The organism is Microbacterium sp. zg-B185, from assembly GCF_030246885.1.
GTDB lineage: Bacteria > Actinomycetota > Actinomycetes > Actinomycetales > Microbacteriaceae > Microbacterium.
In genome coordinates this window covers 3239476-3568984 of sequence record NZ_CP126739.1, presented here as the reverse complement: position 1 = coordinate 3568984, position 329509 = coordinate 3239476, and the positions used below count along the sequence as shown (strand labels likewise).

Annotated in this window: 310 protein-coding genes, 1 tRNA gene and 5 pseudogenes (1 of these 316 cut by a window edge); 209 read left to right on the top strand and 107 right to left on the bottom strand. The window is 69.5% G+C overall.

The annotated features are described in order from the left end of the window. Positions 1-226: 226 nt before the first annotated feature. From rpmH to QNO12_RS16940, 9 genes are all read left to right on the top strand, one after another. Positions 227-364 (top strand): 50S ribosomal protein L34, encoded by a 138-nt coding sequence (gene rpmH, locus QNO12_RS16980; RefSeq protein WP_257500964.1) that lies wholly within the window; start codon positions 227-229, stop codon positions 362-364. Positions 365-374: 10 nt separating this feature from the next. Beyond that, positions 375-710 carry a ribonuclease P protein component gene (rnpA, locus tag QNO12_RS16975; RefSeq protein WP_257500965.1) on the top strand — a complete coding sequence of 112 codons (336 nt, stop codon included), beginning with the start codon at positions 375-377 and terminating at the stop codon, positions 708-710. Then, the gene (gene yidD / locus QNO12_RS16970) at positions 707-1069 is read left to right on the top strand and encodes a membrane protein insertion efficiency factor YidD (RefSeq protein WP_257500966.1); all 363 of its coding nucleotides are present in this window, start codon (positions 707-709) and stop codon (positions 1067-1069) included. Before rnpA ends, yidD begins: the two co-directional genes overlap by 4 nt. Positions 1070-1072: 3 nt before the next feature. Continuing rightward, the gene (yidC, locus tag QNO12_RS16965) at positions 1073-2182 is read left to right on the top strand and encodes a membrane protein insertase YidC (RefSeq protein WP_257500967.1); all 1110 of its coding nucleotides are present in this window, start codon (positions 1073-1075) and stop codon (positions 2180-2182) included. A gap of 38 nt (positions 2183-2220) precedes the next feature. After that, positions 2221-2745: a Jag family protein gene (locus QNO12_RS16960; RefSeq protein ID WP_257500968.1), complete on the top strand. Its 525-nt coding sequence runs from the start codon at positions 2221-2223 to the stop codon at positions 2743-2745. A 19-nt stretch (positions 2746-2764) separates the two neighbouring features. Then, on the top strand, positions 2765-3391 hold the full coding sequence (rsmG, locus tag QNO12_RS16955) for a 16S rRNA (guanine(527)-N(7))-methyltransferase RsmG (RefSeq protein WP_257500969.1): 627 nt from the start codon (positions 2765-2767) through the stop codon (positions 3389-3391). Between the two features lie 365 nt (positions 3392-3756). Further along, positions 3757-4041 (top strand): GIY-YIG nuclease family protein, encoded by a 285-nt coding sequence (locus tag QNO12_RS16950; protein WP_257500970.1) that lies wholly within the window; start codon positions 3757-3759, stop codon positions 4039-4041. A gap of 610 nt (positions 4042-4651) precedes the next feature. Next, a complete protein-coding gene (locus QNO12_RS16945) occupies positions 4652-5620 on the top strand; it encodes a ParA family protein (RefSeq protein WP_285178380.1) in 969 nt (322 codons plus the stop codon). Further along, the gene (locus QNO12_RS16940) at positions 5620-6585 is read left to right on the top strand and encodes a ParB/RepB/Spo0J family partition protein (RefSeq protein ID WP_257500971.1); all 966 of its coding nucleotides are present in this window, start codon (positions 5620-5622) and stop codon (positions 6583-6585) included. Before QNO12_RS16945 ends, QNO12_RS16940 begins: the two co-directional genes overlap by 1 nt. Here the strand turns inward: QNO12_RS16940 and QNO12_RS16935 are convergent. Beyond that, positions 6570-7841, bottom strand: coding sequence for an RNA polymerase sigma factor (locus QNO12_RS16935; protein ID WP_257500972.1), 1272 nt, complete (start codon positions 7839-7841; stop codon positions 6570-6572). The two genes, QNO12_RS16940 and QNO12_RS16935, sit on opposite strands and share 16 nt — an antisense overlap. A gap of 58 nt (positions 7842-7899) precedes the next feature. On the opposite strand from QNO12_RS16935, the gene QNO12_RS16930 reads away from it, so the two are divergent. Further along, positions 7900-8247 carry a tryptophan synthase subunit alpha gene (locus QNO12_RS16930; RefSeq protein ID WP_257500973.1) on the top strand — a complete coding sequence of 116 codons (348 nt, stop codon included), beginning with the start codon at positions 7900-7902 and terminating at the stop codon, positions 8245-8247. Positions 8248-8249: 2 nt separating this feature from the next. On the opposite strand, the gene QNO12_RS16925 is transcribed toward QNO12_RS16930, so the two are convergent. From QNO12_RS16925 to QNO12_RS16905, 5 genes are all read right to left on the bottom strand, one after another. Next, on the bottom strand, positions 8250-8669 hold the full coding sequence (locus tag QNO12_RS16925) for a YciI family protein (RefSeq protein WP_257500974.1): 420 nt from the start codon (positions 8667-8669) through the stop codon (positions 8250-8252). Positions 8670-8904: 235 nt separating this feature from the next. Then, positions 8905-9228: a thioredoxin gene (trxA, locus tag QNO12_RS16920; RefSeq protein ID WP_257500975.1), complete on the bottom strand. Its 324-nt coding sequence runs from the start codon at positions 9226-9228 to the stop codon at positions 8905-8907. A 77-nt stretch (positions 9229-9305) separates the two neighbouring features. After that, complete coding sequence (gene trxB / locus QNO12_RS16915; RefSeq protein ID WP_257500976.1) at positions 9306-10325, bottom strand: thioredoxin-disulfide reductase; 1020 nt, start codon at positions 10323-10325, stop codon at positions 9306-9308. A gap of 109 nt (positions 10326-10434) precedes the next feature. Then, the gene (gene murJ, locus QNO12_RS16910) at positions 10435-12030 is read right to left on the bottom strand and encodes a murein biosynthesis integral membrane protein MurJ (RefSeq protein ID WP_257500977.1); all 1596 of its coding nucleotides are present in this window, start codon (positions 12028-12030) and stop codon (positions 10435-10437) included. Next, positions 12027-14216: a DUF6049 family protein gene (locus QNO12_RS16905; RefSeq protein WP_257500978.1), complete on the bottom strand. Its 2190-nt coding sequence runs from the start codon at positions 14214-14216 to the stop codon at positions 12027-12029. The genes murJ and QNO12_RS16905 overlap by 4 nt, the downstream gene beginning before the upstream one ends. 141 nt (positions 14217-14357) lie before the next feature. On the opposite strand from QNO12_RS16905, the gene QNO12_RS16900 reads away from it, so the two are divergent. From QNO12_RS16900 to QNO12_RS16890, 3 genes are all read left to right on the top strand, one after another. Then, the gene (locus QNO12_RS16900) at positions 14358-15884 is read left to right on the top strand and encodes a DUF7059 domain-containing protein (RefSeq protein ID WP_257500979.1); all 1527 of its coding nucleotides are present in this window, start codon (positions 14358-14360) and stop codon (positions 15882-15884) included. 115 nt (positions 15885-15999) lie between these two features. Next, positions 16000-17445 (top strand): CCA tRNA nucleotidyltransferase, encoded by a 1446-nt coding sequence (locus QNO12_RS16895; protein WP_257500980.1) that lies wholly within the window; start codon positions 16000-16002, stop codon positions 17443-17445. 113 nt (positions 17446-17558) lie between these two features. After that, the gene (locus QNO12_RS16890; RefSeq protein ID WP_257500981.1) at positions 17559-18188 is read left to right on the top strand and encodes a TMEM175 family protein; all 630 of its coding nucleotides are present in this window, start codon (positions 17559-17561) and stop codon (positions 18186-18188) included. Between the two features lie 25 nt (positions 18189-18213). Here QNO12_RS16890 and QNO12_RS16885 read toward each other — a convergent pair whose 3' ends face one another. After that, on the bottom strand, positions 18214-19428 hold the full coding sequence (locus tag QNO12_RS16885; protein ID WP_257500982.1) for a hypothetical protein: 1215 nt from the start codon (positions 19426-19428) through the stop codon (positions 18214-18216). A gap of 257 nt (positions 19429-19685) precedes the next feature. On the opposite strand from QNO12_RS16885, the gene rpsF reads away from it, so the two are divergent. From rpsF to QNO12_RS16850, 7 genes are all read left to right on the top strand, one after another. Then, positions 19686-20069: a 30S ribosomal protein S6 gene (gene rpsF / locus QNO12_RS16880; protein ID WP_257500983.1), complete on the top strand. Its 384-nt coding sequence runs from the start codon at positions 19686-19688 to the stop codon at positions 20067-20069. Positions 20070-20074: 5 nt separating this feature from the next. Then, entirely contained in the window at positions 20075-20590 is a 516-nt protein-coding gene (locus tag QNO12_RS16875) for a single-stranded DNA-binding protein (RefSeq protein WP_257500984.1), read from the top strand. 143 nt (positions 20591-20733) lie between these two features. Further along, positions 20734-20988, top strand: coding sequence for a 30S ribosomal protein S18 (gene rpsR, locus QNO12_RS16870; protein ID WP_257500985.1), 255 nt, complete (start codon positions 20734-20736; stop codon positions 20986-20988). A 12-nt stretch (positions 20989-21000) separates the two neighbouring features. Next, complete coding sequence (rplI, locus tag QNO12_RS16865; protein ID WP_257500986.1) at positions 21001-21453, top strand: 50S ribosomal protein L9; 453 nt, start codon at positions 21001-21003, stop codon at positions 21451-21453. Positions 21454-22111: 658 nt separating this feature from the next. Continuing rightward, positions 22112-23479: a replicative DNA helicase gene (dnaB, locus tag QNO12_RS16860; RefSeq protein ID WP_257500987.1), complete on the top strand. Its 1368-nt coding sequence runs from the start codon at positions 22112-22114 to the stop codon at positions 23477-23479. 116 nt (positions 23480-23595) lie between these two features. Then, a complete protein-coding gene (locus tag QNO12_RS16855; protein WP_257500988.1) occupies positions 23596-24132 on the top strand; it encodes a DUF1697 domain-containing protein in 537 nt (178 codons plus the stop codon). A gap of 241 nt (positions 24133-24373) precedes the next feature. Next, positions 24374-25738, top strand: a complete 1365-nt coding sequence (locus tag QNO12_RS16850) for an alpha/beta hydrolase family protein (protein ID WP_257500989.1) — start codon at positions 24374-24376, stop codon at positions 25736-25738. A 44-nt stretch (positions 25739-25782) separates the two neighbouring features. Here QNO12_RS16850 and QNO12_RS16845 read toward each other — a convergent pair whose 3' ends face one another. After that, on the bottom strand, positions 25783-26640 hold the full coding sequence (locus QNO12_RS16845) for an aldo/keto reductase (protein ID WP_257500990.1): 858 nt from the start codon (positions 26638-26640) through the stop codon (positions 25783-25785). Between the two features lie 219 nt (positions 26641-26859). Between QNO12_RS16845 and QNO12_RS16840 the strand changes: the two genes are divergently transcribed. From QNO12_RS16840 to QNO12_RS16830, 3 genes are all read left to right on the top strand, one after another. After that, positions 26860-28215 (top strand): hypothetical protein, encoded by a 1356-nt coding sequence (locus QNO12_RS16840; RefSeq protein ID WP_257500991.1) that lies wholly within the window; start codon positions 26860-26862, stop codon positions 28213-28215. Between the two features lie 144 nt (positions 28216-28359). Beyond that, complete coding sequence (locus QNO12_RS16835) at positions 28360-29076, top strand: acyl-CoA synthetase (RefSeq protein WP_257500992.1); 717 nt, start codon at positions 28360-28362, stop codon at positions 29074-29076. Further along, positions 29073-29435 (top strand): amino acid transporter, encoded by a 363-nt coding sequence (locus QNO12_RS16830; protein WP_257500993.1) that lies wholly within the window; start codon positions 29073-29075, stop codon positions 29433-29435. Before QNO12_RS16835 ends, QNO12_RS16830 begins: the two co-directional genes overlap by 4 nt. A 14-nt stretch (positions 29436-29449) precedes the next feature. Here the strand turns inward: QNO12_RS16830 and purB are convergent, their stop codons facing one another. Further along, the gene (purB, locus tag QNO12_RS16825; RefSeq protein ID WP_257500994.1) at positions 29450-30829 is read right to left on the bottom strand and encodes an adenylosuccinate lyase; all 1380 of its coding nucleotides are present in this window, start codon (positions 30827-30829) and stop codon (positions 29450-29452) included. Between the two features lie 276 nt (positions 30830-31105). Between purB and QNO12_RS16820 the strand changes: the two genes are divergently transcribed. Then, positions 31106-33886, top strand: a complete 2781-nt coding sequence (locus tag QNO12_RS16820) for an ExeM/NucH family extracellular endonuclease (RefSeq protein ID WP_257500995.1) — start codon at positions 31106-31108, stop codon at positions 33884-33886. On the opposite strand, the gene QNO12_RS16815 is transcribed toward QNO12_RS16820, so the two are convergent. After that, on the bottom strand, positions 33838-34353 hold the full coding sequence (locus QNO12_RS16815) for a low molecular weight protein-tyrosine-phosphatase (protein WP_257500996.1): 516 nt from the start codon (positions 34351-34353) through the stop codon (positions 33838-33840). The two genes, QNO12_RS16820 and QNO12_RS16815, sit on opposite strands and share 49 nt — an antisense overlap. A gap of 114 nt (positions 34354-34467) precedes the next feature. On the opposite strand from QNO12_RS16815, the gene QNO12_RS16810 reads away from it, so the two are divergent. Both QNO12_RS16810 and QNO12_RS16805 read left to right on the top strand, forming a co-directional pair. Further along, complete coding sequence (locus QNO12_RS16810) at positions 34468-34752, top strand: hypothetical protein (RefSeq protein ID WP_257500997.1); 285 nt, start codon at positions 34468-34470, stop codon at positions 34750-34752. Next, positions 34734-36122 carry an alpha/beta hydrolase family protein gene (locus QNO12_RS16805; RefSeq protein WP_257500998.1) on the top strand — a complete coding sequence of 463 codons (1389 nt, stop codon included), beginning with the start codon at positions 34734-34736 and terminating at the stop codon, positions 36120-36122. The genes QNO12_RS16810 and QNO12_RS16805 overlap by 19 nt, the downstream gene beginning before the upstream one ends. Here QNO12_RS16805 and QNO12_RS16800 read toward each other — a convergent pair. After that, the gene (locus tag QNO12_RS16800; protein ID WP_257500999.1) at positions 36094-36486 is read right to left on the bottom strand and encodes a phage holin family protein; all 393 of its coding nucleotides are present in this window, start codon (positions 36484-36486) and stop codon (positions 36094-36096) included. The genes QNO12_RS16805 and QNO12_RS16800 overlap by 29 nt on opposite strands. Before the next feature lie 136 nt (positions 36487-36622). Here QNO12_RS16800 and QNO12_RS16795 point away from each other — a divergent pair, with 136 nt between their 5' ends. The 17 genes from QNO12_RS16795 (at position 36623) to QNO12_RS16715 (ending at position 52357) form a co-directional block, all read left to right on the top strand. After that, positions 36623-37762, top strand: coding sequence for a histidinol-phosphate transaminase (locus QNO12_RS16795; RefSeq protein WP_257501000.1), 1140 nt, complete (start codon positions 36623-36625; stop codon positions 37760-37762). Between the two features lie 2 nt (positions 37763-37764). Then, the gene (locus tag QNO12_RS16790; RefSeq protein WP_257501137.1) at positions 37765-38907 is read left to right on the top strand and encodes a thiamine pyrophosphate-dependent dehydrogenase E1 component subunit alpha; all 1143 of its coding nucleotides are present in this window, start codon (positions 37765-37767) and stop codon (positions 38905-38907) included. A 50-nt stretch (positions 38908-38957) separates the two neighbouring features. Further along, positions 38958-39923 carry an alpha-ketoacid dehydrogenase subunit beta gene (locus QNO12_RS16785; protein ID WP_257501138.1) on the top strand — a complete coding sequence of 322 codons (966 nt, stop codon included), beginning with the start codon at positions 38958-38960 and terminating at the stop codon, positions 39921-39923. Between the two features lie 46 nt (positions 39924-39969). Next, entirely contained in the window at positions 39970-41325 is a 1356-nt protein-coding gene (locus QNO12_RS16780) for a dihydrolipoamide acetyltransferase family protein (RefSeq protein WP_257501001.1), read from the top strand. Positions 41326-41456: 131 nt separating this feature from the next. Continuing rightward, a complete protein-coding gene (locus tag QNO12_RS16775; RefSeq protein WP_257501002.1) occupies positions 41457-42452 on the top strand; it encodes a metal ABC transporter solute-binding protein, Zn/Mn family in 996 nt (331 codons plus the stop codon). Next, on the top strand, positions 42449-43258 hold the full coding sequence (locus tag QNO12_RS16770) for a metal ABC transporter ATP-binding protein (protein WP_257501003.1): 810 nt from the start codon (positions 42449-42451) through the stop codon (positions 43256-43258). Before QNO12_RS16775 ends, QNO12_RS16770 begins: the two co-directional genes overlap by 4 nt. Further along, positions 43255-44115 (top strand): metal ABC transporter permease, encoded by an 861-nt coding sequence (locus QNO12_RS16765; protein ID WP_257501004.1) that lies wholly within the window; start codon positions 43255-43257, stop codon positions 44113-44115. The genes QNO12_RS16770 and QNO12_RS16765 overlap by 4 nt, the downstream gene beginning before the upstream one ends. A gap of 147 nt (positions 44116-44262) precedes the next feature. Next, positions 44263-44676 carry a Fur family transcriptional regulator gene (locus tag QNO12_RS16760; protein WP_257501005.1) on the top strand — a complete coding sequence of 138 codons (414 nt, stop codon included), beginning with the start codon at positions 44263-44265 and terminating at the stop codon, positions 44674-44676. A gap of 76 nt (positions 44677-44752) precedes the next feature. After that, positions 44753-45748 carry a permease gene (locus QNO12_RS16755; protein WP_374761004.1) on the top strand — a complete coding sequence of 332 codons (996 nt, stop codon included), beginning with the start codon at positions 44753-44755 and terminating at the stop codon, positions 45746-45748. Continuing rightward, positions 45741-46607: a TIGR03943 family putative permease subunit gene (locus QNO12_RS16750; RefSeq protein ID WP_285178130.1), complete on the top strand. Its 867-nt coding sequence runs from the start codon at positions 45741-45743 to the stop codon at positions 46605-46607. The genes QNO12_RS16755 and QNO12_RS16750 overlap by 8 nt, the downstream gene beginning before the upstream one ends. Continuing rightward, positions 46597-48009, top strand: coding sequence for a hypothetical protein (locus tag QNO12_RS16745; protein ID WP_257501007.1), 1413 nt, complete (start codon positions 46597-46599; stop codon positions 48007-48009). Before QNO12_RS16750 ends, QNO12_RS16745 begins: the two co-directional genes overlap by 11 nt. Continuing rightward, positions 48006-48701: a DNA-3-methyladenine glycosylase gene (locus tag QNO12_RS16740; protein WP_257501008.1), complete on the top strand. Its 696-nt coding sequence runs from the start codon at positions 48006-48008 to the stop codon at positions 48699-48701. Before QNO12_RS16745 ends, QNO12_RS16740 begins: the two co-directional genes overlap by 4 nt. Before the next feature lie 175 nt (positions 48702-48876). Next, a complete protein-coding gene (gene rpmB / locus QNO12_RS16735) occupies positions 48877-49113 on the top strand; it encodes a 50S ribosomal protein L28 (protein ID WP_257501009.1) in 237 nt (78 codons plus the stop codon). Then, positions 49113-49283, top strand: a complete 171-nt coding sequence (rpmG, locus tag QNO12_RS16730) for a 50S ribosomal protein L33 (RefSeq protein ID WP_005051772.1) — start codon at positions 49113-49115, stop codon at positions 49281-49283. Before rpmB ends, rpmG begins: the two co-directional genes overlap by 1 nt. Before the next feature lie 3 nt (positions 49284-49286). Continuing rightward, a complete protein-coding gene (gene rpsN, locus QNO12_RS16725; protein ID WP_257501010.1) occupies positions 49287-49592 on the top strand; it encodes a 30S ribosomal protein S14 in 306 nt (101 codons plus the stop codon). Positions 49593-49930: 338 nt separating this feature from the next. Next, positions 49931-50218, top strand: a complete 288-nt coding sequence (locus QNO12_RS16720) for an HU family DNA-binding protein (RefSeq protein WP_257501011.1) — start codon at positions 49931-49933, stop codon at positions 50216-50218. Positions 50219-50449: 231 nt separating this feature from the next. After that, positions 50450-52357 carry a bifunctional copper resistance protein CopD/cytochrome c oxidase assembly protein gene (locus tag QNO12_RS16715; RefSeq protein WP_257501140.1) on the top strand — a complete coding sequence of 636 codons (1908 nt, stop codon included), beginning with the start codon at positions 50450-50452 and terminating at the stop codon, positions 52355-52357. A 25-nt stretch (positions 52358-52382) separates the two neighbouring features. On the opposite strand, the gene QNO12_RS16710 is transcribed toward QNO12_RS16715, so the two are convergent. Both QNO12_RS16710 and QNO12_RS16705 read right to left on the bottom strand, forming a co-directional pair. Continuing rightward, a complete protein-coding gene (locus tag QNO12_RS16710; protein WP_257501012.1) occupies positions 52383-53510 on the bottom strand; it encodes a hypothetical protein in 1128 nt (375 codons plus the stop codon). Between the two features lie 43 nt (positions 53511-53553). Then, positions 53554-54396 carry an NAD(P)/FAD-dependent oxidoreductase gene (locus QNO12_RS16705; RefSeq protein WP_285178128.1) on the bottom strand — a complete coding sequence of 281 codons (843 nt, stop codon included), beginning with the start codon at positions 54394-54396 and terminating at the stop codon, positions 53554-53556. Between the two features lie 51 nt (positions 54397-54447). Here QNO12_RS16705 and QNO12_RS16700 point away from each other — a divergent pair, with 51 nt between their 5' ends. Further along, positions 54448-54936, top strand: coding sequence for a helix-turn-helix domain-containing protein (locus tag QNO12_RS16700; protein WP_257501014.1), 489 nt, complete (start codon positions 54448-54450; stop codon positions 54934-54936). Positions 54937-54945: 9 nt separating this feature from the next. After that, positions 54946-56304 carry an ATP-dependent DNA helicase gene (locus QNO12_RS16695; RefSeq protein ID WP_257501015.1) on the top strand — a complete coding sequence of 453 codons (1359 nt, stop codon included), beginning with the start codon at positions 54946-54948 and terminating at the stop codon, positions 56302-56304. A 127-nt stretch (positions 56305-56431) separates the two neighbouring features. On the opposite strand, the gene QNO12_RS16690 is transcribed toward QNO12_RS16695, so the two are convergent. Further along, entirely contained in the window at positions 56432-57088 is a 657-nt protein-coding gene (locus QNO12_RS16690; protein WP_257501016.1) for a biliverdin-producing heme oxygenase, read from the bottom strand. A 68-nt stretch (positions 57089-57156) separates the two neighbouring features. Beyond that, positions 57157-57468, bottom strand: coding sequence for a DUF2470 domain-containing protein (locus QNO12_RS16685; protein ID WP_257501017.1), 312 nt, complete (start codon positions 57466-57468; stop codon positions 57157-57159). Positions 57469-57547: 79 nt separating this feature from the next. Between QNO12_RS16685 and QNO12_RS16680 the strand changes: the two genes are divergently transcribed. The 3 genes from QNO12_RS16680 to QNO12_RS16670 all read left to right on the top strand — a co-directional run bounded on the left by QNO12_RS16680 (position 57548) and on the right by QNO12_RS16670 (position 60787). Beyond that, on the top strand, positions 57548-58840 hold the full coding sequence (locus tag QNO12_RS16680; protein ID WP_257501018.1) for a serine hydrolase domain-containing protein: 1293 nt from the start codon (positions 57548-57550) through the stop codon (positions 58838-58840). Between the two features lie 10 nt (positions 58841-58850). Next, the gene (locus tag QNO12_RS16675; RefSeq protein ID WP_257501141.1) at positions 58851-59807 is read left to right on the top strand and encodes an EamA family transporter; all 957 of its coding nucleotides are present in this window, start codon (positions 58851-58853) and stop codon (positions 59805-59807) included. Positions 59808-59947: 140 nt separating this feature from the next. Continuing rightward, the gene (locus QNO12_RS16670; protein WP_257501019.1) at positions 59948-60787 is read left to right on the top strand and encodes a class II glutamine amidotransferase; all 840 of its coding nucleotides are present in this window, start codon (positions 59948-59950) and stop codon (positions 60785-60787) included. A 23-nt stretch (positions 60788-60810) separates the two neighbouring features. Here the strand turns inward: QNO12_RS16670 and QNO12_RS16665 are convergent, their stop codons facing one another. Beyond that, positions 60811-61752 carry a LysR family transcriptional regulator gene (locus QNO12_RS16665; RefSeq protein ID WP_257501020.1) on the bottom strand — a complete coding sequence of 314 codons (942 nt, stop codon included), beginning with the start codon at positions 61750-61752 and terminating at the stop codon, positions 60811-60813. A gap of 77 nt (positions 61753-61829) precedes the next feature. On the opposite strand from QNO12_RS16665, the gene QNO12_RS16660 reads away from it, so the two are divergent. The 5 genes from QNO12_RS16660 to QNO12_RS16640 are packed head-to-tail and all read left to right on the top strand — an operon-like array spanning position 61830 to position 66960. Further along, a complete protein-coding gene (locus tag QNO12_RS16660; protein ID WP_257501021.1) occupies positions 61830-63482 on the top strand; it encodes a thiamine pyrophosphate-binding protein in 1653 nt (550 codons plus the stop codon). A 31-nt stretch (positions 63483-63513) separates the two neighbouring features. Further along, a complete protein-coding gene (locus QNO12_RS16655) occupies positions 63514-64569 on the top strand; it encodes an ABC transporter substrate-binding protein (RefSeq protein WP_257501022.1) in 1056 nt (351 codons plus the stop codon). Between the two features lie 14 nt (positions 64570-64583). Then, positions 64584-65375, top strand: coding sequence for an ABC transporter ATP-binding protein (locus QNO12_RS16650; RefSeq protein WP_257501142.1), 792 nt, complete (start codon positions 64584-64586; stop codon positions 65373-65375). Further along, the gene (locus QNO12_RS16645) at positions 65372-66154 is read left to right on the top strand and encodes an ABC transporter permease (protein ID WP_257501023.1); all 783 of its coding nucleotides are present in this window, start codon (positions 65372-65374) and stop codon (positions 66152-66154) included. The genes QNO12_RS16650 and QNO12_RS16645 overlap by 4 nt, the downstream gene beginning before the upstream one ends. Further along, the gene (locus tag QNO12_RS16640; protein ID WP_257501024.1) at positions 66151-66960 is read left to right on the top strand and encodes an ABC transporter permease; all 810 of its coding nucleotides are present in this window, start codon (positions 66151-66153) and stop codon (positions 66958-66960) included. Before QNO12_RS16645 ends, QNO12_RS16640 begins: the two co-directional genes overlap by 4 nt. 87 nt (positions 66961-67047) lie before the next feature. On the opposite strand, the gene QNO12_RS16635 is transcribed toward QNO12_RS16640, so the two are convergent. Together QNO12_RS16635 and QNO12_RS16630 are read right to left on the bottom strand one after the other, a co-directional pair. Beyond that, positions 67048-67563, bottom strand: a complete 516-nt coding sequence (locus tag QNO12_RS16635; protein ID WP_257501025.1) for a VOC family protein — start codon at positions 67561-67563, stop codon at positions 67048-67050. A gap of 2 nt (positions 67564-67565) precedes the next feature. Then, positions 67566-68594, bottom strand: coding sequence for a zinc-dependent alcohol dehydrogenase family protein (locus tag QNO12_RS16630; protein ID WP_257501026.1), 1029 nt, complete (start codon positions 68592-68594; stop codon positions 67566-67568). 121 nt (positions 68595-68715) lie between these two features. On the opposite strand from QNO12_RS16630, the gene QNO12_RS16625 reads away from it, so the two are divergent. Together QNO12_RS16625 and QNO12_RS16620 are read left to right on the top strand one after the other, a co-directional pair. After that, entirely contained in the window at positions 68716-69354 is a 639-nt protein-coding gene (locus QNO12_RS16625) for a glucose-6-phosphate isomerase family protein (protein WP_257501027.1), read from the top strand. 58 nt (positions 69355-69412) lie between these two features. Continuing rightward, positions 69413-70327 carry a MurR/RpiR family transcriptional regulator gene (locus QNO12_RS16620; RefSeq protein WP_257501028.1) on the top strand — a complete coding sequence of 305 codons (915 nt, stop codon included), beginning with the start codon at positions 69413-69415 and terminating at the stop codon, positions 70325-70327. Between the two features lie 59 nt (positions 70328-70386). Here the strand turns inward: QNO12_RS16620 and QNO12_RS16615 are convergent, their stop codons facing one another. After that, positions 70387-71427 carry a zinc-dependent alcohol dehydrogenase gene (locus tag QNO12_RS16615; RefSeq protein WP_257501029.1) on the bottom strand — a complete coding sequence of 347 codons (1041 nt, stop codon included), beginning with the start codon at positions 71425-71427 and terminating at the stop codon, positions 70387-70389. Positions 71428-71650: 223 nt separating this feature from the next. Between QNO12_RS16615 and QNO12_RS16610 the strand changes: the two genes are divergently transcribed. The 11 genes and pseudogenes from QNO12_RS16610 (at position 71651) to QNO12_RS16560 (ending at position 82918) form a co-directional block, all read left to right on the top strand. Next, a complete protein-coding gene (locus tag QNO12_RS16610) occupies positions 71651-72742 on the top strand; it encodes a sugar ABC transporter substrate-binding protein (RefSeq protein WP_257501030.1) in 1092 nt (363 codons plus the stop codon). A gap of 73 nt (positions 72743-72815) precedes the next feature. Next, positions 72816-73817 carry an ABC transporter permease gene (locus tag QNO12_RS16605; protein WP_257501031.1) on the top strand — a complete coding sequence of 334 codons (1002 nt, stop codon included), beginning with the start codon at positions 72816-72818 and terminating at the stop codon, positions 73815-73817. After that, positions 73814-75331, top strand: a complete 1518-nt coding sequence (locus QNO12_RS16600) for a sugar ABC transporter ATP-binding protein (protein WP_257501032.1) — start codon at positions 73814-73816, stop codon at positions 75329-75331. Before QNO12_RS16605 ends, QNO12_RS16600 begins: the two co-directional genes overlap by 4 nt. A 5-nt stretch (positions 75332-75336) precedes the next feature. Next, complete coding sequence (locus QNO12_RS16595) at positions 75337-76353, top strand: ABC transporter permease (protein ID WP_257501033.1); 1017 nt, start codon at positions 75337-75339, stop codon at positions 76351-76353. Between the two features lie 8 nt (positions 76354-76361). Next, a complete protein-coding gene (gene xylB / locus QNO12_RS16590; RefSeq protein WP_257501034.1) occupies positions 76362-77861 on the top strand; it encodes a xylulokinase in 1500 nt (499 codons plus the stop codon). Beyond that, positions 77858-78808 carry an NAD(P)-dependent oxidoreductase gene (locus tag QNO12_RS16585; protein WP_257501035.1) on the top strand — a complete coding sequence of 317 codons (951 nt, stop codon included), beginning with the start codon at positions 77858-77860 and terminating at the stop codon, positions 78806-78808. The genes xylB and QNO12_RS16585 overlap by 4 nt, the downstream gene beginning before the upstream one ends. Before the next feature lie 17 nt (positions 78809-78825). Beyond that, complete coding sequence (locus QNO12_RS16580) at positions 78826-79476, top strand: bifunctional 4-hydroxy-2-oxoglutarate aldolase/2-dehydro-3-deoxy-phosphogluconate aldolase (RefSeq protein ID WP_257501036.1); 651 nt, start codon at positions 78826-78828, stop codon at positions 79474-79476. After that, the gene (locus tag QNO12_RS16575; protein WP_257501037.1) at positions 79473-80399 is read left to right on the top strand and encodes a shikimate dehydrogenase family protein; all 927 of its coding nucleotides are present in this window, start codon (positions 79473-79475) and stop codon (positions 80397-80399) included. Before QNO12_RS16580 ends, QNO12_RS16575 begins: the two co-directional genes overlap by 4 nt. Next, a complete protein-coding gene (locus QNO12_RS16570) occupies positions 80396-81370 on the top strand; it encodes a phosphotriesterase family protein (protein ID WP_257501038.1) in 975 nt (324 codons plus the stop codon). Before QNO12_RS16575 ends, QNO12_RS16570 begins: the two co-directional genes overlap by 4 nt. Positions 81371-81636: 266 nt before the next feature. Next, a pseudogene (locus QNO12_RS17085) lies at positions 81637-81813 on the top strand (IS256 family transposase); the annotation flags it as partial. Positions 81814-81926: 113 nt separating this feature from the next. Continuing rightward, positions 81927-82918 (top strand): annotated as a pseudogene (locus QNO12_RS16560) (IS256 family transposase). Here the strand turns inward: QNO12_RS16560 and QNO12_RS16555 are convergent. Together QNO12_RS16555 and QNO12_RS16550 are read right to left on the bottom strand one after the other, a co-directional pair. After that, positions 82844-83552 (bottom strand): annotated as a pseudogene (locus tag QNO12_RS16555) (integrase core domain-containing protein); the annotation flags it as partial. The pseudogenes QNO12_RS16560 and QNO12_RS16555 overlap by 75 nt on opposite strands. A gap of 287 nt (positions 83553-83839) precedes the next feature. Then, the gene (locus QNO12_RS16550) at positions 83840-84928 is read right to left on the bottom strand and encodes a zinc-dependent alcohol dehydrogenase (RefSeq protein WP_257501040.1); all 1089 of its coding nucleotides are present in this window, start codon (positions 84926-84928) and stop codon (positions 83840-83842) included. Positions 84929-85127: 199 nt separating this feature from the next. Here QNO12_RS16550 and QNO12_RS16545 point away from each other — a divergent pair, with 199 nt between their 5' ends. The 5 genes from QNO12_RS16545 (at position 85128) to QNO12_RS16525 (ending at position 90651) form a co-directional block, all read left to right on the top strand. Beyond that, positions 85128-86723 carry an ABC transporter substrate-binding protein gene (locus QNO12_RS16545; RefSeq protein WP_257501041.1) on the top strand — a complete coding sequence of 532 codons (1596 nt, stop codon included), beginning with the start codon at positions 85128-85130 and terminating at the stop codon, positions 86721-86723. A gap of 88 nt (positions 86724-86811) precedes the next feature. Further along, a complete protein-coding gene (locus QNO12_RS16540; RefSeq protein WP_257501042.1) occupies positions 86812-87834 on the top strand; it encodes an ABC transporter ATP-binding protein in 1023 nt (340 codons plus the stop codon). After that, positions 87831-88817 carry an ABC transporter ATP-binding protein gene (locus QNO12_RS16535; RefSeq protein WP_257501043.1) on the top strand — a complete coding sequence of 329 codons (987 nt, stop codon included), beginning with the start codon at positions 87831-87833 and terminating at the stop codon, positions 88815-88817. Before QNO12_RS16540 ends, QNO12_RS16535 begins: the two co-directional genes overlap by 4 nt. Further along, complete coding sequence (locus QNO12_RS16530; RefSeq protein WP_257501044.1) at positions 88817-89776, top strand: ABC transporter permease; 960 nt, start codon at positions 88817-88819, stop codon at positions 89774-89776. The genes QNO12_RS16535 and QNO12_RS16530 overlap by 1 nt, the downstream gene beginning before the upstream one ends. Further along, positions 89773-90651, top strand: a complete 879-nt coding sequence (locus QNO12_RS16525) for an ABC transporter permease (RefSeq protein WP_257501045.1) — start codon at positions 89773-89775, stop codon at positions 90649-90651. The genes QNO12_RS16530 and QNO12_RS16525 overlap by 4 nt, the downstream gene beginning before the upstream one ends. 387 nt (positions 90652-91038) lie before the next feature. Here QNO12_RS16525 and QNO12_RS16520 read toward each other — a convergent pair whose 3' ends face one another. Beyond that, a complete protein-coding gene (locus tag QNO12_RS16520) occupies positions 91039-92076 on the bottom strand; it encodes a hypothetical protein (protein ID WP_257501046.1) in 1038 nt (345 codons plus the stop codon). After that, positions 92073-92627: a UGSC family (seleno)protein gene (locus tag QNO12_RS16515; protein ID WP_257501047.1), complete on the bottom strand. Its 555-nt coding sequence runs from the start codon at positions 92625-92627 to the stop codon at positions 92073-92075. Before QNO12_RS16515 ends, QNO12_RS16520 begins: the two co-directional genes overlap by 4 nt. A gap of 272 nt (positions 92628-92899) precedes the next feature. Here QNO12_RS16515 and QNO12_RS16510 point away from each other — a divergent pair, with 272 nt between their 5' ends. Further along, on the top strand, positions 92900-93877 hold the full coding sequence (locus QNO12_RS16510) for an amidohydrolase family protein (protein ID WP_257501048.1): 978 nt from the start codon (positions 92900-92902) through the stop codon (positions 93875-93877). An 84-nt stretch (positions 93878-93961) separates the two neighbouring features. On the opposite strand, the gene QNO12_RS16505 is transcribed toward QNO12_RS16510, so the two are convergent. Then, positions 93962-94897: an NADP-dependent oxidoreductase gene (locus tag QNO12_RS16505; protein WP_257501049.1), complete on the bottom strand. Its 936-nt coding sequence runs from the start codon at positions 94895-94897 to the stop codon at positions 93962-93964. 143 nt (positions 94898-95040) lie between these two features. Here QNO12_RS16505 and QNO12_RS16500 point away from each other — a divergent pair, with 143 nt between their 5' ends. The 5 genes and pseudogenes from QNO12_RS16500 to QNO12_RS16480 form a co-directional block, all read left to right on the top strand. Next, positions 95041-95274 (top strand): hypothetical protein, encoded by a 234-nt coding sequence (locus tag QNO12_RS16500; RefSeq protein ID WP_257501050.1) that lies wholly within the window; start codon positions 95041-95043, stop codon positions 95272-95274. Next, a complete protein-coding gene (locus QNO12_RS16495; RefSeq protein ID WP_257501051.1) occupies positions 95271-97241 on the top strand; it encodes an acetoacetate--CoA ligase in 1971 nt (656 codons plus the stop codon). The genes QNO12_RS16500 and QNO12_RS16495 overlap by 4 nt, the downstream gene beginning before the upstream one ends. A gap of 1977 nt (positions 97242-99218) precedes the next feature. Continuing rightward, on the top strand, positions 99219-99743 hold the full coding sequence (locus QNO12_RS16490; protein WP_257501052.1) for an IS3 family transposase: 525 nt from the start codon (positions 99219-99221) through the stop codon (positions 99741-99743). Positions 99744-99849: 106 nt separating this feature from the next. Continuing rightward, positions 99850-100032 (top strand): annotated as a pseudogene (locus QNO12_RS16485) (IS30 family transposase); the annotation flags it as partial. Positions 100033-100042: 10 nt separating this feature from the next. Further along, a pseudogene (locus QNO12_RS16480) lies at positions 100043-100336 on the top strand (transposase); the annotation flags it as partial. Between the two features lie 138 nt (positions 100337-100474). Here the strand turns inward: QNO12_RS16480 and QNO12_RS16475 are convergent. Then, complete coding sequence (locus QNO12_RS16475; protein WP_257501053.1) at positions 100475-101362, bottom strand: SDR family NAD(P)-dependent oxidoreductase; 888 nt, start codon at positions 101360-101362, stop codon at positions 100475-100477. Between the two features lie 595 nt (positions 101363-101957). Beyond that, the gene (locus tag QNO12_RS16470; RefSeq protein WP_257501054.1) at positions 101958-103046 is read right to left on the bottom strand and encodes a zinc-dependent alcohol dehydrogenase; all 1089 of its coding nucleotides are present in this window, start codon (positions 103044-103046) and stop codon (positions 101958-101960) included. A 506-nt stretch (positions 103047-103552) separates the two neighbouring features. On the opposite strand from QNO12_RS16470, the gene QNO12_RS16465 reads away from it, so the two are divergent. The 3 genes from QNO12_RS16465 (at position 103553) to QNO12_RS16455 (ending at position 106646) form a co-directional block, all read left to right on the top strand. After that, positions 103553-104677 carry an amidohydrolase family protein gene (locus QNO12_RS16465; RefSeq protein WP_285178121.1) on the top strand — a complete coding sequence of 375 codons (1125 nt, stop codon included), beginning with the start codon at positions 103553-103555 and terminating at the stop codon, positions 104675-104677. A gap of 582 nt (positions 104678-105259) precedes the next feature. Next, the gene (locus QNO12_RS16460) at positions 105260-105778 is read left to right on the top strand and encodes a UGSC family (seleno)protein (protein WP_257501056.1); all 519 of its coding nucleotides are present in this window, start codon (positions 105260-105262) and stop codon (positions 105776-105778) included. Positions 105779-105866: 88 nt separating this feature from the next. Continuing rightward, entirely contained in the window at positions 105867-106646 is a 780-nt protein-coding gene (locus tag QNO12_RS16455) for an IclR family transcriptional regulator (RefSeq protein WP_257501057.1), read from the top strand. Positions 106647-106714: 68 nt separating this feature from the next. Here QNO12_RS16455 and QNO12_RS16450 read toward each other — a convergent pair whose 3' ends face one another. Continuing rightward, positions 106715-107557, bottom strand: coding sequence for an SDR family NAD(P)-dependent oxidoreductase (locus QNO12_RS16450; protein WP_257501058.1), 843 nt, complete (start codon positions 107555-107557; stop codon positions 106715-106717). A 403-nt stretch (positions 107558-107960) separates the two neighbouring features. Between QNO12_RS16450 and QNO12_RS16445 the strand changes: the two genes are divergently transcribed. From QNO12_RS16445 to QNO12_RS16430, 4 genes are read left to right on the top strand one after another with little or no spacing between them, the layout of a single operon-like run. Then, the gene (locus QNO12_RS16445; RefSeq protein WP_257501059.1) at positions 107961-109037 is read left to right on the top strand and encodes a hypothetical protein; all 1077 of its coding nucleotides are present in this window, start codon (positions 107961-107963) and stop codon (positions 109035-109037) included. Between the two features lie 32 nt (positions 109038-109069). Continuing rightward, positions 109070-109471, top strand: a complete 402-nt coding sequence (locus QNO12_RS16440; RefSeq protein WP_257501060.1) for an SDR family NAD(P)-dependent oxidoreductase — start codon at positions 109070-109072, stop codon at positions 109469-109471. 5 nt (positions 109472-109476) lie between these two features. Beyond that, positions 109477-109683, top strand: a complete 207-nt coding sequence (locus QNO12_RS16435) for an SDR family oxidoreductase (RefSeq protein WP_257501143.1) — start codon at positions 109477-109479, stop codon at positions 109681-109683. Then, positions 109680-109913: a hypothetical protein gene (locus tag QNO12_RS16430; RefSeq protein ID WP_257501061.1), complete on the top strand. Its 234-nt coding sequence runs from the start codon at positions 109680-109682 to the stop codon at positions 109911-109913. The genes QNO12_RS16435 and QNO12_RS16430 overlap by 4 nt, the downstream gene beginning before the upstream one ends. 19 nt (positions 109914-109932) lie before the next feature. Here the strand turns inward: QNO12_RS16430 and QNO12_RS16425 are convergent, their stop codons facing one another. After that, complete coding sequence (locus tag QNO12_RS16425) at positions 109933-110445, bottom strand: NADPH-dependent FMN reductase (protein WP_257501062.1); 513 nt, start codon at positions 110443-110445, stop codon at positions 109933-109935. Between the two features lie 276 nt (positions 110446-110721). Here QNO12_RS16425 and QNO12_RS16420 point away from each other — a divergent pair, with 276 nt between their 5' ends. After that, positions 110722-111909 carry a flavin reductase gene (locus QNO12_RS16420; protein ID WP_257501063.1) on the top strand — a complete coding sequence of 396 codons (1188 nt, stop codon included), beginning with the start codon at positions 110722-110724 and terminating at the stop codon, positions 111907-111909. A gap of 87 nt (positions 111910-111996) precedes the next feature. Here the strand turns inward: QNO12_RS16420 and QNO12_RS16415 are convergent, their stop codons facing one another. Beyond that, positions 111997-113316, bottom strand: a complete 1320-nt coding sequence (locus tag QNO12_RS16415; RefSeq protein WP_285178118.1) for an LLM class flavin-dependent oxidoreductase — start codon at positions 113314-113316, stop codon at positions 111997-111999. Between the two features lie 229 nt (positions 113317-113545). Here QNO12_RS16415 and QNO12_RS16410 point away from each other — a divergent pair, with 229 nt between their 5' ends. After that, positions 113546-113989 carry a MarR family winged helix-turn-helix transcriptional regulator gene (locus QNO12_RS16410; protein ID WP_257501065.1) on the top strand — a complete coding sequence of 148 codons (444 nt, stop codon included), beginning with the start codon at positions 113546-113548 and terminating at the stop codon, positions 113987-113989. A gap of 111 nt (positions 113990-114100) precedes the next feature. After that, positions 114101-115393 (top strand): NtaA/DmoA family FMN-dependent monooxygenase, encoded by a 1293-nt coding sequence (locus QNO12_RS16405; RefSeq protein ID WP_257501066.1) that lies wholly within the window; start codon positions 114101-114103, stop codon positions 115391-115393. A 48-nt stretch (positions 115394-115441) separates the two neighbouring features. On the opposite strand, the gene QNO12_RS16400 is transcribed toward QNO12_RS16405, so the two are convergent. Beyond that, positions 115442-115564, bottom strand: coding sequence for a hypothetical protein (locus QNO12_RS16400; protein ID WP_257501067.1), 123 nt, complete (start codon positions 115562-115564; stop codon positions 115442-115444). Positions 115565-116217: 653 nt separating this feature from the next. Here QNO12_RS16400 and QNO12_RS16395 point away from each other — a divergent pair. Next, positions 116218-116631 (top strand): hypothetical protein, encoded by a 414-nt coding sequence (locus tag QNO12_RS16395; protein WP_257501068.1) that lies wholly within the window; start codon positions 116218-116220, stop codon positions 116629-116631. Between the two features lie 626 nt (positions 116632-117257). Here the strand turns inward: QNO12_RS16395 and QNO12_RS16390 are convergent. Continuing rightward, positions 117258-117331, bottom strand: a tRNA-Gly gene (locus QNO12_RS16390). 179 nt (positions 117332-117510) lie between these two features. Here QNO12_RS16390 and dcd point away from each other — a divergent pair. Continuing rightward, positions 117511-118116 carry a dCTP deaminase gene (dcd, locus tag QNO12_RS16385; protein ID WP_257501069.1) on the top strand — a complete coding sequence of 202 codons (606 nt, stop codon included), beginning with the start codon at positions 117511-117513 and terminating at the stop codon, positions 118114-118116. Positions 118117-118192: 76 nt separating this feature from the next. Next, positions 118193-118957: a ZIP family metal transporter gene (locus QNO12_RS16380; RefSeq protein ID WP_257501070.1), complete on the top strand. Its 765-nt coding sequence runs from the start codon at positions 118193-118195 to the stop codon at positions 118955-118957. Between the two features lie 135 nt (positions 118958-119092). Here QNO12_RS16380 and QNO12_RS16375 read toward each other — a convergent pair whose 3' ends face one another. Further along, positions 119093-119947: a MarR family winged helix-turn-helix transcriptional regulator gene (locus QNO12_RS16375; protein WP_257501071.1), complete on the bottom strand. Its 855-nt coding sequence runs from the start codon at positions 119945-119947 to the stop codon at positions 119093-119095. Positions 119948-120065: 118 nt separating this feature from the next. Here QNO12_RS16375 and QNO12_RS16370 point away from each other — a divergent pair, with 118 nt between their 5' ends. Further along, a complete protein-coding gene (locus QNO12_RS16370; protein WP_257501072.1) occupies positions 120066-120635 on the top strand; it encodes a MarR family winged helix-turn-helix transcriptional regulator in 570 nt (189 codons plus the stop codon). A gap of 72 nt (positions 120636-120707) precedes the next feature. On the opposite strand, the gene QNO12_RS16365 is transcribed toward QNO12_RS16370, so the two are convergent. After that, positions 120708-122084 (bottom strand): MFS transporter, encoded by a 1377-nt coding sequence (locus tag QNO12_RS16365; RefSeq protein ID WP_374761005.1) that lies wholly within the window; start codon positions 122082-122084, stop codon positions 120708-120710. Positions 122085-122229: 145 nt separating this feature from the next. Here QNO12_RS16365 and QNO12_RS16360 point away from each other — a divergent pair, with 145 nt between their 5' ends. Both QNO12_RS16360 and QNO12_RS16355 read left to right on the top strand, forming a co-directional pair. Beyond that, on the top strand, positions 122230-122718 hold the full coding sequence (locus QNO12_RS16360) for a cation:proton antiporter regulatory subunit (RefSeq protein WP_257501073.1): 489 nt from the start codon (positions 122230-122232) through the stop codon (positions 122716-122718). A 9-nt stretch (positions 122719-122727) separates the two neighbouring features. Further along, the gene (locus tag QNO12_RS16355; RefSeq protein ID WP_257501074.1) at positions 122728-123927 is read left to right on the top strand and encodes a cation:proton antiporter; all 1200 of its coding nucleotides are present in this window, start codon (positions 122728-122730) and stop codon (positions 123925-123927) included. Positions 123928-123933: 6 nt separating this feature from the next. Here QNO12_RS16355 and QNO12_RS16350 read toward each other — a convergent pair whose 3' ends face one another. Further along, positions 123934-124503 carry a GNAT family N-acetyltransferase gene (locus tag QNO12_RS16350; RefSeq protein ID WP_257501075.1) on the bottom strand — a complete coding sequence of 190 codons (570 nt, stop codon included), beginning with the start codon at positions 124501-124503 and terminating at the stop codon, positions 123934-123936. A 240-nt stretch (positions 124504-124743) separates the two neighbouring features. On the opposite strand from QNO12_RS16350, the gene dnaK reads away from it, so the two are divergent. From dnaK to QNO12_RS16315, 7 genes are all read left to right on the top strand, one after another. Continuing rightward, entirely contained in the window at positions 124744-126624 is a 1881-nt protein-coding gene (dnaK, locus tag QNO12_RS16345) for a molecular chaperone DnaK (RefSeq protein ID WP_257501076.1), read from the top strand. A gap of 2 nt (positions 126625-126626) precedes the next feature. Beyond that, positions 126627-127244 (top strand): nucleotide exchange factor GrpE, encoded by a 618-nt coding sequence (locus QNO12_RS16340; protein WP_257501077.1) that lies wholly within the window; start codon positions 126627-126629, stop codon positions 127242-127244. A gap of 16 nt (positions 127245-127260) precedes the next feature. Then, positions 127261-128250, top strand: coding sequence for a DnaJ C-terminal domain-containing protein (locus tag QNO12_RS16335; RefSeq protein WP_257501078.1), 990 nt, complete (start codon positions 127261-127263; stop codon positions 128248-128250). Positions 128251-128304: 54 nt separating this feature from the next. After that, a complete protein-coding gene (locus QNO12_RS16330) occupies positions 128305-128820 on the top strand; it encodes a heat shock protein transcriptional repressor HspR (protein WP_257501079.1) in 516 nt (171 codons plus the stop codon). A 57-nt stretch (positions 128821-128877) separates the two neighbouring features. After that, positions 128878-129282 (top strand): MmcQ/YjbR family DNA-binding protein, encoded by a 405-nt coding sequence (locus tag QNO12_RS16325; protein ID WP_257501080.1) that lies wholly within the window; start codon positions 128878-128880, stop codon positions 129280-129282. A gap of 76 nt (positions 129283-129358) precedes the next feature. Continuing rightward, positions 129359-130087, top strand: a complete 729-nt coding sequence (locus QNO12_RS16320; protein ID WP_257501081.1) for a potassium channel family protein — start codon at positions 129359-129361, stop codon at positions 130085-130087. Next, positions 130084-131148: an AI-2E family transporter gene (locus tag QNO12_RS16315; RefSeq protein WP_257501082.1), complete on the top strand. Its 1065-nt coding sequence runs from the start codon at positions 130084-130086 to the stop codon at positions 131146-131148. The genes QNO12_RS16320 and QNO12_RS16315 overlap by 4 nt, the downstream gene beginning before the upstream one ends. A gap of 47 nt (positions 131149-131195) precedes the next feature. Here the strand turns inward: QNO12_RS16315 and QNO12_RS16310 are convergent, their stop codons facing one another. Further along, positions 131196-131810: a hypothetical protein gene (locus QNO12_RS16310; protein WP_257501083.1), complete on the bottom strand. Its 615-nt coding sequence runs from the start codon at positions 131808-131810 to the stop codon at positions 131196-131198. Between the two features lie 190 nt (positions 131811-132000). Here QNO12_RS16310 and QNO12_RS16305 point away from each other — a divergent pair, with 190 nt between their 5' ends. The 3 genes from QNO12_RS16305 (at position 132001) to QNO12_RS16295 (ending at position 135853) form a co-directional block, all read left to right on the top strand. Continuing rightward, positions 132001-133221 (top strand): glycosyltransferase, encoded by a 1221-nt coding sequence (locus QNO12_RS16305; RefSeq protein WP_257501084.1) that lies wholly within the window; start codon positions 132001-132003, stop codon positions 133219-133221. Positions 133222-133227: 6 nt separating this feature from the next. Next, on the top strand, positions 133228-134466 hold the full coding sequence (locus QNO12_RS16300) for a glycosyltransferase (protein ID WP_257501085.1): 1239 nt from the start codon (positions 133228-133230) through the stop codon (positions 134464-134466). A gap of 367 nt (positions 134467-134833) precedes the next feature. After that, positions 134834-135853, top strand: coding sequence for a GlxA family transcriptional regulator (locus QNO12_RS16295; protein ID WP_257501086.1), 1020 nt, complete (start codon positions 134834-134836; stop codon positions 135851-135853). Between the two features lie 87 nt (positions 135854-135940). Here QNO12_RS16295 and QNO12_RS16290 read toward each other — a convergent pair whose 3' ends face one another. Beyond that, positions 135941-137536 carry a M28 family peptidase gene (locus tag QNO12_RS16290; RefSeq protein WP_257501087.1) on the bottom strand — a complete coding sequence of 532 codons (1596 nt, stop codon included), beginning with the start codon at positions 137534-137536 and terminating at the stop codon, positions 135941-135943. 192 nt (positions 137537-137728) lie between these two features. Here QNO12_RS16290 and QNO12_RS16285 point away from each other — a divergent pair, with 192 nt between their 5' ends. Further along, the gene (locus tag QNO12_RS16285) at positions 137729-139936 is read left to right on the top strand and encodes an ATP-dependent Clp protease ATP-binding subunit (protein WP_257501088.1); all 2208 of its coding nucleotides are present in this window, start codon (positions 137729-137731) and stop codon (positions 139934-139936) included. Positions 139937-140121: 185 nt separating this feature from the next. Continuing rightward, complete coding sequence (locus QNO12_RS16280) at positions 140122-140982, top strand: UbiA family prenyltransferase (RefSeq protein ID WP_257501089.1); 861 nt, start codon at positions 140122-140124, stop codon at positions 140980-140982. A gap of 136 nt (positions 140983-141118) precedes the next feature. Here QNO12_RS16280 and QNO12_RS16275 read toward each other — a convergent pair whose 3' ends face one another. The 4 genes from QNO12_RS16275 to QNO12_RS16260 all read right to left on the bottom strand — a co-directional run bounded on the left by QNO12_RS16275 (position 141119) and on the right by QNO12_RS16260 (position 145726). Beyond that, positions 141119-142270: an FAD-dependent oxidoreductase gene (locus QNO12_RS16275; protein ID WP_257501090.1), complete on the bottom strand. Its 1152-nt coding sequence runs from the start codon at positions 142268-142270 to the stop codon at positions 141119-141121. After that, entirely contained in the window at positions 142263-142964 is a 702-nt protein-coding gene (locus QNO12_RS16270) for a methyltransferase domain-containing protein (protein WP_257501091.1), read from the bottom strand. Before QNO12_RS16270 ends, QNO12_RS16275 begins: the two co-directional genes overlap by 8 nt. Then, entirely contained in the window at positions 142961-144094 is a 1134-nt protein-coding gene (locus tag QNO12_RS16265) for a type III polyketide synthase (protein WP_257501092.1), read from the bottom strand. Before QNO12_RS16265 ends, QNO12_RS16270 begins: the two co-directional genes overlap by 4 nt. A gap of 225 nt (positions 144095-144319) precedes the next feature. After that, positions 144320-145726 (bottom strand): MFS transporter, encoded by a 1407-nt coding sequence (locus QNO12_RS16260; protein WP_257501093.1) that lies wholly within the window; start codon positions 145724-145726, stop codon positions 144320-144322. A gap of 57 nt (positions 145727-145783) precedes the next feature. Between QNO12_RS16260 and QNO12_RS16255 the strand changes: the two genes are divergently transcribed. Next, the gene (locus tag QNO12_RS16255) at positions 145784-146311 is read left to right on the top strand and encodes a helix-turn-helix domain-containing protein (protein ID WP_257501094.1); all 528 of its coding nucleotides are present in this window, start codon (positions 145784-145786) and stop codon (positions 146309-146311) included. Between the two features lie 25 nt (positions 146312-146336). Here the strand turns inward: QNO12_RS16255 and QNO12_RS16250 are convergent, their stop codons facing one another. Further along, entirely contained in the window at positions 146337-147500 is a 1164-nt protein-coding gene (locus tag QNO12_RS16250; RefSeq protein WP_257501095.1) for an acyl-CoA dehydrogenase family protein, read from the bottom strand. Between the two features lie 81 nt (positions 147501-147581). Between QNO12_RS16250 and rraA the strand changes: the two genes are divergently transcribed. Beyond that, positions 147582-148061, top strand: a complete 480-nt coding sequence (gene rraA / locus QNO12_RS16245) for a ribonuclease E activity regulator RraA (RefSeq protein WP_257501096.1) — start codon at positions 147582-147584, stop codon at positions 148059-148061. A gap of 48 nt (positions 148062-148109) precedes the next feature. Here the strand turns inward: rraA and QNO12_RS16240 are convergent, their stop codons facing one another. The 3 genes from QNO12_RS16240 to QNO12_RS16230 all read right to left on the bottom strand — a co-directional run bounded on the left by QNO12_RS16240 (position 148110) and on the right by QNO12_RS16230 (position 150850). Next, on the bottom strand, positions 148110-148694 hold the full coding sequence (locus tag QNO12_RS16240) for a nitroreductase family protein (RefSeq protein ID WP_257501097.1): 585 nt from the start codon (positions 148692-148694) through the stop codon (positions 148110-148112). 150 nt (positions 148695-148844) lie between these two features. After that, a complete protein-coding gene (locus QNO12_RS16235; RefSeq protein WP_257501145.1) occupies positions 148845-149963 on the bottom strand; it encodes an ABC transporter permease in 1119 nt (372 codons plus the stop codon). A gap of 2 nt (positions 149964-149965) precedes the next feature. Continuing rightward, positions 149966-150850, bottom strand: coding sequence for an ABC transporter ATP-binding protein (locus QNO12_RS16230; protein WP_257501098.1), 885 nt, complete (start codon positions 150848-150850; stop codon positions 149966-149968). A gap of 250 nt (positions 150851-151100) precedes the next feature. Here QNO12_RS16230 and QNO12_RS16225 point away from each other — a divergent pair, with 250 nt between their 5' ends. Further along, the gene (locus QNO12_RS16225) at positions 151101-151676 is read left to right on the top strand and encodes an NADPH-dependent FMN reductase (RefSeq protein WP_257501099.1); all 576 of its coding nucleotides are present in this window, start codon (positions 151101-151103) and stop codon (positions 151674-151676) included. A gap of 164 nt (positions 151677-151840) precedes the next feature. Here QNO12_RS16225 and QNO12_RS16220 read toward each other — a convergent pair whose 3' ends face one another. Together QNO12_RS16220 and QNO12_RS16215 are read right to left on the bottom strand one after the other, a co-directional pair. Next, positions 151841-152506: a response regulator gene (locus QNO12_RS16220; RefSeq protein WP_374761009.1), complete on the bottom strand. Its 666-nt coding sequence runs from the start codon at positions 152504-152506 to the stop codon at positions 151841-151843. Positions 152507-152583: 77 nt separating this feature from the next. Further along, positions 152584-153852 (bottom strand): sensor histidine kinase, encoded by a 1269-nt coding sequence (locus QNO12_RS16215; protein ID WP_257501101.1) that lies wholly within the window; start codon positions 153850-153852, stop codon positions 152584-152586. Between the two features lie 148 nt (positions 153853-154000). On the opposite strand from QNO12_RS16215, the gene QNO12_RS16210 reads away from it, so the two are divergent. From QNO12_RS16210 to QNO12_RS16200, 3 genes are read left to right on the top strand one after another with little or no spacing between them, the layout of a single operon-like run. After that, positions 154001-154438, top strand: coding sequence for a VOC family protein (locus tag QNO12_RS16210; RefSeq protein WP_257501102.1), 438 nt, complete (start codon positions 154001-154003; stop codon positions 154436-154438). Continuing rightward, positions 154439-155140: a winged helix-turn-helix transcriptional regulator gene (locus QNO12_RS16205; protein ID WP_257501103.1), complete on the top strand. Its 702-nt coding sequence runs from the start codon at positions 154439-154441 to the stop codon at positions 155138-155140. A gap of 33 nt (positions 155141-155173) precedes the next feature. Beyond that, positions 155174-155818 carry a dihydrofolate reductase family protein gene (locus QNO12_RS16200; protein WP_257501104.1) on the top strand — a complete coding sequence of 215 codons (645 nt, stop codon included), beginning with the start codon at positions 155174-155176 and terminating at the stop codon, positions 155816-155818. 36 nt (positions 155819-155854) lie between these two features. Here the strand turns inward: QNO12_RS16200 and QNO12_RS16195 are convergent, their stop codons facing one another. Together QNO12_RS16195 and QNO12_RS16190 are read right to left on the bottom strand one after the other, a co-directional pair. Next, positions 155855-156223, bottom strand: a complete 369-nt coding sequence (locus tag QNO12_RS16195) for a hypothetical protein (protein ID WP_257501105.1) — start codon at positions 156221-156223, stop codon at positions 155855-155857. 129 nt (positions 156224-156352) lie between these two features. Further along, complete coding sequence (locus QNO12_RS16190) at positions 156353-157198, bottom strand: exodeoxyribonuclease III (protein WP_257501106.1); 846 nt, start codon at positions 157196-157198, stop codon at positions 156353-156355. A 107-nt stretch (positions 157199-157305) separates the two neighbouring features. Here QNO12_RS16190 and pyrE point away from each other — a divergent pair, with 107 nt between their 5' ends. Then, complete coding sequence (gene pyrE / locus QNO12_RS16185) at positions 157306-157884, top strand: orotate phosphoribosyltransferase (protein WP_257501107.1); 579 nt, start codon at positions 157306-157308, stop codon at positions 157882-157884. A gap of 163 nt (positions 157885-158047) precedes the next feature. Here the strand turns inward: pyrE and QNO12_RS16180 are convergent, their stop codons facing one another. Together QNO12_RS16180 and QNO12_RS16175 are read right to left on the bottom strand one after the other, a co-directional pair. Further along, a complete protein-coding gene (locus tag QNO12_RS16180; RefSeq protein WP_257501108.1) occupies positions 158048-158620 on the bottom strand; it encodes a YdeI/OmpD-associated family protein in 573 nt (190 codons plus the stop codon). Between the two features lie 31 nt (positions 158621-158651). Next, complete coding sequence (locus tag QNO12_RS16175) at positions 158652-159467, bottom strand: HAD-IIA family hydrolase (RefSeq protein WP_257501109.1); 816 nt, start codon at positions 159465-159467, stop codon at positions 158652-158654. 95 nt (positions 159468-159562) lie between these two features. Here QNO12_RS16175 and QNO12_RS16170 point away from each other — a divergent pair, with 95 nt between their 5' ends. Next, on the top strand, positions 159563-160531 hold the full coding sequence (locus tag QNO12_RS16170) for an SDR family NAD(P)-dependent oxidoreductase (protein WP_257501110.1): 969 nt from the start codon (positions 159563-159565) through the stop codon (positions 160529-160531). Between the two features lie 12 nt (positions 160532-160543). On the opposite strand, the gene QNO12_RS16165 is transcribed toward QNO12_RS16170, so the two are convergent. Further along, positions 160544-161179 (bottom strand): metal-dependent transcriptional regulator, encoded by a 636-nt coding sequence (locus QNO12_RS16165; protein ID WP_257501111.1) that lies wholly within the window; start codon positions 161177-161179, stop codon positions 160544-160546. A gap of 68 nt (positions 161180-161247) precedes the next feature. Further along, on the bottom strand, positions 161248-162597 hold the full coding sequence (locus tag QNO12_RS16160; protein ID WP_374761006.1) for an Nramp family divalent metal transporter: 1350 nt from the start codon (positions 162595-162597) through the stop codon (positions 161248-161250). Positions 162598-162723: 126 nt separating this feature from the next. On the opposite strand from QNO12_RS16160, the gene QNO12_RS16155 reads away from it, so the two are divergent. Beyond that, positions 162724-163398, top strand: a complete 675-nt coding sequence (locus tag QNO12_RS16155) for a TrmH family RNA methyltransferase (RefSeq protein ID WP_374761007.1) — start codon at positions 162724-162726, stop codon at positions 163396-163398. A 424-nt stretch (positions 163399-163822) separates the two neighbouring features. On the opposite strand, the gene QNO12_RS16150 is transcribed toward QNO12_RS16155, so the two are convergent. Further along, positions 163823-165142 carry an MATE family efflux transporter gene (locus QNO12_RS16150; protein ID WP_257501112.1) on the bottom strand — a complete coding sequence of 440 codons (1320 nt, stop codon included), beginning with the start codon at positions 165140-165142 and terminating at the stop codon, positions 163823-163825. A 69-nt stretch (positions 165143-165211) separates the two neighbouring features. Here QNO12_RS16150 and QNO12_RS16145 point away from each other — a divergent pair, with 69 nt between their 5' ends. Together QNO12_RS16145 and QNO12_RS16140 are read left to right on the top strand one after the other, a co-directional pair. Then, a complete protein-coding gene (locus tag QNO12_RS16145) occupies positions 165212-167173 on the top strand; it encodes a M13 family metallopeptidase (RefSeq protein WP_257501113.1) in 1962 nt (653 codons plus the stop codon). Between the two features lie 126 nt (positions 167174-167299). Continuing rightward, positions 167300-168220 (top strand): serine hydrolase, encoded by a 921-nt coding sequence (locus tag QNO12_RS16140; protein ID WP_257501114.1) that lies wholly within the window; start codon positions 167300-167302, stop codon positions 168218-168220. A gap of 6 nt (positions 168221-168226) precedes the next feature. Here the strand turns inward: QNO12_RS16140 and QNO12_RS16135 are convergent, their stop codons facing one another. The 6 genes from QNO12_RS16135 to QNO12_RS16110 all read right to left on the bottom strand — a co-directional run bounded on the left by QNO12_RS16135 (position 168227) and on the right by QNO12_RS16110 (position 174467). Further along, a complete protein-coding gene (locus QNO12_RS16135) occupies positions 168227-168811 on the bottom strand; it encodes a PadR family transcriptional regulator (protein ID WP_257501115.1) in 585 nt (194 codons plus the stop codon). Between the two features lie 105 nt (positions 168812-168916). After that, entirely contained in the window at positions 168917-170335 is a 1419-nt protein-coding gene (gene ligM, locus QNO12_RS16130) for a vanillate/3-O-methylgallate O-demethylase (RefSeq protein WP_257501116.1), read from the bottom strand. A gap of 57 nt (positions 170336-170392) precedes the next feature. After that, positions 170393-171265: a formyltetrahydrofolate deformylase gene (purU, locus tag QNO12_RS16125; protein ID WP_257501117.1), complete on the bottom strand. Its 873-nt coding sequence runs from the start codon at positions 171263-171265 to the stop codon at positions 170393-170395. A 27-nt stretch (positions 171266-171292) separates the two neighbouring features. Further along, positions 171293-172099, bottom strand: coding sequence for a methylenetetrahydrofolate reductase (locus tag QNO12_RS16120; RefSeq protein WP_257501148.1), 807 nt, complete (start codon positions 172097-172099; stop codon positions 171293-171295). Between the two features lie 171 nt (positions 172100-172270). Beyond that, positions 172271-172813: a MarR family winged helix-turn-helix transcriptional regulator gene (locus QNO12_RS16115; protein WP_257501118.1), complete on the bottom strand. Its 543-nt coding sequence runs from the start codon at positions 172811-172813 to the stop codon at positions 172271-172273. A 166-nt stretch (positions 172814-172979) separates the two neighbouring features. Beyond that, a complete protein-coding gene (locus QNO12_RS16110; RefSeq protein ID WP_257501119.1) occupies positions 172980-174467 on the bottom strand; it encodes an aldehyde dehydrogenase family protein in 1488 nt (495 codons plus the stop codon). A gap of 217 nt (positions 174468-174684) precedes the next feature. Here QNO12_RS16110 and QNO12_RS16105 point away from each other — a divergent pair, with 217 nt between their 5' ends. From QNO12_RS16105 to QNO12_RS16035, 15 genes are all read left to right on the top strand, one after another. Then, complete coding sequence (locus QNO12_RS16105) at positions 174685-175563, top strand: transketolase (protein ID WP_257501120.1); 879 nt, start codon at positions 174685-174687, stop codon at positions 175561-175563. After that, positions 175563-176528 (top strand): transketolase family protein, encoded by a 966-nt coding sequence (locus QNO12_RS16100; protein ID WP_257501121.1) that lies wholly within the window; start codon positions 175563-175565, stop codon positions 176526-176528. Before QNO12_RS16105 ends, QNO12_RS16100 begins: the two co-directional genes overlap by 1 nt. Positions 176529-176565: 37 nt before the next feature. Continuing rightward, a complete protein-coding gene (locus tag QNO12_RS16095; RefSeq protein ID WP_257501122.1) occupies positions 176566-177636 on the top strand; it encodes a zinc-dependent alcohol dehydrogenase in 1071 nt (356 codons plus the stop codon). Then, a complete protein-coding gene (locus QNO12_RS16090; RefSeq protein ID WP_257501123.1) occupies positions 177633-179159 on the top strand; it encodes a sugar ABC transporter ATP-binding protein in 1527 nt (508 codons plus the stop codon). The genes QNO12_RS16095 and QNO12_RS16090 overlap by 4 nt, the downstream gene beginning before the upstream one ends. Next, on the top strand, positions 179156-180145 hold the full coding sequence (locus tag QNO12_RS16085; RefSeq protein WP_257501124.1) for an ABC transporter permease: 990 nt from the start codon (positions 179156-179158) through the stop codon (positions 180143-180145). Before QNO12_RS16090 ends, QNO12_RS16085 begins: the two co-directional genes overlap by 4 nt. A gap of 89 nt (positions 180146-180234) precedes the next feature. Next, the gene (locus tag QNO12_RS16080) at positions 180235-181236 is read left to right on the top strand and encodes a sugar ABC transporter substrate-binding protein (protein ID WP_257501125.1); all 1002 of its coding nucleotides are present in this window, start codon (positions 180235-180237) and stop codon (positions 181234-181236) included. Positions 181237-181307: 71 nt separating this feature from the next. After that, a complete protein-coding gene (locus QNO12_RS16075; protein WP_257501126.1) occupies positions 181308-182090 on the top strand; it encodes an SDR family NAD(P)-dependent oxidoreductase in 783 nt (260 codons plus the stop codon). 13 nt (positions 182091-182103) lie between these two features. Beyond that, positions 182104-183054: a sugar phosphate isomerase/epimerase family protein gene (locus QNO12_RS16070; RefSeq protein WP_257501127.1), complete on the top strand. Its 951-nt coding sequence runs from the start codon at positions 182104-182106 to the stop codon at positions 183052-183054. Further along, the gene (locus QNO12_RS16065; RefSeq protein ID WP_257501128.1) at positions 183051-184514 is read left to right on the top strand and encodes an aldehyde dehydrogenase; all 1464 of its coding nucleotides are present in this window, start codon (positions 183051-183053) and stop codon (positions 184512-184514) included. The genes QNO12_RS16070 and QNO12_RS16065 overlap by 4 nt, the downstream gene beginning before the upstream one ends. Continuing rightward, positions 184511-185599 carry a zinc-binding dehydrogenase gene (locus tag QNO12_RS16060; RefSeq protein ID WP_257501129.1) on the top strand — a complete coding sequence of 363 codons (1089 nt, stop codon included), beginning with the start codon at positions 184511-184513 and terminating at the stop codon, positions 185597-185599. Before QNO12_RS16065 ends, QNO12_RS16060 begins: the two co-directional genes overlap by 4 nt. A 219-nt stretch (positions 185600-185818) precedes the next feature. Then, positions 185819-186808, top strand: coding sequence for an ABC transporter substrate-binding protein (locus QNO12_RS16055; RefSeq protein ID WP_257501130.1), 990 nt, complete (start codon positions 185819-185821; stop codon positions 186806-186808). A 71-nt stretch (positions 186809-186879) separates the two neighbouring features. After that, positions 186880-187737, top strand: coding sequence for an ABC transporter permease (locus QNO12_RS16050; protein WP_257501149.1), 858 nt, complete (start codon positions 186880-186882; stop codon positions 187735-187737). After that, positions 187734-188558, top strand: a complete 825-nt coding sequence (locus tag QNO12_RS16045) for an ABC transporter permease (RefSeq protein WP_257501150.1) — start codon at positions 187734-187736, stop codon at positions 188556-188558. The genes QNO12_RS16050 and QNO12_RS16045 overlap by 4 nt, the downstream gene beginning before the upstream one ends. Further along, on the top strand, positions 188551-189351 hold the full coding sequence (locus QNO12_RS16040; RefSeq protein WP_257501151.1) for an ABC transporter ATP-binding protein: 801 nt from the start codon (positions 188551-188553) through the stop codon (positions 189349-189351). The genes QNO12_RS16045 and QNO12_RS16040 overlap by 8 nt, the downstream gene beginning before the upstream one ends. Continuing rightward, a complete protein-coding gene (locus tag QNO12_RS16035; RefSeq protein WP_257501152.1) occupies positions 189348-190280 on the top strand; it encodes a PaaX family transcriptional regulator in 933 nt (310 codons plus the stop codon). Before QNO12_RS16040 ends, QNO12_RS16035 begins: the two co-directional genes overlap by 4 nt. Here the strand turns inward: QNO12_RS16035 and QNO12_RS16030 are convergent. Genes QNO12_RS16030 through QNO12_RS16015 form a run of 4 tightly spaced genes read right to left on the bottom strand, consistent with a single transcriptional unit; the run spans position 190207 to position 194088 of the window. Beyond that, entirely contained in the window at positions 190207-191715 is a 1509-nt protein-coding gene (locus tag QNO12_RS16030; protein ID WP_257501153.1) for an acyl-CoA synthetase, read from the bottom strand. The genes QNO12_RS16035 and QNO12_RS16030 overlap by 74 nt on opposite strands. 55 nt (positions 191716-191770) lie before the next feature. Next, the gene (locus QNO12_RS16025) at positions 191771-192223 is read right to left on the bottom strand and encodes a MaoC family dehydratase (protein WP_257501154.1); all 453 of its coding nucleotides are present in this window, start codon (positions 192221-192223) and stop codon (positions 191771-191773) included. After that, the gene (locus QNO12_RS16020; protein ID WP_257501155.1) at positions 192220-193137 is read right to left on the bottom strand and encodes an amidohydrolase family protein; all 918 of its coding nucleotides are present in this window, start codon (positions 193135-193137) and stop codon (positions 192220-192222) included. The genes QNO12_RS16025 and QNO12_RS16020 overlap by 4 nt, the downstream gene beginning before the upstream one ends. Before the next feature lie 9 nt (positions 193138-193146). Next, positions 193147-194088, bottom strand: coding sequence for an SDR family NAD(P)-dependent oxidoreductase (locus QNO12_RS16015; protein ID WP_257501156.1), 942 nt, complete (start codon positions 194086-194088; stop codon positions 193147-193149). Positions 194089-194176: 88 nt separating this feature from the next. On the opposite strand from QNO12_RS16015, the gene QNO12_RS16010 reads away from it, so the two are divergent. Further along, positions 194177-194653 (top strand): MarR family winged helix-turn-helix transcriptional regulator, encoded by a 477-nt coding sequence (locus QNO12_RS16010; RefSeq protein ID WP_257501157.1) that lies wholly within the window; start codon positions 194177-194179, stop codon positions 194651-194653. A 248-nt stretch (positions 194654-194901) separates the two neighbouring features. Here QNO12_RS16010 and QNO12_RS16005 read toward each other — a convergent pair whose 3' ends face one another. From QNO12_RS16005 to QNO12_RS15980, 6 genes are all read right to left on the bottom strand, one after another. Then, entirely contained in the window at positions 194902-196104 is a 1203-nt protein-coding gene (locus QNO12_RS16005) for an MFS transporter (RefSeq protein ID WP_257501158.1), read from the bottom strand. A gap of 83 nt (positions 196105-196187) precedes the next feature. After that, on the bottom strand, positions 196188-197714 hold the full coding sequence (locus QNO12_RS16000; RefSeq protein ID WP_257501159.1) for an aldehyde dehydrogenase family protein: 1527 nt from the start codon (positions 197712-197714) through the stop codon (positions 196188-196190). A gap of 140 nt (positions 197715-197854) precedes the next feature. Next, positions 197855-198817, bottom strand: a complete 963-nt coding sequence (locus QNO12_RS15995; RefSeq protein ID WP_257501160.1) for a VOC family protein — start codon at positions 198815-198817, stop codon at positions 197855-197857. 23 nt (positions 198818-198840) lie between these two features. Continuing rightward, complete coding sequence (locus QNO12_RS15990; RefSeq protein ID WP_257501161.1) at positions 198841-199941, bottom strand: PrpF domain-containing protein; 1101 nt, start codon at positions 199939-199941, stop codon at positions 198841-198843. After that, the gene (locus QNO12_RS15985) at positions 199934-200638 is read right to left on the bottom strand and encodes a 4-carboxy-4-hydroxy-2-oxoadipate aldolase/oxaloacetate decarboxylase (protein WP_257501162.1); all 705 of its coding nucleotides are present in this window, start codon (positions 200636-200638) and stop codon (positions 199934-199936) included. The genes QNO12_RS15990 and QNO12_RS15985 overlap by 8 nt, the downstream gene beginning before the upstream one ends. After that, positions 200635-201390: a PIG-L deacetylase family protein gene (locus QNO12_RS15980; protein WP_257501163.1), complete on the bottom strand. Its 756-nt coding sequence runs from the start codon at positions 201388-201390 to the stop codon at positions 200635-200637. Before QNO12_RS15980 ends, QNO12_RS15985 begins: the two co-directional genes overlap by 4 nt. Positions 201391-201612: 222 nt before the next feature. Here QNO12_RS15980 and ligM (QNO12_RS15975) point away from each other — a divergent pair, with 222 nt between their 5' ends. After that, on the top strand, positions 201613-203019 hold the full coding sequence (ligM, locus tag QNO12_RS15975) for a vanillate/3-O-methylgallate O-demethylase (protein ID WP_257501164.1): 1407 nt from the start codon (positions 201613-201615) through the stop codon (positions 203017-203019). 65 nt (positions 203020-203084) lie between these two features. Here the strand turns inward: ligM (QNO12_RS15975) and QNO12_RS15970 are convergent, their stop codons facing one another. The 3 genes from QNO12_RS15970 to QNO12_RS15960 all read right to left on the bottom strand — a co-directional run bounded on the left by QNO12_RS15970 (position 203085) and on the right by QNO12_RS15960 (position 206351). After that, on the bottom strand, positions 203085-204293 hold the full coding sequence (locus QNO12_RS15970) for a cytochrome P450 (protein WP_257501165.1): 1209 nt from the start codon (positions 204291-204293) through the stop codon (positions 203085-203087). A 28-nt stretch (positions 204294-204321) separates the two neighbouring features. Continuing rightward, on the bottom strand, positions 204322-205302 hold the full coding sequence (locus QNO12_RS15965; RefSeq protein WP_257501166.1) for a PDR/VanB family oxidoreductase: 981 nt from the start codon (positions 205300-205302) through the stop codon (positions 204322-204324). A 101-nt stretch (positions 205303-205403) separates the two neighbouring features. Continuing rightward, positions 205404-206351 (bottom strand): LysR family transcriptional regulator, encoded by a 948-nt coding sequence (locus QNO12_RS15960; protein WP_257501167.1) that lies wholly within the window; start codon positions 206349-206351, stop codon positions 205404-205406. 112 nt (positions 206352-206463) lie between these two features. Between QNO12_RS15960 and QNO12_RS15955 the strand changes: the two genes are divergently transcribed. Next, positions 206464-207816, top strand: a complete 1353-nt coding sequence (locus QNO12_RS15955) for an aminomethyl transferase family protein (protein WP_257501168.1) — start codon at positions 206464-206466, stop codon at positions 207814-207816. A 152-nt stretch (positions 207817-207968) separates the two neighbouring features. Here the strand turns inward: QNO12_RS15955 and QNO12_RS15950 are convergent, their stop codons facing one another. Then, complete coding sequence (locus QNO12_RS15950; protein ID WP_257501169.1) at positions 207969-208631, bottom strand: GntR family transcriptional regulator; 663 nt, start codon at positions 208629-208631, stop codon at positions 207969-207971. Positions 208632-208724: 93 nt separating this feature from the next. Here QNO12_RS15950 and QNO12_RS15945 point away from each other — a divergent pair, with 93 nt between their 5' ends. Further along, positions 208725-209510: an NAD(P)-dependent oxidoreductase gene (locus QNO12_RS15945; protein ID WP_257501170.1), complete on the top strand. Its 786-nt coding sequence runs from the start codon at positions 208725-208727 to the stop codon at positions 209508-209510. Positions 209511-209618: 108 nt separating this feature from the next. Here the strand turns inward: QNO12_RS15945 and QNO12_RS15940 are convergent, their stop codons facing one another. Then, a complete protein-coding gene (locus QNO12_RS15940; protein WP_257501171.1) occupies positions 209619-210737 on the bottom strand; it encodes a 5-methyltetrahydropteroyltriglutamate--homocysteine S-methyltransferase in 1119 nt (372 codons plus the stop codon). 52 nt (positions 210738-210789) lie between these two features. Continuing rightward, entirely contained in the window at positions 210790-211656 is an 867-nt protein-coding gene (locus tag QNO12_RS15935) for an IclR family transcriptional regulator (protein WP_257501172.1), read from the bottom strand. Between the two features lie 245 nt (positions 211657-211901). Between QNO12_RS15935 and QNO12_RS15930 the strand changes: the two genes are divergently transcribed. From QNO12_RS15930 to pcaC, 11 genes are all read left to right on the top strand, one after another. Next, positions 211902-212684: an ABC transporter ATP-binding protein gene (locus tag QNO12_RS15930; protein ID WP_257501173.1), complete on the top strand. Its 783-nt coding sequence runs from the start codon at positions 211902-211904 to the stop codon at positions 212682-212684. Continuing rightward, a complete protein-coding gene (locus QNO12_RS15925) occupies positions 212671-213381 on the top strand; it encodes an ABC transporter ATP-binding protein (protein WP_257501174.1) in 711 nt (236 codons plus the stop codon). Before QNO12_RS15930 ends, QNO12_RS15925 begins: the two co-directional genes overlap by 14 nt. Before the next feature lie 3 nt (positions 213382-213384). After that, on the top strand, positions 213385-214266 hold the full coding sequence (locus QNO12_RS15920; protein WP_257501175.1) for a branched-chain amino acid ABC transporter permease: 882 nt from the start codon (positions 213385-213387) through the stop codon (positions 214264-214266). 20 nt (positions 214267-214286) lie between these two features. Continuing rightward, positions 214287-215363: a branched-chain amino acid ABC transporter permease gene (locus tag QNO12_RS15915; RefSeq protein ID WP_257501176.1), complete on the top strand. Its 1077-nt coding sequence runs from the start codon at positions 214287-214289 to the stop codon at positions 215361-215363. Next, complete coding sequence (locus tag QNO12_RS15910) at positions 215360-216637, top strand: ABC transporter substrate-binding protein (RefSeq protein WP_257501177.1); 1278 nt, start codon at positions 215360-215362, stop codon at positions 216635-216637. Before QNO12_RS15915 ends, QNO12_RS15910 begins: the two co-directional genes overlap by 4 nt. A gap of 158 nt (positions 216638-216795) precedes the next feature. After that, positions 216796-217560: an IclR family transcriptional regulator gene (locus tag QNO12_RS15905; RefSeq protein WP_257501178.1), complete on the top strand. Its 765-nt coding sequence runs from the start codon at positions 216796-216798 to the stop codon at positions 217558-217560. A gap of 85 nt (positions 217561-217645) precedes the next feature. Beyond that, positions 217646-218509, top strand: coding sequence for a protocatechuate 3,4-dioxygenase subunit beta (gene pcaH, locus QNO12_RS15900; RefSeq protein WP_257501179.1), 864 nt, complete (start codon positions 217646-217648; stop codon positions 218507-218509). Next, entirely contained in the window at positions 218509-219075 is a 567-nt protein-coding gene (gene pcaG, locus QNO12_RS15895; protein ID WP_257501180.1) for a protocatechuate 3,4-dioxygenase subunit alpha, read from the top strand. Before pcaH ends, pcaG begins: the two co-directional genes overlap by 1 nt. After that, positions 219065-220486 carry a lyase family protein gene (locus QNO12_RS15890; protein ID WP_257501181.1) on the top strand — a complete coding sequence of 474 codons (1422 nt, stop codon included), beginning with the start codon at positions 219065-219067 and terminating at the stop codon, positions 220484-220486. Before pcaG ends, QNO12_RS15890 begins: the two co-directional genes overlap by 11 nt. Continuing rightward, positions 220483-221247, top strand: a complete 765-nt coding sequence (locus QNO12_RS15885; RefSeq protein WP_257501182.1) for an alpha/beta fold hydrolase — start codon at positions 220483-220485, stop codon at positions 221245-221247. Before QNO12_RS15890 ends, QNO12_RS15885 begins: the two co-directional genes overlap by 4 nt. Further along, positions 221244-221642 (top strand): 4-carboxymuconolactone decarboxylase, encoded by a 399-nt coding sequence (gene pcaC / locus QNO12_RS15880; RefSeq protein ID WP_257501183.1) that lies wholly within the window; start codon positions 221244-221246, stop codon positions 221640-221642. The genes QNO12_RS15885 and pcaC overlap by 4 nt, the downstream gene beginning before the upstream one ends. A 307-nt stretch (positions 221643-221949) precedes the next feature. Here the strand turns inward: pcaC and QNO12_RS15875 are convergent, their stop codons facing one another. Together QNO12_RS15875 and QNO12_RS15870 are read right to left on the bottom strand one after the other, a co-directional pair. Beyond that, a complete protein-coding gene (locus QNO12_RS15875; protein WP_257501184.1) occupies positions 221950-223134 on the bottom strand; it encodes a 4-hydroxybenzoate 3-monooxygenase in 1185 nt (394 codons plus the stop codon). Between the two features lie 284 nt (positions 223135-223418). Next, on the bottom strand, positions 223419-224174 hold the full coding sequence (locus QNO12_RS15870; RefSeq protein ID WP_257501185.1) for an IclR family transcriptional regulator: 756 nt from the start codon (positions 224172-224174) through the stop codon (positions 223419-223421). 144 nt (positions 224175-224318) lie between these two features. On the opposite strand from QNO12_RS15870, the gene QNO12_RS15865 reads away from it, so the two are divergent. From QNO12_RS15865 to QNO12_RS15825, 9 genes are all read left to right on the top strand, one after another. Continuing rightward, on the top strand, positions 224319-225335 hold the full coding sequence (locus QNO12_RS15865) for an acyl-CoA thioesterase (RefSeq protein WP_257501186.1): 1017 nt from the start codon (positions 224319-224321) through the stop codon (positions 225333-225335). A gap of 182 nt (positions 225336-225517) precedes the next feature. Then, positions 225518-226282, top strand: a complete 765-nt coding sequence (locus QNO12_RS15860) for a 3-oxoacid CoA-transferase subunit A (RefSeq protein WP_257501187.1) — start codon at positions 225518-225520, stop codon at positions 226280-226282. Then, positions 226279-226947, top strand: a complete 669-nt coding sequence (locus QNO12_RS15855; RefSeq protein WP_257501188.1) for a 3-oxoacid CoA-transferase subunit B — start codon at positions 226279-226281, stop codon at positions 226945-226947. Before QNO12_RS15860 ends, QNO12_RS15855 begins: the two co-directional genes overlap by 4 nt. 1 nt (position 226948) lies before the next feature. Then, positions 226949-228124: a thiolase family protein gene (locus QNO12_RS15850; protein ID WP_257501189.1), complete on the top strand. Its 1176-nt coding sequence runs from the start codon at positions 226949-226951 to the stop codon at positions 228122-228124. Between the two features lie 91 nt (positions 228125-228215). Further along, positions 228216-229019 (top strand): IclR family transcriptional regulator domain-containing protein, encoded by an 804-nt coding sequence (locus QNO12_RS15845; RefSeq protein WP_257501190.1) that lies wholly within the window; start codon positions 228216-228218, stop codon positions 229017-229019. A gap of 152 nt (positions 229020-229171) precedes the next feature. Further along, positions 229172-230473, top strand: a complete 1302-nt coding sequence (locus QNO12_RS15840) for a C-glycoside deglycosidase beta subunit domain-containing protein (protein WP_257501191.1) — start codon at positions 229172-229174, stop codon at positions 230471-230473. Between the two features lie 37 nt (positions 230474-230510). Next, positions 230511-231986, top strand: a complete 1476-nt coding sequence (locus QNO12_RS15835) for a C-glycoside deglycosidase beta subunit domain-containing protein (RefSeq protein ID WP_257501192.1) — start codon at positions 230511-230513, stop codon at positions 231984-231986. Between the two features lie 32 nt (positions 231987-232018). After that, a complete protein-coding gene (locus QNO12_RS15830) occupies positions 232019-233572 on the top strand; it encodes a family 43 glycosylhydrolase (protein ID WP_257501193.1) in 1554 nt (517 codons plus the stop codon). Further along, a complete protein-coding gene (locus QNO12_RS15825) occupies positions 233572-235197 on the top strand; it encodes a DUF5597 domain-containing protein (protein ID WP_257501194.1) in 1626 nt (541 codons plus the stop codon). The genes QNO12_RS15830 and QNO12_RS15825 overlap by 1 nt, the downstream gene beginning before the upstream one ends. Positions 235198-235266: 69 nt before the next feature. Here QNO12_RS15825 and QNO12_RS15820 read toward each other — a convergent pair whose 3' ends face one another. The 3 genes from QNO12_RS15820 to QNO12_RS15810 all read right to left on the bottom strand — a co-directional run bounded on the left by QNO12_RS15820 (position 235267) and on the right by QNO12_RS15810 (position 239095). After that, positions 235267-237438, bottom strand: a complete 2172-nt coding sequence (locus QNO12_RS15820) for a glycoside hydrolase family 3 N-terminal domain-containing protein (RefSeq protein ID WP_257501195.1) — start codon at positions 237436-237438, stop codon at positions 235267-235269. 102 nt (positions 237439-237540) lie between these two features. After that, entirely contained in the window at positions 237541-238836 is a 1296-nt protein-coding gene (locus QNO12_RS15815) for an ABC transporter substrate-binding protein (protein WP_257501196.1), read from the bottom strand. A 130-nt stretch (positions 238837-238966) separates the two neighbouring features. After that, complete coding sequence (locus tag QNO12_RS15810) at positions 238967-239095, bottom strand: hypothetical protein (protein WP_257501197.1); 129 nt, start codon at positions 239093-239095, stop codon at positions 238967-238969. A gap of 169 nt (positions 239096-239264) precedes the next feature. On the opposite strand from QNO12_RS15810, the gene QNO12_RS15805 reads away from it, so the two are divergent. Together QNO12_RS15805 and QNO12_RS15800 are read left to right on the top strand one after the other, a co-directional pair. Beyond that, positions 239265-240224, top strand: a complete 960-nt coding sequence (locus QNO12_RS15805) for a carbohydrate ABC transporter permease (RefSeq protein WP_257501198.1) — start codon at positions 239265-239267, stop codon at positions 240222-240224. 3 nt (positions 240225-240227) lie between these two features. Further along, positions 240228-241064, top strand: a complete 837-nt coding sequence (locus QNO12_RS15800; RefSeq protein WP_257501199.1) for a carbohydrate ABC transporter permease — start codon at positions 240228-240230, stop codon at positions 241062-241064. Here QNO12_RS15800 and QNO12_RS15795 read toward each other — a convergent pair. Further along, positions 241054-242040, bottom strand: coding sequence for a LysR family transcriptional regulator (locus QNO12_RS15795; protein ID WP_257501200.1), 987 nt, complete (start codon positions 242038-242040; stop codon positions 241054-241056). The genes QNO12_RS15800 and QNO12_RS15795 overlap by 11 nt on opposite strands. A 139-nt stretch (positions 242041-242179) precedes the next feature. Between QNO12_RS15795 and QNO12_RS15790 the strand changes: the two genes are divergently transcribed. From QNO12_RS15790 to QNO12_RS15765, 6 genes are all read left to right on the top strand, one after another. Then, complete coding sequence (locus QNO12_RS15790; RefSeq protein ID WP_257501201.1) at positions 242180-242977, top strand: TIM barrel protein; 798 nt, start codon at positions 242180-242182, stop codon at positions 242975-242977. Continuing rightward, positions 242974-244509 carry a c-glycoside 3-oxidase CarA gene (gene carA, locus QNO12_RS15785; protein WP_257501202.1) on the top strand — a complete coding sequence of 512 codons (1536 nt, stop codon included), beginning with the start codon at positions 242974-242976 and terminating at the stop codon, positions 244507-244509. The genes QNO12_RS15790 and carA overlap by 4 nt, the downstream gene beginning before the upstream one ends. Positions 244510-244578: 69 nt before the next feature. Continuing rightward, positions 244579-245001 carry a C-glycoside deglycosidase beta subunit domain-containing protein gene (locus QNO12_RS15780; protein ID WP_308495352.1) on the top strand — a complete coding sequence of 141 codons (423 nt, stop codon included), beginning with the start codon at positions 244579-244581 and terminating at the stop codon, positions 244999-245001. Continuing rightward, positions 244998-246119 carry a sugar phosphate isomerase/epimerase family protein gene (locus tag QNO12_RS15775; protein WP_257501203.1) on the top strand — a complete coding sequence of 374 codons (1122 nt, stop codon included), beginning with the start codon at positions 244998-245000 and terminating at the stop codon, positions 246117-246119. Before QNO12_RS15780 ends, QNO12_RS15775 begins: the two co-directional genes overlap by 4 nt. A 51-nt stretch (positions 246120-246170) precedes the next feature. After that, positions 246171-247205 carry a sugar phosphate isomerase/epimerase family protein gene (locus QNO12_RS15770; protein ID WP_257501204.1) on the top strand — a complete coding sequence of 345 codons (1035 nt, stop codon included), beginning with the start codon at positions 246171-246173 and terminating at the stop codon, positions 247203-247205. A gap of 141 nt (positions 247206-247346) precedes the next feature. Then, complete coding sequence (locus tag QNO12_RS15765) at positions 247347-247694, top strand: C-glycoside deglycosidase beta subunit domain-containing protein (protein WP_374113566.1); 348 nt, start codon at positions 247347-247349, stop codon at positions 247692-247694. Between the two features lie 594 nt (positions 247695-248288). Here QNO12_RS15765 and QNO12_RS15760 read toward each other — a convergent pair. Together QNO12_RS15760 and QNO12_RS15755 are read right to left on the bottom strand one after the other, a co-directional pair. Then, positions 248289-249797, bottom strand: a complete 1509-nt coding sequence (locus QNO12_RS15760) for a hypothetical protein (protein ID WP_257501206.1) — start codon at positions 249795-249797, stop codon at positions 248289-248291. 80 nt (positions 249798-249877) lie between these two features. Continuing rightward, positions 249878-251143: an ROK family protein gene (locus QNO12_RS15755; RefSeq protein ID WP_257501207.1), complete on the bottom strand. Its 1266-nt coding sequence runs from the start codon at positions 251141-251143 to the stop codon at positions 249878-249880. A 137-nt stretch (positions 251144-251280) separates the two neighbouring features. Between QNO12_RS15755 and QNO12_RS15750 the strand changes: the two genes are divergently transcribed. From QNO12_RS15750 to QNO12_RS15705, 10 genes are all read left to right on the top strand, one after another. Then, positions 251281-252324: a Gfo/Idh/MocA family protein gene (locus QNO12_RS15750; RefSeq protein WP_257501208.1), complete on the top strand. Its 1044-nt coding sequence runs from the start codon at positions 251281-251283 to the stop codon at positions 252322-252324. Beyond that, positions 252321-253058 carry a hypothetical protein gene (locus QNO12_RS15745; RefSeq protein ID WP_257501209.1) on the top strand — a complete coding sequence of 246 codons (738 nt, stop codon included), beginning with the start codon at positions 252321-252323 and terminating at the stop codon, positions 253056-253058. Before QNO12_RS15750 ends, QNO12_RS15745 begins: the two co-directional genes overlap by 4 nt. Before the next feature lie 112 nt (positions 253059-253170). Then, complete coding sequence (locus QNO12_RS15740; RefSeq protein WP_257501210.1) at positions 253171-254190, top strand: VOC family protein; 1020 nt, start codon at positions 253171-253173, stop codon at positions 254188-254190. An 86-nt stretch (positions 254191-254276) separates the two neighbouring features. Continuing rightward, positions 254277-255272: a fumarylacetoacetate hydrolase family protein gene (locus tag QNO12_RS15735; RefSeq protein WP_257501211.1), complete on the top strand. Its 996-nt coding sequence runs from the start codon at positions 254277-254279 to the stop codon at positions 255270-255272. After that, on the top strand, positions 255272-256261 hold the full coding sequence (locus QNO12_RS15730) for a cyclase family protein (RefSeq protein ID WP_257501212.1): 990 nt from the start codon (positions 255272-255274) through the stop codon (positions 256259-256261). The genes QNO12_RS15735 and QNO12_RS15730 overlap by 1 nt, the downstream gene beginning before the upstream one ends. 53 nt (positions 256262-256314) lie before the next feature. Further along, a complete protein-coding gene (locus tag QNO12_RS15725; protein WP_257501213.1) occupies positions 256315-257451 on the top strand; it encodes an FAD-dependent monooxygenase in 1137 nt (378 codons plus the stop codon). Continuing rightward, positions 257448-257933: an amidohydrolase family protein gene (locus QNO12_RS15720; protein WP_257501214.1), complete on the top strand. Its 486-nt coding sequence runs from the start codon at positions 257448-257450 to the stop codon at positions 257931-257933. Before QNO12_RS15725 ends, QNO12_RS15720 begins: the two co-directional genes overlap by 4 nt. Next, positions 257930-258901, top strand: a complete 972-nt coding sequence (locus QNO12_RS15715; protein ID WP_257501215.1) for a fumarylacetoacetate hydrolase family protein — start codon at positions 257930-257932, stop codon at positions 258899-258901. The genes QNO12_RS15720 and QNO12_RS15715 overlap by 4 nt, the downstream gene beginning before the upstream one ends. A gap of 136 nt (positions 258902-259037) precedes the next feature. Then, the gene (locus QNO12_RS15710) at positions 259038-260534 is read left to right on the top strand and encodes an MFS transporter (RefSeq protein ID WP_257501216.1); all 1497 of its coding nucleotides are present in this window, start codon (positions 259038-259040) and stop codon (positions 260532-260534) included. A gap of 29 nt (positions 260535-260563) precedes the next feature. Continuing rightward, positions 260564-262159 (top strand): GMC oxidoreductase, encoded by a 1596-nt coding sequence (locus QNO12_RS15705; RefSeq protein ID WP_257501217.1) that lies wholly within the window; start codon positions 260564-260566, stop codon positions 262157-262159. Positions 262160-262239: 80 nt separating this feature from the next. Here QNO12_RS15705 and QNO12_RS15700 read toward each other — a convergent pair whose 3' ends face one another. Further along, positions 262240-263775, bottom strand: a complete 1536-nt coding sequence (locus QNO12_RS15700; RefSeq protein ID WP_257501218.1) for a peptide MFS transporter — start codon at positions 263773-263775, stop codon at positions 262240-262242. A 20-nt stretch (positions 263776-263795) separates the two neighbouring features. Continuing rightward, positions 263796-265199, bottom strand: a complete 1404-nt coding sequence (locus QNO12_RS15695; protein WP_257501278.1) for an MFS transporter — start codon at positions 265197-265199, stop codon at positions 263796-263798. A 118-nt stretch (positions 265200-265317) separates the two neighbouring features. Between QNO12_RS15695 and QNO12_RS15690 the strand changes: the two genes are divergently transcribed. The 7 genes from QNO12_RS15690 (at position 265318) to QNO12_RS15660 (ending at position 272418) form a co-directional block, all read left to right on the top strand. Further along, the gene (locus QNO12_RS15690) at positions 265318-266052 is read left to right on the top strand and encodes a GNAT family N-acetyltransferase (protein WP_257501219.1); all 735 of its coding nucleotides are present in this window, start codon (positions 265318-265320) and stop codon (positions 266050-266052) included. A gap of 93 nt (positions 266053-266145) precedes the next feature. Beyond that, positions 266146-266541 carry a hypothetical protein gene (locus QNO12_RS15685; protein ID WP_257501220.1) on the top strand — a complete coding sequence of 132 codons (396 nt, stop codon included), beginning with the start codon at positions 266146-266148 and terminating at the stop codon, positions 266539-266541. A 74-nt stretch (positions 266542-266615) separates the two neighbouring features. Further along, positions 266616-266756, top strand: a complete 141-nt coding sequence (locus QNO12_RS15680) for a hypothetical protein (protein ID WP_257501221.1) — start codon at positions 266616-266618, stop codon at positions 266754-266756. Positions 266757-266765: 9 nt separating this feature from the next. Continuing rightward, on the top strand, positions 266766-267899 hold the full coding sequence (gene menC / locus QNO12_RS15675) for an o-succinylbenzoate synthase (protein ID WP_257501222.1): 1134 nt from the start codon (positions 266766-266768) through the stop codon (positions 267897-267899). A 203-nt stretch (positions 267900-268102) separates the two neighbouring features. After that, positions 268103-269002, top strand: a complete 900-nt coding sequence (locus tag QNO12_RS15670; protein ID WP_257501223.1) for a hypothetical protein — start codon at positions 268103-268105, stop codon at positions 269000-269002. Positions 269003-269074: 72 nt separating this feature from the next. Beyond that, positions 269075-270907 carry a glycoside hydrolase family 15 protein gene (locus tag QNO12_RS15665; RefSeq protein ID WP_257501224.1) on the top strand — a complete coding sequence of 611 codons (1833 nt, stop codon included), beginning with the start codon at positions 269075-269077 and terminating at the stop codon, positions 270905-270907. 125 nt (positions 270908-271032) lie between these two features. After that, positions 271033-272418 (top strand): glycine--tRNA ligase, encoded by a 1386-nt coding sequence (locus tag QNO12_RS15660; protein ID WP_257501225.1) that lies wholly within the window; start codon positions 271033-271035, stop codon positions 272416-272418. A gap of 37 nt (positions 272419-272455) precedes the next feature. Here QNO12_RS15660 and QNO12_RS15655 read toward each other — a convergent pair whose 3' ends face one another. Further along, positions 272456-273043: an HhH-GPD-type base excision DNA repair protein gene (locus QNO12_RS15655; RefSeq protein ID WP_257501226.1), complete on the bottom strand. Its 588-nt coding sequence runs from the start codon at positions 273041-273043 to the stop codon at positions 272456-272458. 343 nt (positions 273044-273386) lie between these two features. On the opposite strand from QNO12_RS15655, the gene QNO12_RS15650 reads away from it, so the two are divergent. The 11 genes from QNO12_RS15650 to QNO12_RS15600 all read left to right on the top strand — a co-directional run bounded on the left by QNO12_RS15650 (position 273387) and on the right by QNO12_RS15600 (position 285863). Beyond that, on the top strand, positions 273387-275777 hold the full coding sequence (locus QNO12_RS15650) for an FtsX-like permease family protein (protein ID WP_257501227.1): 2391 nt from the start codon (positions 273387-273389) through the stop codon (positions 275775-275777). Further along, a complete protein-coding gene (locus tag QNO12_RS15645) occupies positions 275774-278476 on the top strand; it encodes an ABC transporter permease family protein (RefSeq protein ID WP_257501228.1) in 2703 nt (900 codons plus the stop codon). Before QNO12_RS15650 ends, QNO12_RS15645 begins: the two co-directional genes overlap by 4 nt. 4 nt (positions 278477-278480) lie before the next feature. Further along, the gene (locus QNO12_RS15640; protein WP_257501229.1) at positions 278481-279467 is read left to right on the top strand and encodes an ABC transporter ATP-binding protein; all 987 of its coding nucleotides are present in this window, start codon (positions 278481-278483) and stop codon (positions 279465-279467) included. Then, on the top strand, positions 279464-280264 hold the full coding sequence (locus QNO12_RS15635) for an ABC transporter ATP-binding protein (protein WP_257501230.1): 801 nt from the start codon (positions 279464-279466) through the stop codon (positions 280262-280264). The genes QNO12_RS15640 and QNO12_RS15635 overlap by 4 nt, the downstream gene beginning before the upstream one ends. Positions 280265-280380: 116 nt before the next feature. After that, entirely contained in the window at positions 280381-281901 is a 1521-nt protein-coding gene (locus QNO12_RS15630; RefSeq protein ID WP_257501231.1) for a protoporphyrinogen/coproporphyrinogen oxidase, read from the top strand. A gap of 129 nt (positions 281902-282030) precedes the next feature. Then, complete coding sequence (locus QNO12_RS15625; protein WP_257501232.1) at positions 282031-282429, top strand: YtxH domain-containing protein; 399 nt, start codon at positions 282031-282033, stop codon at positions 282427-282429. A gap of 1 nt (position 282430) precedes the next feature. Next, entirely contained in the window at positions 282431-282832 is a 402-nt protein-coding gene (locus QNO12_RS15620) for a phage holin family protein (RefSeq protein ID WP_257501233.1), read from the top strand. Continuing rightward, on the top strand, positions 282822-283121 hold the full coding sequence (locus QNO12_RS15615) for a hypothetical protein (protein ID WP_257501234.1): 300 nt from the start codon (positions 282822-282824) through the stop codon (positions 283119-283121). The genes QNO12_RS15620 and QNO12_RS15615 overlap by 11 nt, the downstream gene beginning before the upstream one ends. 192 nt (positions 283122-283313) lie before the next feature. After that, positions 283314-284108: a uroporphyrinogen-III synthase gene (locus QNO12_RS15610; protein WP_257501235.1), complete on the top strand. Its 795-nt coding sequence runs from the start codon at positions 283314-283316 to the stop codon at positions 284106-284108. Next, complete coding sequence (gene cofD, locus QNO12_RS15605) at positions 284105-285121, top strand: 2-phospho-L-lactate transferase (protein WP_257501236.1); 1017 nt, start codon at positions 284105-284107, stop codon at positions 285119-285121. Before QNO12_RS15610 ends, cofD begins: the two co-directional genes overlap by 4 nt. A 1-nt stretch (position 285122) precedes the next feature. After that, the gene (locus QNO12_RS15600; protein ID WP_257501237.1) at positions 285123-285863 is read left to right on the top strand and encodes a sulfite exporter TauE/SafE family protein; all 741 of its coding nucleotides are present in this window, start codon (positions 285123-285125) and stop codon (positions 285861-285863) included. Here QNO12_RS15600 and cofC read toward each other — a convergent pair. The 4 genes from cofC to cofG are packed head-to-tail and all read right to left on the bottom strand — an operon-like array spanning position 285848 to position 291415. After that, a complete protein-coding gene (gene cofC, locus QNO12_RS15595; RefSeq protein ID WP_257501238.1) occupies positions 285848-286501 on the bottom strand; it encodes a 2-phospho-L-lactate guanylyltransferase in 654 nt (217 codons plus the stop codon). The genes QNO12_RS15600 and cofC overlap by 16 nt on opposite strands. Beyond that, entirely contained in the window at positions 286498-287511 is a 1014-nt protein-coding gene (gene fgd / locus QNO12_RS15590; RefSeq protein ID WP_257501239.1) for a glucose-6-phosphate dehydrogenase (coenzyme-F420), read from the bottom strand. Before fgd ends, cofC begins: the two co-directional genes overlap by 4 nt. Continuing rightward, a complete protein-coding gene (locus QNO12_RS15585) occupies positions 287508-289034 on the bottom strand; it encodes a flavin-containing monooxygenase (RefSeq protein ID WP_257501240.1) in 1527 nt (508 codons plus the stop codon). Before QNO12_RS15585 ends, fgd begins: the two co-directional genes overlap by 4 nt. Continuing rightward, positions 289031-291415, bottom strand: coding sequence for a 7,8-didemethyl-8-hydroxy-5-deazariboflavin synthase CofG (gene cofG / locus QNO12_RS15580; RefSeq protein ID WP_306820529.1), 2385 nt, complete (start codon positions 291413-291415; stop codon positions 289031-289033). The genes QNO12_RS15585 and cofG overlap by 4 nt, the downstream gene beginning before the upstream one ends. A gap of 145 nt (positions 291416-291560) precedes the next feature. On the opposite strand from cofG, the gene QNO12_RS15575 reads away from it, so the two are divergent. Next, entirely contained in the window at positions 291561-292022 is a 462-nt protein-coding gene (locus QNO12_RS15575) for a hypothetical protein (protein WP_257501242.1), read from the top strand. A gap of 23 nt (positions 292023-292045) precedes the next feature. Here QNO12_RS15575 and QNO12_RS15570 read toward each other — a convergent pair whose 3' ends face one another. Together QNO12_RS15570 and QNO12_RS15565 are read right to left on the bottom strand one after the other, a co-directional pair. Further along, positions 292046-292870, bottom strand: coding sequence for an ABC transporter permease (locus tag QNO12_RS15570; protein ID WP_257501243.1), 825 nt, complete (start codon positions 292868-292870; stop codon positions 292046-292048). Then, positions 292867-294561 carry an ATP-binding cassette domain-containing protein gene (locus tag QNO12_RS15565; RefSeq protein WP_257501244.1) on the bottom strand — a complete coding sequence of 565 codons (1695 nt, stop codon included), beginning with the start codon at positions 294559-294561 and terminating at the stop codon, positions 292867-292869. The genes QNO12_RS15570 and QNO12_RS15565 overlap by 4 nt, the downstream gene beginning before the upstream one ends. A gap of 133 nt (positions 294562-294694) precedes the next feature. On the opposite strand from QNO12_RS15565, the gene QNO12_RS15560 reads away from it, so the two are divergent. From QNO12_RS15560 to QNO12_RS15535, 6 genes are all read left to right on the top strand, one after another. Next, positions 294695-295777, top strand: a complete 1083-nt coding sequence (locus QNO12_RS15560) for an enoyl-CoA hydratase/isomerase family protein (protein ID WP_257501245.1) — start codon at positions 294695-294697, stop codon at positions 295775-295777. Positions 295778-295786: 9 nt separating this feature from the next. Then, positions 295787-296617: an LssY C-terminal domain-containing protein gene (locus QNO12_RS15555; RefSeq protein ID WP_257501246.1), complete on the top strand. Its 831-nt coding sequence runs from the start codon at positions 295787-295789 to the stop codon at positions 296615-296617. Next, positions 296614-297204: a hypothetical protein gene (locus tag QNO12_RS15550; protein WP_257501247.1), complete on the top strand. Its 591-nt coding sequence runs from the start codon at positions 296614-296616 to the stop codon at positions 297202-297204. Before QNO12_RS15555 ends, QNO12_RS15550 begins: the two co-directional genes overlap by 4 nt. Positions 297205-297303: 99 nt before the next feature. Then, positions 297304-298230: a DnaJ domain-containing protein gene (locus QNO12_RS15545; RefSeq protein ID WP_257501248.1), complete on the top strand. Its 927-nt coding sequence runs from the start codon at positions 297304-297306 to the stop codon at positions 298228-298230. Between the two features lie 121 nt (positions 298231-298351). After that, positions 298352-300079 (top strand): ABC transporter ATP-binding protein, encoded by a 1728-nt coding sequence (locus tag QNO12_RS15540; RefSeq protein ID WP_257501279.1) that lies wholly within the window; start codon positions 298352-298354, stop codon positions 300077-300079. Continuing rightward, on the top strand, positions 300076-302178 hold the full coding sequence (locus QNO12_RS15535; protein WP_257501249.1) for an ABC transporter ATP-binding protein: 2103 nt from the start codon (positions 300076-300078) through the stop codon (positions 302176-302178). Before QNO12_RS15540 ends, QNO12_RS15535 begins: the two co-directional genes overlap by 4 nt. Before the next feature lie 17 nt (positions 302179-302195). Here the strand turns inward: QNO12_RS15535 and QNO12_RS15530 are convergent, their stop codons facing one another. From QNO12_RS15530 to QNO12_RS15520, 3 genes are all read right to left on the bottom strand, one after another. Continuing rightward, a complete protein-coding gene (locus tag QNO12_RS15530; RefSeq protein WP_257501250.1) occupies positions 302196-302534 on the bottom strand; it encodes an SHOCT domain-containing protein in 339 nt (112 codons plus the stop codon). A gap of 13 nt (positions 302535-302547) precedes the next feature. Then, entirely contained in the window at positions 302548-302976 is a 429-nt protein-coding gene (locus tag QNO12_RS15525) for a DUF6325 family protein (RefSeq protein ID WP_257501251.1), read from the bottom strand. Between the two features lie 181 nt (positions 302977-303157). After that, entirely contained in the window at positions 303158-303385 is a 228-nt protein-coding gene (locus QNO12_RS15520; protein ID WP_257501252.1) for a DUF2252 family protein, read from the bottom strand. On the opposite strand from QNO12_RS15520, the gene QNO12_RS15515 reads away from it, so the two are divergent. Next, entirely contained in the window at positions 303303-304340 is a 1038-nt protein-coding gene (locus QNO12_RS15515; RefSeq protein ID WP_350338527.1) for a carboxylesterase family protein, read from the top strand. The two genes, QNO12_RS15520 and QNO12_RS15515, sit on opposite strands and share 83 nt — an antisense overlap. A 93-nt stretch (positions 304341-304433) precedes the next feature. On the opposite strand, the gene QNO12_RS15510 is transcribed toward QNO12_RS15515, so the two are convergent. The 6 genes from QNO12_RS15510 to QNO12_RS15485 all read right to left on the bottom strand — a co-directional run bounded on the left by QNO12_RS15510 (position 304434) and on the right by QNO12_RS15485 (position 311451). After that, complete coding sequence (locus QNO12_RS15510; protein WP_257501253.1) at positions 304434-305321, bottom strand: endonuclease domain-containing protein; 888 nt, start codon at positions 305319-305321, stop codon at positions 304434-304436. A gap of 266 nt (positions 305322-305587) precedes the next feature. Beyond that, positions 305588-306526: a DNA-methyltransferase gene (locus QNO12_RS15505; protein WP_257501281.1), complete on the bottom strand. Its 939-nt coding sequence runs from the start codon at positions 306524-306526 to the stop codon at positions 305588-305590. Positions 306527-306537: 11 nt separating this feature from the next. Further along, entirely contained in the window at positions 306538-307587 is a 1050-nt protein-coding gene (gene lplAB, locus QNO12_RS15500) for a lipoate-protein ligase LplAB (RefSeq protein ID WP_257501254.1), read from the bottom strand. 38 nt (positions 307588-307625) lie between these two features. Next, on the bottom strand, positions 307626-308801 hold the full coding sequence (locus tag QNO12_RS15495; RefSeq protein WP_257501255.1) for an ROK family transcriptional regulator: 1176 nt from the start codon (positions 308799-308801) through the stop codon (positions 307626-307628). 104 nt (positions 308802-308905) lie between these two features. Further along, entirely contained in the window at positions 308906-309979 is a 1074-nt protein-coding gene (locus tag QNO12_RS15490) for an ABC transporter permease (RefSeq protein WP_257501256.1), read from the bottom strand. After that, a complete protein-coding gene (locus QNO12_RS15485) occupies positions 309976-311451 on the bottom strand; it encodes a sugar ABC transporter ATP-binding protein (protein WP_257501257.1) in 1476 nt (491 codons plus the stop codon). The genes QNO12_RS15490 and QNO12_RS15485 overlap by 4 nt, the downstream gene beginning before the upstream one ends. A gap of 304 nt (positions 311452-311755) precedes the next feature. Between QNO12_RS15485 and QNO12_RS15480 the strand changes: the two genes are divergently transcribed. The 3 genes from QNO12_RS15480 to QNO12_RS15470 all read left to right on the top strand — a co-directional run bounded on the left by QNO12_RS15480 (position 311756) and on the right by QNO12_RS15470 (position 315160). Then, a complete protein-coding gene (locus tag QNO12_RS15480; RefSeq protein WP_257501258.1) occupies positions 311756-312805 on the top strand; it encodes a substrate-binding domain-containing protein in 1050 nt (349 codons plus the stop codon). A 115-nt stretch (positions 312806-312920) separates the two neighbouring features. Continuing rightward, complete coding sequence (locus QNO12_RS15475; RefSeq protein ID WP_257501282.1) at positions 312921-314081, top strand: Gfo/Idh/MocA family protein; 1161 nt, start codon at positions 312921-312923, stop codon at positions 314079-314081. A gap of 77 nt (positions 314082-314158) precedes the next feature. Further along, positions 314159-315160 carry a sugar phosphate isomerase/epimerase family protein gene (locus tag QNO12_RS15470; RefSeq protein ID WP_257501259.1) on the top strand — a complete coding sequence of 334 codons (1002 nt, stop codon included), beginning with the start codon at positions 314159-314161 and terminating at the stop codon, positions 315158-315160. On the opposite strand, the gene QNO12_RS15465 is transcribed toward QNO12_RS15470, so the two are convergent. Beyond that, positions 315161-316012, bottom strand: coding sequence for an alpha/beta fold hydrolase (locus QNO12_RS15465; RefSeq protein ID WP_257501260.1), 852 nt, complete (start codon positions 316010-316012; stop codon positions 315161-315163). It abuts the gene before it with no gap. A gap of 82 nt (positions 316013-316094) precedes the next feature. Here QNO12_RS15465 and QNO12_RS15460 point away from each other — a divergent pair, with 82 nt between their 5' ends. Genes QNO12_RS15460 through QNO12_RS15450 form a run of 3 tightly spaced genes read left to right on the top strand, consistent with a single transcriptional unit; the run spans position 316095 to position 319558 of the window. Then, positions 316095-317714 (top strand): DHA2 family efflux MFS transporter permease subunit, encoded by a 1620-nt coding sequence (locus tag QNO12_RS15460; RefSeq protein ID WP_257501261.1) that lies wholly within the window; start codon positions 316095-316097, stop codon positions 317712-317714. A gap of 6 nt (positions 317715-317720) precedes the next feature. Continuing rightward, on the top strand, positions 317721-318167 hold the full coding sequence (locus QNO12_RS15455; protein WP_257501262.1) for a MarR family winged helix-turn-helix transcriptional regulator: 447 nt from the start codon (positions 317721-317723) through the stop codon (positions 318165-318167). Continuing rightward, a complete protein-coding gene (locus QNO12_RS15450; RefSeq protein ID WP_257501263.1) occupies positions 318164-319558 on the top strand; it encodes an MFS transporter in 1395 nt (464 codons plus the stop codon). The genes QNO12_RS15455 and QNO12_RS15450 overlap by 4 nt, the downstream gene beginning before the upstream one ends. Before the next feature lie 3 nt (positions 319559-319561). Here QNO12_RS15450 and QNO12_RS15445 read toward each other — a convergent pair whose 3' ends face one another. After that, positions 319562-320812: an FAD-binding protein gene (locus QNO12_RS15445; protein WP_257501264.1), complete on the bottom strand. Its 1251-nt coding sequence runs from the start codon at positions 320810-320812 to the stop codon at positions 319562-319564. A 34-nt stretch (positions 320813-320846) separates the two neighbouring features. Continuing rightward, positions 320847-321248: a glucose-6-phosphate dehydrogenase gene (locus tag QNO12_RS15440; RefSeq protein WP_257501265.1), complete on the bottom strand. Its 402-nt coding sequence runs from the start codon at positions 321246-321248 to the stop codon at positions 320847-320849. 237 nt (positions 321249-321485) lie between these two features. Here QNO12_RS15440 and QNO12_RS15435 point away from each other — a divergent pair, with 237 nt between their 5' ends. Continuing rightward, positions 321486-321878, top strand: coding sequence for a DUF5684 domain-containing protein (locus tag QNO12_RS15435; protein WP_257501266.1), 393 nt, complete (start codon positions 321486-321488; stop codon positions 321876-321878). A 114-nt stretch (positions 321879-321992) separates the two neighbouring features. Here the strand turns inward: QNO12_RS15435 and QNO12_RS15430 are convergent, their stop codons facing one another. Genes QNO12_RS15430 through QNO12_RS15420 form a run of 3 tightly spaced genes read right to left on the bottom strand, consistent with a single transcriptional unit; the run spans position 321993 to position 325577 of the window. Then, complete coding sequence (locus QNO12_RS15430) at positions 321993-322838, bottom strand: transglutaminase family protein (RefSeq protein WP_257501267.1); 846 nt, start codon at positions 322836-322838, stop codon at positions 321993-321995. A 37-nt stretch (positions 322839-322875) separates the two neighbouring features. Then, positions 322876-323808 carry an alpha-E domain-containing protein gene (locus tag QNO12_RS15425; RefSeq protein WP_257501268.1) on the bottom strand — a complete coding sequence of 311 codons (933 nt, stop codon included), beginning with the start codon at positions 323806-323808 and terminating at the stop codon, positions 322876-322878. Further along, positions 323802-325577 carry a circularly permuted type 2 ATP-grasp protein gene (locus tag QNO12_RS15420; RefSeq protein WP_257501269.1) on the bottom strand — a complete coding sequence of 592 codons (1776 nt, stop codon included), beginning with the start codon at positions 325575-325577 and terminating at the stop codon, positions 323802-323804. Before QNO12_RS15420 ends, QNO12_RS15425 begins: the two co-directional genes overlap by 7 nt. 102 nt (positions 325578-325679) lie before the next feature. On the opposite strand from QNO12_RS15420, the gene QNO12_RS15415 reads away from it, so the two are divergent. The 3 genes from QNO12_RS15415 to QNO12_RS15405 form a co-directional block, all read left to right on the top strand. Then, positions 325680-327266: a molybdopterin-dependent oxidoreductase gene (locus QNO12_RS15415; RefSeq protein ID WP_257501270.1), complete on the top strand. Its 1587-nt coding sequence runs from the start codon at positions 325680-325682 to the stop codon at positions 327264-327266. A 125-nt stretch (positions 327267-327391) separates the two neighbouring features. Then, positions 327392-329080 (top strand): thiamine pyrophosphate-binding protein, encoded by a 1689-nt coding sequence (locus tag QNO12_RS15410; RefSeq protein ID WP_257501271.1) that lies wholly within the window; start codon positions 327392-327394, stop codon positions 329078-329080. Between the two features lie 108 nt (positions 329081-329188). After that, a protein-coding gene (locus QNO12_RS15405; RefSeq protein ID WP_257501272.1) for a dihydroxy-acid dehydratase domain-containing protein crosses the window boundary here: on the top strand, positions 329189-329509 show its beginning. The gene runs 1446 nt beyond the window's last position; only the first 321 of its 1767 coding nucleotides appear in the window; it begins with the start codon at positions 329189-329191; the stop codon falls past the right edge of the window.

Genomic DNA, 329509 nt, shown 5'->3' with positions numbered 1-329509 from the left:
GGGAGCAAACTCCACTGTAGGTCCGCGCGGCGTGTCATTTCCAGGAGTATGGGAATCTGGTGGGGATAATGCCCCGCGATCCGGCTCAGTTTGAGTTCTGGGTCCGGGGAACGTAACCTGAATCGGTTGACTTCTGCCTAGATGGCAGTCCCGTAAGCCACGTCCCCGGTCTGAGCGTCAGTCGTTGTAGAAATGCCGGGACACCCTGATCCGGAAGTGACCTCCCATGACCAAGCGCACGTACCAGCCCAACACCCGCCGCCGCGCCAAGAAGCACGGCTTCCGTGCTCGCATGCGCACCCGCGCCGGCCGCGGCATTCTCTCCGCTCGCCGCGCCAAGGGGCGCACCGAGCTGTCTGCTTGACCCTTTAGAGGTGCTTGCAAGGCCGAACCGACTCACCCGCGGAGCGGATTACAAGGCCGTCGTCCGTCGGGGGGCTCGCTGTGCGAGCACGCACACGGTGACGTATGTGAATGCGTCCGGCGAGGATCGCGCAGCGCGGTTCGGTTTCATCGTCAGCAAACAGGTCGGCTCCGCCGTTGTCCGCAACACCGTTCGCCGGCGGTTGAAGGCGGTGTGCCGCGACGAGCTGCAGCGCGTCCGGCCCGGGGCAGACATCGTGATCCGGGCACTGCCCTCGGCGGCGACCGCGGACTTCGCCGCGCTTCGCGCCGAGGTCTCCCGGTGCATCGCGCGGAGGGCCGCATGAGTGCGACGACGCTGCCGGCCGCATCGACCGGTCACGGTCACTTCGAAGCCGGGACCGCGTTGCACGCGCTGCCGCTGCTCCCCCGGAACACCGTGTTGAGCTTGCTCCATGGTTACCGTGCCACGATCTCCCATGCCTACGGCGACGTCTGCAAGTACTACCCCTCGTGCTCGGCCTACGCGGTCGGCGCGGTTCAGCAGCACGGTGCTCTGAAAGGGTCCGTGATGGCGGCGGCTCGGATCGCACGCTGCCATCCGTGGGCCAAGGGGGGCGTCGATGACGTTCCTCTGCACAAGAACTTTCGGTACGAACTGACCCCGCGTGGGTTCGTCGTGCCGGTCCCCCTGAGAAAGGACTGATCCGTGCCGGATCTGATCGGAATCATCCTCTGGCCGCTCAAGTGGCTGGTGGAGCTCGTGCTTGTCGCGTGGCATTACCTGTTCACGCTGATGGGACTTCCGGCTGCGTCCGGCGTCACGTGGGTGCTCGCCATCGTGGGTCTCGTCCTGGTTGTCCGCTCGGCGCTGATCCCGCTCTTCGTCAAGCAGATCAAGAGCCAGCGGAAGATGATGGAAATTGCCCCTGAACTGCGGAAAGTTCAGGAAAAGTACAAGGGCAAGAAGGATCAGCTCTCCCGTGAGGCGATGAGCCGCGAGACCATGGGCCTGTACAAGAAGCACGGCACCAGCCCCGTCTCGGGCTGCCTCCCGCTGCTCGTGCAGATGCCCGTGTTCTTCGCGCTGTTCAGCGTGCTCAATGGTGTGCAGACCATCCGCACCGACGAGAACCACGCCGGCGTGGGCTTGCTGAACAACGAGCTCATGACCGAGTTCTACAACGCCAAGCTGTTCAACGTCGCGTCCCTGCACGACACCCTCGTGGGCGCGTGGGAAGCGCAGGAGACCGGCTGGCAGGTCACCGTCGGCATCCTGCTGGTGCTGGTCGTGCTGATGATCGTCTCGCAGTTCTTCACCCAGCTGCAGATCATCTCCAAGAACCTCTCGCCCGAGGCCAAGACCGGCCAGGCGTACCAGATGCAGAAGATCATGCTCTGGGTCCTGCCGTTCGCCTTCGTGTTCTCGGGTGTGTTCTTCCCGCTCGGTGTCGTCATCTACTGGTTCACGAGCAACGTGTGGACGATGGTCCAGCAGTTCGTCGTCATCCGCAACATGCCCACACCGGGTTCCGAGGCCGCCAAGCTGCGTGAAGAGAGGCTGGCCCGCAAGGGCAAGGCGCTCGATGCGCAGGGCAAGATCATCCCGCTCGAGCGGTACCAGGCCGAGCAGCAGCGTCTGTATGAAGAGGCGGAGCGCGCCAAGGCCGCAGCCCCGAAGCGCCAGCAGCCGGTCGGCAAGCAACGGGCCAAGAAGCAGGCCCAGAAGCAGCCTGGCGATGCGGGCACGAAGCCGGGAGAATCGCCACGCGGCGGCAAGGCCGACCCCGCAGCGGGCACGACCGGCGCGGCATCCTGATTTTCCTGCTCTTCCCCTTCTAATAGCGCGAGGACCCGATGACCAGCAACCCCGAAACCTCCCCCACCGAGGATGCGCCGCCCGTCGAGCGCACCGCGGCCACCGTCGAGCAGCTTGAGCAGGAGGGCGATGTCGCAGCGGACTTCCTTGAAGAGCTGATGGACATCGCCGACATCGACGGAGACCTCGCGCTGGATGTCCGCTCGGGGCGCGCATATGTCTCGCTCGAGTCGGACGAGCCCGGTTCACTGTCGCTCCTGGCCGCGCCGGACACGGTTCAGGCTCTGCAGGAGATCACACGCATCGCGGTGCAGAACCGTACCGGCCGGTTCTCGCGGCTCATCCTCGACATCGGCGGGTCTCGGGACACGCGCCAGCGTGAGCTGGAGACGCTGGTCGACCTGGCGATCGCCCGTCTGGACGAAGGCGCGACCCAGGCCTCCCTCCCCCCGATGTCCAGTTACGAGCGCAAGCTCGTGCACGACATCGTGTCCGACCGCGGACTGGTCTCGGAGTCGTACGGTGAGGGCGCCGACCGCCACACGGTGATCAGCCGCGGCTGATGTTCCACGTGAAACACTGATGAGCGACGTCGAGGCGGAACCACCGGTCGCGGCCGAGATCTTCGGCAACCGAATCGATCTGGCCCGGGAATTCACCCGGGCTCTGGCCGAGCACGGCGAGGAGCGCGGGCTGATCGGCCCGCTGGAGCCACCCCGGCTGTGGAGCAGGCACATCCTGAACAGCGCAGTGGCAGCACCTCTCTTCTCCGGGCGCGTAGGCGACGTCGGCTCGGGCGCGGGACTGCCGGGACTGGTGCTGGCCATCGCGCGACCGGACGTGGAGTGGATCCTCATCGAACCGATGGAGCGCCGCGTCACCTGGCTGAATGAGCAGGTCGCAGCCCTGCGGCTGGACAACGTCGAGGTCCTGCGCGCACGCGCCGAGGACTGGAGCCGGGGGCCGGTTCTGGATGCCGCGACGGCACGCGCCGTGAGTGCACTGCGCACTCTGGTGCCGCTGACCGCGCCGCTCGTCCGAGACGGCGGCGAGTTGATCCTGCTGAAAGGCGCCAACGCGTCGACCGAGATCGAGACCGCGGACAAGCAGCTGCGGAAGTATCGTGTGAACGATGTCCGGCTCGAGGTCCTCGGCCAGGGTCTGCTCGACGAGCCGACCCGAGTCGTTCGCGCCACCGTTCGCGGCTGACCCACGTTTCACGTGAAACATAGGCTCGGAGTTGTCGGGCAGCCGGCGGGACTTGCGTTCGCGGTGATCGAGTAACCGGCGCAGCGGGCGTATCGAGATCCCCCTGCTTTCGGCGGTGCTGTGGTCTCGATACGGCGGCGTTGCCGCCTACTCGACCGCCGGGTGCCACTCTGCGGTGATCCGTAGCCCTCAAAGGGGCGGTATTCGGTGCGCGGGGCCGCGTTTCCGGTGATCGGGTAGCCCGCGGAGCGGGCATATCGAGATCCCCCCTCCTCCACATGCGTCACGCTGCGCGATGTTGGCGTCGTACCTGCACCGTGTTCCATTCCTCGCACACGGCCAGGGCATCATCGATCATGCCCTTCATGTACATCCTCGAGTGCCGAGACCGTGCTCTCTACGTCGGCAGCACATGGGATCTTGATCGTCGTCTGGCTCAGCACCAGGGAGGAGAGGGAGCCGAGTACACCCGAACACGCCGACCGGTACGTCTGCTCTACTACGAACACTTCGACCGCATAGCGGATGCATTCCACCGCGAAAAGCAGGTACAAGGGTGGGGTAGGGCGAAACGACTGGCTCTCGTGAAAGGCGAGGTCGAGAAGCTGAACCGGCTGAGTCGAAAGCCGCCGCGTGAGCGCGGCGTGTAGCTGGCGGTCGGATGTTTCACGTGAAACGGATCCGTTGGGGCTTGGACCTTAAGAGGGGCATAGCTGCCTACTCGGCCGTCGGGGACCGGTGATCGAGTAGCGCGCGAATCCGCTGCATCACGATCTCACGGGGCCGTGCATTGCGTGGGGTCTCGGTACGGCGGCTTCCGCCGCCTACTCGACCACCGAAGTCCGCGTGTTTCACGTGAAACACGTGTGCCGTGTATTCCACCGGGGAACCGGCGATCGAGTAGCCCGCGAAGCGGGCGTATCGAGATCCTGCGGAGCGTACAACGCGCGTGGTCTCGATCCGGCGGGTGCGCCGCCTACTCGACGACCGAAGTCCGGATGTTTGACGTGAAACGGCCACCGGGGTGGCTGGTCTCGACACGGCGGCTGCGCCGCCTACTCGACCACCGGGAGTGGGATGTTTCACGTGAAACGGCCACCGGGGGCTGGCGGCTGGTCTCAATACGGTGCCCTCCGCCGCATACACGACGTCGAGGAGGGTCAAGGAGCGCTCGGACGGGCGCGGCGGCGAGTGGGGAGCCAGGCCGCGACTAGAGTAGAGATCGATGTCCGTCGGCGCGCCAAAGGGAGGGTGTTTCACGTGAAACAACCCGAGAACGCCGAATCTGCGGCGTCTTTCTCGCTCGACGACAGTCCCATCGCCCGTGAACTGGCCGACCTGACCGCCCGACGCCGCTCACTCGAAGCCGTCGACGTGAAGCTGAGTGGTCACACCCGTGTGATCACCGTCTCGAACCAGAAGGGCGGCGTCGGCAAGACGACGACGACCGTCAATATCGCGGCATCCCTGGCCTCGGTGGGTGCCAGAGTGCTCGTGATCGACCTGGACCCGCAGGGGAACGCCTCCACAGCCCTGGGAGTTCCGCACACCGCGGAGATCCCGAGCATCTACGACGTGCTGATCGATGACTTTCCGCTCGCCGACATCATCCAGACCAGCCCTGAGTCGCCGAATCTGCTGTGCGCTCCGAGCACGATCCACCTGGCCGGCGCTGAGATCGAGCTGGTCTCGCAGGTCGCCCGCGAGCACCGACTGCGCACCGCGCTCGACGAATATCTGGCGCACACGACTGACCGGCTCGACTTCGTGCTGATCGACTGCCCCCCGTCATTGGGTCTGCTCACGATCAACGCATTCGCCGCCGCTCACGAACTGCTGATCCCGATTCAGTGCGAGTATTACGCGCTCGAGGGCCTCAGTCAGCTTCTGGGGACGGTGAGGATGATCCAGAAGCACTTGAACCCCGGACTGCGCCTCTCCACGATCCTGCTCACGATGTACGACGGGCGAACGCGGCTCGCGCAGCAGGTCGCCGAGGAGGTCCGTCAGCACTTTCCCGATGAGGTGCTGGCAACCGTGATCCCGCGGTCGGTGCGCGTGTCCGAAGCGCCCAGTTTCGGGCAGACGGTCATCGCCTACGATGGGCATTCTGCCGGCGCCGTCGCGTACCGCGAGGCTGCCGTCGAGATCATCCGCCGCGACGGTCCGGATGCCACCGCGAAAGACCCCGGGAACGCCAGCGCGCCCGGAAATGAAGGGGACTCCTGATGGCGAAGAGAACCGGCTTGGGCAGGGGGATCGGCGCGCTGATCCCCACCAGTGAGGCCTCGTCGGAGGCGCGTCCCGTCGACGTGTTCTTCCCCGGCGCTCCGGTCGCGACCGCCGAGGCGCCCGAAGCCTCTGCCGACGAGGAGCTCCTGGAGGTCCCGGGCGCCCGGCTCGCCGAGATCGACCCGCACGCGATCGTCCCGAACCCGCGTCAGCCCCGGATCCACTTCGACGCGGACGATCTGGCGGAACTCGTGCACAGCGTCCGCGAGTTCGGTGTCCTGCAGCCGGTCGTGGTCCGCGACGTCGGCGACGGCACGTACGAGCTCATCATGGGGGAACGGCGCACCCGTGCTGCGCGCGAGGCCGGGCTCACCTCGATCCCCGCGGTCATCCGCGACACCGCCGACGAGCACCTGCTCCGTGACGCGCTGCTGGAGAACCTCCACCGCTCCGAGCTGAACCCGCTCGAGGAGGCATCTGCATACCAGCAGCTGCTGGCGGATTTCGGTATCACGCAGGAAGAGCTGGCAAGCCGCATCGGCCGGTCGCGCCCGCAGATCAGCAACACCATCCGGCTGCTGAAGCTGCCCGTGCCCGTCCAGCAGCGTGTCGCGGCCGGCGTGCTCACGGCCGGGCACGCCCGGGCGATCCTTTCGCTCGAGGATGCCGACACGATGCAGTGGCTGGCCGACAAGATCGTGAACGAGGACCTCTCGGTGCGGGCCGCCGAGGCCGCCTCGAAGGCACCGGATGCTGCCCGCCAGCGCCCCTCGAAACCTCAGCCGGGTGCGCGTCGCGCGCATCTCGACGAGCTCGCCGAGCGCCTCGGCGACCGACTGAACACACGTGTCAAGATCAATCTCGGCGCACGAAAAGGCCAGATCAGCATCGATTTCGCTAGCATTCAGGACCTGAACCGGATCCTCGAAGAGCTCGGCGAGACCGGCTACAGCTCGCGCTGAGCATCGTGTAGCAGGTCCCGCGCTCGGCGCCGTAGCACGGTCGCTTCGGCCTCGTTTCCGGGGAGCGCGGCAGCCACCGAGAAGGCCGCGGCCGCGGCCTCCGGTCGGCCCAGCTGCTCGAGCAGCTCGGCGCGCACCGCATGCAGGGGCCGGAACTCGCTCAGCTCCTCGGCGACCTCGGCGACCTCGGCCAGCGCTGCCTCGGGCCCATTGACCATCGAAACCGCGACCGCCCGGTTCAATTGCACGACCGGCGAGGCGGTCAGCGAGGCAAGGGCGTCGTACAGCGCCACGATGCGCGGCCAGTCGGTGTCGGCGGACGTGGGGGCGATGGCATAGCACTCCGCGACGGATGCCTGCAGGCCATAGTATCCGAGACCTCGAGCGTTCGCCTGGGCAATGGCCAGCGCGGCGCGGCCGCGTGCGATGGCGGAGCGATCCCAGCGCCGTCTGTCCTGGTCGGCCAGGGTGACCGGGAGCCCCGCGCCGTCCACGCGCGCCGCGAAACGGGAGGATTGGAACTCCATGAGGGCGATCAGCGCGAAGACCTCAGGTTCGGTCGGCACGAGAGCGGCCAGCTGACGGGCGAGACGGACCGCTTCCCGCGCGACGTCCGGGCGGATCGGGTGCGCGCCGGCGCCCGCGGAATACCCCTCGGTGAACAGCAGATAGATCACCTGCAGCACGCTGGCCAGCCGTGCCGGGCGCTCGGCTCGATCCGGCACCTCGAACGGGATCTCGGCCTCCCCGAGGGTGCGCTTGGCGCGCACGATCCGCTGCTGCACCGCCGGGACGGTCATCAGCAGCATCCGGGCGATCTGTTCGGTGGTCAGTCCGGCCACGGTGCGCAGCGTGAGTGCCAGGCGCGCTTGGGCCGGCAGCACGGGGTGGCAGGAGATGAAGATCAGGCGCAGTACGTCGTCGTCGATCCGGTCCGGATCGCCGAGCTCGGGTACTCCATCCCATGCCTCGAGCGCGCGCAGTTCGCCGGCCATCAGCTTCTCCCGCTCGGACAACCGCTCCCGGCGGCGCCAACCGTCGATCGCGCGGAGCTTGGCGACGGCCAGCAGCCACGCACCCGGATTGTCGGGGATGCCGGTCACCGGCCACTTGGCGAGGGCCTCCAGCAGAGAGTCCTGGGCCAGATCCTCCGCCCATTCGAAATCGCCGGTGTGACGCGTCAGCGCCCCGACGATCCGGGCGGATTCGCTGCGCCACACGGCCTCCGCCGCCCGGCGCGCTCCGCCCTCGCTCATCCCGTCAGCGTAGGCGTGCGAGCGCCGGTTCGGGGGATTCGCATCGTAGGCTGGATGGATGGCGACGCACGATGAGGGCCCGCGTCGGCGGGCAAGTCTCGAGCTTCTCCGGGCCGAGGCATCCGACGAACTCTCCGTCCTGGTGCACGAGCGCCTGCGCGCCGGCGAGGATCCGTGGGAGTTCATGGAGGATCTGCCGACCGTCGACGAGCTGGTCGTGCTCATCCTGCGCGCCGAGAACATCGCCGCGAACGGGGGTGCCCGCCCCAACGCCGCACGTCACTACCGTGTCCTGCGGCAGATCGCGTTGGATTATCCGCCACTGACCACGGCGGTGTGGCGGCTGATCGGCGACGGCGGCTCGCATCGCGTGTGGGATGCCGCAGTGCGAGCCGACGCGTCCTGAGTTCACGGCTGGGCCGCGCGCCACTCCTGCGCCTTCTGCAGCCACTCGTTGTCTTCGGGCAGATCGACGTCGGCGAACTCGTTCACCCGGCGCACCTCAAGGCTGACACCCGGTCCGAGCGGGCACTTCTTGGCCCAGTGCTCGGCCTCCTCCCGGCTGGCGACCTCGAGGATCCAGAATCCGGTGAAGACCTCCCGCGCCTCGGCGTAGGGGCCGTCGGTGACGACCGGCGGGGTCGTTGAGAAGTCGACGCGGAACCCATCCGCGGCGTCGCTGAGTCCTTCGGCGGTCAGGAACACCCCGGCCCTCTGGAGCTCTTCGTTGTAGGCGCCCATGACGGCGACCACCTGCTCCATGTCCAGGTCCTGGGCGGCGCGGGCGGCGGCGTCGGGCTGGACCTGCATGATCATCATGTATCGCATCGTCGTTCTCCTTCGGGATGTGCGAGCCGGAGCTCGGGACGGCGGGTTCGCCGACCTCATCCTGTGCGTCGAACGATTCCCGCCCAGATCGACAGATCGAGGAAAACCCACCGTGCACCCGATGGATGCCGATCGGAGCGTACATCGAGAAAGCCCCGGGGATCGAGGGATCGACGCATCCGAGTGGATGCCCCGAACCCCCCGCCTACCGGGGCTTTCTTCGAGGATTCAGTGATCAGGCGAGGTACGCCGCGAGGTCCTGCTCGATCGCGTACTTCGGCTTGGCACCGATGATGGTGGTCTCGACCTGACCGTTCTTGAAGAGCTTCATCGCCGGGATGGAGGTGATCTGGTACTTCAGGGCGAGGTCGGGGTTCTCGTCGACGTTCAGCTTCAGCACCGTGATCTTGTCAGGGTTGGCTGCCTGGATCTCGTCGAGCACGGGCGCGACCATGCGACACGGCCCGCACCACTCTGCCCAGAAGTCCACGAGCACGGGACCTTCGGCCTGCAGGACATCCTGCTCGAAGGTCGCGGATGTCGTCGCCTTGGCGGTCATATTCATTTCTCCTTTGTGGAAAGTCACTGCTAGTGCAAACGTCGCCGGGTCCCGGATTGTTCCGGAGGGGCCGGCCGTCAGGCTGCGGGGACGCCGGTCTCGGCTTCGTCGGTCGCGGGGTCGGGCGTCTCGGTGGCGACTTCCACGTCCTCTGCGATCTGCGGGTCGCCGGTCTGTTCGAGGGCCGCCAGGAAGTGCTCGGCATCCAGCGCCGCGACGGTGCCGCTGGATGCGGCGGTGACGGCCTGACGATACGTGGGGTCGATCACGTCGCCGGCCGCGAACACGCCGGGCTCCGACGTGCGGGACGAGCGGCCGTGCACCCAGATCGTGCCCTCGGGCGTGAGCTCCAGCTTGCCGTGCACGAGGTGCGTGCGCGGGTCGTTGCCGATGGCCACGAAGAGTCCGTCCAGCGGCAGCTCCCGCGTCGAGCCGTCCACCGTCGAGCGCAGCAGGACACCGTTGACGGCGTCCTCACCCAGGATGTCGGCCACCTCGGTGTTCCACACGAACTCGATCTTGTCGTTCGCGAAGGCGCGCTCCTGCATGATCTTCGAGGCCCGGAGCGAGTCCTTGCGGTGAATCACATACACCTTGCTCGCAAAGCGCGTCAGGAACGTGGCCTCCTCCATCGCGGAGTCACCGCCGCCGACCACGGCGATGGTGCGGTCGCGGAAGAAGAAACCGTCGCAGGTCGCGCACCACGACACTCCGCGTCCGGACAGACGCTCCTCACCCGGCAGGCCGAGCTTGCGGTACGCCGAGCCGGTCGCGAAGATCACCGAGGACGCCTGGTGGACGGCACCGCTGCCCAGCTTGACGGTCTTGACGGGACCGGCCAGATCCAGCTCGATGACATCGTCGTACAGGATCTCCGCGCCGAAGCGCTCGGCCTGGGCCTGCATCTTGGTCATAAGCTCCGGACCCTGAATGCCATCGGGGAAGCCGGGGAAGTTCTCCACGTCCGTGGTGTTCATGAGTTCGCCGCCGACCTCGACCGAGCTGGCCACGACGAGCGGCTCCAGGTTCGCACGCGCCGCATAGATCGCAGCCGTGAAGCCCGCCGGGCCTGACCCGATGATGATTACCTGACGCACGTGCGCCCCCTCTTTCGTAGCTCCGGATGCTTCAACACATGGTAACCGCGGCGCATTCCACGCCTGGGGCGGGTTTCCGCGCAGTGGAGGACTGCGTTGCGGTCGAGGCTCACCGGCCGCCGGGCAGCACTCGGCGAGCCAGCCGCATCGCGGGCCCTAATTCCGGTGCCCGCAGCAGTGCGAGGAAGCCGACGTAGACCACCAGCGACACGATGCCGATCACGGCGGCGCCGAGTGCACCGAGCAGCTTGTCGGAGACCGTCCAGCCACCGGTGCCCCCCAGGAGGAGGAACGTGAGCCACCCGGCGGCGGCGGCGGGGACGGCCGCGAGCGCGAACCTGCCCAGCGCCAGCATCCAGGACCCGACCCGCAGTCCGCCCAGGCGCCGCTGCAGCAGCCAGGTCGCCAGGATGACCTGCACGATGCTCGCGAAGGACTGGCCCAGGGCGATGCCGGCGGCGATGAACTCGACCGGCAGGGTCGAGGCGACCAGGGCCGTGACCACCACCAGCGCGCACTGCAGGAGCGTGAAGAAGAACGGGGTCCGGGTGTCGTTGTAGGCGTAGAAGGTCCGCTGTATGACGAACAGCACGGCCAGCGGGATCAGGCTGACCAGGAAGCACAGCAGCACCCCAGCCGCCGCGGCGGCTTCGTCGCGACTGTCGGTGAAGATGCGCGATGCCGGCACGGCCGCGGCCGCCAGCGCGGCCGTGGCGATCACGATGAACACCCCGAGGGTGCGGATGCTGCGGCCCACGTCGCCGCGGACGTCATCGTCGCGACCCGCGGCGGCGTGCTCGCTGAGCTGGGTGAAGTACGGGGTCCCGATCGAGAGCACGATGATCGAGTAGGGGAGCATGAACAGCAGCCACGCGTTCTGGGAGACCAGCACACCCGGGTAGTCCTGCGCGGCCTCCGACAGCACCCGGGACTGCACCAGGCCGGCCAGCTGGCCGGCGACGACCATCAGGAAGGTCCAGCCGGCGAGCCTGCCCAGCTGGTTCAGGCCGACGCCCCGCCAGCGGAAGTCGGGACGCACGTGCAGACCGGTGCGGCGCCAGAACATGAGCAGGATGACGGCCTGCACCACGATGGCGAGCGTCGCGGTGCCGGCCAGCAGGGCGATCATCGCAGGGGTCCATACCGCCACGGCGACATCGGAGCCGAACAGCAGGATGAACAGCAGGAACCCGGCGATCGAGACGATGTTGTTGACGATCGGCGCCCAGGTGAACGGACCGTAGACGCGGCGCGCGTTCAGGGCCTCGCCGACGAGCGCGTAGAGACCGTAGAACAGGATCTGCGGCAGGCACCAGTAGGCGAACGCGGTGGCCAGCGCCTGCTGGGCGGGCGGGAACCCGGGCGCATACAGCTGGACGAGCCAGGGCGCGCAGAGCGTGGCCAGCGCCGTGACCACCAGCAGCACCACCGTGCCCAGCGTGAACAGCTTGGAGACGAAGGCACGTCCGCCGTCCTCGTGGCTTGCGGCCTTGACGATCTGCGGCACGATCACGGCGGTGAGCAACCCGGTCGAGATGACCGCGTAGATGTTGTTCGGCAACTGGTTCGCGATCGCGAAGGCGTTTCCGGCGCCGGTGGTGGCACCGACCGCGGAGACGAGCACGACCGCCCGCAGGAACCCGGTCAGCCGGGACACGATGGTGCCGGCTCCGATGAGCAGGCTGGCCCGGCCGATGCCGCTCATGAGGTCTCCTCGTGCGCCTGCGCACGTCGCGTGCGACGCGAACGCAGCCGCAGCACGGTGCGCACGATGCCGAGCAGGATGAACCCGCCGACGAGCACCGACAGGATGACGATGCCCACGCCCTCCCAGTCGGCTCGGACGTTCACGTCCACCGCCTGTGGAGCGCCGATGGGCTCCAGGGTGCGGCTGCGCAGCTGCAGTTGGACCGTGACGTCGCCGTTGCCGACGCGAGCCTGTACGGGCACCTGCACGCGCGTGTTGCTCTGCGCTCCCGCCGTCGCCTCTGTGGCCGTGGCGACTTCGAGGCGAAGATCATCCGGGGTCGCGTAGAGCACCACCTCGACCGGGTACGGCAGGTCGTTGCGGACCCAGATCGGGATCGGCGCCCCCGCACTGAAGAGGTTGATCGGACTCGGCGGGAGGATGCCGACGCTGTCCAGGGTGGTCGCCGTCGCCGTGTACTGCGCCGCGACGGCCTCCTGCCACAGCGCGGTCTCGGGCAGCCACGCCAGGCCGAGAAGCTGCAGGATCTCGGCCCGCTCGGGTCCGGTGATCTGCGTCGGGTCCTCGAGGATCGTGGCGAAGCGGTTCAGCTGACTCTCGCCGGAGATCAGCGCGGATGCCGCGTCCACCCGCGCCTGATCAGCGGCCGCGGCCGCGACCTCCACCGCCGCGGGGAGTCTCGTGGCGACGCCGCCGAGAGTCATCGGGGTCACCCCGGGAGCCTGGGTGGCGGAGGTGATCGCGGTGCGCAGGCCGACGCGGGAGCGATCGAGGTCGCGGTCCACGGTCACGACGATCGGCTGCCCGTCAGCCTCCGCGGTCGCGAAGGAGAGGAACGCCGTCGCCGCGGTCAGCGGCGCGCCCCGCAGCGCGGTCTCTTCCAGCACGGACGCGTCGTGCAGTGCCCGGGACACATCGGCGTCGTAGACGAGCAGGTCGGCGTCGCCGGCGATGGCGCGACCCGGCACCGTCGCTCCCGTCGCGCCGGCCTGGGTGGAGGTGGAGGGCACCAGTGTGAGGGCGTCCCGGTCATCGACCACGAGCGACCCCAGAGTCGCCACGACCTCAGGCGTCGCGGTGCCGGTGGCCGGCCAGTAGACCCCGGGTCGTGCCCCGCCGATGCCCAGCAGCTCCGCGGTGTCCGGGTAGGCCGGCGCATCCGGATCGCCGGTCGGTGTCGGTGTCGGCGTCGGGGTCGGGGTCGGGGTGGGCGTTGCGTTGGCGACCGGGACGAAGTTCGCGGGGTCGATGTAGGCCTGCAGCGAGGCGGGTTGCAGCGGTCGCGCGAGACCGGTCTGCAGCTGGGCGGCGACGTCGGCGTCGCCGAACTGCAGTGCGAAGCGGGAGTTCGGCAGCGTTTCGAGCCGAGCCAGCCATGCGAGCGCGCTGGTCGGCGCGGCAGCGCCGAGGACGCGGATGGCGGCGGGAATCGCCGGGTCGACGGCGAGGATGGCGGTGGTGCCGTCGACGGCGTCCAGCTGACTGGTCAGCGAACCGGCGGCGGAGGTCAGCGCGGTCAGATCCTCCGCGGTCAGGATGCCTTCGGCGCTGGCGCCGGCTGTGATGGGCACGACGATGCCCAGGCCGACGGCTGCCGGGTTCTCCGCCGGTACGATCATGGCGCTCGTGGATTGCACGCGACCGGTGGGCGTCTCGTACGTCGCAGACAGCGGGTATACCCCCGGCGCGCGGGCGGTGAGCACCGGATCGCCCGGCGCGATGAGGATGCCGTTGATCAGCTCTGCACCCGGGAGCACGGCCTCCAGCGTCGTCGCGCCCACGGGGATCAGTTCCACGTCGGTGGTGCGGGCGTTCAGCCAGGTGCTCAGCGCCGCCCGATCCGGCAACGGCGTGGAGCCCAGCGACAGCGTGACGGCGGCCGCTTCGGTGGCGGCATCCGTCCCGTTCTGCACCGTGACCGACACCGCGAGTCCCTCGCCCGGCCGCACGATGCCGTTGGCGACGGGCGAGAGTGTGAACTCGACCACCCCGGTGGGCGGCTGGGGGGTCGGTGAGGGCGACGGCGAGGTCGATACCGGGCTCGGCGGGGCGGCGACCGCCGCCGCGGTGCCCAGCGGCAGACCGATCGCGGACAGCGCGGCGATGGCGATGGCGGCGCGGAGGCGTGCGCGGAACCCGCGTCGCAAGACGCTGAGTCCCGAGGGCGGGGAGGTGACGGTCATGTGGGATTTGTCTCCTGTGCGATTCATGACCGCACGATCAGGTGCGATTCTACGGTCCGAGCCGCCGAGGGCCCGGTACCGCGCCCGCGCGGCCGGGCGCCGGGGGCCGGCGGGTCCGCCGGCACGGGGTTGAATGGACCGGTGCTTGCCGAACCCGATCCGCTGTTGTGCCGCGCCCTGGCGTCCGATCTGAATGATGCCGGATTCACCTCCGACGCCCTGCGCGCGGCCTGGGGTGCGGTGGCGGACACCGCGATCGCCCGCGGCCTGCGCGGTCCGGCCGATCGGCAGCTCGGGGCGCGCGCCGATCCTCTCGCCGTCCTGGGCCGACTGCTCGTGCTCGGGATGCCGCAGCCGGCCGCGTCCGTGCGCCTGGCGCTGCCGCGCACCGGGCCGGACGGGCTGGCCCGGCTCGGACTGGTCCGGCGGGAGGGCGACGTGGTGCGGCCGCGCGCGATCATCCGACCGCAGGCCTACGCCGACGATCGCGGATCGGGGCAATGGTGGATCGCCAGCGACTTGGACGAGGCCGCGCTCGGCGGCCCGCTGCCGGAGGATCACGTGCTCGGCGTCGGCGGGGCATCCCTCTCCCTGGCCGGCCTTCAGCTGCCCACCCCGGTCGCCCGCGGCCTGGACGTCGGCACCGGATGCGGCATCCAGGCGCTGCGCGCCCGTCGCGACGTGGCCGAGGTCGTCGCGACCGACGTGTCCGAGGCCGCCCTGCGGTTCACCCGCCTGAACGCGCTGCTCAACGACGTCTCCGGCATCCGGACGCGCAGCGGTTCCCTCTTCGAACCGGTTGCGGGGGAACGCTTCGACCGGATCGTGTCGAATCCGCCGTTCGTGATCACCCCCCGTGTCGCCGGCGTTCCGGCGTACGAGTACCGCGACGGCGGAATGCAGGGCGATGACCTGGTGGCCGCAGTCGTCGGCGGCGTGGGCGCGCACCTGGAGCCGGGCGGTGTCGCTCAGCTGCTGGGCAATTGGGAGAGCCGGGACGGCGCGACCGGCCTGGATCGCGTCCGAGCCTGGGTGGAGGCTTCCGCTGTGCCGCTGGATGCCTGGATCGTGGAGCGCGAGGCGCTTGACCCGCTCTCGTACGCGGAGCTGTGGATCCGAGACGGAGGCACGGTGCCGGGCACGCCGGCGTTCGCGGCGCTCGTGGACGCCTGGCTGGACGACTTCGCCGCACGCGGGGTGACCGAGGTCGGCTTCGGGTACGTCCTGCTCCGGCGTCCGGTGGCGGGCGATCCGACGCTGGCCCGGTACGAGCGGATCCCGCAGGCGCTCGACCCGCGCACGGCGCTCGGCTCGCACTACGCCGACGCGCTGGCTGCCCATGACCGGCTGGTGCGCCTGGACGACGACGGGCTCGCCGCAGCGGTGCTGGTCGTCGCCTCGGATGTCACCGAAGCGCGCCATCACCTTCCCGGCGTCGAGTCGCCGAGCGTCCTGGAGCTGCGGCAGGGCGCCGGTTTCGCGCGGACCGTGCCGGTGGATCCCGGCCTGGCCGCCCTGGTCGGCGCCTCCGACGGCGACCTGCCCGTAGGCGTGCTGGTGGACGCGATCGCATCCTTGCTCGAGGTGGACGCGGACGAGCTGCGCAGCGAGCTGCTCCCCGCGGTGCGCGAGCTGCTGTTCACGGGGTTCCTGCGCTTCGGTGACTAGCGGCGCGCTCGCGCACGTCGAGTAGCGCGAGCGTATCGAGACTCGATCCAGAGCCGGAGGCGCATCAACGCGTGCTGGGGCACGCATTGATCCGCCTCGGCTCTAGGCTCGATACATGCTCAACATGGCCGATGGTGTGGCGCGCCTGGGTGCGCTCGCCGAGTCGCCGGTCGTCGCGGCGCTCGGAGCGGCGTTCGCGGACGCCGGTCATGAGCTTTCCATCGTGGGCGGGCCGGTCCGGGACGCCCTGCTGGGCCGCCGGACGCACGACCTCGACTTCACCACGGATGCGCGCGCCGACGAGATCCTCCGGATCATCAAGCCGATCAGCACCGCGCAGTGGGACGTCGGCCGCGAGTTCGGCACCATCGGTGCACGCGTCCGCGACCCGAGCAGGGGCGTCGTCGAGCAGGTGGAAGTCACCACTTACCGCGCGGACAGCTACGACGGGGTCACCCGCAAGCCCACCGTCGAGTTCGGCGACACGCTGGAGGGCGACCTCGCCCGCCGCGACTTCACCGTCAACGCGATGGCATTGCGCATCCCCGGGCGCACGCTCGTCGACCCGACCGGCGGTGTCGAGGATCTCCTGGCCCGCCGCCTGCGCACGCCCGCCGACCCGCAGGTCAGCTTCGGGGACGATCCGCTGCGCATGCTCCGCGCCGCGCGCTTCTCCGCGCAACTCGGATTCGACGTGGACCCGGCCACGGTCGAGGCGATGGCGCAGCTGCGCGAGACGCTGTCCATCGTCAGCCCGGAGCGCATCCAAGGCGAGTTGGTGCGGCTGCTGCAGACCGACGACCCGGTGCGCGGAATCCGCCTGCTGGTCGAGACCGGGCTGATGGACCAGTTCCTGCCCGAGGTGCCCGCGCTTCGCCTGGAGATCGACGAGCACCACCACCACAAGGACGTCTACGAGCACTCGCTGACGGTGCTGCGCCAGACGATCGACCTCGAGCGGGCGCGCACTCCGGATGCCGATCCCGATGTGCTGCTGCGGCTGGCGGCGCTGCTGCACGACATCGGCAAACCCGCGACCCGGCGCCTCGAGGCCGGGGGTGGCGTGACCTTCCACCACCACGATCTGAAGGGCGCGCGCCTGGCCCGCAAGCGCTTGCAGGCGCTGCGGTTCGACTCCGACACGATCGGCTCGGTCACCCAGCTGATCGAGCAGCACCTGCGCTTCTTCGGATACGCCGAAGGCGCCTGGACCGACTCCGCGGTGCGGCGGTACGTCCGCGATGCCGGGCCGGAACTCGAACGGCTGCACATCCTGACTCGCGCCGACGTGACCACGCGCAACAAGCGCAAGGCCGGGCGGCTGGCAGGAGCCTACGACGACATCGAGCGGCGCATCTCCGAGCTCGCCGAGCAGGAAGAGCTCAACGCGATGCGCCCGGCGCTGGACGGCAATCGCATCCAGGAGGTGCTCGGGATCCGTCCCGGACCCCAGGTGGGCATGGCGTACCGGTACCTGCTGGATCTACGGCTGGACGAAGGCGTCCTGGACGAGGGCGCAGCCGAACAGCGCTTGCGCGCGTGGTGGGCCGAGCAGGACTGATCGGTTCGCGAACGTCCCGTCGGGTCGGCGCGGTCCGCCGCCGGCGGCACACCCGCACGGTGTGGGAAACGGCGCGATTGGCGAAGCGGCCATCCTCCGGCCAGGATGGCCGAGTGAGCGCCGAGACCAGTCATGCCCCGCGTCAGCCGTTGACGGCCGAGCGGCTGAAGAGCTTCACCGACGCGGTCGTGGCGATCGCGATGACCCTGCTGATCCTCCCGCTGATGGAGAGCATCGGCGACGCGTCCGACGACGGCATGTCGGCCGGCACCTGGTTGGTCGGCGAATGGCCGCAGCTGTTCAGTTTCGTGCTCAGCTTCGTGCTGACCGCGATCTTCTGGATCATCCATCACCGCCTGTTCGACCGGGTTCAGCACGTCACGGTCCCGCTGCTGTGGCTGTCGCTGGCGTGGATGCTCACGATCGTCTGGCTGCCGGTGGCGACGGCGGTCGTCGGCCAGTTGGGGATCGACCCGGTTCAGAAGGTGCTGTACATCGGCACGCTGCTGGCGACGAGCCTCGTCCTGCTCGCCACGCGGATCTACATCCGTCGTCGGCCGGAACTGCACGCCATCGCGGAGGACCACCAGCGCGCCGGCATGATCGGGGCCGTGACGATGTCGACGCTGTTCGCCGCGGCGCTCGTGCTGGCGGTCACCGTTCCGGCGATCGGCTACTGGTCGCTGTTCCTGGTGCTGCTGACCAGCCCGGTCAGCGCATGGCTGGCGGGCACGCGCCGCTGAGCGGCTGCGATCGTGGTCTCACACCTCAGCGGAAGAACAAGAGTCTCAGCACTCCGGACTGGCTGAGCAACCAGAACAGCACCACACCGCCGACAGCGACGATCGAGACCCAGGAGACGCCGCGGGTCAGCCGTCGGCCGGGGGCGGCGACGCCCGGCGGCGGACGCAGCAGCCCGCCAGGCGGGGCGAACGGCAGCGCGCCAGGACCGGCGGATGCCGCGGTCGGACTCGACGATTCGGCGAAGCCACCGTCCGCGAGCGGGAACGCGCCCGGCGCCGAGCCCGCGGCATCCGCTCGCAGCCTTTCGTCGCGCCATCGCGCCCACTGCGCGAATTTGTCCAGCAGCGCCCCGACCACCGAGAACAGCCATGCCCATGTGGCCGGGTCCAGACCGGAGAACTCGCGCTTGCCGTACAGGAACAGCCAGTCATCGACGATCTCGACGTCCAGCGCGGCGGCGTTGTCGATGAACCGCGCCATGATGTCGGGCGTGAACAGGTACAGCGCGTCGCGTTCGTACCCCTCGGGGCAGTACAGCGAGAAGTGCCGGTCGAAGTCGCCTTCCAGGCTCAGCCGCTGGTCCTTGTCGAAGGTCGCCGGCAGGTTGGAGCCGAACAGCCCGTTGTTGCTCGTGGCATCCAGCACGATGTGCGGCAGGGGCACGTCGAGCTTGATCGCGACGTATCCCCATCGGTGGGTGGTGCGGTTCTTGCCCGACCCGGTCGTGTACTGGTAGTTCGCGAACTCGACGAACCGCGGCCTCTCGCCGCGCACCAGGTCGCTGGCCGATCGTGCTCTGCCGACCCCGAAGATCATGCCCGGCAGGGCGGGTGCGGCCAGCGTCGGCAGGTAGCTCATCCCGTTCGCGGTCGCGAAGCGGTCCAGGCGGTACCGGCGCTCCTTCCGTCGCCGACCACCGCGCACGAGCAGGACGATCACGACCGCCGCCGCGGCCAGCACGAGGATGGTCGGCAGCACGCCGACGAAAGCCGAGATCAGGAACGGGGCCTCGCTGCCGGTGGATCCGAGCGAGCCGACGATGGTTCCGATCACCGTCAGGAAGACGCTGCCGAAGATCAAGACGAAGGCGCCGCCGATCACGACCGGGATGAGCGCCCCGGAACCGCTCCCGCTGCCGCTGTGCGCCAGCCGCTGCGCGTGTTCGCGCACGGCGTTTCCGTCGACCGGCTCCACCAGGGGGCCTGGGTCGAAGGACAGCGATGCCCGCGGTGTGCTCATCGGTTCGATCCGGCGCAGGGCGTCGTGTCCATGGCGTTCACGCTACCGGGCGCGCTGCTGCCAGCCAGCCGAGGCGGCGCGACCACGGCGTCCGCGCGCATCGCCGCGGGTCCGGATTCAGGATCGGTCCGTCGATCCGCTACACTGTGAAGGTTGTCCGGCGGCGCCCCAGTGCGCGGAAGCCCGTGACACGTGCACACACCCTCCTGCTGTCGGGAAATGCCCGGCAGCCGTTCTAGTCCGAAGGAGGTGGGTCAGTGACGCACCAGTACGAACTCATGGTCATCTTCCAGCCCGAGATCGACGAGCGCATGGTCGCTCCGAGTCTCGACAAGTTCCTGAAGGTCATCACCGCAGACGGTGGCTCGATCGACAACGTCGACATTTGGGGTCGCCGTCGTCTCGCGTATGAGATCCAGAAGAAGACCGAAGGCGTCTACGCCGTCGTCAGCTTCACCGCGACGAGCGCAGCCACGCAGGAACTCGACCGTCAGCTGGGCCTGAGTGAGCAGATCATGCGCACCAAGGTCCTCCGCGCCGAGGAAGCGATCGCGATGATCGCCTCCGAGAAGCAGCGCGCCGACGAGAAGGCGGCCCGCAAGGCGGCGCGCCCGGCGAAGCCCGTCAAGCAGGACGCGTAGCGACGATGGCCGGCGAGACGATCATCACCGTCGTGGGAAACCTCACGGCCGATCCCGAGCTGCGCTACACGCAGGGCGGACTCCCCGTCGCGAACTTCACGATCGCGTCGACGCCGCGCAACTTCGACCGTCAGGCGAACGAGTGGAAGGACGGCGAAGCGCTGTTCCTCCGCGCGTCGGTCTGGCGCGAGTTCGCCGAGCACGTCGCAGGATCGCTCACGAAGGGTTCCCGTGTCATCGCGACCGGCCGCCTGAAGCAGCGTTCCTACGAGACGAAGGAAGGCGAGAAGCGCACTTCCATCGAGCTCGAGGTCGACGAGATCGGTCCTTCGCTGCGTTATGCGACCGCGCAGGTCACGCGCGCAGCCTCCACGGGCGGCGGACAGCAGTCCCGCGGCCAGGTCTCCAACGAGCCGTGGTCGACCCCTGGCACCCCGGCCGCTCCGGCCGCCGGTGCCGCAGCGGGCGGCGGCGACTCGTGGGCCGCTCCTGGCGCCTACGGCGACGACACCCCGTTTTGAGTCGAGGCGGATCAACGCCGCGAAGCGGCGTTGATGTGACTGCGACTCAAGGTCCAGTAGCCCGCGAAGCGGGCGTATCGAGACCTTCATTTCCCGGAAGCTTCTGACGAGGCATCCGAATCTCTGTCAAGTAAGGAAACAACATGGCTGGAAAGTCAAGCGGCGACCGCCGCAAGCCGCGGAAGGGCGCGAAGAACGCAGCCCCGGCGAAGCCGACCCGCGTTGGCCTCATCGACTACAAGGATGTCGCCACTCTTCGCAAGTTCATCTCGGAGCGTGGAAAAATCCGCGCCCGTCGCATCACCGGTGTCTCGGTGCAGGAGCAGCGTCTGATCGCCCGTGCGATCAAGAACGCGCGCGAAATGGCGCTCCTGCCTTACGCCGGCGCCGGCAGGTAGGGGAACCCGGATATGTCGAAGCTGATTCTCACGAACGAGGTCACCGGGCTCGGTAGCGCCGGCGACGTCGTCGAGGTCAAGAACGGGTACGCCCGCAACTACCTCATCCCCCAGGGCTTTGCCGTGGCCTGGACCCGCGGTGGCGAGAAGCAGGTCGCGTCCATTCGGGCCGGCCGCGAATCCCGCGCGATCCACGACCACGAAGAGGCCGTGGCCCTCAAGGACGCCCTCGAGTCCACCAAGGTCAAGCTGGCCGTGAAGGCCGGTGCCGAAGGACGTCTGTTCGGCTCGGTCAAGACCGGCGATGTCGCGGATGCCGTCAAGGCCTCGGGCCTGGGCGATCTGGACAAGCGCAAGATCCAGATCACCTCTCCGATCAAGTCGGTGGGCGAGCACGAGGCGACGATCCGCCTGCGTGATGACCTCACCGCCGTGATCACCCTCCTGGTGGTCGCCGCCAAGTAGTCACATCGGCGGTCGAGCCGGCCTCAGGGCCGACCCGCAATCCGAAGACGGCGGATGCCGCAGACTCCCTCTCGCGAGGGCTCGGTCTGCGGCATCCGCCTTTTTCGCGACCGCACGCACGCGCGGGAACCGCGGGACGAGGCTTGCTGCCCCGATGGCTCTGGCGCGGCCCAGGCCCCGCCCGACTGCGTCTCGGGCGGTGCGGTAACCCGGGGAGACAGTCCGGTTCGTGCATACGGCGTCGGAATTGTGCACAGGTCACCCATGCACATCTCAACCTTCAACTCGTACTTCAGGCACATCTGTTTCCACAGCAGTGTTCGGAGAAAAGCCCTGGCCAGCGGTGTAAAAGATTCTCGGAATCGGCTGAACGAGAAAGTTCTCCACAGGCGTTGTACACAGGCTGGGCGGCGTTTCGCGCAACCTCTCCACAGACTTATCCACAGGGCTTGTTGCATGCGGTCGGACCCCTGCCTAGCGTGGGGTGCGCCCAGGGGGATGACGAACCGCCGTCGGTGCAGACGGCTGTCAGGGGTTCGTGATCTGCTGAACCGATGCGGGATGCCGGTGGCATCCCATATCGTCCCGCTGACGTGCGTCGTGCCCGGCGCGGTTCGAGTCGGGTCCCGCATGGCCAGAAACGTGGAGGACAGTGCATATGTCGATTGCCGACATCTCGGAGGAACGCCTCGGTGGCCGCCGGGAGCACGAGCGCACCCCCCCGCACGACCTGCTCGCCGAACAGAGCGCCCTGGGCGGCATGCTGCTGTCCAAGGATGCCGTGGCCGACGTCATCGAGAGCCTGCGCGGTGTCGACTTCTACGTTCCCAAGCATGAGCTGATCTTCGAGGCGATCCTCACCCTCTACTCGCACGGCGAGCCCACCGACGTCGTCGCGGTCACCGACGAGCTGATCAAGACCGGCGAACTGCAGCGCGCCGGCGGTGCGGACTACCTGCACACCCTGACCTCGATCGTGCCGACCGCGGCCAACGCGGGCTACTACGCCTCGATCGTCGCGGAGCGCGCGCTGCTGCGCCGCCTCGTGGACGCCGGCACGCGCATCGTGCAGATGGGCTACTCCGGTCAGGGCGAAGCACTGGACCTGGTCAACAACGCGCAGGCCGAGATCTACGGCGTGACCGGGGCCGACACCGCCGAGGACTATGTGCCGCTCGAGGTCGCCGTCAGCGCGGCCGTCGATGAGATCGAGGCCGCGCGCGGCCGCGACGGTCAGATGACCGGCATCCCGACCGGCTTCTCCGGTCTGGACCAGCTCACCAACGGCCTGCACGCCGGCCAGATGATCATCATCGCCGCTCGTCCGGCGATGGGTAAGTCCACGCTGGCGCTGGACTTCGCCCGCTCCGCGGCGATCAAGCACGGGTTCCCGACGATCGTCTTCTCGCTCGAGATGGGCCGCAGCGAGATCGCGATGCGCCTGATGAGCGCCGAGGGCTCGGTGCCGCTGCAGAGCATGCGCAAGGGCACCCTGGACTCGCGCGACTGGACCACGATCGCCTCCACGCGCGGCCGCATCAACGACGCCCCGCTCTACATCGACGACAGCCCGAACATGACGCTGGTCGAGATCCGCGCGAAGTGCCGTCGACTCAAGCAGCGCCACGGCCTGAAGATGGTGATCATCGACTACCTGCAGCTGATGACCAGCGGCAAGCGGGTCGAGTCGCGTCAGCAGGAGGTCAGCGAGTTCTCGCGTGCGCTCAAGCTGCTCGCCAAGGAGCTGCAGGTTCCGGTGATCGCGCTCTCGCAGCTGAACCGTGGTCCCGAGCAGCGCGCCGACAAGAAGCCGGCCCTGTCGGACCTGCGTGAATCCGGCTCGATCGAGCAGGATGCCGACATGGTGGTGCTGCTGCACCGCGAGTCCGCTTACGAGAAGGACAGCCCGCGCGCCGGCGAGGCCGACCTGATCGTCGCCAAGCACCGTAACGGCCCGACCGACACCATCACCGTGGCCTTCCAGGGTCACTTCTCCCGCTTCACCGACATGGCCGTGGGGCTGTAGCGGCGACTGGTGGCGGCTCCGCTCGAGTCGTCGTGTCCGTAGCTGAACGTCTCGGTCGCCGATCGGCTCTGCCACACCACTGGAGAGGGACACCTGCCGGGTCGCAGACTGTGGGGATGCCGACCTACCTCGCGTTCCTTCGTGCCATCAACCTCGGCGCCACGCGCCAGTTCCCCAAGGACCGCATCCGCCGGGCCGTGGAGTCGATCGGATTCGATGACGTCGAAACCCACATCAACACCGGCAATGTCCGCTTCTCGTCACGGATGAGGTCGATTCCGCGGATCGAGACCGCGTTGGAAGCGGCGTTCCGCCGAGACCGGGGCTTCGAGGTGCCGACGATCGTCTTCGGCCTCGACGAGTTCCGCGCTGTCGCCGCGGATGCCCACAGCCTCCCCGTCGACCACGCCGGCGCCACCCGACACTACGTCGAGCTGCTGCGAACCGCACTGACGCCGGCGGTGGCCGCGCAGCTGGAGGCCGCGACGACACAGGACGTGCACGTCGTGGTGCGCGGGCGGGCGGTGCACACCTTCTTGTCCGCCACGGCGCCGCTGGGTGGAGCGGCCACCACGAAATTCGCCAAGCAGCTCGGGGTGTCCACGAACCGCAACGCGACCGTGATCCGCGCCATCGCGCAGCGGTGGTGCTGAGTGGGCGGAGGCTGGGCAGAACGGCACCGGGATGCTGGTCGCCCGGTGGATCGGGCCGCGGATGGGGCCCACACCCCCAGCGGGTGCACATCCGCGCACGAACCGGCGGCGGCAAGATGCGACGCACGCGCTCGAGGAGCCGGCGCACCCGTTGACTAACCATCAGGAGATTTGATAATTGGTCCTAGTGCTGCCCATGCGGCGCCATCTGTCGATGATGACAATGGAAGGACCCACCGCCATGTCTCCACGCGTTCGCGCTCGTTCGCTGGCGGTCGCCGCAGCCGCAGGCGCCGCCCTCTCGGTCGCCCTCGTGGCTCCGCCGGCGATGGCCGATGCCAGCGCCGACTACGCCGGCTCGCTATCCAACGGCACGACGTGGCTCGCGTCGGTGCCGTCGGACTGGAACGGCACCGTGCTGCTGTACAGCCACGGCTACCATCCGTCGTTCGTGCCCGGGAACCCGGCGTCGGTTGCTCCGGACGACGCCACGAAGGCGCTGCTGCTCGAACGTGGCTACGCCCTCGTAGGCTCGTCGTACGCCGCCAGCGGCTGGGCCGTTCCGACGGCCGTCGACGACCAGCTGCAGTCGCTCGACGCGATGCTCGATCAGACCGGGCTCGAGCCGGACCACATCATGGCCTACGGCACGTCGATGGGTGGTCTGGTCACCGGGCGCATCGCCGAGTCGGCGGGTGATGTCATCGACGGCGCCATGCCCACGTGCGGGCTGATGGAGGGTGCGGTCGACCTGAACAACTATCAGCTCGATGGATCCCACGCGATCGAGCAGCTCCTGGCCGGCCAGGAGCTGAAGATCGAGGGCTACGCCTCGCTGGACGAGGCGTTCGCGACGTCGGCTGCGCTGAGCGCAGCCGTGCAGGAAGGTCAGAAGAGGCCCGAAGGCCGCGCGCGCGTGGCGCTCGCCGCGGCGCTGTTCCACCTCTCCGACGGCGTTCCGGCTGCGGAGGCGACGAAAGACACCGCGGTGCAGCAGGAGTCGCTGTACACGCAGCTGCTCGGCACGATCGGCTTCGTCACGCCCGGTCGTTTCGACATCGAATCGACCGCCGGAGGCAACGCGACGTGGAACGTCGGGGTGGACTACGGCAAGCTGTTCGCGCAGTCAGAGGATCGCGCTCTGGTCGCCAAGCTGTACCGCGAGGCCGGGCTCGACCTCAAGGCTGATCTTGAGACGCTGACGCAGACCGCCGACATCGCGGCCGACCCGGGATCCGTCGAGACCCTCCGCGCGTCATCCACTCTCACCGGCGACCTGCAGATGCCCGTGGTCAGCATGCACACCCTCGACGATGTGCTGGCCCCGGTGCAGGTCGAGCAGGAGTATGCCGAGGACGTCCGCGGTGCGCACGACGCCAACCTGCTGCGCCAGTTCTTCGTCGATCACGTCGGACACTGCAACTTCACCCCGGCCGAGATCGCCGCAGGCATCGAGGTGCTCCAGCAGCGCGTGGAATCCGGGCACTGGTCGGGCAACTCGGCGACGGTGATGAACCGGCTCGCCGCGTCGCTCGACGACAGCGGCTCGGCATTCGTCGCGACCCAGCCCGGCGAGTTCCTGGGCGACCGCGAGGGGAGCCGCTGACGGCAGTCGATTCACCGAGGGCGGCATCCATTGAGTGCTCGCCCTCACCTTCCGCTGTAGACGGGGAATCTGCTGTCCTCGCCGTAGTCGCGGGCTTTCAGATTCCTCAACACGTCCATGTCCTCGTCCGAGATGGCGAAGTCGACCTCGGCGTTGGCACGCATGTGTTCCGGATTGGCGGTCTTCGGCAGCGATACGGTGTTCAGCTGCAGCGTGTAGCGGATGCACAGCTGCGGCACTGTGACGCCGTAGGTCTCGGCCATCCCGGCCACGAAATCGTTCTTGAGCATCTGCCCGTGCGCGATCGGCGAGTATGCCTGCACGAGGATGCTGCGGTCCGTGCAGAACGCGAGCAGATCGATGGGCGTGTTGCCGACGTGCACGAGGAGTTGGTTGACATGGGGTCGGATGGTGCCCCGGTCGATGATGTTCTCGAGGTCTGCTTCGAGGAAGTTCGAGACGCCGATGGCGCGGAGCCTCCCGTCGGTGTGCGCGTTCTCCAGAGCACGCCATGCCGCGAGATTCCCGTCGGCGTAGTCACCGCCGCGGAAGTCCGCCCACGGCTGCGGACTGTGGATCAGCATCAGATCGACGTACTCGAGTCCGAGACGCCCCAGCGAGGTGTCGATCGAGGCGAGCGCGGCGTCATAGTCCTTGAGCTCGGCCGCGACCTTCGTGGATACGAAGAGTTCCGAACGGGGAATGCCGGAGGTGCGGATGCCGTCGCCGACGCCCCGTTCATTGCCGTACGCCTGCGCGGTGTCGATGTTCCGGTAGCCGATCTCCACGGCATCCCGCACCGCCTGCCCGGCCCTGTCGTCGTCGATGAACCAGGTGCCCAGGCCCAGCTTCGGGATCTGGACCCCGTTTGACAGGGCGTATGTCTCGTTCAGGATGCTCATGCGTCGCTCCGCTTCTGCGTGATGGGGGGAGGACTTCGCGCCCCCCCACCTCGTCGAACACGCCGTCCACTCAACGCCGCCGTGGGGCGGCGCGCGAGGCCCTTGCGCGTCGAGTGAAAACAGGCATCCCCATGGGGTCCGCGAAATTGTGTTCCGTGAAGTCGCACCTTTAACGTGGGGAAGGTCGGCTCTCCCGGCACCGACCGGGAGGACATGACCGTGATCACGACGAGGAAGCGGCGGGCCGCGGCACTGCTCGGGATGCTGGCGATGGCGCTCGTGGGATGCAGCGCGCCAGGCGTCGGCCCGGCAGAGAGTGATGGCCCCACCGGTGATGACGTGGTGCCCGCGCTCGCATCCTTCGACCATGGTGTCGCGGCGCTCCCGAGCGCCGATGAGCTGCCTGCCGGTTTCGTGATGGAACGCCGCTGTCCCGGCGGGGAGTATTGCGGCCCGATATCCGACCACGACGAGGTCATGCTGCTCGCCTCGATGCCGGTCCCGCCCGAGGTGGTCGAGCCGGAAGGCTGGGGCGGAACCTACTTCACCTTCCGCGTCGCCGTGTACTCGGACGCCGAGGCGGCGCAGGAGGCGCTTGCGGGCGAGCGAGACCGGGCCGCCGAGAGGACTGGAGACTTCGACATCGCTCCCGGGACGCTCGAGGACGGCTTCACCGCCGGCGAGACAGGAACGGGCGAGTCCGGCGACATCGAGATCGCAGGCTGGGAGGGCGTGCAGGGTCTGTGGACGTCGGTGCTCACCGCGCCGGACGGCGACCCGAGCGCCGAGCGCCACTCGGCGCTCATCGCGATCGTCCACGACGCTGCGCTCATCGCCTGCAGCGCGCAGCGTTACGCCATCGACGCCGGGGCCGTCGCGGAAGCCGACTGCGCGGAGGCCGTCGCCGACTACCTCGAGCGCCTTGCCGCGATCGATCCCGCCGACGCACCCCGAGTCACCACCGTGAGTCGACTCGCCGCGGCCCTGCCGGCCGAGGGCGACCTTCCGGCGGGACACGAGGTGTCGGTTCGGTGCCCCGGAGACCCCGAGTGCGAGGATGAGCGCCAGGATCAGGACGCCTCGCTGAGCGTCGACCTCGCCCTGCCCGCGGGCGTCACCCCACAGGGTGACGGCCCCGATCGTTTCAGGGTCCAGGGCGGCGAGTGGAGCGAGAACTTCTGGCTGCGGGCGTACATCCAGTCCGACGAAGCGGCGGCGCAGGCAGCGGTCGCCGAGCGCACGGGTGCAGCCGATGCGCTGGTCGGGGAGCTTGACACCCCCGCGACGAAGACCGATTACGGCTACGACTACGGTGTGAAGGGCCGCGGCGAGATCATCGACATCGCGGGTGAGGGCTGGACGGGTCGGCTCACGCTGTTCGAGGCCCGATTCGTCCATCTCGACGGTCGCATCGGCGACCCGCGGTTCGATATCCGGGGGGCGGTCTCGGGCGGGGATGTGCTGCTGGTCATCGAGAGCTCGTTCACCGTCGAGGGGCGTGACCAAGCGGACGCCGTCGGCACCGTCGAGGCGCAGATCGCCGGATTCTTCGACCGGCTCGCCGCCGCCCCGTAGCGGCAGAGGGGCTCGTTGCACGTCCTCGCCGGGCGGCGAGCCGCTCCGAGGGTGCGTCACCCCCAGCGGGTCCACATCCGCGCACGAACTAGACTGGAGTGTCCGTCCTGTGAACGCAGGAACCGCTCCGCGCCAGGAATGCCCGTGACCACAACCTCCGCCGCCCGCACCTTCGATGCGCGGCACGTGCAGATCGCGAGAGCTGCCAGCGCGGCCATCGCCGCTCTGATGGTGACCTTCTCGCCGGATCATTCCGCGGCGGTCGGCCTGTCCATCTTCAGCGGCTTCGTGCTGGTGAACGCGCTGATCCTGCTGGTCTCGGCCTGGCTGGTCTATCCCGCGGGTCGGCGCTGGCCGGCGGTGCTTCTCGGGGTGCTCTCGGTGCTGACCGGAATGGCCGGCGGAGTCGTCCCGCTGCGCTCGGTGGCGACCTTCTTCGTGCTCGTGATCGTCTGGGCGCTGTCCACCGGTCTGGTCGAGACGATCGCCGGCGCGCGTGGTGTTCGCCATGCTCGTCGCCAGCAGTCGGGCGACGCAGACCGGACCGAGTCGCGCGATGCGCTGGTGATCGGCATCCTGACCCTCGTGCTGGGCCTGGCGCTGCTGCTGGTTCCGGCGCAGTACGCGCTGCAGTACCGGGTGGAGGAGGCGGACACGACCTTCACGCTCACCGGCATCATCCTCGCCGTCGGCATCTTCGGCGCCTACGCCGCGATCGTCGCGGTCTACCTCGGGATCGCCGGATTCTCACCGCGGAAACCGCAGCCGATCACCGCCCAGAATCCGGACGCGACCGCGCCCACGGCACTGCGGGTCGCCGATGCCTCGCCCACGACGAACGACGAAAGGGGCGTCTCATGAGCGACGACAAGCCCACCCGCCGAGACCTGATGAAGCCGCTGCAGCTGCTCGGCCTCGCCTTCGGCGCGGCCGTGTTCGCCGGCGTGGTCACCCTCGTCGCCATGGGGTTCTTCCAGCAGCGCAGCCCCGAGCAGGCCCCCGCCGCGCTGCAACTTGCGCTCATCTTCGCCGGCGTCACCTTCATCGTGGTCCTGCTGGTGGTCTCCCTGCTGCTGCTGGCGATCGACCCGGCTCAGGTGCACAAGACGATCGACGGCCCTGTCCTGCTTCCGCGCGACAAGCCGAACGGCTCGGCGGGCGGCACGAACGCGAACGGCACGGATCCGGATGCCGCGGCATCCGGCGGAACGCGCATCTGACGGATCGGGGTCGACTAGATCCGGTCGACCAGCTGCGACGCGAGCCCGACATACGTCGCGGGAGTCAGCGCGAGAAGCCGCTGCTTGGCGGCCGCGCCGATGTCCAGGCCCGCAACGAACTCGGCCAGCTGGGCGCCGCCCACGCGGCGGCCGCGGGTGAGGTCCTTCAGCAGCGCGTAGGGGTCGGTGATCTGGGAGCGTCCGGCGGCGATCTCCGCCCGCACCACCGTCTGGATCGCCTCGGCCAGGACCTCCCAGTTCGCGTCGAGGTCGGCATCCAGCACCGGCTGGGCCAGCGAGATCTCGCCGAGACCGCGCTGCAGGTTGTCCAGCGCGAGCAGCGAGTGCCCGAGCGCGACGCCGATGTTGCGCTGCGTGGTGGAGTCGGTCAGGTCGCGCTGCAGCCGCGATGTCACGAGTGTGGCGGCCAGAGTGGTGAGCAGTCCGCCGGCGATCTCGAGATTCGCCTCGGCGTTCTCGAAGCGGATCGGGTTGATCTTGTGCGGCATCGTCGATGACCCGGTGGCGCCCGCGACCGGGATCTGCGAGAAGTAGCCGAGCGAGATGTACGTCCATACGTCCGTTGCGAGGTTGTGCAGGATGCCGCCGGCATGCCGGACCCGGTCGTAGAGCTCCACCTGCCAGTCGTGCGACTCGATCTGGGTGGTCAGCGGGTTGAAGCCGATTCCCAGACCTTCGATGAAGGCGCGGGTCAGTGCCGGCCAGTCCACGTCGGGATCGGCGGCGAGGTGCGCGGACCAGGTGCCGGTCGCGCCGGAGAACTTGGCCAGATACTCGGATGCCGCCACCTGCGCCGCGACCCGCTCCAGGCGCCAGACGAAGACTGCGATCTCCTTGCCCATCGTGGTGGGCGTGGCGGGCTGACCGTGCGTGCGCGCGAGCATCGCGGCATCCCGATGCTGCTGAGCCAGCATGCGCAGCGCGTCGATCACCGCGCGCAGCTTGGGCAGCCACACCGTCGTGACGGCGCGCTGGACGGTCAGCGCGTAGGAGGCCGAGTTGATGTCCTCGCTCGTGCACGCGAAGTGGGTCAGCTCGGCGATCCCGTCCAGGCCGAGGCTGGCCAGGCGGTCCCGCACCAGGTACTCGACCGCCTTCACGTCGTGCCGGGTCACGGCCTCCTTCTCGGCGAGCCAGTCGATCTCGACCTGGCCGAAGTCGCGGTACAGGGCGCGCAGCTGCTGCTTGTCCGTCTCGGCGAGGGGCGTCGTGCCGAACAGCGACCGGTCGGTGAGGGTGAGCAGCCACTCGACCTCGACCTCGACGCGTGCACGATTCAGCCCGGCCTCGGAGAGGTAGTCGGCGAGGTCGCCGACCGCGGCGAAGTAGCGACCGTCGAGCGGGCTCAGCGGCTGGGGGGGAAGAGAAGACACGGGACTCCCGTCGGGACGCGTTCCGACCGCGGGCGACGGTCAATCGCGGGGCGGAGCACGGAGTGAGGACTGCCGGGCGGTGCACCCGGCGCGCAGTCCGATCATACCGAGGGGCTTCCGGTCGCTTCCCGGATCGGGTGGCCGACGGGTTGTCGGATCCGCCCCGGCGATGACGGCCAGGTGTGCCCGGCGGGCACCTGGCCGGGGGTGTTGCGTGTCGGGGGATTCGCATACCCTGGCGGCAACTTCCGACGACCCCCCGGATCGGAGTGCGCTGTGCGCCGTCCCGCTGTCCTCCCGGCATCCCTCCTCACCGCTGTGCTCATCGCCGGACTGTCGGGGGTGAGCTCCGCCGCAGGCGCCGCCGACGGCGGCCCCGTGATCAACGAGTTCTCGGCCAGCACCGCCGGCACCGACGTCGAGTACGTGGAACTGCTGGTCCCGGCCGACGCCGACTCCTCCGGCACCCGCGTGCTCGAGGTCGAGGGCGACGCCGGCGGCGCGATGCCCGCGCTCGGTGTCGTGGACGAGGTCATCGCCTTCCCGGCACCGGACGCGTCCGGCCGCTCGCTGGCGACCCTCCCGGCCAACGCGCTCGAGAACGGCACCGTCAGCCTGCTGCTGGTCACCGGCACGGTCCCCGCTGCCGGCTCGGACATCGACGCGGACGACGACGGCGTCATCGACGACGGTCTGGGGTTCGCGGTGCTCGACGCGGTCGCGGTCCACGACGGCGGTGCGGGCGACCAGGCCTACGGCGGAGTTGTCCTCGGCGTCTCCTATGACGGTCTGCCGTTCGCCCCCGGCGCCGCCTCCCGCATCCCGGACGGCGCCGACAGCGACGCGGTCGGCGACTGGGTGCGCAACGACTTCGACCTCGCCGGCACCCCCGGCATCCCCGGCACGCTGATCGACGGCGAGGCCGCCAACACCCCCGGCTCGGCCAACTCGCTGACGGCGCCGCCCGTCGGTCCTGCGCCCGGGGAGGCGGGGTGCGATCTCGAGGTCGCGTCGATCGGCTCGGTGCAGGGAACAGGGGCGCTCTCGCCGGCGGCCGGGACCGCAGTGCGCGTCGAGGGCACGGTCGTCGGCGACTTCCAGGAAGCCGGCGGCTTCGGCGGCTACTACGTGCAGGACGCCGGTGACGGTGACCCGGCATCCTCGGACGGCATCTTCGTCTCCGCGCCGACCGGGACGGATGTCGCGGTCGGCGACGTCGTGAACGTGACCGGCGTGGTGCGCGAATCCGGGACGGCCGGCGCTGCTCACCAGATGACCGGCATCGACGCTGCCGACGCCGAGATCTGCGCCGTGGGCGCGGTGCTGCCGGATGCCGTTCCGCTCACGTTGCCGGCCGCGGCCCAGCAGCGCGAAGCGGTGGAGGGCATGTACGTGACGCTCCCGCAGACGCTGACGATCCTCGAGTACTTCGAGTACGGCCGGTTCGGCAGGATCGACGTCGGCCTGGACCGCCAGATGACGCCGACGGCGGTGTACACGCCGGGATCGGCGGAGGCGGCCGCCCTCGCGCAGCAGAACCTCGCCGAGCGCATCACGATCGACGACGGCCGCGCGGTGCAGAACCCCGATCCTGCGATCCACCCCGACGGCGACGTGTTCACGCTGGTCAACACCTTCCGCGGCGGAGACCTCCTCACCGACGCGACCGGTGTCCTGGACTACCGTGACGACACGTGGGCGCTGCAGCCGACCCAAGGGGCCGACCACGCGGCGGCGAACCCACGCACCGCGCCGCCGGAGGTCGGCGGGCGCGTCACCGTGTCCAGCTTCAACGTGCTGAACTACTTCACCACCCTGACCGGGCCGGACGCGCGCGGCGCGAACGACCCGGTCGAGTTCGAGCGGCAGGAGGCCAAGATCGTCGCGGCGCTCGCGCAGATCGACGCGGACGTGTTCGGCTTGATCGAGATCGAGAACAACGGGACCGCACTGGCCACGCTGACCGCGGCGCTGAACGAGTACCTCGGGGCGGACGTCTACGACCTCATCGAGACCGGACCGATCGGCTCGGACGTGATCACCACCGCTCTGATCTACAAGCCGGCCGTGCTCACCCCCGTCGGGGACTTCGCGCTGATGGACGAGAGCAAGGACCCGCGCTGGTTGGACGAATACAACCGGCCGGGGCTGACCCAGACCTTCGCCGACGCGGAGGGCGGCACGATCACGGTCGTGGTGAACCACCTCAAATCCAAGGGGTCCGACTGCAACGCCGTCGGCGACCCAGATACCGGCGACGGCGCCGGAAACTGCAACATCACGCGGACGCAGGCCGCCGCCGCGCTCGGCGACTGGCTGGCCACCGATCCGACCGGACAGGGCGCCGGCCGCGAGCTGATCATCGGAGACCTCAACTCGTACGACAAGGAGGCGCCGATCGCCGCGCTGCTGACGAGCGGGTTCGCCGACCTGCTCGCCCGATACCAGGGCGAGGGCGCGTACTCCTACGTGTTCGACGGCCAGCTCGGCTACCTCGACTACGCGCTCGCCGGACCGGCTCTGGTCGCCGATGTGACCGGAGCGGCGGCGTGGCACATCAACGCGGACGAGCCGAGCCTCATCGACTACGACATGTCGTTCAAGGCGCCCGCGCAGGATGCCCTGTTCGCGCCGGACCCGTACCGCTCCAGCGACCACGACCCGGTGATCGTGGGCGTGGACCTGAGCCTGCCGGACACGGTGGCGCCGGCGCTGACCGTGACGGCAGATCCGGCTTTCCTCTTTCCGCCCAACGGCAAGACCCGCACGGTGACGGTGACGGCCGACGCGGCCGACGACAGCGGCGAGGTGACGGTCCGGCTCCTGTCCGCCACCGCGGAGGGCAGCAAGAAGGCGGTCGTGCGTCAGCTCTCCGACCGCAGCTTCGCCGTGAAAGCGGTCGTCGGCGCGACCTACTCCTTCACGTACGAGGCGAGGGACGCCGCAGGAAACACCACGACGGCCACTGACACGGTGTCGGTGGAGCCGACGCCGAGACGCCTGCTCGCCTACCTGTGTCGGATCGTTGACCGGATCGCAGGCTCGATCTGCCGGTAGAGCGCATGGCTCGCGCTCTCGATCATCAGCAGGACGTCATCGAACATGCCCGGCCCGGCGTAATACGGATCGGGAACGTCGAGCGTGCGAGCGGAGGAGTCGAAGGACATCAGCAGCGCGATCTTGTCCGAGTCCGCATCCGAACGCGCCCAGCCGTGCAGAATGCGCTCATGGCTGCGGTCCAGGGCCACGACGAGGTCGTTGCGCGCGAAGTCGGCGTGCGTGAACTGCCGCGCGCGGTGCCGGGTCCCGTCGTACCCGCGGCGATCCAGCGCCTCCAGGGTGCGTTGATCCGCGCGCTCGCCGACGTGCCAGTCGCCGGTTCCGGCGCTGGTCGAGCTGACCCGTTCACCCACGCTGCCGGCATCCGCGAACGCACGCAGCACCACGTCGGCCATGGGTGAGCGGCAGATGTTACCGGTGCACACGAAGACGACGCGGAACGGCTCCAGCGCGCTCGCAGTCATGGATACATTCTGCGACGACCGGACCACTCCTGCACAACGCGCCGCGGGCGCGGGTTGTCCCCCACCTCGGCGGCCCGCCGCTTCCCGGCCGCCGGTGCGCGCCAGAGTGGCGGGATGTCGACCCCATCCGGCCTGGCGGCGGAGGACCTGGATGTCCTGGACCTCGTCCGGCGTCAGCTCGGCGATGCGATCGATCGGCTGCGGCAGGTGTCCGCTCGATCCGCCGGACTGGCCGACCAGACCCGCTGGTGCACCGATGCCGCGACGGTGTTCCATTCGACCGCCGACTCGTGGCGGCGGGATGTGGCGGCCCTCGTCCCACTCGTCGAGGACGCGCGGGATGCTCTGGCTCTGGCTCGGGCACGGTCGGAAGCAGACGCGTGGCGGCACGGACTATGAGCGACGACCTGGACATCCGCGGCGGCGGGGCGGTCGCTGTGGACACCGTCACGCTGCGCACGGCCGCCGACGCCTTCCAGGTGGCGGCCGGGGAGCTCGAGGACATCGCCGCCAGGATCGGGTCGTCCTCGATGCACCTGGCCGGCACGACACGGGCGATGTGGGACGTCGCGTACACGATGTCCTGCGCAAGCCGGCGGATCCAAGAGGTGGTCGAGGCCGCGGGCGAGCTGAGTCGGGCGCTGCGCGCTGCCGCGGCCGTCTACGAGATCGTCGAGCTGCGCACCGAACGGGCGGCGGCGGATGCCGCGGGCGATGCCGGTGCGGTGCGGCGGATCGACTCCCGCCTGGCGGCGCTGGCCATCGAGCACCCGGACGCCGACGCGCAGGCAACCCTCGCCGCCCTCGGGCACTGGGTCAGCTGGCCCGGCGAACTGGCACGTCAGGCTCCCGGAGCGCTCTGGTGGCTGAGTCCGGGCTTCCACCTGCTCGCCGTGCCGACGGCGTGGGCGCTTCAGCGTGCCGTCGGCGCGCTGGGCTCCGGCACAGTGCCGGCCACCGCCCGGCTGCGCGGTCAGCCCGGCGACCTCGTCCTCTCGCCGGTCGCCCCGCCGGCACGGGCCACGGCTCCCACCTCACTGGCCGGCGCCGCAGAGCGCATACCGACCGGTGGCCAAGCCCGGGTCAGGGTGGAGCGGTACTCGATGCCCGACGGCTCCCGCCGGTTCGCCGTCTACGTGACCGGCACGCAGACGATCGCCCCCCGGACGACGGAACCGTTCGACATGGACGCCAACATCGAGCTGTACACGGGTGCACGCGCGGCCTCCTATGAGGCCACCGAGCTCGCGCTCCGCGAGTCCGGTGCGCGGCCAGGCGATATCGTGCACGCCTTCGGCCACTCGCAGGGCGCCATGGTCGCCGCGCACCTGGCGCTGGAGGGCGACTACGACACGCAGACGCTCGTCTCGTTCGGCTCGCCCGTGGAGGCCGATCTCGGCGAGGGCACGCTCAGCGTCTCGGTGCGCCACGCCGATGACCCGGTCGCCGCGCTGGCCGGCGGCGGTCATGCGGGGACTGTGGGTGCGCCCGGCAGCTTCGTCGCTGAACGCGCCGCCGACCCGCGTGCCGGCCTGCACGACTTCGGCCTGCCCGCGCATGCCCTGGACAGCTACACCGCGACCGCGCGGATGCTGGACACCTCCGCCGATCCGCGCATGGCGGCGGTGCGGCAGGTGTTCGCGGACCTCGCATCCGCGGCATCCGTGCAGGTCACCGAGTACGCCGCGGAACGGATCCTGCCGCTGCCGGATCCCAGTCCCGGACCTGTGCCCGGTGAGGTCAATCCGTCCTCTTCGGGCGCAGGATGATGCCGAAGATCCAGTTGATGAGCGAGATGACGATCGCCGCCAAGACGCCCCACCAGAAATCTTCGACGCGAAGACCCCAGCTCCAGAAGCCGGTGATCCATGCGGTCAGCCAGAGCAGGAACGCATTGATGATCAACCCGATCAGGCCCAGCGTCAGGATGTAGAGCGGGAACGCGAGGATCTTGATGACGGTGCCGATGATGGTGTTCACCAGCGCGAAGATGGCGGCCACGATCAGCAGCGTGAGCACGAATTGCAGCGTCTCCCCCGGTGGGAACGGGATGACCGAGACCATGAGCGCGGGGATCAGTGTGACGATCCAGATGGCGAACGCGTTGACGACGACACGGATGAGGAAGCCCATAGTTCGTCAGTCTGCCATGCGGGTACTTCCTGGCCCCGGATCCACGCGAAACCCGGGCGGGGCACGGGCGAACGGCCCGATCGCGACCGCGGCAGCGCACCCCGACGGCCGAGAGCGGACCCATAGACTCGGCAGGGTGACCGACGCTCCGATTCCTTTCGATGACGCGCAGATCCCGGTCCGGGTCCGGCCCGAGATCGCCGCGCTGCCGCCCTACCAGCAGGGCAAGCAGGCCGGTGCGGACGCGTTCAAGCTGTCCAGCAACGAGAACCCGTTCGACCCGCTTCCCGGGGTCCTCGAAGCGGTGCGTGCCGCGACGGAGCTGAACCGGTACCCGGACGCGACCGCCGGACGGTTGCGCGAGCGGCTGGCCGACCGGTTCGGCGTTTCGCCCTCGTCGGTGCATATCGGCGCGGGCAGTGTCTCGATCCTCACGCAGCTCGTGCTCGCCACGTCTGGTCCCGGCGACGAGGTGATCTTCGCGTGGCGCTCCTTCGAGGCTTATCCGTGGCTCGCGATCGTCGCCGGTGCCACCCCCGTGCAGGTGCCGCTGACCGACGATGCCCGCCACGACCTCCCGGCGATGGCCGCGGCGGTCACCCCGCGCACCAGGGCGATCATCGTCTGCAGCCCCAACAACCCCACCGGCCCGATCGTCACCCAGGCCGAGTTCGACGCGTTCCTGGCTCTGGTCCCCCGTGATGTCCTGGTCATTCTGGACGAGGCGTATGCCGAGTTCATCACCGACCCGGCGGCCGTGGACGGTCTGCGCGTGCTGGGCACGCAGGGACACCCGAACGTGGTCGCGCTGCGCACGTTCTCCAAGGCGTTCGGTCTGGCCGGGCTGCGCATCGGCTACGCCATCGGGCACCCGCGCATCCTGGATGCCGCCCGCAGCACCAGCATCCCGCTGTCCGTCACGGCGCACGCCGAGGTCGCCGCCCTGGCGAGCCTGGACGCGGAGGACGCGCTGCTGGAACGCGTGCGAACGATCGCCGCGCGGCGCGACCGGCTCGCCGCAGCCCTCCGCGATGCCGGGTGGCGCGTGCCCGAAGCGCAGGGCAACTTCCTCTGGCTGCCCGGCGGTGCCGAGACGATGCAGATCGCAAGCGCCTTCGATGCGGCCGGTCTGATCGTGCGTCCGTTCGCCGGCGACGGTCTGCGGGTCAGTGTCGGCGAGGAGGACTCTGTCGACAAGGTCCTATCGATCGCGGAATCCGTTGTGAAAGACCTCCCAGAGGACCATCCGGGGTCGCGGGCTAGCGTAGAACGGTGACTCTGCACCAGAACACCGGGCCGGACGACGCGCCGGAACTCGTCCGCGTGCTCGCGGCGGACGGGTCGGTCGCGCCGACTCCGGCAGCCGAACCGTACCTCGAACTCATCGATGCGCTCACGGACGCGGAGCTCGAAGGCTTCTACCGCGACATGTTCGTCGTGCGCGCCTTCGACCAGCAGGCCACGAACCTGCAGCGCCAGGGCCAGCTCGCGCTGTGGCCGCCGAGCTTCGGCCAGGAGGCGGCACAGGTCGGCTCGGCCCGCGCCGCGCGCCCCCAGGACCACCTCTTCCCGTCCTACCGCGAGCACGTCGTGTGCATGATCCGCGGCGTCGACCCGGTGGACATCATCCGCGTGATGCGCGGTCTCACGCACGGCGGCTGGAACCCGGCCGATCCGAAGAACGGGAACACGCACATCTACACGCTGGTCCTCGGGTCCCAGACGCTGCACGCGACCGGACTGGCCATGGGCCTCACGCTGGACGGCAAGTCCGGCTCCGGGGACCCTCAGACCGACGAGGCCGTCATCGTCTACTACGGAGACGGCGCATCCAGTCAGGGCGATGTGCACGAGGCGATGGTCTTCGCCGCCAGCTACCGCACCCCCGAGGTGTTCTTCCTGCAGAACAACCAGTGGGCCATCTCGGTCCCCGTCGCCACCCAGTCCCGGTCGCCGCTGTACCGCCGCGGCGCCGGATACGGCATCCCGAGCATCCCCATCGACGGCAACGACGTGCTGGCCAGCTACGCGGTCACCCGGGTCGCCCTCGACGAGGCGCGCGCCGGCGCGGGCCCGCGCGCCATCGAGGCCATGACGTATCGCATGGGAGCGCACACCACCAGTGACGACCCCACGAAGTACCGCACCGCCGACGAGGAAGAGTCGTGGGCGCGCCGGGACCCGATCGCGCGCATGCGCGCCTATCTGCGGGGGCGCGGAGCGTCGGACGCGTTCTTCGCCGAGGTCGAGGCCCAAGCCGCCGCGGTGGCCGAGGACGCCCGCGTCCGCACCGCCGCGCTCGGCGGCATCCCGACCGATCTCATGTTCGACCACGTCTACACCGAACCGCATCCTCTGATCGACGAGCAGCGCGCGTGGCTCGCCGGCTATGAGGCATCGTTCGAGGAGGAGCCGTCGTGACCGACCTCAAGGCCGCACCCGCCGACGCGCGGACGTCGTCGATCGAGACCATGCCGTTCAGCCGCGCGCTCAACGCCGGGCTGCGGCGGGCGATGACCGAGAACGACCGGGTGATCATGATGGGCGAGGACATCGGTCGGCTGGGCGGGGTCTTCCGTGTCACCGAGGGCCTGCAGGCAGAGTTCGGCGAGCAGCGGGTGCTGGACACCCCGCTGGCCGAATCGGGCATCGTCGGCACCGCGATCGGACTCGCGATGGCCGGATTCCGGCCCGTGTGCGAGATCCAGTTCGACGGGTTCGTGTTCCCGGCGTTCGACCAGATCACCTCGCAGCTGGCGAAGATCACGAATCGGCACGAGGGTGCGCTGAGCATGCCGGTGGTGATCCGCATCCCCTACGGCGGCCACATCGGCGCGGTGGAGCACCACCAGGAGAGCCCCGAGGTGTACTTCACCCACACGCCCGGTCTTCGCGTGGTGAGCCCATCCACCCCGAACGACGCGTACTGGATGATCCAGGACGCGATCACCTCGACCGATCCGGTGATCTTCCTCGAGCCGAAGAGCAGGTACTGGCAGAAGGGCGAGGTGGATGCCGCTGCCCGGGCTTTGCCGCTGCACGCCAGCCGCCTGGTCCGCCGCGGCACGGATGTCACGCTGGTCGGTCACGGCGCCATGGTCGCGACGCTGCTGCAGGCTGCTGCGCTCGCGGAGTCCGAGGGCACCAGCTGCGAGGTGATCGACCTGCGCTCCCTGTCCCCCGTCGACTACGGCCCGATCCTGGACTCGGTGCGCCGCACCGGACGCATGGTCTACGCGCAGGAGGCGCCGGGCTTCACCAGTCTCGGCAGCGAGGTGGCGGCGACGGTCATGGAGAAGGCGTTCTACGCGCTCGAGGCGCCGGTGCTGCGCGTCTCCGGCTTCGACGCTCCGTTCCCTCCGGCCAAGCTCGAAGGAACCTTCCTCCCGGACGCGGACCGCATCCTCGAGGCCGTCGACCGTACGCTGGCGTATTGATGACCCCCGACTCTCCCGGTCAGAGGGCGGCCGGAAAGGACAACGGATGAGCACACAGACCTTCCTCCTCCCCGACGTCGGCGAGGGCCTCACCGAGGCCGAGATCGTGTCCTGGCGGGTCTCCCCCGGCGACCGGGTCGAAGTCAATGACGTCCTCGTCGAAATCGAGACCGCGAAGTCGCTGGTCGAACTGCCCTCCCCGTTCGCCGGCGTCGTCGGCGACGTGCTCGTCGCCGAGGGCGACACGGTCGCGGTCGGGGCGGCGATCATCACGATCGCGAGCGCGGACGCGTCCGCACCGCCGGCCACGGCGGGTCAGAGCGAGCACGGCGAGGCGCACGAACCGGATGCCGGCGGTGCCGTCCTGGTCGGGTACGGCAGCGCGGGTCACGTCCAGTCGCGCCGCCGCAAGCCGGCCGGCCGCCCGGCAGCGGCATCCGTGGGGGTCATCGCCAAGCCGCCGATCCGCAAGCTGGCGCGGGACCTGAACGTCGACCTGACCGACATCGCACCCAGTGGCCCGGCGGGCGAGGTGACGCGTGACGATGTGATGAAGCAGGCGTCGCAGGCCAGCGTCTTCCGCAACATCCAGACCCCGGAATGGGGAGCGGTGCGCGAAGAGACGATCGCCGTCGGCACTCCCCCGGTCGCCGCGCAGGTGCCGGCCGTCCCGGCTCCTGCGCCGGATGCCGCCGGGCGCGAGGAGTCCATCCCGGTCCGGGGCGTGCGCAAGGCGGTGGCCAGCGGAATGGTCCGCAGCGCCTACACCGCGCCGCACGTGTCGGTCTGGACCGACGTCGATGCGAGCCGCACCATGGAGCTGGTCAAGCGGCTCAAGGCCTCGCCGGACTTCGCGGACGTCCGGGTCTCGCCGCTGCTGATCATGGCCCGCGCGGTGATCTGGGCCGTGCGGCGCACGCCGATGGTCAACGCGGCGTGGATCGACGACCCCGAGGGCGGTGGCGCCCAGATCCGGGTGCGTCACTACGTGAATCTCGGCATCGCCGCCGCCACCCCCCGCGGTCTGCTGGTGCCGAACATCAAGGACGCCCAGGAGCTGAACATGCGCGATCTGGCCCGCGCCCTGGAGAAGCTCACCGTGACGGCACGCGAGGGCAAATCGACCCCCGCGGACCAGACCGGCGGCACGATCACCATCACGAACATCGGCGTCTTCGGAATGGATGCCGGTACGCCGATCATCAATCCCGGCGAAGTCGGGATCGTCGCACTCGGCACCATCCGCCAGAAGCCTTGGGTCGTGGACGGAGAGGTCCGGCCCCGCTGGGTCACCACCGTCTCGGGCTCGTTCGACCACCGCGTCGTGGACGGCGACGGGGTGTCCCGGTTCATCGCCGACATCGCCTCCATCCTGGAGGAACCGGCCCTGCTGCTGGATTGAGCGGGCCGGGCGGGCTGCAGCGATCGCGCTCGTGCGGCCGCTCCCCTGGGGTTCGGCCCGCGACGGTCGTCCCGGAGATCGCGTCCGGAGTCGGGTTTGATAATGATTATCAATAGCCTTAGGGTGGGGGCATGCCCCGTAGCAGCCACGCCCTCGCCCTGCTTGCTCTGACCGTGACGGGTGCGCTCGCGCTCGCGGGATGCGCGTCGACCGGTTCCGCGGCAGAGGGGGAGGGGCGCCTGCGCGTCGTGGCCAGCACGAACGTCTACGCGCAGCTGGCCTCCGAGATCGGCGGCGACCTGGTGGATGCGACCGCGATCGTGTCCTCGACGGCGCAGGATCCGCACTCGTTCGAACCCAGCGCGCGTGACCAGCTCGCCGTTCAACGAGCCGATCTGATCATCGAGAACGGCGTCGGATACGACGCATTCGTGGACGCGCTCATCGACGCGAGCGGGTCGACGGCGCCGGTGATCACGGCCGCGGAGTTCTCCCACGACTGGCCGGACAACCCCGGCCACGACGAGGCCGCGAACACGGAGGCCGCGGACGAGCCCGGCGAACAGAACGTGCACGAGCACGGCGAACACGAGCACGTCGCGGGATTCAACGAACACGTCTGGTACGACCCGCACACCATCGAGCACGTGGCCGAGGCGATCGCCGACGAGCTGATCGCGCTCCTGCCGGCCCAGAGTGGGGCGATCGAGGAGCGCGCAGCCGCGTTCGCGGAGGGCATCGGCGACCTCGAGGTGTCGCTCACCGCGATCGGCACCGCCTCCGCGGGTGTCGACGTCTTCGTCACCGAGCCGGTCGCGTTGCCCCTCGTGCAGGCCGCGAGCCTGCACAACGTCAGCCCGGAGGCCTTCACCGAGGCCGTGGAGGAGGGACAGGACGTCGCACCCGCGACGCTCCTGGAGTCCCTCAAACTGCTGCGCTCCGGGGACGTGCGGGCCGTCATCGCCAACTCGCAGACAGGCGGGGCGGAGACGACCGAGGTGATCGCCGAGGCGGAATCACTGTCGATCCCCGTCATCGAGTTCTCCGAAACGCTCCCGGACGGCCAGACTTACCTCTCGTGGATGAAGGCGAACATCGAGGCGCTGGCGGGCGCCCTCCAACCGTGACCGCGCCGCTGCAGATCCGCGACGCCGCGCTGCGCCGCGGAAACCGAGAACTGTGGAGCGGGCTGGATCTGACCGTCGAGCCCGGCGAGCTGATCGCGGTGCTCGGTCCGAGCGGATCGGGCAAGACCACACTGCTGCGCGCGATCCTCGGACTGGACCGCCTCAGCTCGGGAAGCATCGAGGCGCTCGGCGCGCCGGTCCGCGCCCGCGGCAATCGCCGCATCGGCTACATCCCGCAGCAGCGCCCGCTGCCCCGCGACGCAGCGCTGCGCGGCCGCGACCTGGTCGGTCTGGGCGTGGACGGTCACCGCTTCGGCCTGCCGTTCCCGCGTCGCAGCGACCGGGCGCGCGTGGAGGCCCTGATCGACGCCGTGGGTGCGCGGGAGTTCGCCGACCGCCCCGTGGGGCTGCTGTCCGGTGGTGAACAGCAGCGGCTGCGGGTCGGTCAGGCGCTGGCGGACCGGCCGCGCCTGCTGCTGTGCGACGAGCCGCTCACCAGTCTGGACCTGGCCAATCAGCAAGCCGTCGTCGGTCTGATCGATCGACACCGCAAGCAGACCGGAGCGGCGGTGCTGCTGGTCACGCACGACATCAACCCCCTGCTGGGGAAGGTCGACCGCATCCTGTACATCGCCAACGGCCGGTTCACGCTCGGCTCGCCCGACGAGGTGCTGCGCTCCAGCGTGCTGACCGAGCTCTACGGCGCCGAGGTATATGTCCTCCGTGCCGGCGACCGGCTGGTCGTGGTGGGAGCCCCCGATGCCGAGGAGTCCCACCACCACCACCACGACGAGGTCCGCGAGTGAACTGGCCGGACATCGCCGACGCCATGTTCGGTGGCCTCGCCGACTACGGCGACATCCTCGCCCTTGTCTCCAACTCCGTCATCGCCGGGGCGGTGCTGGGCCTGGTCGGCGGTCTCGTCGGCGTCTTCGTGATGCAGCGCGACATGGCATTCGCCGTGCACGGCATCAGCGAGCTGTCCTTCGCCGGCGCGGCGTTCGCACTCCTGGTCGGCTTCGACGTGGTGACCGGATCCATCGTCGGCTCGCTCGTCGCGGCGGCCATCATCGGCGTCCTGGGCGCCCGCGCCCGCGACCGCAACTCGATCATCGGCGTGCTGATGCCGTTCGGCCTGGGCCTGGGCATCCTCTTCCTGTCCCTGTACGACGGTCGCAGCGCCAACCGGTTCAGCCTGCTCACCGGTCAGATCGTGTCGGTGCAGAGCGGACAGCTGAGCTGGCTGATCGCGATCAGCGCGGTCGTCCTCCTCGGCATCCTGCTCATCTGGCGCCCCCTCCGGTTCGATTCCCTCGACCCGCAGTCCGCGGCCGCGCGCGGGGTGCCGACCACCGCGGTCTCCCTGGCCTTCATGCTGCTGCTGGGCCTGATCGTCGCGGTCAGCGTGCACATCATCGGTGCGCTCCTGGTCATGGCGCTGCTGGTGACCCCGGCCGCGGCCGCCATGCGCGTCGCAACGGGACCGATCGCCGTTCCGGTGCTGGCGGCGGTGTTCGGATTCGTGTCGGCCGTCGGCGGCATCCTCCTGGCCATCGCGGGGACGCTGCCGGTCAGCCCCTACATCACGACGATCTCGTTCCTGATCTACCTCGTGTGCCGCGGCGTGGGGAGCAGGCGCGACCGTGTGACGAGGGCCGCGTGAGAAGCCGGGGAGAAACCGGCGCCGCGCGGGGGAACGATGTGCCCGCGGCGGCGAATCCACCCCGCGCTTGCACCGGGACCTCCGCAGAGGCCCGCAATCCGACCACACCCAGGCTCTCGCTCAGGGGCGATCGGTAGAATCCGGCACATGGCTCAGCGGAACACGTGGCAGCGCGATCGGGTGCGCGAGGCGCTCGGCGACGCCAGCGGATTCGTCAGCGCGCAGAGCCTGCACGCCACTCTGCGCGAGGAGAACACCGGGATCGGGCTGGCCACCGTCTACCGCGCCCTGGCAGGGCTTGCCGCGCAGGGGGAGGCGGACTCGCTGCAGAGCCCGGAAGGCGAGAGCCTCTACCGCGCGTGCACCTCGCCCGGCCACCACCATCACCTCATCTGCCGATCCTGCGGTCTGACGATCGAGATCGCGGCCACCGACGTCGAGCAGTGGGCGCGCCGCACCGCCGCGCTGCACGGGTTCAGTGAGGCCGAGCACGTCGTGGACATCTTCGGCCTGTGCACGCCGTGCGCGCAGGCCAGAGCGCCTGAACGTGCTGGGGACTGACCGGCCGCGCGCCAGCGAACCGGGGATCCGGGGCGGCAGAGCCCCGGCGGCGGCGCGGGCCGGAGAGCTGGGGGCAGTGCGCGGCGGACGTCCCGGCCGGCCGGTGGTGGCGGTCGCGGCCGGTGTTCTGGTGATCGCGGCGCTGTTCCTGATCGACGCCTCCGCGCCGGCCCTGTTCGCGGCACCTCTGCCCACCCGCGCGCAGGACGGGCTGACCCTCGCGATCAGCGTGCTCATCGAGTCGCTGCCGTTCGTCGCCCTCGGGGTCCTGCTTTCCATCGTCGTGCAGGTGTGGGTGCCGCCGGGAGTGATCGAGCGGTGGATGCCGCGCCGGGCCTGGGCGCGGCGCGCAGTGCTCTCATTGCTGGGCATGATCGTGCCGGTGTGCGAGTGCGGCAACGTGCCCTTCGCACGGGGACTGCTGATCCGCGGCTTCACGGTGCCCGAGACGCTGACCTTCCTGATCGCCGCGCCGATCGTCAACCCGATCGTGATCCTGACCACCCACCAGGCGTTCGGATCCAGTGACGGCATCCTGATCGCGCGCCTTCTCGGCGGCTACGCGATCGCGAACCTGATCGGCTGGCTGTACAGCCGGCACCCCAACCCGGACGCCCTGCTGACCGACCGCTTCCGCGAGACGTGCGAGCTGGTCGAGGGGGAGCGGGGCGGACGCGGGCGGCGCAGTCTGGCGCAGTTCGTCGTCGAGCTGCGCGCTGTCATGCCGGCGCTGATCATCGGCTCGGCGCTGGCCGGAGCGGTGCAGGTGCTCATCCCGCGCGATGCGCTGCTTGCCATCGGCTCGAACCCGGCGCTGTCGATCGTGGCGATGATGGCCCTGGCCATGGTGGTGGCCATCTGCTCGAACGTGGACTCGTTCTTCGCCCTGTCGTTCGCCTCGACCTTCACCCCGGGGTCGATCGTCGCGTTCCTCCTGGTCGGTCCGCTCGTGGATGTCAAGATGCTCGCGCTGATGCGCACGACCTTCACCACCCGCACCCTCGCGGGGCTGGTGGTCATCGTGGTGCTGTCGGCGTTCGCGATCGGGACGGTGGTGAACCTCGTTGCGTAGGCCGGGACTTCTGAGCACCCGCTGGCTGGGCGTAGGCCTGGCGTCGGTGCTCGCCGTGATCACGCTCGGGCTGGCGCTGACCGGACGCCTCGGGCTGTACATCAACCCGGAATCGGCGTGGTTCGCAGTGACGATGGCGGTGCTCACGCTGGCGGGCACCGCGCTGAGTTTCACGCTTCCGCTCGGCGCCGAGGCCGACCACGGACACGAGCATGGACACGAGCATGGACACGACCATCCGCACCCGCACGCGGACCAGGTACTCGTCTCCGCCGCCGCTCCGTCTCCCCCCGCTGCCGCGCGCGCCCTGCCGGAACGGCCCGCGAGGGACCGGGTGCGCGCAGCGCGGCCCGTACACCCGGCGGCGCTCGCGGCGAGCGCGGTCGGCGCAGTGACGGCATCCGGAGTCGTGCTCCTGGCCCTGGTCCTGCCGCCCGCCTCCCTGTCCGCAGAGCTTGCGATGGCCCGCGATGTCGGCGCGCCGCCGCTCTTCGCCGGTGCGGATGCCGTCACCCTCGCCGCGACCGGCGACACGTCCTCGTTCGGGATCGGCGAGTGGGCGACCGTCTTCGCGACCGCCACCGATCCGGATGCCTTCGCGGGGGACTCCGTCACCCTCACCGGCTTCGTCACGCCCGGCGACCATGGCGGCTTCGACCTCACGCGCCTGGTGATCACGCACTGCGTCATCGATGCACAGCCCGCCAGCGTGCACGTCGCCGGATCCGACCCGGCTCCCGACACCGGGCAGTGGGTGACGATCACCGGCACGATCGGCTCGACCACCGACGGGCGCCTCGAGATCGACGCGACGGCGATCGAGCCGATCACCGAGCCCGGGGACCCGTATGAATACTGAGGCCGGCACCCGCCGCGGCCGCACCCGCACCCGCCGCACTCGCGCGTTCGCCGTGTCGTTCGCGATCGTCGCCGCCGTTCTGGGGACGGTCGGGCTGGTCGGCGCGGCCGCCGGCGTCGCGCAGGGGCCGCGGGTGACCGAGGTGCACGTCGATCCCGCCACGGCGGCCGCGGCATCCGGGTCGCGGCTGATCGTGACCACCTCGCAGTCGTTGGAGCCGGTCCGGGCCGATCAGGTGACGGTCACGCCCGCGGTGCCCTTCTCGGTGGACACGTCCGGGCGGAGCGTGGGCGTGCGATTCGGCCTGCCGCTGCACGACGAGACGGAGTACCGCGTCCGCTTCGACGATGTGCGCGGGGTGGGCGGCGGCCCCGGCGTGACGCTCACGCACACGTTCCGCACGCCGCCGGCGGAGGTGTTCATCCTGCAGCGCACCGAGAGCGGCGACACCGTCTTCCGCACCGATCTGACCGGCGAAGAGGCGGTGCCCGTGTTCAGCCACGAGCACATCGAGGATTTCCGGGCGACCTCCAGCCATCTCGTGATGTCGGTGCGCGAGGGCGACCGGGCTCGCCTGGTGGTGACCGATCTGGAGGGCGGCGCGGAACGCGATCTCGCCCTCCCCGGCGACGGCTTCGTCACGAATCTGCAGAGCGCCGACCGCAGCGAACTGATCGGCTACACCTTCTCGGATGCCGATCTGGATGAGACCGGCGGCCTGGAAAGCGCGCTGTTCACGGTGTCCCTGAAGCAGAGCGCGGCACACGCCGAGCCCGCCCCCGTCGTGGTGACCGGCGCCGAGCCGCGGGTCGCGGAATGGCGCTTCGTCCCCGACACGGACAACATCCTCCTGCTGACCTTCGACGGCTCGCTTCTCGTGACCGACCCGAAGGGCGAGACGGCCACCGCCCTGGGCACCGCGCTGGCGATCGAGGGCATCGCCCGCGGATCGTCCCAGGCGGTCGTCCTGCGCGGCGGCGGCATGGTGACCATCGACCTCGCCGACGCGAGCGAGGCAGCGCTCGCCCCCGCCGACGTCGATCTGGGCCTGCTCGGCGCGGTCACGCCGGTGCCGGGCGGCGGCACGATCCGGCTGGGGGCGCCGACCGACGCCGCAGGCATCCCGATCGGCACCACCGTCGCGGCGGCGACGGACGACGGGAGCACCACCGTGCTCATGGAGCTGCCGTCGACGGACGTCGCGCTGCAGACCTGTGTCTCGCCGAGCGGCAGATACGCCGCGCTGGTGGTGGCACCGGATGCGGTGACCAATCGGTACGACCTTTACCGGCTTCCGATGCCCAAGAAGGTGCAGACGCGGATCGTCGAGATCGCCGGCGGCGAACAGGTCCTGGCCATCAACGGCTTCGACATCTCCTGGTGCCAGGTGCCGCCGCGATGACCGATCCGATCGGACCTGTCCTGCCGACCCTGCGGCCCGCGACGCGCCATGCCTTGGCGGGACTGCCCCTCGAGGTCGCACCGCGTCTGCTGGGCGGAGTGCTGACCACCGTCGTGGACGGGCAGACGGTGGCCGTCCGGCTGACCGAGGTGGAGGCATACCACGGTGCCGGCACCGGCGACATTCCCGACCCGGGGTCGCATGCGCGCATGGGCCGCACTGTCCGCAACGCCACCATGTGGGGCGAACCCGGGCACCTGTACGTGTACCTGAGCCACGGCATCCATTCGTGCGTGAACGTGGTGTGCGGCCCGGACGGTATCGCCGGGGGAGTGCTGCTGCGGGCCGGTGAGGTGCTGGAGGGGCGGGATGCCGCGACCCGGCGTCGCCTCGAACGCCGGGGCGTCGTGCGCTCGGACCGCGACCTGGCCAGCGGACCGGGACGGCTGGGGGACGCGGTCGGTCTGCGTCACCCGATGCACGACGGCATCGATGCGGTGACCGGTGTCGAACGTGCCGGCGCGGTGGCCCGACTGGAGCTGCGCACCGAACCCCTGGACGCGGTCGCGACCGGACCCCGCGTCGGGGTGGCCGGCGTTGCGGGGACGGACCTCTTCCCGTGGCGCTTCTGGATCGCCGGCGACCGCACCGTCTCCGCCTTTCGGTGGGGGCGCGGGGCAAGACCCTCCTGACCAGCGCAAGGAGGCGCGCCGGCACATGCTAAACTGACTCCTTGTCTGCGCGCACTCCAGCACGCAGTTCGTACCCTCCCCGTGATCCGGCCCGAAACGGCCGCTGTCCTGGCGGGTGCAGACAAGGGATCTTGGGTGGAGCCGTCCGGTTCCACGGTATTAAGGAGTTGAAACCATGGCAGCAGTGTGCCAGGTGACCGGAGCGGTTCCCGGCTTCGGTCACAGCATTTCGCACTCGCACCGCCGGACGAAGCGCCGCTTCGATCCGAACGTGCAGAAGAAGACTTATTTCGTTCCGTCGCTGGGTCGCAACATCAAGCTCAACGTGTCGGCGAAGGGCATCAAGGTCATCGACGCCCGCGGCATCGAGTCCGTCGTCCGTGACATGCAGGCGAGGGGTGTGAAGCTCTAATGGCCAAGAAGGCTCAGGACGTACGTCCGATCATCAAGCTGCGTTCGACCGCGGGCACGGGGTACACCTACGTGACACGCAAGAACCGCCGCAACAACCCCGACCGCATCGTGCTCAAGAAGTACGACCCGGTCATCCGCAAGCACGTCGAATTCCGAGAGGAGCGTTGATCAATGGCTAAGAAGAGCAAGATCGCGCGCAACGAGCAGCGCAAGGTCGTCGTCGAGCGCTACGCCGCCAAGCGCGCCGAACTGAAGAAGGCCCTGGTCGACCCGACCTCGACCGACGAGCAGCGCGAGGCCGCACGCGTGGGCCTGCAGAAGCTTCCCCGCAACGCCTCGCCGGTGCGCGTTCGCAGCCGCGACGTCATCGACGGACGCCCCCGCGGTGTCCTGACGAAGTTCGGCATCTCGCGTGTCCGCTTCCGCGACATGGCGCACCGTGGCGAGCTGCCCGGTGTGACCAAGTCGTCCTGGTAAGCAGCACCACCAGCACCTCAGAAGAGGCGGACCCGTCCGGGTCCGCCTCTTCTCGTTGCCCGGACTATGCCCGTACCCGGGCGGGACCACTCGCTGCGCGGTCGGAGGCGGGTGTGAGCGGCAACGCGAAGATCGACTGCTCGTCAGCCACAACTGCCCCATCAGTCACATCTGCACCACCAACACGCCGACGGATTACGTCAAGGAGCTCGCAGATCCGCGGAATTCCGCGGAAAGTAGGTATATTCGGGGGCGGTCGATCCGACCAGCCGGAGGGTTTCGCCCGTCCGGTCCGAGCAATGAAAGTCGGCGCATCCGCCGCCTTGGAGGACAACCACATGGCTGACAAGTCCATCACTAAGACCGAACTCGTTGCGAGCATCGCCAGCGCGACGGGGCAGAGCCAGTCCGCCGTGTCGGGCGTGCTCGACTCCCTCTTCTCCACCGTCTCGGAGGCGGTCGCCAAGGGCAGCAAGGTGTCGATTCCCGGCTGGCTCTCGTTCGAGCGGGTCGAGACGTCGGCACGCACGGGTCGCAACCCGCAGACCGGTGCCGAGATCAAGATCCCGGCCGGCCAGCGCGTCAAGGTCACCGCCGGCTCCAAGCTGAAGGCCGCCGTCAAGTAGAGCCTTCGGCTCGAGGGCGACCAGCCGCCGCAGGCGGCATGTCGCGACGTCCAGGCCGAGCACGAGAAGGGGGATGCCGCATCACGCGGCATCCCCCTTCTGCATGCCGCCTAGGCTTAACCCGTGACCTCCACCACCGCTCCCGTCCGCGGCACCGTGCCGCGCGGAGACGCGGCGCGTTTGCTGCGGGCCGCCGGACCCGTGATCCTGGTCGTGTCCGCCGTGACCGCGATGATCTGGGGTCTGATCGTCGGCGGCGGTGCCGCGCCCTTCGCGATCGGCGACCCGGGCCCACTGGTCAGATGGGGCCTGCCCGCCGCGACGCTGGTCGTCAACCTCTGCGCCGCCGGCATGGTCGGCGCGCTGGTGACGGCGCTGTTCGCGCTGAAGGCGGGTGAGCGGGAGTTCGATGCCGCGCTGGATCTGGCTTCGGTCTCGGCGGCGATCTTCACCGTGGCGGCGGCATCCACCGGGTTCCTGACGTTCGTGAACACCTTCAACCCGGCGTGGGGGCTGGGTCCTGAGTTCGGGGCACAGCTGGGTCGGTTCCTGATCGAGACCGAAGCCGGGCGCACCTGGCTGATCACCGCGATCGCCGGCGCTGCGATCACCGTGCTGACGTTCGCGGTGCGCTCATGGACCCCGACCCTCTTCGTGGCCATCCTGGCCATCGCCGCACTCGTCCCGATGGGCACGCAGGGCCACTCCGGCGAGGAGGCGAACCACAGCGCCGCCGTCATGGCGCTCGTGCTGCACATCATCGCCGCCGCGGTGTGGCTCGGCGGTCTGCTGCTGATGGTGGTGATCCGGCCGCTCACCGACCGGCAGACCCTCGCCGACGCCATGGCGCGCTACTCGACCTTCGCGCTGGCGGCGTTCGTGGTGGTCGCGATCTCGGGCACCGTACGGGCGGTGATCGGAGTCGGTGCGTGGCAGAATCTCGCTTCGCCGTACGGGGTCATCCTGCTGGCCAAGGTCGGCGCGCTGCTGGTTCTGGGCATCCTCGGCGCCTGGTACCGCAAGCGACTGATCGGCAGAATGCGGGAGGATCCCGCCTCGCGTCACTTCTGGGGGCTCATCGCCCTCGAGCTGGCCTTCATGGGGCTGGCCAGCGGCGCGGCGGTGGCCCTGGCCCGCACCGCACCCCCGACGACATCCAACCTGCCGGCCGTGCGCACACCCGCGGAGATCCTCGCCGGGTCGCCCCTGCCGCCGGAGCTGACGCTGGATCGCTGGTTGACTTCGTGGAACCTGGACCTGCTGTGGGCGTTCGCGGCCGGATTCGGCATCTTCCTCTACGTCGCCGGGGCGCTGCGCCTGCGCCGCCGCGGCGATGGCTGGCCGATCTACCGCACGGTGCTGTGGATCACCGGGCTCGTGCTGCTGTTCTGGGTCACCTGCGGGCCGATCAATGCCTACGGCGAGTATCTGTTCAGCGTGCACATGGTGGGGCACATGCTGCTGACCATGGCGATACCGGTCCTCCTGGTCGCGGGGGCACCGGTCACCCTCGCCGCGCGCGCCATCCGCAAGCGCGACGACGGCACCCGCGGCGGACGAGAGTGGATCCTGTGGGCCGTGCACACGCCGGTTGCGCGCGTGCTCACCCATCCCTTCGTCGCCGCCGGCCTGTTCGTCGGATCCCTCTGGGTGTTCTATTTCACCGACCTCTTCCGCTGGTCGCTGTACGACCACCTCGGGCACGAGTGGATGACGGCGCACTTCCTGATCACCGGGTACCTGTTCGTCCTCTCGCTGATCGGGATCGATCCCGTCGCCTACCGGCTGCCGTACGCGGGCCGGCTGGTGACACTGATCGCCGTGATGGCGATCCATGCGTTCTTCGGCATCGCGATCATGATGCAGTCGGGTCTGATGGTCGCGGAGTGGTTCGGTGCGATGGGCCGCACGTGGGGCGCGTCACCGCTGGAGGATCAGTACATCGGCGGCGGTGTTGCCTGGTCGATCGGCGAGCTGCCCACGCTGATCCTGGCGATCACGGTGGCCATCCAGTGGAGTCGCAGCGATGAGCGTGCGCAGCGCAGCGCGGACCGGCATGCCGACCGCTCGGGCGACGCCGAGCTCGAGGCCTACAACGCCCAGCTCGCCGCGCTCGCCGAGCGGGACGCACGCGGCTGAACCGGCCGCCGCGCCGCGGCATCCCTCACGGGGTGCCGGGGGCGGTCACCGTGATCGAGGCGGAACCGTCCGGCTGCACCGTGATGGTCCCCGTGACGACGAACGGGACGTCTTCGGCCACGTCGCGCACCGAGCCGTCGAACAGAGAGCGGATCTCGACCTCGATGTGAGCGACGGCGTCGGCGGCGGGTATAGCCCAGCCGGCGCCGTCGGGAACGACCGTGACGGTCGGTTGGGCGGCGATCGACCAGGTCGGGGGCGAGACGATGCGATCCTGCACGATGAAGCCGAACGGGCACCCGGTGGGCTGCAGCACGTCCTGCGTCGCGCACCCGGAGAGGAATTCCTCGACCTTCTCCTGGACGATCTGCACGAACTCCGGCGTCGCCTGGGCCTGGACATCCACCGGCACCCTCGCGAACGGGCTGTCGGAGAGGACGGCCACGCCCCGGGTCGCAGAGATCGCGGTGTCGACCGACACGGAGTAGATGCCCGGGGAGAAGACCAACAGCGACATCGGCGCCTGGGGGTCTGCCTCGACGCCGTCGGGTGAGATCTGGCGCTTGTCGATGGTGAACCCGTTCACGTCGAAGGTCATCGACCCCTGGACGGACAGGTCCATCAGCGCGAGCGGACTCGTCGCGAACCGCCAGGTCGGCAGGCCGAGGGCGTCGACGGGCTGCACTTCGAAGGTGGTGGTGCCCGGGTACGCGCCCGCGCGGTACTGCACGGTCACCAGGACCACGCCGTCCGCACGCGTCTCCTCCGACACGATCTCGATGTCCGTCAGCGTGGCCAGCGCGTTGCGGCGCAGCAGCGCGTCCGAGGCGGCGGCAGGCAGCCCCGCGGCTTCGAGCTGGGCCGAATCGACCGCGACCCCCGGCACGGCCAGGGCGTCCGCGGCGCTGCCGTCCGCAAGCATCCCCAGATAGCGCTCCACGAACGCCGTCGGACTGTAGAACTCGCGGTACAGCGATGCGGATGCCGCGATGACCGCCGTCACCAGCAGAACGCCGACCATCCCGAGCAGCAGGAGATCGGCCGCGAGGCGGGGACGCCTGCGCGGCGGCGCGGCACGGCCCGGCGCGCCGGCCGGCGCCGCTGGTGCCGCGGCACCGGGGTTGGTCGCCGTGCCGCCTGCGTCCGTGTCCACGCCCTCAGTCTAGGAAGCCGCGGCTGGGAGAAGCCGGATGCCGTCAACCCGGCTCCGCGGCGATCAGCATCCGGACGCATCCCACCGCCGCCAACTGCCCCGCGCTCGTGGCGGCCGCGAGCGAGGCCAGCGGACCCGGAGCGTCGGGGGAGTGCGCCATGTCGCCGGCCGCGAAGACCCCGGGCATGCTCGTGTGTCCCATCAGGTCGATCGCCACGCACCCCGACTCCAGCATCCGTACGCCCAGTTGCGCCGCGAACGGCGCGCGCTGTGTCGCCGTCGGGGCGAGGAAGACCCCGCCGACCTCGAGGAGCGAGCCGTCGCTGAGCCGCAGCGTGAGACCCGTTGCGGCCGGTTCTACGGCGGCGACCTCCGCCGGTTCGAGCACCACCAGTTCCGACGCGATGCGGCCGAGCATGGCCGACTGCATGTCAGCGTGGGCGCCGCCGCCCAGGATCGCGATGCGCTTTCCGCTCAGCTCGTGTCCGTGACAGAACGGACAGCTGGCGGCCCCGCGGCCCCAGACCGCGGCCAGTCCGGGGATGGCGGGCAGTTCGTCGCGCAGCCCCGTGGCCAGCAGAACGGTCCGCGTGCCCACCGCAGCGCCTTCGACGTCGACCACGAAACCCCCGGCGGCCGGCGCGACCGCCTGCGCCGCGGCATCCCGGATCTCGACCGTGTCGTACGCGGCGATGTCTGCGCGAGCCAGCGCGCGCAGCTGCGCCGGTGGCCGTCCGTCGTGCGTGATGAGGTTCTGCGCGTGCTCGACCATGCCGTTGCGGTACTCGCCCGAGTCCAGCAGCAGGACCTGCCGGTGCATCCTGCCCAGCGTCAGGGCGGCCTGCAGGCCGGCCGGGCCGCCCCCGATGACGATCGTGTCGTACATGATCTCTCCCCTCTGGTTGCGTCCACAGCGATTCTGTGACTTCATGTCAACATGAAGTCAAGTCCCATCCCGATCGGCGTGGCGGCGGCCCGCTTCGGCCTCGACACGCACGTCCTGCGGCACTGGGAGGACGTCGGACTGCTCCGACCCGACCGGGATGCCGCGGGACGCCGGCGCTACGGGGACAGGGACCTCGTCCGCATCGCGGTGATCCTGCGCAGCAAGGCCGCAGGCATGACGCTCGAGCAGATCGGGGTGCTGCTGGATGAGCAGGCGCCCTCGCGGCACAGGGTTCTCGAGCAGCACATCGAGGACCTGAGCCGGCGGATGGCGGAGATGGAGCGCTCCCGCGAAATGACCCTGCATGCGCTGAACTGCCGGTCCCACGACATCTCGACCTGCCCCCGGTTCCGCACGATCGTCGGGGGAGTGATCGAAGGGACCGCGTCGTGGTCGCTGGACCCGCATGACGCGGAGATCCCGCAGCCGCTGTCCACCGGGCATGCCCATGTGCGCCGGGTCACAGCATCCACTGGTTAGCATGAACCGGTGATCACACCTCCGCTCTCGCCCGAGCAGGAGGCGCTCTTCCGCCTGATCGAGGACACCCGAGAGCACGTCTTCGTGACCGGACGCGCCGGGACCGGCAAGTCGACCCTGCTGCAGCACCTCGCCTGGAACACCAGCAAGCAGATCGCCGTCTGCGCGCCCACCGGGGTGGCGGCGCTGAATGTCGAGGGCCAGACCATCCACTCGCTGTTCCGGCTGCCCATCGGCCTGATCGCGGGCAGCCAGATCGAGCAGACCGACGCGACCCGCAAGATCCTCAACGCGATCGACACGCTGGTCATCGACGAGATATCCATGGTCAACGCCGACCTGATGGATGCGATCGACCGGTCGCTGCGCCAGGCCCGCGGCCGGCGGGCCGAGCCGTTCGGCGGCGTGCAGATCGTCATGTTCGGCGACCCCTACCAGCTGGCCCCGGTGCCGCCGCGCGGGGACGAGGCGCATTACATCCGCGACCACTACCGATCGTTCTGGTTCTTCGACGCGAAGGTGTGGGTCGGCAGTGTCGGCGGCGACGGGATCATGGACATCGGCGCGTACGGCGCCGACCTGCACATCCGCGAGCTGATCGAGATCCACCGTCAAGCCGATCCGGCCTTCAAGGCCATGCTCAACGCGGTCCGCTACGGCCGCGTGACCGCCGACATCGCGCAGGTTCTCAACGACACCGGAGCCCGTACTCCGCCGAACCCCGCCGACGGTGAGCATCCCATCATCACGCTGGCCACCCGCAACGACATCGTGAACAACATCAACCGGCGGCACCTGTCCGAGCTGATCGGCCGCGAGCAGACGGCCAGCGCCGAGATCAGCGGGGACTTCGGGCGGGGGGATGCCTCGTACCCGGCCGACGTGGACCTGAAACTCAAGGTCGGCGCGCAGGTGATGTTCCTGCGCAACGACACCGGCTCGTACGGCGACCCACCGCGGTGGGTGAACGGGACGATCGGGACGGTCACGCGGATCGCCGGCGGCACCGTGCGGGTCGAGGTGGAAGGGAAGGAATTCGACGTCGAGCCCGCCGTGTGGGAGAGGTTCCGGTACGCCTACGATGCCGGCTCGAAGTCGCTCACCCGCGAGATCGTCGCGGAGTTCACGCAGTTCCCGCTGCGGCTGGCGTGGGCCGTCACAATCCACAAGTCGCAGGGCAAGACGTACGAGCGGGCGGTGGTGGATCTCGGCTCGGGTGCGTTCGCCCCGGGGCAGACGTACGTCGCCCTCAGCCGGCTGACCTCGCTCGAGGGGCTGTATCTGACCCGACCGCTGCGGCCGAGCGACATCCGGGTGGATCCGGATGTGCAGCGGTTCATGGCCGGGGTTCGCGCCGCGGCATCCTGAGCCGCCCTCTCCACCCGCGAGACTGCATAGGCGCCTCGAGACTGTGGGCGTTCGACCCTGTTTCGCGGCGCCTCTGCAGTCTCGCGGTGCGGTGGGGTGGGGTGGGGTGGGGGTGGGGGTGGTCGGGTCAGGCGACCTGAGACTGCGCCTTCGCGGCGGCGAGGTCCTCGAACACCTCGGTGTTCATCCGGTACGCGAGCAGCACTTCGTCGATGACGCGCGCCTGCTCCTCGGCATCCCACGGTGCGGCATCCAGCTGCCGACGGTAGACGTCCTTGAACGCACTGGGGTCGGCGATGTCGTCGAAGACGTAGAAGCCGATGCCGTTGGTCTCGAAGCCGAAGCGGCGGGCCATCAGCCGGCCGATGAACTGACCGCCGGACAGATCTCCCAGGTAGCGGGTGTAGTGGTGGGCGACGAACCCGCCCGCCCAGGTCCTGCCCACCAGCTCGATCCGATCGACATAGCGCCGGGTCGTGGGCAGCGGTGAGATCTCGTCCCGCCAGTCCCCGCCGAGCAGGAACTCCAGGTCCGCCTCGAGCGCGGGCAGCCGCGTCAGCCGGTCGCTGATGAACACGGATGCGATGGGGTCCCGGCGCATCCGCTCTGCGGCACGCTCCAGAGCGTCGTACATGAACCAGTGCTGAGCGACGAGCGCGATGTAGTCCGCGCGCGTCCCGTCGCCCTTCATGAGGTCGGACATGAAGCCCGCACCCTCACTGCTGGAATGCGCAGAACTGGAACGCTCGCGCAGCGCGGCGGAAAACGGGATCAGATCGCTCATGATCCACATTCTAGGGGCAAGTAAGGCTCGCCTAACTTCCGGTCCGCGTGGTGCGCTCGTGACCGGCCTCAGTCGTGGGCGCGAGGTGCGATCCCCAGCCTCCGGCACGATTCGTCATACAGGGCGACGATCTCGCGGCGCACCTCCCGCCGTTCCGTGATCGATCCGCCCGGCCACGGCACCCGCACGAACGTCTCTTCCCCGGTGGCCAGCGTGGCCCGCCATTCGCCGCCCGCTCCGTCGAAGCCGATCATCGTCGCGGCGACGATGTCGGCGTCCGGAGCGTAGGCCCGGGCAATGAGAAGATTGTCGTCGTCGTGATCGCCGTTCATATGGGCGAGGACGCCCGCGACCGCGGCGTCGTCGAATCCGTGCCTCATCCGCCCAGCCTACCGATGGCGTTGACGGCCACGCGGCCGCGGTGTGTTTGAATTCATTGCAGAGACCGGGGGGTGAAGAATGCGGGCTCGACCGACAAGACGACGACGTGCGACGTTCGCGTTCGCGTTCGCGTCCATCGTCGCGCTCTCACTGGTCGCGACGGCCTGCGCTCCCGATGCGCACGTCGAGATCGACGTGCCCCCTCAGACCGCCGCGGCGCTCCCGGACGAGACCGTACAGCAGCTGCAGGATGCCGTCACCCATGCCATGACCGCCGCCGGCGCATCCGGAGCGATCGTCGGAGTGTGGGCGCCGTGGAGCGGCGAATTCGTCACCGGACTGGGCGTGGAATCGCCCGGAGGCGATCAGCCGGTCAGCGCGGAAATGCAGTTCCGCGCGGCCCAGCTGACCCGTCCGATGATCTGCGATGTCCTCTACGCGGTCGCCGACGAGGGCACCGTCCGACTGGACGACGCCGTCGCCGAGTGGGTCTCCGGGTTCCCGGACCTCACCGATATCACGCTGGATCAGCTGTGCGACAGCACCTCCGGCATCGGCTCGTACAGCTCGCAGCTGGCCGGCATGTTCCTGTCCAACCCGGGCCGCGTGTGGAACCCGCGCGAGCTGGCCAGCTACGGCATCGGACAGCCCCGCGGGGGCGAGCCCGGTGCCGCATACCGCGACTCCGACGCCGGGTACGTGATCCTCGGCGTGGCTCTGGAACGCGCCACCGGGCGCAGCGCCGCGCAACTGCTCACCGAGTACGTGTTCGATCCGCTGGATCTGACCGAGACCCGCCTGCCCGGCGCGCTCGCCGCTCCGCCGTCGACCGGCCCGGTGCTGACCGGTCATCATTCCCTGCGCGATGGTGCCGGCACCATGAACTGCGCCGAGCCGCTCGAGATGACCTCGCTCTCGGCAAGCAGCGGCTTCACCGATTCGGGTGTGGTCACCGACATCGACGACATCGGCCGCTACGTGCAGGGCCTGGCCACCGGCGCGCTCCTGCCCGAGGGTGCGGACCGCTTCGAACAGCCCCTCGCCGTCTACGCCGACGCGCCCTCCTGGTACACGACCCGCGGTGGAGCGATCCAGGCCGGCTCCCTCGTCGGTCAGTCCGGCTCGGTCCCCGGATATGCCACGGCCGCCTTCTCAGACCCGAAATCAGGGCTGACGGTCGCCGTGGTGCTGAACAACTCGGCCGTCGGTGGCGGGTTCACCCAGTATCTGGCATGGGAGCTGGCAGCGATCGCCTCGAAGGCTCCGGCAGCGGCAGGGGCGACCGCCCCCGATGCCGGGCTGCCGTGGACTGCGCAGCAGTACCACGAACTGATCGCGGCCTCCGCGATCTGCTCCGCACCCGCTGGGTGAGCCCGGCGTGGTGACGTCCCGAGCGGGCACCACGCCCGCGGTCGTCCTGGTCCTGGTCGGCTTGGCCTGTCAGGAAGTGGGCGCATCCCTGGCGATGCTGCTGTTCCCGCAGGTGGGTCCGCTCGGCATGGTCATGCTCCGCCTGGTCTTCTCGGCCGCGCTGCTGCTGCTGATCGCCCGGCCGGGGCTCCGCGGTCATTCACGCGACGGCTGGCTCGCCGTCGTGGGCTTCGGCGTCGTGCTCGCCGTGATGAACGGACTGTTCTACCTCGCGCTCGAGCGCCTCCCCCTCGGCGTCACCGTGACGATCGAGGTGCTGGGTCCGCTGGTCCTGTCCATCGTCGCCAGCAGGCGGCTGTCGGCCTGGCTGTGGGCGCTGCTCGCACTGCTCGGTGTCGTCGCGCTCGGCGGCGGCGGATGGGAGCGGCTGGATCCGATCGGCGTCATTTTCGCCCTCGGTGCGGCAGCGAGCTGGGTGTTCTACATCCTGGGATCGGCACGGGTGGGGAGGGAGTTCCCGAAGCTGGACGGGCTTGCGCTTGCGATGACCGTCGGCGCACTCATCGCCCTTCCCTTCGGCATCGCCTCGGCAGGCACGGCGCTCCTGCGTCCGGATCTGCTCGCGCTCGGAGCCGCGGTCGCCATCCTCTCCTCCACCATTCCGTACGCCTTCGAGCTGATCGCCCTGCGGCGGCTCCCCGCCGCGGCGTTCGCGATCCTGATGTCGCTCGCGCCGGCCACCGCATCACTGGCCGGCTGGCTGCTGCTCGGGCAGGAGCTGGTCTGGCTGGAGATCCTCGGCATCGCCCTGGTCATCGCCGCCAGCATCGGGGCCGTGCGCTCCTCGAGCAGGGCGGGGCGCGCAGCCGCATCGGCACGGGATGCCGCAGCCGACCGATCCGACCGGCTGTCCGACCGGAACCCCGGCCGAGAGCCCGAGACGCCGTTCGCTGAGCCGCTGGCGTGACGATGCGGTGCCGCCGGAGGCACCCGGCGCAGCGGTGCCGAGGGGGGATGCCGGGGCGCGAGTCGCGCGCGTAGCCTGGTCGCGAGTGTCGCGAGGGCCTCCGCTCCCGGCCGCCCGGGCACTCGGAGAGGACGCACCGCATGTGTCGCTGGCTCGCGTATCGAGGGGCGCCCCTGCAGCCCTCCCTGCTCATCCTGGACGCGCAGCACTCGCTCGTCGCCCAGTCCTTGAACTCGCCGTTGGGGGCAGAGACCGTCAACGGCGACGGGTTCGGCCTCGGCTGGTATCCCGCCGAGGCAGAGGCCGGCGGCATCCCGGCCGTCTTCCGCAGCATCGAGCCGGCGTGGTACGACCAGAACCTGCGCGAGATCAGCCGGGCGGTGCGCAGCCCGCTGTTCTTCGGGCATGTCCGCGCGGCCGGCGGCCCGCCGATTCAGCAGACCAACTGCCACCCGTTCCGCTACGAGAACTGGCTGTTCATGCACAACGGATTCCTGTCGGAGTTCGGCCGGGTCAAACGCGATCTGACCTTCGCGATCGACCCCTCGCTGTACCCGCACGTCCGCGGGACGACCGACTCCGAGGTGCTGTTTCACCTCGCCCTGACCTATGGTCTGCAGCAGGACCCGGTGGCGGCGATGGAGCAGGCCATCCGACGCGTCGAGTCGGTCGGTCGAGAGCACGGCGTGGCGTATCCCATGCAGGGGACTCTGGCCGTCTCGGACGGGCAGACCCTCTGGGCGTTCCGGTACTCGTCGCAGGGGCGGTCGCGCTCGCTGTTCCACTCAGCGGACATCCCCACGCTGCGCGAGCTGTACCCGGACATCGAACGGTTCCGGATCTTCGACGACAACGCGCACGTCGTGGTCTCCGAGCCGCTGAACGATCTGCCCGGCTCGTTCGTGGAGGTGCCGGAGGCCACCGTGCACATCCTGGGTGCCGATGGTTACCACCACCGGCCGTTCCTGGCTGCTGCGTGAGCGCGCGGCCGGCCACGCGGTCCTCAACCGGCCAGTGCCGATCGCACCGTGTCGAGGAACCATGCGGTCGCGGATGTCCCGCCCGCGTCGTGGGGCGAGATGAGGTGCACGGCAGTCGTGGGCGTGGGCAGGGGCAGTTCCAGGAGTTTCGCGCCTGAGGGCAGGGCCAGCGCGGCGAAGGCGTCGATCGGCACGATGGCGACGAATCCGCAACGTGCGACGATCCACGGCAACGAAGTGAACCGGGGAACCTCGACGTGGGGAATGGGCGAGAGAACGCCGGCGCCCAGGCCGGTGACGGCCTCCATGATCGCACGGTGACCGGCCGAGGGCCCGACTCTGGCCTCGGGCAACCGTCTCAGATCTTCGACGCGGATCCGTCCGTTGTCGTCTTGCAGGTCGGAGGGCACCAGGCACGCGTAACGATCCTGAAAGAGGACCTCCTGGTTCACCGGGCCGACAACCGGCGAACTGGTGATCGCCGCATCGATCTCACCGGAAAGCACGTCCTGCGCCACACTGTCGATGTCCAGCGGGATGACTTCGATCGAGATGCCCGGGCCGGTGCGCCCCGTGGCCAACAGGATCCGCGGGAGAAGCCCCGCCTCGCCCAGATCGGTGAGCGCCATTCGAAACCGGCGTCGCGATGTGGACGGATCGAAGCGGGCGCCGTCTTCTGTGCTGGCCACGATGCGCGAGAGCGGCCCGCTGATTTCGGCGTACAGGTCGGTGGCCATCCGGGAGGGGCGGACCCCGGTCCCAGTCCGGAAGAACAGCGGATCGTCGAAGTGCAGCCGCAGGCGTCGGAGCGCGTGACTGACCGCCGGCTGCGACACGCGCAGCGTCCCCGCCGCGGTGCTCAGGTTCTGCGCCCGGTATATCGCGACGAAGGTGCGCAACAGGTTCAAATCGATACTGGCCAGCACCCCCTCATTATGCAACAGCGGAATATCGTGGATACTCATCATTCATTGGACGAAGATCTCGATCCTCCGTACGGTCTTGGTGAGGATGCCGACGACCTCAGAAACGGATCAATGCAATGTCGCAGACGATGAGGGTGGCCGATGCGCTCGGCCGCATGCTGGCCGAGCTGGGTGTATCGCAGGTGTTCGGAGTGGTGGGCAGCGGCAACTTCCGGCTGACCAATGCGCTGGTGGCGGCCGGAGCGAATTTCGTCGCGGCGCGCCATGAGGCGGGTGCGGCGTCCATGGCCGACGCGTTCTCGCGCATCACCGGGCAAGTCAGCGCGCTGAGCCTGCATCAGGGCTGCGGACTCACCAACGCGCTGACCGGGGTGACCGAAGCGGCCAAGTGCCACACGCCGCTGCTCGTCCTCGCCGCGGACACCGCGGTGGGTGATGTCACCTCGAACTTCCATATCGATCAGGATGCCGCGGTGATGGCCGTCGGTGCCACGCCGATGCGCATTCATTCGGCCGAAACTGCGCTGGCGGACGCGGCGCGGGCGTTTCGAGTCGCGCAGATCGAGCGGACCACGGTCGTCCTGTCATTGCCGATCGACATCCAGGACCGCACGATCTCGTATCCGGGAACGCGCCCCGCCTCGAACGTGCACGTGCCGACGCCGCTCGTCTCTGGCTCGGATGCCGCGGCCCTGGTGGAACTGCTCGCGCATGCGGATCGGCCGGTCATCATCGGCGGCCGAGGCGCGCGAGGCGCAAAGGGCGGTCTGCGGGAACTCGCCGCAGCTTCGGGTGCCCTCCTGATCGCCTCGGGAGGCGGCCGTGGGATCTTCGAGGGCGACGAATGGGCGCTCGATGTCGTCGGAGGATTCGCGACGGACAGCGCCGCAGAGCTCGTTCGCGACGCCGACCTCATCGTCGCATTCGGGGTCGCACTCAATGACTGGACGACGCGCGGAGGGACCCTCCTCGACAAGGCGACCCTGGTCCAGGTCGACGACCGCGTCGAGGCGATCGGCAAGCACCGTCTGGTGGATCTGGGCATCGTCGGCGACACCGCCGCTGTGGCACGGGCCGCGTGCGAGGCGCTCGAGGCCATGGGCCCGCCCCGCACGGGCTACCGCACACCCGAGGTGGCCGAGCGCGTCCGCGCCGCCCGATACTGGTCCGAGCAGTCGGTGGACGCGGTCGAAGAACCCGGCTTCGTCGACCCTGCCGCGCTGACGAACGCCCTCGACGCGATGCTGCCCGACGAACGCGTCGTGGTCGTCGACGGTGGCAACGTGAACGCGTATCCGGGGGCGCACCTGCGCGTGCCCGACGACGAGGGCTACGTGCTGCCGCTGTCGTTCCAGTCCATCGGCCTCGGGCTGGCCAGTGTGATCGGCGCTGCCGTCGCACGTCCGGATCGCCTCGCCGTGCTGGGCACCGGCGACGGGTCGCTGCTGATGGGGGCCGTGGAGCTGGAGACGGCGGTGCGCCTGCGCCTCAAGCTGCTGATCATCGCGTTCAATGACAGCGCCTATGGTGCCGAGATCCATCTCTTCCCGGACTCCACAGCCCAGGAGCAGGAGATCGTCCGATTTCCGGACACCGACATCGCGGCGATCGCCCGCGGCTACGGGTGCGAAGCGATCACCGTGCGGTCGCTCGAAGATCTCGGCGGCGTATCGGCCTGGCTCGAGTCCGATCAAGCGCGCCCTCTGGTGATCGACGCGAAGATCACTGGTCGTCCTTCCTGGCTCATGGCCAGGGAAGACGGCCACTAGAACCCGAATCACAGGAACAAGGGAGTTCATCATGACCCACGCCACAGCCATTCGTGCTCGCCGTCTGCTGGTCGCCGCCGGGGCCGCCGCCGTTCTCGTCCTCGCCGGCTGCGCCGGCGATCCCGAGGGTGCATCGCCGGGCGGCGAGGACAACACTGCGGAGGGCGGGACCATCCGGGTCGCGTATCTGGCCACCGGGTCGTCGCTGCCGCTGTTCGTCACTGCGGAGAAGTACGCCGAAGAGGTCGGGATCGACGTCGAACTCGTCGAGGTCGCGAGCGGCAACGAATCGATCACCGGCGTTGCGACCGCTCAGTACGATGCCGGGTTCGCCGGGATCGGTTCTGCCGCCTACAACGCTGTGGACGAAGGATTGCCGGTCCGGTACGTCGCACCGATGCACGCGGGCTACATCGAGGACTACTTCATCGTCTCGTCCCAGCTGGCAGGTTCCTCGGCCGAGGCGGCCACGCTTGCCGAGGACATGTCGCAACTGGCGGGCAAGACATTCGCCGCGAACGCGCCCGGAGTGGTGACCGAGGCGCTGCTGGGGTTCGCCCTCGAGCGCGGCGGCCTGTCGATGGACGAGATCGCGCTGGAATACATTCCGTTCCCCGATCAGGTGCCCGCACTCGCGAACGGCGGGATCGCGGCAGGCATCCTTTCCGAACCGTTCCCCACTCAGGCCGAGGAGAACGGATCCGGCTACCGTCCGTGGGCGACGCCGACAGACGAGGAACCGCTCCCGTTCACCGGCATCATCTACAACACCGACTGGGCGGATGCGAACCCGCAGGTGGCTGAGGACTTCATGCGCGCCTACACCATGGCCGCTGAGGACCTCGACGACAACGGCTGGGACACTCCCGAGATGCTCGCGCTCGTAGAGCAGTACACCGGCGCCGATCCCGCGATCGTGGCAGCGTCGCGACAGCACCACATCGCCGCGGACCTCAGTGTCGACTTCGACGTCCTGCTCCGATACCAGGAGTTCTTCATGGAGCGAGGATCGCTGAACTACGACGAGATCATCCCCGAAGAGGACATCTGGGACTTCACCTGGCGCGACGCCGCCCTCAAGAACTGACGACGGTGAGCCCGATGAATGCGCAGGCGCAGCCGAAAGTACGTCTCACCGACGTGAGCAAGCGGTTCCCGGGACGTGAGCAGGTCACCGCGCTTGCGGAGGTCTCGCTGGACATCGCCGAAGGCGAGTTCGTGTCGATCGTAGGACCTTCCGGTTGTGGCAAGTCCACGCTGCTGCGGCTGGTGGCGGGTCTGTACGAGCCCTCATCGGGCACCGTCGAAATCGGAAGTTCCAAACCGGATCGTCCGAAGACCGCGATGGTCTTTCAGGAGCACGCTCTGTTCCCCTGGATGTCGGTGCGCGAGAATGTCATGTTCGGCCCGCGCAACCGCAATGTGCCGAAGAAGGAGGCGGCGGAAATCGCCGACGAGCAGCTCGCGCGCCTGGGCCTGGCCCGTTTCGGCGACTTCTATCCGCATCAGTTGTCCGGCGGGATGAAACAGCGCGTCGGGATCGCCCGGGCGCTCGCGCAGGATGCGGAGGTGCTCCTCATGGACGAGCCTCTGGGCGCTCTGGACGCGCAGACGCGCACACTCCTGCAGGAGCAGATCCTCGAGCTGCGACAGCAGACGAACCCCACGGTCCTCTACATCACGCACGCCATCGATGAGGCTGTGTTCCTGTCCGACCGGGTCGTGCTGATGTCGGCTCGTCCGGGTCGGATCCGCGACATCGTCGAACTTGATTTCGGGCCCGACCGCACGCCCGAGCTGCGGGGCACACCGGAGTTCGCTGCGCTCTCTCAAGACATCTGGAACCACCTCCGCGTCGAGGTGCAGGCCGCGATGGCCGTGGACGACCGGTGATCCGGCGCGCCCTCCGCGAGAGGTGGGCCCTCTTCGTCGGGCCGATCGCGATCCTCCTGGGATGGGAGGTCCTCAGTCGAACGGGGATCATCCGGCCGACGTTCTTTCCGCCGCCGAGCCAGATCATCGCGCGAAGCGTCATCGTGTTCGAACCCGCGTCCGGGCTGGGTGGCGACATCATCGCCACCGTCGTCCGCGTTCTGGTGACGATCCTTCTCGCGGTCGTTCTCGGTGTCGCGGTGGGCATCGCGATCACCGCGTCGCAGTGGCTGGAGCGGGGCACCCACACGGTGCTGGCCTTCTTGTACCCGATCCCCGGCGTGCTGTTCTTCCCCTTCCTGACCTTCCTGTTGGGCCGCACCGAGATGGCGATCATCCTGACCGCTCTGGTGACGCCCTTGGTCGTGATGATCCTGTACACCGTCGCCGGGGTCCGCAGCATCGACCGGACGCTGCTGGAAGTGGCAGACAATTACGGCTCACGTGGCAGGCGTCGATTCCTCGGCATCCTCGTCCCCGGCGCACTTCCGTCGATCGTCACGGGGATCCGGGTCTCGCTGGGGTTCACGTTGATCGCCGTCATCGCCATCGAGATGGTCGGAGCTCCCAACGGACTGGGCCAGTTCCTCTGGTCGAATTGGCAGATCCTGCGCGTCACCGATATGTACGTCGCCTTGCTGATCATCGCGGTGATCGGCCTGATCAGCTCGGTCGGCTTCGACGCGGTCGCGGACCGAATCCTGCCCTGGCGACGCGATGTTCAGGGGGCACAGATATGAGTCCGACAGTACGGCGCTGGGCGCAATCCTGGGCAATTCCGGTCATCGTGCTCGTGTTGTGGGAGATCGTCACGCGGGCAGGTCTGCTCGACCCACGGTTCTTCCCTCCTCTCAGCGACATTCTCGCCACCACGGTCGACCAGCTGCTGTACGGGCGGCTGGGCCTCGACGTCGTGCTGACGGTGCAACGGCTCGTGATCGCATTCGCGTTCGCGGCGGTCTTCGGCGTCGCTATCGGTGTCGCGTCTGGCCGGTGGCGGACGGTGGAGATGCTCATCCGACCCATCACCGACACGCTGTACCCGCTGCCCAAGATCGCGCTGCTCCCGCTGTTCATCATCATCGTCGGGCGTGGGGAGGTCGCGTACATCATCACGGCGTTCGCAACGGCCTTCTTCCAGATCATCATCAGCACGCGGGGCACCGTGCGAGAGGTGCCGACCGACATGATCGAGGCCGGCCGCAATTTCGGCGCCACCGGCGTTCGATTCTTCACGCGGCTGTTGTTTCCCGCTATCGCGCCGGGGCTGATGAACGGCTTGCGCCTGGGCATGGCCACCTGCCTGATCACGCTGATCGCGGCCGAGTTCGTCGGCGCCGAATACGGTCTGGGCGCCATGATTCGCCGGGCAGGACAGCAGTTCGCCGTCGCGGAGGTCTACGCCGGAATCCTCATCGTCGGGCTGCTCGGCCTGCTGATCAATCTCGTGTTTCGGCTCGTCACCCCGCTCGTGGTTCCGGCGGAACGTCGGGGCCGTCGTCCCGCCGCGGCGCAGCGGGGACAGGGAGTGCCCGGAGGCGTCTGACCTGCCCGCACACACAGAACGCCCGGTATGCGAGCCGCGTGCTCGCAAACCGGGCGTTCTGCGGCGCCACGCAGGGCGCCGATCGATCTACCGTGCAGACCAGAGATCGGGCTTGCCGTCGGAATCGAGCTCGAGCAGCGCGCCCGAGTCGTCCACGATCGGCTGCGGGTCCGCGCTGACGTACTCCAAGCGCACGTTGCCCAGATCGGCCTTGTCGGTGAACCACAGCACGACGTGGCCGTTCTCGTCGATCGACTGTCCGTTCACGGTGAACCCCATGGCCTGCATCTGGGCCATCCTGGCCTCGATGTCGGGTGTGTTCATGAAGCCGAGGTGATGGAAGCCCTCGCCTTCCGTGACGGCGTGGGTGCCGGCGCCGTGGAACTCCATCAGCTCGATGTGCGGCGGCCCCTCGAGGCTGAACGAGATGCGCGCGTCGTGCCAGTGCGGCTCCGGGTTGCTGGCGTCCGCATACCGCTCGGTGCGATAGCGGGCGATGGGGCTGAAGGTGTACCCCGTGACCTTCGACCAGTGGGCGATGGCCGCTTCCAGGTCGGCGACCAGGAAGCCGATGTGGTGGATCAATGGTGCGTCAGCGGTCATGGTCACAGCCCCTTTCCGGGCTCGAATACGGTCTTGACCTGGGAGGAGTCGCCCAGGTTGGAGAGGGCGCGCGAGAAGTCGTCGAAGCCGACGACATCCGTCACGATGCCCTCGGTCTTGATCGCTCCCGATCGCAACGCGGTCATGGATCGCTGCATCGTGAACGCCTGCGCGAACGAGCCCTTGATCGTCAGCTCGCGGCTGAAGATCTCATACGGCCGGATACTCGCGGTCGCGTCCTCGCCGGCCAGACCGTAGACGAGCACGGTGCCTCCCGTCGCGGTCAGACGGATGCCGAGCTCGAGCACGGCGGTGGATCCGGTCGCCTCGACGACGGCGTCGAAGCCGTTTGGCGCAAGCGCACGCAGCGCAGCCTCTGCCGCGTCGGCGTTGCCGCGATCCATCTGGACGGTCTCGTCCGCACCGAACTCCTTGGCGAGGGCGAGTTTGCTGGCCGTCGGCGCAGCGACGACCACGCGCGCGGCGCCCGTCGTCTTGAGCAGCTGAGCAAGGATCAGGCCGGTCGGTCCCGCGCCGAAGATCAGGACCTCGGAGCCCGGCTTGAGGGCCAGCATGTCCGCGCCGTGCATGGCGCACGCCGTCGGTTCCGCCAGACCGGCGGTCGCCACATCGAGCCCGTCTGCGGAGAAGGTCTTCGCGGCGCGGACGGCGACGTACTCGGCGAAGCCGCCTGCCTCGTTGCAGCCCAGGGAGACGAAGTTCTCGCAGAACAGCGCCCTGCCGGTCAGGCAGGGTCCGCACTCGCCGCAGTGGATGGTGTTGTCGACCGTGACGACGGTGCCGACCGCCGGAGTGGTGACCCCCTCGCCGAGGGCGACGACCCGGCCCAGGATCTCGTGGCCGGGGATGAGCGGCAGCTTCGCGATGAACCCACCGTGAAGGAGGTGCTCGTCCGTGCCGCAGACGCCCGTCCTGATCACCTCGAGCAGCACCTCGCCGCGCGCCGGCTCCGGGGTCGGGACATCCTCGACACCCCAGTGCGATCCCTCACGGAAAACAATCGCCTTCATACTCACTACCTCCGTCGGTTGCCTCAATGCAACATCTGTCTGTGGTAGTAAGACTACTTGATCGGGCGGGTCGGACCATCTAGCTCCGGTCGTAGTTGCCAAATTTGAGTAGTATTACTACATGGATTCACTCAACGCCGAGCCCACGGCAGAACCTCACATCACTCCGGCGCTGCTCACCGTCATCGCCGACGGCGGCCTGGAGGGCACGCCCGACATCTACCGGGTGCCGCTCGGACGGCTCGACGGCGTGTACTCCGACTCCGCCGCCTACCGCGCCGAGACCGACCGGATGGGAGCCGACGCCGAGGTGTACTCGGTGCGCTCGCATTCCTATGCCGACGGTCCAGGCTCTCTGACGATCGGCACGAGCCGGCTCGAGCCGGGCAAGATCGGGCTCGAGTACGCACTCACGCGCGGCCACCTGCACCGGCGAGCGGACAGAGCGGAGCTGTACTACTGCCTCTCCGGACGCGGAGTGATGCTCATGGACACCGTCGACGGCCGGGCCAGCGCGATCGAGCTGACACCGGGCAAGGCCGTGCACGTGCCCGGGGGGTGGATTCACCGCAGTGTCAACGTCGGCGCCGAGCCCTTCGTGACGCTGTTCTGCTACAACTCCGACTCGGGCCAGGACTACGAGATCATCGCCGACGCCGGGGGCATGAGTCAGCTCGTCATCGACGATGGCCTCGGCGGGTGGGCGGCAGTCCCCAACCCCCAGCACACGGGTTACCGCGCTTCCACGGCCTCGGAGTGAAGCGGCGAAAGGCCCTAGTCTCGATGCGGGCAGTGTTGCACGAGACCGGAGCGGAACCATGGCGGCAGATAAAGGGCACGGGATAGTGTCACCGCACGACCGCGAGCACCACTCCGGCGACCCGCAGAATTCGCTGCTGGACCGCATCTCGCAGCACCTGGACGAGATCAGTCCCTCCGAGCGCAAGGTCGCCGATCTGATCCTGCTGGACCCGGTGGCGTTCACCACGATGACGATGGCTCGCGCAGCCGGAGCCGCCGGAGTGAGCGAGCCGACCGTCATGCGGCTGGCGCTCTCGCTCGGCTGCGACGGCTTCCAGTCGTTGAAGATGGCCCTCGCGCAGGCGGTGGCCCTGGGCATGCCGGTCACCTTCTCGGCGATCAACGACACCGACTCGGTCGCCGACATCGCCCGGAAGGTCTTCGATCACACCATCACGAGTCTCGACAAGGCTCGCCACGCTCTGGATGTCAGCGCGATCGAGCGCTCCGTCGAGTTGATCCTCGCCGCCCCGACCGTGGTGTTCGTCGGTTTCGGCGCCTCCAGCATCATCGCCCTGGATGCCGCGCAGAAGATCCCGGTGTTCGGCCGGCCCCTGCTCGCTCCGAGCGATCCGCATCAGGCGTTCATGGCCATCGCGACGGTCCCGCCGCCGTCGGTCGTCGTCGCGATCTCCAACTCCGGGCGCACCACCGACGCGATCCGGCTCGCCGAGGTGGCGAAGTCCCGATCGCTGCCGGTCATCGCCATCACCGGAAGCGACGACACACCCCTGTCCGCAGTGGCGGACGTGCCGATCGTCGTCCGCACGTTCGAGAACACCGACGTCTACACGCCGGCCGTGAGCAGGATCGCCGGTCTGGCGGTCGTCGACATCATCGCCGCCGCCCTCGCCATCCGCCGCGGGGACCAGCACCACGAAGGGTTCCGGGCGATGAAGGCGAGTCTGCTCGAGTTCCGAAGTCAGCCATAGCCGAGAGGCACGAAGGGCCCCCGGAAACCGATCCGGGGGCCCTTCGTACGTGTGCCGATTCAGTCGACGGTGATGACGACCTTGATCTCGGTGCCGGTGCTGGCCAGATCGAACGCGTCCGCCGCGCGTGCGTAGTCGAACCGGCTGGTGAGCATGACGGTGGGATCGACCGCACCGGAGCGGATGATCTCGATCGCGCGCTCGTAGTCGGCGGTCACATAGGTCGCCGCGCCCTGGATGCGGATCTGCCGGTCCTGCACTGTGGGCAGATCGACCGTCACCGGGCGCGAGGGTACTCCGACGATGACGACCGCGCCGCCCTGGGCGACCACGCGGACCGATACGTCCACCGTCGTCTGCACCGAGACGCAGTCGAAGACGACGTCGGCCGACTCGCCCAGCGCGGCGGTCACGGTGCCGACGAAGTCGTCGTCGGCGGCGTCGACCGCGGCATCCGCACCCAGCCGCAGCGCGATCTCGCGCTTGGAGCCGAGCAGATCGCTCACCACGATCCTGCGCGCACCGGCGGCACGGGCGGCCGCGAGCATGAGCAGGCCGATCGTTCCGCAGCCGTGGATGAGCACTGCCTTGCCCTGCAGGTCCCCGGCCAGACCCGCGGCGTGAACGGGCGTCGCCAAGGGCTCGATCAGGATCGCCTGGTCGTCGGAGAAGTCCTCCGGAACGACGCGAAGCCGGTCTGCGGGAATGCTGAAGGTCTGCGCCATGCCGCCCTCACGGTAACCGCATCCGAAGAATCCGAGGTTCTCGCACACGTTCACGTTGCCCGCCCGGCAGACCTTGCACTCCCCGCAGGGGAGGGTCGGCTCGGGCGTCACGCGCGTGCCGACGGCAAGGCCCGTCACGTCGGAGGCGACCGCTTCGACGACTCCGACGACCTCGTGGCCGGGGTAGTACGGGGGCTTCATCTGAGGGTGCTTGCCGTGGAGCGCGTGCGTGTCCGAACCGCAGACCCCGGCGATGCGCATCGAGACCAGCGCCTCACCTGCGCCGAGCTCGACGGCGGGTTCGGTGACGACATCGACGACGCCCGGCGCCGACACGAGGATCCGCCAGCGCTGATCCGAGGAAGTGGTGGTCATGATGGCCTGCTCCTTCGCGTTGCGGCAGGGGTCGCGAACGCAAACCCCGCTGGTTTGTCTTGATTATAGATGTAGTGCAACTACGAATTTAGCCATCAGGTCGGGAGCGACGGGGTCAAATTGGCCGACTTCCGGCCTGCATGTGTAGTATCGCTACGAAGCCGAGTGTCCCGTCGGCATCATCAGCAGCAGCAATGCACAACGGAGTGAGGAGATTTCAGGAATGATCCGGAAATCCAATCAACGCATCATCGGCGCGGGTATCGCGGCCCTCATGGCGGGAGCTGCCCTGACCGGCTGCTCCTCTGCCGCGGAGGACGCAGGAAACGCCGCCCCCGTCACATCGTCGGATGTCGAGCTTATCCAGGGGGTTCGCAGTCTCTCCAACGCGTACCACGCGAACTGGGTGGACGGCGGAGACCTCTTCGGTGAGTTCGCCGACCTCGAGGTCATCACGATCACCGACGAGTCCGACTCGCAGCGCCAGCTCTCGCAGGTGCGCGCCCTCGGCGCGTCCGGCAAGGTCTTCGCACTCAACGTCGACCCGAACACGTCCTCCGACACCGAGGCGATCGTCAACGCGGTCACGGATGCCGGCGGCTTCGTCGTCACGCAGTGGAACAAGCCGGACGACCTGTTCCCGTGGGACGTCAGCGACAACTGGGTCGCCCACATCAGCTTCGATGGCCGCACCAGCGGCCAGGAGGTCTCCGAGGCGCTGTTCGACGAGATCGGCGGCGAAGGCAACATCATCGCGCTGCAGGGAATCCTGGACAACGTGCCGGCCAAGCAGCGCTTCGAAGGCCTCCAGAACGCACTGGCGGACGCGCCGGGCATCACCCTCCTCGAGGACCAGACGGCCAACTACAGCCGTTCCGAGGCGCTGACCGTCACCCAGACACTGCTCGCCAAGCACGGCGGACAGATCGACGGCATCTGGGCGGCCAACGACGAGATGGCGCTCGGCGCGATCGAGGCACTGCGTGCCGCAGGCCTCGAAGGTCAGATCCCGGTGGTCGGCTTCGATGCCGTCCCCGAGGCGCTCGAGGCGATCGAAGACCCCGCGTCCGGCTACATCGCGACCGTCTCGACGGACCCGTGGTGGCAGGGCGGCGCCGGACTGGCGATCGCCTATCAGGCTGCGACGGGCGAGATCGACGTCGCCAAGCTCTCGCACGAGCAGCGTGCCTTCTACGGCAGCCAGACGGTCGTGACGGTCAAGAACGTCGCCGACTACCTGCAGGCGCCGCCGCTGGACAAGCTCGTTCCGGACTTCGAGAACCCCTGGCTGCGCAGCCAGGGCGCCATCAAGTAGAACCCCTCACCGTCGGCTGTCCGCGCATCGCGGGCAGCCGACGGTGGCTCCCACCCCCGCACCAGGAAGCCCCATGACTCACACCGCCGCACCGCCGACGGCGCCGCGCTTCGCGGCCGCCTGGAAGCGTCGACTGCTCGACGGCGGGCCGCTCGTCGCGCTCGTCGCCCTGATCCTCATCTTCGCCGTCGGGAATCCGGCGTTCCTGAGCCCCGGGAACATGGGCATCCTGCTCTCGCAGTTGGCCATCCCGCTCGTCATCGCGACCGGGCTGACCTTCGTGATCCTGCTCGGCGGAATCGACCTGTCGATCGAGGGAGTCATGGCGACCTCCTCCCTGGTCTTCGTCCTCACCGCGGCGAACGATCGCAACGACATCTCGCTCGGCGTCGGCGCCGTCGTCCTCGGCATCCTCGCCGGCACCGCCATGGGAACGGCCAACGGCGTGCTCAACGTGCGCTTCGGCATCCCCTCCTTCATGGTCACCCTCGGCATGGGCGCGATCGGCATCGGAATCGCCACCGTGCTGTTCGGCGGGCGCTCACCCCGGTTGCTCGATCCCGCGCTCAAGTCGATCGGCACCGGCAACACCTTCGGGATCGCGAACATCTTCCTGATCGCGGTCATCGTCCTGGCCATCGGCTACCTCATCCAGCGCTTCACCAAGATCGGCCGTTACGGCTACGTCATCGGCGGGGACGAGGGCATCGCCAAGCTCTCCGGCGTAAAGGTCTCGCGCTACAAGATCGCCGCGTTTGCGATCGGCGGGACGACCGCGGGCATCGCCGGCGTGCTCGTGGGAGCCCAGCTCGGTGTGGGCTCGCCGACGATCAGCCAGGGCTTCCTGTTCACCTCGATCACCGCCGTCGTGCTGGGCGGAACGCTGCTGACCGGCGGCCGAGGCGGCGTGATCCGCAGCCTGGTCGGCGTGGCCATCATCATCGTCCTCGGCAACGGCCTGATCCTCATGGGCGTCGACTCCTACGTCCAGATCGCCGTCCAGGGACTCGTCATCATCGCCGCCGTCATTGCGACCGGATGGCGCCTACGCACACGGGTGAGGGTCATCAAATGAGTGCCGCACTGGAAATCAGAAACGTCACCAAGCGCTTCCGCGGCGTGGTTGCGCTCGACAGCGTGAGCTTCGAAGTGCGGCGGCACGAAGTCGTCGGCCTCATCGGCGAGAACGGCGCAGGAAAGTCGACGCTGCTGAAGATCCTCGCCGGCGTGTACCAGCCGGACGAGGGAGAGATCCTGCGCTCGGGCAACGTCGTGACGTTCCGCACGCCCAGCCAGTCCGCAGCAGCGGGCATCGGGATGGTGCATCAGGAGCAGTCGCTGATCCCCACGGTGACCGTCGCCGAGAACATCCTGCTCGGCGCAGAGGGCGATGCCGTCCGCTTCGGCATCTACAACTGGCCGCGCCTGAACGCGATCGCGCAGCGCCAGCTCGACAAGATCTCTTCGCCGATCTCGCCCACCGCCATCGTCGAGACCCTGAGTTTCGCCGAGCGGCAGATGGTCGAGCTGGCCAAGGCGCTGTACGTCGAGGAGGTGGCGAGCATCGAGCCCGTCATCGTCCTGGACGAGCCCACCAGCGTGCTCGAGGGTGCCGAACTGGAGACGCTCTTCGAGGAGATCGAGCGGCTCCGCGCGTTCGCCTCGGTCGTGTTCGTCTCGCATCGGCTCGACGAGGTGCTGCGTGTCTCCGACCGCGTGTACGTCCTCAAAGACGGTCACTCCGTCGGCGAGATGGCCGCCGCCGACGCCGACGTTGACGCTCTGCACCACTTGATGGTCGGGCGGGCCAGCTCCGCGGAGTTCTATCACGAGGACGAGCAGCTCCCCGTCGCGGGCAACCCCGTCATCCTCTCCGTCGACGGCCTGGGCAAACGCGGCGCCTTCGAAGACGTGTCCTTCGAGGTCCGGGCGGGCGAGGTGCTCGGAATCGCCGGCGTTCTCGGCTCCGGCCGCGAAGAGCTCAGCCGGGTCCTCTTCGGCGCCGAGCCGTCCACCTCGGGCCGCATCGTCTACGACGGCAAGACCACTCGGTTCCGTTCGCCGGTGGATGCCGTCGCAGCAGGCATCGGCTACATCCCCGCCGAGCGCCGCATCGAGGGAATCGCCGACGGCATGAGCGTGGAGGAGAACATCTTCCTCGTGGACCCCGGTCCGGTCAGCTGGGGGCCGTTCCTCAAGCACCGCGCGGCAAGAAAGTCCGCGAAGGAGTGGATCGCGCGGCTGCGGGTGCGCACCCCCGATGGCCGGGCGAACATCGGCAACCTCAGCGGCGGCAACCAGCAGAAGGTGGTGCTGGCCAAATGGCTGAACTCGCCGAAACTCCGCCTGCTGATCCTGGATCACCCCACACGCGGACTTGACGTCGGCGCCAAGGAAGACGTCTACACGTTTGTGCGCGAACAGTGCGCGAAGGGCATGGCCGTCGTCCTGCTGGCCGATTCGCTGGAAGAGACGATCGCCCTGAGCCACTCGATCATCGTGATGCGCGACGGCCGCGTGGAACGGCGTTTCGACTCGCCGCCGGGCAGCAAGCCCACCCCCGTAGAGCTCGTCGAGAGGATGGTGTGACGGCCATGGCCAGCAGCACTACCGCGCCCGGTCCGGCCGGACCGGTCACCACGTCCACCGCACTGATCCGGAGGGTGACCGAGAAGAACCGTTCCCGCCTGGTCACCCTCGTTCCGCTGGTGGTCCTGGTCGGCCTGATCCTGGTGGTCGCTCTGCGGCAGCCGAACTTCCTGAACATCACCAGCGTCCGCGGGCTGCTCGAAAGCATGGCCCCGATCCTGCTGCTGGCGATCGGGCAGATGTTCGTCATCCTCACCGGCGGCATCGACCTGTCCTTCGCGGTGACCGCTTCGTTCGGCACCGTTCTGCTCGCGCTGTGGATCCCCATGATGGGTCCCGGGGGCGTCCTGTTGATGCTGGCCGCACTGGCCCTCATCGGATTCATCAACGGGTACGTCGTCGCGGTCGCTCAAGTGCCCTCCTTCATCGTCACCCTCGGATCCCTCGGCCTGTACACCGGGCTCGGGCTGTGGGTTTCGGGTGCGTCGACGATCCGCATCAGCGAAGGCTTCGAGGCGCTGTCCTGGCTTGCCGATGCGCGCGTCGCACAGCTGCCGCTCGTGGGCGTGCTCTCCATTGCTCTGGCGGTCATCGTGGCTGTGGCCATGTGGGCGCTGAACCGGGGACGCAGCCTGCACGCGATGGGCCTGGCAGAGCCGGCCGTGCTGATGTCCGGCGTCTCCACGCGCCGCCTGCGCGTCCTCGCCTTCACCCTGTGCAGCCTGTTCGCCGGGTTCGCCGCGATCGCTTTGGCCGCTGCGCAGCGATCCGGCGGCCCCACGCTCGCCGATACGCTGCAGCTGCCCGCCATCGCGGCCGTCGTCATCGGCGGCACCGCCATCACCGGCGGCGTCGGCGGCGCGATCAAGACACTGATCGGCGCCCTCATCATCGTCGTCCTGCGCGTCGGCCTCACCGCGATGGGTGTCGATCCCGCCTACGAGCAGATCGTCTACGGTGCGGTCATCATCCTGGCCGTCGCGCTGACGATCGATCGCTCGCGCCTCCGCAGCATCAAGTAGGCGTCGCCGTGATCATCGCGCACGATCTGGGCACGACCGCCGACAAAGCGTCGTTGCACACGGACGACGGAACCCTCGTCACCTCCGCCACGGCCGCGTATCCCACGCAGTACCTGCCCGGCGGGGCGGTCGAGCAGAATCCCCACGATTGGTGGGATGCCGTCGTGCGGTCCTCGCGGGAGCTGCTCGAGCGCACCGGAACGAGCGCGGGAGACATCTCCGCGATCTCGGTGTCCGGGCACATGATGGGCGGCGTCTTCCTCGACGGCGACCTGGAACCCGTGCGGCCGGCCATGATCTGGGCGGACACGCGCAGCGGAGCGGAGACGGATCGCCTGATCGCGCGTGTCGGGCAGGATGCGGCGTACCGGATAACCGGGCATCCCCTGAACCCGACCTACACGCTGCCCAAGGTGATGTGGGTGCAGGAGCGGGAACCGGACGCGTGGGGTCGGGTGCGGCACATCGCGTTCGCCAAGGACTACGTCAACGCGCGACTGACCGGGCGACTGGTCACCGACGCGTCGGACGCGTCGGGAGCCAGCGCCTACGATCAGGCGGCGCGCGACTGGTCGCAGGAGCTCCTCGATGCCGCCGGCGTCCAGAAGGCCCTGTTCCCGGAGATCGCCGCGTCCACGCAGATCCTGGGCGGCCTCCTGCCCGAGCCGGCCGCGCTTCTCGGTCTGCGGCCCGGCATCCCGGTCGTCGTGGGCGGCGGAGACGGCCCGATGGCGGCGCTGGGCGCGGGCATCGTCGCGCCCGAGGACGGCGCGTACGTGTCGCTCGGAACGAGTTCATGGATCTCTTTCGCCGCCGACGCGCCCCTGCACGACCCGCATCGGCGCACGATGTCCTTCAATCACGTGGTGCCGGGCCGGTTCGTCCCGACCGCCACGATGCAGACCGGCGCAGGCGCCCTCGACTGGATCGCCGGAGTGCTGGAACCCGGCGGCCGCAGCGACCGGTTCGCGCGCCTGGTCGGTGAGGCGGAGAACATCGACGCATCCGGCGAAGGGCTCTACTTCCTTCCGCACCTGCTCGGTGAGCGTTCGCCGCACTGGAACGCGACGGTGCGCGCATCCTTCGTGGGCCTCTCGCGCGCCCACGAACGCGCCCACATGACCCGCGCCGTCCTGGAGGGCGTGGCGTTCAACCTCGGCACCTGCCTGCGCGCCTTCCGCCAGTCCGGCGCCCGGATCGACCGGGTCGACGCCGTGGGCGGCGGCGCGAAATCCGACACCTGGCTGCAGATCCTCGCGGATGTCTGGGGAGTGCCGGTCCGGCGCCGCACGATCGTGGACGAGGCCAACAGCCTGGGCGCGGCGGTCCTGGGCGCCATCGGAATCGGCGCGGTCGCGTCGGCGGATGCCGCGCGTGCGCTCTCCGAGGTCACGGCCGTGTTCGAACCGGATGCCGCCCGTGCGGCCGCATACGCCAGCGGACAGGCGAGATTCGAGGACGCCTACCAGCGCCTCGAGGGATGGTACGACGGCGGAGGCTCAGCATGAGCGCGGTCGTCCTCGTCACCAGTCGCTCGTTCGGGTCCGGGACCTTCGACGGGCCGGGCGTGCTCAGCGCCGCCGGATACCGCGTCATCGTGAAACCTCCCACGCACGACCTCGCCGACCTCGCCGACACGCTTCCGGAGGCCGTCGCATGGATCGCCGGCACCGGGCCGATCGGGGCCGACCACTTCGCGACCGCGCCGGCCCTGCGAATCCTCGCCCGTTACGGTGTCGGCGTCGACGCGGTCGACCTCGCGGCGGCTGTCGAGCGCGGCATCCCGGTCACCAACACCCCCGGTGCCAATTCCGAATCGGTGGCCGACCTGGCGCTCACGTCGATCCTGGCCGGCCTGCGCGGGATCTCCGCCGGGGATGCCGCGGTTCGCCGCGGGGACTGGGGCGCCTCCCGCGGACGGGAGATCTCCGGGCAGCGCATCGGCATCGTCGGCTTCGGGCGGATCGGCCGGGCGCTGGCCACGCGTGTCATCGCGCTCGGCGCCGATGTGCTCGCCTTCGACCCGTACCTGCCCGCCGATGCCCCTCTGCCCGACCGGGTGACGCGCGCCCATGCTCTGAGCGACCTCGCCGCGTGCGCAGCAGTGTCTCTGCACTCACCCGGCGGAGAGCAGATCATCGGACCCGAGTGGCTCGCCCTGGCGCGCGAGTCGGTGCTGGTGAACACGGCCAGGGCGGATCTGGTCGATGAGGCCGAGGTCGCGGCCGCACTGCGCGCCGGCCGGCTGGCGGCCTACCACGCCGACACTCTGGGCTCGGAGTCGGCGGAGACCTCCAGCCCGCTGCTGAGCGAAGACCTCGTCGGCAGGGTCTGCATCACACCGCACTGGGGCGCCCAGACGATCCAGGCGATCGACCGGATGACGCAGATGAGCACCGAAGACGTCCTCGCCGTCCTCGCGGGCCGCGTGCCGACGTATCCCGTCACGTCATGAACGAAAGGCATCCAGCTGTGAAGATCCCCCTCGACGTCCTGCATTCCATCGGCGTCATCTCCGTCATCCGAGCCCCGTCCGCCGCGGCGGCCATCGGGGCCGCCGACGCACTGGTCGAAGGAGGAATCCGCGGCATCGAGATCACCTATTCGACGCCGGACGTGCCACGCGTGCTGGAAGCGCTGCGCGGCCGCTACGGGTCTGATGTCGCCGTCGGCGCAGGCACCGTCACGACAGCCGACCAGGCGCGACTGGCGGCCGACAGCGGCGCCGAGTTCCTGGTGGCGCCGGGGTACTCCGCGGCGGTGGCCGAGGCGATGATCGGGACCGGTCTGACCACGATGATCGGAGCACTCACCCCGACCGAGGTCATGCTCGCCGCCGAGAGCGGGGCGGATGTCGTCAAGATCTTCCCGGCCAGCCTGGGCGGACCGCGCTACCTCGGTGCCCTACGAGGGCCGTTCCCGGACGTGCCGCTGATGCCCACCGGCGGTGTCAGCGTCGCCAACCTGCATGACTGGTTCGCCGCAGGCGCCCTCGCCGTCGGAGTGGGCGGAGAGCTGGTCTCGAACGCGGACTTCGCAGCGGACTCGTTCGCCGGGGTCACCCGCCGCGCCGTCGAGTTCGCAGCCGCGCTGCGCGCATCCCGGGAGTCGGTGTCCGCATGATCGGCGGGCGCATGGGATTCGTCGGTGTGGACACCGCGCACTCGTCCATCAACCGGGTGTTCCCGCTCTGGGCCGAAGAGCTCGGTCTGGCCAGCGGCGATCTGCGTGGCTTCGACATCCCTCTGGGCGCGGCCGACTCGGATTACCGCGACGTCGTGGCGAGGATCCGAGACGACGCCGGCCAGGCCGGTGCGCTGGTGACCACCCACAAGTTCCGTATCTACGAGGCGGCGAGCGACATGTTCGACGCCATCGACCCGTTCGCTCTGGCCTGCGGCGAGATCTCCTCGATCTACAAACGCGAAGGGGTGCTCGGCGCCTCCGCGAAGGACCCCATCACCGCCGGCGCCGCCCTCGAGGCCTTCCTCCCGGACGATCACTTCGCGCGCACCGGCGCCGGTGTGGTCTGCCTGGGTGCGGGCGGATCCGGCACGGCGCTCTCGTGGTACCTCGCCCACCGTGAGGACCGGCCCGCGTCGGTCACGATCACCGCTCGTCGTCAGGCGGCCCTGGATCACCTCCGCGGAGTGCACGAGCGCGGCGGGCTGGACCAGAGTCTGTTCCGCTATGCCCTGCTGGACTCCGATGACGTCGTCGGCTCGGCCGATCGCATCGTCGAGGCCGCGGGCGAGGGCGTGGTGATCGCCAATGCCACCGGCATGGGCAAGGACCGCCCTGGATCCCCACTGGGTGACGACGTGCGATACCCCTCGGGGGCGTACGTCTGGGAGTTCAACTATCGAGGCTCACTGGAGTTCCTCCATCAGGCACGGCGACGGCAGCAGGAGCGCGCTCTCACCGTCGAGGACGGCTGGGTGTACTTCCTGCACGGCTGGACGCAGGTGATCGCGGAGGTCTTCGACGTCGAGATGACTCCGGAGCTGTTCCACCGACTCGCCCTCCGGGCGAATTCGGTGCGGTGAGCGACCCGTTCGTCCGCACGGTCCGCGGCGACGTCCGGCCCGACGCTCTGGGACCGGTGAACTACCACGAGCACTTCTTCCAGGTCAGTCCGCTGCTGCCGGGGGATGAGCTCTGCGACGAGGATGCCGGCATCCAGGAGGCCCGTCAGCTGGTCGCCTCCGGCTTCCCGGCCGTCGTGGACGCCACGCCCCTCGGGCTGGGGCGCAAGCCTCTCGGTCTGCGGCGCGTCTCGGCAGAAGCTGCCGTTTCCATCGTTGCGACGACCGGACGTCACCGAGACGCGCACTACTCCGATCAGGACTGGATCCTCGAACTGGGCGCCGAGCGGATGGGCGAGCTGTTCACGGCGGATCTGGTCGAAGGCATGCCGATCGATGACCGTGCGCTCGCTCCCGGCGCGGGGACGGTGGCGCGCAGCGATGTGCGGGCCGGCGTGCTGAAGGCGGGAATCGACTACTGGACGATCACCGCCGCGGAGCGCGAAGCCATCGCGGCCGTCGGGATCGCCCACCGCGCGACGGGTGCTCCGGTGATGGTGCACACCGAGTACTGCACCGCAGTCGATCTGGCGCTCGACCTGCTGGAGGCTGCCGGCGTGCCGGCGGAGCGGGTGGTGATCGCCCACGCGGACCGCACGCCCGACGCGGGGCTGCACAGCGCCATCGCGGCCCGGGGCGCGTACGTCGGCTACGACGGAGCCGGCCGGTACAAGGAATGGCCGGACTCGGTGCTGCTCGGCGCGCTCGAAGCGCTCGTGGCGGCCGGCGCAGGCGATCGGATCCTCCTGGGCGCCGATGTCGCGCGCTCCAGCCGCTACCGGGCCTACGGCGGTGTGCCCGGGCTCGAGTACCTCGGCCGGGCTTTCGTCCCTCGCCTCCGGGAGCGGGTCGGCACCCCCGCAGTGGAGACGATCACGACGGTGAACGCCGCGCGCTGGCTGACCTGGTCGCCCACGCGGGCGCGCAGCTAGCCCCGCAGGCCAGGCGGCTTTTCGCTTTGCGTGGCGCTGCCAAAGCGAAAACCCCCGGAAAACCGGGGGTCTCGTGGAGGGGATGACGGGAATCGAACCCGCGCTATCAGCTTGGGAAGCTGACCCCACCGGTCGATTCATGAGGCGACACCCTTGAAATCATTGGCATCGCGGTCCTACCCAAGCGCCAGGTGTGGGACTGTCAGAAAACGGGGGATTTGGGACTGGCCTGACCGAAAGGAAGGGCTGTGACCCAGACCATCGAGATGATCGATCCGGTGACGGGAGAGATCATCGATCAGCAACAGGTCGCCGAGCAGCTGCTCGCTCAGGCGAAGGAACAAGGCGTCAGCCTCGTCGGGCCGGGAGGGCTGCTCGGCGGGCTGACCAAGACCGTGCTGGAGAGCGCGCTCGAGGCTGAACTGACCGAGCGCCTCGGCTACGACAAGCACGCCGTCAGCGCGGGCGAGTACGCGCGGACGGGACGCGGTCAAGACGAGGTCGGCCCGGTGCAAATTGCGGTGCGAGGGATCGTGAGGGGTCGTTTCAGTCGAAGATCGTTCGCAAGCGACAACGTCCCCTGGACGGGATCGATGAGATCGTGTTGTCGCTGACCGCGCGCGGGCTGACCACCGGTGAGGTTGCCGCGCACTTCACCGAGGTCTACGGCGCCAGCGTCAGCAAGGACACGATCTCGAAGATCACCGACAAGGTCATCGACGAGCTCACGGAATGGGCCAACCGTCCGCTGGATCCCGTGTATCCGGTGATCTTCATCGACGCGATCGTCGCCAAGGTCCGTGACGGTCAGGTCCGCAACAAGCCGTTCTACGTCGCCGTCGGGGTCACCACGGCCGGAGAACGCGACATCCTCGGGATCTGGGCCGGCGACGACGGCGAGGGCGCGAAGTTCTGGCTCGGGGTGCTCACCGAGATCAAGAACCGCGGCGTCGAGGAGGTCTGCATCGTGGTCTGCGACGGCTGAAAGGGCTGCCGGAGTCGATCACCACGACCTGGGAGCATGCCGTCACTCAGACGTGCATCATCCACTTGATCCGCAACGTTCACGTACGCTTCCCGGAAGTACTGGGACCAGATGGCCCGCGACCTCCGACCGGTCTATACCGCGCCGACCGAGCCTGCCGCCCTGCGAGGTTCGAGGAGTTCGCGGAGAAGTGGTGCGCGATGTATCCGGCGATCCGCAAGCTGTGGGAGAACGCGTGGACGGAGTTCATCCCGTTCCTGGACTACGACGTCGAGATCCGCCGCATCATTCGCAGCACGAACGCGATCGAATCCCTCAACGACCGCTACCGCAGAGCGGTCCGGGCGCGCGGGCACTTCCCCAAACGACGCCGCCGCGCTGAACGCCTTCGCGATCACCTTCGAAGGCCGCATCAACTAACCATGCGCCAGCCCAGATCCACCGTTAACCTGACAGACCCCACTTCCCCGCGGCCCGGTCCACAGGCGCTAGGTGTATTGAGCTCGACCGTTGTTGATTCGATCGATGGGGATTCCGGCGATGCCGAGGTGGCGCCTGTCTAGGTTGTAGTGGTCGAGCCATGAGGGCAAGGCGGCTGCTCGTTCTGCGTTAGAGGTGAACGTGCGCGCGTACGCCCATTCGGTGGCGAGAGTGCGGTTCAGGCGCTCGATCTTCCCGTTTGTCCAGGGGCAGTGCGGGCGGATGCACTTCCTGGGTGATGCCGTGTGCGGCGAGGACGTCGTGGAACGCGCCGGAGTGTCGGTAGGCGAAGGCGTTGTCTGTGATGACCCGCTCGACTCTGACGCCGACTCGGGCGTAGAACGCAATCGCACGATCCAGGAAAGCGGCTGCGGTGGTGCCCTTCTCGTCGGTGTGGATCTCCGCGTGAACGAGCCGGGAGTGGTCATCGATCGCGGCGTGGAGGTAGTCGTAGCCGATGCCACGGCCACGGACCTTCACGCTGCGCCCGTGTGCTCGCCAGCTGCCGCCGTCCGGAATGCGGCCGAACTTCTTCACGTCAACATGGATCAGCGAGCCGGGATGGTCGTGTTCGTAGCGCACCGCCGAACGACGTGTTGCGCGGATCACTGTTCCGGTCACCGGGTCCATGTCGGCCGCGACGTGCGCGACCGCACGCCCCGACTGGATCCGCTGAACCATGATCAACCTGCCGACCGGCGTCAGCCGGGCATTACCGTGAGACACGAGAGACCTCCGTGCGATCGAGCTGAAGAAGTAGACAGCTCCAACCCGACCCCGGAGGTCTCTCCTACGTCAACAACGATCCCCGTCAGTACAGCTAGCCGTAGGTCCGCCCCAGTTTTTGCCCGACTCAGCCAGAACACACCCGAAGTCCGCGAAGCCAAGGCTTCGCGGACCGCGGTCGTGGCGCGCGATGATCGTTGGGTGGCAGGGCCGCATCCCTAGCGGCACGCGCTTCGGCAGCTGGTGGCGGGGCAGTTGACGATCACGCTGGCCCCCACTTACGGCAGAATCGCGACATGCACCGCGTCTTCGCCTTCGACCTCGCTTGCGAGGACAGCGAGCGCCTGGGCGACGTCGTCGAGTCCGAAGGTGTGCGTCTGCATGAGCTCGAAGGGATAGCGGCCGGACTCCAGAAGCGCGATGGCTGCCTTGATCGATCCGCCCTCGACACCTAGCGCGCCGACCACCGTCAGCGATTTCTTGACGATGAGGTCGGTGTTGACCGAGATCTCCTGACCGCTCTTGAGCCCGGCGAGAACCACTCGACCGCCGCGTCGAACCGCGGCAAGGGCGTCGCGAACAGGCTGGCCGGCCATGGGTGTAAGGTCGAGGATGACGTCCGCCAGCCGTCCTTCGGTGAGCTCGTGCACGCGCCCAGGCACGTCTTCTCGGTCGGCGAAGATTGTGACGTCGGCGCCGAACTTCTCGGCGATTCCGAGCTTGTGCGCGTCGCGCTCGAGGCCTGTCACGATCACCAGGTCCGCTCCGGCCTCCTTCGCGGCCATCGCTGCGGCGATCCCGCGCTGCCCGCATCCGAGTACCACGACGGTGTCGCCGCGACTGACCTGACCGACCTCCTGCACCCAGCGGATGCCCGCTGCCACCGAGTTGTACATCGCCGCGACCCGGGCGGGGAGCTCGTTCGAGATCCGGTGAAGGGTCGAGTTCGGGTGCACATACATGTATTCCGCGAAGCCCCCGCTTACGCGGTCGTCTCCCGGAATTGGGCGAAACCCGTAGGTGCCCAGCGGGCGCTCGCACCCGTTGCTGAGGCCGGTTTCGCAGCCGCGACAGTCGAGGCACGGCACGACGACCTCGACGCAGACGCGATCCCCGGCCCTGACACCCCAACGCTCGCTCGCGGTGGCGCCGATAGATTCGATCACACCCACCGGTTCGTGGCCTGGGACAACGGGAAAAACAGGATTCGGGACCGTGCCCCTGATCTGCTCGATGTCGCTGCCGCACAGCCCGCACGCTTCGATGCGTAGGACTGCATCGAGTTCACCTGAGACGGGACGTTCGAACTCCTGGACACTCAGGTCGTTCGGACCTGACAAGACGACTGCACGGGTGGCGGGGAGCATTGTTCATCCATTTCGTTAAGGTGCGGTTCGGGACCATCGACAGTGCCAAAGCTACGAGCGGCGCCGCGCACTCGTCCGGCAATTTCCGCGTGGAGGAACTCGGCTCGCTGTCCCCCTGAGACCCGTGCCTACACTCGACATCCCACGCACCCTCCCGGAGCCGACAGATAGCGGAGCCGACAGATAATGGAGTCTGACGATGAAAAGACACGCACTTGCCATAGCGATCGCCGCAATGGCTCTGGTGGTGGCCGGTTGCGCGCCCGCAACTAGTACGCCGAGCTCGACAAACGAGCCGACCGCCGCCGACCCGCAACAGGGCGGCGCCATCCTCACAACACAGCGATATGTACTGCCGGGCGGGCTCAACTTCCTGACGAGCAAGGATCAGGGCCTATCGGGTCAGATCACCCCCTCGTACAGCAAGCTTGTCAACTATGTGACCGGCCCGGACACCGTCGGAATCGAGATCGGCCCCGACCTCGCCGACTCATGGGACATCTCCGACGACGGTCTGGTCTACACGTTCCACCTCAATCCGAACGCGACGTTCCATGACGTCCCGCCCGTCAACGGCCGCAAGGTCAACGCCGAGGACGTCGTCGCGACGTTCAACGCCATCATCGAGTTCGGGTCGCCCACCGCGTACCAGTTCAGCAACGTCGCCTCGATTGAGGCCCTCGACGAGCACACCGTCGAGTTCACCCTCACGGAGCCCCTCTCGACCATGCTCGAGAACCTGGCGACGCCCGGGAACTTCATCGCACCGATCGAAGGGATCCGGGGGGAGTACGACATGGACAAGGTCCTCATCGGCTCCGGTCCATTCGTTCTCGTAGAGTACGACCCGGCCACGATTTGGGAGCGCAAGCGGCACCCCGGATACCACAAGGAGGGACGCCCCTACGCCGACGAGCTGAACACGCTGATCGTGTTGGACGCCGCGGCCCGGTTCACGGCGCTGCGCAGCGGACAGATCAACCACACGATCATCGCCCAGCAGGAGCAGGTCAAGTCCCTCGTGGACTCGGGTGACTTCATCGCCGTCTCGCAGCCGGCCGGCCCTGAGTACATCTACCTGAATCAGGAGTTCGAACCCTTCCGTCACCTCGAGGTCCGCCGGGCGATCGGCATGGCCATCGACTGGGACAGCATGGGCGAGAGCATCCGAGGGGTGTACGGGCTCTCGAGCGTCGTGCCGCCCATACTGGGTGGGCTCTCGGAAGACGAGTTGCGCGAGGTGCGCCCCTACGACCCGGATGCCGCGCAAGAACTCCTTGCGGAGGCGGGCTACCCGGACGGCTTCGAGGTCACTATGGTCGTCCAGCAGGTCGACGGCAATGATGTCAGTGAGGCGGAGTGGATCGTCGAGGACCTCAAGGCGATCGGGATCGATCTCACCCTCGAACTGGTGGACCCTGCGACCTACGGTGCGCGCCGCGGCGGCGGACAGTTCCAGATGGCCCGTGGACTCCGCACCCTTCTGAGCGCCGACCAGTTCATGGCCGAGCTGCAGTCGGAGAGCGGCACCAACTTCACGAAAGTGAACGACCCGGTCCTCGACGACCTCATCGCGCAGTACCGCGCCGAGCTCGACCCAGCGGCACGCGCCGAGATAGCGAAGGAGTTTACCCGGTACTTCGAGACCGAGGTCGCCACCGTCATCGGCGGTCCGATGACGTTCGACACCTGGGTCTGGCGCGCGGACATGAATGTTTCGTACACGAGCGAATCGGGGCTCAGCCCGAACGTGATCCGCTACGGCGGAATGCTCGAGGACATCTGGTTCGAGTGACGTGAGACGGCTGTCGTGGCGGGGAGCCCCACGGTACTCCGCCACGACAGCCCTTGAGAATTCGACAACCACGGCAGACGGAGTCCACATGGCTTTATCGATCCCCTCCGAGCAGGTGCGGGAAGGCCTTCGCGAGGCCGCTCCACCCCTTCTCGACATCGACGGGCTCAGGGTCTCCTTCACGAAGGAAGGGCGAAAGCTCCCCGTGCTCAACGGTGTGTCGTTCACCGCTCAGCCCGGCGAGACCGTGGCGGTCGTCGGCGAGTCCGGGAGCGGAAAGAGCGTGACCGCGCTCGCGATCATGGGGCTTCTCGGCGGAGGAAAGGTCGACGGCGGGGCGATCCGGTTCGGCGGCACCGATCTGCGTGAGCTGCGGCCGAAGCAGATGCGCGCGCTGCGCGGACGCGACATCGCCATGATCTTCCAGGATCCGCTTGCGGCCCTCGACCCGCTCTTCACGATCGGCTATCAGGTTCGCGAGGCTCTGCGCTTCGGTGGATACCCGAAGCAGAATATACGCGCGCGGGCCATCGAGCTTCTGGGTGCCGTCGGGATCCCCGACCCGGCTCAGCGCGAGTCGGCCTACCCTCACGAGCTCTCGGGCGGTCAGCGTCAGCGAGTCGTCATCGCCATCGCGATCGCGTGCGAGCCGAAGCTCATCATTGCGGACGAGCCGACGACCGCCCTTGACGCCACAATCGAGGGCCAGATCCTGGAACTCATCAAGACCGTGCAGCGGGAGGTGGGCTCCGCTCTCCTGCTGATCACCCACGACATGTCCGTCGTCGCTCGAATGGCCGATCGGGTGCTCGTCATGTACTCGGGCAAGATCGTGGAGGAGGGGCCGGTGCGTGAGGTGCTTCGTGAGCCGCGGCATCCGTACACCGCGGCTCTCCTGGCAGCTGTGCCGCGCGGGCTCGACCGTTCCCAGCCGGTGCCGACGATTCCTGGATCCATCCCGAGCCTTACCGAGACGACGGTCGGGTGCCGGTTCGCGCCGCGGTGTGCGCACGTCATGGAGCTGTGTCGGACGGAAGAACCGCCGTCCTTCCCCGCCGGCGAGGCTCGACTGAGCCGGTGCTGGCTCGAGGATGCAGGAGTTCAGCCGTGAGCATACCTCTGCTGTCCGTGCAGGACCTCGTCAAGAACTTCGCGCTTCCGCGGCGCTCCCTCATCGGGCCCCGAGGGGCGGTCCAGGCCGTCAGCGGCGTCTCGTTCGAGCTGGAGCGGGGCAAGACGCTCGGGCTGGTGGGGGAGTCGGGCTCGGGTAAGTCCACGACCGCGCGGCTTATCACCGGCCTCACTCGCCCCACGTCCGGACGAATCGAGTTCGACGGCGTCGACGTCGCCACGGCGAGTCGCCGCCAGCGGGGTGCCATGCGCCGCCGAATGCAGATGGTCTTCCAGGACCCACGAGGCTCGCTCGATCCGAGGATGCGCGTGCGCGATGTCATCGGCGAAGGACTCGTCGTCCACCGCATCGCCTCCGGGGCTGCGCTGCGTGCGCGCGTCGAAGAACTGCTTTCGATCGTGGGATTGCAGGCCAGCGACGCAGACAAGTACGCGCACGAGTTCTCGGGCGGTCAGGCTCAGCGAATCGCCATCGCCCGGGCGCTCGCCACCGACCCCGAACTCATCGTGTGCGACGAGGCGGTCTCCGCACTGGACGTCTCCGTCCAGGCCCAGATCCTCAACCTGCTGCGCCGGCTCCAGGACGAATTACAGCTCACCTACCTCTTCATCTCGCATGATCTAAACGTCGTGCGGTACATGTCCGACGAGGTGATCGTCATGTACTTGGGTCGTTCGGTCGAGCGGGGGCCGGCGGAGGCGGTGTTCGAGCGTCCCACGCATCCCTACACCCAGGCTCTGCTCGGCGCCGTGTCCCAAGGGGACTGGACGGAACCTGAACCCACCGGTCCGACGCTGCGCGGCGAGATTCCGAGCCCGGCGAACCCGCCGAGCGGTTGCAGGTTCCACACACGCTGCCCGCTGGCGTTCGATCGCTGTCGTGTCGACGTGCCGGACGAGACGCCCCTCGGTGGTGGCCACCTTGCCGCGTGCCACCTCGCGACGGAGGTGATGGCGCGGTGATGCTTTACCTACTCAAGCGCATCGGCGCGGGATTGCTGTGCCTCGCGCTCGTGACGCTGTTCGTCTTCACCGCGATGCGCCTCGTGCCCGGCGACGTCGTCTCCGTCCAGCTGCAGAACGCTGCGGGAGTGACCGAGTCGGAAGCGGAGGCCCTCCGCGAGAGCTTCGGGCTGAACGCGCCATTGCTTGAGCAGCTCCGTGCATGGCTTGCAGGGGTGGTGCAGGGGGACCTCGGCACCTCCTTCTGGGGTGATCGGCCCGTCGCCGACATTCTGTGGGAGCGGGTGCCGGTGACCCTCGAAATGGGTCTGATCGCCCTGCTGCTCGCGGTCGTCGGCGGCGTCAGTCTTGGCATTGCCGGCGCGAGTCGGCGTGGCTCGTGGCTCGACGGTGCCACAAGGATCGGTGCGGTCGTCGGTCTCTCCGTGCCCCACTACGTCTTCGCACTGATGGTGCTGGTGGCGCTGTCCCTGCTCTTCCACTGGTCCCCCCCGCTCGTCTTCACGCCACTCTCGGAGAACCCGGGGCTGTACTTCCAGCAGACCGGCATTCCCATCATCGCGATCGCCCTGATGATGACGGCGGCGGTCGCAAGAATGACGAGATCGGCGATGCTGGAGTCGCTCGGCTCCGAGTCGGTTCGCGCGGTGCGTGCGCGCGGGGGTTCGGAGATGCGCGTCGTCATGGTTCACGGACTGCGCAATGCCGGCATCCCGATCCTCACGCTCATTGGACTCGAGCTCGGCGCGGTGTTCGGAGGGACGGTCATCCTGGAGACCCTTTTCGGAATACCGGGAGTCGGCTCGCTCACCTACGACGCCGTCGCACAGCGCGATTACCCCCTCGTCGTGGCGTGCACGATCTTCTTCTGTGTGATGTACATAGTGGTCACCATCGCGATCGATCTCGCGTACACGATCATCGATCCCCGGATCCGGACGGCAGGAGTCGGCCAATGACCGCCACCCTTGTGACTGCGACACGCGTGAATCAGCGCGGCGGCGCATTGCGTCGATTCGTGCGCGCCGAGCCGATCGGGATTGCGAGCCTGGTGTTCATCGCGATCATCGTGATCGTCGCCGTGTTCGCGCAGTGGATCGCACCCTACTCATCGTTCGAGCAGCACCGCGAGGCGATCCTGGAGCCGCCGTCGGGGGAGTTCCTGCTGGGAACGGATTGGCTCGGCCGCGATCAGCTCAGCCGGATCATCTACGGCGGGCAGACCTCGCTCGTGATCGCGGTGAGCACGACGCTGATCGGCGGGCTGCTCGGTGTCCTGATCGGAATGGTCTCGGGCTACCTCGGGGGTGTGACCGACCTCACCGTCCAGCGCATCGCCGACGCGATCGAGTCGATCCCGCCGCTCGTGCTGCTGCTGCTCATCGCAGCGATCATGGGCCCGTCGATTCCGAACACCATCTTCGCTCTCATGGTGATGCTGCTGCCGGGCTTCAACCGGGTCGCGCGGGGCGAAGTCATCCGGCTCAAGCAGGAGCGCTACATCGAGGCCTCACGCTCCGTCGGCGCGAAAGCACCAAGGCTGGTGCTGCGCCATATCCTGCCGAACATGGCCGGGCCGCTCCTGACCGTTGCGACGCTCCGGTTCGCCGGCGTCATCGTCGCGGAGTCTGCTCTAAGCTTCCTCGGGCTCGGGCCCGCACCGCCCACACCCTCCTGGGGAGGCATGCTCTCCTCCGGGGTGCAGTACCTGAGCTACGCGCCATGGCTCATCGTCTACCCCGCATTCGCACTGGCGCTCGCGGTTCTCGCGTTCAACCTGTTCGGTGACTCGCTCCGGGACTACCTAGACCCTCGACTCACCCGACGCGGTTAGACCGGCACGACAGCTGCCCGGTGTCCCATCCGAAGCGACGGGCTACCGGGCAACTGCGTTTCCTGTGGCCGGCGGGTGCGGAGCGCCACGCGGACGTCGCCACGACGAGCAAAGGCCCGACCGTCATCGACGGTCGGGCCTTTGCTCGCCCTGGCGCTCGCGGTTCTCGCGTTCGACCTGTTAGGTGACTCGCTCCGGGACTACCTAGATCCTCGACTCACCCGACGCGGTTAGACCGGCACGACAGCTGCCCGGCGTCCCATCCGAAGCGACGGGCTACCGGGCAACTGCGTTTCCTGTGGCCGGCGGGTGCGGAGCGCCACGCGGACGTCGCCACGACGAGCAAAGGCCCGACCGTCATCGACGGTCGGGCCTTTGATGTGACGCTCAGCGCACGGGGAACGACTGACCAGACCACGTGGTGAACACTCGGAATACCATGGACATCGCAGCGTTGCGTGAGCCGGCCACGACGATGGGAATGCTCGCAGGCGTTGCATCGGCGAGGACGTGGTGGGCGTGGTCGGGTTCGAACGGACCTTCCGGCAGGTAGCTCAGTCCTTTACCGACCGCCTCCAGCTCCGCCTCGGTGCGGGTGCAGGCCGCGAAGAGCCAATCCCGGACGTCCTGCTTCGACATGCCGGCGGAGGCGAAGAGGTCGGCGTGCTCGGGGTTCATGATGATGCCGACCGCCGAGTGGCGGAATATCCAGGGCCCGGTGCGGCGAATCGTGTCGGCGAAGTCGCGAAGCACGTCCTCGGGGCCTTTGAAGCTCCGGTTGTCGACGAACTCCATGGTGCGAAGCAATGTCGCGCTCACGGCACTCTCGCCGGGCGCAAGTCCGCATTCGACGGAGAGGGGCGGCCACGGGCTCTCCTCCTCGTCCTCCGCGACGCACACCTGCCAGCGCCCCGGTACTCCCTGCGTCGACTGGTCGAGCTCCTGCGGACGGATGCCGAAAGTGTTGCGGACGGTGAGTCCGATGGCGCGCGGAATCGTCGCGTTCGGTCGGAACCCCGGTCCGAGCACGCCGCCCGCGTTGTTGATCCCGAGTTCGTGGCGAATCGGACCATTGACGACGATGAGCGGCGACGGGCCGCTGGTGCTCTGGAAACCGCCACCGCGAGCCGCGCGCTCCCCGGAGAGCGCGTCCCACGCGGCCAGGATCACCGGGAAATGCTCCGGTCGGCACCCCGCCATCACGGAGTGAATCGCGACATCACGGACAGTCGCCTCGCGGCCGAGTGGGACGCTCCGGGCAACGACCTCATCGGCCGCGCGGTCGGTGTGCCGCAGGAACTCCGCGACAACGGGCTCGGTGGCAGGGACAAGGGGAAGCCCGTCAGACCAACCCTGCTCGTAAAGGTGCTCGATGACTGCGGTCGCCGCGGCGGCGTCCAGCGTTGTCGTTGCTGCAGTGGTCATGCGGCGCTCTCCTCGCCGGCGAGGAGATGCGTGCGCACCGCTGCCGCCAGTTGCGCGCCACGCAGATCAACCTCGTCGCCCACGAGGTTGGCGATCGGGTGCGCCGTGCGCAGGTAGGGGAAATCCGGTCGCCCCTTCACGCTCGCCATAGCGGACGCGGGCACCGCGAAGGCGTCGGTGCAGATCACCGCGGTGGGGATGCCTCGACTCTCGAGCATGATGCCGTCGGCGACTGCCGACGCGCTGCATGAGCCGCAGTCTCCGACGCCGATGACGACGAGGTCGCATTCCGCTGACAGCCGATCGAGAAGGTCGTCGGGAAGCGGGAGGGAGAAATTCACTTTGGTGACGGGTACGAGGTCTCCCACACCGTCGGAACGCTGCAGGCTCGCGCCGATGACGCCGAGCAATGCGGCCGCGTTCCGCTTCGTGTTCTCGAGTAGGCCGACGCGCAGACCCTTCAAGCTCGTAAGGGCCGTCGCGGTGCGGTCCGAGTTCGAGGCCCCGGCCTTTCGAGCACTCGCGGTCGGGTCGATGATGGCATGAACCATGAGATGCTCCGTCCGATTGCTGATGACGCAGCCCATTCTGCCGCCGCGTGGAGCGAGCGCTGCGGGTCATTCCGGGGGGCGGAACAAGGGGTGTCGCGATGCATTCGGCGCGGGGTGCACGGAGTGACACGACGTCACGGGTTCGAACCCGTCGAGCCAGGTGCGGAGGCCGCGCCGCTTCCACCCGATGGAAGCGCGATCCGGGTGGGCCGGCGCGGCGTGATGGGCTGGCCGAGCCGCACACGGGCGGCAATTGTGCCTTAGGAGAATCAATGACGATCATCGATGTTCACGCTCACGTACTGCCAAAGGACTACCCCGTCGGGGAGGCGTTTCCGCGGACGGCGCCGATCGATGGCGACAGCGCACGCGAGGTGTTCTTCGGAGCGTTCCACTACCGCGCGGAGGATATCTGGTTCGACGTCGAGCGTCGTATCGAGGCGATGGATGGCCGCGGCGTGGACGAGGAGGTCATCTCACCGATGCCGCCGCTGTTGAACTATTCGCTCGACCTCGAGGCCGGGACAACGCTGTTCCGGCACATCAACGAGTCGATCGCGGGCTACGTGGCGGCCGGTGGTGGGCGTATCCACGGCCTCGGGACCGTTCCGCTTCAGGACCCCGACGCGGCCGCCGCTGAGCTGACGCACATCGCCGAGCTGGGCCTTCGAGGAGCCGAGATTCCGTCGCACGTCAACGGAAAGCCGATCGGCGAGCCCGAGTTCTACCCGGTGTTCGAGGAGGCTGAGCGGCTCGGTCTCGGTCTCTTCGTCCACACGCTGCCTCGGGCTGAGGAGCTGGGTATCCACCCGGACTACCGCGGCTCGCTGGGCGTGGGCATCGAAGCCACGCGGGGCGCCGCTTCGATCGCGTTCGGCGGCCTTGCGGATCGCTGCGCGCTGGACAACCTCCTGTTCAGCCACGCGGCCGGCGGCCTGCCTGCGTTCCTCCCGCGAGCCGACTTCTTCTGGAGCCAGGCCCCGGAGGACCAGCGCACCGCTGAGCCGCCGAGCGCGATCGCCCGGCGCTTCTCCTACGACTCGATGGTCTTCGACCCGGCGGGGATGCGGTTCATCATCGAGTATCTCGGTGCAGACCGGATCATGCTCGGCACGGACTTCCCCGCGATGCCGCGGCCGATGCCGATGGCATCGCTGCTCGATGGGCTCGGCTTGAACGATCACGACCGGGAGCTCATCTCGTCAGCGAACGCTCGCCGGTTCCTTTCGCAGAGTGCCGCTGCCGTCTGAGGCTCAGCCGACGAAACGCCCCCACGACGCTCGGTGCGTCGTGGGGGCGTTCTTCCTGGTCCCGGAGCTCCGTGGCCTGCGGCGTCAGGGGATGATGATGATCTTGCCGCGCACTCGGTTCGACTCGCTGGCACGGTGCGCGTCGACGATCTCGTCGAGGGGGATCACGAGGCCGATCTCGACCGAGAACTCACCGGCCGCGATCAGCGGCTGCACGACGGCGACCGCCTCGGCACGCTGTGCCCGCTGCTCCCCCGTGAGGGGAACAGCCGACCCACCGCCGTATGCCGTGATCCCGCGCGCGTCTGCCTTCAGCCCGGCGGCGGCCGATGCGAAGCGCGCGGGGTCGACGAGCGCGATCGAGTCGAGGGCTTCGTCTGTGCCGGCGAGGTCGAGAATGACGGTGAAGCCGGCCGACGCGGAGTCGCGAAGCCGCTCCAGGAGTCCGTCCCCGTATCCGACGGGGGTGGCGCCGAGCTCGCGGATGCGGTCGAAGCTCCGCGGCGAGCCGGTTGCTACGACCTCCGCGCCCCACAGGCGGGCGAACTGGATGGCGGCCTGGCCGACAGATCCGGAACCCGCGTGGATGAGGATGCGGTCCCCGTCGGTCACACCGAGGGACTTCAATGCCTGATACGCCGTCCCCACCGGGATCGGCAGTGCCGCGCCCGTCTCCCAGCTCACCTCAGGCAGCTTGCGGGTGAGGTGCATCGGTCTCACCAGGGCGTGCGTGGCGGCAGCTCCCTGTGTCCAGCCGAAGATGACCTCGTCCGCCACCGCCCAGTCGGTGACGCCATCCCCGATCGCCGTGATGACGCCGGCACCATCGTGTCCGACACCTCGCGGTGCCTCGGGCGCGGCGGCGCGTGCCCCGGAGCGGACCTTGGTGTCGAATGGGTTGACGCCGTGGGCGCGCACTTCGACGAGCACCCAACCCGGGTCTGGGACGGGGACCTCGCCCTCGGCGACGTGGATGACCTCAGGGCCGCCGAGTTCGGCGTACTGTGCAAATCGAGACATTTCGCCATTTAATCACGACGCCTTGGGCAGTCACGGCCGCTTCCGTGGTACGGAATGCTCAGACGCGCCGACACCTAGGCCCTGCGAGCATCGGACGAGCGAGGGTGGCCATCCGTGCCGCTCAGACCTTTGAGGAGGCCGGAATGCCCGACACCGCCGCGATCGGGGAGGCGTTCGCCGACCTGCGCGAGACGCTCGCATTGGACGGCTTCGCCCTGTCCTGGAAGCTCAGCGAGGAGACCCGTGCGAACGGCGAGATCGCCGCCGGCTCCGCCTCATGCGCCGATTGCCTCGTGCCGGCGCCGGTACTTGAGGCCATCCTGCGAACCCCGCTGTCCGCGACCCCGTTCGAACTCGCCGAGGTGCGTCTGCCATGACCGAGACCGCTCCCTCCCCGATTCTGTACGAGCTGCCCGAAGAGGTTCGGCAGACCACGGTGCTGCAGGAGTTCATCGACTGGGTGGCGGATCGCCGCGGCATCCGGTTGGACGGCTACGCCGACCTGTACAAGTGGTCGGTCACTGACCTCGACGGCTTCTGGGAGTCCGTCTGGCAGTACTACGACGTCCACTCCGTGACGCCGTACACCGCGGTGCTCGCCGAAGAACGGATGCCGGGAGCCGTGTGGTTCCCGGGGGCCCGTCTCAACTACGCCGAGCACGTGCTCCGCGGTGACGGCAGTCGGTGCGCGTTCGTCGCCTACTCACAGACGCGCGAGACGCAGGAGTGGACGGTCGACCGTCTGCGAGACGAGGTTGGCCGAATCCGTACGGGACTGATCGCCGCCGGCGTCGGCAAGGGCGACCGTGTAGCGGCGTACCTCCCTAACATCCCCGAAACGATCGCCGCCGAGCTGGCGACGGTGAGCCTCGGCGCAGTGTGGGCGACGTGCGCGCCAGAGTTCGGCACGTCGAGCGCGATCGACCGGCTCGGAATCATCGAGCCCACGGTGCTGTTCGCGGTCGCCGGCTATCGCTATGGCCGCAAGGACATCGACCGCACGGCCGAGGTATCCGAGATCAAGGCGGCGATCCCGAGCATCGAACACCTCGTCGAGGTCGCCTACCCGGAGCATCGACTTGAAGGAGCAGCGAAGTACGAAGACTTCGGCAGCGGATCGGCCGCCGACCTCGCCTACGAGTACGTGCCGTTCGACCACCCGCTCTTCGTCATCTTCACCTCGGGCACCACGGGGAGGCCGAAGGCCATCACGCACTCGCACGGCGGGGTCCTGCTCGAGCATCTGAAGAACCACGGCCTCAGCTGGGGTCTACGCGAGGGCGACCGGCTTTTCTGGTACTCGACGACCGCGTGGATGGTGTGGAACAGCCTCGCGTCCACCCTGGTCCTCGGCGCGTCGGTTGTGCTCATCGACGGCGATCCGACCTTCCCCGACTCGCGCGAATTGTGGCGCCTGGCCGAGGCGACCAACCCCGACGTCATCGGCATGAGTCCCGCCTATCTGCGTGGCAGCCGCGCCGAGGGCGTCGAACCGCGCAAGGAGTTCCACCTGCCGCGACTCAAGCAGTACTGTGCGGTCGGCAGTCCGTTCCCCCTCGACGGGTACCAGTGGGTCCTCGACCAGTTCGGCCCGACGGTACTCTTGAACGTCGGCAGCGGCGGTACGGACGTGTGCAGCGGCATCGTGCAGGGTGCGCCGCTCGTCCCCGTGTACGAGGGTGAGATCTCGTCCTCGGCCCTCGGCGTCGCCACCGCCGCATTCGATGAGCACGGGCAGCCGTTGCTCGACCGGCCGGGTGAGCTCGTCATCACGCGCCCCATGCCGTCTATGCCCGTCGGGTTCTGGGGCGACACCGACGGCTCGCTCATGCACGACGCCTACTTCGACACATACCCGGGCGTGTGGCGCCACGGCGACTGGGCGATCTTCCACGAGACCGGCGCATGCCACATCACCGGCCGTTCCGACGCTACCCTCAACCGGGGCGGCGTGCGGCTGGGAACGAGCGAGTTCTACCGGGTGATCGACGGGATCGAGAGGATCGTCGACTCGCTTATGGTGTTCATCGAAGGAACCGGGGACAAGACCGAGACCGGCGAGCTGCTGCTGTTTGTCACGCTCGCTGACGGTGTGACGCTGACCGAAGAGCTCAAGGCGACTATCGCGAGGACGCTGCGTGCCGAGCTCTCCCCTCGGCACGTCCCGGATGCGATCCACGCGGTGCCGATGATCCCGCTCAACCGCACCGGCAAGAAGCTCGAGATTCCCGTCAAACGCCTCCTGCAGGGGCGTGCGCTCGGCGACGTCGCCCAGGCGGGCGCGCTCGCAGAGCCGGCTTCCCTCGACTGGTTCGCGAAGTTCGCGGTCGGTCGCCGCGGGTAGCCGCTGCGGAGAGGAAGTCGAAGCCGTGCAGGAGGGCTCTCGGCTCGAAGCGTACCGTGAACGCGCGTCAAACGGACGCCGCCAGCGCTCGCGCCGCGCACCCGCCCGCGGGAGACTGTCCCGTGCGCCGACATGGGACTCGACACGTCGTTGAGCGCGAGCTTCCCGACCGGGCGGGGAGGACCTCCTAGCGTGCGGAGCGCATCGGCCTGGTTCGCGCCGTCGATCGGATCGATAACCCGGTGGAGCGCCGTCCGCGGCGGCGCGTTCCCGAAACTTCGCCCAGATCGCATTTAGCGAGGCGCTCACCGCGGTCGCTCATATCGGCGAAGAAGCGCGCGAGCGCCTCCGATATTCTGAAATCCGCACAAACCGCATCGACGCGCGGATCAGGCGCACGACGCGGACATGCACCATGAAGTCCGGCAAGGTCGCTTCGATCGCTCGGGCCCGGTCAGCCCGTCGCACCAGATGAGGAGCACGTCGCGCACGTCCCCGTTGGCGAGCTCCGCACCGCCGCCCAGAACTTCGGGCCCTTCGTGTGCTGCGACCATGGTGGCGCTCGCCGAATGCCCCGCTTCTGCTCGGCGGATTCCAGCAGTACTTGGACAAGCATTGGAGCCCGGAACAGGTCGCCCACGAACTCGCGGTAACGCACGGGCGGCCGATCGCGGTAGAGACCATCTATCAGGCCCCCTACGGCCCCAGGCGCGTGATCGCGCGGGACGCGAGCGCGGTGCTGCGCACCGGCCGGCCGCACCGGCGGCCACGTCGACGCGGCGACACCGTCGACCACGGTTTCTGGTGCCGATCACCCGATCGATCAGCGACCCGACGAGGGTCTCGAGCGCGCCGAGCCGGTCCACTGGGAAGGCGACTGCATCGTCGGTGCGTTCAACCTCTCGGCGATCGGTTCTTTGGTCGAACGCACCTTCCGATACACGATCCTGCTCCACCTCGATGGCGATTCGCGCGCCGGCGCCGTCCGCGATCAGCTCATCGCGACCTTCGGTGCCTGCCTCCGACTTTGCGGAAGTCGCTGACCTGGGATCAGGGCAGCGAGATGAGCCACCACCACACCGTTGCGGAGGCGGTCGGCATGCCGGTGTTCTTCTGCGACCCGGCAAGCCCGTGGCAGCGGCCGAGCAACGAGAACACGAACGGCCTGCTGGCGTGGTCCCCGAAAGTTGGACGCCGTAAGTAAGGGTCCAACTTTGGAGGGGGCAGCCTGATGTATTGGGGAAGCACGTTGAGTCACTCTGTCGCCGTGTCAGCTGCCGACTTGTTCGAGAAGGGGCTCACCGCGAAGTCCGTGGCCATCTCGCTCGGTCTTGCCCTCGCTCGGTCTTGCCGAAATCCGGTTCAGATGTTGTACCAGCGATGGCAACTACGCGGAGTCAGAGCGCTCGTGACCAGAGACCGCAAGCAGTATGACTTCGAGACCCAACTCGAGATCGTGCGACGTCACGTGAGGGGCGAGTCCGGGAGGGCCCTCGCCGAGGAGTTCGACCTTCCATCACACGGTGCGGTCGCCAACTGGGCGGGTAGCTATCGGCGCGAGGGCTAGGACGGGCTGCGCCCGAAGCGGCGTGGCCGGCCGCCGGCCGATCGCGAGAGTCCGCCTCCGCAGAGCGAGCTCGAGGCGCTCCGCACGGAGAACGAACGGCTACGCGCAGATGTCGCATACCTGGGAGAATTGAGGGGCTTGAGATCACAGGAACGACGCTGAAAGTTCAAGTCGTCGAGGATCTCAAGGCGCAGTTCCCCTTACCGATCCTGCTGCAGATCGCCCGCCTTCCCAGGTCGACGTTCTACGACCACAGGAACCGTCTCGGGCACCCAGACCGGCTCGCCGAGCTCAAAGACGCCGTCCGTCGGGCCTTTTGAGGAACCAAAGGGCGCGTACGGCCATCGGCGAGTCCGCGCCGTCCTGCTCCGACAGGGGCGGCGGGTGTCGAAGAAGACGGCGCTCAACTGATGCGAACACTCGGGCTGCAGAGTCCGGTCCGGCGTCGGCGGCGCTACAACACATTTCGCGGGGAGGTTGGACAAGCGGCCGAGAACGCGTTGAGCCGCCAGTTGGCGACAGCGGCCGAGCACACCAAGTGGGCCACGGACGTGACGGAGTTCACCATCGGCATCTCCAAGGTCTACGTCTCTCCGGTCCTTGATCTCTACAACAACGGGGTCATCTCAGTCAGGGCCGGACCTTCTCCGAGCGTGAAGATGGTCACCGATGGCCTTCGTACCGCGACCAAGAGTGTGAAGTCTGATGAGAAACCGCTGGTTCACTCCAATCAGGGATTTCAGTATCGTCACGCCCTCTGGCGAGACACGCTGCGAGACGCCGGGCTTACTCAGTCGATGTCCCGCAAGGGCACGTGTCTCGACAATGCCGTCATCGAGGGCTTCTTCAGCCACCTCAAGGCGGAATGGTTCCGCATCCGGCAGCCCGGAACCATCGACGAATTCCACGCGGGGCTGACCGAGTACATGAGCTAGTGGAACACCACCCGCATCCAGCAGCGGCTCGGCTACCTCAGCCCGGATGAATACCGCGCCCAAGCCGCGTTCGCGTAAGTTCAATTCCCAGGTCCAACTTTCGGGGACCAGTCCACTCCTGCGTCAGTACTTCCCGAAATCCACCAACCTGTCAATCCACAGCCCACGCGACCTCGCCGACGTCGAGAACGAACTCAACCGACGGCCGCGGATCGCTCTCGGCGATCGAGCCCCAGCGGAGCTCTTCGCGGCCCTGCTAGCCTCACAAAATCATCCCCTGTTGCGATGACTGCTGGAACACAATCCGCGATACTAAGCATCATCTGGCGTCCACGATCGGGACGGAGTTGAGCCGGGAGACGATCTCGAAGATCACCGACGAGGTCCTCGATGAGGTCCTCGCGTGGCAGCAGCGGCCGTTGGAATCGTTCTACCCGGTGATCTATCTGGACGCGCTGATCGTGAAGGTCCGTGACGGCGCGCACGTGCGCAACAAAGCCGCGCACATCGCGGTCGGTGTCGATATGGACGGCGTCAAACACGTGCCCGGGATCTGGGTGCAGGCCACCGAGGGAGCGAAGTTCTGGGCCGGGTCCGCGCGCAACTCGCGAACCGCGCCAACGGGGCTTCGCGTTCGAACTGGCGCTGAGCGCAGATGCCGTGCCTGAACTTCTCCAAGGCGTCGTTGCCGTTGCGCCGCCCGCCGCGAGGAGCGCTCCTCCGAGCAGACGTCAGTTGAACAATGGCACAACTGGGATGGGTTCGACCATATCCTCCGGTGCAACCGCGATATGCTGCGGGTTCTTCGCCCGCAGGCCGCCGTCGACGGTGAAGTCGCATCCGGTGATGAAGCGGGCGTAGTCCGAGCACATCCAGGCCACGGTGTGCCCGATGTCGGTCGGCGTCCCCGTGGAGCCCATCGGAGCCAGCGGCGGTGCCTCCCCACCCCAGCGCAGTGGACGACGCCAGGGCTCGGCTCCCGTGTCGGGCAGGCCAGATCCGCGGGGTCCCGGCTGCTTCGCATCGAGTTCGGGGTTGTCCGGTGTCGGGGCGGTTGGCGTGAACCCATTCACCCGAATACCATACGGCGCGAGCTCCATCGCGGCACCACGCACAAAGTTGTTGACCCCACCCTTTTGGAAGGAATAGGCGATGAAGCCCGCGTTGCCGAGCCAGCCGCTCGACGAGGAAATGCAGACGATAGATCCACGGATTCCGCGCTCGGCCATCGATCGCGCGGCGTACTTCGTATTGAGGAGGCACCCGAGTCCCGCCACACCGACTGCGGCCATGAAGTTGTCGGCGGTCTCGTCGAGCACACCCGCCCAGCCCCCCATCCTCGCCGCATTGTTCACGAGGATGTCGATCTGGCCCCACTCGGCAAGGATCCTATCGATGTACGCCTGGACCTGTGCTTCATCAGTGACGTCACCGCTGATCGCCATCGCCGTCCCGCCATGTGCCGTTATGCGCGCGGCTGTCGCCTCCGCGGCGGACGCCTGCAGATCGACGCACGCTACCTTGGCGCCGTAAGCCGCGAGTGCGGTTGCGATGCCACTGCCGATGTTCGGCCCGGCACCGGTAACGACCGCGACCTTGCCTTCGAGCGATATTTCCATTGCCTTCTCCTTTGATTCGAGGCAGTCGGTGCAGTCCGCAGGTCGAATGCGTTGCAACGCCGAATGCCAAAGCGGCCGGTGGTCTGCGAAGCCCAAGCACCGGCATCCGATACACGGGGGCCTTCCCGCCTCTACCGGCCTGATCTCCGCGGGGGTCGCTGAAGACGGGCACCGGGGACTCCCGGGGGTCGCCCGGGGAAAACGCGCGCGACCCGCTCGAGATGCCGCGGATTCTCAAACTTCCGCCAACACCGCTCGACGACGTCAGAGCGCGACCATCCATGCGTGCACATAGCGACCGCGTCGCCCGCAGATGTGGTCCCCGGCGAAATCACCGGCAGACCGGCCGCAGTGCCTTGCGAGTGCGGTTCGTGGATTCGATGGATCAGATCAGCCAGTTGCGCAACCACCTCGGCTCCTGGCGACTGCCGCACAGCAGGTCTGTTCAGATCTCTCGAACCGCCACCGGGTGGGTACCGCCTTGAGATCATCGAGCCGAGCCGGGGCGCGAATGGATGTCTGGTGTGAGAATGTGGAACGGAGGCAAGTGCGTGCGACGCTCGCTCCCTTCCTCGTAGCATTGAGTACTGCACGATCAGTTGGGCAGCAGTACGACGTTGATCGCCTGTTGGGTCGGTACCTCGCCACCAAGCACAGAGATTGCCAGTGCGACGTCATCAAGCGAGTAGCTGTGCGTTTGCAGAAGCTCAAGCGGGTACTTCCGGGACTCGATAAGCGCGATGGCTTCGTCGATCGACCGCGAGTCTACGCCGCGAGCCGCGAGGATCCGGAGCGACTTCGTGATGAGCTGGTCCGTGCTAATCGACGCGGGCCGTCCGTTCTTCAGCCCGGCGACGACGATCGTGCCGCCAATGCGCGCGACGTCGATCGCGTGCTGAATGGGCGCGAGAGCGATGGGCGTCACGTCGACAACGACATCGGCAAGGCGTCCACCAGTCAGTTCCAGCACCCGAGCCGGCACGTCCTCGATTTCGGCGTCGATCGTCGCGTCGGCGCCGAATCTCGTTGCGACCTTGAGCTTGTGCGCATCCCGCGTAAGCCCGGTGATGATGACTTGAGAAGCCCCGGCCGCCTTGGCGGCCATCGCCGACGCGATCCCACGCTGGCCCGCGCCGAAGATGACGACGACGTCGCCGGATCGGACTCCACCGAGATGCACGGCCCAGCGGATCCCTGCAGCGATCGAGTTGTACATCGCTGCGATTTCTGCGGGGATCGAGGCGTCAATACGGTGGACGATGGAGTTCGGGTGAACGTACATCACCTCGGCGAAGCCTCCAGTCAGCTCCGTGTGCGCCTTGAACGGTCGATAGCCGTAGCCGCCAAGCGGTGCTCGGCATTCTACGTACGTGCGTTCGAGGCACCCCGGGCAAGTCTGGCACGGCACGACGACCTCGACGCAGATCCGGTCGCCGACGTCCACGCCCCAGCGTTCGGCGGCGACTCGGCCAATCGACTCGACCACGCCGAGAGGCTCGTGACCCGGCACGATGCCCATCCATGCTCGCGGGTCCTCACCGCGGACCTGCTCCACGTCGCTACCGCAAAGCCCGGCTGCCTCGACGCGAATGATTGCGGCGTCCTCGCCATGGCTCGGATACGGGAACTCCGTGAGCTTGAGCTGGTTCGGAGCGATTAGAACAGCGGCACGGACGGACTGCACGGGGTGGCACCTCGGGTTTCGTCGTAGGGAGCTCAGGCCGCTCCGCGTTGGAGCTGGAGCCCTCATGACTTTAGGCGCCAGTGGGCAGTCCCATCCTGCCGATTCCGTGGTGCGGAACGGGGGCTTCGCGCTGCGCGATCGACACGTCAGATTCTCCAAGTCGATCTCGTCGCTCTTAACCAGGCCGCGACGTTGCCGTGACGGGCTCGGGACTCGACAACCCGGTAGCCGGCGCCCCGGAAAGCACGCGCGAGCCGGGCGCCATAGGACCCGACGCTTCGATGACGAGGAGCACGCCGCTAACCGCCAGCAAGCTTCTGCTCAAGCCATTGAAATCGGCAGGGTCGGCGCCCGCACCCACCACATCGGCCAGATCCCGGAATGGCGCACCGCCGAAAAGTGCGAGGGGCCAGCCGATTCAAGAGTGAGGACGAGGCGGAGCACAGCACCCAACCTGCAGCCGACCCCAGGCGAGCCATTCCGAGACTTAAAGCCGATTCAAGTTAATGCGGGACATCCAGACCAGGTCGAGCTTCCGTCCCGCGGAACAGCGCGGATCGGGGCGCGACCAGGTCCGAGAACCTGGTGACTGTAGGAGTGCGACGGCGCACGCACCGAGAAGAGGCCTAACCCAGATGATCATCGACTGCCACGCTCACGTGATCCCACACGACTTCCTCGAGGGCAGCCACCCCGCGCATCCTTGCATGGCGCCGGCCGGCGTCGACGGTTCGCGCACGCTGACCATCGGGGACGTCGAGTTCCTCGCATCCCCTGTGTGGTTCAATGCAGACGTCCGCCTCGAGGCGATGGACGCCGCCGGCGTCGACATGGAAGTTGTTTCGCCGATGCCGCCGATCCTGAACTACCGCCTGGACGACGGGGCTGCAGTCGCGATTGCACGGCACGTGAACGAGTCGATCGCGGGGCTGGTCGCCGCCGGCGAAGGCCGTATCCAGGGGCTGGGAACGGTGCCGCTGCAGTACCCCGATCTCGCCGCTGCCGAGCTCCTCGACGTCGTTGGTTACGGACTCCGCGGAGTCGAGGTCGCTTCCCACGTCAACGGAGTCAGCATCGGCGATCCGCGGTTCCTCGACTTCTTCCGCGAAGTCGAACGCCTCGGCCTATCTGTGTTCGTCCACGCGATCGGGTCGGATGTCTCGGACCGCCTTCCGAAACAGGCGAGGACGTCCTTCGGGTTCGCCATGGAAGCGTCGATCGCCACGGCGAGCCTGATCACCGGCGGCACCCTCGAGGCGTGTCCCCAGCTTCGGATCTCGATCAGCCACGGCGGCGGAGGGGCGCTCATGATGGCGGGGCGGGCGCAGTTTTTCGCGACCCGTGAATGGGCTCGCCACGACCCGGAGTCGCAACTCCCCAACGACTCCCCGCTCGGACTGGCACGCCGCCTCTACTACGACAGCCTCATGTTCGACACGAGGGCGATCGACTTCCTGGCGCATCGCGTGGGCATAGACCGGATCCTACTGGGCTCGGACTTTCCCGCCATTTCGCGCGCGAGCCCCGCCGTCGCGCCTCTGACCGACTTCTACGGCGGAGACGAGGGCGTCGCGATCATCGCGGGATCTAACGCGCTTAGCTTCCTGGCGATCGAAGAGTCGGGTCTCTGACTCTTTCTTCGTTCGGTCAGTGTTCGTGGCTGGGGGGCGCCGCCAGATCGAGGGCCCTCTCGAGCTTGCACGGGTTCGAGTCGACGGCGACGACGCGCTCTGCGCTGGCGTACGCCGCACCCTGAAACGCGTTGATCCCGACGCTCGCAGACGCGGATGACGGTCATCTCGCCGGTGCGCGCCCGGCGGCCAACACCGAGAAACCTAGCCCGTCGTAGCCCCACAACTCACGAACGCGACGATCTGGAAGGGTAAGTCGTCGCGAAATTCACGCGCGTCACATTCGGGCCGATCGCCTGCACGATTCCGGCGCCCTCTGGCCTCCGACCATCAGCAGGCGGAAGCGGGTGTCGACCACGCGCAGGGATCGGGCTCAAGCAGCCGGCGGCCGACGTCCCGGTCGGCAGCACGTGCTTCCTGGCGACACGCACCCATTCCGCTGTGCGGAATGGGCGCGTGGATGGGATAGACGCCTCGGTTAGCATTACGGTGCTGATTACTTCTACTGCGATGGGGCGGGAGGTTGCACATATGAGCACGCGAACACAGGGGTCGGTGATCGTGAGGCCTGCGGATCTTAGGGTGTCGTTCTACGAGCCGTGCGGATTCACCGAGAGCAAGGACTTCTCACCGGCGCCACGCGTCGGCAGACTCGTCGGCCTGTCCGTCGGATTGCTCAGCAACCGCAAGCGCAACGCGGATCGGCTGCTGGAGTTCGTCGCCGAGATTCTCGCCTCGCAGCACGGCATCGCCTCGTCGATCGTCGACGAGAAGGAGGCCATGTCGCTCCCCGCGCCGGAGGCGCAGCTGCGGAGCATGGCCGAGCGTGTCGAGGCTCTCGTGGTCGCCGTCGGTGACTGCGGCTCGTGTAGCGCGACGACCGTGATGGACGCGATCGCCGCCGAGCGGTTCGGACTCCCGGCCGTGCCGATCGTGACGGAGCAGTTCCGCTCCGGTGCCGAGATGGTCGCTTCGATCCAGGGCGCGGATGACTTCCCGATCGCTTACGTCGAGCACCCGATCGCCACCCTCGACGATGACGGCCTGCGGGAGCGGGCACAGCGCGCCGTCGACCAGGTGGTCGCGATTCTGACTGCGTGAACCGTTCGTGCCGTCAGGCGGTCCGTCCGACGACACGGGGTTGGACTCTACGGACGTGTACGAGTCGTTTGCCGGGGGAGGCAACGGTATGACGCTGGCTACAACGGATGAGAGCGTCCGGGAGTTGACAGCCGCGGGCCGTGTGCTCGCGGTTCTCGACGTGTTCCGGTCCTGCCCTGGGCCGCTCACACTGTCGGAGATCAGCCGCGAGGCGGGGCTGTCAATGACGACGACCCACCGGCTCGCGCACGAGCTTCTCGCCTGGCAGGCGCTCGAGCGCACCGCTGACGGGCGGTACCAGCTCGGAACCAAACTGCTCGAGATAGTGACGGCGTCGGGCTCCGGCATGCGGCTGCGCGAGCGGGCCCTGCCCTGGCTCGTGCGTCTTCACCAGATGCTGCGAGGACTCGTCGTCCACCTCGCCGTCCGCGACAGTACCGAGTCCGTCTACCTGGAGGCGCTGCGCAGCGGGTACAGCACGGTCGGCATGAACCGGCTGGGCGGGCGGATGCCGCTGCACGTCACCCCGACGGGGCTCGTGCTCCTCGCCTACGCCGACGAAGAGACGCAGCGGAAGGTGCTCGAGGGCCCGCTGCGCGCGTTCACCCCGATCACCGTCACCGACCCGGAGGTCCTTCGGGGCGAGCTGACGCGCATCCGCGAGTGTGGGACCGTGATCACGCAGTCGCAGGTGACGATCGGCACGGGTGGCGTCGCGGCACCCGTCTTCGACGGCGAAGGCCGGGTCATCGCCGCCGTGGGCATCGTCGTCTCGCTCAAGGATCATCGGCCCGAGGAGTACGTCTCACTAGTGAAGGCGACGGCGAACAAGATCTCGCAGGCGCTGGACGCGGCCCGTCGGGACTGACCACGATTCACCCGGAAGCGCTGCAGGCGAAAGAACGCCGGCGCAGCGCTTTCCGGGTGACGAGCCGCTTACTGCGGGAAGGTGAGCGGGAACGGCGACACCCCGCCGCCGTCCAGGGGGATGGCCTGTGCCGTGACGTAGCCGGCGCCCTCGGACGCGAGGAACGCGGTGAGCGCCCCGACGTCGGCTGGGGCGCCCGCTCGTCCGACGGCGATGCGTCCGGAAAGCCTCTCGAGGTTCGCCGCGCGCTCCTCCGCGGTCCGGGCGGTGAGGCCGGCGCGGCTGGTGTCGACGAGGCCCGGGCAGATCGCGTTGACGGTGATGCCCCAGGGGCCCACGTCCATGGCGAGTGACCGCGTGAGGCCGATGACCCCGGCCTTGGACGCCGAGTAGGCCACCGAGTGGGGCGACGCGTCGATGCCCGCCATGGATGAGATGTTGACGATCCGTCCGAAGCGCTGGCGGCGCATGGGGGAGACGGCGGCCTGGCACATCAGGAACGTGCCGGTGAGGTTCACCGAGATCTGCCGGTGCCAGTCATCGGCGGTGATCTGCTCTACGTCGACCCGGTCGGCCCCCTGCGGCGCCGCGGCGTTGTTCACGAGCACGTCCAAGCGTCCGAATTCCGACACGGCGCCGTCGACGAGAGCACGTGCCTCCTCGTGGTGGGAGATGTCTCCGAGCAGGCCCGTCGCCTCGGCACCGAGGGCACGCAACTCCTCGACGAGCGACTCGATTCCGCACCACCCGGAATGCGCGCGGGCGACGCCGCGCGTGTTCGGCACCCCGTCGGGCACGCGATCCGTGACGACGACCCGGTGCCCCGAGTTCGCGAGTGCCAGCGCGATCGCGCGCCCCATCCCGTCGTACTTGCCGCAGCCGGTGACGAGGGCGACGGGCGCTCCGGCCACGCTCAGCCTTCCTCGGGGTATTCGATCGTGATCGCCTCGGCGGGAAGGCTCATCGCTGCCGACAGCATCCCGACCATCACTGGCTTCGGCACCAGGCAGTCGTTGCAGATGCCTTCGCTGGTGGTGATGCGGGCGATGGCACACCGTCCTCGGTGCGGGTCACGGTCAGGCTGTAGCCGTCGAGCTCCAGCATCCGTTCCAGGTCCTCAAGGCTTCCAGGCATGAGCGTTCCTTCGCATTGTTCGTGGGGCGTGATGACCCCATTCCACGCGATCGCGTCGGGATGGGCCGTCGGGATTCCGTGGCGCGGAACAGCTCCCCGCCCCCTTGTCGCCCCCTCTTAGAGTTGCGGCGGCACCAGCCGTTGGTGCCAGGCGCGGCCGGCCGAAGCAAGGGATGACGGATGAAGCAGCAGGACCTCACCGACGTGCTCACGCTGATCGAGGGCTATCACGATCGCGGGCAGACGGACGGCCTGCCGATCGTCCCCCCGGAGCGGCACCTGGTCGACGTGATGGTCGCCTTCACGGGGAGGTCGCCCGACGAGGTCATCGGGGTCATGCCTCCGCGGTACACCGAGCTCACGGTCCGCGACGCGGCGACGAACGCCGTCATGGCCGGGTGTCTGCCCGAGCACCTGCCGGTGGTCCTCGCGGCGCTGGAGGTCATCCTCCAGCCCGACTTCAACCCGATGGGTGTCGCCACCTCGACCAAGGGAGTGGCGCCCCTCATCATCGTGAACGGTCCCATCCGCGGCCGGCTCGCACTCAACGCCCGCGGGAATCTCTTCGGGCCGGGCCCGCGCGCGAACGCCGCCATCGGCCGAGCCGTCCGCCTGGCGATGCTGAACGTCGGAGGCGCGAAGCCGCGCGTGCTGGACAAGACCACGATCGGTCACCCCGGCAAGTACTCGCAGGCGATCGCGGAGGACGAGGAAGGCAGCCACTGGGATCCGCTGCACGTGACCCGGGGGTACAAGGCCGAAGACGATGTCGTGACCGTGATCGCCGTCGAGGCTGCCGCGCAGATCCTCACGCAGTGGCCGACGCGCCCCGAGACCGTGCTCGACACGTTGATCGAGAGCCTCAACGTCGCTTCGCACTACACCTCAGGCGGCCCGACCGAGTGCCTCCTCATCTTCGCCCCCGAGCACCGCGCCATCTTCCAGAAGGCGGACTGGTCGCGCCAGCGCGTGGCCGAGTACATCCAGGAGAACTGCTGGCGCACCGCGGGTGACCTGTGGCAGCTCGAGCGCGACGCTCGCGGGTTCCGCCAGGGTGACCCCCTGGAGTCGAAGGTGTACCTCTTCGGTTCCCCCGACGACCTGACGATCGTGGCGGCCGGTGGTCCGGGCGTCACCAGCACGTTCTGCTGGGGTTTCGCGGACCACCGCCTGCTCGGACACTCGGGCCACCGCCTCATCCAGCCCCCAGCCCACGAATCCCGTGAGGGCTTCCTCGAATCCCTGGCAGGGATCTGACATCCGCCGGCGCGAGCCACGAGGGAGACCTGATGACCGACCCGACTTTCCGAGCCCCCGCTGACCGCCTGCGGTCGACGGACCCCCTGGCTCGACGGCGCGTGGCGCTCGTCGCCGGCGGCGGACTGAGCGGACCACTCGGCGGCATCGGCTTTGCCATCGCCTGGCTGGTCGTGCGGGAGGGGGCATCCGTTGCCGTACTCGACCGTGATCCGGATGCCGGCGCCCGCACGGTGCAGATGCTGCGCGACCTGGGCGCAGACGCGGAGTTTTTCGCAGTGAACATGACCGACGATGCGGACGCGGCCGCTGGGGTCGCCGCTGTCGTGGCGCGGCCGGCCGGATCGACGTCGTGGCCGACTCGATCGGCGGCATGGGGCTCGAGTAGACGCTCGAGGCGACGCCGGAGGAGTGGGGCCGCGCGTTCGATCTGAACGTGATGCACGTGTGGTACCTGCTGCGTCACGCCCACCACCACATTCCCCACGGCGCGGCGATCGTGACGATCTCGTCGGATGCCGCCAAGGCGGCGGGGCCATCCATGCCGTACAGCATCGCGAAGGGCGCGCTCGAGAAGATGACGACCGGTCTTGCGGAGACGCTCGCGCCCGCGGCATCCGGGCCAACGTCGTGCCGGTCGGCATGATCTGGGGCGCCTTCGCCGCGCACGGGATGACCGAGGAGCAGCGCATCAAGCGACGCGACGCCGTCGCACTCGGAACCGAGGGCAACGTGTGGGACATCGCTTCGGCCGCGATGTTGGTGCTCACGGACCGCGAGGTGGATCTCGCGCCAGATCCTCGGGTGGACGGCGGCGGGCTCAAGCCGCGCAACCACGGCCAGGCGGGCACCCAGGCCACCGGAAACGACGCCTGACCCGCGGCGACCGATCGGGTCAGGGCGCGAGTCGCGCCACGGCTGCGATATTGGTGCGGTAGGTGTTCGCCGCGTGCTCCGCCGCCCGCTGGAGGTCGTCCATGTCGCCCGTCACGAAATAGAACCCCTTGCCGGGGACGACCGCCCCGAGCTCGGCGAGAAGCGGCGCCAGGTTCACCGTCGGGCCCATCGAGTGCCCGAGGTCGGCGCCCGTGTGCACCGGGATCGCGACGACCCCGCTCAGCCCTTCGGACGGGTAGCGGTCGAGGAAGGCCTTGAGCACGCCCGTATAGGTCGCCTTGTACGTCGGCGACGCGAAGATCGCCAGGTCGCTCGCCGCGACCAAGTCGTTGAGCGCCGTAACGCGCACCGACTTCCAGTCGAAGATCTCGTCCACGTGGTCCGCGAGCTCGATCACCTCCAGGTCGTAGGGCTGCGAGGCCAGCAGGCTCTCGACGAGCGCCACACCCACGTCGCGCGTGCGCGACCCGGAACGGGGGTTTCCGACGACCACCGAGACCTTGAGTGCCAAGTCTTCTCCTCCGCTGTGATGGGTTGCTGTTGACGGTACCGAGCTGAACGACGCCCCGCCTCCGGTGATCCGCCTCACGGAACGTCGGGCCGCGACCCGGTGCCGCACGCGCTTCGACAGAGGTTCCGTGGCGCGGAAGGCGCTCGGACGGGTGCCGGGGCGCCCCCATACGCTGGCCCGGACACCCCGGACACCCCGGACACCCCGGACACCCCGGACACCCCGGACACCCCGGACACCCCGGACACCCCGGACAGCAGGAGGATGGAACGCCGAATGACCACCGTCACTGATCCGCAGCGACTTCGCGACGTACTGGGCAACTATCCGACGGGTGTCTCGGTGATTACCGGCCTCGCGCCGGACGGCCAGGCTCTCGCCATGGTGGTCGGCACTTTCACCTCGGTGTCGCTTGACCCGCCGCTGGTCGCGTTCCTTCCGATGAAGTCCTCGTCCACGTTCGCCGAGCTGCGCGACCAGGACAGCTTCGTCGTGAACATCGTCGCGCACGACCAGGAGGAGCTCGTTCGTCGGCTCGCGCGGTCGGATCGCACGAAGATGGATGCCGAGGCCTGGGACCGCACGGAGTGGGGCAACCCCGTCCTTCGCGACGTCGTCGCGACCGTCGAATGCGCACGCCACTCGATCCTGGAGGCCGGCGACCATTACATCGTCCTGGGTCTCGTCGAGAACCTGCGGACGCTGCGTCCGACGACGCCGCTCGTGTTCTTCCGTGGGGGCTACGGCGAGTTCGCCGCGAAGTCCTTCGTAGTGCCGGATGGTCGGGGCCTCGCGGGTGCGGTCTCGCACGCGCAGGCGCTGCGAGCCGACCTCGAGCGGGGCGCGTCTCAGTTCGGGGGTGAGATCACCGTCTTCGCGCGGATCTCCGGCGATTCCGTCGCGATCGCGACGGCGACGGAGGCCTCGGCCGCCCAGATCACTCCGCTCGGTACCCGCTACCCGATCGCGCCTCCGATCGGCGCTCAGTATGTCGCCTGGGCCGACGAGCAGGATCAGCAGGTCTGGATCGACAAGGCTGTCGGGGCGACCCCCGCTGAGCGCGAGGCATTGCGACGACGGCTCGAGGATGTCCGCACGCGGGGCTGGGGAGTGAACCTCATGCCCGACGCCGAGACGGACTCCTGGGAGACCGGGGATCAGGCGGATGACCCGAGTGCGATCCGGTCGCGGCACGCCGCGGTCACCCGTCACATGATCGACGCGCACCATGAGGGGATCGACGATCTCGTCGCGGGCGACCGCTATCACGTCATCGGCTTCACCGCGCCCCTCGTGACCTCGGAGCTTGCCCCGCCGGAGCTGTCGCTGCGGCTTCTCATCTATCCCACTCGCTCGATGACGGGAACCGAGATTCTCGCGTGCGGCTCGTCGTTCGTGGCGTTCGCCGACGAGGCGAGCGCGGTGCTGCGCGAGCGGTTCCTCACCCTCGCCGGCGCCTCGTAACAGGGGCTCGCGGCCGGAGAGCTGAGGCGCTCAGACACACGGAAGGCGATCTACGAGATTCGTAAATCGCCTTCCGTATAGAAGGGGTCAGCGGCGGTACGCGCGCGGGTTCACCTCGACGCCGAGCCGCTCGCGGAACGTGTCACCGCGGTAGTCGTGTTGGAAGTAGCCGCGCTCCTGCAGCAGGGGCACGAGTAGGTCGAACATGCGCCGCATGGCCACCGGGATGCTGGGCGGGTTGAGGTTGAAGCCGTCGCACGCCCGGCGGTCGAACCACTCGATGAGGCTGTCGGCGACCTCCTCCGGCGTCCCGACCATCCATCGGTGGCCCATCGACCGCGCGATGTGGACAGTGAGGTCGCCCAGGTTCTTCTCCAGCGCGAGGTCGCGGAACAGGCGCCAGCGCTCCATGCGCTCCGGGTTGTCGATCATCCGCTCGGGCGGGATGAAGTCGGTGAGTTCGAGGTCGCTCACGTCGACGTCGAGCACGCGCGAGACGGTGCGCCGTCCGGCATCCATACGAATGGCGTCGGCCAGCTCCTGACTGAGGGCCTCGGCATCCGCTCGAGTCTCCCCGAGGATCGGCATGATGCCCGGCAGGACCTTCACCTTCTCGGGGTCACGGCCGTTTGCCTGCACACGAGACTTGATGTCGGCGTAGAACTCGATCGACTTCTCGAGGTCGGGCTGAACGGTGTAGATCGCGTCCGCGATGGCCGCGCCGAACTCGATGCCGTGCGACGACTGTCCGGCCTGCACGATGACAGGGTGACCCTGAGGGGGCCGCGGCATGTTGAGGGGACCCTTGACGCTGAAGAACTCGCCGACGTGGTCGATCTCGTGGAGCCGCTCGGGATCGGCCCACAGCCCGCGTTCGCGGTCGTTGACCAGGGCGTCGTCGTCCCAGCTGTCCCACAGTTTCTTGACGACCTCGACGAACTCCGCGCCGCGCCGGTACCGATACTCGGGCGGGGGGAGCTTGTCCATGCTGAAGTTCGCCGCCGCGCCGAACGACGTGACGACGTTCCAGCCGACGCGTCCGTCGCTGAGCAGGTCTAGCCCCGCGAACTGCCGGGCGACCGAGTACGGCTGGGAGTACGTCGTCGACGCCGTGCCGATCATCCCGATCCGCGAGGTCACCGCCGACAGAGCCCCGATCGTCGAGACGGGCTCGTACACCGTTGCCGAGCGCGTGTCGCTGATCTGCAGCCCCTTGGGGTCGTTCGAGTCTGCGAAGAAAACGGCGTGGAGCTTCGCCTCCTCGGCCGCGAGCGCCATGTCGCGGATGAAGGAGAACCGCGCGACCTCATCGGATCGGCTGTGCGGCAGCCTCCACGCATCGTAGTGGTACCCGAAGGGCAGCATGAACATGGTCAGCGCCATCTGCCGTGGTTGATTCGTTGCCATTGAAGGGGAGCCCTTTCCCTGTGCGGACCTGGGTGCGCTCACGCGCGCCGGGCGGCACGATCTCGACGTGCCACTGTCGGCGTTTGTCGTTCTGTATCACGTTTGCGCGGAACCCCGCGATCGGTGGTGTTGTTTTCCGTCAAACGGAACTGCTGCCGTGTGCCCTGGGGACTCGCGGTCCGGTAGACAGTGTGTAGTGTCCGCGCACGTGCCGGGCCGGGGAGTGCGAATGATCAGCGAGTCCGAGGAGCGCGCGCTGCGGCTTGCGGCGCAGATTAACAGGCTTAGCCAGCTCCTGGGGAGGCCGTACGTGCGCGATCACGCCGCGCAGGTCGGACTGTCGCTGACCGAGTGGCGGGTCTTCGTCCGGATCGTGCAGGATCCGGGGACCACCGTGACGCGGGTGTCTGCGGCCACCGGGCTCATTGCGATGACCGTGAGCCGGTCCGTCGCGGCCCTCCGCGAGAAGGATCTCGTCACCGGAGCCCCGGACCCCGCCGACTCGCGACGGATGCTTCTTCGAGCGACGCCCTCGGGCCGGGCCTGCTTCGACCGGTTCGCGCCGTCCGCGGCCCAGTCGATCGGCGCGATCATGGGGGCGCTGAGTGACGATGAGGAGAGCCGTTTCGCAGAGATGCTGGAGCGTCTGATCGCCCTGGCGGATGAGTTGTAGAAGGCGCTGGTAGACAGACCGCGCGCAGATGCTAACATTCGTTACCAATATCGATGGGGCGATTGATCTGCGCGATCAGAAGGGTCTGCGATGGGGCGACGAAGCGATCAGATGATCTTGACGATGTTCATGCTCACGACCGGGTTTCAGATAGACAGCTGGCGCGCTCCGCGCAGCCGTTCCGACGAGCTCCCGGGGCTCGGCCTGATCACCGATATGGCGGCCGCCGCCGAAGCGGCGAAGATTCACGCCGTCTTCTTCGGCGACAGCGTCGATGTCGGCACGATCCGCGACAACAACATCCGCAACACCGGACTGTACGAGCCCATCAGCGCGATCGGAGCGCTCATCGGCGCGACATCGCGCATCGGTCTCGTCGGATCGCTCTCGACGACCTTCTTCGAGCCGTACAACGCCGCGCGCCAGTTCTCGGGGCTCGACCACCTGAGCGGCGGCCGGGTCGGCTGGAACGTCGTCACGTCGCTGTTCGGGGGTTACCAGAACTTCGGGATGGCCGAGATGCCGAAGCCCGAGGACCGCTATCGCCGTGCCACGGAGTTCGTCGACGTCGTCACGGCCCTCTGGGACAGCTGGGCCGACGACGCGGTGCTCAACGACAGGAAGAGCGGACAGTGGGCCGAGCTGTCCCGCATCCGCGACATCGACCACCACGGCGAGTTCTACGACGTCGCCGGCGCCCTCACCGCACCCCGCCCGCCGCAGGGGCACCCCGTGCTCTTCCAGGCTGGGCAGTCGCCGGCGGGCATGCGCCTCGGGGCGACGCGGGCCGACGTCATCTACACGGCGCAGTCCAACCCGGCCGCGGCGAAGGCGTTCTCCGAGCAGATGCGGACGATGGCGAAGGAGGCCGGCCGCGATCCGCAGCAGCTCAAGATCCTCCCGGGCGTTGTGCCGATCGTGGCGTCGACGGCGAAAGAGGCGGAGGAGCTCTCGCAGGAGCTCGCCAGCTGGATCGACATGGATGCCGGCCGGCGCCGGCTCTCTTCCGCCATGGGCGCCGACCTCGAGGGGCTCGACCCTCACGAGACCGTTCCTGAGGAGCGGTTCATCGCCGGGGGCGGCAACAGCTCGCGCGTCGACGTCCTCCGCGCTCAGGCCCGCGAAGGCAAGACGCTTCGCGAGCTCGTCATCGGCTTCGCCCGCGCGGGCGGCCACCGCATCCTCGTGGGATCGGTCGACGACGTCGCGCAGGCGATGATCGACTGGTTCGACTCCGGCTTCTGCGACGGGTTCAACCTCGACCCGCCCAGCGTGCCCGAGGGCATGGATCGGATGCTGACGCTCCTCGTCCCCGCGCTGCAGGAGCGCGGGTACTTCCACGAAGAGTACTCCGGCAGCACTCTCCGCGAAAGCCTCGCGCTCCCACGGCCCGTCTGGCAATGAGAACGGATGGAGCGGGCGCGGCGCGCCCGCTCCATCCCCCTTAAAGGGTCACGTGTACGGTGCGCGCAGCGCCTCGAGCTCTGCCTGCGTCAGCGCGAGCCCGGATCGCTCGCGGAACGTGTCGCCCGCGTAGTCGGTCTGGAAGTACCCCCGCTCCTGGAGTGCGGGCACGAGGAGCGCCTGCATTCGCCGCACGAGCAAGACGACGAGCGGTTAAACACTCACCGTTGACGGCGCGAGCGTCCACGTCGACGCCACGGCCGGGGCGGGCGTGTCCGCGCCGTGCACGACCTCGCCGTCCGGATCCGCGCCGGACGAGCCATCGCCGATCTCGAGGGCGCGCTGACGCCCGCGCTGGAGGACCACTTCACGAAGCGCTTCGGCTCGGCCGACACCCTGGGCATGCGCAACGCCGCGGGACCAGGCTCTCCCGCGGCGGGTACGTACGCGGCCGTAGAGCCTGGGCACGCCCGCGGTCCCAGTCTGGGGTACGGCCCTTCATCTCACGGTCGCTCGCAGTCGCCGACGCGCCCATAGGCTCGCCGACTCCGATCGCTATCCAAACTGTGGCCGCGGGTCAATACCGACGCCCTGATCGAGCACTTCTGCAGCCTGCGGAGGCAGCGCAAATACTGGTTTGACGGTGCTGGACACCCAATGCTCCCACTGTTGCTTCGTCCCGCCGCCGGAATTCACCCACTGTGGAGTGCCACCGGGTGGAATGAAATCCGCAGCGTGCGGATCGGACGAGTTTCGCTCCAGCCGAGACCGCCGCACGGATGTCTACGCCTACGCAGGCGACAGCACTCACGCCCACCTAGGAAGTGATCGAACGAATTCGTCGGACAGCTTGCCTGTCCCGCGGCAGCGTCGACATTGCGTCATGGTATCGATGCCTGCCGTACGAGTACCTGCGTACGACCGACAAGACGTGTGCCTGGCCGACCGGCATCGATCCGCTGGATTGGCGCGAGGTCCGCCGCAGTCAGCCCGGCGACGGGCGCAACCTCGACCACGTGCCGCTCGAGGAGATCGCCAACGCTATGGCTGTCGTCGCCGAGCTCGGGGGCGGAATGAGCGAGGACGAGCTCAAACGCCAGGCGCTGGCCCTGTTCGGTGGCAAGCGTCTCACCGTCGGTGTCTCGGCGCGGCTGGCCGATGGGCTGCAGCGGGGTCTTGACACCGGACGGCTCGAATGCGAAGAACGAGGATTGTTCCGGGCCGTCGAGCATCAGTAGGTCGTGGCGAGGGAAGGTGCCGGAAGACTCGTCGCTCGAGGATCGGTCGCTCTGTGAGGCAGCGCGTTGCGCGGCTGAGATTGTTCGGATGAAGCCGTGGCTGGCGATCAGCTGAATATCTCATCGTGACGGACGATGGGACCTGGTCGTCGCCCCGATGCCGAAGGGGCATCGCTCCATTTCGACGGCGAGCCCGGCCCGACCTTTGTCGCGCCGCCAGCGTTCTCGCGGTCGCCCGGGAGGGCTTCGACGGTGAGGGCCTCCATCTTGCGGGTCAACGCTGGCGGAAGAGTGAGGCGCGGCTGATCTCAACAAGGGCGCGATAGAGCGAACGCGTCCTCGGGTGCATCTCGACGTCGGCGTCGACGCGGAGCCAAGCGGATCTCGAGCGGATTCAAACTGCGCGAAGAAGTGGCACTGCGGGCTGCCGCAGAACCGATCGAGCGTCGCGCGCGGGCTCAGGGGATCTGAGCGTTCGGTTCTCAATTGCTGACCCGCTGTAGAGCGCATCGGCGCAGGGGGCAAAGGAGATCGAATCGACGGCTTCCGGCGCCTCGGAACTGCGGCGGGACGCAACCTGTCTCATGAACGGTGAGAAAGTCTCACCTGTCCTGAGAACTAACACGTGGAGGGGATGACGGGAATCGAACCCGCGCTATCAGCTTGGGAAGCTGAAGTTCTGCCATTGAACTACATCCCCGGACGACCTTTCGGCGCCTGGACAGGATAACAGAGACGCCCGCGAGGACCCACGCGGCGCATGATTCCTGCACTTCGGATAGGCACTGTCCGGGCTCGGCGTGACGGCTGGGCCTGCTGCGCGTTCCGCGTTCGGATGGCAGGAATTGTGGTCCACCATGGCGCCGCTAGGCTTGCGGCGTGCTGCTCTCAGACCGCGACATCCGCCTCGAAATCGACGCCGGCCGGATCGGGCTCGAGCCCTGGGAACCGGGGATGGTGCAGCCGTCGAGCGTGGACGTGCGGCTCGATCGCTACTTCCGGCTCTTCGACAACCACAAGTACCCGTTCATCGACCCGGCCGAGGATCAGCCCGAGCTGACGCACCTGATCGAGACCGCGCCGGAGGAGCCGTTCATCCTGCACCCGGGCGAGTTCGTCCTGGGCAGCACCTTCGAGCTGGTCGCGCTGCCCGACGACATCGCCGCGCGGTTGGAGGGGAAGTCCTCGCTCGGGCGGCTCGGGCTGCTCACCCACTCCACCGCGGGATTCATCGATCCCGGCTTCTCGGGCCACGTCACACTGGAACTCTCGAACGTCGCGACCCTGCCGATCAAGCTGTGGCCGGGGATGAAGATCGGGCAGCTGTGCTTCTTCCGGCTGTCCTCGCCCACCGAGAATCCGTACGGCTCCGGCCCCTACGGCAATCGGTATCAAGGACAGCGTGGGCCGACGGCATCCCGCTCGTTCCAGAACTTCCACCGCACCGACGTGGGATCGAGCGATGCGGGTTCGCGCGGCCACTGAGCCGATGCTCGCCGCGAGGACGACGCCGCACGGACGACCTGCTCGGGTCTCACGCCGCTGGGTTTAGGTTGAGGCCATGACCGGCGTCTGGTTGGCCGCGCTGAGCGGACTCATCGCAGCCGCCACACTCCTGCTGGGCGCAGCGATCGCGTGGTTCGTCGACATCCCGCAGCGGGTCGTGGCCGGCATCCTGGCGCTCGGCGCCGGCGTGCTCATCGCGACCGTGGCATTTGAACTCGTCGACCAAGCGGTGTCGGACGGCGGGGTCGGACCGACGGCGGGAGGGCTGCTGGTCGGGGCGCTCCTGTATATCGTGGCGGACTGGCTCGTGTCTCGGCCCTCTCAGCCTGCGACGGGTGCTCCGGCGAACATCGTGGACCGGCGCAGCACCGCGCGATTCGCGAGCGGGACGGGCGCGGCGATCGCGATCGGCGCCCTGATCGACGGCATCCCAGAATCGATCGTCATGGGACTGGCGGTGCTGCACGGCGGCGGCATCAGCATCCCGATCGTCGTCGCCGTCGCGATCAGCAATTTCCCGGAAGGGCTCGGGTCCACCGCCGCTCTCAAGAGGGGCGGCTCCAGCGCACGCAGAGTCGCGCTGCTGTGGGGTGGCATCGCGCTCATCACGGTCGTCGCGACGCTGCTGGGCTACCTCGCGTTCCAGCCCGCATCCGACGCGTTCATCGCATTCGTCATCGCGATCGCCGCGGGAGGGCTGCTTGCGATGATCTGCAACACCATGATTCCCGAGGCCTTCGAAAAGCAGCGGACGCTCACCGGTCTGTGGGCGACGCTCGGGTTCCTTGCCGCGTTCCTCCTGCACGAGGTTGCGGGCTGAACCCGTCGCCTCGTGCAGGAGGAACGCGGGGGCGGTCGCGCAGCCCAACGGGTTGAGAGTGGGGTCGCTGAGCGATAAGAGACGCCGATGGGGCGAGGCACCAGGGTGCCCCGCCCCATCAGCGAGGGCCGCGCGTCAGGCAGCGGCATTGCGCGATGCCGCGTACCCGGCGGCAAAGCCGCGCTCGAAGGCGTGTTCGCTCTCGTGGGGATGGCCGCCCCCGCACCGGTGCGCGTGGGCGTGGCCGTGGCCGTGCTCGTGCGCGGGGCCGCGGCCGTGCTCATCTGGACCGTAGCCGTAGCCGTAGCCGTAGCCGTGGTTGCCGCGGTGGTGGTGGCCGTGGTGATGACCGCGGCCGTGACCGCGGAACGCGAACCCAGGACCGAAACCGGGCCCAGGACCGAAACCGAACCCACGACCGGACCCAGGACCGAACCCAGGACCGAAGCCGCGGTCGGACGCGGTGTCGTGATCCGCCGCGAAGCCGGGTCCGAACCCACGGCCGGACCCCCGCCGCGGCGTCCGGGCGCCCTCATCCCATCCCAGCTCCCGGGCGATGGCCTCCAGCGAGGCCAGGGTGGTGGCGAAGTCCTCGGGCGAGACCGCGCCGGCCACGCGCGAGCGGACGCCCTCCACGATCTCGCCGAGGCGCTCGCGGGCCGCTTGCCCTTGGTCGGTGAGCACCCAGGTGCCGTCGCCGGTCTGTTCGATCCAGCCGCGATCCTCCAGCCCGCGCAGCCGCTTGCCCTTGCGGACGAAGCGGTCCGCGAACGCAGGCAGGTCGAGGTCGCCCGAGAGTGCGTTGAGCAGCATCCAGTCCCGGCGGGTGACGCCGGTCCCGTCGAAGGCCGCGGCGAACTCGCGGCTGAGCAGATAGTCGACCGTGCGCAACCAGTACCCGAGCGGACGGTCGGTGGGCACGCCTCCCGGCGTGCCGGCGGTTCCCTCATCGGAGGAGGGGTCGTTGACATTGGTGTCTTCGTCGTTCATCAGAAGTCCTTTTCCAGGGGGCGGCACGAGCGGCCACCGATGTTGCATGTAGAAGAACATGTACATGTAGGGTGACATGCAGTCGCGGAACATGTCAAGACACATGTAAATTCGAAGAATGACATCCGCACCCTCCGATCCCGCCGACGCGATCGCGTCAGCGCTCGCCCGCCTGCGCGGGCGGCGGATGCCGCGACCGCCGTGGGACGGGAGCCACGGCCCCGGCGCACATCACGGCGACCCCGGCGACCATCGCCGTGACGGGGGCTGGATGCGCGGCGGTCCGCACGCCATGCACGGCACGCACGGCGGCATGGGCGGTCCAGCGCCGTGGGGCGGCGGACCGCGGATCGGCGGACCCGCGCGACTGAGGCTGCTCGAGGCGCTGTCCGCGGCAGCCGGGCCGCTGTCGGTCAACGAGCTCGCCGATGCGGTGGGAGTCGATCAGCCCCGCGCCTCGCGCCTGGTGCAGCAGGCGGCGCAGATGGGGCTGGTGCGTCGGGAAGCAGACCCGGACGATGCTCGTCGCACGCGCGTGGCCCTGACCGATCAGGGGCTCGCGATCGTCCGGGGCTTCCGCGGCGAGCGTCGGAATGCCGTCGACTCGGCGCTCGCCTCGTTCAGCGAGCAGGAGCGTACCGAACTGGCCCGCCTGCTCACGAAGCTCGCGGACTCCTGGCCGAAGTGAGCGCGCCGACCGCGCAGCGACCCTCGCCGCCGGGGCGCGACGACCCGCGCCAGGCCTGAGCCTGCCGGGGCGTCAGTCCTTCAGCCGCTCCTGCACGGCCTTCACCGGGATCAGCAGCAGCAGCCCGACTGCCAGGACCAGCACGATGCCCAGGATGCCGAAGTACGCGGCGCCGAACACCGACACGAACACGGCGAACATGGTCGGCGCCAGGAATGAGACCGCGCGGCCGGTCGTCGCGTACAGGCCGAACACCTCGCCCTCACGACCCGGCGGGATGATCCGCGCCAGGAACGTCCGCGAGGCGGACTGAGCCGGACCGACGAACAGGCACAGGGCGAGCCCCGCCGTCCAGAACACGATCTGCCCGCCGTCGTGCAGGAAGAACACGAGCAGGCCGGAGATGATCAGGCCGACCAGGGCGGCGACGATCACCGGCTTGGCCCCGAGCCGGTCATCGAGGGCACCCACCAGGATGGTCGAGACGCCGGCGACGACGTTGGCCGCGATGGCGAAGATGATCACCTCTCCGGGGGAGAAGCCGAACACGGATGCCGCGAGCACGCCGCCGAACAGGAACACGCCCGCCAGGCCGTCGCGGAAGACGGCGCTGGCCAGCAGGAACCACACCGTGTGCCGCGACTCCCGCCACATCTTCGCGATGTCGTGTCCCAGGCGCACGTACGAGGCGAAGAACCCGACGCGCTGCCGCCGGACCCCTGCGCCGCGGTACTCGGGAACGGCGAACAGGACCGGCAGCGCGAACAGCCCGAACCAGGCCGCCGAGACCAGCACCGCGGCCCGGACCGGCAGCCCGTCGCCTTCGGGCACCCCGAACAGTCCCTCGATGAAGCCGAAGTAGACGATCAGCAGCAGGACGATCCCGCCGATGTAGCCCATTCCCCAGCCGAAGCCGCTGACCTTGCCGATCGAGCGCGGTGTGGACACCTGCGAGAGCATTGCGTTGTAGTTGACGCCGGCGAACTCGAAGAACACGTTGCCGCCGGCGACCAGCAGCAGTCCGAGCCAGAGGAAGGACGGGTCGGGCTCCACGAAGAACATCGCCGCCGTCGCGGCCACGACGATGTACGTGTTCACCGCCAGCCACAGCTTGCGGCGCCCCGAGGTGTCCGAGCGCTGCCCGGTCACCGGTGCGAGCACGGCGATCACCAGCCCGGCGCCGGCCAGCGCCCAGCCCAGCAGCGCCTCCACCGTGCCCGTCGGTCCGAAGGCCGAACTGGTGAGGTACACCGTGAAGACGAAGGTGGTCACGACCGCGTTGAACGCCGCCGAGCCCCAGTCCCACAGGCCCCAGGCCAGCACGATGCGCTTGCGGGTGCTGGATGGACGCTCCTCCGCGGCCATCGCCGTGGCCAGCGCATCGGTCGGGGTGACGCCGGAGAACTGCGGCCCCTCAGGCGTCGTCCCACGAAGATCAGGATCGCTCATGTCCGTCACGGTAGGGCCCTTCGGTGAACGGCGGGTGCGGCAGTGCACGCGGGCCGCGTCTCTGCGGCCTGCTCAGGCTACCCCGGCATGCACCGCCTGGCGGAAGCGACGACGCCGGTACCGCGGACGGTGCCATTATGTACGCATGCCTGCCCACGTCGAACGCGCCGAGCTGCCTGGAATCGGTGTCCGCCACGACATCGTGACCGAGGAGGGCCGCCGGCTCTCGGTACTGAACCTCCGCGACGGCGGCCGTCAGATCGCGCTGTCCGATGAGGACGATCCCGACCGTGCCGGCGAGACGATCACCCTCAGCGACGACGAGGCGATCGCCCTGTCCGAAGTGCTCGGCGCCTCCGTCCTGCTCACCGAACTGGCCGGTTTGCGCCATCAGGTCGAAGGCCTCGCCGTCGAGCAGATCCCGGTGCGCGCCGACTCTCCCTTCGTGGCTCGCCCGCTCGGGGACACCAGAGCCCGCACCCGCACCCGATGCTCGATCGTCGCGATCGTGCGGGCGACCGAGATCCTGCCCGCTCCGGGGCCGGACGACGTTCTGCGCAGCGGCGACTTGCTCGTCGTCGTCGGCACGCGTGATGGCCTCGACCACCTCGTCCGCATCGTCAGCGGCACCTGATCGCAGCGGATGGCCCACAGCGCGCTCGTCCTCGTCGAGATCGGCGCGCTCATCCTCGGGATCGGGCTGCTCAGCCGGCTGGCGTCTCGCCTGGAGATCTCACCGATCCCGCTGATCCTGCTGGGCGGTCTCGCATTCGGCGAGGGTGGATTCTTCCCCTTCACGCAGGGCGAGGAATTCATCGAGATCGGCGCCGAGATCGGCGTCATCCTCCTGCTGCTTATGCTGGGACTGGAATACACCGCACGCGAACTGGTCTCCAGCCTGAACGGATCGAAGGCCGCCGGCCTGATCGACATGGCGCTGAACGCGGTTCCCGGGGCCCTGCTGGCGCTGCTGCTCGGCTGGGGCCCGGTCGCCGCGGTCGCGATGGCGGGCATCACCTGGGTCTCCTCGTCCGGCGTCGTCGCCAAGGTCCTGCAGGACCTCGGCCGTCTCACCAACCGCGAGACGCCCGTCGTGCTGTCGATCCTGGTCATCGAGGATCTGGCCATGGCGTTCTACCTTCCGGTGCTGACCGCGCTCCTGGTCGGGACCGGCCTGCTGGCCGGCACCGTCTCGGTGGTGGTCGCCCTCGCCTCGGTCGCGCTGATCCTGTACGTCGCGCTGCGCCACAGCAGGATCGTGTCCCGCCTCGTCTGGTCCAAGGAGGCCGACGTCCTGCTGCTGTCGGTGTTCGGCCTGACGCTGCTGGTCGCGGGCCTCGCCGAGGGCGCCAACGTGTCGGCCGCCGTCGGAGCGTTCCTGGTCGGCATCGCGATCTCCGGGCCTGCCGCCAAGCACGCGCAGCGCGTGCTGACACCGCTGCGGGACCTCTTCGCGGCGGTGTTCTTCCTCTTCGTCGGCCTCTCCACCGATCCCGGCGAGCTGCTCTCGATGCTCGTGCCGGCGATCCTGCTCGCGATCGTGACGATGGGCACCAAACTCCTGACCGGCTACATCGCCGCGCGGCGCGCCGGCATCGGTGAGGCCGGACGCTGGCGCGCGGGCTTCGCGCTGATGCCGCGCGGCGAATTCTCCATCGTCATCGCGGCCCTGGCCGTCGCGGCCGGCGTGGACCGGTCCCTCGCCGCCCTCGCGACGGCCTATGTCCTGATCACGATGGTGGCCGGCCCGCTCCTTGCCCGCATCCCGGATTCCGGCCGGTTCATCCAGACCACCCGACGCATCGAGGCCAAGCGCCACGCGGGTTCCGCCACGGCCGGTTAGCGGCGCTCAGGCGCGCCGCGCGGACCACTCCTGCTCCAGCATCGCGTAGACGCCGGTGTCGGCCCACTCGCCCTTGAACCACATGTGCTCGCGGAAGTGCGCTTCACGGCGCATCCCGAGTCGTTCGCACAGCGCGACGGATGCCGCATTCCGAGGGTCCAGTTCGGCGAAGACCCGGTGCAGGCCGAGCTCGCCGAACGACAGGTCCAGGAGCAGTCCGGCGGCCTCTCGGGCGTAGCCGCGCCCCTGGAAACGAGGATCCAGGAGCCAGCCGAGCTCGCCGGCCTTATCCGGCACGCTGGCGAGCCTGAGATACATGGTCCCGATCAGCTGCCCTGCGCTGTTGCGGATCGCGGGCTGAAGGTAATCGTCCGGCGCGGCCAGGCGCGTGGCCGCGGCATCCCGGTCCAAGACGTCCCGCACGCGCTCCGGCGAGCGCGGCTCGTAGAGCAGGTAGCGGCAGACCTCGGGATCGGACTGGATGGGGTACAGCGCGTCGAAGTCGTGGGGGCGGAGCAGATCCAGGCTCACCCGGTCGCCCTGAATCGGCTCTCGGAACTCCCACGGCAGGGGCATGGGCCCATCCTGACAGCCGGAGCCGTACGCCGCAGCCTGCGTGCACCGGAGACCGCAAAGTTGAGCCATTCCTTATCAAGTTCATTTGACAGGCTCGAGCGACCTCCGGTAACCTTGAGTCATCGCGGCTCAACCCCTTCGAGGCCGAGGCTCACGTCTCCGGTTCGGGGTTGCCCGCCAACGACTTCACACCACCCGGGGTCCGGATTCGTCCGCCCCTGAACAAGGAGAGAGAAACACATGGCCCGTGCTGTTGGAATCGACCTGGGAACCACGAACTCTGTCGTGGCCGTCCTCGAGGGCGGCGAGCCGAAGGTCATCGCGAACGCCGAAGGCTTCCGTACCACCCCGTCCGTGACCGCGTTCACCAAGGACGGCGAGGTGCTGGTCGGCGAGACCGCCAAGCGCCAGGCCGTCACGAACGTCGAGCGGACCATCTCGTCGGTCAAGCGCCACATGGGCACCGACTGGAAGTTCGACGTCGACGGCAAGAAGTGGACCCCGCAGGAGATCTCTGCGCGCATTCTGGGCAAGCTCAAGCGCGACGCCGAGGAGTATCTCGGTGACACCGTGACGGATGCCGTCATCACCGTGCCCGCGTACTTCAACGACGCCGAGCGCCAGGCGACCAAGGAAGCCGGTGAGATCGCCGGCCTGAACGTGCTGCGCATCATCAACGAGCCGACTGCGGCCGCCCTCGCCTACGGTCTGGACAAGGGCAAGGAGGACGAGCTCATCCTCGTCTTCGACCTCGGTGGCGGAACGTTCGACGTGTCCCTGCTGGAAGTGGGCAAGGACGACGACTTCTCGACCATCCAGGTGCGCTCCACCGCCGGTGACAACCGCCTCGGCGGTGACGACTGGGACCAGCGTCTGGTGGACTACTTCATCAAGCAGTTCAAGGACACCACCGGTGTGGACGTCTCCCACGACAAGATCGCGCTGCAGCGTCTGAAGGAGGCCGCGGAGCAGGCCAAGAAGGAGCTCTCCAGCTCCATGTCCACCTCCGTGAACCTGCCCTACCTGTCGCTGACCGACAGCGGACCGGTCTCGCTGTCCGAGACGATCACGCGCGCGAAGTTCGAGGACCTCACCAAGGACCTGCTGGACCGCACGAAGAAGCCGTTCGAGGATGTCATCCGCGAGGCCGGCATCAAGGTCTCCGACATCGACCACGTCGTGCTCGTGGGTGGATCCACCCGCATGCCCGCCGTCGCCGAACTGGTCAAGCAGGAGGCCGGCAAGGAGCCCAACAAGGGCGTCAACCCGGACGAGGTCGTCGCCGTGGGCGCCGCACTGCAGGCCGGTGTCCTGCGCGGTGAGCGCAAGGACGTGCTGCTGATCGACGTCACCCCCCTGAGCCTCGGCATCGAGACCAAGGGTGGCATCATGACGAAGCTGATCGAGCGCAACACCGCGATTCCGACCAAGCGCAGCGAGACCTTCACCACGGCCGATGACAACCAGCCGTCGGTGGCGATCCAGGTGTTCCAGGGCGAGCGCGACTTCACCCGCGACAACAAGCCGCTGGGCACGTTCGAGCTCACCGGCATCGCCCCCGCGCCGCGCGGCATCCCGCAGGTCGAGGTCACGTTCGACATCGACGCGAACGGCATCGTGCACGTGTCCGCCAAGGACAAGGGCACCGGCAAGGAGCAGTCGATGACGATCACCGGCGGCTCGTCGCTGCCGAAGGAGGACATCGAGCGCATGGTGCGCGAGGCCGAGGAGCACGCGGCCGAGGACAAGAAGCGCCGTGAGTCGGCCGAGGTCCGCAACCAGGCCGAGACGCTGTCGTATTCGATCGACAAGCTGATCAAGGACAACGACGACAAGCTGCCCACCGACGTCAAGACCGAGGTGCAGGCCGACGTGGACGCGCTCAAGGCCGCGCTGGCCGGCGAGGACGACGACGCGGTCAAGACCGCGTTCGACAAGCTGAACCAGAGCCAGGGCAAGCTGGGCGAGGCCATCTACGCGTCCGGTCAGGCTTCGCAGTCCGCTCCGGATGCCGGGGCCGATGCTTCGGCCGGCGCCGGCGCCGCGGACGGGGCCGCCTCATCCGATGAGGATGTGATCGACGCCGAGGTCGTCGACGACGAGGACGAAGAGAAGAAGTAGCCATGACGGACAAGAACTTCGAAGAGCACAGCGCTGATCGCGAGCCTGCCGACGAGGTTCGACCGGACGAGGAGGGGTCGGAGGCGCAGGTCTCCGGCCCCGACTCGCAGCCGGGCGAATCCGACGAGGGCTGGACGGTCGAGGACATCCTGAACGCCGCGCAGACCGTCGATGCCGCGTCCGAGGACGCCGGTGCCGCCGACCCGGATGCGCCCCTGATGGTCGACCTCAAGCGGCTGCAGGCCGAGTACGCCAACTATCGACGGCGCACCGAGGACCAGCGCGAGCGCGAGATCGAACGAGCCAGGGGCGAGGCCGTGAAGGGTCTCCTGCCGGTGCTCGATGATTTCGACCGCGCCGACAAGCACGGCGATCTGGTCGAGGGCAGCCCCCTCGCGGCGATCGGCGACAAGGTGCGCGCGCTGGCCGAGAAGCTGGGTGCCGTCGCGTACGGCGTCGTCGGAGAACCCTTCGACCCGCAGCAGCACGAGGCGATCTTCCAGGCGCCGACACCGGGGACCACCGAGCCGACGATCCTCGAGGTCGTCGAAGTCGGCTACCGCCTGGGTTCGGTCGAACTGCGGCCCGCGAAGGTGGTCGTCGCGGTGCCGGCCGAGTAAGCAGGAGGATCACTGGATGGCCAGTCAAGACTGGTTCGACAAGGACTTCTACAAGGTCCTGGGTGTCGATAAGAGCGTCAGCGAGGCCGACCTGAAGAAGACCTACCGCAAGCTCGCGCGCACGTACCACCCCGACTCCAATCAGGGTGACGCGAAGGCGGAGGCCAAGTTCAAAGAGGTCAGCGAGGCGTACTCGGTGCTCTCCGACCCGGAACAGCGCAAGGAGTACGACCAGATCCGGGCGATGGGCTCGGGGGCTCGTTTCACGGCGGGCGATCAGCCCGGCGGGTTCGAGGACGTCTTCAGCATGTTCGGGCAGGGCCGTGGCGCCCGCCAGGCGGCGCCGGAGGACTTCGACGACATCTTCAGCATGTTCAACCAGCAGCAGGGCGGCGGTTTCGGCTCCGGTCGGTTCGGCCAGCCCTCGGGCGGATTCCGCGGGTACGGCGGCCCGCGCCGGGGCGCCGACGTGACCGCCCGCACGACGATCGATTTCATCACCGCGACCCGCGGCGAGACGATCACGCTGCAGGGCGAGGACGGCAAGCCGTTCAAGGTGAAGATCCCCGCCGGCGTCGCGGACGGCCAGAAGATCCGCCTGCGCGGGCGGGGGCGTCCGTCCCCGGATGGCGGCGAGTCCGGTGACATCGTCGTTCAGGTGGCGGTGCGACCGCACCCGGTGTTCACCCGGGAGGGGCTCAACCTCCGGGTCACCGTGCCGGTGACCTTCACCGAGGCTGCGCTCGGCGCGACGATCGAGGTGCCCACCCTCGGCGGCGATCCCGTGAAGCTGCGCGTTGCGCCCGGCACGCCATCGGGCCGGGTGCTGCGTGTGAAAGGCCGCGGCGTGCAGACCGGGAAAGGCACCGGAGACCTCCTGGCCGAGGTGCAGGTCGCGGTGCCGTCGCATCTGGACGAGGCGGCCCGCGAGGCGCTTCAGCGGTTCCACGATCTGGAGCCGAAAGAGAACCCTCGCGCGGACCTGATGTCGAAGGCGCGCGGATAGCCCGCAGCGGGCTGAGCAACGAGATCCAGTGAGAGAGGGGATGAGGTGAGAGGGATGGCTGACCGAGAGATCGACGAGGACGCCCCGATCTTCGCGATCGCCGTCGCCGCCGAACTCGCCGGCATGCACCCGCAGACTCTGCGGCAGTATGACCGGCTCGGCCTGGTGGTTCCGGCCCGCACGCGGGGCGGATCGCGCCGCTATTCCACGCGGCATGTGGAGCAGCTGCGCGAAGTCGCCCGTCTCTCCTCCGACGGCATGAGCCTGCCGGCGATCGCCCGCATCATCGAGCTCGAAGATCGCGTCCGCGAACTGCACCATCGGGTCAACGATCTCGAGGCCCGCATGCGCGCCGAACTGGAGAACCGCCCCGGTGCGCGCGTCTTCGCCGCCGGGGCCACAGGGTCGGTGATCACGCTGCGTCAGGGCCGACGGGTGCGGCGTGCGACCGACATCGTGGTCTGGCGACCGCGCCTGGCACTGGAGAACGTGCCGGACGCGCCGGACGGGACGCCGGAAGAGGCGGTGGGTTCGCGCGGCGGAGTCGGCGCAGCCGAGACCCAGGGCTGAGTCCGGCGCGCTCCGGAGAGGCTTGGCGGCGGAGGCGGGAGCGAGCACACTGTCGGTATGCCCACTCTGGCCGATGTGCGCACGATCGCGCTGGGCTTTCCGGAGACGTTCGAGAAGGTGGACGGCCATCGCGGCGGCGCGGGCTGGCGCACCGCGGACGGCCTGTTCGTCTGGGAACGCGGTCCCAGCAAAGCCGACCTCGCCGCGCTGGCGGAGCTGGGCAGGTCCTGGCCGGAGGGCGCCGTCGTGGGGGTGCGCACGGACGGGCTGGAGGGCAAGGAGGCGCTGCTCGGCGCGTACCCCGATGTCTTCTTCACCATCCCGCATTTCGACGGCTACCCGGCCGTCCTGGTCCGCCTGGACATCATCACGCGGGACTTCCTGCGCGAGGTGATCACCGACTCGTGGCTTCTGAAGGCGCCCAAGCGGCTGTCCCGGGGCTGGCTGGCAGAGCACGAGTGACGCGGGGGTGCGGTGCGGTCGCCGCCGCGCCGCGCGGGATCCGGCATCCCGCCGGTGCCGGTTCTAAAGTTCGGGCATGACCGAGGAGCGGTGGCGGCAGCTGACCTACTGGCCGCTTCTGGTCTCCTCGGTGATCTTCATCGTGGTGTACTCCTGGCAGGTGATCGCCGACCTTCAGGGCACCGCCTATCTGGTCGCACGCGTGTTCATCCTGCTGACGTGGGTGAGCTTCGCCGTCGACTACACCGTGCGGCTGGGGTTGGCTCACCCGCGCGGTCCGTGGTTCCGCAGGCACATCTTCGACCTTCTGGTCGTCGTCCTTCCGGTCCTCAAGCCGCTGCGCCTGCTCAAGGCGCTCACCCTCGTCCACATGCTGCAGCAGACCGCGGGCACCGCCCTGCGCAGTCGCATCGCGATCTACGGATCCGGTGCGGCTGCCGTGCTCATCTGGGTCGCGGCCCTGGCCGAGCTCGAAGCGGAGCGCGGAGCGGCCGGCGCCAACATCGAGACCTTCGGCGATGCGATCTGGTGGGCGTTCGTCACCGTCACGACCGTCGGCTACGGCGACTTCTATCCGGTCACCCCGTGGGGCCGCACGATCGCGGTGCTGCTGATGTGCGGAGGCGTCGCGCTGGTGGGTGTGGTGACGGCGACGCTGGCGTCCTGGGTGCTGGAGCGGGCGGCCATCGGCCGGGACGCCGACGAGCCGGCCACCCGTGGACAGCTGCGCGATGTGGCGCACAAGATCGACGACATCAGCGCTCGCCTGCCACGCCCGCCCGCCGAGAACGCGGACGCACGATGAGCGATTCCGGCCGGGTTCCCCCGCCCGCGATGGCGCCCTCCCTACGGCTTCTGCTCGGCTTGGCCGCAGCGGTGATCGCGCTCGCCGGCCTGTTCTTCGCCCGCGAGCTGGTCGGCCCGCTCGTGCTGGCCGGCGTCATCGTGATCATCTGCCACCCGGTCCGGCACGGGCTGGAGCGCCACCGCTGGCCGCGCTGGCTGGCCACGACCGCGGTGATCGGCCTGGCCTACCTGATCCTGGCCGTCCTCGGGGTGCTGCTGTTCTTCGCGGGCACGCAGTTCGTCCGACTCGTCGGCGACTACACCGACCAGCTGCGCGACGCGGCCGGCGGCTTCGTCGACTGGCTCGGAACGGTGGGCCTGAGCGATGAGGCCTCGGATGCCGCGGCATCCGTCTTCGAGCCGTCGAGCATCGTGTCGGCGGTGACATCCGTGGGCGGAACGGCGGTAGGGATCCTCACCGCGATGTTCTTCGTCCTGGCGTATGTGATCTTCATGGCCGTCGACGGGGCCCGCTACAGCCGAGCCGAGGCGGCCTTCGGCACCGCCGCGACCCCCGTGGTCCATCGCATCCGGCTCTTCAACTCCGGCGTACGCCGCTACTACGTCGTCAACGCCACCTTCGGGGCTCTGGTCGCGGTCCTCGACGGACTGGCGCTGTGGGCGATCGGGGTCCCGGCACCGGTGGTGTGGGCGATCCTCGCGTTCGTGACCAACTTCATCCCCAACATCGGCTTCGTCATCGGCCTGATCCCGCCCGCACTGCTTGCCCTGGTCGTCGGCGGCTGGCCGCTGATGCTCGTCGTGATCGCGATCTACAGCGTGGTCAACGTCGTGCTGCAGGTCCTGGTGCAGCCGAAGTTCGTCAGCGACGCGGTGGATCTCACCCTCACGCTGAGCTTCTTCTCGGTCATCTTCTGGACCTTCATCATCGGCCCGCTCGGCGCGATCCTGTCGATCCCGCTCACCCTGCTCGTGCGCGCGCTCGTGCTGGACGTCGACCCGGACGCGCGCTGGCTGCGCTGGCTCTCCGGGGACACCGCCGGCACGGCGCCGCGCTGAACCGCAGCGCCCTCCGCGGAGCGCGGCGTGCCGGCCGCGCGGATGGCTCAGGGCTCGATCCGCAGGACCTCCGGGGATTCGCCGACCGCCAGGTCATCCACGATCCGCAGGGTGCGCGCCAGATCGTCGACGGCGCCGATCACCGTGCCGAACCGCTCGCGGTCGCCGCACACCGCGGTGACGGTCACGAAGTGGGTGCCGGTATCCCATGTGTACGTCGCGAACGGCGGCGTGCGCTGATCCGGGGGCAGCGGGATCACCAGCTTCTCGCCCATGCCGAGGTACGTGCCGCGGAACGACTCGGTGTCGTCGTACTCCATCGGCAGCGAGGCGCGCGCGGCGCGCAGCTGTGCGGTGGCCTCCTGAACCTGAGCCATCACCACCAGCAGTTCCGGGTCCGCCTTCCACACCCACACCAGCACGCGGCCCGCCGCGCGGCGCATCAGGAACGGGGTGGCCTGGCTCATCGCCCACGCTGCGAAGCCACCGCGGCGGCGCGGACTGCCGCCGTCGGCCGGCGTCCCGGACGCGCCGAGCGCACGCGTGGCCTGATCGAGCAGCATGCCGATCGCGGCCTTGCGGTGCCGGCGACCGCCGAACATCAGGGAACCGGTCACGGCGACCCAGCGGTTCGGGTCGGCATCAGCCTGAAGTCGGGGCATGCCTCCAGGGTACGAGGTGGGAGCACCGCATCCGCCGCCGATCGCACCGCGCCGGCGGGGACCCCGGGCGGACATCGGACCCGGCCACGGTGCTTCCCGGCCTCCCACAGACCCCTCCGCTAGAGTTGAAGCGCGCACGCACCGACCTGTGCGACCCGCCCCCAGCGCAGAGATAGGCAACCAGCATCCCGTGACCCCGTCCGAGACGCCCGACGATCCCCGCGCCGACGGGCCGGACACCCGCCGACCCCTCGCGGTCCTGATCGGCGCCGACACGTTCGCTCCGCACGTCAACGGCGCAGCGCGGTTCGCCGAGCGCCTCGCCGCCGGCCTGGTCTCGCGCGGGCACGAGGTGCACGTCATGGCGCCCAGTGCCACGCACTGGACGCGCGGAACCTCGACCGAGATCATCGAGGGCGAGCCGATGACCGTGCACCGACTGCCGTCGTGGCGCTGGTATCCGCACGACTGGCTCACCTTCGTGCTGCCGTGGATGTCCAAGCACCACGCCCGACGCGTGCTGGACGAGGTCAAGCCCGACGTCGTGCACATCCAGTCGCACATCGTGATCGGCCGCGGGCTGTCCCGCGAGGCGCGCAAGCGCGGCATCCCCATCATCGCCACCAACCACGTGATGGCCGAGAACGTCCTGGATCACACCACCCTGCCGAAGGCCTTGAACGACGTGATGGTCAAACTCGCGTGGGCGGACGCGAAGCGCACCTTCGGCATGACCCGCGCGGTGACCACACCCACTCGCCGGGCGGCGGATTTCCTGGAGTCGACCATCGACATCCACGGGGTCATCCCGATCAGCTGCGGCATCGATCGCTCCAACTACGTCCCCGACCTGACCCCGCGCGACGCCAACCGCATCCTGTTCGTCGGCCGGCTCACCACCGAGAAGCACATCGACGTCCTGCTCAGGGCAGCGGCACAGCTGGATGCTGGGCTGGACGTGCACGTGGATCTGGTCGGAGAGGGGGATCAGCGCAAGAACCTCGAGCAGCTCGCGCATTCCCTCGGCCTGGACGCGCGCGTCCGCTTCCACGGACACGCCCCCGAGGAGGAGCTGCGTGCGCTGTACAGTCACGCCAGCGTCTTCGCGATCGCCTCGATCGCCGAACTGCAGTCGATCGCGACCATGGAGGCGATGGCCTCCGGTCTGCCGATCGTGGCCGCCAACGCCGTGGCGCTGCCGCACCTGGTGCACGACGGCGTGAACGGGTACCTGTTCGAGCCGGGCAACGTCCAGGAGATGTCCGCGCGGCTCGCGGACGTGCTCACCGCAGCTCCCGAGGAGCGCCTGCGCATGCAGCGGGCCTCGCTCGACGGCGTCGTGATCCACGACATCAACCGCACACTCGACACGTTCGAGGCGCTGTACCGCGGCGACCCGATTCCGGAATAGGTGCCGATGCACGTCGTGATGTTCGGCGATCAGCACGTCGAATCCCTCGGCGGGGCGCAGGTCTCGATGCGGTTGCAGCGGCGCTTCCTGGAGCGTGCCGGCCACACCGTGAGCATCGTGGCGCCGCGGATGCACGGCCCCCGCGCCGGCATCGCGGACGACGCCTACATCGATACACCCTCGATCCCGCTCACGGTCGATCGCGAATACTCGATGTCCTGGCCCGGGCGCCGCACGGACCGGTTCGTCGACGCCGCCCTGTCCGGTCGCCCGCCGGTGGACGTGGTGCACGTCCAGGGTGACTTCTGGGGCGCATTCATCGGCCACCGCTTCGCGGCGCGGCACGGACTGCCGGTGGTGCACACCATGCACAACCGCGTGGACGTCGGGATCGAGGCCACCGCGCCGTTCCCGGGTGTGGTGCTGCGGAGCCTGAACGCGTGGCAGCGGCGCGTACTCGCGCCGGTCGGGCGCGGCGCTGCGGCCGAGCGCGACCGGACCGCAGCGAGCACCGGGCTGGACGGCTGGGCGTACCTGCGCCGCTTCGCCGCGCGGTCGCAGGCGGTCACGGCGCCGTCATCGCATTTCGCGCGGCGGCTGGAGCAGCACGGCGTGACTCCCGGCCTCGGGGCCGTGCCCGGAGTCGATGTCGTGTGGAACGGGATCGACGACGACGTGCTGGATGCCGCGCTCGCCTCCGAACCGGCCCGGCGGGCCGCGGGGCGACCGCGCCTGGTCTGGCTCGGGCGGATGAGCCCCGAGAAGCGTCTGCTGCCGTTCCTGGAGGCCGTTGCCGAGGCCGGGATCGAGGCGGAGGTGGAGATCATCGGCGGCGGGGGGCAGGAGGGTGCGGCGCGCAGGCTGGTGCAGCGGCTCACGCCCACGGCATCCGTCGTGTTCGCCGGTCGGCTGCCGTACGTCCAGACCCTGCACCGCATCGCCGCGGCCGACGCGGTCGTGCAGACCTCGATCGGCTTCGAGACGCAGGGCATGACGGTGTTCGAGGCCGCAGCGCTGGGCACGCCCGCGGTGGTCAGCGACCCGGATATCGCCGCCGAGCTGGGATCGGGCCTCTGGGCGGTGCCGGATGCCTCATCCGCGGCGCTGGCGGCAACCCTGCGCACCGCGGTCACACAGATCGCGAGCGGGCACGGCCCGATTCCGGACGGCTCTGTGCGGGACAGATTCCGGCAGTCGTCGCGCACCGCGGCGATGGTCGAGGTCTACCGGCGCGCTCGGGCCTGACCGGGGCAGCGGTCGTCAGCGCGGACCTGCCCGTGTGCGGCGCATGACTCCTGCACTCTGCGAGCAGTGGTGCCGGGGCGAGCCGGTATCCGGCCTTCCGCGATCGCCGATGGTGGCGAAGTGCAGGAGTTATGGGCCTGTGGTGGACGGGGACCGCTCAAGGAAGGCGCGTGTAGTCGGTCGGCACCCGGTGGTAGCCGTCCTTGGTCAGGGCGAGGACCGAAGCACCGATCGCGTAGGCGGCAATGGCGGCAACTGCAATGATCATCAACATGGCAGGAACGCTACGCTTGACCGAATCCCGCCACGAGTGGCAGGATGGCCATGCAGCGCACGATTACTGCCACGACCCCATCGAGGAGCCGCCATGAAGACCGTTGCCGTCATCGTCCAAGACGGATTCGCGCCCTTTGAGTTCGGTGTCGCGTGCGAGGCGTTCGGTCTGGACCGCACCGACGACGGCATCCCGAACTTCGACTTCCGCATCGTGGCCCCCGCGCCCGGGATCGTGCAATCCAAGCTGGGTTTCTCGATCAATGTCGAGAACGACCTGTCCTTCGCGTACGAAGCCGACCTCGTGGTGGTCTCGCCCACGCCCAAGGAATGGTGGGGCCGGACGGATGCGCGCGTGCTCGAGGTGGTTCGGCACGCCGCCGGACGCGGAGCCTGGCTGCTCAGCGTCTGCAGCGGATCGTTCATCCTGGCCGAGGCCGGCGTTCTGGACGGACGGCGCGCGACGACGCACTGGATGTACGCCGACACCATGACCCGGATGTACCCGGCGATCGACGTGGATCCAGACGTGCTGTACGTGCAGGACGGCCGCATCATCACCAGCGCCGGCACCGCGGCGGGCCTGGATGCGTGCCTGCACCTGCTGCGTCAGGAGCTCGGCGCCGAGATGACCAACACGATCGCACGCCGCATGGTGGTGCCGCCGCAGCGGGATGGCGGGCAGGCGCAGTTCATCTCTCGGCCGCTGCCGCAGGTGGCCAGCCTCTCGCTGTCGCCGGTCACGGATTGGATGCTGGCGAACCTGCGAATGGAGCTGACCGTCGATCAGCTCGCCGCGAAGGCGCACATGTCGCCGCGGACGTTCGCGCGCAGGTTCAAGGCCGACTACGGCACGACGCCGGCGGCATGGCTCGGCCGGCAGCGGATCATCCACGCCCAGCGGCTGCTCGAGCAGACCGACCTGGGCCTGGACCGCATCGCCTACGAGTGCGGTTTCGGATCGGCATCCGTCCTGCGCCAGAACTTCTCGCGCGTGCTCGGCACCACCCCGACCGCGTACCGGGCGACGTTCTGCTGCGGGATCGGGACCAACGGCTCCGCGCTCGAGGCGCACGACACCGCGCGCGCGACGGCAGCGGTCCCGGCGGCATAGCCCGGGCGGATCGGGCGCGCTTCGCTGCCGCTCACACCGAAGCGGCGGGGACGCACCGCCCCCGCCGCTTCGGTCGCACCGTGCCCGTTACTGCGTGAAGCGGTCCCGGAGGGCGTTCAGGTCGAGGCCCGACCCCGCCGACTTCGCGCTGAAGGTGTCCACCGTCCCGGTCACGGTCGACGTGTCGAACGCGAACGTGATGATGGCCGCCGCCATCGCGTCGGAGTTGACGTCCAGGGCGATCCGGTTGACGTTGCCGGTGAGCCGCTGCTTGTACGACTTGTTCAGCGCCTTGTACAGCTCCTGGTCCGCGCCGTCCGCAGTCAGGCTGTCGCACTGCTGGTGGTAGCAGGGGTCGTACGCGACATCCGGGAGCCCGCCGTACAGCGCGGCCTCCTCGGCGGTCTTGATCTCCTCTGCACCGGTGAACAGTCCGCCGGCCGGGATGCCGGCGCTGATGAACGGGCCGTAGTCCGAACGTCCCGAGAAGTCGGTGTCCTGATACGGCAGTCCCTGCGACTGGTAGAACTGCTCGAACACGTCCTCGATCGCCGCGGAACCCTCGGGGATGAACCCCTCGGGCGCCGTTCCGCTCGAGTCGTCGCCGTCGTAGATCCCGTAGAAGAAGTTCGGCGAGCCGATCATGTCGAAGTTCAGGTACAGGGCGATCTCATCCTGCTGCTCGGGCGTGAGGTTGTTGACGTAGTACTCCGAGCCGAGCAGGCCCTCCTCCTCGGCTCCCCACCAGGCGAAGCGCACCGTGTTGGTCGGCTTGACGCGCTGCATCTGGATCGCCGTCTCCAGCAGCGCTGCACTGCCGGTGCCGTTGTCGTTGATGCCCGCGCCGTTCTGCACGCTGTCCAGGTGCGCGCCGGCCATGACCACGTTGCTGTCATCGCCGGTCTGCGTCTCGGCGATCACGTTGAACGCGGTCCGCTCCTCGGCGAAGTAGTCCACGGTCACCGTGACCTCCGCGCCCGGTGTCGAGGCGAGGTCCTGCCCCACGGATGACGCGACGAAGATCGCCGGGATCGTCAGGCCGGTGGCGTCTCCGATCATTCCCACGAGCCCCGGGCGGCCGTCGTTGGTGACGATCACCGCGACAGCGCCGGCAGCCTGGGCATTCAGCGCCTTCAGCGAGAAGTCGCAGGTGCCGCGCTGGACCAGCGCGACCGAACCGGCGTCGAAGTCGGCGAAGTCCTCCGCCTCGCACCCGCTGGTGCTGGTTCCGTCCGCGGGGAACGGCGGAACCAGATCGACCGGTTCGAGCGGACCGGTCCCGGTGCCCTCGGGGCTCCCGGAGTCGAAGTTGTTGCGCAGGAAGTCCTGGCCGTCCACCCACGTCGTCGGGGGGTCGACGCGCGAGAGCGCGGAGTTCTCCTCGGCGTAGGTGAACGGGAACTCCTGGACCTCCGGGGTGTAGCCGGCGCGTTCGAGCTCTCGCACCACGTAATCCACGGATGCCGCGTACCCTGGCCGTCCGGCGGCGCGGTCGCCGTTGTCATCGGCGATGCGCTGCAGTTCCTTCAGGTGGTTCATCACCTGGCTGATCTTCACCGCGCGGGTGATCTTGGTGACCGTATCGGCCTCGGGTACGGCGAATGCTGGTGATGCCAGACCCACCGTTGCCACCATGGCAGCGGCGGCGATCGCCGCAGCCATCTTGCGGGACGTGAAGGACATGGTTCTCCTCTCGGACCTTCGGCGACCTCGTTGACGCCGACGCTCCGACGTTAGTCAACGTCCCGCCGGTTGGGTAGGGCTGGTCACGACCGCGCTGCGGGCAGGGGCATTGCCGCCCATGCGCCCCTCTGGTAAACTTGAGTCAACGCGGCTCAAGTTTGAATGAGCCCCACCCCAGACCTCAGGAGATAGATGAACGCCACGCAGCAGCCCGGACAGGAGGAGCAGCAGAGCCCCTTGGAGCAGTTCGGGATCAACCTGACCGACCGCGCCCGTCAAGGCAAGCTCGACCCGGTCATCGGACGCGACAGCGAGATCCGGCGCGTCAGCCAAGTGCTCACCCGCCGCACCAAGAACAACCCGGTCCTGATCGGCGAGCCCGGCGTCGGCAAGACCGCCGTCGTCGAGGGCCTCGCTCAGCGGATCGTGGCCGGCGACGTCGCGGAGTCCCTCAAGGACAAAGAACTGGTCACTCTGGACATCTCGGCGCTGGTCGCCGGGGCGATGTACCGCGGTCAGTTCGAGGAGCGCCTGAAGAGCGTGCTGAAGGAGATCACCGAATCCGACGGCAAGGTCATCACCTTCATCGACGAGCTGCATGTGCTGATGGGCGCAGGCGGCGGCGAGGGCTCGGTCGCGGCATCCAACATGCTCAAGCCGATGCTCGCCCGCGGTGAGCTGCGGATGATCGGCGCCACCACGCTCAACGAGTACCGGGAGTTCATCGAGAAGGATGCCGCGCTGGAACGCCGCTTCCAGCAGGTGTATGTCGGCGAGCCCTCGGTCGAGGACACGGTGGCGATCCTGCGCGGGCTCAAAGAGCGCTACGAGGCCCACCACAAGGTGGCCATCGCCGACGCGGCGCTGGTGGCGGCGGCATCGCTGAGCAGCCGCTACATCCCGTCCCGTCAGCTGCCGGACAAGGCCATCGACCTGATCGACGAAGCCGCGTCACGCCTGCGTATGGAGATCGACTCCGCGCCGCTGGAGATCGATGAGCTGCGCCGTCACGTGGACCGGCTCAAGCTCGAAGAGCTCGCGTTGAAGAAGGAGAAGGACGCGGCATCCAAGGAGCGTCTGGCCAAGCTGCGGGAGGACCTCAAGAGCGAAGAGGAGCGCCTGCGCGAGCTGCAGTCCCGCTGGGAGCGCGAGCGTGCGTCGCTCAACCGCGTCGGCGACCTGAAGACCCGGCTGGATGCAGCCCGGATGGAGTCCGACCGCGCACAGCGCGAGGGCAACCTCGAGAAGGCGTCCCGGCTGCTGTATGCGGAGATCCCGGCGCTGGAGCGTCAGCTCCTGGAAGCCGAGCGCGAGGAGCCGGCCGGAGACCGCATGGTCAACGACCAGGTCACCGAAGAGGACATCGCCTCGGTGATCGCCGCCTGGACCGGCATCCCGGTCGGTCGGCTGCTGCAGGGCGAGACCGAGAAGCTGGTGCATCTGGAAGCCGAACTCGGCAAGCGGCTGATCGGTCAGAAGGAGGCCGTCAAGGCGGTCTCGGATGCCGTGCGGCGCTCTCGCGCCGGCATCAGCGACCCGGACCGGCCGACGGGCTCGTTCCTGTTCCTCGGACCGACCGGTGTCGGGAAGACCGAGCTGGCCAAGTCGCTGGCGGACTTCCTCTTCGACGACGAGCACGCCATGGTCCGCATCGACATGTCCGAGTACGGCGAGAAGCACTCCGTGTCGCGGCTGGTCGGTGCGCCCCCGGGATACATCGGCTATGAGCAGGGCGGACAGCTGACCGAGGCCGTGCGCCGCCGTCCCTACAGCGTCGTGCTGCTGGACGAGGTCGAGAAGGCGCACCCCGAGGTGTTCGACGTGCTGCTGCAGGTGATGGACGACGGCCGCCTGACCGACGGCCAGGGTCGCACCGTGGACTTCAAGAACGTCATCCTGGTGCTGACCTCGAACCTGGGTTCGCCGATCCTGATCGATCCGACGCTGTCGATCGAGCAGAAGCGCGAGGCCGTGCAGGGGCTGGTGCGCCAGGCGTTCAAGCCCGAGTTCATCAACCGCCTGGACGACATCGTGATCTTCCAGGCCCTGACCGAGGACGATCTCGCGCAGATCGTCGAGCTCACCGTGGACGCGCTGCAGCGTCGGCTGCACGAGCGGCGCCTGACCCTTGCGGTCACGCCGGACGCGCGAGCGTGGCTCGCCGAGCGCGGCTACGACCCGGTGTTCGGCGCTCGACCGCTGCGCCGGCTCATCCAGTCCGAGATCCAGGACCGCCTCGCGATGGCGATCCTCTCGGGCGGCGTACGCGACGGCGACGTCGTGCGCGTGGACGTCGCGGTCGACGGATCGACGCTGGTGCTCACCAGTGCCGGCCCGGCCGAGGGCACCGAGGCCACCGTGGATGACGACGAGGTCGTCGAAGCGATCCTCGAGGACTGAGCCGCGCTCCTGGTCCTCCGCTCCCCTGTCACGACACGCCGGCCCGGCGCGCAGTTCGTGACAGGGGAGCGGCGTGCCCGGCGATTCCCCTGTCACGACACGCCGGCCCGGCGCGCAGTTCGTGACAGGGGAGCGGCCTGCCCGGCCTGCGCGGGGATGCCCCGGACGGCGGTACGGTCGGGTGCATGCGAATCGCCGGTGATCCGAGACCGTCGGTGATCGCGGCACTCTGGCGCTCGACGCACCCGGGCCCCAGCCTCGTCGTGACCGCAGTGGCGCTCACCCTCGGAGTCGCCGCAGGCCTGGACCCCTGGCGGATCGCGGTGCTGACCGCGGCGATCCTGCTCGGGCAGCTCTCGGTCGGGCTCTCCAACGACGCCATCGACGCGCGTCGGGACCGTCTCATCGCGCGTACCGACAAGCCGCTCGCGAGCGGGGACGTGTCGCTGCGCGTCGCGTGGGCGGCGGTATCCGTCTGTGTGCTGCTGTCGCTGGGGCTGTCCGTCGCCCTGAGCTGGGCGATGGGGCTCGCGCACCTGGTGGCGCTGGCATCCGCGTGGTCCTACAACGCGGGGCTGAAGTCCACGCCGGTCTCGGTGCTGCCGTTCATGGTCAGCTTCGGGCTGCTGCCTTCGCTGGTCACGCTGTCCGCCGCGGAGCCGCGGCCCGCCGCCGGGTGGGCGTGGATCGCCGGCGCCGCTCTGGGCATCGCGATCCACCTGACCAACGTCCTGCCCGATCTGGATGACGACGCCCGCACCGGTGTTCGCGGCCTGCCGCATCGCCTCGGTCGTCGCCTCTCCGCGGTGATCGCGGCGCTCGCGCTGGTCGGGGGAGCGGTGGCGGTGCTGGTCGGACCCGCGTCTCCGGCGGGACCGGAGTGGCTGAGCATCGTCATCTTCGTCGGCGTGGTCGCCATCGCCGCGGCCGGTCTGGTGCTCGCGCTGGTGCGGCCCCCCGGGCGACGCGTGTTCCAGCTCGTCATGCTCGCGTCGCTGCTGCTGTGCGTCCTGCTCGCGGCGACGGGTCGGGCGCTCGCCGCCTGAGCCGCGCCGGCGGCCGCAGCCCCTCCAGCTCGCTGAGCCCCCGCTGAGCGCCTCGAGACCGCATAGGCGCCTCGAAACAGTGGTGGAATGCCTCAGTCTCGTGGCTCCTCTGCAGTCTCGCGGGCTCGCGGGCGGCTCAGGGGCCGGCGTCCAAGCCCATCGCGTAGGCCCACGCGAAGCCGCGCCCGAGCGGCGGAGCCAGCATGCCGCGCACGAACGTGCGACGCGCCAGGTCGGCGGCGGCGCCGCGCGGACGACCGAGCACCGTGTTGACGGCCGCCAGTCGTCCGGCCCGCACGGCCGAGCGGACGCGGCGGCGCTCCCATGCCGCCAGCCCCGCTTCGGGCGCCGCGCGCTCGTGCACCCACCGCGTCAGCAGCGGCGCCAGCCCGACCGCATCGAGCAGCCCAAGATTCATGCCCTGCCCGCCGATCGGACTGACCTCGTGCGCGGCGTCCCCGATCACCAGCAGCCGCCCGTGGCGCAGCCGCGGCGCGCACACCCGCCGCACCCCGAATGCGGTCGCGGTGACGACGGCATCGGCGACGGATGCTTCACCCCGGGCTCGCAGCGCCGCCTTCAGTCGCTGCACTCGAGCGGACGTGGAGTCGTCGGCTTGATCGGCCGCGGTATCCCACGCCACCATGCGACGCATCGACCCCGGCAGCGGGAAGGACTCCAGCACCCCGCTCGGTGCGAGATTCACGACGGCGATATCGGCATCCGCCCCGTCGCCGACGGGGATGTCGGACATCAGGTAACGGTCCCGGTACGTCGTGGTCGGAATCCGGTCGGCGCGAAACGCCAGGTGCCGGGCCGACCAGCCGCCGGCCAGCACGACCAGCGGTGCGAGCAGTTCTTCGTCCGCCCGGCCCGGTCGTGCGATGGTCACGTCCACGCCGGTCGGTCGCGGCCGGATCACTGTCACATCGGCACCGCGCTCCGGGGCGGGTGCGAGCCCGCCCAGCACCGCCTCGGTCTCGGCCTGCGGCAGGGTCGCGACGAACGGGAAGCGGGCCGACAGGTGGTCGAAGCGCACGATGCCGAGGATCCGAGACCCGGCGCGCGCCTCGCCGCGGGGCACCCGGCGGGCGGCGTCCAGCAGGCGCTCGGTGGCTCCGGACTCCTCGAGAGCGGCCAGGACCGGTGCGTGCACGCCGATCGCGCGCGTGCCTCCGCCCGGCCTCGACCGACGCTCCAGGAGGCGCACGTCGACGCCGCGGCGCACGAGCTCGGCTGCGAGAAGGGTGCCGACCGGTCCGGCGCCGACGACGAGGACCTCAACCACCGGCTGAGCCCGGTGCCACCGCCAGCAGGCGGAACCGGGCGGACTTCTCGACCTGCCACGGCGTTCCGAGGACATCGGCGAGCTCGTCCTGCAGGTAGCTGCGGCGGATGGAGCGCAGGCCGTCCGTGCGCAGGAAGGTCCCGGCGGCGAAGGGCGTGACCCCGATCGCATACAGCGCGTAAGCGAGTCGCCCGCGCTCGATGTCGCTGTGCAGCACGATGCCGCGGGACAAGTCGCGGGACTGCTCGACGAACTCGCCGAGCTCGGCGGGGGTGAGGTGGTGCACGACGTGATTGGACAGCACGAGGTCGAAGCGCTCGCCGGTGGCGAGCAGGTCGGCACCATCGGCGCACAGGAAGGTGGTCCGGGGCGGAGCGGGGCGGCTGAGCGCGACTTCGAGCGCGCGCGGGTCGGGGTCGACGCCGACCCACTCCACCTCGAATCCGTCGCTCTGCGCCCATCTCGACAGCTGGGCGATCACGTCCCCTCCGCCGCAGCCGAGGTCCAGGACGCGCACCGGCCCGTCGCGGGTCGCCAGGAAGGGGCGGATGCGTGATCGGTAGACCGGTCGCCACCGCGACACCAGCTGGTTGATCGTCTCGAAACGCCGCAGCGTGGCGCGCAGGCGGTCCGGGTCGCACGATGGATCGTCCATCAGCTCGCGCAGGGCGACGTCGCGCTCGGCCAGGCTCATCCCGCCGCTGCCAGGTGTCGTTCTGCGCCGGCAGTGGGCACGACCGCCGCGGTCCGCTTGGTGAAGAGCGCCGATTCCACGGTGAGGCCAGGTCCGAAGGCGAGGCCGGCGATCCGGGCGCCGTCTCCGACCGTGTCATCGTGCAGCAGTTCGCGCAGGATGAACATCACCGTGGCGCTGGACATGTTGCCGTAGTCCCGCAGCACGGCCCGCGATGCCTGCAGCGCTTCGGGGGCCAGTTCCAGCCCGGCCTGAACCCGATCCAGGATGCTGCGGCCACCGGGGTGGACCGCCCAGGAAGTGGGCACCTCGCCGTCCAGGAAGCCGTCCACCGCAGCCCGGATCTCCCGGCCGATGATCCGGGGGACTTCGCCGGTGAGGACCATCTCGAACCCGTCGTCGCCGATGGTCCAGGCCATGTCCTTCTCGCCCTCGCTGGTCAGGGTCGTGCCGAACCGCTCCAGGTCCAGGCCGGGACGCTCGGCCGCATCGGCCGTGATGACCGCCGCGGCCGATCCGTCGGCGAACACGGAGGACGAGACGATCTGATCCGGCGACGTGCTCGGCCGGATGTGCAGGCTGCACAGCTCCGTGCACACGACCAGCACCGCCGCATCCGGCTGCGCGGCGCAGAACCGCTCAGCGGCGCGCAACGCGGGGAATGCGGCCGCGCACCCGATGAACCCCAGGTGGTAGCGCTCCGTCGAGGATGCCAGTCCCAGATCGCGGACGATCCGGAAGTCGGGGCCGGGGGCGAAGCATCCGGTGCACGAGACGGTGACGACGTGCGTGATCCGGGATGCCGGCATCGCCGCCTCGTCCAGCGCGGACTGCGCCGCTCGGCGGGACAGCTCGGGTGCGAGCCGGATGTACTCCGCGTTGCGCAGCGCGGTGCCGGGGGAGCGCAGCGCGCCCGCGGCGTCGACGAAGATGCCGTCGCGACCGGGATCGCCCAGTTCGCGGAGGACCGTGTGCCGCCGCTCGATCTGGGCGGCGTCGAACGTGGCGCGGATGAGACGCTGCGTCAGCCGGTCGCAGTCGGGCTGCTGGGCGAAGAAGTCGCGGATGCGATCCTGTGTGATCGTCGTCGGTGGCGTCGCGGTTCCGATCGACAGGATGCGTGCGGTCATGCTTCACGATATGCCGGGAACATCGCTGACGCGAAGGGATTGCACGATCGCGATCCCTGTGCGCCAGCCTCGGTGCGCCCTGCTCTGTGCGCCGCCTCTGTGCGCCTTCGTCGCGTCCCGTGCCGCGGCCCCCCACCCATCCTGTTCACTTGCCCTGTATGGACGCCGACCGCCCCGGTTCGCGTACATACAGGGCAAGTGAACGGAGGAAGGGGCGCCGACCGCTCAGCGGGCCGCGGGTGCGTGGGCGTCGGGCAGGTCGCGGAGCGACCAGAACGGGCCGATCAGCACGAACAGCGCCGCGAAGAGCTGGCCGAGGGCGCCGATCCACATCGTCGCGACCACCCCGAGCCACGCGCCGAGGGCACCGGAGAGCAGCGCGGCCAGCGGCATCACACCCCACACGACGAAGCGGACCGAGGCGTTCATCCGCCCGAGCAGGCGCGGCGGGGTGATCCGCTGCCGGAAGGTCACCTGCGTGATGTTGTACCAGAGCACCGTGAAGCTGGCGACGAATCCCTGCGCGACCAGGAGGGGGAAGGCGACGGACGGCACCATCGCCGCGACCGGCAGGAAGACCGCGACGACGCTGAATCCGATCGCGCTGAGCGGAATCGACCGGGCCTCGCCGACCCACCGCACGATGTGCGGGGTGGCGATGGCGCCGGCCAGACCGCCGACGGCGCCCAGCGAGAAGATGACCCCCATCGAGATCGGGCTCAGCCCGAGTTCGCGCAGCAGGAAGATCGGCAGCATCGTCATCGAGATGGTGTTGAAGAAGTTCGAGGCGCCGGTCGTCCCGACAATTCGGCGGAGCAACTTCTCGGTGAAGACGAAGCGCAGCCCTTCCCAGATCTCGTGCAGGATCGGGGCACGGTCCTCGGGGGCGCGGTCCTGTTCGTCGTCTCGCGTGAGCAGGAGGGCGACGAACGAGATGACGTACGTGCCGACGGTGGCGAGGATGGCGAAGGGCGCGGTGAGGATGCCGATGAGCCAGCCGCCGATTCCCGGACCGGCGATGTTGGCCAGCTCGTACGTGGATTGCAGCTTGCCGTTGGCCTCGGCGATCTGGCTCGGGCGCACCAGCGAGGGGATGATGCTCTGGTAGGACACGTCGAAGAACACCGTCGCGATCCCCACGACCAGGGCGACGGCATACAGATGCCACATCTGCAGGGTGCCGAGCCACCACAGCAGCGGAATGAGCCCGAGCGCCAGCGCGCGGACCGCGTCCGCCCAGATCATGACGTGGCGCTTGCGCATCCGGTCGATCCACGCCCCCGCCGGGAGTCCGACGACCAGGAACGCGGCGACGCCCGCGGCGGTGAGCATGCCCACCTGCAGCTCAGTCGCGTTCAGGATCAGCACGGCCAGCACGGGGATCGCGAGCTCCTGGATCTGCGATCCGAACTGGCTGAACGCCTGTCCGCTCCACAGGGTGAGGAAGTTGCGGTCCCGCCACAGGCTCCGGGGAGCCCGGGGGCGCCCGGTGCGGACGGCGGATGCAGACCCGAGCCCGTCGCCGTCCGTCTCCGCGGTGACCGGGCCGGCGAACCCGCCCGGTCGCTCGGATTCGGCACGGGCCTCGGCGATCACGTCGCGGTCCGTGCCATCCGACTCGGATTGGGACATGCCAATCAGTGTCCGTCACTGATTGAGGAATGTCAATCGCCCGGCTAGGCTGGAGCCATGAGCCAGGAGCGGATCGTGCTGGACGAGGGCGACCCGGCCGCGCAGGCGCGCATCCGCGCCCTCGGCTCCGCGACGCGACTGCGGATCCTGCGGCTGTGCGCCTTCGAGTCGCGCACGAACAAGGAGCTCGCCGAGCTGCTCGGGGTCAACCCCGGGACGATGCTGCATCACGTGCGAACGCTCGTGCAGACCGGGTTCCTGGCAGCCGAACCCGACCGCGCCGGCACCCAGGGGGCGCGCGAGGTGCCGTACCGGGCGACCGGACTGTCGTGGCGGACCTCGATGCCGGGCGGGTCGCTTGTCATGGTCGAGACGTTCCTGCAGCAGATCGCGGGACTGCCGCCGGACGACGTGGACACGACGTGGCTCGGGCTGAAGATCAACGACGAGCACCGCGAGGAGCTGGCGCAGCGCCTGTACGAGGTGATCAACGAGTTCAAGGAGCGCGGTCCGGATCCCGACGGTCAGCCCTACTCCCTGTTCACCGCGCTGCATCCCGACCTCAACCCGCCGTCCGCGCGCTGAAGCCGGGACCGCGTCGGCGCGTCCGTCAGCGGGTCAGGCGGCGCCCGATGATCTCCTTCATGATCTCGGTCGTGCCGCCGAAGATCGTGGCGACGCGGGAATCCATGTAGTCCCGAGCGACGGCGTATTCCCGCATGAAGCCGTATCCGCCGTGCAGCTGCAGCGCCCGCTGGATCACGCGCTGGTGCAGCTCGGTCGTCCACCACTTGGCCATCGCGGCGGTGATCTCATCCAGCTCGTGCCCGGACGCATCGAGGATGCACCGATCGATGAAGGTCTGCGTCACCTCGATCTCGGTCGCCAGTTCGGCCAGGTAGAAGCGGTTGGCCTGGAAATCCGCGATGCGCTCGCCGAAGGCGCGGCGTTCGCCGGCGTAGGCGAGCGCTTGCTCGAAGGTCGCCCGCATCCGCGCCATCGACGTGATGGCGATGCTGAGACGCTCGATCGCGAGGTTGCGGCGCATGTTGGTGAAGCCCTCGCCCTCGCCGCCGAGCACGTTGGTCCGCGGAACGCGGACGTTCTGGAAGAACAGCTCAGCGGTGTCCTGCGCGGGCAGGCCGATCTTCTTCAACGGTCCGGAGCGGGTGAATCCCGCAGCATCCGCATCCACGATCAGCATGCTGATCCCCTTGCGGCCTGCGGCAGGATCGGTGCGGACGGCCACGATGAAGAAGTCCGCAAGCAGGCCGTTGGAGATGAAGGTCTTGGCGCCGTTGAGCACGAGCACGTCGCCCTCCGGGACGGCGGTGGTCGTGATGGCGGCCAGATCCGAGCCGGTGCCCGGCTCTGTCATGGCGATCGCGCCGACCTTCCGCCCGGCGAGCATCGGGGCGAGCCAGCGCTCGTTCTGATCCGCGGTGCCGAAGTTGGTGAAGTACGGCGCGACGAGGTCGTTCTCACCGCTGATCGACATCGACACGTCGCTCGCGCCGGCGCGAGCGAACTCCTCGATCACGATCGCATTGAACCGGAAATCGTCCATGCCGCCGCCGCCGTACTCCTCGGGCGCGGTGATCCCGAGCAGACCGGTCTCGGCTGCCTTGCGGAAGAGGTCGCGGTCGACGCGTCCGGCCTCGCCCCAGGCGGCGAGGTGCGGGGTGACCTCGCGCTCCACGAAGCGGCGTACCACGTCGCGGAACTCGTCGTGGTAATCGCCGAAGATCGTACGGGGAAGAGCGACACTGGTCATGAGAAGATTGTAGTGAAAATCAATGATTTATAACAACAACGATCTGAGCGCCGGCGAGCGCTGACTGGCTAGCGTGTCGTCATGACGATCGCGACTGCGGACCTGTACGACCAGCGCGGGGACGCGCTGAACTCGCTGGCACTCCAGCTGCACGACCTGGGCGGACGCACCGCATTCGACGGTCCGATCCGCACGGTGCGGTGCCATCGCGACAATGCGCTGGTCAAGGCGGTCCTGGCCGGACCGGGCAACGGCGCGGTGCTGGTGATCGACGGCGGCGGCTCGCTCGAGTCCGCCCTCGTCGGGGATGTGATCGCGGCATCCGCTGTCGATCAGGGCTGGGCCGGGATCATCGTCTTCGGGGCCGTTCGCGATCGTGCGGCGATCCGCACTCTGCCCATCGGCGTGAAGGCGCTCGGGAGCAATCCGCGTAAGAGCGCGAAGGACGGGACGGGCGAGGTGGATGTGCCGATCGTCATCGCCGGGGTGGCCTTCACGCCGGGCCGGCACGTATGGGCCGATGCGGACGGCGTGCTGGTGGAGCGGCCCGAGGAGAGCTGAGGCGCCGGCCCTCAGCCGGGCGCGGCCCTCAGGCCGCGGTGGCGGGCCTCAGGCGTCGAGGAGGATGCTGTCGGACAGCGCGCGACGCACACGGGGCGCCGACTCGCGTTCCTGAAGCGCCTCCGGCAGGTCGGCGGCGTCGCCGAGTACGCCGAGGGCGATGACGGTGACGGGGCGGAGGTTCTCGCCGAGGTCGAACCGCGCGCGCAGCGCGTCGACGTCGAAGCCGCCCATCTGGTGCACGTGGAGCCCGTCATGGTGGGCCTGCACGCTCAGGTGCGCGACAGCCTGCCCGAGATCGTACGCGGCGAAGGGCGTCGCCTTTCCGGAGGTGTCCGCGGTCTCCGCCACGGCGACGATGAGCACCGCGGCCTTGTCCGCCCATGCCTGATTGAAGCCGAGCAGACTGTCATGGATCGCGTCGTGGGCCGAGCTGCCGCGGCGGGCGACGATGAACCGCCAGGGCTGACTGTTGTTCGCCGACGGAGCCCACCGCGCCGCTTCGAGGGCGCTCGCGAGCTTGGACTCATCGATGGGAGCGTCCACCGCGAACGCGCGGGGGCTCCAACGCGCGCTGAGCACGTCGAGAACGGGAGCGTCGGTGTCGGCAGAGCGGGACAGGGTGGCAGTCATGGCGACCTCACATGTAGCGGTTCTTCGGGGGGCGGGTCGCCATTGGCCCTCAGAGTCAACCTTATTCGTCCGAATAAATTCCCGCCGCCGCGTGCGGGAACGACGGGATGCCCCGGCCGCTCCGGCCGAGGCATCCATCGTCGTCGTCGGTCAGCCGCGCAGTGCCTCCCGCAGCTTCACGCGCCCCCCCATCCGCAGCAGCGAGTTCTGGTAGATCCGCGCGCCGATCAGGATCGCGGCGATGCACGTCGCGATCAGGATGAGCAGCGACAGGATCGGTTCCCACCACTGCGCCTCGCCCAGGTATAGGCGCATCGGCATCCCGACCGGGGCGGAGAAAGGCACGTACGACATGACCGTCAGCACCAGCGGGTTGTCGTTGAAGAAGATGACCAGGAAGTACGGCGCCATGATCAGCATCGTCAGCGGCGTCGTGGTCGAGCCGATGTCCTCCTGTCGCGAGACCATCGCCGCCGCTGCGGCGAACAGCGCCGCCAGCAGGATGAAGCCGAAGAAGAAGAAGACCGCGAACCACGCGATCGGCGCGCCGAGGCCCTGCAGGATCTCACCCTGTCCGGTCACGGTCAGTCCGATCACGGCCACCGCGGCCAGCACCAGGATCTGGCCCATGGCCAGGATGGTGTTGCCCACGACCTTGCCGGCCAGCAGCGCCCGCGTCGGGATGGCCGAGATGAGCAACTCGACCACCCGCGTCTGCTTCTCCTCCACGACGCTCTGCGCGATCGTCCCGCCGAACAGCGACGCGGCCAAGAGGAAGACGATCCCGAAGCCGAGGGCGACGAGGTAGCGCAGCGCAGGGTTGGTGTCCGACGGGTTCAGCAGCTCGACCGGGGGCACCTGGGCCAGGCTCAGCAGCAGCTGGGTGGGCGCCGACGTCTCGGCGATGACCGCGACGCCGACGGGCGACGAGGGATCGCCGACGATGGCGGCGTCCACGTCTCCGCTCGTGACCAGCGCCTCGGCCTCGGCACGGTCCGCCGCATCGGTGACCTCGAGGCCGGGGACGTCCTGCACGTACGACGCGGCGTCGCTGGTGACGGCGACCGGAGTGCCGGACGAGGTGCCGGCGGAGAACCCGCCCCAGACCACCAGGGCAAGCGCCCCGAGGAACAGGATCACGGTCGAGATGACGAACGCCTTGCTGCGCAGCTTCGAGGCGATCTCACGCTCGGCGACCAGCGCGATGCTCTGCGCGGTGCTCGGCGGCCCCGGGGTGCCGACGGTGCGCGGCGACGGGTCGGTGTGCACGGTCACTGGATGACCTCCTTGAAGATCTGGGCGAGGGTCGGATGCTGTGGCGCGAAGCTCGCGACATCGCCCTGCGCGACGGCGCGGCGCAGCACGCGCTGGGTGGTCTGCTCGCTCTCGGTCTCGAACACGGCGTAGCCGCCGTCGAACTCGAGGACCTCCACGCCGGGCTCGTCGCGCAGCCAACCCGCGTCGCTGGCCGAGACCAGCTCGTACCGGCGTCGGGAGTGCTCGGCGCGCAGGGCGTCGCGGGTTCCGGCGGCGCGGATCCTGCCTCCGGCGATGATGACGAGCTCGTCGCAGAGCCGCTCGACGACATCCAGCTGGTGCGAGGAGAACAGGACGGCGGCGCCGCCTGCGGCGCGTTCCTGGAGGACGCCGGCCACGACATCCACCGCCAGGGGATCCAGACCCGAGAACGGTTCGTCCAGGATCAGCACCTGCGGTTCGTGCACGAGCGCGGCGGCGATCTGCGCACGCTGCTGGTTACCCAACGAGAGCGTCTCCACGTTGTCGCCCAGGCGCTCGCCGAGGCCGAGCTGTTCCAGGAGGACGCGCGCCCGCTCGGTGGCGTCCGCCTTCGAGTAGCCGTGCAGCCGCGCCAGGTAGACGATCTGCTCGAGCACCTTCATCTTGGGATACAGGCCGCGTTCCTCGGGCATGTACCCGAATCGACGCCGGGAGGCCGCAGTGACCTCGGTGCCATCGAGTGTGACCGTGCCGCCGTCGCCGGCGAGCACGCCCAGCACGATGCGCATCGTGGTGGTCTTGCCGGCGCCGTTGCCGCCGACGAACCCGGTGAGCCGGCCCGGTCGCACGTCGAACGACACGTCGTCCAGCACCCGCCTCCCGCCATAACTCTTCGTGATCCCTCTGAGCTCCAGCATCCTGTTCCCGTCTTTCCACTCGGCTGTCCATACGCAGCGCACGCGCATCGACAATCACGCTACGCAGACCGTCGCCGCGCGGCATCCCCCCGAGGGCGGGTTTCCGCACACGCCGGTCCACCGGCAGGGGGAGGCCTCCGCATCGGGTCAAAACGATGCAGGAATACATCTGCCCGCGCCTTCCTTGCACCGGAAGGAACGTCCACGGTGGCCCCCGCACCGGGGGTCGCCTTTGCCTGGAAGGAAACCCATGAGCGAGCGCACCATCGGCTACATCGTCGGAAGCATCTCGAGCACCTCGATCAACCGCCGCCTGGCGAAGTCCCTGGAGCGTCTCGCCCCCGAGGGCACCACCCTGGTCGAGATCCCCATCGCCGACCTTCCCTTCTACTCGCCCGACATGGACGCGGACTTTCCGCAGGTGGCGCTGGACTTCAAGCAGGCCATCGCCGACGTCGACGGCGTCATCATCGTGACCCCTGAGTACAGCCGCTCGATCCCCGGCGTGCTCAAGAACGCGCTGGACTGGTCGGTGCGCCCCTACGGGCAGGCCTCGTTCAACGGCAAGCCCACCGCGGTGATCGGCACCTCCGGCGGCGGCATTGCGACCGCTGCCGCTCAGCAGCACCTCAAGGCGATCCTCAGCCACATGAACGCCCCGACCCTGGGCCAGCCTGAGGGGTACGTGCAGACCACGCCCGGTCTGTTCTCCGAGACCGGCGAGGTCACCGATGACGCGACCGCGGCGTTCCTCGTGGCGTACCTCGACGCGTTCACCGCTCTCGTCGAGCGCTACACGAGCGAGCGCGTTCCGGCCGCCGCGTAGTCGGCGTCGTAGCGGACGGCGCATAACTCCTGCGCTCTGCGGGTCAGGTCGCACGGCGCCCTTGGCCACCCGCGGCCGAGCCCACCGGGCTCCGCGGGTCTGCCGGAGTTATGCGCCGCCCCGCCGCCCCCCGCTCAGTGAGCGCGGGCGAGGGGAGTCGCCCCCTAGGCCAAGCCGTGCCGGTGCGCGTAGACGACGGCCGCCACGCGGTCCCGCGCGCCGAGCTTCTGCAGCACGTTCGAGACGTGCGTCTTGACCGTCGCCTCCCCGATGAACAGGCGCCGGGCGATCTCGGCGTTGCTCAGCGCCTGGGCGAGCAGGTGCAGCACCTCCCGCTCCCGCTCGGTGAATGCGGGCGCGGCGGCGGTGACCGGAACACAACCGTCCGCCGGCGAACCGTCCGCCGGCACAGGGCCGGCCCGCCCGCTCGCGGGCGGATCCTCGAGCGTCGCGAAGCGCTCGATGACGCGTCTGGTCACCTCGGGGGCCAGCAGTGCGTCACCGGCGGCGGCCACCCGGACGGCGGAGACCAGTTCTTCCGGGCCGGCGTTCTTGAGCAGGAACCCGCTGGCTCCCGCCGCCAGCGCCTGGAACAGATACTCGTCCCGGTCGAACGTCGTCACGATCACGACGGCTGCCTCCAGGCCGGAGTCCCTCACGATGCGGCGCGTCGCCTCCAGCCCGTCCATGTCGGGCATCTGCACGTCCATGCAGATGACGTCGGGGCGCAGAACGGATGCCGCGGCGACCGCCTCCACGCCGGTGGATGCCTCGCCCGCCACGACGATGTCCTGTTCGGCCTCGAGGATCATGCGAAAGCCCAGCCGCATCACGGCGTGATCGTCGACGAGCAGCACCCGGATGGGCGCAGCCGCTGCGCCATCTGCGGCGTTCACCCGCTGCGCCCTCACGCGCGCACCCCGGCGGAGATCGGGATCCGCGCACGCACGAGGAAGCCCCCGCGCTCGCGCGGGCCGATCTCGATCCGTCCTCCGGAGGCCGCCGCCCGCTCGCGCATCCCGACGATGCCCAGGCCGGGCCGGGCGAACGATGAGCCGCGGCCGGAGTTGGCCACCTCCAGCTCGACGTCGGAGTCGTCGTAACGCAGCCGGACATCGGCCGCGGCACCGGGGCCGCCGTGCCGACGGGCGTTGGTCAAGGCCTCCTGCGCGATGCGGTACATGTTCACCTGCGCGAGCTCGGGAATCTCCACCGGGTCGCCGACGACGGTGAAGCTGGTGGGCAGGCCGTTCTCGCGGGCGTGGTCGATGAGGCGCGGAAGCGCTGCGAGGCTGACGGTGGACTCGGCCGGATCCGCGCCCGGCGACGTGCGCAGGGTCTCCAGCAGCTGGCGCAGCTCGGTCAGGGCCGACCGGGCCGAGGATTCGATACCCCGCAGCGCCCGGCGGGCGGCGTCGGGATCGCGTTCCAGCACCGCCCGCGCCGCACCGGCCTGCACCCCCATGGCCGAGACGTGGTGCGCGACGACGTCGTGCAGCTCGCGCGCGATCCGCACCCGATCCAGCGCCACCGCCTGGGCGGCGGTGCGCTCGCGCTCGTGTTCGAGTTCGGCGGTGCGCTGCTGCAGAACGGTGCGCTCGATCGCCGAGGCATATGCCCGATCGCCCATGTAGTAGGCGCCTCCGAAGAACGCGGCGTTCACCAGGAACTGGATGAGCATGAACGCCACGAACGGCGAGAACACCCCTACGCGCGAGAGGCCATCGTCGATCGGTGCCGTCGCCGACTGGAACGTGGTGACCAGAAGCCACCCGAACATGCCGACGATGATGAGGATGCGCACGAGGTTCGCGCGGCGGCGGTCGTCGACCCAGGCGCCGACGGTGTACACGGCGATGAACAGGGCGATGTTGCCGACGTACAGCTCGGGGACCTTCAGCGAGACGCCGACGAAGAACGCCACCGCGACGATGACCGCGGCGATCTCCGGAAACCGCCGGCGAACCGCGAGCGGACCGGTCAGCGCGACGGTGTACAGCAGTGCCCAGCTCAGGTGCGACGTGTCCTCTCCGTAGACTCCGGCCACCGACCCGAGGGCGGCGCTCAGGATCGCCCCCAGGAGCAGTCCGGCCGCGAGCCAGCCGTCGGCGCGGAGGTCCGCGGACGTCGGGCGGGGGCGGGTCGTCACCTCGGAGGGAACGGGGAGCGCGGGCATGCCATCCACGGTACGGGGGAGCCGCGGGACCGGCATCCCCCGCAGGGCGGACGACACGAACTTGCTATTGACAAGCACGCTTGCTTTTTGCAACCATGGCGTCATCAACGCGGCGGGAGCCGCAACCACCACCGGCAAGGAGAAAGCAATGACGCAGATCTTCGTCAACATCCCGACCTCCGATCTGGAGCGCGCGAAGGCGTTCTATACGGCATTGGGCGCGGACATCAATCCGCTCTTCACCGACGACAACGCCGCGTGCATCGTCTGGGACGAGAACGTCTTTTTCATGGTGCTCACGCGGGAGTACTTCGCCACCTTCACTGACAAGCAGGTGGTGGACCCGAGAACCCACGCGCAGACACTCATAGCCTTGAGCCGCGAGTCGCGCGAGGATGTCGACCGGATCCTCGAGGCGGGCCTGGCCGCCGGCGGCACCGAGCCGAACGAGGCCAAGGACTACGGATTCATGTACAGCCGGGACCTCGAGGACCCGGACGGCAACGGGGTCGAGTTCCTCTACATGGACCCGAAGGCCGCCGAGCAGGGCCCGGATGTCTACATGGCGGAGCAGGCGCAGGCGTAAGTGGGCTCGCGCAGCTACGGACAGTACTGCGGAGTCACGACGGCGATCGAGCTGGTCGGCGAGCGGTGGGCGATGCTCATCGTCCGCGACCTGCTCGTCGGCCCTCGCCGCTACACCGACCTGAAGCAGGGCCTGCCCCGGATCCCCACCAACATCCTCTCCACGCGGCTCAAGGAGTTGCAGGAGGGCGGGGTCGTGCGTCGCGTTCCGCTGATGAACTGCGGGCTCGTGTACGAGCTGACCGATTACGGGCGCCAGCTCGAGCCCATCGTGCTCGCGCTCGGCCGCTGGGGATTCCAGCAGATGGGGGAGCCGGAGCCCGGCGACGTGGTGACCGCGGATTCGCTCACCATGGCGCTGCGCACCGCCTTCCAGCCGGATGCCGCGGCCGCCATGCCGCCCGCGGACTACGAAGTCCACGTCGGCGACGTCGCGCTGCGCGTGCGGGTCGACGGCGAGCGGCTGCGGATCAGCCAGCTCGCTCCGCCGTCACCGCCCGTCGGCGGCCGCCTCCCCGAGGGCGAGCCGCAGCTCGTGTTCGCGGCGGGGCCGGGCATCCGCCGGGTCATCTCCGGCGAACTGACCCCCGCCGACGCCATCGACCAGGACCAGCTCGCCGTCATCTCCGGCGACGCGACGCTGCTGCCGCGCTTCGCGGCCACCTTCCACATCGACCCCGCCGGCAGTGCTGTCGCCGCATGAGCGCCGGCTCCGGCATCCACCCCAGGAGGGGAAATGACTGACGCAGACGGCCTCGGCCGCATCCACATCGACCTGTTCACCACGCTCGACGGAGTCGGGCAGGCACCGGGGGGACCCGACGAGGACCGCGACGGCGGGTTCCGCTTCGGCGGATGGCAGGCGCCGCTGTTCGACGAGCTGGTCGGCCGGCAGATCATGGAGGGGATGGCGGATCTGGACGCGCTGCTGCTCGGGCGGCGCACGTACGACATCTGGGCCGACTACTGGCCGTACCAGGACTCCGGGGCCGACGCGAGCATCGCGCGGCTGTTCAACTCGGTCCCCAAATACGTCGCCTCGCGCCACACGCCCGACCTGGGGTGGGCCGGATCCGCGCTGCTGCGCGGGGATCTGGCGACCGAGACGCGCGAGCTGCGCCGGCGTCACCGCCACATCCACGTGATCGGCAGCATCGATCTGGTCCAGACGCTGCTGGCCGAGCAGCTCTTCGACGAACTGAAGCTGTGGGTCTATCCGATCGTCCTCGGCCAGGGCAAGAAGGTGTTCCCCGACGGAGCCGCGCCGCATAACCTCCGACTGCTCGAGCCGGCGGTCACCTCCCCCACGGGGACGCTGCTGCTGCGGTACGGCCCGGCACCGGGAGAACCGGCCACGGGCGATATGGCCGGCGGCGCGTGATCGACGGCGCGAGCGAAGCGGCTCCTCGCCACTGGATCAGGGCTGGAAGAACTCGTTCGCCCGTCGCGTCCAGAGCAGGACCAGACCGATCAGCACCACGATGCCGGAGACGATCCCGGACCAGATCTGCGCCTGTTGCGAGAAGATCACGAACACCGCGGAGATCAGGTTCAGCACGAACACCACGGTGAGCACGATGCGCGCGCCGTTGGCTCCGCGCAGCAGCCCGATGCTCACCACGATCGTGACGATCCCCAGGACGAGCTGGACCAGGCCGAACCAGAGCGCCTGCGGAGCCATCAAGGCGGCGATCAGCAGCAGGATGCCGGCGATGATGTTCACGGCACCGGAGATCCAGGCCAGCACAGCGACGAGGGTGACCCCTCCTGGACGGGTTCCAGCCATGGCGGCGCCTTCCTGTCGAGCTTCGGGTCCTCGACGGGCGTCGGTTCGCGGTCGCTTCGGGTGTGCTTCGGGTTCGCCACACAGTAGCGGATACCGCGTGCTCGGGGATAGTGACAGGTGGGCTGATGCTCAGCCGAAGATCATCGGGCGGTCGTCATCGTCGTCCGGGGATGTCAGATCCAGGTCGACGACCACGGGTACGTGATCGCTGGGGGCCTTGCCCTTGCGCTCGTCGCGGTGGATCCTGGCGCCGGTCACGGCCCCGGCGAACGCATGCGAGCCGAGGATGAAGTCGATGCGCATGCCCTCGTTGCGGGGAAAGCGCAGCTGCTTGTAATCCCAGTAGGTGAATCCGGCCGGCACCAGCGGGCGGACCACGTCGGTCAGCCCGGCCGACTCGAGCGCGGCGAAGGCCTCGCGCTCCGGCGGGGACACGTGGGTCGAGAACCCCGGCACGACGGCCGGATCGCCGTTGTCGGCATCCGTGGGGGCGATGTTGAAATCGCCGACCAGGGCGAGCGCGAGGTCGGGCGTGGCCGACAGAGCGTCCGTCGCGTACTGCTGCAGCGCGCTGAGCCACTCCAGCTTGTAGAAGTAGTGCGGGTCGCCGAGCGACCGGCCGTTGGGCACGTAGAGGCTCCACACTCGGATGCCGCCGACCGTGGCCCCGATCGCCCGCGCCTCTTGCGGAGCGTCCGGGCCGATATGGTCCTTCTCAAAACCCGGCATGCCGGGAAAGGCATGCTCCACGTCGGTGAGCTGCTCGCGGCTGGCGATCGCGACGCCGTTCCACTGCGAGAACCCGTGCGCTTCGACGTGGTAGCCGGCGTCTTCGAACTGCTCGAACGGGAACTGCTCGGCCTTGCACTTGATCTCCTGCATCGCCAGGACATCGACCGATTCACGGACCGCGAAGTCGACGATCCGGTCCACCCGGGCACGGACGGAGTTGACGTTCCACGTGGCAAGCCGCATGCGGACAAGACTACGGCGACCCGCCGACGGCGGGGCATGCGGCCGAGCTCGCGACAGCGCGCCCGCCGCGGTGCGGGGCACCGCACCGCGTCCGTAAACTCGAGACCATGACCGCCGCCAGCACGCCCGAACTCGAAGCCGACCGTCAGGCGCTCATCGCGCTGATCAAGGACGAGGCCGTGTTCCACGGGGACTTCACGCTGTCCAGCGGCAAGAAGGCCACCTACTACGTCGACATGCGCAAGCTGACGCTCGATCACCGCGCCGCACCGGCGATCGGCCGGATCATGCTGGATCTGATCCGGGACATCGACGGCATCGTCGCCGTGGGCGGCCTGACCCTGGGCGCCGACCCGATCGCGAACGCGGTGATGCACGAGTCGGCGCACACCGACCGGCCGCTGGATGCGTTCGTCGTGCGCAAGGAGCCCAAGGACCACGGTCGCGGACGTCAGGTCGAGGGCGCGGACGTCGTCGGCAGGCGCGTCGTCGTGGTCGAGGACACCTCCACCACCGGCCAATCGGCGCTGAAAGCGGTCGAGGCGCTGCGTCGCGAGGGCGCGGAGCCCGTGGCGGTCGCCGTCATCGTCGACCGCAGGACCGGAGCACAGGCGGCCGTCGAAGCCGAGGGCCTGACCTGGCTCGCCGCCATCGACCTCGACGACCTGGGCCTGACCCCGCAGTAGGTGCGCTGTCGCGACGCCGCCCGCTCAGTCCTTGCGGTTGCCGCGGAAGTACTGCCACACGAAGGCGATCAGCGTTCCGACCAGGACGATCGCGGTCGCGGCGAACAGCAGCGTCTGCTCCAGCTCGTTCACGGTCGCCTGCCTGCGGCGGCGTCCAGCTCGTTCACGGTCGCCTGCCTGCGGCGGCGTCCGTGACGACTTTCGCGATCCGCGCCGCCCGCGTCTCCGGCCGGCGGGCGGAGTCCACAGCGGCGATACCGATCTTCCGTGCGGACGGCGGGAACGCGTCCCAGGCGGCGCGCGCCGCCGGAGCGGCGTCCAGCGCGGCAGCCAGGTCATCGGGCTCCCGCAGCGATTCGGCGTTGTCCAGTACGCTCCAGGCGCCGTTCTCCTTGGCGCGCTCGATCGCCCGTCGACCGGGGTCGGCCATCAGACCGCTTTCCTCGAGCAGGATCACGCGCGCCTTGTTTGTGGCCGCCCACCCGCTCGAGGGCCTTCTCGGGGCGAACCAGAGCCCGCCCGTGCGCTCGTCGAAGCTGCGCACCGGGCCGTCGATCCACCCGAAGCACAGCGCGTGCAGGATCGCGTCTTCGTAGGCGACGACCTCCACGTCCGAGCCGGGCCGAGCGCGCACCAGCCAGGCGCCCGTGGAGGTCGCGTGGTTCTGCTGGAGCCAGGCGCGCCAGGTCGCGGCATCCGGAGCGAAGACCCGCTCGCCGTCGTCGAGGGCGCCCATCAGCGCCCGCCCGTCCCCGACGCAGGCCGGCTCACAGCACGTCCGATTCGGGCAGGTCGGTCTCGATCGGCTCGGCCGACACGAGATCTGCGACGGAGTCCACCACCTCGTCCGGACGGAACGGGTACCGCTCGATCTCGGCCGCGTCGCTGATGCCGGTCAGCACCAGCACGGTGTGCAGGCCGGCCTCGATGCCCGCGACGATGTCGGTGTCCATCCGGTCGCCGATCATCCCGGTGTTCTCGGAGTGCGCGCCGATGCGGTTCAGCGCCGACCGGAACATCATGGGGTTGGGCTTGCCCACGACATACGGCTCCATGCCGGTGGCCTTGGTGATGAGGGCGCTGATCGCGCCGGTCGCCGGGACGATGCCGTTGACGGACGGACCGGTCGGGTCCGGGTTGGTGGCGATGAAACGCGCGCCGTCGGCGATGAAGCGGATCGCCTTGGTGATGGCCTCGAAGGAGTAGTTGCGCGTCTCGCCGACCACAACGTAGTCGGGGTAGGTCTCGGTGATGATGTAACCCGCCTCGTGCAGGGCAGTGGTCAGCCCCGCCTCGCCGATCACGAAGGCGCTGGCGCCGGGCGCCTGGCCCTTCAGGAAGTCGGCGGTCGCCAGCGCCGAGGTCCAGATCGAGTCTTCGGGCACCAGCAGGCCCGACGCGCGCAGTCGAGCGCTCAGATCCCGCGGCGTGAAGATCGAGTTGTTCGTCAGAACCAGGAAAGGCGTGCCCTGGTCGCGCCACTGCTGCAGCAGTTCGGAGGCGCCGGGGACGGGGGTGCTCTCGTGGACGAGAACGCCGTCCATGTCAGTCAGCCAGCATTCGATGTCGGCGCGGGTCCGCATGCGCACAGCCTATCCGTCGCGTGCGACGCGCCCGCCGCACGCCGCCCGGCCTCCGCGGGCGGCGTGCGGGCGGCAACAGTCGTAGGCTCATCCTCGTGGCGCGAGAACAGGCGTGGGACCCCGGACAGCTCCCCGACCTGACCGGTCGCACCTACCTCGTCACCGGATCCAACCGCGGGCTCGGCTATTTCGCGAGCGAGCAGCTCGCCCGTGCCGGGGCGGGCGTGCTGATGACCGGCCGGAGCCCCAATCGGCTGATGGCGGCACGCGCTGCGCTGCGGCGCAGGTTGCCCGACACGGCTGAGCGCGTGCAGACGCTGCTCCTGGACACCAGCAACCTGGGTTCGGTGCGCGCGGCCGCCGCGACCGTCGCCGCCCGCGGGCCGCTGGACGGACTCCTGCTCAACGCCGGAGTCGTGCATCCGCCGAAGACGCGCCAGACCACCGGAGACGGGCACGAGCTGGTGTTCGCGACCAACGTCCTGGGGCATTTCGCGCTCGCCGGCGAGCTGCTGACCTCGCTGGCCGCGGCATCCGGACGGATGGTGTGGCTCGGCAGCATGTCCACGTCGCTGTGGAGATACGACCCGGTCGACCCGCAGCTGATGGAGGATTACACCGGGTGGCGTGCCTACGTGCAGTCCAAGGTGACCACCGCGGCGCTCGGGCTGGAAGCCGACCGTCGACTGCGCGAGGCGGGGGTCCCCGTCACCAGCGTGGTCGCGCATCCCGGCTACTCCACCAGCGGCCGCACCCCCGGCATCCGTGGCGTGAACGAGCCCACGCGGCTCGGCCGTTTCGCGGACAACCTGCAGTTCGTCATCACGCAGTCCAAGGAGCGTGGGGCGTGGACGCTGGTGCGCGCGCTGGTCGATCCCGCCATCCAGGGCGGCGAGTTCTGGGGACCGCGCTTCGTGACGCGCGGTGAGCCGCACCGCGCCACCGCGTCCAAGATCACCCGCGACACGGCGATCGCCGGGCGCATGTGGACCTTCTGCGAGGAGGCGACGGCGGTGCGCTGGCCGTTCGCGAGGGCCGCGGCCGCGGGAGTCGCGCGCCGCTGACCCGACTGCCGGTCAGAGGCTGAGCCAGATCGCGCCGGCCGCCGCCTCGGGCAGCGCCACATCGGTGCCGTCGATTCGGAGGGTCGCGGTATCCCGCACCGTCACCTCTGCCCCGACGGCGACTCCGGCCGCCTCGACGGCTCGCAGCAGGTCGGGATCCCGGTCGCTGACCCGCAGCACCCGGCCGGAGTGTCCGGGCGCGGCGTCGGCGAGCAGGACGAACGGTTCGCGTCGCACGTGGCCGGCGGCATCCGGGATCGCGTCGCCGTGCGGGTCGAAGCGCGGGCGGCCGAGGCGTTCGTCGATGCCCTCGAGGAGCCGGTCGCTGAGCGCGTGCTCGAGCACCTCGGCCTCGTCATGGACCTCATCCCAGGTGTACCCGAACTCGCGCACGAGCCAGGTCTCCACGAGCCGGTGGCGGCGGATGGTCGCCGCCGCGCGGCGCATCCCCTCCGGACTCAGCGAGATCGGCCCGTACGGCCGGTGCGTCACCAGACCCTGCGCGGCGAGCTTCTGGACCATCTCCGTGACGCTGGAGGGGGCCAGTCCCAGCTCGGCGGCCAGTTGCGACGGCGTGATCCGATCGTCCTGCCACTCGGTGTGGTGGTAGATCGTCTTCAGATAGTCGTCGACGGCGGGGGAAGGCACGCGCCCAGGCTACTCGCCGGTGATCGCGGCGCCACGATCAGCGCTCGGATGCCGCAGCCGGCCGGCGCTCAGGCGCCCGAGAGCACCAGCCACAGCAGCAGCGCGTTCAGCCCGATCAGGAAGACGGATGCCGCAACCCCGGCCGCCGTGGTCAGCCCGCGGTTGCGGAACCGGCCAAGGGTGCGCCGCTGGGCGGTCAGGACGACGAGGGGGATCAGGGCGAACGGGATTCCGAAGGACAGCGCGACCTGGCTGAGCACCAGCGCGAGCGTGGGATCGATGCCCGCGGCCAGGATGGCGAGCGCGGGCAGCAGCGTGACCAGGCGACGTGCGATCAGCGGGATCCGCACACGGAGGAGTCCCTGCATGATCTCCGCGCCCGCGTACGCGCCGACGCTCGTAGAGGCCAGTCCGCTCGCCAGCAGTCCGACCGCGAACAGCGTCGCGACCAGGGGTCCGACTCCATCGCGCAGGGCGGCGTACGCCCCCTCGAGCGTGTCGGTGCCGTCTACGCCGGCGAGGTTCGCGGCGGCCAGCAGCAGGATGCAGAGGTTGACCGTCCCGGCGATGAGCATCGCGATGCTGACATCCCACCGCGTCGCCCGCAGAAGTCGCGCCGTCGAGATGCCGCGCTTCTGTTCGAGTTCGCCGTTCGCGCGCGCATTGCGGTCGGCGGCGGTCTCGGTGCCGGACGCGAACGCCTCGGCGCGTCCGGCACCGATCGGGGCGAACCGGTCCCGGGCCAGGGCGCTGTGGGCGTAGATGGCGTGCGGCATGATCGTGGCGCCCAGGATGGATGCCGCCAGCAGCACGGAGCCGGTGTCCTCGAAGCGGGGGACGAGCCCGCCGACGATCCCCGCCGCGTCCGGCGGAGCGATGAACACCCCGAAGGTGAAGCCGATGGCGATGATCGCGACCAGCCCGATGACCACGAACTCGAACGTGCGCGGCCCGCGCCGGGTCTGCAGCATGAGCAGGACGAGCGAGACCGTGCCGGTGATCACCCCGCCCCACAGCAGCGGGATGCCGAAGAGCAGGTTCAACGCGACCGCGCCGCCGATCACCTCAGCGATGTCGGTGGCCATCGCCACGAGCTCGGCCTGCAGCCAGTACGCGCGCCGTGCCCACGGGTTTCGGATCCGATCTCCGAGCGTCTCGGGCAGGCTCCGGCCCGTCACGATGCCGAGCTTCGCGGAGAGGTATTGGATGAGCCAGGCCATCACGTTGCCCAGCACCACCACCCACACCAGCAGGTAGCCGTAGCGGGCGCCGGCGGTCATGTTGCTCGCGACGTTGCCCGGGTCCAAGTACGCCACGCCCGCGACCAGCGCGGGACCGATCAGCCATGCGAGGCGGGCGGTGGAGCGGGGGGCACGTCCGGGCGGGCGGGCCAGGTCGAGGGCAGAAGCTTTCGGCACACCGAAACTGTAGCGGACATTTCGGGACGCCGAAATGCTCGCGCCGGCCGCCCGTCTCGGGAGTGCGAGCCCCGCACCGGGCGGCGACGCCTAACGATGCTCGGGCGCGCCCGGTAGCCTGGGCCGGTGACGGACCCGACCCTCCCCCAGACGCCTATCACCGCCCCGGGGCCGGTCGAGCCGGCGCTGCCGCACGGCGTGGGGCCCTGGCCGGGGGGACCGGATGCCTGGCCCGCCGATCCCCGCCTGGATCCTGAGCTGCTCGCACACGGCGACTCCCGCAACGTCGTCGACGAGTACCGCTATTGGCGCATGGACGCGATCGTGGCCGACCTGGACGGGCGACGGCATCCATTCCATGTCGCGATCGAGAACTGGCAGCACGACATGAACATCGGCTCGATCGTGCGCAGTGCCAACGCGTTCCTCGCCGCCGAGGTGCACATCGTCGGCAAGCGCCGGTGGAACCGCCGCGGTGCGATGGTCACCGACCGCTACCAGCACGTCCGCCACCACGAGGACGTCGCGGCGTTCGCCGCCTGGGCGGATGCCGCGTCCATTCCGGTCATCGCGGTCGACAACCTGCCGGGGGCGGTGCCGGTGGATCGCGCCGAGCTTCCGCAGCGATGCGTGCTCCTGTTCGGCCAGGAGGGGCCGGGCCTGTCTCCGGAGGCGCTGGCCGCGGCATCCGGAACCGTCGAGATCACGCAGTACGGCTCGACGCGTTCGATCAACGCCTCGGCTGCCGCCGCCGTCGTCATGTACGAGTGGTGCCGGCGCTGGGCCGTCCCCGGGAGCTGACCTTCCGCCGCGCGGCCGCCCCGCTGCTCGCCTGCGCCGCTGCTCGCCTGTGCCGGTGCTCGCCTGTCGCGTTCTGCCGCCCGCGTCGGCGTGTTGTGACAGGCGAGCGGAGCGCGGTGGGCGGGGCCGAGGGCGGTGGCCGAGCGGAGGGTGCCGGGACGGAGCCGACGGCGGCACCGCTGCGCGGAGGGCGATGAGCTGCTCGCCTGTCGCGTTCTGTCGCCGGCTTCGGCGTGTTGTGACAGGCGAGCAGAGCGCGGTCGGGCCGAGCGGAGGGTGCGGGGGCGAAGCTGAGGGCGATGAGCTGCTCGCCTGTCGCGTTCTGCGGCGCGCGTCGGCGTGTTGTGACAGGCGAGCGGAGGGGTGCGGGCAGGCGGGTGGCGGGTGCGGGCAGGCGGGCGGGGGGCGGAGGGGATGCCGCGGCTCAGGCGCGTGTGTTCATCCACGCCGCGCTGCGCACGCGCCAGCCCAGGGTGACCAGGCGGGCGAGCATGTAGACGCCGAAGAACGACACCGACAGCCACGCGAGACCGGCCGCATCGCCGGCGCCGAGGACGGCGATGACGACGAGCACCGGCACGAACGGGATGAGATTGAGCACCCCCACGATCGCGAGGTACTTCGCGTCGCCCGCCCCGATCAGCACACCGTCCAGCACGAACACCACGCCGCACACCGGCTGCGCGACAGCGAGCACGAGCAGCGCAGGCTGGATCAGCGCGGCAAGCGCGGGGTCGCCGGTGAAGAGCAGGCCGATGACACCCGACAGCGCCCCGATCACCGCACCCACCACCACCCCGAACCACGCGCCCCACGCCACGGTCCGGCCGAGCGTGCGCTGGACCTCGACGGTGTCGCCCGCGCCCAGGCCCTTGCCCACCAGCGCCTGGGCGGCGATCGCCAAAGCATCCAGGGCGAACGCGGCCGTCGAGAAGATGGTGAACGCGACCTGCCACCCGGCCAGCTCCTCGGTTCCGACGGAGGTGGCAACCGCCACCGTCGCCAGCAGCGCCAGGCGCAGCGACAGCGTGCGCAGGAACAGCCAACCGCCCGAGCGTGCCGAGCCGCGCACCCCCTCGCGGTGGGGTCGCAGCGATGCCTCATGGGTGCGGGCGAGCCGTCCGATCACGAACGCGTACGCCGCGACCATCCCCCACTGCGCCACGACGGTGCCGAACGCGGATCCTCCGATGCCCCAGCCGAAGCCGTAGATGAACAGCCAGTTCAGCAGCGCGTTGGCCGTGAAGCCGAGCCCGGCGATCCACAGCGGTGTCACGGTGTCCTGCATGCCGCGCAGCAGCCCGGTCGCCGCGAACACGATCAGCATCGCCGGCAGCCCCCACATCGAGATGCCGAGGTACGTCTCGGCGTCGCGGGCGACCTCGGGGCCGGCCGCGAACATGCCCACCAGCAGCGGCGTGGTGAGGTACCCGACCAGCGCGAGGACCGCGCCCAGGCCGAGCGCGAGCCACAGGCCGTCGATGCCGACGGACACCGCCCGTCGGGGATCGCCCGCGCCGAAGCGGCGGGCGACGGCGGGGGTGGTGGCGTACGCGAGGAACACCATCAGCCCCACGATCGTCTGCAGGACCGCCGAGGCGATGCCGAGGCCGGCGAGGGGGATGACGCCCAGGTGGCCGACCAGCGCGGAGTCCACGATCAGGAACAGCGGCTCGGCCACGAGCGATCCGAGCGCGGGGACGGCGAGCCGCAGGATGTCGCGGTTCAGCGTGTCGCGGGGCACCCCAGAAGCTTAGGCCGAGCCCGTCCCCGGCCGGTCCGTGCGCCCAGGATGGCCGCCTATCCTGTACGCATGACCGAATCCCGCTCCGGGCTCGCGCTCGACGAACTCAGTGCCGAGATCCGCCCCCAGGACGACCTGTACCGCCACGTGAACGGTGCCTGGCTGGCACGCACCGAGATCCCCGAGGACAAGGCCCGCTGGGGCTCTTTCCACCTGATCGCGGAACAGGCGGAGAAGGACGTCCACGCGATCGTCGAAGAGACGCGCGATGCCGAGCCGGGCACCGAGTCGCGCAAGATCGGCGACCTGTACACCAGCTTCATGGACACCGAGCGGATCGCCGAGCTGGGCGGCGCCCCGCTCCTGGACCAGCTCGCCCGCGCCGACGCCATCTCCTCGATTCCCGCCCTCCTGCGCACGCTGGGCGAGCTCGAGCGCGACGGCATCGGCGGGCTGATCGGCCTGTACGTCGAGCCGGATCCCGGGAACCCGCAGCGTTACGTGCCGTTCCTGACCCAGGGCGGCATCTCGCTGCCGGACGAGAGCTACTACCGACTGGACAACTTCGCCGAGCTGCGCACGGCCTATCGCGCGCACATCCAGCGGATGCTCGAGCTCGCCGGGGTGGCGGATGCCGCGGCATCCGCCGATCGCATCTCCGCGCTGGAGACCGAGATCGCCACGCACCACTGGGACAACGTGAAGAGCCGCGACGCCGTGGCCACCTACAACCTCCTGCCGTGGGCTGAGGTCCTCGAGCTGGCCGGTGTCGATCTTCGCCCGTGGCTGGAGGGGACCGCCCCGGGCCGCGAGGACGCGTTCGCGGAGGCGAACGTCTACCAGCCCAGCTTCTTCGAGGGGCTCGGGTTGTTGCTGAGCCAGGAGCGGCTCGAGGATTGGAAGGCGTGGGTGCGCTGGCGGATCGTGCACGGCGCGGCGGCCTTCCTGTCCGACCCGTTCGTCGACGAGAACTTCGCCTTCTACGGAACACAGCTGACCGGCGTGCCGGTCAACCGGGAGCGCTGGAAGCGCGGCGTCGGACTGTCCGAGGCAGCTATGGGCGAGGCGATCGGACGGGTCTACGTCGAGCGGCACTTCCCGCCGGCGGCCAAGGTCGCCATGGACGAGCTCGTCGCGAATCTGATCCGCGCCTACCGGCAGAGCATCTCGGAGCTGGAATGGATGAGCCCGGAGACCCGCGAGCGGGCGCTGGCCAAGCTCGACGCGTTCACCCCGAAGATCGGCTACCCGGTGAAATGGCGGGACTACTCGGGCCTGGAGGTGGACCCGCTCGACCTGATCGGCAACGTGCGTCGCGCGCACATCCACGAACACGACCGTCAGCTGGGCCGCATCGGGCAGCCGGTGGATCGCGATGAGTGGTACATGACGCCGCAGACGGTCAACGCGTACTACAACCCGCTGATGAACGAGATCGTCTTCCCTGCGGCGATCCTGCAGTACCCCTTCTTCGAGGCGGACCGCGATGCCGCCGCGAACTACGGCGGCATCGGCGCGGTCATCGGCCACGAGATCGGCCACGGTTTCGATGACCAGGGCAGTCGCTTCGACGGCGACGGTTCCCTGCGGGACTGGTGGACGGATGCCGACCGGGCAGCCTTCGAGGAGCGCACCAGCGTGCTGATCGAGCAGTTCAACGCGCTCGTGCCGCGCGGACTGGGCGAGGAGAACACGGTCAACGGGGCGCTGACCATCGGTGAGAACATCGGCGATCTGGGCGGCCTGGGTATCGCGATCAAGGCCTACGAGCTCTCGCTCGACGGTGCGGCTGCGCCGGAGATCGACGGCTTCAGCGGGGTGCAGCGCCTGCTGCTGTCGTGGGCGCAGATCTGGCAGCAGAAGGGCAGGGATGCCGAGACGATCCGGCTGCTGACCATCGACCCGCACTCGCCCAACGAATTCCGGTGCAACCAGATCGTCCGCAACATCGACGCGTTCTACGATGCGTTCGGGGTCACCGAGTCCGACGAGCTCTGGCTGGACGCCGACAAACGCGTCACCATCTGGTGATACGCTCCGCGCAGTCACCGACCGCACGCCGGACCGGCTGAACCTCTCCACAATCCAAAAAGCGCACCACCGGCTGATTCACCGCGCGCGCATCCCTCACTCGCACTGACACCGGAAGGAGCACGGGTGGGCATTGCCCCAGAGCCCAGGCGGGACGCCGAGTCGCTGCGGGGGTCGCGACGAAGCAGCAGACGACTGCCGCGACGGGCCGCGGCCGGTCGCAGGTCGTTCGTCTCGACGCTGAAGGCGCTCGATCAGCTCGCGACCTCCGGCGCACGCGTCGCCGTGCGCATCACTGATCTGGATCGCGGCAGTGCCGTGCTCGCCGGGGACGACCACGAGACGCTCCCGGTCGCGGGCCTGGGCATCGTGCCGCTGCTGATCGATGTCGCGGCCGGGTTCGAATCCGGCGCGCTCGATCCGCTGGAGATCATCGAACGCTCCTCACTGGACGAGGTCGGTGGCGCGGGGGTGTGGCAGCACCTGAAGGCACCCGCGCTGCCGCTGGCGGATCTCGCGGTCCTGGCGGCGGCGACCGGGGACGCCCTGGCTGCGAACGCCTTGATCGCGCGGGTCGGGCTTCCCGCGGTCCGGGCCCGGATCGAGCAGCTCGGACTCGCGCATTCGGCCCTGCTGGATGCGTTCCGCGACGCCCGCGGACCCGACGACGCGCCGCACGTCGCGCTGGGGTCGGCCCGGGAACTGTCCGCGCTGTTCGCCGGCCTGGTGAACTCGCAGATCGTCTCGGCGGGAGTCAGCGCACAGGTGTCCGAATGGCTGAGCCTGAACCACGATCTGTCGCTGGTCGCGGCGGCCACCGGCTTGGACCCGTTCTCCCACGAGAACGACGAGCACGGGCTGCTGTTCGTGAACAAGACAGGTCAGGATGCCGGCATCCGTGCGGAGGCGGGAGTCCTGGCCGGTCCCAGGGCGGGCGTCTCCTACGCGCTGATCGTCTGCTTCGACGACCTGTCGATCACGCACCGGCTCCGAGCGCACGACGCGTTCCGCACGCTGGGGGTCGACCTGATGGAGTACGTGTTCTGACCGCGCTCAGTCCGCGTTGAGCGAATCGACGAGGGCCAGACCACGGTTGGCCCACGCGATCTCGCCTCGGGCGCGGTCGACCAGGCCTTCATAGGCCAGTCGCTTGTACGCCAGGACCGCGGAATGCTCTTCGGGCGCGGTGGCCTGCAGCCGCCGCACCAGCATCGGGTTGTCGCGGTCGGCGATGTGGCGCAACTCGCCCTCCCACTGCTCCAGCTCGCCCTCCCACTGCGCGATGTGCGCGCGCAGGAACGCGCGGGCCGCCTCCGGCGGCGCGGACTCCAGATACGCGGCGCGCAGATGAGCGGGATCACGCACGCGGGAGTAGTCCAACGGCGTCTGCATCCACAGCAGGAACGCCCGATGTCCGGCGTCGGTGACGTGGTAGACGCGCCTGGTGCCGCGCTCGCCGCGCGTCTGCTCCTCGCCCTCGATGAGGCCTTCGGATTCCATCTTGCGCAGCTCGGGGTAGATCTGCGAGTCGGGAGCGTGCCAGACGTGCCCGACGGAGTGGGAGAACTGCTTCTGCAGGTCGTAGCCCGACAGCGGGCCCACGCGAAGGATGGCCAGGAGCGCGTATCGCAGGCTCATCTGCTCTCCTTTCGTGGGGTGACCTGAGGCTATCAATGGTGCGAGGGGGCCCACCCTCGGACAGGCTGACGAGCCTGCACGGGTGGACCCCCTCGAGTTTTTCGGCTACGCGGACGTGTTGTCGTAGCCCGTGCGCCAGCCGCCCTGGTAGGTCGCGCGGGCGACCGTCGAGTACGGGACGGGGCTGACCACGACGCGGACCTCGGTCTGCTCGTGCGGCTCGACGGAGGCCTTGCTGGTGCCGCCATCCGGCTCGCCCCAGACGACCTTGAGCTCGGTGCCCTCGGGCACGTCCGGGTTGACCAGGCCGAGCGACAGGCCGCGACGCTCGTTGGCCGAGTAGCCGGTGAACATCGACAGGCCGACGTTCGTGCCGTTCGCGTCCACGATCGAGTCGTAGTTCGCGGAGCCGTAGTTGGCCAGCGGCAGGTCGAAGAACTTGTAGCTGGGGCCATCGACGTTCAGCAGCGACGTCCAGACCTTGCCGAGGTCCTCGGCGTTCCAGGCGAGCGTGACCTTCTTGCGCTGCGATGCCGGGTCGATCTTCTCGAGTGCGTCACGGCCGATGAAGTCGTGGTCGAACTTCACGAACGAGCCGTAGCCGAGCTCCCACGGGGTGAGGTAGTAGTCCTCGATGTTGTCCGACACGAACGAGCCGGCCAGCGTGCCGGTCGCCTCGTAGCTGTCCACGCCGAGCCACTCGCGGTATGCGCGCTCTGCTTCGCCGGTGTAGATGGCCGGGAGCGGCGAGGGGATCCAGCCGGACTCCAGGGTGTTGGACGGGTAGGCGCGCGAACCGACCGGGACCAGACCGAACTCTGCGCCCGCCTCGACGATCGCGTCGCGGATGACGTCGTGATCGGCGTACGGGCCCCAGATCTCGAGTCCGGGTGCTCCGGCCATGCCGTGGCGCAGCGTACGGACGTCCTTGCCGGCGATCTTCATCGTCGACATGTTGAAGAAGCCGAGCTTCTCCAGTTCGCCGCCGTTGAGCTTCTCGATGACGGCCCACGCGTTGGGACCCTGGATCTGGAAGCGGTAGTACTGGCGCGAGACGGCGTGGCCGTACGGACGCGAGGGGGAACGGCGGTCGACGCTGATCTCGAGGTTCTGGTATCCGCCGGTCTCACCGTGGAAGAGCAGCCAGTTGGACGCAGGCGCGCGGCCCACGTACACGTACTCGTCGTCGGCCTCGCGGAACAGGATGCCGTCACCGATGACGTGGCCGGCGGCCGTGGTCGGAACGTACTGCTTCGCCTTGTTGACGGCGAAGTTCGCGACCGAGTTGATCGCGGTGTCCGAGATCAGCTTGATGGCGTCCGAGCCCTTGAGGAACACGTTGTCCATGTGGTGCGACTGGTCGTACAGGACCGCGGTGTTGCGCCAGGCGGTCTGCTCCTTGATCCAGTTCTGGAAGTCGGCCGGCACGACGGGGTAGATGTACGAGCCGATCTGGGAGTTGCGCAGAAGCTCGACGGGGCTCTTGGCCGCGTCCAGTACTTCCTGAAGATTCTTCGGTGCCATAGGAGGGAACCTCTCTGTTCGGTGGATGGATGCCCCGGGGTGAGGCATCGGTGGTCGTCAGAAGACGATGGTCTGGTTGCCGTGCCGGATGACGCGGTCTTGGGCGTGCCACTGCACGGCACGGGAGAGCACTGCGCGCTCGACGTAGGCGCCACGGGCCTGCAGGTCGGCGGCCGAGTGGGCGTGGTCGACGCGGGCGACGTCCTGCTCGATGATCGGCCCCTCGTCCAGGTCCTTCGTGACGTAGTGCGAGGTCGCGCCGATCAGCTTGACACCGCGCTCCTTCGCCTTCCGGTACGGCGCTGCGCCGATGAAGGCGGGCAGGAACGAGTGGTGGATGTTGATCACCGGAACCCCCACGGAGTCCAGGAAGTCCTCCGAGATGATCTGCATGTAGCGGGCCAGGACGATGAAATCGACGTTGCCCTTCAGCAGCTCCAGGATCTTCGCCTCGGCCTCGGACTTGTCCGGCCCCTGCGAGGGGACGTGGAAGAACGGGATGCCGAACGAGCGGACGTCCGCGGCGACGTTGGTGTGGTTGGAGATCACCATCGGGATGGTGACCGGCAGCTCGCCGCGGCGGTGCCGCCACAGCAGCTCGAGCAGGCAGTGATCCGACGTGGAGGCGAGGATCGCCATCCGCTTGGGCACGGATTGGTCCGTCAGGGTCCACTCCAGGCCCAGCGCGGTGACCGTCTCGTTCAGGTCCGCCTCGATGTCGGGCATCGCGGCGCTCAGATCGGGACGGTGGAACACGACGCGCTGGAAGAACGCACCACCGCTGATGTCCTCGGAGTACTGGTCGAGCGTGACGATGTTGCCCTTGTTGCGGGTGATCAGCGCCGTCACCGCCGCGACGATGCCCGGCTTGTCCGGGCCGTGCACGATCAGGCAGGCGTGGTCGCGCAGGGATTCATTTTGCAGAGTCATGGCTTCTCCTCAGGCCTCGGGCGGCCGTCAGGACTGTGCGGCGGCGTAGCCGCGCGCCCAGTCTGCGGTGGCCAGCAGGCCACCGAACGTGTAGAAGTGCAGCTTGACATCGCCCGAAGCCGGGTCCTGCGCCAGCAGCGCGGACAGGTCGGTGACGAACTTGTCGGGACCGGCGGTGCCCATCAGGTTGGTCAGCGAGAAGCCGTACTTCTTCACGATCATCGCGTTCGCGCCCACGCCGAAGCGGCGGGCGAACCCGATCAGGCGCTTGATGCCGGCCGGGCCGGGCGTGCCGATGCGGATGGTGCTCTCGATGCCACGGGCGCGGACGGCCTCCACCCAGGCGATCACCGGGTCGGTGTCGAAGGCGAACTGGGTGAGGATGGTGGCGTCCAGTCCCTGCTGCTTGAGGGAGAGGGACTTGTCCTCCAGCGCACGCCAGAGGACGTCCTCCTTGATGTCGGGGTGACCCTCCGGATAACCGGCGATCGAGACCTCCTTGACACCGTAGTCGCGCAGCAGGCCGGTGCGGATCACGTCGTAGGAGTCCTCGTACGGGCCCTCCGGGGTGGCCGGGTCGCCGCCGACGACGAAGACGTGCTCGGTCGCGCCGACATCCTGCAGGCGCTCCAGGAACTCCTCGAGCTGCGCGCGCGACGCGAGACGCCGCGCGGAGATGTGCGGGACGGGAATGAAGCCGAGTTCACGAACAGCCTTGGAGGCCGCGACGCGCATCTCCAGGTCCTCGTTGCCGAGGAAGGTGACATTGATCTTCGTGCCGGCGGGGATCGCGTCCTTCGCCTCGATGAGGCCGGGCACATCCTTGCCGGTCATCTCCAGGGAGTAGCCGTTCACCAGCTGAAGTGCTGCCTCACGGTTCGCGGTCACGTGCGTGGTCTTTGACACTGATCGAGGTCCTTTCCGCTTTCAGTCGGAAGTCGTCTGCGCCTTCCACCCCTCACAATACCTATGTGCATAGGGAATGTCTATAGGTAAATTGTGCGCTCAGTCCGCGCCGGCCGGGCCGGACGAGTCCGGGGAGCTCGACAGATCGGGCATCTTCAGAAGGAGCCTGCCCAGCAGGGCGTTGAGCTGTTCGACCTCGGCCGAGCTGAGGTCGCCGAGGATGATCTCCTGACCTTCGAGCGAGATCGGCATCATCCGATCGTGCATCTGCGCACCCGCGCGGGTCAGATACAGCGGGCGAGAGCCGCGCGCACCGTCGGCGGGAACGATCAGCCCGCGGCCGATGAGCGTGTTGACGCTCTTGGAGACCACGGCCTTGTTCATCGCCACGAATTCGGAGATGTCGCTGGAGGTCGCCCCGGGTCGGATCGCGAGTGCGGAGATCACCCGCCAGTCGTTGGTGCCGAGGTTGAACGCCTGTCGCAGCAGCCGGGACTCCCGCCACACGAGCGCGTTGGACAGCAGCGCGATCAGTCGGGGGGTGAAGCTCTCCGTGTCGATCACATCCGCCAGCGGCGCCGTGACGATCTCCGGGCTGCCCACGAAGAGGGCACCGGGGTCAGTGTCCAGGTCGCCAGTCAATCGGACTCCGTTCCAGCGACGGATCACGGCAGAATCCGTGAAGCGAGTGTATCGAGGAGACCACGCGGGGGTGCCGACACTGTCGTCGGCGTGCCGCGACAGACGCAGGACGCCGCGGCGGACATCCTCGGCCCGATGGATCGAGGATGTCGGCCGCGGCCGCTCATCAGTGCGCCTGCGCAGCGAGCGCGGCGGCGTCGATCGTGGCGATCGAGCGGGTGTCCTGGAAGGCGCGGATGCCCTCGATGCCCTGCTCGCGCCCGAACCCGGACTGCTTCATGCCGCCGAACGGCGCCCGCAGGTCCAAGCGCGTCGCGCCATGGTCGTTGACCCACACGTAGCCGCACGCCAGCTGTCCGCCGACGCGGTTGGCCGCGGCCGGATCCGCCGTCCACACCGAGCCGCACAGGCCGCCCCACGTGTCGTTGGCCAGCGCGACGGCCTCCGCCTCGGAGTCGAACCCGATCACCGGGATGACCGGACCGAACTGCTCCTGCGTCACCACCCGCAACGAGGAGTCCGGGTTGATCACGATCGCCGGGCGCAGGAAGTTGCCGCCGGCCAGATCGCCACCCGGAAGCTCGCCGAACTCGCGCACGTCGGCGCCGGCATCCTTCGCCTCCTGGATGATCTCCTCGACGAACGCCTTCTGGACGGGGGAGTGCAGCGGCCCCATCGTGGTGCCCTCGTCGAGGCCGTAGCCGATCACGGCCTTGCCGAGCCGTTCGCTGAGCCCGGCGACGACCTCGTCCAGCCGGGAGTTGTGCACGTACACGCGCTTGGCGTTCATGCAGATCTGCCCCGTGGTGTCGTAGATCGCAGCGTAGAGGCGGTCCAGGTGGATGTCGTCGATGATGGCGTCCTCGAGGAAGATCGCCGCGTCATTGCCGCCCAGTTCGAGGGTCACCCGGGTCAGCGTGGAGGAGGCGAGCTCCATCATCCGCTTGCCGCCGTTGACGCTGCCGGTGAAGCAGACCTTCGCGACATCGGTGTTCGAGATCAGGCCGGACATGTTCTCGTCCTTCCCGGTGACCACGTTCAGGACGCCGGGCGGCAGCTTCTCGGCAAGACGCTGGACGACGCGGGTCGTGGCCAGGGGCGCCGAGGGCGGCGGCTTGACGATGGCGGTGTTGCCGGCCAGCAGGGCGTGCGGCAGGGCAGCGCCGAGGATGGCGATGGGCCAGTTGAACGGCACGATGACGGTCACGACACCGAGCGACTGGTAGGACACCACTGTCTCGACCGGGATGCCGGGAACGACCGGAAGGGTCTTGCCGGTGTCCACCTCGTCGGCGAGCATCAGGGCGAGGTTCCACCGGATCTCGAAGACGAGGGCGTCGACCCAGGCCTCGAAGCGGACCTTGCCGTTCTCCTGCGAGAGCACCGCGGCGTCGGCGTCGCGTTCGTCGGCGATGCCGGCGATCGCCTCGGCCATCACCCGGGCGCGCTCGATCGCGCTCAGCGCGGACCATGCCGGATAGGCGGCCTTGGCGGCGGCAACCGCGTCGGCGACGTCCTCCTTCGTGGCGGATGCCGCGTGCCCGACGATCACTCCGGGCTTGGCGGGGTCCGCGATCGCGAGCGTGTCGGGGGTGGAGCGCTCGGCCCCTCCGATGTACAGACCGGTTCGAATGGTCTCCAGTGTTTCAGTCATGACGATCAAGCACCTCTCTGTGACTTGGGTGTGCTCCGCTGCTGCGGATAAGCACCGTAAACAAGTTTACGTGCATTCCTGTTTACTTGTAAATCACTTCGTGTTAGGGTCGCCCCGTCGAGGTCCGAACACCGGACCAGATCGCAAGCGAGAGTCGATGAGGACGCGCGCACAGCCCGCCTCAGAGACGTCCGTGTCATCGATGAGGAGGCATGTGATGGGTGAGACGACCCTTCCGGAGCGCGAGAATCCGCGCACCGTCGCAGAGCTGGAAGATCTCGCGTTCGAGCTGAGGTCCAAGCTGCTGCACCTGTGCGGAACCTACGAGGGTGCAGTCCACATCGGCGGCGACCTGTCCGCCGCGGACATCCTCACCGCGCTGTTCGAGTACGGCCTGCACGTGGACCCGACCGACCTGCGCAATCCCGAGCGCGACCGCTTCGTGCTGAGCAAGGGCCACGCGGCCGTCTGCATGTACATCGCGATGTCCATCCGCGGATTCTTCTCCTACGAGGGCATCGTCGACACCTACGGCCAGCTGGACAGCGCCTACGGGATGCACCCGTGCAAGGTGCAGCTGCCGGGTGTGGAGTGCTCCACCGGGTCGCTCGGGCACGGACTGCCGATCGCGGTCGGCATGGCGCTCAGCGCCCGCGGCCGCGGGGAGTCGCACCGCGTCGTGTGCCTGCTCGGCGACGGCGAGACCGGCGAAGGGTCGGTCTGGGAGGCGGCCATGGCGGCGCGCAGCAACGAGCTCGGCAACCTGGTCGCGTTCGTGGACCGAAACCGTCAGCTGATGACGAGCTTCGCCGAGGAACGGGTCGTCTTCGAGCCCTACCCGGACAAGTGGGCGGCGTTCGGCTGGAACGTCGTGCGCGTCGACGGCCATGACATGGGCCAGCTCGTCGAGGCGATCGACGCCCTTCCGGGCACGGACAGCGACCGCCCCACCGTGGTCATCTGCGAGACCGTCAAGGGCAAGGGCGTCGATTTCATGGAGCACAACCTCGCCTGGCACGCCGGCTCGCTCGGCGCCGCCGATCTGGAGCGTGCGATGGCCGCGCTCGAGGCATCCCGTCAGAAGGAGTCCGTCTGATGCCCGTCACCTTCACTTTCGGAGAGATGCTCTCCGCCCGCTCCGTGATCGGAACGACCCTCGCCGAACTCGGCGACGAGCACGAGAACCTGTGGGTGCTCACCCCCGACATCGGCGCGACCCTGGTGGAATTCCGCGACAAGTTCCCGGAGCGCTTCTTGGACGTCGGGCTGGCCGAGCAGGTGTGCGTCGGCATCGCCGCCGGACTGGCCTACGACGGGAACATCCCGGTCGTCTCCGGGATGCTGCCGTTCCTGAGCATGCGTGCGCTGGAGCAGGTGCGCTCCGACGTCTGCTATCCGAATCTTCCGGTGAAGATCATCGGCACGCACGGCGGCCTGGTCGGCAACGGCGGCTCCACCCATTACGCGGTCGAGGACCTGGCGCTGATGTGCGCGCTGACCAACATGACCGTCACCTCGGTGGGCGATCCGCTGATGGTGGGCGAGGTCATCCGCCAGTCGATGTCGATGGAGGGCCCGATCTACATCCGTCTGGCCGTCGGCAAGAAAGACAAGGTGCTCTACGAGCCCGGCCAGCATGAGGTCCGCATCGGCAAGGGCATCGTGGCGCGCGAAGGCACCGACGCCACGATCTTCACCCACGGCACGGTGGTCGCGCAGGCGCTGGATGCCGCGGACGAGCTCGCGAAGGACGGCCGCTCCGTCCGCGTGGTGGACATGTTCACGCTCAAGCCGATCGACGAGGAGCTGATCGCGCAGTGCGCGGCCGAGACCGGCGGCCGGTTCGTCGTCCTCGAGGACCACCTCGCCTACGGGGGCCTGGCTTCCCGCATCGCCGACGTGGTCGCCGACCGCGGCATCCATCTGTCCGCCTTCGAGCGGCTCGGCATCCCCCAGGTCTACGCCGGATTCGGCGAGGACGAGGAGCTGCGCGACAAGCACGGCTATGGCCTGGCCGCCACCGTCGCCGCCGCCCGCAGCGTCATCGCCGGCGGCCAGTGATGCCGATGGATCGTCCGCGCGTCCGAGGGAGAGACGAATGAGAACAGTCGCGGTCACCAAGATCGGCAGTCTGCGGGACCCTGATGAAGACGTCCGCGGCCGGATCGGGGTCGTCGATTTCCCGGAGCAGCCGCTGGGCGCGGAGGATGTCCGCATCCGGGTCGCGTACTCCGCGATCTGCGGATCCGATCCGCACCTGGCGGAGGGGTTCTTCGGCACCGACGTCCCGATCGGCCTGGGCCACGAGCTGTCCGGAGTGGTCGAGGCCCTCGGTGACCGTGCGCACCGCACCGGGCTGCAGGTCGGCGACCGCGTCGCCGGGAACTTCCTGCGCTTCTGCGGCACGTGCACGCCCTGCCGCGCGGGCACGCAGCAGTTCTGCGAGCACATCCAGGAGTACAACCGGCCCGGGATGGCCGAGACGGTGACCTGGCACGAGTCCCAGGTGTACAAGCTCCCGGACTCGGTCTCGCTCCTGCACGGCTGCCTGCTGGAGCCCATCTCGGTGGCGGTGCGCATCGCGGACAAGACGCACATCAAGGTCGGCGACCGCGTCGCGATCTGCGGTGGCGGCCCCATCGGCCAGCTCGCGCTGCAGGTCATGAAGCGCAACGGAGCGACCTCGCTCACCCTCATCGAGCCGATCGCCGAACGGCGCGAGATGGCACTGCGCCACGGCGCGGATGCCGTCATCGACCCGATCGCGGAGGACCAGTACCAGCGGTCCGAGGAGATCACGCGGGGCGCCGGCTTCGACGTCGTCATCGACGCCTCCGGGGCGGCTCGTGCGGTGCGCGGGCTTCTGGACATCGCTGCGAAGGGCGCCACGGTCATCTACGGCGCGATGTATCCGCATGACTTCGAGATGCCGTTGAACCTCTCCGACTACCTGTACCTGAAGGAGCTCACCCTCACCGGCGTGTTCGTCTCTCCCTACGCCTTCCCGCGTGCGCTGCAGATGCTGCCCTACCTGGAGCTGGACGATCTGACGCAGTCGGTCTTCGACCTCGAGGATGCGGCCGAGGCGTTCGCCACGCACATCAGCGGCGCGTACCCGAAGGTGCTGATCCGCTGCAACGACATCGATGACACCGGGAGGGCATCGTGACGCTCACCGGAGGCGAGTCGGTGCTGACCGCGACCCCCGCCCTGGAGGCGGTGGACATCGTGAAGAGCTTCGATGGCGTGCACGCCTTGAAGGGCGTGCGGTTGTCCGTGCGGCCTGGCGAGATCCACGCGCTGCTGGGCGAGAACGGCGCCGGAAAGTCCACGCTCATCAAGGTCGTCACGGGCCTGTACGCGCCGGACTCGGGACGGATCCGCCGCAACGGCGAGGACGTCGAGTTCGCCAACGTGCGGGCAGCTCACAAGGCCGGGATCGTGGCGCTCTACCAGGAGCTGTCGATCGTGCCGACGACCTCGGTCGCCGAGAACGTGCTGCTCGGCGAGCAGCTGCCCAGCCGGGCCGGCATCGTCAACGGCCGCGCCCTCCGTCGCCGGGCCCGGGAGCAGCTCGAGCGGCTGAACCAGAAGATCTCCATGCGCAAGCTGGCCGGCGACCTCTCGCCGGTGCAGCAGACGATGGTCGCCGTCGCGCGGGCCCTGGCCACCGACGCGCGGGTGCTCATCCTCGACGAGCCGACGGCATCCCTCACCGACACCGAGATCCGCGAGGTGTTCGCCGTCCTGCGCTCCCTCCGGGACGAGGGCGTCGCGGTCGTGTACGTCTCCCACCGGCTCGAGGAGGTCTTCGAACTGTGCGACCGCCTCACGATCATGCGCAACGGCGAGACGATCGTCACGGAGGACGTGGCCGACACGACGATCAACGAGGTCATCTCGACCATGGTCGGCCGCAACGCCGACTCGCTCTACCCCGAGCGGGGCACGACCTCGACGGAGGTGTCCCTGGTCGTGAAGGATCTGCAGGGGCGCCGTGTCACAGACGTGTCGTTCACGGCCCACGTGGGCGAGGTGGTCGGCATCGGCGGTCTCGCCGGGTCGGGTCGCAGTGAGCTGCTGCGGATCCTCGCCGGCGCGCAACGGTCCGCCTCCGGGACGATCACCGTGGCGGGCGCGGAAGTCCCGCGGCACTCCGGGGTCGGCAGGGTGCTGGCCGCCGGGATGGCGCTGGTGCCCGAGGAGCGCCGCAGCCAGGGCGTCCTGCTCGGCGCGTCCATCCAGGACAACATCGCGCTGGCCAACATCGGGGCGGTGAGCCGCGGCGGCATGGTCTCGCGCAAGCGCATCGCGGAGATCGCCGGCCGTGGCATGGCCGACCTGCAGATCAAGGCGCGCAGCCCCCGTCAGACGGTCGGCGAGCTGTCCGGCGGCAACCAGCAGAAGGTCGTCCTGGCCAAGATGCTCGCCCGCCGCCCCCGAGTCCTGCTGATGGACGAGCCCACGCGGGGCATCGACGTCGGCACGAAGGCGGAGATCTACCGCCTCATCCGCGAGCTCGCCGCGACCGGCACCACCGTCATCGCGGTCAGCTCCGAACTGCCCGAGCTGATCGGCATGTGCGATCGCATCCTGATCATGCACGAAGGCTCGATCTCCGGGGACGTGCCCGCAGAGGGCGCCGATGACGAGCTCCTCCTCTCCTACGCCTACGGAAGGTCCACCTCATGACGATTCAGAAGGAGCCGACCCGGACCGGGGCCATGATGGCCCAGCAGTCCCGGACCGCCGGCCGTGTGCTCGTGCAGAGCGGCACGATCGTGGCACTGATCCTGCTCATCCTCTTCTTCTTCGCGATGCGCCCGGACACCTTTTTGTCGTTCGTGAACATCCGCAACATCCTGTACCAGATCTCGATCCTCGCGATCATCGCGGGGGCGCAGACGATCGTCATGGTCGTCGGCGACTTCGATCTGTCCGTCGGTGCGACCTCCAGCCTCGCCGGTGCGGTCACGGCCGCGCTCCTGCTCGGGGAGAATCCCATGGGGGTCGCCATCCTGGCGGGCCTCGCGGTGGGGCTCTTGGTCGGGCTGGTCAACGGCGTGCTGATCGCCTATCTGCGCCTCTCGGCGTTCATCGCGACGCTCGCGACGATGACCTCCGTGATCGGCCTGGCATACATCGTCACCGGCGGCACGACGGTGTTCGGGCTCCCACCCGAGTTCAACGAGCTCGGCCAGGGGCGGTTCCTGAATGTGCCGCTGCCGGTGTACTTCGCGGTCGCGATCTCGGTGCTCATCTGGGCACTCCTGCGGTTCACCACGCTCGGACGACGCCTGCACGCGATCGGCGGCAACGAGGAGGTCGCGCGACTGTCCGGCGTGAACGTGCGCTGGGCGCGGATGCTCGCCTTCACCATGGCCGGCTTCATCTCCGCGATCGGCGGCATCCTGCTGACCGCGCGGCTCGGCAGTGCCGCGGCCGAGCAGGGCGGTGACAACACCCTGTTCTCGGTGGCGGCGGTCTTCCTCGGTATGACCGTCATCCGATCCGGTGCGGCCAACCTCGGCGGCACCATCGTCGGTGTCGCGATCATCGGCGTCATGAGCAACGGCTTGAACATCCTCGGCGTCAACGCCTACATCCAGCAGGTGGTGACCGGGCTCATCATCATCGCGGCGGTCGTCCTGTCCGGACTCAAGACGCGGGAGAGATAGCGCCACGATCCGGCTGAACGCCACGCGGACACCCGTTCCGCGTGGGCACCAAGAAGCACATCAGCGCAGTGACACGAAGGAGTAGCAACATGCGTACCAGATTCAAGATCGCCGCGGCGGTCGCCGTCGCGACCGCTCTCGCACTGACGGGATGTTCCAGTTCGGGTTCCGGCGGCGGCGACGGTGCCGGCGCGGGCGCCAGCGACGAGCCGTTCAAGGTCATCGCGTTCACCTCCGGCAACCAGACGCCGGTCGGTGCGTGGTGGGTCAAGGCCGTCACCGCGCAGGCCGAGGAGCTCGGCTGGGATCTCACGATGATCCAGGGCGACTTCGACTTCCAGAAGATGAACCCCGCGGTGGAGAGCGCGATCGGCCAGGGCGCCGACGTGATCCTCGACGGCTACACCGATGTCTCATCGATCGGCTCGATCGTCACGGCGGCGAAGGACGCGGAGATCCCGATCTTCTCGATGGACGCCGGGACGGAGGCGACCGATGCGTTCGCCACCAACATCACCACCAACCAGCAGCAGATCGTCGACAAGACGGTGGAGGCGATCGACGAGTCGATCGGCGGGCTGGAGGGAAAGACCGTCATGGTCATCGGGCACGACCCGCACGCCGGCATCCGGCTCCGCTCGGCGCTCGCCGTCGAGGCATTCGAAGACGCCGGCGCGACCGTCGTCAGCGGCGAGCCGCAGCAGGTGACCAACCCGGCGACGGGCCGTACCGAGGCGCTCAACTTCGTCTCGGACTACCTCTCCGCCAACCCCGACGGGCTGGATGCCGTGTGGGCAGGATGGGACGACGCGGCGCTGGGCGCAGCGCAGGCCCTCTCCGAAGCGGGATCGACCGCACCGGTCACCGGTGTGGACGCTCTGGCCGAGACTCTCGCGTCGATCGAGGCGGGCGGCAACATGCTCGCCACGATCGAGCAGCCCTGGCCGGCCGTGCTGGACATGCTCATCGAGGATGTCCAGGCCTACCAGGAGGACGGCGAGCTGCCGGCCGAGAACTTCGTTGCCGTCGATGTGACGCTCGTGACGAAGGAGAACGCCGCGGACACCACTCCGTCGGACCAGCTGGGCTGAACCACCTCGTGGGGGCCGGGCGACCGGCCCCCACGTTCCCCCCGTCATCTCGCACCACGAAAGAGAACCCCATGCGTTTGGAAGGCAAAGTAGCCGTCATCACCGGCGGTGCCAGCGGAATCGGTCAGGCCACCGTGCTGAAGTTCGTCCGGGAGGGCGCCAAGGTCGTGATCGCCGACATGAATCTCGCGCAGGCCGAAGAGGTCGTGGCGCAGGTGGACGCGCTGGGATTCGAGGGCTCCGCCACGGCCGTGCGGACCGACGTCTCGGTGTACGCGGATGTCGCCGCGGCGGTGGCGCGCGCCGTCGAGGTGTACGGCCGCCTCGATGTGATCTTCAACAACGCCGGCATCGCCGGCGGCAAGCCCCTCCTGGACCACGACCCGGAGGTTGACTACGCCCCCATGATCCGCGTGGATCAGGACGGCGTGTACTACGGCATCCTCGCCGCAGGCCGCCAGTTCCGCGACCAGGGCAGCGGCGGGGTGATCATCAGCACCTCGTCGATCTACGGCGAGCAGGCCGCGGAGCTGTCCTTCACGTACAGCGCCGCGAAGGCCGCGGTGATCTCCTTCACCCGTTCCGCCGCGTACGAGCTGGCCGAGTACGGCGTCCGCGCGCTGGCGATCACACCCGGGCGGGTGGGCACCCCCATCATCAACCAGTTCAGCGAGGAGCTGCGCAGCACCTTCGCCGCCGAGCAGCTGCGCAACAAGATGACCGAGCCGGATGAGATCGCCAACGTGGTCGCGTTCCTCGCCTCGGATGAGTCGAACGTGATCAACGGCACTGTGGTGCACGTCGACGACGGGTACTCCGTCTTCAAGCAGCGACTCGACCTGCCCACCTTCTAGGGACCGGAAAGCCGTGACCGGAGAATCCGTCTCGCGCACCGCGCTCGATGTCGCGTGCCACCTCAACGTCCTCGTCCCCGATGTCTCGGCAGGGACGCTGCCGGCCGCCCTGGATGCGATCGCGGCGGCAGGCTACGCGCGCGTCGTGCTGCCGCCGCTGGACGCGGCGGCGACCGACGCCGCCGCGCTGCGCGCCGCCTTCATCGACCACGGTCTGCGGCCGATCACCATCGCCGGGCAGGCGCCGGGTGCCGACGTGTCCTCCGCGGATGCGGACGAGCGTGCTGCCGGCGCCGCCGCCCTGCGCTCGAGCGTGGACCTCACGGTCGCGCTCGGCTCGGACCAGATGAACGGCGTCCCGTACGGTCTGTTCGGCCATCCCTCGGGCCCCACGTCCCGGGCGGCGTTCGAGCGAGCTGCGCACGAAGTCGGCACGGTCGCGGACTATGCGCACGAGCGCGGCGTCACGATGACCTTCGAAGTGCTCAACCGGTACGAGACCTCGGCGATCAACACCGCCGCTCAGGCGATGGCGTTCGTCGCGGCCAGCGGCTCGGCGCACCTGCGTATCCATCTGGACACCTTCCACATGGCCGTCGAAGAATCCGACATGGCCGCGGCCCTGCTGCAGGCCCTGCCCGCACTGTCGTACCTCGAGCTCGGACAGTCCGGTCGCGGCGCGCTCGGGGAGGGCTCGGTCGATGTGGAGAACGTCATCCGCACCGCCCTGGATGCCGGATACACCGGCCGCTGGGGGGTCGAGGCCTTCTCCCGCTCCGGGCTGTCGGAGGGAGCCGCCGACATGCTGGCGATCTGGCGCTCCCCGTTCGACCGGGGCGCCGAACTGGCGAGCGATGCGATGGCCCTGATCGAGCGGTCCGCGAGGCGACGCCCACCAGAGCCGGACCGCCGCGCGGCCGCCGCTCGAACCGAAGACGACCTGGCACTACGGAGGAACGAATGACGATCACGACCCAATCCGACAACCGGCTTTTCGTCGGCGGCGAATGGCGGCCGGCCCGCTCGACGGCGCGGATCGAGGTGGAGGACCCGTACGCGCGCACCACGGTGGGAGTCGCGGCGGACGGCAGCGTCGAGGACGTCGACGCCGCCGTGCGCGCCGCCCGCGCGGCATTCGACCACGGCCCCTGGCCGCGGATGTCCCCCGATGAACGCGCCACCTACCTGGAGCGTCTCGCCGACGAGCTGGAACGCCGTGGCGAGAGCACCGCGAGCCTGGTCACCGGCGAGATCGGGCAGCCGGTGGGCTTCTCCCGCGTCGTGAACATCGCCCTGCCCGCGCGGCATCTGCGGTACTTCGCCGACATGATCCGCGGCTTCGCGTTCGAGGAGCAGCGCGCCAACGCCGGCGGGCCGGGCACCTCGGTGGTCCGCTTGGAGCCGGTGGGGGTCGCGGGGCTGATCACCCCGTGGAACTACCCTCAGTCCATCCTCACCGCCAAGCTCGCCCCCGCGCTCGCCGTCGGCTGCACCGTGGTGATCAAGCCGGCGGCCGAGACGCCCTTGGACGCACTCGCCCTGGCCGCGGCGGTCGAGGCCGTCGGGTTCCCGCCCGGCGTGGTCAACGTCGTCACCGGCGGTCGCGAGACCGGCGACGCCCTGGTCAAGCATCCCGGGGTCGACAAGATCGCCTTCACCGGCTCCACCGCAGCCGGTCGCATCATCGCGCGCAACTGCGGCGAGCGTCTCATCCCGGTCACCCTGGAACTCGGCGGCAAGTCCGCCGCGATCATCGCCGAGGATGCCGATATCGACGTGGCACTGGCCGGCCTGCGCTCGGGCTCGTTCATGAACTCGGGTCAGACCTGCTTCCTCCTCTCGCGGGTGCTGGTCCCGCGCACCCGCACGGACGAGGTCGTGGAGGGCTTGGTCGAGCTGGCCCGCTCCTTCCGTCTCGGCGACCCCCGCGACCCGGCAACCGACATGGGCCCGCTCGTGTCCGAGCGGATCCGCGGGCGGGTGCGCACCATGGTGGAGGATGCCCGTGGCGAGGGTGCACAGATCCTCACCGGCGGGCGGGACCTGCCGGGTGAGGCCGGCTACTTCTACGAGCCCACGATCATCGCGGGGGCAGCCGCCGACTCCCAGATCGCCCGCGAGGAGATCTTCGGCCCCGTCGTGACGGTCTTCGAATACGACGGCATCGACGAGGCGATCGCACTTGCGAACGACTCGCGTTACGGGCTCGGCGGGGCGGTCTTCTCGGCCGACACGGCGGCCGCGCTGGAGATCGCGCGCGCCGTGCAGACCGGCACGATCGGCGTGAACGGATACGCACCGGATCTGGCGACGCCGTTCGGCGGATACAAGGAGTCCGGTCTCGGTCGCGAACAGGGCACCGAGGTTCTGTACAACTACCTGAACACCAAGGCCATCAACACGAGCATCGGACAGTCAGCATGAGAGCAGCAGTCGTCAATGCCTTCGGCGGTGGGTTCGACATCGAGGACATCGATATCGCCGAGTCCATCGGCCGCGAGGTTCTCGTGGACGTCAAGGCGTCGGGCCTGTGTCACTCGGATCTGCACTTCGCCGTGAACGACTTCGGGATGGCGCCCCCCATGGTGCTGGGCCACGAGGTCTCCGGGATCGTCGCGGCGGTCGGACCGGAGGTCACCGAGTTCACCGTCGGCGACCATGTGGTCGGCTCGCTCGTCCAGTTCTGCGGCGCGTGCCTGGAGTGCCTGAGCGGACGCACGGTCAGCTGCCTCCGCCCCGAGGCCACGCTGCGGGCCGACGGAGCAGCGCCGCGGCTGAGCCGCCGCGGCGAGCCGATCCTGGCGGCGATGGGCACGGCCGGCTTCGCCGAGCAGGCGCTGATCCACGAGAACCAGCTCGTGCGCATCGATCCGGCCGTCCCGTTCCCCGAGGCCTCCGTGCTCGGATGCGGCACGATCACCGGTGCCGGTGCCGTGCTGAACGCCGCGGGCGTGCGCGCGGGCGAGACCGTCGCGGTCATCGGCCTGGGCGGGGTGGGGCTGAACGTGGTCAGCGGGGCCCGCCTGGTGGGCGCGGCACGGATCATCGGCATCGACCTGAACGACGAGAAGCTCGAACTTGCGCGCGCCTTCGGCGCGACCGACGGGATCAACGCCGGCGAAGGCGACGTGGTCGCGCGCGTGCGCGAACTGACCGGGGGAGGTGTCGACCACGCGTTCGAGGTGATCGGCCGCAAGGAGACCGCCGAGCAGGCGATCGCCATGCTCCGCGTCGGCGGCACCGCGAGCCTGATCGGCATCCACGGAGCCGGGGGAAAGATCGAGTTCGACGCGAACGGGCTGCTGCGCGAGCAGAAGAAGGTGAACGGGGTCTACATGGGATCCTCGAACATCAAGCGCGACATCCCGTTCTACGCGTCGCTGTTCCTGCAGGGCAGGCTCAACCTGTCCGACCTCATCGCATCCGAGATCGCCATCGACGAGATCAACGAGGCGTATGACGCGCTCGGCTCCGGCAAGACCGCACGGACGGTGATCACCCGGTTCTGAGCCGCTTCCTCGCCCGCCGCCGCGCGCCCGCGTCGGTCTCGATATTCAATCGATTCTTGACGCCCGTCATGGATACCTTGACAGTGGGCGTCGGATGGCGCACGATGGCACGGTCAACACGATGCGGTGCGGACACGACTTCGCACCGGGGAACGCCTTCGTCACCCGTGTGCACCGCTTCCTTGACGCCCAGCCAGGTTTGAGAGAGAGGCCCCGTCAATGAAGAAGAGTCTTGCCACGCTCGGTGTGCTCGCCGTCGCAGCGCTCGCGCTGAGTGGCTGCACCGATTCCGGTGCCGCGCCCGCCGGCACACCCACGGGGGGCGCCGACGAGACGCCGGGCGAAACCCGCAGCGTCCGGGTCGCGGCGCTGCCCATCGCCGAGACCGGGGCGTTGTGGGCCGCGATCGACGAGGGCATCTTCGCGGAGCACGGCCTCGAGGTCGAGGTGGTCCCCGCACAGGGCGGGGCGAACGCCATCCCCGCTCTCCTGAGCGGCGACATCCAGTTCGCGATCGGCCAGCCCTTCGGTCCGATCCGGGCAGACCAGCAGGATCTCGGCGTCGTCATCGTCGGCAACTACGCCAACAGCAACGCAGAGGGTGACGACGTGAACGCGGTCGTCGCGCTCGGCGACTCCGGCATCACGAGGCCCGCTGACCTCGCAGGCAAGAAGGTCTCGGTCAACACGATCGGCGCCGCCGGAGACCTCACGATCCGCAAGGCCGTGCAGGACGACGGCGGCGACCCCTCGTCGATCGAGTTCGTCGAGGTCGTCTTCCCGGACGTGCCGGCTCAGCTCGAGGCGGGCACCATGGACGCCGCGTGGGCGCCCGACCCGTTCCGCGCCAGCGTGCTGGGCGCCGGCGGCGTGTCGGTCGTGCAGCCGTACCAGGCGACGATCCCGGGACTCACCGTGCTGACGAGCATCACTACGCAGGCGATCCTCGATGAAGACCCCGAGCTGGTCGCGGCGTACTCAGAGGCGATGGCAGAGGCGCTCGATTGGGCCTCGAGCAACGAAGAAGCCGTACGCGCGGCGATAGCGACGAACCTCGAGATCCCCGAGGAGGCGGCGGCCGGCATCACACTGCCGACCTTCACGTGGGACCTGTCGGATGCCGGCATCGAAGAACTGGGCGCTCTGGCCGTCGAGTTCGCCTACATCGAGGCCGAACCCGACTACGAATCGATGATCCAGCAGCAGTAACGCACAGCGAGGAGGGCCGGATGCCGCGACCGGCGGCATCCGGCCCTCTCCTCGCCCTCGGGAAGAGAGCCATGCACACCGACGGTACGACGGGGGCGCCCGTGCAGACGCAGACCGTTCAGGATGCGCGGCGGTTCCGCCGCGGCCGCCGCACCCGATCCGCGCGGAAGATCGCACTGGGCACCGCCGGCATCGTCGGGTTCCTCGTGACGTGGCAGCTGCTGCCCTCGCTGGGCATCGTCGACCCGCGCTACTTCCCGACCGCGACCGAGACGCTCGCGCAGCTCGGCCAGGACGTGCGCGATCTGGAGTTCTGGCGAAACGTCGGCCGCACGCTCACGAAGTGGGGCATCGGTCTGCTCATGGCCACGGTGCTCGCCGTGGTGCTCGGCACGATCATCGGGCTCGTGCCGTTCCTGCGCCGGGCGACCCACACGACTGTGGAATTCCTCCGGCCGATCCCGTCGGTGGCGCTCATCCCGCTCGCGGTGCTTCTGTTCGGCTACCAGATCCAGTCGGCGCTGCTGATCATCGTCTACGCGAGCTTCTGGCAGGTGTTCATCCAGGTGCTGTACGGCGTCGCGGACGTGGATGCCGTCGCGCGCGACACGGCCCGCAGCTTCGGGTTGTCGCGAGGGTCGCGGATCGTCAATCTCGTCTTCCCCACAGCGCTCCCGTATCTCATGACCGGCGTGCGACTGGCCGCTGCCGTGGCGCTGATCCTCGCGATCACGGCGGAGATGTTCATCGGAAACCCCGGGCTCGGGCGTGAGATCGTGTTCGCGCAGTCCGCGGGCAATTGGCCGGCGGTGTACGCACTGGTCATCGTCACCGGGCTGCTCGGCCTTCTCATCAACCTCGTCTTCCGCGCGATCGAGCGCAGGACGCTCTCATGGCATCAGTCGGTACGAGGGGAGGACGTGCTGTGACCCTCTACACGAGCACGGTCGTCACGCCCCGACGCCCCTCACGAGTGTGGGCGAAGATCGGCGAGAGCACCATCTATGCGATCGGCCTGCCCGTCGCCCTCGTGGTGATCTGGGGCATCTGGGCCACGATCGCCCCCGCGAAATTCTTCCCGTCTCCTGCCGAGCTCATCGCGGCGTTCGTCGACACCTGGATCGGCCCGGCGTTCGTCACCGACGTGCTGCCGAGCCTGGCGCGTCTGGGGATCGGCATCGTCTTGTCGATCGCGGTCGGCATCGCAGCCGGCACGCTGATCGGTCTGAACCGCTGGCTGCGCGACCTGCTCGAGCCGATGCTGGAGTTCTTCCGCGCGGTTCCGCCGCCGGTGCTGCTTCCGATCGCGGTCGTGCTGATGGGCCCGACCGATGCCATGAAAGTCGTGGTGATCGTCCTCGGGTCGGTGTGGCCGATCCTGCTGAACACGATCGAGGGCGTGCGCTCGACGGACTCGGTCATGACCGAGACGGCACGATCGTTCGCGGTGACTTCGTCCGAGCGCCTCCGCTATCTGGTACTTCCCGCGGCCAGCCCGCGGATCATGGCGGGGGTGCGGCAGTCGCTGTCGATCGCCCTCATCCTCATGGTCATCTCCGAGCTCGGCTACGCGTCGTCTGGTCTCGGATTCCAGATCGTCTACTTCCAGCGCAACTACCTCATCGCCGAGATGTGGAGCGGCATCCTGCTGCTCGGGCTCATCGGAGTGCTTCTCGCGACGATCTTCGGATTCGTCGAGCGCCGCGTGCTGCGCTGGTACCACGGAATCAAGGAGGTGGAGCGTGCCTGACACGCTGTTGAACGTCCAGAACCTGCGCAAGGTCTACGAGTCCTCGACGGGAAACGTCGAGGCGATCGGAGACATCAGCTTCCGCATGGCCGCCGGTGAGCTGGTGTGCATCGTCGGTCCGTCCGGGTGCGGCAAGACGACGCTTCTGAAGTGCATCGCCGGGCTGCTCAAGCCGACCTCGGGCATCGTCCAGCTCGACGGCAAGACGGTGACGACCCCGCCCGACAAGATGGCGCTTGTTTTCCAGGAGTACGGGCGCAGCCTGTATCCGTGGCTGACAGTGAGCGGCAACGTCGAGCTGCCGCTCAAGCACAAGAAACTCTCGCGTGCAGACCGGGATCGCCTCATCGACGACGCTCTCACCGCCGTCGGGCTCGACCACGCCGCCAAGAGCTACCCCTGGCAGCTGTCGGGCGGGATGCAGCAGCGCGTCGCCATCGCGCGCGCGGTGGCGTACCAGCCCGAGGTGCTGATCATGGACGAGCCGTTCGCTGCTGTGGACGCCCAGACGCGCGCAGATCTGGAGGACCTCGTGCGGACGCTTCACCGCGAGCGAGGGATGTCCATCCTGTTCGTCACGCATGACATCGACGAATCGGTGTACCTGGGGGAGCGGGTGGTGGTCCTGTCCAAATCGCCGACCTGGGTGCAGGAGGATCTCGCCATCGACCTGGCTGCGGAGCGGGATCAGATCACCACCCGCGCGCTGCCGCGGTTCACCGAGCTGCGCACCCACGTGTACGAGCAGATCCAGCGGGCGAAGCGCGGCGAGGCCGTGCGGCCGGCAGCGTGATCTTCGATCCGGATCCCGCCGAACGGGGACGCAGCCTGCGCAGCAGACAGCCCAAGCAACTGCTGCTGGCGTTCTTCGGCGAGTTCGTCGTCGACCAGGACGTTCCGCCGCTGCGCGCCAGCGCCCTGATCGACGTGCTGGAAGGCGCCGGGGTGGCGGCGCCGGCCACGCGGGCCACGCTCGATCGCATGGTTCGACGCGGGATGCTCGCCCGCGAGCGGCGCGGGCGGGAGATCGCGTTCTCCCTGACCGGAGACGGAAGCGCCGTGCTGCGCGAGGCGGTGCAGCGCGTGCGCGGACCGTCCCCCTTCGCCCCGCAGGGAGAGGGCTGGACGCTGGTCACCTTCAGCGTCCCGGAGAACCAGCGCACGCTCCGGCACCGGCTGCGCTCTGCACTGACCTGGGAGGGGTTCGCCCCCCTGCGGGACGGACTGTGGGTCGCCCCGGGGGAGGTCGATCTCGGGGCGGCGCTCGCGCCGCTGCGCGCGGACCTTCCGGGCGGCGCGGTGGCCGGGTTCCACGCACGCGAGCTCGAGGGATTCCCGATCGCCGACAGCGTGCGGGACGCCTGGGATCTGGACAGCATCAGCACCGCGCACACCGCGTTCATCGAGGCCTGGTCGGCGCCGTCCGCCGATGCCGATGCCGATGCCGATGCGGGTGGGGCACTGGCCGCGCGGACCATGCTGGTGGCCGATTGGCTGGCGCTGCTGCGCGCGGACCCTCGCCTTCCCCGCGACTTCCTCGGTCCGCAGTGGCCGTCAGACCGGTCCTACGAGGTCTTCTGGTCGTGGCGCGCACGACTGGACCCGGCATCCGACGCGCAATTCACCGCGATCGCCGCCACGTCCGAGATCAGCCCCCGAAGCGTGCCCGGAGATCGGCCTTCCGCACCTTCCCGGACGCGGTCCGCGGGAGCTCGTCCGTGACGATGACCCTCTTGGGGATCTTGTAGCGAGCGAGCTTTCCGTCCAGGTGAGCACGCACATCGTGCACCGAGACCGCCGCTCCGCCGCGCACCGTGAGGACAGCCAGCGGCACCTCGCCCCACGCGTCGTCGGACACGCCGATGACGGCGACCCCGGTGACTCCGTCGATGTCGTTGATCAGGTTCTCGATCTCGGCGGGGTAGATGTTCTCGCCGCCGGAGATGATCATGTCCTTCAGCCGGTCCGCGATGAACAGGTAGCCATCCGGGTCCAGATACCCCATGTCGCCGGAGCGGAACCACCCGTCCGGCGAGAACGCCGCGGCGGTCTCAGCGGGAAGGTTGAGGTAGCCGGCGAACACATTGGGGCCGGTCACCTCGATCTCGCCCACGGTGCCGCGCGGCACCATCGCTCCGTTGCCGTCGACGATCCGGACATCCGTGAAGAAATGCGGAAGACCGACGCTGCCCTGCTTGGACCTCGTCTTGTCCGGCGCCAGCGAGGTCGCGCCCGGGGATGTCTCGGTCATGCCGTAGCCCTGCGAGAACGACAGGCCGCGCTGTTCGTAGGCGTTCAGGATGCGCGTGGGCACGGCCGACCCCCCGCAGGTGAGCTTCTGCAGTGTGCTCAGATCCGTCTCCCCCCAGCGAGGATGATCGGCAAGCAGCTGGAAGGTCGTCGGCACGCCGCTCAGCATCGTCACCCCATGGTGCTCGATCAGCTCCAGCGCCCGGCCGGCCTCGAACCCCTTCTCCAGCACCATGGTGGCGCCCTTGAGGATCACCGGCAGCGCGCCCATCCCCAAGGATGCCGCGTGGAAGAGCGGCGAGATCATCAGTGCGACGTCGGTGGAGACGATGTCGTAGTCGACGAGACAGTTCAGCGCGACCGAGGTCAGGTTCTGGTGCGTCAGCACGGCGCCCTTCGCCTTGCCGGTCGTTCCCGAGGTGTACAGGATCGCAGCCGGGTCATCCAGCGCCACGTCGGCATCGACGTGGCCGCCCGGCGTAGCGGCCAGCAGGTCGTTCAGCCCGCCGTCGCCGGTCACGATGACGTGGGGGATCCCCGCCGTCGCGACGCCGTCGGCGACGCGGCCGGCGAACTCCGGACCGTGGATCAGTACACGTGCGCCGGAGTCGGTGAGCACATGGGCGATCTCGGGCGGCGCGAGCCTGGTGTTGACGGGGACGAACACGGCTCCGAGCTGAGCGGTCCCGAACAGCACCTGGACGAACTCCGGGCTGTTCTCGCCGATGAACGCGACCCGATCGCCCTTGCGCACCCCGCGGTGCCACAGCAGTGCCGAGACGCGGTCGGTGCCGTCGGCGAGCTGCCGGTAGCTGACCGACTCGCCCTCCCCGTGGATCAGCGCGGGTTTGTCGGGCGTCTTGAGGCGTCGCTTGGCCATCCAGGCGCCCAGTCCTTGATTGTGCATCGGGTGTCTCTTCGTCGAGTCGGAACGGTGGGCGTCGGCGCGATGCCGGGGCCGGCTACCCGTAGAAGCGGTAGAGGCCGCGGGCCACGACGGCCGGCTTGGCGGCGCCATCGATCTCGATGGTCTGATCGACGGTCAGCTGGTAGCCGCCGGCGATCTCGGTGACCTCGGCGATGACCGCGCCCATGCGCACGCGCGCACCCACCGGGACGGGAGAGACGAAGCGCACCTTGTCCAGTCCGTAGTTGACCTTCGTCGTCACGCCGTCCACATCCAGCAGCTCGGTCCAGAAGGTGACCGCGAGGGAGAGGGTCAGGAAGCCGTGCGCGATGGGCGCGCCGAACGGCCCGCTCTTCGCGCGTTCCGGGTCGACGTGGATCCACTGGTGGTCGCCGGTGGCATCGGCGAACGTGTTCACGCGCTCCTGGGTCATCTCCAGCCAGTCGGTGAAACCGAGATCGGTGCCGGCGAGGCCGGCGACATCGGCGTATGCGATGGAGGTGGTCATGGGTGCTCCTTGGTCGGGCGTTTCGTCTCGCTGTGCAGGCCCAGCAGTCGTGCGGCGTTGTCGCGCATGATCCCGGGCATCACTTCGGGCTTCAGTGCGGTCTTTCCGGCGTCGCCGATCCAGCGATCCGGAGTCAGCATAGGGAAGTCGGATCCGAACAGCACGCGGCTCTTGAGGAACGAGTTGGCGGCGCGCACCAGCGACTCCGGGAAGTACTTGGGGCTCCACCCGGACAGGTCGATCCACGTGTTGTGCTTGTGCGTTGCCACCGAGATGGCCTCGTCCTGCCACGGCACCGACGGATGGGCCATGATGATCTGCAGCTCGGGGAAATCCGCCGCGATCGGGTCCAGCAGGATGGGGTTGGACAGTCCCAGCTTCAACCCGTACCCGCCCGGCATGCCCGCGCCGATCCCGGTCTGGCCGGTGTGGAACAACGCCACCGCTCCGAGCTCCTGGATGGCCGCATACAGCGGGTAATGCTGCTCGTCGCTCGGGTCGAAGCCCTGCACGGTCGGGTGGAATTTGAAGCCCCGAACCCCGTTCTCCTCCACCAGGCGCCGTGCCGCGGCGACCGCGGCGGCTCCCTGGAGCGGATCGACGGAGCCGAACGGGATCAGCACGTCGTTGTTGCGCGCGGCCCCCTCCGCGATATCGGTGCTCGAGATCGGCGAGTGCCCGAGACGGGTCGTCGCATCGACGGTGAAGACGACCGCGGCCATCTTCCGGTCGCGGTAATACGCCGCGACGCTGTCCAGGTCCGGCCGGGGGCCGTCGGTGCTGAAGTACTTCGACGCGGCTTCCACCAGCGCAGGCGGCAGCGACGCGTGACCGTGCGCACCGATCTCGATGTGCACATGGACGTCGATCGCGGTCAGCGCGTCGACGTCGATCGCAGGCTCGTAGCGCGTCATGACGCCCCCCTACGCCGGGGGGCGCTGCAGGTCGGCGGGCAGCGGCGGGAACTGTTCGCCGACCGTTTCCAGTGCCCCGCCGAGTTCCCCGGCGAAGGACTCCTGGAGCGCGTCATAGGTCCAGCCGCCGTCCCGGTATGCCGTGACGACCGGCTCCGGGTGCGACCACAGCTGGAGCCGGTCGCCGCCGACGCCGATGGCCTGGCCGGTGACGTCGGCCGCGGCATCCGATGCGAGATAGGCGATGAGGCCTGCGACGTCGTCGGACGTTCCGAAGCCCAGGTCGTGACGGAAGAACGCGGGCATCGCCTCGCCCTTGGCGTCGGCTTCGACGGCCGCGGCGAAGTAGGGCACCGTGGCGGTCATCGCGGTGGCGGCTACCGGGATGACCGCGTTCGCGGTGATGCCGGCACGCTTGAGCTCGAGCGCCCAGGTGCGCACCATCCCGACGATGCCGGCCTTGGCGGCCGCGTAGTTGGTCTGGCCGAAGTTGCCGCGCTGGCCCGTAGGTGAGCCGATCGCGATGATGCGGCCGCGGATGCCGTTATCGCGCATGTACGTCACCGCTTCGCGCGTGCAGGTGAATGTGCCGCGGAGGTGCACGTTGATGACCGTGTCGAAGTCGTCGTCGCTCATCTTCCAGAGCACGGTATCGCGCAGCACGCCGGCGTTGGTGACGAGGATGTCGAGCCGACCGAAGCTCTCAACGGCGGCGGCCACCAGCTGCTGCGCGGTCTCGGTGGGTCCGACCGGGGCGATGACCGCGACGGCCTTGCCGCCGTCCGCGACGATGGCGGCGACAGCGGCATCGGCGGTGGCGGCATCCACATCGTTGATCACGACGGACGCGCCCTGCCGGGCGAGCTCCGCGGCGTAGGCGAAGCCGAGGCCCCGACCGGATCCGGTGACGATGGCGACCTTGCCCGCGAGGGGGGCGGCGTGCAGAGACATGCGAACTCCTTTGTGACTACGCCCATCCAATCGTCGATCATTGAGAATGTCAATGATTGACGATTGGCATCCTTGCTAGCATCGCCTCATGGACGGCGCCGGCGACAGCAGGGAGAGCGGCCTCGACTCTCCTTCCACAGCGAGCGAGTTGGTCGACGACGTGAGCTTCCTGCTCGCCCGTGCCAACGCGCTCTCGCTCGCGGCCGGCAATGCCGCGCTGTCGCGTCACGGACTGCGCGTGCGCTCGTATTCGGTGCTGGCCCTGGCGGCGAGCAGCGCTCGTCCGTCCCAGCGCGAACTGGCCGAGCTTCTGCGCCTGGATCCGAGTCAGGTCGTCGCGCTCGTGGACGAGCTGCAGACCCGTGGACTGGTCGTGCGCGAGCCCGACCCCACGGACCGGCGCGCGAACGTCGTCGTCGCCACCGACCGAGGCCGCGCCCTCCACGCGGAAGCGGAGGCATCCGCCCGCGGCGCGGAACAGCAGCTGCACGACGATCTGTCCGCGGCCGAGCGGCGCCTGCTGACCGATCTGCTGCGGCGCTTGGCCTTCCCCGCGCGTCGCTGAGCGGCCCTTCGCCCCGCGCGCCTGCGCCCGTCCGCCTCCGCCCGCCCCGCGCGCCCCCCGCAGCTCGCCCCCTCTCCTCCGTTCACTTGCCCTGAATGTACGCGGCGCCAGGCTTTCGGCGTACATCCAGGGCAAGTGAACAGGGGGGCCGGGGCGCGGGCGCCGGGCGGCGTGGGGGCGCGGCGGCCGGGTGGGGCCGGGGCGCGGGCGCCGGGCGGGGTGGGGGCGCGGCGAGGCGTCGGGCGGCGTCAGCGCTCCAGGACGTAGCGGTCGCGCCCGACGAGCATGCCGATCACCGACTGGCAGGCCAGCGCCAGCAGCAGGAGGCCGAGCGAGATCATCCAGTTGCCGGTCGTGGCGTGCGCCCAGCCGAACAGCACCGGTCCCAGCGCGGCGACGACGTAGCCGACGGACTGGGACATTCCCGACAGAGCGGCTGCGGTGTCGTGGTCGCGGGCGCGCTGCGCCATCAGGGTGAGCGACATGCTCAGCGACGCCCCCGAGGAGGAGCCGAGGCACGCGGCCCAGAACATGATCCCCTCGGGCGCCAGCATCAGTCCGATGACGCCGATCACCCCGACCGACGGGATGAGCGCGGGGATCACGCGGCGGGCGCGGCCGCGCAGCAGCAGCGGCAGGATCAGAGATCCGGCGATCGAGAACAGCTGGTAGAGCATGACGTCCAGGCCCGCGACCACGGGGGAGCGTCCGATCGAGGTGGAGATGCTCGCCAGCCAGGTGACCAGCATGTAGAAGATCGACGCCTGCGCGCCCATGTACCCGGCGACCAGCCACGCGGTCCGGTCCGTCCAGATGCCCGTGCGCCGGCGGCGGCCGGGCGCGCGGGCGGGCACAACGGTGGGCGAGCGCCGGGACGTCACGATCCAGGCGACGATGGCGAACGGCAGCAGGATGCCGCCGATCAGCAGCAGCGCGAAACGCCAGCCGGCGGGATCCTGCGGCCAGCTGAGGTGGGAGACCGGTACGGCGATGCCCGAGGCGATCGCCCCGAACCCGCCCAGGAGTGCCGAGTACAGGGCGGTCATCCCGGCCACGTGGCCGGAGAAGTCCCGCTTGACCACCGCGGGCATGAGCACGTTGACGATCGCCAGCGCGATCCCCAGCAGCGCGGTGCCGATCCACAGGCTCACGACCGGGCCGGGCAGCGAGCGGACCACGGTGCCCACCGTCAGCAGGAGCAGCGCCCACAGCATGACCCGCGACATCCCGAACCGGCGGGTCAGGTCGTGGGCGACGGGGGAGAAGATCGCCCAGGCGACCAGGGGCACCGAGGCGACCAGCCCGAGGGTGCTGGCGCCCATGCCGGTGTCCGCGCCGATCTGATCCAGCAGCGGACCGATCGAGGTGATGGTCGGGCGCATGTTCGCCGCGATCAGGCAGACGGCGATGAACAGGAACACGGCGGACGATCGGCGCTCGGCGGTGCTCACCGCCGTCAGCGTGTCCGTGTGCCCCGGGCGGGCAGACGGATCGGGTCGGGCGGAGTCGTTCCCGCCCGACCCGAGCCGCGACATCAGTGTGCTTGCGCGGCCAGGGCCGCGGCGTCGATGTGGGCGATGGAACGGGTGTCCTGGAAGGCGCGGATGCCCTCGATGCCCTGCTCGCGACCGAACCCGGACTGCTTCATGCCGCCGAACGGCGCCCGCAGGTCCAGGCGCGTCGCGCCGTGGTCGTTGACCCACACGTAGCCGCACGCCAGCTGTCCGCCGACGCGGTTGGCCGAGTCGACATCGGCCGTCCACACCGAGCCGCACAGCCCGGCCCACGTGTCGTTGGCCGCCGCGATCGCCTCGTCCTCGGTGTCGAACGGGAGGATCGGGATGACCGGGCCGAACTGCTCCTGCGTGACCACGCGCAGCGCGGGGTCGGGGTCCACGACGATGGCCGGGCGCAGGAAGTTGCCGCCGTCCAGATCCCCACCGGGGAGCTCGCCGAACTCGCGCACGTCGGCGCCGGCATCCTTGGCCTCCTGGATGATGTCCTCCACGAACGCCTTCTGGGCGCTCTGGTGCAGTGGACCCATTGTGGTGCCCTCGTCCAGTCCGTAGCCGATCACGGCCTTGTCCAGGCGCGCGGAGAGCCCTGCGACCAGCTCATCGAGCCGTGAGCGGTGCACGTACAGGCGCTTGGCGTTCATGCAGATCTGCCCGGTCGTGTCGAACACGGCGGCGTAGATGCGGTCCAGGTGGGCATCGTCGAGGATCGCGTCCTCGAGGAAGATCGCCGCGTCGTTCCCGCCGAGTTCGAGCGTCACCCGGGTGAGGGACTTGGATGCCATCTCCATGATGCGCTTGCCGCCGTTGACGCTGCCGGTGAAGCAGACCTTGGCGATGTCGGTGTTCGAGATCAGGCCGGACATGTTCTCGTCCTTGCCGGTGACGACGTTCAGCACGCCGGCGGGGAGCTTCTCGGCGATCCGCTGCACGACGCGGGTCAGCGCCAAGGGCGTGGAGGGCGGCGGCTTGACGATCGCGGTGTTGCCGGCCAGCAGCGCGTGCGGGAGAGCCGCACCCAGGATGGCGATCGGCCAGTTGAACGGCACGATCAGGGTGACCACACCGAGGGACTGGTACGAGACGGTGGTCTCCACCGGGATGCCGGGAACGACCGGGAGGACCTTGCCGGTGCCCACCTCGTCGGCGAGCATCAGGGCGAGGTTCCACCGGATCTCGAACACCAGGGAATCCACCCACGACTCGAACCGGATCTTTCCGTTCTCCTGCGAGAGGATCGCCGCATCCGCGTCACGTGCGTCGGCGATCCCTTCCAGGGCGGCGCGCATCTTCTCGGCCCGCTCCGGCGCGGAAAGCGCGGACCAGGCCGGGTAGGCGGCCTTGGCCGCGGCGACGGCGTCGTCGACGTCCTGTGGCGTGGCGGAGGCTGCGCGCCCCACGATCACGCCGGGCTTGCCCGGGTCGGCGACATCGAGCGTGGCGGCGGTGTGCCGCTCCTGTCCGCCGATGTACAGGCCCGTCTTGATTTGCGTGCCGGCCTCGCCGGCGACTGCGGTCGCGGAGTCCGCGCCGATGGTGTCCGTCATGTCACACCCCTCTGTGCGTTGTTGCTCGCATGATTGCCGTCGACGCTGCCCAGCGCAGCGCCCGGTCTCTCTTCATTCCACCACTGATTGACTCAGCTGGGGCGGGAATCCGATGAGCCGGGCGCCGGCGCGGGAGAAGGTCAGTCGGCGACGACGTCCACGACCGGGGTGCCGTGCGTGTGGAAGCTCTCGATCGTCTTCATGCCCCACGCCTGGCCCTTCTTGCGCTCTTCCTGGGTCCACTCCACGACGGGCTGGTCCGGGTCCAGCAGCAGGCGCGCGCCCGCGTTGGCGAATTCGATGCGGTTGCCGCCGGGCTCCCAGACGTACAGGAAGAACGTCTGGTTGATCGCGTGCTTGTGCGGACCCGACTCGATGTAGATGCCGTTCTCGAGGAAGATGTCGGCGGCCTTGAGGATGTCCTCGCGCGTGTCGGGTGCGAAGGCGATGTGGTGCAGGCGGTTGCCGTGACGGGTCCAGTCGTCGGAGTAGACGACGTCGTAGGACTTGTTGTTGAAGTGGAACCACCATGCCGCGTAGCCGCCGGCGTCCAGCTTGATGCGTTCGCTCTCGCGACCGCCGAGCGCTTTGGCGATGAACTCGCCGTTGGCGACGACGTCCTTGGCCAGGTAGTTGATGTGGTCCAGGCGGCGGGCGTTGACGCCGCGTCCCGGGAACCGCGATGCCTGGTTCTTCAGGGCCGGCTTGTCATCGGTGGCGACGTAGCGCTCGGTCTCGTAGTAGATCGCCATCGCGTGGCCGTCGGGGTCGGTGAACTCGAACGTGGGGCCGGTGCCGACCTCGCCGTCGACCCAGCTGCCGCCCAGGCCCGTCTCGGTGATCGCGGCGACGCGCCGCTGCAGCGCATCCTCGCTGGAGGCACGGAACGTCGTGCGTCCGACACCCGCGGCATCCGATGCCGTGAGCTTGATGGTGTACAGCTCGTATTCGTCCCAGGTGCGCAGGAAGACGGAGTCGCCCTCCTCGGCGACGACGCGCATCGCGAGCAGGTCGGTGAAGAACGCCTTGCTCTCCTCGAACTTGGGCGTGAGCAGCTCGACGCTGCCGATGTGGGCGACGTCGAACGCGGTGAAATCGGTCATCCTGCGGTCCTCTCTGGCGGGTGTTACAGGCGTGGTCGTGGATAGACCACGCCGTCGAAGATCTTGCGGGCCGTGCGGGTGGAGATCGATGTGGCGCGCCACTGGTCGTCATCGCCGAGCTGCACCTGCACGCGGGCGGGGAAGGTGCCGCCGGGGTGTTCGATGGCGTCCGGGCCGGAGTCGGTGAGCGCCGCGATGTCCGCGCCGACCGCGCCGGGGATGCGGATGCCGGCGGCGACGGAGGCGGCCATCAGCACACCGATCGAGGTGTGCACGCGCGCAGGGATGAACGCCCGGGTCGACACGGCACCGCCCTGCTGCGCGGGTGAGAGGAGGAACATCTTCGGCACCGTGGCGCCGGCGACATCGCCCAGCCCCATCGCCGGACCGGCCTGCAGGCGGATGCTCTCGAGCGCGTCCTTCAGATCGGCGCGCTCCTCCAGTTCCGCCGGGGTCTCGGTGCCGGCGACGCCGAACTCGTCGGCGCGCAGCAGCACGACCGGCATTCCGTTGTCGATGAGCGTGGCACGGTGACCGTCGAACACGTCGGTGACGTTGCCGGAGGGCAGCAGCCGCGCGTCGGGACCGGCGCTGAGCTGGATCTCGATACCGGCAGCGGTGCCCGGCACGCCGTCGATGGCCGTCTCGGTGCCCGAAGCGGCGCCGTCGTAATCGACGCGCCCACGCGGTGTCGGGAAGGTCTCGATGGCCAGGTCACCGGTGTTGACCAGCCGGATGCGCACCGTCGTGGTCTCCTCGCCGGGCGTGACGAGTCCGCGCTCCACGGCGAACGCACCGACGCCGGCCAGCAGGTTGCCGCACGTCTGCGCGTCACTCACGGTGGGCTGATCGACCCCGACCTGCAGGAAGAGGTAGTCCACGTCGACGTCGGACTCGGCGGAGGGTGACACGATGGCGACCTTGCTGGTCAGCGGATGCGCACCCCCGACACCGTCGATCTGGGTGGGGTCGGGGCTGCCCATCACGCGCAGCAGGATGCTGTCACGCTCCGCGGGCTGCACCGGCAGGTCCTCGGCGAGGAAGTACGCGCCCTTCGACGTGCCTCCGCGCATGAGCATGCACCGGATGCCGTCGCCGGAGGGGTCGCGCACGTCCTCAGTCACGGGTGAATTCCGCCTGACTGATGTACTGGACGCCCAGATCGGCCAGGATCGGACGCAGTGAGCTGACGTCGAGGGAGATCTCGCCGGCCTGATACCGAAGCCGGGTCGCCGCCTCTTTGGCGGCGCGCGCCTGCGCGGCCTCGAGGGTGTGTGCAGCCCGGGCGCGCGGCACGATCGTCACGCCGTCGTCGTCGGCGACCACGATGTCGCCCGGGTTGACCACGACTCCGCCGAGCACCACGGGGACATTGACCGAGCCGGCCGTGTCCTTGACTGTGCCCTCGGAGCTGATGTGCGCCGTCCACACCGGGAAGCCCATCGCGCGCAGTTCACCGGTGTCGCGGACGCCGCCGGAGGTGACGTAGGCGCGCACGCCGCGCTCCTGCATCTGCGTGGCCATCAGCTCGCCGATGAACCCATACGGGGAATCGGTCGTGGGCACGACCACGATGACGTCGCCGGCCCGTGCCTGCTCGATCGCGGCGTGCACCATGAGGTTGTCGCCGGGGGCGGTCAGGACGGTGATCGCGCTGCCGGAGATGGACATGTCCTGCTGGATGGGACGGATGCGCGGGCCGACGTAGCCGATGCGCCCCATCGCCTCGTGGACGGTCGCCGAACCCAGCGCCGCGAGCGCGTCGACGGTCGCGGCATCCGCCCGGGCGATGTCGGTGACGACGACGTGACCGGCGCTCATTCGAGGATGTCCGTGACCGCGGGGTAGTAGCGCACGTACGCCTCGCCCATCGTGTCCACCGGCAGCCCCAGGTTCGGGCCGGCGTTGCGCTTGACCTGCACGCCGCGGCGCACCGCGAGCGAGGTGTAGTACTCCCACATGTGCTTCTGGGCAGGCAGGCACTCCATCGCCTTCTGCTTCAGCGGGAACGCGGCCGTGATGTCCAGGAGCACGTTCGGCTTGAAATCGGACTGCTCGGGCTGGTGCGGTTCGAAGAAGAAGACCGGCGGAGCGCCGATGATCTCGTCCGTGGTCGGGAAGGTGCCATCGGAGTTGGCCACACCGATCGCCTGCGCCAGCACGCGGGCCTGCAGCGCCATGCGCGCTGCCGCGGGGTGGTCGCCGTTGTACGGATCGGCCAGCGGGTGCGTCAGCACCACGGTGGGCTGCACACGGCGGAAGACGTCCACGAGCTTCTCGACGGTCTCGGTCGATTCGAGCAGAGGGTAGTCGCCCGCGTCGAGGAACTCGATCTCGGCGCCCAGCGCGGCTGCCGCAGCGGTGGCCTCTTCCCGGCGGATGGCCTTGATCTCATCGAGCGACTTGCCCTGCAGCCACTGGCTGGCCGATTCGCCGCGCTCTCCATAGGACACGCAGACCACCACTGCTCGCTCGCCGCGCAGCGTGGCGGCGGCGATGGCGCCGCCCGCGCGCCAGACGAAATCGCCGGCGTGGGCGCTGACCACAAGAAGCGTGCGGGTTGTCTCAGCCAAAGGAACTCCTGACTCGATGGTCTCCGCACGAGGGCGGACGGCGGGCATGGAACTCCGCGGGCAGCGCGGCCCGGCCCGTGAACCCAGAGAACCACACCCCTAGCGCAATGGTCAAGATTCTGGTTACAATTTTGGTGACCCTGAAATCCCTCTGGACATAGGGAAATGTTCTCCGTATCATCGCGGCAGGACCACAAAGACGAAGATGTTGAAGGGAACGACATGGCCAGCAATCTGCAGGAAGTCCTCGACGAGGCGGGCAACACCGTCGAACACCTGCGAAATTCGCAGCTCGGGACGTACATCTACCCGGTCGTTCCGGCCGAGTTCACCAACTGGCGCCGCGAGCAGATCGCGTGGCGCGAGTCTGCGGTGCTCTTCGACCAGACGCACCACATGGTGAACTTCTTCATCTCCGGACCGGACGCGCTGAAGCTGCTGTCGGAAACCGGCATCAACAGCTTCGCGAACTTCCCGCTGAACACGGCGAAGCAGTTCGTGCCGACCGCCTCCAACGGCGGTGTCATCGGCGATGGCATCCTCTTCCGCGAGGGTGAGAACGACTACGTGTACGTCGGCCGCGCCCCGGGCGCCAACTGGCTGCAGTTCCACGCCGAGACCGGCGGCTACAACGTCGAGACGCGCTACGACGACCGTTCGCCGTCTCGCCCGTACGGCGCCGCCGTGCACCGCGAGTACTACCGCTTCCAGATCCAGGGCCCCAACGCCTGGCAGATCATCGAGAAGCTCAACGGCGGCGAGCTGGAGAAGGTCCGCTTCTTCCACATGGGCGAGCTGACCATCGCGGGCGAGAAGGTCCGCACCCTCCGCCACGGCATGGCCGGCGCCCCCGGGCTGGAGCTGTGGGGCCCGTACGAGCAGCACGGCAAGATCCGCGACGCGATCCTCGAGGCCGGTCGCGAGTTCGGCATCGAGCCGTGTGGCTCGCGCGCCTACTCGTCCAACACGCTCGAGTCCGGCTGGATCCCCTCGCCGCTGCCGGCGATCTACTCCAGCGAGACCGAGCGCGCATACCGCGAGTGGCTGCCGGCCAACAGCTACGAGGCGATCAACGCCCTCGCCGGCTCGTTCGTCTCGGACGACATCGAGGACTACTACCTCAACCCGTGGGAGCTGGGATACGGCTCGTTCGTGAAGTTCGACCACGACTTCATCGGCCGTGACGCGCTCGAGAAGATCGACCCGGCATCGCAGCGCAAGAAGGTCACGCTCGCCTGGAACGACGAGGACCTCGCGAAGCTGCTCACCACGCCGATCGACCGCGAGGGCGTCGGCTACCAGGTCTTCGACCTGCCCAACGCGAACTACGGATCGTCGAACTACGACGCCGTGATCGACGCGGACGGCGACACCGTCGGCCTGTCGCTGTTCACCGGTGTGACCGCCAACGAGAAGCGTGGACTGTCCCTTGCGACCGTCGACGTGGACGTCCCCCTCGGCGCCGAGGTGCGCGTGGTCTGGGGCGAGCCCAACGGCGGATCCAAGAAGACGACGGTGCAGCCGCACGATCAGCTCGCCGTCCGTGCGATCGTCAGCCCGGTGCCGTACGCGGTCACCGCACGCAACGAGTACCAGGGTGGGTGGCGCACCGCCAGCGTCGCAAACTGAGCACTGAGAAGGGGACGGATGCCGCGGCATCCGTCCCCTTCTGCATGCCCGCGGGCGGCTCGGTCTCAGCCGCGCCGCACGCGCACCGGCATGCTCTCCCAGCCGCGCAGCGTGTTGTTGAGGTGACGGCGCTCCGGGCCGGCCGGCTCGACCTCGACGATGCGGTCCAGCAGCGCGTCCAGGACGCAGATCGCCTCGAGGCGGGCGATGTGCTGGCCCACGCACTGGTGGATGCCCATGCCGAAGGCCACGTGTCCGGAGGGATCCCGGTCCAGGTCGAACGTGTCGGGATCCGCCCACCGCCGCGGGTCGCGGTTGGCCGCCCCGAGGAACATCAGGATCTTCTCGCCGTCGGCGATGTCGACGTCGCCGACGCGCAGATCGCGGGTCGCGGTGCGGAAGAACGTCTGCACCGGGGACTCCAGGCGCACCGCCTCCTCGAATGCCGTGCGCGTCAGCGAACGGTCCGCGCGCAGCCGCGCGACCGAGCCCGGGCTGTGCGCCAGGGCGTGCACGATGGCCGCGATGCCGGTCACGGTGGTGTCCACGCCGGCCGTCAGCAGCGAGCGGACGATCATCGGGGCGTGCTCGGGGGAGATCTCGCCGCGATCTGCGGCCGCCCAGATCTGCGCGCCGAACCCGTCGTCGGTGAGGTTCTCGCGCAGGCACTGCCGGCCGATCCACTCGGTGACCGGGGGCATATGCGGCGCGGCGCCGGTGACGAGCTCGTTCGGGGGGCCGAACGCGTTGAAGGCGAAGTCCCCGTAGGGCAGCAGGTTCTCGCGGCCCTCGGTGCCGATGCCGACCGCATCCGGGAAGACCCGCAGTGGGAACACCTCGGCCAGATCCGTCACCGCGTCGAACTCGTCGCCGCGATCGAGGACCGCCGCCACGACGGTCGCGGCATCCGCTCGCCAGCTCTGCTCCAGATCGCGCAGGCGCCGGGTGGTCAGCAGCGGCGCCACCACGGCGCGGGGCGCGTCATGGCGCGGCGGGTCGGCCTCCAGCAGCACGCTCGGCGGCCGCCACGGCTTCTCGTGACGGAAGTTGGACAGGCCGACACCGGCCGCCGACTGGAAGTTCTGCCAGTCCACGAGGGCGGCGTGCACCTCGTCGTACCGCGCCATCGCGTACACACCGTACTTCTCGAGCCGGACCACGGGTCCGGCGTCGCGCAGCACCGCGTGGTGCGGCAGCGGATCGCGCAGGAACTCCAGATCGAACGGATCGATGGATGCCGCATCCGGCGTGCTCGGGGACTCGACGATGCTCATGGGTTTCCTTCGTGATTCGGTCGGTCGTTCACAGGTCCAGCACCAGGCGGTCCGAGACCGCCCGGGAGATGCACGGGTACAGGCAGCGCGATTCCGCGCGCTCGGCCTCGTTCAGCAGCGAGTCGCGGTGGTCCGGGACGCCGGCCAGCACGCCGGTCTCGCACGTTCCGCAGACGCCCTGAGCGCAGGAGGTGATCACGTCCACGTCGATGCGGCGCAGCGCGTCGACGATCGACTCGTCTTTCTGCACCGTGACGACGGCGCCGCTGCTGGCCACCTCCACGTCGAAGGCCGTGGTGGGGCGGTCCACATCGCCGCGCGCGGTGAACCGTTCCAGGCGGACGCGGTGGCGGCCCAGCGGCGCCGCCCACCGGTCGACCGCGTCCAGAAGGCGCTCGGGTCCGCACGCGTAGACGAGGGGCGCGACGGCGGGATCCGGCATCCAGTCGTCGATCACCGCGCGGCCGCGCTCGTCCGCGGTGTGGACGGTCACCCGCTCGCCGTACCCCGCCAGTTCGTCGAGGTAGGCCAGCCGTGCGCGGGAGCGGCCCAGGTACAGCAGCCGCCACGGGTCGCCCAGCAGCTCGGCCTGGCGGATCATCGGCATCAGCGGAGTGATGCCGATCCCGCCGGCGATGAACAGGTAGCCGGGAGCGGGGGAGAGGCGGAAGTTGTTGCGCGGGCCGCCGAAGCCGACCGTGTCGCCGACGCTGAGCTGCGCGTGGATGTGCTCGGAGCCGCCGCGGCCGACGGGTTCGCGCAGCACCGCGATGGTGAAGCTGTGCGCATCCCAGCGGTCGCCGAGCAGGCTGTACTGGCGGGTGGTGCCGTCCGGGAGCACGATGTCGATGTGCGCGCCCGGCGCCCAGTCCGGCAGCCGCTCGCGGCCGGGGCGGGCCAGCGTGAGTTCGACGACATCCTGCGCCACGTCGCGTCTGCCGGTCACCACGAGCGTGCCGCCGTGGGCGGCGTTGCGGCGAGCGGATGCCGTGGCCAGCGTGTCGACCATCCGGAGCTCCTTGCCGGGCGGCATCGGCGCCGCCCCTCCCGGGACGCTACGCGCGCGCCGGAGCGGCCCGAAGCCACATTCCGTTGAACGGAATCCAGCGCTCAGGACGGACGGGCGGCGGCGCGAGCCGCACCGTGGATCGCGAAGAACTCGCCGTGGGTGCCGCGCACGGCCCGTTCGACGGTCTCGTAGAGCCAGTCCAGGGCGCCCAGCTGCTGGGTGGTCGTGCGACGGTAGAGGCACACCTCCACGGCCTGCATGTCCAGTGGCAGCGGCTGGACCACCAGCGGCCAGCTCTGCGCCCAGCCGGCGGCGATCGTGTCCGGCACGGTGGCCAGCAGGTCCGGGCTGGTCGCCAGCAGCGGCGGCAGCGAGGCGAAGTGGTTGAGCACGACGTCCGAGCGCAGCACGGCGCCCGCCCTGCGGAATGCGGACTCCAGCCGCGGCAGCCCGGAGTCGCCCGCGACGACCACCTGGTCGGCGGCGAGGTAGTCGGCCAGGGTGATGCCGTCCGTCGCGGCGGCCAGCGGATGATCGCGCGACATGAGCACGCCGTAGGCCTGGGATTTGAGCACAGCATGCTCGAAGCCGCCCGCCACCGGGGAGGACGTGACGGCCAGGTCGATCGTGCCCTGCGAGAGCCAGTCCGGCAGCGCCTGGACATCCAGCGGCACCGCCTCCACGCGCAGATGCGGCGCGGCGGAGCGGACGGCACGGAGGATGGAGGGGAAGTAGCCGATCTCGCCGAGCTCCGACAGGGCGATCCGCGACCGGCGGCGCGACCGGGCGGGGTCGAATCCGATGGCGCCGTCGACCGTGCGATCGATGCCGGCGATGCCGTCCCGGAATCCGGGGAACAGCCCGACCGCCATCGGCGTGGGTTCCATCGCGCGTCCCACCCGGCGGAAGAGGGGGTCGTTGAGGTCCCGTCGGAGCCGGCCCAGCGCCTGGCTCACCGCCGGCTGCGTCACATACAATCGCGCCGCAGCGGTGGTGAGGCTGCGCGTCTCGTACACCGCCACGAAGACTCGGATCAGGTTGAGGTCCACCGGGCGCCGGGTAAGGCATCCTTTCGCTTGCATAACCACTGCTTATGCAAGATCGTATGTCCGATATGCGCTGATGCATAGCATGGAAGCCTCAAGGAACGAAGGAGTCTCCATGCCCGAGTCACTCGCGCAAGCCATCACCCGCGCCGGCAGTGCCGTTGACCTGCTGCGCAATGCACAGGCGCGCCCCACCGTGTTCCCGGTGACACCCGAATTCAGCAACTGGCGCTCCGAGCAGCAGTCCTGGCGCACCTCGGTCGCGCTGCTGGATCAGTCCCATCACATGACGGACCTGTTCATCACCGGTCCGGACGCCCTCCGGCTCCTGTCGGATGTCGGGGTCAACAGCTTCGCGAAATTCCAGATCGACCAGGCCAAGCAGTTCATCGCGGTCAACCACGAGGGCTACCTGATCGGCGACGCCATCCTGTTCTACCTCGCCGAGCAGTCGTTCGACCTGGTCGGATGGCACATGGTGCTGGACTGGGTGCAGTACCACGGCGAGACCGGCGACTATGACGTGTCCTTCGAGCGCGACGCCAGCTCGATCGTCCGCGAGGGCGACCCGAAGCTGTACCGCTACGAGCTGCAGGGCCCGAACGCGCTCGCGCTGATGGAGAAGGTCACCGGCGCCGAGGTGCCCGCGACGAGGTTCTTCGGCATGACGACGTTCACGATCGACGGCGTCGAGGTGCGCTCGCTGCGCCACGGCATGGCGGGCCAGCCCGGCTTCGAGCTGTTCGGCCCGTGGGCCGACGGCGAACGGGTGCGCGCGGCTCTGATCGCGGCCGGCGCCGACCTGGACCTGGTCCTGGTCGGATCCAAGGCGTACTCCTCGGCGAACCTCGAGTCGGCGTGGGTGCCGTCGCCGCTTCCGGCGATCTTCAGCGGCGAGGGCACGCAGGCGTACCGCGAGTGGCTGCCGGTCACCCGCACCGGGTCGCTCGCCGGGAGCCTGAACTCCGAGGACATCGAGGACTACTACATCACGCCCTACGACATCGGCTACGGCCGCAGCGTCGCCTTCGACCACGACTTCATCGGCCGTGCGGCACTCGAGCGCCACGCCGCCGCGCAGACGCGCCAGAAGGTGACGCTGGTCTGGAACCCGGAGGACGTCGCATCGGCTGCGCAGTCGCTGCTGGAGCCGGGGCTGCCGGTCAAGTACATCGACTTCCCCAAGGCCCGGTACGGACAGCACCAGCTGGACCGGGTGCTCGTCGACGGCAGAGACGTGGGGATCTCGCACGACGTGGGCTACATCACGAACGAGCATGCCTTCGTCTCGCTTGCGAGCATCGACAACGAGTACGCGACTCCCGGCACCGAGGTCGAGGTGATCTGGGGCGAGGAGCCGAACTCGCACAAGCCCGCGGTCGAGAAGCACCGGCAGGTGTCGATGCGCGCGACCGTGCAGCCGGCGCCGTACTCCGCATTCGCCCGGGAGAACTACCGCAAGAGCTGACGCCCGCGCCCGCGCGCTGCTCGCCCGCGAGTCCGCCTTCCCGCGAGTCCGCCTTCCCGCGAGACTGCATGGGCACTACGAGACTGGGGGAGATCTCCTCAGTCTCGAGGCGCCTATGCAGTCTCGCGGTCGGGGAGCGGGGAGCGGGGAGCTCAGGCGATCTCGCGCAGGGCTCCGATGACGCTCAGCAGGTGCGCACGCACGGCCTGCTCCGCGGCTCCGGGGTCGCGGGCGACGATCGCATCGATGATCGCGGCGTGCTCGAGCACCGAGACCTTCGCGCGCTGCGGACGCGACGAGAGCTTGAACTGGTGACGCACGCTCTGCGCGTGCAGGCGGGCGAGCACCTCGGCGGCTGTCGCGTGTCTGCTCAGAACGCGGACGCGCTCGTCCAGCCGCTGGTTCAGCCGGGAGTACTCCACGAGGTCGCCGTCGGCGACCGCGGCGATCAGGTCCTCGCGGAGGCGCAGGAACTCCTGGATCTCGTCGTCGGTGACCGAGGCGGCGGTCTTGGCGGAGCACAGTCCCTCCACCCCGATGCGGACCTCGAGGATCTCGATCGCCTCGTCGACCGAGATCGCGCGGACCCGGGAACCCCGGTTGGGGAGCCGCTCGACCAGTCCTTCGTTGGCCAGCTCCAGCAGGGCCGTGCGCACCGTCGCGCGGCTGGCCCCGAAGGTATCGCTGAGATCGGCCTCGATCAGTCGCTGGTTGGGGGCGTACTCGCCCCGCACGATCGCGCCGCGGATGATGTCCGTCACCCGCTGTTCGGATGTATCGGGGGCGGAGCCCTCGTCCTCGGCGATCGTCGACATCGAGTCTCCTTCGGCTCAGCCGTGGCCACAGCGCGAGCTCCAACCACTATTGTCAACAATATAGAGGCGAATGCCCGCCAGCGGGAGGTCAGTATGCGCATCGCGGTTCTGGGACTGGGTGAAGCAGGGAGCATCTACGCCACCGACCTGCCCGCGCGCGGGGCGTCGGTGATCGGGATCGATGTGCGCGACTGGATCGCTCCGACCGACGTGCTCCGTGCGGCCGACATCCCCGGGGCGGTACGCGGAGCCGACATCGTGCTCAGCCTGGTCGGCGCGAGCTCCGCCGCATCCGCCCTCGAGGACGCGCTTCCGGCGATGGTTCCCACCGGCGTCTACGCCGACATGAACACCAGCGGCCCGGCCGACAAGCAGCGCCTGGCCGCCATGGCGGCCGAGCGGGGCATCCCCTTCGTGGACGTCGCGATCATGGCACCGGTGCCCCGGGCCCGCATCGACACTCCGCTGCTGCTCAGCGGCTCGGGCGTCGCACGGCTGCAGCCGGTGCTGCACGACCTGCGCATCCCGGCGACCGAGGTCGGCGCGGAACCCGGAGCGGCGGCGCGGCTCAAGCTGCTGCGGAGCGTGTTCATGAAGGGCCTGGCCGCGGTGGTCGTCGAGAGCGTCACCGCCGCCGAGCTCTTCGGTGCGCAGGAGTGGCTGATCGGTCAGATCGCGTCCGAACTCGGCGCACCGGACCGCGCCGCGGTGGATCACCTCATCGACGGGACGACCAAGCACGCCGTGCGCCGAGAGGCCGAGATGATCGAGGCGCGCGAGCTCCTGCGGTCGCTCGATGCGCCGCACCCGATGACCGACGGCACGATCGCGTGGCTGCACGCCATCGCTGCGGAGAACGCGCAGATCCCTCGCTCCTGAGACGCAGAGGCCGCCCGACGGCGGTGCGCTTCACCTGCGTGAGCGACTGACCGTATGACGAAGGGCCGGGGTCATCCCGGGCCCTCTGCCACGCTGCGCGGCGGTCGGCTACGCGTCAGGCCATACCTCGGCCGCCAGCGCGACGGTCTCCTCGATCTTGGCCCACTGCTCTGCCTCGGTCAGGACGTTGCCCTCCTCCGTGGAGGCGAAGCCGCACTGGGGGCTGAGTGCCAGCTGCTCCAGCGGCGCGATCTTCGCGGCCTCGTCGATGCGGCGCTTCAGCTCGTCGGGGTTCTCCAGCGCACCGGACTTCGTGGTGACCAGGCCCAGCTCGACGACCTTGTCGCCCTTGGGCAGGAACCGCAGCGGCTCGAATCCGCCGGCGCGCTCGCTGTCGTACTCCAGGAAGTAGCCGTCGTACGCCGTCTCGCCCAGCAGCTGCTCGGCGACCGGCTCGTAGCCACCCGACGAGATCCACGTCGAGCGGAAGTTCCCGCGGCACACGTGCGTGGTGATCACCATGTCGGCGGGCTTGTCGCGCAGCGAGGCGTTGATCAGCGAGGCATAGCGCTCGGCGAGATGATCTGTGCGGATGCCGCGTTCGGCGGCCTTGGCCAGCTCCACGTCCGAGCAGAGGTACGCCCACGCGGTGTCGTCGAACTGCAGGTAACGACAGCCGGCGTCGTAGAAGGCCTGTACGGCGCCGCGGTAGGTGGCAGCGAGGTCCTCGAGGATGTCGTCGTGTCCGGAGTACACCGAGCCCTGCAGCGCGTCGCGCTCGAGCCGGAAATCCAGCACGGTCGGAGCGGGAATGGTGAACTTCGCCACGACCCCGGCGGCGTCGGCGATCGGCTTGAGGGCCCGGAAGTGCTCGATCATGGGGTGGTCGGTGGGGAAGCCGACGGCGCCGTCGATGTGCAGCCCGAGCGGGCGGGTCTGGACCCCCTGGAACTGGATGCCGTGGTCGAGCTCGACCACGCTGACGCCCTCCAGCATCCCGAAGAAGTCGAAATGCCACCATGAGCGACGGAACTCACCATCGGTGGCGACCTTCAGGCCGGCGGCGGCCTCGCGAGCAACCAGCGCGCTGATCGCCTCGTCTTCGACGAGACGGAGGCCCGCGGCATCCAGTTCGCCGGCGGCATGGCGCGCGCGAGCGGCTTTGACGGCCTCGGGACGCAGGAAACTGCCGACGATATCGGCGCGGAACGGGGGGTTCACAGACATGCGGACAACCCTAGTTCCTGGGTGCGGACGGCCGCGCTGACGTGTCCCGGCGTTACGGAGCGACCCCCGCGGAGATCGATTCGAGGTACTCCATCGACCGCACCGAAGAGGTCACCAGCGGCCGGAAGCGGCCGCCGGGAGTCGCGGCGGGGTGTCCGGTCGGCAGGTACGCCGCCCGCATGGCGACGGTGATCTCGCGCGACGCCCGGGTCAGCAGTTCGATGTGCCCGAGTGGCGGAGTGCTGTCATTGGGCACCACCACGCCGATGGCCGCGATGACGTCCTCGTGCGCGCCGTACACGGGCACCGCGATGCCCCTCGATTCCGGATGGATGTGCCCGTCGCACACCGCCCACCCGTCCGCGCGCACCCGGCGCAGCTTCGCGTACAGCTCCGCGGCTGTCCGGATGGTGCGCGGGGTGTAGCGGCGCATCGGGGCGCCCAGGACGGCATCCACCACCGCCTGACCCGAATGCGCGAGCAGGACCAGACCGCTCGAGGAGGCGTGCAGCGGGATCCGCCCGCCGATGAGTGTCGCGTTGACCACGGCATCGCGCGCCGAGAGCCGATCCAGGAACAGCACCGCCGTGTCGCTGAGGACACCGAGTTGCGTGTGCTGGCGCACGCGCGCATGGACGGCCTGCAGATACGGGCGGGCGAGCTCCCTCAGGCCGAGCGCGCCGGGGGTGCGGCAGGCCAGTTCCCACAGCCGCACGCCCAGGCGGTAGGTGCGGTCGGGCAGCCGTTCCAGCAGTCCCTCGCGTTCGAGTTCGCCCACGATCCGGTGCGCCGTCGAGGGTGCCAGCCCGGCGCGCTCCCCGATCTCGGTCAGCGTCAGGAACGGGACGGCCGCCTCGAACGCGCCCAGCACGCGAAGGTGCTTGGACAGGACGGATTCGCCATCGGATGCCCGTGCCACTGTTACTCCTCATCGAGCGCGTCGCCGCACGATGCGGCCCGGCTGTCATCTTATTCTCGGTTCCATTGAACGGAACCGGTCCCGGCGTGTTTCCGCGGCCGGAATAGCCTTTAAGCGGCGGATTCATCACGATTTCGAAACTCGTTCCAAAATCGTTGACAATCTCGTCCGCGATCCATAACGTTCCATGTGGTGAAAGATCGCTTTACATCCCGAGCAATGGGGCGATCGGGGAGAGGTGGCGAATGGCCGCGCGATTGAAGCTGAAAGACGTTTCGCTGCGTTTCGGTGGTATCAAGGTGCTCGAAGAGGTGAGCTTCGACGTCGAACCCGGCGCGATCTTCGGCCTCGTCGGGCCGAACGGCGCGGGCAAGACGTCGCTGTTCAACTGCATCAGCGGGCACTACAAGCCCTCGTCGGGATCGATCATGATCGATGAGACCGACGTCGCCGGCGCGCAGCCGTCGGCGCTGGCCGGGCATGGCCTGGCGCGCACTTTCCAGCACCCCGCGCTGCAGCTGCACGCGACCGTGCTGGAGAACGTGCTGCTCGGCGCGCACACCCGGCTGCCGGGCGGACCCGTGGAGTGGTCGCTGCGACTGCCGCGCACCTCGCGGTCCGAGAAGAGCCTGCGCACCGAGGCGCGCGATCTGCTCGAGCGCAACGGCCTGGGCTGGGCGGCGAACCTGCACGCGGACGAGCTGTCGCACGGGCTGCACAAGGGCATCGAGCTGTGCCGCGCACTGCTGTCCAAGCCGAAGCTGCTGCTGCTGGACGAGCCCGCTGCCGGACTGCCGCACTCGGAGGTCGAGCAGTTCATCGCCTCCATCAAACGACTGCGCAACGAGGAGGACATCACGGTGGTCATCGTCGAACACCACATGGGTCTCATCGCCGCGCTGACCGACCGCGTGGTCGTCCTCGACCACGGTCGCAAGCTCATGGAAGGCACGGCGGCGGAAGCACAGTCCGACCCGCGTGTCATCGAGGCCTACATCGGCAAGGAGGCCGCGGATGACGCTGCTTGAGCTCACCGATGTGACCGCGTTCTACGGACCTGTCCAGGTCCTGGAAGGCGTATCGCTCTCCGTCCCCGACGAAGGTGCCGTGGGCATCCTCGGCGCCAACGGTGCCGGCAAGACGACCACGCTGCGCGCCATCAGCGGCACCGTGCGCGCCGGCGGGCAGATCATGTTCGACGGCAAGGACATCCGGGGAATGCGTCCGGACCGCGTCGCGGCTCTCGGGATCGCCCACGTGCCGGAGGGCCGCGGGACGCTGGCGGACCTCACCGTGCGTGAGAACCTGCGCGTCGGCGCCTACCTGCGCAAGGACCGCAAGGGCATCGAGGCGGACATCGAGTACTGCCTGGACCTGTTCCCCAATCTCAAGGAGCGGATCCGTTCGCACGGCTCCGCCCTCTCCGGAGGGGAGCAGCAGATGCTCGCGGTCGCCCGCGCAGTGATGGCCAAGCCGCGGCTGATGCTGCTGGACGAAGCATCGCTCGGGCTGGCTCCGAGCACCGCCAAGAACGTTTATCAGGCGATCGGCCGACTTCGCCGAGAGTCCGGGATCGCCATGCTCGTCGTCGAGCAGAACGCGAATCTCGCCTTCACCCTGGTCGACACTGCGACGGTCCTGGAGACCGGCCGCAGCGTTCTGACCGGCACCTCGACCGAGCTCAAGGGCATGGACGAGATCCGACGCGCCTATCTGGGAGGCTGACCGATGGGCACTTTCATTCAACTGGTCATCGACGGCCTGTCCGCCGGCTCGATCTACGCCGCCCTCGCGCTGGCGATCGTGCTGGTCAACCAGGCCACCGGACTGATCAACTTCGCGCAGGGGGCGATGGCGGTCCTGTCCGCCTACTTCGCCTACTCGTTCCTGCGGATCGGCGTGCCGCTGGTGATCGCGATCCTCCTCGCGGTGCTCGCCTCGTTCATCTTCGGAGCGCTGGTCGAGCGCTTCCTGATGCGGCGGTTCGAGCGCGGCGATCCGGATACCGCGGTCGTGGTCACGATCGGCCTGCTGACGCTGATCACCGGCATCGCCGGATGGATCTGGAGCTTCAACAACCTCCAGTTCCCTTCACTGTTCCCGCTGCAGAGCGTCAACATCCTCGGCGCCGTGGTCAGCATCCGTTCGATCGGTACGACCTTGGTGATCGTGGGGATCATGATCCTGCTGCAGCTGCTGTTCATCGGCACCAAGCTCGGCCTGGCCCTGCGCGCCGTGGCGGTCAACCCGCAGTCGGCGGCGTTCTCGGGTCTGCCGGTCGGGCGCCTGCTCATGGTCGGCTGGGGACTGGCGGCAGCGCTCGGCGCGATCGCCGGTGCGCTGATCGCCCCGTCGCTGACGCTCACACCCGGCATGATGGATTCCGCGCTGGTGTACGCGCTGGCCGCGGTCATCCTGGGCGGAATGTCCAGCCCGCTGGGTGTGGTGATCGCCGCCTGGTTGATCGGCGTCCTGGAGAACCTCGCCGCCGTGTACGTTCCTCTGATCGGTCATGATCTCAAGATCGCCGTGCCGTTCATCCTGATCTTCGTCGTACTCTTCGTGCGCCCCCAGGGCCTGTTCGGCCGGAAAGATGTGGTGCGAGTGTGATGGCCCAGGCAGCAGGATTCATGAGCAAGCCGTGGGTGCGGTGGGTCGGCGTACTGCTGATCGTGGTGATCCTCGTGATCGCGCCGCTGATCTTCCCGGTCTTCGTCAACCAGACGCTCGCGCGCATCGGCGTCTTCGCCGTGGCGGTGCTGGGGCTGAACGTGGTGATGGGGTACACCGGGCAGGTCTCGCTCGGCCAGATCTTCTTCGTCGGCGTGGGCGCGTATGTCACCGCCTACGGGGTGAACAACGACTGGAACATCGCACTCGTGTTCGTTCTGGCCGCGCTCATCCCGGGCATCTTCGGCCTGGTGATCGCTCTGGCCGCGGCCCGGCTGGGCGGCCTGGCGATCGCGATGGTCACCATCGCGCTGCCGATCGTCGGTGTTCCGCTCGCCAAGCGACTCTCCGAAGTCACCGGCGGGTCGCAGGGCACGTCCGCGCGGTTCTCCGGCGCGCCGGAGGGGACCGGTCTGGCGGACGACCAGTGGCAGCTGTACATCGTGATCGCAGTCGCGGCGGTCGTATTCCTGCTCACGCGCAACCTCGTACGCGGCAAGTACGGGCGTGCCTTCGCGATCGTCAAGGGCAATGAGGCGGTCGCCTCGTCGATGGGGATCTCGCCGTACCGCTACAAGGTGCTGGCGTTCACGATCGCATCGCTCATCGGCGGGGTCAGCGGCTTCCTCTACATGGTCGTGGTGCAGTACACCTCGCCCGAGACGATGAGCTTCGGCCACTCGATCACGCTGCTTGCGGCGATGGTCATCGGCGGCGCCGGCAGCATCGTCGGCTCGCTGCTGGGCGGGGCGTACTACGTCCTGGCCCCGCAGGTGACCAACGCCATCGACTCGAGCCTGACCGCCGTGCTGCAGGGTGTCATCCTGCTGGTGATCCTGTTCGTCCTGCCGCGTGGACTGGTGTCGCTGCCGCGACTGTGGCGTCGCAAGAAGAGCAACGGCCACAACGGCAACCCCGCCGGCGCAGCGCCGGAACAGCAGAACACCGCGGCGGCCACCGTGGCGCCCAGCGTGACGTCGGATCCATCCACTCCCCCCACACCCACACAGTCACAAGAAAAGAGGCAGGACACATGAGCACACTCCGGAAGAAGGTGCGGATCACCTCGGTCGTCGCCGGAATCGGCATCGTCGCCGTTCTGGCCGCAGGCTGCGCGCGCGGCGGCGCGAGCGACGGCGGAGACGCCAGCGAGGGACCCGCCGAGGCGAGCCCCGGCATCACCGACACGAGTCTGACGTTCGGCATCACCAGCCCGCTCACCGGCGGCACGGCCGGACCCGGCAACTGCACCGTCGACGGCGCCCTGGCGTACTTCGGCGTGAAGAACGACGAGGGCGGCATCGAATTCGGTGACGGGAAGACGCGCACCATCGAGATCAAGGCGTACGACGACGGGTACGACCCGCAGAAGGCGCTGACGAACTTCCAGCAGATGGTCTCGGACGGTGTGTTCGCCGCCGGCGTCGGGCTGGGCACGCCGACCAACCGCGCCTGGCGCGATGCGGCCATCGATGAGGGCGTGCCGCAGGTGCTCGTCATGGCAGGTGACCCGCTGTTCAGCGATCGCGAGGAGAGCCCCGAACAGATCGGCTTCGTCCCGATCTACCAGCAGGAGGGTGGCGCGTTCGGCGAACTGCTCGCCGAGTCCGGTGAAGACCACAAGGTCGCGATCCTCTCGCAGAACGACGACTACGGCGACGGCTACGTCGAGGGCTTCAAGGAGGCCATCGAGGGTGCGTCCAACATCGAGATCGTCGAGGAGCTCACCTACGAGGCCACGGACACCTCGGTGGACGCCCAGCTCACCGAGCTCGCTTCCAGCGGTGCGGACGTGTTCTTCAACGCGATGTCGATCACCCCGCTGGTCATCTCGGCGCTGAAGAAGACCGAGGAGCTCGGCTGGCTGCCCAGCTGGTTCCTGCCCTCGAACACCTCCAGCCCCGGTGGCATCCTCCAGCAGCCCGACGTCCACGCGGAGGCTTTCCCCGGCGTCTACACGGTGGCGTTCTCCGAGTCGGCGGCCAGCCCGGCCTTCCAGGAGAGCGAAGAGGGCAAGGCGTTCCTCGCGGCCATCGATGAGTACACGAACCAGGAGGGCGTGCCCGCCTTCCCGCACTGCGTGTGGAGCTGGATCGCCGGCGCGACGCTGGAGCAGGCGTTCATGAAGATGGAAGAGCCCACCCGCGAGTCCTTCATGGAAGCGCTGATGAGCATCCAGGACTTCTCCGCGCCGTTCATGCTCGAAGGATCGGTCATCGACACCACGGTCGACGGGAAGCCTGCCGTTTCGCAGGTGATCGTCCAGAAGTACAACGGCAAGGGCTACGCCAACGCCGACGTCTTCGGATGAGCAACGTCCGCTGAGCTGAATCGATGACGGGACCGGGGCGGTCCGCGGAAACGCGGATCGCCCCGGTCTTTTGCCGCTGCAGGGGATGGCACCCGGGCCGGCCGAGGCCGGTCCGCCGAATCGGAGCGCGTCGGTTAGCCTCGGCGAGGAGGCGTTTCATGAGCGACAGCGGCGAGGGCGTGCTGACCCGCGCGATGCGCGTGCTGCAGTGCTTCAGCGAAGCGGAACCGTCGCTGTCGGCCACCCAGCTCGCCGAGCGCACCGGCCTGGCGCCCTCCACCCTGCATCGCCTGATGGCGCAGCTGATCGAGTTCGGCCTGCTCGCCCGGGCACCGGGTCACCGGTACACCGTCGGCGCCCGGCTGTGGGAGCTCGGCGAGCTGTCTCCGCTCTCGCTCCGGCTGCGCGAGACCGCGCTGCCGCACATGCTGCGCCTCTACGAAGCCACCGGCGAGAACGTGCACCTGGCGGTCCTGGATGCCCCGACGCCGGAGTCGGCGACCGCGCTGTACGTGGGCCGAGTCACCGGCAAGGGGTCGATTCCGACGCTGAGTCGGATGGGCGGCCGGCATCCGCTGCACGCCACCGGCGTCGGCAAGGCTCTGCTGGCCACGCGTGACGAAGCATGGCTCGCGCGGTTCTTCTCCGTGCCGCTGCGGCGCGAAACGATGCTGTCGATCACCTCGGAGGAGGCGCTGCGGGCGGACCTGTCCCGGACCCGCACTCGGGGCTACGCGACGACCCGTGAGGAGATGACGCTGGGGAACGTATCGGTGGCCGCAGCGCTGCCCCCGACCGAGGCGCTGCCGCCCGCGGCGATCGGCATCGTGGTGCACCTGGAGAGCGCGGACGAGCGTCGCCTGGGCGGCCTGGTGGTGCAGGCGGCGAAGGATCTGAGCCGCGACCTGCGCGACTCCCACTGAGTGGGAGTCGGTGCGGTCGGCGGTCCGGCCGGATGGGACGCTTGATCTGCGTGCTCCGGAACGAGCGCGCGTCGAAGGAGACCCCATGACCATCACCCGTCCGGACCCGATTGGCGAGGCATTCTCGTCCTCGGTGATCATCGAACCGACCGCTGCGGCGCCCGAGTCGCTGCTCGCCTCGGCCGACATGCCCTCGCAGCGCCAGATCAACGAAGAGATCGCACAGCTGCACGCCGAGTACGCGCGCCGCGACGAGTCCGGCGAGGAGCTGCGGGCCACCCTGCACGACTTCCCGCCGTATCGCTCCAGCCTGCTGCGTCACCCCACCAAGGACCTCAAGCTCGTCGATCCCGAGACCATCGAGCTGTTCTCGCCGGCTTACGGGCAGCGCGACGTCGCGGCCATCGAGGCCGACCTGACGCTGCAGCACCGCGGCGAGCCGCAGGGCGAGCGCATCACCGTCGAAGGGCGCCTGCTGGACTCGTGGGGCCGACCGGTGCGCAACCAGCTCATCGAGATCTGGCAGGCCAACGCCGCGGGCCGCTACATCCACCAGCGCGACCAGCACCCCGCGCCGCTGGACCCGTACTTCACCGGCGCCGGACGCATCGTGACCAACGACAACGGCGAGTGGAAGTTCACCACCATCAAGCCGGGACCGTACCCGTGGAAGAACCACGTCAACGCGTGGCGCCCCGCCCACATCCACTTCTCGGTGTTCGGCAGCGCGTTCACGCAGCGGATCATCACGCAGATGTACTTCCCCGGCGACCCGCTGTTCGCCCTGGACCCGATCTACAACACCATCCCGCGCCAGGCCGACCGCGACCGCCTCATCGGCGCGTACGACCACGATCTCACCGTCCCGGAGTTCTCGATGGGCTACCGGTGGGACATCGTCGTCGACGGCCCGGACGCGACCTGGTTCGAACCCGAGGGAGAGCACTGATGCCCGCACCCACCCAGCCCAAGACGCATCAGGCCACCCCCGGTCAGACGATCGGGCCGTTCTTCGCGTTCGGCCTGGACTACGACAAGAAGCACGAGGTCGCCTTCCCGCACAGCGCCGGCGCGATCGTGCTGGGCGGCACGCTGTACGACGGGGACGGCGCGCCCATCCCCGACGCGATCGTGGAGATCTTCGGCGCCGACTCCGACGGCCGAGTGCCGCGCGGCCGTGGCTCGCGCCGTCGCGATGACCACACCTTCACCGGGTTCGGCCGCTCCGCGACCACGGACGAGGGCGGTTTCGAGTTCTGGACGCGCAACCCCGGCCCGATCGACGGCAAGGCGCCGTTCTTCGCGGTCGTCGTGTTCGCGCGGGGGATGCCGGACAAACTGCACACGCGCATCTACCTGCCCGAGAACCCCGAGCTGCTCGATGCCGACCCGCTGCTGTCCTCGCTCACGCCGGAGGAGCGCGCTACGCTCATCGCAACGCGCACCCCGGAGGGGTACCTGCGGCACGACATCCGGCTGCAGGGCGAGAAGGAGACCGTCTTCCTTGCCTTCTGACCCATCGTCCGCCGAGTCGCTCGCGGCGCCGCCCGCCGACGGCGCGACGACCTCGGCGGACGACGTCGGACTGCTCTCCCCGGTCTTGATCGGGGCGGGGGATGCGGCATCCGATCGTGTCGTGCTGGCACACCTCGTCGGCGCCGAACTCGCCCTCACGCGCGCGCTGGTCGCTGCGGGCCTCGCGCCGCAGGCCGCCGGCATCGCGGTGGACGGGGTGCGGCGGAACCCGCCGGCGATCGACCTCGGCCGGCTCGCCCGGGACTCGGTCGCCGGGGGCAACCCGGTCATTCCGCTGATTCCCCTGATCAAGGCGAGCGTGGCGCAGCAGGATCAGGATGCCGCGGCCTGGGTGCACGTCGGCGCGACGAGTCAGGACATCCTCGACTCCGCGCTGATGACCGTGGGACGCGACGTGGCAGTAGCCGTCGCGGAGAGCCTGTCGCAGACAGCCGACGCGCTGGCGAGGCTGGTCCGCGCCCACCGCGACGACCCCGCGGCCGCACGCACGCTCACCCAGCACGGCGTGCCCACGACCCTGGGGCTGAAGGCGGCCAACTGGCTGCGTGCGGTGGACCGCGCGCGCCACCGCCTGGACGAGGCCGCCTCCCGCCTCCCGGCTCAGCTGGGCGGTGCCGGTGGCACGCTCGCCGCCTTCGTCGAGCGCTTCGGCGCCGCCGCCGCAGCCGATCTGCCGGCACGGTACGCCCACGAGCTCGGACTCCAGGCGCCGGCGGCCCCCTGGCACACCGACCGCTGGCCGGTCACCGAGCTCGGCGATGCGCTGGCCGCCGTGGTCGCCGCGGTCGGGATGTTCGGCTCGGACATCGCGGGCATGGCCCGCACCGAGGTGGCCGAAGCGGCCGTTGCCGAAGGCGGCGGCTCGTCCGCGATGCCGCAGAAGCAGAACCCGGTGGATGCCGTCCTGCTCCGCTCCGCCGCCATGCGCGCCCCCGGGCTCGCCGCCCAGCTGCACCTGGCCGCCGGACTGGCCGTGGACGAACGTCCCGACGGCGCCTGGCACGCCGAGTGGCCCGCCCTGCAGGAGTTGCTGCGTCTGACGCTGGGCGCCTCCGCCCGCGCCGCGCACCTGGCCGCGGGTCTGTCCCTCGACGCCGGTCGCGCCCGCGAGAACCTGGACCTCACGAACGGGCTCATCGTCAGCGAGCGGCTCGGGATCGTCCTCGTGCCGCTGATCGGCAAGGCCAGATTCGACTCGCTCATCGTCGACGCCGCGGCCGGCGGTGACCTGGCGGGACTCCTGCGAGCCCTGCCCGAGGCATCCGCACTGGATGTCGGCGAGCTCGTCGACCCCGCACGCTATCTCGGCCTGGCGCCCGCACTCGCGGACGCCGCGCTGCGGCGCGCGCCCGACGCCACCGACGCTTTCGAGGAGGGCCCCCGCCCGTGACCGTTCCCACCGTCTCCTTCACCACGCCCGTGGGTCCGGCCGGTGCGCCCCTCGTGGTGCTCGGACCGTCGCTGGGCACGTCCACGATCCTCTGGGAGGACGTGCTCCCGCTGCTTGCGACGGACTACCGCGTCGCAGCCTGGGACCTGCCCGGTCACGGCGCCTCGCCCGCGGCATCCGAGCCGTTCACCGTCGAGGAGCTGGCCGATGCGGTCGCCGCCGGGACCGGCGAGCCGTTCGGCTACGCCGGCGTCTCGCTCGGCGGAGCGGTCGGCCTTGCCCTGGCGCTGCGGCATCCGTCGCTGGTGCGCCGTGCCGCGATCATCGCGTCCGGGGCTCAGCTCGGGGACGCGACGGGATGGCACGAGCGCGCTGCGCAGGTGCGCGCGCAGTCGACCTCGAGCGTGATCATGGGCTCGGCGCAGCGGTGGTTCGCGCCGGACTCGATCGCACGGCGGCCCGAGCTGTCCGGGCGGCTGCTGCACGCGCTGCAGGACGCCGACGACGAGAGCTACGCGCTGTGCTGCGAAGCCCTCGCGGCGTACGACGTGCGCGATCGGCTGAGCCGCATCGAGGTCCCGATTCTCGCGATGTGGGGTGAGTACGACGCCGTGGCGCCCGAGGCGAAGTCCACCGAGATCGCCGCGGGCGTTCGGCGCGGCACGGTCGTTTCCATCGCGGATGCCGCTCACCTGCCGCCCGCGGAACAGCCGGAGGCAGTCGCGGCCGCGCTGCTGGAGTTCGTCAGGAAGGCATCATGAGACCCGCAGGCGAAGGACTCTCCGACCAGGAGCGCTACGACCAGGGCATGGTGGTGCGCCGGGAGGTGCTCTCGGACGAGCACGTCGACCGCTCGACGGCCGGCGCGAATGCGCTGACCACGGAGTGGCAGGACTTCATCACCCGGGTCGCCTGGGGGGACGTGTGGTCCCGCCCCGGTCTGGACCGCCGGTCGCGGTCGATCGCGGTGCTGACCTCGCTGATCGCGCACGGGCATCACGAGGAGCTCGCGATGCACCTGCGTGCCGCCCGCCGCAACGGGCTGAGCCTCGACGAGATCAAGGAAGTGATCCTGCAGAGCGCGATCTACTCCGGCGTCCCCGCCGCCAACACGGCGTATCGCATCGCGAGCGAGGTCTTCGCCGACGAGCTGTAAGGCGCTCCGTGGCGCTCCGTGGTGCTCGGCTGCCGAGGGTGCGTGTTGCGGCTGCCGAGGGTGCGTGTTGCGGCTGCCGAGGGTGCACGTTGCCGCTGCCGAGGGTGCGTGTTGCCGCTGCCGAGGGTGCGCGTTGCGGCTGCCGAGGGTGCGTGCGCGCGCAGCAGGGCGCAACCTGGCGAGCGCGAAACGCACTCTCGCGGGCCGGGACGTGCACTCTCGCGGGCTGAGCGCGCACGCTCGCGAGCTGAACGTGCACTCTCGCGGGCCGGGACGTGCACTCTCGCGGGCCGGGAGGCGCCGCGGGTCAGCGGCCGGCGAGCGGCCAGCCGGTGTACGCCTCGGCGAGGTAGCGACGGCCCGACTCGGACTCCACGACGGTGCGCAGCTCGCCGAGCTGCCGGAGGCGGTCGAAGTCGGAGGCATCCGGCGCGACGTGCAGCATGCTCGTCATCCACCAGGAGAAGTGCTGGGCCTTCCAGATGCGATCCAGCGCCTTCTCCGGGAAGGCCTCCAGCAGTCGTGAGTCGTTCTCGAGCAGCAGCGCCCGCAGCGCCTTGTCCAGGAGGACGACGTCGGCCACCGCGAGGTTCATCCCCTTCGCGCCGGTCGGCGGAACCGTGTGCGCCGCATCCCCGATCAGGGCCACGCGCCCGCGCAGCAGCTGATGGGCGACGAAGCTGCGGAACCGCAGCACGTCGCGCTGAAAGATCGGACCCTCCACAAGATCGTGCCCGTCCACGCTGGCCTGCAGCGCGTCCCAGATCTGCCGCTCGCTCATCGAATTCGGATCCAGGTCCGGGTCGCACTGCAGGTACATCCGCTGCACCGTCGCGCTGCGCTGGCTGATGAGGGCGAAGCCGTGCGGCGAGTTGCTGTAGATGAGCTCCGGTGCGCTGGGCGGCGCTTCGGTGAGGATGCCGAACCACGCGAACGGATACTCGCGGAAGTACCCACCCGTAGAGGAGCCGGTCACTGCCGCGCGCGCGACGCTGCGCGATCCGTCGGCGCCCACCACGAACTCCGCCTCGATCTCGATCGCCCGGCCCGCGGCATCCCTCGCCATCACACGGGGACGGTCGCTCTCGGCGCCGTCGACCCGGTCGGCGGCGACCCCGAAGCGGATGTCCTGACCCGCCGCCAGGCGCACGGCGATCAGGTCTTTGAGCACCTCGTGCTGCGGATAGAGCCACACGCCGCGGCCGACCAGGTCGGCGAAGTCGATCCGGTGCCCCTCGCCGGCGAAGCGCAGCTCGATGCCGTCGTGGCGGTGCCCGACCGTGCGCACGCGATCCGAGGCACCCGACTCGTCGAGGATCTCGACGGTCCCCTGCTCGAGGATGCCGGCGCGGATGGTGGTCTCGATCTCTTCCCGCGATCGCGAGTCGAGCACGATCGAGTCGATGCCGGCGTCCGCGAGCAGGTGCGAGAGCAGCAGGCCGGCCGGGCCGGCACCGATGATGGCGACGCGGGTGCGGACGGGGTCGGTCATGTCGTCTCCTCTGACGGTGGATGGGATCGCATGGGATGCCTCGCCCCAGTGTGACCGGTCACCGCCTCCGAACGGCATGCATTCCCGTTGAACGGGATGCTGTGTCCTTCGCGCCCCGCCTCGATCACGACCCCGATTCGGTGGTCGTGGATGCACGGCGCGCGCGGCGTTTCGCGTACATCCAGGGCAAGTGAACAAGAGGGGGAGGGAACGAGAGAGGGAGGGAACAAGAGAGGGCGAGTGAACGGGAGAGCGGGCGAACGAGCGGGCGAGCCGGCCGCGGGTCAGCGCCGGTCGGCCGCGAGGGCGGAGCGGATGCCGGCCGCGGCGGCGCGGAGCTCTTCGAGTGCCGCGGCGGTGGGGGCATCGCGGGGGAGCACCACGGACAGTGCCGCCAGAACCGTTCCCGCGCCGTCGCGCACCGGGACGGCGACTCCGGTCGAGACAGCCTCGATCGAGCCGGGCGCGATCACGTACCCCTGTCGCCGCACATCGGCGAGCGTGCGGCGCAGGGCCGCGGCATCCGTGATCGTCTCGGCGGACACGCGCGACAGGGGAGCCGCGAGCACCCGCTCCTGAAGCTCGGTGGGGCCGAACGCGAGCAGCACGAGTCCGGACGAGGACGCGTGCAGCGGGAGGCGCCCGGCGATCCGCGTGATGTTGGCTCCGGAATCCGGAGACGAGAGCCGCTCGAGGAACAGCGCCTCGTCCTGCTCGAGCACGGCCAGCTGCGTGTGCTCGCGGATCGCCGCCTGCACGCGCTCCATGAAGGGCATCGCTGCCTGGCGCAGCCGCAGGGCCTCGGAGCCGCGAAGCGCCAGCTCCCACAGCCGCATGCCCAGACGTACGCGGGCATCGTCGTCGCGTTCCAGCAGGCCGGCCGCCACCAGCGCGTCCACCTGCCGATGCGCAGTGGATGACGGCAGTCCAGCACGGCGCCCGATCTCCGCGGCCGTCTGGACGGTGCGCTCCGCCGAGAACGTCTCGAGGATGCGGACGATGCGCTCGGTGAGCGAGTCACCCGACGGCGAGTTGGCCATGCGCCCAGCGTGCCATACCCACTCGGGCAGCCAGCCGCGTCACCCTGCCCGCCCGTAGCCGCACACCGCACTCACCCGGCCAGCCGCGTGCCCGCGCAGCCCGCAGCCGCACCCGCGGCGTTCCTCTCGGCCTATGCTGGCGCCGTGCCCCCCTCGGACTCCGCGCTCCCCGTCACCGCCGCTGCCGCACGGGATGACCGCGTCACGCTGCGGTTCATGAGCGAGCCCGGCGACACGGCGGCGGGCGGACGTTCGGTCGCCGCCGGCAGCGTCATGGAGTGGATCGACAAGGCCGGCTACGCCTGCGCGGTGGGCTGGGCGGGGACGTACTGCGTGACGGCCTACGTCGGCAACGTGCGTCATCAGCGGCCCATTCCGCCGGGAAGCATCATCGAGGTCGTGGCTCGCCTCGTGCACACCGGCCGAACGAGCATGCACGTCGTCGTGACCGTCTCCTCCAGCGACGTCAATGTCCACGCGTACACACCGGCGACCACGTGCATCCTGATCTTCGTCGCCAAGGGAGCCGACGGCACCGCGGCGACTGTGCCGGAGTGGGTCCCCACGTCGCCCTCCGATCGTCGGCTCGCCGCCGCCGCGCTCGAGCGGATGCCGGCCCGCGACCAGATCAAGCGCCTCATGCTCGACGAGGAATACACCGAGGCCGGTCGTGCTCCGCGCACGACGTTGCGGTTCCTCGTGCCCCCGGAGGCCGTGAACTGGGGCGGCAACGCACACGGCGGCACGGTCATGCGCTGGATCGACGAGGCCGCCTACGCGTGCGCCGCGGCGTGGGCGCAGGACGGTGACGGGGCCAGCGAAGCGATCGGGGTCTATTCCGGCGGCATCCATTTCTTCGCGCCCGTCCGCATCGGCGATCTCGTGGTCGTGGACGCCCGCCTCATGTACACCGGCGAGCACAGCATGCACATCAACGTGCGCGTCTCCAGCGCGGACCCCCGTCGGCCGGCCGAGCTGTCCCTGACCACCCAGTGCATGAGCGTGTTCGTCGTGCCCGGCCGCTCGGGACGAGCGCTGCCGGTGCGGCAGTGGACGCCCACGTCGGACGAGGACGTGCGCATCGCCCAGCACGCGAGGCAGATCATCCAGCTGCGGGAGGATATCGTCCCCATCCCGGCTGCACTCACCCTCGAGCCCTGACGCTCCCGCCCGTCGCCCGCCCGCCCCCGACGTCCCGGCACGCTGCCGATACCCGCACCGCCGGCACGCACACGCCCGCCCCGCCGTCGCCGCCGGCCCGGCACCCGTGACAGCGGAAGCCCGCCGCGCTATAATAGACGTAGAGCGCACACGCGTGCGCACAGCGAACACCAGGAGTTCATGTGATCGACAAAACGGTTCCGGATGCCGAGACCGCGGTCTCCGGCATCCCTGACGGAGCGACCATCATGATCGGCGGCTTCGGCCGGGCCGGCCAGCCGGTCGAGCTGATCGACGCGCTCATCGCCTCGGGCGCGGGGGACCTGACGATCGTGAACAACAACGCCGGCAACGGCGACACCGGTCTGGCGGCCCTGCTCGCGGCCAGGCGCGTCCGCAAGATCATCTGCTCCTTCCCGCGACAGCACGACTCGTGGGTCTTCGACGGGTTGTACCGCGCGGGCGAGATCGAACTCGAGATCGTCCCGCAAGGCAACCTCGCCGAGCGGATCCGCGCCGCCGGCGCCGGGATCGGCGGCTTCTTCTCGCCCACCGGCGTCGGCACCGAGCTGGCCGAGGGCAAGGAGGCGCGGACCATCGACGGACGCGCCTACGTCCTGGAGTACCCCATCCGCGCCGACTTCGCCCTGGTCAGTGCGCTGAAGGCCGATCGCTGGGGGAATCTGATCTACCGAAAGACGGCACGCAACTTCGGGCCGATCATGGCATCGGCCGCGACCACGACCATCGTTCAGGTCGATGAGGTCGTCTCCCTCGGATCCCTCGATCCCGAAGCGGTGGTCACCCCCGGCATCTACGTCGACCGCGTCGTGGCGGTGGGCGAGCGGCTCTGGCTCGACGACGGCGCCTTCGTCGGCGGCGTCGACCTGGAGGGCGAGCCGATCGCCGATGCGTCGGCCGACGCAGTGAACGGAGCAGAACGATGAGCACCCAGATCACCCGCAACGAGCTCGCGCAGCGCATCGCGGCCGACATCCACGAGGGCTCGTACGTGAACCTCGGCATCGGGGCGCCCACGCTCGTGGCCAATTTCCTGCCCGATGACCAGGAGATCATCCTGCACACCGAGAACGGGCTGCTCGGGATGGGCCCGGCACCGGACGCCGCGCACGTGGACCCGGACCTGATCAACGCCGGCAAGCAGGCTGTCACCGCGCTGCCCGGAGCCGCGTACTTCCACCACGCCGACTCGTTCGCGATGATGCGCGGCGGCCACTTGGACGTCTGCGTCCTGGGAGCGTTCCAGGTGAGCCAGACCGGCGACCTCGCGAACTGGTCCACCGGCGCACCCGGAGCCATCCCGGCCGTCGGCGGCGCCATGGACCTCGCGATCGGCGCGAAGGCCGTCTACGTGATGACCGACCTGCTGACCAAGACGGGCGAGTCCAAACTCGTCGCCGAGTGCACGTACCCGCTCACGGGGGTGGGGTGCGTGACCCGCGTCTACACCGACCACGCCATCTTCGACGTCACCGCCGACGGGTTCGCCGTGCGCGAGGCGTTCGGGGAGAACACCGTCGCCTCGCTCGCCGAGCTCACCGGCCTGACGCTGGCCGAGGCCTCGGCCGAGGCATCCCAGAAGGAGAACTGACATGACGAGCAGCTATGTGTACGACGCCGTCCGCACTCCGTTCGGGCGGGCCGGAGGCGCCCTCGCGGGTGTACGTCCGGACGACCTCGCCGCCGTGGTGATGCGCGCGATCGTCGAGCGTACCGGCATCGACCCGGCCCGGATCGAGGACGTCATCTTCGGCGATGCCAACCAGGCCGGCGAGGACAACCGCAACGTCGCTCGTTTCGGAGCGCTGCTCGCCGGGTTCCCCTCGAGCGTGACCGGTGTCACGGTCAACCGGCTGTGCGCATCTTCGGTCGAAGCGGTCATCCAGGGCTCGCGGGCGATCGAGTCCGGCGATGCGGACATCATCCTCGCCGGCGGCGTGGAGTCGATGAGCCGCGCCCCGTTCGTGGTGGAGAAATCGGCCAAGCCGTGGCCCGCGGTGGGCAACCCGACGATGTGGAACACCTCGATCGGGTGGCGGATGACCAACCCTGCGCTGCGCAAGGACTGGACGATCAGCAACGGCGAGTCCGCCGAGAAGGTCGCCCGCCAGGTCGGGCTGACCCGCGAGGCGCAGGACGAGTTCGCCGCGCGTTCGCACCGTCTCGCGGCCGCGGCGTGGGCCGCCGGCATCTACGACGGCGAGATCGTGCAGGTTCCCGGCGCCGAACTGGCCCGCGACGAGGGCATCCGTGACGACTCCAGCGTCGAGAAGCTCGCGGGCCTGAAGCCCCTATTCGCCCAGGATGGCAGCGGAACGGTGACCGCGGGCAACTCCTCGCCGATCAACGACGGCGCCTCCGCGGTGCTGCTCGCCGGCGACGGCGTGCTGCCGGGCGAGCCCCTGGCGCGCATCGCCGGGCGCGCCTCCCACGGCGTGGATCCCGACCAGTTCCCGCTCGCGCCGATCGAGGCCGCCAACAAGGCCCTCGCTCGGGCGGGCCGGACGTGGGCGGATGTCGACTTCGTCGAGCTGAACGAGGCGTTCGCGTCGCAGTCGCTCGCCGACATCCAGGGCTGGCCGGACCTCGACCCCGAGCGGGTCAACATCCACGGCGGCGCGCTGGCGATCGGCCACCCCCTGGGCGCCTCGGGCGGCCGGATCATCGGGCACGCCGCGCACGAGCTGGCCCGCCGCGGCGGTGGGGTCGCGGTCGCCGCGATCTGCATCGGCGTCGGTCAGGGACTCGCGGTCGTCCTGGAGCGGTGAACCGGCTGCGCGCGGCGGCACCGCGCGCAGCGGCCGACTCGAGCATGAGCAGCGGGCGGCACGATCGCCGGCGGAGGGACAGGGCGAGCGTATGAGCACTCCGGACTCCGGCGATTTCGTGCAGTCCCTGGCCCGCGGTCTGTCCGTGATCCGCGCGTTCGACGCCGATCACGCCGAGCTGACGCTCAGCGAGGTCGCGCGGCGCGCCGGGATCACCCGCGCCGCCGCGCGCCGGTTCCTGCTCACCCTCGAGACGCTCGGCTACGTCCGCGGGCTGCCCGGTGCGGGAAACGGCGGCATCACGGGCGGCAACCGGGCGTTCTCGCTCACGCCACGCGTGCTCGAGCTCGGATTCAGCTACCTCTCCTCGCTCTCGCTGCCGGAGATCGTGCAACCGCATCTGGAGGCGCTGTCCCGAGAGGTGGGTGAGAGCGTCTCGGCCGCGGTGCTGGACGGCGCCGACATCGTCTACATCGCGCGCGTGCCCACGCGGCGGATCATGAGCGTGCGGATCACGATCGGCACGCGCTTTCCGGCGTACGCGACCAGCATGGGCCGGGTTCTCCTGGCGGGACTGCCGGATGCCGCCGCCGCCGCTGCGGTCGCGGCATCCGATCTGGCCTCCCTCACCGACCGCACCATCACCGATCCGGGGGCGCTTCGTGGCGAGCTGGACCGTGTCCGGGCGCAGGGCTGGGCGGTGATCGACGGTGAGCTGGAGCCGGGCCTGCGGTCGATCGCGGCACCGCTGCACGGCCGGGACGGCAGCGTGATCGCGGCACTGAACGTCTCCACGAGCGCCACCCGAGACACGGTGGAAAGGCTCCTGGAGGCGTACCTTCCGCCGCTGCTGCGCACGGCGGGGGCGATCGACGCGGAGCTGCGGCTGATCTGACCGACCGCATCGGATCTTCTTACGTGAGCATCACGCACACTTATGCATGAAAGCGACAGTGTGGGGTAGCGTCGACAGTACGGCACGACGACGCGCCGTCCGTCCCTGCGATGCCCGCAGGTACCGTCTACCGGCAGAGAGTGCGGCCCTGCATGCTCCTCGAACGAGACCTGATCCAGTCCGTCGGCTTCCGCAACGTCCGTGCGGGAGGACGGGTCACCGGCTTCCAGTTCCGCGTCCGGATGCCCTCCTACCGAGGGATGGCGGCATCCCTGATCGACGGGATCGCGGTTCGCGTCGGCGACCTCGTCGATGTCGCGGCCGATGTCCCGCGTTGGAGCTTCGGTGGAACGACCTACAGCCTCGCCGAACTCTGGGACAGCGACGGCGTCCGATGGCAGCTGGAAGAGCCCGCCATCGTCACCGTGCCGTTCGAAGGCGGGCTCCCCGACGGCGTCCACGAGGTGTCGATCGAGCTGCGGCTGCGCATGTCCTACATCCCGGTCGAGCATCAGCCCTCCACCTACCGGGTCACCAAGCACGTCACCCTCTCGCCGGAGGCCGACGGAGCGCCGTTCAGGTACGGCGTCTCGCTCTACAGCTTCATGGGCGACTACGGCACCGTCCTGGACCTGGAGACCGCGCTCGCAGGCATCGCCGACATCGGCGCGACCGGGGTCGAAATCCTCGGCGAGGCGCACATCCCGAACTATCCCGAGCCCGCGCAGGAGTGGGTGGACGAGTGGTTCCGGCTGCTCGAGAGGTACGGCCTGGAACCGACCAACTACGGCTCCTGGATCGACACCCGTCTGCACTCGAGCGGCCCGCACGCGCACGAGATGTCCATCGACGAGGGCGCTGCCGCGCTGCAACGCGACCTGCGGCTGGCCCATCGGCTCGGCTTCCGCTTCGTCCGGCCGAAGATCGGCGTGGTCTCCAGCGACCTGGTTCCGCACCCCATCTGGTCCGAGGCGGTGGAACGCAGCCTGCCGCTCGCCGAGGAGCTCGATCTGATCATCTGCCCCGAGATCCACTCGCCGACGCCGATCAGGCACGAGGTCGTCGAGGACTACATCGCGCTGATCACCCGCACCGGCACCAAGCACTTCGGGCTGCTGATCGACACCGGCATCTTCCAGGATCGGCCGATCGCTCTGAAGCCGGGCGAGCTTCCCGGGCAGCGCCCGGCGTTCATGGACGGCATCGCGGTCGACCCCGGCGACTTCGCGAGCGTGGCCGAGCACGTCGTGTTCATCCAGGCCAAGTTCCACGACATCGACGACACGCTCGAGGATCAGCAGATCCCCTGGGAGCCGGTGCTGCGTGCGATCAAGGACGCCGGCTACACCGGCTACCTCTCTAGCGAGTACGAGGGCGAGCGCGAGCCGTGGCGCTCGATCGAGCAGGTCCGCCGCCATCATTCGCTGATGCGTCAGGTCGCCGACCGCCTCTGAGCCGCGGCATCCATTCCATCCCCAAGGAGATCACATCATGCCGAACGGACTGATCCAGGACGACAGCCTCCGCGTGCACCCCGACGGTTTCGCGCTCTCCCTCACCCTGCCGTGGTACCGCAGCCTGTGGCTGTCATCGGTCACGTCGCTGCAGCTCACCGTCGACGGTGAGCAGATCCCCGACGATGACCTGGCGTTCGAGCTGCAGGGGGTGCGGTACCCGCTGAACGACCTGCCCCAGCAGAGCGAGGTGCTCTGGTACCTGCAGGATCACCCGCTGCTGATCGCGGCGCGCGAGACGTCGAGCGAACCCGGTGAGACCCACGAGGTCCACCTGGTCGGTCAGCTGCGCCTGCCCTATATGCAGATCGCACCGGGCGAGGACGGTGGAGCGGGCATGTACGTCCCCAACGTCGTGGACCAGACGCTGACGCTGACGGTGACGGATCGGGATGCCGCGCGCCCGGCTCTCGTGTCGGGCGTGACGGCTCCACCGCCGGCGACGGACGCCGACCCCTTCACGCTCGGCCTGACGCTGTACTCGGCCAGCGCCGAGTTCCGTGCCGGCTGGTACGACGTGGACGGCCTGCTGGCGCGGGTGGCCGAGCTCGGCATCGGCCCCGGCATCGAGATCGTCGCCTCACAGGCGCTGCCGACCTACCCGCACGTGTCGGACGAGTTCGTCCGCAACTGGCGCGCCGCCTTCGACAAGTACGGCTTCGACGCGAGCTCGTTCGGCGCCAACCTGGACATGGGCCGGCGACGTGACCGCGACATGACCGATGATGAGGAGTTCGAGTTCAGCGAGATCCTGTTCCGCGATGCCGCGACCCTCGGCTTCCCGCTCGTGCGCATCCAGAGCGCGAAGCCGACGCTTCTGCGCCGGCTTCTTCCGATCGCGGAGGAGCTGAACCTCAAGCTCGCATACGAGATCCACGCGCCGATGGGCCCGAACGCTCCGGCGGTGATGAAGGTGCGCGAGGTCTACGACGAGCTGGACTCGCCGCTCCTCGGGTTCGTCGCCGACTTCTCCGCGACGATGCACAGCATGTCGCCGACGCTTCTCCGAGCGGTGCGGCGCGCCGGGCTCGACGAGGAGGCCGTCGCACGACTGCAGGCGATCTGGGCGACGGATGCCTCGATGCAGGAGCGCCAGCAGGAGTTCATCGGCTACCTCACCAGCCGCGACTTCGACCCTGGTCGGCTCGGCTCCTTCGCCCACCTCGCCTTCAACATGCACGGCCACGTCGCTCCGCAGGAGTGGGCCGAGATCATGCCGCAGATCCTGCACGTGCATGCGAAGTTCTACGACATCGATGAGAACGGTCAGGAGCCGGCGATCGACTATCCGGAACTGGTGCGCGTCTTCGTCGAGGGCGGCTATCGGGGCTACTGGTCGAGCGAATGGGAAGGCCACGCGTTCGCCGAGCTCGGCGAGGTCGACCCGCTGCTGCTGGTTCGGCGGCAGCACGACCTCATCCGCAGGTCGATGCGGGAACTGCAGCCGGCATGAGCGGCGCGCCGGACGATCGAAGCGATCGCCGCGTGGGTGTGGCGAGGGGCGACCGGATCGGCGACGCGGTGACCACCTACATCAACCCCGTCCTGGCCGGCGACCGGCCCGACCCCGCGGTGCTTCAGGTCGGCGACCAGTACTGGCTGACCTACTCGTCGTTCGAGGCGGCGCCCGGGCTGCCGCTGTACCGTTCGACGGATCTCGTGAACTGGACATACGAGACCTCCGCACTGCACAACCCGGTCGGCAACACGTTCGCCGTCGACCTGGCCGAGCACGATGGACGCTTCTTCATCTACATCCCGTTCATCCCGACGCCGTGGTCGACGCTGACGGACGCGGCGATCTTCGTGATCCACGCCGACGCGATGAGCGGTCCGTGGTCGGAGCCGATCGACCTCGGCATCCGCGGAGTGATCGACCCCGGCCACGTCGTCGGCGAGGACGGCAGACGATACCTGTTCACCAGCGGAGTGCGCCGCATCCGGCTGACGGATGACGGCCTGTCGACAGTGGGCGAGCTCGAGTACGTCTACGACGGCTGGCGCTACCCCGAGGACTGGGTCACCGAGGCCTATGCGCTCGAGGGGCCGAAGCTGTTCTGGCGCGCGTCAGCACGCCGGAGGTCGGGGGCGGAGACTCAGAACGGGACGGGCGGCTGGTTCTACCTCGTCAGCGCCGTCGGCGGCACGGCGGGACCGCCCACCGGGCACATGGTGATCGTCGCACGGTCCCGATCGGTGCACGGACCGTGGCAGAACCACCCCCGCAACCCGATCGCCCGCACCGAGGATGCGGCCGAGGCATGGTGGTCGCGCGGCCATGCGACGCTCGTTCCCGGTCCCGCGGGCACCGACGAAGACGACTGGTGGATGATCTCGCACGGCTACGAGAACGGCTATCGCACGCTCGGCCGGCAGATCCTGCTCGAGCCGATCCGCTGGGGTGAGGACGACTGGCCAGAGGCGGTCGTCCACGACCTCGGCGCACCGATCGACGCGCCCGTCGGCGCCGCGGAGCAATCGGCGGCTCCGGACCTCGCCGACGACTTCGCGCAGCCGGATCTGGGCAGGCGCTGGGCGTTCCACGCACCTGATCGCGGAGAAGCCGAGCGCGTGCGGGTCGACGACGGCCTCATTCTGCGGGCCAAGGGCTCCTCGCCCGCCGACACATCGCCGCTCGCGATGCTCACCGGCGACCACGCGTACGAGATCGAGGTCGAGGTCACCGTCCAGCCAGGTGTCGAGGCCGGGCTGCTGCTGTTCTTCAACGACCGGCTCTTCTGCGGCATGGGCGTGGACGGCGAACGGATGCAGAGCTATTCGGGCGGCATCCGCACGCACTGGCGCGAGCCGGCTCCGGCCACCGACCGCATGACGCTGCGCATCCGCAACGACGAGCACATCGTCACCGGCTGGTACCGCGTCCCCGGCGGAGCGTGGACGCGGCACGGCGTCCGCTACGAGACCTCCGGCTACCATGCCAACACCGTCGGCGATCTGCTCAGTCTGCGCCCGGCGCTGTTCGCGACAGGGACGGGCGAGGCGCGGTTCCGCGAGTTCGCGTATCGGTCGCTGAGATGATGGCCGCCGCGCGGCCGTGGGCCCTCTCGACAGAAGCACCGTTCGCGCTGCGCCGCGCCGGCGCCCCGGCGCTCCTGGTCGGGGGCCAGGTGTTCAATTCCGCCTCGTCATCGCCGAAGGCGATCGCCGATTCCTTCGCCCACGTCCGACGCGTCGGAAGCAACGTCGTCCTCGCGCCGGTGAGCTGGGCGCTGACCGAGCCGGTCGAGGGGACGTTCGACTTCTCGCTCGTCGACGTCATGCTCGCTGAGGCGCGCACATCCGAGCTTCGCCTGGTGCTCCTGTGGTTCGGCGCCTTCAAGAACGCGGCCTCGACGTACGCTCCCACGTGGGTGCGCGCCGACCCGGAACGGTTCCCGCGCGTCGTGGTCGAACCGAAGGGCATGCCGGCCTTCAGCTACGAGGGCGCGACCGCGAAGCCGGTTCTCTCGGTCTTCAGCCCCGAACTGCGCGAGGCCGATGCGAACGCCTTCGAAGCGCTCATCCGGCACCTCGGGGATGCCGATCCGGACGGCACGGTCGTCATGGTGCAGGTCGAGAACGAGTCGGGTCTGCTCTCGGACAGCCGCGACCGCAACCCGGCGGCGGAGGCGGCGTGGAACGCCCCCGTCCCATCCGCGCTCCTCGAACACGTGCGCGGGACGACCGCCGGCAGCACGTCCGCCCGACGGCTCTGGGAGTCGCACGGAGCAGTCGACGGCGGGTCCTGGCCAGAGGTCTTCGGGAACACCCCGGCGGTGGATGAGGTGTTCATGGCGTGGGCCATCGCGAGCTACGTCGAGCATGTCGCCGGCCGCGGCCGGGCGATCGCCGACATCCCGATGTACGCGAATGCGTGGCTCGGGCCGCAGCCCGGCCAGGACGCCCCCGGCCAGTATCCGAGCGGGGGTCCGACCTCCACCGTGCTCGACATCTGGCGCGCTGCCGCACCCTCGCTCGCGTTCCTGGGTCCCGACCTCTACGTGCGCGACGCCGACGCCGCCATGGCGCAGTATGCGACCGGCACCCAGCCGTTCTTCGTGCCGGAGTGCCGCCTCAGCCCGGCCGAGCTCGTCCGCGCGATCGGTGCGTACCGAGCCATCGGATGGTCGGGGTACGGGCTGGATCTGGCCGATCCCGACGCTCAGCTGGCGGCCACGATCTCGTTCGTCGCGGGTCTCGAGAGGGAGATCGCCGCCGCAGCGCTGCGCGGCGCTATCGCCGCCGTGGTCCTCGAACCCGACGTCGACGTGGAGAGCCGGCATATCGACGGCGTAGTCATCTCGGCGCGCGGCGCACGTGCGCTCTTCCGGCGGATGCTGCTCGACGCCGGGGTGAACATCCCCGACACCGCGCTGCGGGTGCCCGATGAGACCCTCCCGAACGCGCAGATCGCCACACCGGGCGAGACGCGGCCGTTCGCCCTGATCGCCGGAACGGGCGAGGACGGGTTTCTCGTGATCGGGCGCGAGGTGACGCTGGACTACGTCGCCGCCGATGCGCGGGTCGAGATCGACTCGGTCCAGGAGCTGCTCCTCGAGAACGGCCGGGTCGTCGAAGGCCGGGTGCTCAACGGCGACGAGCGGCTGATGATCCTGCCGAACGATCGCGTCGGCGCGGCCCGCATCCGGCTCGTGCGCCTCTGACAGGCCCGCTCCTGCACACCGCGGCGACCGCCGAGATCTCCTCGACGATCGACGAGATCCGGCGCCCGATCACGGCGTGACGTTCAGCGCCAATCGCTCGGCGTCCGTGCCGTCGGTGACAGTGAGAACGAGCTCGCCCGGTTCGAGCACGAAGCGATCCTCGTCGTCCCAGAAACCGAGATCGTCCACGCCGAGCTCGAACGACACCGCCCCCGCCTCGCCGGCCGCGACGGCCACCCGTCGGAACCCGCGCAGCCGTTGCACCGGCTGCGCGAGCGAGGCGACCGGATCAGACAGGTAGACGAGCACGACGTCGTCGCCGTCGCGCTCGCCGACGTTGCGCACCGAGGCCGATACGACCACCCGCGCGCCCGCGCGAAGCTCGGTACAGGGAATCTTCGAGGTCGACAGGGATGCCGCCTCCAGGCAGAACGTCGTAAAGCTGAGTCCGTGGCCGAAGGCGAACCGGGGCCCACGCTCCAGGTCGAGGAACTTGGACGTGTAGTAGTCGTCGAGGTTGTTCGGTCCCTGCAGACCGACATCCCAGCGGTGCACAGCCATCGACCCTCCCGTCCGTGCGGGTCGCCCGGTGTTCTCAGCGTCGTGGTGGATCGGTATCTGTCCGGCCGCGCGGGGGAAGGTCATCGGGACGCGGCCGCCGGGGTTCACGGCACCGGCCACGACCCGCGCGATCGCCTCGGGCCCCCGGGTGCCCAGGTGCCAGGCCAGCAGCGCAGCGGGGGCCCGGTCGATCCAGGCCTCGACGACCAGCGGGCGTCCGGTGATCAGGATCACGACGAACGGCACGCCGGTGTCCGCGATCGCCTGGATGAGATGCTCCTGATCGCCGGGCAGCCGGATATCCGCGCGGGAACCGGCCTCGCCGGAGATCGAGCTGGGTTCACCGACGGCGATGAGCACCAGGTCGCTCTGCGCCGCGAGCAGGACTGCTTCTCGGATGTCCGCGTCCGACGGCCCCAGGAACTCCGCGCCGGATGCCACCGTCCACGTCGCCTCGGGCAATTCGGCGCGCAGCGCGTCAGCGAGGGTGCCTGCCTGCGCGCCGAAGTGCTGCACCCAGGCGCCGAGATGATCGGTGCTCGTGGCGTACGGTCCGGTCAGCAGGATGCGCTGCGTGCCGGCCGGGAGCGGCAGCACCGCACCCTGGTTCTTCAGCAGCACGACGCAGCGCTCGGCCGCGTCCTGCGCCGTGCGCAGCGTCTGCGGAGTGGGCGCGGTGCGCTCCGCGGCGGCATCCGCGAACGGGTTCTGGAACAGACCCAGCGCCTTCTTCAGCCGCAGGACACGCAGCACCGCGTCGTCGATGCGAGCGGCATCCACCGCACCACGCTCGATCAGCGGCACGCCGTCGCCGGCCAGCTCTGGCCCGCCCATGACGATATCGAGCCCGGCCGCGAGGGACTGGTGCACCGCGTCGGCCTCGTCGCGCGCCACGCCGTGCCGGACGAGCTGGGCGACGCCATCGGCGTCACCGACGACGACGCCCTCGAACCCGTACTCGGCCTTCAGCACGTCGGTCAGCAGGCGCCGGTGCGCATGCATCGGCGTGCCGTTGAGCGAGTTGAAGGCCGCCATGACGGATGCCGCCCCCGCAGCGACGGCGCTACGGAAGGGTTCGAGATACGTCTCGCGCAGGCGGCGCCGCGAGACGTCGGTGGTGTTGTAGTCGCGGCCCGCTTCGGCAGCCCCGTAGGCGACGAAGTGCTTCACGCACGCAGCGAGGGCATCCGCTGCGGTGAGGTCGTCGCCCTGGTACGCCGCCACCTTGGCAGCGCCCAGAGCGGCGGCGAGGAACGAGTCCTCACCGAACCCCTCCACCACGCGGCCCCAGCGCGGGTCGCGGGTCACATCCAGCATCGGTGCGAACGTCCAGTTCACGCCGCCCGATCTGGCCTCGGCGGCCGAGATCCGAGCGTCCGCCGCGGGCACCGAGCGATCGAAGCTGGCCGCCTGCGCCAGTGGCGTCGGAAAGATCGTGAACTGGCCGTGGAGGACATCGAGCCCGATCAGCAACGGGATGCCGTGCGCGCTCTCTTCGATGGCTGCACGCTGCAGCGCGTTCGTCCGCTCGGCGCTCTGCGGCCAGAACAGTGCCCCGATGCCGCCGCGGGCCAGGGCCAGCGCGTCGTCCTGGTCGCGGCGCCAGAGGATCTGCAGCTGGGCGAGCTTCTGACTCCACGTCATGCCTGCGAGCAGTTCTTCGGGTGTGCGCGTGTCCACGGCCATCTCTCCTCACACTCCGCGATGCTGCAGCCGCGCGTCGCGGGCTGGGGAGGAACCCTCGGCCCGGACGCGCGGCTGCAGCCGCGGTTCAGCGGATTGCTACTGGTCCCAGGCCGCGTCCATCTCCTCCAGAATCTGGTCGACGGTGCTCTGACCCGTCAGCAGGCCCTGCACGCCGGCGCCGAGCGCATCGTAGACGGCCGGGTTCGGCCAGCTCGAGTTCGGGATGCTGGTGTACGAGCCGGAGGCGAGCAGTTCACCGATCGGTTCGTACGAGGGCAGCAGCGTCTCCGGATCGATCCCGGTGATCGGCACCGCTCCGGAGATCTCGGCGAAGTGCTGCGCGTTCTCGGGCTCCGCCGCCCAGTCGAGGAAAGCCTGCGCGGACTGCTTGACCGCGTCATCCGACGAGGCGTTGATCGCCCATGCGTAGTTCGCGCCGGTGAGCGTGAACGCGTCCTGGCCGTCGTCCGGCGGGAAGGCCTGCACGTTCAGGTCGGATCCGGTCGCGCTGCTGATCGAGGCGGCCGCGCTGCCCGGCACGGCCGCGGTGAGCGAGGTGCCGCCACCGAGTCCCGCGGTGATGTTGTCGAACGTGCCACCGGCGGCGCCGTCCTGGAAGCAGCCCGAGTCGTTCATCTCCACGACGTCATCGAGGACGTCACGCCATCCGCTGTCGGCGAAGGTCACATCGCCTGCCGCCCGCTGCTCGTTCCAGTCCGGGGTTTCGGCGTAGACACGGGTGGCCGAAATCAGCTGCGTGAACAAGCCCGTGTTGAACGGGATGCCGCCTGCCAGCACGGTGAAGGTCTTGCCCGCGTCGCGGGCGGCCGAGCAGGCCTCCAGGAGGTCCTCGTAGGTCTCGGGGTATTCGATCCCCGCCTCATCGCCGGCGGTGACGTTGAAGATCATGCCGACGGGGGTCAGCGACGTGGGCTGAGCATACGTCTCACCGTCGATCTGGAACTGCGACTCACTGCCGACCGGCAGGATCGAGGCGGAGGTGTCGTCGAGCGGCTCGAGGAATCCGGCCTCGGCGAGAGTGATGACCGAGATGGGCTGGCCGGTTCCGGGCGACAGGATCGCGACGTCCGCCGCGTTGCCCGCTTGGAACTGGGTGGTGACCTGCGTGTTGTAGGCGTCGGACGGATACGGGATCACCTCGATCTCGATGCCGGCCTCGTCGGCGTACTCGGCCGCGAGCTGCGCGTAGTAGTCATCCGCGTCGTTAGCCTCGGCGACCATGATCGAGAAGCCGGTGGCGGCCGGATCCTCGGTGCTGCTGCTGCCGCCGTTGTCAGCGGGGCCGGAGCAGCCGGCGAGAACCAGAACACCGGCGACGGGGAGCCCGAGCAGCGACCATCGGATGTGTCGGTTTGTGGAGAGCTGTGACATTTCGAACCTTTCGTGACGTCTTCGTCGCCAGCGGCACAGCTGGCTCGGCTTCAGGCCGCATCTTCACTGTGACATCATTTGCATCTTTCCGACATAACAGTTGCTTATATGCGGCAATACGACGAGTGATTCACTCGCCGGGATGGAATCCCACGCGCGGGTGGTCCACGAGCACGCGCACCGCTCCGCTCAGACCCGCAGGCCGGATGGCCGCCGTCGGTTCGAAGGCGGCGGCGCCGCGTCGAGCGCCTCCGTCCATGCCGGCGTCCCCGGCCGCACCCTCCAAAGCGCTCCGAGGTTGCGACCGCCGCTGGACTTATAGCAGATATCGCTACGACTAATGTGTGATTTCGACGCAAGAGTGTGATAGTGGATCGAGGCGCTCAGCGCCGACAGCCGGAGCGCATGACGACGAGGTCAGAGAGCAGATGACAGTGACGATCGACGAGAACAGCACTCGCACGCTCACCGTGCCGCCCCGAGCCCGGCGTACGCCCGCACCGCCGACCCGGCGCAAGCCGCTGATCAGCTACGGCCACTGGTGGTGGGCGCTGCCGGCGGTGGTGCTGGTGATCGGCGTGCATTACGTCGCCACACTCACCGGCGGATTCTTCGCGTTCACCGACTGGACGGGCCTGGGCGACTGGGAGTTCATCGGCATCGACAACTTCGTACGCATCTTCAACGATCCGCAACTGCTCGGGGCGGTGTGGAACACCCTCTTCCTCGCGGTCGGGTCGGTCCTCCTCACGAACGTCATCGGTCTGCTGTTCGCACTCGCCATCAACCGGATGCTCAAGACCCGGTACATCCTGCGGACGCTGCTGTTCATGCCCGTCGTGCTGAGCCCGCTGGCCGTCGCGTACGTGTGGAAGTTCATCTTCCAGTTCGACGGCCCCCTCAACGGCGTGCTCGGTGCCGTCGGCCTGGAAGAACTCCAGAAGGTGTGGCTCGCCGACCCGACATGGTCGATCTGGGCGATCCTGATCACGGTGGTCTGGCAGCAGACCGGCTTCACGATGGTGATCTATCTCGCAGGCCTGGCCAGCGTCCCGGTCGAGGTCGAGGAGGCCGCCGCGCTGGATGGCGCCGGAATCTGGGGCCGTTTCTGGAACGTCACCGTCCCCGCGATCCGTCCGTCGATCGCGATCGCGACCACGCTCGGCATCATCCAGGGCCTGCGCATCTTCGACCAGATCCTCGCCCTCACCGGCGGAGGACCTGCCGGGTCCACCGAGACCCTCGCCACGGAGGTCTACAAGCAGGCGTTCTCACTGGGACAGTTCGGGTTCGGCTCGGCCCTCGCGCTCGTGCTGACCATCGTCATCCTGGCGTTCGCCATCCTCCAGCAGTACGTCACCCGCGACCGCGACGCCGGAAGGGCCTGATTCATGTTCCGCTACACCAAAGCAACCGCGGTCCGCGAAGTGCTGGTCTGGATCGTCACGCTGCTCGGTCTTCTTCCCTTCTACATCCTCGTCGTCACATCGCTGAAGTCTGATCAGGAGACGCTCACCACGAGCGCCGTCGCACCGCCGAGCACGCTCGATGTCAGCGCGTTCGTCGAGGTGCTGACGACCACGGGACGCAACAGCATCCCGATGAGCATCCTCAACAGCGTGATCATCACGGCCGGCGCGATCTTCGGACTGGTCCTGCTGGGCTCCGTCGCCGCCTACGTGATCGCCCGCCGCACGCGACGGTGGACGAACATCACCTTCTACCTCGTGCTGATCGCGATCATCCTGCCCGCCCAGCTCGGAACCGTGCCCCTCTACATCGGAGCCCGCAGCGTCGGCCTGACCGGCAACGCGCTCGGCATGGTCCTGCTGTGGATCGGCATCCTGCTGCCGCTGGCGGTGTTCCTGTACGCGAGCTTCTTCCGGGGACTTTCGACCGAGTACGAAGAGGCCGCCGTCATCGACGGCGCCACCCCCACGCAGGCGTTCTTTCGAGTGGTGCTGCCGCTCATGGCCCCCGCGACGGGGACCGTGGCGATCCTGGCCGGGCTGATCGTCTGGAACGACTTCTTCAACTCGCTGATCTTCCTCGGCGGATCCACGACGCAGACGCTGCCGGTGGCGATGTACACCTACGTCGGAGGCCTCGTCTCGGCGTGGAACAAGATCTTCGCCGTCGTGATCATCTCGATGATCCCGATCCTGGCCTTCTACATGTTCGCGCAGAAGCGCTTCATCCAGGGCTTCGCCGGTGGCCTCAAAGGCTGATCGAGGCGTCCGCGGCGACGATGGGCTCGACGTAGCGGACGCCGGTGGCAACGGTCGCCTGCACCTCGCGGGCCGCGTCGAGGAACACCGAGCGCATCCAGGCGTGCTCGGGGTCGCGGTCATGGACGGGATGCCACCACAGCGCGTTCGTCGTCGGGGTCGCGTCGAAAGGCGGCTCCAGAATGCGGATGCCGCCCAGCCGGGCGATCTCGGGGGCCAGTGCGGCCTGCACCAGACCGAGCCGGTTGGTGCCGACCACGAAGTGCGTCAGCGCGAGGAAGCTCTCCACGACGACGTCGACCACCGGCTCCAGACCCAGCAGCTGAAGCTGGCGACCTGCCGAGGTGAAGGCCGACCGCGAGCGGTAGGTGAACACCCACGGGCACTGCGCGAGGATCTCCATGCTCAGCCCGTCCGCGACCAGCTCGTTGCCCTCGTCGGCCACGACCACCCAGCGGTCGCGCCAGAGATCCTCGTAGGGCAGGTCGGTGAGGTAGCCGTGCGGGATGACCATGGCATCGACGGAGCGCAGGCTGTTGGCCGCGTCATCGACGATGGGTGTGTTGTGCAGGACGAAGCGGAACCGCACGCCGGTCGCCGTGCGAGCGGCGACGCGGGAGACCGCCGCGCCGATCGTGGCGAAGCCGTAGTCCGAGCCGTAGATCGAGAACTCCCGCGACGACTCGTGCGGCGTCCACGTGGCCTGGCTTTCGAAGACGCGCCGGGCGGCATCCAATGCGATGGTCGTGTGCTCGGACAGCCGCAGCGCCAGCGGCGTGAGTTCATACGCGTTGCCGCGACGGGCCAGGATCGGGTCGTTGAAGTGATTGCGCAGTCGCGCCAGCGACGCGCTGAGCGCCGGCTGGCTCAGATGGAGACGTTCGGCGGCGCGGGTGACGCTGCGCTCGGTGAGCAGCGCGTCCAGAGCGACCAGCAGATTCAGGTCGAGACGGGACAGCAACGGGTGATCGGCCACGGCGGTGTGATCCTTCGTCGTACGTCGGGTACGCCGCCCATCCTATCGAGGCGATCTATTCCGGCGGCACCCATATTCGTCGAAGCGATGCCGCCCGATCCAGACGATCCACCTCACACCGATCCGGAAGGCCGCCATCATGACCTATCAGCTCGCACCCAACATCGAACTCCTGTTCACCGAGGCCGGCGACTACCACGACCGCGTCCGCGCGGCCGCAGCCGACGGGTTCACCGCCGTCGAGATGTGGGGGCCCACCGGGGTCGACGCCCCGGCGACCCCGAAAGACCTTCCCGCCGTGAAAGCCGCGCTTGAGGAGACCGGCACTCAGCTGACCGCGCAGCTGTCCGAGCCGCGCACGCAGTTCATGATCCCGCCCTGGGATCACTCCGAGTTCTACCGCAAGCTCGATGAGGGCGTCCAGATCGCACACTTCCTGGGAACTCCGCGGCTGGTGGTCGGGAGCGGAACCGGGTTCGGCGGCTGGAAGCGTCAGATTCAGCTCGACAAGCTGATCGAGATCTACCAGAAGGCCATCGCCCAGATCGATGGATCCGGCGTCACGCTGGTCCTCGAACCCGTCAACGTGCGCGTCGACCATCCGGGTTCGCTCCTGGACCGCACGGCAGAAGCGGTCTACGTGGCGCGCGGCGTGGACTCCCCGAACTTCGGGGTGCTCTATGACATCTACCACTCCGCCGTCGAAGGGGAGGACATCGAGACCGAGCTGACGAACGCGGGCTCGATCATCAAGTACGTCCAGCTGGCGGACGCGCCGGGCCGAGGCGAGCCCGGCACCGGCGACCTGGACTGGCCGACCACGCTGGCCGTGCTCCGTGGCTCGGGCTACGACGGCCCGATCGGACTGGAGTACTACCCGCAGTCCGCCTCCGCGGAGTCGGTCCGCTACATCCGCGACGTGGCGGCCGGCGCATGAGCGCACGCGACTATCCCGACGCCGTGGACGTCGCGATCGTCGGCAGCGGGCCCGCCGGGGCGACCTACGCCCGCATCCTCAGCGAGCGCGCGCCGCAGGCGAGGATCGCGCTGTTCGAGGTGGGCCCGACCGTCACCGACCCTCCGGGCGCGCACGTGAAGAACATCGCCGACCCCGTTGCGCGCGCCGCCGCGCAGACGCGATCGGAGGGTCCGCACGCACAGGAGAGCCCGGATCGCGCCGGCGGCATCGTCAAGACCACGCAGCGCCGCGCGCGTCCGGGCACATTCCTGCTGGAGAGCGGCTACCAGGTCGAGGGCGAGGACGGGCTCCCCGCCGCGGCGATGTCCAGCAATGTCGGTGGGATGGCTGCACACTGGACCGGCGCGTGCCCGCGACCCAATGACAGCGAGCGGATCGCGATCCTGGACGCCGACGGCGGCTTCGATGAGCTGCTCACCGAGGCGGAGCGGCTCCTGGGCGTGACGGCCGACGCGTTCGACAGCTCGCCGTACGCGCCGTTGGTGCGCGGCCGCCTCGCCGCGGCCGAGGATGCCGGCAGGATCGCGCGGACCCGCGTGCAGCGGATGCCGCTCGCGGTGCACCGCCGGGAGGACGGCAACCTCGTGTGGTCGGGCTCGGATGTCGTCTTCGGCGAGGTCACCCGCACCAACCCCCGCTTCACGCTCTTCGACGAGTCGCTCGTCACGCGGGTGCTGGTCGAGGACGGCCGCGCGGCGGGCATCGCCGTCACCGATCTGCGCACGGGCGAGAGCTGTGAAGTCCGCGCGGAATTCGTCGTGGTAGCGGCGGACGCGCTGCGCACGCCGCAGCTGCTGTGGGCATCCGGCGTCCGCCCCGATGCCCTCGGCCGCTACCTCAACGACCAGGTCCAGATCGTGTTCGCCGTGCGGATCCGCGACCTCGAGGCGACCGACGGCGGCGATGGCCCCGCCGCCACGGGGTTGAGCGAGTACAGCGGTGTGACGTGGGTGCCCTTCACCGACGAGATGCCCTTCCACGGGCAGGTGATGCAGCTGGATGCCTCGCCCGTGAAGCTCGCCGAGGACGACCCGGCCGCGCCCGGGTCCATTGTGGGGCTGGGCCTGTTCTGTGCCAAGGACCTGCAGGCGTCGGACCGCATCGAGTTCTCCGACCACGAGGTGGACGGATACGGGATGCCGGCGATGACCGTGCACTATCGCCTGACGCCCCGCGACCACGAGGTGATCGCGCGCGGCACGGCGGAGATCGTGCGCCTCGGCGCGGCCGTGGGCGAGCCCTTGGACGAGCGCCCCTTCGTGATGCCCCTCGGCGCCTCGCTGCACTACCAGGGCACCACCCGCCTGGGTGCCGCCGACGACGGTGCCAGCGTCTGCTCGCCCCGGGGTGAGGTGTGGGACGTGCCGGGTCTGTTCGTCGCCGGCAACGGCGTCATCCCCACCGCGACGGCGTGCAACCCGACGCTGACCGGAGTGGCCCTGGCCGTGCACGGTGCGCGTGCGATCGCCGAGGACCTGGCGAGCCGGTGAGACAGGTCTTGCTTATGTCGGAATCCGACAATAGACTGTGGAAACAATGACAAAGATGTCCGGCCGAACGTGTCGGCCAAGAGCCTGGAGGTTCTCGTGATCCCGGATCGCATCATCGAGCAGGGAACGCTCACGACCACGGGCAGGCGCACCGCGGTCGAGGTGCGCCTGCCCTGGTACCGCGCGCTGCCGGGATCCTGTATCGCCGGGGCGAAGCTGACCATCGACGGCGTGGAGGCTCCGGCAGAGTCGCTGCGCTGGAGGATGAACGGCCGCGAGTTCGACTTCTCCGAGCTCGCCGACGAGACGGGGGCGTGGTGGTTTCCCACGGACTCCGCCGTGCTCTCGGGGGAACTGCCGGTCTCGCCCGGGCGAGAGCACGAGGTGCGCGTGGATCTCACGCTCTTCATCCCGTACATCATCATCTCGGACACCGAGACGCTTCACATCGAAGAGCACGACATCAAGACCATGAAGGCGGTGGCGGCATGACCGCGGTGGACCGGTACGCCGGAGAACTCGGCACGCCCATCCAGGGCGTCACCCTGTACAGCTTCACGCGCGCCTTCCACGGCCGCGAGTACGACCTCGAAGGCCTCATCCGCAAGGTGGCGGCAGACGGGTACGGACCAGGACTGGAGGTCATCGGGTTCTCCAGTTTCCGCGGGTTCCCGGTGATCGAGGACTCGTTCGCGGGCTGGTTCCGCGACCTGGTCGAAGAGGTGGGGCTGGTGACGACGTCGCTCGCCGTGAACGCCGACATCGGCATCCACCGTGACCGACTGCTCACGCAGGACGAGCTGATCGACTACATGACGCTGCAGATCCAGGCGGCAGCGAAGCTCGGCTTCCCCATCGCGCGGGTGCAGATCTCGATCACCCCGGACTCGATGGAGGCCCTCGCGCCGATCGCCGAGCAGCACGGGGTCACTCTGGCGCTCGAGGTGCACGCCGACCAGTACGCGTCGCATCCGCGCATCCTGGCGCTGCGCGACCGGTTCGCGCAGGTCCGCTCGCCGTTCCTGGGGTTCACCATGGACTGGGGCGCCACCGTCAGCGGCTTCGCGCCCTCCCTGATCGAGGCGTACCGACGCCGCGGCGCTTCCGAAGAGCTGCTCGCGCAGGTCACCGGGCTGTGGGACGAGTTCTACCAGCAGGGGCCGCCGGTCGATCAGGCCGACCACGGTCAGCGGTTCGGCCGCTTCATCGCACTGGCCGCGCAGAATGGCCGCCCCGACCTCGGCATCGACTTCGGCATCAACGGCACCGGCCTGTTCGGCTCGGCCAGGGTGGCGGACTGGCTCGAGATCATGCCCTGGATCCGTCACGTTCACGGAAAGTTCTTCGGCATCGACGAGAACGGCGAAGAACCGTCGGTCCCGGTGCGCGACCTGATCCGGCTGCTCGTGGAGAACGGCTACTCGGGGGCGATCTCCAGCGAGTACGAGGGCTGGCACTGGAACCACTGGCAGAGCCCGTTCGAGATCATCGCCGGCGAGCAGGCCCTACAGCGCTCCGCCGCCGCCGACGCCGGCTCACGCATGATCACGGATGCCGGGGAAGCCCGGAGCCTGCTGCAGACCCACCTCGCCCAGCCGGTCCGCGGCTGACCCTCCCGCACCACCTCCGAACGCACATCGACACTCAGGCCAGGGACAACCATGACTGACGGCATCGCCGGCACCGGGATCAAGCTCGGGATCACCCTCTATTCGCTCACCTCCGAGTTCGCGGCAGGGCTGTACACGCCCGAGACGCTCATCAAGGCGGCCGCCGATCACGGGCTCGGTCCGGGCATCGAGTTCAACATCGCCCAGATGCTGCGCACCTATCCCAATGTGGACGAGGAGTTCGTCCGCATCTGGCGCGACAGCATGGACCGCTACGGACTCGAGCCGAGTGCGATCGGAACCAACCTCGACATGGGGCGCCGCAAGGACCGCGACATGACCCCCGACGAGGAGCACGATTTCCTCGCGCGACAGCTCGAGACCGCGCACACCCTCGGCTTCACGAAGGTCGTCATCCGCTCGCACGGCAAAGAGCTGCTGCGCGGGCTGCTGCCGCTCGCCGAGAAGTACGACCAGAAGCTCGGCTACGAGATCCACGCCCCATCGGGGCCGAACGACCCGCAGGTCCTGCAGATGCGGGAGATGTACGACGAGCTGCAGTCCGACCGCCTCGGCTTCACCGCCGACTTCTCCTCGACGATGCACAGCCTGTCCCCGACGCTGCTGCGGACGCTGCGCCAGATGGGCATGGACGAGAAGCATTTCCCCGTGATGGACGAGATCTGGCATGAGCCGACGCCCATGCACGTGCGCAACCAGAAGTTCGAGGACTACCTCACCGGCGAGGGCGTCGACCCCCTGCGGTTCGGCCCGTTCACCCGGCTGGCGTTCAACATGCACGGGCTGGTGCCGCCTGAGGAGTGGCTCGACATCATGCCGCAGATCTTCCACGTGCACGCCAAGTTCTACGACATCGACGACGACGGGAACGAACCGGCCATGGACATCCCCCGGATCGTCCGCCAGTTCGTCGAGGGCGGCTATCAGGGCTATCTGTCCAGCGAGTGGGAGGGTCATGCGTTCTCCGACCTCGGGGAGTCCGATCCGATCGATCTGGTCAAGAAGCAGCACGCGCTCATGCGGCGCGCGATCGAGGACACCGTCGCCGAGCGACTGCCGGCCTGAGGCCGCGCTCAGCTGCCCACGACACGTTTCACCGACATCCTTTACTGATCCAGCGCCGAACGAGGACACATCATGGCCACCCACAATTCCCTCTTCTCCGAGCAGGACGTCCATCGCCGCGACGACGGCATCGCCGTATCCGTGCAGCTGCCCTGGTACCGCAGCCTGTGGCTGTCGGCCGTCGACGACGTCGCGGCCTCGGTCAACGGGATCGCGGTGCCCAGGGACGACCTGCGTTTCGAACTGAACGGCAGGAGCTACCGCATCGACGAGCTGCCCGAGCAGTGGGACACGCTCTGGTTCGTCGCCGACAAGCCCGAGGTGGTCATTCCGCTCGATCATGCGCCCCAGGCGGGTGAGAAGCTGACCGTCGAGGTCGTGCTGACGATGCGGCTGCTGTACATGCAGATCATGCCCGGCGCGGACGGCGGCCCCGGCCGCTACGTCACCAACCGCGTCCCGGTGCAGCGCGAGGTCGTGCTGGCCTGAGCGGCCCCGCGCCGGCTGACGTGGGACGCACGTGCCCGAGCGCACGACCTGCCGCCGAGCGCACGGCATCCCCGCGCCACCAGGCCGTGCACTCGGCGCGAACCCGTGTGCTCGCGGCGCAGTGACCGACGCCGCTCAGCGCCCGCGGTTGTAGTACGGCCAGGGGAGCAACCGGCGCTCGCCGCTGCGGTCCGGACCCTCGAGCGCGACCTCGCCCGTGGCGGCCCACTCGACGCCGCGCGGGAACATGCGGATGAACTCGATGCGACGGAACGTGTCGATGTCGTGGCCGATCGTGATGGTGAACGACCGGCCGGCGCCGTACTCGTTGATCCAGGGCTTGCCGATGCCGGCGGTGATCGGGTGGCCGGTTCGGCGACCTTCAGCAGGGCCTCTCCCCAGGGGCGGGGACGGATGCCGGTCGGCACACTGAGCTTGGCTCCTCGCATGGTGTTGTACTCGTCCGGATAGCCCCAGTCATCCTCCTGGACGGGAAGCGACCGGTGTCCTCCAGCAGCGTGGTGATCCACTGGTTGTGGGCGCGGAAGCTGCGGTGCTCGTTGTCGTGCTCTCGGGTCATGTGACCCGAGAGGATCAGGACGTCGAGGACATCGTCCATGGCTGCTCCTGTTCTCGGGAAGATTCCTTCGTCCGCGCGTGCACCCCGGCGCCGGCGCGCAGAGCGCTCCGCGCGAGTCGGAGGTGCCGCCGCGTCATGTCTGCGGCATCGTCGTCGAGCCACTCGTGGCCGCCCCACTCGCTGCACAGTGTGCCCGCGAAGCCGGTGGCGGCCAGTTCGGTGGCAAGTTCGCTGATCGGCCGCGACACTCGGGCGTCGGCATCCTCCAGGTCCCAGAACTTCAGATGCACGGCGCCGACGAGCGGAAGGATGTCGCGCAGGTCGGCGGCATCCGACCTTCCGAATCGCACGAGCAGGTTCATGAACGCGGTGTGCACCCGTGCGGGCACGCCGCCAGAGCGGAGCACATCGATGACCGCACCGTTGGTCGCAGGGTCCCGCCAGTCGGTGGCGAGTCTCTGCAGCAGCGTCTCGGGCACGCCGCCTGCGCGCAGCAGCGCGAGGTAGCTCGGCGGCAGCGACGGCATCAGCATGCTGATGTCCAGCAGAAGCCGCAGGTGCGGGTCGTCGACGGCGGCGATCGCCTCGATCGCGTCCCGCGCCGCGGTCGAATCCGGTGTCTGCTGACCCTGGATCTCCTCGAACAGCACCAGGTCGAGGTCGTGCAGCAGCGGCAGCAGCCGGCGCAGCAGTGGTTCGCCGGCCTGCCCGATGGGCAGCCGCACGCCCACGGCGCCGACGCGCTGCGCGGCGCGCAGCTGCGGGAGGAGGAAGGCGAGGCGCTCGGCGTCGGTGCGCCGCTGCGTCGGGCTGAACCAGTCGTCCAGGCTCGCGCCGACGATGCTCACGCTTGCCCCGACCGCGTCGAGCCCGGCGCGCAGCGCGTCGGCGTCGGTATCCGAGGCCGTGGGGAACGATCGCCACAACTGGCCGGGCTCGAGCTCGATCACCGATGCCACGCCGTCCGCGACGATGCCCAGGGCGATGTCGTGCGCGGCTCGCTCAGCGCGGATCACCTCGGGCGTCCAGTTGAACGCGGATGCCGCGAGCGTCCAGTTCGCGGGCAGCGGGTCGTGGTCGTGTGCGGTCTCGGTTGCGACGCGCTCCTGGAGCGTCACTGCCGCGCGCACCGGTGTCGCGGCATCCAGGGTGAGAGAGCGTCCGATCTGGAACGGCAGCGTGAGCGGTCCGTCCGGTCTGGTCTGCAGATACGGGATGACCAGGCAGAAGGACACCTCGACCTCGTGCGCGCCGGGCGCGAGGTCCGCAGGCCCGCGCAGGGCGAGACGGTCCTGGAGGAACCACCACCCGGTCTGGTCGGGGAGTGCGGTGGGCGCGACGCGGCGCCCCCCGCACTCGACGAGCAGCGGCTGGACCTGGTGGCCGTCGATCGACAGGGCGAGGCCGGCGAGGGAGGCGATCGGGAGCGAGCGGATCCAGGGAAGGCCGAGGAGGAGGACGAAACCGTCGTCGGTCGATCGCAGGGCGTCATCGCGCAGGGCGGAGAGGGTCATCGCGGGCACGTCCTCGTGTCTCGTTCACCGGACCGACGACCGGCTTAGGACGACAACCTACCCCCTTTTGTCGGAAAAGAGAAGAAGTATCAGGCGCCCGCGCGGACCCCCGCGACCGTCGGGCGGCCATCGGCGAACCAGCGCGGGAAGGTGACATCGAACAGCTGCTCGCGCACCATCTCGGCGCCGCCGCGCAAGGGCTCACGCACGTCGTTCTGCGACTGCACGATGTTCAGGTCTCGGGTCGCGAGGGGAAGTGACAGCTCGTACACCCGCTGGCGCACCTCGGCGAGGAAGACCTCGCCGGCTCCCACGACCGCGCCGCCGATCACGATCGTCCCGGGGTTGAACATGTTCACCAGCGCCGCGATGGACTCGCCCACCACGCGCGCACAGCGCTGGATCAGCGAGATCGCGAGCGCGTCGCCGTCCTCGGCTGCACGCGCGATCGCCTCCGGGGTGAGCGGCTCGCCCTCCCGCGTGCGCTGCGCGAGCGCGCCGGTTGCGCCATCGGCGATCGCGACCTCCGCGTCGCGCACGAGCGCCCAGCCTCCGGCGACAGCCTCCAGGCAGCCGATCTTGCCGCACCGGCACAGCGCATCCGATCCGGCGACGCGGACGTGCCCGATGTCGCCGGCTGCCCCGTTGGCACCCCGGTGGATGCGGCCCTGCGAGAGCAGACCGGCGCCGATTCCGGAGCCGACCTTGCAGTAGATCAGGTTCACGTGCTCGTCGGGCCGCCGCGTCCGCTCGTTGAGCGCGAGCAGGTTCACGTCGTTGTCGACCCAGACCGGCGCGTCGTAGCGCTGCTCGAACCGGCGGCGGATGTCGAAGCCGTTCCAGCCCGGCATGATCGGCGGTGCGACGGGCCGCCCGGAGGCGAAGTCCACCGGACCGGGGATGCCGACCGAGATGCCCCAGATCGGAACATCGGGCGTGCGGGCGAGGACCTCGTCGATCATGGCCATCGCGGTGTCCAGCGTCTCGGCGGGTCCGCGCGAGATGTCCCACGCCCGGTGCGTCTCTTCGAGGATGTCGCCCTCGAGCATCGCGACGCCGACGTGGATGTGCAGCGCACCGAGCGCGCACACGATGATCCGGCCGCGACCGCTGCGGAACCGCAGCGTGCGCGGCGCCCGACCGCCCGAGGAGGGGCCGAACTCGCCGTCCTCGAGGTAGCCGATGCCGATCGCCTGCTCCACGCGCTGCGTCACGACGCCGCGACCGAGCCCGGTCACGCGTCCGATCTCGGGTCGGGTTGCCGCGTCGCCCGCGCGCACCATGTTGACGATGCGCAGCAGGCTCGTCACCTCGTCGGTCTGAGCGCCGAAACGCAGGGTGGACTCTGTCGCCATGGTGCGATTTTCGCACAACATCGTTGGTCTTCAGACCATATTGCAAGCCCTATAGTCAGGTTCCGAACGGCTTATGTACACTTCATGCAAAAGCGTGAGGGACCGCAGGGGGCTCGCGTTGTCACGAAGGGACCACCATGTCGCACGGTGTCGGGATCGTCGGAGCCGGCCCCGGCGCGGCCGCGCTGCACCTGCCCACGATCGCCCGCATGCCCGAGGACTTCTCCGTCGTGCACATCTCGGATGCCGGCAGCGGTCGCGCCGAGCAGCTCGCGTCTCCGATCGGCGCTCGCTGGTCTGCGGGGACCGCGGAGCTGCTGGCCGATCCCCGGGTGTCGGTCGTGGTGCTGTGCAGTCCGCCCGCCGAGCACGCGGTGCAGATCCTGGCGAGTGTGGCGGCCGGAAAGCCCGCCGTGCTGTGCGAGAAGCCCCTCGCGACGACCCCGGACGATGCCGCGACGGTGATCGCCGCGTGCCGCGAGGCGGGAACGGCTCTGCTGATCGGCACCAACCACCTGTACGACCCGGCGTGGGGCCGGGCGAAGCACCATCTCCTCGCCGGTGGTCGCCCGGTTCGAGCCGTCTCCGTGACCCTGGCGCTGCCGCCCAACGGCCGCTACCACGACGTGGTCACGAACGCCTCGGCGCCGGCCTCGGTCCCGGCCCGTGGCGCCCCCGACCTGTCTGAGGCCGGCGTCGCGGCATCCGTCGTGCGCGCGCTGATCACGGGCCTGGCGGTGCACGATCTACCGATACTGCGCGATCTCGCCCCCGTGTTCGAGAGGGTCGTCTTCGCGCGCGCGATCGCTCCGATCGGCTACGCCGTCGGCTACCGTGCGTCGGGCATCCCCGTGCGACTCACGACGGTCATGCTGCCGTCGGGCGCTGACGCGGTGTGGCGCCTGGACATCACCACCGATACCGACCTGGTGGAGGTGTCGTTCCCGCCCGCCTTCGTCCACGCCGGCAGCGCGACGGTGCGGGTGACGGCGCCGTCCGGCAGGGTGACGACCTATCCGCCCGCCGGCCCCGACGGGTACGTGGCCGAGTGGGGCGCGCTCGCCGACCTGCTGAACGGCACGAGCGTCGTCGAGTACGACGAGCTGCTCGATGACTCTCGCTATGCACTGACGCTGGCCGAGGCGGCGGCCGCGCGCATCCGCTCCGGAGGTGGACCATGATCGGCGTCCTCGCGCCCGCAGGGGCGTATCGGGTGGCGCTGGCCGAACTCCCACGGCGGACACGACTGGTCGACCGCGCGGACGGGGCGGTGGTGGTGCTGCCCGGGGACCCGGGGTGGGTCGAGGCCGGACTCGCGGCGACCGCTGCGGGGGCGCGCGCTCTGGTGGTCGCCGACCCCGCGTTCGCTCCGGCGGCGGACATCCATCTGCTCGTGAGCGCCGGCATCCCCGTGGTGGTCGAGCGCCCCCTGCTGCGGGCCGATGCAGCAGGCGACGCCCGAGATGCCGGATCCGACCCGCCCCGCACGGTCGTCGCCGACGGGGCCGCGCCGGCGGCGCAGCTGCGCTGCCTGCTGCGGGACGCGATGGGATGGCTGCGGGTGCTGAGCGGGGCGCCCCTCCGGCTCGCCGCGGCCGACGGCGCGTTGGCGCTGCTGGAGACCAGTGCCGGGATCACCGCATCGCTCACGGTTGTGGGCTCCGCCGGCGCGAGGAGGTGGATCCGCGCGCACGCCCTGGCGGAAGCGGCCACCGAGGTGCAGGTGGTGGACGGGCGGACAACGGTGGCCAGGATCACCGATGCGGGGCGGCTGATCGCCCCCGCGCGATTCGAATCGTCCGAGCGCCTCGCCGTGCGGCGCGCGCTGGACGCGCTGGATCACCACCGGCGGCCGGCCGACCTCGACGAACTCGTGGCGGACACCGCTCTGGCCGACCGGATCGCAGCGCGCTGACATAGATGTCGGTGATTCTGGTCATAGGCGATATGGGATTCCCTGATATGCCCGGCGGAGGCGAAAGTGGTTCCGGAACCACCCGCACGCGTTTACTCCGAAGGGATCGAAGATGATCAAGCTGCTCTCCCACCTCTCCTATGTCGAGATCACGGCGGCCGATGTCGAGGTCTCCGTCGACTTCTACGTCAACCAGGTCGGGCTCACCGAGGTCGACCGGATCGACGGCAAGGTGTATCTGCGCTGCTGGGGGGACTATTACAAGTACTCCGTCGTGGTCGCACCGGGCGACGGGCCGTCGCTGGTGACGGCGGCATGGCGCACGACCAGCCCCGAGGCGTTGGAGGAGGCGGCCAAGCGTGTTCAGGCGGCAGGCATCGAGGGCGAGTGGTTCGAGGGACCGGCAATCGGCCGCGCCTACCGCTTCACCGGCCCGTGGGGCCACACCCTCACGCTGCACTGGGACGTGGAGCGCGTCCACGTCACCGACGGGTCGAACGCCTCGATCTATCCCGACCGCCCCACCCGGCGCAGCAAGGTCGCAGGAGCCCCGCGCCAGCTGGACCACGTCACGATCGCGACCAGCGATGTCGACGCGTTCGCGGCCTGGTACAGCGAGGTGCTGGGCTTCCGCGTGATGGCCAGGACGGTCCTGGATGAGGCCCCCGTCTCGGTGTTCTCGGTGCTGACCACCAACGAGAAGTCCCACGACCTCGGTGTCGTGCGGGACGGATCGACCCGCGCCGGGCGCATCAACCACTACGCGTTCTGGGTCGACACCCGCGAAGAGCTTCTCATCGCCGCAGACGTCCTGATGGAGAACGGCTATCCCATCGAGTACGGCCCGTCCATCCACGGCATCGGCGAGCAGAACTTCCTCTACTACCGGGAACCCTCCGGCTTGCGCATCGAGCTGAACACCGGCGGCTACCGCAACTACGTGCCGGACTGGGAACCGAACACCTGGCGCCCGTCCCAGGGATCGAACAACTTCTACCGCAACGGGGCCATGCCGATGTCCATGACAGAGTCCTTCCCTGCCGCGGACGGCCCGAGTGCGACGGAGGAGGGGGTGCCGGACGAGATCAAGGCGGCGCTGTTCAACCCCTACGCCAAGCACGGTCAGGGCTGACAGACTTCGTGGGCGGCGCGCCGTGAATGCCGGGCCGCCCACGAGCCACCACTCGCACGACGATGAGCGATGAACGGAACCACACGATGACGACGACCGACCGACTCCACGCCCCGTTCGCGCTCGGCCGCTTCCGAGACGCCGACGGTGTCGCCCTCGGTCTGGTCGCCGGTGACCGCATCCGTCGCCTCACCGCCGTTGAGCTCGGCGCCGCCGACCTCAACGCGTTCCTCGCCGAGCCGGACTGGGACCGCCTGAGTGCGCTGGCATCATCGGACGGATCCTGGATGCCGGTGGCCGAGGTGGTCCTGACCGCTCCGGTCGAGCCGCGCCAGGTGCTCCAGGCGGGTGCGAACTACCGCCAGCACGTGATCGAACTGGTGGCCGCGGGCCTCACCCAGAACAGCGATCGTACGCCGGAGCAGGCGCGCGAGTTCGCCGCCACCATGATGGACGAGCGGGCCGCCGGGGGCGAGCCGTACTTCTTCATCGGCCTGCAGGCCTGCGTCGTCGGGGACGACGTGCCGCTGGTGCTTCCGGCGTACAGCGATCAGCACGATTGGGAGCTCGAGCTGGCAGTGGTGATCGGTCGCGAGGCGTTCCGGGTCTCGCGGGAGGAGGCGCTGGATCACGTCGCCGGCTACACGATCGTCAACGACATCACCACGCGCGACCTCGTCTTCCGCAAGGACATGAAGGAGATCGGCACGGACTGGTACCGGTCCAAGAACGCCCCGGGGTTCCTTCCGACCGGACCGTTCCTGGTGCCCGCGCCGTTCGTGCGCGCCGGCGAGGTGAACCTGCGCCTCGAGCTGAACGGGCAGGTCATGCAGGACGGCTCCACCAGCGACCTGCTCTTCGACATCCCCGCCCTCATCTCGGGAGCGTCGCAGACGATGCCGCTGCTGCCCGGCGACATCCTGCTGACCGGCAGTCCGGCCGGCAACGGTCAGCACTGGAGGCGGTTCCTGCGCGACGGCGACGTCATGACCGGCAGCATCGAGGGCCTCGGCACGCAGGCCGTGCGGTGCGTCGCCCCTCGATCGGGCGCCGGCGTGTCCACCCGGGAAACGAGCCTGTGATGACGCCGTCCGACGACCCTGCCGACCTCGACCGCACGAATCCCGAGGCCGAGATCGCCGCGCGCGCCGAGGCGTACCGCAACTGGGGGAGATGGGGACCAGACGACGTGCTCGGCACCCTCAATCTGATCGACTCCGCCAAGCGGATCGAGGCGGCCGCGCTCGTGCGTGAGGGTGCGGTCGTCTCGCTGTCGCAGTCCTTCGACACGAACGGGCCGCAGAAGGGGTGGCGCCGCCGGACCAATCCGGTGCACACGATGACCGACACCGGCGTCGACGCCGAACGCGGCAACCAGGGTTTCCCGCACGGCATCGGCGGAGCGGACGACGTCATCTCCATGCCCCTGCAGTGCTCCACGCAGTGGGACGGCCTCGGCCACATCTTCGATCACGGCATGGCCTGGAACGGTCGCCGGGCCGGCGACGTGGTCACCAGCGAGGGGGACCTCGTCACGGGCATCGAGCACGCGGCATCCGTCATCGTCTCGCGCGGAGTGCTGCTCGACGTCGGCCGCCACCTGCAGCCCGAGACCGGCGAACTGCCCGACGGCTACGCGATCACCACGGCGGACCTCGACGCGACCGCGCGGGCCGAGGGCGTGACGATCGGCCGCGGCGACATCGTCCTGGTCCGCACCGGTCAGCTCGCCCGCGCACGCCGCGACGGCTGGGGCGACTACGCCGGCGGGCCCGCGCCCGGGCTCTCGCTCACGACCGCCGGGTGGCTGCACCGCACCGAGATCGCGGCGATCGCCACCGACACATGGGGTTTCGAGGTGCGTCCCAACGAGTTCGACGTGCCCGCGTTCCAGCCCCTTCACCAGGTGGTGATCCCGAACATCGGCTTGACCATCGGCGAGATGTGGGACCTCGAGGCGCTCGCCGAGGCGTGTGCCGCCTCGGGGCGGTACGACTTCCTCCTCTCCGCGCCGCCCCTGCCGATCACCGGCGCGGTCGGATCACCCATCAACCCCGTCGCGATCCTGTAGGTCGCGACCTCACCCGAAGATCAGCACCGTACGAGAACAGAGAGGTTCCCGACATGACCGCAGTGAAGAAGGCCGCCATCGCCGGAGGCGGCGTCGCGGGGCTGGCCGCAGCCATCCAGCTCGCGAAGGCCGGCATCGCCGTCGACGTGTTCGAAGCCAAGCCCGAGCTGAGCGCGCTGGGGTCCGGCATCTCGCTGCAGGGCAACGCCCTGCGCGTATTCGACGCGATCGGCGTATGGGAGGACATCCGTGCGGCGGGCTACGCGTTCGAGGGTCTGAACCTGCGCGCCCCCGGCCCCGGAGCACCCATCGTTGCAGCCCTGCCCGACGTGAAGACGGGCGGGCCGGATTACCCGTCGGCGATGGGGATGCCGCGCGCCGACCTCGCTCGGATCCTGCTCGAGCACGCGCAGCGGGCCGGCGCGGGGGTGCACTTCGGCCGGAGGATCACCGGCGTCGACGATCGGGCGGACGGCGCGGTCGAGGTGTTCGTCGACGACGAGTCGGCGGGTCACTACGACCTGCTGATCGGCGCCGACGGCCTGCACTCCACCGTGCGGGACCTGATGGGCATCGACACGAAACCGCAGCCCACCGGCATGGGGATCTGGCGCACGTTCGTCTCCCGCCCGGCCGAGGTGGAGCGCAGCGAGCTGTACTACGGCGGTCCGGTCTACATCGCCGGGTACACGCCGACGGGTCAGGACAGCATGTATGCGTTCCTGGTGGAGAAGGCGCAGGACCGGTTCGGCACCTCCGACGAGGATGCCACCCGCATCATGCTCGAGGAATCCCGCGCCTATGACGGACCGTGGAACTCGATCCGCGCGGACCTCGCAGACGGCGCGCACGCGAACTACACCTGGTTCACGCAGCACATCCTGGACGCTTCGTGGAACCGTGGTCGCGTCGTGGTGATCGGGGATGCCGCGCACAGCTGCCCCCCGACCATCGCGCAGGGTGCCGCACAGGGGCTGGAGGATGCGTTCGTCCTGGCCGAGCTGCTCACCCAGCGGGATGCCGTCGACCAGGAGCTCTGGGACCAGTTCCATGCCCGACGCCTCCCGCGTGCGAAGGCGGTGGTGGAGGCATCCGTACAGCTCGGCCAGTGGCAGATCGACGGCAACCGGGACGCGGACGCCGGCGGACTGATCTTCGGGATCGCTCAGAAGATGGCGGAGCCGGTATGACGGAGGCGATCGACTCCGTCGCCGTCACCGATGTGCACGCTCACGTGCTGCTGCCCGCCCTCCACGAGGAGGTGCAGCGGCGCGCCGCCGACGGAGTGCGCGCGGCGGCGGAGCTGGAGCTGCTGCGCAACGGTGCCGAGAGCCTCGCCGTCTCCGGGCCGATGGTGGGCGCGCGGATCCCGAAGCTCACGGATGTGCGGGTGCGGCTGGCCGACATGGACGCGCAGGGTGTCCAGCGGCAGTGGGCCAGCTACCTGCGCAGGATCTGGTTCGACACCGTCGTGCACGACCCGCACGACCTGCGCACGCTGGTCGAGGTGGCCGGCGGATCCCAGGTCCTGCTCGGCAGCGACTACCCGTTCGATATGGGACTGGATGACCCGGTCACGTTCGTGCGGGGCGCCGGGCTGCCGGCAGAACTGGCCGCACGCATCCTGGGCGGCAACGCCCAGACGCTCCTGAAAGCGCTGGTGCACGCATGAGGGTCGCGCGCTGGGTCGCGGACGGTGCGATCGGCGAGGGATTCGTGATCGATGAGCGGGTGGTGCCGTTCCCGCACGGGCTGACCGTCGCCGACGTTCTGACTCGGGGAGTCCTCGCCGCGCAGGCGCTGGTCCTGCGCGCGGACCACTCGGCCGGTCAGCGCCTCGACGACGTCCGGCTGCTCGCGCCGCTGGTGCCGGCGGCCATCCGCGACTTCGTCGCGTTCGAGGAGCACGTCGAGGGGGTGAGCGCGGGAGTCGAGGGAACAAGCCACGTCGCCGAGGAATGGTACGACGCCCCCACGTTCTACTTCACGAATCCGCACACCGTCCTGGGGCCCGGCGAGGCGGTGCGCCCGCCGGTCACCGAGCGACTGGACTTCGAGCTGGAGCTCGCCGTCGTCGTCGGCGGCGTGCCCGGATCGGACGGGTCGAACCTGACACCGGATGCCGCGGCATCCCACATCTTCGGCTACACGATCATGAACGACTGGTCCGCGCGGGACCTGCAGGCCCGCGAGATGAAGGTGCGCCTCGGGCCCGCGAAAGGCAAGGACTTCGGCACCTCGCTCGGTCCATGGATCGTCAGCGCCGATGAGCTGGCCCCCTTCCTCGACGAGGACGGGTTCCTCGCGGTGCGCGCCGAGGTGTACGTGAACGACGCACTGATCGGCGCGGATCTGGTCTCGAACATGGGCTGGCCGTTCCCCGAACTGGTGGCCTATGCCGCGCGCAACTCGAAGGTCGTCGCGGGAGATGTGCTCGGGTCGGGGACCGTCGGCAACGGCGGGTGCCTCGGCGAGCTGTGGGGGCGTGCCGGCGCGCTGATCCCGCCGCCGCTGCGCGAAGGCGATGAGGTGCGCATGGTGGTCGAGGGGATCGGTGAGCTGATCGGGTCCGTAGGTTCGCCCGTCCGCGTTCCCGCGGTGTCGCCGGCCCGACCGCGGTCGCGGATGCGATCCCGCTGACTTATGTTGCTTTTGCGCTAAAGCGCGTTTAGGATTGACATGACGTCGGGATCCCCCGGATCCGTTCCCTCGCGTGACGTCGCGCGGGGGGCACACACCGTCGCGTCGACGGCCCGATCGTTCGGGTGAATCGCGTATGCCGCTTTCTCCCTGGAGGCTCCGCCTCCTCATCGTCGCACTGCTGACCGTGTCGTTCCTCGGCGCCCTCGACCACACCGTCGTCGCGACCTCGCTGGCGACGATCGCCGGCGAGCTGGGCGCCGTCGAGCACATGAGCTGGGTCATCGTCTCGTACACGCTGGCCAGCACGGTGCTTCTGCCGGTGCTCGGCAAGCTGGCCGACCTGGTCGGCGCACGCCTGGTCTTCCTGGCGAGCCTGGCGCTGTTCATCATCGCCTCGCTCTTCTGCGGCCTCGCTCAGGACATCACGCAGCTGGCCACCGCCCGCGTCGCGCAGGGCATCGGGTCCGCCGGACTCCACCTCATGCCGCAGACGATCGTGGGCGAGGTCACCACCCCGCGGGAACGTCCCCGCATCCTCTCCCTGATCGGGGCGGCCTTCCCCATCGCGATCCTGGTCGGACCGCTTGCCGGCGGTCTGATCACCGACGCGTGGGGCTGGCGCTGGATCTTCTGGATGAACATCCCGATCGGCATGCTGGCGCTGGCGCTCGCGGTCGTCGCGGTGCCGCACATCGCCGGGAGGTCCGCCCGGCGGTTCGACATCGCGGGAGCGGTGGTGCTCGGCATCACGGTCACCGCGTTCGTGCTCGGAGCCGGTTGGGCCAGCGCGGGCGGCGACAGCGGCGTCCCGGTGCTCGTGGCCGCGCTGGTGGCGATCGTCGGTCTTGCCGCCTTCATCGCGATCGAGCTGCGGGTGTCGGAGCCGGTGGTGCCGCTGCGGCACTTCGCCAATCGCACGATCCTGTTCTGCATCGTCCTGTCCACCGTGATCGGCGTCGGCCTCTTCTCCGTCGTCTCCTACGTGCCGACCTTCATTCAGATGGCGTACGGTACGTCGGCCACCGTGTCCGGGCTGGTGCCCATCGCGACCGTGTTCGGGATGCTGGTCAGCACGCTCGTCACCGGATCGCTCGCGAGCCGCACGGGCCGGTACCGGGCCTTCCCCATCTTCGGCACCTCCGCGGCCGCGATCGGCCTGCTCGTCATGGCATTCCTGCCGGCCGGGATGCCGCTGTGGGTGCCGATGCTGGCGATGGGGCTGGTCGGCATCGGCACGGGGTCGTTCATGAACATCATCGTGGCGGTGGCGCAGAGCGCCGCGTCGCGTTCGGACACGGGCAGTGTGACGGCCACCGTCAGCCTCGTCCGGCAGGTCGGCTCCACCACGGCCACCGCGATCGTCGGGGGCCTGATCGGGGTGGGGGTGACCGCGGGACTGCCGGCGTCGCTGGATGCCGCGACCCTCACTCCGCAGGCCGTGGCAGCCGCATCCCCGGCCGTTCAGACCCAGGTGGCCGAACTGTATTCCGGGGTGCTCGCGCCGATCTTCATCGGCCTCGCACTTGCCTACGTGGTCGGTATCGTCGCGTCCCTCCTGCTTCCGCCGGGGCGCCTGTCCGACGAGCGCGACGCGCCGTCGACGGCTGCGGCCGAGTCCGCGATCGCCTGAGCACCCGAACTCGTCCCGAAGGAGACACCATGTCGCACCACGCCACCATCGCCGTCGTCGGCAGCGGACCGATCGGCTCCGCGTACGCGCGGATGCTCCTGGAGCAGCTGCCGGACGCGCACGTGGTGATGTTCGAGGCGGGTCCGCAGCTGACCGCGATCCCGGGTGAGAGTGTGCGCAACATCGCCGACCCCGCCGAGAAGGAACGTGCGCGCGAGATGTCGCAGGGCCCACAGGCGGGGGAGCTGCGGGAGTCGCTGGGCATCCCGGCCGGTGCTGTGGTGGAGGGCATGTTCACGGCGCGACAGGGCACGCACCTCCTCGACTTCGGCGGGGACGGCTCCGCGCACGCGCCGACCTTTCCGGCCGTGGCGGCCGCGACCAACGTCGGCGGACAGGGGGCGCACTGGACCTGCGCGACACCGGCGCCCGCCTTCAGCGAGAAGATCCCGTTCATCGCCGATGACGAATGGCACGACCTGCTCGAGGTCGCCAAGGACCTGCTGCACGTCCAGAGCGCGGCGTTCGCGGACTCGGCGGTCGGTGAAGGCATCCGGTCGCTGCTCGAGGAGGAGTACGCCGGTGAACTGCCCGACGGCTACGGGCCGAGCACCCTGCCCGTCGCCGGCGACCCGCAGCCGGACGGCACCATGCGCTGGGCCGGGGCGGACATGGTGCTCGGGCCCCTCATCGACCCGGAGTCGCCGTTGAGCGCCCGGTTCGAGCTGCGCGATCTCACGCTGGTGCGCCGTGTCGAGGTGCAGGACGGTCGGGCGGTCGGCGTCACGGTCGAGGACCTCCGCACCCGCGAGACGCGTGTCGTGCCGGCGGATCTCGTCGTCGTCGCCGCCGACGCGTTCCGCTCACCGCAGCTGCTGTGGGCGTCCGGCATCAGGCCGCCGGCGCTCGGGCGCTATCTCACCGAGCACCCCGTCGTGATCTCCACCGTCGCTCTCGATCCGGACAAGATCGGACGGTTCGCGTCCGAGGCCGATGTGGACGCCGAGATCGCCCGACGCTCGGTGAACCCGGCCGACCCGGTCGCGGCGGTCAACCGCATCCCGTTCTCGGAGCCGAACCATCCCTTCTCGCTGCAGGTCATGTACGCCGAGAACCCGCCGTTCCCGCTCGACCCGTCGCACCCGGCCGCGGGCAACCGCTGGGGCTACGTGAATATGGGCTACGGCATGCGCAAACGCCCGCGGTTCCAGGACGGCGTGACGTTCTCGGACGAGGAGCTGGACTACCGCGGGTTTCCGAACATGACGATCGAGTACGAGCTGACGGATGCCGAGAACGCCGAGATCGCGGCGGCCACCGAGCGGCTGCGCCGCGCGGGCAACGCGCTGGGCACGTTCATCGCGGAGCCCCGGCTCCTGCCGAACGGGTCGAGCCTGCACTACATGGGCACCATGCGGATAGGGGAGGCCGACGACGGCACGTCGGTCGCGGACCCGTGGTCGCGGGTGTGGGGCGTCGACGGCCTGATCGTGGGGGGCAACGGCGTGATCCCGACCGCGAACGCGATGAACCCCACGCTGATGAGCGTCGCGGTCGCGGTGCGCGGCGCTCGCAAAGCCGCGGAACAGCTGGCCGCATCGGATCACACCCGCCAGACCGGATAGCCGCCACCAGCCCGGGACAGAACTCCGCTGTCTCGCGGTGCCCGTCCGCTCTCGCGGGACGGGGTCAGCGGGGACGCCGGTCAGCGGACGCCCTTCATCAGCGCCAGCACCGGCTTCACCGCGAACAGGAGCGCGGCGCCCAGCCCGATCGCCACGAAGCCGAGCGACGTGAAGTACGGCACCTCGTTCTCGGGATCGTAGAACTGCGCGAGCCACCCGGCCAGGGCCGTGCCGAGCGCGATGGACAGGAAGAACAGCGCGATCATCTGCGTGTGGAAGACCTTCGGGGCCAGCTTCGTGGTCACCGACAGCCCCACCGGTGAGATGAGCAGCTCGGCGATCGTGAAGACCAGCAGGATGCCGACGATCGCCAGCAGCGGCGTGCTGTTGGGCGCCCCGTTCGCCCACGGCAGGAACAGCAGGAACGCGGCGCCCATGATGATCGCGCCGAGGCCGAACTTGATCGGCGTCGAGGGCTGGCGGGTGCCGAGCTTGGTCCACACCGCGGCGAAGACGCCGGAAAGCACGATGATGAAGATCGGGTTGATCGACTGGACCCACGACACCGGCATCTCCCACCCGAAGATCGAGCGGTCGAGGCGCTTGTCCGAGTACACGGTCAGCACGGTGAACTGCTGCTGGTACAGCGACCAGAACCCGACGCTGACGATGAACAGCGGGATGAAACCGAACACGCGTGACCGCTCAATGGCGCTGATCCGGCGGCTGGAGAGGATCACCGCGAAGTAGGCGATGGTGGCGATGACCGTGGCGATGATCACCACCCCGGCGAGGTTGTCGGCGCGGATCACCCCCAGCAGCACCAGAGCGACCAGGACGACGGCCCCCGCGACGGCGATGCCGATCACCGCGCCGTAGCGTGCGCGCGGCAGCGGGTTGGGCACGGCGCGGGATGCCGCGGGCAGCTGCTTGCGGCCGAACGAATACTGCAGCAGCCCCAACGCCATGCCCGCCGCCGCCAGCCCGAAGCCCCAGTGGAAGCCCCAGGTGGTCTGCAGCAGACCGGTCAGCAGCGGACCGAAGAATGCGCCCAGGTTGATGCCGAGATAGAACAGGGAGAAGCCGGCATCCCGTCGCGGGTCATCCTCGGAGTAGAGGGTTCCGACCACCGAGGTCGCATTGGCCTTCAGGCCGCCCGAGCCGACCGCGACCAGCACCAGGCCGATGCCCAGACCCACGTATCCCGGCAGCAGTGCGAGCGCGATGTGCCCGCACATGATCACGATCGCGCTGACGAACAGCACGCGCTCCGACCCGAACAGGCGGTCGGCCAGCCATGCGCCCAGAATCGTGGAGAGGTACACCGCCCCGCCGTAGGCCCCGACGATGCCCGTGGCGATGACCTCCGGGACCCCCAGGCCGCCCTCGGCGACGGAGTAGTACATGTAGATGAGCAGGATGCCCTGCATGCCGTAGAAGCTGAACCGCTCCCACATCTCGACGCCGAACACGTGCGCCAGCGCCCACGGCTGCCCGAAGAACCGGCTGTCGTGGTCGGCGCCGTCCTCCACCGGCGTGCGCACTTCCGCCGCCGGGCGTGACCCGTCATCCGGGGGGACGGTGGGGCCCCGCTCGACGCCATCGTCAGTGCTCATGGCGCCAGGCTAATCCTCCGTCAGTCGCGAAGGGAGGGGTGCCGCTCCTGCGGTGCGCGCTTGGCGGGAATGAACAGCGCGACGACGAGCGCGATGACCGCGGCCGCACCGCCGAGGATGAACGACAGGGAGAAGGCCGTCGGCGTCGGCGTCGGCATCCCCTCGAACTCCACGGAGTAGCCGGCCAGCACCGCACCGACCACCGCGGCCGCGGAACTGGTTCCCAGCGACCGGAACAGCGCGTTCAGGCCATTGGAAGCGCCCGTCTCGCTCTGCGGGACCGACCGCATGATCAGCATCGGCATCGATGCGAAGCCGAAGCCGATGCCCACCCCGATCAGGAGGTTCGCGATGAGGATGTGCCACACCTCGGACGAGAACAGCAGGGTGAACCCGTACGCCACGACCAGTGCGATCGCGCCGATCACCAGCAGCAGCTTCGGCCCGGTGCGGCGCGCCAGGCGCCCTGCGACCGGGGAGAGCACCATCATCACGATCCCGGAGGGCATGATGATGAAGCTCGCGGCCAGAAGCGACAATCCGAAGCCCGCGCCGGTGGCCACCGGCAGCTCGAGGATCTGCGGGTAGATCACGTTGGAGGCGAACAGCGAGAATCCCATCGCCACCGAGGCGATGTTCGTCAGCAGCACTGCCGGTCGTGCCGCGACCCGCAGGTCCAGGAGCGGCTCCGGGATGCGCAGCTCGAACCATCCCCAGGCCAGCAGGACGACCAGGCCGCCCAGGCCGGTGGCGAGCACGGCGGGGGAGCCCCAGCCCCACTCGTTCCCGCGCGAAATGGCCAGCAGGATGCCGATGAGCCCGACGGCGAGCCCGGCGGCGCCGATGTAGTCGAAGCGGCCGGCGGTGCGCAGCACGCTCACCGGCACGATCCACAGGACCAGCACGAAGACGATGACGCCGAGACCGGCCGCGAACCAGAACAGCAGATGCCAGTCGCTGCGCTCCGTGATCAGCGCGCTGATCGGGAGCCCGAGCGCTCCGCCCACACCGAGGGTGGCGCTGATCAGCGCGATCGCGGAGTCGACGCGCTTCTCGTGGAGCACGTCGCGGAGGATCGCGATGCCCAGCGGGATGACGCCGGTCACGGCGCCCTGCAGCGCGCGACCGATGATGACGCCGACTATTCCCGTCGACAGGGCGGCGATGACCGAGCCCGTGATCATCACGGCCATCAGCACCAGAACGATCCGCCGCTTGCCGTACATGTCGCCGAGTCGCCCCGCGATCGGGGTGATCACGGCCGCGGCGAGCAGCGTCGAGGTGACCACCCACGCGGTGTCCTCGCGGCTCGCGTTCAGCAGCTCGGGCAGTCGCGCCTGGATCGGCACGACCAGCGTGAACATGAACGAGGAGCACAGACCGGCGACGGCGAGGACCGCGACGATCGCCCCCTGCCGGGGCATTCGGGTGAGGCGCCGGCGTTCGTCCTCATCCGATCTCATCGCTTCAGGCTATCGGCGCAAAGAGGGGTCCCGGACCGCCGGGCTGCTGCGGACGCATCGCGCGCGGCAGACTGAGCGCATGGCACACGACGATCGGGATGCGGCATCCGAGTCTTCTCAGGACGCAATCGGGATCCGTCCGCTGGAGACGATCGCGCAGATCCAGGAGGCCGCGGTGGTCCTCCGGCGGGTGTGGGCGGGGGAGCGCGACGCGATGCCGGGGAACCTGGTCCGCGCGCTGGAGCACTCCGGCAACTACGTCGTCGGCCTCTACGACGGCGAGCGGATGGTGGGGGCGTCGATCGCGTTCTTCGCGGCGCCGGCGGCGCGTTCGATGCACTCGCACATCACCGGGGTGCTGCCCGGGCTGCAGAGCCGCGGACTGGGGCGCGTGCTGAAGCAGCATCAGCGCCAGTGGGCGCTGGACCGCGGCGTCGGGCACATCACCTGGACATTCGATCCGCTCGTGGCGCGCAACGCGCACTTCAACCTGCGGGTCCTCGGCGCACGCGTGAGCGAGTATCTGGTCGATCACTACGGACCCATGGACGACGAAGTCAACCGGGGCGACGAGACCGACCGGCTCCTGGTGTCGTGGGCCCTCGCGGCCCCGCCGGTGCCGACCCCGCCCGACGAGCACGTCGTCGCAACGGTGGCGGTGCCGCGCGACATCGAGACCCTTCGACGCGAATCGGCGACGGATGCCGCGGCCTGGCGCGTCCGGGTGCGGGAAGGCTTCCTCAGCCGCCTCGCCGCGGGGTTGGTGGTCGGCGGCTTCGACGACGAGCGCGGGTACCTGTTCGTGCGTCCGTGAGCGTGCGGTGCCGCTCGGGCCGCGTGCGGTGCCGCTCGGCCGCGTGGCTGGTGCTCGGGCCGCGTGCCCACCTCGGTCGGTATCGTGAACGGCATGATCCCGCCCGACTGGACACCGCACCGCCGCGACGACGGCGAGCTGGTGGGCTGGATCCGCCCGGAGGGCGAGTACTGGGTCGCCGTCGATCTGCTCGGGCACGCGGCATCCGGCCCTGTGGACTGGCTCGAGGCGGAGGCGACGCTGGAAACCCGCGGGCTGTCGTGGCTCGCCGAGGTGTGGATGCTGGAGCGCGAAGCGGCCGGTCCGCTCCGGGTCAAGCTGGTCGAGGTCACCCCCGGCGCCGCGGGAGAGGCCGGCCGGGTGGTCGTGCAGACCGACGACTTCGGAGCGATCGACGTCCCGGTGGACCGGTATGCGCTGCCGTGGCCGTCGCCTGCGGCGCTTCGCCCGCGGCGCCCGGACGACGTGCAGGGTTCTCCGTTCGACTGAGGCCGCATGTATCTGGGCGCCCGGCCCGGACTCCTCGCTGCAGAGGTCGCGTTCGCGACGCAGAGGAGGCGGCTATGCGCACGCTCGTTCACACCATCGCGCGGGCGATCCAGGGCACCCGGGGGGATCGGGTGCGACGCGGAAAGCGTCCCCGCCGCGCGCGGTCCACGTTCGTGCCGGTCGACGGACGCCTCCGCGCGCTGACGGCGGACTAGCCTGGGCGCATGCCGCTCGCTCGACCCGCGCCGTCCGTCTGTCTCGAGGGCTTCGAACTGCGCGTCCTGCAGATCCCGCTCGTCTCCCCGTTCACGACGTCTTTCGGCACCGAGACCGTGCGCGAGGTCATCCTGGTGCGCGCGCTCACGGCAGACGGCGACGGGTGGGGCGAGATCGTCACCGGAGCCGCGCCGCTGTACTCCAGCGAGTACACGCAGGGTGCGTGGGATGCCTCGCTCCGCTGGTTGATCCCCGCGCTGCTGGACCGGCACACGCTCGCACCGGAGGAAGTCCCCGTCGTGCTGCGACCGTTCGTCGGTCACCGGATGGCCAAGGCCGGCATCGAGCTCGCTGTGCTCGACGCCGCGCTGCGCAGCGAGGGGCGGGCGTTCGGCGAATACCTCGGCGCCGTGCGGGACCGGGTTCCCTCCGGGGTGTCGGTGGGGATCCAGCGGGACCCCGCCGCCCTGGTGGAGGTCGTCCGCGGGTATCTGGACGAGGGCTACGTGCGCATCAAGATCAAGATCAAGCCGGGGCGCGATGTCGCCGAGACCGCAGCGGTGCGGGACGCGTTCGGCCCGATCCCGCTCCAGGTCGATGCGAACTCCGCCTACACGCTCGCCGACGTGGACACGCTGGCCGAACTGGACCGCTTCGACCTGCTGCTCATCGAGCAGCCGCTGCAGGAGGACGACCTCGTGGACCATGCCACGCTGTCCCGGCACCTGCGCACCCCGGTGTGCCTGGACGAGTCCATCGTGTCCGAGAAGGCCGCCGTCGACGCGATCGCCCTGGGCTCGGCATCCGTGATCAACATCAAGGCCGGCCGCGTGGGCGGGTATCTGGAGGCGCTTCGCATCCACGACCTGTGCGTGGATGCCGGGATCCCGGTGTGGTGCGGCGGCATGCTCGAGACCGGCATCGGGCGCGCCGCGAACGCGGCGCTCGCGGCGCTGCCGGGGTTCACTCTGCCCGGCGACGTGTCGGCCTCGAACCGCTTCTACGCCCGCGACATCGTGACCGAGCCCGCCGTGCTCGAGGACGGGCACGTCCGCGTGCCGACCGGCGCAGGTCTCGGCGTGGAGATCGACCCGGTCGCCCTGGAGGACTTCACCGTGCAGCGCGAGGTCATCCGCCGGTAGCCGCGCCCCGGCCCCCGCCCCGCGCCCTCTCCCCCCCCCGCGCCCCCTCTCCCGTCGCGCGCTCGCCCCCCCGCGCCCTCTCCCCTTTCTGTTCACTTGCCCTGGATGTACACCAGAAGCGCGATTCGGTGTACATCTAGGGCAAGTGAACACCGGGGGCGGCCGACGAGCGCGCCGTCCGCACGCGGGAGGGGGCGAGGAGGATGCGGGGACACCTTGCGCGCGGGGTCGGCGCACGGGCACGCGGCCTCGCCGCAGCATCCGCCGCGGCGCTCATCCTGCTCGCGGGCTGCTCCGCGACCGCGACGCCGGAGGCGTCCGCTCCCGCGGGTCTGCCCGCCGGAGTGACGGTCCAGCTCGTGCAGCTGCGCTCCGACGTGGCCGCGCGGCAGGCGCAGGTCGAGGTGCACAACGGCACTGACCACGACCTGACCATCGGAGCCGTCGCGGTGAGCGACCCGCGGTTCGCCACCCCGGCCGGGCGGGTGCTGGAGCGCGAGTCGCTCGTCCGCGCCGGCGGCACGGTCGACATCCGTGTGCAGCTGCCCGCGATGGACTGCGGCGTCTCCGACTCCGGGGCCGGTTCGGTGCGGGTGGACTACTCCGCCGGCGCCGGCGACGTGCGGGCCGAAGTGCCGATCGATGACCCGCTGGACTTCCTCGGACCGCTCCACGAGCGTGAGTGCCGGGCTGAGGCGGTGACGGATGCCGCGGCCCTGAGCCTCGCGTCGTTCACCCCGTCGCCCGCCGGCGAAGCCGCGGATCTCGTGCTCGAGGTGAAGCCCACGGGACGGGGCGCGGTGAGGATCGTCGGCATCCAGACGACGAACCTCCTCACGTTCGCCGCCGGACCGGGCAGCACGGCGGACACGTTCCCGCTCGGCGTCGCGGTTACCGCCACGGATGCCGCACCGCTCGAGGTGCACGTTCCGCTCCTCCCGCTGCGATGCGATCCGCACGCGGTGCAGGAGGACAAGCGAGGCACGATCTTCACGGTCGAAGTGGAGCTGGACGGCGCAGACGGACAGATCGAACTGGCCGCGTCGGAGGACATGCGCGGTGCCATCCTTACCTGGGTCGCCGACTGGTGCGGATTCGGCTGAGACCGCGCACACCGCGCGCGCACGTGCGGCGGCGCGGCCGGGATGCCACGATGAGCGGGGGAGAGGTGGCTCATGGCTGAGTATCCGAACATCGCGGACCACGGGCTGATCGGCGATCTGCAGACCGCAGCTCTGGTCGACACGCAGGGCACGATCGACTGGTTCTGCGCGCCGCGCTTCGACTCGCCGAGCATCTTCGGGTCGCTGCTGGACGCCGAGCGCGGCGGCTTCTGCCGCATCCGCCCGGCCGCCGACCATTACGTCACGCGCCAGCTGTACCTGCCGGACACGGCGATCCTCGTCACGCGGTTCCTCACCGAGGAGGGCGTCGGCGAGGTCATCGACTTCATGCCCATCGCAGGCGAGGAGGCCACCGACCGGCACCGCATCGCGCGGCTGATCAACGTCGTGCGCGGCACCATGTCGTTCGAGGGCGAGATCCAGCCCCGCTTCGACTACGGCCGGGCCGCGCACACCGTGGAGACCGCAGCCGAGAACGGCATCCGTTTCACCGGCGGCGGCCAGTCGCTGACCGTGCACCGCGTCGGCGACGTCGTCCGGCACGACGGAGAACGGGCCGGCCGGATCGAGCTGGCCGGCAACGGGCTGAAGATGTACGGCACCCTCTCGGCAGGGGACAGCACCGGCGTGATCCTGGAGACCGGCGGCGCCGAGCCGTCGCGGGTTCCCGTCGCCGAGCTGGAGGCCATGTACCTGGAGACCACCCGGTTCTGGCGCGACTGGAGCAATCGCTCCACGTATCGCGGGCGCTGGCGCGAGATGGTCAACCGGTCCGCGATCACGCTCAAGCTGCTCACCTATGCGCCCAGCGGCGCGCTCGTGGCCGCACCGACCGCGGGTCTGCCCGAGCAGATCGGCGGTGAGCGGAACTGGGACTACCGCTACACGTGGATCCGCGACGCCTCGTTCTCGGTCCACGCCCTCCTCGGTCTGGGGTACGACGAGGAGGCCGAGGCCTTCGTCTCGTGGCTGACCGATCGGGTGCAGGAGAGCGCCGGGGACGAGTCCGGGCCGCTGAAGATCATGTACCGCGTCGACGGCTCATCCGACCTGGTCGAAGAGCGACTGGACAGTCTGCGCGGCTACCGAGGCTCGGCCCCCGTCCGCATCGGCAACGGCGCGGCCGACCAGCTCCAGCTGGACATCTACGGCGAGGCGATGGACTCCATCCAGCTCGCAAGCGAGCACGGGCTTCAGCTGCCCCACGCCGGGTGGACCGAGGTCGGTCGCATGCTGGACTGGGTCTGCGACAACTGGGACCGTGCCGATGAGGGTGTCTGGGAGACCCGCGGCGGTGCCCAGAAGTTCACCTTCGGCCGCTTCATGTGCTGGGTGGCGCTGGACCGCGGCATCCGTCTGGCCGAAGTCGGCGGCCGACCCGCCGATATCCTCCGCTGGCGCAAGGAACGGGATGCGATCTACGCGCAGGTGATGACGAAGGCGTGGGATGCCGAGCGCGGCGCGTTCGTGCAGCACCAGGCCACCACGGTGCTGGATGCGTCGGTGCTGGTCATGCCGGTGATGGGCTTCATCTCGCCGCGCGACCCGATGTGGCTGTCCACCCTGCGCGCGATCGACGAGGAGCTCGTCTCGGACAGTCTGGTCTACCGGTACGACCCGGCCGCCTCCCCCGACGGCCTGCGCGGATCGGAGGGGACCTTCACGCTGTGCTCGTTCTGGTACGTCGACGCGCTGGCCCGTTCCGGGCGCCTCGAGGAGGCCCAGCTCACCTTCGAGAAGATGCTCACCTACGCCAACCACCTGGGCCTGTACGCCGAGGAGATCGGGCTGACCGGTGAGCAGCTGGGCAACTTCCCCCAGGCGTTCAGTCACCTCTCCCTGATCAACGCGGCCGTGAACCTCGATCGCCAGCTCGATCGGTAGGATTGGGGATGCCGCGCAGCACCTCCTGAGGCGCGGCTCCCGCCCTCGCGGTCCAGCGGCGCACGCCGCTTCGACGCATCGCGCTCTGGACGAACCTCACCCCACACCCGACCATTGGAGCCACCGTGGCCGAGCAGTCCCGCCTCGACAAGGTCATCGCCCTCGCACGTCACCGGGGGTTCGTCTTCCAGGCCGGCGAGATCTACGGCGGATCCCGCTCGGCATGGGATTACGGCCCACTCGGCACGGAGCTGAAGGAGAACATCCGCCGCCAGTGGTGGCAGACCTTCGTGCGCGGCCGCGGCGACATGGTGGGACTGGACTCGTCGGTGATCCTGCCCAAGCGCGTCTGGGAGGCCTCCGGCCATGTCGCCACCTTCACCGATCCCCTCGTGGAGTGCCTGAACTGCCACCGTCGCTTCCGCGCCGACAACCTCATCGAGGACTTCGAAGCGCGCAAGGGCCGCACGGCCGAGAACGGCCTGGCCGACATCCCCTGCCCGAACTGCGGCGTGAAGGGTCAGTACACCGAGCCGAAGGCCTTCTCGGGCCTGATGAAGACCTACCTCGGTGTCGTGGACGACGAGTCCGGCCTGAACTACCTGCGCCCCGAGACGGCGCAGGGCATCTTCGTGAACTTCTCCAACGTGGTCACCGCGGCCCGCAAGAAGCCCCCGTTCGGCGTCGGTCAGGTGGGCAAGGCGTTCCGCAACGAGATCACCCCGGGCAACTTCATCTTCCGCACCCGCGAGTTCGAGCAGATGGAGATCGAGTACTTCGTCCCGCCCGCCGAGGCGCAGGAATGGTTCGAGCACTGGGTGGAGGCGTGCTGGAACTGGTTCGTCGACCTGGGCATCGATCCCGCGCACATGCGCCGCTTCGACGTGCCGAAGGACGAGCGCGCGCACTACTCGGCCGGCACGATCGACGTCGAGTACGAGTTCGGATTCCCCGGCAAGCAGTGGGGCGAGCTCATGGGCGTCGCCAACCGCACCGACTACGACCTGAAGAGCCACTCCGAGGCGTCCGGTCAGAGCCTGTCGTACTTCGACCAGGCCAGCGGTGAGCGCTACACGCCGTACGTCATCGAGCCGTCCTTCGGCCTGACCCGGGCCATGATGGCGTTCCTCGTCGACGCGTACCGCGAAGAAGAGGTGCCCAACGCGAAGGGCGGCACCGACACCCGCACGGTGCTCAAGCTGGACCCGCGCCTGGCGCCGGTGAAGGTGGCGGTCCTGCCGCTGTCACGCAACGAGCAGCTCTCGCCCATCGCCCGCGAGGTGGCCGCCGACCTGCGCGGCGAATGGAACGTCGACTTCGACGACGCCGGTGCCATCGGCCGTCGCTACCGCCGCCAGGACGAGATCGGCACCCCGTTCTGCGTCACCATCGATTTCGACTCGCTCGAGGACCGCGCGGTCACCGTGCGCGATCGGGACACGATGGCGCAGGAGCGCGTACCCCTTGAGGGTCTGCACGCTTATCTGGCCGAGCGTCTGAACGGCGCGTAGTCTCTGCGCTCGGCGTTCGGGTCTGACGCGAACCGCCTCAACGCTCCTTCGGAGCATTGACCCGGCCCGCGTCAACCTTCATCGCGCGCTTGTGCTCGCGCACCTTGGTCAGCGACTCGGCGGAGGTGATGTCCGCCACGCTGCGGAACGATCCCTCCTCGCCGTACGCACCGGCCGCCTCACGCCAGCCGGCGCCGGTGTAGCCGTACTGCTTGCCCAGCAGCGCCAGGAAGATCTTTGCCTTCTGCTCCCCGAAACCCGGAAGCGCCTTCAGCCTGCGCAGCACCTCTCGGCCGTCCGGGTCGCCCCGGGTCCACAGCGCCGCGGCATCGCCGCCCCACTCCTGCTGGATCGCGGCACTCAGCGCCTGCACGCGAGCGGCCATCGAACCGGGGAACCGGTGCACCGCCGGGGTCTGCGAGAACACCGCGGCGAACGCCTCGGGGTCGTAGCCGGCCAGGGTCGCGGCATCCAGCGCTCCGACCCGCTGCTGGATCTTCAGCGGCCCCGCGAACGCGGTCTCCATCGGGACCTGCTGATCCAGCAGCATGCCGATGAGCAGTGCGAGGGGATCGTTCGTGAGCAGGCCGTCGGCGGCGGCGTCGCCGGTGATGTGGAGCGTCATGCCACCAGTCTCCCACTGCCTCTGCCAGCGGCAGCGGAAGGCCGCAGGTGGCGGCCGGCTGCTCGCCGGTGTCGCGCCGCCGGGGATCTGCGTGCCGGAGCCGGGCAGTCTGGAGCGTTCTGCGCGCCGCGTGTGCTCAGTCCCACGTGAGGGGCGAGACGAGCGGGTTCGCGGGACCGTCCTGGTGCGTTACCGTATTGCGTCGATTGTTGGACCCTCACCCGCCAGCGGAGGACCTCGCCATGCCCGATCGTTGCGCTGGTCGGTCCGTGCGATCCTGCATCCGACGATCCCGGTCCGGCGTCGCTGCCGCTGACCGCACCGCGCATTGCGAGCCTCCGGGGTGACGCGCGCGGAGATCGTCTTCCCGCCTCGTCCTCGGGCGCTCTCCACGGCGGGCCTGCTGCGCTCCCGGGCGGTCGCTCGAGGCGGACTGCTGGCCAGCGCAGTCGCCACCGTCACGGTCGCTGTGGCGACCGTGTGCACCCTGCTCGCGTGGTTGATCGTGGCGGTGGGCATGGCGGGGGATGCCGCGCCCCCGGGCGTTCCGGCCGATGAGGTCGCCGCGCAGGTGGATCGCGGTGTGCTGGCGCTGGTGTCGGCAGCGCCCGCCCCGGTCCTGCTCGTCGTGATCGTCGCCGGGACGGCGGCCGCCCAGCTCGCGCGGCTGCTCGCCGCGGCGCGCGGACGGGAGGCGGAGAACCTCCGTGCGCGCGGGCTCTCCCGCCGCCAGTCCGCGGGTGCCGCCGCGGTCGAGGCCGCCGCCGTCGCGGTCGCCGGCGCGGGCGCGGGGCTGGCGCTCGCCGTGCTCCTGCTCGCGCTGATCGAGCCCGGTGGGGTGCCCGCCGTGGTCTCGCTGTGGTGGGCAGCGGCCGCCACCGGCGCCCTGCTGGGGCTGGTTCTGACCGGTGCCGCGCGTCCCCGGCCGGACAGTCCCGTTCGAGGCGCGCGGGCGTCGAGCGCCGTGGCCGTGCTCCTGGTGCTGTCGGCCGCTGCCTTCGTGCTGTGGCAGCTGCCTCTGGCCCGCACCGCCGGCTTCGATCTCATCGTGGCGGTGGCGCCCACCGTCGTGCTGATGGCAGCCGCCCTTCTGGTCCTCGCCGTCTTCGGGGCGATCGCGGCGGCCTGCGCGGTTGCGACCGCCCGACGGCCCGGGTGGGCCCCGGCGTATGCGGCCCGCCAGATCGCGCGACGCCTCCCGATCTACGCCGTCGCCGTGCTCCTGGTCGGGCTCACCGTCGCACAAGCCGTGTTCGCCTCGGCATACGGCGCCACCTCGACGGCGATGGCCACCGACTCCGCTGCTCTGCGCACCGGCGCGGATCTGCGGATCGACCTCGCACCCGACACCGCCACTCCAGGACTCGTGGCCGCTGCGGCAGCCGTGCCCGGGGTGGATGCCGCAGCCGCGGCGCTGGTGGCGCAGATCGAGATCGGCAGCTCGCAGGCACAGCAGGTGGCCGTGCCGGAGACCGCGTTGCAGACCGTGGTTTCTGCGGCGGGCGGCGCCGTCGATCGTGCCGCTCTGGCGGCGTCGGTGGTGCCGTCGGACGGCACTCTCGCGGCCACGCCGCTCCCGCTCGGTGCGGCCGCGACCGGGGTGCGCGTGACCGTTTCGATCGAGACCTCGCGCCAGAGCGCGGCCGACACCGTCATGCTGCAGGCGCACGTCCTGGACGCGACCGGGGCACACGCGTCCCTGCGCCTCGCCGGACAGAGCACTCCCGGCCCGGACGGCGCGACCCTGACCGCCGGGGCGCCGCTTCCGGACGGCGCGGCACCGTGGTCGCTCCTCGCCGTCAATGCGGTCCAGCCCGCCACCCTCGTCCGCGCACCGGTGACGGTCCGGATCCTCCAGGCGCAGGCTATCGGCGCTGATGCGCTCCCCATCGACGGCGCCGCCGAGGTGAGTGCGGACGCCAGCGAGAAGGTGCTGTGGCTGGCCACCCCGGACGGTGCCGGTGCGGAACCGGGGGTCGTCCGCGCCGTGCTCACCTCCGCCCTGGCCGCCCGGATGGGCGTGCAGGTCGGTGACGAGTTCGAGTTCCGCTACGCCGGGGCCGGTCGCCGCGCAGAGTTCCGCGTAGCCGACATCGTCCCGGGCATCCCCGGTGCGGCCACGGAACTGGCCGTGTTGGCGCCGCTCGGCGTCCTGCAGGTCTCGATGCTCCAGAGGGGGACGACGCTGGTGCCCGCGTCCTCGATCTGGGCGGCCGGCGATCCGAGCGCGGACGTGGCGCTCAGCGCTGCGTTCGGGGACCGTGCCGTCGCGGCGTCCGCGCCGGGGGTCGCCGCGACGATCGTCGCAGCGCTGGTACCGGGATGGTGGGTCGCGCTGGCCGGATCCGCGGCGCTGGCACTGCTGGCCGCGTTCGCGATCGTGCAGACGCTGGCTCTCACCCGGCGTCGCGAACTCGGGGTGCTCCGGGCGCTGGGAGTGACCTCCGGCGCGCAGGGTCGGGAACGCGCCGCGGAACTGGCCTCGGTTCTCGGCGGAGCGGTCGGCCTCGGCGCCGCGGCCGGAGTCCTGGCAGCCTGGCTCATCGTTCCCGGGTTGGTGCGCGCGGTGACCCCGGGCATCCTGCCGCTCGGAACCCCCGTGGCGCTGGTGTGGACCGGACTGGTCATCGCCGTCGGGGGGCTCTCGCTCGGGCTGGCCGCCCTGGTGGCCGCCGCGGCCAGCGAGGTGCGCCGCGCGGCGCAGACCGCGACCGTCGGGGAGGACGGCCGATGAGCCTGCGCCTGGGGACACCCGCACTGGCCTGGCACCACCTGCGGTCCCGATGGGGCGGCGGGTCGACCGTGGCCGCGCTGGTGCTTGTGCTCTCGCTGCTGGCCACGGCCACGCCCCTCGGGCTCGGCATCCTCGCCGATGCGATGCTCCACGATCGGCTGGCTTCCCTCGGTGCCCTGGATCGGGATGTCGAGACCACCGCCGCCGGTTTCCCGCAGGTCGGCCCGGGTTCGGCCGACCTGCCTCCCGAGTCGCGCGACGTGTGGGGTCGCTTCGGTACGGCGGTCGAGACGGTGCGCGCCTCAGCGGATCCCGCGCTGACGGGGGTCCTCGGCCCGGCGCGCACCGTCGCCCTCGACTCCGACAACGCGGACCTCGCCGATCCCAGAACCCGCGCCCTCAGCCTGGCGTTCGACCCCCGCGCCGAGGAGCGCATCCGCATCGTCGAAGGACGGATGCCGGACGTCGCGTCGCGCCCGGACGCGTCGCAGGTCCGGATGGAGGTCGTGCTCTCGGTCGCCTCCGCCGGGCAGCTGGAGTGGCCGGTCGGTCAATCGCGCAGGATCGGCGATCCGGCCTCCTCGGTGGAGGTGGTGCTGGTCGGCACGTTCGAGGCCGCCGACCCCGATGAGGACTATTGGCAGCACGTGACCTCGGTGCTGGACCCCTCCATCTTCGACGACGGAAACCTGCCCCGCCGGGTGACCGGCACGGCCTTCGCGCACGCGGCGTCCCTGCCGTTCGCCGAGGCGCTCCCCGGCCGGGCCTCGACGCTGGTCTGGTATCCGCTGGATACCGCGGGCATCGACGCGGAAAGCGCCGCGGCGACCGCCGCGGCACTGCGCTCGTTCACGGCGGTGGCGCACCCGATCGGCACCACCGCCGACGGCATCGGCATCCTGAGCCTGCGCTTCACCGCGGACGTCACCCCCGAGATCGAGCTGGCGCTCGCTCAGCAGTCGGCCACGGTCGGTGTGATCGCAATGGTGATCGCCGGTCCCATCGGAGTCGCCGCCGCGGTCCTGATCCTGGGTTGCCGTCTCGTCCTGGAGAGCCGCCGCGCCGGCCTGCGGCTGCTGTCTGCACGCGGCGCCTCGTCGGGGCAGCTGCGCGGCGTGCTGGCGCTTGAAGGGTCCGTCATCGGCGTCGTCCCCGCGGCGCTGGGCGCCGGTCTGGCCATCGCCGTCGGTGTGCTGCTGTTCGCAGCGCCCGCCGACCAGGTGTCTTTCTTGCCTGCGCTGATCATCGGGTTCGCGCCGTTGGTCGTTCTCACCGCGCTCGCGGCGTCCGCCGCCGAACGGCGGACGCGCAGCGACCTGGGGCGGCGCGGAAGCCGGTGGCGCTCGATCGCCGAGGGTGCGGTCGTCATCCTGGCCGCGGTCGCCCTCGCGCTGCTGTTCCTGCGGGGCTACGGAGCCGGCGGTTTCGATCCCCTGCAGGCGGCAACTCCGCTCCTGCTGTCGTTGGTCGCGTGCCTGATCACGCTACGCGTCTACCCGGTGCCGCTGAACTGGATCTTCCGTCGAGCGCAGCGCTCCCGCGAGCTCTCCGGCTTCGTCGGTGCCGCCCGCGCGCTGCGGGAACCGTCGATCGGCCTCACCCCGGTGCTCGCCCTCGTCGTCGGAGTGTCCGTCGCCGTGTCGTCCGGGATCCTGCTCTCCGCGCTCCAGGCCGGGGTGGCGCAGGCCGCTCAGGCGCAGGTCGGCGCAGACATGCGGGTCGCGGGCGGGCCGTTCAGCCTGGACCAGCTCGACCAGGTGCGCGGGATCGAGGGTGTCTTCGCCGCGACGGGCATCTCCAGCTCCGAGAACGCCACGCTGGATGTCAGCGGCGTCAAGCGCGCCACCTCGACGTACGTGGTGGAGGCGGCGGAGCTGCGCAGGGTGCAGGGCGATGGACCGGGGCTGCTGCCCGCAGGCGTCTCGCTCCAGCCCGTGGATGGAAAGCTCCCCCTCGTGGCGGCCGCCGCCACCGCGCGGTTCATCGACGGCTCCGACGAAGTGCACGTGAACGGCATCCCAGCCGAGGTGGTGGGGATCGCCACCGGACCCACCCCGATCGGTGCGCGGGAGGACTGGGCGGTCATCGACGCGGCCTTCGCGCAGGACGTGCTGGGGCGCGACCCCTCGGACCGCATCCTGCTGCTTCGGCTGGACGACGGCGCATCCGCGACCGCGGTGACGGCGGCGCTGCAGGACGTGCTCGGCACCGGCATCCGGGTCGCCACCGCGCAGCTTATCCGGGCCGACATCGATGCCGGTCCCGCGGTCCAGGGCGTCCGGATCGCCGTGCTGGCGGCGACCGGTGTGGCGGCACTGCTGAGCGCGCTGGCGATCGTGATGACGCTCACCCTTGCGGCCGGCCCCCGCGTCCGTGTCCTCGCGCTGCTGCGCACGCTCGGTGCGCCGCCCCGCGTCGGCACCTCGCTGGCGATGTGGGAGATCGGACCACCCGCGATCGCCGCCGTGGTCGCGGGCACGGTCTTCGGCGCGCTGGTGCCGTTGGTCGTGCTCATCGGCGTAGACCTGCGCTCGTTCACCGGCTCGACGCTTCAGCCGGCCTATCAGGCGGATGCCGCAACCCTGGTGCTCACCCTCGGCGGGTTCGTGCTGCCGGCGGCCGTGCTGACCGCGGCGGCGCTGTTCGCGTCCCGCCGGGTCCGCGCGGCGAGGGCGCTGCGCACCGCAGAGGAAGGATAAGACCATGGCCGATGCCGTTTCCGTCGCCGCCGATCCGGGCGCCGACATCCTGTGTGCGGATCTGGTGCGGATCTTCAAGGTCGTGGCCGGTGACGGCCAGGGCGTGGAGGTCCAGGCGTTGCAGGGTCTGAATCTGCGGGTGGATCCGGGGGAGCTGGTGGCGGTGGTGGGCGCGTCGGGGTCGGGGAAGTCGACGCTGCTGTCGATCCTGTCCAGTCTCGATCGGCCGACGGCGGGGGTGGCGTGGGTGGCCGGGCATGACCTGCTGACGATGAAGGAGAAGGAGCGGGTGGCTTTTCGTCGTCGCAGCGTCGGGTTCATCTGGCAGCAGACCGCCAGGAATCTGCTGCCGTACCTGACCGGGGCCGAGAACGTGGCGGCGGCGCTGGCGGTCACCGGCCGGATGCGCGGCACCGCCCGCCGTGCGCGGGTGGCGGAGGTGCTGGATCTGCTGGAGGTGTCGCACTGTGCCGGGCGCCGGCCGGCGGAGATGTCCGGTGGCGAGCAGCAGCGGGTGGCGATCGCGGTCGGTGTCGCCAACAGTCCGCGGGTCCTGCTCGCTGACGAGCCGACCGGTGAGCTGGATGACTCCACGAGCGCGCACGTGCTGGAGGCGATGCGGTCGGTCAATCGTGAGCTCGGCGTCACGACGTTGATCGTCACCCACGATCCGAGTGTGTCCGAGCACGTCGCACGGACGGTGCAGATCCGTGACGGTCGCACCTCCACGGAGGTGCTGCGGTCGACTCGGGTGGATGAGCACGGTGCCGAGCAGCACGTCGCGGAGGAGTACGCGGTCGTGGACCGGGTGGGGCGCTTGCAGCTGCCGGACGAGTTCGTCACCGCGCTGGATCTGCGTGAGCGGGTTCGGCTGGCTCTCGAGCCGGACCACGTCGGGGTCTGGCCGGGAAGACGGGCAGAGGCCGTCCCTGACGGCGAGGAGAAGTCCCCGACGACGCGGGCGGCAGCCGAGCGCGAGGAGTCGGCATGAGCGCGGCACTGCGCGGCGAGGCGCTGAGCCGTACCTTCTCCTCCTCGGCCGGAGATGTGCACGCGTGCGTGGATGTCGACATCCAGGTCGACCCGGGCGAGCTGGTCGTCGTCCGCGGCGCCTCCGGGGCGGGCAAGACGACGCTGCTGAACCTGCTCGGCGGGCTGGATCGGCCCAGCGCGGGGCGGGTGTGGATCGGCGATGTGGACACGACCGTCCTGGATGAGGACGCGCTCGCGCGGCTGCGGCGGGAGCAGCTCGGATTCGTGTTCCAATCCTTCGGCCTGATCCCGGTGCTCTCGGCCGCGGAGAACGTGGAACTGCCGTTGCGGATCGCCCGCATCGCGCCGGCGGAACGCGACGAGCGGGTGGCCGAGGCGCTGCGGCTGGTTGGGTTGGGCGAGCACGCCGCGCAGCGCCCGGGGGAGCTGTCCGGCGGTCAGCAGCAGCGGGTGGGTATCGCCCGGGCGATCGTGGCGCGCCCGCACGTGCTGATCGCGGACGAGCCGACCGGGCAGCTGGACTCCCGGACCGCCGCGACGGTGATGGACCTGATCGGCGAACTGGTGCACACGCACGGCATCGCCGCGGTCGTCTCCACGCACGACCCCCTGCTGGTCCAGCGCGCGGACCGGGTGATCGAACTGCACGACGGACGCATCACCCCCTCGGGGCACGATTCCGCGCCCGCCCGCGACCCGGCACCCCGCGAGTCCGCCGCGTCCGGTGGCGCCCACGTCCTGCCGGACCGGCCGCGCACGCGCGCCGAGGCGCGCGCGCAGCGCACCGCGCCCTGACCTGCTCGCATCGGTCCACCCCGCCGCTGCCGCACGTCGCACCGGAACCCGCGGATCGCCGGGACGGTGCCGCACGCAGGCACAGCGGGCGAGCCGCGCGATGCGAGGATGGACGGGTGCAGAACGAGCCGGACGCCCCTGAGACGCTCGATGAGCTCGCCGCCCACGCCCAGCGCACGCACGTCGTGGTCGTCGGCGGCGGCATCGGCGGACTGGTCGCTGCGCTGACCTGCGCGAAGATCGGGATGCGCGTCACCCTGGTGGAGGCATCCGCCCGCCTCGGCGGTGCGCTGGAGACCACCGAGGTGGGCGGTGTGCCGGTCGACCTGGGCGCGGAGGGCTACGCCACGCGCGGCGGCGCGGTGCAGGCCCTCGTCCGCGAACTCGGACTCGCCGACGCGATCGTGCCGGCCGCAGCTCGGGCGGAATGGATCGCCGGAGTCGCCGGCGGCAGCGCGCCGCTGCCTGCCGAGACGCTCCTCGGCATCCCGGAGAACCCCTGGGACGAGCGGGTCCGGCGGATCATCGGATGGCGCGGCACCTGGCGTGCCTACCTGGACCGCCTCGCGCCGCCCCTGACCATCGGACAGGAGCGCAGCCTCGGCAGGCTGGTGCGCAGGCGGATGGGTGCCGCCGTGCTCGAGCAGCTGGTGGCCCCGCTCAGCCTGGGTGCATTCGCGATCCACCCGGACGACATCGACGTGCAGGTCGCCGCGCCCGGCCTGAACAGCGCCCTCACCCGCACCGGATCGCTGGCCGGCGCGGTGGCGCAGGTCCGCGCGGCCGCAGACCGCACGCCGGACCGGTACGAGGGCATCGACGGCGGGATGTCCCGCCTCGTGGATGCGCTGCACGCGCGGCTGGAGGAGCTGGGTGCGCGGGTCGTGCGGGAGGCGCCGGTGCGCGCACTGTCCGCCGCGGACGACGGACGATGGACCGTCGTTCTGGAGTCGGACGCTGAGGCAGCGGGACACGACGTCGGCGACGGGGTCGCCCTGGCCGGCGGGGTCCCGAGCGGCATCGATCCGGCCGAGGCGGTCATCGTCGCCGCCGGCGCGACCGAATCGCATCGGCTGCTGTCCCCCGTCGTGCCGTCGCTCTCACCGGTCCCCGGCACCGACCTCGAGGTCGTCACCCTGGTGCTGTCCGACGTCGCGGAGACCGCGGTGAAGACGGCAGTCTACCCCGCGCCCGGCTCGGCCCGCGCCGCCGCCGTGTCCGACTCCACGGCCCGGTGGGAATGGCTGCGTCGCGACGCGGATGTCGATGCGCGGGTCCTCAAGGTGACCTTCGGCGCCCCCGACGCGGCTCCCGCGACCGCCGGTCTCGGCGACGACGCGGCGGCCGCGCTGGCCCTGGCCGAGGCATCCGCTCTGCTGGAGGTGCCTCTGCACGCGGGACTGCTGCGCGGCTCGCATCGTGCCCGCTACACGCAGCCGCCCCCGGTCTCGGCGCTGGGCCACCGCGAAGCGGCGGACGCGGCGCGGGCTGCCATCCACGCCGTCCCCGGCCTGGCGATCGTGGGCGCCGTGATCGCCGGCACCGGTATCGCCCAGGTCGTGCCGGATGCGATCGCCGCGGCGGAGCGCGTGCGACGCGTGGCGCTGTGGGGCGGCGGCGGCGGCGAACCGGCGTAATCTGTCGGTCACCTGCCCGGCCCGCAGCACCTAGCACAGGGGCGACTGTCTGACCAGCGGATGCCGGGACTGGCATACGGCGTTACCCTGGGTGCAGACCCAATGGCCCATCGAGCGTGAGGAGACCCCATGAGGGGCAAAGTCGGACTCGTCATCGGACTCGCGGCGGGCTACGTGCTCGGCACCCGCGCCGGCCGCGAGCGTTACGAGCAGATCAAGACCCAGGTCGAGAAGGTCTGGAACCTGGACCCCGTCCAGGAGCAGGTCGGCAAGGTCAAGGATTTCGCCAAGTCGACGGCGATGGCTCTGCCCAGCACGCTGTGGGACACTGCGAAGAAGGTCACCAAAGCGGCGTCGTCCGAGGGGACCACTCCCGGGCAGCGGCTGGATGCCGCGCTGAAGACCAGCAAGGAGCAGGCCGACGATGTGCGCGCCGCTGCGGACACGTCGGCTCGCGCCGTGAAGGACGCTGCCGAGGAGACGTTCGAGGACATCTCGGAAGCCGTCGGCGAGCGCAACGGAGCCTGACGTGACCACTCCTCGCGGATTCCGCGACCGGTCCGAAGACAGCCTGTTCACGCTGGTCGGCGAGATCCCGGAACTCGTCCGCAACCTCGTCGTGGCGGAGGTCGACTCCGCCAAGGCCTGGGTGCGGCGCACCTCCAAGGACGCCGGCATCGGCGCCGGATGGATCGTCGCAGCGCTGTTCTTCCTGTTCTGGTCGATCGCCGCACTCGGCGCTTTCGTCATCATCGGGCTGTCCTCGTGGTGGCCGGCGTGGCTGTCCGCGCTGGTCGTGTTCGTGGCCATGGTCCTGGTGGCGGTGGTGCTCGCACTGCTCGGCATCCTCCGCTTCCGCCGGGTCGCCCGAGCCCAGAACCCCGTCCAGTCGGTCATTCATGACGTCAAGGAGGTGCGCGATGAGCTCTAGCTCACCCGTTCCCGTGGCCCGCACCCCCGTTCCGGTGCCGCGCACCGCCGTGGCACTGGGCATCGCAGACCCCGTCGAGCAGGCCCGAGCCGAGCTCAAGGCCGCCCTCGCCGCGATCGAGGAGAAGGCCAACGTGCCGCGTCGCGTCGCGGAGGTCACCGACCGTACGGTCGCGCAGGCCAGAGCGTTCACGCGGAGGAACCCCACCGGCGCCACCGCGGCCGTCGTGGCCGGTGCTGCGGTGGTCGGTCTGATCGTCTGGGCGGCGGTCCGCGCCTACACCCGCTGAGCGCAGCCCGGCGCCTCCCCTGCGTCCTCCGCGAACGCGCGAGTGCGCGACGCGGGGGGTATGCTCGATTGTCAGGCAGTGCGATGGCGCGAATGCTGCCGACGGCGCGAATCCGATGCGCACGGATTCGAAGTCGCTCGTCGGCTGCTCGAACGTTGGGGCGGCTGACCTAGTTCCACGAGAGTCCATCCCATGAACCACGCCTCCCAAATCCCGAAGCCCCTCGCGGGCTGGCGCGTGCTCGTGCCCCGCGGAGGTCCGTGGGGCGATGGTGTCGCCGCCAATCTGCGTCATCAGGGCGCCGTCCCGGTCGTCGCACCGCTCATCAACTTCGCACCCACCAACGATCAGGCCACCCTCGACCAGGCGCTCGCCGACCTTGCGGCGGGCGCGTTCGACTGGCTCACCGTGACCAGCGCCACCACCGTGGACGTCCTGTTCGCACACCGCGCCACGATTCCCGGATCGACCAAGGTCGCCGCGGTGGGCGAGACGACGGCGGCGGCGCTGCAGGCGGTCGGCTATCGGGTGGACCTGGTTCCCGAGCGCGACAACTCCGCCGCCGGAATGGCCGAGCAGATGATCGCGCTGGAGCCGGAGCCGCGCGACATCCTCACCCTGCGCAGCGAGATCGCCAAACCCGTGCTGACCCGTCTGCTCATCGAAGCCGGACACCGGGTGCGCAGCGTGGTCGCGTACCGCACCGTGGGGGTCCCGGTCACCGAGCGCATCGCCGAAGACGTCCGCAACGGCCGGATCAACGCGATCCTGGTCACCAGCGGTTCCGTGGCCGAGCAGGTGCATCTGCAGTTCCCGGAGATCCCCGAGTCGACCGTCATCGCCGCGATCGGCCCGCGCACCGCCAAGGACGCGCGCCGTGCGGGGCTCTCGGTGGACGTGGTCGCGGCGACGCAGACGGTGGACGCGCTCATCGAAGCGGTCTCGCGATTCACCCTCCCGCACGCCGCGGACGAATTCGCGCCTTGAGCCGGAGCGCCGCGGTGGGGGGTGCCGCGATTCCCCGCGTCGTCGTGCTGGCCGGGGGCGTCGGCGGTTCGCGTTTCGCGTTGGGCGTGCGAGAAGCACTCAGCCGCAGGGCGGGTGCTGCGGCGCCGGAATCGGCCGCATCATTCACCGTCGTGGTCAACACCGGAGACGACCTGTGGCTGTCCGGTGTCCGCCTCCAGCCCGACGTGGACTCCCTCCTGTACGCCCTGGCAGGCGTCAACGACACCGAGCGCGGATGGGGCAGAGCGGGCGACACCGAACGCGTCAACCGGGAACTGCAGGCGTGGGGGGCCGGCTGGCCGTGGTTCACCCTCGGCGATCTCGACCTGGGCACGCATCTCGCCCGGACCGGGTGGCTGCGCGAGGGCCTGACGCCGTCCCAGGTGCTGGAACGGATGTCACGGCGGTGGCCGCTCGGCGCCCGGCTGCTGCCGATGACCGACGCGGAGGTGGACACCCAGGTCGTGCTGGGCGACGGGACCTCGATGCATTTCCAGGAGTGGTGGACCAGGCATCGCGCGGCACTGACGCCGGTCCGGTTCGAGGCGCCCGGAATCGCCGCGGCGCGCCCGGCGCCGGGGGTGGTCGAGGCGATCGCCGCGGCCGATGTCGTCCTGATCGCCCCGTCGAACCCGGTGGTCTCGGTCGGCCCGATCCTGGCCGTTCCCGGCATCCGGGACGCTCTGCGGACCACCGGCGCCGCGGTCGTGGGGGTCTCGCCCGTCATCGGCGGCCGTGTCGTGCGCGGCATGGCAGACGTGTGCCTCACCGCGATCGGGGTCGAGACCTCCGCGACTGCGGTGGCCGCGCACTACGGTGCCCGGTCCGAGGCGGGTCTGCTGGACGCATGGCTGATCGCCGAGGAGGATGCCGAGTCCGCCGCCGACATCTCGCGGCTGGGCATCCGCACCGTCGTCGCGCCGCTGTGGATGCGCGACATTCCGAGCTCGGCCGCTCTGGCCGAGGCGGCGCTGGCCACGGCGCAGCTCTGACGTGGCGGACCTGACCTGGTTCGCGTGGGCGCTGCTGGGAGTCGCCGCGCTCATCGTGGGGCTGTCCAAGACCGCGCTGCCCGGCTCCAACACGATCGCCGTCGCGATCTTCGCCGCCATGCTGCCTGCCCGGGAGTCCACCGGCACCCTGCTGCTGCTGCTGATCGTGGCGGACATCTTCGCCGTCCTGACCTACCGCCGGCACACCAACTGGCGGGTGCTCCTGCGGCTTGCCCCGGCGGTGGTGGCCGGGATCCTGCTGGGCGTGCTCTTCCTCGCCGTCGCGAACGACGAGTGGGTGAAGCGCACGATCGGCGTGCTGCTGCTGGCCGTGATCGGGATCACGCTGCTGCGCAGGCGGATGCGCGCACCCGTCGGTGACGCCGGACCGCACCGTGTCGCGGCCGCCACCTACGGAACGCTGGGCGGGTTCACCACAATGGTCGCCAACGCGGCCGGCCCGGTGATGTCGATGTACTTCCTGGCCTCGAGGTTCCCGGTGAAGGAGTTCCTGGGCACCGCGGCGTGGTTCTTCGCCATCGTGAATCTCGCGAAGCTGCCGTTCTCGATCGGTCTCGGGTTGATCACGGTCCCGGGGCTGCTGATCGACCTCGTGCTGGTGCCGCTGGTCATGGTCGGGGCGCTGTTCGGCCGGCGCCTGGTCGGGCGGCTGAACCAGGTGCTGTTCGAGCGGCTGGTGATCGCCTTCACCATCGTCGGAGCGCTCTACCTGCTGGTCTGAGCGCGCAGCACCCGCGACGTGCGCGGCCCGACCCCGAGCGCCGCCGCCGCCTCCAACTGGTCGACGGTGTCCACGTCCCGGCGCAGAGTCGAACCCTCCGGGATCGTCAGCGGCACGCAGCCGAGTCCGATGTGACGCCCGAACGAGCCCGCACCGAACGCGGTCCGCAGCGGGGTGCCCGGCCGCGCGGTCACCAGCGTCGTCCCGGTCCCCTCCGCGTCGGCGACCACGGCCCGCTCGATCCCGGAGGCGGCGGTCAGGGCGAGTTCCAGATCCTCCGGCCGCAGCGCCGGCAGGTCTCCGAGCAGGGCCGCCCGCGGCATCCCGTCTCCGGCCGCCGCCGCACCGACGGCGATCGCGGCGTCGATGCCCCGCGCGGTGCTGGTGCCGTCGTCCTCGGACACGAAGCGCAGTCCCGCGATATCGAACGCCAGGGCGACCAGCGCGCCGTCGTCGGTCACCACGAAGACCTGCGCCACGGCCGGGCAGGCCGCAGTGGCGGCGATGGTGTCCAAGGCGATCGCGCGGGCCAGGGTCACCCGGTCGGCCCCGGGAAGGTCCAGCCGCGACTTGCCGATCGCGGTGGGCTTGACCGGGATCAGGACGGCCCAGCCACCGGAGGTCTCGGGCGCCGTCACCTCCCGAACCGGGTACGCAGCCGCGGCAGGATCTCCGCGCCGTAGGCCCGCAGGAACTCCTCCTGGTCGTTCCCGGGGTCGTGGAAGACGAGGTGGCGGAAGCCCAGGTCGACATAGCGGGCGATGCTCTCGACGTGCTCGTCGGGATCGCTGGAGACGATGAAACGCGATGCCGTCCGTTCGATGGGCAGCTGTTCGCCGAGGCGCTGCATCTCGAGCGGATCGTCCACGCCCATCTTCTCCTCCGGGCTCAGTGCGAGGGGCGCCCAGAAGCGCGTCTTCTCCAGAGCGACGGCCGGGTCGGGGTGGTAGGAGACCTTCACCTCCATGAGCGTGTCGATCTCGTCCGCGGTGCGTCCGGCCTTCTCCAGCCCGTCGTGCAGGGCGGGCAGCAGCGTGTCCGAATACAGGCTCGGTGACTTGCCGGAGGTCGTGATGAACCCGTCGGCGATCCTCCCGGCAAGACGCGTCGCCGCGGGTCCTGCCGCGCCGATGTAGATGGGCACGGGTTCGTCGGGGCGGTCGTAGATCGTGATGTTCCGGGTCGTGTAGAACGCGCCCTCGAAGGTGACGCGCTCCTCCGACCAGAGCCGGCGGATCAGGGTGATGGCCTCTTTGAGCCGCTGGAACCGCTCGGGCGGATCGGGCCAGGGCAGGCCGAGGGACGCCTCGTTCAGCGCCTCGCCGGTGCCCACGCCGAGGATCACCCGACCGGGGTACATCACGCCGAGCGTCGCGAAGTCCTGCGCGACGATGGTGGGGTTGTACCGGAAGGTCGGCGTCAGGACGGAGGTGCCGAACGCGATGCGCGAGGTGCGGGCGCCGAGCGCGCCCAGCCACGGGACGGACGCCGGTGCGTGGCCGCCCTCGTGCAGCCAGGGCTGCAGATGATCGGAGATGAACACCGAGTCGAAGCCCATCTCCTCCGCGAGCACCGCGAAATCGAGCAGCTCGTTCGGCCCGAACTGCTCGGCGGAGGCCTTGTAGCCGAAGCGCAGGGGAAAGGTCATGATGCTCCTCTCGGCACACCCTCCACGGGAGTGCCAGTCGTATCGGCGCGGGTGGGCTCCGCGGAGGTGAGGAACTCGGAGCCGTCGGCGCGGGCGAGCCGCCCGTGGAACGCGTCCACGGTGCCCGGCCACAGCAGCGTCAGCCGTCCGGAGCGCTCATCGACGTACCAGTTGCGGCACCCTCCCGAGATCCACGGGGTGGTGCGGGCGGCCGCGGCGATCTCGTCGGTGTACGCCTGCTCCGCGGCCGGTGCGACCCGGAGCACCCGATCGGCGATCGCCTCGCGGGCGGTCAGCGCACGCAGCGCATACGCGGCCTGCTCCTCGATCATCAGGACCGACGAGTTGTGGCCGAGCGATGCGTTGGGTCCGTTGAGGACGAACATGTTCGGGAAGCCGCTGACCACGGTCGAGCCGAACGAGCTCATCCCCGCCGACCAGTGCTCCGCGAGCGTGACGCCGTCCTGGCCGCGCACGAGGTCGGCGTACGGCTGCTGCGTGGAGGCGAAGCCGGTGGCCAGCACCAGCACATCGGCGTCGTGCACCGCGCCGCCAGAAGAGGTCAGCGCGCGCCCGCTCACCGACGCGAGAGCGGACGGATCGAGCGTCACGCGTTCGCTTGCCACCGCGGGATAGAAGTCGTCCGACAGCAGCACCCGCTTGCATCCGAACGCGTAATCGGGGGTGAGCGCTGCTCGCAGCGCAGGGTCGGCGACCTGACCGTGCAGGTGCTCCAGGGCGATGGCACGCGCGGCGGCGGATGCCGCGGCATCCCCCGACCGGGATGCGAACCGTGCCTCGCCCTCGCGGTACAGATCCGCCCGCAGGCGGGCGAGCGCGTCGGGATGCTCCGCGAAGCGGCGGCGCTCCTCGTCGCTGTAGGCCCCGCCGCCTCGGGGCACGATCCACGCCGGCGTGCGCTGGAACAGGGTGACGTGGGCGGCCATGCGCGCGAGTTCGGGCAGCACCTGCACTGCACTGGCGCCGGTGCCCACCAGCGCGACCCGTGCCCCGTCCAGCCCGGCAGTGTGATCCCAGCGCGAGGAGTGGAATAGGGGACCGGGGAAGCTCTCCAGCCCGGCGATGTCGGGGATGGACGGCTCGGTCAGGCGTCCGCAGGCCAGCACGAGCACCTCCGCCTCGAGCGCACCGGCCGAATCGCCGCCGGTCTGGATGCGCCAGACGGATGCCGCGGCATCCCAGTGCGCGGACAGCACCGGGGTGTGCAGGCGGAGCCGGTCGCCGAGGTTCTCGCGCTCGGCGACGGCCTGCAGATAGCCGCGGATCTCTTCGCCGCGCGCGAAGACACCGGACCAGTCCGGATTCGGGTGGTCCGCGAAGCCGTACAGGTGCGAGGGGACGTCGCAGGCGACGCCGGGGTAGGTGTTCTCCCGCCACGTGCCGCCGACCGCGCCGGCCCGTTCAAGGACCACGAAATCCGGCCGGCCGGCCCGCCGGAGCGCGATGGCCATCCCCAGGCCCGCGAAACCGGCCCCGACGATCGCCACCTCGACGCGCGTCATTTCGCGGCCCCGGTGTGCCGATCGGTCGGCTCGCGGTAGTCGGTCGTGCGTTCGCGGAAGGGACGGAACAGGCGCGCGGCGATGCGCGCCGCATCCACCGTCGGCAGCTCGAGTCCGTGCTCGACCCCCGCCTCGGGCAGGACGCGTCCGTCCAGCAGCGCCCCGCCGAGGTCGTCGCCGCCGGACTGCAGCAGCACCGCGGCGGCGTCGCGCCCGACCCGGGTCCAGGGGATCTGCACGTGCGGGATGCTGCCGCTCAGCAGCAGGCGCGAGACCGCGACCATCGCGCGGTGCTCGTCGAGCGGGGCGCGGCCCGCGACGAGCGGCACGCCACCGGCCGGACCGGGCAGGGGGATGGGCACGAACTCGGTGAAGCCGCCGGTGTGACCCTGGATCTCACGCAGCCGGCGGAGGTGCGCGACGCGCTCTGAGGCGGTCTCGACATGGCCGTAGAACAGCACCGAAGTGGAACGGAAGCCGGCGCGGTGGGCGGCGGTGATGCCCTCGACCCACCGGTCGATCTCCAGGTCGCCGGGCGCGACCAGGGCGCGCACCCGTTCGCTCAGCACCTTCACACCGGTGCCGGGAACGGTGTCGACGCCGGCGTCGCGGAGCGCGGCCAGCGCGCCCGCCAGCCCGAGCCCGCCGCGGTCGGCCAGATCCCGGACGTCCTGCGGGCGGTAGGCGTGCAGGTGCATCCCCGGCGTTGCGGCTTTGACGGCCCGCGCGATCTGCAGGTACGCGGTGGGCGGCTGCGTGGACTCGAGCCGGCCCTGCACGCACAGCTCGGTGGCGCCGAGATCCCAGGCGTCGGTCGCCACGGCGGCCACGTCGTCGAGGGTGAAGGTTCCCGGCTCGCCGGTCGCGGTGGAGCGGAAGCCGGTTGAGGTGAGGTTGCGGTTCACGACGAGGCTCACCGCCTCGCCGACGGTGTACCGGCGGACATCGTCCGCGGTGGTGGTGAGAGCGTCCAGGTCAGCACCGTCCGCATGCAGCAGGGCGGCCCACTCGCCGTCCTCGAGGCTGAGCGGGTCTGCTGCGGCGCGTTCGGCCAGGCCGCGGATGCCGGCGCGGGCGGACAAGCCGCGGCGCGGTGAAACCGCCGGGGCGAACGGGCCGTCCGAGTCCGCCGCGGCCTGTTGCCGGGCGGAATCTCCCCGGGCTTTGACCGGATCGGCCGCAGCCAGGCCGGAGCCGGAGTCCGCGAGGGCGGCCACGGCGGCGTGCAGACCGGGGTCGATCCAGGTTGCGGCGTCCCGGACGAACTCCGGCTGGGCGGTGAGGCGCTCGCGCAGCTCGAAGCCGAGGTCGGCCGTGCGCGCGGCGAGATCGGACAGGTGCGGCCACGGCCGCTCCGGGTTGACGTGGTCGGCGGTCAGCGGCGAGACGCCGCCCCAGTCGTCCGCGCCGGCTCGCAGCAGCAGCTCGAACTCGGCCGGATCGGACAGGTTCGGCGGGACCTGGACGCGCATGCGCGGGCCGAGCACGAGCCGCGTGACCGCGACCGCAGCGACGTACTCGAGGACCGACGCGTCCGGGGCGGCGTGCATCGCGGTGCGGGGCTTCGCGCGGAAGTTCTGCACGATCACCTCCTGCACGTGGCCCTGCCCGTCGAGCTGGTGCCGCTCATGCGCGTCGCGGATCGCGACGATCGACTCCGCGCGATCGCGCAGGGTCTCGCCGATGCCGATCAGCACGCCCGTCGTGAACGGGATCCGCGCCCGCCCGGCGTCCTCGATCACGGCCAGGCGCAGCGCGGGGTCCTTGTCGGGGGAGCCGTAGTGGACCTGCCCCGGCTGCTCGAACAGGGCGCGCGAGGTCGTCTCCAGCATCATCCCCATCGAGGGGGCGGTGGGCCGCAGCATCCGCAGCTCATCGGCCGACATCACCCCGGGATTCAGATGCGCCAGCAGCCCGGTCTCGGCAGTGATCAGCCGGGCCATCGCACCGACGTAGTCCAGCGTCGAGGCGAAGCCGTGCTCGTCCAGCCAGGCGCGCGCCTCCGGCCACCGGTCCTCGGGCCGGTCCCCGAGCGTGAGCAGCGCCTCTTTGCAGCCCAGGGCAGCGCCCTGACGTGCGACCGTGAGCACCTGCTCGGGCGACATGAACACCGGCTTGTGCAGCTTCAGCAGCTGAGCGGGGGTGTCCACGAAGACGCAGTAGTGGCAGCGGTCCCGGCACAGCGTGGTGAGCGGGATGAACACCTTGCGCGAGTAGGTGATCACGCCGGCACGACCGGATGCCGCAAGACCGGCATCCCGCACGGCCCCGGAGAGCCGCAGCATGTCGTCGAACTGCGCACCCTCGACGTGCAGCAGCGCCTCGGCCTCGGCCACGTCGAGGCGCTCGCCGGAGGCGGCGCGGCTCAGCGCATCGCGCATCGCCGATCCTTGGACGGCCCGAGCCGGTTCCAGCAGAGTCACCGTCCCAGTCTGGCACCGCCGGAGCGGGCGGGGCGGCGCGATCGTTGTCCGTCTGTAAGCAAAACGACTGACCGGCGTCGGGGAGCGCTGGCAGACTAGTGCCATGGTCACCCTCCTGCTCGACTCCACCCAGCTGGAGATCGTGCTGTCGGGCGTCGAGCGCGCGCTGGCATTCCATAAAGGGAATGTGGCGATCGAGCGGTCCACCATCGCCAAGGTCCAGCTGACCGACGATGCGTGGACGTGGCTTCGAGGTGTGCCCAGCCCGGGCACGCACGTTCGCGGCGTTCTCGCGATGGGCACCTGGAAGTCCGCCGGAGGAGAGGACTTCGCGATCATCCGGCGGCGGCGTCCGAGCGTCGTGATCGACCTGCACGAGCACCCCGACTACTCCCGCATCATCCTGACCACCCGGAACGGGCTGCAACTCGTCCAGGCGCTGCGTCTGGACGTGGACACCGAAGCGGTCGACGTCGTGGAGCTCGCCACCGGAGCCATCCCCGTCTTGCCGGCTCCCGCGAAGAAGCCGCGGTCGGTCAGGACCAGGCCCGCTCCCGCGGTCTGACCGACACCGCACCGGCTCTCGGGTCAGGTGACGTCGCGCCGCCAGCTGAGCAGGTGCCCGAGCAGGAGCAGGACCAGGGCGTAGCCGAGCAGGACCACGCCGCCGACCCACCACGCCAGCGACTCGTCGGTGGACATGCCCGGTGCTCCGGCTGTGGTGAACAGGCTCGCCCCGACCAGCGCGTCGCTCGCGGCGCCGGGCAGGAAGCGCGTCACGTCGCCCAGCCCTTCGACGAAGCCCGCGGCGGCTCGTCCCACTGGCTCCAGGAACTGGGTGAACACCAGCACCCCGACGATCGCGCCGACCTGATTGCGCACGAGCACACCCACGCCGATGCCGACGAGCACCCATAGGACGAACGCGAGGATCATGCGGCCGAACAGCGCCCAGGTCTCGCTCGAGGCGAAGTCGGTGTCCAGGCCGTAGCCGGCAAGGAACGCGGCGGACGGGATCACCGAGGACGCGACCCCGATCAGGCCCAGCACGACGCCCAGGGCGATGCCGACCACGATCTTCGCCGACAGCACCAGTCCGCGCTTGGGCGTGGCCAGGAACGTCGGAGTGAGCGTCTTGTGACGGAACTCGGTGGTGACCATCAGCGTTCCGATGAGAAGCGGGAAGACGTAGCCGACCGCGGTCGCCGCGCTGTAGAGCGTCGCCGACAGGCCGTCCGCGGGCAGGGAGGGTCCACCGTCGCCGAGCGCACCGGTCGCGGCCGCCGAGAACACGAAGCCCAGGACGGTGGCGGTGAAGCCGACGTAGGCGATCAGGACGATCGCCAGGATCCACCAGATCGACGTGGTGAACTGCTTGGTGGCCTCCGAGCGTGTCGCGTTCGCCAGGCTCATCGCGGCTCACCCCCCTCGTCGGTGCGGTCTTCCTCGGCGGTGCCCTCGTCGGGCATCGCCGGCTGGGATGCCGCGTCCCCCGTCTGCTCTTCGGCCATCGTGCCCGGTGCGCGGGAGGCGGCTCGTTCGGCCCTCTGCTCGGCGGCGAAGCTGGAGAAGAACGCGTCCGCCTCGACATCCGCCTCGGTCTTGACGTAGTTCTCCCACGGTCGCTCCACGTCACCGGATTCCTCGACGAGGTCCGCGTCGCCGAGCGGACGCTCGATGTCCGGCGCCTCGGAGCTGAACGCGCCGGAGGCGACGGCCGCGTCGGTGTCGAAGCCCACCACGCCGGTGGCGGGCGCGTTGGCGGGGCGGGACAGCTCCGCATCGATGGCGCCCAGCGCCTCGACATCGGGGTCGGCGTCCAGTGCGAGGCCGTCTCGGTAGGCGTCGGTGGCCGCGTCGCCCGCGTCGAACGGGACGATGTCGATGACGCCGGTGCTGGCGACGGCGTACGTCGCGGGCGGTGTGGCCCCGGCGGGCTGTGGGGCGTGCGGGGGCTGCCCGGTTGCGGGGGCTGAGATCTGCGGGGCGTCAGCGTCCTGTCCGGTCATGGCGTCGTCCGTGGCGTGCACGACCACGCCGGTCTCCGCAGCGTCGGTCTGCTCGCGGGGCTCCGGAGCCGATCCGGCCGTCGCCGTCTCCGCAGGGTCGACTCGCCTGGGGGAGAGCGCCGGTTCCGTCTCGGCATCCGCGTCCGCGATCGGCGTCAGCGCCGTGACCGCGCCGAGCGCCCCGGCTGCGGTCGGGTGCACGCGGGCTCCGCTGACCAGGTCGAGGAAGACCTCCTCGAGCGCAGGCCCGCGCCGCTGCAGAGAGGACAGCGCGACGCCGGCGGATGCCGCGATCTGCCCGACCGCGACCGGATCCAGTCCGCGCACCGTCAGACCGGAGCGGAGAAGCTCGAACGAGGCGCCCGCGGCCTCGAGCGCGGCGGCCAGCGCCGTGCGCTCGGGCGCGTCCACGACGGTGGCGAATTCGCTCGGGTCGGCGAGGTCCTCCAGCGCGCCCTGATAGACGAGGCGGCCCTGGGCGATGATCAGCACCGAATCGACGGTCTGCTGCACCTCTGCGAGCAGGTGCGAGGACACCAGGACGGTACGGCCCTCTTGAGCCAGGTTGCGCAGGAACCCGCGCATCCACTTGATGCCCTCGGGATCCAGGCCGTTGGAGGGCTCGTCCAGGACGAGCACGCCGGGATCGCCGAGCAGGGCATAGGCGAGTCCGAGGCGCTGCCTCATGCCGAGCGAGAATCCGCCCACCTTGCGGCCGCCCACGTCGGCGAGTCCGACCACGCCGAGCGCCTCATCCACCCGGACGGCGGGCAGCCCGGCCGCCTGCGCGTAGACCCGCAGGTGGTTCGCCGCGGTCCGGCCGGGGTGGAAGCTGGAGGCCTCCAGCACCGCCCCGACGCTCTGCAGCGGCTCGCGCAGCGACGAATACGGGGCGCCGCCGATCAGGGCCGTGCCGGCGGTGGGCCGGACCAGGCCGAGGAGGATCCGCAGCGTCGTGGTCTTGCCGGCGCCGTTGGGCCCCAGGAAGCCGGTGACCCGACCCGGCTCGACGCGGGCGGAGAAGTCGGAGACCGCGGTCACGGCACCGAAGCGCTTGGTGATCCCGGAGAACTCCAGCACCTGTCCCTCGGGCATGCGAACCTCTCGTCGTCGGTCAGTCGTCTCCTATCCTGGCGGAAACCGTTGCTCCGTGCACGGCACCACCTCCTCCGCGGCAGTCCGGCTGCCCGCGAACGAACCCACGCGCCTGCGCGGTAACGTTGCGATCGTGACCGACCCCGCCCTGCCGAGCGAGGCGCCCGTACTCGTGCGGTCATCGCACGGCCTCGGCCACCTCACCCTGAATCGTCCCCGCGCGCTGAACGCCCTGGACCTGCGGATGATCGGCGACCTGGCCGCCGCTCTGGACGCCTGGGAGCACGATCCGGGCGTCCAGATCGTGCTGCTCGACGGCGCCGGAGACCGAGGATTCTGCGCAGGCGGCGATGTCCGGGCGCTGTACGAGCAGATCCGCTCCGGCGATGCCGAGGCCGCCGGCGGCTTCTTCCGCGCGGAGTACGCGCTGAACGCACGGATCGCGGAGTACCCCAAGCCGATCGTCGTTCTGGCCGACGGCGTCACCATGGGCGGTGGCATCGGCCTGGCCGGCCACGCGGCGATCCGCATCGTGACCGAGCGCTCGCAGCTCGCGATGCCGGAGACCCGGATCGGCTTCACCCCGGACGTCGGCGGCAGCCGGCTGCTGGCGCATGCCCCCGGGAGACTCGGCGAGTACCTCGCACTGACGGGCAGGACGATGGATGCCGCGGACGCGATCGCCGTCGGCCTGGCCGACCACTTCGTGCCCTCCGCGGACCTCGACGGCCTGCGCGGTGCGCTCGCAACCGGCCCAGGAACGGCGGCGGAACGCGTCTCCCGATTCCTGAGCCGGTCGGCGGACGGTGGGCGACCACGCGAATCCGGCCTCGCGCGCAGCCGCGACTGGATCGATGACGCCTTCTCGGCAGGGACGGTCGCGGACATCGTCGACAGGTTGCGGGCCAGGCCGGAAGCGGCGGCATCCGACACTGCCGCGGTCCTGGGCGAACTGTCGCCCACCGGCCTGGCGGTCACCCTCGAGGCCGTCCGGCGCGCCCGCGACCTGCCCGACCTGCGTGCCGCCCTGGCCCAGGAGTACGGCCTGGTGTTGTGGTTCGTCACCTCGCAGCCGGATCTGATCGAGGGCATCCGCGCGCAGCTGGTGGACAAGGACCGTGCGCCGCGCTGGCAGCCGGCGACGATCGGCGAGCTGGCCGCGGATGCCGCGGCATCCGCTTTCGCCTACCGGCCGCGTATCGGGCTGTGGGGCTAGGAGACGATCGTGAAGGTGCAGAAGTCCCGGTCCCGCAGATACTCGCTGGGCATCGCCGTGGACTGGTTCTTCTTCGTCTTCGCCGGTGCCGCCGCGGTCTGGCTGGCGTTCCTGAGCTTCAACGAGTCCTTCCGGATCGGCTGGTGGGGGATCGTCCTCGTGATCGCATTCTGGGGGCTGCTGGCGTACCTGGTGCTGCCGCGACTGCATCGCATCCTGACCACGATCTACGTGCCGGACTACTTCATCGGACGGGCTCGCACCAGCGACGGCCTGCTGGGCGACCCGGTCAACCTGGCCTTGCTCGGTGAGCGGGATCAGATCGAGCGCGCGATGAGCGATGCCGCCTGGACCCGTGCCGACCCGGTCACGCTGCGCTCGTCCTGGCAGATCGTCACCTCGACCCTGTCGCGCCGCAGCTACCATCAGGCCCCGGTGAGCCCGCTGTTCCTGTTCGGGCGCCAGCAGGACTTCGCCTATCAGCAGGAAGTGGACGGCAATCCGGCGCAGCGTCATCACGTGCGGTTCTGGAAGTGCCCCGAAGGCTGGCTCCTGCCGGGCGGGCGCCGCGTCGACTGGGTCGCGGCGGGCACGTTCGACACCAGCGTGGGCCTGTCGCTGTTCACCCTCCAGATCACCCACCGCATCGACGCCGACACGGACGTCGAGCGCGACCACATCGTCGCCACGGTGACCGCGGCCGATCCCCGGGTGCGGGTGGATGTGATCAAGGACTTCTCGACGGGCTACCACGCGCGAAACGGCGGCGGCGATTCGATCCGCACCGACGGAGACCTCCCGATCATCGACGTGCGTGCCCTCGCGGAGGTGGCGAGGTGACCGCGCAGACCTCCGGCACGGGCCCGACGCCGCAGAACGTGCCGACGCCGGCCGCGGGCCCGTCGCCCGATGCCGCGGCGATGCCGGCCAAGCGGCCCGCGTTCGAACCGCCCGAGCAGCTGCTCAAGCCGACCGGGTACGACCCCGGCATGCGGCGGCCGACGACGACGATCGCAGGCGCCCTGCTGGTGCTGTTCCGGGTCATCACCGGCGTCCTGGTGCTCGTCGCCCTGGTCGCCGGATGGGACGAGGTCGCCGACCAGCTGGATATCTGGGACGGCGGCGGGGCGCTGACGCCGGAGATCAAGCAGCTCACGCTGTCGATCCTGGTCGCCTTGGGGGCGGTGGTGCTCGCGATCGACGCGCTGCTGGCGTACCTGATCTACCGCGGCCGGAACTGGCCGAGGGTCGTGGTGATGCTGATCTCGGCGCTGTCGATCTCGACCGCGTTCACCGCCTGGTGGGCGCAGGGACAGGAGATCACCATCGAGGGCACCTTCGTCTCGCTGAGCCTGGACATCCTGATCCTGCTCGCCCTGTCCAGCCGGAGCGCTTCGGCGTACGCGCGCCGCAACGAGCGCCGCTGAGGGTCGGGGCGAGGTCCCGATCGCGGCCGCGCGGACCGAGTGGTCCCGTGCAGCGATTAGCCTGTATCCGGCCGCGTGCGCGGCAGGGGAGGGGTCCGCGTGTTCGACAGCCCGCTGTCCGCGTCGGCCTACGACGTCCTCGGCGTCGAGCCCACGACCGACGAGGAGTCGCTGCGGCGTGCGTACCGGCTCCGGCTCCGCCAGACGCACCCGGACACCGGCGGGGATGCCGCCGTCTTCGTCCAGGTGCAGCGGGCGTGGGAGCTCGTCGGCACGTCCGCGGCGCGGGCGGCATACGACCGCGGGCACGGCTTCGCGGACGCCCCTGCCCCGGAGTGGGCCGGCTGGCGTGCTCCGGCGCGCCCCGCGGACACGCGGCCGAAGGCGCGATCCCACGGGCAGCCGGGTGGATGGCGGCGGGAGCGATACCTCACCCTGATCAGGGAGTGGGCCGGCCGAGGCGTGACGATCGACGATCCGTACGACCCGGCCCTGGTGCGGTCAGCGCCGCGCGAACTGCGTCGCATGCTCGCCGACGCGCTGGCGGAGGAGGCCACCGCGCGCGTCGTCTCCGAGCTGGGCATGGGGTACACGGTCTGGCACGACGTGGCCGCGCCGGTCCGCGGGGGCACCGGTGACGACAAGCTGGATCACATCGTGCTGAGCCCTTCCGGACTGTACGCGGTCCTCTCCGAAGACTTCGGCGGCCCGATCGGCATCCGACGGGGTGAGATCACGGGTGACGCGGTTCCGGGCACTCCGGTCGCCGACCTGCTCGCGCGGATGCGCGTTCTGGCGCGGGCGGCGGGCGTCCGGTTCGGCGGCGCCGTCATCGTCCTGCCCGACGACGACCTGGTCCAGGCGGTCACCGACCTCGGCCGGGTGCGCGGCACCCCCGTCGTGCTGGTCGCGCGCGGTGCGCTGTCGAACCTGCTGCGGCAGGGTGTGCCCGGTGCGCGTTCGATCGGCGGCAACGAGATCTTCGACATCCGCACGCGCCTGCAGCAGGCGGTCCGGTTCGTCTGAGCCCCGCCATTCCGCCCTCAGCGTACCGAGGGCCGCAGGGGATGAGCGTGTCGGAGGATCGTGGCAGGGTGGTTCGGTGGCGCCGCTCCGCCACTTTCTCTCGACCTTCTTCGGAGATCCCGTGCTCGGCAAACTCCTCTTCCGCTATCTGAAGCCGTATCGCTGGCTTCTGCTGGGCGTGCTGCTGTTCCAGTTCATCGCCGCGATGGCCTCGCTGTACCTGCCACGACTGAACGCCGACATCATCGACAACGGCGTCTCACGCGGCGACACCGCCTACATCTGGTCGACCGGCACGTTCATGCTGGCGATCTCGCTCGGACAGATCGTCGCCTCGGTGATCGCGACCTACTTCGCCGCCCGCGCGGCGATGGCCGCCGGGCGGGACATCCGCCTGGACGTGTACGAGAAGGTCAGCGGCTTCTCCGAGCGGGAGGTGTCCACCTTCGGCCCCGGATCGCTGATCACCCGCAACACCAACGACGTGCAGCAGGTGCAGATGCTGGCGATGATGGGCGCCACGATGCTGGTCACCGCGCCGCTCCTGGCGATCGGCGGGGTCATCATGGCACTGCAGCAGGACGTCGGTCTGAGCTGGCTGATCGGCGTGTCGGTGCCGCTCCTGCTGGTGTTCGTGGTCCTGATCATCAGCCGCATGGTGCCGCTGTTCCGCAGCTTCCAGAAGAAGCTCGATGCGGTGAACCGCGTCCTGCGCGAGCAGTTGACCGGGGTACGGGTGGTGCGCGCGTTCGTCCGGGAGGACATCGAAGAGGAGCGGTTCGCGGTCGCCAATACCGACATCATGGTGGTCGGCCGCAAGGTGGGATCCCTGTTCGTGCTGCTGTTCCCGGTGGCCATGCTGGTGCTGAACATCACACTCATCGGCGTGATCTGGTTCGGCGGAATCCAGGTGGACGCGGGCACCGTGGAGATCGGCACCCTGTTCGCGTTCATGCAGTACGTCGCGCAGATCCTGATGGGCGTGCTGATGGCCAGTTTCATGACGATCATGATCCCGAGGGCAGCCGTGTCCGCGGAGCGCATCGGCGAAGTCCTGGCCAGTCAGTCCACCCTCGCGCGCGCGGCCGATCCGGTCCGCGACTTCGCCGCACCCGGCACCGTCGCCTTCGAGCACGCGGAGTTCACCTACCCCGGGGCGGAGTCGCCGGTCCTGAGGGACATCACCTTCGCAGCCGCCCGGGGTGAGACCGTGGCGATCGTGGGCTCAACGGGGTCCGGCAAGACGACTCTCGTCTCGCTCATCCCGCGGCTGTTCGACGTGACCGCCGGCGCGGTGCTGGTCGGCGGGGTGGATGTCCGCGAGGCGGACCTGGACCATCTGTGGAAGGGCATCGGCCTGGTGCCGCAGCGTCCGTTCCTGTTCTCCGGCACGGTCGCCTCGAACCTCCGATTCGGACGCGAGGAGGCCACCGACGACGAGCTGTGGCACGCACTGGAGATCGCCCAGGGCAAGGACTTCGTGCAGGAGATGGAGGGACAGCTGAACGCGCGGATCGCGCAGGGCGGGACGAATGTGTCCGGCGGCCAGCGCCAGCGCCTCGCCATCGCCCGCGCCATCGTGCACCAGCCGGACATCCTCATCTTCGACGACTCGTTCTCCGCCCTGGACCTGGCCACCGACGCCCGGCTGCGGCAGGCGCTCTGGCGCGAGCTGCCTCAGGTGACCAAGGTCGTCGTCGCCCAGCGCGTATCCACCATCACCGCCGCGGATCGCATCGTGGTCCTCGAGGACGGTCGCATGGTGGGCTTGGGCACGCACGAGGAGCTGCTGAGGACGAGCGAGACGTATCGCGAGATCGTCGAATCGCAGCTGGGGGTGGAGGTATGAGCGCTCCGGACAACCTCGCCGAGGAGGAGCGCCTCGAACTGGAACTGGCCGAGCAGGCCCGGCTGAACTCCGGCGACTGGGACAGCGTCGCCCCCGGCAAGGCGTCGAACTTCGGCAAGAGCTTCGCGCGCCTGATCGGCCTGCTCCGGCCGCACGCGGTGGCCTTCGTCTTCGTCTCGATCCTGGGTGCCGCCGGAGTCTTCCTCGCCGTGATCGCACCGAAGATCCTCGGGCAGGCGACCAACCTCATCTTCGAAGGCGTCGCCTCCAACGCGCTCGCGGAGCAGTTCCCGGCGGGCACCTCGCAGGCAGTGGTGGTCGACGCGCTGCGCAGCGCGGGCCAGACCGACCTCGCGAACGTCATCGCGGCGATGGACAACTTCACCGTCGGCGCGGGCGTCGATTTCGATGCGCTGCGCACCGTGGTCGTGGCGGTCCTGGCGATCTACGTCGGCTCCTCGTTCCTGAGCTGGATCCAGGGTTACGTGATCAACATCATCATGGTGCGCACGATGTGGCGTCTGCGCGAGTCGGTCGAGACGAAGATCAACCGGCTGCCGTTGTCCTACTTCGACAAGGTGCAGCGCGGCGAGCTCATCTCGCGCGTCACCAACGACATCGACAACATCACCCAGACGATGCAGCAGTCCCTGTCCAGCGTGGTGACATCGGTGCTGACGGTCATCGGCGTGCTGATCATGATGTTCTCCATCTCGTGGCAGCTGGCGCTGGTCGCGCTGGTGTCGCTGCCGCTGATGGCGGTCATCTTCGGCGTCATCGGACCCCGCTCGCAGAAGGCGTTCGGAACCCAGTGGCGCAAGGTGGGGCGCCTGAACGCGCGCGTGGAGGAGTCCTTCTCGGGTCACGCGCTGGTGAAGGTGTTCGGCCGTGAGGTCGACTCGCGAGAGAAGTTCCAGGTCGAGAACGAGGAGCTGTACCAGGCCAGCTTCAAGGCGCAGTTCCTCTCCGGGATCATCATGCCGGGCATGATGTTCATCGGAAACCTCACCTATGTCGGCATCGCCGTACTGGGTGGCCTGATGGTGGCCAACGGCCAGCTGCGCCTCGGTGACGTCCAGGCGTTCATCCAGTACTCGCAGCAGTTCACCCAGCCGCTGTCCCAGCTGGGCGGCATGGCCGCCGTCATCCAGTCCGGTACCGCATCGGCCGAACGGGTGTTCAACCTGCTGGACGCGGACGAGCAGGAGCCCGACGCCCCGGATGCGCCCGAACCGGTGCACGGAGAGGGTGTCATCGAGTTCCAGAACGTGCGCTTCGCGTACAACCCGGAGCACCCGCTCATCACGGACCTGTCCTTCCGCGTCGAACCCGGCCAGACCGTGGCGATCGTCGGTCCGACCGGTGCCGGCAAGACGACCCTGGTCAACCTCATCATGCGGTTCTACGAGCTCGACGGCGGGCGCATCCTGCTGGACGGGCAGGACATCGCACAGCTCACCCGGGACGACGTGCGCTCTCGCACCGGCATGGTGCTGCAGGATCCCTGGCTGTTCGCCGGGACGATCCGCGAGAACATCCGCTACGGCCGTGAATCGGCGACCGACGAAGAGATCGTCCAGGCGGCGACGGCGACCCGCGTGGACCGCTTCGTGCATTCGCTCCCGGACGGGTATGACACCGTCCTGGATGAGGAGGCCTCGAATGTCTCCGCCGGCGAGAAGCAGCTGATCACCATCGCGCGGGCCTTCGTCGCCCAGCCGTCGGTGCTGATCCTGGACGAGGCAACCTCCTCGGTGGACACCCGGACGGAGCTGCTGCTGCAGCACGCGATGGCGGTGCTGCGCGAGGGGCGCACGTCGTTCGTGATCGCACACCGGCTCTCCACCATCCGCGACGCCGACCTGATCCTGGTGATGGAGCACGGCGACATCGTGGAGAAGGGCACGCACGAGGAGCTCATCGCCGCCCAGGGAGCGTACTGGCGGCTCTACCAGTCGCAGTTCCAGCAGGCGGCGACCGACCTGGACGCCCTGCCGGACCAGACCGGCGGCGTGCCGGTCACCGGCGACGCCATCCGTGCGCTGCCGGTGACGACGGATGCCGCGGAGGAGGCCGCCGCGGAGATCACGTCGCCGTAGCCGGGCATCCGGTCGGCTCAGCCGAGCAGTTTGGCCTTGGCGGTCGTGAATTCCTGGTCGGTCAGGATCCCGGCGTCTTTGAGTGCGGCGAGTTTCTGCAGCTCGCCGACCAGGTCGCCCCCTCCGCCTGCGGGCACGGGAGCCGACCGGGCCTGCTGCGCTGCGCGCCGCGCGGCTTCGTCCAGCTGCGCCTGCTGCGCGGCGGCCTGGGCATCTTGCTGATACTGCTCGTTCTGCGCCCTCTCCTGCTGATGACGCTGCACACTGCCGCTCACGGCTGTCGCCGTCCCGGCGACGACCGCCGTGCGGGCGGCCATGCCGAGCAGACCGGGCCGCCCCATTCTGCGAATAGGCATTTCTCTTCCTCTCTCAGTTCAGTTCGGCTGCTTCCAGTACCGCGTTAACGACCGGAGCGGGGATGCGCTCGGCGCGCAGGACCACGGCCCCCGACGAGGCGAGCCGTTCGGTGAGGGTCCGCGCGTAGACCAGCTCGAGGGCGACGAGCGCCGCCGACGCGCCCGGCAGGATGGATTCGGCGAGCTCGTGGATGTCTTCCTCCGCGGCGATCCCGGACGCGAGGAATTCGACCTCGGCCAGCCCGTAGGCATCCGAATCCTCCTCGATCTCGGTGACGGTGACCTCTCCCGTCGTCGATTTGGTGACCAGAACCAAGTCCAGCAGCCGCACCAGCCCGCTGTCGATGAGTTCCATGAGCGCGCTGAGCACGCCCGGCGATGGTCTCTCCCCGTCGAATCCGACCAGATACAGCTCGACCGGACCGAATGCGAAGTCGGCCATGGGCTTCCCTTCCCGCACGCGTGGACACGCCGGCCCGTTGTGGTGACAGGGCGTGGTCGTTCCGCGTGCGACTGCGTGGGCCGGCCATGCGCGCCCTCACAGCCGATGGTGACATCGCCGCACCTCCGCGGCAAGGGGGTGCGTGCCGTCGAGGGGCGAGGAGGCTCCCCGGATGCCGCGGCTACAGCCCCTGCACCGCGAGCAGGCGGCCGGACGCGATGGCGGAGGTGAACTCGGCGAAGTCGGCCTCGTTCTGATCGGCGTAGGCCTCGGCGAAATCGGCGATCGACTCGTCGAAGACATCGGATCGGCCGAGGTAGCCGGCGATCTCGACCCGGTCGCCGGACCGGCCCGGCAACCGGGGGGTCCGGGACTGGCTCGCCGCGCTGGCGTGGGTGCGCGAGAACATTTCCGCGTTCGGCGGCGATCCGGGCCGGGTGACCATCGCAGGGCAGTCCGCCGGTGGCGGCGCGGTCCTCACCCTGCTCGGCATGCCGGCCGCCCAGGGTCTGTTCTCGGCCGCCTGGGCGATGTCTCCTGCCCTGGCGGACGTGCCGCCGGAGCGCGCCCGGACGCTCTCGGCGAAGCTGGCGAACCTCGCGGGGGTGGCGCCCACGCGCGACGGGTTCGCCGACGTCCCGGAGGCGACGCTCGTGCGGTTGCAGGGGGCCGCGGCATCCACCGATTCGAAGGACCGGCTCGCCGGGGTCCGCGCCATCCTGTCCGAGGGCCTCCCGTGGGGTCCGATGGTCGACGGCGACCTGATCACGATGCCGACGGTCGATGCGCTTCGCGCGGGCGTCGGGTCCGGCATCCCCCTGGTCGTCGGTTCCACCGATGACGAGTTCACCATGCTGACCGACCGCCTCAAGAACAAGCTGCGGCTCGTACCCGCGGCGTTCGGACTCGGGCTGCTGGGCGTGGCTCCCCACGCGCGCGCGGAGTACCTGCGGGCCAACGCGGCCCAGCACCGCAAGGGGACGGCGGCCGTGCTGGGCCGCTACGCGACCGACGCCGTCTTCCGGGCCGGAGTGGTGCGCGTCGCGGAGGCACGCGCCGATGCGCCGACCTGGGTGTACCGGTTCGAATGGCCGTCACCGGTGATCGGGTGGGCCTGCCATTGCCTGGACGTGCCGTTCTGGTTCGACTGCCTGGATGCGGGCGTCGAAGCGCTGGCCGGGGACCGCCCGCCCCGCGCGCTCGCGGCCGCCGTGCACGGCTCTGCGGTGTCGTTCGTCCGCGACCACGATCCGGGGTGGCCGGCGTGGAGGGCGATGCCCGGCGCAACGCGGATCTTCGGCGGCGACCCCTCCCGCCCGGACGTCTCCGCCGACGGATATGCGAGCGTGCGCGCGCTGGTCTGAGCCGGCGGGACTTCCTGGTGCGTCAAAAAGCGGGGACATTCCGGCGGTGGCGCCCGCACGTGCTGCCGGCGGGCACGGTTCATCCCCGCGGATTCACCGGGCGCCTGCCGGGTGCCGGCCGCCGAGTGCCGGCCGCCGGGTGCCGCGACCGGCCAGCAGGCCGGCCAGAGCCGCTCGGACCCGGTCTGCGTGCCACATGATGTCCTCGGCGATGGGGCGGTAGGTCGCGAAGCCGAGCGCGGCGGCGGCCTGGTCCCGGCGACGGTCGGTGCGCTGGTCCGCCCAGCTGGAATGGAACTGCGCGCTGTCGCATTCGACGATCAGCCAGCCGGCGACGACGAAATCGACTCGACCGACGCCCGCGATGGACACCTGCACCTCGAAGCGCACACCGAGGGAACGCAGAATCAGCCGGAGCAGCGTCTCGGGACCGGACTCCGCGCGCGGGTCGATCAGCCGGCGCAGCACCCGGTGCCGCCGGGGAAGCGCACCGAAGAGCTCATCGAGATCGTCGAGCCGGACAACGCCCGCGTGCAGTGCCGAGTCGAGCGTCGCCAGCGCCGCTCGGGGAGGCTGGCACCGCACGGCGGAGACGACGGCGTCGAACAGCTCGACCGACGTCGAGCACGGGTGCGGTGTGCGATGCAGGCGGCCCCAGTGGCGCCGAACCGACCGTGTCGGCATGGGCGCATGGCTGCGGGCCGCGTGGAGGTGCACGTGCAGCGCGGACGGGTCGAGAACGAAGACGCCGTGGCGGAGCAGTTCCGAGACGCAGGTCAGGCGCCCTCCGAGCGCACAGGCGTCCACGAGATCGGCGGCGGTTCCCGCAGCGAGGTACGCGCCCGCGCGCGGGCGCACGACCCGCCCCTCGGCGACGGCCTCGCGCAGGTCACGATCGGTCCATCCTCGGGCCACGAGGTCGCGCCGTCGATGAAAGTGCGTGGCTCGCCCGCGCAGTTCGGCGTCGGTGTGCTGCAACATGCCGGTCAGCGTGGCGCGGAGGCGGGTGCTGCGGCGCCGCCGCCGCCGATTCTGCGGGCTATGCCCGCAGTGCGCGCCCTGGGGAGGAGGCGATTCGTCCACCGGCTCGACCCCGGGTCCGCAGCGTGGTCAAAACACCGGGCGATTCCGACCGCGGACCGTCATCACCGGGTGCCCGAGGCGATTTCTCCCGCGGCTTTGACGCCCGGCCGCGGGCGACGCACCGGGACCGGGTTATACCGACGCGCCGGCCGGCATGACCCCGGTCAGGCGATGACCTGTGCCCCGGGGATGCGCTTGAGCATGACCTCGACCGCCTCGAGGTTGGCATCCACCAGCACAGCGTCGCGCCCCAGCGCCGCGGCGACAGCCCCGGTCGTGCCGCTGCCGGCGAAGAAGTCCAGAACGCGGTCGCCGGGCCGGCTGGATGCCTGAACGATGCGTCGCAGGATCCCCTCCGGCTTCTGCGTCGGATAGCCGGTCTTCTCCCGGCCGGTGGTCGGCACGATCGTGTGCCACCAGACGTCGGTGGGCAGCTTGCCGCGGGCGGCCTTCTCGGCGGTGACCAGTCCGGGCGCCATGTACGGCTCGCGGTCCACGGCATCCGAGTTGAACCAGTACCGGTCGGGATCCTTGACGTACACCAGGATGGTGTCGTGCTTGGTCGGCCAGCGGCGCCGGGTCTTGGCCCCGTAGTCGTACGCCCAGATCAGCTCGTTCAGAAAGCGGTCGCGGCCGAAGAGGGCGTCCATGAGGACCTTGGCGTAATGCGCTTCGCGATAGTCCAGGTGCACGTAGAGCGTGCCGTCCGCGGCCAGCAGACGCCACGCCTCGGCCAGCCGCGGCTCGAGGAAACCCCAGTAATCGTCGAACCGGTCGTCGTACTCGCGCAGGTCGCCGCGCAGCCGCTCGTACTCCCGGCCGTGGAACCCGCGCCGCACGACGGCTCCGTCTGCCACCGGGACGCCGGTCGTTTCCGGCACCGTGCCGAGCGGCGTGGCGCCGGCCACCGGCTCGGGCGACCCGGGTCGGACCGAGCGCGCGGTCTCCAGCGCCCGGCCCTGCACGCGCCCGGTGTTGAACGGCGGATCCAGGTAGATCAGGGTGAAGGACTCGTCCGGATATGCCGCGACCACGGCGAGGTTGTCGCCGTGGTGGATCGTCACCGCACCCCGCGGCGGAGCGACGCCCGCCGTGTCGACGATCTCGGCGCCCGTCACGGCACCCGGTACAGCCACGGGTCCGTCGCGAACTTCGACTCGACCAGGGCTTCGGCCTCGGCGTACTCCTCGTCGCTGATGCGGCCGGGCACGGCCCCGTACAGTTTCGCGAACGTCTCGATGAAGCGCTCGATGATCGCTTCGCGTGGCAGTCCGGTCTGACGACGCAGCGGGTCGACCCGCTTGGCCGCCGAGGTGGTGCCCTTGTCGCTGAGCTTCTCGCGGCCGATGCGCAGCACCTCGGTCATCACCTGACCGTCCATGTCGTAGCTGAGCGTGGCGTGGTGCAGCACCCCGCCGTTCGCGAGGCGCTTCTGCGCCGCCCCGCCGATCTTCCCCTGCGGGCTCGCGATGTCGTTGAGCGGCTGGTAGGTGGCGTCGATGCCGAGGGAGCGCAGCGCCTGCAGCACCCAGTCGTCCAGGAAGGCATACGAATCGGCGAACGTCATGCCGGCGACCAGGGATGCCGGGACGTACAGCGAGTAGGTCACGATCGAGTTCGCGGCCATGAGCATCGCGCCGCCGCCGGAGATGCGCCGGACGACGTCGAACCCATGCCGGGCTGCACCCTCCGGATCGACCTCGTTGCGATACGACTGGAACGACCCGATCACGACCGCGGACTCGTCCCACTCCCACAGCCGGAGCGTGGGGCGACGCCGGCCGTCGCCGACCCTGGTGGTGAGCACCTCGTCCAGCGCGAGGTTCATCCGTGGCGAGACGGGCTTTTCGTGCACGATCTCCCAGTCGAAGTCGCGCCAGCCCGGCGGGGTCACCAGCGCGCGGCGGACGGCGGTGCCGACCGCCTCGGGCGTGAACCCCAGCAGCTGGGCGCCGTCGGGCAGTGCCTCGCGCACGGCCGCGGCGATGGCCGCGGCATCCGTCTCGATGGGGAGTCCGTTGACGGCGTCGTCGATGTCGTCCAGCGCACTGTCCGGCTCGAGGAAGAAGTCGCCGGCGAGGCGGAACCCGAAGATCCTGCCGTCGCGCTCTTCGAGGTCGACGACGACCAGCTTGCCTCCGGGCACCTTGTATTCGCCGTGCATGGACTCAGCTTAAGTGCCGCTCCGCGGCGAGAGCGCCCTCAGGCGCTGACGAGCATGTGCAGCGCCGCCGGCGAGAGCGCGTGCTCGATGGCGAGCATGGCCGCACCTCGGACACCGGCGTTCTCCGCGGCCGATGACTGCACGATCGCCAGATGCTCCGTCGCCAACGGCGTCGAGCGGGTGTAGACGACCTCGCGCACCCCGGCGATCAGGTGCTCGCCGACCCGGGCCATGGAGCCGCCGATCGCGATGATGGACGGGTTCATCAGGCTCACGCAGGCGGTGAGCACCTCGCCGATGTCGCGGCCGGCTTGCCGCACGGCCTGGATCGCGTCGACGTTGCCGTGCTTGACCAGTTCGACCACGTCATCGCCATTGGCGGCCGCGATGCCCTGCGCGCGCAGTTCGCGCGCAATCGCCGGTCCCGAGGCGAGCGCCTCCAGGCATCCGCGGTTCCCGCAGCTGCACGGCACGTCGGAGCCGCGTGCCACCCGCACATGACCGATATCGCCCGCCACGCCCTGCGCGCCGCGCAGCAGCTGCCCGCCCGAGATGACCCCCGCGCCGATGCCGGTGGCGATCTTCACGAACATCAGATGCTCGACCGACGGCCACGCGGTGGCCTGCTCGCCGAGCGCCATGATGTTGACGTCATTGTCGACGAGCACCGGCGCTTCGAGATGCTGACGCACCCACCCCGGGATGTCGAACCGGTCCCACCCGGGCATGATCGGTGGGTTGACCGGGCGCCCGGTGGAGAATTCCACCGGCCCCGGAACGCCGATGCCGATCGCCGCGATGTCGCCGACGCTCCGCCCCGTCTCAGCCAGCAGGGTCATCGCGGTCTCGAGGGTCCAGGTCAGCACCGGCACCGGGCCCAGCGTGATGTCCAGCGGTTCGATGCGCTCCGCGAGGATGGTCGCGCCCAGGTCGCTGATCGCGACGGTGGCGTGCGTCGCACCGATGTCCGCCGCCACGACCACACGGGCGCCCGGGTTGAGGGCGAACTGCGACGGAGGGCGGCCACCCGTGGAGGCTGCCTCGGCGACCGGTGTGACCAGGCCCATCCGCATCAGCTCGTCCACCCGCACCGCGATCGTGGAACGGGCCAGGCCGGTGGATTTCGCGAGCTGAGCACGCGTGCGCGGAACACCGTCGCGAAGGAGCTGGAACAGCTCCGTCACGCCCATTCCGGCGGAAGATTCGACACCCATTGCACGATCCACTCACTCATACGACCCGGTCGGCCGAAGTCCGGGAAGTTCTGCCGTTCCCGTCGCTGGCCACGCTACACAACGGCAGAAGGCGACCGTGTCCGTTACGATTGGCGGCCGCCGGGCTTGGCGAACCGCTGCTGCAGCAGCACCGCGATCACGATGATGATGCCCTTGGCGACCGCCTGCACCGATGATGTCAGGTTGTTCTGGACGAACACGTTCGTCAGGGTGGCGAAGATCAGCACGCCGAAGACGGTGCCGGTGATCGTCCCGCGTCCGCCGACCAGCAGCGTGCCGCCGACGACGACCGCCGCGATCACGTCCAGCTCCAGCAGCGTGCCATGCGTGGAGCTGCCGGCAGTCGTGCGCCCGAGGATCATGACGGCGCCGATCCCCGCGCACAGGCCGGCGATCGCGTACAGCCACATCGTGTGGCGCTTCACGTTGATGCCCGCGAGCCGCGCGGCCTCGCGGTTGCCGCCGATGGCGACGGTGCGGCGACCGAACGTCGTGCGGTTGAGGATCACCCAGCCCAGCGCGGCGACGATCGCGAAGATCCAGATCAGGACGTCCACGCCGATGAGGTCGGCGTTCATGAAGCTGATGAAGCCGCGATCCTCGACGATCAGCGTGCGGCGTTCGGCGAGGATCTCGGCGAGCCCGCGCGCGGCGACCAGCATCGCGAGGGTCGCCATGAAGGCGACGACGTTGCCGTACGCGATCACGACTCCGTTGATCAGGCCCGCACCGAGCCCGACCGCGAGGGCGATCAGGATCATCACGATCCAGTGGGTCTGATCGGCGAGGTCCTGGATCGCCGCGAGGGTCGCCACGATCGAGGCGAGGCCGAGCACCGAGCCGACGGACAGGTCGATACCGCCGGCGATGATGACCAGGGTCATGCCGATGCTGACGACGCCGATGATCGAGGCCTGACGGAGGATCACGAGAGCGTTGCTGAGCGTGGTGAAACTCTCCCCGGCGGTGACGGCGCCGACGACCACGAGCACCAGCAGGGCCAGGACGAGTCCGAGGTTGCGGCCGACGGATCCGGACATGATCTTCTGCAGACCGCTCTTCTCGCCGTCGCGGCCCGAGGGGGCCTCGAGCGGAGAGCGGGCGCCCGTGGAGGAAGGCGGACCGACCAGGTCCCCGGTGGTTACTGGCTCGCTCACGCGGCGGTTCCTTTCATGACGAGATCGAGCACACCGTGCTCGTCGATCTGGGCGGCGGGGAGGGTTTCCAGGACGCGACCGTCCGAGACGACGAGGACCTTGTCGGCCAGGCCGAGCACCTCTTCGATCTCGCTCGAGACGATGACCACCGCGTTCCCGGCCGCCGACAGCCGCCGGATCAGCGCGTAGATCTCGGCGCGCGCGCCGACATCCACGCCGCGGGTGGGCTCATCCAGCAGCAGCACGCGAGTGCCGTGGACCAGCCACCGCGCCAGCAGGATCTTCTGCTGGTTGCCTCCGGAGAGGGTTCTGGTCGCCCGGTCCGGGTTCGCCGGTCGCAGCTCGAGCGCATCGATCTGTTCGGCGGTCGCTTTGCGTTCGGCCCGCTCGTCCAGGAAGCCCCCTTTGGCGAACCGGGAGACGGAGGACAGGGTCACGTTGACGAAGATCGGCTCGTCCAGGACGAGTCCCTGGCTCTTGCGCTCCTCGGGCGACAGGCCGACGCCGGCCTCGACGGCGGCCACCACCGATCCTCGAGGCACGGTCTTTCCGGCGACCCGCACGGTGCCGGCCGTCGCCTTGCGCGCGCCGTAGACCGTCTCGATGATCTCTGATCTGCCGGAGCCGACCAGGCCGGCGAACCCCACGATCTCGCCGGCCCGGACGGTGAAGCTGACATCCGAGAAGACACCGGCCAGGCCCAGCCCCTCGACCTCCAGAACCAGCGGCGAATCCTCCGGTACCGGGACGCCCGGCGGGAAGACGTTCTCGACAGCCCGGCCGGTCATGAGCCGGATCAGCTCCTGAGTCGGCGTGTCGGCCGCCGGCAGGCCGGAGGCCATCGACGCGCCGTCCTTCAGGACGGTGATCCGGTCGCCGATCTGCCGGATCTCCTCCAGCCGGTGTGTGATGTACACCACGGCGATCCCTTCGGAGGTGAGCTCCCTGACCACGGAGAAGAGGTTCTTCACCTCCTCGGTGTCGAGCACCGCGGAGGGCTCGTCCATGATCATGAGCTTGATGTCGTGCGACAGTGCGCGCGCCATGCTCACGATCTGCTTGTTGGCGGCGCTGAGTCGACCGACCTCGGTGTGCGGCGACAGATTGGCGTGACCGAGACGGCGCAGCAGTTCCCTGGTCTGCCGCGCCGCCTCCGACCGCTTGGTGAACCCGCCCCTGGCCAGCTCGTGCCCGAGGAAGATGTTCTCCGCGATCGTCAGCCCGTCCACGACATCCAGTTCCTGGTACATCGTGGCGATGCCCAGTTCCAGAGCCGCTTCCGGCATTGCGATCTCGACCGGTTCGCCGAGCCACCCGATCGTCCCCTTGTCGGGGCGATGCACACCCGCGAGCGTCTTGATCAGCGTCGACTTGCCGGCGCCGTTCTGCCCGAGGACGCAGTGGACTTCGCCGGGGAGCACGTCCAGATCGACCCCGCGCAGGGCCCGCACTCCGGCAAAGCTCTTCGTCACACCGCGCACCTCGAGTAACGCCGAGCGTTGGTCATCTTTGATCACACGCCGACCATAACATGTCGACGTCTCCGCGTTCGAGAGCCATTCAACGCGATGCGATCCGGCGTCACGCGCGCGGATTTCGATCACCGATCCCGAAATTCCCACGGTCTACGGGCTTTTACCGGATCCCGGACGAAAGCTGTCGTGTCTACGACTCGTTCTGCTACCTTGAAGGCGGTCAGCCCCGTGGGCGGTCCTCGCGCGGAAGTGCGACGACGCCCTCGCCGCCCGACCTGCATTCACATTCAAGGAGGAATTCATGCGTTCAACCCGTTCCGTGCGCACGCGGGCGATCGGTGCCGGCGCCGCCGCGCTGACGGCCATCGCACTGCTGGCCGGCTGTACACCCGGCGCGCCCGAAGAAGAAGAGGGCGCCGACCAGGGCACCACCTCGGAGGAGAACCAGGCCACCGGCGACACGGTCGTCATCGGGTTCTCCGGACCGGCCGCCGACCACGGCTGGCTCGGCGCCATCAACTCCGGCGCGATCGCCGCGGCGGAGAGCTTCCCTGACGTCGAGCTGCAGCTGGCCGAGGGCACCAACGACGTCAACGCGCAGATCGCGGCCGTCGAGACCTTCATCAACGACGGGGTCGATGCGATCGTGCTGCTGCCCAGTGACGGCGCCGCTCTGACCGAGGTCGCCATCAAAGCCATGGAGGCCGGCATCCCGGTCATCAATGTCGACCGCGAGTTCTCCAGCCCGTTCGCTGCGCGGGCCACCGTGCTCGGCGACAACTACGGCATGGGCGTCAGCGCCGGCACGTACATCTGCGAGCAGGTCGGCGACAACCCCGACGCGATCGTCGCCGAGATCGCCGGCATCGACTCGCTCCCGCTGACGCAGGACCGCTCGGCCGGCTTCGCCGACGCGCTGGCGGACTGCGGACTGGAGGTCGGCCCTCGCGTGGCCGCCGACTTCACCGTCCAGGGCGGCGAGGCCGCGGCATCCCAGCTGCTGTCGGCCAACCCGCAGATCGATGCGCTGTGGAACCACGATGACGACCAGGGCATCGGCGTCCTCGCGGCGATCAACGCCGCGGGTCGCGACGAGTTCTTCATGGTCGGCGGCGCGGGTTCGCTGAACGCGATGGAGGCCATCGAGGCGGACGACACGGTGCTCAAGGCGACGATCATCTACCCGTCGACGCAGGCCGCCGACGGCATCGCCCTCGCCCGACTGATCGCACAGGGCAAGACGATGAGCGACCTGGTCACACCCGGTGTGGCCAACCGCATCGTGCTGGATGCCCCCGTCGTTACGAAGGAGAACGTCGACCAGTACATCGGTCTGGCGTTCGAGTCCTGATCCGCACCACCTCTCGCCGGAAGGGGGCGTCTGCCTTTCGCAGACGCCCCCTCGAGGCACTCCCCGCCTTCGACACCCCCACGGAGTACCTGTGACCGAAAACCTTCGCGTCGCCATGATCGGCTACGGCTTCATGGGCGCCGCGCACTCGCAAGGGTGGCGCGTCGCTCCGCGCTTCTTCGACCTCCCCGCGCAGCCCTCGATGAGCGTGATCGTGGGCCGGGACCCGGACGGGGTCACGGCGGCCGCGCAGAAGTGGGGATGGGAGGAGGCGGCGACCGACTGGCGCGAGGTGATCGCCCGTGACGACATCGACATCGTCGACATCGTCACGCCCGGGGACACGCACGCCGAGATCGCGATCGCGGCCCTGGATGCCGGCAAGCACGTCCTGTGCGAGAAGCCGCTGGCCAATTCCGTCGCCGAGGCGCAGGCCATGACCGATGCCGCCGACCGTGCGGCCGCGCGCGGAGTGCGGGCGATGGTGGGCTTCACCTATCGTCGTGTGCCGGCGGCGACGCTGGCCCGGGACCTGGTCGCGGCCGGACGCATCGGTCAGATCCGGCAGGTGCGCGCGTCCTACCGCCAGGACTGGCTGAGCGACGCCGAGGCCCCGCTGACGTGGCGCCTGCAGAAGGATCGCGCCGGTTCCGGTGCGCTGGGCGATATCGGCGCCCACGCCGTCGACCTGTCCGAGTTCATCACCGGGCTGCGGCTGCAGAGCGTGTCGGGGATTCTGGACACCATCGTCGCGGAGCGCCCGCTCCTGGGCGAAGGCATCGGCCTTTCCGGGACCGCTGCCGCCGATCGGGGCGAGGTCACCGTGGACGACGTGGCGGTCTTCTCCGGCCGCTACGGATCGGCGGACGGATCGTACGCGCCGCTCGGCACGTTCGAAGCGAGCCGCTTCGCCACCGGGCGCAAGAATGCGCTCAGCATCGAGGTCTCCGGCTCCCTCGGCGCCGTCGCGTTCGATCTCGAGCGGATGAATGAACTGGAGTTCTTCGACGCGACGCTGCCCGCGACCGAGCAGGGCTTCCGCACGATCATCGTCACCGAGCCGGACCATCCGTACATTCGCGCGTGGTGGCCGGCCGGCCACATGCTCGGCTACGAGCACGGCTTCTCGCACCAGGTGGTCGACTTCGTATCCGCCATCGCCGAGGGTACGCAGCCGCGGCCCTCCTTCGCCGACGGCCTCCATGTGCAGAGGGTTCTGGATGCCGTCGAGCGCAGCTCCGCGGCGGGCAGCAGCTGGATCCCGATCCCGAACTGATCGCGCCACCCACGCGGTCGGTGCATTCTGAGAGACACTGCCCCGCCGGGCGCGGGGCGCGAGGAAAGGAACACGCAATGACGCGACCGATCACCCTGTTCACCGGGCAGTGGGCCGACCTGCCGCTGGAGGAGGTGGCCCGGCTCGCCGCCGAATGGGGCTACGACGGACTCGAGATCGCCTGCTGGGGCGACCACCTGGACCCCTGGCGCTGGGACGACGAGGAGTACGTGCAGGGCCGGCTCGATCTGCTCGAGCGCCACGGGCTGAAGGTCTGGGCGATCTCGAACCACCTCAAGGGCCAGGCGGTCTGCGACGACCCGATCGACCAGCGGCACCGGGACATCCTCTCGGACCGGGTGTGGGGGGACGGCGATCCCGAGGGCGTTCGTCAGCGAGCCGCCGAGGAGATGAAGCACACCGCACGGCTGGCCGCGAAGCTCGGGGTCAAGACCGTGGTCGGCTTCACCGGTTCGAGCATCTGGAAGTACGTCGCGATGTTCCCGCCGGTGTCGCAGGCCGCGGTGGACGCGGGCTACCAGGACTTCGCCGACCGGTGGAACCCGATCCTGGATGTGTTCGACGAGGTCGGGGTCAGGTTCGCGCACGAAGTGCACCCCAGTGAGATCGCCTACGACTACTGGACGACGGTGCGCACGCTCGAGGCGATCGGCCACCGGCCCGCGTTCGGCCTGAACTGGGACCCCTCCCACTTCATGTGGCAGGAGCTCAATCCCGTCGACTTCATCCTGGAGTTCAAGGACCTGATCTACCACGTGGACTGCAAGGACGTGAAGCTCAATCTCGGCAACGGCCGCAACGGCCGACTGGGCTCTCACCTCGCGTGGGCTGATCTGCGCCGCGGATGGGATTTCGTCTCGACCGGCCGCGGTGACGTCCCGTGGGAGGCCTCCTTCCGTGCGCTGAACAGCATCGGCTACGACGGCCCCATCTCGGTCGAGTGGGAGGACGCCGGAATGGACCGGCTGCTGGGCGCCCCGGAGGCGCTCGCGTTCGTCAAGCGGAACGCGTTCGCCGCGCCGGAGGCGGCGTTCGACGCGGCCTTTAGCGCCCGCTGATCAGTCCCGGACCGGGAAGCGCGCGTCCAGCCAGGCGAGCAGGTCGGCGCGCACTTCGGCCTGTGCTGCCTCGTTGAAGATCTCATGGCGCGCGTTCGGGTAGACGAACGTCGTGACGTCGGTGAAACCCGAACGCGTGCGGTACGCATCAGCGAGTTTGTGCACGCTGCGCGGGCCGCCGACCGTGTCGTCGCGACCCACCATGAGCAGTGTCGGGATGTCGCGGCCGAGGTTCTTTTTCGGCTTGCCCATCATGCGCAGCTGGCCGTGCAGGCCGAAGAGCTGCCGCATCGGCGCAGCGGTGGTCAGCGGATCGGCGAGGAACGCTGCCGCGACCTCGGGATCACTGGCGAGCCATTCCATGCCTGTCGCATCCGGTCCGCTCCATCGCGCGTTCAGTTCGCCGAGGTTGCCCCAGCCGAGTTGGCGATAGACCGTACCGCTGAGCACGAGGGCGTCATAGGCCTCCGGTTCACGGTTCAGCAGCATCTGTGCCATGAACGAGCCCCACGAATGACCCAGGAGCACGAGGGGCAGACCCGGATTCTCCGACCGGATGAGTGCCGTCAGCTGCGACACCGCTCGAACGGCGCCCATGACGCCGCCCGGTCCCAGGCGGCCGAGCTTGGACACATCGTCGCCGTGCTGCTTCATCCCGGTGCGGCCGTGACCACGATGGTCGTCGGCGTACACGGTGTATCCGTCGGCGGCGAGTGCCTCGACCAGCGCACCATAGCGTCCGGCGTGCTCACCGACGCCGTGCGCGAGCTGCACGATCGCCTTCGGCGGAGTTCGAGCGGGGTGAACGTCGTAGACGATCGCGATGCCGTGCGCATCGATGAAGTCGGGCATGCGGCGAGTCTAGACAGCGCGGGAACGCGACATCCTTGCCGGCCACTGCCCACATCCGAATTTCGCTAGATAAGCTAGCGAAATGAACGGGACGCAGGCTTCCTCTCGACGCTGGTTCGGACTGGTCTTCATCAGCATCGCCGTCTCCCTGATCATCGTGGACTCAACCATCGTCAACGTGGCGATCCCGTCGATCGTCGATGAGCTGCAGATCTCCTCGACCCAGGTGCAATGGGTCCAGGAGGTGTACACCCTGGTCTTCGCCGCGCTCCTGCTCGTGTTCGGCAGTCTCGCCGATCGCTTCGGACGCCGACGGACCATGCTCATCGGCGTCGTGATCTTCGCCACGTCCTCGGTGGCGGCCGCCCTCGCCACCTCGGGCGAACTGCTGATCCTCGCGCGATTCGTCCAGGGCGTCGGCGGCGCGATGATCCTGCCCACGACCCTTTCGCTGATCAACGCCACGTTCCGCGGCCGCGAGCGCGGCATCGCGTTCGCCGTCTGGGGCTCCACCATCGGCGGCATGGCGGCGCTCGGCCCGCTGCTGGGCGGCTGGCTCACGACGGAGTTCTCGTGGCGATGGGCATTCGGCATCAACGTGCCGCTCGGCATCCTGATCATCGTCGGAGTGCTGCTCACGGTCGACGAGTCCAAGGAGGGCACGCGCCGGCGGGTGGATGCCGTGGGCGCGCTGCTGTCCGTCCTCACCAGCGCCGCTCTGGTCTTCGGTCTCATCGAGGGGCGGTCCCTGGGCTGGTGGACGACGAACGAACCCCTGACGATCGGGGCGTGGACGTGGCCGTGGGAGCTGTCCCCCGTTCCACTCGCCTTCGTCGTGTCCGCGGGCGGCCTGATCGCGTTCATCGCGTGGGGGCGGCATCGGATGCGCACGGGGCGGTCGACGCTGATCGCCTTCGGGCTGTTCCGCATCCCCTCCTTCCGCAACGGCAACATCGCGGCGCTGGTGGTCTCACTGGGCGAGTTCGGGATCATCCTGTCCCTGCCGCTGTGGCTGCAGTTCGTGATCGGCTTCGACGCCCTGCAGACCGGCCTGGTCCTGCTCGCCCTCGCCATCGGTTCGTTCGTCGCCAGCGGGTTCGCCGGCGCGTTCAGCAACCGCATCGCTCCGGTGACGATCGTCCGGCTGGGGCTGATCGCCGAGATCGTCGGGGTGGCCGGGCTTGCACTCGTGATCTCCCCGTCGACCCAGTGGGCGGCCCTGATCCCGTTCCTCTTCGTGTACGGCTTCGGCGTCGGCCTGGCAACCGCCCAGCTCACCGGCGTCGTGCTCGGCGATGTGCCCGTGGAGCAGAGCGGACAGGGCTCGGGAACACAGTCCACCGCTCGGCAGCTCGGCTCCGCGCTGGGCATCGCGGTGCTCGGCACCGTCCTGTTCACCAGTACGGCCCTGCTTCTGGGCGCTTCGCTGGACGCGCGCGGCGTGCCCGCGGACCAGCGCGACCAGGTTGTCTCCGCCGTCGTGGACACTGCGGGGGGCGCGATCGCGGGGCTGGAGGCGGATCCGTCCACCTCCGATCTGGCCGACGAGGCGAAGGCCGCCTTCTCCACCGGCACCCAGTACGCCGCGTTCGCGGCGGCCGGGTTCCTCGTGCTCGGCCTGGCCGCGACGTTTTCGCTCGGGCAGCGGCGCCGGGGCGACCGGCCGTCAGATATACTTAGCAAGGATAATGAACTAGGCTAAGGATCGATGACTGAGCACGCAGCACCACCCTCCCCGGACCTCGCCCGCGCCGCATCGGATCTGCGTATCGCAGTGTTCCGACTCGCTCGCCGCATGCGCACCGAACGCGCTGTCGACTCGATGAGCGACGGCCAGTTCGCGGTGCTGGCCGTCCTGTCCGTCCACGGCCCGCACACGCTGACCGAACTCGCCGACCGCGAGCGCGTCTCCGCACCGTCGATGAACCGCACCGTCAACTGCCTCCAGGAGGCCGGGTACATCACCCGCTCGGCCGACGAGAGCGATGGCCGCAAAGTCGTGATCGATCTGAGCGATGACGGCCGCACCGTGGTCGACGAGACCGCACGGCGACGCGATGCGTGGGTCGAGGAAGCCCTCGCCGAGATCAGCCCCGAAGAGCGCGCGATCGTCGCGAGCGCCGCCGCCATCATGCAGAGGATGGTCGCCCGATGAGCGCGATGTTCCGTTCGTTCTCGGTCTTCAACTACCGCGTCTGGTTCATCGGCGCACTCGTGTCGAACATCGGCGCCTGGATGCAGGCGACCGCGCAGAACTGGGTGGTCCTGACCGAGCTCACCGACAATGACGCCGCCGCGATGGGCATCACCATGGCCCTGCAGTTCGCACCGCCGCTGCTGCTGGTGAGCCTCACCGGCTACGTCGCCGACCGGTTCGATCGACGCAAGCTGCTGATGGTCACCCAGCTGCTGCTGTTCCTGCTCGCCATCGCGCTCGGCGTGATGATCCTCACCGGTCACATGACGCTGATGATCATGTACGGCTTCGCTCTGGCACTGGGCGTGGTCTCCGCGTTCGACAATCCGGCCAGGCAGGCGTTCGTCTCGGACGTGGTGACGCGGGAGAACGCGTCCAACGCGGTCGCCCTGAACGCGGCATCCTTCAACGGTGCCCGCATGATCGGACCTGCCGTTGCGGGCATCGTCATCGTCGCCGTGGGCACCGGCTGGGTGTTCCTGATCAACGCGGTCACATTCTTCGGCATGATCGTCGCCCTCCTGATGATCCGCTCGCACGAGCTGCTCCCGCGGGCGAACACCTCCGGGGCGTCCCGGCTGGCCGACGGCTTCCGCTACGTCGCACGGCGCCCCGACCTCGTCGTGACCTTCGCGATGGTCTTCCTGGTCGGCGCGTTCGGCATGAACTTCCCGATCTTCGCGTCGACGATGGCGCTCGAGTTCGATCAGGGAGCGGACGGATACGGGCTGCTCAGTTCGATCCTGGCGATCGGTTCGCTCGCCGGCGCCCTGCTGGCGGCCCGTCGGGACCGGGCACGCCTGCGGGTGGTCATCGGCGGCACTCTGCTGTTCGCGGTGGCCGCCGGAGTCTCGGCCTTCATGCCCTCGTACTGGGGATATGCCGCGACGCTCATGTTCACCGGCTTCGCGGTGGTCACGATGCTGACCACGGCGAACGGCTACGTGCAGACCACGACCGATCCCGCTCTGCGCGGACGCGTGCTGGCGCTGTACATGGCGATCCTCATGGGCGGAACCCCCGTCGGGGCGCCCATCGTCGGCTGGGTCGCCGCCGAATACGGCCCGCGCATGGCGATCCTCCTCGGCGCGGTGTCCGCAGTCGTGGCGTTCGCGATCGGGGGGACGTGGCTGCTCGCCACCGGCCGGTTGCATCGTTCCGAGTCCCGCCGGTTCGCGCTCACGATCGACGAGACCCTGCCGATCAGCGTCGTGCGGCCCGTCCCGGCCGAGTTCAGCGACGAGGTGGCCTCGACGACCCCGATCGGACTGCCGCGGGAGGCGCGGGAGCCTGCGCCGCGCTCGGCGTCCGTGCGAACAGACGCGGGCGAGCTGACGCGCCGGAGCTGACCCTCAGCGCCGGGGCTCGCGCAGCCCCACGCGCACCAGATGCGCGTTGACGAAACGCCCCTCCGGGTCGAGTCTTTCGAAGACGGCTCGCGCGTCGGCGGCACGGGGGTGCACCCGCGCGATGTCGTCGGCCTCGAACAGGTGCAGTTTGCCCCAGTGCGGACGTGCCCGGAACGGGGCGAGCGCGGCTTCGATGTGCGGCAGCGCCCCGCGCACCCCGGCGGGGTCGTTGCGCCAGGTGAAGTGGATCGCGACGAGATCACGCCGGTAGGCTCCGCTGAGCCAGAGATCATCGGATGCCGCGGTCCTCAGTTCGCTCACGAACAGGTGCGGCTGGATCACCGGCGCCAGCTCGCGCACCGCACGCAAAGCGGCCGGTGCGTCCGATCGCGCCACGAAGTACTCCGTCTGCAGCTCGTCTCCGAAGGACGGAGTGCCGTCGAGACGGAAATGCGGAAGCCGCAGCATCCACGGTCCCGGCACGCCGCCGAGCTCGGTCAGGTCGGCGAGCCCGTCGAGCGGGTTGGCCTCGGCCACCCGCGCGCCGTCCAGCAGCCCATCCGCGACCTCGTCATCGTCCGCGCCCATGCGGGTCTTCACCCATACGTCGCCGATCAGCTCCGGGTCCCAGCGCGTGAACACGGACACGCTGTAGCCGGCGCCGGTGACGGCGTCCAGACCGGCGAGGGCGGCATCCCAGGACACCCCGCGGTAGATGTCCTGCCGCACCCGGTAGGTCGGCTGCACGGCGAGGGTGACAGCCACGATCACACCGAAGGCGCCGAGCCCGACGGCGAGCGCGCTGAAGTCCGGCTCGCCCCGGAGGACCTCGCGTTCCTGCCCATCCGCGCCGATGTACCGGATGCCGCGGACCGCGCTGGTCAGCACGCCGTTGGCGTCGCCGGAACCGTGCGTCGCGGTCGCAATCGCCCCGGCGACGGAGATGTGCGGCAGCGACCCGAGGTTGTGCAGCGCACAGCCGCGCTGCTCGAGCCACAGCGCCAGTTCCCCATAACGGGTCCCTGCGGCCACGGTGACGCTCGCGGCATCCCGATCCAGTTCGTATCCCCCCGTCAACGGGGCGAGGTCGATCAGGGTCCCGGTGGTGTCGGGCAGATCGGTGAACGAGTGACGGGTCCCGAGTGCATGCACCCGCCCGCCGGTCGCGATCGCCCGCTGCACGTCCTGAACAGTGGCGGCGGCGACGATCCGGGGAGCCGCGTACTCGTGGCTTCCGGCCCAGTTGCGTGCCATGACCTCTCCTCCCGCCGCCGCGGCGCCGCGGCGATCAGGCGATCGTCTGTCCGCAGATCCCGCACAGCCCCAGCGCGGAGACCTCGACGTAGCATTCGGGGCACACTGCCCGCTGCTTCTCAGGCGCCGCGGGGGTACGCGTCGCCGCGGCGGCCCGCGGCGCCGCGGGGCGCCGCGCACGGACCGCCGGGCGCTCCAGGACCGGCTCGACCGGCGCGATCTCGGGCAGGTGCTCGGGACAGTAGAACCGGACGTAGCCGTCGTGGTGCTTGGGGTGACGGTGCTTGATCACCCACAGTTCGGTTCGGGAACGCAGCGCGGAGTCCCCTCCGCAGACGGAGCATCGGGTCTCCTCGCCGGGGAGGATCTCCGCGACGATCAGGGGCGTGTCGAACGGGATGCCATCTCGCCAGTCTGTTGATGCGGCGACCTTCATGGCTGTCCTCTCGTGCGAGCGTGGGAAGCCGACCATGACGCGCGGTCCGCGTGTCGCTCGGCTCGGTTGCGCTCCGCCGGTGGGCGTTGCGACTCTCGCGCTGTCTACGCTAGGCGACGACACCGCCACCGCGTAACCACCGGCTCATGTCGCTTCGGTGATGAATCCGAATCGCCCCGCGTGCCGCGCGGGTAATATGCCGCGGGACCGGGGTTTCCCACCCCTATGCTGAGCGACATGCATCCTCTCAGCTCGATCACGTCCCAGGCGGACGTCTCCTCGCTCTATACGACGTCGTCCCTGTTCGGTCTCGTCGTGTACATCATCACCGTCATCGCGCTGTGGAAGGTGTTCACCAAGGCCGGCTACGCAGGATGGCTCGCGATCATCCCCATCGTCAACGTCTTCGTACTCGTGAAGATCGCCGGCTTCTCGGCGTGGATGGGCCTGCTCTACATCATCCCGATCGTCAACATCGTCTTCGCCGTCATCGTCGCGCTGCGCGTGGGCAAGGGCTTCGGGCAGGGCGCGGTGTTCTCCGTGTTCCTGCTGTGGCTGATCCCGTTCGTCGGCTACCTGATCCTCGGCTTCGGCTCGGCTCAGTACCAGAGGGCGCGCGTCACCGCTTAGGCCGGAGCACACCGGCCCACTCCATCGGCGCATCCGCCGCGGCGCGAGTGGGCCGGCCCGTTTCCGAAGGCCCGCTCGGCGGGGACGCCCTGTCGGCGCCGAGTGGGCGGAGCCTCAGGCCTCGCGGGTGATCGTGACCTTCACGTGCAGCTGCGATTTGAACGGACCGGCGTACACGCCCCGCAGCGGCGGCACGTCGTTGTAGTCGCGGCCGCGTCCGACCAGGACATGACGATCGCCGATGTCGATGTTGTTGGTCGGATCGAAACCCTGCCATTCGCCGGCGAACCACTCGACCCACGCGTGGGACTCGCCGGTGACCGGGACCCCCACCTCCGCCTCCGGCCGCGGATGGAAGTACCCCGACACGTACCGTGCCGGGATGCCGACCTCGCGCAGCGCCCCCAGGGTGATGTGGGTGATGTCCTGGCAGACGCCTTTGCGCTCGGCCCACGCCTCCGCCGCCGTCGAATGCACGCCGGTGATGCCGTGCATGTACTCGACCGCGTTGCCGACCGCCATGGCGATCTCGTGCGCGGCGATGCCCGGCCGCTCGTGCTGGGCCGCGATGACGCGGGCGATCTCGGCGACCTCGGGGTGCGGTCGGGTGCGGCTTGTCTGGACGAGCTGCTCCACCGTCTCGATGGATCGCTGCACCTCGGTGCCCAGACGGGTCCAGCTGATGTCCGCGTGCTCCATCGGCCGCGGGCGCACCTCAACGAGTGAGCGCGCCGAGATGGTCAGCGACGCGTGCGGGGAGAGGACATCGAAAGCGGCGACGCGGGTGCCGAAGTAGTCGACATACTGGTTGACCGAGGTCGACGGCTCGATGTCCAGCGACGAGCTCAGCACGAACTGGCTGTCGGTCGAGCTGGGCAGCATCCGCGCCTCGTTGTAGGACGCGGAGACCTCGCCGGGGTAGGAGAACCCGGTCTGATGCTCGATGCGGAGTCGCTTCACGATTGCCGCCCCAGCGGTCGGCGGGCGTGTCGGGTCGTCATGAAACCTCTCCGATCCAGCTCGGCTCGGCCTGGGTCGGGAAGAAGCGCGCCTTGATGGCCTCCGACGCCTCCCGCGTGACCTTCTGGACGGCACGCATGTGCTGCGGCAGATGGTCGAGGATCTCGCTGATCGGCCGGTACTCCAGGTCGTTGCGGATCTGCCCGAGCGCCCGCAGCACGGTGTTGGAGTGACCCACGCGATCGGCGCGGGGATCGATCGCGCTCATGCACTCCTCCGCACGCTGGATCGAGTAGATGATCGACCGCGGAAACAGCCGGTCCAGCAGCAGGAACTCGGCCGCATTCCGGGCGCTCGGCATGCCTCGGTACGTCCGCAGATAGGCCTCGTACGCACCGCAGGAGCGCAGGATCGTCGTCCACGACGGTCCGGATGCCTCGGTCAGGGACCTGGTCGCGAGCAGGCGCGCGGTCATGTCGGCCCGTTCGATGCTCCGACCGAGCGTGAAGAACTGCCACGCCTCGTCCCGGCTGGTGGAGGAGTCGACGGTGCCGACCGCGAGCGCAGCCCGCTCGCGCACCCATTTGAAGAACTCATGGGCCTTGTCGGCCTGCAGCCGCCGCGGCATCCGTGAATTGGTGGTGTTGAGCGTCTCCCACAGTTCGGTCGAGACGATCTCACGCGCACGGCGGGCGTTCTCGCGGGACGCCTGCAGCGCGTAGGAGATGGATGCCGGATTCATCTGGTCGACCGCGAGCCTGGCCAGCACGTCCTGGCGGCGCACCACCTCGTCGGGTCCGGGCGGGAGGGCGCCCATCACCAGCAGAAGCGAGCGGCACGCGGTGTCCTCGTCGATCCACGGATCCTCGAGCAGGAGCTGCAGGTGCACGTCGAGGATGCGCGCGGTGCCGTCGCTGCGCTCGATGTACCGCCCGATCCAGAACAGGCTCTCGGCGATCCGGCTCAGCATGCGGCACCATCCTCTTCCCCGCGAGACTGCAACGGGGCATCCAGACAGTGCGGTTTACCCGCAGTCTCGAGGCGCGGATGCAGTCTCGCGGTCGACGGGATGGTGGCATCGCTAGCCTGCTGCTGCTGCTCCTGCTGCTCCACGCGCGTGCGCGGGCGATCCTGCGGAGAGTGGGTGGGGGGCGGCTGCCCGTCGTAGATGATCGGGATCGCTGCAGTGATCGTCGCGGCCTGATCGGCCACCAGGCCGGCCAGGCCGCTTCCCTGCCCATACTCGACGTGCGAGGGGGCGGAGCCGCCGACGATCCACGTGTCCTTCGAGCCGCCGCCCTGGCTGGAGTTGACCACGAGCTGCCCCTCCGGCAGTGCGACACGGGTCAGCCCGCCCGGAAGCACCCAGATGTCCTCCCCGTCGTTGACGGCGAACGGACGGAGATCGGCGTGCCGCGGGCGCATGCCGTCCTCCACGAGCGTCGGGATCGTCGAGAGCATGACCACCGGCTGGGCGATCCACCCGCGCGGGTCGGCGCGCAGCCGCTCGCGCAGAGTCTCCAGCTCGGCCGGTGACGCGTCCGGACCGACCACCAGCCCCTTTCCGCCGGAGCCGTCGACGGGCTTGATGACGAGCTCGTCGAGCCGGTCCAGCACCTCCTCCAGTGCGCCGGGATCCTCGAGCCGCCACGTGTCGACGTTCTTGAGGATCGGCTCCTCGGCGAGGTAGTACCGGATCAGCTCCGGGACATAGGTATAGAGCAGCTTGTCGTCGGCTACGCCGTTGCCCACCGCGTTGGCGATCGTCACGTTGCCCAGCCGCGCGGCGAGCATGAGTCCCGGTGCGCCGAGCATCGAGTCGGCGCGGAACTGCAGCGGGTCCAGGAATTCGTCGTCGACGCGACGGTAGATCACATCGACGCGCTGCGGTCCCCGGGTCGTGCGCATGAACACCTTGCCGCCGACGCAGAGCAGATCCCGCCCTTCGACGAGCTCGACACCCATCAGCCGCGCGAGCAGCGTGTGCTCGAAGTACGCGGAGTTGTAGACCCCCGGAGTGAGCACCACGACGTTGGGGTCCTCGATGCCGGCGGGCGCGGAGGCGCGCAGCGCGGCGAGGAGCTTGTTCGGGTAATCGCCGACCGGACGCACGCGCATCGACACGAACAGCTCGGGCAGCGTCTGGGCCATCACGCGGCGGTTGGAGATGACGTAGCTGACCCCGGACGGGACCCGCACGTTGTCCTCCAGCACGCGCATCTCTCCGTGCTCGTCACGGATCAGATCGATCCCCGAGACCTGGATGCGCACCCCGTTGGCCGAGCGGATGCCGGCAGCCTGACGGTAGAAATACTGGGACGAGGCGATCAGCCCGGCCGGCAGGACGCCGTCGCGCACGCAGTGCTGGCGGCCGTACGCATCGTCGAGGAAGGCCTCCAGTGCGCGCACGCGCTGCTTGACCCCCGCCTCGACCCGCGACCACTCGTCGAACGTGATGACCCGGGGAACGGCATCCAACGGGAATGGGCGTTCCTCGCCGGCGAAATCGAACGTCACACCCTGGGCGAGGTACGAACTGGCGAGCGATTCGGTCCGACCGCGCAGCTCCTCCTGAGTCATCTGGGCCAGTGCCTGGTAGAGCTCGCGATACGCCTCGCGGGACTGCGCTGCCTCGCCCGGATGCGAAGGGCTGCCGAACATCTCATCGAAGGCGGGGATGCCGGATGCGCTCTTTCGGGGTGCCAATGTGGACCCGTAGCCGTCGAAAAGATCACCCATTCCACGACTCTAGTCGGGGGTGTGTTGCCCGCATGTTTCGTGCGATCCCGGTGTGAAGCGCGCGCCGCCCCGCCCGGCGCGGCGCGAGCGTAGGCTTCAGCCGTGGGGAGCGGGACGAGGGGTCGACGGCTCGCGGCGGCGGGGGCCGGCGTTGCCGCAGCCGTGCTCGGCGGCGGTCTGGGAGAGCTGACGGCGACCCTGATGTGGCCCGATGCGAGCCCGATCGCGGTGATCGGCTCCGCCCTGATCGATCTCGCGCCGCCCTGGGCCAAGGATGCCGCGATCGCGCTGTTCGGGACCGACGACAAGCTCGCGCTGATCATCGGCATCGGCATCGTGCTGGTGGTGCTCGCGGCGATCACCGGGCTGGTGGAGCTGCGGTGGCCGCCGTTCGGCATCGCCGCGATGATCCTGTTCGGCGGAGTGGGCGCCGTCGCCGCCGTCACCCGGGCCGATCCCGCCCCGCTGGACTGGGTGCCCTCGGTGGTCGCCGGCGCCGCAGCGGCCCTGGCTCTGGCCCTGCTGATGGCCCGGGTACCCGGGCGTCTGAAGGTCGCACCGATCGCGGTGCCCGAGCGCGCGACGGAGCCCGAACCGGACCCGGCCGAGCAGTCCACACCACTCCAACGCCGCACCTTCCTGCTCTGGACGGTGGGCACCGTGGCGGTGGGCGTGCTGGCGGCGGTGGGTTCTTCGCTCGCCCGCGCCGGCGTCCACGCCGTGACCGCGGTCAGGGACGCACTGACGCTGCCGGCTCCGGCCGTCGCGGCGCCGCCGGTGCCGGCCACGGCCGAGCTCGACGTTCCCGGCCTGGCGCCGGTGGTCACCCCCAACGCGCAGTTCTACCGCATCGACACGGCGCTCCTGGTGCCCCAGGTGGACCCGGCGGACTGGACTCTGCGCATCCACGGACTGGTCGGCACCGAGGTCACCATCACGTGGGATGAGCTGCTGGCGCTGCCGCTGCAGGAGAGCTACACCACCCTCGCGTGCGTGTCGAACGAGGTCGGCGGCGATTTGATCGGCAACGCGCTGTGGCTCGGCTACCCGATCCGCGACCTCCTGGCGCGGGCCGCGCCGACCGCCGAGGCGGACATGGTGCTCTCGCACTCGATCGACGGATTCACCGCCAGCTCGCCGCTGGCGGCTCTGACCGACGCGCGCAATGCGATCCTGGCGATCGCGATGAACGGCGAGCCGCTGCCACCCGAACACGGCTTCCCGGTGCGAATGGTCGTGCCCGGCCTGTACGGCTACGTGTCGGCGACGAAGTGGGTCACCGAGCTGGAGGTCACGCGGTTCGACGCGGTCAGCGCGTACTGGACGACCCGCGGGTGGTCCGAGCGCGGGCCGATCAAGCTGCAGTCGAGGATCGACGTGCCCCGCAAAGCGCAGGGTCTGAAATCCGGGGAGACGGTCATCGCCGGAGTCGCCTGGCAGCCGACGGTGGGCATTGCGGCCGTCGAGGTGCAGGTCGACGAGGAACCCTGGCAGACGGCGACGCTGGCGACAGCCATCTCCGATGACACGTGGGTGCAGTGGATGCTGCCCTGGACGGCGACCACCGGCAACCACGTGGTCCGATGCCGGGCGACCAGCATGACAGGGGAGGTCCAGACCGAGACTCGCACCCGGACAGACCCCGATGGCGCCAGCGGGTGGCCGGAGCGATTCGTGGAGGTCTTCTGACGCCGACCCCTCGTACGCATCGCGGTCGCTGGTACGCATGGCGTTGACCTTCTGCGCTCGGCCCGCAATGCTGGAAAGGCGGACCCCCGGTCGCCGACCGGACGCGCAACGGCGACGGAGGCGGTATGACCGAGCGGATCACGGTGGCTGAGGCGATCGGCAGGACGATCGCCTCACGGGGCGGGGCGCACATCTTCGGTGTCGTCGGAAGCGGCAACTTCCATGTCACCAACGCGATGATCGACGCCGGGATGCCGTTCACCGCGACGCGGCACGAGATGGGTGCGGCCACGATGGCCGACGCGTTCAGCCGCACCACCCCCGGGCGCCTGGCCGTGCTGTCCGTGCACCAGGGCTGCGGGTTGACCAACGCCCTGACCGGCATCGCGGAGGCGGCCAAGTGCCACACGCCGCTGCTCGTCGTCACCGGTGACACCGCGGCGGGCGATGTCACCTCGAACTTCTACATCGACCAGGACGCCGCCGTCGCCTCCGTCGGCGCCACTCCTGCGCGGATCCGCACGGCGGCGTCGGCCGTGGGGGACACCGCCGCCGCGATCCGCACCGCCGTGGTGGGGCGCGAGACCGTCGTGCTCTCGCTGCCGGTCGATCTTCAGGAGGAGTACGTCGACTTCGACGAAGCCGCCATCCCCCTCTTTCCCGCGCCTGCGCCCTCCGGCCCCTCACCCGAGGAGCTCGCGCACCTGGTGGGACTGCTGACCGCGGCGGAGCGCCCGGTCATCGTGGGAGGACGTGGCGCGTGGAGTGCGAAGGACGAACTGCGACGGCTGGCCGCGGCATCCGGTGCCCTGCTGGTCACCTCCGCGGCCGGGCGCGGTCTGTTCGTCGAGGACGAATGGGCGCTGGACGTCATGGGCGGCTTCGCCACCGAGGGCGCGGCGGAGCTCATCTCCGGCGCCGATGTCCTGGTCGCCTTCGGCGCCGCGCTCAACACGTGGACCACCCGCAGCGGCGAGCTGCTGCAGACGGCCACGACCGTGCAGGTCGATGACCGCGCCGACGCGATCGGCCTGCATCGCACGGTCGACCTCGGCATCGTTGGGGATGCCGCATCCGTCGCCGCCGCAGTCGCGGATGCGGTCCAGAAGCGCGCACCGGGCAAGGCGGGCTATCGCACCCCCGACGTTGCGGAGCGGGTGCGCCGGTTCCGGTACTGGAAGGATCAGCCGTTCACACCGCGACCGACGGCGGACCGCGTCGATCCGCAGGAGCTGACGAACGCCCTGGATGCCATCCTCCCGATCGAGCGGGTCGTGGTGCCGGACGGCGGAAACGTCAACTGCTATCCGGGCGCGCACCTGCGAGTGCCGGACGAGCGGGGGTACTGCATCCCGCTGTCGTTCCAGGCGATCGGCATGGGGCTGGCCGCCGGAATCGGCGCCGGAGTCGCGCAGCCGGACAGACTCCCGGTCGTCGGCACGGGCGACGGGGCGTTCCTGATGTCGCTCGTCGAGCTCGACACGGCCGTGCGGCTCGGGCTGGGCATGGTTGTGATCGTCTACAACGACGACGCGTACGGGGCGGAAGTCAACCTCTTCGAGCCGTACACCGACAAGCTCGACCTGGTGCGCTTCCCCGAGACGGACATCGCCGCCATCGCCCGGGGATACGGCTGCGAGGGGATCACCGTCCGCAGCGTCGCCGACCTCGATGCGGTGCGGGACTGGGTCGACGGTCCCCGAGACCGCCCCCTCGTGATCGACGCCAAAATCGCCAAGTTCCCGTCCTGGCTGATGGCGCGCCGCCACCGCCGGTCCACCGCCCCGGGTGAGCCGGTGCGCATCTCCCATTGACCACCCAGGTCCGTACGCATTGCGACGTACGGACCGCATTGCGTACACTAGATCACGTCGGCCGCACGACCATTCCTTCCGCGCCGACCGCATGAGACGAGGACGACCATGCCAGATTCACCCAGCGACGCCGTCAGGCCCCTGCGCAGCAACCTCCCGCCCACATCCGCGCTGGGCATCGCGCGTCGGGCGCAGTGGCGCTCGCTCGGGATCCCGGCCGGCGACCTGCTCAAGCCCAAGGTCGCGATCGTCAACACGTCCTCCGAGCTGGCCGCCTGCTACGCCCACCTCGACGAGGTCGCCGACGCGCTCAAGACCGAGCTGCGCGCCCTGGGCGTGCTGCCCTTCGAGATCCGCACGGTCGCCCCGAGTGACTTCGTCACGAGCGCCGGCCGCGCCGGCCGGTACATCCTCCCCAGCCGCGATCTG

Bases quoted from the DNA above. Each gene is read 5' to 3' on its own strand.
- QNO12_RS16180 (WP_257501108.1), bottom strand. From the start codon at position 158,620: ATGGGCGCCCTCGACGACGGCGAGCGGGTCTTCGCTCCGGATGCCGCG.
- dnaB (WP_257500987.1), top strand. From the start codon at position 22,112: ATGTCGATTGCCGACATCTCGGAGGAACGCCTCGGTGGCCGCCGGGAG.
- rsmG (WP_257500969.1), top strand. From the start codon at position 2,765: ATGAGCGACGTCGAGGCGGAACCACCGGTCGCGGCCGAGATCTTCGGC.
- rpmH (WP_257500964.1), top strand. From the start codon at position 227: ATGACCAAGCGCACGTACCAGCCCAACACCCGCCGCCGCGCCAAGAAG.
- QNO12_RS15480 (WP_257501258.1), top strand. From the start codon at position 311,756: ATGCGTTCAACCCGTTCCGTGCGCACGCGGGCGATCGGTGCCGGCGCC.
- QNO12_RS15570 (WP_257501243.1), bottom strand. From the start codon at position 292,870: ATGAGCCTGGCGAACGCGACACGCTCGGAGGCCACCAAGCAGTTCACC.
- QNO12_RS15805 (WP_257501198.1), top strand. From the start codon at position 239,265: ATGACAGTGACGATCGACGAGAACAGCACTCGCACGCTCACCGTGCCG.
- QNO12_RS16430 (WP_257501061.1), top strand. From the start codon at position 109,680: ATGATCTGGGGCGCCTTCGCCGCGCACGGGATGACCGAGGAGCAGCGC.
- QNO12_RS16000 (WP_257501159.1), bottom strand. From the start codon at position 197,714: ATGACGGACACCATCGGCGCGGACTCCGCGACCGCAGTCGCCGGCGAG.
- QNO12_RS15510 (WP_257501253.1), bottom strand. From the start codon at position 305,321: ATGTTGCAGCACACCGACGCCGAACTGCGCGGGCGAGCCACGCACTTT.
- QNO12_RS16340 (WP_257501077.1), top strand. From the start codon at position 126,627: ATGACGGACAAGAACTTCGAAGAGCACAGCGCTGATCGCGAGCCTGCC.
- QNO12_RS16220 (WP_374761009.1), bottom strand. From the start codon at position 152,506: ATGCGGCTGGGCTTTCGCATGATCCTCGAGGCCGAACAGGACATCGTC.
- QNO12_RS16510 (WP_257501048.1), top strand. From the start codon at position 92,900: ATGACGATCATCGATGTTCACGCTCACGTACTGCCAAAGGACTACCCC.
- QNO12_RS16620 (WP_257501028.1), top strand. From the start codon at position 69,413: ATGGCGGCAGATAAAGGGCACGGGATAGTGTCACCGCACGACCGCGAG.
- QNO12_RS16625 (WP_257501027.1), top strand. From the start codon at position 68,716: ATGGATTCACTCAACGCCGAGCCCACGGCAGAACCTCACATCACTCCG.
- QNO12_RS16195 (WP_257501105.1), bottom strand. From the start codon at position 156,223: ATGGCTGGAACCCGTCCAGGAGGGGTCACCCTCGTCGCTGTGCTGGCC.
- QNO12_RS16280 (WP_257501089.1), top strand. From the start codon at position 140,122: ATGCGAATCGCCGGTGATCCGAGACCGTCGGTGATCGCGGCACTCTGG.
- murJ (WP_257500977.1), bottom strand. From the start codon at position 12,030: ATGAGCGGCATCGGCCGGGCCAGCCTGCTCATCGGAGCCGGCACCATC.
- QNO12_RS15645 (WP_257501228.1), top strand. From the start codon at position 275,774: ATGAGCCTGCGCCTGGGGACACCCGCACTGGCCTGGCACCACCTGCGG.
- QNO12_RS16775 (WP_257501002.1), top strand. From the start codon at position 41,457: ATGCCCCGTAGCAGCCACGCCCTCGCCCTGCTTGCTCTGACCGTGACG.
- ligM (WP_257501164.1), top strand. From the start codon at position 201,613: ATGGCCAGCAATCTGCAGGAAGTCCTCGACGAGGCGGGCAACACCGTC.
- QNO12_RS16080 (WP_257501125.1), top strand. From the start codon at position 180,235: ATGCGTACCAGATTCAAGATCGCCGCGGCGGTCGCCGTCGCGACCGCT.
- QNO12_RS16200 (WP_257501104.1), top strand. From the start codon at position 155,174: ATGACTGACGCAGACGGCCTCGGCCGCATCCACATCGACCTGTTCACC.
- QNO12_RS16700 (WP_257501014.1), top strand. From the start codon at position 54,448: ATGAAGTCAAGTCCCATCCCGATCGGCGTGGCGGCGGCCCGCTTCGGC.
- QNO12_RS16905 (WP_257500978.1), bottom strand. From the start codon at position 14,216: ATGACCGTCACCTCCCCGCCCTCGGGACTCAGCGTCTTGCGACGCGGG.
- menC (WP_257501222.1), top strand. From the start codon at position 266,766: ATGCCGCTCGCTCGACCCGCGCCGTCCGTCTGTCTCGAGGGCTTCGAA.
- QNO12_RS16600 (WP_257501032.1), top strand. From the start codon at position 73,814: ATGAGTGCCGCACTGGAAATCAGAAACGTCACCAAGCGCTTCCGCGGC.
- QNO12_RS16690 (WP_257501016.1), bottom strand. From the start codon at position 57,088: ATGAGCGATCTGATCCCGTTTTCCGCCGCGCTGCGCGAGCGTTCCAGT.
- QNO12_RS16650 (WP_257501142.1), top strand. From the start codon at position 64,584: ATGAATGCGCAGGCGCAGCCGAAAGTACGTCTCACCGACGTGAGCAAG.
- QNO12_RS15930 (WP_257501173.1), top strand. From the start codon at position 211,902: ATGGCCGCGCGATTGAAGCTGAAAGACGTTTCGCTGCGTTTCGGTGGT.
- QNO12_RS16445 (WP_257501059.1), top strand. From the start codon at position 107,961: ATGAAGCAGCAGGACCTCACCGACGTGCTCACGCTGATCGAGGGCTAT.
- QNO12_RS15625 (WP_257501232.1), top strand. From the start codon at position 282,031: ATGAGGGGCAAAGTCGGACTCGTCATCGGACTCGCGGCGGGCTACGTG.
- QNO12_RS16615 (WP_257501029.1), bottom strand. From the start codon at position 71,427: ATGACCACCACTTCCTCGGATCAGCGCTGGCGGATCCTCGTGTCGGCG.
- QNO12_RS16315 (WP_257501082.1), top strand. From the start codon at position 130,084: ATGAGCGATTCCGGCCGGGTTCCCCCGCCCGCGATGGCGCCCTCCCTA.
- QNO12_RS16950 (WP_257500970.1), top strand. From the start codon at position 3,757: ATGTACATCCTCGAGTGCCGAGACCGTGCTCTCTACGTCGGCAGCACA.
- QNO12_RS16360 (WP_257501073.1), top strand. From the start codon at position 122,230: ATGCCTGCCCACGTCGAACGCGCCGAGCTGCCTGGAATCGGTGTCCGC.
- QNO12_RS16355 (WP_257501074.1), top strand. From the start codon at position 122,728: ATGGCCCACAGCGCGCTCGTCCTCGTCGAGATCGGCGCGCTCATCCTC.
- QNO12_RS15945 (WP_257501170.1), top strand. From the start codon at position 208,725: ATGCGCATCGCGGTTCTGGGACTGGGTGAAGCAGGGAGCATCTACGCC.
- QNO12_RS16255 (WP_257501094.1), top strand. From the start codon at position 145,784: ATGAGCCAGGAGCGGATCGTGCTGGACGAGGGCGACCCGGCCGCGCAG.
- QNO12_RS15530 (WP_257501250.1), bottom strand. From the start codon at position 302,534: ATGCCTATTCGCAGAATGGGGCGGCCCGGTCTGCTCGGCATGGCCGCC.
- QNO12_RS16225 (WP_257501099.1), top strand. From the start codon at position 151,101: ATGAGCGAGCGCACCATCGGCTACATCGTCGGAAGCATCTCGAGCACC.
- QNO12_RS15925 (WP_257501174.1), top strand. From the start codon at position 212,671: ATGACGCTGCTTGAGCTCACCGATGTGACCGCGTTCTACGGACCTGTC.
- QNO12_RS16320 (WP_257501081.1), top strand. From the start codon at position 129,359: ATGACCGAGGAGCGGTGGCGGCAGCTGACCTACTGGCCGCTTCTGGTC.
- QNO12_RS16260 (WP_257501093.1), bottom strand. From the start codon at position 145,726: ATGTCCCAATCCGAGTCGGATGGCACGGACCGCGACGTGATCGCCGAG.
- QNO12_RS15710 (WP_257501216.1), top strand. From the start codon at position 259,038: ATGCCGCTTTCTCCCTGGAGGCTCCGCCTCCTCATCGTCGCACTGCTG.
- QNO12_RS16895 (WP_257500980.1), top strand. From the start codon at position 16,000: ATGCTCAACATGGCCGATGGTGTGGCGCGCCTGGGTGCGCTCGCCGAG.
- QNO12_RS16455 (WP_257501057.1), top strand. From the start codon at position 105,867: ATGACGCTGGCTACAACGGATGAGAGCGTCCGGGAGTTGACAGCCGCG.
- QNO12_RS15440 (WP_257501265.1), bottom strand. From the start codon at position 321,248: ATGAAGGTCGCCGCATCAACAGACTGGCGAGATGGCATCCCGTTCGAC.
- QNO12_RS15790 (WP_257501201.1), top strand. From the start codon at position 242,180: ATGACCTATCAGCTCGCACCCAACATCGAACTCCTGTTCACCGAGGCC.
- QNO12_RS16190 (WP_257501106.1), bottom strand. From the start codon at position 157,198: ATGCGGCTTGCCACGTGGAACGTCAACTCCGTCCGTGCCCGGGTGGAC.
- rpsR (WP_257500985.1), top strand. From the start codon at position 20,734: ATGGCTGGAAAGTCAAGCGGCGACCGCCGCAAGCCGCGGAAGGGCGCG.
- QNO12_RS15920 (WP_257501175.1), top strand. From the start codon at position 213,385: ATGGGCACTTTCATTCAACTGGTCATCGACGGCCTGTCCGCCGGCTCG.
- QNO12_RS16065 (WP_257501128.1), top strand. From the start codon at position 183,051: ATGACGATCACGACCCAATCCGACAACCGGCTTTTCGTCGGCGGCGAA.
- QNO12_RS15845 (WP_257501190.1), top strand. From the start codon at position 228,216: ATGAGCACTCCGGACTCCGGCGATTTCGTGCAGTCCCTGGCCCGCGGT.
- QNO12_RS15715 (WP_257501215.1), top strand. From the start codon at position 257,930: ATGAGGGTCGCGCGCTGGGTCGCGGACGGTGCGATCGGCGAGGGATTC.
- pcaC (WP_257501183.1), top strand. From the start codon at position 221,244: ATGAGACCCGCAGGCGAAGGACTCTCCGACCAGGAGCGCTACGACCAG.
- QNO12_RS15460 (WP_257501261.1), top strand. From the start codon at position 316,095: ATGAACGGGACGCAGGCTTCCTCTCGACGCTGGTTCGGACTGGTCTTC.
- QNO12_RS16410 (WP_257501065.1), top strand. From the start codon at position 113,546: ATGATCAGCGAGTCCGAGGAGCGCGCGCTGCGGCTTGCGGCGCAGATT.
- QNO12_RS15970 (WP_257501165.1), bottom strand. From the start codon at position 204,293: ATGAGCATCGTCGAGTCCCCGAGCACGCCGGATGCGGCATCCATCGAT.
- QNO12_RS15690 (WP_257501219.1), top strand. From the start codon at position 265,318: ATGGCACACGACGATCGGGATGCGGCATCCGAGTCTTCTCAGGACGCA.
- QNO12_RS16575 (WP_257501037.1), top strand. From the start codon at position 79,473: ATGATCGGCGGGCGCATGGGATTCGTCGGTGTGGACACCGCGCACTCG.
- QNO12_RS16310 (WP_257501083.1), bottom strand. From the start codon at position 131,810: ATGCCCCGACTTCAGGCTGATGCCGACCCGAACCGCTGGGTCGCCGTG.
- QNO12_RS15915 (WP_257501176.1), top strand. From the start codon at position 214,287: ATGAGCAAGCCGTGGGTGCGGTGGGTCGGCGTACTGCTGATCGTGGTG.
- QNO12_RS15815 (WP_257501196.1), bottom strand. From the start codon at position 238,836: ATGTCACAGCTCTCCACAAACCGACACATCCGATGGTCGCTGCTCGGG.
- QNO12_RS16635 (WP_257501025.1), bottom strand. From the start codon at position 67,563: ATGACCGCTGACGCACCATTGATCCACCACATCGGCTTCCTGGTCGCC.
- QNO12_RS15825 (WP_257501194.1), top strand. From the start codon at position 233,572: ATGGCCGCCGCGCGGCCGTGGGCCCTCTCGACAGAAGCACCGTTCGCG.
- QNO12_RS16405 (WP_257501066.1), top strand. From the start codon at position 114,101: ATGATCTTGACGATGTTCATGCTCACGACCGGGTTTCAGATAGACAGC.
- QNO12_RS16875 (WP_257500984.1), top strand. From the start codon at position 20,075: ATGGCCGGCGAGACGATCATCACCGTCGTGGGAAACCTCACGGCCGAT.
- QNO12_RS15565 (WP_257501244.1), bottom strand. From the start codon at position 294,561: ATGCCCGAGGGACAGGTGCTGGAGTTCTCCGGGATCACCAAGCGCTTC.
- QNO12_RS15725 (WP_257501213.1), top strand. From the start codon at position 256,315: ATGACCGCAGTGAAGAAGGCCGCCATCGCCGGAGGCGGCGTCGCGGGG.
- QNO12_RS16595 (WP_257501033.1), top strand. From the start codon at position 75,337: ATGGCCAGCAGCACTACCGCGCCCGGTCCGGCCGGACCGGTCACCACG.
- QNO12_RS15450 (WP_257501263.1), top strand. From the start codon at position 318,164: ATGAGCGCGATGTTCCGTTCGTTCTCGGTCTTCAACTACCGCGTCTGG.
- QNO12_RS15435 (WP_257501266.1), top strand. From the start codon at position 321,486: ATGCATCCTCTCAGCTCGATCACGTCCCAGGCGGACGTCTCCTCGCTC.
- QNO12_RS16550 (WP_257501040.1), bottom strand. From the start codon at position 84,928: ATGCTCCCCGCCACCCGTGCAGTCGTCTTGTCAGGTCCGAACGACCTG.
- QNO12_RS16845 (WP_257500990.1), bottom strand. From the start codon at position 26,640: ATGAGCATCCTGAACGAGACATACGCCCTGTCAAACGGGGTCCAGATC.
- QNO12_RS16800 (WP_257500999.1), bottom strand. From the start codon at position 36,486: ATGGGCTTCCTCATCCGTGTCGTCGTCAACGCGTTCGCCATCTGGATC.
- QNO12_RS15535 (WP_257501249.1), top strand. From the start codon at position 300,076: ATGAGCGCTCCGGACAACCTCGCCGAGGAGGAGCGCCTCGAACTGGAA.
- QNO12_RS15950 (WP_257501169.1), bottom strand. From the start codon at position 208,631: ATGTCGACGATCGCCGAGGACGAGGGCTCCGCCCCCGATACATCCGAA.
- QNO12_RS16085 (WP_257501124.1), top strand. From the start codon at position 179,156: ATGACGATTCAGAAGGAGCCGACCCGGACCGGGGCCATGATGGCCCAG.
- QNO12_RS15520 (WP_257501252.1), bottom strand. From the start codon at position 303,385: ATGTTCTCGCGCACCCACGCCAGCGCGGCGAGCCAGTCCCGGACCCCC.
- QNO12_RS16640 (WP_257501024.1), top strand. From the start codon at position 66,151: ATGAGTCCGACAGTACGGCGCTGGGCGCAATCCTGGGCAATTCCGGTC.
- QNO12_RS16240 (WP_257501097.1), bottom strand. From the start codon at position 148,694: ATGACTGCCACCCTGTCCCGCTCTGCCGACACCGACGCTCCCGTTCTC.
- QNO12_RS16120 (WP_257501148.1), bottom strand. From the start codon at position 172,099: ATGACCGGCAAGGATGTGCCCGGCCTCATCGAGGCGAAGGACGCGATC.
- QNO12_RS16010 (WP_257501157.1), top strand. From the start codon at position 194,177: ATGGACGGCGCCGGCGACAGCAGGGAGAGCGGCCTCGACTCTCCTTCC.
- QNO12_RS15870 (WP_257501185.1), bottom strand. From the start codon at position 224,174: ATGGCCAACTCGCCGTCGGGTGACTCGCTCACCGAGCGCATCGTCCGC.
- QNO12_RS16145 (WP_257501113.1), top strand. From the start codon at position 165,212: ATGACCGAATCCCGCTCCGGGCTCGCGCTCGACGAACTCAGTGCCGAG.
- QNO12_RS16760 (WP_257501005.1), top strand. From the start codon at position 44,263: ATGGCTCAGCGGAACACGTGGCAGCGCGATCGGGTGCGCGAGGCGCTC.
- QNO12_RS15635 (WP_257501230.1), top strand. From the start codon at position 279,464: ATGAGCGCGGCACTGCGCGGCGAGGCGCTGAGCCGTACCTTCTCCTCC.
- QNO12_RS16495 (WP_257501051.1), top strand. From the start codon at position 95,271: ATGACCGAGACCGCTCCCTCCCCGATTCTGTACGAGCTGCCCGAAGAG.
- rpsN (WP_257501010.1), top strand. From the start codon at position 49,287: ATGGCTAAGAAGAGCAAGATCGCGCGCAACGAGCAGCGCAAGGTCGTC.
- QNO12_RS16740 (WP_257501008.1), top strand. From the start codon at position 48,006: ATGACCGATCCGATCGGACCTGTCCTGCCGACCCTGCGGCCCGCGACG.
- QNO12_RS16420 (WP_257501063.1), top strand. From the start codon at position 110,722: ATGACCACCGTCACTGATCCGCAGCGACTTCGCGACGTACTGGGCAAC.
- QNO12_RS16850 (WP_257500989.1), top strand. From the start codon at position 24,374: ATGTCTCCACGCGTTCGCGCTCGTTCGCTGGCGGTCGCCGCAGCCGCA.
- QNO12_RS16715 (WP_257501140.1), top strand. From the start codon at position 50,450: ATGATCTGGGGTCTGATCGTCGGCGGCGGTGCCGCGCCCTTCGCGATC.
- QNO12_RS15425 (WP_257501268.1), bottom strand. From the start codon at position 323,808: ATGCTGAGCCGGATCGCCGAGAGCCTGTTCTGGATCGGGCGGTACATC.
- QNO12_RS16105 (WP_257501120.1), top strand. From the start codon at position 174,685: ATGGGTGAGACGACCCTTCCGGAGCGCGAGAATCCGCGCACCGTCGCA.
- QNO12_RS16095 (WP_257501122.1), top strand. From the start codon at position 176,566: ATGAGAACAGTCGCGGTCACCAAGATCGGCAGTCTGCGGGACCCTGAT.
- yidD (WP_257500966.1), top strand. From the start codon at position 707: ATGAGTGCGACGACGCTGCCGGCCGCATCGACCGGTCACGGTCACTTC.
- QNO12_RS16475 (WP_257501053.1), bottom strand. From the start codon at position 101,362: ATGGAAATATCGCTCGAAGGCAAGGTCGCGGTCGTTACCGGTGCCGGG.
- rpmB (WP_257501009.1), top strand. From the start codon at position 48,877: ATGGCAGCAGTGTGCCAGGTGACCGGAGCGGTTCCCGGCTTCGGTCAC.
- QNO12_RS16325 (WP_257501080.1), top strand. From the start codon at position 128,878: ATGCCCACTCTGGCCGATGTGCGCACGATCGCGCTGGGCTTTCCGGAG.
- QNO12_RS16720 (WP_257501011.1), top strand. From the start codon at position 49,931: ATGGCTGACAAGTCCATCACTAAGACCGAACTCGTTGCGAGCATCGCC.
- QNO12_RS16060 (WP_257501129.1), top strand. From the start codon at position 184,511: ATGAGAGCAGCAGTCGTCAATGCCTTCGGCGGTGGGTTCGACATCGAG.
- QNO12_RS15680 (WP_257501221.1), top strand. From the start codon at position 266,616: ATGCGCACGCTCGTTCACACCATCGCGCGGGCGATCCAGGGCACCCGG.
- QNO12_RS16465 (WP_285178121.1), top strand. From the start codon at position 103,553: ATGCGGGACATCCAGACCAGGTCGAGCTTCCGTCCCGCGGAACAGCGC.
- QNO12_RS16545 (WP_257501041.1), top strand. From the start codon at position 85,128: ATGAAAAGACACGCACTTGCCATAGCGATCGCCGCAATGGCTCTGGTG.
- QNO12_RS16175 (WP_257501109.1), bottom strand. From the start codon at position 159,467: ATGCGGACCCGCGCCGACATCGAATGCTGGCTGACTGACATGGACGGC.
- QNO12_RS16815 (WP_257500996.1), bottom strand. From the start codon at position 34,353: ATGACTGCGAGCGCGCTGGAGCCGTTCCGCGTCGTCTTCGTGTGCACC.
- QNO12_RS16375 (WP_257501071.1), bottom strand. From the start codon at position 119,947: ATGAACGACGAAGACACCAATGTCAACGACCCCTCCTCCGATGAGGGA.
- QNO12_RS15700 (WP_257501218.1), bottom strand. From the start codon at position 263,775: ATGAGCACTGACGATGGCGTCGAGCGGGGCCCCACCGTCCCCCCGGAT.
- QNO12_RS16285 (WP_257501088.1), top strand. From the start codon at position 137,729: ATGAACGCCACGCAGCAGCCCGGACAGGAGGAGCAGCAGAGCCCCTTG.
- QNO12_RS16745 (WP_257501007.1), top strand. From the start codon at position 46,597: ATGAATACTGAGGCCGGCACCCGCCGCGGCCGCACCCGCACCCGCCGC.
- QNO12_RS16930 (WP_257500973.1), top strand. From the start codon at position 7,900: ATGGCGACGCACGATGAGGGCCCGCGTCGGCGGGCAAGTCTCGAGCTT.
- QNO12_RS16785 (WP_257501138.1), top strand. From the start codon at position 38,958: ATGCCGTTCAGCCGCGCGCTCAACGCCGGGCTGCGGCGGGCGATGACC.
- QNO12_RS15955 (WP_257501168.1), top strand. From the start codon at position 206,464: ATGCCCGAGTCACTCGCGCAAGCCATCACCCGCGCCGGCAGTGCCGTT.
- QNO12_RS15730 (WP_257501212.1), top strand. From the start codon at position 255,272: ATGACGCCGTCCGACGACCCTGCCGACCTCGACCGCACGAATCCCGAG.
- QNO12_RS15420 (WP_257501269.1), bottom strand. From the start codon at position 325,577: ATGGGTGATCTTTTCGACGGCTACGGGTCCACATTGGCACCCCGAAAG.
- QNO12_RS16350 (WP_257501075.1), bottom strand. From the start codon at position 124,503: ATGCCCCTGCCGTGGGAGTTCCGAGAGCCGATTCAGGGCGACCGGGTG.
- fgd (WP_257501239.1), bottom strand. From the start codon at position 287,511: ATGACCTTTCCCCTGCGCTTCGGCTACAAGGCCTCCGCCGAGCAGTTC.
- QNO12_RS16655 (WP_257501022.1), top strand. From the start codon at position 63,514: ATGACCCACGCCACAGCCATTCGTGCTCGCCGTCTGCTGGTCGCCGCC.
- QNO12_RS16335 (WP_257501078.1), top strand. From the start codon at position 127,261: ATGGCCAGTCAAGACTGGTTCGACAAGGACTTCTACAAGGTCCTGGGT.
- QNO12_RS16685 (WP_257501017.1), bottom strand. From the start codon at position 57,468: ATGAGGCACGGATTCGACGACGCCGCGGTCGCGGGCGTCCTCGCCCAT.
- QNO12_RS15835 (WP_257501192.1), top strand. From the start codon at position 230,511: ATGCCGAACGGACTGATCCAGGACGACAGCCTCCGCGTGCACCCCGAC.
- QNO12_RS15940 (WP_257501171.1), bottom strand. From the start codon at position 210,737: ATGTCTGTGAACCCCCCGTTCCGCGCCGATATCGTCGGCAGTTTCCTG.
- QNO12_RS16630 (WP_257501026.1), bottom strand. From the start codon at position 68,594: ATGAAGGCGATTGTTTTCCGTGAGGGATCGCACTGGGGTGTCGAGGAT.
- QNO12_RS16540 (WP_257501042.1), top strand. From the start codon at position 86,812: ATGGCTTTATCGATCCCCTCCGAGCAGGTGCGGGAAGGCCTTCGCGAG.
- QNO12_RS15810 (WP_257501197.1), bottom strand. From the start codon at position 239,095: ATGGACGGAGGCGCTCGACGCGGCGCCGCCGCCTTCGAACCGACGGCG.
- QNO12_RS16055 (WP_257501130.1), top strand. From the start codon at position 185,819: ATGAAGAAGAGTCTTGCCACGCTCGGTGTGCTCGCCGTCGCAGCGCTC.
- QNO12_RS16295 (WP_257501086.1), top strand. From the start codon at position 134,834: ATGAAGACCGTTGCCGTCATCGTCCAAGACGGATTCGCGCCCTTTGAG.
- QNO12_RS15720 (WP_257501214.1), top strand. From the start codon at position 257,448: ATGACGGAGGCGATCGACTCCGTCGCCGTCACCGATGTGCACGCTCAC.
- QNO12_RS16135 (WP_257501115.1), bottom strand. From the start codon at position 168,811: ATGAGCCTGCGATACGCGCTCCTGGCCATCCTTCGCGTGGGCCCGCTG.
- QNO12_RS15410 (WP_257501271.1), top strand. From the start codon at position 327,392: ATGACCGAGCGGATCACGGTGGCTGAGGCGATCGGCAGGACGATCGCC.
- QNO12_RS15585 (WP_257501240.1), bottom strand. From the start codon at position 289,034: ATGACGCGCGTCGAGGTGGCGATCGTCGGGGCCGGTTTCGCGGGCCTG.
- QNO12_RS15965 (WP_257501166.1), bottom strand. From the start codon at position 205,302: ATGGTCGACACGCTGGCCACGGCATCCGCTCGCCGCAACGCCGCCCAC.
- QNO12_RS15745 (WP_257501209.1), top strand. From the start codon at position 252,321: ATGATCGGCGTCCTCGCGCCCGCAGGGGCGTATCGGGTGGCGCTGGCC.
- QNO12_RS15850 (WP_257501189.1), top strand. From the start codon at position 226,949: ATGACGAGCAGCTATGTGTACGACGCCGTCCGCACTCCGTTCGGGCGG.
- QNO12_RS16300 (WP_257501085.1), top strand. From the start codon at position 133,228: ATGCACGTCGTGATGTTCGGCGATCAGCACGTCGAATCCCTCGGCGGG.
- QNO12_RS16515 (WP_257501047.1), bottom strand. From the start codon at position 92,627: ATGGTTCATGCCATCATCGACCCGACCGCGAGTGCTCGAAAGGCCGGG.
- QNO12_RS15470 (WP_257501259.1), top strand. From the start codon at position 314,159: ATGACGCGACCGATCACCCTGTTCACCGGGCAGTGGGCCGACCTGCCG.
- QNO12_RS16935 (WP_257500972.1), bottom strand. From the start codon at position 7,841: ATGAGCGAGGGCGGAGCGCGCCGGGCGGCGGAGGCCGTGTGGCGCAGC.
- QNO12_RS15775 (WP_257501203.1), top strand. From the start codon at position 244,998: ATGACCGCGGTGGACCGGTACGCCGGAGAACTCGGCACGCCCATCCAG.
- QNO12_RS15640 (WP_257501229.1), top strand. From the start codon at position 278,481: ATGGCCGATGCCGTTTCCGTCGCCGCCGATCCGGGCGCCGACATCCTG.
- QNO12_RS15655 (WP_257501226.1), bottom strand. From the start codon at position 273,043: ATGACGCTCCACATCACCGGCGACGCCGCCGCCGACGGCCTGCTCACG.
- QNO12_RS16210 (WP_257501102.1), top strand. From the start codon at position 154,001: ATGACGCAGATCTTCGTCAACATCCCGACCTCCGATCTGGAGCGCGCG.
- QNO12_RS16370 (WP_257501072.1), top strand. From the start codon at position 120,066: ATGACATCCGCACCCTCCGATCCCGCCGACGCGATCGCGTCAGCGCTC.
- QNO12_RS16585 (WP_257501035.1), top strand. From the start codon at position 77,858: ATGAGCGCGGTCGTCCTCGTCACCAGTCGCTCGTTCGGGTCCGGGACC.
- QNO12_RS15685 (WP_257501220.1), top strand. From the start codon at position 266,146: ATGATCCCGCCCGACTGGACACCGCACCGCCGCGACGACGGCGAGCTG.
- QNO12_RS16500 (WP_257501050.1), top strand. From the start codon at position 95,041: ATGCCCGACACCGCCGCGATCGGGGAGGCGTTCGCCGACCTGCGCGAG.
- pcaG (WP_257501180.1), top strand. From the start codon at position 218,509: ATGCCCGCACCCACCCAGCCCAAGACGCATCAGGCCACCCCCGGTCAG.
- QNO12_RS16525 (WP_257501045.1), top strand. From the start codon at position 89,773: ATGACCGCCACCCTTGTGACTGCGACACGCGTGAATCAGCGCGGCGGC.
- QNO12_RS15475 (WP_257501282.1), top strand. From the start codon at position 312,921: ATGATCGGCTACGGCTTCATGGGCGCCGCGCACTCGCAAGGGTGGCGC.
- QNO12_RS16605 (WP_257501031.1), top strand. From the start codon at position 72,816: ATGACTCACACCGCCGCACCGCCGACGGCGCCGCGCTTCGCGGCCGCC.
- QNO12_RS16230 (WP_257501098.1), bottom strand. From the start codon at position 150,850: ATGCTGGAGCTCAGAGGGATCACGAAGAGTTATGGCGGGAGGCGGGTG.
- QNO12_RS16025 (WP_257501154.1), bottom strand. From the start codon at position 192,223: ATGACCACCTCCATCGCATACGCCGATGTCGCCGGCCTCGCCGGCACC.
- QNO12_RS16075 (WP_257501126.1), top strand. From the start codon at position 181,308: ATGCGTTTGGAAGGCAAAGTAGCCGTCATCACCGGCGGTGCCAGCGGA.
- QNO12_RS16810 (WP_257500997.1), top strand. From the start codon at position 34,468: ATGTCGACCCCATCCGGCCTGGCGGCGGAGGACCTGGATGTCCTGGAC.
- QNO12_RS15750 (WP_257501208.1), top strand. From the start codon at position 251,281: ATGTCGCACGGTGTCGGGATCGTCGGAGCCGGCCCCGGCGCGGCCGCG.
- QNO12_RS15740 (WP_257501210.1), top strand. From the start codon at position 253,171: ATGATCAAGCTGCTCTCCCACCTCTCCTATGTCGAGATCACGGCGGCC.
- QNO12_RS16670 (WP_257501019.1), top strand. From the start codon at position 59,948: ATGTGTCGCTGGCTCGCGTATCGAGGGGCGCCCCTGCAGCCCTCCCTG.
- QNO12_RS15670 (WP_257501223.1), top strand. From the start codon at position 268,103: ATGCGGGGACACCTTGCGCGCGGGGTCGGCGCACGGGCACGCGGCCTC.
- QNO12_RS16665 (WP_257501020.1), bottom strand. From the start codon at position 61,752: ATGAGTATCCACGATATTCCGCTGTTGCATAATGAGGGGGTGCTGGCC.
- QNO12_RS16505 (WP_257501049.1), bottom strand. From the start codon at position 94,897: ATGTCTCGATTTGCACAGTACGCCGAACTCGGCGGCCCTGAGGTCATC.
- QNO12_RS16365 (WP_374761005.1), bottom strand. From the start codon at position 122,084: ATGAGCGATCCTGATCTTCGTGGGACGACGCCTGAGGGGCCGCAGTTC.
- QNO12_RS15910 (WP_257501177.1), top strand. From the start codon at position 215,360: ATGAGCACACTCCGGAAGAAGGTGCGGATCACCTCGGTCGTCGCCGGA.
- QNO12_RS15455 (WP_257501262.1), top strand. From the start codon at position 317,721: ATGACTGAGCACGCAGCACCACCCTCCCCGGACCTCGCCCGCGCCGCA.
- carA (WP_257501202.1), top strand. From the start codon at position 242,974: ATGAGCGCACGCGACTATCCCGACGCCGTGGACGTCGCGATCGTCGGC.
- QNO12_RS16940 (WP_257500971.1), top strand. From the start codon at position 5,620: ATGGCGAAGAGAACCGGCTTGGGCAGGGGGATCGGCGCGCTGATCCCC.
- QNO12_RS15855 (WP_257501188.1), top strand. From the start codon at position 226,279: ATGAGCACCCAGATCACCCGCAACGAGCTCGCGCAGCGCATCGCGGCC.
- QNO12_RS15770 (WP_257501204.1), top strand. From the start codon at position 246,171: ATGACTGACGGCATCGCCGGCACCGGGATCAAGCTCGGGATCACCCTC.
- QNO12_RS15665 (WP_257501224.1), top strand. From the start codon at position 269,075: ATGGCTGAGTATCCGAACATCGCGGACCACGGGCTGATCGGCGATCTG.
- QNO12_RS16530 (WP_257501044.1), top strand. From the start codon at position 88,817: ATGCTTTACCTACTCAAGCGCATCGGCGCGGGATTGCTGTGCCTCGCG.
- purU (WP_257501117.1), bottom strand. From the start codon at position 171,265: ATGACTCTGCAAAATGAATCCCTGCGCGACCACGCCTGCCTGATCGTG.
- QNO12_RS15735 (WP_257501211.1), top strand. From the start codon at position 254,277: ATGACGACGACCGACCGACTCCACGCCCCGTTCGCGCTCGGCCGCTTC.
- cofG (WP_306820529.1), bottom strand. From the start codon at position 291,415: ATGCGCGATGCGCTGAGCCGCGCCGCCTCCGGCGAGCGCCTCGACGTG.
- QNO12_RS16610 (WP_257501030.1), top strand. From the start codon at position 71,651: ATGATCCGGAAATCCAATCAACGCATCATCGGCGCGGGTATCGCGGCC.
- QNO12_RS15995 (WP_257501160.1), bottom strand. From the start codon at position 198,817: ATGACCGATTTCACCGCGTTCGACGTCGCCCACATCGGCAGCGTCGAG.
- QNO12_RS16660 (WP_257501021.1), top strand. From the start codon at position 61,830: ATGTCGCAGACGATGAGGGTGGCCGATGCGCTCGGCCGCATGCTGGCC.
- dnaK (WP_257501076.1), top strand. From the start codon at position 124,744: ATGGCCCGTGCTGTTGGAATCGACCTGGGAACCACGAACTCTGTCGTG.
- QNO12_RS16270 (WP_257501091.1), bottom strand. From the start codon at position 142,964: ATGAGCCTGGCCGAGCGCGACGTCGCCCTGCGCGAGCTGATGGACGAT.
- trxA (WP_257500975.1), bottom strand. From the start codon at position 9,228: ATGACCGCCAAGGCGACGACATCCGCGACCTTCGAGCAGGATGTCCTG.
- QNO12_RS16415 (WP_285178118.1), bottom strand. From the start codon at position 113,316: ATGGCAACGAATCAACCACGGCAGATGGCGCTGACCATGTTCATGCTG.
- QNO12_RS16380 (WP_257501070.1), top strand. From the start codon at position 118,193: ATGACCGGCGTCTGGTTGGCCGCGCTGAGCGGACTCATCGCAGCCGCC.
- ligM (WP_257501116.1), bottom strand. From the start codon at position 170,335: ATGGCACCGAAGAATCTTCAGGAAGTACTGGACGCGGCCAAGAGCCCC.
- rraA (WP_257501096.1), top strand. From the start codon at position 147,582: ATGACGATCGCGACTGCGGACCTGTACGACCAGCGCGGGGACGCGCTG.
- pyrE (WP_257501107.1), top strand. From the start codon at position 157,306: ATGACCGCCGCCAGCACGCCCGAACTCGAAGCCGACCGTCAGGCGCTC.
- QNO12_RS16780 (WP_257501001.1), top strand. From the start codon at position 39,970: ATGAGCACACAGACCTTCCTCCTCCCCGACGTCGGCGAGGGCCTCACC.
- QNO12_RS16100 (WP_257501121.1), top strand. From the start codon at position 175,563: ATGCCCGTCACCTTCACTTTCGGAGAGATGCTCTCCGCCCGCTCCGTG.
- QNO12_RS15465 (WP_257501260.1), bottom strand. From the start codon at position 316,012: ATGCCCGACTTCATCGATGCGCACGGCATCGCGATCGTCTACGACGTT.
- QNO12_RS16925 (WP_257500974.1), bottom strand. From the start codon at position 8,669: ATGCGATACATGATGATCATGCAGGTCCAGCCCGACGCCGCCGCCCGC.
- QNO12_RS15800 (WP_257501199.1), top strand. From the start codon at position 240,228: ATGTTCCGCTACACCAAAGCAACCGCGGTCCGCGAAGTGCTGGTCTGG.
- QNO12_RS16520 (WP_257501046.1), bottom strand. From the start codon at position 92,076: ATGACCACTGCAGCAACGACAACGCTGGACGCCGCCGCGGCGACCGCA.
- QNO12_RS16330 (WP_257501079.1), top strand. From the start codon at position 128,305: ATGGCTGACCGAGAGATCGACGAGGACGCCCCGATCTTCGCGATCGCC.
- QNO12_RS16490 (WP_257501052.1), top strand. From the start codon at position 99,219: ATGCGAACACTCGGGCTGCAGAGTCCGGTCCGGCGTCGGCGGCGCTAC.
- QNO12_RS16440 (WP_257501060.1), top strand. From the start codon at position 109,070: ATGACCGACCCGACTTTCCGAGCCCCCGCTGACCGCCTGCGGTCGACG.
- QNO12_RS16250 (WP_257501095.1), bottom strand. From the start codon at position 147,500: ATGACCAGTGTCGCTCTTCCCCGTACGATCTTCGGCGATTACCACGAC.
- QNO12_RS16830 (WP_257500993.1), top strand. From the start codon at position 29,073: ATGAGCGACGACAAGCCCACCCGCCGAGACCTGATGAAGCCGCTGCAG.
- QNO12_RS15755 (WP_257501207.1), bottom strand. From the start codon at position 251,143: ATGGCGACAGAGTCCACCCTGCGTTTCGGCGCTCAGACCGACGAGGTG.
- QNO12_RS15575 (WP_257501242.1), top strand. From the start codon at position 291,561: ATGGTCACCCTCCTGCTCGACTCCACCCAGCTGGAGATCGTGCTGTCG.
- QNO12_RS16015 (WP_257501156.1), bottom strand. From the start codon at position 194,088: ATGTCTCTGCACGCCGCCCCCCTCGCGGGCAAGGTCGCCATCGTCACC.
- QNO12_RS16680 (WP_257501018.1), top strand. From the start codon at position 57,548: ATGCGGGCTCGACCGACAAGACGACGACGTGCGACGTTCGCGTTCGCG.
- QNO12_RS16265 (WP_257501092.1), bottom strand. From the start codon at position 144,094: ATGACCGCACGCATCCTGTCGATCGGAACCGCGACGCCACCGACGACG.
- QNO12_RS16855 (WP_257500988.1), top strand. From the start codon at position 23,596: ATGCCGACCTACCTCGCGTTCCTTCGTGCCATCAACCTCGGCGCCACG.
- pcaH (WP_257501179.1), top strand. From the start codon at position 217,646: ATGACCATCACCCGTCCGGACCCGATTGGCGAGGCATTCTCGTCCTCG.
- QNO12_RS15985 (WP_257501162.1), bottom strand. From the start codon at position 200,638: ATGAGCGCCGGTCACGTCGTCGTCACCGACATCGCCCGGGCGGATGCC.
- QNO12_RS15615 (WP_257501234.1), top strand. From the start codon at position 282,822: ATGAGCTCTAGCTCACCCGTTCCCGTGGCCCGCACCCCCGTTCCGGTG.
- QNO12_RS16705 (WP_285178128.1), bottom strand. From the start codon at position 54,396: ATGTACGACACGATCGTCATCGGGGGCGGCCCGGCCGGCCTGCAGGCC.
- QNO12_RS16290 (WP_257501087.1), bottom strand. From the start codon at position 137,536: ATGTCCTTCACGTCCCGCAAGATGGCTGCGGCGATCGCCGCCGCTGCC.
- QNO12_RS16885 (WP_257500982.1), bottom strand. From the start codon at position 19,428: ATGAGCACACCGCGGGCATCGCTGTCCTTCGACCCAGGCCCCCTGGTG.
- QNO12_RS15525 (WP_257501251.1), bottom strand. From the start codon at position 302,976: ATGGCCGACTTCGCATTCGGTCCGGTCGAGCTGTATCTGGTCGGATTC.
- QNO12_RS16435 (WP_257501143.1), top strand. From the start codon at position 109,477: ATGCACGTGTGGTACCTGCTGCGTCACGCCCACCACCACATTCCCCAC.
- QNO12_RS15840 (WP_257501191.1), top strand. From the start codon at position 229,172: ATGCTCCTCGAACGAGACCTGATCCAGTCCGTCGGCTTCCGCAACGTC.
- rplI (WP_257500986.1), top strand. From the start codon at position 21,001: ATGTCGAAGCTGATTCTCACGAACGAGGTCACCGGGCTCGGTAGCGCC.
- QNO12_RS15445 (WP_257501264.1), bottom strand. From the start codon at position 320,812: ATGGCACGCAACTGGGCCGGAAGCCACGAGTACGCGGCTCCCCGGATC.
- QNO12_RS16215 (WP_257501101.1), bottom strand. From the start codon at position 153,852: ATGCCCGCGCTCCCCGTTCCCTCCGAGGTGACGACCCGCCCCCGCCCG.
- QNO12_RS16020 (WP_257501155.1), bottom strand. From the start codon at position 193,137: ATGACGCGCTACGAGCCTGCGATCGACGTCGACGCGCTGACCGCGATC.
- QNO12_RS16960 (WP_257500968.1), top strand. From the start codon at position 2,221: ATGACCAGCAACCCCGAAACCTCCCCCACCGAGGATGCGCCGCCCGTC.
- QNO12_RS15610 (WP_257501235.1), top strand. From the start codon at position 283,314: ATGAACCACGCCTCCCAAATCCCGAAGCCCCTCGCGGGCTGGCGCGTG.
- QNO12_RS15875 (WP_257501184.1), bottom strand. From the start codon at position 223,134: ATGACCGACCCCGTCCGCACCCGCGTCGCCATCATCGGTGCCGGCCCG.
- QNO12_RS15695 (WP_257501278.1), bottom strand. From the start codon at position 265,199: ATGCCCCGGCAGGGGGCGATCGTCGCGGTCCTCGCCGTCGCCGGTCTG.
- QNO12_RS16030 (WP_257501153.1), bottom strand. From the start codon at position 191,715: ATGCACAATCAAGGACTGGGCGCCTGGATGGCCAAGCGACGCCTCAAG.
- QNO12_RS15905 (WP_257501178.1), top strand. From the start codon at position 216,796: ATGAGCGACAGCGGCGAGGGCGTGCTGACCCGCGCGATGCGCGTGCTG.
- QNO12_RS16050 (WP_257501149.1), top strand. From the start codon at position 186,880: ATGCACACCGACGGTACGACGGGGGCGCCCGTGCAGACGCAGACCGTT.
- QNO12_RS16110 (WP_257501119.1), bottom strand. From the start codon at position 174,467: ATGACTGAAACACTGGAGACCATTCGAACCGGTCTGTACATCGGAGGG.
- rpmG (WP_005051772.1), top strand. From the start codon at position 49,113: ATGGCCAAGAAGGCTCAGGACGTACGTCCGATCATCAAGCTGCGTTCG.
- QNO12_RS15495 (WP_257501255.1), bottom strand. From the start codon at position 308,801: ATGGGTGTCGAATCTTCCGCCGGAATGGGCGTGACGGAGCTGTTCCAG.
- QNO12_RS15705 (WP_257501217.1), top strand. From the start codon at position 260,564: ATGTCGCACCACGCCACCATCGCCGTCGTCGGCAGCGGACCGATCGGC.
- lplAB (WP_257501254.1), bottom strand. From the start codon at position 307,587: ATGCACGGCGAATACAAGGTGCCCGGAGGCAAGCTGGTCGTCGTCGAC.